This window comes from Streptomyces sp. NPDC041968, from assembly GCF_055589025.1.
In genome coordinates, this window is sequence record NZ_JBVJCB010000003.1 from 26,424 (window position 1) to 482,761 (window position 456,338).

Genomic DNA, 456,338 nt, shown 5'->3' on the forward strand with positions numbered 1-456,338 from the left:
GGAAGCCGCCGCGGTCACCACCACGGTCGTCACGACGCTCGAACGAACGGCCACCACGGTCGCCGCCCCGGTCGTCGCGACGCTCGAAGGAACGGCCACCACGGTCGTTGCCCCGGTCACCGCGGTCGTCACGGCGGAAGCCGCCGCGGTCGTCACGGCGCTCGAAGGAACGGCCGCCACGGTCGTCACGGCGCTCGAAGGAACGCCCGCCACGGTCGTTGCCCCGGTCACCGCGGTCGTCACGGCGGAAGCCGCCGCGGTCACCACCACGGTCGTCACGACGCTCGAACGAACGGCCACCACGGTCGCCGCCCCGGTCGTCGCGACGCTCGAAGGAACGGTCGCGGTCGGCGAAGCGGTCGCGGCCGTTGCCGCCGCTCCGCTCGGCCTTCTCGACGTCCCGCGCGCCCGGCTGCTCGGGCAGCGAGACCTCGGCCTCGGTCGCCGCCGCGGCCACCTCGGCCAGCACGGTCTCCGGGTCCTCGCCACGCTCCCGCGCGACGCGGGCGACCAGTCGGTCCGCCTCCTCGCGCAGCTCGGTCGCGCGCCGCTGGGCCCGCTCCAGCTCCTTGTTGAGCTGGGCGACCTCGCGCTCGGCCTGCTGCGCCGCGTTGCCCGCGGACTCGGCCTGGACCTCGGTCATCGACCGGGCACCGGTGATCTCGGCGACCTCCGGCTCGAAGGCCGCGCCGCCCTGGATGATGTGGCGCGTGGCGTCGACGCCCGCGTCCTCCATCAACCGGAAGATCTGACGCCGCTGGTGCGGCAGGGACAGGGAGACGACCGTGCCGGTACGGCCGGCGCGCGCGGTGCGGCCCGCGCGGTGCAGGTAGTCCTTGTGGTCACCGGCCGGGTCGACGTTGAGCACCAGGTCGATGCCGTCGACGTGGATGCCGCGCGCGGCGACGTCGGTGGCGACGAGCGCGTTGACGTAGCCCTTCTTGAAGTCCTCCAGGACCCGGGTGCGCGCGCCCTGCGTCATGCCGCCGTGCAGCGCGTCGGCCTTCACACCGGCGTCGCAGAGCTGTTCGGCGATGCGGTCGGCGCCGAGCTGGGTGCGGACGAAGATGATCGTGCGGCCCTTGCGGGAGGCGATCGCGGCGGTGACGGGCGCCTTGTCCTTGGGCTTCACGACCAGGATGTGGTGCGACATGGTCGTCACGTTGCCCTGGGCGCTGTCGACCTCGTGCGTGACCGGGTCGGTCAGGTAGCGCTTGACCAGCGTGGAGATCTCGTTCTCCATCGTGGCCGAGAAGAGCATGCGCTGGCCGCCCGCCGGGACCTGGTCGAGCAGCTCGGTGACCTCGGGCAGGAAGCCCAGGTCCGACATCTGGTCGGCCTCGTCGAGGACGGCGATCTGCACGTTCTCCAAGGAGCAGGCGCCGCGGTTGATGATGTCGCGCAGGCGGCCCGGGGTGGCGACGAGGACGTCGACGCCGCGCTCCAGGGCGTAGATCTGGTTGCCCATGGAGGTACCGCCGCAGACGACCTTCATCTTCAGGCCGAGGACGTCGCCGTACGGCTGGAGCGCGTCGGCGACCTGCATGGCCAGCTCACGGGTCGGCGTCAGGATGACGGCGCGCGGCTTGTGCTTCTCGGTGCGGCCGCCGGCCAGCGTGGCCAGGGTCGGCAGACCGAAGGAGAGGGTCTTGCCGGAGCCGGTGCGGCCCCGGCCGAGGATGTCCTTGCCCGCCAGCGCGTCCGGGATGGTCGCGGCCTGGATCGGGAAGGGGGTGGTCACGCCGTTCTGCGCGAGCTTGCGCACGACGCCCTCGGGCAGGCCCAGGTCGGCGAAGGTGGCCTCGGGAGCCTCGGGGGTCGCGGGGGCCTCGACGGCCTCCGGCGCGCCTTCCACGCCTTCGGCGTTCTCGGGCACGACGACGTGATCAGTACTGGTGATGGACATGCGAATGCGAAACCTTCCGGAGTCTCTCGTCGGCACGCGCCCGTCAACTCCGTGAATCGCGATTCGCAATACGACCGCCTCGATGCGGTCCACCACGGCAAAGGAGAGTACGCGCCACACGGCGCGCTCTGCGGTGGCGCCGGGCAAATGGGATCAAACGATCTACCACCATACGCACCCTCCACCCCCGAAGGCAAACCGGGTGGCACATGCCCAGCTCAGCCCGGTTGCGGACCCGGCTGCGGTCCCGGTTGCCGACCAGCCCGCAGACCCGGTTGCCGACCAGGTCGCCCGCCTGGCCGCGGCCCCGGTGACGCTGCCGCGTCCGTCCCCTGGCGCCACCCGTGTCCCCTACACCGGTGCCCCGGCCTCGGGGGCCGGCTCCCGCTGCGCCAGCTGCGTCCCCGGCGGTTCGTGCGCCGACGAGGACGGCTCCGGGGTCGGCTCGGGCGTCGGCGTGACCGGCGGCTCCGGGGTCGGTGTCGGCTCCGGCTCGACCGTGCGCGTGGGTTCCGGGGGCGGCGTCCGGGTGGGCGCGGGCTGCTCGCCCCCGCCCTGCGCGGGCGGAGCCCCGGTCGCCCGTCCGGGCGGCGCGGTCGCCGGGGAGGCGTCCGTACCCTTCCGGCCCTTGTCCCCGCTCTTGCCCCCGCCCGCGTCCGCGCCGTCGCCCTTGCCCTTCTTCCCCTTGCCGCGCCCGCGCCCCTCGTCGGCCGCCGCCGCGCCGTACCCGGCGTTCCCGCCCGTCAGCGCCGGACCGCCGCCGGGTGCCTCGTCGCCCCGCTCCCCGGTGGAGTGCGACGGCCTGGCACCCCCGCCGGACGCGCCGTCGCCGACACTCATGCAGCCGGCGGCGGCGGCGACGGCCACGGCCGTGGCGGCCAGTCGGACGGGAACGTTCAAGGGGCGCACGGGCGGCCACCTCCGGGGGTCAGGAGTCGCCGTGCCCAACTCCCGTCACCCACAAGAGGACACGCGCCGCGCACCGCGGACCTTGACCCGAGCGCGTCACCCGTACCCGAGGGCGTGCAGCCGCGCGTCGTCGATCCCGAAGTGGTGCGCGATCTCGTGGACCACCGTCACCTCGGTCTCCGCCACCACGTCCTCACGGGTCTCGCAGAAGCGCAGCGTCGGCCCCCGGTAAATGGTGATCCGGTCCGGCAGCACGCCCGCGTACCACTCCCCGCGCTCCGTCAGCGGCGTCCCCTCGTACAGCCCGAGCAGCTCGGGGTCGTCCGCCGGCGGCTCGTCCTCGACGAACACGGCGACGTTGTCCATCAGCCGCGTCAACTCCGGCGGAATCCGGTCCAGGGCCTCGGCGACCAGTTCCTCGAACTCCTCGCGCGTCATCTCCAGCACAGGCCCATTGTCGGGTACGACCGTGGAGTACGACACAGCCGTCCGCGGGCGCCCCGCGCGGCGGCCGCGAGCCGGCGTCCGCATACCCGCCCCGGGGCTTGGGCATACGGGCCCAATGGCTCGCGTCCCCGCCGCCGTCCTGCACGTCCTGGCCGAGGTGATGAACCCCATCCGCAACGCCCCGCGCGTCCTCGTCCGCCGCCGCCCCCGGACCCGCCGGGCGGCCGCGGCGCCGGAACTCGCCCCCCGGTCGCGTCCCTGGACCCGCGCCGCCGGTCTCGTCGCCGTCGTGCTGCTCGGCGCCTGGCTGGGCCTGCTGGTCGTGGGGGACGTCCGCGTCCCCGTCGGCCCCATGAACACGACCATGACGCTGCGCCCCTCCGTCAGCGGTGGCACGAAGATCAACGTCTCTCCACTGGGCGCTCTCCGGCTCGACAGCCACATCGCCCCGGTCCGCCTCGACGTCAACGTCGACCAACTCGACCCCGGCCGCGCCCAGGCCCTGGTCGACCACCCCGAACGCCTCTCCGGTCTCCAGGACGAGGTCGCGCGGGACGTCGCGCACGGCACGCTCGACCTCGCCGTCCGTTCCTGCGTCGCCGTGGTCACCGGCGCCACCGCCCTCGGACTGGCGGTCTACCGCCGCCCGCGTCCCGCGCTGGCCGCCGGCGGCATGGCCCTCACCCTGCTGGTCGCCTCCGGCGGCACCGCCTACGCGACCCTGAACCCCGACTCCGTCCTGGAGCCGAAGTTCTCCGGCCTGCTCTCCTCCGCGCCCTCCCTCGTCGGCAACGCGCGCAGCATCGTGACCGAGTTCGACATCTACCAGAAGGAACTGGCCCGCCTGGTCACGAACGTCACCAAGCTCTACGACGTCACCTCCACCCTCCCCGCCTACCAGCCCGACCCGACCACGATCCGCGTCCTACACGTGTCGGACATCCACCTGAACCCGGCGAGCTGGAAGATCATCGCCTCGCTGGTGGAGCAGTACGAGGTGAACGTGATCGTCGACTCGGGCGACACCATGGACCACGGCACCGCCGCGGAGAACAGCTTCCTGGACCCCGTCGAGGATCTCGGCGCCCCCTACGTCTGGGTCCGCGGCAACCACGACTCCCGCGTCACCCAGGAGTACCTCAAGGGCCTGAAGAACGCACACGTCCTGGACGACGGCCTGGCCCGGAACATCGCGGGCCTGCGCTTCGCCGGCATCGGCGACCCCCAGTTCACCCCCGACCGCTCGCGACCGGAAGGTGCCGAGGCCTCCCAGGAACTGGCCGGCGCCCGCCTGGCCTCGGCCCTGCGCGACCAGCGCGCGGCCGGCACCCCCGTCGACGTGGCCGTCGCCCACGAACCGTCGGCGGCCCGCCAGGTCGACGGCGAGGTCCCGCTGGTCCTCGCCGGGCACGTCCACCGCGAGGACATGGAGGTCATGAAGTACGGCACCCGCCTGCGCATCGAGGGCTCCACCGGCGGCAGCGGCCTGCGCGCGGTCGAGGGGAAGCACCCCGACCCGATCCAGGCGTCGATCCTGTACTTCGACCGGGACAGCCGGCGGCTCCAGGCCTGGGACGAGATCGAACTCGGCGGCCTGGGCCTGACGACGGCCGAGGTCAGCCGGCACCTCCCCAAGGAGAACCAGCCCGGCGCGACCCCTTCACCCACCGGCACGGGCCCGTCCGCGAGCGGCACGAGCCCCTCACCCTCGCGCACCGGCCCGTCCCCGACCGGCCCCACCCCCACCCCTCCGTAAACCGTTTTGGCGATACCTCCCGCCATCCCATATGCTTCTCACGTCCCCGACGCGCTGCGAAGCGCCCAGGCGGGCCGATAGCCCTCATCGTCTAGCGGCCTAGGACGCCGCCCTTTCAAGGCGGTAGCACGGGTTCGAATCCCGTTGGGGGCACGCAGTACGGTGTGCGACACTGTCGTACACGAGCTTGGTCCTGTGGAGCAGTTTGGAGTGCTCGCCACCCTGTCAAGGTGGAGGCCGCGGGTTCAAATCCCGTCAGGACCGCTGAGGTTTCACGTGAAACCTCGCGGCTGGGTAGCTCAGTTGGTACGAGCGATCGCCTGAAAAGCGATAGGTCGCCGGTTCGACCCCGGCCCCAGCCACATTCAACCCCCGTCGAGATCATCGACGGGGGTTTTGTGTTGCCCGTGAACGGCACCTTGCTGGTGCCGGGACGACGCCCGGGACGACCGGGCGGAAATCGTTCGCCAGGTTTTTCCCGGGGATGAGATCCTGGAACCCGTATGTCTACGCACCCCGCCCCCGCCCTCGGCACCCTCGCCCCCCGGCTGACCGAGCTGTCCCTGCGCGACGCGCACCGGCTCGGCCGGCGGCTCGAAGGTGCGCGGAAGATCCGCAAGCCGGAGGTTCGCGCCGCCGTCCTCGCCGAGATCGACGCAGAGGTGGCCAAGGCCGAGCAGCGCATCGGTGAACGCCGGTCCCGTGTGCCCGCCGTCAGCTACCCGGAGCAACTGCCCGTCAGCCAGAAGAAGGACGTGATCGCGGAGGCCATCCGTGATCACCAGGTCGTCATCGTCGCCGGTGAGACCGGGTCCGGCAAGACGACCCAGATCCCGAAGATCTGCGTGGAGCTGGGCCGGGGTGTGCGCGGCATGATCGGCCACACCCAGCCGCGGCGGATCGCCGCGCGCACCGTCGCCGAACGCGTGGCGGACGAGCTGGACACGCCCCTGGGCGAGGCCGTCGGCTGGAAGGTGCGCTTCACCGACCAGGTGAACCCGGACGCCACGTTCATCAAGCTGATGACGGACGGCATCCTGCTCGCCGAGATCCAGACCGACCGTGAGCTGCGCGCCTACGACACGATCATCATCGACGAGGCCCACGAGCGGTCCCTCAACATCGACTTCCTGCTGGGCTACCTCGCCCAGCTGCTGCCCAGGCGGCCGGATCTGAAGGTCGTCATCACCTCGGCGACGATCGATCCGGAGCGCTTCTCGCGGCACTTCGGCGACGCGCCGATCATCGAGGTGAGCGGACGGACGTACCCGGTGGAGGTGCGGTACCGGCCGCTGCTGGAGGAGGACGGCGACGACGCCGACCGGGACCAGATCACCGCGATCACCGACGCCGTCGAGGAGCTGATGGCGGAGGGGAAGGGCGACATCCTCGTCTTCCTCTCCGGCGAGCGGGAGATCCGGGACACCGCCGACGCCCTGGAGAAGAAGAAGTACCGGTTCACGGAGGTGCTGCCGCTGTACGCGCGGCTGTCGCACGCCGAGCAGCACCGCGTGTTCCAGCAGCACACCGGACGCAGGATCGTTCTGGCGACCAACGTCGCCGAGACCTCGCTGACCGTGCCCGGCATCAAGTACGTGATCGATCCCGGGTTCGCCCGGATCTCCCGGTACAGCCACCGCACCAAGGTCCAGCGCCTGCCGATCGAGCCCATCTCGCAGGCCAGCGCCAACCAGCGCAAGGGCCGCTGCGGGCGGACCAGCGACGGCATCTGCATCCGGCTGTACTCCGAGGACGACTTCGAGGCGCGGCCGGAGTTCACCGACGCGGAGATCCTCCGCACGAACCTCGCCTCCGTCATCCTGCAGATGACCGCCGCCGGCCTCGGCGACATCGAGAAGTTCCCCTTCATCGACCCGCCGGACCACCGCAACATCCGCGACGGCGTGCAGCTCCTCCAGGAACTGGGCGCGCTGGACCCGGCGCAGAAGGACGTACGCAAGCGGCTCACCGACACCGGCCGGAAGCTGGCCCAGCTGCCCGTCGACCCCCGGCTGGCCAGGATGGTCCTGGAGGCCGACCGCAACGGCTGCGCCCGCGAGGTCATGGTCATAGCGGCGGCGCTGTCCATCCAGGACCCGCGGGAGCGGCCGTCCGAGAAGCAGGCCCAGGCCGACCAGCAGCACGCTCGCTTCAAGGACGAGACCAGCGACTTCCTGGCCTTCCTGAACCTGTGGCGGTACGTGCGGGAGCAGCAGAAGGAGCGCGGCTCGTCGTCCTTCCGCCGGATGTGCAAGCAGGAGTACCTCAACTTCCTGCGCATCCGCGAATGGCAGGACATCTACACGCAGCTGCGCACGGTCGCCAAGCAGATGGGCATCCACCTCAATGAGGAGGACGCCCCCGACGACCGCGTCCACGTGTCGCTGCTGGCCGGGCTCCTCTCCCACGTCGGCATGAAGGACGTGAAGGACGCCGGAGGCGAGGGCGGGAGGAGCACGGGCAAGAACGAGTACCTGGGCGCCCGGAACGCCAAGTTCGCGATCTTCCCCGGCTCCGCGCTCTTCAAGAAGCCCCCGCGGTTCGTGATGTCCGCCGAGCTGGTGGAGACCTCCCGCCTGTGGGCCCGCGTCAACGCGCGGATCGAGCCGGAGTGGGTCGAGCCCCTCGCCGGGCACCTCCTCAAGCGCACCTACAGCGAGCCGCACTGGGAGAAGGACCAGGCGGCCGTGATGGCCTACGAGAAGGTCACGCTGTACGGCGTGCCGATCGTGGCCCAGCGCAAGGTGAACTACGGGCGCATCGACCCGGAGGCCAGCCGGGAGCTGTTCATCCGCAACGCTCTGGTCGAGGGCGACTGGCGCACGCACCACAAGTTCTTCGCGGACAACCGCCGGCTGCTCACCGAGGTCGAGGAGCTGGAGCACCGCGCCCGGCGCCGGGACATCCTGGTCGACGACGAGACCCTCTACGACTTCTACGACCAGCGGGTGCCCGAACACGTCGTCTCCGGCGCGCACTTCGACTCCTGGTGGAAGCACAAGCGGCACGAGCAGCCCGACTTCCTCGACTTCGAGCGCGAGATGCTCATCAACGAGAAGGCGGGGGCGGTCACCAAGGACGACTACCCGGACTCGTGGCGCCAGGGGCAGCTGAAGTTCCGGGTGACGTACCAGTTCGAGCCGGGCGCGGACGCCGACGGCGTGACCGTGCACGTTCCGCTGCAGGTGCTCAACCAGGTCACGGACGAGGGCTTCGACTGGCAGATCCCCGGTCTGCGCGAGCAGGTCGTCACGGAGCTGATCCGCTCCCTGCCCAAGCCGGTCCGCCGCAACTACGTACCGGCGCCGGACTACGCGCAGAAGTTCCTGCGGCGGGCCGTGCCCCTCCAGGAGCCGCTGACGGTGACCATGGCGCGCGAGCTGCGGCGGATGGTCGGAGTGCCGTTCGACGCGGAGGACTTCGACTGGTCGAGGGTCCCGGACCACCTGAAGATCACTTTCCGGATCGTCGACGAGCGGCGCCGCAAACTGGCCGAGGACAAGGACCTGGAGGCCCTGAAGCTGCGGCTGAGGCCCAAGGCGCGCAAGGCGCTGTCGCAGGCCGCCGCGGCCACCGCGGAGCGCAGCGGCGGCGAGTCCCTGGAGCGCACCGGGCTGACGGACTGGACGATCGGCACCCTGACGCGCGTCTTCGAGACGCGCCGGGCCGGGCAGCCGGTGAAGGCCTACCCGGCCCTGGTGGACGACGGACCGACGGCGAACACCGTCTCCGTACGCCTCTTCGACACGGAGGCCGAGCAGGCGCAGGCGATGTGGAGGGGCACGCGCCGGCTGATCCTGCGCAACATCCCGGTGAACCCGGCGAAGTTCGCGTCCGAGAAGCTGACCAACCAGCAGAAGCTCGGGCTGTCCGCCAATCCGCACGGTTCGATCCAGGCGCTGTTCGACGACTGCGCCACGGCGGCGGCGGACCGGCTGATCGCCGACTTCGGCGGACCGGCGTGGGACGAGGAGTCGTACCGGAAGCTCTACGACAAGGTCCGCGCGGAGATCGTCGACACGACCGTCCGCACGGTGGGCCAGGTGCAGCAGGTACTGGCGGCCTGGCAGGCCTGCGAGCGCCGCCTGAAGGCCGTACGGAGCCCCGCGCTGCTGGCCAACCTCCAGGACGTACGGGGGCAGCTGGACGCGCTGGTGAAGCCCGGCTTCGTCACGGAGGCGGGCATCAAGCGACTGCCGGACCTGATGCGGTATCTGGTCGCCGCGGACCGGAGGCTCCAGCAGATGCCGACCGGGGTCCAGCGGGACACGTCCCGGATGGAGAAGGTCCACGAGATGCGGGACGAGTACGCGTGGCTGCTGGAGCAGATGCCCCAGGGGCGGCCGGTGCCGCAGCAGGTGCTGGAGGTCCGCTGGATGATCGAGGAGCTCCGGGTCAGCTATTTCGCGCACGCGCTGGGCACGGCCTACCCCGTCTCCGACAAGCGGATCGTCAAGGCCATCGACGCGCTCGCACCGTGACCACGGCCGTACGGAGGGTGAGTTCGACCCAGGGGCTCGCCCTCCTGTAGAGTCTCGTCTCGCAGCGCAACGCAGGAAAAAGCGCCGCAAATCCTGGTCCTGTGGAGCAGTTTGGAGTGCTCGCCACCCTGTCAAGGTGGAGGCCGCGGGTTCAAATCCCGTCAGGACCGCAGCAAGGGCCCGCACCGATCGGTGCGGGCCCTTTTCGTTGCCCCGGATCCGGTCCCGGGCGACGGCCGCGCGCCCGCGGCGCCCAAGAGCCCCGTGGGGCCGCGCCGGCCCTCTTCACGCGTCCAACCCCGCCCCACGCCCACCGGAGGCCCTCAGCGCCCCCTGGCGGCCTTGACGGCGTCACATTCCCTCGGTACTTCAGAGACAGGGCACGTTCTCCGCGCGGTTCCCGGAGGTGGCGTATGGCGGCATCGGTCAGGCACGAGACGCGGGCCCTGCTCCGCGCGCATCTGGCGGCCGCGTCGTCGTACCGCCACCTGACGCGCCACTGCCCGATCTGCCACCGGCTGCTGCGACTGGCGCTGGACTCGTCCACCCCACAGTCTCCGACGGAGCGTCAAGAGGGCCTCGAGGACGAGAGCGCTCCCACCGCCTGAGGGGCGCCGCCCCCAACACCCTTGCCACGCCGCCCTGCTGGAGCTCACGTCTCCTTTAGCGCACGGATGCCGGGACCAACAAGCGGGGAACCGTGTGACGGGTGTCACCGCATGAGTTTCTGGAACCGTGGCACTTATGGCTCCCCTACAACAGGTCCATTTAATATGTGCAATTGCACCACCTCTACGCGGCCCTCGCACAGATGATCCGACACCCCTCCCCAGACTCCGACAAGGCCGCTCACAGAGCCGGCCGACGACCCTCCCCCAGCCACAGGACCGCACACAAAAAAGATCGCGCTGGACCCGGCGGAGTCCAGCGCGATCCACGACGCACCCCTGTTGGGGCAGGAACGGCATCGTGTTGAGCTGTGGTTCCGAGCGCCTCGGCGGGTTGGGGGACCTGCCGTTCTGCCCGGTTATTCAGTTGTTCAGGCCTCGCTGCGCTGCTGCGGAATGCCCGCGAGCAGAGCGCGGACCTCGGCTTCGCGGTAGCGGCGATGCCCGCCGAGCGTGCGGATCGACGTGAGCTTGCCGGCCTTCGCCCAGCGCGTGACCGTCTTCGGGTCGACGCGGAACATGGTGGCGACCTCAGCCGGGGTCAGCAGCGGCTCGGCATCAGGGGTGCGAGCGGTCATGAGCGGCCTCCTCGGGAGAACCGAACCTTCTCGGTTCTTTCCTTTAAATTCTGCACCTTGACCCGCGTTGCCCGAAATGGCGGACACGGGTCGAGTCGGTTATAGGACGAACGGCTTGTCCTCGGCACTACAACTACACCATCCGTCCAGCCGCGTCGGCCAAACCGATGGAATTGCCCTCCCAGGTGTTCATCAGCGACGGAAGCCGATGGACCATGCCATAGCGGACAGTCACGCCACTGTGACGATCAGTCACAGGACGATCAGGAGTCACCAGACCCCCCAAAGCGTGCAATGCTGCGATTCCGCCCACAGTGCATCACAGCAGGACGGACGGAGCCCTCCCCGGACTCCTTGTCCTATTTTGGCATGAGGAGGGGGAAGGGGCGCAAGAGTGATGTACGTGCGGTCCGTCACGCTTGACGCTTACGCCCGGATCGGGACCTACGTCCCTTGTTGACGAAACATCAGCCCACCCCGGGCACGTGTCGGAGCGGAAGACGAAACCCCACATCGGGCGGTACGTCAAACGTCAGTTCGCGGACCGCCGGTCCCGCACCGCCCGCCAGCGCTCCACGAGCCGCCCGTACGCCGCCCCCGCCGCGGCCCCGTCGCCGTGGCGCAGCGCTTCGATGCCCTCGGCCACGTCGGCGGCCGAGTGGTCGTCCTCCAGCTCACCGGACGGCACCGCGTGCACCAGCCCTCCGTAGTCCAGCTCCACCAGGGAGCGCGGGTGGAACTCCTCCAGCCAGCGCCCCACGTCCACCAGACCGTCGATGAGCGGCCCCTCGTCCATGGCCTCGCGCAGCGCCCGCAGGCCCCGGGCGACCCGTCGGCGGGCCTGCACCATCGGCGTCCGGTAGCGCAGCACCGGCGCGGCCGCCCCCTCGCCGTCGCCGGCCTTCTCGTACTCCCGCTCCGCGTCGGAGACCAGGACGAACCAGTTGATCGGCACCTGCCAGGTGGCGGTGCGGATCCAGGGGCGGGCGTCCGGGTTGCGCCGCAGCCAGCGCTCGTAGTCCTGGGCGCTCTGCCGGCGCACGACCGGGGGCAGCAGGGCGTCGAGGACGGGCTCGGGGAAGTCCTCGGGCAGCTCCTCCAGGGCCTGCCAGCCGCGCAGCCGGGTCCGCCACGGGCAGACGCAGACCACCCCGTCGACCTCGGTCACGAACGCGTCCGCGCTCTCGTGCACCGGCACGGGGACCGGCGGGACGGGCAGCAGGTCCGCGAGGGAGCGGCGCAGCTCGTCCTGGTAGGTGGGCAGGTCGGTGCGGCGGGCGTACCGGGTCCAGTGGCCGCGCTCCTCCTCCGGGAAGGCGGTCAGCGGCTCGTACACGCGCAGGTACGCCGCGTACGGGACGATCACCGAGGACACCTTGGGCACGCCTGCTCCCTCCCCCGCGCGACGCTGCGAAAACCTGCGTCAGTCGATCACAAACGCGCGGCAACCTCTGCAAATCGTCGCACGCGTGTACTCCGTGCGGAGGTGATCCTGAGCACTGTGCGGCGGGCGGCCACCGTCAGGCCCTAATCTCGTGCCACAGTCCCCGCCACCCGCACGGGGACCCGTCTCCACCCGCCGCACCTACACAGGAGTCACCACCGTGACCGACGTAACCGGCGCACCTGCTGATGTCCTCCACACCCTGTTCCACTCGGAGCTGGGGGGCCATGAGCAAGTCGTGCTCTGCCAGGACCGTGCCAGCGGCCTGAAGGCCGTCATCGCCCTCCACTCCACCGCCCTGGGCCCCGCGCTCGGCGGTACGCGCTTCTACCCGTACGCGAACGAGGCGGAGGCCGTCGCCGACGCGCTGAACCTCGCTCGCGGCATGTCGTACAAGAACGCCATGGCCGGCCTCGAGCACGGCGGCGGCAAGGCCGTGATCATCGGCGACCCGGAGCAGATCAAGTCGGACGAGCTGCTGCTCGCCTACGGCCGGTTCGTCGCCTCGCTCGGCGGCCGGTACGTCACCGCCTGCGACGTCGGCACGTACGTCGCCGACATGGACGTCGTGGCGCGCGAGTGCCGCTGGACGACGGGCCGCTCCCCCGAGAACGGCGGCGCGGGGGACTCCTCCGTGCTCACCGCCTTCGGCGTCTACCAGGGCATGCGGGCCTCGGCCCAGCACCTGTGGGGCGACCCGACGCTGCGCGACCGCACCGTCGGCATCGCGGGCGTCGGCAAGGTCGGCCACCACCTGGTCGAGCACCTGCTCGCCGAGGGGGCCCACGTGGTCGTCACCGATGTGCGCAAGGACGTCGTGCGGGCGATCACCGAGCGGCACCCGTCGGTGATCGCGGTCGCCGACACCGACGCCCTGATCCGGGTCGAGAACCTCGACATCTACGCCCCCTGCGCGCTCGGCGGCGCGCTGAGCGACGAGACGGTGCCGGTGCTGACCGCCCGCGTGGTGTGCGGCGCGGCCAACAACCAGCTCGCCCACCCGGGCGTGGAGAAGGACCTCGCCGACCGCGGCATCCTCTACGCGCCGGACTACGTGGTGAACGCCGGCGGTGTCATCCAGGTCGCCGACGAGCTGCACGGCTTCGACTTCGAGCGGTGCAAGGAGAAGGCGGCGAAGATCTTCGACACCACGCTGGCCATCTTCGCACGTGCGAATGAGGACGGTATCCCGCCGGCCGCCGCGGCCGACCGGATCGCCGAGCAGCGGATGGCGGAGGCACGCTCCCGGGTGTGATCCCACGGTGATCGGGAAGGCGTTTCGACGCTGTGGGCGGTACCTGCCGGGGGGCACTTGGAGAGAACTCTCACTTCTCCCGGCGGGTCGACCGCCGAAAGGTGGTTAAAATCGCCTTTGACCAGCGAGGACGGGGCGCCTCGAAGGTCCTGGGCGTAGCCACGTCCTACGGGCGACGTACCGTATGGGCGTGGGCTCAGGTACCGTGGAAGCCCTACGGACCGGTCTCTCCACGGAGAGTCCGTGCCGGACCATGAACGCGTGTCAAGACTCTGGGGCCGTCGAGCCCCGTCGTTGAGGGGGTCGAGCCATGGGGCGCGGCCGGGCCAAGGCCAAGCAGACGAAGGTCGCCCGCCAGCTGAAGTACAACAGCGGTGGGACTGATCTCTCCCGCCTGGCCGAGGAGCTGGGCGCATCGCCGTCGAATTCGCAACCGCCGAATGGCGAGCAATTCGAGGACGATGAGCAGGACGATGACGTGTACGCACGGTACGCCGACCTCTATGGGGACGACGACCAGGACGAGGACGGCCAGTCCCCGCAACAGCGACGCGGCGCTTGACCCTGCGCGGAACACTCACCCGGTCGGTGACTCAGGTCACCGACCGGGTTTAGTGCTACCCGCACGGTCGCCGGGCTCTCAGCCGGCGTAGTCGCCGACGAGCGCGGCGCCCGTCGCGTGGTCACCGCGGTCGGTGATCTCACCGGCCACCCAGGCGTCCACACCGCGGTCGGCCAGGGTCGTCAGGGCCACGTCCGCCGACTCCTCGGGCACGATCGCGATCATGCCCACGCCCATGTTCAGGGTCTTCTCCAGCTCCAGGCGTTCCACCCGGCCCGTCGTACCGACGAGGTCGAAGATCGCGCCCGGGGCCCAGGTGGAGCGGTCCACGACGGCGTGCAGGCCGTCGGGGATCACCCGGGCCAGGTTGGCGGCGAGACCGCCTCCCGTGACGTGGCTGAAGGCGTGGACCTCGGCGGTGCGGGTGAGAGCCAGGCAGTCCAGCGAGTAGATCTTGGTCGGCTCCAGCAGTTCCTCACCGAGGGTGCGGCCGAGGCCCTCCAGGTGCGCGTCCAGGGCCAGTCCGGCCTCGTTCAGCAGGACGTGGCGGACGAGCGAGTACCCGTTCGAGTGAAGCCCGGAGGAGGCCATGGCGATCACCGCGTCACCCGTACGGATGCGATCCGGGCCGAGCAGCCGGTCCGCCTCCACGACGCCCGTGCCGGCGCCGGCGACGTCGAAGTCGTCCGCGCCCAGCAGGCCGGGGTGCTCGGCCGTCTCACCGCCGACCAGGGCGCAGCCGGCCAGTACGCAGCCCTCGGCGATGCCCTTGACGATCGCGGCGACACGCTCGGGGTGGACCTTGCCGACGCAGATGTAGTCGGTCATGAACAGCGGCTCGGCACCGCAGACCACGATGTCGTCCATGACCATGGCGACCAGGTCGTGGCCGATGGTGTCGTAGACGCCCAGCTGCCGGGCGATGTCGACCTTGGTGCCGACGCCGTCGGTGGCGGAGGCGAGCAGGGGGCGCTCGTAGTTCTTGAGGGCGGAGGCGTCGAAGAGACCGGCGAAACCGCCGAGGCCGCCGAGGACCTCGGGACGCTGCGTCTTCTTCACCCACTCCTTCATGAGCTCGACGGCGCGGTCGCCCGCCTCGATGTCGACACCTGCGGTCTTGTAGGAGGCTGCTGCGCTGCTGGCACCAGTTGTGTCAGGCATGACGATGAGAACCTTCGTGTCGTACGGCAGGTATTGCGGACGGCTACGGGCGACGGATGGCGTCGGCGGCGGCCGTGGCGGCGGGCCCGGCGGCCAGCTCGGTCTCCAGGAGCTGCTTGCCGAGCAGCTCGGGGTCGGGGAGTTCCATCGGGTACTCGCCGTCGAAGCAGGCGCGGCACAGGTTCGGCTTGGCGATCGTGGTCGCCTCGATCATGCCGTCGATGGAGATGTAGGCCAGGGAGTCGGCGCCGAGCGAGGTGCCGATCTCCTCGATGCTCATGCCGTTGGCGATCAGCTCGGCGCGGGTGGCGAAGTCGATGCCGAAGAAGCAGGGCCACTTCACGGGCGGGGAGGAGATCCGGATGTGGACCTCGGCGGCGCCTGCCTCGCGGAGCATGCGGACCAGGGCCCGCTGGGTGTTGCCGCGGACGATGGAGTCGTCGACGACGACCAGCCGCTTGCCCTTGATGACTTCCTTCAAGGGGTTCAGCTTCAGGCGGATGCCGAGCTGGCGGATGGTCTGCGAGGGCTGGATGAAGGTGCGGCCCACGTAGGCGTTCTTCACCAGGCCGTTGCCGAAGGGGATGCCGGAGGCCTCGGCGTACCCGATCGCGGCGGGGGTGCCGGATTCCGGGGTCGCTATGACCAGGTCGGCGTCGGCGGGGGCCTCCGCGGCCAGCTTGCGGCCCATCTCGACCCGCGAGAGGTACACGTTCCGGCCGGCGATGTCGGTGTCCGGGCGGGCCAGGTACACGTACTCGAAGACGCAGCCCTTGGGCTTCGCTTCTGCGAATCGCGAGGTGCGCAGGCCGTTCTCGTCGATGGCGACGAACTCGCCCGGCTCGATCTCGCGGACGTAGGAGGCGCCGCAGATGTCGAGGGCGGCGGACTCCGAGGCGACCACCCAGCCGCGCTCCAGCCGGCCGAGGACCAGCGGGCGGATGCCCTGGGGGTCCCGGGCGGCGTAGAGGGTGTGCTCGTCCATGAAGACGAGGGAGAAGGCGCCGCGCACCTGGGGCAGCACCTTGCCGGCCGCCTCCTCGATGGTCAGCGGCTTGCCGTCGTCGTCGACCTGGCCCGCGAGCAGCGCGGTGACCAGGTCCGTGTCGTTGGTCGCCGCGACCCGGGTGGAGCGGCCGTCCTGCTTGGGCAGGTCGGCGACCATCTCGGCGAGCTGGGCGGTGTTGACGAGGTTGCCGTTGTGCCCGAGCGCGATGGAGCCCTGCGCGGTGGCACGGAACGTCGGCTGGGCGTTCTCCCACACGGAGGCACCGGTGGTCGAGTAGCGGGCGTGTCCGACCGCGATGTGACCCTGGAGCGAACCGAGCGAGGTCTCGTCGAAGACCTGGGAGACCAGTCCCATGTCCTTGAAGACGAGGATCTGTGAGCCGTTGCTGACCGCGATTCCCGCGGATTCCTGGCCTCGATGCTGGAGGGCGTAGAGCCCGAAGTAGGAGAGTTTTGCGACCTCTTCACCGGGAGCCCAGACACCGAAGACGCCGCATGCGTCCTGGGGGCCCTTCTCGCCCGGAAGCAGATCGTGATTGAGTCGACCGTCACCACGTGGCACGTCTCCGAGTGTAGGCGAGGTCGACCACTGGTCCGAATTGGGTACGACGGCTCACCCGGGGATCACCGATCGGCGAAGGCCCGGACGGTCACGCCGTCCTTGCTGGTCAGCGTGAGGGTCTCGTGGTCGATCCGGTACTCGACCGTCCCGCCGAAGAGCCCCAGCAGGCGCTTCTCGGCGTCCATGAGTGAGCCTTCGCACATCATTCGGGTGGTGGACGGGGCGCCGAGGGTGATACTGCCGTCGCTGACGGTGGCCTTGGCGTTGACGTGGTTGCAGGGGAGCCGGCCGACGACGGTCTTCGCGTCCCGGTCGAAGGTGAGGTGGGCGGGGCCCCGCTGGCCGGGGGCCGTCACGGTCCACCGGGTGCCGTACAGGGACGCCTCCTCGGGCCGGCTCAGCTTGACGGTGTCGCCGTCGGAGGTGGTGAGCGTCAGGCGTTCGCCCTCGTTCTCGGTGGTGAGGGAGCCGTCGGCGAGGGCGCGGCCGAGGGACTTCTCGAAGTCCGCGGGCGTCTTGTCGCAGGCCTTCTCGGTGAACATGGCGTCGCTGACCCGCACGCGCTCGCCCTCGACCACGGCGCGGGCGCCGAAGGTGTTGCAGCCGGTGCTGCCCACCGCCTCGCCGCTCTCCTCGATCCGGACGTGCGCCGAGTCCGGCGCCCGGTGGGTGGTGCCGTCGACGGTGACGCTGTCGATGCTCCAGCGGACGCCGGTGATGGGCTCGCCGGCACCGACGGAGCCGCTGCCACCGTCGGCCTTCTCGCCGCCGCAGGCCGCCACGAGCGGCACGAGCGCGGCGAGCGCCACCACGGTCAGGGTCACGTTGCGCTGCTGCTTCTGCCTGTACATGCCGATTCGACGGCCGTGCGGAGGGTTGGGTTCCCCTCGGCCGCGTCCTGTTCTCAGCCGAGGAGGGGCAGCAGCGCCCCGAGGTCGGCCCGCTCGCCGCTCGCGCGCACCTGCGCCCCGGTCACCGCGTCCTTCCAGGCGAGCCGGCCGGACGCCAGCCGGATCCAGGTCAGCGGGTCGGTCTCGACGACGTTGGGCGGGGTGCCGCGGGTGTGCCGGGGCCCCTCGACGCACTGCACCACGGCGTACGGCGGGATCCGCACCTCGGTCGAGCCGCCGGGCGCCCTGGCGGCGAGCGCGTCGGCCAGCAGCCGGGTCGCGACGGCCAGGGCCTGCCGGTCGTAGGGGATGTCGAGGCCGGGGACGGCCGCGGCGAGGTCGTCGGTGTGGACGACCAGCTCCACGGTGCGCGTGACGACGTAGTCGTCCAGCGGCAGGGCGCCCGCGTGGGTGGCCAGCAGCCGGGTGCCGGGGTGGGCGGCGAGGCCGTCGGTGAAGCGCCGCTCCACGTCGGCGAGGTGGGCGTCGAGGTCGGGGTGGTCCGCCGCGAGGCGCCGGGCGGTGACGGCGACGGTGTCCGCGGCGGTCGCGAACGGCCAGTCGAGCAGGCGGGCGTCCTGGCGCGCGGGTTCGGGCTCGTCGAGCAGCCGGGGCACGGCGGAGAGCGCCGTGCCGATGTGCGCGAGCAGTTCCCGTACGGTCCAGTCGCCGAGCCGGGTCGGCAGGGCGAGCTGTCCGGGGGTGAGGCCGCGGGCGGCCGCCCGTACGTGGGCGAACTGGGCCAGCACGGCGGTGCGGGTCCGGGCGGGGTCGTAGGCGCGGGCGCGTCTCCTGGCGGGCGGCATGGCGGTGAGCCTAGGGCCTGTCGGCCCGGAAGGCGGAGCCCTCGGGGAAGACGAGGTCCGTGCAGTGGCGGCGGGAAGTGACGTCGTCGACGTAGAGGCCCACCAGACCGGGTCCTCGCTGCTGCGTCCGGCGCGGCCCGGGGTCGCATGCAGGGAGACGAACCACTGGCCGGGACGGTCCGGGCGGACGAGGTACTCGTGGTCGTCCGCCTCGGCGAGGTGGAGCGCGCCCGCCCGGCCCTCGCTGAGCACGAGCCCGCACCGCTCGTCCCACAGCCTGACGTCCGTGCGGCTCTCGACGACCTGGTCCGGCAGCTCGGCCCGGCGGGCGAAGCCGCCCTCGCGGTAGAAGGCGCAGGTGCCCTCGGCGCGGGCGGCCGGGACCGGGCCCTCGGGCAGCGCGGGGACGTCCTCGGGCGGGTCGGGGAGCCGGTCGGCGCAGCCCAGGCGGCCGGCGCGGTCCGTCGGCGACGAGGGGCCGGTCCGCGGGCAGCACGACCACGGCGCCCGTGAAGAACCACCGCCCGCCCCGCTCCTCGCCGTCCTTCCGACCTGCCTCGGTGCTGAAGATCTCGCAGTCCTGAGCGGTTCCGGCACCGAGGTCGATCACCCCCTCCTCGGCGTCGCGGTGGGTGATCGTGCCGCCGGCCGGGGAGAACGCCAGCACCCGCACGGCCGGGACGAGGCCGGCGCCGGCCTCGTCGATCTGCCGGCGGGCGTCCCACACCCGCCAGATCTCGTGCCCGCTCCAGCCGACGGCCACCACGGGCGCCAGGCAGAGCAGGACGTTCACGGTTCTGCGCACACCGTCCGGCACCCGCGTCGATCCCCCGTTTCCCGTTCCCCGTGGTACGGCCGCTCCCGCTCCGTGACCGCGCGACGAAGCTGGCAGCCGTGGCCGGCGACGCGACCGGCGGGTCCGGGGCGGCCCGGCGTGCACCGTTCGTCCGTCCCTTCCGGCTCGCCGGGCGACCGGGCCGGCGCCGGGTGCGGCACGCCGAAGCCCCCGTCCGGCGGGCCGGGCGGGGGCTCGGGAGGGACGGGCGGCCGTCAGGCCAGCAGCGCCGGGATCGTGCCCTCGTGGGCCTCGCGCAGCTCGGTCAGGGGGAGCGAGAACTCGCCCTGGACCTCCACCGCGTCCCCGTCCACGACACCGACGCGGGTGGCGGGCAGGCCGCGCGCGCCGCACATGTCGGTGAAACGGAGCTCCTCCGAGCGCGGGACGGCGACGACCGCGCGGCCCGCCGACTCCGAGAACAGGAAGGTGAAGGCGTCGAGCCCGTCCGGTACGACCAGACGCGCGCCCTTCTCCCCGAGCAGCGCCGACTCGACGACCGCCTGGACGAGACCGCCGTCGGACAGGTCGTGCGCGGAGTCGATCATGCCGTCGCGGGAGGCGGAGATCAGGATCTCGCCGAGCAGCCGCTCGCGCTCCAGGTCGACCTTCGGGGGCAGGCCGCCGAGGTGGTCGTGGATCACCTGGGACCAGGCCGAGCCGCCGAACTCCTCACGCGTGTCGCCGAGGAGGTACAGCAGGTGCCCCTCCTCCTGGAAGGCGACCGGCGTGCGGCGGGCCACGTCGTCGATGACGCCGAGCACCGCGACCACCGGCGTCGGGTGGATGGCGGCCTCGCCGGTCTGGTTGTACAGCGAGACGTTGCCGCCGGTCACCGGGGTGCCGAGCTGGAGGCAGCCGTCCGCCAGACCGCGCACGGCCTCCGCGAACTGCCACATGACCGCCGGGTCCTCCGGCGAGCCGAAGTTCAGGCAGTCGGAGACGGCGAGCGGCTTGGCGCCGGTCGTCGCCACGTTGCGGTAGGCCTCCGCGAGGGCCAGCTGGGCGCCCGTGTACGGGTCGAGCTTGGCGTAGCGGCCGTTGCCGTCCGTGGCGATCGCGACGCCGAGGCCGGTCTCCTCGTCGACCCGGATCATGCCGGAGTCCTCGGGCTGGGCGAGGACGGTGTTGCCCTGCACGAAGTGGTCGTACTGCTGGGTGATCCACTTCTTGGACGCCTGGTTCGGGGAGCCGACCAGCTTCAGGACCTGGTCCTTCAGCTCCTCGGACGTCTCCGGCCGGGGCAGCTTGTTCGCGTCGTCGGCCTGGAGGGCGTCCTGCCACTCGGGGCGGGCGTAGGGGCGCTCGTAGACCGGGCCCTCGTGCGCGACCGTGCGCGGGTCGACGTCGACGATCTTGCCGCCGTGCCAGTAGATCTCCAGGCGGTCGCCATCGGTCACCTCACCGATGACGGTGGCGATGACGTCCCACTTCTCGCAGATCTCCAGGAAGCGGTCCACCTTGCCGGGCTCGACGACCGCGCACATGCGTTCCTGCGACTCGCTCATGAGGATCTCCTCGGGCGAGAGCGTGGAGTCGCGCAGCGGTACGTCGTCCAGGGTGACGCGCATGCCGCCGGAGCCGTTGGAGGCCAGCTCGGAGGTGGCGCAGGACAGGCCGGCCGCGCCGAGGTCCTGGATGCCGACGACCAGCTTCTCGGCGAACGCCTCCAGGGTGCACTCGATGAGGAGCTTCTCCTGGAAGGGGTCGCCGACCTGGACGGCCGGGCGCTTGGAGGGCTTGGCGTCGTCGAAGGTCTCGGAGGCCAGGATCGAGGCGCCGCCGATGCCGTCGCCGCCGGTGCGGGCCCCGTACAGGATGACCTTGTTGCCGGCGCCGGACGCCTTGGCGAGGTGGATGTCCTCGTGCCGCATGACGCCGATGGCACCGGCGTTGACCAGTGGGTTGCCCTGGTAGCAGGCGTCGAAGACGACCTCGCCGCCGATGTTGGGCAGGCCCAGGCAGTTGCCGTAGCCGCCGATGCCGGCGACGACGCCCGGCAGGACGCGCTTGGTGTCGGGGTGGTCGGCGGCGCCGAAGCGCAGGGGGTCCACGACGGCGACCGGGCGGGCGCCCATCGCGATGATGTCGCGGACGATGCCGCCGACGCCCGTGGCCGCGCCCTGGTAGGGCTCCACGTAGGAGGGGTGGTTGTGCGACTCGACCTTGAAGGTGACCGCGTAGCCCTGGCCGACGTCGACGACACCGGCGTTCTCACCGATGCCGACGAGCATCGCGTCGGACTCGGGGGCCTTCTCGCCGAACTGGCGCAGGTGGACCTTGCTGCTCTTGTACGAGCAGTGCTCGGACCACATGACGGAGTACATGGCCAGCTCCGCCCCGGTGGGGCGGCGGCCGAGGATCTCCACGACCCGCTCGTACTCGTCCTTCTTCAGGCCCAGCTCGGCCCAGGGCAGCTCGACGTCGGGGGTCTCGGCCGCGTGCTCGACCGTGTCCAGAGGCGTCCGGCTCATGCGTTGACCAGCTTCTTGAGGATCGACGTGAAGAACGGCAGGCCGTCGGTGCGGCCGGTGCCGATCAGCGGCTCGACGGCGTGCTCGGGGTGCGGCATGAGGCCGACGACGTTCCCGGCGGCGTTGGTGATGCCGGCGATGTCGTTGAGCGAGCCGTTCGGGTTGAAGTCGACGTAACGGAAGGCGACCCGTCCCTCGGCCTCCAGCTCGTCCAGCGTGCGCCGGTCGGCGACGTACCGCCCGTCCATGTTCTTCAGCGGGATGTGGATCTCCTGACCGGCGCTGTAGTCGCTGGTCCAGGACGTGTCCGCGTTCTCCACCCGCAGCTTCTGGTCGCGGCAGATGAAGTGCAGGTGGTCGTTGCCGAGCATCCCGCCGGGCAGCAGGTGGGCCTCCGTGAGGATCTGGAAGCCGTTGCAGATGCCGAGCACCGGGAGGCCGGCCTTCGCCTGGTCGATGAGGGTGTCCATCACCGGCGAGAAGCGCGCGATGGCACCGGCCCGCAGATAGTCGCCGTACGAGAAACCGCCGCAGAGCACCACGGCGTCGACCTGCTTGAGGTCCTTGTCCTTGTGCCAGAGGGCGACGGGTTCGGCGCCGGCGACGCGGATCGCGCGCTGCGTGTCCCGGTCGTCGAGACTGCCGGGGAAAGTGACGACGCCAATACGAGCGGTCACTTCGCGGCTCCCGCGACTACGTCATCGGACTCGACCTTGACGGTGAAGTCCTCGATCACGGTGTTGGCGAGGAAGGATTCCGCAAGATCATGGATGCGGGCGAGGGCGGCATCGTCGACCGGCCCGTCCACTTCCAGTTCGAATCGCTTTCCCTGACGTACGTCCGAGATCCCCTCGAAACCCAGCCGCGGCAGTGCGCGCTGCACCGCCTGGCCCTGGGGGTCGAGGATCTCCGGCTTGAGCATGACGTCGACTACGACGCGTGCCACTGGCACTCCCGGTGTGTGGTGCTGAGCAGGTCCCTTCAGACTACCCGTACAAAATTTCTACGCGCGTAGCATTGTAGGAAACTACGTGAGCCCCATCACGATCGGGCATCGGAAGGAGGTGTCTTCGAAAAACTTCGGGAAAGATCCCGGATCGGGCTCGGTGGCCTATTGTGCGGGGACACGCGGGAGGATTTAGTCGAGCTTCCCATTTCAATGCCGGGCACTGTACAAATGAAATGTCATTAGCCGATACTTTGCCCAATTACAGGCGAACAGTCGGCATCATCGCGACGTCCTGGCACGTCACCGCGGAGATGCCGCACGAAGGGACCGATATTCGTGGCGCAGCGTGTCGTGGTCACTCTCTTTGACGACATCGACGGCTCGGAAGCAGCGGAGACGATCGCCTTCGGTGTCGACGGCCGGATGTACGAGATCGACCTGAACGAAGCCAATGCCCGGAAACTGCGCACGGCTCTCGAGCCGTACGTGTCGGCCGGCCGCAAGCGGTCGCGTTCCGGCAAGGCGTACCGGCAGACGGAGGTCGCCCCCGACCCGGCGGCGGTCCGGGCCTGGGCCCAGGCGAACAAGATGGACGTGCCCGCGCGGGGCCGGATCCCGAAGAAGGTGTACGAGGCGTTCACCGCGGCGCAGTGAGCCGGGCGCGGCGCTCGCGCCGCTTTCGCCGGGGAGCGGGTCGCGGCCGCTCCCCGCGCGCGGGCCGACGGCCGCTCAGCCACCCCTCGCGGCAACCGACTTGCGCAGCACCCCGGGTGATCAGCTAAAGTCTGGAGCACGCCGAGGGGCGAGGCCGAAAGGCCCAGCTCACGGAACATGCGGGTGTAGTTCAGTAGTAGAACATCCCCCTTCCAGGGGGAAGGCGCAGTGTGCAATTCCTGTCACCCGCTCTGCATCGCCGTACCGATCAGCGTATTCGATCAGGTAGGCTGGTGCTCGCACCGATCGGTGAAGGCCGGTCGGAGGCAATGCGGACGTAGCTCAGTTGGTAGAGCGCAACCTTGCCAAGGTTGAGGTCGCGAGTTCGAGCCTCGTCGTCCGCTCGGGAATCAGACCCCGGTCCTCCACGGACCGGGGTCTTTTCGTGCGTCCGCGCACGGGTCGCGTGTCCGCGTCCGGGAGCCGGGCGGATGCCCCACCCCCGAGCGCCACCCTCCTGACATTTGTCATGCCGGGTGATGACGCGCCGCACTGCCGCACGGCCCGGGGCGCCGGAATGCTTGAGCCATGCGATCAGACGGACACGAACACGTGATTGAGGTCACCGGTCTGCGGCGTGTGTACGGGGGCGGGTTCGAGGCCGTGCGCGGAATCGACTTCTCCGTGCGCCGCGGTGAGGTCTTCGCGCTGCTCGGCACCAACGGCGCGGGCAAGACGTCGACGGTGGAACTGCTGGAGGGCCTAGCCGCTCCGGCGGGCGGGCGGGTGCGCGTCCTCGGGCACGACCCGTACACCGAGCGGGCCGCCGTGCGCTCCCGCACCGGCGTGATGCTCCAGGAGGGCGGCTTCCCCTCCGAGCTGACCGTCGCCGAGACCGCCCGGATGTGGGCGGGGTGCGTCAGCGGGGCCCGGCCGCCGGCCGAGGTGCTGGCCGTGGTCGGCCTGGAGACGAAGGCCGACGTACGCGTGAAGCAGCTCTCCGGGGGCCAGCGGCGCCGCCTGGACCTGGCGCTCGCGCTGCTCGGCGACCCCGAGGTGCTCTTCCTGGACGAGCCCAGCACCGGACTGGACGCCGAAGGCCGCCGGGACACCTGGGAGTTGGTGAGCGCGCTGCGCGACGGCGGCACCACCGTGCTGCTGACCACGCACTACCTGGAAGAGGCCGAGAACCTGGCCGACCGGATCGCGATCATGCACGAGGGCCGGATCGCCGCCACCGGAACCCCCGCCGAGGTGACCGCCGCCCAGCCCTCCCGGATCTCCTTCGAACTGCCCGAGGGCTACTTCGTGGGTGACCTGCCGCCGCTCGGCGAGCTGGGAGTGAGCGACCACGAGATCGACGGCCGGATCGTCCGGCTGCGCACCCGTGAACTGCAGCGCGCGGCCACCGGGCTGCTCGTGTGGGCCACACAGGCGGGCGTGGAACTGCACCGCCTCGACGTCCGGTCGGCATCCCTGGAGGAGGCGTTCCTGGGGATCGCGCGGGAGGCGTCGGCGAGGACGGCCGAGGGAACGACGACGAAGGAGTACGCGGCATGAACACCACGGCCACGCAGCACCCCCCGGCACGCGCCGCGCACGCGCCGGCCACCACGCCGATGCGGCGCATGGCCGCCCTCGCCCGCGCCGAGATGATCCTCCTCGGACGGAACAAGGGCACCCTCTTCGCCGCCCTGTTCGTGCCGCTGATGCTGCCGTTCAGCGTGCAGCAGGCGTCCAAGGAGATGGACCTCGCGTCGGCCGGGCTGACCACCGGCACCCTCGTGCTGCCCGCCGCGATCGGCTTCTCCCTGCTCTTCGCCGTCTACTCCGCCCTCGTCGGCGTCTTCGTCGTCCGGCGCGAGGAACTCGTCCTCAAGCGGCTGCGTACCGGCGAGCTGCGGGACGTGGAGATCCTGGGCGGGTCCGCGCTGCCGGCCGTCCTCAGCGGGCTCGTCCAGAGCGTGCTGCTCACGGTGGGCTGCTTCGTCCTGCTGGACCTCTCCGCGCCCTCGGCCCCCCACCTCGCCGTCCTCGGACTGCTGCTCGGCCTCGTGATGTGCGCCGCGCTCGCGGCGGTCACCGCGAGCTTCACCCGCACCGGCGAGAGCGCGCAGGTCACCCCGCTGCCGTTCATGTTCGTCGCGCTGTTCGGCTCCGGCCTGTTCGTCCCGCTGGAGCTGCTCCCGGACCGGCTCGCCTCCGTGTGCGAGCTGTTGCCGCTGACGCCCGTCATCACACTGGTGCGCGGCGGCTGGACCGGTGACCTGTCGGCCTACGAGGCCCTGGGCGCCGCGGCCACGGCGGTGGCCTGGACCGTGGTGTCGGTGTTTGCTGTACGGCGGTGGTTCCGCTGGGAGCCACGGCACTGACGTACGGGAGGACCCGGACCGGGGCCAGGACCAGGGAGAGTGGGGCGAACGGGGACATGCGCAGGCCGACGCGCTGGTGGGGCCGGAAGAGCACACCGGCGAAGGTGGAGACGTACACGCGGTGGTCGTTCCACTTCTTCGGGGTCATCGAACTCCTCGTGATCCTCCTGACCGGTGTCGAACGGGGCGGACCGCGGCTCGCCGCCGGGGCGTCCCTGGTGGTCGTGGCGCACGCCTCGGCCTGCATGCTGGTCGCCTCCCGGTCCCTGGACTGGACCCTGGGCCGACGGGCGCAGCCGGTGCGGCTGCTGTGGGGGCTGGCCGCCTTCACCTCGGTGATCGCCCTCGGCGCGATCGGTCTCGCGGAACGCGGTCCGGGGGGTGACGCGGTGGAGACCGTGGCGGGCACGACCTTCAGCGTGGTGCTGTGCTTCGGGGCCGGCGTCACCGCGCTCGGCGTGCGGAGCCGGCTGCGGGTGGCCGCCGTCGTCGGCGGCTTCGCCCTCGGCGCCGGGATCCTGTCCTTCGCGGTGGGCACACCCGGCCTCGCCGCGCTCGCGATGGCCTGCGCCGTGCTGGTGGCCGGCGCGTTCATGGCCTTCACCTCGGTCTTCTCGGTCTGGCTGCTCAACGCCGTCTACGCGCTCGACGAGGCCAAGGAGACCCGCACCCGGCTCGCGGTCGCGGAGGAGCGGCTGCGCTTCGGGCGGGACCTGCACGACGTGATGGGGCGGAACCTGGCCGTGATCGCCCTCAAGAGCGAGCTGGCCGTGCAGCTGTCCCGGCGCGGACGGTCCGAGGCGGTGGAGCAGATGATCGAGGTGCAGCGCATCGCGCAGGAGTCGCAGCGCGAGGTCCGGGACGTCGTCCGGGGGTACCGGGAGGTCGTGCTCGAGGTCGAACTGGCCGGCGCCCGGGGTGTGCTCTCGGCGGCCGGCATCGACGCCCGGGTCACGGGTGAGACGGCGGGCCTGCCCGCCGAGGTGCAGTCGGCGCTCGGCTGGGTGGTGCGGGAGGCGACGACCAACGTGCTGCGGCACGGTGACGCGGAGAAGTGCTCCGTGGCGGTGAGGCTGTCGGAAGGACGTGTGGTGCTGACGGTGGAGAACGACGGGGTGGCCGAGGGGGCCGGGCCGGTTCCCTCCGGCGGGGGGTCCGGGCTCGCGGGGCTGCGGGAGCGGCTGTCCGCCGTGGACGGCACCCTGCGGACCGGGTCGCCCGGCAAGGGCGTGTTCCGGCTCACGGCCGAGGTGCCGCTGCCGCCCGCCGCCGCGACCGTGCGGGAGGCCGTGTCGTGACGACCCCGGTGCGGGTGCTGCTCGCCGACGACGAGCACCTCATCCGCGGGGCGCTGGCCGCCCTGCTGTCCCTGGAGGAGGACCTCACCGTGGTCGCCGAGGCGGCCACCGGTCCGGAGGCGCTGGCGATGGCCCGCGCCCACGCGCCGGACGTGGCCGTCCTGGACCTCCAGATGCCCGGCGCGGACGGTGTGAAGGTCGCCACATCCCTGCGGGCCGAGCTGCCCGGCTGCAAGGTGCTGATCGTGACCAGTCACGGACGGCCCGGCCATCTGAAGCGGGCGCTCGCGGCGGGGGTGCGGGGGTTCGTCCCCAAGACGGTCAGCGCCCAGCGGCTCGCCGAGCTGATCCGCACGGTGCACGCCGGAAACCGGTACGTCGACCCCGAGTTGGCCGCCGACGCGATCTCCGCCGGGGACTCGCCGCTGACCGCGCGCGAGGCCGAGGTGCTGGAGCACGCCGCCGACGGGGCGTCCGTCGCGGAGATCGCCGAGCGCGCCGCGCTGGCCGAGGGGACCGTACGGAACTACCTCTCGTCGGCCGTCGGCAAGCTCGGCGCCGAGAACCGGCACGCGGCGGTGCGGCTCGCCCGGGAGCGCGGTTGGGTATAGTGGCTCTCGCGCCACGGCGAAGCCCACGACTCCGGTCGAGGACCCGCACGGCGCACTGCGAACGTAGCTCAGTTGGTAGAGCGCAACCTTGCCAAGGTTGAGGTCGCGAGTTCGAACCTCGTCGTTCGCTCCGTATGAGGAAGCCCCCGGTTCCGGCCGGGGGCTTCTTCGTGTGCGCGAACCGGTCCCTACGACCAGCCGAGTCCGGTCAGGCGCTCGTAGGCCTCCACGTACTTGGCGCGGGTGGCGTCCACGACCTGCTCGGGCAGCGGCGGCGGGGGCTGCTCGCTCTTCCGGTCCCAGCCGGACTCCGCCGAGGTCAGCCAGTCCCGCACGAACTGCTTGTCGTACGACGGCTGCGCGCGGCCCGGCTGCCACTGGTCGGCTGGCCAGAAGCGGGAGGAGTCGGGGGTGAGGACCTCGTCGGCGAGGACCAGGTCCTCGCCCTCGAAGCCGAACTCGAACTTCGTGTCGGCCAGGACGATGCCGCGCTCGCGGGCGATGTCCCGGGCCCGGGAGTAGACGGCGAGCGTGGCCTGGCGCAGGGCGGCCGCGGTGTCCGCGCCCACCTGGCGGGCGACCTCCTCGTAGGAGACGTTCTCGTCGTGCTCGCCGACCTCGGCCTTGGTGGCCGGCGTGAAGATCGGGGCGGGCAGCTCCGAGCCGTCGACGAGGCCCTCGGGCAGGGCGAGGCCGCAGACGGTGCGGGTCTGCTGGTACTCGGTCAGGCCCGAGCCGGTGAGGTAGCCGCGGGCCACGCACTCCACGGGGACCATCCGCAGGGACTTGCAGACCAGGGCGCGGCCCTGCCAGTCGGCGGGGGCGCCGGGGGGCAGCTCGGTGCTCAGGACGTGGTTCGGGGCGAGATCGGCGAGCTGGTCGAACCACCACAGGGAGAGCTGGGTGAGGACCCGGCCCTTGTCGGGGATTTCGGTCGGCAGCACCCAGTCGTAGGCGGAGATGCGGTCGCTGGCGACCATCACGAGGTCGCCCGCCTCGTTCCGGTACAGCTCGCGCACCTTGCCGGTGTGCAGATGCACCAGACCCGGAACCTGGAGCGGCTCGGGCTTTTCGACGAATCCGGACACGGTTCCTCCCCGTGGTTCTGTCCAATGCCTCCGATTGTCCCGTACGGAGGGGTCGCCGGGGACAGCGGGGCGGTCGCGTCCGCCGTCAGTCGCGTTTGCAGATGCGGTCCAGGAGGTTGGCCGTGGCGCGCTGGACACGCGGGTCGACGTGGCCCGGACGGTCCAGGGCCGGGGACCAGGCGAACGTCCCGGACGCGAAGACCCAGGCTCCGGACGGCGCCCGGTACAGCGACGTCTCCTGGTGGCGCCGGGCGCCGTCCACGTCGGTGTACGGGGAGTGGGCGAGCAGGACCCGCTCCTCGTGCTCGGGGAGCGGGGTGCGCGGGAAGTAGCGGTCGGCCTCGCCCGCGACCAGGTCCTCGATCTCGTCGCCCTCGTGGGCGCCGGTGGCGTCCCAGAGCCAGTGTCCGGCGTTGCGGACGATCATCGGGTGCGGGTCGGGTACGCGTCCGGCGTACTGGATGCCGAGCAGTTGCTGTTCGGCGCGGTCGACCTCCCGCCACAGCACCGGCCGGCCGGGCCCCCGGCGTTTGCGGCAGGTCAGGAGGCGGTCGGGGGCTCCGGACGGGGAGGGGGCCAGCTCGACCTGCCAGTACATGGTGTTGGCGGAGAGGAAGACCAGCGACGTGCCGTGCTCGCGGGCGGCTTCCGTGGTGCGGCGCATGGCGGCGGACCAGTACTCGTCGTGGCCCGGGAAGACCAGGCCGCGGTAGCGGGTCGGGTCGATGCGGCCGGAGTGCAGGTCGCGGGCGTCGGCGTAGGCGAGGTCGTAGCCGTAGCGCTCGGCGAAGCGGATGAAGTCGTAGGCGTGGCCCACGTGCAGGGGCAGGCCCGCGCCCGCGTAGGGCCGGTCGAAGGAGACGGTCGTCGCGGCGTCGGACTCGCCGAGCAGCCGGCCCTCCTCGTCCCAGGCGTGGTAGAGGCTGGCGCCGGTGCGGCCGTCCTCCGGGTAGAGGTTGTACGCCTGCCAGGTGATGTCCGGCAGCAGGAGCAGCAGGTCGGCGGGGTGGCCGTCGCGGACCGTGAACGGCACGTGGGAGCGGTAGCCGTCGGCCGTGGTGAGCACGGCGACGTACGCGCCGATGTTCCAGTACGACGGGATCTGCAGCCGCCAGGACAGCCACCAGTGGTGGCAGGAGACCGTGCGGTCGGCGGTCAGCGGCGGGGGCTGGACGATGCCGGACAGGCGGGGACTGGTGGTGATCTTGGCGGCGCCGTCACCGCCGTAGTGGCCGATCCGGTAGACGTCGACGCTGAACTCCTGCGGCGGATCGACGGTGATGTGGAAGTCGATGGCCTCGCCGGGGGCGGCGGCTCCGGTCGCGGTGAAGCCCTTGATCTGGCGGCGGACGTCGTCGGCCGCGCGCGGGCCGCCGCCGTCGGCGCGCGGTCGGGCCCGCGGGCCGGGCCTGCCGTCCGGGTCCGGTACGGCGTCCGGGTCCGCGTACCAGGGGACGACCTGGCCGGTGTCGCCGAAGTAGGTCTCGCCGCCGCGCAGCCAGGGGACGGGACCCTGCCCGAAGGGGTCCGTCACGGCGTGCGCGAGTGCTCCCGACTCCCAGCGGCGGATCTGCTCGGGCCCCATGGGACAGTCCCCTCCCTCGTGCCCCCGTGGTCATGCGTATGACGAACGCCTTTGCCATGTGCGCGATTCGGTCTCCAGCACATCACATTTCGCGCGCGTGCTGTCACTGTTCGTTGCGAAGTGGCCGAAAGTGGAATCGGGGTGTCCGCTTCGACGGTGGGCGGGGGTCGCACGGCGTGCCGAGCCGGGGTCAGACCAGACGCACCGGCTTCTCCGGGCGGATGCCGCGCTCGGTCATCCAGGTGCGCAGGGGGCCCGGGTCGCCCGTCTCGACGAGGCTCCTGACGCAGGGGGCCACTTCGGCGGCTCGGGCGCCGTCGATCAGCAGGGAGGGTCCGTCGAGCCAGTCGAGGCCTGGGGCCGCGCCGGCGGTGTCCATGGCCGCGCAGCACACCATCGCCGTGACGTGGGCGGTGAGGATCTCGCGGGCGGTGCGCGGGGGTTGCAGGGGGAGGAGGGGGAGCGCGCGGTCGTCCCAGAGGGCGGCCGCGTCGGGGCCGGGGGGCGCCGCGGCTGCTCCGGGGGCGGTGGCTGCGGGCCCTGCTCCGGCCGGCCGGGCTTCCGCCTCCTCGCGGGCCAGCTGGGCACTGAGCCCGGCCGCCAGGGCGGCGCCGCGGGCGGTGGTGCCGGCGAGGTCGTCATCGTCGTCGGGGGTGGGGGGCGCCGGGTGGTCCGGGTGGTGCGGATGGTCCCGGAGGTCCGGGTGGTGGTCCGGGCTGTCCGGGTGGTGGTCCGGACTGTCCGGGTGGCCGCCGGGGCCGGGAGTGCGGAGGTCGGGGTGGTCCGGGTGGCCGCCGAGGCCGGGAGTGCGGAGGTCGGGGTGGTCCGGGTGGCCGCCGAGGCCGGGAGTGCGGAGGTCGGGGTGGTCCGGGTGCGTGTCCCGCTCGGCGTGCGCCGGGTACGGGCCGTCCGTCCCGTCGCGGGGGCCGGGTCCGGCCTGCGGGGAGTCGGGGGGCGGGGCCGGGGCGGTCGTGAGGTGGTCCAGGACGCGGGCCAGGGTCGGGCCCTCGGCGCCCGGTGCGGCGTCCTCGGTGGCGCGGCGGACGCCCAGGGTGTCCAGCACACGGTGGAGGCGGGCCGCGTCGGTGCGCCAGGTGCGGTCGACGACCTCCTCGGGATACTCGTCCCACCCGACCGGCGACCAGTCGGCGCCGGTCTCGGAGGGCCCTCCGTGGAAGAGGCGCGCGGCGAGGAGGGAGACCGCCTCGTCCATCACCCCGGGCTCCTCCAGCAGGTCGCAGGCGGGACGCTCGCCCAGACGGGAGGCGAAGCCCTCGGCCAGACGGTCACGGCGGGACAGCTCCGTGAGGGCGGCGACGACGCCCACGTCCAGCCGGGAGGGCCAGCGGCCCATCCGCCAGGCGGGCAGCGCCACCCGGGTCAGCAGCCGGTCCCAGCCCGCGTAGGCGAGCCCGACCTGGTCCTGCGCGACGATCCGCAGGCCGTAGTCGACGGCCTGCGCGCGCTCGGCGGCCGCCGCGGCGACTCCGCGCTCCATCTCCGCCGCGTGCACGCGACAGCTGCGCAGCAGGAGCCGGCACACCCGGCCGAGCCCCGCGCACACCGCGCGGGAGAACGGCTCGCGCCGGTCCGCCGAGGCCACCGCGACCGCGGCGTCCAGGCCCCGTATGAAGCGGCGGGCCGCGGCTATGTCGGGGTGCGCGGACGGTCCCGTGCCCGCGACGACCGGGGCGAGGACGGCGCGCAGCTCGCCGACGCGCATCCACCAGAGGAAGGGCGAGCCGATGACCAGCACGGGGGCGGCGACGGCCCGGCGGGAGGCGGACGCGTCGACCCCGGCGACGTCGTCGTGCTTCTCGGCGGGGGGCGGGCCGTGGGCCGGGTGGGTGCGGTCCTCCAGCCAGCTGTCGCAGTCCGGTGTGAGCGCTATCGCCGAGGGGGCCGGCACGTCCAGCCGGTCGGCCAGGTCACGCACCATCCGGTAGAGGTCCGGGGCCGACTCCTCGGCGATCGTGACCGTGGGGGTCGCGGCGGGCCGGGAACGGGCCACCACCAGCGCGACACCGGCGGCGGCCGGCAGGACGAGAAGCGTGAGCGCGAGGGCGGCCCAACGGACGACCGCCCAGCCACCGCCCGTGAGGTGCCCGGTGGAGTCGCCCACGAACAGGATCACGGCGGCGGCGGCCGGCAACAGGGCGACGGCCAGCGCACGGCTGCGGACGCGCAGCACGGCAAGAGCCCGGGAACGCGCGGCCTGCGCGCCCATCTCCACACCACCGGTGACGGTCACGGCCGGACCTCACCCCCTCCTCGCTGTCCTGTCTGTTCCGGGCTGTCCTGCTGTTCTTCCGTGCTTGCTCGCTCCCCCCACTGTGGCACCCGCCACTGACATCGCAATGCCGGTGGGCCAAGTGCCGGAACGCTTGCGCGGCACCATAGTTGGGGCCTTCGCGCCCGTCAGCCGTATGGACCATTGGTCACTCGATGGAATGGCTTTGGGGAAAGGTGGATGACGGACAGCAACGATCAGGCCCCGGTTCCTGAGACGGAACCGGGGCCTGTCGGGTTCTGCGCGGAGGGCGTCCTCCGGGGCTGGGCTAGGCCCCCGCCGCGGCTTCCGCGGCCGCCTTCGCCGCGATGTCCGTACGGTGCTGGGAGCCGTCGAGGCCGATGCGGGCGACGGCCCGGTAGGCCCGGTCGCGGGCTTCGGCGAGGTCCGTGCCGGTGGCCGTGACGGAGAGCACGCGGCCGCCCGCGCTGACCACGGCGCCGCCCTCGCCGCGGGTGCCGGCGTGCAGGACGTAGGCGTGCGGGGCGTCCTCCGCGGCCACCTCGTCGAGGCCGGTGATCGGGTCGCCGGTGCGCGGGGTGCCCGGGTAGTTGTGCGAGGCGACGACCACGGTGACGGCCGCGTCGTCGCTCCAGCGCAGGGGCTCCAGGTCGGCGAGGTTGCCGGTGGCGGCGGCCATCAGCAGGCCCGCGAGCGGGGTCTTCAGACGGGCCAGTACGACCTGCGTCTCGGGGTCGCCGAAACGGGCGTTGAACTCGATGACGCGGACGCCGCGCGAGGTGATCGCGAGGCCCGCGTAGAGGAGCCCGGAGAACGGGGTGCCCCGGCGGCGCATCTCGTCGACGGTCGGCTGGAGGACGCTCTCCACGACCTCGTCGACCAGCTTGGGGTCGGCCCAGGGCAGCGGCGAGTACGCGCCCATGCCGCCGGTGTTCGGGCCCTCGTCGCCGTCGAGCGCGCGCTTGAAGTCCTGGGCGGGCACGAGCGGGCGGACGTTCTCGCCGTCGGTGATGGCGAAGAGGGAGACCTCCGGGCCGTCCAGGTACTCCTCGATGACGACGCGGTCGCAGGCCGCCGCGTGCACGCGGGCCGCCTCGATGTCGTCGGTGACGACGACGCCCTTGCCGGCGGCCAGCCCGTCGTCCTTGACGACGTACGGGGCGCCGAAGGCGTCGAGGGCGGCGTCGACCTCGGCCGCGTTCGTGCAGACGTAGGAGCGGGCCGTGGGGACACCGGCGCCGGCCATGACGTCCTTGGCGAAGGCCTTGGAGCCCTCCAGTCGGGCGGCCTCGCCGGACGGACCGAAGACCGGGATGCCGGCCGCGCGCACGGCGTCGGCGACCCCGGCGACGAGGGGCGCCTCCGGACCGACCACGACCAGCTCGGCACCGAGCCGGGTGGCCAGCGCCGTCACGGCCGCGCCGTCGAGGGCGTCGACCTGGTGCAGTTCGGCGACCTCGGCGATACCGGCGTTGCCGGGGGCGCAGTGCAGCGCGGTGACGTCGGGGTCGAGGGACAGGGAACGGCACAGGGCGTGTTCGCGGGCGCCGCCGCCGATGACAAGGACCTTCACGGGGTCAGCCTAATGGGAACGGGGCGGGCCGGTTTGTGCGGCCTTCCGAAGGGAGGGGACAGGAGAGCTTGTGGCTTCCTCCAGCGCACCTCCGCGGCCGGGTCGGCCTGCCCTGCGCGGACCGGCCACCCGGTCACCCCGCTACTCGTGCGCGATCTCCTCGACGACGGTCGCGCCCAGCTCGCGTACCAGCAGTTCCTTGCCGGAGAGGGCGGACTCGTCGAGGTCCGGGTCGTCGTCCTCGGGGATGTCGTCCTCGGGGGAGACCGGACGCCGCTCGGGGGCCGGGGGCCGGGGTGCGGGAGCCGGGGCCGGGCCGGGGGCCGGTGCGGCGGGCGCGGACGACGGCGCGGGTGCCGACGGCTGCTCCGCGGGCGCGGGTGCCGGACGCTGCGCGGGCGCGCCACCGCCACCGCCGCTCCCGAAGCCGCCGCCGGATCCGAAGCCGCCGCCGGATCCGCCGTAGCCACCGGAGGGGCCGGCCGGGGGCGGGGGCGCCGAGCCGCCGGAGGGGTCGACGACCGCCTCGATCTTCCACTGCACGTTGAACTGCTCGGACAGGGCCTGGCGCAGCACGTCCTCGCTGCCGCTGCTCAGGAAGTTGTCGCGAGCGCCGGCGTTGACGAAGCCGATCTGGAGGGACGTGCCGTCGAAGCCGGTCACCTGGGCGTTCTGGCTGAGCAGGATCCAGGTGAACCGGCGCCGGTTCTTGACCGCCTCCAGGATGTTGGGCCAGATCGTGCGCGGGTCGACTCCGGAACCCGGCGGCGGGGAGGCGAGGGGCGCGGCGGCGGCCGGGGCGGGTGCCGGGGGTGCGGACGGGGCGGGGGCCGGGGGTGCGGCGGGAGGGGGGTCGGCCGGTGTCCCGGGCCGACCACCGCCGGTGGGCGTCGCCGTGGGCCATCCACCCGGGCGACGCCCGCCCCCCGCGGGAGCCGCGGTCGGCCAGGCACCGGGCGCGGCGGCCTGGGCAGGAGCAGGAGCCGGGTCCGGGGCCGGGGCCGGGGCCGGGCGGGGGGCAGCGGCGGCGGGGGGAGGCGTCGGGGCGGTGGGCTGCTGTCCGCCTCCGCCGGCACCGCCACCTTCGTACGAACCAGAACCAGAACCAGAACCGGAACCGGAACCGCCACCAGCACCAGCACCAGCACCAGCACCAGCACCAGCACCAGCACCAGCACCAGCGTCGGGTCCCGAAGGCGGTTCGCCCTGTCCCGGTGCTCCCGGCGCGCCTCCGCCGGGGCCGGGGGCCCGGACCGCCGCCCGGGCGGCGGCGGGCCCGCCGCCGGGCGCGACCGGAGCCGCGGCGGCCGGGGCGTGCCCGGCCTGGGCGTTCCCCATCGCGCCGTGGGCCTCGGGCCCGGGCGCGTACCCCATGGCGGGCGCCCCCGCGCCCGCGGAGAACTGCACACCGCGCTCGATCCGATCGAGGCGGGCCATCACCGAACGCTCGTCGCCGTACGCGGCGGGCAGCAGCACGCGCGCGCAGATCAGCTCCAGCTGGAGGCGGGGCGAGTGGGCGCCGCGCATCTCGGTGAGCCCCTCGTTCACGATGTCGGCGGCTCGGCTCAGCTCGGCGGCGCCGAAGGACCGCGCCTGGGCCTGCATCCGCTCGACGACGTCGGCCGGAGCGTCGATCAGCCCCTTCTCCCCCGCGTCGGGCACGGCGGCGAGGATCACCAGGTCGCGGAGGCGCTCCAGCAGGTCGGTGACGAAGCGCCGCGGGTCGTTGCCGCCCTCGATGACCCGGTCCACGACCCCGAAGGCGGCCGAGCCGTCCCCTGTGACGAACGCCTCGACGACCGAGTCGAGCAGCGAGCCGTCCGTGTAGCCGAGCAGGGCGGTCGTCATGTCGTACGTCACACCGTCGGCACCGGCGCCCGCGAGGAGCTGGTCCATGACGGACATGGAGTCACGGACGGAACCCCCGCCGGCCCGGACGACGAGCGGCAGCACGCCGTCGTCGACGGGGATCTGCTCCTTGCCGCACACCTCGGCGAGGTACTCGCGCAGGGTGCCCGGCGGCACGAGCCGGAAGGGGTAGTGGTGGGTACGCGAGCGGATGGTCCCGATGACCTTCTCGGGCTCGGTGGTCGCGAAGATGAACTTGAGGTGCTCCGGGGGCTCCTCGACGACCTTCAGCAGCGCGTTGAAGCCCTGCGGCGAGACCATGTGGGCCTCGTCGATGATGTAGATCTTGTAGCGGCTGGAGGCGGGCCCGAAGAAGGCCTTCTCGCGCAGGTCACGGGCGTCGTCCACGCCTCCGTGCGAGGCGGCGTCGATCTCGATGACGTCGATGGACCCCGGGCCGTTGCGCGCGAGGTCGCGGCAGGACTGGCACGCGCCGCAGGGCGTCGGGGTGGGGCCCTGCTCGCAGTTCAGACAGCGCGCCAGGATGCGGGCGCTGGTCGTCTTGCCGCAGCCGCGCGGACCGCTGAACAGGTACGCGTGATTGACCCGGTTGTTCCGCAGCGCCTGCTGCAGCGGGTCAGTGACATGCCCCTGACCGATGACCTCGGCGAAGGACTCCGGGCGGTAACGGCGGTAGAGCGCGAGAGACGACACGCATACGAGGTTATAGGCGCCCACTGACAACCGGAGCGCCCTGTGAACCCGGCCACCCCTGACGCAAGGCGCCCCCCACGCACCCGCCAGAGCCGACCTACCCTTGCTGCCTTCCGGCCCTGGGGGAGTTCAGTCAGATAGCGCCGCGTGAGGGGCTGGGGCACACGTTACCCGATGCGGGGGGCCCAGAACGAGTTCGCAAGCACTCTCCGGCGTCATGTAATGTTTGCCGCGGAGGATTCGCCTAGAGGCCTAGGGCGCACGCTTGGAAAGCGTGTTGGGGGCAACCCCTCACGAGTTCGAATCTCGTATCCTCCGCCAGTGCCTCACCGGGCACGATGTCGAAGGGCCCGCTGCTTGCAGCGGGCCCTTCGACGTGTCTCGGTCGCACGGCGATGCCGTACCGCTAGCGCTCGACGCGTATCCGTCTCGACTCGGTCACCTGATCGATCTCCGAGACCCGGATCGTCGTCCTCATCGTCCAGGTGCCGGGGAGGGGGAGGGTGAGGCGGTTGGCGCTCCAGTAGCCGCCCCGGTCGACGAGCTCCGCGTGGAGCGGGCCGACCCCGCGGTCGGGCAGGGTGAAGGACAGGCGCAGTTCGGGTACGGCGGCCAGGCTGCCGTCGGGGCCGAAGACGACGGCCTGCACCGCGTTGTCGCCGGTGCGGCCGGGGTCCAGGGTGATCTGGACGGTGCCCCGGCCGGAGGGGCCGATGTCGAAGGGGATCGTGGTGACGGACGCGGGCAGCACGCCGCCCGCCGGTGCGGACCGCGCTGCCTCGTCCGCCGCCCGGCCCGGTGGGGTGGCGGTGAGCACGGTGGTGACCACCAGGACGACGCCCGCTACGACGGCCTCCGTCAGAACGGACCTGCGCAGCCCCCGGTGGTGGGCGGTGTCCCGGGCGGGGAGCGGATCGGAGTCGGGCAGCCCGTCCGCCGGCAGGATCGCCTCCGACGGCTCCGACGCCTCCGGCACCCGCGGCGGCGGTCCGCCCGCCGGAACCGGAACCCGTACCCGTAGCCGCGCGGACACGGCCCGCTCGGGAAGGCGCTCCCCCGCCCTCGCCTCCGTGCGCGGGGCCGACAGGGCGGCGGTCCACCGCCGGGAGACAGCGGCCGCGGTGAGCAGTACGGCCACCAGGGTCAGTTTGGCGAGCAGCAACCTGCCGTACGGCGTCCCGGTGAGCGCCGTCCAGGAACCGAGACCGCGCCAGGACTGGTAGACGCCGGTGACGACCAGGACGGTCACGGACGTGAGGGCGACCCGGGAGAAGCGGGCGACCGTGGCGCCGTCCGGGCTGCCGCGCAGGGTCATGAGCAGGGAGACCAGACCGCCGAGCCACACCGCGGTCGCCAGCAGGTGCAGCACGGACGACGTCATCGCCAGCGGCACCTGGATCCCGGCGGACGCGTGCTCCGCGCCGGCCCAGGTCAGCGCGAGGCCGACGGCGGTCACGGCGCCGAGCGCGGCGGGCAGCGGGGCGCGTTCGGATTGGCCCTCCGTCCGGGACGCGCGCAGCAGGAGCAGCGCGATCGGCACCAGCAGCGCCAGCCTGACCAGCAGCAGGGCGCCGGGCCGGGAGGTGAGGGTGGCGCCGAGGGCACCGGCGTCGAGGGCGGCCGAGGGGCCCCGTCCCGCCTCGTACGGCGCCCGCAGCACCAGCAGGGTGACGGTGGCACCCAGCAGCGTCCACCAGCCCGCCAGCAGCGGCCGGCGCAGCGGGGCGCGGTCCGGTGGGCGGCACAGGGCGACGAAGGCGGCGGTGCCGATGAGCAGGGTGGCGGCCAGGTAGGAGAGGAAGCGGGCGATCTGGTGGAGGGCGGCGGTCAGCGGGTCCTCGGCGGGGCCGGCGTCCAGCGGCGCCGTCGTCGCGGAGGGCTTGCCGACCGAGAAGGTGAACGCGCCGGAGACGGGATGGCTGTCCGCAGACACCACGCGCCAGGCCACGGTGTACGTGCCCTCGCCCAGTTGCCCCGAGAGCGAGACGCGGGCCGTGTCGGCACGGCCGTCCGCCCGTTCCGCCCGCGCCGTGCGCACCCGGTGGCCGCCGGGATCGAGGACGCGGAAGGAGTCGTCGCGCAGGCCGACGGACTCGGTGAAGGTCAGGGTGACGTGGCGCGGGGCCCGTGGGAGGGCGGTGCCGTCCCCGGGGTCGGTGGAGCGCAGGGCGGCGTGGGCGGACGCCGGTCCCGCGCCGGCGAGGACGAGCAGCACCAGCACGGCGCCCAGCAGCGCCGCCACCCCCGCACGCCGCCGGACCGGTCGCCGCCGGGTCCCGGCTCCTGCACCGCCACCACACCTCACGCCGCGTCTCCGTCGTCGGGGCCTACTGCCTCGGCGATGTGTACGGACGCGGCGGTCGCCGTGCTCACCGCCGGGCGCGACGGTTTCCCCCGCCGCGGCCCGCGTGCGGTCACGGTCCGCCGGGCGGGTCAGGGGCGGGACAGGTCCGCGATGCGCGCGGCCTCGGCCGGGTAGCGGGCCGTGAGGGCGGACGCGTCGCCGTGTTCGTAGTCGCCGAAGGTGAAGCCGGGTGCCATCGTGCAGCCGAAGAGCGACCACGCGCCGCCCGCCGCGACCCGGCCGCCCATCCAGGTCCCGGCGGGGACGGTGAACTGCACGTGCTGTCCGCCGAGGACGTCCGCTCCGAGCACGGCCGTACGCGCGCCACCGCCCGGGTCGAGGAGCAGCAGCTCCAGCGGATCGCCGAGGTAGAAGTGCCAGACCTCGTCGGTGGGCAGGCGGTGCAGGGCGGAGAAGTCGTCCGGGCGGGCGGTCAGCAGGGCGACGATGGCCGAGCCCGTGGGGCGCCCGTCCGGGCGTTCGGGCCCGGCCCAGGTCTGCCGGTACAGGCCGCCCTCCCGGGGGAGGGGCTCCAGCCCGTAGTGCGCGATCAGGTCCTCGGCGGTCGGCGGGGGCGGCGTCACGCGGGGAAGGCTACCTCCCGGCGGAGGAAGGCGAGTTGCGCCTTCTTCTCCGGCAGGTGGACCTCCGGCAGGTCGATCTCGGGCAGGACGACCGCCGGCCCCGCGGTGAAGCCCTGCTTGAGGAAGCGGGCGATCGCCTTGTCGTTGGCCACGTCCGGGTCGACCACGATCCGCTGCCGGTCCAGGCCCAGCAGGACGTACGCCATGAGGGACGCCGCCAGCGCGGCGGTCCAGCCGGGCCGGGCGCCCTCGGCCCCGGCGGGGGCGAGCAGCAGGTGGACACCGATGTCGCCGGGCTCGACGTCGTAGCACTCGCTCACCCGGTCGGCCTCGGGGTCGTAGGTCTGGAACAGCGCGACGGGTTCGCCGTCCTTGACCACCAGGAAGGCGTGGTGCGTGTCGAGCGTGTCCATGTGGGCGTAGACGTCCGCGACCTGGTCGCGCGTCAGGCCGTTCATGCCCCAGAAGGCGGCTCGCTCCTCGCTCACCCAGTGGTGCAGCACGGCGGCGTCCGCGGCGGCGTCCAGGGGGAGGACACGGACGGCGCCGAAGCCGTCGAGGTGCTGCTCGTGGACGGCGGTGCGGGAGGCGTACGGATCAGACATCGGTCTCCTTCGTGAGCCGGTCGAAGTCGGTGACCACCGGGGCGAGCGCGCCGGCGAGCCACAGGGGCTGCTGGTCGCGGTGGTGGGGTGAGCCGGGGACGCCGCAGGCGCCGTGGGGCACCACCCAGCGGCTGTCCTGCCGGTCGGCCAGGTCCCAGACGTAGCGGGCGGCGGGGCCGCGCGCGGCCCGATCGGTGAGGCCGGGCACGGCGGAGGTGCACAGCACGCAGTCGTGGTCCCCGGACAGGCCGGGTTCCTCCCCGGGCGAGCCGGTCGGCAGCGCCCGCCAGGGGGCGAGGCGGTGGGTGTCGCCCCAGGTGCCGGCGGGCGGCCGCGCGGCCACCTCCTCCAGCGCGGTGCGGACCTCGGCGGCGCGGTCGATGCCGTACAGGTCCTCGGCGCGCAGCAGGTGTTCGAGGGCGTACCCGACGCGCGGCAGCAACGCCAGCCACGGCTGGAGCACCTCGGGGTGGGCGGGCGGCACGGCGGCCCCTGCGAGGGACGGGTGCGCGGCCAGCCGGCGTACGACCGCTCCGCGCAGGGCCGCGAAGAGCGCGGCGTCGGCGCTGCCGGCGTCCATGTGCCGGTCCCAGGCGAGGAGGCGGTCGCGCAGGGCGCCGGCCTCGGGACTCAGCTCCTCCAGGGCGGCGAGGCGGTCGAGGAGGGGGCCGGCCGAGCCGAGGTGGGTGTCGGTGTGGAGGGCGGGCATGTCGGCCGCCGACCAGCGCTCCTTCCCCGCGAGCAGGGCGGCGATGCGGTCGGCGCGGTGCGGTGGGGCGAACTCGACGCCGAGCGGGCCGGCCGGGCCGCGCTGGTTGGCCATGACCGCGACGCCGTCGGTGAGTCCGGCGCGGGGCGGGGTGTGCCAGCCCTCCCAGTCGTGGCCCGGCGCCCAGGCGGGCACGGGGCGCAGGCGGTTGGCCTCGGACCGGACCGGCACGCGCCCCGCGACCCGGTGCAGCAGTCCGCCCTCGGTGTCGGCGGCCTGCACGACGTTGACCGGTTCCGTCCACGCGTCCAGGGCGCGGTCCACGTCGGCGACCCGGCGGGCGCGCAGCAGCGGCAGCAGCGCGCCGAAGCCGAGGTCGCCGGTGACGCGGGGCGGGTAGCGCAGGCTGAGGGCGGCCGGGGTGCCGTCGTCGAGGCCCTCGGGGCCGCCGGCGATCACCGGGCCCCGGTCCGTCTCGACGACCTCGACCTCGACGGTCCCCTCCCCCGCGACGGCGATGGTCTCGGTGTGCCGGGCGGCGCGGTGCCAGGTGCCGTCGGGGCCGAGCGCCTCGACGCCGGCGCCGGTGCGGCGCAGCCGCTCGTGGTACAGGTCCTGGTAGTCGGCCATGGCGTTGGTGATGGCCCAGGCGACCGTGCCGGTGTGGCCGAAGTGGGCGATGCCGGGGACGCCGGGCACGGCGAGGCCGACGACGTCGAACTCCGGGCAGGACAGGTGGATCTGCTGGTAGACGCCGGGGTCCTCGATCCAGCGGTGCGGGTCGCCGGCGATGACCGCGTGCCCGGTGACGGTCCGCTCGCCGCTCACCAGCCAGCCGTTGCTGCCGGCGGTGCCGGGGCCGTCGGTGGCGAAGAGCGCGACGGCCTCCGGACCGAGGTGCGCGGTGATGTGCTCGCGCCAGAGCTTGGCGGGGAAGCCGGCGAAGAGGATGTGTGTGGCGAGCCAGACGCCGAGCGGCGTCCAGGGCTCCCAGCGGCCGGGGGCGAGGCCGGTGCGCGCGAACTCGGGGGAGGGTTCCTTTTCGGCCAGCCCTTCGTTGACGCCGTCCACGTACGCCCGTACCCAGGCGGCCGTCTCCGGATCGTGCTCCGCCAGGGCGGCGGAGCAGCGGCGGGCGGTGTCGGCGAGCCGGGCCCGCCGGGCGAACCGGTCCCAGGACAGGGCCTCGGCCCCGAGGAAGGACGCGGAGGTGCCCTGGGCGCGGTGCCGCTCGACCTCCAGTTGCCAGGCCCGGTCGCGGGCCGTCACCCGGCCCTGGGTGCGGGCCAGTTCGTTCGCGCTGTCCGCGCGCAGGTGCGGGATTCCCCAGGCGTCGCGGTAGGTCTCGGCGCTCACCCCTGTGCCTCTACTTTCCTTTAGGTTAGGCTCACCTAAGTCTTCAGTCGTGGCCGAATAGTACGTGAAGGGTGAAGAAACGATGAGGCAGGGGCGGGGTTGGGAGGGCGCGGTCCTCAAGCTGATGCGGGGCAAGGACTTCGCATTCACGGTGACGGAAGCGGAGGACGTGACTCCGGACTTCCGGCGGCTGCGCCTGGCCGACGGCGGCATGCTGGCGGCGACCGGCGTCCACCCCACGATGTGGGTGCGGCTGTGGTTCGACGACGCGGGCAAGCCGCACCAGCGGGCCTACACGCTGGTCGACCCCGACCCGGCGACCGGCACCTTCGGCATGGAGTTCGCGCTGCACGAGGGGTGCGCCAGCGACTGGGCCCGGGCGGCCAAGCCGGGCGACACCATCGAGGCGACGGTCCAGGGCACCGGCTTCGAGGTGCCGCAGCCGCTGCCCTCACGCCTCTTCGCGGTCGCGGACCCGGCGTCGCTGCCCGCCCTCAACTCGCTCCTCGACGCGCTGGGGCCGGTCCCCGCGACGATCTGGTTCGAGGGCGGCGGCGCGGACGACGGCCTGCCCTTCCGCACCGACCCCGCCCGGCACGAGGTCCGCACCGTCCCGCGCCGCGACGCGGGCGCCCACCTGGTCGCCCGGGTGAAGGAGGACCTGCCGGAGCTGCTGCGGGCCACCCCCGAGCCGTACGTATGGATCGCCTGCGACACGGCGACGACACGGGCGCTGGGCGCGTACGCCCGCAAGGAGCTGGGCGTGCCCAAGCAGCGGGTGAACGCGCTGGGGTACTGGCGCGCGACCTGAACCCGCGGGCGCGGGCGCCCGGGGATCGCGCGGGGCGCACGCCGGCCCCCGGGCGCACGCTCACTCCGGGGACCGGCGCGGCAACGCACGGCGGCCCCGGAGGGCCACGCTCACCCCGGGGACCGGCGCGCGCCCCCGACCCGCACGCGCGATCATCGGGGCATGGACGTCACACTTCACCTCGCCCAGGACCCGGAGGCCGACGAGCTGCTCGGCCGCAGTCCGCTCGCCGCGCTGGTCGGCATGCTGCTCGACCAGCAAGTCCCCATGGAGTGGGCGTTCAAGGGCCCGTCGACCATCGCCCGGCGGATGGGGGCGGAGGATCTGGACGCGCACGACATCGCGGCCCACGACCCGGAGGGCTTCGCCGCGCTCCTCTCCGAGAAGCCGGCCGTGCACCGCTACCCGGGGTCCATGGCGGGCCGGGTCCAGCAGCTGTGCCGGTACCTCGTCGACACCTACGACGGTGACGCCGAGGCGGTCTGGCGGGGCGTCGACAACGGCAGGGAGCTGCTGAAGCGGCTCCAGGACCTGCCGGGCTTCGGCAGGCAGAAGGCCCAGATCTTCCTCGCCCTGCTCGGCAAACAGCTGGGCGTCCGTCCCGAGGGCTGGCGGGAGGCGGCGGGGGCCTACGGCGACTCCGGCTCCTTCCGGTCGGTCGCCGACATCACCGGGCCGGAGTCCCTGACCAAGGTGCGCGCCCACAAACAGGAGATGAAGGCGGCGGCCAAGGCCGCGAAGGCCGCCGACGCGTAGCCGGGTCGCCGACGAGCAGCCGGCCCGCCCGGGGCACCCCGGGCGGTCACGGCGCCCACGGCTCGGTCCCCGGCGCCCGCCGCGCCCGCGCCGTCAGTCCGCTGGACCGTCTCGAGTGGCAGGGCCCGTGGGGGCGCTCCCAGCATGGAGCATGACCGAGCCACCGAGCGGATCCCCCGGGGGACAGCCGTACGACGATCGCGGGGTGCACGCCCGGCACGGCACGCGCACGCGCATGCCGGCCGCCGGGCCGCACGAGCCCGAACCGGCCCTGGAAGGGCCCCTGCACCTGCTGTCCCGCACCGCCTGGCGGACCGTGCTGCTCACCGGGGCCGCCTCGCTCGTCCTCGGCGTGCTGGTCCTGGTCTGGCCGGGTGCCTCGCTGCGCGCCGCCGGAGTGCTCTTCGGTCTCTACCTCGTCGTCAGCGGCGTCCTCCAACTGGCCGCCGCCTTCGGCACCCACCGGACGACCGCCCTGCGGGTCCTCGCCTTCGTCAGCGGCGCCGTGTCGATCCTGCTCGGCCTGTTCTGCTTCCGCGGCCCGCTGCAGTCGGTGCTGCTCCTCGCCCTGTGGATCGGCATCGGCTGGCTCTTCCGGGGCGTCACGCAGATCGTGGCCGCGGTGCACGACCCGGCGATGCCCGCGCGCGGCTGGCACGTGTTCCTCGGCGTGGTCACGGTGGCCGCCGGCGTCGTCATGATCGACTCGCCGGTCGAATCGGCCGCCGTCCTCATGCTGGTCGGCGGCTGGTGGCTGGTCGCCGTCGGCGTGGTCGAGATCGTCACGTCGGTGCGTCTGCGCGGGCGCGCCCACCAGGTCCCGCACGCCCTGTGAACGCCGCCCGCGCCGGGTGGCCGCGCGCCGTGCGAGGGGTTCCCGGACCGGCCCTACGGCCGGTGAGCCGCCGGAGGGACACGACCTGACGTGAGTCCCGCACCGCATGCCGCCACGAACGCGCGCGCCACCCGAAGCGCCACGAACGCACACACCACCCGCACCACCACCGCCCGCGCCACTCCGACCGCCACCACCGCCCGCGCCGGACGCACGGCACGCGCCGGAAGGGCGGCCCGCACGATACGGCCGGCCCACGCGGTACGCGCGATACGACCGGCCCGCGCGCACAGGCCCGCGCCCTCGTCGCGCCGCCGCGCGGCCTGGCTGCGGGCCCTGGTCCTGCTGCTCGTCCTGCTCATCCCCTGCACGCACGCGTCGGCCCAGGCCACGCCGGTCGCCGCGGCGGCCGGTGCGAACGGGGGAGCCACCGGCGGCGGCGCGGCCGGCGAGTACGACCACCTCGACACCGCCCTGCGCGCACCGGCCCGCGGCGGCCGTCGCACCGTCGTCACCCGGTCGGCCCCGGCGGCCCGCCTCCGCGTGCGTGCCGACCGCGTACCCCCGGCCCCCGTTCCGACCGGCCCGCCACCCGCCTCGCGCGCCCCGCGCTCCGTGGTCCTGCGCTGCTGACGGGACCGGGCCGGCCTCCCGCGCCGGTCCACCGGCCCTCCGCGCGCACGCGGAGCGCCCCGCCACGGGAACACGGAACCAGGAACGAGGAGCCCACCCATGCTCAACGACCCCTACGCCGTCCTGCGCGCCCTCCTGCGCGCCGAGGCCGCCCGCCGCACCCCCGAGCCCGGCACCGGCGGCCCGCAGGCCCCGAGCGAACCCCGGCCGCCCGCGCGAGAAGGGGGGCGCGACCGAGAAGGGGGGCGCGGCTGACGCGGCTGACGCGCGGCGGGACGGGGCCGCGACCGGCCCCGTCCCCGCCGGCACGCCGAGCGCGCACCGCACGCACGTCGACCGCTCGCCGACAGCGGGCCCGGAGCACAGCGACGACGCGCCGACGGGGCGGCCCTCGCCGGCCACCATCCCCGTTTGCCCCGTTTACGGCGTCATTTCCGGCGCCGTACTGCGCCGCCAAGGCTGCGCCGGCCGCGTCCCGGCCGGTAGGCTTTCCGTGTGATCTTCAAGCGCATCGGAAACGGCCGGCCGTACCCCGACCACGGCCGGGAGAGCACCCGGCAGTGGGCGGACGTCGCGCCGCGCCCGGTCCGCCTCGATCAGCTCGTGACGACCAAGGGCCAGCTCGACCTGGAGACCCTCCTCGCCGAGGACTCCACCTTCTACGGCGACCTCTTCGCACACGTCGTGAAGTGGCAGGGCGACCTGTACCTGGAGGACGGCCTGCACCGCGCGGTGCGCGCGGCGCTCCAGCAGCGTCAGGTGCTGCACGCGCGCGTGCTCGAACTCGACTGACCGGCGCCCTCGAAGGCCCTCTGACGCCGCCGCTTGACCCTTTCGGGTTGCATTGCGGTGAACCTCGGAACGCCGACTGATCATCTAATAGGCATCGCCGCCCGGGCGCACTACGCTGCGCTCATGAGCATGCTCACTCCCCCTGGCATGGGCGGCCAGTACAAGATCACGGGGGACAAGTACCCGCGGATGCGACCGGCCCGACGGCGCGGCCGGTTCGCGGTCGCCGCCGTCGCCTGCGTCACCGTGCTGGGACTGCTCGGCTGGGGCACGCTGCAGCTCATCGACGTCTTCACCGGCGGCGACAAGGCCTCCGCGATCGGTGCCGGGGCGGACTGCCGGACGGTCGCCGCGAAGGCGAGCCCCTCACCCGCCGCCGTGGCCGTGCCCAGGCCGGCCCAGGTCACCGTCAACGTGCTCAACGCCACGACCCGTGGCGGCCTGGCGCAGAAGACGGCCGACGAGCTGAAGAAGCGCGGCTTCCGCGTCGGCGAGGTGGGCAACGCGCCCAAGGAGTACGACAAGAAGGTCAAGGGCGCCGGCGTCCTGCTGGGTCCGGCCGCGTCCCTGAAGGGCGCGCTGCCCGTGCTCGGCACCCAGCTCCCCGGCGCCGAACGCCGTGGCGAGGCGGCCCGCAAGGGCGCCGCCGTCGACCTGATCATCGGCGACGGCTTCAGGGAACTGGCGAAGCGGCCGGACGCCGACGCGGCGCTGGCGAGGCTGAGCGCGCCGCGTACGACGACCGTCGCCGAGAAGAAGAGCTGCTGAGAAGAAGAGCCGCTGCGGCGGGACCGGGGGCGGGAGGGGCCTACTCGGCCGACCCGTACATCCGGTCACCCGCGTCGCCGAGGCCCGGCACGATGTAGCCGTGCTCGTTGAGCCGCTCGTCGACCGAGGCCGTCACGACCGTCACCGGGGTGCCGGCCAGCTCGCGCTCCATGACTTCGACGCCCTCGGGGGCGGCGAGCAGCACCACGGCCGTCACGTCGTCGGCGCCGCGCTTGATGAGCTCCCGGATCGAGGCGACCAGGGTGCCGCCCGTGGCCAGCATCGGGTCCAGGACGTACACCTGGCGGCCGGAGAGGTCCTCCGGCATGCGCGTGGCGTAGGTGGAGGCCTCCAGCGTCTCCTCGTTGCGCACCATGCCGAGGAAGCCCACCTCCGCGGTCGGCAGCAGCCGGACCATGCCGTCGAGCATGCCGAGACCGGCCCGCAGGATCGGCACCACCAGCGGGCGCGGGTGGGACAGCTTGACGCCGGTGGTCTGCGAGACCGGCGTGTGGATGTCGACCTGTTCGGTGCGCACGTCGCGCGTGGCCTCGTAGGCGAGCAGGGTGACCAGCTCGTCGGCGAGACGGCGGAAGGTCGCGGAGTCGGTGCGCTGGTCGCGCAGCGTGGTGAGCTTGTGAGCGACCAGGGGGTGGTCGACGACGTGGAGACGCATGTCCCCCACAGTAACCGGGCCCCGTGGGGCCGGCGTCCCCGCGGCCGCGGACCGGCCCGCGCCACGACCGCGCTCATCCGCGGGCGTCAAACCCCCCGGCCGGGGGAAGGTGGGAGGGACGGACGCTGGGTGGTGAGACTGTGCCTGACCGGGACTTCCACAACACGCCGTCCCCCGGCGAGGAGCCGGGGACGACGCGCGGGACGGAGCGGAGCACGGAGCGGAGTACGGAGCCGGAACGGGAGGCCGAACGCCGTCGGCGGCGGGCCCAGTTCCTGCGCGACCTCGCGGAGGCCCGGGAGCTGCGCGACCGCGTGCAGCCGCGCCGCGCCAAGACCGCGCGGCTGCGCCACGCGATGCGCATGCGCACCTTCCGCTGGTAGCCCCCGTCCGGCCGGGCGGAGCGCGCGGTGGCCCCCGTCCGGCCGGGCGGAGCGCGCCGCGCCGACGTCACGGCGGCGGCGTACGCGGGCGCGGCGGGAATCCGCGTACGATCCGCACGTGGCGGCGACGAGAGCGCTGATGGGCGGCCACCCGGGTATGTACTTCCGGGAGGCGGGTCGAAACTGCCGGACACAGGGCGCCGAAGACATCCCCTGAGGGCCTTGTTTCTGCCACGATTCCGAGTGGGTGGGCTCGGAGCACCGCTCCCCACCCGCAGCCTCCGCCGGGGGGACCCCCAACCGGCACGCCTAGGACCAGTGGGAGAGTCACGGTGTACTTCGCCGCACTGCTCGCGCGCACCGAAGACGGATGGGTAGCGAGCGACACTGAGCTCGACGATGTGGAGACCCTGTCGGATCTGGCCGACCTGGCCCGGGAAGCCTCTCCCGACGAGGACACGGTGCTCGTGCTGATCGAGCAGGAGGACGCGTGGTTCGGAGTCGTCCGGGTGGACGGCGAGGAGGACCCCCGTATCTACGTCTCGGACGCGGCCGCGGCCGCCCGCAGCAGCTACGGCGAGATCCTGCTCACCGACGAGCTGCTCGGCCGGGACCCCGGTGACGAGGGCGTCGACCTCGACGCCCTCGACCTCGACGGTACGGAGGACGGCGAGTCCGACGACGAGGACGAGGACGGTGCCGGCGGCGGTGACGCGGCCGCCGGCAGCGCGGAGGCCGTGCCGCACGGACCGGTCGGTGACGCCGAGGTCCTCGACGACCTCGGCCTGAGCGAGAAGGAACTGCGCGCGATGTCCGGGGACGCGGTCGGCGAGATCGCCGAGGCCCTGGGCGCCTCCGAGGTCCTGGAGACCGTCCGCTGACCGCGCCGGCCGGGGAGGGCCCGGGAAGCCCGGCACCGGGAACGGCACCGCCCGACCACTCCGTACCGCCCGATCCCGTACGTGACCGGTGGCGGGCCGCGATGCGGCTCGCCCTGGCCGAGGCCGGACGGGCGGCGCGGGGCGGGGACGTCCCGGTGGGCGCCGTGGTGCTGGCACCGGACGGCCGGACGGTGCTGGCGCGCGGGCACAACGAACGCGAGGCCACCGGCGACCCGACCGCCCACGCCGAGGTCCTCGCCCTCCGGCGGGCCGCGGCGGAGGCGGGCGAGTGGCGGCTGTCCGGCTGCACGCTCGTCGTCACCCTGGAGCCGTGCACGATGTGCGCGGGCGCGCTGGTGCAGTCCCGCGTGGACCGCGTCGTCTACGGCGCCCGCGACGACAAGGCGGGCGCGGCCGGCTCCCTGTGGGACGTGGTGCGCGACCGCCGGCTCAACCACCGTCCCGAGGTGATCGAGGGCGTCCTGGCCGACGAGTGCGCCCGGCGGCTCACGGACTTCTTCCGCGACCGCTGACGCCCGCCGGATTCCGATTTCTGAGCACGCCGCACCGTGCTGTAAGGTCTCTCTCGGTAGCGTGTCCGAGCGGCCGAAGGAGCTCGCCTCGAAAGCGAGTGTGGCGCAAGTCACCGAGGGTTCAAATCCCTCCGCTACCGCTCTTGAAGGGCCCCGTCGAGAGACGGGGCCCTTCGTGCGATCATGAGCGACCAAAAGGCGTCAGCAAAGGGACAGGGGAGGCCGCGGTGGCGGTGAACGCGAAGAGGATCGCCGTCTACGCACTCGTGGTCTTCGTGCTGTATGTGATCATCACGGATCCGGCGAAGGCCGCCGACTACGTCCAGATAGGTTTCCAGGGCATCTCCGACGCGGCGGGCGCCGTCGGCGACTTCATGACCTGGGCCGCCAACGGAGGAAAGTGATGATCCGCCACCTGGTGCTGTTCAAGCTCAACGACGGCGTGGAGCGCGACGACCCGCGCGTCGAGGAGGGCGTCGAGGCCTTCCGGTCGCTCGGCGGCCGGATCGAGGAGCTGCGCTTCTGGGAGTGCGCCTGGAACATCAGCGACCGGCCCATCGCCTACGACTTCGCCATCAACTCCGCCGTGGACGACGCCGGCGCCCTCCAGCGCTACCTCGACCACCCCGCGCACCAGGCGGGCGTCGCCCTGTGGCGGGAGTTCGCCACCTGGGTGATCGCCGACTACGAGTTCTAGCGACCCCGGTACCGCCGTGCGCAGCGGCCCCGCACCTGTCAGGTGCGGGGCCGCTGCCCGTTTCACCACGGCCCGCGCCCCGCGCGGCCCTCCGCATTCACTCAACACGACGTTATGCGGTGCTTGCACACAGTGCACATGTCTTGTGATGCTATGACCGCTTTTGACGGATGAGTGACGGAAGAGTTGACAGATCACGAGGTGGAGTTGACCGTGCCGGCCAGTACTGCGCCTCAAGCACCGCCCGCACCGCCCGCCCAGGCCCCGGAGCCGCTCGCACCGCCCGCCCAGGCCCAGGAACCCCCCGTACCGCCCGCCCAACCCCAGGAGCCCCCCGTACCGCCCGCCCAGGCCCAGGAGCCGCCCGCGCGGGAGTCCACGCCGCAGCGCAGCCGGGGGGCCGACACCCGGGCCCTGACCCAGGTGCTCTTCGGGCAGCTGAAGAACCTGGCACCGGGCACCGCGGAACACGACCGCGTACGGGCGGCGCTCATCGAGGCCAACCTCCCGCTGGTGCGCTACGCCGCCGCCCGCTTCCGCTCCCGCAACGAGCCGATGGAGGACGTCGTCCAGGTCGGCACCATCGGGCTCATCAACGCCATCGACCGCTTCGACCCGGAACGGGGCGTGCAGTTCCCGACGTTCGCGATGCCGACCGTCGTCGGCGAGATCAAGCGGTACTTCCGCGACAACGTCCGTACCGTGCACGTACCGCGCCGGCTGCACGAGCTGTGGGTGCAGGTCAACAGCGCCACCGAGGACCTCACCACCGCCTTCGGGCGCTCCCCGACGACCGCCGAGATCGCCGAACGACTGCGCATCAGCGAGGAGGAGGTGCTGTCCTGCATCGAGGCGGGACGGTCCTACCACGCCACCTCGCTGGAGGCCGCCCAGGAGGGCGACGGGCTGCCCGGACTGCTCGACCGGCTCGGCTACGAGGACCCCGCCCTCGACGGCGTCGAGCACCGCGACCTGGTCCGGCACCTGCTCGTCCAGCTCCCCGAACGGGAACAGCGCATCCTGCTGCTGCGCTACTACAGCAACCTCACCCAGTCGCAGATCAGCGCGGAACTCGGCGTCTCCCAGATGCACGTCTCCCGGCTCCTGGCGCGCAGTTTCCAGCGTTTGAGGTCGGCGAACCGGATCGAGGCGTAGTCTCGAAAGCGCCTCGACACGCAATCGAAGGCGCGCGCGACGGGTCACCGGGACGAGCGAATCGCTCACCAGGGACGTTGTGGGCGGAATCGAGCCGAAAGGCCGTCAGACCCCCTGTTTCCAGGGGGTTTTCGCGTCTCGGATGTCGACATGTCACTACAGCGCGTTGCCGACATGTGACATTCTGCCGGAGACGCGTTTGCCGGAGCCTCGGCTCCGGTATTCAGGTGAAGGCTGCGTTCCCGGCGTGGGAGCGTGTGCCGCGACCGTCCCGCGACCCAAAGGGGGTGGCATGTCCGCAGACCAGGGCAGCTCGAAGGTGCTCGCGCTCGCGGAGAGCGAGACCGCGCCCGACACGATCGAGGCACTCGGCCCCGTCGGCCCCATCGGCTCCGTCGATGACGTGCAGGCCGTCGACGCCGTACCGACCCTCGACGCCGTGCCGGCACAGGCCCTTCCGGCCCCGGGGGCCATCGACACCCGCACCCTGTCCCGCTCCCTGTTCCTGCGGCTCGCCGCCCTCGACGAGAACAGCCCCGAACGCGCCTACGTCCGGGACACCCTCATCGAGCTGAACCTCCCGCTGGTGCGTTACGCCGCCGCGCGCTTCCGCTCCCGCAACGAGCCGATGGAGGACATCGTCCAGGTCGGCACCATCGGCCTGATCAAGGCGATCGACCGCTTCGACTGCGAACGGGGCGTGGAGTTCCCGACGTTCGCGATGCCGACGGTGGTCGGCGAGATCAAGCGGTTCTTCCGCGACACCTCGTGGTCGGTGCGCGTCCCGCGCCGCCTCCAGGAGCTGCGCCTGGCCCTGACGAAGGCCAGCGACGAACTCTCCCAGAAGCTGGACCGCTCCCCGACGGTCGGCGAACTGGCGGCCGTGCTGGGCGTGTCCGAGGAGGACGTCGTCGACGGCCTCGCGGTGGGCAACGCGTACACCGCCTCCTCGCTGGACTCACCGGCCCCGGAGGACGACGGCGGCGAGGGCTCGCTGGCGGACCGCCTCGGCTACGAGGACACGGCGCTAGAGGGCGTGGAGTACCGCGAGTCGCTCAAGCCGCTGCTGGCCAAGCTGCCGCCCCGGGAGCGGCGGATCATCATGCTGCGCTTCTTCGCCAACATGACCCAGTCGCAGATCGGTGAGGAGGTCGGCATCTCGCAGATGCACGTCTCCCGGCTGCTGACCCGCACCCTGGCGCAGCTGCGCGAGGGCCTCATCTCGGACTGAGTCCGGCCGCACGAGCCGGACCGGGTCCGGCGCACGGCACAGCGGCGACCGCCGCGGCACCTCGGGGGTGCCGCGGCGGTCGCCGTCGTCGTGCGTGTGCCGTCCGTGCGCGCGGGTCCGCGCCGGTGCTACGAGAGCGCCAGCCAGGCCACCGCCGCGACGACGACCACGGCGACCACGATGCCGGCGATCAGGCCGATGCGGGGTCCGGAGGAGGCTGCCGGGGCCGCCTGCCGGGTCTGGGGGGCGTCGTCGACGAACGCGCGGAACATCTGGGTGCTGCCTGCGGGGTCGTAATTGCCCTGGGGGCCCTGGTTGTTAGCCATGGGCCGAGACACTAGCGAATCCGCGGATCGGGCCCAAGCGCGGGGCCGCCGCACCTCCTTCCGACCCCTCACCCTCCGCCACCTGGGCGTTTACGTTCGCAATACTTGCCTTTGCCAACTTTTTATGCCGAGGCGCCCGTTTTTATTTGCCTGTAGCAACCAACCGCTCCTATCGTTGCCCTAAGCAACAAAGCGGGAGGTGCGCATGGCCGAGAGGGCGCAGTACGAGGAGCTGATCCGCCAGTTCAGCGCCTTCGGCGCCGTGAAACGGGAGATGAGCCGGATCCTGCCGGCCGAGTGCCCCGGCGGTTCCGCCGCCGTGCTGACCCTGCTCGGCCGCCACGGCGACATGCGCATGAGCAGGCTCGCGGAGCTGCTCGCCGTGGACATGTCGGTGACCAGCCGCCATGTCGCGCACATCGCCGACCGGGGCTGGATCGAACGCTCCCCCGACCCGGCGGACAAGCGCTCGCGCATCCTGCGCCTGACGCCCGAGGGCCAGGCCCAGCTGGACGAGCTGTCCGAGCGGACGACGCAGTTGCTGGCCCACCGTCTCGGCGACTGGACCGACGACGAGGTCGGCCAGCTCACCCGGCTCATGACCAGGCTGAGGGCGAGCTTCGACGACTGCCGGGCGCCCCAGACACGGGCCGCCGCACCGACCGAGGTCGAGAAGACCACCCGTACACCCGCGATCACCACGTAAGCAAAGGAAGTCCATGGCAACGACCACACCAGCCGGTGTGCGGGCTCATGCCAAGCACGGGGGAGGCTCCACCGGAGACGCTCCGATGACGCACCGGCAGATCATGGAAGCGCTGTCCGGGCTGCTGCTCGGCATGTTCTGCGCCATCCTGTCCTCGACCATCGTCACCAACGCACTGCCCGAGATCATCGGTGACCTCGGGGGCGGCCAGAGCGCCTACACCTGGGTCGTCACCGCCTCGCTGCTGACGATGACCGCCTCCACCCCCCTGTGGGGCAAGCTCGCGGACCTGGTCAGCAAGAAGGCCCTGGTCCAGATAGCCCTGATCGTCTACGTCATCGGCTCCGTCGTGGCCGGTCTGTCGCAGAACCCGGCGATGCTGATCACCGCGCGGGCCATCCAGGGCCTGGGCGCCGGCGGTCTGTCCGCCCTGGCGCAGATCATCATGGCCGCGATGATCTCCCCGCGGGAGCGCGGTCGCTACTCCGGCTACCTGGGCGCCACCTTCGCGGTCGCGACCGTGGGCGGTCCGCTGCTCGGCGGTGTCATCACCGACACCAGCTGGCTCGGCTGGCGCTGGTGCCTCTACGTCGGCGTGCCCTTCGCGATCCTCGCGCTGATCGTGCTCCAGAAGACGCTGCACCTGCCCGTGGTCAAGCGGAAGGTCAAGGTCGACTGGGCCGGCGCCTTCTTCGTCACCGCGGCCGTCTGCCTCCTGCTCGTCTGGGTCACCTTCGCGGACGACAAGTACGACTGGATGTCGTGGCAGACCGGCGCCATGGTCGGCGGCGCGATCGTGCTGACGCTGCTCTTCCTCCTCGTCGAGTCGAAGGCCAGCGAGCCGATCATCCCGCTGCGCCTGTTCCGCAACCGCACCATCACGCTGGCCTCGCTGGCCTCGCTGTTCGTCGGCATCGCGATGTTCGCGGGCACCGTCTACTTCAGCCAGTACTTCCAGCTGGCCCGGGACAAGTCCCCGACCATGTCGGGCGTCATGACCATCCCGATGATCGGCGGCCTGTTCGTCTCGTCCACGCTCTCCGGTCAGATCATCACCAAGACCGGCAAGTGGAAGGGCTGGCTGCTGGCCGGCGGCGTCCTGCTGACGGCGGGCCTCGGCCTGCTCGGCACCATGCGCTACGACACCCCCTACTGGCACATCGCGATCTACATGGCGCTGATGGGCCTCGGCGTCGGCATGATGATGCAGAACCTGGTCCTGTGCACGCAGAACCAGGTGGCCCCGAGCGACCTGGGCGCGGCCTCCTCGGTCGTGACCTTCTTCCGGTCCCTCGGCGGCGCGGTGGGCGTCTCGGTGCTCGGCTCCGTGATGTCGACCCGGATCAGCCACTACGCCTCGGACACCATCGGCTCGCTCAGCCCGCAGGAGCAGGCGGCGGCCGCCAAGGCCTCGGGCAGCGGCGCGATCCCCGACATGGACCTGCTGCCCCCCGGCATCCGCGAGTGGCTGGAGAGCGCCTACGGGCACGGCATCGCCGACATCTTCCTGATCGTCGCCCCGATCGCCCTGCTGGCGTTCCTCGTCACCCTCTTCATCAAGGAGGTCCCGTTGCGCACCTCCGGCGCACTCGCCCAGGCCGCCGAGGCCTCCGCCGGCACCGCCTCCCCGGCGGCCCCGGCTCCGTCCGAGACCGCCCGGGTCACCGACGCGCCGGTCCCGGCCGGTGTGGCGGCCGCCGTCTCCTCCACCGACACCGGTGCCCGGGACACGGCCACGCAGCGCCTCGCCGCCGTCGCCACGGCGACCGGCTCCGGCGCTCCGCAGGCGCCCGTCTCCGGCGGCATCGCGGTCCGCGGCTTCGTCCGCGGCGCCGAGTCCGCCCCCGTCCCGCAGGCCGCCGTCACGCTGATCTCGCTGGCGGGCCGGCAGCTGGGCCGCTCGGTCGCCCAGGCCGACGGCTCCTACGGGATCGACGCGCCGAGCGCGGGTTCGTACGTCCTGATCGCCTCCGCCGACGGCTTCCAGCCGCAGGCCTCGACGATCGTCGTGAACGACGAGCCGGTCGCGTACGACATCCTGCTCAGCGGCACCAGCGGGCTGAACGGCCTGGTCCGGGCCGTGGAGAACGGGCTGCCGGTCAAGGACGCGATGGTGATCGTGACCGATGTGCGCGGGGACCTGCTGGCCACCGCCGCCACCGGGGAGGCCGGCGAGTTCTCCTTCGCCGAACTGGTGCCGGGCACGGTGACCGTCGCGGTCAACGCCGCCGGCTACCGGCCGCGCGCCCTGCCCGTCGAGGTGGGCGGCACCGGCGTCACCCGGGTCGAGGTCGACCTCCAGGCCGGCGCGCAGGTCCAGGGCGTGGTGCGGGCTCCGCACGGTCCGCTGGCCGACGCCCGCGTCACCCTGGTCGACGCGGCGGGCAACGTGGTCGGCACGGCCACCACCGGCGCGGACGGGGCGTACGCCTTCACCGACCTGGACGCCGGTGAGTACACCGTCATCGCGACCGGCTACCCGCCGGTGGCGACGGCCCTGACGGTCGCCGGCCCGGGTGCCGACGGCCACGACATCGAGCTCGCCCACCCCGGCGAGTAGCGAGTCCCCGGCCCGTGGTGGCGTGCGCGCTCTGAGCGGAGGTGCGCCCGCCCACCACGGGCCGGCTTCTTTACGACCACTTTCTGAGCCTTTGCAGGGAGAAAACGGGATGGGACTGACCGCGAGGATCCGAACGCGGGACGGATGGGCCGTGTCGCACGCGGTCGTCACGGTGACCGACATGACCGGCACGCAGGTGCTGCGCGCGGAGGCGGACACCGAGGGCGCCGTGCGGGACACCACCCCGCTCACGCCGGGGGCGTACACCGTCATCGTCACGGCCGTCGGCTACGCGCCCGCCGCGTCCAGCGCGATCGTCACCGCGAGCGGCCGGGCCGAGGTCGGCACCGTGACCCTGGCCCGCCAGGGCGGCACCGAACTGCCGCCGCCCGGGCCGTGGACCATCGACCCGGCGCACTCCAGCGTGGCCGCGGTCGCCCAGCACCTGGGCATCTCCAGCGTGCACGGCCGGTTCACGGACTTCTCGGGCGTGGTGGAGATCGCGCCGGACGACGTCACCAAGTCCCGGGTGGAGGCGGTGATCCGGGCCGCCTCGATCGACACCGGCAACGGCATGCGCGACACCCACCTGCGCTCCGGCGACTTCCTGGACGTCGAGCGGTTCCCGGACATCACGTTCCGCTCCACGGGTGTGACACAGGCCGGCCAGGACCGCTGGACCGTCCACGGTGAGCTGGGCCTGCACGGCGTGGTCCGCCCGGTCGACCTGGACCTGTCCTACCTCGGCACCGGCGCCGACCCGTGGGGCGGCACCCGGGCGGCGTTCCGTGCGGTCACGGAGCTGCGGCGGGAGGACTTCGCCATGAACTACAACCAGGTCCTCCAGGCCGGCATCGCCGCCATCGGCACGACCCTCAGGGTCGAGCTGGACATCCAGGCGGTCCAGGGGGAGTCACTGCCGACGGCGTGAGGCGCCGCCGGACGCCCGGGCCACCAGCTCGTCGCACAGGTCCCGGAGCTTGACGTTGGTGTGCTGCGAGGCCCGCCGCAGCCGCTCCAGGGCATGGTGCGCGTCGATCCGCTCCCGGGCCATCAGGATGCCGACCGCCTGGTCGATGACGCTGCGGGAGAGCAGGGCGGTGCGCACGTCGGTCGCCGACGCCTGCTGCCGCTCCAGACGCAGGGCCTCGTTCACGGCGTCCGCGGCCCGCACCGCGAAGGTGCGGGCCGCTTCGCGTCCCTCGGCCAGCGATTCCGGCTCCCGGCCGTAGAGGTTGAGCGCGGCTCCCGTCTCGCCCCGGACGGGCAGCGGCAGCGCCAGTACGCAGCGCACGCCGGTGGCCAGCGCGTACTCCGTGTACGTGGGCCAGCGGGTCTCCGCGGCCAGGTCGGGGGAGTACTGCGTGTCTCCCGTATCGGCCGCGTCGACGCAGGGGCCCGAACCGTTCTCGTACTGCCGCAGGTCCAGTCCGGCGGGCAGCCCCGAGCTGCCCGCCAGGGTCATCAGCCGGTCGGCGCGGCGCACCGTCACGGAGCACGCGTCGGCACCGGGCACGTGCGCGACCGCGCGGTCGGTCAGATCACGCAGCAGCGGGTCGAGACCCTGGCTGCGGGCAATGGCCTGGTCCAGCGTGTCGGGGATCTCCTGGGTCATGCCCGTACGGATATCCCCTCATCGCTCGTTGACGCCTCGCCCACCCGAACCCGTGTTCGCGTCGACGATGCGCCGGGCGAGGTCGCGCAGCTTCACGTTCTCCCGCTGCGAGGCCTTGACCAGGGAGTCGAAGGCGCCGGCCGCGTCGATGTCCAGGCGCTCCATGAGGATGCCGGTGGCCTGGCCGATCAGGTCCCGGGTGCGCATGGCCTCGGTGAGCTGCTCGCGCACGGTCGCCGCGTCCAGGGCGAGGCTGACGTGCGCGGTGAACAGCCGGCCGAGGCGGGTCGCGTCCTCGTCGAAGGCGTGGGGCTTGCGGGCGTACGCCGTGAGCACGGTCAGGCGGCGCCGGTCGGCGCGCAGCCGCAGCGAGAGCGCCGAGCGCAGGCCGAGGCAGGAGAGGACGTTGCCGCGGCCGTCCGCATCGCTGTCGTCCGTGCGCACCACCGGCGTGGTCCACAGGCGGTCCCAGTCGGGGTGCGGCTCGCGGCCGCCGGGCTGGGACTCGGGGGCGAACCGTACGGCCTCGTCGGTCCAGGCGAGGGTGCGGAAGCGGCTGCCGCGCTGGACCTCCGAGATGCCCGCGTGCTCCGCGCCGGGCAGCAGGCGCACCGTCAGTGCGACCGCGGCGCTCAGGGTCTTGTCGGGGGTGCCCGTCGCGTGCAGTTGCCGAGCCGCCGCCGTCAGCGCTTCGGCCAGCTCGAAGCCCACCGGAAAACGCGGCAAATCAGTAAATTCGGACGTAACCACCACGAACCTCTTCGGCGTGCACGGTCTGGCGACCGTGCGCAGGAGAGCTCCGCAGCACATTCCTGACTGCGAGCACAGGACGGACAGCACTCTAGCTGCTTGGTTGCGCTCCGGTGACGCCCGGTCGACGGACCGAGCAGGCGCCCTACGCGTGCCGTCGGCGGCGTGGTGGAATGGAGGGAACGGGTCAGGAAGAGGCCTAGCCGGAAGCAAGACGAACGTCTGCCAGGTGAGTGCCGTGCCCCTCTTTCCCCGCCCCTGCGAACCGTGCGAGCCGCCCGGTTACGCCGTACTGGACCTGCCCCCGGAAATCGACTTCTGCAATGCCGAGGGACTGCTGCCCATGATCATGGCGGCGGTGGACCACCACTCCGGCGCCCTGCACACCCTCGTACTGGACCTGACCGCGACCCGCTTCATGGACTCCCAGGGCATCCGCCTCCTCTCCGAGGTGCACGCCCGCCTGCCCGGCCGCACCGAACTGCGGGTGGTGGCCGCCCCGGAGGGTGTGCCGAGCCGCGTCCTGGAGCTGTCCGGCCTGCGCCGGGACGTGCCGGTGCACGACAACCTCGCGGAGGCACTGCATCCGCACAGCGGTGCGGCGCGGGGACCCGACGGCGGGGCGTGCGGCGGGGCGGCGGCCTAGGCTGGCCGCATGGCACCGAACATCGCGACGAACACCCGTGTGTCCCTCGACGAGTTGCTGGACTTCGTACGCCCCCGGCACCGGGCGGTCCTGCTGACCCGGCGGGCCGACGGCGGCCCCCAGGGGTCGCCGCTGACCTGCGGGGTCGACGACTCCGGCCGGATCGTCGTCTCCACGTACCCGGAGCGGGCCAAGACGCGCAACGCGAAGCGGGACGCCCGGGTCAGCCTCATCGTGCTCAGCGACGAGTGGAACGGCCCCTGGGTCCAGATCGACGGCACCGCCGAGGTCATCGACGCCCCGGACTCCGTGGAGCCGCTCGTGGAGTACTACCGCAACATCGCCGGCGAGCACCCCGACTGGGACGAGTACCGGCGGGCCATGGTGGAGCAGGGCAAGTCGATCATCCGGGTGACGCCGGAGAAGTGGGGCCCGGTGGCCACGGGCGGCTTCCCGGCGCGGTCGGCGTCCGACGGCTGACGCGCTGGCCGGATACGGAGCGACCCGTCGGCCGGGGCCCGGTCACCCGCGTTCGACCATCGCCTCGATGCCCGCCACGAGCAGGTCCAGCGCGAACTCGAAGTCCCGGTCCAGCATCTCCTCCACGGTGTCGCCGCCGCGGGCCGACATGATGGCCCGGGACTCCTCGATGACGTCCGCCCGGTGCGGCAGGTCGGCCGCCGCCTCCATGGAGTCCCGGAAGTAGTCGTCCGGGCTCCTCCCCGTGGCCGCCGCGCGGGCGAGGAGGTGTCCCTCGATCGTGCCGTAGCCGTAGACGAACTGGAAGACGGCGGAGATGGCGCCGGTCAGACGGTGCGGAGGGAGGCCGCTCAGGCGCATCACCTCCTGCACCGCTTGGGAGAAGGCCATCGAGTGCGGCCCGATGTTCAGGTAGGTGCCGGTCAGCTGGGACAGCCAGGGGTGGCGCACCAGCAGCCGGCGGTTCTCCCGGGCCAGCGCGCGCAGCCGGGCGCGCCAGTCCGCGCCGGTCTCCGGGTCGGGGTCGCGCAGCTCGCCGAAGACGGCGTCCAGGGCGAGTTCGAGCAGTTCGTCCTTGGTGTCGACGTACCAGTAGACGGACATCGCGGTGACGTTCAGCTCGGCGGCCAGGCGGCGCATGGAGAATCTGGCCAGGCCCTCGGCGTCCAGCAGCCGGACCGTCACCGCGGTGATCCGCTCCCGGTCCAGTCCGGACGGCTGCCCACCGCGCCGCCCGCCGCGACGGCCCTCGCCCGCCAGCCAGACACTGGCCCGCGGCCCCTGCCGTCCTGCCTCAGCCATCTGCGCTCTTCTCCTCGACCCCTCATCCGCCGGACCCGCCAGGTGTCCCGCCAGGGGCGCCGACAACGGCGTGAACAGGCACAACGAGCCCGCTGCCGCACCACTACCCCACCGCCTGGGCTCTTAGGCACCCTCCTTCTCCGCCCGCCGCAGCAGCACGGCCGCCACCACCCCGCCGAGCAGCACGGCCACCGCCCCCACCAACTGGCTGCTCTCCAGCCCCGCGGAGAACGCGTCGATCACCCGCTCCCGCTCCGCCTCCCCCTGTGCCGAGGCCAGCGCCGCGGGCAACGACGCCGCCGTCACCGGTACCAGCGCCGCGAACCGCGAGTTCAGCACCGCTCCCAGCACGGCCACGCCCAGCCCGTTGCCGAACTCGGCCAACGTACCGTTGATGCCCGCGCCGACCCCGGCCCTGGCCGGCGGGATCGCGCTCATGATGGCGTGGGCCATGGCCGGGTTGCCGAGCGCGCAGCCGACGCCGATCAGCAGCAGGCCGAGCAGCGTGCCGGCGTAACCCTCGCCGGTGAGCGTGGCGATGGCCACCAGGCCCGCCGACATCAGCACCATGCTCAGCAGCACCGCCACCGGCGTGCCCAGCCTGGCCAGCCACTTCGCCGCCACCCCGGAGAAGTTCAGCAGCACCACCGTCAGGGCCAGCGGCGCGGTCCGCAGCCCCGCCTCCAGCGGGCCGTACCCGAGCACGAACTGCAGGTGCTGGGTGAGCAGGAACAGCGCGCCGCCCATGCCGAAGGTGATCAGCACCAGCCCGGCCACCGCGCCCGTGAACTGCCGGTTGCGGAAGAAGGCCAGGTCGAGCATCGGGTACGGGATGCGGCTCTCCCAGTACGCGAAGAGCGCCAGCACGCCCACCGCGACGGCCGCCGTGGCCAGGACCCGGCCGGACGTCCAGCCGTGCTCGGGGCCGGAGATGATCGCGTAGACCAGCCCGGCCATACCGATCGTGGAGAGTACGGCGCCCAGGAGGTCGGGGCGGTCGCCCTGCCGGTTGTGCGACTCGGGGACCAGCGTCACGACGGCGACCAGGCCGAGGGCCACGACCGGCAGGTTGATCAGGAAGATCGCGCCCCACCAGAAGTGGTCCAGCATGAAACCGCCGATCAGCGGCCCGGAGGCGAAGCCGAGCGCGCTGACGGCACTCCAGATGCCGATCGCCTTGGCGTGTTCCTCGGGCGTGAAGATCTGCATGACCACGGCGAGCGTGGTGGTCAGCAGCAGGGCGCCGCCGACGCCCATACCGGCCCGCGCGGTGATCAGCTGGCCGGTGGTGTCCGCGAGACCCGCGGCCAGCGAGCCCAGGCCGAACAGGGCGAGGCCCGCCGCCAGCATCTTCTTGCGGCCGTAGCGGTCGGCCGCGCTGCCCGCGGTGAGCAGCAGGCCCGACTGCACCAGTGAGTAGGCGTTGATCATCCACTGGATGTCGGAGTTGGCCGCACCGAGTTCGTCGGTGAGGGAGGGGATGGCCACGTTCAGCACCGTGTTGTCCAGCACCACGGTCAGCTGGGCGAGGCTGATGACTCCCAGGATCAGCCAGCGCTGCGGGTGGCCCTGGACGGGGGGCGGGGTCTGGACCCGCCCTTCTTCCTGTTCCGGGGAGGACGTCGTCATGCTGTACAGCGTATAGGGACTCCCATACGCTGTACAGCAGAGGGGCTCGCGGCCCCGAGCAGGGTTCGGATCAGGGTCAGGTGCTCGGTCGGGTGAGGTCGTAGAAGGTGGCCGAACCGACCGTGACCTCTTGGAAGTTGGCCTCCACCCACGAGGTGATCTGCGCCGGGGTGCCGGAGGCGTCGTCCGTGCCGCCCATGGCTCCGCCGCCTCCGCCTCCGACGAAGTAGTGGATCTCCCCGTCGGCCACGTACTTCTTGAACTCGGCGAGCGTCGGCGAGGGGTCCGTACCGTTGAAGCCGCCGATCGCCATCACCGGGTCACCGGTGCTGAGCTGGTAGCTCGCGGCGTTCTGGGCACCGATCGCGGCGGCGACCCAGGTGGAGCGGTCGGCGTCCGCCTCCAGCAGTTCCCTGGCCTCGGAGTCGACCTGGGCGCCGTTGAGCAGGCCGCCCATGCCACCGCCGCCCCCGCCCATGGGACCGCCTTCACCGGTCCGACCGGCCGGGGGCGACTGGCCGTTCGGAGCGGCCTGACCGTTCGGAGCGGCCTGACCGTTCGGGGCCGTCTGGCCGTTCCGGCCCGGTGCGCCTCCGGGAAGGCCGCCGTTGCCGGGACCACCCTGGCCCTGGCCCTGCTCCCGGCCGGGCGTGGTCCCGCCGCCGGGAAAGGTCCCCCGGCCACCGCCACCGCCCGGGCCCCCCATCATGCTCGCGCCGGCCGGACCGGCGGTCACGATGGAGCCGCTGTGCCCCTCCCGCACGGTGCTCAGCGTGTACGCGGTGGGCGCGGCCAGCGACGCCACCAGGCCCAGCGCCGCCACCGTGAGCGCGGTCCGCCGCCCCAGCCGCCCGACGAAGACGCACCCGAGAGCGGCGACCAGGCCCCCGACGAGGACCAGCCACTTCAGCCAGGGCAGGTAGTCGGGCGTGCGGCCGAGGAGGACGTACCCCCAGGCCGCGGTCGCCGTGACGGCGGCGGCGAGGACGAGGGACGCCCAGATCCGCTCGCGCCGCTCCCACAGCACCGCGGCGCCCATGCCGACGACGGCCGCCAGGTAGGGCGCGAGGGCCACCGTGTAGTACTGGTGGAAGATGCCCGCCATGTAGCTGAAGACGGCCGTGGTCGTCAGCAGCGACCCGCCCCAGACCAGGAAGGCCGCGCGGGCGGGGTCGGTACGGCCGCCGCGCCGCGTGGCGACGAGCCCCGCGACGAGGAGGATCAGGGCGGCCGGGAGCAGCCAGGAGATCTGGCCCCCGATCTCGGAGTTGAACATCCGGTCCCAGCCGGTCTCGCCCCACTGGCCCCCGCCGCCCGTGCCGCCACCGCCGCCGACGCTGCCGGTCTCCTCGCCGTTGAGCCGGCCGAGGCCGTTGTAGCCGAAGGTCAGCTCCAGGAAGCTGTTGTTCTGCGAGCCGCCGATGTACGGCCGCGACGACGCGGGCCACAGCTCCACGACCGCGACCCACCAGCCGCCGGAGACGACGATCGCGGCGGTCGCCACCGCCATCTGTCCCAGCCGCTTGCGCAGCCGCACCGGCGCGCAGACGCCGTACACGACGGCGAGCGGCGGCAGGATCAGGAAGGCCTGGAGCGTCTTCGCCAGGAACGCGAAGCCGATCGCGACGCCCGCCCACACCAGCCACCTGGTCCGGCCGTCCTCCAGCGCGCGGACGACCAGCCAGCAGGCGACGGACATCAGCAGTGCCAGCAGCGCGTCCGGGTTGTTGAACCGGAACATCAGCGCCGCGACGGGCGTCAGCGCCAGCACGGCACCGGCGATCAGCCCGGCCGCGGGAGTGAACCGGCGGCGCACCGCCGCGTACACGACGGCGACCGTCGCGACGCCCATCAGCACCTCGGGGACCAGGATCGACCACGAGCCGAGCCCGAAGACCCGCACCGCCAGGGCCATGGGCCACAGCGCGGCCGGGGGCTTGTCGACGGTGATGGCGTTCGCGGCGTCGAGCGAACCGAAGAAGAACGCCTTCCAGGACTCGCTGCCCGCCTGCACGGCCGCCGAGTAGAAGGAGTTGGCGTAACCGGAGGCGCTCAGGTCGTACAGGTACAGCAGGGCGGTGGCGAGCAGCAGTCCGAGGAGGGCCGGGCGCACCCAGCGGGCGTCCTCGGGGCGGCCCCGCCACAGCCGCCGCAGCCGCCCAGGTGTCCCGGGCGCGGCCCCACCCGGGGGACGCGCGGCCCCCGCGTCCGTCGTCCGGTCAAGGTGCGTCGTCATCGTCCGTCCCTCGGGTGGGTGTCGGCGGGGTGGGCCGGCCGGAGGCTCGCGGCGGCATCGTTCCAGGGGCGGCCCGCGTCCGGATACCGGGCGGCGGGCGGGTCCGGGACCGGCGGCGCGGGCACGGTGCGGGGTGCCTCCGGGGACTCCGCGGGCGGCGTGTCCGGGAACACCCAGGCGCGGAAGAGCAGGAACCGCAGCACGGTGGCCGCGAGGTTGGCGGCGATCAGCACCGCCAGCTCGGTGGAGTGGTCCGGGTCGGCGGTCGCCGCGTTCAGCGCGGCGAGCGAACCGGCGGTCAGGACGAGACCGATGCCGAAGACGACCAGCCCCTGCGCCTGGTGCCGTGCGGCGCCGGCCCGGCCCCGCACCCCGAAGGTCAGCCTCCGGTTGGCGGCGGTGTTGGCGACCGCCGAGACCAGCAGGGCCAGCGCGTTGGCGGTCTGGGAGCCGCAGAAGGGCCGGAAGCCGCTGTAGAGCAGCAGGTAGAAGAGGGTGGACAGGACGCCGACGACGCAGAAGCCGACGAGTTGCCGGGCCAGGCCCTGCGGTACGTCCGTCAGCTCCCGGTCCCTCGGGTCGTCACCGAACGGCCGGGCCAGCCGGTCCAGCGGCAGCGAACCGGTGGCCAGGGCCCTGCCCACCCGCCACACGCCCTTGAGGTCCTCGGTCGCGGTGCGCACGATGTGCACGGTCGAGTCGGGGTCGTCGACCCAGTCGACCGGCACCTCGTGGATACGGCAGCCGGCCCGTTCGGCGAGCACCAGCATCTCGGTGTCGAAGAACCAGCCGGTGTCCTCCACCAGCGGCAGCAGCACCTGGGCCACGTCCCGGCGGATCGCCTTGAAGCCGCACTGGGCGTCGGAGAAGCGGGCCTGGAGGGAGCCGCGCAGGATGAGGTTGTAGGACCGGGAGACGAACTCCCGCTTGGCGCCGCGCACCACCCGCGAGCTGCGGGCGAGCCGGGAGCCGATGGCGAGGTCCGAGTGCCCGGATATCAGCGGGGCGACCAGCGGCAGCAGCGCGTTCAGGTCGGTGGACAGGTCGACGTCCATGTAGGCGAGGACGGGCGCGTCCGAGGCCGACCAGACGGTGCGCAGCGCCCGGCCCCGCCCCTTCTGCTCCAGCCGTACGGACACGACCTCCGCCAGCTCGGCCGCGAGCCGGGCGGCGACGTGCGGGGTGGCGTCCGTGGAGGCGTTGTCCGCGACCGTGATGCGGAAGCCGTAGGGGAACGTCCGGGTGAGGTGGGCGTGCAGCCGCAGGACGCACGGCCTGAGGTCCTTCTCCTCGTTGTAGACGGGGACCACGACGTCCAGGACAGGCGTACCGGCTCCTGCGGCCGGGAGGTGCTCCCGTGCCGGCAGGGAGCCGGGAGAAGAGTCGGTTCGCATGGGCCCGACTCTTCTCACGTCCCCTGTCGCACCCGTGTGGTGACGCTGTGCCGTGCCTGTGAGTGGTCCCGGCCGCCGCCCTCGCCGGGCGGACCGTCCGGTGCGAGCGCGGGCAGGTGCAGGGTGAAGACCGTCCGTCCGGGCACGCTGCCGACCGTCACGGCACCGCCGTGCGCGGTCGCCACCGCCTGCACGATGGCGAGCCCGAGGCCCGTGGAGCCGGTCGCCCGGGACCGTGCCGAGTCGCCGCGCGCGAACCGTTCGAAGACGCGCGGCAGCAACGCGGCCGGGATGCCCTGCCCGTCGTCCTCCACGTCCACGCACAGCCACGCGCCGCTGCGCCGCACGCGCGCGGTGACGGTCGTGCCGGGTGGGGTGTGGGTGCGGGCGTTGCCCAGCAGGTTGACCAGCACCTGCTGGAGCCGGGCGGCGTCGGCCGAGACCAGCACGGGTTCCTCGGGCAGGTCGAGCCGCCAGTCGTGGTCGAGCCCGGCCGCGCGGGCGTCGCTCACGGTGTCCACGACCAGCGGTACGAGATCGGTCCGCTCGAACCGCAGCGGCCGCCCGGCGTCCAGGCGGGCCAGCAGCAGCAGGTCCTCGACCAGCAGGGTCATCCGCCCGGCCTCGGACTCGATCCGGCCCAGCGCGTGCCGGGTGTCGGGGCCGACCTGTTCCCGCCCCCTGCGGGTGAGTTCGGCGTACCCGCGGATGGAGGCGAGGGGGGTGCGCAGCTCGTGGCTGGCGTCGGCGACGAACTGCCGTACCCGCGTCTCGCTCTCCTGCCGTGCGTGCAGCGCTCCGTGCACGTGGTCCAGCATCCGGTTGAGCGCGGCGCCCACCCGGCCGACCTCGGTGTGCGGATCGCACTCGGCGTCCGGGACGCGTTCGTCGAGGTTCACCTCGCCGGCGTGCAGCGGCAGTTCGGAGACCCGGGTGGCGGTGGCGGCGACCCTGCGCAGGGGGCGGGTGGCGACGCCGACGATGACGGTCCCGGCGAGGGAGGCGGCGACGAGGCCGGCGGCGGTGACGCTGGCCTCCACGAGGATCAGGGTGTGGAGGGTCCGGGTGACCTCGGAGGTGGGGACGGCGGCGTAGTAGCCGTCCTTGTACTGCACGCGGTAGTCGCCGAGGCCGCCGATGCCGACGGTGTGCGTCCGGCCGTCCCGCTCCACGGTGGCCAGCTCGGCCCGCTGGGCCCCGGTGAGGGAGACCGCGGTCATCCCGCTGAAGTCGGTGCTGTCGTCGTCCTTCTCGCCGAACGCGGCGTCGACGACGGTGCCGTCCCGCACCTCGGCGACGATCGTGCCGCGGGGCTGCGGGCCGCGGGTGACGAACTCGTCGAGGTCGATCCGCTGCGGGCCGTCGCCGCCGGGCTCGGGGTCACCGGGCGGCTTGAACCCGGACACCCGCATCGCGACCTCGCGCACCTGCCCGTCCAGCTGCTCGTACAGGTGCGACCGCAGCGCCACCGTCGTCACCGTGCCGATCACCGCGCACACCACCGCGATCAGCGCCACGGACGCGACGACGAGCCGCGTCCGCAGGGTCCGCGGCCGCGGTCGTCGCCGTCGGCTCACGAGGCGGCGGGCTTGATCAGATAGCCGGCACCGCGCCGGGTGTGGATCATCGGCTCGCGCCCGGCGTCGATCTTCCGCCGCAGGTAGGAGATGTACAGCTCGACCACGTTGGCCTGGCCGCCGAAGTCGTAGGACCACACGCGGTCCAGGATCTGCGCCTTGCTCAGCACCCGCCGCGGATTGCGCATCAGGAAGCGCAGCAGCTCGAACTCGGTGGCGGTGAGGTGGATGCCGTCGCCGCCCCGGGTGACCTCGTGGCTGTCCTCGTCGAGGGTGAGGTCGCCGACGACGAGCACGGAGTCGGAGCGCCGGTCGGCGGCGCCGGAGCGCCGGATCAGTCCGCGCAGCCGGGCGACGACCTCCTCCAGGCTGAAGGGCTTGGTGACGTAGTCATCCCCGCCGGCCGTCAGCCCGGCGATCCGGTCCTCGACCGCGTCCTTCGCGGTCAGGAACAGCACCGGCACGTCCGGCAGGTCGCGGCGCAGCCGCCCCAGCACGCTCAGCCCGTCCATGTCGGGCAGCATCATGTCCAGCACGACGGCGTCGGGCCGGAACTCCCGCGCGGCCTGGACGGCACCGTGCCCGTCCCCGGCGCTGCGGATCTGCCAGCCCTCGTAGCGCAGGGCCATGGACAGCAGCTCGGTGATGGACAGCTCGTCGTCCACCACGAGCACCCGGACGGGGCTCCCGTCCGGCCTCAGCAGTTCGGTGCGCCCCTGGGGCGAGGTCGTGGTCATACCGGACACGATGTCGGGGCGCTCTGAGAGCACCCTTTTCCCGAGCTGTGATTTCCCTGAGAAACCCACAGGGGGCTCTCAGGGAAACGCCGCCGGACCTCAGGCTCCCGCCCGGTCGGGCCCCGGCAGCCCGAAGAGCCGTGCCGCGTTGTCGTGGCACACGCCCCGCAGCCAGTCGTCCCCCAGCTCCAGCCGCTCCAGCGCGTGCAGCTGGTGCAGGTAGGGATAGGGGATGTTGGGGAAGTCCGACCCGAGCAGCACGCGGTCGCCGACGTCCGCCAGCCGGGGCAGCGCCCGGCGCGGGAAGGGCGCCAGCCGCTCGCTGAAGTCGGTGAACGCCATGGTCGTGTCCAGCCGCACCTCGCCGTACCGCTCGGCGAGGTTGAGGAAGTCCTCGTACTCGGGCATCCCCAGGTGCGCGACGACCAACCGCAGCCGGGGGTGCCGCGCCAGCACCCGTGCGATCGGCTCGGGCCCGGTGTGCTTGCCGGGGGCGGGCCCGGACCCGCAGTGGATCACGACCGGCACCCCCGCCTCGGCGAGCACCCCCCACGCCTCGTCGAGCAGCTCGTCGGCCGGGTCGTACGCCCCCACCTGCACGTGGGCCTTGAAGACCCGCGCGCCCGCCTCGACGGCCTCCCGGACGTACGTCCGGGCTCCCGGTTCCGGGAACAGCGTGGAGGTGTGCAGGCAGTCGGGCGTCCGGCGGGCGAAGTCCACCGCCCAGCCGTTCAGCCAGCGGGCCATGCCCGGCTTGTGCGGGTAGAGCATGGCCGTGAAGGCCCGCACCCCGAACCGCCTCAGCAGCGCCGTGCGTTCGTCCTCCTCCTGCCGGTAGGTGATCGGCCACTCGACGCCGCCGGTCAGCGGTCCCAGGGCGTCGAAGTAGCCCCAGACCTTGCGCAGCACGCGTTCGGGCATGAAGTGCGTGTGCACGTCGACCAGTCCGGGCAGCCCGAGCCCCTCCCAGAACCGACGGACCCGTCCGGCCTCGTGATCACTCATGCGGCCACCATCGCCCCCGCCACGCCCGGGGACAAGAGGTCGGGGGGGCGGGGCGAAGGGAAAGCTAGGACGCCGGCGCGAGGTCAGAACAGCCCGTCCTGTACTCCGGCCGCTCCTTTGAGATCCCGCACCGGCACGGCACACGGCGCGCCACCGGCCGGCACCAGCTCCCACCCGGTCATCAGCCGCGTGTCCAGCACGACGACCCCGCGCTCCGTCGCCAGATGCAGATCCGGGCCCGCGGCCGCCACCAGCTCACCTCCGACCGCCCCGCCCGCCACCAGCTCGGCCACCTCCGCCACCGCGGCCGGCCCGGGTCCCGCCCCCGCGACCCCGAACACGCCCGCGTGGTCCACGCCCCGGAACGGCTCCGGCGTCAGCGACTCCGGCCAGCCACCGAGCCCCACCGCCCGCGCGTGCAGCTCCGCGATCTCGGACAGCCGCTCCGCCTCGGACTCGGGCAGCCCCGCCCGCACCGCTCGCTTGCGGGCGTACGGGATGCGGTCGGGCACCCGCAGCGCGGCCCGCAGCAGCTCCTCGGTGCGCCGCGCGGCCATCAGCGGCCCGTGGCCCAGCCAGCTGAAACACACGGCCCCCTGCTCCAGGAGCCGGGCGTCTCCCCGTGCGTACGCGGTGATCCCCACCTTGACCAGGCCCGGCCCGAACCACGCCAGGTACACGCGGTACGGCCGCGGGTCGTCCGCGATCGTGTCGGCGGCCACGGAGTGCACCCGGTCCAGCCGCGCGCACTCCTCGCACCGCGCCCCCGTGCTCCGCCCCGGCACGGCGGTCTCTGCCGGACACGCGTGCCCCCGCGCACCCACGCACGTCCGCACACCCTCTTCGGCGACCGCGAAGGCCACCCGCTTCCCCCGGGTCAGCGCACTGCCCCGCCCGCCGACCCACCGCAGCACGGGACCGTCCGCCGCCCATCGCAGCCCCGCGCACTTCCACGCCTGTGCCATCGCCGTCGAGACTACGGGCCACCACTGACAACGCCCCCCGGCGAACCGGGGGGCGTCGTACGGGACAGCGGGTGTGTCAGAGCCAGGCGGTCCCCAGGTAGAGCTCCTCGACCCCGGTGACGTTCTGCACGTTGGCGTCGTAGGCGAACTCCCTGTAGGCGGGCTGCCCGAAGTGCGGACAGGCCATGTGGGAACCGTGGAGTTGGGTGCCCGAGGTGGTTCGGAAGGTGATCCACCAGATGGCGCAGCCGCCGTCCGGAGTCACCCAGCCGCCGCCCGGCAGCAGGTCCTCGACCCAACCGGTCACTCGGGCCTGCCCGTTCTCCACGCAGACCTCGATCTCGCCCCTGCCGTGCTTGTGGGTCTGGCTGTCGGTGACACACTCGGGTGCCGCCACCGCCGGCCCCGAGGCGGCCGAGGCCGTCGGCACCGCGAGCAGAGCCGCCGTTCCCAGCGCTCCGGCGATGGCTGTCGCACGCACGAATCCACGCATGTCGTGTCCTCCCCCTGATCGACAGCGATCACCGTACAAGGCGGCCACAGCCGAACAGTAGATCGAAAAGAGCCGTCCCGACTGGCCGAACATGCACTTTCCTGTCGAAAGTGCCCACCCCTGGGTAGGGTACGAGCATGGCCGACAGCAGGACGACCCTCGTGAGCCGCGCACGCGCCACCGAAGCGACGATGTGCCCCGAGCGTCTGGTCATGGAGCACGTCACCAGCCGCTGGGGCACCCTGGTCCTGATCGCGCTGCTGGACCGCCCGTACCGCTTCAGCGAACTGCGCCGGGAGATCGGCGGGGTGAGCGAGAAGATGCTGGCGCAGACCCTGCGCACGCTGGAGCGCGACGGCCTGGTCCACCGGGACGCCAGACCCGTCATCCCGCCCCGCGTGGACTACTCCCTGACGGAGCTCGGCCGGGAGGCCGCCGAGCAGGTACGGGACCTCGCGCTGTGGACGGAGCGGCGGATGGCGGCCGTCGAGCGGGCCCGCGCGGCGTACGACGCGGCGAAGGCCTGACGCACCCGGCGCGCCGGGCGTACCCGGCGCGCCGCCACCCGCGGCCGCGTCACTGCTGCAGGACCGCCTTCATGACGCTCTTGGCGATGGGCGCGCCGAGACCGCCACCGGAGATGTCCTCACGGGAGATGTCCATGTCGGTCGGGTCGATGAAGACGGCCACGGCGACGGAGGACCCGTCGTCCTTCTTGCCGTAGGAGACGAACCAGCCGTAGGGCACCTCGTCGTTCACGTCGACACCGCGCTGCGCGGTGCCGGTCTTGCCGCCGACCGTGATGCCGTCGATCTGGGCGCGGCGGGCGCTGCCCTCCTTGGCGGTGAACTCCATCATCTGCTGGACCTTCTGCGCGGTCTCGGCGGAGACCGCCTCGCTCATCACCGCGGGCTCGGTCTTCTCCAGCGTGCCGAGGTCGGGGCCCTTGACCTCGTCGACGATGTAGGGCTGCATCACCTTTCCGTCGTTGGCCAGTCCGGCGGTGACCAGGGCCATCTGCATCGGTGTGCTGGTGAGGCTGCCCTGGCCCATGCCGGTGAGCGCGGTGCCCGGCGCGTCGAGGCCCTCGGGGTAGAGGCTCTTCGTGGCGAGCAGGTCCCCGAAGTCGTCGGAGTAGACGTTCTCGTTGAAGCCGAACTTCTGGGCCGTCTCCCGCAGCTTGTCCTGCCCCAGCTTGGCGGCGGCGTCGAGGAAGACGTTGTTGCACGAGTACTGCATGGCGGTCTTCATCGAGGCCTTGTTGCAGACCCCGTCGCCGGCCTCACTGCCGATCTTGTTGCTGGACTGCGGCAGGGGGTAGGGCGACACGGCGTCCGTGCGGGCGTCGATATCGCTGACGATCCCGTGCTCCAGCGCGGCGGCCGCGGTGAGGATCTTGAAGGTGGAGCCCGGCGGGTAGGTCTCCCGCAGCGCGCGGTTGGCCAGCGGCTTGCGCTTGTCCTTGTCGAGCGCCACGAAGCGGTCGGACTCCTTGAAGGTGCTGCCCGCGAAGACCGACGGGTCGGCGGACGGCGCGGAGACCAGGGCCAGCACCTTGCCCGTCGCCGGGTCGAGGGCGACGACGGCGCCCCGCGCGCCCTTCAGGTCGGTCAGCCCGTCCCAGGCGGCCTTCTGCGCCTTGGGGTCGATGGTGGTGACCACCGAACCGGCGCGCCGGCCCTCACCGCTGACGACGTCGGCGAACCGCTGGAAGGCCAGCCGGTCGTCCTTGCCGGTCAGGATGCCGTCGTAGGTCTTCTCCAGCAGCGTCATGCCCTGGGCCTGCGACGCGTATCCCGTCACCGGCGCGTACATCGGCCCGTCGGCGTAGGTGCGCTTGAACTTGAGGTCGGTGCCGTTCACCTCGGTGGAGCCGGTGATGGCCCGGCCCCCGACGACGATGTCCCCGCGCGGGGTGGCGAACTGCTCGATCTGCACCCGCCGGTTCTTGGTGTCGGAGGCCAGCTCCGGCGCCCGGACGTACTGCAGCCAGTTCGCGCGGATCAGCAGCCCGAGCACCAGCAGCCCACAGAAGATCGCCACAGCCCTCAGTGGCTTGTTCACCGGTTTCCCCCGTCGAGACTCGGCCGGACGGATATGAAGACGCGTCCTCGCAACATGGGCACACCCTAGACACAGTCACGGAGGCCGTTCATCCGGGTGGCGAAAAGCCAGAGGCCCCGTCGACTGCTCGACGGGGCCTCTGGAAGATGTGCACTCGGCAGGATTCGAACCTGCAACCTTCTGATCCGTAGTCAGATGCTCTATCCGTTAAGCTACGAGTGCTTGTCCTGTTCAGTTTTACCGCCGCTCCCGTTCCTTCCGGCCCGTTCGCGGCGACAGGAAGAACATTACATGACTGCCGCCGTCATGTGAAATCCGTTAGCCCCACCCCTTGTGAGCTGCGAAAACGCCCTTCAGGACGTCAAGCGGGGACCCCGGACAGCACCGAAGCCCCGGCCGTGTGGGCCGGGGCTTCGGTGATCGTGCGGAGGCGGAGGGATTTGAACCCTCGATGGGCTTTAAGACCCAAACCGCATTAGCAGTGCGGCGCCATAGACCGGACTAGGCGACGCCTCCAGACAACATCACCTCTCGCGTGCGAGCGCGAGTGGCGCGTGCCGATGATGACACAGTCGAGCGCGCTGTCACCAATCGGCCCCCACGGTACTAGGCGGGCGGGCCGCAGGGCAAAGCCGTTGCGGCCCGGTCCGCGGACGGCCGCGCAACGTACGGCGGGCCGGCGCGTTAGTCAGGGCATGCTCCAGGTCACCCGCATCCCCGCCGCCCGCCTCCTCGGCGCCGCCGCGCTGTCCGTCGCCTCCCTCGCCTCCCTGTCCGCCGCGCACCCGGCCGCGGCCCACGGCCCCGGCGCACCGGACGGCGACCACCTCACCGTCACCGTCCGGGACGCGGGGCCGGGCGCGGACGGGACGTACGAGCTGCACTGCGGCCCGGCCGGCGGCAGCCACCCCGACCCGGCCGGCGCCTGCGACGTCGTCGAGCGCGACACGCGCTGGGGCCAGGACGCCTTCGCCCCGGTCCCCGAGGGCAGCTTCTGCACCATGCAGTACGGCGGACCGGCCACCGCGCACGTCACGGGCGTCTGGGCGGGGCGCCCCGTCGACGTGACGTTCGACCGGCGGGACGGCTGCGAGATCTCCCGCTGGGACCGCATGGTGCCGCTGCTGCCCGAGGTGGGGGCGCCGGGACGGCCGTGACCGGCCGCCTCCCGGAGCGCGGAGGGGGCGGCGCGCGGGCGCCCGGTCACACGTTCTACGTCACTTCCGCGTGCGACCTCCGTCCCGTCCCACCCCGCCCGGCGGGCCCCAACCCTTAGACTCCCTCGCGTGACACGCTGCGGGCCGATTGGCAAGATGGCCCGAGCGGTCGGCAAGTGCGGTAACAGGAGGGAAGCGTCTCGTGAGCAGCAGGCCATCCCGAGGCGCTGCTCGCCTCGCAGCCATACTGGACGCGCTGCCTGACGCGTTGGTCCTGGTCAACGCCAACGGCACCGTGGTCAACGCCAACACCATCGCCCTGGAGGCCTTCGAGACCCCGGGCACCGCGCTGGTGGGGCGCGGGCTGCTGGATCTGCTGCCGCAGTTCGACTCGCGGCTCATCCCCGGGTCCATGCGGCGGCCGGACCACATCGACCCGCGGGCGCGCACCAAGCCGACGCGGATGGTCGCCCGGCGCACCGACGGCTCCGAGTTCCCGGTCGAGGTCACCAGCGCCAACCTGGAGACCGGTCAGCAGGCCTACGACACCTACGGCTACACCGGCGACGAACTGCTGATGCTCGTCGTCCGCGACCTCTCCGGCACCGTCGACACCGAGGCCGAGCTGGCGCGTTCGCAGCGGCAGACCGAGATGATCCTGCGGGCCGCCTCCGAGGGTGTCGTCGGCACCGACACCGACGGGCGGATCGTCCTCGTCAACCCGGCCGCCGCCCAGATACTCGGGTACCGGGCCAGCGACCTCGGCGGCCGCGAACTGCACACGCTCGTCCTGCACTCGCGGGCCGACGGCTCCCCCTTCCCGTACGACGAGTCCCCGCTCGCCGACACCCTGCGCTCCGGGCGCAAGCACCGGGTGCGCGGGCAGGTGGTGTTCGCCAAGAACGGCGACCCCTTGCCGGTCGACCTGACGACCGCGCCCGTCCGCGACGGCGACCAGCTCGTCGGCGCCGTCATGACCTTCACCGACCGGCGCCCGTACGACGCGCTGGTCAAGGAGCACGAGGACGCCGAGCGGCGGCACGCCGAGGAGCGGGAGCGGCTCGCCGAGGAGCACGCCGCCGAGCTGACCGCCCTGCGCCAGAGCCACGTGCGCGAGCTGGCGGAGCTGCGGGAGAAGCACGCGGAGGAGACCGCCGCGGACGCCGACCGCTACGCCGCGCTCGGTGAGCGGGAGAAGGACCGCTACGAGGCGCTCGCCGCCCGGCACGAACAGCTGCTGACCCTCCTCGGGGGCTCGCTGCGCGGGCCCCTGGACGAACTGCGCCAGGAGCTGGCCGCGCTGGCCGCGGACGACGCCGGGCAGTTGTGGCCCGAGGCCAACCAGGTGCTGCACCACCTGTCGGCCGGCTACTCGCGCATCACCACCCTCATCGACAACGTCCTCGGCTACCAGCGCCTCGACGTCGGCAACGAGAACGTCGCCCGCACCAAGGTGATGCTCGACGCCGTCGTCGCCGCCGGTGTCGACGGGGCCGTCGAGCTGATCGGGCCGGGACGCGTGCAGTTCGCCGTGCACGCGCCGCCCATCGAGGCGGAGGTCGATCCGCGGCTGCTGGCCGTCGCGCTGGCCCATCTCGTCGCGGACGTCGCGGGCGTCGACGCCACCGGCAACTCTCCCGTGTCGGCGACCGGCGGCTACCTCGACAACACCGTCGTGGTCGCGGCGGCGCAGCGCGGCGAGAGCGTACGCATCGAGGTGCGCGGGCCGTACGCCGGGGGAGACCCGGTGCACGAGCCGATCGTGCGCGGGATCGTACGGGCGCACGGGGGCGTGCTGCAGACGCACCAGGTGCCCGGCATGAGCGGCAGCGCCTACGTGCTGGAGGTGCCGATCGGCGGTGGGGCGGGGGCCGTCGTCGCCGACGCCCCGGCACCGGGTCCGGCGGCACCGGCCCACGCGGAGGCGTCGGCCGCCGGTGCCGCGGAGGCGGGCAGCGCCCTGGCCGTCCAGGAGCCGGCGTCGGGCGCCGGACGGCGGCGCGCCCGGCGGGCTTCGGTCGACGCGTTCCTGGAGAGCGGCACCGACGGTGCGGCGGGCGAGGGTGCCGACGCCGATCCGACCGGCCCCGACGGGGACTCCGTACCGACCGGACGGCGCAGGCGGCCTGCCGCGCAGGGCCAGGAGCAGGCCGCCGGGGAGCAGATCCGGACGCAGGTCCCGCTGCCGGTCCCCGCGCAGGCGGCGCCGGGCGAGGGGTCCGGCGGGACCGGGCGCCGGCGCGGGCGTCCCGCGGAGAACGCGGACGCGGCCGGCGAGGGCCCGCACCCGGCGGCGCTCGCCGGGGTGTCCGAGGGCGCCGTCCTCATGGCCGGCGAGCACGGCGGTGGGGCCGCGGCCTCCAACACCGGACTCGGCGGGACCGTACCGCCGCAGGGCGTCCCCGCGCCCGGCGGCCGGCGCGCCCGGCGGGACGGCGGTGAGCAGCACGCGCTGCCTCCGGCCCTGCCCGCGCAGGCCGGGGCGGCCGACCCCGCAGACGCGACCGGCGCGGCCGACGGGGACCGGCCGACCGGACGCCGGCGCCGTGCCCTGGCATCCGCCAACGAGCGGGCCGCCGCGCAGGAGGCGGCGCCGCGTCAGGTCTTCGCCCTGCCGCCCGCCGACGCGGACCGGCCGTCCGACGGGCCGGCGGGGTCGGCCGGGGCACCCGCCGCGGTGACGCCGGGTCAGGTCCCCGTGCCCGGTCCGGCCGTGCCCGCCGACGCTCCGCTGCCCGTCGGCGTCCCGCTCGACGAGGGCCGGCACGACGCCGTGCCGCACCACCAGGCCGACGACCACACCCCGCCGCAGCCGCACCCGACCGAGGCGCCCACGGGACGCCGCCGCCGGGCCGGGGCCGGCGCCCCGCAGGACGCGGAGTCCGTGCCGGCGCCGGGCGCGCCCGCGCACGGGGCCCCGGTGCCGCCGCGGAACACCGCCGCCGGTCAGGGCGTACCGGCACAGATGCCGGCCGAGGTACCGGCCCAGGGCGTACCCGGGCAGGCCGCACCCGGGCCGGTGCCCCCGCCGGCCGCCGCCCACGCCGAGGCGCCGCGGCCGGCCGAGGCCGCCGCCGCTCCGCACCCCGCCGGTGCCCCCGGCAGCGGGGCGCCGTGGCCCGGTGCCGCGGACGCCTCGGGAGCCGGAGCCCCCGTACCGCCCCACGGCGCCCCGCTGCCGCCCACCGGGGCGCCCGCGCAGTCCACCGGCGTCCCCGTACCGCCCGACGGTGTCCCCGGCCCCGCTCCCGCGGCCGCCCCCGGCACGACCGGAGCGGCCCCCGCCGCGCCGCAGGCCCCGGCGCCCCCGCGGACCGCCCCCGTCACCACGCCGAGCCGGGGCACCCCGCTGCCGCCCGAGAACGCCCCCGCTCCCCGCGCGGCGCAGCCCCTGCCCGCGGAGGCGTCCGCGCCCGTCGACCCGAACTCGACCCAGGGGCGGTCGATCAGCGTGCGGACGCTGGGCCAGGGCGTGCCGTTCAACCGGCAGGCGGTCCAGGTGCAGCAGCCGACGGCCACCCCCGCCCCGCAGCAGCCGAGCGGGTCGGGCCGGCGCCGCAAGCTGGGTACGCCGCCCGACCCGGCCACGGTCCGCCCGCACCCGTCGCCCGAACAGCCGCCCACCGCCGCGCAGCCCGCGGCACCGCAGCAGTCCCAGCCCCCGCCAGCGACGTCGGGGCCGGAACAGCCTCCTCTGGCCGGGGGCCAGCCCCGGCGCGCCCCGGGCACGGAGGGCGTCGGACGGTCGTACGCCATAGGGGCGCCGGACAAGAACGCCGCCGAGGGGCCCGAGCCGCTGGACGGGCCCGGCGGTGCCGTGGAGGTGGCCGACCCGCCGCGTCCGCAGCCGATGGACGACGAGCTGCCGCCGGAGCCGCTGGACAACCCGCGCCGGCTGCTCGTGTGGCCCGCGCCGGACGTCTCCACCCAGCAGGCGCTCAGTGACCGCGGCTACCGGCCGGTCATCGTGCACTCGCGCGAGGAGGTCGACGCGCAGATCGCGGCGTTCCCCGCCGCGCTGTTCGTGGACCCGCTGACCGGGCCGATCACCCGCACCGCGCTCCAGTCGCTGCGGCAGGCGGCGGTGGCGGCCGAGGTGCCGGTGCTGGTCACGGCCGGCCTCGGCCAGGCCTCGCGCGACGCCGCCTACGGTGCCGATCCGGCCGTCCTGCTGAAGGCGCTCGCGCCGCGGGACAGCGAGCAGCACCCGCCGCGCGTCCTGCTGATCGAGGAGCACGCGGAGATCGCGCTGGCGCTGACCGCGACGCTGGAGCGGCGCGGGATGCAGGTGGCGCGGGCGGCGAGCGACGCCGACGCGGTGACGCTGGCGGGGCAGTTCCGCCCGAACCTCGTCGTGATGGACCTGATGCAGGTCGAGCGGCACCAGGGGGGCCACGCCGGGATCATCGACTGGCTGCGCGCCAACGGGCAGCTCAACCGCACCCCGCTCGTCGTCTACACGGCCGCCGTCGACCCGGCCGACCTGCCGCGGCTGGCCTCGGGCGAGACGGTGCTGTTCCTGGCGGAGCGTTCCACCAGTGGCGAGGTGCAGTCCCGGATCGTCGAACTGCTCTCGCGGATCGGCACCAACTGACGCCGGGAGCCGGGTGAGTCCGGGGAGCGTCCCCGGTTCCCCCGGCTGACCGGACTGGCCGGGCTCCCGCTATCCCTCGACGATCCTGCGGGCCGCCTTCTTGATCGAGGCGCGCAGGCGGTCGGCGTCCGTGTCCTCGCCGCCGACCAGGACCCGTTTCATCTGCGGCACGACCGAGGCCCAGTTGGCCATCGCGACCAGCAGGAAGAGCAGGTCGGGAGCCGGGATGGCGTCGGTGACCACGCCGCGCGCCTGGCCGTCCCGTACGGCGGCGACCTTGCGGGCGTAGTGCTCCTGGCGTTCGGCCTCGTGGGGGAGTTCGGCGGTGCCGTACTCCATGCCCTCCCAGAAGAGGAGGCGGAGCAGCTCCGGGTGGGCGGCGTGGTAGTCCATGAGGCGGTCCATCCAGCCCTCGACGTCGTCCGGGTCGACCGGGACGGAGATCGCGAGGTCGAGCATCTTCTTCTCCAGGACGGACGCGAACAGCTCGTTCTTGTTGCCGTAGTAGGCGTAGATGAGCTGCTTGTTGGCCCTGGCCTCGGCGGCGATGCGGTCGATGCGGGCGCCGGCGATGCCATGGCGGGCGAACTCGGCGACCGCGGCTTCGAAGATCCGGGCCTTGGTCGCCTCGGGGTCTCTTGCTCCCATGGAGTCAGGGTAGCGGGGCGGTGGAGGTAACCAACCGTTTGGTTGACATGACCGGGAAGGAAGACGAGACTCTCGTGGTTACTTCCAACCAACCAGTTAGTTGTTAGCGTGCGCTCGAAGGAGTCGCTCCGCCCATGTCGTCACCGTCAGCAGCCACCCGGACCACGCCGGAGACCGACGCCCACGGCGCCCTCCGGGGAGGGCCCGCCGCCGCCTCCCGCCTCCTCCTCCCCCTGATCGCCCTGTGCACCGCCGTCACGGCGGCCAACATCTACCTCGCGGCGCCACTGCTCCCGCTCATCGCCGAGGACTTCCGTTCCACCCCGTCGGCGGTGGCCTGGCTCGCGTCGGTCGCGCAGTTCGGGTACGCGGCCGGGCTGCTCTTCTTCGCCCCGCTCGGGGACAGCGTGAACCGGCGGCGGCTGGTCGCCGTCCTCTCGCTGGTCGCCGCGGCCGCGCTGGTCGCCGGCGCCGCCTCGGGCTCCACCGGCGTGCTCGCCGGTGCCGTCCTGGTCGCCTCCGCCGCGACCGTCGTCCCGCAGCTCCTGGTCCCGCTGGTGGCCGAGCGCGCCCCCGCCGACCGCCGGGCCCGGCACGTCGCGGCCGTCATCGCGGGCCTGTTCACCGGCGTGGTGGCCGCCCGGGTGCTGGGCGGGCTGGTCGGGCAGGCCTTCGGCTGGCGCGTGGTGTTCGTGGGCGCGGCCGCGCTCACCGCGCTGCTGGGCCTGGTGACCGCCTACGCACTGCCCGTGGAGCGGCGGCGCCGCCGAGGCCCGCTGTTCTCGGGGCTCGCCGCGCTGCCGGGCGTGCTGCGCCACTCGCCGGACCTGTGGCGGGCGTGCGTGCGTCAGGCCGGTATGTACGGCGCCTGGAGCGCCCTGTGGACCTCGCTCGCGCTGCTCCTGGCCGGGGACGACGGGTACGGCATGACCACCGCGGCGGCCGGGCTGTTCGGCCTGTTCGGGCTCGCGGCCAGTGTCGTCGCGCCGCTCGCGGGCGGTTTCGTCGACCGGTTCGGTGCCGCCAAGGTCGTACGGTCCGCGTATCTGCTCGCCGCCCTGTCGGTGCCGCTGTTCTGGCTGGGCGGGCAGGTGATGGCGGCCCTGTGCGCGGCGGCGGTCCTGGTGCACGCCGCCCTCGTGGCCTCCCACGTCGCCAACCAGACCCTCGCCCTGACCACCACCTCCGCCCCGGCCACCGCGAACACGGCGTACGTCGTCGCCGGCTTCGCGGGCGGTGCCCTGGCCTCGGCCCTCGCGGGACCCGCGTACGGCCACTGGGGCTGGCCCGGCGTCTGCGCGGTGGCGGGGGCCTGGCTGGTGCTGGGGTGGGCGGCCACCGCCGTACGGGGGCGGTGAGGACGGAGGCGTGCCGGGCGGGGACCCGCCCGGCCAGCCGGTGCCCCTCAGAGGCGGGTGACGTCCAGACCCCCGTCGGCGTACTGCCGACGCAGCACCTTCTTGTCGAACTTGCCGACGCTCGTCTTCGGCACCGCCCCGATGACCGTCCAGCGCTCGGGCAGCTGCCACTTGGCGATCTTGCCGTCCTCGGCGAGGAAGGTGCGCAGCTCCTCGAAGCCGACGCTCGCGCCCTCCTTGAGGACGACCGTGGCCAGCGGACGCTCGCCCCACTTGTCGTCGGGGACGGCGACCACGGCGGCCTCGGCGACGGCCGGGTGGGACATCAGGGCGTTCTCCAGCTCCACCGAGGAGATCCACTCGCCGCCGGACTTGATGACGTCCTTGGCGCGGTCGGTGAGGGTGAGGTAGCCGTCGGCGGAGATGGTGCCGACGTCGCCCGTCTTCAGCCAGCCGTCCTCGCTGAACTTGTCGGCGGGGCGCAGCGGCTCGGCGCCGGGGCCGTTGTAGTAGGCGCCCGCGATCCAGTTGCCGCGGACCTCCAGCTCACCGGCGGACTCGCCGTCCCAGGGCAGGCGCTCGCCGCCGGGGCCGGTGAGGCGGGCCTCGACACCGGCCGGGAAGCGGCCCTGGGTGAGGCGGTAGGCGAACTCCTCCGACGTGCCGACCGCGTGGGCCGGCGGCCGGGCGACCGTGCCCAGCGGCGAGGTCTCCGTCATCCCCCAGGCGTGGCAGACCCGCATGCCGAGCGCGTCGAAGGCCTCCATGAGCGACGGCGGACAGGCGGAGCCGCCGATGGTGACCTGCGTGAGGGAGGAGACGTCCCGGGGCTTCGCGGTCAGCTCGGCGAGCAGCCCCTGCCAGATGGTGGGGACGGCGGCGGCGTGCGTCGGCTTCTCGCTCTCGATCATCTCGGCGAGCGGCGCGGGCTGGAGGAAGCGGTCCGGCATCAGCATGTTCACGCCGGTCATGAAGGTGGCGTGCGGCAGTCCCCAGGCGTTGACGTGGAACTGCGGGACGACCACCAGCGAGGTGTCCTCGTCGGTCAGCCCCATCGACTGCGCCATGTTGACCTGCATCGAGTGCAGGTAGATGGAACGGTGGCTGTAGACCACGCCCTTGGGGTCGCCGGTGGTGCCGGAGGTGTAGCACATGGCGGCCGCGGCACGCTCGTCCAGCTCGGGCCAGTCGTAGCTGTCCGGCTTCCCGGCGAGCAGGTCCTCGTACTCGTGCACCCGCACGGACGCCCCCTCCAGCAGGGAGCGGTCGCCGGGGCCGGTGACGACGACGTGCTCGACCGTCTTCAGGTGCGGCAGCAGCGGGGCGAGCAGCGGCAGCAGCGAACCGTTGGCGATCACCACACGGTCGGCGGCGTGGTTCACGATCCAGGCCAGCTGCTCCGGCGGGAGGCGGAGGTTGAGGGTGTGGAGGACCGCGCCCATGGAGGGGATCGCGAAGTACGCCTCGACGTGCTCCGCGTTGTTCCAGGCGAGCGTCGCCACCCGTTCGTCGTCCCGGACGGCCAGGTCCTCGCGCAGCGCATGGGCAAGCCGGGCGGCCCGGGTTCCGATCTCGGCGAAGGAGCGGCGGTGCGGCTCGCCCTCACCGGTCCAGGTGGTCACCTGTGAGCTGCCGTGGATCGTCGACCCGTGGGTGAGGATTCTCGATATCAGCAGCGGTACGTCCTGCATCGTGCTCAGCACGGTGTCCTCCCGGGGCGACATTGCCTGTGCGGCGGCAAGGGTTGCGCTGATTCTGCGCACATACCGCGCGGTATGTCACTACTCCCGGGTGATCGATCAGCGGGCGCTGCCCGACGGAGTGGCCGGGCGGACCTCCCAGGACCCTCCCCGGGCCCTCCCAGGACCCTCCTAGGACCGGACAATCCCCAGCTCAGGGTCGTCGCGGAGCTTGCCGAGCGCCCGGGACACCGCCGACTTCACCGTGCCCACGGAAACTCCGAGCACCTCGGCCGTCTGGACCTCGCTGAGGTCCTCGTAGTACCTGAGGACGACCATCGCCCGCTGCCGGGCCGGCAGCTTCATGATCGCCCGCCACATCGCGTCGCGCAGGGCCTGCCGCTCCGCCGGGTCGTCGCTCCCGGGGGCGGGCTCCGGCTCGGGCAGCTCGTCGCAGGCGAACTCGTCGACCTTGCGCTTGCGCCACTGCGAGGTCCGGGTGTTCAGCAGCGCCCTGCGCACGTAGCCGTCCAGGGCGCGGTGGTCCTCGATGCGGTCCCAGGCCACGTACGTCTTGGTGAGCGCGGTCTGCAGCAGGTCCTCCGCATCGCTCGGGTTCGCGGTCAGCGACCGGGCGGTACGCAGCAGCACCGGCTGGCGGGCCTTCACGTACGAGGAGAACGACGGGTACGCGAAGGTCTGCGTCCTCGCTGCCGCCAGGGCTGTGGCCATGGCCGAGCCCCTGGCCGAGCCCCTGGCCGGGGCCTTGGCCGGAGCCTGGGCCGTGGCGGCGTCCGAAGCGCTGGTGCAGACGAGTGTGGTCATGACTCAACGCTATGAGCGAGGGATGCCCGGCGGATCGGCCGCAGGTCCCGAAGCAGAGTCCGCCTCAGGTTGTAGGGGTGGTGCCGGCTGCACCTCCTGTAGGTGGACGAGAGGAGGAGACGTACTGCGGGTTCACCCCTGGGGGCTCGCCGGACGCGCGCGAGAACGCCTGGGCGGCGATACCGGAGTACCGCCGCCCAGGCGTCTTGCGACCCCATGAAGCACACCCGTCCGAAGAGCGAGGGGCCGGCGCGGGAGCGCACCCGCGCCGGCCCCTCAGATCACCACCACAGCGGGGTGAAGCTGACGGCCACGTTCTCGTTGCCCTGGTTGATCGCGGTGAAGGCGGAGCCGTCGACCTGGGCGGTGTTGCTCTGGTTCGAGGCCCCCGAGCCGACCGCCTGCTGCTGCGTGGTGGACGAGTTGCCGTTGTTGTCCCCGCCGACACCACTGCCGAGGATGCCCGCGAAGGCCTCCGCGGCGGTCGCGTTCGATCCGTCGTTCGCGAGTGCGCCGTTGTCCGCCGTCGCCACGCCGCCGAAGAGCGCGGCGGCGAGCGGGAGGGCGGCGACGGCGGCGACGACGCGAGCGGTACGGATGCTTGCCATGTTGTTCCTCCAGAACAAGTGCGCGTCGGCCGAGGCCGAGCACGCGAGAAGTACGTGAAGCTGCCTGGATCTGCGTGAAGTTGCGTGAAGCGGATTCCAACCGGACCTTGAGCCGAGGCAGTTGGCCGACCGCCTCGACGCTGTGCACGACGTCGCGTGATCAGAGTTGCCCACCGAATCCCCGGCGAACCACCCCCGAAGCCCCGATTCGCCCTCAAGCGTGATGACAAGTCGATAAACCCCTTTGCGTCCCTTCCGTACCAGCCCGGGGCAGCACGGACAGGTCCACCCCAAGTGCCACAAGAGGTGAAGCGTTCCGCCACTTTCTCCGCCCACCGCACCTCCCCGGCGCGTCGCGCGCGGCCACCCTTCCCTTTTTCGAACGTACGTACGAACATAGACGCATGGCCACCCCAGACCGGCAGGCCACGACCCTGGCCCTCGCCCACGCCCTGTCAGCCGCCGAACGCGGGCTGGCCGTCATCCCCCTGTCCCGGACGAAGCTCCCGGCCCTGCGCTCGCCCCACCGCGACGACCCGGCCCCGGCCCCCTGCCACGGCGAGTGCGGCCGCCCCGGTCACGGGGTCCACGACGCCACCACCGACCCGGCCCGCATCCGCGAACTCTTCACCGCCGCCCCCTGGGCCACGGGCTACGGCATCGCCTGCGGCCTGCCCCCGTACCACCTCATCGGCGTCGACCTGGACACCAAGTCGGAGACGGACTCCTCGGCCGCCCTGCGCGAACTCGCCCTGCGCCATCTGTTCACGATCCCGCCGACGGTCGTCGTCCTGACCCCCAGCGGAGGCCGCCACCTGTGGCTGAGCGGCCCGCCCGACGCCGTCGTGCCCAACTCGGCCGGGCGCCTGGCCACCGGCATCGACATCCGCGGCGCCGGCGGCTACCTGGTCGGCCCCGGCTCCCGCACCCGGCACGGTACGTACACCGCCGCGCCCGGCACGGCCCACCTCGCCCCCGCGGCCTGCCCGCCCGCGCTCCTGCGCCTCCTGCTGCCACCGGCCCGTACGCCCCGGCCGTCCCCGGCCCGGACCGAGGAGCACGGCCAGGGCCTCGTCCAGTTCGTCCTCACCGCCCACGAGGGCCAGCGGAACACCCGCCTCTTCTGGGCCGCCTGCCGCGCCTACGAGGACGGCATCGGCCCGGCGCTCGTCGCTCCGCTGATCGAGGCGGCCCTCGACACCGGCCTCACCGAACGCGAGGCCCGCGCGACGATCGCGTCCGCCGCCCGCATGACGGGCCACCACCCCTGACACCCGACGCACCGGAGCCCTCACCCCCGCCCCCGCCCCCGCCCCCGGCATCCGTCTCCACCCACCCCCTCCCCCCACAGCCCTCTCGGCACGAACCCGAAAGCCCTTCATGCACGACCGTCCCCGAGTGCCGGCCTTGTCACTGACCCGGGTCGTCCTGTCCTCCGGCCGCAGCGTCGACCTGGCCGAGCTGCACCTCACGTCGACATACGGCGGCCTGCTGGAGGGCTACCCGTGCGGCCCTGTCAACGACCTGCGCATCAGGGAGCTGGTGCACACCGCCGAGCGAATGTCCCCGACCACGCCGGTGCATCTGGTGCCGCCCCCGCGCGAGTACCCGGACCAGTACGCGGGTGCCCTCGGCCCGGTGGAGGTGCTGCCGCGCGTGGCCTGCGTGGGACGCTTCTCCTCCGCGGCCCTCGATCCGGCCAACGACCCGTTCCTGCACCGCTCCGCGCTGACCGTCGTCTGGTTCCAGTCCACCTCACGCGTCCCGTCGGCGCGGGACACGGAGCCCGCCCTGCGGGAGGTCGACTGGGCCGGTCTGGCCCGCGACTACGAACTCTGAGGCCGGTCCGGCACGCCGGCGGCCTCGTCCTTCCGCCACGGCCCGACGCCGAGTTCGCCCGTGGTGCCGAGGTCGAGCCCCGGGGCGACCACGACGGGGTCCGACCCGGACGCGGCCCGCACCCTGACGTACGGCACGGTCACCGCCTCCCCGGCCTGGGTGGTGTTGCGCCACGCCATGCTCGCCGCGGCCGACTCGCCCGGCCGCAGGGTCACCCGCCGGACCGGCTCTCCGCCGCCCGCCATGGGGATGCCCTCGGTGCCGCGCAGGATCTCGATCCCCTCGACCGGTGCCAGCTCCTCGTCGAGCAGCTGGAGCACCGGATACCCCTCGACGGAGTACGGGCGGGCGCCGCAGTTCTCCAGGTGCAGCCCCACCACCCGCAGCCCCATGGCGGCGTCGCCCTCGTCCGCCGTGAGCCGCAGCCCGGACGGCGGGCAGGAACCGGCGGCCGCCGGCGCCTCGTCGGCGGGCACCCGCTTCACGTCGACGACGCGCACGTGTGCGGCGTCCAGGCGCTGATCACCCAGGCTTCCGACGCTCTCGAGCGTGCGCCGCACGGTCCGCCCCGCGGCCACGGACGCCACCGTCTCCGTGGCGTCGGACATCGCCCTGCCCTGGTCGTCCACCAGGGAGAAGGTGATCGTGTAGGTGAAGGCTTCGGCCCCCCGGTTGGTCACCGAGTACGCGACCACGCACGGGGACGCGCTCGCCTCCGGCAGCCCCGGAAGGCTGTCCGCCGTCACGGACACCCCGGGTCGCCGGCTCTCCCCGCCGTGGGACGGGGCACCGGCCTCCCCCTGCGCGCCGTCGCCCCGCTCGACCGCCCCGAGGATCCGCACCCCGTCGTCCTCCGGCCCCGCCGCACCGGACGCCTGCGCCCCGCACCGGCCCTCCGGTCCGCCCTCCCCTCCCGCGCCGCCCGCGCCTGCGTCGCCGGACGCGGCGGTCTGGGTACCGCAGGCACCGATCAGGAGACTGGCGAGGAGAGCACCGCAGGCCGCGAGCGGCACTCGGAGCTGGGGGGTCCGCATCGCCCCAGCCCACCAGCCCCGCCCCTCGACGACCGTGGCGGAAGCCACACTTCCGGTCACAGCCCTGTCACAGTCCCGCTCCCCCGCCTCAGGGAGACGATCACGGCGGCGAGCCCGGCGCTGACCACGAAGCCGCCCATCATGACCATCCCCACCCCGACGACGAAGAGACCACTGCCGTCGTCCGACCAGTCGCGGTAGGCGCAGGCCGTCAGTCCGACGGTGACGCCGAGCACCGCACCGACGGCGTACCCCCGCCATACCGCCCAGCACACCGGCCCCAGCAGGGCCAGCACGAGCCCGATCACCTGCCAGGCCTCGTACGGCCCGGTCGTCGTGCCGTCGGCGTGCACGTCCCGCTCCTGGTCCCACCCCAGCCACACGGCCCACAGAGCCGAGGCCGCCGCGACCACCACGAGGGCCGACAGCAGCTGGTGGACGGTCTTCACCGGTCGTTGTTCCATGCCTCCAACGCTCCGCCACCCGCCCGGGAGGCGACCAGAGCTGGCGTACTCAGTTCCCCACCGAGTAGGAGCACCGGGGCCACAGCGGGCACGGGTGCCTCCAGGGGTCCGGTTCCTCGGAGTCGTCGTGCCCGCTACGTGCCCGTCCGTCACCGCCCGCCTGCCTGACCCCCTTGATCCCAGGCATGGACGCGGACCGGGTCGAGGTGGAGTTCGTTCGGTCCCAAGCAGTCGGCGGCCCAGGCCGCCAGGCGAGAACCGCAGACGCAGGCCAAGTTGGGTCCGTGCGCGCCGGTGGGGCCGCAACACCCCCGCCAGTTGGCCCCGAGCGTGAAGGGTTCGAGGCGTGGCAGGACATCGTCCGGGTGGACGACGATGCTGTTCCGCCGGCCGGCGGACTCCGTGATGCCGGTGTCGGTGCGCAGCAGCTCGCGCCCCGTGCCGCCGACGTCCCGGCGAGACTCGCCGACAGGAACCCATGGGGCACCCCAGGGATCGGGGTCGATGGCGTAGTACCCACAGGGAACGGTGGAGCGAGCCCGGCCCGTGTCCGGGTCCCGGCCGCGATCGGGGTCATCCACCTCCGGCACGAACGGCAGCGCCAGCAGATCTCCGGTGAGCGCGGCCCCGCATCCGGCGCAGTGGAAGACGGTCACAGGTCAGGTTCTACCGTCTGCCGGACGGAAATCGATCAGCCGGGACAGGCGACCAAACGGCGGAGCCCTTCATGGCATGCACCACCCGTGCCCCTCCGTTCCCGATCGGTCGGGAAACCGCGGGGAACGGCGGTGCACGGCGGGTACCGCACACGGCGACGGCCCCCGACCGTAACGCCTGGTCAGGGGCCGTCAAACACTGCGGTGGGTGTGGGATTTGAACCCACGGTGACTTGCGCCACGACGGTTTTCAAGACCGTTCCCTTAGGCCGCTCGGGCAACCCACCCGTGCACCGTCCACCTGGGGCGGAGCGGCTACAGCCTACCGGGCGCTGGCCCTGTGCGGGGCCCGTGGGCCGGGGCGGGTGAGGCGGCGGTCAGTCGTCGCCGACCTTGGAGCCGAGGGTGAGTTCGGTGGTGCGCTCCTTGCCGCCGCGCTCGTAGGTGACCGTGACCTTGTCGCCGGGCTTGTGCGTCCAGATCTCGCCGATCAGGGTCGGTCCGCTGTCGATCACGCGGTCGTCGAGCTTGGTGATGACGTCACCGGGCTTGAGGCCCGCGGCGGCGGCGGGGCCGCCCGACTCGACGGGATCGGAACCGTTGACACCCTGCTCGGTGAGCTTGGCGCCGTTCGCCGTCTCCTCCAGGGAGACGGACGCGCCGATCTTCGCGTACACCGGCTTGCCGCTCTTGATCAGCTGCTTGGCGACGAACTCGGCCTGGTTGACGGGGATGGCGAAGCCCAGGCCGATCGAGCCGGCCTGGCCGGTGCCGAAGCCGCCGTTGCTCGTGGACTGGATCGCGGAGTTGATCCCGATGACGTTGCCCTGGGCGTCCAGCAGCGGGCCGCCGGAGTTGCCCGGGTTGATCGACGCGTCGGTCTGGAGCGCGCTCATGTAGGACGCCTTGTTGCTGCCGCTGCCGTCGCTGGAGGCCACGGGACGGTTCTTGGCGCTGATGATGCCCGTGGTCACCGTGTCGGACAGGCCGAAGGGGGCGCCGATGGCGATCGTGGAGTCGCCGACCGCCACCTTGTCGGAGTCACCGAGGGGGAGCGGGTTCAGGTCCGAGGGGGCGTTCTCGAGTTTGATGACCGCCACGTCGTAGCCCTGGGCGTGCCCGACCACCTCGGCGGCGTACTTCTTGCCGTCGGGGAAGGTCGCGCTGAGCTTGCCTCCGTCGACCGCCTCGGCCACCACGTGGTTGTTGGTGACGATGTGGCCCTGCTTGTCGAAGACGAAGCCGGTGCCGGTACCGCCCTCGCCGTTGCTGCCCTCGGCCTGGATGGTGACCGTGCTGGGCAGGGCCTTGGCGGCCACGCCGGCGACCGTGCCCGCGTCGCGCTTGAGCGAGCCTCCGGTGTCGGACGCGGAGACCGTCGTCGAACCGGTCTCGTCGTTGTTCTTGGCCAGGGTGTAGCCGAGGCCGCCGCCCAGACCGCCCGCGACCAGCGCGGCGATCAGGAGCCCGGCGACCAGTCCGCCGCGACCGCTGCCCGGCTTCGGCGCGGGCGGCTGGTACGAGGCACCCCAGCCGCCCTGGCCGCCACCGCCTCCACCGCCGTAGGTCGGAGTGCCCGGCGGCGGGGGCGGCGGCCAGGAGGCGTCGGGCGCCGTGTGCCCGTAGGGCGCGCCCGTGCCCTCGGGCGCGGGCTGCTGCGGCGCGTGGGCGGCGAACGGTCCGTGTCCCCCGTGCGGCGCGGCCGCCGGTGCCTGCGCCGGCGGCTGCTCCGGGTGCGGCGCGGCCGGCTGGGGGGAGGCAGCGGGAGTGTCCACCGGCGCGGGGGGCGCGGACGGGGCCGGGGGTACCGCGGTGCCCTCGTTCTCGGTGCTCACAGCTTCTCTCCTCGTTCCACGGCTTCCACGGCTGTTTCTCGGTCGTCCTGCGGTCGCGCTCGGCCGTACTCACGCGCCGTTCCCTGGGGGCCGGCGCGATACAGACGTGCGGTGTTCTTGTATGCCATCAGCTTTTCCCACGGGCCGTCAGAGCACCATAAGCGGTTGCTGTGGGTTCGCGGTCGACCTTTATATCGGTCAACCCAGACTAAACGGACGGACGGTCGATGCCTCCGGTGGCACGTCTACCCGCGCGCGGTGGCACCATGACGCGGTGACCCACGCACGCGCACGACAGCACCGGACTCAGGTCGTCGCCCACCGGGGAGCCTCCGAGGAGGCCCCCGAGCACACCCTGGCCGCGTACCGGAAAGCGATCGAGGACGGCGCGGACGCCCTGGAGTGCGATGTCCGCCTGACCGCCGACGGCCACCTGGTCTGCGTCCACGACTGGCGGGTCAACCGTACGTCCAACGGCCGCGGCGCGGTCTCGGCGCTGGAGCTCGCCGACCTGACCGCCCTGGACTTCGGCGCCCGCAGGACCAGGGAGTTCTGGCGCACGCGTGACGAGCAACCCGACTGGGAGCACCGGCCCGAGGACCGGGAGGAGACCTCCGTACTGACCCTGGAGCGCCTGCTTCAGCTGGTGTCCGACGCGGGGCGTCGGGTGGAGCTGGCCATCGAGACCAAGCACCCCACGCGCTGGGCGGGGCAGGTGGAGGAGCGGCTGCTGCTGCTCCTGAAGCGGTTCGGGCTCGACGCCCCGGCCTCGGCCGCGGAGTCCCCGGTACGCGTGATGAGTTTCTCGGCGCGCTCGCTGCACCGGGTGCGGGCGGCGTCGCCGACGCTGCCGACGGTCTATCTGATGCAGTTCGTCTCGCCCCGGTTGCGGGACGGACGGCTGCCCTCCGGTGTCCGGATCGCGGGCCCCTCGATCCGCATCGTGCGCAACCACCCCACTTACATCGAGCGCCTGAAACGAGCCGGCCACCAGGTGCACGTATGGACGGTGAACGACCCCGCCGACGTGGATCTCTGCCTCGACCTGGGCGTGGACGCCATCATCACCAACCGGCCCCGGGCCGTACGCGACCACCTCGGCCGCTGATTCGTCCGCACACCTTGACCCCGGCGGGCCGGTTGCCGCATTCTCCGGTCTCGGCCACACCGACGAAATCCAGCCATGCGGTTACGGGGAGTGCTCCGGCGCGTTCGGTACGTGTTCGACCGTGTCGAATGCGTCACTGCACGAGGAGCGGCCGGTTTCCGGTCCAGGCCAGAAGGGCATCCACACCGTGGCGTGGGGCGAAGGAGGTCTCGGGGGTGGCGTTGGTGGTGGCACAGGAGGTGCCCACGTCGTCGAGCATGGCCGTTCCTCATGGCCCTGCGGGCGTGGGGAAAGCGAGACACCGCATGCGGGCGCAGCTGCGCGGCGGCGGTGTGGCGGAATCGGTCATCGACGATGCCGTACTGGTCCTTTCGGAACTGTTGAGCAACGCGTGCAAGCACGGCCGGCCACTGGGCGGCGCCCTGGCCGGGGACGGTGACGTCCGTGCCGCGTGGCAGGTGGACGCGGGCGGCCGGCTCGTCGTGGAGGTCACGGACGGCGGCGGTCCGACCCGCCCGGTGCCGGCGACCCCCTCGATCACGGCACACGGCGGCCGCGGGCTGAACATCATCACCGCGCTCGCCGACGACTGGGGTGTGCGGGACGACGCCTGCGGAGAGGTCACCGTCTGGGTCGTCGTCCACGACGACGTGCACGACCGGGACGCCGCGCACCGCCGCGACGACTTCGCCACCCGCATCTCGGCGCCCGCGGTCTCCGAGATGCCCGGCCTGGACTTCGCCGACGCCTTCGACGACCTCGGCTGACCCTCCCGTCCCGGCGCGAGCCGACCCGTGGGCTCGCGCCGGGACCCGAGGGGATCGGGAGGAAACACCCGGAGCGGCGGGAGCGGGGGAGGCACGGAGCGGATCGCCGCGCACGGGCACCTGGGACCCCCGGCCCGGTCACAGGCCCCGCGGCCGCCCCGGACGCCGGTCGTCCGCAGGGAGACCCGTTGTCCACAGGGCCCCGTCGGCCACGGTGTGAACGGCTAGGCTCGCGCCGTACGGATTGAGCCGCAACCGGGAGACACCCACGATGGCCAAGAAGCGACCCCAGACGAAGGCCAAGCGGCCGCAGCTCACCGACGGAGAGATCCCGGTCGTCGGCGCCCGCGAGCCCTGCCCCTGCGGCAGCGGCCGCCGCTACAAGGCCTGCCACGGCCGGGCCGCCGCGCACGCCACGACCGAGCTGGTGCAGCGCCCGTTCGAAGGACTGCCCGGCGAGTGCGACTGGGTGGCCCTGCGTGAGCTGGTGCCGGCGGCCACGGTCGAGCTGACCCTGAAGGAGGGCCTCCCCGAAGGCGTCCCCTCCGTCACCCTGGCCACGGTGCTGCCGATGGCCTGGCCGGCCCTGCGCCGCGACGACGGCACCGTCCTCCTCGGCCTGCAGAACGACACGGCGTCGGGGGACATCAGCCGCGACCTCGCCGACACCCTCCAGCAGGCGCTGACCTCCGCGCCGGGCTCCCCGGTGCAGGGCCGCCGCGCGCCGGCCGACGGTCCGCGGCTGCAGGACCTGCTCGCCCCCGAGGGGTCGTTCGAGCCGACGGTGCACTCGGGCTTCGAGTTCTGGGTCCCGGACGCGGAGAACGCCACGCCGGAGGTGGCCGCCTCCCTGGAGCGGGCCAACGCCGCGGCCATCCCGACCGTCCGGTTGCAGAGCGTGGACGCCGCCTACTGGTGCGAGACGCCGGAGAAGAACCACCTTCGCTGGGTCATGCCCCACGAGGAGGAGCACCTTCTGGACGCGCTCGCCCGACTGCACGCGGCCGGCCGGTCCTCCCTGGGCGAGGGCACCCGGCTCGTCGGCTCCTTCCGTGCGCACGGGCTCACGGTCCCGGTGTGGGACCTGCCGAGCGATGTCACCGCGCAGGACGTCGAGAAGCCGGCGGCGGAGTTCGGCGAGCGGCTCGCCGAGGCCCTGGGCACGGACGCCCCGCTCACGCCCGACGAGCGCCGGGCACGGGGCGGCCTGACCAACCGGCAGGTCACCCTCAGCTGACGCCCCGTCACGGAGGCCGATCCGGCTGACCGACCGGTCAGCCGGAGTCCCGGTCGGGGAATGCGTGACTCCAGTCACAACTCCCGGTGGGGACAAGCCAGTACGTGACCGGAAAACAAGAGATCGAATTTGCTAACCGCCGATCTCTTGTTACCGTTCGAGTAGCCCGGTTGCTGGTGCATCCCCCGTCGCCAGCAACCGGGTCTTTCCATGCGCCCGGTCGCGCACGCACCGCAGTCGCCTCTCAACTCCCCGTTCTCGTAAGGGAGTCGGCCGCTCCGGCTTCCTCGGCCCTGGCGCCACGCCCTCCGTCGCCACGCCGCCCGGCCGCTCCCGCCACCCCGGCCGCTGCCGTCGCCGAGCCGCCCCCGCCGCTCCGGACCCACAGTCCTCATCCGCCCGCCCTCGGTGCGCCCGGATCACCGTCGCCGCTCAGTCGCCCCCACCACCACCGACACGCTCGCCGCCTCGGACCCAACCGCTCAGTCCCCGCCGCCTCGGACGCCAGCGCCTCAGACCAACCGCCTCAGCCCCCGCCGCCCCATGCCCCGTCGGCCCGGTGCTCGTCGGCGGCCCGGTGACTCCCGTTGCTCCCGGTACGCAGCAGCAGCGGCCCGTACCCGGCCCGGCCCGCGAACTCGGCGACCGCCGTGTACTCCGCCGGCCCGCCCCGGAGCGGCTCCCGGGGCGTCTCGCAGGTGCCGGGCTCGTCCTCGGCACCCACCGCGCAACGCATCCGCACACTCCGCCCCTCGGGCCCCATGAGGCTCAGCAAGGACTCCAGCGGGCCGCCGGTCGCGTTGCGGTAGTAGGTCCGCGCCCAGGTCTGAGACCCCTGGGTGAGGACACAGGTCTGCGCTTCGACGCCCTCGGGCGAGGTGAGCGCGGGACCGCAGCGCACCGCGGTGGCCGGCCCGGGCGGCAGCGCGGAACGGACGGGTCCGGCCTGCGACGGGACGTGGCCCGCTCCTGAGAGCACCTTGCCGTCACCGCCCTGCGGGAGGATGCGCACCGTCGGCGGGTCGCTCAGACCCTCCTCCCTGCCCCCCGGAGGCCCCGCGGACGCCACCGCGAACGGCAGCACGACCGCGGCCACCGCGACGGCGACGAGCCCGTACAGCCGGACCCGCCGACGATCCGGCCCGCCGCGGTCCGGACTGCGGCGGCACGACCCCGCGCGGCGCGACCCGGCGGCGCGGTGCTTCCCAGCATGAAGCGGCATGGGCGGACGATAACGACCACGGACGGGCGCGGACCCCCCGCGCGCCGGACACCCCTACAACTCGGGCGCGCTCACACCCGTACGAGTGAGGGCGTCGACCGCCGCGTCCACCACTGCCTCGACGTCGGGCACCCAGGGCGAGGCGGAACCGGGCAGCGGAGCCCGCTCCCAGCGGACGGCGCCCCGGCCCGACTCGGACGGCGGCAGCGCGAGATAGCCGCCCTCGCCGTGGAACCGCAGGGAACCGGGGACGAAGTCCTTGGCGTAGAGCAGCTCGCCCAGCTGCTCCATGGTGTACGGCCTGACCAGCAGCGACCAGCGTGTGGGCGAGGCGACGACCGGGCCGAGCCGGAGACCTGCGCGGTCGAGCGCGGCCAGCGCGTGGGCGGCCGGCAGCGCGGGCAGGGAGACCGCGCACGGAGCACCGCCCCCGGTCGCCATGACGATCGGCGCGGCGGGCCGGTTGCTCCACCACCAGCGCACCATGCGCGCGTCGGTGGTGGCCGCGAGGAGGCCCGGGTCGAAGGGATGGGCGCCGGGCACCGTGCACTCCGGTTCGGGGCAGCCGCAGCGCGAGGGCGCCTGCGGGTCCGCCGCCACGCCCGGGAGCACGGGCCACTGCCATTGCGTCGCGTAGGTCAGGGCCGCGCCGATCAGCTCAGGCCGTCCGTCGTCGTGCCGGGACAGGAGCCTGCGTCGCCTTCCGAGGATCTCGCGCATGAGCGCTCGTTCCTTTCCGTTGCACGCCTGGCAACACCGTGGTCACATCACCATGTGTCGATCTCTTCGCTGTGCGTAGCTGGTGGCGCATCACACCCCCGCCTGAGGCAAGGGGAACCCCTCTGGGCCGAGCACTGACTGCGTCTGCGGCGGTTCCGTCCACACTGCGTCCATCACAAGCATGGGCGTGGCGCGGGGGTGGCGAAGTCTGGCGTATTGCCGTCCCGAGTATTTCTCTCCGCCTCCACCACGGGAGGATGGGGCACGGTCGTCGGTGGATAGGACGCCCGGGTCCACCGCCAGGTTCCGGGCGGTCCCCAACCACCCCTGGCCTTCTCCGAGTACGTACCCATCACGACCGCTGTGACGCTCCGTGAAGCACCCCCAGTCGACCGCAACAAGCCGTCCTCCGGGGCAGTTTCAAGCCAATTTCGCATTTACGCAAGAGGCCGGGAAGGAAGCCGCCCAGACCGCACGGACACCAGGAATCCCGGCAGGACAATGCTGGACATCTCCTTACGAGTGCGTGTACATGTGGAGACACTGCTGGCGGCGCAGAATGACATGGGGGTTTGCGATGCTTTTGAGCAGTAAGCGCCGGTCGGGAGGCCGGACGCCATGAACGCCCCGCACCCTGCGAAAGTGGCCGGAATCGATTCAGCGGTTCCGTCCCCCGCACACACTGTCGCGTCCGCCGCGCCGGCCACCGCTCCGGACATCACGGACGCCACGGACGCCGCGGACGCCGCGGACGGTGAGGACGCCCCCGCGGCCACGGACACCGGTGTCGCGCTCTGCGCCCCCGGCACCCTGCTCCAGGACCGGCTGGCCGGCTGGGTCTCGGACCTCACGACCCTGCACGAGCTGACCGAGCGCCTGGTCCGCACGGACTCCCTCGCGGAAGGCCTCCAGGAAGTGCTGCGCGCCGGTGCCGCCCTGGTGGGCGCCCGGCGCGGTCTCGTCGTCCTGGAACCGGCCGACGGCCTCGGCCCGGACACCACCGTCGGCCTCGGGCTGGCCCGCGCCGACCTCGGGCAGATCGAGACCGTGCCCCGCAGCTCCCTGTCGTACGGGCGGATCCTCGACGGACTGCCGGTCGGCGAGGGCGGGATCGCCGAGCCCGACCTGTTCGCCGAGAAGGGGCTCGATCCGCGCCACCGCGAGGTCGCCGCCCGTCTCGGTTACGCCGCCAGCTACACGCTGCCGTTGGCCGCCGAGGGCACCGGGCGCCTCGGCGCCGCCGTATGGCTCTACGACGAGCCCGCCGAACCGGGCGAGCGGCCCCGCCACCTCGCCGGCCTCTACGTCCGGTACGCCACCCAGCACCTGGCCCGCCTCCTGGAGGTGGAGCGCACGCGCGCGTCCATGGCGACGATGTCCGAGGAGCTGCTGCCGTCCCGCCTGCCGCGGGTGGCCGGCGTCCAGCTCGCCGCGCGCCACCGCACCGGACCGCGGGGCGGCGGCGACTGGTACGACGCGCTGCCGCTGCCCGACGCCGCGCTCGGCCTCGCCGTCGGGTCCGTCACCGGCTCCGGGCCCAGCGCGGTCGCCGCGATGGGCCGGCTGCGCGCCTCCCTGCGGGCGTACGCCGTGATGGAGGGCGAGGACCCCGTCGCCGTCCTGTCCGACCTGGAGCTGCTGCTGCGGCTCACCGAGCCCGCCCGCTCCGCCACCGCCCTGTTCGGCTACTGCGAACCCGCGCTGCGCCGGATCACCCTGGCCGGCGCCGGCCACAGCCCGCCGCTGCTGATCGGGGAGCGGCGCACGGAGTTCGTCGAGACGTCCGTCTCCGCGCCGCTCGGCATGCTCGCCTGCTGGGAGGCGCCGAGCGTGGAGCTCCAGGTCGACCCGGGTGAGACGGTTCTGCTGTACACCGACGGGCTGCTGCACCGCACCGGCGACCCGGCCGACCGCGCCTTCGCCCGGCTGCACGCGGCGGCGGCCGGTGTCCCCCGCGCGGAGCGCTGTGATCCGGCCGCGGTCGCCGAGCACGTGCTGCGCGCGATGCTGCCGGACGGGAAGGGCGAGGAGGACTCCGAGGAGGACGTGGTCCTGCTGGCGGTCAGGTTCGAATAACGGACATCGGCGCCCGTCCCGTCACCCATAGCGGACGTCCGCGCCTGCGCGTAACGGGCCCTTCGGCCCTGGGCCCCCTTCCGTACGACCGTACGATGGGGGGTGGTCCAGTGCCGTATCAAGGAGGATGACCGTGGCGGAGGAGCTCAACCCGGAGATCTCGGAGAACCCGCAGACCCCGGAGGCCGCGCTCGAGGACGCCGCTGACGCGGCCCGCGACGAGCCGGTCAAGCAGCGCAAGAACGGCCTGTACCCGGGCGTGTCCGACGAGCTGGCCGAGAACATGAAGTCCGGCTGGGCCGACACGGAACTGCGCGACCTGGAGCCGATCCCCCAGGCCGCCGAGACCGCCGCCCGCCGCGCCGCCCTGTCCGCCCGCTTCCCGGGTGAGCGCCTGGTGATCCCCGCCGGCAACCTGAAGACCCGCTCGAACGACACGGAGTACTCCTTCCGCGCCTCGGTCGAGTACGCCTACCTCACCGGCAACCAGACCGAGGACGGCGTCCTGGTCCTGGAGCCCGAGGGCGACGGCCACACCGCGACGGTCTACCTCCTGCCGCGCTCCGACCGCGAGAACGGCGAGTTCTGGCTGGACGGCCAGGGCGAGCTGTGGGTCGGCCGCCGCCACTCCCTCACCGAGGCCGAGAAGCGGTACGGCATCCCCGCCTCCGACGTCCGCGAGCTGGCCGGCTCGCTCCGCGAGGCCACCGGACCGGTGCGCGTCGTGCGCGGGTACGACGCCGGCGTCGAGGCGGCGCTGACCGACAAGGTCACCGCCGAGCGCGACGAGGAACTGCGCGTCTTCCTCTCCGAGGCCCGCCTGGTCAAGGACGAGTTCGAGATCGGCGAGCTGCAGAAGGCCGTCGACTCCACCGTGCGCGGCTTCGAGGACGTCGTGAAGGTCCTCGACAAGGCCGAGGCGACCAGCGAGCGCTACATCGAGGGCACCTTCTTCCTCCGCGCGCGCGTGGAGGGCAACGACGTCGGCTACGGCTCGATCTGCGCCGCCGGCCCGCACGCCTGCACCCTGCACTGGGTCCGCAACGACGGCCCGGTCCGCTCCGGCGACCTGCTGCTGCTCGACGCGGGCGTGGAGACGCACACGTACTACACCGCGGACATCACCCGCACGCTGCCGATCAACGGCCGCTACAGCGAGCTCCAGAAGAAGATCTACGACGCGGTGTACGACGCCCAGGAGGCCGGCATCGCGGCCGTGAAGCCGGGCGCCAAGTACCGCGACTTCCACGACGCGTCCCAGCGCGTGCTGGCCGAGCGGCTCGTCGAGTGGGGTCTGGTCGAAGGCCCCGTCGAGCGGGTGCTGGAGCTGGGCCTGCAGCGCCGCTGGACGCTGCACGGCACCGGGCACATGCTCGGCATGGACGTCCACGACTGCGCCGCCGCGCGCGTGGAGTCCTACGTCGACGGCACGCTGGAGCCCGGCATGGTGCTCACCGTCGAGCCGGGCCTGTACTTCCAGGCCGACGACCTGACCGTGCCCGAGGAGTACCGGGGCATCGGCGTGCGCATCGAGGACGACATCCTCGTCACCGCGGACGGCAACCGGAACCTGTCCGCCGGGCTGCCGCGCCGCTCGGACGAGGTCGAGGCGTGGATGGCGGCCCTGTAGGGCTGACCTTCGCTGCGACGGCCGGGCACCGCACCAGGTGCCCGGCCGTCGTCATGTTCGTCATGTTCGTCATGCCTCGTCATGTCCGCGGAGGCACTCGCGTGGTCACACCGCCACCAGCGGAGCGTCCGCGCGCCACTTGAGGACCTTGTCGAAGCTCACCACTGCGCCCGCCCGGCCGGGCGCGCTGCCGATGTGGACGTGGTCGGCGAGTTCCCGGATGAGGCACAGGCCGCGGCCGTGCTCGGCGTCGGCGGACACCGGGCGGGCCGCTCCGTGCGACCGGCCCGGGGCGGCCGCGGGAAACCCCGGGCCCGTGTCGGCGACCTCGATGCGACAGCGTTCGCCGTCGAGGTAGGCCGTGACGCGGTACGCCTCCGACGGGCCGCCGCCGGGGCCGACGTCCCCGCCGTGCTCCACGGCGTTGGCGCAGGCCTCGCTCAGCGCCACGGAGAGGTCGAAGGAGATGTCGGGGTCGACGCCCGCAGTCTCCATGGTGCCGATCAGCAGGCGGCGGGCCAGGGGCACGCTCGCAGCCTCGCGCCGCAAATGGAGTGACCACCAGATGCTCATGCTCCAGCCTCCCGGCCGCGGCTCGACATACCGTTACGTATTGCCCCCGGTGCCCCTGCGTAAGCGCGCAGAGCGTATGAGACCGCCCATATGGCGGATGTGACCCCGTCGCCGATCGGTGTATGTGGGGCGGCTCGCACCAGAGAGTGATCTTCCGGTCGTACGGCATCTTGTGGACCTGCCGTACGCCGCCAGGGGTGCCAGTGCGATGATGAGCCCGCCATGACTGCCCCCCACCCGCCAACGGCGCGCTCCGGGAACACGACCCGGGTCCTGCGGGCCGCGGTGTTCGCCGCGGTCTGCGTCGTGCTGGCCGCGGCGGGGCACACACTCGCCTCCTGCGCCACGGTTCCGTCGTGGTCGCTGGGCGTGGGATTCCTCGGGGCGGTCGTGGTCGCCGCGCCCCTGGCCGGGCGGCGGCGCTCGCTGCCCTGCATCGTGGTGCTGCTCACCGTCGGCCAGACGGCACTGCACCTCCTGTTCGGACTGGGCCAGCACGGCACCACGGCGAACACGACGTCCGGCACGGCCGTCGGGACCGCCGGCGGACCGGACGCGCTGTCCACCGGCGGAGCGGGCGCACTGGCCGACGCCTCACTCGTCGAGCAGGCCGCACGGCTGGTCTGCGGAACCACCGCGGCGGCGATCTCACCGGCCCAGGCCCAGCGGATCCTCAGCGACGCGCGGATCGCCCCGAGCACCGGCGCCCACGCCGAAGCCGCGCACCACCCCGCCGACCTCCTGTCGACCACGGGCTCCTCGGCCTCTCTGGTGCCCTCGCTGCCGATGCTGCTCGGCCACGTGCTCGCGGCCCTGGCCGCCGGCTGGCTACTGCGGCGCGGGGACCTGGCCCTGGCCCGGCTCGTGGAACTCTCCACGCACTCGGCCCACTCGGTGGCCGAGGCGGCGCTCGTCCGCGGCCTGCGCGCGGCTCTCTCCCTGGTGCGCGCCCTGCACGCCGGGCTGGCCGGCAGCCCCGGCGCCGGGCCCCGGCTGCCGCGCTCCGCGCTGCCGGCGCCGCCGCGGCCGCACACCACCGCACTCCAGCACACGGTGACCCGGCGCGGCCCGCCCGGCGACGCGTTCCTCCTCGCCGCCTGACACGACGCGACCACCGCTCCGTTCCGGCCCCTCGGCCCCTGCCCACCGGCTCCGCCCGTCGGCAAGCGACCGTCGGCCGGCCCGTCGGCCATGTCCCTCGGCCTGCCCAACGGTTCACGACCGCCGGTTCCGACCGCCGGTCCCCGACCGCCGGCTGCGCCCTCGGCCCTGACCGCCGGCCCGCCCCTCGGCCGGAGCGTGGAGGGCCGCCGTCGTGCGGCACGCGCGCGTGCGCGCACCCCTCCCGTCATCCTCCGTCACCGGTTCAGCACCGATGACCCACTCGAAGCGGAGTGTTCCGTCCATGAAGGCTTCTCGTATCGCCGCCGCCGGCGCCCTCTCCGGCATCGCCGTCCTCGCCCTGTCCGCCCCGGCCTTCGCGCACGTCAGCGTGCAGCCGGAGGGCGCGGCCGCCAAGGGCGGCTACGCGACCGTGAACTTCAAGGTCCCCAACGAGCGCGACAACGCCTCCACCACCAAGCTGGAGGTCAACTTCCCCGCCGACCACCCGCTGGCGTCCGTGATGCCGCAGCCGGTGCCCGGCTGGAAGGCCGAGGTCACCAAGTCCAAGCTGGACAAGCCGCTGGAGTCGCACGGCAGGCAGCTGACCGAGGTCGTCAGCAAGGTCACCTGGACCGCCGAGGGCGAGGGCGTCGAGCCCGGCTACTTCCAGAAGTTCCCGGTCTCCCTCGGCGCGCTGCCCGAGGACGCCGACGAGCTGGTGTTCAAGGCGATCCAGACGTACTCCAACAAGGAGGTCGTGCGCTGGATCGAGGTTCCGCAGGAGGGCCAGGAGGAGCCCGAGGCCCCGGCGCCGGTGCTCAAGCTGTCCGCCGCCGAGGACGACGCCCACGGCGCGTCGGGCGCCAAGGCCGACGACAACACCGAGGCCGCCGCCCAGAACACCGCCGCCGACACCGCCTCCGACTCCGGTTCGGGTGACAGCAGCGACACCACCGCCCGGGTCCTCGGCGTCGTCGGCATCGTCGTCGGTGCCGCGGGCGTCGCCTACGGCGTGCTGGCCGGCCGCCGCCGCAACACCGGCGCCTCGGCGTAACGACGCCCACGCCGGTGCGTCGGCCCGAAAACGCCGGCGCATCCTCTCGTCCGGTGCGCGCCGGGTACCCTCCGCCAGTACGGCGGACCCCCGGCGCGCATCGGAGCACCTCACATCTGGGACATTTCTCTATGCGCAAGACAACGTTCGCCGCGGCCGCCCTGCTCGCCGCCACCGCCCTCACCCTGTCCGGCTGCGGCAGCGGCTCCGACAGTGACAAGCCCGTCACCATGGTCTCCGAGGAGACCGGCCGGCAGGCCGCCACCGTCCTCGACAAGCCCTTCGAGAAGCCGGATCTGGTCCTCACCGACACCCGGGGCAAGAAGTACGACCTCCGCGAGCAGACCGCCGGCGCGCCCACCCTGGTCTACTTCGGCTACACGCACTGCCCCGACGTCTGCCCCCTGACCATGAACAACATCGCCGTGGCCAAGAAGCAGCTGCCCCAGGCCGAGCAGGACAAGCTCCGCGTCGTGTTCGTCACCACCGACCCGGAACGCGACACCCCGGCCGCCCTCGGCGAGTGGCTCAAGGGCATCGATCCGCAGATCGTCGGTCTCACCGGCGACTTCGCCACCATCCAGGCCGGCGCCCGCACCCTCGGCATCTCCATCGACCCACCGACCAAGGACAAGGACGGCAAGGTCGTCTCCACGCACGGCACCCAGGTCGTCGCGTTCTCCCCGAAGTCCGACGCGGGCTACGTCCTCTACGGCGAGGACGCCGGCGTCGAGGACTACACCGCGGACCTCCCCAAGCTCGTCAAGGGGGAGAAGCCGTGAGGGGCCGGCCCGCTCTCGCCGCCGCGACGGTGATCGGCGCCCTGGTCCTCGCGGGCTGCGGCGGGTCGGACTCCTCGGACTCCGGGGCCGAGCTCTCCGTCGGCGCCGCCTACATACCGCGGCCGGTCTCCGCCTCGATGGCGGCGGGCTTCCTCACCGTCACCAACAAGGGCGACTCCGGCGACGAACTGACCTCCGTGACCAGCGACGCCGGTGACGTCACCGTGCACGAGACCGTCGACGGGACGATGAAGGAGGTCGACCGCCTCCCGATCCCCGCCCACGGACGGCTGGTGCTCGAGAGCGGCGGCAACCATCTGATGTTCGAGAACCTGAAGCGCCAGCCCGAGGAGGGACAGACGGTCTCCGTCGAGCTGCGCTTCGCCCACTCCGACCCCGTCACGGTCGAGCTGCCCGTGAAGGCGGCCACCTACCGGCCCGGCGCCGATCACTCCGGACACTGAGGGAGGGACCACCTTGACGCAGACCATCGCCCCACGCGTCCGGACCCTGGTGCTGCTGCTCCTGGCCGCGGCCTGCGCGCTGCTCGCCGGCGCCGGTCCGGCCTCCGCACACGCCGCGCTGACCGGCAGCGACCCCCGGCAGGGGGCGGTGGTCGACAAGGCACCGGCCCATGTGTCGGTCACCTTCTCCGAGTCGGTCTCCATGGACGACGACTCGCTGCGCGTCTTCGACCCCCAGGGCAAGCGCGTCGACGACGGCGGTCCGTCCGGCACGGGCGGCACGACGTACACGGTGAAACTGCACGCCGGGCTGCCCGACGGCACGTACACCGTGACCTACCAGGTCGTCTCCGCCGACAGCCATCCCGTCGCCGGCGCCTACACCTTCTCCATCGGCGCCCCGTCCGAGACCTCCGTCTCGGTCTACGGCACGGAGGCCGGCGGCGGGGTGGTCGGCTGGCTGTACGGCATCGGGCGGTACGTGTCCTACGCCGGGTTCACCGTGCTGGTGGGCGGTGCCGCCTTCGTCCTCGCCTGCTGGTCGCGGGGGTCGGGGGTACGGGTGGTGCAGCGGCTGGTGGTCGCCGGGTGGCTCGCGTTGACCGCCGCCACCCTGCTGCTGCTCCTGCTGCGCGGTTCGTACACCGGCTCCGGGAAGGTCGGCGACGTCTTCGACCTGAGCCTGCTCGGCGAGGTGCTGCAGACCAAGACCGGCGCCTCACTGGTCTCCCGGCTGCTGCTGCTCGCGGCGGCCGCGCTGTTCGTCGCCGTGCTCTTCGGTGCCTACGACAAGCGGGAGGACGAGGAGAAGCGGGACCTCACCTTCGGGCTCGCGGTGGGCGGGGCGGTCGTGGCGGCGGGCCTCGCGGCCACCTGGGCGATGTCCGAGCACGCCTCCGTCGGCCTCCAGGCCGGACTCGCCATGCCCGTCGACGTCGTCCACCTGCTCGCCGTCGCCGCGTGGCTCGGCGGGCTCACCACCCTGCTCGTCGCCCTGTACCGGGCGCCCGCGGACACCCCGGTCCCCGCCTCGGCCGTACGCCGGTTCTCGCGCGTCGCCTTCAGTAGCGTGGTCGCGCTGGTGGCGACGGGCACCTACCAGTCATGGCGTCAGCTGGGCTCGTGGACGGCCTTCACCGACACGCGGTACGGGCAGCTGCTCCTCCTCAAGATCGGGCTCGTGGCCGTGCTGGTGGGCATCGCCTCCTTCTCGCGCCGGTGGACGGCGCGGCTGGCGGGGGCGGCGCCCGCGGTGGTCCGTCAGCGGGAGAAGGAGCGGGTCGGGGCGTCCACCGGCCGCACGACCGACAAGGCGCGGGCCTCCGGAACGGCATCCGGGGCGTCGAAGACCGGCGAGACGGCGTCCGCGCTGTCGACGACCGCCAAGACGTCCGCCCGGTCCTCGAAGACGGCCGAGCAGGCATCCGGGACACCGAAGGACGCCGAGCAGCCGGCCGCGGCGCCGAAGAGCAGCGGGAAGACGTCGGGGACGTCGGGGACGTCGGGGACGTCGAAGGGGTCCCCCGAGACGTCCGGGCCGGCGAACGGCTCCCAGAAGACGCCCGAGACGGCCAACGGCTCCCAGAAGACGTCCGGGACGTCGAAGGGACCGGGTTCCTCACAACGTGCCGCCCAGCTGGCGCGGCAGCGTGCGGCCGTGGACGCCGCCCGGCAGAAGCGGCAGCGGGATGCCGATCCGGACCGCTTCGGACTGCGGCGCTCCGTACTCGCCGAGGCGGGCGTCGCCGTCGTCCTGCTCGTCGTGACCACCATCCTCACCCAGACCGAGCCGGGCAGGACCGAGCAGGAAGCCGCGGCCGCCGGCACCGCCTCCTCCACCTCCGTACCGGTCCCCTCCACCGGAGCGGTGACCCTGGACATGCCCTTCGACACCGGCAGCCGGAACGGCAAGGGCGTCGTGCGCGTCGAACTCGACCCCGCGCGCGTGGGCGCCAACGACCTGCACCTCTACGTCGAGCGGTCGAACGGCAGCGCCTTCGACGTCCCCGAGGTGAAGATCGCCTTCACTCTGAAGGACAAGGGTGTCGGGCCCCTGCCCGTAGCCCCCGACCACATCACCACCGGACACTGGTCGGCGAGCGGAGTGCAAGTTCCGATGGCCGGCGACTGGGAGGTCGCCGTCACCGTACGGACCTCCGACATCGACCAGGTGACCGTCTCCAAGAACGCGCAGATCGGCTGAACCGCACCATGGCTGACCAGTCCACCCCGGAGACCCGAGCCCCCGGCGCGCCCCGCGAGGCGCCCGGCGGGCCCGAGCCCCTCGACTCCGCGAACACGACTCCCCGCGACGGCATCTCCCGGCGGCGACTGCTCGGCACCGCCGGTGCCACCGGGCTCGTGCTCGGCACGGCGGGCGCCGCCGCGGGATACGCCGCCGCTCCTTCCTCCGCGGCCACGCCGCTCACCTCGCTGGGCAGCGAGGAGGTGATGTTTCACGGGAAACATCAGCCCGGCATCACCACGCCGACGCAGGCCTGCGGCCACCTCATCGCCTTCGACCTGACGGCGGGCGCCGGGCGCAAGGAGGCCGCCGCGCTGCTGCGCCGCTGGTCCGACACCGCACGGCGCCTGATGGCGGGCGAACCGGCCGGAACCCGTGACACGGACGTGGCCCGTGACGCGGGGCCCTCCTCGCTGACCGTCACCTTCGGATTCGGGCACAGCTTCTTCGGCCGGACCGGCCTGGAGAAGCAGCGTCCGGTCGCCCTCGACCCGCTGCCCGACTTCTCCTCCGATCACCTCGACAAGAACCGCAGCAACGGTGATCTCTGGGTGCAGATCGGCGCCGACGACGCCCTGGTGGCCTTCCACGCCCTGCGTGCGATCCAGCGTGACGCCGGCTCGGCCGCCCGCGTCCGCTGGCAGATGAACGGCTTCAACCGCTCGCCCGGCGCCACCGCCCGTCCCATGACGACCCGCAACCTCATGGGCCAGGTCGACGGCACCCGCAACCCGAAACCGGACGAGCCCGACTTCGACGAGCGGATCTTCGTCCCCGGACAGCCCGGCCAGACGGGACAGCCCGGAAAGACCGAGCAGGCGTGGATGGCGAACGGCTCCTACGCCGTCGTACGCCGCATCCGGATGCTCCTCGACGACTGGGAGCAGCTCTCGGCCAAGGCCCAGGAGGACGTCATCGGGCGCCGCAAGTCCGACGGTGCGCCCCTGTCCGGGGGCACCGAGGCGACCGAGATGGACCTGGAGAAGACGGACCGGAACGGGAACCTGATCGTGCCGATCAACGCCCATGCCCGCATCACGCGCCCCGATCAGAACGGCGGCGCGGCCATGGTCCGCCGCCCCTTCTCGTACCACGACGGGTTCGACGCCGACGGCGTACCCGACGCGGGCCTGCTCTTCGTCTGCTGGCAGGCGGACCCCCTGCGCGGCTTCGTGCCGGTGCAGCGCAAGCTGGACCGGGGGGACGCGCTGTCGCCGTTCATCCGGCACGAGGCGAGCGGGCTCTTCGCCGTCCCGGGCGGTGCGGCGGAGGGAGAGTACGTGGGGCAGCGCCTTCTGGAGGGGTGAATCCGGCCCGGAATCACCCCGGGGGAGGGCGTGCGCGAGACGCGTGAGCCCGCTCTCCCCGGGCCCATTAGGGTGAGGACATGCCAGCCAGTTACGCGTATCTCGGCCCTGAAGGCACCTTCACCGAAGTCGCCCTGCGCACACTTCCGGAGACGGCGACCCGTGAGTTGGTCCCGTACGTGTCCGTCCAGTCCGCGCTCGACGCGGTGCGCACCGGCGAGGCCGAGGCCGCGTTCGTGCCGATCGAGAACTCCGTCGAGGGCGGCATCACCACCACCCTCGACGAGCTGGTCGCCGGCCAGCCGTTGATGATCTACCGCGAGGTGCTGCTGTCCATCACCTTCGCGCTGCTGGTCCGCCCCGGCACCAAGCTGTCGGAGATCAAGACGGTCACCGCCCACCCGGCCGCCCAGCCCCAGGTCCGCAACTGGCTCAAGGCGCACCTCCCCGACGTCGCGTGGGAGTCGGCGGCCTCCAACGCGGACGGCGCGCGCCTGGTGCAGGAGGGGCGGTACGACGCGGCCTTCGCCGGCGAGTTCGCCGCGGAGCGCTACGGCCTGGAAGTCCTGGAAGCCGACATCCACGACGCGGAGAACGCCCAGACCCGGTTCGTTCTGGTGGGCCGGCCCGCCAGGCCCGCCGCACCGACCGGTGCGGACAAGACCTCCGTCGTGCTCTGGCAGCGCGACGACCATCCCGGTGGCCTGCGCGACCTGCTCGGCGAGTTCGCCACCCGGGGCATCAACCTGATGCTGCTCCAGTCCCGGCCCACCGGTGCCGGTATCGGTCACTACTGCTTCTGCATCGACGCCGAGGGGCACATCTCCGACCGCCGGGTCGCCGATGCTCTGATGGGCCTCAAGCGGACGTGCCTCCAGGTGCGCTACCTCGGGTCGTACCCGCGGGCGGAGGTCGAGGCGGCGGATGTGGACGCGCTGCGGCCGGGCACCTCGGACGAGGACTTCGTGGCGGCGGCGGACTGGGTGGCGCGCTGCCAGGACGGCCGGTTCTGACGGCTGCGGGCAGCCCTGCGAGCGGGCGCTTCCGACGGCTGCGATCGGCCCGGTCCTGGCGGCTGCGATCGGCCAGTCCTGGCGGTTGTGATCGGCCGGTTCCGACGGTTGTGATCGGCCGGTGATACCTGCTGATTTTCGTTGTCCACAGAAGTTATCCACAGGTCCGCTTCTCGACCTGGGGACAAGTCGACAACCCAGGGGGATTCAGTCGACAAATCCGTCTTCGCCCTCTTTGCCCCTCCATAGGCGCCCAGGCCGCCCTTCGTCCACCTGCTTCTTGCCCGCCATCCTCCGGAGTGACGCCGAGCGTCCCGTTTCCACTCGAAAGTGAGGGCGGAGAGGGTTTGGAGTACCCGCCTCCACGTGAGGAACGGCCCCTTCCGTGGAGTCCACAGATCTTTCGCACAGCCTGTGGATAACTTTTCCCGACCGTGAATCCCTGTGGACAGCCGCTCCGCCAAGTCCCCTTCCGCGCAAGGAAATCCGGTCAACCGAGCCCCCGACGACTGCCTCGTTCCAGGGATCTCGGCCATTTCCCTTGACCAGGTGAGACACAAGGAGCACAACACACAATTCCCCCATCACGGAACGCGAGAACCGCGATCGGCGATAGTGAGTCGAGAGCCGTCACCACACACCGGTAGCCTTGAGCACGTGATTGACCTTCGCCTGCTCCGTGAGGACCCCGACCGTGTGCGCGCGTCGCAGCGCGCCCGTGGAGAGGATGTCGCGCTCGTCGACTCCCTCCTGTCTGCCGACGAGCGGCGCAGGTCGTCCGGCGTCCGCTTCGACGAGCTGCGCAACGAGCAGAAGGGCCTCGGCAAGCTCATCGGCAAGGCCTCCGGGGACGAGAAGGCCGAGCTGCTGAAGCGGGCGAGCCAGCTCGCCGCCGACGTCAAGGCGGCCGACGCCGAGCGTGACGCCGCCGACGCCGAGACCCAGGAGCTGCTCCAGCGGCTGGGCAACCTCGTCCACCCCGACGTTCCCGTCGGCGGCGAGGAGGACTTCGTCACCCTGGAGACGCACGGCACGCACCGGGACTTCGCCGCCGAGGGCTTCGAGCCCCGGGACCACCTGGAGCTCGGCCAACTGCTCGGCGCCATCGACGTGGAGCGCGGCGCCAAGGTCTCCGGCTCGCGCTTCTACTTCCTCACCGGCGTCGGTGCGCTGCTGGAGCTCGCCCTGGTCAACGCGGCGATCGCCCAGGCCACGGCGGCCGGCTTCACGCCGATGCTGACGCCGGCCCTGGTCCGCCCGCAGTCGATGGCCGGTACCGGCTTCCTGGGCCAGGCCGCCCAGGACGTCTACCACCTCGACAAGGACGACCTGTATCTGGTCGGCACGTCCGAGGTACCGCTCGCCGCGTACCACATGGACGAGATCCTGGACGCCGACCGCCTGCCGCTGCGCTACGCCGGCTTCTCCCCCTGCTTCCGCCGCGAGGCGGGCTCGCACGGCAAGGACACCCGGGGCATCTTCCGCGTCCACCAGTTCGACAAGGTCGAGATGTTCTCCTACGTCCTCCCCGAGGACTCGCAGGCGGAGCACCAGCGCCTGCTGGAGTGGGAGAAGCAGTGGCTGACCTCGCTGGAGCTGCCGTTCCGGGTCATCGACGTCGCCTCGGCCGACCTGGGCTCCTCGGCCGCCCGCAAGTACGACTGCGAGGCCTGGATCCCGACCCAGGGCAAGTACCGCGAGCTGACCTCTACCTCGGACTGCACCGAGTTCCAGTCGCGCCGGCTGTCCATCCGTGTCCGCGAGGACAAGAAGGTGCGTCCCCTGGCCACGCTGAACGGCACGCTGTGCGCCGTACCGCGCACGATCGTGGCGATCCTGGAGAACCACCAGCAGGCCGACGGTTCGGTGCGCGTGCCCGAGGTGCTGCGCCCTTACCTGGGCGGCCGAGAGGTCCTGGAACCGGTGGCGAAGTGACCGACACCGCCTCCGCCACGGGTCCCGGCACCGGTTCCGCCGCCGGCTTCCCGTACCGGCTGGTCGCGACCGACCTCGACGGCACGCTGCTGCGCAGTGACGACACGATCTCGCGCCGCACCCGGGACGCGCTGGCCGCGGCCACCGAGGCCGGCGCCGCCCACATCGTGGTCACCGGCCGCGCGGTCCCGTGGACCCGGCACATCCTCGACGACCTCGGTTACAACGGCCTGGCCGTCTGCGGACAGGGCGCCCAGGTCTACCACGCCGGAGAGCACCGCCTGCTGACCTCGGTCACGCTGGACCGCCAGCTGGCCGGGGTGGCACTGGCCAAGATCGAGGCGGAGACCGGTCCGCTGTACCTGGCGGCGAGCCGCGACGGACTGGACGGCGACGTCCTGGTCGGCCCGGGCTACGCGGTCGGGGGCGATCTGCCGGCGGTGCCCTTCACCGACGCCTCGGACCTGTGGTCGGCGCCGCTCAACAAGATCTACATCCAGCATCCGACGCTGTCCGACGACGAACTGGCCGAGGCTGCCCGGCGCACCGCGGGCGGCTTCGTCACGGTCGTCATGGCCGGCGCGGGCATCGTCGAGCTGCTCCCCCTCGGCCTGTCCAAGGCCACCGGCCTGTCGCTGGCGGCACGCCGACTCGGTCTGAAGGCCGCGGACACGATCGCGTTCGGTGACATGCCCAACGACGTACCGATGTTCGGCTGGGCCGCCCGGGGTGTGGCGATGGCCAACGCCCACGCCGAGCTGAAGGCGGTGGCCGACGAGGTGACGTCCTCGAACGACGAGGACGGCATCGCGGTGGTACTGGAACGCTTGGCGGCCTGAGCCCTACGCACCTGATCCCGCCCCACCCGAGTCCGACGCGTCTGCTCCTGCCCGGCCTGAGTCCGACGCGTCCGAGTCCGCCCGGTCCGAGTCGGCTCGGGGCTGGATGGGGTCGCGGCGTCACGGCTTCGGGTCCGCTCGCCCAGCTCTGAAGTCGGCGACCGCGCGGTCGCGGCCCTCGTCGCACGGTCCGGGCGGCACCGACGTCCCCGTCGGTCGGCCCACGCGAGGCGTCTCGCGTGCTCGAAGCGGCCGCCCGATGCGGCGGCGCCGCCCGGCCTCGTGCAGGCACCACAGTGCCGGTACGGAAAGCGGGGCGCCACCGATTAAAACCGGACGTACGCCGCCTACCGCCTGCGCCACCTGCGGCGCCGTCCCTTGCTGAAGAACCATCCGGCGGGCTCCTCGTCGGAACGCCACGGCTGCGGCTCCGGTCTCTCACGGCGCCAGCGGGCGGCGAGCATGCGGACGCGTGCCGACGGCTCGGAGGTCCCTGCGCCGCGGACGAACTCCTCGTCCAGGACGAGGCCGTCCCAGGTGTCGTCACCGGCGCCGGTCCCCGTACCGTCCCCGGTGGTGCCCCCGGTGGTGTCCCGGGACCCATCCCTCGGTTCTCCGCGGCCGTCCTGCTGAGGTGTCTGGCCCGCCATCCCGGTCCTCCCGGCCCTGCGTCGCCGTGTGTCCTGCACGAAGGGTCCCGCGCGGCGCGTCCGCACGGCGTTCTTCCGCGGGCATCCCCGGCCCAGTGTGTCCGGGCCGGGACGAAGGCCCCGTCAGAACCGGAGGCCGGTCACTCCTCCCCGGCGAGCGTCAGCGTCCGCAGCTTCTGGCCGGCGTACCAGGTGGCGAGCACGGTGACCCCGGCCAGCAGCACCGTCGCGGTCAGCAGACCGACGTCGGAGGTCACCAGGTTCCCGTCGGCGACCTTCTGGGCCACGGCCAGCGACCACTGCTGGACGCTCAGGGTGCGGGCACCGGGTACCAGGGAGCCGAACAGCGCCTCCCAGACGAGCGCATAGACGAGCCCGAGGACCACCGCGTGCCGGGACACGGTGCCCAGGAGCAGGAAGAGCGCGGCGTAGGCGATGGAGGCGACCAGCGCGGCGATCGTGTAGGCGACGGCGATCTGCTGGCCGTTGCCGTTGAGGATCAGGCCGGCCAGCAGGGTCGGCACGGCGGAGAAGACCATCGTCACCGCTATGGCGACGATCAGCTTGGTGAAGACGATCGTCGGCCGCTTGATCGGCTTGGACAGCAGGTACACCACCGAGCCGTCGTCGATCTCGGGGCCGATGGCACCGGTGCCTGCGATGACACCGATGATCGGCACCATGGTGGCGAGGGCGAACCCGCCCAGCACGTCCGCCGCCGTCTGGTCGTCGGCTCCGGCGAGGGCGCGCACCGCCACGGCGATGACGAGCAGCAGCAGGGGCAGCACGCCCAGGATGAGGGCCCGGCGGCGGCCGAGCAGGGCTCGATAGGTGAGCCTGGCGACTGTGGGGTCGTACATTCTTCGGCCTCCTACGCCGCGACGAGATACGAGAAGACGGACTCGAGCGACTCGTCGGACGGCGAGACCGTGAGCAACCGGATGCCGTGGTCGCGGGCGACCTTCGGCAGCAGGGCCGTGAACCGGCCGAAGTCGACGGCCTGGATGCGCAGGGCGCCCTCGGCGAGATCGACCTCGATGCCGGACGTCGACGGGTCAGCGATCAACGCCGCCGCGAGGGCGCGGTCGTCGCTGGAACGCACCAGGTAGCGGTGCGGCCGGTCGGTCATCAGGCGGCGGATCTTGCGGAAGTCGCCACTGGCCGCGTGCCGTCCGGCGACGATGACCTCGATGTGCCAGGCGAGTTGCTCGACCTCTTCGAGGATGTGCGAGGAGAACAGCACCGTGCGGCCCTCGTCCCCCATCCGCCGCAGCAGGTCCATCAGCTGCATGCGCTGGCGGGGGTCCATGCCGTTGAACGGCTCGTCGAGCAGGAGCAGCGACGGGTTGTGCACGAGGGCGCTGGCCATCTTCACGCGCTGCCGCATGCCCTTGGAGTACGTGGCGATCTTCCGGTCCTGCGCGTACTCCATCTGCACGGTGGCGAGGGCTTCCTGGGCCGCCTTGTCGCCCAGGCCGTGCAGTCTGGCGTTGGCGAGGACGAACTCGCGGCCGGTGAGGAAGTCGTACATCGACTCGCGTTCGGGCACGACGCCGATGTGCCGGTAGATGGCCTCGTTCCGCCAGACCGGTTGGCCGTCGAGGGTGACGCTGCCGGTGGAGGGGGCGAGGAAGCCGCCCATCATGTTGATGAGGGTGGACTTGCCCGCGCCGTTGGGGCCGAGGAGTCCGGTGACTCCGGGGCCGATCGTCATCGTGATGTCGTTGACGGCAACCACGTTGCCGAACCAGCGGGAGACGTGGTCGATGTTCAGCGTGGTCACAGTCCCACCTTCGAGTAGCGGCGCACCAGCAGTCCGTAGGCGCCGGCGATCAGACCCAGGGTGACGAGGACGTAGACAGCGCCTTCGCCGTTGCTCGGGCCCACTCCGCCGGGGAACGACGAGGTGGCGCCGAGGAAGGCGGACTGCACGCCGTCGATGAGGGTGATCGGCGAGAACAGGCCGATCCATGCGACGGCTCCGGAGCTGCCCTGGACGTCCGCGATGGCCTGGAGCGTGGAGACCGCGCCGTAGGTGATGGTCAGGACGGCGATGACGGCCGCGATGCCGAACCCTCGGCGCGGGGTGACCGACGCGACGACCAGTCCGAGGCCGGCGAAGAGCAGCGAGAGCAGTGCCACGGAGACGAGTCCTTGTGCGAAACCCTTGGTCTGGTCGGCGAAGTCGAGTTTGGCGAGCAGCGCGCCCACGTACAGCACCAGCAGGGGCGCGGCGGTCAGGATGAACAGGGCCGAGGCCAGCGACGCGTACTTGGCGCGGACGTAGTCGGAGGTCTCGATCGGCCGTGAGAAGTACAGCGGCACGGTCTTGAAACGCAGGTCGCGGGAGACGGACTGGGGGGCCTGCGAGGCGACGTAGAGGCTGATGACCGCCTGGAGGACGACCGCGTAGCGCGTGTAGTCGAGGGGCAGGTCGTTCGCCTTGGTGACGACGGAGACGGCGACCAGGATGCCCGCGACCAGGCACATCACCGCCAGCAACAGCATCGGCAGCACCTTGGACTTGGCCGAGCGGCCCAGTCCGTAGGCGCCGCGCAGGGACTGCGAGTACAGCGAACGGCGGGCGTAGGCACGGCCGAGGCGGGGGCCGTCGTAGCTGCGGTAGCCGATGTTGTGGATGCGGGTCTGGTCAACCGGCACCGTGACCGGTGCCTGCAGGGGCTGCTCAGTTGCCATGGCCGACCGCCTCCTTCCGTTCCGCGTCGCTGTCCGTGAAGACTTCCGAGATGTGGTGCCGGCGCTGCTCCATCCGCACCAGGCCGATGCCCAGGTCGGCGATGACGTCCCGGACCAGGTCGTAGGTCTCCTCGCCCGCCGCGGTGAGCAGCAGGACGTGGCCGGCGCCGGGCAGGCCGCTGCCGTCCTGGACCGTCACCCCGCGCGCGTGGAGCGCGTCGCGCACGGCGCGGGTGCCGTCGGGGTGCGCGTCGGTGTCGGTGACCTCGATCGCGAGGGTCGTCGTGGTCTGGGTGAAGTCCGTGGTGGAACTGGAACGCAGCAGCTTGCCGCCGTCCACGACGACCACGTGGTCGCAGGTGCGTTCCAGCTCGCCCAGGAGGTGCGAGGTGACCAGGACGGAGATGCCGAAGTCGGTGTGGATGCGGCGGATGAGGCCGAGCATCTCGTCGCGGCCGACCGGGTCGAGGCCGTTGGTCGGCTCGTCGAGGAAGACCAGCTGAGGGTCGTGGACCAGGGCCTGCGCGAGCTTCACGCGCTGCTTCATGCCGGTCGAGTAGCCCCCGATGGGCCGGTAGCGCTCTTCGTACAGACCGACGTGGCGCAGGGTGTCGGCCGTCCGTTCGCGGGCGGCGGTGGGCGGCAGGCCGGACATGCGCGCCATGTGGACGACGAACTCGGTGGCCGAGACGTCGGGCGGCAGGCAGTCGTGTTCCGGCATGTAGCCGACTCGCTCGCGGATGTCGGCGCCCTTGGTGGCGACATCGAGTCCGAGCACTTCGGCCCGGCCCTCGGTGGCGGGAGACAGACCCAGCAGGATCTTGATCAGGGTGGACTTGCCGGCGCCGTTGGCGCCCACGAGTCCGGTCACACCGGGTCCGACGTCCACGGAGAGCCGGTCGAGCGCGGTCACCCGTGGGTACCGCTTGCTCAGGCTTTCGGTCGCGATCACAGTCACACCGACGACAGTAGTGACGCCCGCCACTCAGGTCGTCAGACCGCAGAGCCGTCTTGACGTCAGACTCGAGTAGTACGGACCCGTAGGGGGTCCCGTACCTGAGAGCCACTCCCGGGGGACGACGCCGCGCACCCCTCCCTATTGACGCCGGGTCTAACGACTGGGAGATTCGGCGACGTCAGGTCACGTCACGAGCGAGCGGCACGGCCCGCGCCGGGCGGGCCCCGTGACGGAGGGGACCGGCGGCTGAGGAGACCGGTGGCGAACGGGCCCGGTGGCAAAGGGACAGAGGGCACCAGCCCCCGCGGTGACCACGATCTGCCGCAGTTGCGGCGCTGGGCGGAGGAGGAATGACCGTGCTGGAGGGTGCGCGCGAGCGCTGGGTGCACACGGGCGGGGTCGAGCTGTGCGTGGCCGAACTGGGCGACCCGCTGCGGCCCACGGTCGTCCTGGTGCACGGCTACCCCGACAGCAAGGAGGTCTGGTCCGAGGTGGCCGTCCGCCTCGCCGACCGCTTCCACGTGGTCCTCTACGACGTGCGGGGCCACGGCCGGTCCACCGCGCCCAGCCCGCTGCGCGGCGGGTTCACGCTGGAGAAGCTCACGGACGACTTCCTGGCGGTGGCGGACGCCGTCAGCCCCGGCCGGCCCGTGCATCTGGTGGGCCACGACTGGGGCTCGGTGCAGTCCTGGGAGTTCGTCACGGTCAGGCGCACCGAGGGCCGCGTCGCCTCCTTCACCTCCATGTCCGGCCCGTCCCTCGACCACTTCGGGCACTGGATCGGCAAGCGCCTCAGGCGCCCCACCCCGCGCCGGATCGGCCAGGTACTCGGTCAGGGGGCCAAGTCCTGGTACGTCTACCTGCTGCATACGCCCGTACTGCCGGAACTGGCCTGGCGCGGTCCCCTGGGCAAGCGCTGGCCGGGCATCCTCCGCCGCGTCGAGAAGGTGCCCGGCGGCGACTACCCGACCTCCTCCCTGCCCACGGACGCGGCGCACGGGGCCTGGCTGTACCGCGACAACGTACGGCCCCGGCTGCGCCGGCCGCGCGACGACGCCTACGCGCACGCGCCCGTGCAGCTCATCACGCCTCTCGACGACGCGTTCCTGTCGGAACGGCTCTACGACGGACTGGAGCTGTGGGCTCCGCGGCTGACCCGCCGCACGCTGCCCGCCAAGCACTGGGTGCCGCGCACCCGGCCCGACCGGCTGGCGGACTGGATCACGGAGTTCGTGGACGCCGTCGACGCCGGACGGCCCGCCACCACGGCGGACGGACCGCACGCCGATCGCTTCGCCGGCCAGTTGGTGCTGGTCACCGGAGCGGGCAGCGGCATCGGCCGAGCCACGGCACTCGCGTTCGCCGAGGCCGGCGCGCGCGTGGTGGCCGTCGACCGGGACCCCGAATCGGCCGCCCGCACCGCGGAGCTGGCCCGCCTGATCGGCGCGACGGCGGCCTGGGCGGAGACCACCGACGTCTCCGACGAGCAGGCCATGGAGAAGCTCGCCGACAAGGTGGCCGCCGATCACGGCGTGGTGGACGTCCTGGTGAACAACGCCGGGATCGGTCTGTCGGGCTCCTTCTTCGACACCACGCCGGAGGACTGGAAGAAGGTCCTCGACGTCAATCTGTGGGGCGTGATCCACGGCTGCCGCCTGTTCGGCAGGCAGATGGCCGAGCGCGGAGAGGGCGGTCACATCGTCAACATCGCCTCGGCCGCCGCCTACCAGCCCTCCAGGGCCCTGCCGGCCTACAGCACCTCCAAGGCGGCCGTGCTGATGCTGAGCGAGTGCCTGCGCGCCGAGCTGGCCGGGCAGGGGATCGGAGTCACGGCGATCTGCCCCGGTCTGGTCAACACCGGCATCACCTCGACGGCACGCTTCGCCGGCGTCGACGCCGACGAGGAGCGGCGGCTGCAGCGGCGCACGGCTCGGCTGTACCGTCTGCGCAACTACCCGCCGGAGAAGGTGGCCGACGCCGTCCTGGACGCGATCGTGCGCGACCGGGCCGTGGTCCCGGTGACGCCGGAGGCGCGGGGCGCCCACCTCGTGTCTCGTTTCCTTCCAGGGGCGTTGAGGCGCCTCGCTCGGGTGCAGCCGCCGCTGTAGTTTCCACAGGGGAGGCCAACCAGCCTGTGGATAACCGCACTTGGCTGTGGATCAAACCTCACCGGCAAAATCGATCGCGTGATGTGTGTCGCTGTCGGCAGGCTGGCCCCATGTCACAGGAACACATGGACGACAGACGCACCGTGAAGGTCTCCAAGTATCTGTCCAAGCATCTGCGCCATCAGCCGGAGAGGATCGGGCTCGTCCTCGACGACGGCGGATGGGTCGAGATCGACACGCTGATCGCCGCCGCGGCCGCACACGGCTTCCGCTTCACCCGCGAAGAGCTCGACCACGTGATCGCCGCCAACGACAAACGGCGCTTCGCGACCGAGGGCACCCGCATCCGCGCGAGTCAGGGCCACAGCGTCGACGTGGACCTCGGACTGGCCGCGGCGATCCCGCCGTCGTACCTCTATCACGGAACCGTCGCCCGGCATCTGGATGCGATCCGCGTCGAGGGGCTGAGGGCGATGGACCGGCACGACGTGCACCTTTCGGCGGACCGCGAGACCGCGACCCGGGTCGGTGCCCGCCGCGGCCGGCCGATCGTGCTGACGGTGGACACCGCCGCCATGCATCGCGACGGCCACGTCTTCCACCTCAGCGCGAACGGTGTCTGGCTGACGAAGCACGTGCCGCCTCGCTATCTGCGCTTTCCCGCTCCGCACTGATCCCGTGCCACCGGCGTCGACCGCAGCGGGGCCGCGGACTCCTACGACCTCCATCCGTTTCCGATCCGTCGCCCACGGTGACGCCCGTCGCTGTTTCACGTGAAACGCGGCCGCTCCGCATAGGCTCGGAGGTATGAGTCTGCGTCTGAGCACCGTGATCCTTCCGTACCGCCGCTGGCACGACGGCGGCCGTTCGACCTGGACGCGTGCCGAGCAGCTCGGTTTCCACACCGCGTACACCTACGACCACCTTTCCTGGCGCAGCTTCCGGGACGGCCCGTGGTTCGGTGCCGTGCCGACGCTCACCGCCGCCGCGTCGGTCACCGAGCGGCTTCGCCTGGGCACGCTGGTGACCTCGCCGAACTTCCGGCACCCGGTGACGCTCGCCAAGGAGCTGATCTCCCTGGACGACATCTCCGGCGGCCGGGTCACCCTCGGCATAGGAGCGGGCGGCACCGGTTTCGACGCCACCGCACTCGGCCAGGAACCGTGGACGCCGCGTGAGCGGGCCGACCGGCTCGCCGAGTTCCTCCCGCTGCTCGACCGGTTGCTGACCGAGGACGCCGTCTCGTACGAGGGCGACTTCTACTCGGCGCACGAGGCGCGCAACATCCCGGGATGCGTGCAGCGTCCCCGGCTGCCGTTCGCGGTCGCCGCGACCGGCCCACGCGGGCTGCGCCTCGCCGCGCGACACGGCCAGGCCTGGGTGACCACCGGAGACCCGAAGCTGTACGAGGACGGCACCCCTGAGCAGTCGGACCGGGCGCTGCGGGGACAGGCCGACAAGCTGGCCGACGCCTGTGCCGCGATCGGCCGCGAGGCGGGCGAGCTCGACAGGGTCCTGCTCACCGGCTTCACACCGGACCGCAGTCGCCCGCTGGAGTCCGTGGACGCCTTCGTCGACTTCGCCGGACGCCACCGGGACCTGGGCTTCACGGAGCTGGTCGTCCACTGGCCGATCCCGGACTCCGACTTCACGGCGGACGAGAAGGTCTTCGAGCGGATCGCCATGGAGGCGCCGGCCCAGCTGAAGGGATGAGAGCCATGGCTCACAGATGTGCGGACTCGCGCACGGACGTGCGGGCATATGCGTGACAATGAGCCGGTGACCTCAGCGACCCGACAGCCCGAGCCCTCCACCGCCGCCACCCGCCCGCGACTCATCGCCACCGATCTCGACGGCACCCTGCTGCGCGACGACAAGTCGGTCTCCCCGCGCACGGTCGCCGCGCTGGCCGCCGCCGAGAAGGCGGGCATCGAGGTCTTCTTCGTCACCGGCCGCCCCGCCCGCTGGATGGACGTCGTCAGCGCCCACGTCCACGGGCACGGCCTCGCCATCTGCGGCAACGGCGCCGCCGTGGTCGACCTGCACGGCGGCCCGGGCACCCACCGGTTCGTCAAGGTGCGGGAACTGGCCCGGGAGACCGCGCTGGACGTCGTACGGCTGCTGCGCGAGACGGCGCCCGGCACGGTGTACGCCGTCGAGCAGACGTACGGCTTTCATCAGGAACCGGCGTACCCGAAGCTGCACATGGAGGTCCCCGACGACCTCCTGCCCGCCGAGGAGATCCTCGCGCCGGACGGGCGCGCCGCCACCGAGCCGATCCTCAAGATCCTCGCGTTCCACCCCGAGCTGGACCCCGACGGATTCCTCACCCTGGCCCGCCTCGCCGTCGGCGACCGCGCCAACGTCACCCGCTCCAGTCCCAGCGCCCTCCTGGAGATCAGCGGACCGGAGGTGTCCAAGGCCAGCACGCTCGCCCTGTGCTGTGCCGAGCGCGGCATCTCGCACGAGGAGGTCGTCGCCTTCGGCGACATGCCGAACGACGTGGAGATGCTCACCTGGGCAGGGCAGTCGTACGCGATGGGCAACGCGCATCCCGACGTGATCGCCGCCGCCTCGGGACGGACGGTGGCCAACAACGAGGACGGGGTGGCGGTCGTGATCGAACGGATCCTGGCGGACCTTCCCCGGTGACCGTCCCGCGGCCCCTTCCCGTCCGTCAGAGCGCCACCCCGCGCCGCGCCAACCACGGCACCGGGTCGAGCGCCGAGCCCGTCTCCGGAGTGACCCGCACCTCGAAATGCAGGTGCGGGCCGGTGGAGTTCCCCGTGCTGCCCGCCTGACCGAGCCACTGGCCGGGACGGACCCGCTCACCCTGGTCGACGGCGACCGCGGCGAGATGGGCGTACTGGGTGTAGTAGCCGCCCGCGTGCTGGACCACGACCTGCATTCCGAAGGCGCCGCCGCACGTCACGGTCACCACCCGGCCCGCGCCGACCGATCGCACCGGAGTCCCGACCGGCACCGCGAAGTCCTGGCCGGTGTGCCGGTTCGCCCACCTCGCCCCGCCGCTGCCGAAGGACGCCGACAGCTCGTACGTCTCCACCGGTGCGACCCAGGACCGGCTGGGCCGCGCGTCGGGCTGATCGAGACGGACCGCGCCGGGACAGGAACCGGCCGCCACCGAGGCATCCGCCTGCCCCTCCAGCCGCGAACGGGCCGCCTCCAGCCTGCCCTCGATGCTCCGCTTCAGCTCCGCGAGCCGTGCGTTGCGTTCCTCCAGGGCCCGCCAGGCCGCCCGCGCCTCGGCCTCGTCCGCGGCGAACCGGGCCTCGGCCCGCAGGCTCTTGCCGATGGCCCTGTCGACGGCCTGATCAGCGCGGGACAAGGCACGCCGGCCTCGCAACAGTTCGTCCGGATCGTCCGCGAGGAGCATCCGCGCGGTGTACGGGAGTCCGCCGCCCTCGCGGTACTGGGCGCGGGCGATCCGGCCCAGATCCTCGTGCACGGCGTCGATCCTCCGCCGCTGCCGGTCGAGCCGCTTCTCGTACGCCAGCGCCTTCGTCCGCTGCGCCTCCGCCTCGCGCCGCCCGTCCTCGTACTGCTCGGTGGCCCTGGCCGCGTCCTCGTAGAGCCGCGCCACCTGTGCTCCGACACCGGTGTCGGAGCCGCCGTCCCCGTCCATGGCATCGGCGGGGCGGGCCGCGAGCACGGCGAGCGCGCACAGCAACACCGGAACGAGCAGCGGATGTCGACGAGGTGAGCGCATGCCAGCGATCGTGGACCGGATGCCGGCGCGCGACCTCATGCGACTCGTACGATCGGGGGACCCGTTACCGCACACGGAGCAGTGCGCCTGCTGCACCCGGGTCAGCCACCACGGCGGCAGTACTCAGTACGGGGCCTCCCACAGCACCGTCGTGCCGCCTCCGTCCCGGCCGATGCCCGGGCCCAGCCGGCTCACCCCTCCGACAGCCTCGGCACGGCGCTCGAGATTGTGCAGGCCGCTGCGCCGACCGCCCTCCGGGACCCCGACTCCGTCGTCGGCGACGGACAGCCGCACACCCGGACGGCCGTCCGGCAGGACCGCCGCAGCATCGACGGCCACCTCGATCCGGGTGGCGTGCGCGTGCCGGAACGCGTTGGACAGAGCCTCGCGCAACGCCGCGATGAGGTTCCTTCCGGTCACCTCGCCGACGGCGGTGTCGACCGGCCCGGCGAAACGGTGCGAGGGCGTGAATCCCAGCGGCACGGCGGCCAGGGCGACCTCCCGTAGCACTCGGGTGCGCAGCCCGGTGGGTGGATCGGCCGGCTGCCGCAGCGCGAAGATCGCCGAGCGGATCTCCTGGATGGTGACGTCGAGTTCGTCCACGGCCCCGCCCACCCGGTCACGCACCTCGGGGACGGCGGAGCCACGCCGAGCGCTCTCCAGCATCATCCCCGTGGCGAACAGCCGCTGGATGACGAGGTCGTGCAGGTCCCGCGCGATGCGGTCGCGGTCCTCGTACACCGCGAGCCGTTCCCGGTCGCGCTGGGCGTCGGCCATCATCAAGGCCAGCGCGGCCTGCGAGGCGAACCGTTCGCCGAGCGCTCGCTCCGTTCGCGTGAAGGGGCGCTCGCCCCGGGCGCGGGGCATGACGAGGGCTCCGAGCACCCGGGCGTCCCTGCACAGGGGCAGCAGCATGATCGGCCCGTAGGCGCGTACCGGCCCGGCCTCCAGGCGCCGGTCGGTGGCGGCGTCGTCCACGAACACGGACCGTCCGGCGAGGAGTTCACCGACGACGCCGTTGTCCGCCGGGATGACCCTGCCCAGGACGTCCGCGGGATGCTCCGCCGACACGGCCACGATCTCCAGGCCACCCCCGTCGGCCGGCAGCAGCACGATGCCGGCCGCCGCTCCGGACAACCGGCGTGCCTGTTCGGCGACGGTCTGGAGGGCCTCGTCGACGTCACCGCCGGACAGCAGGGCGGTGGTGACGGCGACCGACCCGTCGATCCAGCGCTCCCGTTGCTGGGCGGCCTCGTACAGCCGGGCGTTGCCGATGGCGATGCCGGCCTCCGTGGCCAGGACCCGGACCATGGCGAGGTCGTAGTCGTCGAACGGTACTCCGGCCCGTTTGTCGGTCAGGTACAGGTTGCCGAAGATCTCGCCCTGGACGCGGATGGGCACACCGAGGAAGCCGCGCATCCGCGGGTGGTGCTCGGGGAAACCGCAGGAGCGCGGATCGTCGGTCAGGTCCGTGAGCCGGACCGGCGCCGGGTCGCGGATGAGCGCGCCCAGCAGGCCTTTGCGGCCGTCGGGCAGACGGCCGATCCGTCGGGCGGTCGTCTCGTCGACGCCGTGGTGCACGAACGCCGCGAGGCCGTCACCCTCCTCGTCCACGACGCCGATGGCCGCGTACCGGGCGTCCGCCAGGTCGGCCGCGGTCTCGCAGATCCGGTGCAGGGTCGAGTGCAGTTCCAGTCCGCTGCCCACCGACCGCATCGCGTCCAGCAGTCTCGGCACCCGTGCCAGGAACTCGGCCGTGGCCCCTTGACGGGGCTGCGGAGTGCCGGGAGAGGGTGCTGGAGAAGGCATGCCCCGAGCCTAATGAGACCTTTTTATCCTGGAAAGTCGGATTCCTGGAGAGCTTCGGGGGAGTCGGCGCGGACCTTCCCTCACCGCGCCCCGACCAGAAGCTCCGACGCCGCCTCACGCTCGGCCATCGCCCGCAGCGGTCCCGGCACCGCGGCCAGCTCCGCGTACGTCCCTCGCTGCACCACCCGGCCCTCGTCCAGCACGATCACCTCGTCCACGGCCCCCAGACCCGCCAGCCGGTGCGTGATCAGCAAGGTCGTACGGCCCTCGGTGGCGGCCAGCAGATCGGCGGTGAGCGCGTCGGCGGTCGGCAGGTCCAGGTGCTCGGCGGGCTCGTCCAGCACCAGGACCGGGAAGTCGGCGAGCAGCGCCCGGGCCAGCGCCAGTCGCTGCCGCTGCCCGCCGGACAACCGGGCGCCGTGCTCCCCGACCAGCGTGTCCAGGCCCTCGGGCAGGCTGTCGGCCCACTCCAGCAGCCGGGCTCGTGCCAGGGCGTCGCGTAGCTCGTCCTCGGTGGCCTCCTTCCGGGCCAGAAGCAGGTTCTCGCGCACCGAGCTGTCGAACAGGTGCGCGTCCTGGGCACACAGTCCGACGAGCCGCCGTACGTCGTCACCGGCCAGGGCGTAGGCGTCGACACCGGCCAGCGTGTAGGAACCCGCGTCCGCGTCGAGGAACCGCAGCAGCACCTGGGCCAGCGTCGTCTTGCCGGACCCGGACGGCCCGACCACGGCGACACGGCGTCCTTCCGCCAGTGTCACGTCGAGCTGCGCCACGGCGTCCCGGTCCTGCCCGGAGTGGCGCGCGGCCAGTCCCTTGAGGACGACCGGGAACGGTGACGCGGGCGCCTGCCGTGGTGCCTCCGGCTCCCGTACGGGCTCGGAGGCGTCGAGCACCTCGTACACCCGCTCGGCGCTCCGGTGCACGCGCTGCCGGTACTGCACGGCCAGGGGGAGCCCCAGTACGGCCTCGAAGGCCGCCAGGGGAGTCAGCACGACGACGGCCAGGGCCACCCCGGCGAGCCGCCCATCGGCAACCGCCTGGACCCCGACGAGGGCGGCGCCCGCGACGGTCAGCCCGGACACCAGGGCCGTGAGCCCGTCCCCCACCGCGGTGGCGGTGGCGGCGCGCGAGGCGATCCGGGTGAGCGCGCCGTCCGCCCGGCGCGTCTCGGCGGACCGCGCGGGCAGTGCGCCGGCGACGGTCAGCTCGGCGGTGCCGCTGAGCAGGTCGGTCACCCGGGTGGCGAGCAGTCCACGGGCGGGCGCCAGTCGGCCCTCGGCCCTGCGTGAGACGAGGCCGGTGACCATCGGGACGCCGACTCCGGCCGCCAGCAGCCCCACCGCCAGCACTACGCCGGCCTCCGGCAGCAACCACGCCGTGAAGCCGACCGACGCGGCCGAGACCACCACCGCGGACGCGGCGGGCAGGAGCCAGCGCAGCCAGTAGTCCTGCAGCGCGTCGACGTCGGTGACCAGCCGGGACAGCAGGTCACCCCGTCGGCTGCGGCGCAGCCCCGCGGGCGCGAGCTGCTCCAGTCGCCGGTACACGGCGACCCGGGTGTCGGCGAGCATTCTCAGCACCGCGTCGTGCGACACGAGCCGCTCGGCGTAGCGGAAGACGGCCCGCCCGATGCCGAAGGCACGCGTGGCCGTCACGGCCACCATCAGGTAGAGCACGGGCGGCTGCTCGGAGGCCCGCGAGATCAGGTATCCGGAGGTGGCCATCAGGCCGACGGCACTGCCGAGGGCCGCACTACCGAGCAGCAGGGCCAGGCCGAGCCGCCCGCGCCGCGCCGCGGACATCGCGCGCACCCTGGCGAGGACACCGCCTCCAGGCACCGGCGAAGGGGTCGGCGCACCGGGGGACACCGCAACGGTACTTCCGGATGCCTCGTCGAGAGCCCGTGCGGCCGGTGCTCCCAGAGAGCCGTCGGCCGCGACGGCGGGAGCCGGCTCCTCCAGCCGCACCACCCGGTCGGCCACTTCCAGCAGCGCCGGGCGGTGCACCACCAGCAGGACCGTCCGCCCCTCGGCCAGCCTTCGTACGGCGGCCACGACCTCGGCCTCGGTGGCCCCGTCCAGAGCGGCCGTCGGCTCGTCGAGGAGCAGGACCGGCCGGTCCGCGAGGAACGCCCGGGCCAGCGCCAGCCGCTGTCGCTGCCCGGCGGACAGCCCGGCCCCGTCCTCCCCGAGCACCGTCCCCGTCCCCTCGGGCAACGCGTCCACGAACGCCAGTGCGCCCGCGTCCCGCAGCGCGCGCCGTACGGCGGCGTCGTCGGCGTCCGGCCGGGCCAGCCGTACGTTCTCGGCGATGGTGCCGGCGTAGAGGTGCGGGTGCTGCGGCACCCAGGCGACGCGGGCGTGCCACTGCGCCAGATCAAGGCTGTCGAGGTCGGCTCCCCCGATGCGGATCCGCCCCCCGGCCGGTCGCACGAAGCCGAGGAGGGCGTTGAGCAGCGTCGACTTTCCCGCCCCGCTCGGACCTACGAGGGCGACCGTCTCCCCGGGCCGGACGGTGAAGCACACCTCCGTCACCGCGTCCGCGGCGCGTCCGGGATAGCGCACCGTCACGTCCTCGAAGGACAGGGCAGCGTCCGCCGGTACCTGGCCGGTCCCCCGCGCCGGTACGGGACGCTCCAGTACCTCGAAGATCTCCTCGGCGGCGGCGAGCCCCTCGGCCGCCGCGTGGTACTGCGCCCCCACCTGCCGCAGCGGCAGATAGGCCTCGGGCGCGAGCACGAGGACCACCAGACCGTCGTACAGGGCCATGTCGCCGTGGACCAGCCGCATGCCGATGGTGACGGCGACGAGCGCCACGGAGAGCGTGGCGAGCAGTTCCAGCGCGAAGGACGACAGGAAGGCGATCCGCAGCGTCCGCATGGTCGCCTGCCGGTACTCGCCGGTGATGCGCTTGATCGACTCGGCCTGTGCCTTGGCCCGTCCGAAGACCTTCAGCGTCGGCAGCCCCGCGACCACGTCCAGGAAGTGCCCGGACAGCCGGGAGAGCAGACGCCACTGTCGGTCCATACGGGTCTGTGTGGCCCAGCCGATCAGCACCATGAAGAGCGGGATGAGCGGCAGGGTGCCGACGATGATGGCCGCCGAGACCCAGTCCTCGGTGACGATGCGGGCCAGCACCGCCACGGGCACGACGACCGCGAGCCCCAGTTGCGGCAGATAGCGCGAGAAGTAGTCGTCGAGGGCGTCGACTCCGCGAGTGGCCAGCGCGACCAGCGATCCGGTCCGCTGCCCGCTGAGCCAGCCGGGGCCGAGCGCGGTCGCCCGCTCCAGCAGCCGGCCCCGCAGCTCCGACTTCACCGCCGCGCTCGCTCGGTGCGCGGCCAGCTCGGTCAGCCAGCCGACCAGGGCCCGCCCGCAGGCGACGGCCACCAGGAGCAGCACGGGCGTGCGGAGTTCGGCCACCGCGAGACCGTGCTGGAAGGCGCCCACCACCACCTCGGCGATGAGCATCGCCTGTGCGACGAGGAGCCCGGCGCCGACCGCGCCCAGGACGACGACCGCCATCAGGAAGAACCGGGTCGCGCGGGCGTACCGCAGAAGACGTGGATCGATGGGTTTCACGTGAAACATGCCCTCCCGTCCCGGAGGTGCGTTTCACGTGAAACACGACGCTGTGCCACGTGATGCACACCCCTTCGGACTCAGTGCGTGGCTTCGGCGATGTGATGCGTGCCGATCCGCTTGCGGAACACCCAATACGTCCAGCCTTGGTAGAGCAGGACGACTGGTGTGGCGACCACGGCCAGCCAGGTCATGATCTTGAGGGTGTAGGGACTGGACGAGGCGTTGGTGACGGTAAGGCTCCAGTCCGCGTCCAGCGTGGACGGCATGACGTTCGGGAAGAGCGTCAGGAAGAGCATCGCCACGGAGGCCACGATGGTGAGGCCGGAGAGGGTGAACGACCAGCCCTCCCGCCCGGCCTGGTTGGCCAGCAGCGCGACGACGAGCGCCGCGACGGCCACCACGAGAGCGACCAGGCTCTTGCCGTCACCGTTGTCGAACTGCGTCCAGAGCAGGAAGGCCAGGGCCAGCACCGCCGCCACGAGGCCGACACGCAGGGCCAGCGCCCGTGCCCGCGCCCGGATCTCGCCGACGGTCTTGAGTGCCGTGAACACCGTTCCGTGGAAGGTGAAGAGCGTCAGCGTGACCAGGCCACCCAGCAGGGCGTACGGGTTGAGCAGCTCCCAGACGGAGCCGACGTACTCCAGGTCCCGGTCGATCTTCACCCCCCCGACGATGTTGCCGAAGGCCACGCCCCACAGGAAGGCCGGTATCAGCGAGGTCCAGAAGATCGCTGTCTCCCAGTTGCGCTGCCAGCGCTCCTCGGGGCGCTTCACCCGGTACTCGAAGGCGACGCCCCGGACGATGAGGCAGACCAGGATGACGAGCAGCGGAAGGTAGAACCCGGAGAAGAGCGTGGCATACCACTCGGGGAACGCGGCGAATGTCGCGCCACCGGCCGTGAGCAGCCACACCTCGTTGCCGTCCCACACCGGGCCGATGGTGTTGATCAGCACGCGCTTCTCGGCCCGGTTCCGGGCGAGCAGCTTGGTCAGCACGCCGACCCCGAAGTCGAAGCCCTCCAGGAAGAAGTAGCCGGTCCACAGGACGGCGATCAGAACGAACCAGACGTCGTGCAGTTCCATGACGGTGCGGCTCCCTCGGCCTAGTAGGAGAAGGCCATCGGCTTGTCGGCGTCCCGCAGGTCGCCGCCGATCTTCGTGGGCGGGTTGAGGTCGGCCTCGGTGAGTTCGGGCGGGCCCGCCTTGACGTACTTGGCGAGCAACCTGACCTCGATGACGGCGAGGATGGCGTAGAGCGTGGTGAAGACGACCATCGAGGTGATGACCTCCGCCTGGGACACACCGGGGGAGACCGCGTCGCGGGTCTGCATCACGCCGTAGACGACCCAGGGCTGCCGGCCCATCTCGGTGAAGATCCAGCCCCAGGAGTTGGCGATCAGCGGGAACGCCATCGTCCAGAGGGCCAGGAGCCAGTACAGGCGGGTGAGTCTCACGCCGAGCGGCTTGCGGAACAGCACCAGGTGCGGCACCTCGTCCTCACCGGTGCGCAGAGCGGCCGGTAGCAGGAACTTCTTCCGTGTCAGCCACAGGCCCAGCAGACCGAGGGAGAAGGACGCCATGCCGAAGCCGATCATCCAGCGGAAGCCCCAGTAGGCGACGGGGACGATGGGCTTGTAGTCACCCGGGCCGAACTTCTCCTGCAGGGCCTTGTTGGTGTCGTTGATGCCGGGCACGTACGAGTCGAAGTCGCTGTGGGCGAGGAAGGACAGCAACCCGGGTATCTCCAGGGCAACCTTGTTGTGCCCCTTGTCGACGTCCCCGTAGGCGAAGACCGAGAAGGGTGCCGGTTCCTCGCCGTCCCACAGGGCCTCGGCTGCCGCCATCTTCATCGGCTGCTGCTCGTACATGACCTTGCCGAGGGTGTCGCCGCTGATCGCGGTGAGCATGCCGCCGACCGCCAGGGTGACCAGGCCGAGCCGGAGCGAGGTCCGCATCACCGGGATGTGCTTCTTGCGCATCAGGTGGAAGGCGGCGATGCCGACCATGAAGGCGCCGCCCGTCAGGAAAGCCGCCGAGAAGCTGTGGAAGACCTGGTTGAGGGTGGTGTTCTGGGTCAGCACCGCCCAGAAGTCGGTCAGTTCGGCGCGGCCCTTCTCCTCGTTGATCCGGTAGCCGACGGGGTGCTGCATCCAGGAGTTGGCCGCGAGGATGAAGTAGGCCGAGAGCAGGGTGCCGATCGAGACCATCCAGATGCAGGCCAAGTGGATCTTCTTGGGCAGCTTGTCCCAGCCGAAGATCCACAGGCCGATGAAGGTGGACTCGAAGAAGAAGGCGATCAGCGCCTCGAAGGCGAGCGGAGCTCCGAAGACGTCACCGACGAAGCGGGAGTAGTCCGACCAGTTCATGCCGAACTGGAACTCCTGCACGATGCCGGTGACCACACCCATGGCGATGTTGATCAGGAAGAGCTTGCCCCAGAACTTGGTGGCCCTGAGGTACTTCTCCTTCTCGGTACGGACCCAGGCGGTCTGCAGACCGGCCGTGAGGGCGGCCAGCGAGATCGTCAGCGGGACGAACAGGAAGTGGTAGACGGTCGTGATGCCGAACTGCCATCGCGCCAGCGTCTCCGGCGCCAGAGCCAAGTCCACGTCGTCACTCTCCTTGCGTTGCCACTCGCCGTGTCAGCGGCAGTTTGAGCGTGTATGTCACACCTATCTCGGGCGCAACCGGGACACGCTTGTGAACGCGTTCACATTCACAAGCAATTATGACTTACTGCTTTTCGACACCGGAAGGGGGGTCCCCTGTGACGTCAACCCCTTGGCAAGGACTTCAACATCTTGTTGAATCCGCCGCATGAAGATACGGATCTCGTGGCCCGCGGGTCACCTCACCGCGGCCCTCGACGACACGCCGACCGCGCAGGCCCTCCTGAAGGTCCTGCCGCTGACCGCCTCCGCCCACACCTGGGGCGAGGAGGTGTACTTCGACACAGGCGTGTCGGTTTCACGTGAAACGGACGCCCGGCAGGTCGTAGAACCGGGCACGGTCGCCTTCTGGACCGACGGCGACGCTCTGGCGCTCCCGTACGGGCCCACGCCGATCTCGCTGGGCGACGAATGCCGCCTGGCGAGTCCCTGCAACGTGCTCGGGCGCCTCGACGGCGACCTGCGCCTGCTGGCCACCGTGCGCGACGGCGACCCGGTACGCGTCGAACTCGTCGACGCCTAGGACTGTGCAGCACACCTGACCGCCGCACAGTCCCACCGGCCGTACGACGGGCCTACATCTCCTGGCGGAACTCCTCCGACACCTTCAGGAAGATGTCGTTCGCCTCGCTCTCCCCGACCGTCACCCGCACACCCTCGCCCGGGAACGGTCGGACCACCACACCGGCCCGCTCGCACGCGCCCGCGAAGGCGACCGTCCGCTCCCCCAGCCGCAGCCACACGAAGTTGGCCTGGGTCTCCGGCACCGTCCAGCCCTGCGCGCGCAGCGCGTCGACCACGCGCGTGCGCTCGCACACCAGCGAGCCGACCCGGCCGATCAACTCGTCCTCGGCACGCAGCGAGGCGATTGCCGCCTCCTGCGCGATCTGGCTGACCCCGAACGGCACCGCCGTCTTGCGCAGCGCCGCCGCCACCGGCTCGTGGGCGATCGCGAAGCCGACCCGGAGGCCGGCGAGGCCGTACGCCTTGGAGAAGGTCCGCAGGACGCAGACGTTGGGCCGCCGACGGTAGATCTCGACGCCGTCCGGGACCTCGGGGTCGCGGATGAACTCGCGGTACGCCTCGTCGAGGACCACCAGGACGTCACTCGGCACCCGGTCGAGGAACCGCTCCAGCTCGGCCCGCCGCACCACCGTGCCCGTCGGATTGTTGGGGTTGCAGACGAAGATCAGCCGGGTCCGGTCGGTGATCGCGGCCGCCATCGCGTCCAGGTCGTGCACGTCGCCGGACGTCAGGGGCACCTTCACGGAGGTCGCGCCGCTGATCTGCGTGATGATCGGGTACGCCTCGAAGGAACGCCACGCGTAGATCACCTCGTCGCCAGGCCCTGAGGTCGCCTGGATCAGCTGCTGGGCCACACCCACCGATCCGGTGCCGGTGGCCAGGTGGGAGAGGGGGACCCCGAACCGGTCCGACAGCTCGCTCATCAGGGACGTACAGGCCATGTCCGGGTACCGGTTGAACGACGAGGCCGCGGCCGTCACCGTCTCCATCACGCCCGGCAGGGGCGGGTACGGGTTCTCGTTGGAGGACAGCTTGTAGGCCACCGGGCCGTCGGCCGCGGCGGGCTTGCCCGGCTTGTAGGTGGGGATTCCCTCCAGCTCGGCGCGCAGCTTGGGGCTCGTCTCACTCACCGCAGTCCTCCTCATGACCACCACCGTCGAATACTTGTCACCTTAAGAGGATTCGGCGCCCCTGCGTATAGGGGGAGCCGGACCTCCTCCGTCACACTGGCATCAGGGGCATCAGTGCACGAAGGCGCACGATTCGGGGGGCGCGCTGCACATATATCTACGCGCCGGTAGCTCGCGCCGTGGCGCGCATCCCCCGTGCAGGTGAGTTGAGACCTCTTCGCAACATCCGCCACGGGGCAGGCCCTCGGTGGTCGACACGTCAGATACTGGGTCGGGATGCGCCAACTGGCGTGGTTTCCATGACTGTTCGGCCTTAATGATCATGCAGAAACGTGACTGTCAACGCGTGCATATGCGTCCGCCCTACCCCACCCCATGAGCCCTACTATCGGCTCGCCATGACAGCAGCAGGGAAGCACCAGGTGAGCCGCGCGGAAACCTCCCGTCGAGGCAGCCGGCCGGGTCGGGCGGGCATCAGGGACGTGGCCGCCGCCGCCGGAGTGTCCATCACGACCGTCTCCGACGCCCTCAACGGCAAGGGCCGACTCCCGGATGCCACCCGGCGCCACGTGCGCGAGGTCGCCGACCGACTGGGCTACCGGCCCTCGGCCGCCGCCCGCACGCTCCGCACCGGCAAGTCGGGACTGATCGGCCTGACCGTGACGACGTACGGGGATGAACCTTTCACCTTCACCGAGTTCGCGTACTTCGCCGAGATGGCGCGCGCCGCCACGTCGGCCGCGCTCGCCCGCGGCTACGCCCTCGTGATCCTCCCGGCGACCTCCCGTCACGACGTGTGGTCCAACGTCGCGCTCGACGGCACGGTCGTCATCGACCCCTCCGACCACGACCCGGTCGTCAGCGAGCTGGTACGGCAGGGTCTGCCCGTCGTGTCCGACGGCCGCCCGGCCGGCACGCTCCCCGTGACCGCCTGGGTCGACAACGACCACGAGGCCGCCGTGCTCGGCATCCTCGACCACCTCGCGGACGCCGGCGCCCGCAGGATCGGCCTGCTCACCGGCACCACGACCGACACGTACACCCACCTGTCGACCACCGCCTACCTCCGCTGGTGCGAGCGCGTCGGGCAGGACCCGGTCTACGAGGCCTACCCGGCACACGATCCGTGCGCCGGCGCCGTCGCCGCCGACCGGCTGCTGGCCCGCCCGGACCGGCCCGACGCCGTCTACGGTCTCTTCGACCCGAACGGCACCGACCTGCTCGCCGCCGCCCGCCGCTACGGGCTGCGTGTCCCGGAGGACCTGTTGCTCGTCTGCTGCAGCGAGTCCACCGTCTATGCCAGCACCGAGCCGCCGATCACCACGCTGTCGCTCAAGCCCCGCCGCATCGGCACGGCGGTGGTCCAGGTCCTCATCGACGCCATCGAGGGACTCGACTCCGAGCAGCCGGTCGAGCAGGTGATACCGACCGAGCTGATCGTCCGTACGTCGTCGCAGCGCCGTCCGCCCCGCACGACGGTCAGTCCCCCGCGGTCACCCGAGCGCGAGTAGCAGCGCCGGGCCGGCACGTCCGGAGCGTGACCGCGTCACCTCTGCGGATGACCAAGACCGGCCCAATCGGGGCGAATGCCGCGGTGAAGCGGAGTCCTGTTCCGATTCACCACCCCTGGGTCATCACACAGCGCGATCCGCATTCCTATGATGGGCCCACACACCGCGGGCCGCTGCGACCAGGCAGTCCGAAGCGGTGCAGATGCGGCGCGATGGTGGAGGGGTCGATGACTCAGGGGGCCGGTCAGGGACCCGAGGTGGAGCGGACGGCGACGGTGCGCGACTTCCGGGTGCCCGCGTACGTCCACGAGACCGCTCCGTACGCCGGCCCCGGCACGCACGTGAGCGAGGCCGCGCCGCCTTCCGAGGCCCGGGACGAGGAGGCCTATCCGGAGGGGTACACACCCACTCAGCGGGATCTGCCCGTCATCCGCCGGGGTGACACGGTCCAGGTCGCCGTGGATCCCGAACCGGTCGTGGTGCAGCAGGCCGCCACGGGGCAGGGGCCGCTGTTCGTCGTCGGTGACGTCCACGGATACCTCGACGAGCTTCTGGCCGCGCTGCGGGAGAAGGGCCTCGTCGACGCCGCGGGCCAGTGGTGCGCGGGGACCTCGCGCCTGTGGTTCCTCGGTGACTTCACCGACCGCGGCCCGGACGGAATCGGCGTCATCGACCTGGTGATGCGCCTGTCCGCCGAGGCCGCCGCGGCCGGCGGCTACTGCAAGGCGCTGATGGGCAACCACGAGCTGCTGCTGCTCGGCGCCAAGCGGTTCGGCGACACCCCCGTCAACTCCGGTGCGGGCACCGCCACCTTCCAGGCCGCCTGGCTGCTGAACGGCGGGCAGAAGACCGACATGGACCGTCTGCAGGACCACCACCTGCAGTGGATGGCCCGCCTCGACGCCCTCGAAGAGGTAGACGGGCACCTGCTGGTCCACTCCGACACCACCACCTACCTCGACTACGGCCGCTCCATCGAGGAGGTCAACGACACCGTCCGCGAGGCGCTCACGCGCAACGACGCGGAAGAGGTGTGGGACCTGTTCCGCAAGTTCACCAAGCGCTTCTCCTTCCGCGACGAGGGCGGCGCCGACGCCGTGCGCTCACTGCTGGACACATACGGCGGCACCCGCATCGTTCACGGCCACAGCCCCATCCCCTACCTGCTGGGCGAGGTCGGCTCCGAGGACGGCGAGGACGACACGCGTACCGCTGTCGAAGGACCTCACGTCTACGCGGACGGATTGGCCATCGCGATGGACGGCGGGGTGACCATGGCCGGAAAGCTGCTGGTCCAGCAACTGCCGCTCGAGATCTGACCGTTCCCCGGGCGCTCGGGGCGGCGGTTGCGTGCTGACAGGTCGGCACCCAATTTCTGGAAACCCCCTGTCACCCGCCACCGTCACCGCTCTACCATCGGCTTATCCGTAGCAGGCTCCCCTCCGTTTCTGCCCGACGGCTCGTTGGCATGCGAGCCCCAAGCCCTACGGAGCATCGGGGGATGCACATGAACAGCGTTCCGCAGCACCTGCCGAACGAGGACCGCCAGGAGTACGAGCGGATCCTCGACGAGGCGCTGCGCTCCGCACCACACCGCCCGGAACTGGCCGCACTCGGACAGCGGCTGAACTCCGAACAACTGCGCACCATGGCACTCAACGCGACCGCCCTCATCACCGCGGCGGCCACGACCGAGTACCGGCACTACGTGAAGGCCCGCGAGGAACTGCGCCGGCCGGCGCCGTCCGCCGGGACGCCCGCCACGCGCGAGTCCGGCTCCGCGGAGTCGGGCACGGGCGCGGGGGGACTGGCCGCCACCGTGGGCGAGGTCGCCGAGGCGACCGGCGCGGGTGCCGTAGCCGTCGTCGCCGTCCTTGCTCCCGTCCTGGCCGGTACCGCCGCGGCGATCTTCCTGCTCGTCGGGTACATCCTCAAGATGCTCGATCCGGGGCAGGCCTTCGCGCAGACCATGCTCACCACCGGCTGGGTGTTCGGCGCCATGACCGCGGTGGCGATCCTCGTCGCCGCGGTGGGGCTGCTGCTCACCGCGCTGCGCAACCACCCTTCGGCCGAGTCCGGTCCGCACGGCGAACTCGACGAGGAGGTGGCCCGGGCCCGGGACGCCTGGCGCGAGGCCCTGCTGGAACGGGGCATCCTGCCGTTCCTGCGGGAGGCGCTGGCGGCCCCGGGTACCACGGCCCTGCACCCCACGGGGCCCGCGGCACCCACGAGCCGCATGCCGCACCTGGGATACGGCCGACCGGGGTTCACGAGTCCCGGTGAGGGGCCGGGCGCGTCGCAGCGTCCGAGCTATTCGAGTCCGGACTTCAGCAGTCCGGACTTCGGCGGCCCGGATCACCGGCCCGAGTAGCCTCCGGCCTAGGCGGGCAACGGGTCAGAGGATGCCCGCCCGGCCGGCGGCAGTGATCCACGACGGGAACTCCGACAGCAGACGGTCGTACAGCTCCGGATCGGGGACGGTGCCGATGTCGTCCACGGCGAAGAAGCCGACGTTGTCGACGCGTCGGCCCGGCAGGGTGTCGAAACGCTCGAGCACCCCGTAGTCGGACCGCCCGAGCCCGACGAACTGCCAGAAGACGGGTTCCTCCACCGCCTCCCGCAGCTCCCGCTCGATCTCGGCGTTGCGGTAGACGCCGCCGTCGGAGAAGAAGAGCACAAGGGTGGGAGCCGTCGCCGGGTTGTCGCGGACGAAGGCACGCACCTCGGCGATGACCTTCTGCTCCTCGTTCTGGATGCCGACCGCGCGCATGTCGACCTGCTCGGGGTGCAGCCCCTTCTTCCTCCCGCGGCGGAAGAGGCTGATCTCGCCCACGCGTACGTGCAACCGCAGCCACTCGGGCAGCTCACCGAGGCGCAGGTCGGGCAGGCGTGCCGGGTTCGACGCGAAGGTCCAGGCCTGCATCTCGCCGTCGTCGTCGAGTTGCGCCGCGACGGCGGCCATCCGCTCCACGACGTCGGCGACGACGCCCTTGGAGTAGAGGAAGGACATGGACCCGGACGCGTCGAGGACAAGGACGACGCGCGCGGTGGCGCCGGCCGCCCCGTGCTTGCTCAGGCTGACCGCGACCTGTTCCTTGCGCAGGGACAGCCGCTTGCGCATGTCGACGGGCAGGCGTTCCTCTCCCTTCGTCAGGCGGGGTCCTGCACTGCTGGGTGCCGGAGCCGGTGCCGCGGGAGGCGCCGGTGCCCGGTGGGGTGTCGGCGCCCGGTGGGGTGTGGGCGGCGTGCGGGCCGGAGGGGTCGGGGGAGCCGGGGGAGTCTCCACGGTCGGCCGGAGGGCGGCGGGCGCGGACACGGGCGGTGCGTCGTCGACGGTGATGCCGAAGTCGGTGGCCACCCCGGCCAGCCCGGAGGCGTACCCCTGACCGACCGCGCGGAACTTCCACTTCCCCTGGCGCCGGTACAGCTCACCGCCGACCAGGGCGGTCTCCGTCCCGGCCGTCATGTCGAACCGCGCCAGCTCGGCACGGGTGCCAGCGTCCAGCAACCGCAGGGACAGCCCCGGCACCTGCCCGAAGGTCCCGCCGTCCGCCGAGGCGCACAGGACGATCCGGTCGACGTCCGCTTCGACCGTGCGCAGGTCCACCTCGACGGCGTCGGTGGTCACGCCCGCTGCCGTGCCGGCACCGCCCTGCTTGCCCACGTGCCGCACCGCGTCGGACGTGTGGCGAGGCTGGTTGTAGAAGACGAAGTCTCCGTCGTCCCGGACCCGTCCGGCCGCTGTGAGCAACAGCGCGGACGCGTCGACCTCGGGCACGCCCGGCCCGGCGGACCAGACGAGTTCGACGCGCACCGCGGGGGAGTCGACGGCGAGGTTGGCACCCTTGCTCAGGGATGTGGCTGTCATACGCCCAGTCTGCCGAGGCAGGTCCCCGGTGGGGAGGGGGCAGGCCCGGCGGGCCGCCCCCTTCGTCACCGGAGCCGTTGGCTCAGTCGGCGATCGGCAGGTAGACGCGGTTGCCGGCGGCGGCGAACTCCTTCGACTTCTGGGCCATGCCCTCCTCGATCTCGGACTTGCTGCTCCCGTGCTCCCGGCGGATGTCCTGCGAGATCTTCATCGAGCAGAACTTCGGCCCGCACATCGAGCAGAAGTGAGCCGTCTTGGCGGGCTCGGCCGGCAGGGTCTCGTCGTGGAACTGCCGGGCCGTGTCGGGGTCGAGGGCCAGGTTGAACTGGTCCTCCCAGCGGAACTCGAACCGGGCGTCGGACAGCGCGTCGTCCCACTCCTGTGCACCTGGGTGACCCTTGGCGAGGTCGGCGGCATGAGCGGCGATCTTGTAGGTGATGACGCCGGTCTTGACGTCGTCACGGTTGGGCAGGCCCAGATGCTCCTTGGGCGTGACGTAGCAGAGCATGGCCGTGCCCCACCAGGCGATCATCGCGGCACCGATGCCGGAGGTGATGTGGTCGTACGCCGGCGCGACGTCCGTCGTCAGCGGGCCGAGCGTATAGAACGGAGCTTCATCGCAGATCTCCTGCTGAAGGTCGATGTTCTCCTTGATCTTGTGCATCGGGACGTGGCCCGGGCCCTCGATCATGGTCTGTACGTGGAAACGCTTGGCGATCGTGTTGAGTTCCCCGAGCGTGCGCAACTCCGCGAACTGCGCCTCGTCGTTGGCGTCCGCGATCGAGCCCGGCCGCAGTCCGTCGCCGAGGGAGTACGTGACGTCGTAGGCGGCGAGGATCTCGCAGAGTTCCTCGAAGTTCTCGTACAGGAACGACTCCCTGTGGTGCGCCAGACACCACGCCGCCATGATCGAGCCGCCGCGCGAGACGATGCCGGTCTTGCGGTTCGCGGTGAGCGGCACGTACGCCAGGCGCACTCCGGCATGGACCGTCATGTAGTCCACGCCCTGTTCGGCCTGCTCGATGACCGTGTCCTTGTAGATCTCCCAGGTCAGCTCCTCGGCGCGGCCGTCGACCTTCTCCAGGGCCTGGTAGAGCGGCACCGTTCCGATGGGGACGGGCGAGTTGCGCAGCACCCACTCGCGGGTGGTGTGGATGTTGCGTCCGGTGGACAGGTCCATGACCGTGTCGGCGCCCCAGCGGGTCGCCCAGGTCATCTTCTCGACCTCCTCCTCGATGGAGGACGTCACCGCCGAGTTGCCGATGTTGGCGTTGACCTTCACCAGGAACCGCTTGCCGATGATCATCGGCTCGATCTCCGGGTGGTTGACGTTGGCCGGCAGTACGGCGCGACCCGCCGCGATCTCCTCGCGGACCACTTCCGGGGCCACGTTCTCCCGGAGGGCCACGTACTCCATCTCCGGGGTGATCTCGCCGCGCCGTGCGTACGCGAGCTGCGTGACCGCGCCGCCGTCCCGCCCACGGCGCGGCTGACGCGGGCGGCCGGGGAAGACGGCGTCGAGGTTGCGCAGGCCGCCGCGCGGAGAGGTGTGCTTGATCCCGTCGTCCTCGGGACGGACGGGGCGGCCCGCGTACTCCTCGGTGTCTCCGCGGGCGATGATCCAGTTCTCCCGCAGCGGCGACAACCCCCTGCGGACGTCGGTGTCGACGAGCGGATCGGTGTACGGGCCGGAGGTGTCGTACAGCGTGACCGACTGCCCGTTGGTGAGGTGCACCTGACGGACCGGCACCCGCAGGTCGGGGCGCGAGCCCTCGACGTACGCCTTGTGCCAGCCGATGGACTTCCCGGTCTCCGCGGGCTCCTCCTGGGCGGAGTTCTGCGCGGAGGCAGGCGTGCGTGCGTCCTTGATGGTCATGAGACCTACTCCCTACGCCGGCATTACCCGGTAACAGGTTCGGCGGTCGACGCAGCGGCTTCCGTCGGCAGACGCTTCGTGGCAAACATCACTCGGTATCGGTGACGTTTCCCGTGAAACATCGCTGGGACGGAGGTCAGCGCCCTCTCAGCCCGGTGCTCCGAGCTCCCGCGTGTACAAAGGTGCCCCCACGCTAGCGTCAATTCGGGCGCGGTGAACAGAGGGCACCCCTCGTTCTTGCGATGATCGGTCGGTGACCACACCGCAGCATCCCCCCTTCCCGCCGCACGAGCCCCGCCGCGGTCCGGGCGCCGAGGACGGCGACGGCCGCGCGGCCGGATCCGCCCCGCACGGCCCCCACGCTGCACCCGGCGCGGGAGACGCCAGACACGACATGGGCGGCGGGCACCTCGACCACGGCGGTCACGGCGGTGGCGGAAGCCACGGCGGTCACGGCGGTGGCAGCGGTGGTGGCGGCCAAGGTGGTCACGGCAGCGGCGGAGGCCACGGAGCCGGCGGCGGCCACGGCCACTCCCACAGTCACGGTCCGGCCGCGCCCGTGTCCCGGCATCTGCGGAAGGTCATCGCCGCGATCCTGATCCCCTTCACCGTCGCGGTGCTGGTCGGTCTGGCGGTGCTGTGGCCGGGCGGTGCGCCCCCGCACGAGCGCACGGGCGTCGGCTTCGACCGGCAGACCCAGCAGGCCACCGTCACCAAAGTGGTCGAGCTGAGCTGCCAGTCCGCCGGCAACTCGGGCGTCCCGCCGACCGGTGACACCTCCACCGCCGAGGGCTCCTCCGCGGTACAGCGGGCGAACGGCGACTGCAAGCGAGCGACCATCCGCGTCGACACCGGCAAGGACAAGGGCCGTACCTTCACCGAGATCGTGCAGCCCGACCAGTCGCGGCAGCTGCACCAGGGGCAGGAGGTCGTGGTCGCCTACGAGCCCTCCGCCCCCGAGGACCTGCAGTACTCGGTGACCGACATCAACCGCCGGCTGCCGCTGGCCCTGCTCGCCGGCATCTTCGCGCTCGCCGTCGTGGTCGTCGGTCGCCTGCGGGGCCTCATGGCCCTCATCTCGCTGGCCATCAGCTTCCTGCTGCTGAACTTCTTCATCCTGCCCGCGATCCTGCAGGGGTCGAATCCGCTGGTCGTGGCGGTCATCGGGGCCAGCGCCATCATGTTGATCGCGCTGTACCTGTGCCACGGCCTGTCGGCCCGGACGTCCGTCGCGGTGCTCGGCACCCTCATCTCGTTGCTGCTCATCGGCGTTCTCGGATCGCTGTTCATCGACTGGGCCGCGCTCACCGGCAACACGGACGACAACACCGGCCTCATCCACGGGTTGTACCCGACGATCGACATGAGCGGTCTGCTGCTCGCCGGCGTCATCATCGGTTCGCTCGGCGTGCTCGACGACGTGACGGTCACCCAGACGTCGGCGGTGTGGGAGCTGCACGAGGCCAACCCGACGATGGGCTGGCGCGGGCTCTACCGCGCCGGCATCCGTATCGGCCGCGACCACATCGCCTCGGTCGTCAACACACTCGTCCTCGCCTACGCGGGCGCCGCGCTGCCCCTGCTGCTGCTGTTCTCGATCGCGCAGAGCGGAGTGGGGACGGTCGCCAACAGTGAACTGGTCGCGGAGGAGATCGTGCGCACCCTGGTCGGTTCGATCGGCCTGGTGGCGTCCGTGCCGGTGACCACCGCTCTCGCGGCCCTCGTCGTGTCCGCCGACCGGCCGGCCGACAGGTCGGCGGCGCAGGCGGCCGGAGCGGCACCGGGTGCGGGGGCTGCTCCCGTACGCGGCGGGCGGGGCCGTCGCCGCAAGCGCTGACGTGTTCCGGTGAAGCGTTACGCCACTCCCCGTCGAGCTGCGGGAACGGTTCAGCCCGCGCTCTGTTCCTCCGCCAGGATGCGGTCCAGCGCCTCGTCGAGGTGGGCGTCGAAGTCGGCGAGCGCGCCTTCCTGCCCCAGCGGCACCAGCTTGTCGGTCCGGTCGAGGAAGGCCACCAGGGGCGCCGCCGACGAACGGAACAGCGCCTGGTCGGTGCCGACCTGAAGTCGGATCAGCACCTCGGCGAGCGGTTCGGGATCGACGGGTGCGATGCGCACGTCACCGTCGCCGCACGGCCGGCCCACCCCGTCCACCAACAGCTCCCGGCCGAAGGCCCAGGTCACCGGGGCGTCCCCGGGCAGGTGGAAGGTCAGTCGCACGGCATAGGGATCACAGGTCTCGTACCCCAGCTCCACCGGGATGCGGAACGAGAGCTCCTCGGACACGAGAAAGCTCATCATGACCTCTGCCTGTACGGACTCGCCCATCGCCTACCCCGTCATTCGCCGTCGACTGTCCGGGAATCAAACCTCTAACACTGGTGGCATCTTGCTCAACGTACACACCAGATCACAAGGAGTGAGTTTTCAGATACTGATAGAGAGGGCGAGTGACCCCAGAAGCCGTCCCACTTCGTCCTGCATTCGCCGCGCCGCGGGCAGCAGCCGATCGGCCTGGTGGACGGGCAGGGACAAGGCCATGGTCGCGGCGGTGGTGCCGACGGTGATCGGGATCGCGGCACAGACGGTTCCCAGTGCGTACTCCTGGCGTTCGATCACCGGCGTCATCCGACGCATGCGTTCCAGTCGTTTGAGCATGGCATTGCCATCACGCACCGTGTACGGCGTGACCGGCTGCACCGGGTAGCGGTCGAGGTGGTCCCGGCGGGCCTCCTCGTCCAGCTGCGACAGCAGACACTGGCCGATGGCATGGGCGTGCCCGGTCTCGCGGAAGTCCGCCCACTCCTCCACCGCGGGGTTGCCCGGGGTGTCGGAGACGCACAGGACGTCGATCTCACCGTCCCGGTACATGGCGTAGTACACGGGCACGCCGATCGCGTCCCGCCAGCGCGCCAGCGCGTCGACCACCGTGCTGCGACGTTTCTGCGCGGCCCCACTGCTGCCCAGCCGCTCGGCGGCCTCACCGAGGAAGAACAGACCCTTCTCGCGGCGCAGATAACCCTCGTGCACCAGCGTGCGCAGCAGGTGATAGGCCGTGGGCAGGGCCAGCCCGGTCTCCCGGGCCAGTTGCTTGGCGGGGGCCCCGTACGCGTGGCCGGCGACGCACTCCATCAGGCGCATCGCCCGTTGCACGGAGCCGATGAGGGTCGCGGAGGGAGCGCCCGCGGGAGGGGCGGTGGGTGTCCGGGGCGTCGAGTGGGGCTGCGCGGGCAGGGTGAGCGGAACGGACGCGGTGTCAGCCGTGGCCAAGGGGCACTCCCGGGGCGCGAGGGGGCAGCCCGTGCGGGGAACACGGGTGGGGGTGGACGCCACTCGCGGGGTCGCCCCCGCGTGGAGTTCCGGACTCTAACCGCCGGTCACCGACCGGCGACGGCCCGTCCGGCAAACTTCCCCCTCGCGAGGGAACCGGTGGTTCCTGTTACCGCCACCGGTGTCCCCCCACTCTCACCAGTCGCTGCGCGACGACGAGCTCGACATGAACTTGCGTACGACGTAGATCAGTCCGCCGACGAGCGCCACGAAGACCAGCAGCTTGAACAGCAGTCCGATCACGAAGCCGACCACGCTGGCGATCAGCCCGCCGAACACGACCAGGGCGATGACCGGCACCGCGATCCACTTCACCCACCACGGCAGTCCCGTGAAGATCTCTCGCATCGCCCTCGTCCTTACCTTTCCGCCCGTTCGAGTGCCGGGACCTCCAGCGGCCCGGGATCCCTCGGGGAATCACCTGTTGCACTGCACTCGATGCTAGGACCGCGAAGGCGTCGGCGGGGCCCTCGCGGCCCTTGTCTCACCCTGACCGATCCCCTAGGGAACCCCGAGGACGCGGCTCAGCTCTCGGGCGGAGAGAACACCACCAGGACCCTCAGATCCTCGCTGATGTGGTGGAACTTGTGGGCGACCCCGGCCGGCACGTACACCACACTGCCGCGGGCGACCTCCGTGGTCTCCATGCCCACGGTGATCGCGGCCCGTCCGCTCACCACGAAGTACACCTCGTCCTGCGCGTGCGGCTTCTGGGGGTCGGCCGTGCCCGCGTCGAGGGCGTACAGACCGACCGACATGTTCCGCTCACGCAGGAACTGAAGGTAGGCACCGTCGTTGGCGGCGCGCTCCGCCTCCAGTTCGTCCAGCCGGAATGCCTTCATCGCCTCGTCCGCCCCTGCCTCACCGTTCGTTTCGGATCGCGTCTGCCACGATCAGACACATGAAGAATTTCCTAGTCAAGACGATCGCCAACGCCGGTGCCCTCGCGGTCGCCGTGTGGCTGCTCGACAAGATCACACTGACCGGGGGCAGTACCGGCGAGAAGGCCGCCACGCTGATCGTGGTCGCCCTGCTGTTCGGCCTGGTGAACATGCTGGTGAAGCCGGTCGTACAGGTGTTGACCTTCCCGTTGTTCATCCTGACCCTCGGCCTGTTCACGCTGGTGGTCAACGCGCTGATGCTGCTGCTGACGTCATGGGTCGCGGACAAGCTCGACCTGAGCTTCCACGTCGACGGGTTCTGGACCGCCGTCCTGGGCGGTCTGATCATCTCGATCGTCTCCTGGGCCCTCAACGCGTTCCTCCCCGACGGGGACTGATCCCGATGACCTACCGCGTCTGCTTCGTGTGCACGGGCAACATCTGCCGCTCCCCCATGGCCGAGGCCGTCTTCCACGCGCGCGTGGCGGACGCCGGGCTGGACGACCTGGTCGAGGCCGACAGCGCCGGCACCGGCGGCTGGCACGAGGGCGAGGGCGCCGACCCGCGCACTCTGGCCGTCCTGGAGGAGAACGGCTACGACCTCGACCACACGGCCCGCCGGTTCCGGCCGTCCTGGTTCTCCCGTCTGGACCTGGTCATCGCCCTCGACGCGGAACACCTGCGGGAACTGCGCCGCCTCGCGCCGTCGGAACAGGACGCGGCCAGGGTACGGCTGCTGCGGTCCTACGATCCCGCCGCCGACCGCGCCGATCTCGACGTACCGGACCCCTACTACGGGGGCGCGGACGGTTTCGAGGAGTGCCTTGAGATGGTGGAGGCGGCGAGCACCGGACTGCTCGCCGCGGTACGCGAGCAAGTGGAGGGACGGGCGGCATGAGTGATTCCGCTAAGCACGACGGGGCCGGCACGGGCGAGGACGGCCGCTCGCACACCGGGGACGGCACGCGCGCCGTACGGGCCGGGCTGCCCGAGCCCGTCAAGCACGAGCCGACGTTGCCCGGCCCCGTGTTCGCCGCCCACTTCCACCTGCCGGGTGAGCCGACCGGTCCGTACACCTACGGCCGCGACGAGAACCCGACCTGGACCCGTCTCGAGAGCGCTATCACCGAGCTCGAGGCGCCCGGGCGGGACGAGGTCGAGACGCTCGTGTTCGCCTCCGGCATGGCCGCGATCTCCGCGGTGCTCTTCTCGCAGCTGCGCGCCGGTGACGTGGCCGTTCTGCCCGACGACGGCTACCAGGTGCTGCCCCTGGTCCGCGCCCAGCTCGAGGCGTACGGCATCGAGGTGCGCACCGCGCCGACCGGCGCGGACGCCCAGCTCGACGTCCTGGCCGGGGCGAAGCTGCTGTGGATCGAGACCCCCTCGAACCCCGGGCTCGACGTCTGTGACGTCCGGCGGCTGGCCGAGGCGGCCCACGCGCACGGCGCCCTGGTGGCCGTCGACAACACGCTCGCCACGCCCCTCGGGCAGCGCCCGCTGGAACTCGGCGCCGACTTCTCGGTGGCCAGCGGCACCAAGCAGCTCACCGGCCACGGCGACGTCCTCCTGGGCTACGTGACCGGCCGCGACGCCGCCGCGATGACCGCCGTACGGCGCTGGCGCAAGATCGTCGGCGCGATTCCGGGCCCCATGGAGGCCTGGCTCGCGCACCGCTCGATCGCCACCCTCCAGCTGCGCGTGGACCGGCAGAACGCCACCGCGCTCAAGGTGGCCGAAGCCCTGCGGACGCGCCCCGAGATCACCGGGCTGCGGTATCCGGGGCTGCCGGACGACCCTTCGCACAAGATCGCCTCGCAGCAGATGCTGCGCTATGGATGCGTGGTCTCGTTCACGCTGCCCTCACGCGCGCGTGCCGATCGTTTCCTGGAGATGTTGCGGCTCGTGGAGGGCGCGACGAGCTTCGGCGGGGTGCGGTCCACGGCCGAGCGGCGCGGCCGCTGGGGCGGGGACGCGGTACCGGAGGGCTTCGTCCGGCTCTCGGTCGGTGCGGAGGACCCCGAGGACCTGGTGGCGGACCTGTTGCGCGCGCTGGAGGAATCGGCGGACTGATCGCCGCCACCCTCCTGCGTGCCGTGTGGACCCGATACGACGGACGGTCCGAGCCTCCCCCCTCGTGGCTCGGACCGTCCTCCGGTTCCGCGCGTGAAGAACCGTGCGTTCCAGGCTAGTTGACTGCGCGTCAGTGTCCAATCACAGGAGCGACAGCGGACTGTCGACATATGACCACCCGAGTTCATCGCCGAGCGAGCGCTGCCCGCGCTCACGCGGCTCACCGGCGAGGACGGACAGGCGTTCGCCCTGCGTGCCTCGTTCGGGAACGCGGAGGCGATCATGGAGGGCCTGGCCGCCAGGCACCACGTTCTGGCCGTCGGCACGGCCCGTCCGCGCGGCGCGCTGCTCACGGCGACCCCGCTCTGCGACGAGGTGCACGTCCTGATCGCCGCGCCCCGCTGAGCGGTGCGGACCGGTGTCGGGAGACCGCCCCACCGCACCACCGCACTCTCTCTGCAACCCGTTCCCGTGGTCGAGGTGCACGGATCGCTGCCCTTCGTCGCCCGTTACTGGGCGTCCGTCTTCGACGCCCGTCCGGCCTCTCCAGGCACGGTCGTCGACCCCGACCGGCGTGCGGTGCTCGCCTACGCGGTCGCCGGCGCCGGACTCGCGGTCCTGCCCCGCTATCTGTGCGCCGACGCGCTGGAGTGCGGTGACGTCGTCTGCCTGCACGATCCCGTGGTGCCGCCACTGCCGACGTACTTCTTGATCGTGCGGACCGGCACATTGGCGATATCGCACGTCGCCCGAGCCCACGAGTGGCTGCTGCGCGCGGCCTCCGACTGGAACTGGGCCCGCGAAACCGCGGGGCGCCCGCGATGTTTCACGTGGAACCAGCCGGGCCACATTTCTCCCATGACCGTCCGACCCGTGGTCAAGCGCACCGCCCGCGCCGTCCTGCTGGACGGCGACCACCTGATCCTGATCAAGCGCACCAAACCCGGTGTCGATCCCTACTGGGTCACTCCCGGGGGCGGGGTCGAGCCGGACGACACCACCGTCGTCGACGCCTTGCACCGTGAGGTCTACGAGGAGCTCGGTGCCAAGATCTCCGACGTGGTCCCCTGCTTCGTCGACACGGTGGAGCACATCGGCGAGGACGAGGGCGCGACCGGCGTGAAGGTGCAGCACTTCTTCGTCTGCCGCCTGGAATCCATGGACCCGTCCCTGCGGCACGGCCCCGAGGTCGACGAGCCCGCGGGCGAGTACGAGATCGTCCGGGTGCCGTTCACCAGGGTCGGGATCGCCTCCGTCCACCTCGTACCGCTGTCGTTGCGGCACTATCTGGACGGCAACATCGAAGGCGTGCGCGCGATGCACGCGCCTGACCTCGGCTGACCGAACGCCGACAGCGGTCTGCCGGTCCGCAGGACGTCCAGCGCGTCACGGGCGACTGTGTGCTCGCCCACGACGTGGCCAAAAGCTCGCCCGTTCCTGCGGAAAGTGGTGGACGCGGAGGGCTCCTGTCGGACAGCCTGACCTGCGTGCCGACACCTTCCCTCGCCTCGCTGCCGATCCGCCGTCTGACGCTCCGCGACCTCACCGCGTGCGCCGACCTGTCCGAGGACCGGGGGTGGCCCCGCGAGGAGCACAAGTGGGGGTTCCTCCTCACGGCCGGGAAGGGCTACGGCATCGACGATCCCGGTGGCGGTCTTGTCAGCGTCTGCGCGGTCACCGAGTACGGGCCGCACGAGCGTCCCTCCCTCGCTGCCATCGGCATGGTGCTGGTCGCCGAGCGGCACGCCCGTCAGGGCGTCGGACGGCGTCTGATGCGTCACGTCGTCGCCGCACTGGGCACGACGCCCCTGACGCTGCACGCGACCCCTTACGGCCGGCCGCTCTACGAGGAGCTGGGCTTCAAGGCCACGGGCCGGGCGGAGATGGTGCGCGGGCGTTTCACCCCGGGAGGGTCGGAGCCCGGCGTGCCCACGCGCGCGGCCACGGCCGAGGACCTCCCCGCCATCCTCCGGCTCGACGAAGAGGTGTTCGGCGCCGATCGCACCCACATCATCACCCGGCTGCCCGCCTTCGCGGACCAGCTGCGGGTCGCCGAGGAGAACGGCCGCCTCATCGGGTACGCGGCGGCCTGGCCCAACATGGACACCCATGTGGTGGGCCCTCTGATCGCCCGTGACACCGAGACCGCGAAGGCGCTGCTCGCCTCCCTCGCCGCCCGCACGGACCGTCCACTGCGTACGGACATCGACGTACGGCACGAAGAGCTGCTGGACTGGGCCAAGGAACGCGGACTCGCCTCCGTCGCTTTCAACTCGGTCATGACGTACGGCATCACCGAGCTGCCCGGGGACGTAAGCCGGCGGTTCGCTCCGCTGACGGTGGCGGCGGGCTGACCGGCCGGTCGTCCCTGCGGTACGACGCCGCACGGCGAAGCCGGTTCCCGGGGCATCCCGGGAACCGGCCGCGTGTGCGCGTGGCTGCCGTCAGGCGAGGGTCCGCACGGCGGCGGTGGCGAAGGAGTGGTCCTGTTCGGGCGCTCCGCCACCCACCCCGACCGCGCCGATCAGCCGACCGTCGCGGTGCACCGGCACGCCGCCCGCGATGAACAGCAGCGGCCGGTCGAGCGCGGTGGGCAGGGTGTGGAAGAGGCCTCCGGGCTGGACGGCGTCGACCAGGTCGGCGGTGGCGGCGTTCAGCTGGAGCGCCGTGTAGGCCTTGCGGGTGCTGGTCTCGCCGGAGATAAGCACGGCCCGGTCGTCGCGCCGGAAGGCGAGGAGGTGACCGCCCGCGTCGAGGACGGTGACGCTGACGACGACCCCGGCGGCCTCAGCGGCACGGTGGGCCGCGGCGACCAGGGCCTCGGCGTCCTGGATGGTCAGCGGGGCGACAGCGGTGGTGCTCATGGGGATGCTCCTGGGTCGGTGCTCGGTGGTGCGGTCAGGTCGGCTTTCGGTGGCCGCATCGGGTGGTTCTCGATGGTGCGGTGCCTCGGTGGTCGGTGAGGCGGGGAGCCACAGGGGAGGGGGACGGCCCTGGTCCCGCCCCCTGCGGTCGGTGGTTCAGTGGTGGGCGACGGCCCGCTGCTCGGCGGGCGCGGTGCCCGCGGACTCCGGCCGGGAAGCGACGTCACGCCGTTCCAGTGCGGCCGAGAGGAAGGCGAGGACCAGAGCGGCGCCGGCGAGCGCGGCACCGACCCAGTTGGGCGCGGTGTAGCCGAAGCCGGCGGCGATGACGACACCTCCGAGCCAGGCGGAGAGCGCGTTGCCGAGGTTGAAGGCACCGATGTTCACGGCCGACGCCAGGGTCGGGGCGCCGTGTGCGTGGTCCAGGACGCGCTTCTGCAGCGGCGGGACGGTGGCGAAGCCCAGGGCGCCGATCAGGACGATGGTCACAGCCGAGGCGATCTTGTTGTGCGCGGTGAGTGTGAACAGGGCGAGCACGACGGCCAGTGCGCCCAGTGAGACGTACAGCAGGGGCATCAGGGCGCGGTCGGCGAACTTGCCACCGACGAGGTTGCCGCCGACCATGCCGAGGCCGAAGAGGACCAACAGCCAGGTGACCGAGCCGTCGGCGAATCCCGCGACATGGGTCATCATCGGCGCGATGTAGGTGATGGCCGCGAAGACACCGCCGAAGCCAAGGACCGTCATGGCCATCGCCAGCAGGACCTGCGCGTTCTTGAAGGCCGCCAGCTCGTGGCGCAGCCGCACACCCTCCGCCCTGGGTACGTCGGGGACGAGCTTGGCGACCCCCGCCAAGCCGACGACGCCGAGCGCGGCGACGAGGGCGAAGGTGACGCGCCAGCCGACGGACTGGCCGACGAGTGTCCCCAGCGGGACACCGACGACATTGGCGACGGTCAGTCCGGTGAACATCATGGCGATCGCGCCTGCCCTCTTCTGCGGAGCGACCAGATCGGCCGCGACCACCGAGCCGATGCCGAAGAAGGCACCGTGGGCGAGCGAGGCGACCACACGGCCGACCAGCATGACGGAGAAGGCGGGGGCGAGGGCGGAGAGCAGGTTGCCGACGATGAACAGGCCCATCAACAGCATCAGCATCCGCTTGCGCGAGACCTTGGTGCCGAGCACGGTCATCAGCGGGGCGCCGAACATCACGCCGAGCGCGTATCCGGTCACCAGGAAGCCGGCGGTGGGGATGGAGACCCCGTAGGCGCTCGCGACCTCGGGCAGCAAGCCCATGATCACGAACTCGGTCGTTCCGATCCCGAAGGCCCCGATCGCGAGGGCCAGAAGCGCGAGAGGCATGGAGGGGGACACCTTCCCAAGAGATTGCAGGAGCGCTTTGCGTGCGTTCACAATAATTGCAGACGCGGGCAAAGTGCAACCGCCGACAATTGCGGCGCTGGTCTACCCTGGTGTCAGCCACTCCGGGACGGAGGAACCACATGACAGCGACGGACCCCGCGCTCACCGCCCTCTCCCAGGGCTGGTGCGCCCTCTCCCTGCTGCACGGGAGGATCGAGGCCCGCATCGAGCGCGCCCTGCAGGCCGGGCACGACCTGAGCGTGCGCGAGTACTCCTTGCTCGACGTGCTCAGCCGGCAGCACGACGGCGACGGGGGGCACCTGCAGATGAAACAGGTCGCCGACGCCGTCGTCCTCAGCCAGAGCGCCACCACGCGCCTGGTGACCCGACTCGAGGAGCGCCGGCTACTGGAGCGCTACCTGTGCCCCACCGATCGTCGCGGCATCTACACCAACGTCACCGCTGCGGGCCTGAAGCTGCTGGACGAGGCGCGGCCCACCAACGACGCCGCCCTCCGAGAGGCCCTCGACGAGGCTGCCGAGAATCCCGACCTGGCCCCGCTGGTCCGGGCGGTGGAGACCCTCAAGTCGCCGGTGCCCGCCTAGCAGGAGTGGTGCCCGCCCGTGCTGTGCCTCTCTGGCGGCTCTGCGTAGGGTGCGGGCATGGGAGATCTTGAGATACGGCCCACCACCGAGGACGACATCCCCGCGGTCGTCGCGATGCTCGCTGACGATCCGCTGGGCGCGGAGCGCGAGTCACCGGACGACCTGGGCCCCTACCTGGCCGCGTTCGAACGGCTCAGCACCGACCCGAACCAGCACCTGGTCGTCGCCGTCCGCGACGGCCGCGTGGTCGGCACGCTACAGCTGACGATCGTTCCCGGCCTGTCCCGGCGCGGCGCCACCCGGTCGATCGTCGAGGGGGTGCGCGTCCACGCCGACGAGCGTGGCGGGGGCCTGGGAACACAGCTCATCGAGTGGGCCGTCGACGAGTCCCGTCGCCAGGGATGCCAGTTGGTGCAGCTCACCTCCGACAAGACCCGCGTCGACGCCCACCGCTTCTACGAACGCCTCGGTTTCTCCGCCTCGCACACGGGCTTCAAGCTCTCGCTCTGAACGGACGGTCCGGCCCGGTCCGAGGGCACCCCTTACGCGCCTTGTCGGCCCTGTTTTCGGCCCTGTTTCACGTGAAACAGGGCCGACAAGGACGCCCGGGTGGCAGTGGCGAGCCGATCCCCCGCCATCCCTCCGGGTGCACGCCTCCCGGTACCGGGGCCCCCTCGTCGTACGGCTGCCGCGTGAACACGAACGACCCGAGATCCAGATGGCTCACGGTGCCGTCCGGGCGCCGCACGGCTCGGAGGAGTTCCCCGGCGTAGTAGCCCTCGAGCCCGGTCCACGTACCGTCGCCGTTCGCCCGGAAGCGCGAACGGCGACCGAAGCCGGAGAGTGGCTCCAGCGACACTCCCCCGTCGGGCGTCAACCGCAGCGCGAAGGCATGCGTCCCCCAGTACCACTGCCCGGCCAGCTCCAGCACGGCGGCGTCGGCTTCCGCCGAGGGACGCCACGGTTCGGGGATCCGGGGCTCCGCGTCGGCGACGATGCGCACGAGATCGGCACCGACCTCGGCCGTCAGTGGCCCGGAGGTGCAGTTGGTCAGCACCACGGCTGCCACGTCGTCCTCCACACTGATCGTGAGGTTGGCCAGGAAGCCCGGCAGGGAACCGGAGTGGCCCACGAGCAGCCGACCGTCCCGGCACTGGATCTGCAGGCCCAGTCCGTAGGCCGCGCCGTCCATGACGTCCGCGGCCTCGGCCGGTGCCGCCGGTGCCCGCATCTCCCGTACGGTCCGCGCGCTCAGTACCCGGTCGTCCCCCTTCGTCAGGAAGACGGCGAACCGCGCCAGGTCCCCGGTGGTGGACCAGAGCTGACCGGCCGGAGCCATCCGCCCGAGATCCTCGGCGGGCTCGGGCAGCATCACGTCCGCCCACGGATGTACCGCCCAGCCACCGGCGTACGGAGCCCGCGGCTGGGCGCTCGTACGGTCCAGTCCCAGCGGCTCCAGGACCTCACGCCGCAGCACCTCCTCCCACGGAGCACCGCGCAGCCGCTCGACCAGCGCGCCGAGCAGGGTGTAGCCGGGGTTCGAGTAGTGGTGCCGACGGCCCACCGGATGCACGAGCGGCCTCTCGCCCAGCACATCGGCGAGCTGCGGCCGCAGGGATCCCGGCGTCCGCTCCCACCACGGCGCGGGCGACTCGGCGGCCAGCCCGCCGGAGTGCGCCAGCAGCTCGGCGATTGTGGCCTCGCCCGCGCCGGTACCCGGCAGATGCTTCTCCAAGGCGTCTGTGAGGTCGAGCACCCCCTCGTCACGCAGGCGCAGAACGAGCACGGCGGTGAAGGTCTTGGTGATGGAGCCGATCCGGTACTGCACGTCCTCGTCCGGGCCGTGCCCGTCGACCGAGGTCCGCGCGCCGTGCCATACGACTCGCCCGTCCCGGACGACCGCCGCCACGAGCGACGGCGTGCGCCCTGCGGACTGTGCCACGGCGATCCGGTGCAGCAACGCCCGGCGGGTAGCGGGGAGCAAGTCCGGCACGTCTTCCTGAGGTGTCGTCATGCCCCCCAGTCCACCGGGCCGGGCGCGGCACGTCGAGCCAATTCGCCCGCGCCCGGGGATCAGGTCTGGGCCATGTCCACGAAGCGGGAGTAATGGCCCTGGAAGGCGACGGTGATCGTGGCCGTGGGGCCGTTACGGTGCTTGGCCACGATCAGGTCCGCTTCGCCGGCACGCGGCGACTCCTTCTCGTAGGCGTCCTCGCGATGCAACAGGATGACCATGTCGGCGTCCTGCTCGATCGACCCGGACTCACGCAGGTCGGAGACCATCGGCTTCTTGTCGGTGCGCTGCTCGGGACCACGGTTCAGCTGCGAGAGCGCGATCACCGGGATCTCCAGCTCCTTGGCCAGGAGCTTGAGGTTACGGGACATGTCCGAGACCTCCTGCTGGCGGCTCTCCGCGCGCTTGGAGCCTCCGGACTGCATGAGCTGGAGGTAGTCGATGACGACCAGCTTGAGGTCGTTGCGCTGCTTGAGGCGGCGGCACTTGGCGCGGATCTCCATCATCGACAGGTTGGGGGAGTCGTCGATGTAGAGCGGGGCGGCCGACACGTCCGGCATCCGGCGGGCCAGGCGGGTCCAGTCGTCGTCCGTCATGGTGCCGGACCGCATGTGGTGCAGCGCGACGCGCGCCTCGGCGGAGAGCAGACGCATGGCGATCTCGTTTCGTCCCATTTCGAGCGAGAAGATGACGCTCGGCAGGTTGTTCTTGATCGAGGCGGCACGCGCGAAGTCCAGCGCGAGCGTCGACTTGCCCATGGCGGGTCGCGCGGCGATGACGACCATCTGACCGGGGTGCAGGCCGTTGGTCAGCGAGTCGAAGTCCGTGAACCCGGTGGGCACACCGGTCATCTCACCGCTGCGCGACCCGATCGCCTCGATCTCGTCGAGCGCTCCCTCCATGATGTCGCCGAGCGGCAGGTAGTCCTCACTCGTGCGCTGCTCGGTGACGGCGTAGATCTCCGCCTGGGCACGGTTGACGATCTCGTCGACGTCGTCGTCGGCCGCGTATCCCATCTGGGTGATCCGCGTGCCGGCCTCCACCAGCCGCCGCAGAACGGCCCGCTCGTGCACGATCTCCGCGTAGTACGCGGCGTTCGCGGCCGTCGGTACGGTCTGGACGAGGGTGTGCAGATAGGAGGCCCCACCGACCTTGTTGATCTCACCGCGTTTGGTGAGTTCGGCCGCGATGGTGATGGGGTCGGCCGGTTCGCCCTTGGCATAGACGTCGAGGATGGCCTGGTAGACCGTCTCGTGGGCCGGCTTGTAGAAGTCGTGGCCCTTGAGGATCTCGACGACGTCGGCGATGGCGTCCTTGGAGAGGAGCATGCCGCCGAGGACGGACTGCTCGGCGTCCAGGTCCTGCGGTGGCACCCGCTCGAACGACGGACCGCCGCCGTCCCACGCGCCGTTGTCCGAGCCGCGCTCGTGCTGCTCGTCGCGGCCGCGTCCTCCGTCACCGCGACGGCGGGAAGCGGGCAGACGATCACTGGGCCCGCTGTCGGCCCACGGGTCGTCCAAGGGCTCGGAAATGCTCACCGAGCAACCTCCTCCCGTCCGCCGAGCGGACCTCGCCGTGCCTCTCATTTCTACGGCACGGCACTGACAAATAAGACGCCCCACTTCGCTTCTGGCGCGTCGGTTTTGGGCTGGTTCGCAGGTCGACGGACGGAGCAGGTGCCGGACCACCGTAGGCCTGCGGGCACCGTCAGCCAATCTGGTTATCCACAGGCCATGTGGACGACGGGCCAGATGCTGTGGAGAACTCGGCCAAACCTGTGCACGAGCCAGTGGACAGCCCTGTGAACAAGCACTCCCTCCGCCTGGCAGAACGCTTCTGAACTGCACTTTCACCATCCACCGCCTGTGCAGAAGAAAAACTTTCCCCATCGGATCAAGATCGTTCCGAACCGTGCCCAGAAGCACACGCGGTGAGACGAACCGTAAGGGTTGCAAAGGCTTTGCATCTCTTACCTGTGGACGATTAGATTGGTGCTCATGACACAGGCCCCAGCGCGCTCGCGGACCCTCCGGCGCCGACACGACCGAGAGATCATCGCGCTGGCCGTCCCGGCCTTCGGCGCACTCGTCGCCGAGCCCCTTTTCGTGATGGCCGACAGTGCGATCGTCGGCCATCTCGGCACCGCGCAGCTGGCCGGCCTCGGTATCGCCTCGGCGCTGCTCACCACCGCCGTCAGCGTCTTCGTCTTCCTCGCGTACGCCACCACCGCGGCCGTGTCCCGGCGCGTCGGCGCGGGCGATCTGCAATCGGCGATCCGCCAGGGCATGGACGGCATCTGGCTGGCCCTGCTGCTGGGCGCCGCCGTCATTGCCGTGGTGCTGCCGACCGCGCCCGCCCTCGTGGCGCTCTTCGGCGCCTCCGACACCGCGGCACCGTACGCCATCACCTACCTGCGGATCTCCGCCCTCGGCATCCCCGCCATGCTGGTCGTGCTGGCCGCGACCGGTGTCCTGCGGGGGCTGCAGAACACCCGGACCCCGCTCTACGTGGCCATCGCCGGTTTCGTCGCCAACGCCGTCCTCAACGTCGTTCTCGTCTACGGCGCCGGCCTCGGCATCGCGGGCTCCGCATGGGGCACCGTCATCGCACAGTGCGGCATGGCCGCGGTGTACCTGTGGGTGGTGGTCCGCGGGGCCCGCCGCCACGGCGCCTCACTGCGTCCCGACGTCGCCGGGATCAGAGCCTCCGCCCAGGCGGGGGTCCCGCTGCTCGTCCGGACACTCTCCCTACGGGCGATTCTCATGATCACCACAGCCGTGGCGGCGCGCCTGGGCGACGCCGACATCGCGGCGCATCAGATCATCCTGTCCCTGTGGAGTTTGCTCGCCTTCGCCCTCGACGCCATCGCCATCGCCGGCCAGGCCATCATCGGGCGTTACCTGGGGGCCGGTGACGCCAGCGGTGCCCGCGAAGCCTGCCGGAGGATGGTCGAGTGGGGCGTCGCGGTCGGCATCGCACTCGGTCTGCTCGTCGTGCTGTCGCGTCCGGTCTTCCTGCCCCTGTTCACCGGCGACTCCGCGGTGACGGACGCGGCCCTGCCCGCCCTTGTCATCGTGGCCGCCTCGCAGCCGATCTGCGGAGTGGTCTACGTCCTGGACGGCGTACTCATGGGCGCGGGTGACGGCCCGTACCTCGCCTGGGCCATGCTGCTGACCCTGGCCGTCTTCACTCCCGCGGCGCTCCTCGTCCCAGCCTTCGGCGGCGGGCTCACCGCGCTGTGGGCGGCCATGACGCTGATGATGGCGGTGCGCCTGGTGACCCTGTGGCTTCGCACCCGGTCGGGGCGCTGGGTCGTCACCGGTGCGACGCGCTGACCGTTTCACGTGAAACACGACGCTTCCCGGGCGGGGTGGCAACAGAACCGCGAAGAGCAACCAGCTCCTACCTAGGCCGGCCGTGAAGAAGGGGCCGCATCCCCTGGCGAGGATGCGGCCCCTTCTCATCGCTTCGGCGTGAGCGGAGCTCAGGCAGCGACGACCTCGATGTTGACCTTGGCGGCAACCTCGGGGTGCAGACGCACGGACGTCTCGTGGGTGCCCAGGGTCTTGATCGGTGCGCCCAGCTCGATGCGACGCTTGTCCACGTCGGGACCGCCCGCGGCCTTGATCGCCGAAGCGACGTCGGCCGGGGTGACGGAACCGAAGAGACGACCGGCCTCGCCGGAGCGGACGGCCAGGCGAACCTTGACGCCCTCGAGCTGGCCCTTGATCTGGTTGGCCTGCTCGATGGTCTGGATCTCGTGGATCTTGCGAGCGCGACGGATCTGCTCGACGTCCTTCTCGCCGCCCTTGGTCCAGCGGATGGCGAACTTCCGCGGGATCAGGTAGTTGCGAGCGTAGCCGTCCTTGACGTCGACGACTTCGCCCGCGGCACCGAGGCCGGAGACCTCGTGGGTGAGGATGATCTTCATTAGTCGGTCACCCTTCCCTTATCGCGCGGTGGACGTGTAGGGCAGCAGCGCCATCTCACGGCTGTTCTTCACGGCCGTGGCGACGTCACGCTGGTGCTGGGTGCAGTTGCCGGTCACGCGGCGGGCACGGATCTTGCCGCGGTCGGAAATGAACTTCCGCAGCATGTTCGTGTCCTTGTAGTCCACGTACGTGACCTTGTCCTTGCAGAATGCGCAGACCTTCTTCTTCGGCTTGCGCACAGGCGGCTTAGCCATGATGTCTCTCCTGTGTGATCAAGAAGTGTGGGGTAGAGCCCGTCTAGAAGGGGGGCTCGTCCGAGTAGCCGCCACCGCCGCCGGAGCCACCGCCCCAGCCGCCGCCACCCTGGCCGCCACCGCCCTGCTGGCCACCGGCGGGAGCGCCGGTCGCCCAGGGGTCGTCGGCCGGAGCGCCGCCGCCCTGCTGGCCACCGCCGGGGCCGCCGCCCCAGCCGCCGCCACCCTGGCCGCCACCGCCGCCGTAACCGCCCTGGCCGCCGCGCCCCTGACCCGAGGTCTTGGTGACCTTGGCCGTGGCACTGCGCAGGCTGGCGCCGACCTCGTCGACGTCCAGCTCGTAGACCGTGCGCTTGACGCCCTCACGGTCCTCGTAGGACCGCTGCTTCAGCCGGCCCTGCACGATGACGCGCATGCCTCGCTGGAGCGACTCGGCGACGTTCTCCGCCGCCTGCCGCCAGACCGAGCAGGTGAGGAAGAGGCTCTCGCCGTCCTTCCACTCGTTCGTCTGGCGGTCGAAGGTGCGGGGGGTCGACGCGACACGGAACTTCGCGACGGCCGCACCGGACGGGGTGAAGCGCAGCTCGGGGTCATCGACAAGATTGCCGACGACCGTGATGACGGTCTCGCCTGCCATGGGGGAACCTCTCGGCGGGTTTGCTGCTGGCTGCTTGTGCTGCTACTCGAATCCCGGGATCGGCTGAGCGGAAGCTCAGTGCATCTCGGGACGGAGGACCTTGGTCCGGAGGACCGACTCGTTCAGGTTCATCTGGCGGTCGAGCTCCTTGACGACCGCAGGCTCGGCCTGCAGGTCGATGACCGAGTAGATGCCCTCAGGCTTCTTCTTGATCTCGTACGAGAGACGACGACGGCCCCAGGTGTCGACCTTCTCGACCTTTCCGCCGCCGTCACGGACGACAGAGAGGAAGTTCTCGATCAGCGGGGAGACAGAACGCTCCTCGAGATCGGGGTCGAGGATGACCATCACCTCGTAGTGACGCATGTGGAACCCACCTCCTTTGGACTCAGCGGCCACGGTCGTTCCGTGGCAGGAGGGTTGCGATGCGTTGGCACCGGCATCCGCGAGTAAAGCAGGACCCACTGACAATCGGGCTTCCTCCGGAGAGGCGGCCCGGCCGAGGCAGGCAGCAGACACCAGTGCAGAAGGTACAGAGTACCCGGCCACCCGCTTGCGGTTGAAATCCGGCGGTGAGGGGACACAATCGGTACTCAGCGGATGTGACGGGCGACGACACGCTGCCTTCGGCAGGAGGTTCCCCATGGCACAGATCATGCGACCCGCGAAGTCGAGGACCGGCTTGCTGGCCACCGACGGCAAGCCGCACCCCCTCCAGGACACCCTGCTGGCCGTGGCCCTGGTGCTGGGCGTGCTGGCCCTGGCCACCGCGAGCTTCCGCGGGCTCCACATCCTGACCTCCTGGGCAGGACTGCTGGGGGTGCTGACCGCCGGGTACGGCCAGCTCATCTCGGTGACGACCCGCGAGCGCTTCGGACTGGTGGTGGCACTCGGAGCTTCCGCGCTCGGCATGTTCTTCGGCATCGACCACGGCGGGTTCTTCGGCTGAGCCGCGCACCACCCGTCCTCCGGAGCACTCTCCAGAAGGTCCTCCGGAGACCCCTTGCACCCGTACGCCGGACGGGGCGCTCACAGGGCGCAGTAGGCTTCGCGCGAGAGCCGGAGCCCCTGTACCCATGGGGACACACCAGCCCGAGGAGCGCCCCGAATGAGCCTGACCCTGAGGACCATCAGTCGCGAGCAGCATCTGGCCTACATCCAGAGCCTGCCGGCGGCAAGTCACATGCAGGTCCCGGCATGGGCGGACGTGAAGGCGGAATGGCGCTCGGAGAACCTCGGCTGGTTCGACGACCGGACCGGTGAGCTGGTCGGTGCGGGCCTCGTCCTCTACCGCCAGCTCCCCAAGATCAAGCGCTACCTCGCCTACCTGCCCGAGGGCCCGGTCATCAACTGGTTCGCGCCGAACCTCCAGGAGTGGATGGAGCCGATGCTGGCGCACCTCAAGCAGCAGGGCGCCTTCTCGGTGAAGATGGGCCCGCCGGTGATCATCCGCCGCTGGGACGCCACGTCCATCAAGAAGGGCATCCAGGACCCCGACGTCAAACGCCTGCGCGACATAGAGGCCGACCACATCGAGCCGCGCGCCTTCGAGGTGGCAGACAAGCTGCGCCGCATGGGCTGGCAGCAGGGCGAGGACGGCGGCGCCGGCTTCGGCGACGTGCAGCCCCGCTACGTCTTCCAGGTGCCGCTGGCCAACCGCTCCCTGGAAGAGGTCCACAAGAACTTCAACCAGCTGTGGCGCCGCAACATCAAGAAGGCCGAGAAGGCCGGCGTCGAGGTCGTCCAGGGCGGCTACCACGACCTCGAGGAGTGGCAGCGGCTCTACGAGATCACCGCCGTGCGCGACCACTTCCGGCCGCGTCCGCTGTCCTACTTCCAGCGCATGTGGGCGGCCCTCAACAACGAGGACCCCAACCGCATGCGGCTGTACTTCGCCCGGCACAACGGGGTGAACCTGTCCGCCGCCACGATGCTGGTCGTCGGTGGGCACGTCTGGTACTCCTACGGCGCCTCCGACAACATCGGCCGCGAGGTCCGGCCCTCGAACGCGATGCAGTGGGCCATGCTCCGCGACGCCTACGCCCTGGGCGCCACCGTCTACGACCTGCGCGGCATCTCCGACTCCCTGGACGAGAGCGACCACCTCTTCGGTCTGATCCAGTTCAAGGTGGGCACGGGCGGGCAGGCGGCCGAGTACCTCGGCGAATGGGACTTCCCGCTGAACAAGCTGCTCCACAAGGCGCTCGACATCTACATGTCGCGCCGCTGACCCCTCTCCTCACCCCTATCCCGCACCTCTGACAGCCACGAGAAAGGTCCCAGGTCCGGCCATGGCGCTCACCCTCTACGTCGACACCGCGCGCTGGCGGGCGCACCACAAGCACGTGCAGGAGCAGTTCCCCGGGCTGGTCCCGGTCTGCAAGGGCAACGGCTACGGCTTCGGTCACGAGCGGCTGGCGGAAGAGGCCACGCGGCTGGGCTCCGACGTACTGGCCGTCGGCACGACGTACGAGGCCGCCCGGATCAAGGACTTCTTCGGTGGTGACCTGCTGGTCCTGACGCCGTACCGGCGCGGCGAGGAGCCCGTACCGCTGCCCGACCGGGTCGTGCGCTCGGTGTCGTCCATCGACGGCGTGTACGGCCTCGTGGGCGCACGTGTGGTCATCGAGGTGATGTCCTCGATGAAGCGCCACGGCATCAGCGAGCAGGACCTGCCGCAGCTGCACGCCGCCATAGAGAACGTCCGGCTGGAGGGCTTCGCCATCCACCTGCCGCTCGACCGTACCGACGGCTCGGACGCCGTCGAGGAGGTCATCGGCTGGATGGACCGGTTGCGCGCCGCCCGGCTGCCGCTGCACACGATGTTCGTCAGCCACCTCAAGGCGGACGAGCTCGCCCGGCTCCAGCAGCAGTTCCCGCAGACCCGTTTCCGTGCCCGGATCGGCACCCGGCTGTGGCTGGGAGACCACGACGCCACCGAGTACCACGGCGCGGTCCTGGACGTCACGCGGGTCACCAAGGGCGAGCGCTTCGGCTACCGGCAGCAGAAGGCGGCCTCGGACGGCTTCCTCGTGGTCGTGGCGGGTGGTACGTCGCACGGCGTGGGGCTCGAGGCCCCGAAGGCGCTGCACGGCGTCATGCCGCGCGCCAAGGGCGTCGCCCGGGCCGGTCTCGCCACGGTGAACCGCAACCTCTCACCGTTCGTCTGGGGCGGCAAGCAGCGGTGGTTCGCGGAACCGCCGCACATGCAGGTGTCCATCCTGTTCGTGCCGTCGGACGCGCCGGAACCGAAGGTCGGCGACGAGTTGGTGGCCCATCTGCGGCACACCACCACGCAGTTCGACCGGATCATCGACCGCTGAGACCCCACGCCGGCCGTGGACCCCACCGCAGCCGAAAGGCCGTACACGCTGTTCCGTGTACGGCCTTCGGCATGACTGCCCGTGGCGGACCGCCGTGGAGTCCGTTCGCTCAGAGCGAATCTCCGGCCGGCTGCCGCGCCCCCCACCGCACCGGGGATGCCTCGCAGTGGGCGGCGTGCCGCGCCGGGCGAGCGGCGGGACCGAGGACGAAGACGTCCTCCGCCCCGTCGAGCGCACCACCCGAGGGGTCGTCGTCGCCCGTCCGCCGCACGGGGTCCCGGTCCGGCATCAGGATGTCGCGCACGACCATGACGCAGAGGAAGAGCGTCCCCAGCAGGTGCACGGCGATGGCCCAGTGGTAGCCGTCCGTGGGCAGACCCTTGTGGGCGTCACCGCTGGTCGTGTACGCGAGGTACATCCAGATGCCCAGGAAGTACGCCACCTCGCACGCCTGCCAGATCAGGAAGTCACGCCACTTGGGTCGGGCCAGCGCGGCCAGCGGCACCAGCCAGAGCACGTACTGCGGTGAGTAGACCTTGTTGGTGAGGATGAACGCGGCGACGATCAGGAAGGCGAGCTGGGCGAACCGTGGACGTCGGGGGGCGGTCAGCGCGAGCGCGGCGATGGCCCCGCAGCACAGCAACATCAGGAGCGTGGCGAGTGTGTTGACGGTCTCGGTGCTGGGCGGGTTGTCGGAGTTGTGGACCAGGATCAGCCAGAAGGAACCGAAGTCGACGCCCCGTTCCTGGCTGAACGTGTAGAACTTCGACCAGCCGTCGAAGGCGAAGAGCATGACCGGCAGATTCACCACCGCCCAGGCGACGGCCGCTCCCCCCAGGGCCTTTCCGAAGTCGCGCCACTTGCCCGCGCGCCAGCACAGCACGAGCAGCGGACCGAGGATCAGGAACGGGTAGAGCTTGGCGGCCGTGGCCAGGCCCAGCAGCACGCCGAAGGCCAGCGGACGTCCTCGCGACCACATCAGGAGGGCGGCGGACGTCAGGGCGACCGCCAGCAGGTCCCAGTTGATGGTCGCGGTCAGCGCGAGGGCGGGCGCGAGGGCGACCAGCAGTCCGTCCCAGGGGCGCCGGGTGTGCGTGCGGGTCACGCAGACGGCGATGACGGCCGCGCACGCCATGAGCATCCCGGCGTTGACCATCCAGTACCACTGCTCCTGGTCCTGGATGCTGCCGCTGCCCGGCGTGAGCCAGGACGCGACCTCCATGAACACGCCGGTCAGCACGGGGTACTCGAGGTACTCCATGTCGCCGGGAAGCTTGTCGAAGTACGGCACGAGGCCGTCGACGAACCCGCGCCCCTGATAGAGATGCGGGATGTCCGAGTAGCACGCGTGCGTGTACTGGGAGCTGGCACCGAAGAACCAGGCGCCGTTGTAGCAGGGCGCCTTCTGGACCAGGCCGATGGCGAACATGCCGATCGCCACGAGAGCGATCACCCGGACGGGCGTCCACCAGGACGTCCCCAGCAGGGCACGCCGGCCGGCGGGGCCGCCGATCAGCTCGCTGCCCGCCGCGGCGACCGCGTCTTCCCTGGTCGGCCGCACGGGCTCCGGCTCGTGCACGCTCGCTGATGTCGATTCTGCACTGGGCATGGGGCACATCCTGCCGTACGTACCTGGCGATACGGCGGGGCCGCCGCACCCAGATGGATGCGGCGACCCCTGTTTCACGTGAAACTTGCGGGTGTTTCACGTGAAACACCCATGCCGGACGTTCCGGCAGCTATCCCTCCTGGCCGGCGATGAAGCCACCGCCTCCGTTCTGACTTCCTCTGATGTCTTCCTCTTCCCCTGTCCCACTGGGCGATGTCGAGGGCGACGGACTGCCTTCCGAGCCACCGTTCTCGTTGCCGCTGTTCTCATTGCCGTTGTTGTCGCCGCCCTCGCAGTTCCACTCGAAGACGCCACAGGTGTCACTCGGTGAGGGGGAGGGGGTGGTCTCCGTCTTGCTGGGCGACGGCGACGGCGACGGGCTCGTCTCCTCCTCCGTCTCGGAGGGCGCGGGGGACGGGCTCGGCGGCGGGGCGTCGTTGATGACCTCGCCGATGGGCTCGGGCTTCGGGAACTTCACCTTCGGCTCGCCCTTCAGCGCGTCCGACATGTAGTCCTGCCAGATCACCGACGGGAACGAAGCACCGTGGATCTTCTCCTCGCCGCCCGTTCCGTACATCTCCATGAAGGAGCGGTTCTTGATCGTCTCGTCGTCCGGGTAGCGGAACATGCTGATTGCGGTCGCCAGCTGCGGGGTGTAGCCGACGAACCAGGCGGACTGGTTGCCGTCCGTGGTACCGGTCTTACCGGCCACCTCCCGGCCGGGCAGCTGGGCGTTGGAACCCGTTCCGTCCTCGACAACGGTCTTCAGGACGTCCGTGACGTTGTCCGCGACCTTCGCCGTGAACGCCTGCTTGGTCTTCACCTTGTGCGTGTAGACCGTGCCGTCCTTGTTCGACACCTTGGTGACGGAGAAGGGCTCGCGCTGCTTGCCACTCTCCGCGAAGGTGGCGTACGCGCCCGCCATGCGGATGGCGCTCGGGTCCGAGACTCCGAGGGAGAAGGACGGGTAGCCGGAACCCGCCAGGCTGCTCTCCAGGAGCCCCGCGTCGACGGCTGCCTCCTTCACCTTGTCCAGACCGACATCCATGCCGAGCTGCACGAAGGCGGAGTTCACCGACTCCCGCATGGCCTCACGCAGGTCGATCTTGTAGTCCGGCGCTTCACCCACGCTCTGCTTGCCGTCATTCTCCTGACGCCACTGCTCGCCCTTCTCGTTCTGCCAGATCGAGCCGTCGTAGTCCTTGATCTTGAGATTGTTCTTGCCGCTGTAGAGGCTCTTGGGAGAGACGACGGTGCGCTCGTCCTGGGCCTGGGTCTCACCGAGTTCGGGATCGCGCACCCCCCACTTCATCGCGGCCGCGAGAACATACGGCTTGAACGTCGAACCGACCTGGGCACCGGTGACGTCGGCGTTGTTGGTGAAGTGCTTGGTGGCGTCCTCACCACCGTAGATGGCCTCGAGGGCACCGGTCTCCGGGTTCACGGAGGCTCCGCCGAACTGGACGTGGGTGTCCGTCCCTGGGCGCTTCTTCGGATCGATCTTCTCCTTGTAGACCTTCTGGACGGCCTTCTCGAGCTCCTCGACCTTCCTCTTGTCGAAGGTCGTGTAGATCGAGTAGCCGCCCTTCTCCAGCTGCTGCTCCGTCACACCGGCGTTCTTGATCACGGAGGACTTGGCGAGCCTGACGAGGTAGCCGATCTGGCCACCCAGCTGTGTGTTCGACTGCGGGCTCCGCACCTTGGGAAGGCTGGTGTACTGGGCCCGCTTCTCCTGGCTCAGGTGCCCGTACTCGACCATTTTGTCGAGCGTGTCCTGCATCTGCCGCTGCGCCCGGTCCCGGTTGGCCTCGGCGGTCGCGTTCACCGGGTCGATCGAGGGCGAGCCGGCCGGGTCGTAGTACGTGGCGCCCTTGAGCACCGCGGACAGGAACGCGCACTGGCCCGGGTTGAGGTCGACGGCGTCCACGTTGAAGTAGGCCCGGGAGGCCGCCTGGATGCCGTAGGCACCGCGTCCGTAGTAGGCGGAGTTCAGGTAGCCCTCGAGGATCTTGTCCTTGGGCTCCTCGGCGCCGACCTTGATCGATACGAAGATCTCCTTGACCTTGCGGGAGATCGTCTGCGACTGGTCGTTCAGCATCGCGTTCTTCACGTACTGCTGGGTGATCGTGGAACCACCCTGCGTCTCGCCTCCCCTGGCCATGTTGAACACGGCGCGGGCGATGCCCTTGGGGTCGATGCCACTGTCGGAGTAGAAGGTCTTGTTCTCCTGGGAGATGACCGCATTGCGCATCTCCATGGGGATCTGCGCGAGATCCACACTCTGGCGGTTCAGCTCACCGCCCGTCGCCACCATCTGGCTGCCGTCGGCCCAGTAGTAGACGTTGTTCTGCGCGATGGCGGCCTTGTCCGGCTCGGGGACGCCCACCATGGCGTAGGCGATGCCTGCCGCGGCCACCATGGTGCCGAAGAAGCCGATGCACACCCCGGAGACGAGCTTCCAGGAGGGCACCCAGCGACGCCACCCGTCCTTGTCGAAGCGCGGGTAGTCGATCATCCGCTTCTTGCCGGACGCGGCCGCACGCCGGCCGGCCGCCCCACCCGCGCCGACGGCGGCGGCACGTCGGCCTCCGCGGCCCGGCTCGGCCGCTCTGCGGCGACCGCCTCCATTGCGCTGTGCCGCACGCCGGGCCTCGGCACGGCTGCCGTACGGACGCTCCTCGCTCTCCGGACCGTACGAGCCGGACGGAGACCCTGTGGCGCCTCGCGGTGCCGCACGGCGGCCGGAGGACGAGCCGGACTGGCCGCGTCGGGCCGCGGCACGTCCGCCTCCCTGCGGCTGCGGCGGTTTGCGACGGTGCTCGCTCATCGAACGACTACTCCTCGGGCAGGCGCACCTTACGCGCGCCTGGTAAAGGCGGCTGGTTTCCGGTCCCCCCGAAGTACGGATGCGGTCCCTTCCGCATTCACCCGTACTGCACCGGGGACAAGGACGCCCCCAGGCGTCACTCGGTTCCCGGTGGTTTGCATGGCGCACAGACTACGCACCGCCAAAACCCCCGAGACTCGAAGTTCACCTCAAATCAGGCAACTTGCTCACCATGAATCCCTGATGTGATCCCGTTCACCACCGAGCCTCTTGTCGTGCGCGGAAGCTCGTTCTATCGTGCTGATGTATCGAGCCGATACATCAGCGCGGCATAAGGGCGAGAGGAGGCGACGTGAGCCGACGTTCCGGCATCCTCGAGTTCGCCGTACTCGGCCTGCTCCGCGAGTCCCCGATGCACGGCTATGAGCTGCGTAAACGGCTCAACACGTCGCTGGGAGTGTTCCGGGCGTTCAGCTACGGGACGCTCTACCCCTGCCTCAAGACGCTGGTCGCCAACGGCTGGTTGATCGAGGAGCCGGGCAACGTCGACGAGACCGCCGCCTCCCTCACGGGACGGCGCGCCAAGATCGTCTACCGGCTGACGGCCGACGGTAAGGAACACTTCGAGCAGCTCCTCTCCCAGACCGGCCCGGACGCGTACGAGGACGAGACCTTCGCCGCTCGCTTCGCGTTCTTCGGACAGACCTCGCGCGATGTCCGCATGCGCGTGCTCGAGGGGCGCCGCAGCCGGCTGGAGGAGCGCCTGGAGAAGATGAGCGCCTCCCTGGCGCGCACCCGGGAGCGACTCGACGACTACACGCTTGAGCTCCAGCGCCACGGAATGGAGTCCGTGGAGCGCGAGGTGCGCTGGCTGAACGAGCTCATCGAGAGCGAGCGGGCGGGGCGGGACCTGCGGGGTTCCGCTTCGGAGGGGACCGCTCAACAGGACACGACATCTGGAGCGACGGGCGGCCTGCCCCGGCCGGGGGACGACCCCCGGCCGGATACGCCCGGCGACACCGCCACGTGAGCGCCCAGTCAGGGCCTCACTCGTACACACAGGGAGCAACCGGAATGGGTTCGGTTCGCGTAGCCATCGTCGGTGTGGGCAACTGCGCCGCATCGCTGGTGCAGGGCGTCGAGTACTACAAGGACGCCGACCCGGCGGCCAAGGTCCCGGGCCTGATGCACGTCCAGTTCGGCGACTACCACGTCCGCGACATCGAGTTCGTCGCCGCCTTCGACGTGGACGCCAAGAAGGTCGGCCTGGACCTCGCGGACGCCATCGGCGCCTCCGAGAACAACACGATCAAGATCTGCGACGTGCCCAACAGCGGCGTCCAGGTCCAGCGCGGCCACACCCTCGACGGGCTCGGCAAGTACTACCGCGAGACCATCGAGGAGTCCGCCGAGGAGCCGGCCGACATCGTCAAGGTCCTCAAGGACAAGCAGGTCGACGTCCTGGTCTGCTACCTGCCCGTCGGCTCCGAGGACGCGGCGAAGTACTACGCCCAGTGCGCCATCGACGCCAAGGTCGCCTTCGTCAACGCCCTCCCGGTCTTCATCGCCGGCACCAAGGAGTGGGCGGACAAGTTCACCGAGGCCGGCGTCCCGATCGTCGGTGACGACATCAAGTCGCAGGTCGGCGCCACCATCACGCACCGGGTCATGGCGAAGCTGTTCGAGGACCGGGGCGTCGTCCTGGACCGCACGATGCAGCTGAACGTCGGCGGCAACATGGACTTCAAGAACATGCTCGAGCGTGACCGCCTCGAGTCGAAGAAGATCTCCAAGACTCAGGCCGTCACCTCCCAGATCCCCGACCGGGACCTCGGCGAGAAGAACGTCCACATCGGCCCGTCCGACTACGTGGCCTGGCTGGACGACCGCAAGTGGGCCTACGTCCGCCTGGAGGGCCGTGCGTTCGGTGACGTCCCGCTGAACCTGGAGTACAAGCTCGAGGTCTGGGACTCCCCGAACTCGGCCGGTGTCATCATCGACGCCCTGCGCGCCGCGAAGATCGCCAAGGACCGCGGCATCGGCGGCCCGATCCTGTCGGCGTCGAGCTACTTCATGAAGTCCCCGCCGGTCCAGTACTTCGACGACGAGGCCCGTGCCAATGTCGAGAAGTTCATCGCCGGCGAGGTCGAGCGCTGAGCAGCGCGGACTGAGTCCGTCGGAGGTCCCCGGGTCGCGTGACCCGGGGACCTTTCCCGTATGTGAGGCTGTGCACCATGGCCGTCGTCCGTGACCTGCGCGTCCTGCTGCGCCTGAAGGGCTTCCGGCGTCTGCTCGCCGTGCGCCTGCTCTCCCAGGGCGCCGACGGCGTCTACCAGGTCGCGCTCGCCACCTACGTCGTCTTCTCCCCGGAGAAACAGACCTCGGCCGCCGCGATCGCCTCCGCGATGGCGGTCCTGCTCCTGCCGTACTCCCTGGTGGGCCCGTTCGCCGGCGTCCTGCTGGACCGCTGGCGCCGCCGCCAGGTCTTCCTGTACGGCAATCTGCTGCGCGCCGTGCTGGCGGCGATGACGGCCCTGTTGATGATCGTCTCCGTCCCCGACTGGCTTTTCTACGTCTCCGCCCTCTGCGTCACCGCCGTCAACCGCTTCGTCCTCGCGGGTCTGTCCGCGGCACTGCCGCGTGTGGTCGACGCGGAGCGTCTGGTCATCGCCAACTCACTCTCCCCGACCGCCGGCACCCTCGCCGCGACGGCCGGCGGCGGCCTCGCCTTCGTCGTACGCCTCGTGGTCGCGGACTCCGACGCCGCCGTGGTGCTGCTCGGGTCCGCCCTGTACCTGTGCGGGGCACTGGCGTCGCTGCGCATCGCCCTGGAGCTGCTGGGGCCGGACCCCGAGCGCGTGCCCCCACGCCTGGCCTCGGCCCTGGCCGGTACCGCGCGCGATCTGGTGGCCGGCGTACGTCATCTCGCCGCGCCCGCCCGCCGGGAGGCGGCCTGGTCGCTCGCGGGCATGACGCTGATGCGGTTCTGCTACGGCGCCCTGCTGGTCATGCTGCTCATGCTGTGCCGGTACGCGCTGACCTCGACCACGGACGAGGGGCTCGCCCTGCTGGGGCTGGCGCTGGGCGTCTCCGGCGCGGGCTTCTTCGCGGCCGCGGTGATCACTCCGTGGGCGGCGGGACGGCTGGGGCCGGGCCGCTGGATGGCCGTGTGCGCGGGAGCGGCCACGGTCCTGGTGCCGGCGCTCGGCCTGCCGTTCGCCACCGCGCCGCTGCTCGTCGCGGCGTTCGTCCTGGGCCTGACGACCCAGGGAGCGAAGATCGCGACCGACACGGTCGTGCAGTCCTCGGTCGAGGACGGATTCCGTGGCCGGATCTTCTCTGTCTACGACGTGCTGTTCAACGTCGCTTTCGTCGGCGCCGCCGGCGTGGCCGCCTTGATACTGCCGCCGGACGGCCGGTCCGTGACGCTGGTCGTGACAGTGACCGCGGTCTACGGAGCGGTTGCTGCGGCTATGAGCTGGTTTGAACGCCAGTAAGTGTCACATCAATGCCACGAAGCCTCGCTGGGCTGCAGAGATGTCGGTGCGGACCGATAACTTACGTGGGTCTTATTCGCGTCATGTTCGCGACACGCACCTATGTTCCAGGGGGACCCCCAAGTGACCACTCCGCCGTCCCAGGGCAATCCGTTCGCGCAAGGCCAGCCGCAGGCCCCGCAGCAGCCGCAGGGACAGAACCCCTACGCCCAGGGCCAGCCGGGCTTCCCCCAGCAGGCGGGCCAGCCCGGCTTCCCGCCGCAGGGTGCACCGTTCGCTCCCGTCCCGCCGCAGCCGGCCCGTCGCAAGCCGAGCTTCAAGACGATCAAGAACATCGTCATCGCCGTCATCGTCGTGTGCGTGGCGGTCGGTGGCTACATCGCCAGCCGGGACGACGCCGACCAGGCCGGCGTGGGCGACTGCCTGAAGTCCGCCTCGTCCTCCTCGGACCGCATGGAGGTCGTGGACTGCACGGCCACGGACGCCGAGGCGAAGGTCCTCAAGAAGATCAAGGGGCACTACTCCCAGATCACCGCCGAGTCCGCGTGCCGTCCGGTCGAAGGCGCTACGGGCTTCTACGCGGAGACGGGCGACGGCGAAGAGTTCCTGCTCTGCCTCGGTGACGTCTGATCCGGACCGCCGGAGCCGAAGGGGCGGTGTTTCACGTGAAACACCGCCCCTTCGCATACTCACCGACGTGGTCCACGTTTCACGTGAAACATGACCACGACCGTTCACGCCTCCTGCTCGGCCCACCACTCCTTGAGCGCTGCGACCGCGGCCTCGCGCTCCATCGGCCCGTTCTCCAGACGAAGCTCCAGCAGGTGCTTGTAGGCCTGGCCGACGGCCGGTCCAGGACGGACTCCGAGGATCTCCATGATCTCGTTGCCGTCCAGGTCGGGACGGATCGCATCCAGCTCCTCCTGCTCCTGAAGCTGCGCGATCCGCTCCTCCAGCCCGTCATACGCACGCGAGAGGGCCGAGGCCTTGCGCTTGTTCCGGGTCGTGCAGTCGGAACGGGTCAGCTTGTGCAGCCGGTCGAGCAGCGGACCGGCGTCCCGGACATACCGGCGGACCGCGGAGTCGGTCCACTCCCCTGTGCCATAACCGTGAAAGCGCAGATGCAGCTCGACCAGGCGTGAGACGTCCTTCACCAGGTCGTTGGAGTACTTGAGCGCGGTCATGCGCTTCTTCGTCATCTTGGCCCCGACCACTTCGTGGTGGTGGAACGAGACCCGCCCGTCCTCTTCGAAGCGCCGAGTGCGGGGCTTGCCGATGTCGTGCAACAGGGCAGCCAGGCGGAGGGTCAGGTCGGGCCCCTCACTCTCCAGGGCCATCGCCTGCTCCAGGACGATCAGCGTGTGGTCGTAGACGTCCTTGTGCCGGTGGTGTTCGTCCCGCTCCAGGCGCAAGGCCGGCAGTTCGGGCAGGATGCGCTCGGCGAGCCCGGTGTCGACCAGCAGGGAGAGCCCCTTGCGCGGGTGCGTGGAGAGGACCAGCTTGTTCAGTTCGTCACGGACCCGCTCGGCCGAGACGATGTCGATACGCCCGGCCATGTCCTTCATGGCCTGCACGACCTCCGGCGCCACCTCGAAGTCGAGCTGCGCGGCGAAGCGCGCGGCGCGCATCATGCGGAGCGGGTCGTCCGAGAAGGACTCCTCGGGAGTGCCCGGAGTGCGCAGCACCCGGGCCGCGAGGTCGTCGAGCCCATGGTGCGGATCGATGAACCGGGCCTCCGGCAACGCCACCGCCATGGCGTTCACGGTGAAGTCCCGCCGGACCAGGTCCTCCTCGATCGAGTCGCCGTACGACACCTCCGGCTTGCGCGAGGTGCGGTCGTACGCCTCCGAACGGTAGGTGGTCACCTCGATCTGGTAACCGTCCTTCTGCGCCCCGACCGTCCCGAAGGCGATCCCGACGTCCCAGACGGCGTCCGCCCACGGACGCAGGATCTTCAGGACGTCCTGAGGGCGGGCATCGGTCGTGAAGTCCAGGTCGTTGCCGAGCCGGCCGAGCAACGCGTCCCGGACCGATCCGCCGACCAGGGCGAGGGAGAACCCGGCCTCCTGGAAACGGCGGGCGAGGTCGTCGGCGACTGGGGCGACCCGCAGCGGTTCCCTCACCGCTCGGTGCTGCTCCTGGCTCAGGGCGCTGGGGGTGACTTCGTTGGCGTTCGGCACAACAGAAAAGGGTACGTGGCCCGGGAGGACACCGGCGCCCCGATTGATCCCGCCCGAATACCCCTCGTTACCCACCCCTCCCGCTATAGGCGCACATACGGGACAGCCACGGTCGGTGGCGGATCTTGTGGCGTACACCGCGGCACTTCCCCTCTCCGCGCATCGTTACCATGCGTGGACGCACATTCCGACGACCACTGACGACGACGAGGGACGGGCGAGCGCGTGGCCGAGGCGGCAGACTTCCAGGGGACCAGTCCCTCACCTGCCCGCCGGTGGCTCAGGCGCACCACGGCGCTGCTCGCCGGTGCGCCCCTGCTGACCGGCCTGATCCAGTTGCCGACGGCCGGCCCGGCGCACGCCGAGGGCCAGTCCTCCGCCAAGGCCGACGCCGAGGCGGGCTCCGTGGCCGTGGCGGTCGACTCGCTCACCCCTTCGGCGCCCACGGACGGGGACACCGTGACCGTGTCGGGCACCGTGATCAACAACGGCAAGCAGACCGTCACCGACGCCCACGTCGGCCTGCGTCTGGGGGCCGAGGTCAACACCCGCTCGGCCGTTGACGCGATCGCCAAGGAGAGCACCGATCTGCAGGGCGCCATCGCCCCGGAGATCGACGACAAGTACACCGAGAAGTTCGACAAACTCACTCCCGGTGTCGCCGAGCACTTCAACATCTCCGTGCCGGTCGACGACCTCGAACTGGGCGGCGACGGTGTCTACGAGTTCGCCGTGTCACTCTCGGGCGAGACCTCCGCGCAGCCGTGGGAGCAGATCCTCGGAATCCAGCGGACCTTCCTGCCCTGGCAGCCCGACCAGGCCGGCACCAAAACGAAGACGACGGCGCTGTGGCCGCTGATCTCCACCACGCACATGGCCGCCGAGACGGGGCCGAACGAGGAACAGACCCCGGTCCTCCTCAATGACGACCTGGCCAAGGAGATCTCCCCCGGCGGCCGGCTGAACCAGATGCTGACGCTGGGCAAGGATCTCGACGTCACCTGGGTGGTCGACCCGGACCTGCTGGCCTCCGTCGACGCGATGACCGGTAGCTACCGCGTCCGGGACGGCGAGAACACCGTCGCCGGAACCCATCAGGACGTCGCCAAGCAGTGGCTCGCCGACCTGCAGGACGCAGTGGCCGACAAGGAGGTCGTCGCCCTCCCCTTCGCCGACCCCGACCTGGCGTCCCTGGCCCACAACGGCACGGACGTCACCGGGTCGCTGAGCCAGCTGAAGAGCGCCACGGACGTCATCGAGGACACGGTCGGGACAATCCTCCATGTGAAGCCGAGCACCGACTTCGCCTGGCCCGTGGACGGCGCTGTCGACCGGTCGATCGTCAAGGTCGCCACCTCCGCGGGCGCCGACAAGGTGATCGCCCGCAGTGACAGCCTCCAGGAGACCAACGACCTGCCGTACACGCCGTCCGCGGCCCGTCCGATCGGGGCGGGTACGACGGCCGTCGTCGCGGACGCCCGCATGTCCAAGGCGTTCGAGGGCGATCTGACGAAGGCGTCCGACTCCACGCTCGCCGTGCAGCGCTTCCTCGCCCAGAGCCTCGCGCTGGGCCTCCAGACCGACGACCAGCGCAGCGTCGTCATCGCTCCGCAGCGCACGCCCTCCGGCAGCCAGGCCCGCGCGATGGCCGAGGCGCTGCGGACGCTGCAGGACGGCACCTGGTCCGAGTCCCAGGACATGGCGGCGGCCGCTGCGGCCAAGCCGGACCCGGACGCCACCACGACGGTGCCGGGGACCTCCTCCTACCCCTCGGCGCTGCGCAGGAAGGAACTGCCCCGGTCGGCGTTCGTGCAGATCGCGCGCACGCAGGACACCCTCGACAACTTCAAGGTCGTCCTGTCCAACCCCTCCCGAGTGGTGACCCCGTTCGGGCGCGCCCTGAACCGCGAGATGTCCGCGTCCTGGCGCGGCCGGGCCGCCGAGGCGGAGTCGTTCCGCGGCGGGGTCAAGGAGTACCTCGACGGACTGACCGACCGGGTCAGGCTCATCGACAAGTCGGAGACGAAGCTCTCCGGCCGCAGCGCCACGATCCCCGTGACCGTGCAGAACAATCTGGTGCAGGACGTCGGGCCCTTGGTCCTGCGGCTGACCTCGACGAACCCGACACGGCTCGAGATCGGCGGCGCCGACCACGAGGAGCAGCCGATCTCGGTCTCCGGTGGCCACAGCCAGTCGGTGAAGTTCACCACGTCGGCCAACGCCAACGGCCGTGCGACGGTGATCGCCCAGCTCTACACGATGGACGGGCGCAAGTACGGTGAGCCCGTCACCTTCGACGTGAAGGTCACCGAGATCACGGCGACCGTGATGCTCGTCATCGGGGGCGGTGTCCTGTTGCTGGTCCTCGCTGGTTTCCGCATGTACACACAACGCAAGCGGGCCGCTGCCCGCGAGGAGGACACGGCGGACCCGGACGCCGCTGCGAGCGCCGAGGACCACGGCGAGTCCGAGGGGCCTGAGGAAGCGACAGAGTCCGAGGACGGCCGGGAGAACCGGGAGGGCTCCGACGAGCGTCTCAAGGACGCGTCCGAGGCACGCCCCCGGGCAGGCGACCCGGAGCAGCCGAGTGACCCGACACCGGACACCGCAGCGGAAAGCGCCGACCCGTCCGGCACGGGTGAGAGAGTGGACCGTTGAGGATGTCGTGGCCGGTCGGCCCGGGACGATGAGGTGGGGTAACCATGAACGCGCCGTACGACGGTGACCGCGGTCAGACCGTGGACGGCTCGGGTCACTCCGAGGGTCCGCCGCCCGACCCCGGCCAGACGCCGCAGCCGTCCGCGGACATGTACCTCCAGGACGCCTACGACCAGGACCCTTACCGGGCGCAGGACCTCTCCGCCCAGGACCCGGTCTCCGAGGCGCTCTACGACCGCGCCGCGCACCCGCCGCCCCCGCCGGGCGCGTACCCTCCGCAGCAGCCGCTGTACTCCCAGCCGTCCCAGTCGCCCTATGCACCCGACCCCCGGGTCTGGGCCCAGACGCCGGCCCCGGAACCGGAGGGCCCGACGCAGTACCTGCCCTACGGCGACGATCCGCGGACCACCCAGTTCGTCGGCGTCGACGACCTGGTCACCCAGGCTGGCGAGCAGCGCCACGAGCCGGATGCCTTCGCCCACCTCTTCCGCGACCAGCAGCAGGGCGGCGGCCACCCCTCCTACGACGACCATGCGTCCGTACCCGCGCCTGCTCCGGCACCGGGGCAGTACGGCGGAACACCGGGGCAGGGCCAGTACGGCGGGCACCAGGGACCCGACCCGTACGGAAACGCTCCGGCCCCCGCCCCGTACGCCGGTCCCGCTCCGGCACAGGGCCACTACGGTGGTCCCACGCCGGCACCCGGACAGCACGCGGCGCCGGCACCGGGCCAGTACGCCGTTGCTCCCACGCCCGAAGCCGCCGAGGCCCCCCTCCAGGAACCTGAGCCCACCCCCGCGCCCGCGTCCAAGAAGGGCGGGCGGGCGGGAGGCCTGCTGAAGTCGAGCGCCGTGATGGCCGCGGGCACGATGGTGTCGCGGCTCACCGGGTTCATCCGCTCGGCGCTGATCGTCTCCGCGCTGGGCGTCGGCCTGCTGGGTGACACCTTCCAGGTCGCCTACCAGCTGCCGACCATGATCTACATCCTCACCGTCGGTGGCGGCCTCAACTCGGTCTTCGTGCCGCAGCTGGTGCGTGCCATGAAGGACGACGCCGACGGTGGCGAAGCCTTCGCCAACCGCTTGCTGACCCTCGTCATGGTGGCACTTGGCGCTCTCACCGTGATCACGGTCTTCGCCGCGCCGCTGCTGATCCGGCTCCTGTCCAACCCCGTCGCCAGCGATCCGGCCGCGAACGAGGTGGGCATCACCTTCGTCCGCTACTTCCTGCCCTCGATCTTCTTCATGGGCCTCCACGTGGTGATGGGGCAGATCCTCAACGCCCGCGGCAGGTTCGGCGCGATGATGTGGACCCCGGTCCTGAACAACATCGTCATCATCGTGACCCTGGGGATGTTCATCTGGGTCTACGGCACCGCCGAAAGCTCGGGGATGAAGGTCACGAGCATCCCTCCGGAGGGGGAGCGGCTGCTCGGCATCGGGGTGCTGCTGGGCCTCGTCGTGCAGGCCCTGGCCATGATCCCGTACCTGCGGGAGACGGGGTTCCGGGTCCGGCCGCGCTTCGACTGGAAGGGCCACGGTCTCGGCAAGGCCATCACCCTGGCTAAGTGGACGGTCCTCTTCGTCCTCGCCAACCAGGCGGGTGCCATGATCGTCATTCAGCTCTCCACCGCTGCGGGCAAGGCCTCACCCGTCGACGGCACCGGCTTCGCCGCCTACGCCAACGCGCAGCTGATCTGGGGCCTGCCGCAAGCCATCATCACCGTCTCCCTGATGGCCGCCCTGCTGCCCCGCATCTCCCGCTCGGCCTCGGAGGACGACGGCGGCGCGGTCCGGGACGACATCTCCCAGGGCCTGCGCACCACGGCCGTCGCCATCGTGCCCGTCTCCTTCGGTTTCCTCGCGCTCGGCATCCCGATGTGCACGCTCATGTTCGGCTCCTCGGGTACCAGCGAGGCCACCAACATGGGCTACATGCTGATGGCCTTCGGTCTCGGCCTCATCCCCTACTCGGTGCAGTACGTCGTCCTGCGCGCCTTCTACGCCTACGAGGACACCCGGACGCCCTTCTACAACACGGTCATCGTGGCCGTGGTCAACGCCGCGGCCTCGGCCCTGTGTTTCTTCCTGCTGCCCTCCCGCTGGGCCGTCGTCGGTATGGCCGCCTCTTACGGCCTCGCCTACGTGATCGGCGTCGGCATCGCCTGGCGCAGGCTGCGCAAGCGGCTCGGCGGGGACCTGGACGGCGCTCGGGTCCTGCGGACCTACGCCCGCCTGTGCATCGCGTCCGTTCCGGCGGCCCTGCTCAGCGGCGCGGCCTGCTACGCGATCAGCAAGTCGCTCGGCCAGGGCGCCGTGGGCTCACTGGCCGCGCTGCTGGCCGGCGGGCTGCTGTTGTTCGGCGTCTTCTTCGTCGCCGCCCGCCGCATGCGCATCGAGGAAGTCAACTCGCTGGTCGGTATGGTGCGCGGACGCCTGGGACGCTGAGGCCCGGGGTAGGCGCACAACCATCGTCCGCCGCCGTGTGTCGTGCATAGCGGCGGACTGTGGGCACAATTGGGTTCGGCGTCGGACTGCGCGCATCGGAGTCGGTCGGCGCGCATCGAATGGGGAGGCAGGAACGACGGTGGCGGAACGGAGCACAGCTGCCGTCGACGTGGCAGACAACAGTGGTGACGAGCCGCTGACCGCGGAGACGGACCAGTCCACGGCCGACGGGGTGGCCAACAACCGGGAGCGGGACACGGACAGCGACGAGGCACAGGGGAGTCCGACGAGCGAGGATTCAGGCAAGCCCTCGCCTCCCGAACTGCACAGCGGGCACAAGCTCGCCAGACGCTACCGCCTCGAGGAATGCGTCACCCGTCTGGACGGCTTCAGCAGTTGGCGGGCCGTCGACGAGAAGCTCCGCCGCGCGGTCGGCGTCCACATCCTTCCGTCGGACCACGTGCGCGCCCGCTCCGTGCTGGCCGCGGCACGTTCCTCCGCCCTGCTCGGTGATCCCCGCTTCGTCCAGGTGCTCGACGCCGTCGAGGACAACGACCTGGTCTACGTCGTGCACGAGTGGCTCCCCGACGCGACCGAACTGACCGCGCTCCTCGCCTCCGGACCGCTGGAGGTGTACGACGCCTACCAGATGGTCAGTCAGGTCGCGGCCGCCATGGCGGCCGCCCACCGCGAGGGACTCGCCCATCTGCGCCTGAGCCCGACCGCGGTGCTGCGGACGTCGACGGGTCAGTGGCGGATCCGCGGCCTCGCCGTCAACGCCGCCCTGCGCGGCATCAGTTCCGAATCCCCCCAGCGGACCGACACCGAGGCCATCGGCGCCCTGCTGTACGCCACGCTCACCCAGCGCTGGCCGTACGAGAGCGACGCCCACGGCCTGGCCGGTCTGCCGAAGGACATCGGCCTGATCCCGCCGGACCAGGTGCGCGCGGGTGTCCACCGCGGCCTGTCCGAGCTCGCCATGCGGGCGCTCGCCAACGACGGCGCCACCGCCTCCCGGCACGAGTCTCCGTGCACCACGCCGGAGGAACTGGTGAAGGCGATCAGCGAGATGCCCCGCATCCGGCCGCCGGAGCCGACGTACACCGCCCCGCCCACGTACCAGCGCACGGCCTACCAGCAGGGTGCCTACGGCCGTCAGGCACCGCATCCCCGTGTGACCCAGCCGGTGCCCTCGCCTCCGCCCCCTCTGCAGAGCCGTACCGGCAGGGCACTGAAGTGGAGCGTCTCCGCCCTGCTCATCGCCGCGCTCGGTCTCGGCAGCTGGCAGCTCGCGGACGCGCTCATGGAGCGGGGCGGCAAAGCCGACGACCAGAACCAGACGCAGACGGTGGACGGCGACAACGACAAGGGCCAGAAGAAGCCGGTGAGCCGGCCGGTCTCGATCGCAGGTGGGCACGACTTCGATCCGTTCGGCCGCGACGGTTCCGAATACCCGGAGAACGTCAGCAAGGCCTATGACGGCGACCCCGCCACCTACTGGCAGACGAGCCACTACGCGAGTGCCGACTTCGGACGGTTGAAGCAGGGCGTGGGCATCGTGATCGACCTGGGCAAGGTCCAGCAGGTCGGCAAGGTGGCGGTGTCGTTCGGTGGCGACACGTCGGTGGAACTCCGCGCCGGGGGCGACACGGAGTCGGAACCGCAGTCCTTCGACGGCTACACGAAGGTGGCCAACGGCTCCGGCACGACCGTGGAACTCCAGCCGGACGAGACACTCAAGTCCCGCTACCTCCTGGTCTGGCTGACCGAGCTGCCACTGACGGACGGGCAGTTCCGAGGCCGCGTCACCGATATCAAGGTGACCAGCTGAGGTCGTCTGCCGACAGGGGAGCGGGTCCGATGGCGGAAGGCGCCGAGTACGCCGGGGTGAGCGATCAGGACCTGCTCGCCCGCCACGTCGAAGGTGATCCCGATGCCTTCGGTGAGCTCGTCCGGCGGCACCGTGACCGTCTCTGGGCGGTGGCCCTGCGGACTCTGGGAGACCGCGAGGAGGCCGCTGACGCCGTCCAGGACGCCCTGGTCTCCGCCTACCGGGCCGCCCACACCTTCCGCGGGCAGGCCGCCGTCACCACCTGGCTGCACCGGATCACGGTGAACGCCTGCCTGGACCGTGCCCGCAAGGCCGCTTCCCGGAAGACCGCGCCCGTCGACGACACCGAGCGCCTGGAGCAGCTCCTGGAGCCGCACGAGTCGGCCGCGGCACCCGCCGAGCGCAACGACCTGCACCGCCAGCTCCTGGAAGCCCTGGGCACCCTGCCGGCCGATCAGCGGGCGGCCCTCGTCCTGGTGGACATGCAGGGCTATCCCGTCGCCGAGGCGGCCCGGATCCTCGACGTGCCGACCGGCACGATCAAGAGCCGGTGCGCCCGCGGCCGGGCGAGGCTCCTGCCGCTGCTCACCCACCTGCGTCCGGACGGCGGCGAGACCGGGAAGACCACCGCGGAACGGAACCGGACGCAGGGGACATCCGTCCCACCCGCAGCGGGACCCGGCCGAGCGGGCTCCCCGGACACGGACCAGAGTGATGCGGCAGCAGTGAAGGGCGGAGGTGGACGAGCGTGACGTCGTCGACGACAGACATGGCCGGGCACCCGGACGTCGCGGAGATCTCCGACCTCGCCGAAGGCCTCCTCCCGCCCTCGCGGACCACGGATCTACGACGGCACCTGGAGACCTGCGAGCTCTGCGGGGACGTCTATGCCTCACTGGAGGAGATCCAAGGGCTGCTCGGAACGCTCCCAGGGCCGTCACGCATGCCCGACGACGTGGCCGGCCGTATCGACGCCGCCCTCGCGGCCGAGGCACTGCTGAGCGCCTCAGCGCCCGACCTGCCGGAGAGTGCGGCGTGCGCCCCCGGTGGCGCCCGCGCAGTTGACCACGGCGTCGGGCGCCCGTCGCCCGGGCACGCCGACCGTGGCGACGACAGCGCCCGCGTTTCACGTGAAACATCGGCATCAGGAAGCCGACCCGCCGGGCACGCCCGTCCCTCCGCCACCGGTCCCGGCCGTAAGCAACGCCGGAGCGGCGGACGCCGCAGGATCGCCCTTCTCGGGGCGGTGGCCGCCGCTGCCGCCATCGGGCTAGGCTCCGTGATCGTCTCGGTGACCGGGGATCACCCGTCCGACAGCACCGCCCTCGCGGACACCTTCTCCGAGGGAAAGCTGAAGGCAGAGGTCACCGGCCTGATCGCGGACGAGCCGGACGCCCAGAGTGGGCCGCGCACGCCGCGCAGCTTCGGAATGGAATCCGAGACCGGTACCGAGAACCGCGTGTTCAGGCAACCGGCGGTCCCCGAGTGCGTACAGAAGGGCATCGGCCGCGACGACCCGGCGCTCGCCACCAAGGAAGGCGTCTACAAGGGTAAGGAAGCCCTTCTCGTGGTGCTGCCCGACGCCGCCAACGACAGCAGGGTCACCGCCTACATCGTTGAGTCCAGCTGTGTGGATCAGCCTGCCGTCAGCAAGGCCGAGGTCCTTCTCACCCACTCGTACGCGCGTTCTTGAACGTCTGGCGAGCCCCGGCAGCGGTTCCTTCCTCCATGCCAAGGCCCTCGGCTCCGTGTACCCGGACACAGCGGGAATGCGCGCCCCGTAGGATCCGTTGGGTGGGATGAGAGCTCCGAGAGAAGCTCCACCCGGCCCTGAAGACGCAGTCCAGAGACGAGGAATGAAGCCGTGAGCGACGTCCGAAACGTGATCATCATCGGCTCCGGGCCCGCCGGCTACACGGCGGCGCTCTACACCGCACGCGCGTCGCTGAAGCCGCTGGTGTTCGAGGGCGCCGTCACTGCGGGCGGTGCGCTGATGAACACCACCGAGGTGGAGAACTTCCCGGGCTTCCAGGACGGCATCATGGGCCCCGAGCTCATGGACAACATGCGTGCGCAGGCGGAGCGCTTCGGCGCCGAGCTGATCCCCGACGATGTCGTGGCCGTCGACCTGACCGGTGAGATCAAGACCGTCACCGACACCGCGGGCACGGTCCACCAGGCCAAGGCCGTCATCGTCACCACCGGCTCCCAGCACCGCAAGCTGGGTCTGCCGAACGAGGACGCCCTGTCCGGTCGCGGCGTCTCCTGGTGCGCGACCTGTGACGGCTTCTTCTTCAAGGACCAGGACATCGCCGTCATCGGTGGCGGTGACACCGCGATGGAGGAGGCCACGTTCCTCTCCCGCTTCGCGAAGTCGGTGACGATCGTCCACCGCCGTGACACTCTGCGCGCCTCCAAGGCCATGCAGGAGCGCGCCTTCGCCGACCCCAAGATCAAGTTCATCTGGGACAGCGAGGTGGCCGAGGTCCAGGGCGACCAGAAGCTGGCAAGCCTGAAGCTGCGCAACGTCAAGACCGGCGAGCTCTCGGATCTGGCGGTGACCGGCCTGTTCATCGCGATCGGCCATGACCCGCGCACCGAGCTCTTCAAGGGTCAGCTCGAACTGGACCCGGAGGGCTACCTCAAGGTCGAAGCCCCGTCGACCCGTACCAACCTGACCGGTGTCTTCGGCGCCGGTGACGTGGTCGACCACACCTACCGCCAGGCGATCACCGCCGCCGGCACCGGTTGCTCCGCCGCCCTCGACGCCGAGCGCTTCCTCGCCGCGCTCAGCGACGAGGACAAGGCCGAGCCCGAGAAGACCGCCGTCTGACCCCCGTCCTCTTCCCGCACGCACCAACCAGTTAAGGAGCCCGCCGTGGCCGGCACCCTGAAGCAAGTGACCGACGATTCCTTCGAGCAGGACGTCCTCAAGAGCGACAAGCCCGTCCTGGTGGACTTCTGGGCCGCCTGGTGCGGTCCGTGCCGCCAGATCGCGCCGTCCCTCGAGGCGATCGCCGCCGAGTACGGCGACAAGATCGAGATCGTCAAGCTGAACATCGACGAGAACCCGGGTACGGCCGCCAAGTACGGCGTCATGTCCATCCCGACCCTGAACGTGTACCAGGGTGGCGAGGTCGCCAAGACCATCGTCGGTGCGAAGCCGAAGGCCGCGATCGTCCGCGATCTCGAGGACTTCATCGCCGACTGACGTTTCACGTGAAACACGGAGGGGCCGATCCAGGCGGGTCGGCCCCTCCGCTGTGCGGTCCGTGCTCGGCACCGCTCCTCCGTTACAGCGGCCTCAGCACCGGTTCCTTCTGTACGGCCCCCAGGAGGCGGTCCAAGGCCATCTCCACGTCTTCCTTCCACGACAGCGTGGACCGGAGATCCAGACGCAACCGGGGATGACCAGGATGAGGCCGAACCGTCTTGAAGCCCACTGCCAGCAGATGATCGGCCGGCAGGAGGCAAGCGGGCTCCTTCCAGCGAGCGTCTCCGAACGCCTCGATCGCCTTGAAGCCCCGCCGCAGCAGGTCCTTGGCCACCGTCTGCACCAGGACCCGGCCCAATCCCTGCCCCTGGTACCCCGGCATCACGAACGCCGTCATCAGCTGCACCGCGTCGGGCGAGACAGGGCTCGTGGGAAAAGCCGTCGAACGCGGCACGTACGCCGGAGGAGCGTAGAGAACGTAGCCCACCGGCACCTCGTCGACGTAGACCACTCGGCCGCATGATCCCCAGTCCAACAGGACGGCGGAGATCCAGGACTCCTTTTCCAGCGCCGACGTGCCCGTCTTCACCGCGGCTTCGCCGCTGACGGGGTCCAGTTCCCAGAAGACACACGAGCGACAGCGCTGGGGAAGATCCTGAAGGTTGTCCAGCGTGAGCGGTACGAGCCGGCGCCCCATGAAGGCTGTTCCTCGCTTCCTTCGCCCGCAGCAACGCGGGCAGCTGTCAGAGCGCTCCGTTCCCTGAGCAGGCTGCCGAAGAACCCACCCACTGCGGCCAGCCCCAAGCCCGCGCCCACCAGTCCGGTGCGGCTCATCGTTCGCATGTCCCCTGCCTTCGTCTCAGAGGTACCGCCAGGTGATTGCGCCATCCCGATCGCATCGTATCCACGATGCGATGACCCCGACACCGACGCAAAGCAAAGGGCGGACCGTGTCTCCGGCACACACGCACCGGACACGATCCGCCCTGTCGGCAGGGGCCCACTGGGCAGGGCTCCACCTACCCGAGCTTCAGGAGTCGAGGTCCTCGGCTTCGCCGTCCAGCAGCCCCTTCTGCAGCACGGGGCCCTCACCAGGAGCGAGGCTCCCCAGGATCCGCTCCAGGTCCTCCATGGAGGCGAACTCGACGGTGATCTTGCCCTTCTTCTGCCCCAGGTCGACCTTCACCCGTGTCTCGAAACGGTCCGAGAGCCGTGTCGCCAGGTCGGAGAGCGCCGGGGACACGAGGGAGCCGGCCCTCGGGCCCTTCGCTCGTTGCGGCTTCTGCGGCCGGGAACCCATCAGGGTGACGATCTCCTCGACCGCCCGGACCGACAGCCCTTCGGCCACGATGCGATGCGCCAGCCGCTCCTGCTCCTCCGAGTCCTCGACAGAGAGCAGCGCCCGCGCGTGGCCGGCGGACAGTACCCCGGCAGCCACCCGGTTCTGAACCTTCGGCGAGAGCTTCAGCAACCGCAGTGTGTTGGAGACCTGCGGGCGAGAGCGGCCGATGCGGTCGGCCAGCTGATCATGGGTGCAGTTGAAGTCCTTGAGCAGCTGGTCGTAGGCCGCGGCCTCTTCCAGCGGGTTCAGCTGGGCCCGGTGCAGGTTCTCGAGGAGCGCATCCAGGAGGAGCTTCTCGTCCTCCGTGGCACGCACGATCGCCGGGATCGCCTCCAGTCCCGCCTCACGGCAGGCCCGCCAGCGGCGCTCACCCATGATGAGCTCGTAGCGCTCCGAGCCCACCGGCCGAACGACGACCGGCTGGAGAAGACCGACTTCCTTGATGGAAGTGACCAGCTCGGCCAGTGCATCGCTGTCGAAGACCACACGGGGCTGATGCGGGTTCGGCGTGATGGCGTCCAGCGGGATCTCAGCGAAGTGAGCCCCCGGAGGGGAGGCGGGGGCATCCGCTGCGCCCCATACCGACGGCTCCTCCGTTTCACGTGAAACCGGCGGCAGCGTGGCCACCTTTGCCGCAGCCACCCCACGGTCGCTCGGCAGCAGGGGCACCGACGGGGACACGGAAGCCGTATTCCCCAGGGCCGCTGATGCCACCGACTTCTCCGTCGGAGCGTTGGGGATCAGTGCGCCCAGACCACGGCCCAGCCCCCTCCGTCGCTCACTCACTGGATCCCCTCCACCATGCTCGGGTCGTTCTGTGCACCGATGTGGGCATGCGTCGCGTCATAGCTGACGCCCACACCCTTCAACGCGATCTCGCGTGCCGCCTCCAGATAGGAGAGGGCACCACTCGATCCTGGATCGTAGGTCAGCACCGTCTGTCCGTAGCTCGGGGCCTCGGAGATACGAACGGAACGGGGAATGCTCGTCCTCAGCACCTCTTCACCGAAGTGGCTGCGCACCTCGTCGGCCACCTGGGACGCGAGCCGCGTCCGGCCGTCGTACATGGTGAGCAGGATCGTCGAGACATGCAGGGTGGGGTTGAGATGGCCCCGGACGAGGTCGACGTTGCGCAGCAGCTGCCCCAGCCCTTCCAGTGCGTAGTACTCGCACTGGATCGGGATCAGGACCTCCTGGCCCGCAACGAGCGCGTTGACCGTCAGCAGGCCCAGGGAGGGCGGGCAGTCGATGAGGATGTAGTCCAGCGGCTGCTCGTACGCCTGGATCGCCCGTTGGAGACGGCTCTCTCGTGCCACCAACGACACCAGCTCGATCTCCGCACCGGCGAGATCGATCGTGGCGGGGGCACAGAAGAGGCCTTCGACGTCGGGAACCGGCTGGACCACCTCCGAGAGGGGCCTGCTCTCCACCAGGACGTCGTAGATGGAGGGGACGTCCGCATGGTGGTCGATACCCAGCGCAGTGGAGGCGTTTCCCTGCGGGTCGAGGTCGACGACCAGGACTCTGGCGCCGTGCAGGGCGAGCGACGCGGCAAGGTTCACGGTCGTCGTGGTCTTGCCCACACCGCCCTTCTGGTTGGCGACCACCATGACCCTGGTCTGCTCCGGGCGCGGCAGGCCTTCGCCGGCGCGCCCCAGAGCCTCCACCGCCAGTTGGGCAGCGCGACCGATCGGAGTGTCGTCCATCGGAGGCGGTGTTTCACGTGAAACATCCGCCCCCATCGACTCGGTACGGGGACCGGGGACCGGATCGGTCATCGGTCCCGCGATATTGGCGTCGGACCGCAAGGATTCACTCTCCTCGACTTCAGGCTCGCAATGAACAGAGCCTCCCATGTCTTCGGGGTCATGAACCAGTGAGGCCTGGTCTTCTGTGGAGAAATCCACCTCTGTGGACAACTCCGTACCCTCTCCGAGCGACCCGAGAGGCTTTCGGTCGCGGGGATCGGCCGCAGCGCGGCCGCGACTGATGATGCCGTGCAGCAGTGAGCGACGTTTCACGTGAAACACGATGCACAGCGGCTGAGGCCGAACAGTCGCGACACTCCGGCATGGCGGTGTCGGGCAGGCTGTGTGGAGTAGAGGCAGCCATCGAGGCGTATCAACGCATCAATGCTCTTGATCGCAGCCTGAGCGACTCCGACGCTCAGCCGCGCCGCCGCCGCGCGCGTCCCGTCCGGGCAGCCTTGGCCCGCTTGGCGGCGAACCGCACGCCTCCGGGGCTCTCCCCGACCTCGACCCGCACCACGGTGGACATGGGGTCCACGACACCTTCTCCCACATGCAGGATGGACGTCTCCACCGCACCCAGCTTGGTCAGCGCCGCAGCCGAGGCCTTCAGCTCCTCCTCGGCCGTGTCGCCCTTGAGGGCGAGCATCTCGCCGTACGGGCGCAGCAGCGGGATTCCCCAGGTGGCGAGGCGGTCGAGCGGAGCAACGGCGCGGGCCGTCACCACGTGCACCGGCTGCAACTTGCCCATGACCTCCTCGGCCCGGCCGCGCACGACGGTGACATGGTCCAAGCCCAGCAGCTCCACGACCTCCGTCAGGAAGTTCGTGCGCCGCAGCAGGGGCTCCAGAAGGGTGATCTTCAGGTCGTCCCGCACGAGCGCCAGCGGAATGCCAGGCAGGCCCGCACCCGAACCGACGTCACACACCGTGACACCCTCGGGCACGACCTCGGAAAGCACCGCGCAGTTCAGCAGATGCCGCTCCCACAGGCGGGGAACCTCGCGTGGGCCGATCAGGCCTCGCTTCACCCCCGCTTCGGCGAGCAGCTCCGCGTAGCGGACCGCGTCCGCGTAGCGATCGCCGAACACGTCGTGTGCTTTGTCGGGCGCAGGGGGGAGCTCCGCTGCCTCCGTCACGGGGACCGTCCTTCCGTACGACACCGGCGCGCCAGTCGCCGCTACCAGAACCACCAGAACTATCAGGCTGACAAAATTCGGCCCCGCCTGCGCAACAGACGGGGCCGGAGAACGTGAGGACCGATCAGGCGGGAAGGACGACGACGAAGCGCTCCGGCTCCTCGCCCTCGGACTCGCTGCGCAGCCCCGCGGCCTTGACCGCGTCGTGCACGACCTTGCGCTCGAAGGGCGTCATGGGCTTCATGCGCACGGACTCGCCGCTGCTCCTGACCTCGGCCGCGGCCTTGGCCCCCAGCTCGGACAGCTCGGCGCGCTTCGTGGCCCGGTGGCCCGCGATGTCGAGCATCAGACGGCTGCGGTCGCCGGTCTCCCGGTGCACGGCCAGGCGCGTGAGCTCCTGGAGGGCCTCCAGCACCTCACCGTCCCGGCCGACGAGCTTCAGCAGGTCACGGCTGTTCGTGTCGCTGATGATCGAGACGGACGCACGGTCGGCCTCGACGTCCATGTCGATGTCGCCGTCGAGGTCGGCGATGTCGAGCAGACCCTCCAGGTAGTCCGCAGCGATCTCGCCCTCCTGCTCGAGGCGCGTCAGGGTGTCTGCGCCCTCGGCGGCGGCGGAGGTGGTGCCTTCCGTCACGGGATGGACTCCTTCTTACTTCTTCGACGGGGACTTGGGCCGCTGCGGGCCCTTGCGCTGTCCGGACTGGGCCTTGCTGCGGCCACCGCCACCGGACTTCTGAGCCGGCTTCCTGGCGGCACCGGCGGGATTGGTGTCCTGCTTGCCGTCCTGCGGCTCGTCCGACTTGGTCAGCGAGGTCTTGGGCTCGGCTTCGCCGGCAGCCTTCGTGGACTGGCGCTGGGACTTGCTCTGCCGCTTGGGCTGCTGACGCTTCGGCGTGGCGGCGGTGCCCACGGTCGTGCCGTCCTCGGCCTGGGCGGCGACGGCGGTGTCGCTCTTCACCACGGTGCCGTCGGTCTGGGCCGCCAGGCCCGCCTTGTTCAGACCGTTGATGAACTTGCGCTCGAACTCGTTGCGGTCCCGGCCCTTGGCGACGATGGCCTTCACGATCGCCCGTTCACCACGCCCGCGCGTCTTGCCGTTCTGGGTGACGCTCTTGTGCAGGCGCTCCAGGTAGGCGGCCTGGGCCTTGGAGCCCGGCGTCGGGTTGTTGCGGATGACGTACATCTGCTGGCCCATGGTCCACACGTTGGTGGTCAGCCAGTAGACGAGGACACCGACGGGGAAGTTGATGCCGAAGACGGCGAACATGACCGGGAAGACGTACATCAGCATCTTCTGCTGCTGCATGAACGGCGTCTTCACGGTGGTGTCGACGTTCTTGGTCATCAGCTGGCGCTGCGTGAAGAACTGCGACGCCGACATCAGCACGATCATGATCGCGGTGACGACACGGACGTCCGTCAGCGAGGACCCGAGGGCTTCCACCTTGGAGGAGCCGTCGGTGAACTTCGCGGCCAGCGGCGCGCCGAAGATGTGGGCCTTCTGGGCACTCTCCAGCAGGCGTTCGTTGATCACACCGATGGTGTCGTTCGACGCGATGCTGTTGAGCACGTGGTACAGGGCGAAGAAGAACGGCGACTGCGCCAGGATGGGAAGGCACGAGGAGAGCGGGTTGGTACCCGTCTCCTTGTACAGCTTCATCATCTCTTCGGACTGGCGCTGCTTGTCGTTCTTGTAGCGCTCCTGGATCTTCTTCATCTCCGGCTGGAGCGTCTGCATGCCACGCGTCGCCTTGATCTGCTTCACGAAGAGCGGGATCAGGCAGATGCGGATGAGAATCACCAGGGACACGATGGACAGGCCCCAGGCCCATCCCGTGTCAGGGCCGAAGATGGCGCCGTACACGCTGTGGAACTGGACGATGACCCAGGAGACAGGTGTCGTGATGAAGCTGAAGAGGCTGGCAATCGTGTCCACTAATCATGCTCCTTGGGCATGGGACTGGGTCTCTGCGGCCGGGCTCGTAGGACCGGGCGGACTCGCGGGAGAAGCCTGTCCTTCGATGGCCGGTTCGGCGGCGGAGGGCCCGCCCTTGCGTGCACGCCACGCGCCGCGCAGCGCTTCGTGCCACCGCGGGCGCCTGCGCTGCGGGACATGGTCCACACCGCCCGGCGACCACGGATTGCACCGCAGGATGCGCCAGGCGGTGAGCGCCGTGCCCTTGATGGCCCCGTGCCGGTCGATGGCCGTGTAGCCGTAGTGGGAGCACGACGGGTAGTACTTGCAGACCGGCCCCAGGAGCGGACTGATCGTCCACTGGTACAGCTTGATCAGAGCCAGCAGCGGGTACTTCATCGCGCGCCCCCTCCCGTGAGCCGCTCGATGGCGGCGTCCAGGTCTCGGGCCAGCTGTGCATGGTCGGCGTCACCCGCACCGGGCAGCGCTCGTACGACTACCAGGCTACCGGGGGGGAACAGGTCGATCCGGTCGCGCATCAGATGGCGAAGCCTGCGCTTCACCTTGTTGCGCACCACCGCGCCACCGACAGCTTTGCTCACGACGAAACCCGCACGTGTCGGGGGAGCGCTCTCCCCAGGCGCGTGCGGGTCCGTGGCACCGCTTCGGTGGTGGACGACGAGGGCCGGACGGCCGGCCCGGCGGCCTCGTCGTACCGCGGTCGCGAAGTCCTCGCGCCGCCTCAGCCGGTTCTCGGTGGGCAGCACGATGTCATGACCTGACCGGGATCAGGCGGACAGACGGGCGCGACCCTTGCTGCGGCGGGTCGCGAGAATCGCGCGGCCGGCACGGGTGCGCATACGCAGCCGGAAGCCGTGGGTCTTGGCGCGACGACGGTTGTTCGGCTGGAAGGTGCGCTTGCTCACTCGGGGGCTCCAGAAAGAATCGGGGTTGGCGGGGTGCCGTCCTGGCTGTCACCGTGCGCCCACGAGTAGCTCGCGTTACGCCCGAGTGCACCGCTTTTCGATCACCTGACGTGACCTGTGCCCATCGGAGGCAGGCGGCAGCAGCCATCGACAACTCGACCTGGTTACGGTACGTGCGACTGCGCCATTCGGTCAAACCAGCGGTGACCGGGAGACACTTGTCCACAGGCTGGGGACAACAACTTGAACCCTACCCGCCGCGCTGACTACCGTGGCTGAACTCCGATTCGTTCCCTTATCCCTGCCCCACCCGAGTTTCATCCCGACCCGTCCCCGGATCACACCTTCGAGGGACTCGTGAGAGAGCGTGCCCTGTGGCTGACGTACCTGCCGATCTTGCCGCAGTGTGGCCACGCGTACTGGAGCAACTCCTCGGGGAGGGCCGCGGGCAGGGCGTCGAGTCGAAGGACGAGCACTGGATCCGGCGCTGCCAGCCCCTCGCGCTGGTCGCCGACACCGCCCTGCTCGCCGTACCGAACGAATTCGCCAAGGGCGTACTGGAAGGGCGTCTCGCCCCCGTCGTCAGTGAGACGCTGAGCCGCGAGTGCGGCCGGCCCATCCGTATCGCGATCACCGTCGACGACACCGTGGGCGAGCCCGCGGCCCCTGCACCGCAGGCGCCGCCCGCCCGGCCCCAGCCCCGCTACGAGGAGCCCGAGCTTCCGGCTCCCGGCCCGGGTCAGGGCGGCCGCGACGAGTACGAGGGCTACGGCCGCCACCGCGCCGACCAGCTCCCCACCGCCCGCCCCGCCTATCCGCAGGAGTACCAGCGCCCCGAGCCCGGCTCGTGGCCGCGTCCGGCGCAGCCCGACGACTACGGCTGGCAGCAGCAGCGCCTCGGCTTCCCCGAGCGCGACCCCTACGCGTCGCCGCCGCAGGACGGCTACGGCCAGGAGCCGTACCCGCAGGATCCGTACTCCCAGGACTACCGGGCGCAGTCACCGGAGCGCCCGCCGTACGACGCGCAGCGCGGTGAGTACGACCAGCCGCGCAAGGACTACGACCGCGGCGACTACGACCAGCCCCGCAAGGACTACGACCGGGGCGACTACGACCAGCCCCGAAGCGACTACGAACAGCAGCGTGGCGACTACGAGCAGCGCAGGCCCCGCCGCGACCTGCCGGAGCCGCCCTCGGCCACGGGGCACGTGCACCGCGGCGGCCCCGTCGGGCCCGGCCCCACCACCGGCGCCCCGGGCCCGCTGGCGGCACAGCCCGCGCCGGCGACCGGACCGGGCGAGCCGACCGCGCGGCTGAACCCGAAGTACCTCTTCGACACCTTCGTCATCGGCGCCTCCAACCGCTTCGCCCACGCGGCGGCCGTCGCCGTCGCGGAGGCGCCCGCCAAGGCGTACAACCCGCTGTTCATCTACGGGGAGTCGGGACTCGGCAAGACCCACCTCCTGCACGCCATCGGGCACTACGCCCGCAGCCTCTACCCCGGCACGCGCGTGCGCTACGTGAGCTCCGAGGAGTTCACCAACGAGTTCATCAACTCCATCCGCGACGGCAAGGGCGACAGCTTCCGCAAGCGCTACCGCGAGATGGACATCCTGCTCGTCGACGACATCCAGTTCCTGGCGGACAAGGAGTCGACACAGGAGGAGTTCTTCCACACCTTCAACACGCTCCACAACGCCAACAAGCAGATCGTGCTCTCCTCCGACCGGCCGCCCAGGCAGCTGGTGACGCTGGAGGACCGGTTGCGGAACCGCTTCGAGTGGGGCCTGACCACCGACGTCCAGCCGCCCGAGCTGGAGACGCGCATCGCGATCCTGCGCAAGAAGGCGGTGCAGGAGCAGCTCAACGCCCCGCCGGAGGTGCTGGAGTTCATCGCCTCCCGGATCTCGCGCAACATCCGCGAGCTGGAGGGCGCGCTGATCCGGGTGACGGCCTTCGCCTCGCTCAACCGGCAGCCGGTCGACCTGGGCCTGACGGAGATCGTCCTCAAGGACCTGATCCCGGGCGGTGAGGACTCGGCCCCCGAGATCACGTCGACGGCGATCATGGGCGCGACCGCCGACTACTTCGGCCTCACCGTCGAGGACCTGTGCGGCACCTCGCGCGGGCGCGCGCTGGTGACGGCCCGGCAGATCGCCATGTACCTGTGCCGTGAGCTGACGGACCTCTCGCTGCCGAAGATCGGCGCGCTGTTCGGAGGCCGGGACCACACCACGGTGATGCACGCCGACCGCAAGATCCGCAATCTGATGGCCGAGCGGCGCTCCATCTACAACCAGGTGACCGAGCTGACCAACCGCATCAAGAACGGCTGACGGCCGCGGGCCGACGCGTTCCCGCACCCACTCCATGAGGCGCCTCCGGGGAGACCCGGGGGCGCCTTCTCCGTGCCCGGCACCCGCGGGCCACCTCCAGCGCGCCCTGTCCCGTCCCTCCCGCCCGCTCCACCCCTCGCGCGGGGCCCGGGACCGTCGCCGCGCGCCCCCGGCCGGACTCCTGCCCTCTCTCGGCCGGTCCTCCCGCCCGTCCTCGGCGCACCCCGCCCCGCTACCGCCGCATCCAGGCTGTTCGAATACTCGCCGGGTTACGGCCGCCCTCCACAGATTCGGTGACTTTTTCCCGTCCACACCTTGGGGACCGGGAAGTTGTCCCAAGCCTGTCCACAGGCCAGGGTGATGGGAGACGATCAGGGCAGGTCAGCCTCCTGTGGATTCGTGGACGAACGATCTCCACAGGCTGTGGACAACAAAATGATCCACAGGCTGTGCATCGAGTTGTCCACGGGCAACCCACAGGCTGGAGCGGGTTGTCCCCAGCGATCACCCGCTTCTCCACATGCCTGTCCACTGTTCGGCAACGTGACGCGCCTCCTCACCGGGTCGAGTGAAAGGCGTCACACCGAGGTGCCAGAGGGGGCTGTGGGAAAGACGCGCAAACCTGGGGACGGGTCTGGGGAGAAGTCGCCGTTCCCTGTGCACGGAGTGTGCAGAACTTTCCGTTCTCCACAGAAGTGCCCGGTTGTCCACCGGCTCCGCCCACAGGGGCAGTGGACAAAATTCCTGCGCTGACCTGGGAAAACGAGGTTATCCACGGTATCCACAGGCCCTACTACTACTCCCGACTAGAGAGAGTGCGGAATCCGTTTCGAAGCGGGACCTGTGCACAACTCGGCCTCTCGAGCCCGACCGCCCCTCGGCACGACTTGACCCCGAACGGCACCTACTGTCAGTGGGGTGCGTCAGACTGGTCCCCGGTGTTCTGCCCCCGAGGGGGACCGACGACACCGACTCAGACGACGAAAGCCAGGCAGGGCGAGCAGCGCCGGCAACAGCAGGAGGCGGCAACAGTGAAGATCCGGGTGGAACGCGACGTACTCGCGGAGGCGGTGGCCTGGGCGGCCCGCAGCCTTCCGGCCCGTCCGCCGGCGCCGGTCCTCGCGGGCCTGCTGCTGAAGGCCGAGGAGGGGCAGCTGAGCCTGTCCAGCTTCGACTACGAGGTCTCCGCGCGGGTTTCGGTGGAGGCGGAGGTCGAGGAGGAGGGCACGGTCCTCGTCTCCGGCCGCCTGCTCGCGGACATCTCCCGCGCGCTCCCCAACCGGCCGGTGGAGATTTCCACAGACGGTGTACGGGCGACGGTGGTCTGCGGTTCCTCGCGGTTCACCCTCCACACCCTGCCGGTCGAGGAGTACCCGGCGCTGCCGCAGATGCCGGAGGCCACGGGCACCGTCCCCGGTGAGGTGTTCGCCGCGGCCGTGCAGCAGGTCGCCATCGCCGCGGGCCGCGACGACACGCTGCCCGTGCTCACCGGTGTGCGCATCGAGATCGAGGGCGACTCGGTCACGCTGGCCTCCACCGACCGCTACCGCTTCGCGGTCCGCGAGTTCCTGTGGAAGCCAGAGAACCCGGAGGTCTCCGCGGTCGCCCTGGTGCCCGCCAAGACGCTCCAGGACACGGCCAAGGCGCTGACCAGCGGCGACCAGGTGATCCTCGCGCTGGCCGGTTCCGGTGCGGGCGAGGGGCTGATCGGCTTCGAGGGTGCGGGCCGGCGGACCACGACGCGTCTGCTGGAGGGCGACCTCCCGAAGTACAAGACGCTGTTCCCGACGGAGTTCAACAGCGTCGCGGTGATCGAGACCGCCCCCTTCGTGGAGGCCGTCAAGCGCGTGGCCCTGGTGGCGGAGCGCAACACTCCCGTGCGACTCAGCTTCGAGCAGGGCGTGCTGATCCTGGAGGCCGGTTCCAGCGACGACGCACAGGCTGTGGAGAGGGTCGACGCGCAGCTGGAGGGCGACGACATCTCGATCGCCTTCAACCCGACGTTCCTGCTGGACGGCCTGAGCGCGATCGACTCCCCGGTGGCCCAGCTGTCCTTCACGACGTCCACGAAGCCGGCGCTGCTCAGCGGCAAGCCCGCCCTGGACGCCGAGGCGGACGAGGCCTACAAGTACCTGATCATGCCGGTGCGGCTGAGCGGCTGAGCGGCCGACGCTTCGAGGGGCGGCCCCGGACCGTCCACAGGCTGGGGACGAAACCGCAGATGAGGGCGTGCGTCTGAGCGCGTACGCCCACAACTGTGCACGGACGTCCGGGTTTAGGCTCGGCGCGGGTACGAAAGTGCCGCGGCACGCATCCGGTGGTTCAGGACGTGCCGTCCCGCCCCCTCGCACACCTAAGGAAAGCAACTGATGGAGCTCGGTCTCGTCGGCCTCGGCAAGATGGGCGGCAACATGCGCGAGCGGATCCGCCGCGCGGGCCACACCGTCGTCGGATACGACCGCAATCCGGACCTCGCCGACGTCCACAGCCTGGAAGAGCTCGTGGGCAAGCTGGAGGCCCCCCGCGTGGTCTGGGTCATGGTCCCGGCCGGCGAGGCCACCCAGGCCACCGTCGACCGGCTCGGCGAGCTGCTCGAGCCCGGCGACGTCGTCGTCGACGGCGGGAACTCCCGCTGGACGGACGACGAGAAGCACGCCGAGGAGCTGGCCGCCAAGGGCATAGGCTTCGTCGACTGCGGCGTCTCCGGCGGCGTGTGGGGCCTGGAGAACGGCTACGCGCTGATGTACGGCGGCGACGCGGAGAACGTCGCCAAGGTGCAGCCGGTCTTCGACGCCCTCAAGCCGGAGGGCGACTTCGGCTCCGTGCACGCCGGCAAGGTCGGCGCGGGCCACTTCGCGAAGATGGTCCACAACGGCATCGAGTACGCGATGATGCAGGCCTACGCCGAGGGCTGGGAGCTGCTGGAGAAGGTCGACTCCGTGGAGAACGTCCGCGAGGTCTTCCGCTCCTGGCAGGAGGGCACGGTGATCCGCTCCTGGCTGCTGGATCTGGCCGTCAACGCGCTCGACGAGGACGAGCACCTCGGTGACCTGCGCGGTTACGCACAGGACTCCGGTGAGGGACGCTGGACGGTGGAGGCCGCGATCGACAACGCGGTGCCGCTGCCGGCGATCACGGCGTCGCTGTTCGCGCGGTTCGCGTCCCGGCAGGACGACTCGCCGCAGATGAAGATGATCGCCGCGCTGCGCAACCAGTTCGGCGGTCACGCGGTCGAGAAGAAGTAAGCAGCACCCAAGGGTTGGGAGGTCGGCGCACCACCATGCACGTCACGCATCTGTCGCTGGCCGACTTCCGCTCGTACGCCCGGGTCGAGGTGCCCCTGGACCCGGGCGTCACCGCCTTCGTCGGCCCGAACGGGCAGGGGAAGACGAACCTCGTCGAGGCGGTCGGCTATCTCGCCACCCTCGGCAGCCACCGCGTCTCCTCCGACGCCCCCCTGGTCCGCATGGGCACCGAGCGTGCGGTGATCCGCGCCCAGGTCCGCCAGGGCGAGCGGCAGCAGCTGATCGAGCTGGAGCTGAACCCGGGCCGGGCCAACCGGGCCCGGATCAACCGATCCACCCAGGTCAAGCCGCGTGACGTGCTCGGCATCGTGCGCACCGTCCTGTTCGCCCCGGAGGACCTCGCGCTGGTCAAGGGCGACCCCGGGGAGCGCCGACGCTTCCTGGACGAGCTGATCACCGCCCGCTCGCCGCGGATGGCCGGAGTGCGCTCCGACTACGACCGGGTCCTCAAGCAGCGCAACACCCTGCTGAAGTCGGCCGCGCTCGCGCGCCGGCACGGCGGGCGCACGATGGACCTGTCCACGCTCGACGTCTGGGACCAGCACCTCGCGCGCGCGGGTGCCGAGCTGCTCGCGCAGCGCCTGGACCTGATCGCCGCCGTGCAGCCGCTGGCCGACAAGGCGTACGAACAGCTGGCTCCGGGCGGCGGACCCGTCACTCTGGAGTACAAGCCGTCGGCGCCCGGTGAGGCGCACAGGCGCGAGGACCTCTTCGAGCAGCTGATGGCCGCCCTGGCCGAGGCGCGCAAGCAGGAGATCGAGCGGGGCGTCACCCTGGTGGGCCCGCACCGGGACGACCTGCTGCTCAAACTCGGTGAGCTGCCCGCCAAGGGATACGCCTCCCACGGCGAGTCCTGGTCGTACGCGCTGTCGCTGCGGCTGGCCTCGTTCGACCTGCTGCGTGCCGAGGGCAACGAGCCGGTGCTGGTGCTCGACGACGTCTTCGCCGAGCTGGACGCGCGGCGCCGCGAGCGGCTGGCGGAGCTGGTGGCGCCCGGCGAGCAGGTACTGGTGACGGCCGCGGTCGACGACGACGTACCGGACGTGCTGGCGGGGGCGCGGTACGCGGTGGCCGAGGGCACGGTGGAGCGCGTATGAGCGCGGACGGAGCGGAACCCGGGAAGTCCTCCGGTGACAGCGCCGGTCAGCCGGAGCCGTCCGGCGTCGACCTCGCGCGCGTGGCGCTCAGGGCGGCGCGTGAGGCGGCACGCGCGCGGGGTGACGCGGCGCAGCAGAAGCAGCAGGCCCGGCGCGGCGGTCTGCGCTCGGGTGCGCGCGCGGACGGCCGCGACCCGATGGCGCTGGGGTCGGCGATCAACCGGTTGATCACCGAGCGCGGCTGGGAGACGCCGGCGGCGGTCGGCGGGGTGATGGGGCGCTGGCCGCAGATCGTCGGTGAGGACGTGGCCAAGCACTGCGTGCCGGAGCGGTACGACGAGGACGAGCGGGTGCTGGTCGTCCGCTGTGACTCGACGGCCTGGGCGACGAACTTGAGGCTGCTCGCGCCCACGCTGGTGGCGCGGCTCAACGAGGATCTGGGCCATGGTTCGGTACGGGTGATCAAGGTGCTGGGACCCGGCGGTCCCGGGGGCCCGGGTCGCCGTTACGGCCCGTTGCGCGCGCCGGGCAGCAGGGGTCCGGGCGACACCTACGGGTGATCTGACACCCCGTCAGGGGTGGGTGATGTACCTCACATAAATGGGCGTCAGCGGTCGGTGTGAACCGCTGGCGCCCTCTTCGTCGTACAACCGCACACGGTTGCGAATCGGGTTCTGACTCCCAAGTAGCCAAGGGTTGACGTCTCGAAGCGCTGAGTGCCGTCGTGAGCCTCTTGAGGCCCCCTTCCCTATATCGGGAGTCGGACGAGCACGGTTCAGGGCGGCACATGCGGACTCAGGTACCGGCAAACCCCCATCAGTGTCAGTGCTACCGGTAGAATGGAAGGCAATCCCGCCCCGAACGTGGGGACCGTCCGGGAGTAGCTGAGCAACGCTGATCAAGGCTTACCAACGCAACATGCCGCAGCCGCTCCGGCAATCCGCCGACGAGCCCGGCTCGTGCTGTGCCAGAAAGGGCGCTTCGTGGCCGATTCCGGCAACCCCAACGAGAACAATCCGTCCACCGACACCGGCGTGAACGACGCGGTGAGCACCTCGACCGGCGAGGCTCCCACCTCGTACGACGCCAGTGCCATCACCGTCCTCGAGGGTCTGGACGCGGTCCGCAAGCGACCCGGTATGTACATCGGCTCGACCGGTGAACGGGGCCTGCACCACCTGGTGCAGGAGGTCGTGGACAACTCCGTCGACGAGGCGCTGGCCGGCCACGCGGACACCATCGACGTCACGATCCTCGCCGACGGCGGCGTCCGGGTCGTCGACAACGGCCGCGGCATCCCGGTGGGCATCGTCCCCTCCGAGGGCAAGCCCGCCGTCGAGGTCGTGCTGACCGTGCTGCACGCGGGCGGCAAGTTCGGCGGCGGCGGCTACGCGGTCTCCGGTGGTCTGCACGGCGTGGGTGTCTCCGTCGTCAACGCTCTTTCCACGCGGGTCGCCGTGGAGGTCAGGACCGACGGCTACCGCTGGACGCAGGAGTACAAGCTGGGCGTCCCCACGGCGCCGCTCGCCCGGCACGAGGCCATCGAGGAGACCGGCACGTCGGTCACCTTCTGGGCCGACGGGGACATCTTCGAGACCACCGACTACTCCTTCGAGACGCTCTCCCGGCGCTTCCAGGAGATGGCCTTCCTCAACAAGGGCCTGAAGATCAACCTCACCGACGAGCGCGAGTCGGCGAAGGCCACCGCCGGTGCGGACGAGGCGGGCGAGGACGAGAAGCACGAGGTCAAGAGCGTCTCGTACCACTACGAGGGCGGCATCGTCGACTTCGTGAAGTACCTGAACTCCCGCAAGGGAGAGCTGGTGCACCCCACCGTGATCGACCTGGAGGCCGAGGACAAGGAGAAGAGCCTCTCCCTCGAGGTCGCCATGCAGTGGAACGGCGGCTACACCGAGGGCGTGTACTCCTTCGCCAACATCATCCACACGCACGAGGGCGGTACGCACGAAGAGGGCTTCCGCGCGGCGCTCACCTCGCTGATCAACAAGTACGCGCGCGACAAGCGGCTGCTGCGGGAGAAGGACGACAACCTCACGGGTGACGACATCCGCGAGGGTCTGACCGCGATCATCTCGGTGAAGCTGAGCGAGCCGCAGTTCGAGGGCCAGACCAAGACCAAGCTGGGCAACACGGAGGTCAAGACCTTCGTCCAGCGCGTGGTCTACGAGCACCTCACCGACTGGCTCGACCGGAACCCGAACGAGGCCGCGGACATCATCCGCAAGGGCATCCAGGCGGCCACCGCGCGCGTGGCGGCCCGCAAGGCCCGTGACCTGACGCGTCGTAAGGGCCTGCTGGAGACGGCGTCCCTGCCGGGCAAGCTCTCCGACTGCCAGTCGAACGACCCGACCAAGTGCGAGATCTTCATCGTCGAGGGCGACTCCGCCGGCGGCTCCGCCAAGTCCGGCCGGAACCCGCAGTACCAGGCGATCCTCCCGATCCGCGGCAAGATCCTGAACGTCGAGAAGGCGCGCATCGACCGGATCCTGCAGAACCAGGAGATCCAGGCGATGATCTCCGCGTTCGGCACGGGTGTGCACGAGGACTTCGACATCGAGAAGCTCCGCTACCACAAGATCATCTTGATGGCGGACGCCGACGTCGACGGCCAGCACATCAGCACCCTGCTGCTGACCTTCCTGTTCCGCTTCATGCGGCCGCTGGTCGAGGCCGGGCACGTGTACCTCTCCCGCCCGCCGCTCTACAAGATCAAGTGGGGCCGGGACGACTTCGAGTACGCGTACTCCGACCGCGAGCGCGACGCCCTGATCGAGCTGGGACGCAACGCCGGCAAGCGCATCCGCGAGGACTCCGTGCAGCGCTTCAAGGGCCTCGGCGAGATGAACGCCGAGGAGCTGCGCGTCACGACCATGGACCAGGAGCACCGCGTGCTCGGCCAGGTCACCCTCGACGACGCCGCGCAGGCCGACGACCTGTTCTCGGTACTGATGGGCGAGGACGTCGAGGCCCGGCGCGCGTTCATCCAGCGCAACGCCAAGGACGTCCGCTTCCTCGACATCTGAGTCGGTCTCAGCTGACCGCACCAGGAAGGACCTTCACCAGCAATGACCGACGAGAACACTCCTGTGACGCCGCCCGAGGGTGACGCCCTGGCCATGCGTGTCGAGCCCGTCGGGCTCGAGACGGAGATGCAGCGTTCCTACCTCGACTACGCGATGTCCGTCATCGTCTCGCGAGCGCTGCCCGACGTCCGCGACGGCCTCAAGCCCGTCCACCGGCGCGTGCTGTACGCCATGTACGACGGCGGTTACCGCCCCGAGCGCGGCTTCTACAAGTGCGCCCGCGTCGTCGGCGACGTCATGGGCAATTACCACCCGCACGGCGACAGCTCCATCTACGACGCCCTGGTGCGCCTCGCCCAGCCGTGGTCGATGCGCATGCCGCTCGTCGACTCCAACGGCAACTTCGGCTCGCCGGGCAACGACCCGGCGGCGGCCATGCGCTACACCGAGTGCAAGATGGCGCCGTTGTCTATGGAGATGGTCCGCGACATCGACGAGGAGACCGTCGACTTCACGGACAACTACGACGGCCGCTCCCAGGAGCCGACGGTCCTGCCGGCCCGCTTCCCGAACCTGCTGATCAACGGCTCGGCCGGTATCGCGGTCGGCATGGCGACCAACATCCCGCCGCACAACCTGCGCGAGGTCGCGGCCGGCGCCCAGTGGTACCTGGAGAACTACGAGGCCTCGCACGAGGAGCTGCTGGACGCGCTCATCGAGCGCATCAAGGGCCCGGACTTCCCGACCGGCGCCCTGGTGGTGGGCCGCAAGGGCATCGAGGAGGCGTACCGCACCGGGCGCGGCTCGATCACCATGCGCGCGGTCGTCGAGGTCGAGGAGATCCAGAACCGCCAGTGCCTGGTGGTCACGGAGCTGCCGTACCAGACCAACCCGGACAACCTCGCGCAGAAGATCGCCGACCTGGTGAAGGACGGCAAGGTCGGCGGCATCGCCGACGTCCGCGACGAGACCTCCTCGCGCACCGGTCAGCGCCTGGTCATCGTGCTGAAGCGGGACGCGGTCGCCAAGGTCGTCCTGAACAACCTGTACAAGCACACCGACCTGCAGTCCAACTTCAGCGCCAACATGCTGGCCCTGGTGGACGGGGTGCCGCGCACCCTCTCCCTGGACGCGTTCATCCGCCACTGGGTGAACCACCAGATCGAGGTCATCGTCCGGCGGACGAAGTTCCGGCTGCGCAAGGCCGAGGAGCGGGCGCACATCCTGCGCGGCCTGCTCAAGGCCCTGGACGCCATCGACGAGGTCATCGCGCTGATCCGGCGCAGCGACACCGTCGAGATCGCGCGCGGCGGCCTGATGGAGCTCCTGGAGATCGACGAGATCCAGGCCAACGCGATCCTGGAGATGCAGCTCCGCCGGCTGGCGGCCCTGGAGCGGCAGAAGATCGTCCAGGAGCACGACGAGCTCCAGGCCAAGATCCGCGAGTACAACGAGATCCTCTCGTCCCCCGTCCGCCAGCGCGGCATCGTCAGCGAGGAGCTGACGGCGCTGGTCGAGAAGTACGGCGACGACCGCAAGACGAAGCTGATCCCCTACGAGGGCGACATGTCCATCGAGGACCTGATCGCCGAGGAGGACATCGTCGTCACGGTCACGCGGGGCGGCTACATCAAGCGCACCAAGACCGACGACTACCGCGCCCAGAAGCGCGGCGGCAAGGGGGTGCGCGGCACGAAGCTCAAGGAAGACGACATCGTCAACCACTTCTTCGTGTCCACCACGCACCACTGGCTGCTGTTCTTCACCAACAAGGGCCGCGTCTACCGGGTGAAGGCCTACGAGCTGCCCGACGCCGGCCGGGACGCGCGCGGCCAGCACGTGGCCAACCTCCTGGCCTTCCAGCCGGACGAGACGATCGCCCAGATCCGCGCGATCCGCGACTACGAGGCGGTTCCGTACCTGGTCCTGGCCACCAAGGCCGGCCTGGTGAAGAAGACACCGCTGAAGGACTACGACTCACCGCGCTCCGGCGGCGTGATCGCCATCAACCTGCGCGAGCAGGAGGACGGATCCGACGACGAACTGATCGGAGCCGAACTCGTCTCGGCCGAGGATGATCTGCTGTTGATCAGTAGGAAGGCACAGTCGATCAGGTTCACCGCCTCGGACGACACACTGCGTCCGATGGGCCGTGCCACCTCGGGCGTCAAGGGCATGAGTTTCCGTGAAGGGGACGAGCTGCTCTCGATGAATGTTGTTCGAGCCGGTACGTTCGTGTTCACTGCCACCGACGGCGGTTACGCGAAGCGGACCTCCGTCGACGAGTACCGCGTCCAGGGCCGCGGCGGCCTCGGCATCAAGGCCGCCAAGATCGTCGAGGACCGCGGATCGCTCGTGGGAGCGCTGGTGGTCGAGGAGCACGACGAGATCCTCGCCATCACCCTCTCGGGCGGTGTGATTCGTACGCGAGTCAGCGGGGTCAGGGAGACGGGCCGTGACACCATGGGCGTCCAACTGATCAATCTGGGCAAGCGCGATGCCGTCGTCGGCATCGCACGCAACGCCGAGGCGGGACGCGAGGCGGAGGAGGTCGACGGCGATGTGGTCGTCGACGAGACCGCCGAGGGTGCCGCGACCACCGGCACGGACGAGGGTGAGGCGCCCTCGGACGAGTAGCACGAGGAGAGAGTCATCGTGAGCGGAGCCACGGGCGCCGGGTCGGCCGGTACCTCCAGGGGTACGGAAACGGGCGGCGGCGGCCGTGGCTCCGCCGCGCGTGCGACCGATCCGCACACCACTCAGCTGCGCAAGATCGACGACGGCACGACCGATTCGCACTCGGCGAGCCCGTCCACAACGCATGGATCCCAGGGGGGAACTGTGACGGACACCCGAGGCCAGCAGACTCAGGCGGCGGCCTCGCCGCTGCCGGGAGAACGGCAGCCCCAACAGCCCGGCGGGCCGTACCACCCGCCGCAGGCCTACCAGACGCAGGGCGGCAACGCGACCGCCGCCGTGCGCCGCCCCCGCACCGGCGCCCGCACCACGCCCCGCGTGCGCAAGGCGCGGCTGCGGGTCTCGAAGGCGGACCCGTGGTCGGTGATGAAGGTCAGCTTCCTGCTCTCCATCGCGCTCGGCATCTGCACGATCGTCGCGTCCGCCGTCCTGTGGATGGTGATGGACGCCATGGGCGTCTTCTCGACCGTCGGCGGCACGATCTCCGAGGCGACCGGCTCGAACGAGTCCAACGGCTTCGACCTGCAGTCCTTCCTGTCGCTGCCCAACGTGCTGCTGTTCGCTACGGTCATCGCGGTCATCGACGTCGTCCTCGCCACGGCTCTGGCCACGCTGGGCGCGTTCATCTACAACCTGTCCGCCGGCTTCGTCGGCGGGGTGGAGCTGACGCTCGCCGAGGACGAGTGACCGTCCCTCCCGGGTCCCGCGCCAACCGATTTTGGGACTGCCCGCCTCGTGCGCTAATCTTCAGGAGTCAGCGCGCGGGACATACACCGCAGAGCGCGGCGGGGCTATAGCTCAGTTGGTTAGAGCGCATCCCTGATAAGGATGAGGCCACAGGTTCAAATCCTGTTAGCCCCACCAGCACGAAGGCCCCCAGTCGATACGGCTGGGGGCCTTCGGCATGTGGAGGTGTCGGCTGGTGGGCTCCGGATCGAGGGCCTCGCTGTGGGGCGGGGGCCGTTTCATCGGTCGCAGGGTTGCTCGTAGGAGAGGCGTGGCAGGTGTTCGTGCCACTTCTCCTCGGTGAGCACGCCCCGGGTGGAGGAGCAGATGCGGTCGATGGCGTCGTCCACGTCCAGGTTCCACAGCCGTACGGTGTCCGTGCCGCTGGAGATGCCGAGCATGTGACTCAGAGGGCTGAAGGACAGGAAGGTGCCCGTCTGGGCGTTGGGGCTCATCGACTCCCCGATGGGGGCGGCCTCGGCGGGCGTGTCGACGTCCCAGAGGCGGACGGTGTTGTCGTTGGCGCCGCTGACCAGGGTGTCGCCGTCCTTGCTGAACGTCAGTGACACCACCGAGTCGGTGTGGCCGGAGAGGGTGGAGTCGGGCCGGGGCGCGCCGGAGGGGTCGGTGGTGTTCCAGAGCCGGACCGTGCCGTCGTCGCTGCCGCTGGCCAGCGTACGGCCGTCGGGACTGTAGGCCAGGACGTTGACGGGACCGAGGTGGCCCGTGCGCGGGGAGCCGGGGCGGGCGGCGTGCGGGGGGTCGCCGACGTCCCAGAAGCGGACGGTGTCGTCCGCGCCGCCGCTGGCGAGAGTGCGCCCGTCCGGGCTGAAGGCGAGGGTGTTGACGTACCCCGTGTGGCCGGCGAGCGGCTTGCCGAGCGGGCGGGGGCGGGACGGGTCGGCGGTGTCCCACAACTGGATCGTGCGGTCGTCGTAGGCCGTGGCCAGCGTGTCGCCGTCCGGGGCGAAGGCCAGGGTGCCGGGACCGGCGTAGCGGGTGCGCAGTCTCACGGGTGGGCCGTGCGCGGTGGGCCGGGCGGTGTCGGAGACGTCCCACAGCTGCATCGCGCGGCTGCCCGTCGACACCGCGAGGGTGCCGCCGTCCGGGGAGAACACCAGCGACCGCACGTCGCCCTCCGCGGGACGGAAGGGGGCACCCAGGGACCTGGGCCGGCCGGGGTCCGACACGTTCCACAGCCGGACCCGCCCGTCGCGCGCCGCCGTGGCCAGCACGTGGCCGTCCGGGCGGAACGCCCCGGTGCGGCCGGTCATGTCCGACGTCGGGATGGACCAGAGCCGGACCTTGCTGTCGCCGCTGCCGGTGGCGAGCGTGCGGCCGTCCGGACTGAAGCTCAGGGCGTACATCTCGCCGCTGCTTCCCGACAGGGGCACGCCGACCTGCGAGGGGTGGGCCGGGTCGCTGACGTTCCACAGGCGCGCCGTGCTGTCCGCGCTGCTCGCGGCGAGCGTGTCCCCGTCGGGGCTGAAGGCCACCGACCAGACGGGCCCGGTGTGCCCGGTCAGCGGGGAGCCGATCCGGGCGGCGTCGCGGGGGTCGGCCACGTTCCAGAGCCGGACGGTGTCGTCCGCGCTGCCGCTGGCCAGGGTGCGTCCGTCGGGGCTGAAGGCGACGGAGTGCACCAGGTCGGTGTGGCCGGTCAGGGGCCGGCCGACCGGTGTGGCCGCGCGCGGGTCGGCCACGTCCCAGAGCCGGACGGTGTCGTCGTCGCCGCCGGCCGCCAGGGTGCGTCCGTCGGGGCTGAACGCCACCGAGCGCACCGCCGCGGTGGGGCCGGTCAGCGTACCGAGCTTCTCGGGGCGGCCCGGGTCGGCCACGTTCCACAGGCGGACGGTGCGGTCGTCGTGGGCGGAGGCCAGGGTGTGCCCGTCCGGTCCGAAGGCGAGCAGGTAGACGGTGCCGCCGCGGCCGGGTACGGGGGCGCCGAGCGGGCGTGGGCGGGCGGGGTCGCTCACGTCCCACAGCCGGATGGTGCCGTCGTCCGAGGCGCTGGCCAGGGTGCGCCCGTCCGGGCTGAACACCGCGGCGCTCACCCAGCTGGTGTGGCCGGTGAGGGGAGCGCCCAGCGGTTCGGGGCGAGCGGCGTCCGACACGTCCCACAGCCGTACGGTCCGGTCGTAGCTGGCCGTCGCCAGGAGCCGGCCGTCGGGGCTGAAGGAGGTGAGGTAGACGGCGCCGGTGTGGCCGAGGAGCGGCGTGGCCAGCGGCGCGTTCACGATCGAGATCAGCCGGTTCCGCACGTTCTCGTCGTCCGGCCGCAGGCGGTGCGCCGCCAGGTCGAGCTGGGCCGAAAGCGAGGGGTCCGTGTACTGGACCTGGTCCGCCTCGGCGACCACCTGGCCGAAGACCGCGTCGTTGCGCTGCTGCCAGGCGATCACCGCGGAACCGACCGCGAGCAGCGCCAGGACGACCAGCGACGCCACCGCGGCGCGGCTGATCAGTACGCCGCGCCGGCGCAGCCTGACCGCCGCGGCCAGGAACTCCACGGCGCTGCGGGTGAGGAAGGTGTCGCCCGCCGACTCCGCCCAGCCGCGGGCCTGCTCCAGCCGGGAGCCGCGGTAGAGCAGGGAGGAGTCCCGCTCCGACTCCTCCCAGGCCCGGCCGTCCTCCTCCAGCCGCTGGCGCAGCAGGTTGTCGGCCCGGCCCTCGTCGATCCAGTCGCGCAGCCGCGGCCAGGCGTGCAGCAGCGCCTCGTGGGTGATCTCCACGGTGTCCGCGTCGAGTGTCACCAGCCGGGCCCGTACCAGCGCTTCGAGCGACTCCTCGGTCTTGCCGGGGTCCCTGGACTCCTGCGCGAGCCGGCGCCGCGTGCCCCGCCTGCGGGTGGCCTGGGTGTCCTCGCTCACCCGGACCAGTCTCAGCAGGAGCAGTCGCGCGGCCGTGCGTGCGGCCGGGTCCAGGCCGGACCAGGCCCGCTCGGCGGTCGCCGCCACCGCTCCCTGGATGCCGCCGGCGGCGCGGTAGCCGGCCAGGGTCAGCCGGCCCGCCTTGCGCCGCTGCCAGGTGGCGAGCAGGGCGTGGGAGAGCAGCGGCAGCACGCCCGCGTCGTGGGCGCCGCGAGGGCTGTCGCTGCTGACCTCACGGACGATCAGTTCCGCCAGTCCGGGTTCGAGTTCCATGCCCACGGCCTTGGCCGGGCCGGTCACCGCCTCGCGCAGCTCCGTGGTGGTCAGCGGCCCGAGCACCATGTGCCGGTGCTGGAGCGCGTCGGCCAGCTCGGGGTAGCGCAGGCACTGCTCGTAGAAGTCGGCGCGCACTCCGAGGGCCACGAGCACGGGTGCCGGGTCCTCGGGGCCTGCGGGGGTGCAGGCGGCCTGGAGAAGCTGGACGAAGAGGCGCCGGTCCGACTCCTCGGCGCAGAGGGTGAAGATCTCCTCGAACTGGTCCACGATGACGACCGGGCGGGCGGACGACGACGTGCTGGCGCGGGCCCATGCCGAGACGGCCTCCCGCGCCGCACGAGCGAACTCCGGAGTGCCGGGCGGCCCGTGCGCGGCGGGATCCTGGGCCGGCCGGTACGGCGCGGAGCGGTCGAGTGTGGAGTGGTCGGGTGTGGAGCGGTCCGGTGTGGAGCGATCCGGTGTGGAGCGGTCCCGCATCGCATGGCCTCGCGCCACATGGCCTCGCGCCACATGACCGCCCACCGTCGCGTCCTGTGCCGAGGCCTCCTCCGTCGCGGCCACGACGGACGCGAGTCCGGGTATCCGGCGGATCAGCTCACCGAGCGGATCACCTCCCGGTACGAGCTGGAGCACCTCCCTGCGCGGACCGGTCCCCCCGTCCAGCGCGCCGTCGCGCACGGCGGGCACCAGTCCGGCGTTCAGCAGTGAGGACTTCCCCGCCCCCGAGGCGCCCACCAGCATGACCAGGCCGCCCGTGGCCTCGGTGGCGCGGAGCTGGGTGACGAGGGCGTTCGTGCTCCGCTCCCGCCCGAAGAACCAGCCGGCGTCCTCCTGCCGGTAGGCGGCCAGTCCGCGGTAGGGGCAGACCCCGCCCGGGGCGGGGCCGGCGTCGGCCGCCGGATGCTCCTCGTCCGCATCGGACGGCGCCGGGCGCTCGCCTGTCGGGTCGGCCACCGCCCGCTCCCACAGGCGCTGCCACTGGGCCAGGTCGTACAGGCCGGCGGAGACCGGTACCGGCCGTGCGCGCCGTGCCTGGGGTATGAGGACGTGCAGGACCGCCGCGAGGGCGGGGAACTGGGCCGGTACGTTCCTGGCCCGCCGCCAGTCGCTGATCCGCTGCGCGGACACCCGTACGGGGCGCCCGCGTTCGTCGACCCGCTGGAGCCGGACGACCGCTTCGGAGACGCGTTTGAGGGGAGGGTTGCCGGCCTCCTTGTACAGCAGTGCGAGACGTTCGGCGAAGGCCGTGCGTGCCCCTGAGTCGAAACCCGCGGCGTTCACTCCTCACTTCCTCCGCACCTGGACGTCCGGACCGGAAAACTCACTCTATATGCCTGACCTGCGGTTACGTCATCGTTGCGGCATCACGACCTCCTCTTCGGCGGCCTCGACTGGCAGGATCGCGTCGCAGTGGCGAGGCGGCCGCCCGGCGCCCGGACAGGTCAGCGGCCCAGCGCCCGGAGAGCCATCCGGTGCGGCCGCATGTTCTCGGTCAGCTTCGGTCGGCTTTCGTATGCCCGGCCCCGTCCCGGTCCAATCCGCGCAGCACGCCGCCGGCATGGTCCGGCACCGGTCCCCACGAGGGGAGGGACCGGTGCCCGATCATGCCGGCGGGCGCCGGGGACCGTGGCGGGCGGCGGCGGTCGGCCCCCCGTGGACGGCCGCCGTGCGGGCGGGGCGGCGGAGCACGCGCCGGGCCTCGACCACGAACCGCCGGGCACCGCCTCCCGCACCGACGCACCGCGGGCGGCCGCGGTCACGCGCGCGAGGCCGGCCCGTTCAACGCAGTTGCGCGCGAGGCGGGTTCAGGGCGCCGGTCCGCGGGCAGGCACGTCCTGAAGGTTCCGCAGCCGACCGCCGCTGGAGTACGTATGAGGATCTCCGTCGACCCCGAGCAGTGCTACGGCTCCGGAGACTGCGTGCACCGGGCCCCGACCGTCTTCACCCAGGTAGGCGGGTTGGGCGCCGTGATACCGGGCCGTGAGCACGATGTCGACGCGCCGCGGGTGCGGGAGGCGGCCGAAGGGTGCCCGGCCGCCGCGATCACCGTGACGGGGACGGACTGAGGAGCGCGGGGAGGACCGGGGATGCGCGCGCCGGAGGCTCTGGTGACGCTCGGCAGCCGCTACGTGCGCGGCGCGCCCGGAGGGTGGGGGAAGGCGGCGCTTGCCGCACGCTGGCTGAACCCCCGGCTGCGCGACCACCCGCGCCGACGGGTCGTCAGGGTCCGTTCCGGCGACCTGTTCGCCGTGGACACCCAGGACCTCATCCAGCGGTACCTGTACCTGTTCGGCGTCTGGGAGCCGCACATGACGGCCTGGCTGCGGCGCCGGCTGCGGCCGGGGGACACCTTCGTCGACGTGGGGGCCAACATCGGGGTGTTCAGCGTCCTGGCCGCCCGACTCGTCGGCGACGAGGGCCGGGTCGTCGCGATCGAGGCCTCCCCCGACGTCCACCACCGACTGGTGCGGCACGGCCGGCTCAACGGCCGCGGGAACATCCGCGCGGTCAACGCCGCCGTGTCGGACAGCCGTCGGACGCTGACCTTCGTGCTCGCCAGCTCGCGCAACATGGGCGCGAACAGCATCGTCCCCTACGACGGTCCGGCGGAGTCGACCTTCGAGATCGAGGCCCGGCCGCTGCCGGAACTCCTCGACCCGGCCGAGATCGCGCGCGCCCGGGTGATCAAGATCGACGTCGAGGGCGCGGAGGGGAGCGTCGTCCGCGGGATGGCGCCCATGCTCGGCGCGCTGCGGCCCGACGCGGAGATCGGCGTCGAGGTGACGCCCGAGCGGATGGCGCGGCTCGGGGACTCCATCGAGGAACTGCTGGCGGTGATGCGCGAGGCGGGCTTCCACGTGTACCGGATGGCCAACGACTACGCGCCCGGAAGCTATCCCTCGGCCCTGAGCGGTGTGCCCGGTGTGCCGGTCCGCCTGCGCGGGTCCGTGACCGGGGAGAGCGACCTGATCTTCTCGCGGGTGGACGCCGAGACGCTCCCCTGAACCACCGCCGCGCTCATCTCTCCGCCTGGTTCAGGGACGCTCGCGCGGGCCGCCGGCTCCGGGCGGGAAGCTCCATCCGGAGGAGGCCAGCGCCAGCGCCCTGGCCTCCACGACCGCCATCCGGGCAGCCCGCTCGGCGGGGTCCACGTGGGACGCCTGGCCGGTGACCTGCCCCTGCCACTTGCGGTAGAGGAGGCCCACCTCGGCGGAGAACCAGCCCCGGCTGACGCAGTTGAGCGCCAGCAGCAGGCCGGTGTCCTCGGACGCGGGCAGGGCCATCCAGCCGCCGAGCGCGAGCAGCAGGTCGCGCCGTACCAGGAGTGTCGCCGGGTGGACCTGGGAACGGAAGTCGTTCGCCTTCCAGTGGTCGAGCACCGCGCCGGGCTCGATCGGCCCGTGCTCCGGGTCACCCGGGAAACCTGCCGTCGAGCCGTCCGGCAGCAGGTCCAGGGCCCGGGAGGTGGCCCACCCGAGGGTCGGGTCGGCCTCCAGAGCGGCCAGGTCCCGGGCCAGGGAGCCAGGGGTGAGCTGGTCGTCGGCGTCCAGGATCTTCACGTACTCGCCGTCCGCGTGGGACAGGGCGATGGTGCGGGCGACTCCGGGGCCGCCCTGGCGTTCCGGCCGTCCCTGCCGGAAGACGACGCGCGGGTCGTCGGGCACGTGGGGCCGTACGTCGTCCGTCCGCCCGTCCTCCTGGATGACCCAGCGCCAGTCCCATCCGGCGGGCAACTCCTGTGCGCGCAGGGACGCGTGGGCCTCGGCGAGGAAGGGGGCCGAGGGGCCGTGGACGGCCGTGACGATGACGACGTGCCTGCTCACGCCGGCCCTCACCACCTCTTTGTCGTCGGGTTGGGTCCTGGTGCGGCTACAGGCTACGGCTCCCGGGTGCGCCCCGGCGGGAAGGGGTCCCGGCGCACGGGACGGCGGCCGCGGCCGCCCTCGCACCGGGGACGACGAACGCGGCCGCCCCCGCACCGGGGACGACGAACGCGGCCGCCCCCGCACCGGGGCGACGACCGCAGCCGCCCCCGCACACGGCGGCGGCCCGGCTGCTCTGTCGAGCGGCCGGGCCGTTTCTCGCGTGCGGTGCTGTACGCAGATCGCCGTGACGTCGGTGTCGGGGGCGCGCCGGGGTCCGGGCGCGCGCGGGGTCGCTCAGCGCTGGAGGGGTGCGGTGTGCTGGGCCGGGGTCTCGGCCGTGTCGTCGTCGCACAGGAGGCCGGTGGCCGAGGCGGCGTCGGTGAGCGGGCGGTGCCGGCAGCTGGGCGCCTTGCCGTGGGCCTCGGCGCGGATGCGCTGTTTCATCGTGGGGGGCAGGGAGCCGGTACGTGACCCGGACCAGGGGGCCGCCACCGCGGGTGCCGCCTCGGGGGAGGCACTCTCGCTGTTGCTGTGCGTTCGGGTCTGCGGTACGGCCGCGGAGGCGGTCGTCGTGATGAGTCCGAGCGCCGTGCACAGCGCGAGGAAGGCGGTGACGATGGTGGTCCACAGCGTCATGACCTTGTTCCGGGCCATAACCCCTCACTTTCGGGTTGGGCGATTTGCGTACTTTCCTCATGATGTGTATGCGGACCGCGAAGTGGTGGACCTCCACACGTGGCGCGGCGATGTTCAGATGAACACCACCCGGATGGCCGCAAGGGGGCGGAAAAGGTCCCCAGGCGGGAGGGAGGGGGACAAATAGTCACCCTCCGTGGAGGTGTGATCACCCGCCGATCGGAACGGTTTCGCCCGTCCGTATCGGGCCCCGGGGGTGGGAAGTTGGCCGTCGGCACAGGTCACCGATCGGTATCGGCCGGTGTGTATAGTCGGGCGCCAGAGGTCCCCTACGTCAAGGAAAGACGAGGTCGCGCGGTGAAGAAGCTTCTCCTGGTCGCACTGGCCGCCATCGGCGGGCTCCTCGTGTACCGCCAGATCCAGGCGGATCGCGCCGAGCAGGATCTGTGGACGGAGGCGACTGACTCCGTGCCCACGGGTTCGTGAGTACGACCGACATCCGGTCCTGAGCAGACCCCGGCCGCCTTGCGGTCGGGGTTTTGTGTGCCCGGATTCCGTGCGGGGGCGCGGGAGCACGGGGTGGCGCGGCAGGATGGGCCAGGGGCCGGTCCGGACGGCGGCGGCGCCGGTGAGCGCGAGGGGTGGCGGATGGTGGGACGGTGGTGTACGGCGCGGCGCCGTGCCGGGTCGCGGGAGGCCCGGCGGACTGTGCCCCCGACCGCGTGTCGGGTGCCGGGACCGGTGCGGTCGGCCGCCCTGACCGCCGTACTGGCCACGACCGCCGCACTGCTCGGTGGTCCGGCCCTCGCGGCCGATGCGCCCGCCGACTACGCCTTCGCCGGGGACGCCCGGCGGATCGAGGGCGGGAACGGCACCGCGGACGCCGCCGCGCTGGAGCCCGGCGCCACGTACCGCAGCTCCCTGCCGAGAAACGGTGTCCTCTCTTACCGCGTCGAACTCGACGCCTCCTCCGACACCTACGTCTCCGTCACCGCCGTACCCGGCTCGGCCGGGGAGGTCACCGCCGTGGACGGCATCCGCGTCCGGCTGCGGGACGCCGACGGCAACTCCTGCTCCACCGACAGCGCCACCTTCGGCGCCGCGCACAGTCCCCGCCCGGTCACCGCCTGGAGCAGGCGCGAGATCGTCCCCGGCGCGACCCGCTGCCAGGAGTCCGGCACCTACTACGTCACCGTCGAGCGGACCAGGCCCCAGGACTCCCCGCCCCGGGCCTGGGACCTGGAACTGGCCGCCGTCACGGAACCGCGCCCCGCGGCGGCCGACGCGCCCACCACACCCGCGCCCTGGGACTCCGCCACACCCGAACCCCTCGCCGGTGAGCCGCAACGCCGTCCGGGCGGCCAGGGGTTCGCCCACGCCACCCCGGTCGGGCAGGGAGTGTGGCGCGACGACATCCGGCCGGGACAGACCCTCTTCTACGAGGTGCCGGTCGACTGGGGCCGCCGAGTGCACGCGACCGCCGAACTCGACGGCTCCGGCGACACCTCCGGCTACGCCACCGGCGCCCTGCACCTGGCCCTGCACAACCCGGTGCGCGGCGAGGTCGACGACGCCGCCAAGGGGTACGCCGGCCGCCGGACGACCGTCGGTCTCGCTCCGCTGCCTCCGGTGGACCACGCCAACCGGTACGCCGCCGACGGGCAGGTCGCCGGGATGCGCTTCGCCGGCGCGTACTACCTCGTGGTGCACCTCGCGGCGCAGGTCGCCGACGACTTCGGCGAGGGCCCCTTCGGGCTGACCCTGCGGGTGCGGCTCAGCGGGGCGGGGCGGGCCGGGCCGCAGTACGCGGGGGAGTCCCGGCCGGGGGGCCTCTTCGAGGTCTCGGCCCAGGACCGGGTGGCAGCCCCGGAGAACGGGCCCGCGGACGGCGGGGCCGCGGACGGCGACGACCTCGCCATGAAGGCGGTCGCCGCCGGCGGGATCGGTACCGGCAGTCTGCTGCTCGTCGGCCTGGGCGTGTGGACGGCGGTGGCCCGGCGCAGGGCCTAGGGCGCCCGTCCTCAGAGGCGGCTCAGCGCCCAGAAGCCCACGGCGTAGCAGGCCAGCGCGAGGAGCAGGAGCGGGACCGCGACCCTGGCCGGAGGTCCGGGCCGGCGCCGCCTCCGACGACGCGCGCGGTGCTGCGCGGGTGCGGGTGCCTGCGGGGTCCGGGCGGTGTACGACGCGGTCGGGGAGTCGGCGCGCTGCGGCGCGGACGGCGTCGTGGCCGACGTGGGAGGTGGCGGGTACGCGGCGGCCCCGTACCGCGGCCCGTCGAAACCGGCCGACGACGGTGCTGGGGGCTGGGGATGAGGGAGAGGGTGGGGCTGGGGCCTGAGGGCGGGCGACGACGGGGAGGTGAGGGTCGCCCGCGGGGGCGGCAGGCGGAAACTGCCGGTCTCTGACATGGCGGCGGGTGGCGCGGCCCCGCCGGACGATGCCGACGGCGCGTCGCTCGGGGCGGGAGGCGACAGGCCGGGGGCGAGGGGGCTTTCCGCCGGGACGGGCGGAGTGCGGCCCGAGGCGGCGTCGGTACCTGTCGACGCCGAGCCCTTCGGCGCCGAGCCCGTCGGCGCGTGCTCCGGGAGCGGTGGGGTGCTGTTCGGGGTTGCCGGTGGTCGGCCCGGGGACGACGGGGTGCCGGCCGGGGCGGAGGTCCGTCGCGGGTCCGTCGGGGTGCTGTCCACGCCGGACGCCCGTACGAGTGGCCCGGCGGGGCCGAACCCCGAGGGCAGCGGCCCGACTTGGTCGAAGATCTCGATCAGCTCGTCGTCGGGCCCGGGTTCCGGCAGCAGCTCCGAGGCGGAGGCCAGCGCCTTGCGCGCCCCGGTCGCCGTGCGGAACCTCGCCTCAGGGTCCGGCTGGACCAGCGTCGCGACGACCTGCCACAGCGGCTCGGGGATGCCCTGCGGCGCGGGCGGCGTCCCGTGCTCGGCGAAGTACTGCACCAGCGCCTTGGCGTCCGGCTTGGCCCCCTCCAGCAGGTACAGGGCGACCAGGCCCACGGCGAACAGATCGGCGGGGAAGTCCGGCTCCGCCCCCATCAGCTGCTCCGGCGCGAGATAACCGGGCGTCCCCACCACGAGGTTCGTCTCCGTCAGCCGGGGCTCGCCCAGCCGCATCGCGATCCCGAAGTCGGAGAGCCGCAACCGGGGCCGGCCCGTCCCGGTGGCCTCCAGCAGCAGGTTGGCGGGCTTGATGTCCCGGTGCACGACGCCCTCCGCGTGGACCGCCGCCAGGCCCGCCAGGAGCTGGTCGACCAAGGTGCACACGAACCCGGCGGGCAGGGGGCCGTAGTCCCCGATCAGGTGGACGAGCGAACCCCCCGTGACCAGGTCCATGGTGAACAGGACCTGGTCGTCGTCGGCGGCCCAGCTGGCGGGCGCGAGCACGTGGGGGTGATCGATGCGCAGGGCCTGCTCGCGTACGAACCGCAGCAGGGCGTGCGCGTCCCGCTGCTGGAGCACCTTGGCGGCCACGTAGCGTCGGCGGCGATGGTCCCAGGCACGCCAGACGGCACCGACCCCGCCACGACCGATCGGGTCGACCAGCTCGTACCGTCCGGCGAAGACCTCACCCATGACCGTGCGTCGCTCCTCCCCTGGCGCCACTTCGGCGCCCGGCCACCGCCCCCTCGGCAGCCGGGCCCGCGATCAGTTCTGGTGGGACTGGTAGTGCGCCACCGCGTCCGAGGTACGGCCGGCGCCGTACACCCGGAGGAACTCCGCCAGTTCCGGGTGGGTGGGGGAGAGCGCGTCCGCCGCGTCGATGATGTCCCCGGCCGCCGCCACCGAACGCAGCAGCGACTGGATCTCGCGCACCACGCGCTTGACCGTGGGCGCGCCCGAACTGTTCGTCGTGTGCGTGGTGTTGCTCAGCACCGAGCCCCCCTGCGACTTCTTGATCTCGTCCATGCGCTCCGTGGCCTCGGCCGCGCTCGCGCTGCCGTCCGCGACCTGACCCGCCAGCTCCTGCAGCAGCTGTACCCGCTGGACCACCGCGGGATTGCCGATCTTCGCCCGCTGGCCGCTCATGAGCTGCGACAGCATCGGCGCGGACAGCCCCAGCACCCCCGCGAGACGGGCCTGGTTGAGACCAAGATCGTCGATGAGCCTACGGAAGAGCGCCCCCAGCGGCTCCCCGTACCAGTTCCGCTGCAGTTCCCGCGCTCTTGCGGTGGCTTCCTGCTGTGCGGCGTCCATTGCGTCTCCCCATCGCTTCCCCAAGAACCGCAGTTCGCTCCAGCGAACCACGCCGAGCATCTTACGGAGCGTGGTTGTTCCCCGGGAGTCCCCATCATTTGTGAGATACGGGGGGCGACCCGGTAGTCTTGTCTGCGGCGCCTGCCGGTATGCGGTTCCTCCGGCCGGAAGCCTCCTACGGGGCCTTAGCTCAGTTGGTAGAGCGCTGTCTTTGCATGGCAGATGTCAGGGGTTCGACTCCCCTAGGCTCCACACCTCAAGAGCCCGTCCGACCTGCGGAAACGCAAGTCAGGACGGGCTCTTCGCATCCATGGCGCATCCATGGCGCAGCCATGGGGCAGCCACGCCGCCGCCCCGGCGCGGGCGCGGCGCCGCCACCGAGCAGCCGGTGGCGCGGCCGTCCCGTCACGCATCGTGTCCGCCGTACAACGACTCAATGAAGAAGGCCAGTTGATCGGGATGAACGACCGACCGCTCCCCGCGGCTCCACGCGCGGGAGCCCACGGATGGACGCCCCTCGGCACCGGGGAGGTGCGGTCTGCTCTTGATATCGTCACCCCACAGGGCACCAGCGCCACACCCCTGCGGGGCGGTGCCACGTGGCTCATCGCCGTCGGAGCCGTCCGGTCGCTGCCGACGAGGTGGAAGGGGTAACCATGCGGGCGAAGGTACGGGCCGCTCTCGACAAGCTCTATATGAAGCGCCTGGTCAGGGAGTTGGAGGGACGCCCACGCCCCCAGCACATCGGCATCATGCTCGACGGAAACCGCCGCTGGGCCAAGATGTCGGGCATAGACGACCCGCGTGAGGGTTACCGGGCCGGCGGGGCCAAGGTGCTGGACTTCCTGCGCTGGTGCGACTCCGCGCAGATCGAGCACGTCACCCTGTTCATGCTCTCCGACGACAATCTCCACCGGCCCGAGGACCAGCTGAACCCGCTCATCGACATCATCGCGGAAGTCGTCGAGCAGCTGGCCGCGCCGGGGAACCCCTGGCCCGTCGAAGCGGTCGGTGCGCTGGACCTGCTGCCCGCGGAGTCCGCGAGCCGCCTGAAGACCGCCACCGCCGCCACCCAGGACCGCAAGGGCGGCACCAAGGTCGACGTCGCCGTGGGCTACGGAGGCCGTCGGGAGATCGTCGACGCCGTACGGTCCGCCCTGACCGAGCACAGCTCCCAGGGCGGGGACATCGACGAGTTCATCGAGACCTTCACCATGGAGCACATCTCCAAGCACCTGTACTCCAAGACGCGGTCCGAGTCCGACCTCATCATCCGTACGTCCGGCGAACAGCGCCTCTCCGGATTCCTGCTCTGGCAGTCCGCCTACGCCGAGGTCCACTTCTGTGAGACCTACTGGCCGGACTTCCGTGAGATCGACTTCCTGCGCGCCCTGCGTTCCTACTCCCTGCGCGAACGCCGCTACGGCCGCTGAGCGACGGTTTCACGTGAAACAACGCCGCACGTGAAACAAGACCGCATGTGAAACGACGCCGTGGGGCGGGAGACCTTCAGGTCTCCCGCCCCACGGCGTCGCGCACCGGCCCGGCGAAGGTCAGCGGGGTTCGTCACCCTCAGCCGCCTCGTCCTGTGCCTGCTTGGCCTGGACCTCGGGATCGAGGATCGCCTCACCGGTGCCGTCCACCGACGTCAGCCGCCCCGACTCCGGAACCTCGGTCGCCTCCGGAGGCTCCACCAGCCAGTCCGGGTTGGCCTGCTTGTCCCACCACTTCCAGGCGGCGAAGGCGCCGCCCGCGACGACCCCCGCCACCGCCAGGACCTTGGCGATGCGCCCGGCCCTCGCCCGTCGCTGGTGCCTGCGCGTCAGCTTCTGGATCTCCTTGGCCGTGACCTGGCCCCGCAGCGCGGCCAGCGCGGCGGCACCCCGCGCGGCGGCCTCGTCCCTGACGGGCACGGCCGCGGCGACCGCCTGCTCGATCCTCGGCTTGGAGTAGTCGGCCGCCTGCCGGGCGGCCAGGCGCGTGCGGACGGCGGCCTCCTGGGCGGCCGCGTCCACCTTCGGCGGCACGTGCGTACGGGCCTGTTCCAGGTACGGCGCCACATGCGCGCCGTACTGGAGGCGAGCCTGGCATGCGGCCTGCGACACCTTGGGCGCCAGCCGTCCGCGCGCCTCCTGTGCGTAGTGCGCGGCCCTGTCCTTGGCCGTGTCGGCGTAGGGCGCCACCACTTCCGCGGCGTGCAGCACGCTGTCCTTCGCCGAACCGGTCGCGGCGCGCACGCTGTCGATGCGGGTCACGGGTTCCTCCTCCTCGGTGGCGTACGGTAATTCGACTTTCCACCCTTTTACGGATCATGCCTGCGGACGCACTGCCAGGCATGTGAGGGCGGGCATCCGGGTCACGGACGATGCCTGTGGGATCTGTGGGATCTGTGGGCTTTGCGGGGCAAAGGATGACGAAGTCGCGATCAAAAGTCGATCAACCTCGATAACGGATGAATACCGGGCAACGGGAGCCTGTCGACGACAATGCCACGGATCGGCGCCCCGTGCTCGTGACCCAGCGGTACTCGTCGTAGTCGTAGCACCTCCTCTCGTCCCCCGAGCGGGTATCCGCAACCGGCGTCGCCGAATCGGAGCAGGATCAGCCCGCCGGTCGACGTACGCGCCCTGGGCCGTGCGAGGATCGGTGGGCACGAGAAGACGACGGAAGGCACACCGTGGCCGAGCAGCTCTACGCCACCCTGAAGACCAACCACGGCGACATCGAGGTCCGGCTCCTGCCGAACCACGCCCCCAAGACGGTCAGGAACTTCGTCGAGCTCGCCCAGGGCGAGCGTGAGTGGACCAACCCCGAGACCGGGGAGAAGACCACGGCCAGGCTCTACGACGGCACGGTCTTCCACCGGGTGATCAGCGGCTTCATGATCCAGGGCGGTGACCCCCTGGGCAACGGCACCGGTGGCCCCGGCTACCAGTTCGAGGACGAGTTCCACCCCGACCTCGCCTTCGACAGGCCCTACCTCCTGGCGATGGCCAACGCCGGACCCGGCACCAACGGTTCCCAGTTCTTCGTCACCGTCTCCCCGACGACCTGGCTGAACCGCAAGCACACGATCTTCGGTGAGGTCACCGACGCCGGCCAGAAGACCGTGGACACCATCGCCGCCGTGCAGACCAACCCCCGCACCGACCGGCCGCTGAGCGACGTCGTCATCGAGTCGGTCGTCGTCGAGACCCGCGAGGGCTGACCGCGCGGCCACCGGGCAGGAACCAAACGCCCCGCTCATCCGTAAAGATGGGCGGGGCGGTGCGATTGCGCACACCGCTCGCAGGACGACCGAGGGGACGCCATGGACCACGCGGCAGCCAACTCACCCGATGCCCAGGGCCTGCCCGGCTGCTACCGCCACCCGGACCGTGAGACCGGCATCCGCTGCACCCGCTGCGAGCGCCCCATCTGCCCGGACTGCATGGTCAACGCGTCCGTCGGCTTCCACTGCCCCGACTGCGCCGCCGGCCGCACGGGAGGCCACGGGCCCGCCCCGGCCGCCGCCCGGCCGCGCACGCTGGCCGGGGGCACCATCGCCGCCGACCCGCACCTGCTCACCAAGATCCTCATCGGGATCAACGCGGCGGTGTTCCTCGCCGTCCACGCCCTGCCGGACTCGTTCCTGAGCGACATGGTGCTGATCGGGCGCTGGCCCCCGGCCCCCTTCGTCCCCACCGAGGGCGTCGCCGAGGGCGAGTGGTACCGCCTGGTCACCACGGCGTTCACGCACGAGGAGATCTGGCACATCGGCTTCAACATGCTCAGCCTCTGGTTCCTCGGCGGCCCCCTGGAAGCGGCCCTCGGCAGAGCCCGCTACCTCGCGCTCTACCTGGTCTCCGGTCTGGCCGGCAGCGTCCTCACCTACCTGCTCGCCTCACCCAGCACGGCCACGCTCGGCGCCTCCGGCGCGGTCTTCGGGCTCTTCGGCGCCACCGCCGCGCTGGTCCGCCGGCTCAACGCCGACATGCGCCCGGTCGTCATCCTCCTGGCGATCAACCTGGTCTTCACCTTCACCTGGGCCAACATCGCCTGGCAGGCCCACATCGGCGGCCTCGTCGCCGGTGCCGTCATCGGCTACGCCATGCTCCACGCCCCACGCGAGCGGCGGGCCCTCGTCCAGTACGGCAGCTGTGTGCTGGTCCTCGTGGTGCTGGTCGGACTGACCCTGTTGAGGACCGCGCAGCTCGCCTGAGCGCGAGTTTGTCCACAGCGGGTGCCCGATCTTGTGCATAGCGTACGGGAACAGGTGTGCCCCCTGTCACTGACCCGTGTTTCCGCAGGTCAGGCAGGGGGCGAACATGTTTTCGGTTGCCGGTACTTCCGTCACACCGGCGTCAACGCCCGGTGGGTTATCCACAGATCGTCTTTCTTTTCCCCACCGTGTGGACAGCGCCTGTGGATAACTCCGTGGATAGCCCTGGGCAGAGGTATCCCGGAGCGCCGCCTGGCTACTTCCACTGCGTGGAGACACCGAATCCGGCGGCGATGAAACCGAAGCCCACCACGATGTTCCAGTTGCCCAGCGAGTCGATGGGGAGGGAACCGTCGGTCACATAGAAGAGGACGATCCAGGCGAGGCCGAGGACGAACATGGCCAGCATGACGGGCGCGACCCAGCTGCGGCTCGTCAGCTTGATGCTGGTCGCCTGCTTCGAGGGCGGCGGCGTGTAATCGGCCTTCTTGCGGATACGTGACTTCGGCACGAGGGTCTCTCCTGTCGATGCGCTGCGTGGCCGCGCAGGGAACGGGGTCGGGGACTTCGAGCGCTCCCCCGGGCGTCCGTTAGCGTAGTGCTTCCGTGGCGCCGAAGGAGATAAGGGTACGTTGAGCAATTCTGCCGACTCCCCCCAGGCGGGATCCAGCCCTGTCCGCCGGAGCCGTTTCCGGCCCGTGCGGATCCTCACGGCGGCCGTCTTCGCTCTCGCGGGGCTCATTTTCTTCACCAGCTTCGACACCGCCAAAGGCACCGATATCCGTACGGACGCCTCTTTGCTCAAGTTGTCCGACCTCATCCATGAGCGCAGCCGGGAGAACGGCGGCCTGGAGGAGTCCAACGCCGCCCTGCGCGACGACATCGACGCGCTCGCCGACCGGGACGACGGCAGCACGAAGGCCGAGGACGACGAACTCGCGGAGCTGGAGAAGAAGGCGGGCACGCACAAGCTGAAGGGCGAGGCGATATCGGTCACGCTCGACGACGCCCCGCCGGACGCCACCGCCAAGCTCCCCGGCTACCCGGAGCCGCAGCCCGACTACCTGGTCATCCACCAGCAGGACCTCCAGGCGGTCGTGAACGCGCTGTGGCAGGGCGGCGCCGAGGGCATCAAGGTCATGGACCAGCGGCTGATCTCCACCAGCGCGGTGCGGTGCGTGGGCAACACCCTGATCCTCCAGGGCCGCGTCTACTCGCCGCCGTACAAGATCCAGGCGGTCGGTGACCCGGAGCGCCTGAAGGACGCGCTCGCGGCGTCGCCGACGATCCAGAACTACATGGTGTACGTCAACGTCTACGGGCTCGGCTGGAAGGTCGAGGACGACGGGAAGGTGACGCTGCCGGGCTACTCCGGCACGGCGGACCTGCACTACGCCCAGCCTGTGGATTGACGCCGTTCCGGAGGGCATCACGCCGTTAGTCTGGGTGCGGTACGGCGTGAGTCTGGCGCCGTGGTGCGACGGAAGGGACGGCATGTACGGCTGGATCTGGCGGCATCTGCCGGGGAACGCGTGGGTGAAGGCGCTGCTCTCACTCGTGCTGGCGGTGGCCGTGGTCTACGTCCTCTTCCAGTACGTCTTCCCGTGGGCCGAACCGCTGCTTCCCTTCAACGATGTGACGGTGGACAACCAGTGAGCGCGCGCATCCTCGTCGTCGACAACTACGACAGCTTCGTCTTCAACCTGGTCCAGTACCTCTACCAGCTGGGCGCCGAGTGCGAGGTGCTGCGCAACGACGAGGTGTCGACGGCGCACGCGCAGGACGGCTTCGACGGCGTGCTGCTCTCCCCCGGGCCGGGCACGCCGGAGCAGGCGGGGGTCTGCGTGGAGATGGTGCGGCACTGCGCGGCGACCGGGGTGCCGGTCTTCGGCGTCTGCCTCGGCATGCAGTCGATGCAGGTGGCGTACGGGGGTGTGGTGGACCGGGCGCCCGAGTTGCTGCACGGCAAGACCTCGCCGGTCGAGCACGCGGGCCGGGGCGTCTTCGCCGGTCTGCCCTCGCCCTTCACGGCGACGCGGTACCACTCGCTGGCGGCGGAGCCGGCCACGGTGCCGGCCGAGCTGGAGGTGACGGCGCGGACGCACGACGGCATCGTGATGGGGCTGCGGCACCGGGAACTGCCGGTCGAGGGCGTGCAGTTCCATCCGGAGTCGGTGCTCACCGAGCACGGGCACCGGATGCTGGCCAACTGGCTGGCGGAGTGCGGCGACCAGGGCGCGGTGGCGAGGTCGGCGGGGCTCGCCCCGGTGGTGGGCAGGGCCACGGCGTGACCGCGCTGCGCCCCGAGCGCGACTCCGGCGCGGCCGGTGACCAGGGATCCCCGTACGGACAGCCGTACGGGGATTCCGGTGCGTTCGGGGACGGCCGGCACGAGGACTTCTCCTCCGGCGGGGCGCACCGGCAGCCCCTCGACGACGAGACGGTGGCGCTGCGGGTCCCCGACCCGCCCCCGCAACGGCGGGCCTCCGCCCCCGGCACGGACGGTCCGGCCGGCGGGGGGCGCGCCGCCCGCAGGAAGGCGGCCAAACGGCGTCACGGGCGCCGTGGCGCCTCCCGCGGGCCGTCGACGCACTCCGAGTCGTCCACGGCGCCGAAAGCGCCTCTGTCGCGCGTGGAGGCGCGTCGGCAGGCCCGTGCGCGCAAGCCGGGCGCCGCGGTGATCGCCAGCCGGGCGATAGGCGAGGTCTTCATCACGACCGGCGTGCTCATGCTGCTGTTCGTCACCTACCAGTTGTGGTGGACGAACGTGCGGGCGCAGGCGCAGGCGGACAAGGCGGCGAGCAACCTCCAGGACGACTGGGCGAGCGGCAGGCGCAATCCGGGGACCTTCGAACCGGGGCAGGGCTTCGCGCTGCTGCACATCCCCAAGCTGGACGTCGTGGTGCCGATCGCGGAGGGCATCAACAGTAAGAAGGTGCTGGACCGGGGCATGGTCGGGCACTACGCCGAGGGCGCCCTGAAGACGGCGATGCCCGACGCGAAGACGGGCAACTTCGGGCTGGCGGGGCACCGCAACACGCACGGGGAGCCGTTCCGGTACATCAACAGGCTGGACCCGGGCGACGCGATCGTCGTGGAGACGCAGGACGAGTACTTCGTCTACAAGATGGCCTCGATCCTGCCGGTGACCTCGCCGAGCAACGTGAGCGTCCTCGACCCGGTGCCGAAGCAGTCCGGCTTCAAGGAGCCCGGCCGCTACATCACCCTCACCACCTGCACGCCCGAGTTCACCAGCAAGTACCGGATGATCGTCTGGGGCAAGATGGTCGAGGAACGGCCGCGCAGCAAGGGCAAGCCGGATGCGCTCGTCAGTTAAGGGCGGATGACCAGTGGCATCGACCACCGACACGCAGCACCAGGAGCACGCCGGCGAGGACGGCCCACCGCGCTCCCCGGCACGCCGCCGCGGCCCCGGGCGGATCGTCGCCCAGGCCGTCAGCGTCTTCGGTGAACTCCTCATCACCGCGGGCCTGGTGCTCGGCCTGTTCGTCGTCTACTCCCTGTGGTGGACGAACGTGGTCGCCGACCGCGCGGCGGACGAGCAGGCCGACAAGGTCCGTGACGACTGGGCCCAGGACCGGGTCGGGCCGCACGGCCCCGGGGCGCTCGACACCAGGGCGGGCATCGGCTTCCTGCACGTCCCGGCGATGGGCAACGGCGACATCCTGGTCGAGAAGGGCACGTCGATGAAGATCCTCAACGACGGCGTGGCCGGCTACTACACCGACCCGGTCGAGTCGGCGCTGCCGACCTCGGGCAAGAAGGGCAACTTCTCGCTCGCGGCCCACCGCGACGGGCACGGGGCGAAGTTCCACAAGATCGACAAGATCGGGAAGGGTGACGCGATCGTCTTCGAGACCAAGGACACCTGGTACGTCTACAAGGCGTACGCCGTCCTCCCCGAGACGTCGAAGTTCAACGTCCGGGTCCTCGACCCCGTCCCGAAGGAGTCCGGCAAGAAGAAGGCCGGGCACTACATCACCCTGACGACCTGCACGCCGGTGTACACGAGCCGCTACCGGTACGTGGTGTGGGGCGAGCTGGTGCGCACGGAGAAGGTCGACGAGGAGCGGACGCCGCCGGCGGAGCTGCGCTGACCGGTTCCCCCGGCGGCCGAGCGGCCCGGCGCGCACGACGGAGCCCCGGCCCCTCGGGTGAGGGACCGGGGCTCCGTCGTCGGCCCGTACGGCGGGTCAGTCGTCGTTGCCGCGGAGGCCGCCGATGATGCCGCCGCCGTTGTCACCGCCGCCGTTGCCGCCGCCGTTGCCCCCGACGGTGGTGAGGGTGATCTGGGTGGCGGCCGGGTCGTCGACCTCGGTGCCGGGCTGCGGGTCCATGGCGATGACCACCGCGTTGTCCTCGCCCGGAGCGCCCGGGGCCACCTGGACGTTGGTGAAGCCGCTCTGCTGGAGGATCTGCCGGGCCTCCGCGAGGGACTTGGTGCGGACCTCGGGGACCTTCGTCTTCTGCACGGCCTTGCCGACGACGATCGTCACCTTCGAACCCTTGTCGACCGTCTGGTTCGCCGCCGGCGTCGTGGAGATCACCTTGTCGACCTGGTTCGGGTCGTTGGTGGGCTGGTCCGTACAGGTGGCCTCGAGGTCGTTGTTCTGCATCTGGGCCTTGGCCTCGTCGCAGCTGCGGCCGAGCACGTCGGGCACGGTGGCCCTCTCCTCGGCCTTGGCGACCTCCAGGGTCACCGTCGAGCCCTTCTCCAGCTCGGTGCCCGGATCCGGGTCCTGGCTGAGGACCGTGCCCTCGTCCTGCGAGGACTCGGTCTGCTTGGTCTCGACCTTGAAGCCCTTGTCCTCGAGCTGCTGCCGTGCCTCGTCGATGTTCTTGTCGATGACGTTGGTCACGGCGACCTTCGGCGCGCCGGTCGAGACGACCAGATCGACGGTGGACTTCTTCTTGACGTCGGTGCCCTGCTCGGGGTTCTGGGAGCAGATGTTCCCCTTGGGCTGCTCCTCGCAGGGCTCCTGCTTGAAGGTCAGCTCCAGATCCGAGTTGGTCGCCAGCTGCTGGGCGTCCGCCTTGGTCTGGCCGACGAAGGCGGGCACCGGCACGCTGTCGTTGCTCGGCCCCCCGTCGTCGCCGAAGACCTGCATGCCGATCAGGATCGCGCCGACCAGGACGAGGACGCCGGCCAGCACGAGGAAGATCGTCGAGGTGTTCGACTTGCGCGGCTGCTGGCGTCGCCGGTCGGGGCGCTCGTCGTAGCCGTAGCCGCCGTCGTCCGGGTTCATGGGCGGCAGCATGGACGTGGCGCCCGCGCCCGCGTCGGAGCGCAGGGCGGTCGTCGGCTGGTCGTCCGGGTAGGCGCCGTAGCCCCCCGCGGCCATGGCGCCCATCGCGGCGGTGGCGGCGACGGGCTGGCCGTCGAGGCACGCCTCGATGTCGACCCGCATCTCGTCGGCCGACTGGTAGCGGTAGTCCGGGTCCTTGACCAGGGCCTTCAGCACGATCGCGTCCATCTCGGGCGTGATCTCGGGGTCGAAGACGCTGGGCGCCTGCGGTTCCTCGCGTACGTGCTGGTAGGCGACGGCGACCGGGGAGTCGCCGACGAAGGGCGGCCGCACCGTCAGCAGCTCGTAGAGCAGGCAGCCCGTGGAGTACAGGTCGGACCGGGCGTCGACCTGCTCGCCCTTGGCCTGCTCCGGGGAGAGGTACTGGGCGGTGCCGATCACCGCGGCGGTCTGGGTCATCGTCATGCCGGAGTCACCCATGGCGCGGGCGATGCCGAAGTCCATGACCTTGACCTGGCCGTTGCGCGTGAGCATGACGTTGGCCGGCTTGATGTCGCGGTGGACGATGCCCGCCCGGTGCGAGTACTCCAGGGCCTGGAGGATGCCGATCGTCATCTCCAGCGTCCGCTCGGGCAGCAGCTTGCGGCCGGAGTGGAGCAGCTCACGGAGCGTGGAACCGTCGACGTACTCCATCACGATGTACGGGATGGACACGTTGTCGATGTAGTCCTCGCCCGTGTCGTAGACCGCCACGATCGCGGGATGGTTGAGCGAGGCGGCCGACTGGGCCTCCCGGCGGAAGCGGGCCTGGAAGGACGGGTCGCGCGCGAGGTCCGCGCGCAGTGTCTTCACCGCCACCTGGCGTCCGAGCCGGGTGTCATGAGCGTGGTAAACCTCCGCCATGCCACCACGACCGAGCACGGGGCCCAGCTCGTACCGGCCGCCGAGGCGACGCGGCTCTTCCATGGTTACCTACCAGCCCTCTCCGTCGGTCCCGACCGGCATGCTTGTACGGTCGGAGGCTGCCGTCCGGCCTACCGTACCCGGCTCGTTCCGGGTGACCTGGCCAAGCTCGATACCCGATACAGGACCGGTATCGCAACGTGCGCCTATGTGAAGGGGACGTGACCGGAGTCACGTCCTGTTCAGCCCGTGGTCACTTCCTGCTGTCCAGAACGGCCTCCATCACGTTCCTCGCGATCGGCGCCGCGAGGCCGCCTCCGGAGATGTCGTCGCGGACGGCGTTCTCGTCCTCGATCACCACGGCCACCGCGACGGGCGCGCTGCCGTCGTCGCCCTTGGCGTACGAGATGAACCAGGCGTAGGGGTTCTCGCTGTTGTCGACACCGTGCTGCGCGGTACCGGTCTTGCCACCCACGGTGACGCCGTCGATCTTGGCGTTGGTTCCCGTGCCGTCCTCGACGACGGTCTCCATCATGGACTGCAGGATCTGGGCGTTGTCCGCGGAGAGAGGCTCGCTCATCTCCTCGGGTTCCGTCTTCTCGATGGTGTCGAGGTTCGGGGCCTGGAGCTCGTCGACCATGTACGGCTTCATCAGCTTGCCGTTGTTGGCGATGGCCGAGGTGACCATGGCCATCTGCAGGGGGGTGGCGGCGGTGTTGTACTGGCCGATGGAGGAGAGCGCGGTCTGCGACGGGTTCATGTCGTCGGAGAAGACCGAGGCGCTGGAGCGGACCGGGACGAACTGCTCCTCGGTGAAGCCGAACTTCTTGGCCGTCTCCAGCATCTCGTCGTTGCCGAGGTCGGAGCCGATCTTGCCGAAGACCGTGTTGCAGGAGACGCGCAGGGCCTCGCGGAGGGTGGCGTTCTCGCAGGGGAGGTCGCCCTCGTTGGGCAGTTCGGTGGTGGTGCCCGGCATGGTCCAGGGCAGCGGGGAGTCGGTCTTCTCGTCCGCCGAGTCGTACCTGCCGTGCTCCAGGGCGGCGGCCGCGGTGAGCACCTTGAAGGTGGAACCGGGCGGGTAGACCTCGCGCAGCGCGCGGTTGAGCATCGGGTCGTTCGGGTTGTTCTTCTTCTGGAGCCGGTTCCAGGCCTCGCCCGCGGCCTCGTTGCTGCCGGCGATCGCGGTGGGGTCGTACGACGGGTACGAGGCCATCGAGAGGATCTTGCCGGTGGACGGTTCGAGCGCGACGACGGCGCCCTTGGCGCCCTGCTTCTTCAGACCGTCGTAGGCGGCCTTCTGCGCGGCGCTGTTGAGGGTGGTGACGACGTTGCCGCCCTCGCGCTTGCGGCCCGTGATCATGTCGAGGGTGTTGCGGAAGAAGAGCCGGTCGTCGTTGCCGGTGAGGATGCCGTCGTCGATGGCCTCGAGCTGGGTCGCGCCGTAGGCCTGGGAGACGTAACCGGTGACGGGCGCCCACATGGCGCCGTCCTTGTAGGTGCGCTTGTACTTGAAGTCGCCCTTGGTGGTGGCGTGTCCGGTGATGGCCTTGCCGTCGACGATGATGTCGCCGCGCGGGGTGGCGTACCGCTCGATGGCGACCCGGCGGTTGTGCTCGTCCTCCTTGAGCTCGTCGGCCTGGACGTACTGGAGCCAGTTGTCGCGGACGAGCAGGGTGAGCACCAGGAGGCCGCAGAAGATCGCGATGCGGCGCAGCGGCTTGTTCACGGTCGGACCACCTGGGTCATCTCGGCGTCTGGGTTGGCGGGAGCGGCGGGTGCCGGTCTGCGCGCGGTGTCGCTGATGCGCAGCAGGATGCCGATCAGGGCCCAGTTCGCGATGACGGAGGAGCCTCCGTACGCCAGGAAGGGCATGGTCATACCGGTGAGCGGGATGAGGCCCATGACACCGCCGGCGACGACGAAGACCTGGAGGGCGAAGGCGCCGGACAGGCCGATGGCCAGGAGCTTGCCGAAGGGGTCGCGGGCGGCGAGGGCGGTGCGCACGCCGCGCTCGACGATCAACGCGTAGAGCAGCAGCAGCGCCATGAGACCGGCCAGGCCGAGTTCCTCGCCGAAGGTGGCGAGGATGAAGTCGGAGTTGGCGGCGAAGCGGATCAGCTCGGAGTGGCCCTGGCCCCAGCCGGTGCCGAGGGTGCCGCCGGAGCCGAAGGCCCACAGGGCCTGCATGGCCTGCTCGGAGTGGCCCCCGACGCCCGCGCGGGAGAGCGTGTACTCCTTCATCGGGTCGAGCCAGGCGTCGACGCGCTGCTGGATGTGGGGCTCGAAGCTGGCGACGCCGACGGCGCCGACCCCGGACATCAGCAGACCGAAGACGATCCAGCTGGTCCGCTCGGTGGCCACGTACAGCATGATCACGAACATGCCGAAGAACAGCAGCGAGGTGCCGAGGTCGGTCTCGAAGACCAGGATGAGGATCGAGACCATCCAGACGACCAGGATGGGGCCGAGGTCGCGGCCGCGCGGCAGGTAGAGGCCCATGAAGCGGCGGCTGGCCAGGGCGAGCGCGTCGCGCTTCACCATCAGGTAGCCGGCGAAGAAGATCGCCAGGACGATCTTGGCGAACTCGCCGGGCTGGATGGAGAAGGAGCCGACCTGGATCCAGATCTTGGCGCCGTAGATGTTCTTTCCGAGGCCGGGCACCAGCGGCAGCAGCAGCAGGAACAGCGCGCCGACCATGGAGATGTAGGTGTAGCGCTGGAGGACGCGGTGGTCCTTCAGGAAGATCATCACGGCGACGAACAGGGCGATGCCCATCGCGGTGTACATCAGCTGGCGGGGCGCGGCGGTGCCGGCCTGCTGGATGTCCTGGAGCAGCTCGGACTGGTCCAGGCGCCAGATGGCGACGAGCCCCAGCCCGTTCAGCAGGGTGGCCAGCGGCAGCATCAGCGGGTCCGCGTACGGGGCGAACTTGCGCACGACGAGGTGGCCGACGCCGGCCAGCAGGCCGAGGCCGAGCCCGTAGCTCAGCAGGCCGGCGGGCACCTCGTCGTTGATGGCCAGCCCCACGTTGGCGTAGGCGAAGACCGGGATGAGGACGGCGAACACGAGCAGTGCCAGCTCGGTGTTGCGCCGGCTCGGCGCGCCGATGGCGCCGATCGTGGACGTGTGGTGCGTCGGCGAGTTGGTAGTACTGCTCATCGTGTGACAGGGCCTCTCACGGCTTGCCTACTGCTTACCGCACAGCGAGACGACCTTCTGCTCTTCCTCCGAGAGGGTCGGTCCTGAGCCTGGAGTGGGTGCGGTCGTGGACGGGGACTCGGACGATTCGGGTGCCTTCGGCGACTGCGACGTGTTCGGTGACGCGTTCGGTGTCGGTGAGGCCTTGGACGTGAAGGAGGCGGGAGTGGTTCCCGTGGTGCCTCCGGCCTCGCCCTCGCCCGTCTTCGCGTTCTTCTCGGTCTCCGCGGTGCGCCGGTCGGCCTGCTTCTTGCAGGCGGAGGCCTGCACCGCGAGTTCCTCGATCTTGGCCCGGGCGTTGTTCAGGTCGCTCTCGGGGATGGTGGCCTCGACCAGTTTCTGCTGGTAGGGCGGCAGGTACTTGAGTTCGATCTCGGGGTGGTCCTTCTGGACCTTCGAGAGCGACACCCAGGCGAGGTCCTGGCTGATGCCCCGGTACAGCGCGAGGTGGTCGTCCTTGGTGCCCACGTAGTACTGGGTCTGCGTCCAGCGCCAGCCGCCGTAGACGCCGCCGCCGATGACGGCGAGGGCGAGGGCGGTGTACAGGGACCTCTTCAGCCACCGGCGGTTCTTGCGGGGTTTGACGAAGTCGTCGGGGCCGTAATCGTCGAAGTCACCGGCGGGGAGGTAGCCGGTGGTGTCCCCACTGCCGGGCGGGCCGAACTCGCCGCCCCCGCCGCGCTGCCGGCCGAGGCCCGCGGCGCGGCCGGCCGGGGTCTGCATGATGCCGTTGTCGCCGAACTGGGCCTGGTTCTCGGCGACGGCGCCGACGACCACGGGCGTGTCGGAGAGCTGCCCGGCGAGGGTGTCGCCGGTGTCGAGGTCGAGGACGTCGGCGACGATGACGGTGATGTTGTCGGGGCCGCCGCCGCGCAGCGCGAGCTGGATCAGCTCCTGCACGGTCTCCTGAGGGCCCTGGTAGCTGGCGAGGGTGTCCTCCATCGTCTGGTGGGAGACGACGCCGGAGAGTCCGTCGGAGCAGATGAGGTAGCGGTCGCCGGCCCGCACCTCGCGGATGGACAGGTCGGGTTCGACGTGGTCGCCGCTGCCGAGGGCGCGCATCAGCAGGGAGCGCTGCGGGTGGGTGCCCGCCTCCTCCTCGGTGATCCGGCCCTCGTCGACCAGGCGCTGCACCCAGGTGTGGTCCTGCGTGATCTGCGTGAGGACGCCGTCGCGCAGCAGGTAGGCGCGGGAGTCGCCGACGTGCACCATGCCCAGGCGCTGGCCGGTCCAGAGCAGGGCGGTGAGGGTCGTGCCCATGCCTTCGAGGGCGGGGTCCTCCTCGACCATCTGCCGCAGCTGGTCGTTGGCGCGCTGCACGGCGGTGCCGAGGGAGGTGAGGATGTCCGAGCCGGGCACGTCGTCGTCGAGGGCGACGATGGTGGAGATCACCTCCGAGGAGGCCACCTCGCCGGCGGCCTGGCCGCCCATGCCGTCGGCGATGGCGAGCAGGCGCGGACCGGCGTAACCGGAGTCCTCGTTGCCCTCCCGGATCATGCCCTTGTGCGATCCGGCGGCGAAGCGCAGTGACAGACTCATGCGCACCTCGCCCGTCGGCTCCGACTGCAGCCGGTCGTGTCGAGCCACACTGCCCACCCTCCGGTCGGGAGCGCGCCGGGGCCCGGGGTGCCGGCCGCCGCTGCGTGCTCGCTCCGCTCGCGCTCATTCATTGGTGTAGCACTACTTCCGCAGCTCGATGACGGTCTTGCCGATGCGGATCGGCGCGCCCAGCGCAACGGGCGTGGGGGTCGTCAGCCGGGACCGGTCCAGGTACGTGCCGTTGGTGGAGCCCAGGTCCTCGACGATCCACTGACCGTTCTGGTCCGGGTAGATCCTGGCATGGCGGCTGGAGGCGTAGTCGTCGTCCAGCACGATCGTCGAGTCGTGTGCCCGGCCGAGCGTGATGGTCTGGCCCTGGAGGGCAACGGTGGTGCCGGTGAGGGTGCCCTCCGTCACGACCAGTTTGGTGGGCGCGCCCCGGCGGCCCCGGCCGCCGCTCTGCTGCTGGCGCTGCGGTGGAGGCGCCTGGCCCTGGCGCGCGGTGGCCTGCTGTGGTCGGGCGGCTTCGCGCCGCGCCCCGCGCTGGGTGACCCGCGTACCGAACAGGTCGCTGCGGATGACCTGCACGGCCACGATCACGAACAGCCACAGTACGGCGAGAAAACCCAGCCGCATGACCGTGAGGGTCAGCTCTGACATTGCCCCCGGATCACCCTTCGGCTTGCCTGTAGATAACGGTGGTGCTGCCCACGACGATCCGCGAGCCGTCGCGGAGCGTAGCGCGGGTGGTGTGCTGCCCGTCCACCACGATGCCGTTGGTGGACCCGAGATCCTGGATCGTCGAGGGCGTTCCGGTCCGGATCTCGCAGTGCCGGCGGGAGACGCCGGGGTCGTCGATCCGCACGTCGGCCTCGGTGCTGCGTCCGAGCACGAGGGTCGCGCGGGAGATCTGATGGCGGGTGCCGTTGATCTCGATCCAGTGGCGGGTGCGTCCGCCGGGCGCGGGCGCGGCCGGGGGCTGCTGGCCGCCCGCGGGCTGCGGGTAGCCGTATCCGCCGGGGCGGCCGCCGGGCGGCGGCGCGCTCGGCATGGGCGGGGCGCCCGCGGGGGCGGCGGGCTGCGGGTATCCGTAGCCACCGCCCGGGGCGCCGGGCCGCCCGGAGGGGGCGGGGGGCGCGGCCGGGCCCGAGGAGGCCGGGCCGCCGCCCTGGTGGCTGCTGGAGGAGGCGAGCGTACGGCTGCGCACCCGGTACAGACCGGTGTCCAGGTCGTCGGCCTTCTCCAGGTGGACCTTGATCGGTCCCATGAAGGTGTAGCGCTGCTGCTTCGCGTAGTCCCGGACCATGCCGGCGAGCTCGTCGCCCAGCTGGCCGGAGTAGGGGCTGAGGCGCTCGAAGTCGGGCGTGCTCAGCTCCACGATGAAGTCATTGGGTACGACGGTGCGGTCGCGGTTCCAGATGGTCGCGTTGTTGTCGCATTCGCGCTGGAGCGCTCCCGCGATCTCCACGGGCTGCACCTCGGACTTGAAGACCTTTGCGAAGGTGCCGTTGACCAGACCTTCGAGACGCTGCTCGAACTTCTTCAGGACTCCCATGGGGCACCTCCTCCGTCGCTGCCGTCCTGTCCACTGCCGTGCGCACTGCTGCCTTGCGTACTGCCGCCCTGTGTCCTGCCCGGATGTGTACCGCTCACCCGCGCACTGTCCACCTGGTACTGCTTACTGATCGTATCCACGCGCCGGTCGATCGGCTGGTTCCCCCTGTCGGCCCGGTCGACGGGTGTCGACGCCTCTCGGAGTTCCCGCCGAAGGTCCCCTTCGAACTCCCGGGGTCCCACGGGAGGCGCTCCCGCAGGTACTCATGCCCAGGATCGTAGGGGCGGCCGCAGACCAGTGTCCCGCACCTGACCGCGGACCCCTACCGGCTCCGGGGGAGACGGCCCGGACCGGTACGAGGTTGATACGTGAACGGCCAGGAGCCGGGACGAGTGCCCGAAGGAGGGCGGGCGCCCCGGTCCCCCGGTGCCTCCCGCCTGGAAAGGGATGTGAATCCACCCCTTCCAGCGTGCTAATGTTCTCGTGTCGGAAGGCGCCGGACCGCAAGGAAAGGCCCCGAGGACACACCCAATGCGCGGGTGGCGGAATAGGCAGACGCGCTGGATTCAGGTTCCAGTGCCCGCAAGGGCGTGGGGGTTCAACTCCCCCCTCGCGCACCAGTCGAAAGCCCCCCAGGTCTCGGACCTGGGGGGCTTTCGCGTGTCCGCTTCCGGTGCGTCTTCGTCCGGTGCGCCGTGGTGCTGTGAGGAAGGTCTCAGCTCTCCGGGCGCCACAGAGCGGGCACGTGGGGCGGTTCCCATCCCGTCATCGAGGTGTGCGCCTGGAGGCAGCGGTAGGAGCGGCCGCCGTGGGTGACGCGGTCGCCGACGGCGTACGGGCGGCCGGCCGCCCAGGTGCCGCTCGGCGGGTCGGTCGGCGGGTCGGTGGGGTCCGGGCCGGGGGCGCCGTCCGCGTCCAGCACGAAGTCGAAGGTGGCCTCCCTGCCGCCGCCGACACCGCGGACGTTCATCAGCAGGGCCGGGTCGAAGAGGGCGTCCGTGCCGTTGCGGGGCTCGCCGGGGAAGTACAGCTGGGTGGTCAGAACGGGTTCACCGGGGGCCTGCGCCTTGACGTGGATGTGCCGGGTGCGGCCCGGGTAGAGCCCGGGGACGATCGTCCGGAGGGTGAACCGGCCCGCCGCGTCGGTGAACTGGTGGCCGCGGAAGGCGTATCCGGCCATGTCGTAGGCGCCGGCGTTGTCGGCCTGCCAGAAGTCGACGAGGACGCCGGGCAGGGGGAGGCAGTTCCGGCCGAACACGTAGCCGCTGACGGTCAGTCGGGTGCCGGCGGTGCCGGGAGTCACCAGGTCGGTGCGGAGCGGGGAGTCCGGTTTGAAGTAGGGGCCCTCCATCTGGTCCGGCGTGGGGTCGTCGCCGTCGTCGCAGAAGGGGGTCGGCGGCAGCGTGCGGCCGGTGGAGGAGCGGGCGGCGTCCCGGGCGAGCGCGAGGGAGCCGGTGGCGAGCAGCGGGACGGCCGCGCCGGCGGCGACGGCGGCCCGCAGGAGCGTCTTGCGGCTGACGCCGCGGTCGGCGTCGGGGCCGGGGCCCGGGCCGGCGGTCTCCGGGGCGGGGCCGGCGGGGGTGGCGGGCGTGTCGGAGGTCATGGCGGTTCCTCGGTCTCCTCGGTGGGGGTGGTCCCTGGGGGAGGCGGACGGTGCGTACGGCATCCGGGACGTCGGGGACGGGAGCGCGCCCTCCGGCGCGGGGCAGGCTGCTGTTCTGCGGAGGGCGCGCCCCGGGGTGATCGCTGGCAACCGTAGGCGCGACGGTGAGGGCACGGGCACCCTCTGTTCCGCCCTCGGCCTGGCGTTATGCGCGGGTGGTGGAGGGTGGGGGGGGAGGGGGTGTGCGCGGGCGTTCGTAGGGGTGATGGGAGGGCGTGTGCGCTGGTTTCGCGCGGGTGGTGCAGGGGCTCGTGCGGGAGTGTCGCGGGGTGGTGGACGGAACCGCGCGTGGGTGTCGGCGGGGGGCGTGCGCGGGTGGTGCAGGAGAGGGCGTGCGCGGGTCGTCGGATAGGGCTCGTGCAGGAGTGTTGTGGGGGTGGTCGGGCGGGGTCGTGTACGGGCGGATCGACCGGGGGTACGGTCGTGGCGCGGTGACGCCGGTGGACGACGGCGGGCCGGTGTGGGCGGGCGAGGCCCGGGCCCGAGCGCGGCTCGGGTCGTGTGCGAGGGGAACGGAGAGGCGGCCGGGATGACGGATGCGAAGCCGGGGGCGCGTACGGACGCGGGGGTGCCCGCGGGCGCGGAAGGGGGCGGGCGGTTGCCGGTCGTGCCGGGGTTCGCGGAGTGGCCCCGCGGCGGCTCGCCGAAGGCCGAGGGCAAGGCGCTGCGCACGCGCGTCCCGCGCTCCGCGCACGCCGCCCTCGACCTGGACGGTTCCCGGCCGGACGCGGTGAGCGCGGTCGAGGAGTCCAACCGCGGCCGGATACCCGGGCTGATCCCGCTGCGGGCGGGACGGATGACGGCCACGCCGTTCGCCTTCCTGCGCGGGTCGGCCGGGCTGATGGCGTACGACCTGGCGCGCACGCCGACGACCGGGATCGGCGCCCAGATCTGCGGCGACGCGCACGCAGCCAACTTCGGTCTCTACGGTGACGCCCGCGGTGACCTGGTCATCGACCTGAACGACTTCGACGAGACCGTCTTCGGCCCCTGGGAGTGGGACCTCAAGCGGCTCGCCGCCTCCGTCGTCCTCGCGGGCCGGGAGGCCGGCGCCGACGAGGACACCTGCCGTAAGGCCGCCCACGACACGGCCGGCGCCTACCGGCGCACCATGCGGCTGCTGGCCAAGCTCCCGGCGCTGGACGCCTGGAACGCCATCGCGGACGAGGAACTCGTCTCCCACAGCGACGCCCACGACCTGCTCGGCACCCTGGAGCGGGTCTCCGAGAAGGCGCGGGCCAACACCAGCGGGCGCTTCGCCGCCAGGTCGACCGAGTCCACCGGGGACGGCGGACGGCGCTTCGTGGACGCTCCGCCGGTGCTGCGCCGGGTCACGGACGAGGAGGCGGCGGCGGTCGCGGCCTCCCTGGAGCAGTACCTGACGACCCTGTCCGAGGACCGGCTGCCGCTGCTGGCCCGCTACGCGGTGCACGACGTCGCCTTCCGGGTCGTGGGTACCGGCAGCGTGGGCACGCGGTCCTACGTCGTGCTGCTCCTGGACCATCGCGGCGAGCCGCTCGTGCTCCAGGTCAAGGAGGCCCGGCCCTCCGCGCTGCTGCCGCACCTGGCGACCGCGGGCTTCGAGGTCCCCGAGGTGGCGCACGAGGGGCGCCGGGTGGTCATGGGGCAGAAGCGCATGCAGGTGGTCAGCGACAATCTGCTCGGTTGGACCTCGGCCGACGGGCTGCCGTACCAGGTGCGCCAGTTCCGCAACCGCAAGGGCAGCGTGGACGCCACGGCGCTGGCCGCCGACCAGATGGACGACTACGGGCGGATGACCGGGGCCCTGCTGGCCCGCGCCCACGCGCACAGCGCCGACCCGTGGCTCATCGCCGGCTACTGCGGGAAGAACGACGAACTGGACGAGGCGGTCGCCGCCTTCGCCGTCGCCTACGCCGACCGCACCGAGGCCGACCACGCCGAGCTGGTCGCCGCGGTGCGGGCGGGCCGGGTCGCGGCGGAGCGGGGGGTGTGAGGACGTTCTCGGGGCGCCGGTGTCCGCCGCGCGGACCGGAGGGGGCGGGCGGATCGTGGCCTAGGCTGGACGGGTGACGACGCCGGAAGCTGAGCCCGAGCAGGGGGGTGCGCCGCGTCCCGAGGAACGGCTGGAACTGGCCGTACGGGCCGCCGAGCAGGCACTCATCGAGTACGAGATCGCGCTGGAGACCTTCCGTGTGGAGGTCGAGAACTTCTCGCGGCTGCACGAACAGCGGCTGGGCCCGGTGTACGCCCGGCTCGAGGAGCTGGAGGCGCAGATCCTGGAGGCCCGGGCCGCGCGCACCGGCGACGCCGAGGACCGGCGCCGGGCCGACGAGGCACGGGCCGCGCTGCTGCCGATCCCCGGGGTCGAGGAGCTGCTGAACGGCTGGATGGACGGGGACGGGCTGTTCCCCGAGGCCACGGCGATGCTCACCGACCAGGCGGTACGGCCGCCGCAGCGGGTGCGGCCCGGCGAGGAGGCCCGCAGGCTCTACCGCGAGCTGGCCCGCAAGGCCCACCCCGACCTGGCGCAGGAGGAGGACGAGCGGGTCCGGCGTGAGGAGTTCATCACCCGGGTCAACGCCGCCTACGCCCGCGGTGACGAGGCCCAGCTGCGGGAGCTGGCCGAGGAGTGGGCCGCCGGTCCGGTGCCCGAGCGGCGCCCGAGCCGAGGCGAGGAGCTGTACGCCCGTCTCGAATGGCTCGACCGGCGCAAGGAGATGCTCACGCTGCTCGCGAAGGAGCTGGAGGAGAGCGCGATCGGCGCCATGCTCCGGCTGGCCCCGGACGATCCCGACCGTCTGCTGGAGGAGATCGCCGAGCAGTTGGCGACCCAGGTGCGGGAGCGGGAGTCGGAGCTGGCGGCGGCGCGCGGGCAGGACTGAGCCGGGGCGGTGGCTCCGGTAGCGTCTGGGGCATGAGTTTCGGAGCTGGTGTGCCCACGGTCGAGGTCACGGACCTCAAGGACGGCGACTTCCTGCTGGACGTCCGCGAGGACGACGAGTGGCAGGCGGGTCACGCCGCCGGGGCGCTGCACATTCCCCTCAGCGAGTTCGTGGCCCGGTACGGTGAGCTGACCGAGGCCGCGCCGCAGGACGGGCGGGTCCACGTGATCTGCCGATCCGGGGGACGTTCGGCCCAGGTCACCATGTACCTGACCCAGCAGGGCGTCGACGCGGTGAACGTCGACGGCGGCATGCAGGTGTGGGCCGCGGCCGGCCGGCCCGTGGTGGACGGCAAGGGCGAGCCGGGGCACGTCCTCTAGGACCGTGCGGCGGGCCGTCCGGTCCGTCCCCGCGTCACCGCGGGCGCGTCGGCGCACGCCGGTTGCCGGACGGTGGATGTGGTGACGGCCACGGCGCCGTCGGTCCGCCGGGGGCTGTGCGGGCGGACGGTCCTGAGTACCGTTCCCGTTCGAACGCTGCCGAGCAGCCGCACGAGGGGCGCCCGCGTGCCCGGAGGGGCGGGACGGGAGCGGAACGACGGATCGGGACCGGAACGGGGCGGGATGGACGCGTACGACACAGGCTCGGACGCCCGGCAGGGGCGTGACGAGCGGGAGGGCCGGGCCGAGCGGGAGCGCTCGGGGCCCCCGGAGCGCGAGGGATCGGGTCCACCCGAACCGGAGGGCTCGGACGGGTCCGGCCATCCCGAACGGCCGGAAACGCCGGAAGAGCCCGAACAGCCACGCGAGCCCGCCCGGCCGGAAGAGTCGCACGACTCCGCCCGGCCGAAGCAGTCGCACGAGTCCGCCCCATCGCAACAGCCGTACGAGCCCGTCCGGCCGGAGCAGTCGCGCGAGCCCGCCCGGTCCGAGGTCGAGGGCGGGGTCGGGGTCGGGGTCGGGCCTCTGGGGGAGGCCGTGGAGCCCCGTACCGGTGTCGCCGCGCTCTCCCCGCGCTACCAGGTCGGGGCCGTGGTGGCCCTCGCGGTCGTCGCGGCCGCCGTCTGCGCGCACATAGGCCTGGTCTTCCTGCACGTGGCCCCGTCGAACACGCTCACCAAGCAGCACGGTGCCGCGGTCGACGAGTGGATCTTCCCGGAGTTCGAACAGAACTGGAAGCTCTTCGCGCCCAACCCGCTCCAGCAGAACGTCTCCGTCCAGGTCCGCGCCGAGGTGAGCGAGGCGGACGGCTCCATACGCACGACCGGTTGGTACGACCTGTCCGCCGAGGACGGCCGGGCCATCGACGGCAACCCGCTGCCGAGCCACACCCAGCAGAACGAACTCCGCCGGGCCTGGGACTTCTTCGTCGCGAGCCACGACTCCGACAACCGCCCGGTGGGCCTGCGGGGCACGCTGTCCGAGACCTATCTGCGGCGCATCGCGGTGCTGCGCCTGGACCGTGCCGAGGCCGCCGAACCGGGCGGTGTCGTCGAGCGCGTCCAGTACCGTTCCCGGACCACGAACGTGAAGCCGCCCTCCTGGAGCGGCGAGAAGGTCTCCGAACGGGCGACGTACCGCGAGCTGCCCTGGTGGCCGGCGTCCACCCGTGAGAAGGAAGGGGAAGCCGCGTGAACGGCCTCACCCTCTCGGTCTCCCGCGGTATCGCCCGCGTCACCGGCGCCGCCCTCGGTCCCTACCAGACCGCCGTGATCCGCATCGGGTTCAGCGCCACCTGGCTGCTCTTCCTGCTGCGCGAGCTTCCGCACCGCGACGAGCTGTACGGGCCCGGCAGCCCCTGGACCCACGACCTCGCCGAGCAGCTGATCGCCGACAACGGCGCCTTCACGGCGCTGATGTGGTCCGACGGGCGGGTCTGGTTCGAGATCGTCTACGCGCTGGCCGTGCTGAGCAGTGTGCTGCTCCTGCTGGGGTGGCGTACCCGGACCATGTCCGTCCTCTTCATGGTCGGCGTGCTCTCGCTGCAGAACCGCAGCGTCTTCATGGGGGACGGCGGCGACAACGTCCTGCACCTGATGAGCATCTACCTGGTCCTCACGCGTTGCGCCCAGGTGTGGTCGCTGGACGCGCGCCGGGCGCGGCGGGAGGACGAGGCCCGCGCGTGCGGGGTGCGTGTCGTCGACCGGGCCGGTCCGGCGCTGTGGTGCGTGTTCGGGTTCGTGCTGCTCACGGTGACGCTGGCGGGCGGACTGGACGGCGACTGGTTCGTCCCGGCGCTGCTGTGGGCGGTCTGGGTCGCGCAGGGCGTGTGGTGGGCCGTCGGGCGCCTCGGCGGGAGCGGCGAACCGCGTCTGCTGCTGGACGTGATCACCAACATCGTGCACAACGGCGCGCTGGTGGTGATCATGGCCGAGGCCTGCCTGATCTACGCGACCGCGGGCTGGTACAAGATCCAGGGTTCGCGCTGGCAGGACGGCACCGCGGCCTACTACCCGCTGCACCTGGACTACTTCTCGCCGTGGCCCGCGCTCTCCGACGCGCTGACCGCCAACGGCACGATGGTCATGCTCATCACCTACGGCACGGTCGCCGTGCAGGTCGCCTTCCCGTTCACGCTGTTCAACCGGCGGGTCAAGAACGTGCTGCTGGCCGCCATGATGACGGAGCACGCGGTGATCGCCGTGGCGCTGGGGCTGCCGTTCTTCTCGCTGGCGATGATCGCCGCCGACGCGGTCTTCCTGCCGACCTCGTTCCTCCGCCGTGCGGGGGCCCTGGTGGTGCGGGTGCGTGACCGGCTGGCGGGCCGGCTGACGGGCCGGGCACGGGCCGGGCGCGGAGGCGGTGGCGATGGCGCGGCGGCGGTGCCCGGCCCCCGGGACGGATCGGGCGGACCGGACGCCGGGGACGGGGACGGCGCGCGGGCCGCGGCCGGGGACAAGAGGGACGCCGGGCAGGCGCACGTAGGCTTCGGGGCATGACCGACTCCGACCTGCTGGGCGCCTGGCGCCGGCACGCCGGTGCGTGCGTGCTGCTGGACGGTTTCCACGCCCTCAAGCACGCGCTGCGTTTCGGCGCCGAGGTCCCGGTGGCCGTCACCGGCGACCGCGCGGGCGCCCTGGCCCTCGCCGACGAGCTGGCTCCGGACGTACGGGAGGCCCTGGACGCTCTGCTGGCCGAGGTGCCGCAGGAGACCTACGCCTCCCTCGTCCCGCGGCCGCACCCCACCGCGGTGGCCGCCCTGGCCGTACGACCCGCGCGGGAGGCCCATCTGCGGGCGCTGGGGCACCTGCCCCGCGCCGCGCCCGTCGTCGTCCTCGACCAGCCCCGCAACCTCGGCAACGCGGGGGCGGTGATCCGGCTGGCCGCCGGCTTCGGGGCGACCGGTGTCGTCACCACCGGCACGCTCGACCCGTGGCATCCCACGGTGGTGCGCGGCGGGGCGGGGCTGCACTTCGCGACCGTGGTGGAGCGGCTGGAGGTCGCTCGGCTGCCGCCGGGCCCGGTGTTCGCGCTGGACCCGGAGGGCGAGGACATCCGCGGGCTGGAGCTGCCGGACGACGCGCTGCTGGCGTTCGGCTCCGAGCGCAGTGGGCTCTCGCCCGAGCTGCGCTCGCGTGCCGACCACCTGGTGGCGCTGCCGATGCGCCCCCAGGTCTCCAGCTACAACCTCGCGACCAGCGTGGCCATGACGCTGTACCACTGGAGCGCGACCGGGGGCGCGGTCCGGGCCTCCTGAGAGGCGGTGCCGGGGCGGGGCCTAGGCCTCCCGGCGCACCTCGACCACCCGGAAGCGGTTCGCGACGAACGCGCCGTCGCACAGGGCCGCGTTGGCCGCCGGGTTGCCGCCCGAGCCGTGGAAGTCGGAGAAGGCCGCCGTCTGGTTGACGTACACCCCGCCGGTGAGGTTGAGGGAGAGCTGGGCCGCCTCCTCCAGGCAGACCTCGCGCACCGCCTCCTCGACCTCCGGGTCGGTCGTGTACGCGCCCACCGTCATCGCGCCCTTCTCCCGGATGCTGTGCCGCAGCAGCTCCACGGCGTGGCCGGCGGAGTCGACGGCGACGGCGAAGGAGACGGGGCCGAAGCACTCGCTGGTGTAGGCGGCCTCGTCGTCCGGCTTGGCCCCGTCCAGCTTGACGATCACCGGGGTGCGCACGGTCGCGTCCGGGAACTCCGGGTGGGCCACCTCGCGGGAGGCCAGGGCGACCTCGCCGAGGCCGGCGGCGGCCTCCAGGCGGGCCTTGACGTCCGGGTTGACGATCGCGCCGAGCAGGGCGTTGGCGCGGGTGTCGTCGCCGAGGAGTCCGTCGACCGCCCGCGCGAGGTCGGCGGTCACCTCGTCGTAGGACTTCGCGCCCTGGTCGGTGCGGATGCCGTCGCGGGGGATGAGCAGGTTCTGCGGGGTGGTGCACATCTGGCCGCTGTAGAGGGACAGGGAGAAGGCCAGGTTGGACAGCATGCCCTGGTAGTCGTCGGTCGACTCCAGGACCACCGCGTTCACACCGGCCTTCTCCGTGAAGACCTGGGCCTGGCGGGCGTTGGCCTCCAGCCAGTCGCCGAAGGAGGTGGAGCCGGTGTAGTCGATGATCCGGATCTCGGGGCGGGTCGCCAGGGTCTTGGCGATGCCCTCGCCGGGACGCTCGGTGGCCAGCGCGACCAGGTTCGGGTCGAAACCGGCCTCGGCGAGGACCGCGCGGGCGGTCCGCACGGTCAGCGCGAGCGGCAGCACCGCGCGCGGGTGGGGCTTGACCAGCACCGCGTTACCGGTGGCGAGGGAGGCGAAGAGGCCCGGATAGCCGTTCCACGTGGGGAAGGTGTTGCAGCCGATGACCAGGCCGATGCCGCGCGGCACCGGCGTGAACTGCTTGGTCAGCGCCAGCGGGTCGCGCTTGCCCTGCGGCTTCGTCCACTCCGCGGTGTCGGGGGTGCGGACCTGCTCCACGTACGCGTACGCCACCGCCTCCAGGCCGCGGTCCTGCGCGTGCGGGCCGCCCGCCTGGAAGGCCATCATGAAGGCCTGCCCCGAGGTGTGCATGACGGCCTGCGCGAACTCCATCGTCCGGTCGGCGATCCGCTTGAGGATCTCCAGGCAGACCATCGCGCGCAGCTCCGCGCCGGCGTCCCGCCACGCCTTCTGCCCGGCCCGCATGGCGGGCAGCAGCACGTCGACGTCGGCGTGCGGGTACGTCACGCCCAGCTCGATCCCGTACGGGGAGACCTCGCCGCCCACCCAGTCGTCGGTGCCGGGCTGGTCGAGGTCGAGGCGGGTGCCGAGCAGGGCGTCGAAGGCGGCCTTGCCCGCGGCCATGTCCAGGCTGCCGTTCTCCCCGTAGGCCTTGGGGTGCTCGGGGTGGGGGGACCAGTACGCGCGCGTGCGGATCGTCTCCAGCGCCTGGTCCAGGGTCGGCCGGTGCCGGTCGATCAGCTGGTGCGCGGTGAGTTCGGCGGCCATGCGGGACCAACTCCTCGTCTCACGAGCTCTCCGTCGAGTCGTGACCTGGGGGAAACCTGGGCAGAAACAGGCGGACACGGCTAGAGTAACCGAACGATCGGTCGGGACAAGGGGGACCGCCGCATCTGTGGAAAACCCCGTGCGGGAGGATCGCGCACATGACAGCACTCGACCTCAGCAGCCCCGTGGCCGTCGTCGGCACCGGCACCATGGGCCAGGGCATCGCCCAGGTGGCGCTGGTCGCGGGCCACCCCGTACGGCTGTACGACGCCGTCGCCGGGCGGGCCCGGGAAGCGGCCGACGCGATCGGCGCCCGGCTCGACCGGCTCGTCGAGAAGGAGCGGCTCACGGGCGCCGAGCGGGACGCGGCCCGCGCCCGGCTGGAGCCCGCCGAGCGGCTCGCCGACCTCGCCGACTGCGCGCTGGTCGTCGAGGCGGTCCTGGAGCGGCTGGACGTCAAGCAGGAACTGTTCCGCGCCCTGGAGGACGTCGTCGGCGAGGACTGCCTGCTCGCCACCAACACCTCCTCCCTGTCCGTCACCGCCATCGGCGGCGCGCTCCGCGTCCCGGGCCGCTTCGTCGGCCTGCACTTCTTCAACCCGGCGCCGCTGCTGCCGCTGGTCGAGGTGGTCTCCGGCTTCGCGACCGACGCGGCGTCGGCCACGCGCGCGTACGAGACGGCCCGCGCCTGGGGCAAGACCCCGGTCGCCTGCGCCGACACCCCGGGCTTCGTCGTCAACCGCATCGCCCGGCCCTTCTACGCGGAGGCCCTCGCGGTGTACGAGGAGCGGGCCGCCGACCCCGCCACCGTCGACGCGGTGCTGCGGGAGTCGGGCGGCTTCAGGATGGGCGCCTTCGAGCTGACCGATCTCATCGGGCAGGACGTCAACGAGTCCGTCACGCGTTCCGTGTGGGAGGCGTTCTTCCAGGACGTGCGGTTCACCCCCTCGCTGGCCCAGCGCCGCCTGGTCGAGTCGGGCCGGCTCGGCCGCAAGAGCGGGCAGGGCTGGTACGACTACCGGGACGGGGCCGGGCGGCCCGCGCCGCACACCGCCGAGCCCGCCGGCCGGCCCGCGTACGTGGCCGCCGAGGGCGACCTGGGGCCCGCCGCCGACCTGGTCGAGCTGATCCGCGAGGCGGGCATCGAGGTCCGCGAGGAGACCGGCGACGACCGGCCGTTCGCGCCGCTCGCCGGGGCCGGGGCGCTCACCCTCCCCGGCGGCGGACGGCTGCACCTCACCGGAGGGCAGACCTCCACCGAGCTGGGCGACGTCGTCCACTTCGACCTCGCCCTCGACTACCGGCGGGCCACGCGTATCGCCCTGGCCCCCTCCGGGACCGCCTCGCCCCGCACCCTGGCCGAGGCCACCGGCCTCTTCCAGGCGCTCGGCAAGCAGGTCAGCGTCATCGGCGACGTCCCCGGCATGATCGTGGCCCGCGCGGTCGCCCGGATCGTCGACCTGGCGCACGACGCGGTCGCCCGGGGCGTCGCCTCCGCCGAGGACGTCGACACGGCCATGCGCCTCGGTGTGAACTATCCGCTCGGGCCGGTCGAGTGGGGCCGCCGGCTGGGTCTGTGGTGGGTGCACGACCTGCTCGGCGAGCTGCACCTGCGCGAGCCCACCGGGCGCTACGCCCCGTCCCGCGCGCTCAACCGTCAGGCGCATTTGACCGACGCAGGGGAGGACACCCCCTCATGACCACCGCCAAGCGCGACACGTACACGCCCGAGACCCTCCTGTCCGTGGCCGTGCAGGTCTTCATCGAGCGCGGCTACGACGGCACCTCCATGGAGCACCTGTCCAAGGCGGCCGGCATCTCGAAGTCGTCGATCTACCACCACGTCACGGGCAAGGAGGAGTTGCTGCGCCGGGCCGTGAGCCGGGCCCTGGACGAGCTCTTCGCCATCCTCGGCGAGGAGCACGCGTGCGTGGGGTCCGCCGCCGAGCGGCTGGAGTACGTCGTGCGCCGCATGGTCGAGGTGCTCATGGCCGAGCTGCCCTACGTGACCCTGCTGCTGCGGGTGCGCGGCAACACGGACACCGAGCGGTGGGCGCTGGAGCGGCGGCGCGAGTTCGACCACCGGGTCGCCGACCTGCTGAAGGCGGCGGCGGCCGAGGGGGACGTGCGCGCGGACGTGGAGGTGCGGCTCGCGACCCGTCTGGTCTTCGGCATGATCAACTCGATCGTGGAGTGGTACCGCCCCGAGGGCCCCGGCGGCCGGGGCGGCGCACGGGAACGCGAGGTGGTCGACGCGGTGGCGCGTCTGGTCTTCGGGGGCCTGCGCAAGGCTTCCTGAGCCGGGCGGGCGGCGGTCCGGTGGGGCGCGCTCCGGCGTGCCGCGGTCCGGTCGCCGGCGGCCTTCCCGGCCCGGCGGTCAGCTCTGCGGTTCCAGGTCCTCGGTCTCGAAGACCAGCAGGGTGCGGGTGCTGAGCACCTCCGGGATCGCCTGGAGCCGGGTGAGCACCAGCTCGCGCAGGGCCCGGTTGTCGGGCGTGTGCACCAGGAGCAGGACGTCGAAGTCACCACCCACCAGGGCGATGTGGGAGGCCCCGGGGAGCTGCCGCAGCTGGGCGCGGACGGTGCGCCAGGAGTTCTGGACGATCTTCAGGGTGATGTAGGCCGAGGTGCCGTGCCCCGCCCGCTCGTGGTCGACGCGGGCGCCGAAACCGCGGATGACACCGTCCTCGACGAGCCGGTTGATGCGGGCGTAGGCGTTGGCTCGCGAGACGTGCACCCGCTCGGCGACCGAGCGTATCGAGGCGCGCCCGTCGGCCTGGAGCATGCGCAGGATGTCCTGGTCGATGGCGTCCAGCGGACGGGCGGGCGGCGGGGCCCCGGCGCCGTCCGGGTCCTCGGCGTCCCGCGGGCGATCGGCCATTTGTTCAGATGCCACGTGTCCCCGCCTTCCCGCCATGGACGTACTGCGTCCATCTCAGGTTGTGGAGAACCGTTTGTCCACAGCCTGGGGCCGCCTGTAGCCAAAATGTGCCGGCGACCGAACAATCGGTAGGTGAGGCCCGTCACACCCGTGGCGAGCCCGAAGCCGCTCCCACGAGGAGGTGCCGTCATGACGGTCATGGAGCAGCGGGGCGCTTACCGGCCCACACCGCCGCCCGCCTGGCAGCCCCGTACCGACCCCGCGCCGCTGCTGCCCGACGCGGAGCCGTACCGCGTCCTCGGCACCAAGGCCGCCGGACAGGCCGACCCAGAGCTGCTGCGCACGCTGTACGCCCGCCTGGTCAGCGGCCGGCGGTACAACGCGCAGGCGACGGCACTGACCAAGCAGGGCCGACTGGCCGTCTACCCGTCCAGCACCGGCCAGGAGGCCTGCGAGGTCGCCGCCGCGCTGGCCCTCGAGGAGCGGGACTGGCTCTTCCCCAGTTACCGCGACACGCTCGCCGTCGTCTCCCGCGGCGTCGACCCCGTCGAGGCGCTCACCCTGCTGCGCGGTGACTGGCACACCGGCTACGACCCCTACGAGCACCGGGTCGCCCCGCTGTCCACGCCGCTCGCCACCCAGCTGCCGCACGCCGTGGGTCTGGCCCACGCCGCCCGCCTCAAGGGCGACGACGTGGTCGCGCTGGCCATGGTCGGTGACGGCGGCACCAGCGAGGGCGACTTCCACGAGGCGCTGAACTTCGCCGCCGTCTGGCAGGCCCCGGTCGTCTTCCTCGTGCAGAACAACGGCTTCGCGATCTCCGTCCCGCTCGCCAAGCAGACCGCGGCCCCGTCGCTGGCCCACAAGGCCGTCGGCTACGGGATGCCCGGCCGCCTGGTCGACGGCAACGACGCGGCCGCCGTGCACGAGGTGCTCACCGACGCCGTACGCCACGCGCGTGAGGGCGGCGGCCCGACCCTGGTGGAGGCGGTGACGTACCGCGTCGAGGCGCACACCAACGCCGACGACGCGACGCGTTACCGGGGGGACGCCGAGGTCGAGGCCTGGCGCCGGCACGACCCGATCGAGCTGCTCCAGCGGGAGCTGACCGAGCGCGGCCTGCTCGACGAGGACGGCATCGGGGCCGCCCGCGAGGCCGCCGAGACCATGGCCGCCGACCTGCGCGCCCGCATGAACCAGGACCCGCGGCTGGACCCGATGGACCTGTTCGCCCACGTCTATGCCGAGCCCACCCCGCAGCTGCGCGAGCAGCGCGACCTGCTGCGCGCCGAGCTGGCGGCGGAGGCCGAGTCCGGGGCGCCCGAAGGGGGACACCGATGACCACGGTCGCCGCCAGGCCGGCCACCATGGCGCAGGCCCTCACGCGCGCGCTGCGCGACGCCATGGCCGCCGATCTGGGCGTGCACGTCCTGGGCGAGGACGTGGGTGCCCTCGGTGGTGTCTTCCGGGTCACCGACGGACTGGCCGCGGAGTTCGGCGAGGACCGCTGCACGGACACCCCGCTCGCCGAGGCCGGCATCCTCGGCACGGCGGTCGGCATGGCGATGTACGGGTTGCGCCCGGTCGTGGAGATGCAGTTCGACGCCTTCGCCTACCCGGCCTTCGAGCAGGTCGTCAGCCATGTCACCAAGATGCGCAACCGCACCCGCGGGAAGATGCCCCTGCCGCTGACCATCCGCGTCCCCTACGGCGGCGGCATCGGCGGCGTCGAGCACCACAGCGACTCGTCCGAGGCGTACTACATGGCGACTCCGGGGCTCCATGTCGTGACGCCGGCGACCGTCGCCGACGCCTACGGGCTGCTGCGCGCGTCCATCGCCTCCGACGACCCGGTGGTCTTCCTCGAACCCAAGCGCCTGTACTGGTCGAAGGCCGCCTGGAACCCGGAGGAGCCGGCAACCGTTGAGCCGGTGGGCCGCGCGGTGGTGCGGCGCCCCGGTCGGAGCGCCACACTCATCACGTACGGACCGTCGCTGGTCGCCTGCATGGAGGCGGCCGAGGCGGCCCGGGCCGAGGGCTGGGACCTCGAAGTCGTCGATCTGCGCTCCCTGGTGCCGTTCGACGACGAGACGGTGTGCGCTTCGGTGCGGCGGACGGGACGCGCGGTCGTCGTCCACGAGTCGGGTGCCTTCGGGGGCCCGGGCGGGGAGATCGCGGCCCGGGTCACGGAGCGCTGCTTCCACCACCTGGAGGCGCCGGTGCTGCGTGTGGCCGGGTTCGACATCCCGTATCCGCCGCCGATGCTGGAGCGTCACCACCTGCCCGGTGTGGACCGGATCCTGGACGCCGTGGGGCGCCTGCAGTGGGAGGCCGAAAGCTGATGGCACAGGTGCTGGAGTTCAAGCTCCCCGACCTCGGTGAGGGGCTGACCGAGGCGGAGATCGTGCGCTGGCTGGTCGAGGTCGGCGACGTCGTCGCCGTCGACCAGCCGGTCGTCGAGGTCGAGACGGCCAAGGCGATGGTCGAGGTGCCCTGCCCCTACGGCGGCGTGGTCACCGCCCGTTTCGGCGAGGAGGGCGCGGAGCTGCCCGTCGGGGCACCGCTGCTGACGGTGGCGGTGGGCGAGAGCGCCGCCGCCCGCCCGGCGCCTGACGCGGGCAGCGGCGGTGAGGCGGCGGAGCCGGCGCGAGGAGGGTCCGCGGGCCCCGGGGAACCGAGGACCGGGGAGCCGGGGGCCGGGGAGCCCAGGAGCGAGGGCTCGGGCAACGTCCTCGTCGGATACGGCACCTCCGAGGCGCCCGCCCGTCGGCGCCGGGTCCGGCCGGACCGGCCGGCGTCCCTCGCGGCGGGCGCACGGATGAACGGCCGGGACCGCGGGGCCGATCCGGCGCCGGAGGGCCCGGTTCCCGTCATCTCCCCGCTGGTGCGCAGGCTGGCCCGGCAGCACGACCTGGACCTGCGCGAGCTGACCGGCTCCGGCCCCGACGGGCTGATCCTGCGCGCGGACGTGGAGTACGCGCTGCGCGCCGCCGCCGCGCAGGGGAGCCGTACGGCGGTCCCGGCGGACGGGGCGCTCACGGCAGGTGCGGTACGGGCTCCGGCCGCCGGCGCGTCCGGCGCGTCCTCTGCCTCCTCCGCGGCGCGGTCCGGTGGGATCCGCACCCCCCTCAAGGGCGTCCGCGGCGCCGTCGCCGACAAGCTCTCCCGCAGCCGGCGTGAGATCCCGGACGCGACCTGCTGGGTCGACGCCGACGCGACCGAGCTGATGCGGGCGCGCACCGCGATGAACGCCGGCGGCGGGCCGAGGATCTCCCTCGTCGCCCTGCTCGCCAGGATCTGCACGGCCGCGCTGGCCCGCTTCCCCGAGCTGAACTCCACGGTCGACACCGAGGCCCGGGAGATCGTCCAACTCGACCAGGTCCACCTCGGTTTCGCCGCCCAGACGGACCGGGGGCTGGTCGTGCCGGTCGTCCGGGACGCCCACGCGCGGGACGCCGAGGCGCTCACCGCGGAGTTCGCCCGGCTGACCGAGTCGGCCCGGGCGGGCCGGCTGACGCCCGGTGAGGTGACCGGTGGCACCTTCACGTTGAACAACTACGGCGTGTTCGGCGTCGACGGGTCCACACCCATCGTCAACCACCCCGAGGCGGCGATGCTCGGCGTCGGCCGCATCGTCCCCAAGCCGTGGGTGCACGAGGGGGAGTTGGCGGTGCGTCAGGTCGTCCAGCTGTCCCTGACCTTCGATCACCGGGTGTGCGACGGTGGCACGGCGGGCGGTTTCCTGCGGTACGTGGCGGACTGCGTGGAACAACCGGCGGTGCTGCTGCGCACCCTGTGACAGCTGTGCCGACGCGCACTCTCTGATCGCGCGGGCTCCCCCGCGTTCCCTGTGATCGGACAGGGCCGCATACTCAGGGGGTGACCGCGTACGAGCCCACCGGTGAACCCGGCGCCGGCACCTCACCCGCGCCGGGCCCGGCGTCCGCCGGGTACGACGCCGTCGTGCTCGCCGGAGGGGCCGCCCGCCGGCTCGGCGGCGCGGACAAGCCGGGCCTGCGTGTGGGCGGACGCGCGCTGCTGGACCGCGTGCTCGCCGCCTGCGCCGGAGCGCGGACCACCGTCGTCGTCGCCGGACCACGGCCCACCGCCCGCCCGGTGACCTGGGCCCGCGAGGAGCCGCCCGGTGGCGGACCGCTCGCCGCCCTGGCCGCCGGTCTGCGCCACACCTCGGCCGAGCACGTCCTGGTGCTCTCCGCCGACCTGCCCTTCCTCGCCGGGCCCACCGTCGAACACCTGCTGTCGGCGCTCACCGCGGGCGACGCCGACGGTGTGCTGCTCACCGACGCCGTCGGCCGCGACCAGCCCCTCGTCGCCGCCTACCGCGCGCAGGCGCTGCGCCGTGAACTGGCCGCGCTCACCGCGGGCGGGGCGGATCTCACCGGGCTGCCGCTGCGCCGTCTGACCGGCGCCCTCCGCCTCATCCGCGTTCCGGACGCCGTCGCGTCCTTCGACTGCGACACCTGGGACGACATCGCCACCGCAAGGGCACGCATCAGGGAGCATGGTCACGTGTTGGATGAATGGATCTCCGCAGCCAAGGACGAGTTGGGCATCGACCTCGACGTCGACACCGGCCTCCTGCTCGACCTCGCCCGGGACGCCGCCCATGGTGTGGCCAGGCCCGCGGCCCCGCTGACCACTTTCCTGGTCGGTTACGCGGCCGGGCGGGCCGGAGGGAGCCCCGAGGCCGTCGCCGAGGCCGTCCGCAGGGCGACGGCGCTCGCCGAGCGCTGGTCCGAGGAGGCCGCCTCCGCGTCCGCCCCCGCCGCGGGCCGCCCCGACGCGGCGGCCGACGCCACCCCCGACGCCCGCCCGGACGCCTGATGGCCTCCCCCGGCACGCGGGCGGACGAGGAAGCGGAAGACCTCGACGTGGAGGAGGCGCTCGCCCTCGTGAAGGAGAAGCCCGGCCCTCCGCACGGCGCCCCCGGCCCCTCGCACGGCGCCCCCGGCCCGGCGGCGCCCCCGCCCGCCGCGCACCACGGCACCCCGCAGCACGGAGCCCCCCACCCGCCGTCGGGCCCCCACCACCGCGCGACGCCCTGGCCCGAAGCCCGCGCGGCCGCCGAACGCGCCGCCCGCACCGCCGTGCGTGCCGCCCACCGGGCCCCGGTCTCCGCGCCCCTGGACGCGGCCCTCGGACTGACCCTGGCCGCGCCCCTCGCCGCCCTCACCGACCTGCCCTCCTTCGACACCTCGGCGATGGACGGGTGGGCCGTCGCCGGACCGGGCCCCTGGACGGTGCGCGGCGAGGGCGTGCTGGCCGGGCACGCGGAGCCCGCGCGCCTCACCGACGGCGAGGCCGTCCGCATCGCCACCGGCGCCCGCGTCCCGCAGGACACCACCGCCGTCCTGCGCACCGAACACGGCCGCACCGACGGCAGGGACCGGCTGGGGGCCACCCGCGACGTCGCCCAGGGCCAGGACATCCGCCCGCGGGGTCAGGAATGCCGCAGCGGCGACCAGCTCCTGCCCGTCGGCACCCTGGTGACCCCGGCGGTGCTCGGCCTCGCGGCGGCCGCAGGCTACGACACCCTCACCGCGGTCCCCCGTCCCCGCGTCGACGTCCTGGTCCTCGGTGACGAGCTGCTCACCGAGGGACTGCCGCACGACGGCCTCATCCGGGACGCGCTCGGACCGATGCTGCCCCCCTGGCTGCGCGCCCTGGGTGCCGAGGTCCGCACGGTCCGCCGGATCGGCGACGACGCCGAGGACCTGTACCGCACCGTCACGGCCTCCGACGCCGACCTGATCGTCACGACCGGAGGCACCGCTGCGGGCCCTGTCGACCACGTCCACCCGGTCCTGGGCCGGATCGGTGCCGAACTGCTCGTGGACGGCGTCGAGGTGCGCCCCGGCCACCCGATGCTGCTGGCCCGGACCAAGGAGCAGCAGCACCTCGTCGGCCTCCCTGGCAACCCCCTCGCCGCGATCTCCGGACTGCTCACCCTCGCCGAGCCGCTGCTGCGCACCCTCGCCGCCCGTCCGGCGCCGGAGCCGTACGCGCTGGCCCTGCGGGACGCGGTGCAGGGCCACCCGTACGACACCCGGCTCGTCCCCGTCGTCCTGCGGGGCGACGGCGCCGTGCCGCTGCGCTACAACGGACCGGCCATGCTGCGCGGCATCGCCGCCGCCGACGCCTTGGCCGTCGTACCCCCGGGCGGTGCGCGGCCGGGGCAGGAGACCGAGCTGCTCGACCTGCCCTGGACGACCGGCGGAATCGGAGTGTGTTTCACGTGAAACTTCCGGGCCAGGACGCGATCGCCCGCCAGGCGGACGAGCATCTCGTGACCCATCGGGTGAAACTCCCGAGAAAGCTGGTGGAGCACCCCATCCGCCAGGTCGGCAAACGGCTGTCCCTGGCCCTCGTGGTCCTCCTGGCGACGGCGTTCATCGTCTACGCCGACGCGGACGGCTACAACGACAACTCCGACGGCTCCGTCGATCTCCTCGACGCCTTCTACTACGCCACCGTCACCCTCTCCACGACCGGGTACGGCGACATCACGCCCGTCAGTGACGCGGCCCGGCTGACCAACATCTTCGTCATCACGCCGCTGCGTGTGATGTTCCTGATCATTCTGGTCGGCACCACCCTGGAAGCCCTCACCGAGCGCACTCGGGAGGAGTGGCGCCTGAACCGCTGGAGGTCCACCTTGCGCGATCACACCGTCGTCGTCGGTTTCGGCACCAAGGGGCGGTCGGCGATCCAGACCGTCTGCGCGACCGGTCTGCGCAAGGAGCAGGTCGTGGTGGTCGACCCCAGCGGCAAGGCCATCGAGGCCGCGACGGCCCACGGCTACGCGGGGGTGATAGGGGACGCGACCCGCAGTGACGTGCTGAACCGCGCCGAGGTGTACCGGGCGAAGCAGATCATCATCGCCACCCAGCGGGATGACACGGCCGTACTGGTGACGCTGACGGCCCGGCAGCTCAACCGGGGCGCGAAGATCGTCGTCGCGGTCCGCGAGGAGGAGAACGCGCCGCTGCTGAAGCAGTCCGGCGCCGACGCCGTGATCACCAGCGCCAGCGCCGCGGGCCGCCTGCTCGGGCTCTCCGTGCTCAGCCCGGCCGCCGGCATGGTCATGGAGGACCTCATCAGCCAGGGCAGCGGACTCGACCTGGTCGAGCGGCCGGTCATAAAGGCCGAGGTGGGCCGGAGCCCGCGCGAGACGGACGACCTGGTGGTGAGCGTCGTGCGCGGACACCGGGTGCTCGGCTACGACGATCCGGCCGTCGGCGGACTGGAGTTGGCCGACCGTCTGATCACGATCGTGCGGGCGACGCCGGCCACCCATGTGGCGCCCGACGCCCGCCCGCTGCCCCGCGACTGACGGGGCGCCGACCGCGTACGCGAGGGACTACTTGCGGTTGTAGAGCCGCATCGTGACGGGACCGAAGACCAGCAGGAGCACACCCGCCCAGCCCAGCGTCCAGGCGATCTCGGCGCCGGGCCACTCACCGGCCATCAGGCCCCGCACCGCGGACGCCAGGTGGGTGATCGGGCTGTTGTTGACGAACGCCTGCAGCCAGCCCGGCATGGTCTTCGGGTCGACGAAGACGTTGGACAGGAAGGTGAGCGGGAAGATCACCATCATGCTGACGCTCATCACCGACTTCTCGGAGCGCATCATGAGCCCGAACATCGTCCAGATCCACGAGAAGGCGAACGAGAACACCAGGAGCAGCGCGATCCCGGCGACCACCCCCAGGAACCCGCCGTCAGGCCGGTAGCCGAGCAGCAGGCCCATGGCGAGCATGACGACGGACGCGATGGTGTAGCGCAGCATGTCACCGAGCAGATAGCCGACCATCGCCGAGGGCCGCCAGATGGGCAGCGAGCGGAAGCGGTCGAAGACGCCCTTCTCGATGTCGATGTTCACCGAGACCCCGGTGTACATCGTGATCATCACGACCGACATCACGAGGATGCCCGGCAGCACGAACTGGATGTACTCGCTGGGCGAACCCGCCAGCGCACCGCCGAAGAGGTACGTGAACATCAGCAGGTTCATGATCGGGAACGCGGTGACGTCGAAGAGCTGCTCCGGCACGTGCTTGATCTTGAGCATCGCGCGCCACCCGAACGTCACGGACGTGGAGAGCGCGCTGGGCCGTGGCGGCCGCTCCTTGGCGACCAGCAGGGCCGCCAGCGACTCGGTGCTGACCGTGGAGAGTTCCTTGGTCTCGGTGCTCGTGGCCGTGCTCATGCCGCCACCTCGTCCTTCTTGTCAGGGCCGGTGCCGGTGGTGTCGTCGGTGCCGTTGCCGGTGTTCTGGCCGGTGTCGCGCCCGGTCAGCGCCAGGAAGACCTCGTCGAGGCTGGGCTGTCCCAGGGAGAAGTTGTCCACGGTGATGCCCTGCCGGACCAGCTCGCCGAGCGCCTTGGCGGCCAGGTCGGCGGCCGCGTCGCTCGCCGCCGTCGCCAGGCGGGCGGTCAGCGCCACCGGATCCGGCTCCAGCTGGATCTCGGCGGTCAGGAGGTCGCGCAGCAGCCGCTCGGCCTCGGGCCGCTGTTCCGCGTTCCGCAGCCGCAGGTGGACGGAGCCGGCGCCGACGGACGCCTTCAGCTCACCCTTGGTGCCCTCGGCGATCACCCGCCCCTTGTCGATGACGGCGATCCGGGACGCCAGCTGGTCGGCCTCGTCGAGATACTGCGTGGTCAGCAGCACGGTCGTGCCCTGGGCGACGACCGCGCGCACGATGTCCCACACCTGGTTGCGGCTGCGCGGGTCGAGGCCGGTCGTCGGCTCGTCGAGGAAGAGCAGGTCCGGGGTGTTGAGGATGGAGGCGGCGATGTCGATACGCCGCCGCATGCCACCGGAGTAGTGCTTGACCTGCTTCGCCGCGGCGTCCGTCAGTCCGAACGCCGCCATCAGCTGCTCGCTCCGCTCCAGCGACGCCTTCTTGCCGTGACCGAGGAGCCGGCCCAGCAGGGTCAGGTTCTCGGTGCCGGTGAGGTCCTCGTCCACGGAGGCGTACTGCCCGGTGAGGCTCACCCGGCTGCGTACCTCGTCGGCCTCGCGGACGACGTCGCGGCCGAAGACGTGGGCCTGGCCGCTGTCCGGCCGCAGCAGGGTGGCGAGCATCTTCACCGTGGTGGTCTTGCCCGCGCCGTTCGGTCCGAGTACGCCGTAGACCGTGCCGGCGGGCACCGCCAGGTCCACCCCGTCCACGGCGCGGGTCTCACCGAACGTCTTCACCAGCCCCGCGGTCTCGATCGCTAGTCCGGACGTCTGCGTGCTCATGCTGGGGGGTCCTTCCGCCTTCTCGGTCGGGCGGTCGCGGCGGTGTGCTCCTGGCCACGTGCCCTTGGCAGTACTTTCTTGGGTTGTCCATGGGGAGACCTTTACCATCGCGCAAACTCATCGGTCGCGCACAGGATTTCCCCACGGACGGTCCGAAAGTCCGAGGACCTTGCACCCGTGGACCGAGGTGAACGCCTTCGCCCGGGGGCACAGGAGTAGCGTCGCCCCCATGCATGCGATCACGATTTCCGAACCCGGAGGCCCCGAGGCGCTGGTGTGGGCCGAGGCCCCCGACCCGGTGCCCGGCGAGGGCGAGGTCCTGGTCGAGGTGACGGCCAGCGCCGTCAACCGCGCCGACATCATGCAGCGCCAGGGCTTCTACGATCCTCCGCCCGGCGCCTCCCCCCACCCCGGCCTGGAGTGCTCCGGGCGGATCGCGGCCGTCGGGACCGGCGTGTCCGGCTGGTCCGTCGGCGACGAGGTGTGCGCGCTGCTCGCGGGCGGCGGCTATGCCGAGAAGGTCGCCGTCCCGGCCGGCCAGCTCCTGCCGGTCCCCAAGGGCATCGACCTCAAGCGGGCCGCGGCGCTGCCCGAGGTGGTCTGCACCGTGTGGTCGAACGTCTTCATGGTCTCCCACCTCCGCCCCGGCGAGACGCTGCTCGTGCACGGCGGCTCCAGCGGCATCGGCACCATGGCCATCCAGCTCGCCAAGGCCGTCGGCGCCAGGGTCGCCGTGACGGCGGGCACCGCGGAGAAGTTGGAGCGCTGCGCCGAACTGGGCGCCGACATCCTGATCAACTACCGGGAGCAGGACTTCGTCGCCGAGGTGAAGGAGGCCACGGGCGGCGCGGGCGCCGACGTCATCCTCGACAACATGGGCGCCAAGTACCTGGACCGCAACGTCCGGGCCCTCGCCGTCAACGGCCGGCTCGCGATCATCGGCATGCAGGGCGGCCGGAAGGGCGAGCTGGACATCGGCACCCTCCTCGCCAAGCGCGCCGCCGTCAGCGCGACCTCGCTGCGCGCCCGGCCGCTGGAGGAGAAGACGGCCATCGTGGCGGCCGTGCGCGAGCATGTCTGGCCGCTGCTGGACGGGGGGCACGTCAGCCCGGTCGTCGACCGCGAACTCCCGATGAGCGAGGCCGCCGCCGCCCACCGGATCGTGGAGGAGAGCGGACACATCGGGAAGGTGCTGCTGGTCACCTCGTCGTAGCGGCGGGCTCGGTCCCCGCCCTCGCCGGGCCGGCGCGGTACCCGGTCCGAGAGGGCGGGGGCATGCTCCGGTGGGGCGTGGATCACGCTCCGGTGGGGCGGGGTCCACGCGCCGGGAGGCCCCGGTCCGAGGGCGGCGGGGCCCACGCGCCGGTGTGAAGGGGCCCACGACCCGACGGTGGCGGGCCGCGCCGAGGGACGCGGGCCCGGTGCCCCCGCGCCGGGTGGCGTCATCGTCGCCGCCGGTTCCGGGTGGCGGCACCGGCGGCGATGCCGTCTATCCGCGTCGCAGGCGCAGCCCGACGAGTCCCAGGGCCAGGCCGAGGCCGACGAGGACCAGGCCGCTGCCCAGGGGCAGGACCCGCAGCGCGGGCTCGGTGGCCTGGTCGGTGCCGGTCCGGTCCCGGGACGGAGAGGCCGACGGCACCTCGGTGGCCTTCCCGGGCGGCAGGGCGCCGGCCGGATCCTCGGAGGCGTCCTGGCCGTCGCCGTCCACGGTGTGGTCGGACACCTCGTCCACCCGTCCGTGCTCGGGCTCCCGGTCGGCGGGCCGCCCGGGACGCCGGCGCCCCTCGCCCGGCCGGCTCCCGGCGCGGGAGGGGTCCGGGCCGGCCGTCGGGGCACCGGAAGCCGAGGAGGAGGGGGAGGGCGACCCGGAGCCGCGCGCCGCACTGCCCGCCGGGCCGGACGGCGGCCGGCCGGACGAGCCGGGCTCCTCCGGGGAGGGGGAGCCGGGACGCGCCCCCGGGGTGTCACGGCCGTCGTCGTCCCCGGAGCCGCCCTGTCCGTCGTGGTCCCCGGGTCGCCCGTGGCCGTCGTGGTTCCCGGGATGTTCGTGACCCCCCTGCCCGCCGGAACCGTCCCCGCCGGACCCCGCCCCCGAAGCGGGAGCGGACACGGAGGGAGAAGGGCCCACAGCGGCCCTGTCCGCCGGCGCGGGCCTCTCCGAGACGGCGGTGGCCTCGTCCGTGAGGGCGGGCCTCCCCGCGACGGCAATCCCGTCCGCCACGCCGGTCTTCCCCGCGACGCCGCCCCTCCCCACCCCCTCGCTCCTCCCCGCCGCAGCGGGCCTCTCCGCCGCAGCGCCCCTCTCTGCGACCGCGCTGGTCACCACCCCGGCGGTCCTGACCACCCCCGTGGTCCTCACCACCCCGGCCGCCCCCACCGCCGCAAACCCCGTCCCGTACGTCACCCCCGACCCGTACGCCACCCCCGTGCCGAACGGCGACAGCAGCGCGCTCACCCCCACAACCCCCACCAGCCCCGTCGTTCGCAGGGTGCGCAGCCATGGAGTCACGCCCGTGACCCCCTCCCGGTGAGAACCAGTGGCGGAAATCGACGGAACAAGCCTCACACCCCGCCGACATACCGGCATATCGGGTGCCGCCGATCGTGTCAGGTCGCTCTTCCCCGGGGGCACCACCCGTCCGGGGCGGACGCGTGCGCGACAATGGCGCCATGGAGATGCCGAGGAACGACAGGTCGCCGGAGAACCCCCAGATCCTGGTCGTCGGCCAGGACGGTATGGCGCTCAGCAGCGGCGGCGGGGATGACGAATCCCGCGAGATCCCGGTGACCGAGCAGGTGGAGCAGCCTGCCAAGGTCATGCGGATCGGCAGCATGATCAAGCAGTTGCTGGAAGAGGTACGCGTCGCGCCCCTGGACGAGGCGAGCCGGGCCCGGCTCAAGGAGATCCACGCCAGCTCGGTGAAGGAGCTGGAGGACGGTCTGGCGCCGGAGCTGGTCGAGGAGCTGGAGCGGCTCTCCCTGCCCTTCACGGAGGACACCACCCCCACCGACGCCGAACTGCGGATCGCCCAGGCGCAGCTGGTCGGCTGGCTGGAGGGCCTGTTCCACGGCATCCAGACCACCCTGTTCGCCCAGCAGATGGCCGCGCGCGCCCAGCTCGAGCAGATGCGCCGCGCACTGCCGCCGGGCGTCGGCCAGGACGGCGAGGAGCCGCCCCACCCGGGCGGCCGCTCCGGCGGCCCCTACCTGTAGGAAGCCCACCACCGATGTGACGAAGGGCCCGGCGGCACCTGCCGCCGGGCCCTTCGTCCTGTCGCTGAGGGGATCAGGCCGACGGCGGGTTGCCCGTCGAGACCTTGAGCTGGATCTTCGGCATGTCCTCCGGGTCGACGTCCGTGCCGGGCGTCGGGAACTGGTCCCGGATCGAGCCCTCACCGTAGGTGTTCTCGTCGACCTCGACGACCTCCATCGTCCAGCCGGCGGCCTGGAAGCACTCCTTGACCGAGCCGATGTACTTGAAGGTGAAGTCGGGCACCTGGATCTTCTCGGGGTCGTTGTACGACTCCTCGGGCTCGGTGCACTCGTCCTTCTCGATCGTCTTGGTCTTGTCCGGCCCGCGGTAGCCCGCCGCCTGCGTGTCCGACACGGAGGCGCTGGCGGTGGCGTCGCCGCCCTTGGGGTCGTCCCCGCCGCCGCCGTTCATCGTCAGCGCGCCGATCAGACCGCCGACCACCAGGACGGCCACCGCGATCGAGCCGATGACCACCATCTTGTTGCTCTTGCCGCCGCCCGGGGAGCCGGAGGCCGGGGCGGCGGGCGTGAGGTTGTACGGCGGTGGCGTGGACGCGCCCTGGTGCTGCTGCGGCGCGTACGGCGAGGCGGCAGGCGTCTGGTAGCCGCTCTGCTGGGGGTAGCCGTACGCGGGCGCGTGCGCGGCGGGCGCCGGGGTGCCGTACGGGCCCGGGGCCGGCGTCGGCTGGTACGGCGTCTGGACGGGACCCGTGGGTACCGGTCCGCTCTGGTCGACCGGCGGGAACACCGCGGAGCCGACGCCCGCGCCGCTCGACGCGGGCGAGCCCGGCACGATGCTCGGCGGGGCCGCCTGGAAGGAGGCCGCGACGCGCAGGCACTCGTCCCGCATGGCCACGGCGCTGGGGAAGCGCTCGTTGGGGTTCTTCTTCAGTGCGCGGGACACCAGTGCGTCCACGGCCGGCGGCAGGGCGCGGTTGACCGACGAAGGAGCGACCGGCTCCTCCTGCACGTGCGCGTAGGCGATGGCCAGCGGCGAGTCCGCGTCGAACGGCAGGCGGCCGGTGACCAGTTGGAAGAGCATGATGCCGACCGAGTACAGGTCGGAGCGGGCGTCCACGCCGCGGCCGAGGGCCTGTTCCGGCGAGAGGTACTGAGGGGTGCCGACGACCATGCCGGTCTGCGTCATCGAAGTGACGCCGGACTGCATGGCGCGGGCGATGCCGAAGTCCATCACCTTGACCACGCCGCGCTTGGTCATCATCACGTTGCCCGGCTTGATGTCGCGGTGGACCAGGCCCATCTCGTGGCTGATCTCCAGCGCGGCCAGCACGTCGGCGGTGATCTTCAGCGCCTTGTCGGCGGGCATCGCGCCCTGCTGCCGGACGTCCTCGTCGAGCACCGAGCCGAGCGGGCGGCCCTCGACGTACTCCATGACGATGTACGGCGTCGTCAGACCGCCCAGGTCGTCCTCGCCGGTGTCGAAGACGGAGACGATGTTGGTGTGCGTGAGCTTGGCCACTGCCTGGGCCTCGCGGCGGAAGCGCTCCCGGAAGGCCTGCTCCCGGCCCAGCTCGGTGTGGAGTGTCTTGATCGCGACCTGACGGTCCAGGACCGAGTCGTACGCCAGGTGCACCGAGGCCATGCCGCCCTCGCCGAGCAAGTCGCGCAGCTGGTAGCGGCCGCCGGCTAGCGCCCGCCCCGCGTACCGGCCCTGTCCGGCGTCCTGGCTCATTGTCTGCGTCCCCCATAGGCGTCGGCGCCGTCGGCCGCGGCACGCACGCTCGTGATCGAAAGTGCTATTCCCGGCCAAGTCTGCCCCAGGGCACTGACACGTCAAGCGCGGTGCCCGTTCCGTGACCGTACGCGAAAGAAGCGTCGCGGAAGCGTTACAGCCGGCGTACTGCCGGTACACGGAATTTGCACGACAGTACGGAACCAGGGTTTCATGACCGGTCCGTCTCGATGCCGGTCCCGGCGCCCATCTCGGACCGGAGGCCACCGCGGAGGCTGTAGCGTGGCCGACGGAGACCGTAACAACACCGCGCGCACCGCGGGCAGAAACGACGGCGAGGACTGATGGCACAGCAGCAGCGCGCCCAGGGCCCGTCCGAACCCGAGGCGAATGGCGGCGGTATGGCTGACGCGCCGGAGACCTGGGGCAACGGCGGCCTGGTCGGCGACGGCCGGTACCGGCTGACCCGCAGGCTCGGGCGGGGCGGCATGGCCGAGGTGTTCGCCGCCGAGGACGTCCGCCTCGGACGCACCGTGGCCGTCAAGCTGCTGCGCGCCGACCTCGCCGAGGACCCCGTCTCCAAGGCGCGCTTCACGCGTGAGGCCCAGTCGGTGGCCGGGCTCAACCACCACGCCATCGTGGCCGTGTACGACTCCGGCGAGGACTTCGTCGGCGGTCAATCCGTGCCGTACATCGTGATGGAGATCGTCGAGGGGCGCACCATCCGCGACCTCCTCCTCAACGCCGAGGCGCCCGGCCCCGAGCAGGCCCTGATCATCGTCTCCGGTGTCCTGGAGGCGCTCGCCTACTCGCACCAGCACGGCATCGTCCACCGCGACATCAAACCGGCCAACGTGATCATCACGCACAACGGCGCGGTGAAGGTGATGGACTTCGGCATCGCCCGCGCCCTGCACGGCGCGTCCACGACGATGACGCAGACCGGCATGGTCATGGGCACCCCGCAGTACCTCTCCCCGGAGCAGGCCCTCGGCAAGGCCGTCGACCACCGCTCCGACCTGTACGCGACGGGCTGCCTGCTGTACGAACTCCTCGCGCTGCGTCCGCCGTTCACCGGCGAGACCCCGCTCTCGGTGGTCTACCAGCACGTCCAGGACATCCCGACGCCCCCGTCCGAGGTCTCCGACGCCACTCCGCCGGAGCTGGACGGCCTGGTGATGCGCTCGCTGGCCAAGGAGCCCGACGACCGCTTCCAGACCGCCGAGGAGATGCGCGGCCTGGTCCAGTACGGGCTGCAGATGCTGTACGAGCAGGGCGGCCACACCGGCACCTGGAACACCGGCCCGGTCACCGCGCACGACGGCCGGCACATCGCGGCGGCCGGTCTCGCGGGCACCTCGGTGCTGCCGCACCCCGACCACGGCGCCTCCGGCACCCAGCAGATCCCCCAGCCGATCCTGCCGAACGGCTACGGCGGCGGCGACGACGGCGGCTTCGAGGGCCGCAGCAACAAGGGCAGCGGCCGCGGCAAGCTGTGGATACTGGCCGTCCTCGCGGTGATCGCCATCGCCGGGGGCGTCGCGCTGGCCCTCAACAACGACGACGGCGGCAAGGGCGGCGGCGAGACGGACAAGAGCCCCTCGGCGACCACCTCGCAGAGCGCCGGCAACGAGTCGGCCTCCTCGTCACCCAGCGACGAGGAGACGCAGGAGACCACCGACCCGGGCACCGAGCAGGGCAACGGCGGGGGCGGCACGGGCGACGGGGACTACACGCCCTCGTACACCCCGTCGTACACGCCGTCGCAGAGCGTCACGCAGGACCCGACCGGTGATCCCACGGGCGACCCGACGACGGACCCGACGACGCCGACGGACGACCCGACCACCGACCCGACCGGCGACCCGACGGGCAACCCCACCGGGGCCCCGACCGGCGGCACCGACGGCGGCGCGACCGGCGAGCCGGGCGGCGGCGGCGACCCGGGGGACGAGTGACGAAGAGCTGACGCGGAACCCACCCCACGCGCGCGTGCGACCCGGAGACGGGCTCCACGCGCGCGTGGCGTTGGACGGGCTCACGCGCGCGCGGCGTTCGCGGGACGTCACCGGGGTGCGGCGGCGCCGTCCGCGGAGTGCACCGAGCCGGACCGCGGCTCGATCCGCAGGTGGACCGGGTCGAAGGGCTCACTGTCCACCCGGCGCGGCTCCGGCCCGAACCGTGCCCGCTCGGCGGTGTCCGGTTCACGGGCCTCGCACCGGTGGTGGCCGCAGCTCCTGGGCATGCGCGGCAGGATCCGGCCGTCGGCCACGACGTGCCGGGGCGAGGAAGGGCAGGGCGCGCAGGGTGGTGGCCGCCCGGCCGCGGGCGGTGCGGTGGAGCAGGCCGACGGCGAGCGGTGCGTCGGAGGGCGTGGCCCCGCTGTGCGGGAGCCAAGGGGGGCGGGCGACACGCGTCGCCCGCCCGGCACGGGGGACGTGGGTCCCGGACCTCCCGGGCGGGGGTGCCGGCGGCGTGGTGCGGCGGTCCGCGCGCCTCAGCGGTTCTCGGCCTGCAGCCGGGCCACGAAGGCGGCCGCCTGGGAACGCCGCTGCATCCCGAGTTTGGCCAGCAGGCTGGACACGTAGTTCTTGACCGTCTTCTCGGCCAGGTGCAGCCGTTCGCCGATCGCGCGGTTGGTCAGTCCCTCCCCGATCAGCTCCAGGATGCGCCGCTCCTGTTCGGTGAGGCGGGCGAGCCGGTCGTCGGCCCGCGCGCCGCCGTCGCGGAGCCGCTCCAGCACGCGCGCGGTGGCCGCGGGGTCGAGCAGGGACTTGCCCGCGGCCACCTCCCGTACGGCGCCCAGCAGCTCGGCGCCCCGGATGTCCTTCAGGACGTAGCCGGAGGCACCCGCCATGATCGCGTCGAAGAGGGCCTCGTCGTCGGCGAAGGAGGTCAGCATGAGGCACCGGACGGACTCGTCCCGGGAGCGGATCTCGCGGCACACCTCCACGCCGCTGCCGTCGGGCAGCCGGACGTCCAGGACGGCCACGTCCGGACGGGTGGCCGGGACCCGGGCCAGCGCGTCGGCCGCCGTGCCGGCCTCGCCGACCACCTCGATGTCGGCCTCGCCCGCGAGCAGGTCGTGCACCCCCCGGCGCACGACCTCGTGGTCGTCGAGGAGGAATACCCGGATTTTTCCGTCTTCGCGCACGCGGTCAGTGTCACACACCGACTCTTCCCGTGCCCGGGGTGGCCGGGATAATGTGCCGTTGTTCCGGCCCCCTGCGAGGCTGTGACCAGGAGAACTCCCGCACTTCGCCGATTTACTTGGAAATCCGAGTAAAAACGCAGGTCAGGAGGGGTTTCACAGAAATGTGGAGCACTGGGTAACGTGCAGTTCGCAGGGCGCTCGCCGGGGCACCTGTCACGCCTGTTCCCGACCGGGCCGCACCCACCCTCGTGCGTCCGCCGGGCCGCAGGTGAGCCGCACTGGCTTCCGGCGAACCCGGGGGCCGGACCGACGGAGGAGCACACGTGACCGAGAGCACTGCCGCGCGCAAGCCGCGACGCAGCGCCGGAAGCAAGGCGACCGGTACCACCGGCACCAAGGCCGGCGCAGCAGCCGCGAAGGCCGGCACCACCGGCGCCAAGCGCACCACCCGCACCGCTGCCACCAAGGGCCCCGCGACGGAGCTGGTGCAGCTGCTGACGCCCGAGGGCGAACGGGTCGAGACGGCCGCCTACGCCGAGTACGCCCGGTACGTCGCCGACATCACCCCGGACGAGCTGCGCGGTCTGTACCGCGACATGGTGCTCACCCGGCGCTTCGACGCCGAGGCCACCGCCCTGCAGCGCCAGGGCGAGCTGGGTCTGTGGGCCTCGCTGCTCGGGCAGGAGGCCGCCCAGATCGGCTCAGGCCGGGCCACCCGGGAGGACGACTACGTCTTCCCGACCTACCGCGAGCACGGCGTCGCCTGGTGCCGCGGTGTGGACCCGACCAATCTCCTCGGGATGTTCCGCGGCGTGAACAACGGCGGCTGGGACCCCAACAGCAACAACTTCCACCTCTACACCATCGTCATCGGCTCGCAGGCGCTGCACGCCACGGGCTACGCGATGGGCATCACCAAGGACGGCGCGGACTCCGCCGTGATCGCCTACTTCGGCGACGGCGCCTCCAGCCAGGGCGACGTGAGCGAGGCGTTCAACTTCGCCGCCGTCTACAACGCGCCCGTGGTGTTCTTCTGCCAGAACAACCAGTGGGCGATCTCCGAGTCCAACGAGAAGCAGACCCGGGTGCCGCTCTACCAGCGCGCCCAGGGCTTCGGCTTCCCCGGCGTCCGCGTCGACGGCAACGACGCGCTGGCCGTCCTCGCGGTCACCCGCTGGGCCCTGGAGCGGGCGCGGCGCGGTGAGGGCCCGGCGCTGATCGAGGCGTACACCTACCGCATGGGCGCCCACACCACCTCCGACGACCCCTCCCGCTACCGGCACGACGACGAGCGGGCCGCCTGGGAGGCGAAGGACCCGATCCTGCGCCTGCGCCGCTTCCTGGAGTCCGCACACCACGCGGACGAGGGATTCTTCGGGGAACTGGAGGCGGAGAGCGAGGCGTTGGGCAAACGGGTGCGCGAAGTGGTCCGTGCCATGCCGGACCCGGACCGGTTCGCCATCTTCGAGAACGTGTACGCGGACGGGCACGCGCTCGTCGACGAGGAGCGAGCCCAGTTCGCCGCCTACCAGGCGTCGTTCGCAGAGGCCGAGGGGGTCTGACATGGCGACGGAAAAGATGGCGCTGGCCAAGGCGATCAACGAGTCGCTGCGCCGCGCGCTGGAGTCGGACCCCAAGGTCCTGATCATGGGCGAGGACGTCGGCAAGCTCGGCGGCGTCTTCCGGGTCACCGACGGCCTCCAGAAGGACTTCGGCGAGGACCGGGTCATCGACACCCCGCTGGCCGAGTCCGGCATCGTCGGCACCGCCATCGGCCTGGCCCTGCGCGGGTACCGCCCGGTGGTGGAGATCCAGTTCGACGGCTTCGTCTTCCCGGCCTACGACCAGATCGTCACCCAGCTGGCGAAGATGCACGCCCGCTCGCTGGGCAAGGTCAAGATGCCGGTCGTCATCCGCATCCCCTACGGCGGCGGCATCGGCGCGGTCGAGCACCACTCGGAGTCCCCCGAGGCGCTGTTCGCGCACGTGGCGGGCCTCAAGGTGGTCTCCCCGTCGAATTCGGCGGACGCGTACTGGATGATGCAGCAGGCCATCCAGAGCGACGACCCGGTGATCTACTTCGAGCCCAAGCGGCGCTACTGGGACAAGGCCGAGGTCGACCCCGAGGCCATCCCCGGCCCGCTGCACGCCGCGCGCGTGGTGCGCGAGGGCACCGACCTCACGCTGGCCGCGTACGGCCCGATGGTGAAGCTCTGCCAGGAGGCCGCGGACGCCGCGGCCGAGGAGGGGCGTTCGTTGGAGGTGGTGGACCTGCGGTCCATCTCGCCGGTCGACTTCGACGCGATCCAGGCGTCGGTGGAGAAGACCCGCCGCCTGGTCGTGGTGCACGAGGCGCCGGTGTTCCTGGGCTCGGGCGCGGAGATCGCGGCCCGGATCACGGAGCGCTGCTTCTACCACCTGGAGGCCCCGGTGCTGAGGGTCGGCGGGTACCACGCGCCGTACCCGCCGGCGCGCATCGAGGAGGACTACCTGCCCGACCTGGACCGGGTGCTGGATGCCGTCGACCGCTCGCTGGCGTACTGAGGAGAGGGTCGTGACGACGATGACTGCAGGGTCCGTACGCGAGTTCAAGATGCCCGACGTGGGCGAGGGACTCACCGAGGCGGAGATCCTCAAGTGGTACGTCCAGCCCGGTGACACGGTCACCGACGGCCAGGTGGTGTGCGAGGTCGAGACGGCGAAGGCCGCCGTCGAGCTGCCCATCCCCTACGACGGCGTGGTCCGCGCGCTGCACTTCCCCGAGGGCACCACGGTCGACGTGGGCACCTCGATCATCGCGGTGGCCGTCGGCGACGCGGCGGACGCCGGGGAGCCGGCGCAGGCCCCCGTCGAGGACACCGCGGCCGCACCGGCCCCGGCCGCCGCCCCGGCCGATGCCCCGGCCGAGGAGAAGAAGCCGGAGGGCCGCCAGCCCGTCCTGGTCGGGTACGGGGTGTCCACCTCCGCGACCCGCCGCCGCCCCCGCAAGGGCGCCCAGGCCCCGGCGGCGTCACCGGCGTCCGCCGCGATCCAGACGGAGATGAACGGGCACGGGCCGGCCGCCCCGGTCACCCGGGACCGTCCGCTCGCCAAGCCCCCGGTGCGCAAGCTCGCCAAGGACCTCGGCGTCGACCTGGCCACGGTCACCCCGACCGGCCCGGACGGCGTCATCACCCGCGAGGACGTGCACGCGGCGGTGGCGCCGGCTCCCGCACCCGAGGCGGCCCCGGTGGCCCCCGCCGCCACCGCCCCCGCGGCTCCCGCACCGGCCCCGGCGGCGGCGTCGTACGACACGGCGCGCGAGACCCGCGTCCCGGTCAGGGGCGTCCGCAAGGCGACGGCGGCGGCGATGGTCGGTTCGGCCTTCACCGCGCCGCACGTGACCGAGTTCGTGACGGTCGACGTGACGCGCACGATGAAGCTGGTCGACGAGCTGAAGCAGGACAAGGAGTTCGCGGGCCTGCGGGTGAACCCGCTCCTGCTGATCGCCAAGGCACTGCTGGTCGCGATCAAGCGCAATCCGGACGTCAACGCGTCCTGGGACGAGGCGGCGCAGGAGATCGTGGTCAAGCACTACGTGAACCTGGGCATCGCCGCCGCGACCCCGCGCGGCCTGATCGTGCCGAACATCAAGGACGCCCACGCCAAGACGCTGCCGCAGCTGGCGGGCGCCCTGGGCGAGCTGGTGTCGACGGCGAGGGAGGGCAAGACCTCCCCGGCCGCCATGCAGGGCGGCACGGTGACCATCACCAACGTCGGCGTCTTCGGCGTCGACACCGGCACGCCGATCCTCAACCCCGGCGAGTCCGCGATCCTCGCGGTCGGCGCGATCAAGCTCCAGCCGTGGGTGCACAAGGGCAAGGTGAAGCCGCGTCAGGTGACGACCCTGGCGCTGAGCTTCGACCACCGCCTGGTCGACGGCGAGCTGGGCTCCAAGGTCCTCGCCGACGTGGCGGCGGTCCTGGAGCAGCCCAAGCGCCTGCTCACCTGGGCGTAGACACGACCGCGAACGGGCCCGCCGCGACAGCGGCGGGCCCGTTTCCGGTGCGTGGGGCGGCGGGGGTCAGCCCAGCTTGGCGAAGCCGTAGTTCATGAGCTTCGTGGCGTCCGTGGCGCGCTGCGAGGACGACGAGGAGGTCAGCACCGTGCCGATCACGGTCTTGCCCTTCCGGGTGGCGGCGAAGACCAGGCAGTACTTGGCCTCCGGACCGGACCCGGTCTTCACACCGATCGCGCCGCTGTAACTGCCCAGGAGCGTGTTGGTGTTGGTCCAGGGCGCCATCGTGCGGGTGCCGCCCGACTTGGTGACCGTCTTCGCCGTGTACTTCTTCGTCTTCACGATCGTGCGGAAGGTGGAGCTCTTCATCGCGCTGCTCGCGAGCTTCGTCAGGTCGCGCGGCGTGGAGTAGTTCTTGCCGTTGCCGATGCCGTCGAACGAGTCGAAGTGGGTGTTCTTCAGGCCGAGGCTCTTGGCGGTGGAGTTCATCTTGCCGATGAACGACTTCACCCGCGCGGCCCGGGTGCTGCCGGTGCCGAACTTGTCGGCCAGCGCGTACGCGGCGTCGCAGCCGGACGGCAGCATCAGCCCGTACAGCAGCTGGCGGACGGTCACCTTGTCGCCGACGATCAGGCGGGCCGAGGAGGCGTTCTTCGACACGATGTAGTCGCTGTACGCCATCTGGACCGTGACCTTGGCGTCCAGGTTCAGCTTGGGCTGCGAGAGCACGACCTTGGCGGTCATGATCTTCGTCGTGGAGCCGGTGGAGCGCTTGGTGTCCGCGGCCTTGGTGTAGAGCGACGCCCCGTTCGCGTTGTTCATCACGTAGCCGCCCTTGGCCACGATCGAGGGCACGGCGGGGGCGGCCTTGGCGTTGGCCGTGAGGTGCCGCGCGACGAGGCCCTTGCCGACCGCCCGGTAGTCCCCGGGGTGCGTGGGGGCCGCCTGTGCGGGCGCGACGGACAGGACTCCGGCCGCGAGCACGGCACCGCCGGTCACGGCGACGGCGGTGGCTCTGCGGAGGCGGGCGCGCTTCATGTCGTTTATCAAGTCAATTACCCCGATTGTCTGAAATCCCCTGAGACGCGCCCGAGTTGTGGTCGATCCGGCTTCGGTCGCGTCTGTGCGACTCGTGAATAGCACGGATGGTTGCACGGCGGCAGGGAGAGAGGGTCGGGTGTCCCCGCACGGGTGGTCGCGCGTCCGCATCGTGGACCCTCCCCCCCTTGTGTCCCTGTTGTATCTATCCTGTCGGCATGACCACGGCAGTGAAGCGGCCCCCCGCGGCGGACCGCGTCTACACCCATGTCAAGCAAGGTGTCCTGGAGCGCCGCTACGAGGGCGGGACCCTGCTCACCGAGGGAGAGCTCGCCGAAGCGGTGGGCGTCTCCCGCACGCCGGTGCGCGAGGCGCTGCTCCGACTGGAGGTCGAGGGGCTGCTGCGGCTCTACCCGAAGAAGGGCGCCATGGTGCTGCCGGTCTCCGCGCAGGAGATCGCGGACGTGGTGGAGACGCGGCTGCTGGTCGAGGAGCACGCGGCGAGGAAGGCGGTGCCCGCGCCGCCCGGTCTCGTGGAGCGGCTGGAGGGCCTGCTCGCCCGGCAGCGGCAGGAGGCCGCCGCCGGTGACTTCGCCGCCGCCGCCGTCTCGGACCGCTGCTTCCACGCGGAGATCGTCCGCAGTGGCGGCAACGAGATCCTCAACCGCCTCTACGACCAGCTCCGGGACCGTCAGCTGCGCATGGGTGTCGCCGTGATGCACTCCCATCCCGACCGGATCGCCAAGACCCTCTCCGAGCACGAGGAGATCCTGGAGGCGCTGCGCTCCGGGGACACGGAGGCGGCCGTCGGCGTGGTCCACCGGCACGTGGGCTGGTTCTCGCACCTGGCCCGGGGAGAGGTCCGATGAGCGGCTCGTCGGCGCTGCCGGGCGATCCTCCGGGTGGCCGGCGCGCGATCGCCGTGTGGGGCATCGGCGTCTCCGTCTACTTCGTCGCCGTCATCTTCCGCACCTCCCTGGGCGTGGCCGGCCTCGACGCCGCCGACCGCTTCCACGTCAACGCCTCGGCCCTGTCCACCTTCTCCATCCTCCAGCTGCTGGTCTACGCCGGGATGCAGATACCCGTCGGCCTGCTGGTCGACCGGCTCGGCACGAAGAAGGTGCTGGGCATCGGCGTGGTGCTGTTCACGGTGGGGCAGCTCGGCTTCGCCCTCTCGCCGTCGTACGGCATGGCGCTCGCCTCCCGGGCGCTGCTCGGCTGCGGGGACGCGATGACGTTCATCAGCGTGCTGCGGCTGGGCACGCGCTGGTTCCCGGCCCGGCGCGGGCCGATGGTCGCCCAGCTCGCCGGGCTGGTCGGCATGGCGGGCAACCTGGTCTCCACCCTCGTCCTCGCCCGGCTGCTGCACGGCATCGGGTGGACGGCGGCGTTCGCGGGCAGCGCGCTGGCGGGCGTGGTCGTGTTCGTCCTGCTGCTGCTGTTCCTCAAGGACCACCCGGAGGGGCACGAGCCGGGACCGCTGCCGCACCAGGGCGCCGCGTACGTGCGGCGGCAGATCGCCACCTCCTGGCGGGAGCCGGGCACGCGGCTCGGCCTGTGGGTGCACTTCACCACCCAGTTCCCGGCGATGGTGTTCCTGCTGCTGTGGGGGATGCCGTTCCTGGTCGAGGCGCAGGGGCTGTCCCGGGGCACGGCGGGCGAGCTGCTCACCCTCGTGGTGCTGTCCAACATGGCGGTCGGCCTGGTCTACGGCCAGATCATCGCTCGGCACCACGCGGCGCGGCTGCCACTGGCGCTCGGCACGGTGGGCGCGACGGCCCTCCTGTGGGCGGCGACGCTCGCCTACCCGGCCGACCGGGCGCCGATGTGGCTGCTCGTCGTGTTGTGCGCGGTCCTCGGGGCGTGCGGCCCGGCGTCGATGATCGGCTTCGACTTCGCGCGGCCGGCCAACCCGCCGGAGCGGCAGGGGACGGCGTCCGGGATCACGAACATGGGCGGCTTCGTGGCGTCGATGACCACGTTGTTCGCGATCGGCGTGCTGCTGGACGCCACCGGGGACGACTACCGGGTCGCGTTCTCCTCGGTCTTCGTGCTCCAGGCGCTCGGTGTCACGCAGATCATGCGGCTGCGGAGGCGGGCGGCGCGCAGGGAGCGGGAGCGCCTGGTCGCGAGCCGGGTGGAGACGGTGCACGTGCCGGTGTAGGCACCTGACGGCGGGCGGCGGGCCGGGGGCCGCTGCCCCCGGGCCGGGCGTCCGCTCCGTGCTACTGCGTCACCACGAAGTTCCGCAGGATGGCCGCCGTCAGGTCCGGGTCACCCTCCGCCTTGATGCGGTCCGCCGCCCCCTCCGGGGTCACGCGACCGCACGCCAGGCGGACGTAGGTCTCCCAGTCGAGGGTGAGGGTGGCGGCGGGCCCCAGGGCCGGGGCCGTCTCCAGGGTGCCGCGGCCCTGGATGTCGACGCGGATCGTACGCAGGAACTCCACCGGGCCGTGCACGTCGAAGACGACGGCGGAGCTGCGGGGCGCGTCCGCGCGCTCGGCGACGACGGCCGGCAGCTCGGCGAGCAGCACGTCACGGGCGACGTGAGCGCCGGGGGAGTCGAGGTTGCCGGGACGGCCGAGGGCCGTGCGCAGGTCCTGTTCGTGCGCCCACACGTCGAAGGCGTGCCGGCGCATCGCCTCCTCCAGGGTCAGCTCGGTGCCGAGCGGTCCGCGCACCTTCGTGCCGGGGTCCCGCGACTCGTTCCGCAGCTGGCGGTTGCGCCGGATGACCATGTACTCCAGCTCGGACGTCATCTCCGGCGCCGTGTGGTGGCGGCGGACGTCGACCTGCATCTCCATGTAGCGCTGGTGGTCGTTGGTGACGTGGAAGAGGTCGCGCGGGAGCGTGTGGATGGGCCGCGGGTCGCCCAGCATCTCCGAGTCCAGGCCGAGGACGTGGGAGACGATGTCGCGCACCGACCACCCCGGGCAGGGGGTGCGGCGGTTCCACTCTGCCTCCACGAGGGGCTGGACCAGCTCGGATATCGCCTCGATGGAGTGAGTCCAGGCGTCGGCGTAGGGCTGGAGGGTGGGATGCAGACTCACGGAACGGGACCCCTCGGCGGTCGGTACACGGTCGGTTTGCGGCGGCGGTGCCAGTGGGAGGTGGCTGCGGTCGGCGGGCGTCTTGGGACTCCCCCAACTCTTGGCTGCGCTCGAGCCAGGAGGGACCCCCAAGTTACGCTGCTGTGCGGCACCCCGGCAGTGCTTTCGTGTGACGATCGTAGGCCTGAGTGGACGGCTCGAATGCCAGGACGGTGGTAGTGTGCGCACCTCTTTGATCCAAATCGCCGTGAACGAGGACGAATCGGTGGAAGCGCGCCGTCGGCGGACGGCGGCGCTGGTACGGGAGCAGGCGGGCGCCGATCTCGTGGTCCTGCCGGAGCTGTGGACCACGGGGGCCTTCGCCTTCGAGGCGTTCGACGCGGAGGCCGAGCCGCTCCAGGGGCCGACGTACGAGGCGATGGCGAAGGCGGCGAGTGACGCGGGCGTGTGGCTGCACGCGGGATCCGTGCCCGAGCGCGGCCCTGACGGACACCTCTACAACACCTCTCTCGTCCTCTCCCCCTCCGGGGACCTGGCCGCCGCCTACCGCAAGATCCACCGGTTCGGCTTCGACAAGGGCGAGGCCGTGCTGATGGGCGCGGGCGACGAGCTGGTGACGGTCCGTCTGCCGGAGACGACCCTCGGTGTGGCGACCTGCTACGACCTCCGTTTCCCCGAGCTGTTCCGCGGTCTGGTCGACGCCGGGGCCGAGACCCTGGTGGTCCCGGCGGGCTGGCCGGAGCGCCGCCGGTCCCACTGGACGCTCCTGGCGCAGGCACGGGCGGTGGAGAACCAGGCGTTCGTCCTCGCCTGCGGAACGGCCGGGACACATGCCGGAGTTCCGCAGGCAGGGCACTCGATCGTGGTCGACCCCTGGGGCGAGGTGCTGGCGCAGGCCGGAGGGGACGAGGAGGTCCTCACGGTGGAGTTCGACCCGGCGAAGGTGGCGCGGACCCGGGAGCAGTTCCCGGCGCTGAAGGACCGGATGCTGGGGCTGCCGGCGCCGCGCCGGTGACGGGACCGGCGCACGCGCCCACGGGTCCGTCGCACCCGTGACGGCCGGCCGCGCCGCCTGTCAGTCGTCCGCCCCGTCCGTCCGGTCCGCCCCGTCGCCCTTCTCGCGTTCCTTCTCCGCGAGGTGGATGACGCACACCGTCAGCGCGATCAGCAGGGCCGGGTCCGCGTCGTCCCGTACGACGTCCACGCCGTAGGTGTCCCGCAGGGTCAGCCATCGCCGGGAGACGACGGCCAGCAGTTCGCCGTCGTACTCGATGGCGAACTCCCGGTCGAGGATCCTGCCGCTGACGTCCAGCTCGGTGCCGTCGGCCAGGGAGACCCGGTAGTGGTTGCGCAGCAGGGACAGCCGCTTGCGCTTGATCCGGGCCAGCGGCTCGTCGCCCCGTTCGATCACCATCGTGTCGCGCAGGGCGAACATCTTCTGGTGGATGTCGACGAGCACCCGCCCCTGGGTGTCCTTCAGCTCCCAGGTGTCCCGCAGACGCATCGCCTTGCCGTCGACGAGGTACACCTTGTTGCCGTTGTCGTCCTCGATCCAGTAGTCGTCACCGAAGCCGAGGAGCCGGTCGTACACGAGGAATCTCATGTCGTGATCGCTTCCCCGCGGGGCGTCGCCGAACGCCGCCGGTAGGCCGACAGGCCGAGTGCCGTGGGCGGGGCGGGGGCCCCAAGGGGCTCCACCGGTCCGACCACCCGCCCCCGACCGTCACCCGCCCGGCCGGTCGGCCGGGACGACCCGGGACGCCCGGTACGCCCGTGTCAGGCGCCGTAGCCGTTGTTGTAGCCGTCGCGCATGTGGGGCCTTTCCTCGACGACCGGGGTCGTGGGCGGCATCATGACGCGGCGGCGTCGGGCGATGCTGCTGAACGTCGCGACACCGATCAGGCCGACGATCATGAAGATCACACCGACCAGGTCGAGGTTGACGCCCTGCATGTCCCAGTCGGTCGCGAACGTGAGGATGGCTCCCACGGCGATGAGGATGATGCACCCGCCGAGGCCCATGAGTATTGCCTCCCTGTAGATCCGGTCGGCTCCGGGTTTCCGGTCGATCCGGTTCCGTTCGGGTACCCCGGCTGTCAACCCCCATGCCGCGGCGTGTCGTTCCACGCCGCGGCCGGGCGGTGCGCCTACGGCCGCAGGAAGGCCACCAGCGCGTTCGCCAGCAGGTACGGGTCGTCGGCGCCGCACAACTCCCGGGCGCTGTGCATCGAGAGGATGGCCGCGCCGATGTCGACGGTGCTGATGCCGTGCCGGGCGGCGGTGATCGGGCCGATGGTCGTGCCGCACGGCATGGAGTTGTTGGAGACGAAGGTCTGGAAGGGGACGTCCGCCTTCTCGCAGGCCGCGGCGAACACCGCGCGGCCCGAACCGTCGGTGGCGTAGCGGTTGTTGACGTTCACCTTGAGGATGGGGCCGCCGTTGACGCGCGGGTGGTGCGTCGGGTCGTGCCGCTCGGCGTAGTTGGGGTGGACGGCGTGGCCGGTGTCGGAGGAGAGGCAGACCGTGCCGGCGAAGGCGCGGGCCCGGTCCTCGTACGAGCCGCCGCGCGCGAACACCGAGCGCTCCAGCACGCTGCCGAGCAGCGGGCCGTCCGCCCCCGTGTCCGACTGGGAGCCGGTCTCCTCGTGGTCGAAGGCGGCGAGGACGGGGATGTACGGCAGGTCGGTGCCGGCGGACGCGACCGAGGCCAGGGCGGCCACTCCGGCGTGCACGGAGAGGAGGTTGTCCATGCGGGGGCCGGCCACCAGGTCCCGGTCGCGCCCCAGGTACGCCGGGGGCTCCACGGAGTGGGTCATCAGGTCCCAGCCGGTGACCTGCCCGCGGTCCAGTCCCGCCTCCTCCTCCAGGAAGGCGATCAGGTCGCCGTCGCGGACGGTGTCGCCGAGGCCCCAGACGGGCTGGAGGTGGCGCTGCTTGTCGAGCTTGAGGCCCTCCGCCGTCACGTTGCGGTCCATGTGGATGGCGAGCTGCGGGACGCGCAGCAGCGGGCGGTCCACGTGCACCAGACGCGTGGAGCCGTCGCGCAGGGTCAGCCGGCCGGCCAGCCCCAGGTCCCGGTCCAGCCAGGAGTTCATCAGCGGGCCGCCGTAGATCTCCACGGCGACCTGGCGCCAGCCGTGCGTGCCGGTGTCGGGGCGCGGCTTCACCCGCAGGTTGGGGGAGTCGGTGTGCGCGCCGACGATGCGGAACGGGGTGTGCGGCGCGGCGCCCTCGGGGACGTACCAGGCCACGATCGCGCCGCCGCGCAGCACGTACCTGCCGCCGGTGGTCCCGTCCCAGGCGTCCGTCTCGGCGACCTGGCGGAAGCCGGCCTTCTCCAGCCGCTCGGCGGCGTTCGCGACGGCGTGGTACGGCGTCGGACTGGCCGCCAGGAAGGTCATCAGGTCGTCGGTGTGGCCGCGGTGGAAGCGGGACGGTGCGCTCATGGGTTCACCTTAACGACGTACGAGGGCCCGCTCCCGGGTTGGCGGGAGCGGGCCCTCGTGAGGGTGTGTGGGAATGGTGGAGGGGCCTTCCGCGGGGGCTAGAAGGCCGCCTCGTCCAGCTCCATCAGGTCCAGTTCGACACCCTGGGCGACCTTGCGGGCCAGCGTCAGGCCGGGCAGGACGTTGGCCGCGAAGAACTTCGCCGCCGCGATCTTGCCGGTGTAGAAGGCCTTGTCCTTCGCGCTCGCCGTCGGCAGCTTCTCGGCGGCGATGGCGGCGCCCTTGAGGAGCAGGTAACCGACGATCACGTCGCCGGAGGCGAGCAGCAGGCGGGTGGTGTTGAGGCCCACCTTGTAGATGTTCTTGACGTCCTGCTCGGTGGCGGCCAGGTCGGTGAGCATGACGCCGACGATGGCCTCCAGCTCGACGGCGGCCTTGGCCAGGTGCTCGCGGGCGCCGGCCAGCTCCTCGCCACCGGTGGCGAGGGCCAGGAACTTCTTGATGTCCTCGGCGAGCGAGTTCAGCGCGGCGCCCTGGTTGCGGACGATCTTCCGGAAGAAGTAGTCCTGGCCCTGGATCGCCGTGGTGCCCTCGTACAGGGTGTCGATCTTGGCGTCGCGGATGTACTGCTCGATCGGGTACTCCTGGAGGAACCCGGAGCCGCCGAAGGTCTGGAGCGACTGGGCGAGCTGCTCGTAGGCCTTTTCCGACCCGTAGCCCTTGACGATCGGCAGGAGCAGGTCGTTGAGGGCGTGCTCGGTCGAGGCGTCCTCGCCGTTCGCCTCCTTGACCTGGATCTCGTCCTGGACGGAGGCGGTGTACATGACGAGGGCGCGCATGCCCTCCGCGTACGCCTTCTGCGTCATGAGGGAGCGGCGGACGTCCGGGTGGTGCGTGATGGTGACCTTGGGGGCCGTCTTGTCCATGAAGTTGGCCAGGTCGGGGCCCTGGACGCGCTCCTTGGCGTACTCCAGGGCGTTGAGGTAGCCCGTGGAGAGGGTGGAGATCGCCTTCGTGCCGACCATCATGCGGGCGAACTCGATGATGCGGAACATCTGGCGGATGCCGTCGTGCTTGTCACCGATCAGCCAGCCCTTGGCGGGGTGGCGGTCGCCGAAGGTCATCTCGCAGGTGTTGGAGGCCTTCAGGCCCATCTTGTGCTCGACGTTGGTGGCGTAGACGCCGTTGCGCTCGCCCAGCTCACCGGTCTCGAAGTCGAACTCGTACTTCGGGACGAGGAAGAGGGACAGGCCCTTGGTGCCGGGGCCGGCGCCCTCGGGGCGGGCCAGGACGTAGTGGAGGATGTTCTCCGACATGTCGTGCTCGCCGGACGTGATGAAGCGCTTGACGCCCTCGATGTGCCAGGAGCCGTCCTCCTGCTGCACGGCCTTGGTGCGGCCGGCGCCCACGTCCGAGCCGGCGTCCGGCTCGGTGAGGACCATGGTGGAGCCCCACTGCTTCTCGACGGCGATCGAGGCGATGTGCTTCTGGACCTCGTTGCCCTCCTCGAAGAGGATGCCCGCGAAGGCCGGGCCGGAGGAGTACATCCACACGGCCGGGTTGGCACCGAGGATCAGCTCCGCGTAGGCCCAGATCAGGGAGCGCGGCGAGGTGGTGCCGCCGATCTCCTCGGGCAGGCCCAGGCGCCAGTACTCGGAGTCCATGAAGGCCTGGTAGCTCTTCTTGAAGGACGCCGGGACCGGCGCGGTGTTGGTCTCCGGGTCGAAGACCGGCGGGTTGCGGTCCGCGTCGGCGAAGGACTCGGCCAGCTCGTTCTCCGAGAGGCGGGTCAGCTCCTCCAGAACGCTCCTGGCGGTGTCCGTGTCCATCTCCGCGAACGGGCCGGTGCCGTAGACCTTGTCGCGGCCGAGCACCTCGAAGAGGTTGAACTCGATGTCCCGGAGATTCGGCTTGTAGTGCCCCATGGCGACGGCTCCGTTGAGAGAGGGGCGAGGCACTGACTCCTCGCATCTGTACACATACCGACTGCGCGTACCAAGCAGTAGCTACGATGATGCTACCCGTCGGTAATAAGAAGCAACCCCGAGTCGGTCATCTGTGACTCGTTACTCGTTAGTCTTTGCGGCATGTACGGCTACGACCAGACCGCGGGTCCTCAGCAGCAGCAGTACGCGCCGCCGCAGCAGCCGATGTCCGGCGGGTACGGGCAGCAGCCGCCGCTGTACCCCGAGCCGTCCCCGCCCTCGCTCGCGGACGCGGTGCGCGCCTTCACCACCGGCCAGATGTCCGCCGAGGACTTCCAGCAGATCTTCGCCACCTCGAAGGTCTACTGCCCGCGCGGCGACAACCCGGGCTTCCTCGCGCTGCACAACACCCAGCAGCCCGTGATCCCGATGTTCACCAGCCTCAAGGAACTGCGCCGCTACGCCGGCAAGGAGTCCAAGTACTTCGTGATCACCGGCGCCGAGGTGATCGACCTGCTGCCCACCGGCTACGGCTTCGTGCTGGACATGGAGGGGGAGCACCGGATGGTGTTCGACGCCAAGGCTGTCGAACAGATGGTCGATTTCGCCATGCGCCGGATGTACGGCTAGGCGCCATCACCTCACAGGCGGTCGGACGTGACCGCCGACACCGTGAGCCCGGAGGGAATGCCCTCCGGGCTTTCGTGGTTCGAGGTGACAAGAAGTTCAACGCTCAACTAAAGTGGGGCGCACACCGCCCGAGGAGGTCGACATGCCTGCCGTGACCGTCGAGAACCCGTTGACGCTGCCCCGCGTATCCGCGCCCGCCGACGCCGTCGCACGTCCCGTGCTGACCGTCACGACCGCGCCCAGCGGTTTCGAGGGCGAGGGCTTCCCGGTGCGCCGCGCGTTCGCCGGGATCAACTACCGCCACCTCGACCCGTTCATCATGATGGACCAGATGGGTGAGGTGGAGTACGCGCCCGGGGAGCCCAAGGGCACGCCCTGGCACCCGCACCGCGGCTTCGAGACCGTCACCTACATCATCGACGGGATCTTCGACCACCAGGACTCCAACGGCGGTGGCGGCACCATCACCAACGGCGACACCCAGTGGATGACGGCGGGCTCCGGCCTGCTGCACATCGAGGCGCCGCCGGAGCAGCTGGTCATGTCCGGCGGGCTCTTCCACGGCCTCCAGCTGTGGGTGAACCTCCCGGCCAGGGACAAGATGATGGCCCCGAGGTACCAGGACATCCGCAGCGGCAGCGTCCAGTTGCTCACCTCCCCCGACGGCGGCGCGCTGCTGCGCGTCATCGCGGGCGAGCTGGACGGCCACGAGGGTCCCGGCATCACGCACACCCCGATCACGATGGTCCACGCGACCCTCGCGCCGGGCGCCGAGATCACCCTGCCGTGGCGGGAGGAGTTCAACGGGCTGGCGTACGTCATGGCCGGCCGCGGGTCGGTGGGCGCCGAACGGCGGCCGATCCACCTGGGGCAGACCGCGGTCTTCGGCGCCGGGGGCTCGCTGACCGTCCGCGCGGACGACAAGCAGGACGGGCACACCCCCGACCTGGAGGTCGTGCTCCTCGGCGGACAGCCGATCCGGGAGCCGATGGCGCACTACGGTCCGTTCGTCATGAACACCAAGGACGAGCTGATGCAGGCCTTCGAGGACTTCCAGAAGGGCCGGCTCGGCACGGTCCCGGCCGTGCACGGCATGTCCGCGGCGGGGCCGGACGCCTGACACCGGTCCCCGGCTGACAGCACGTCACGCTGACACCGCGTCACCCGGGCGGGCGGTCCGCACAGGACAGCCCGCCCGGTGCGTGATCGGCTGGTGGGGTGCAGCTGCTTCCCGGTCCGGTACGTCGGTTCGCCGCCTGGTGCGCCGTCATCCTGCTCGCCGCCGGCGTCGGCTACGTCGCGATCCGGCTCTGCGTGGAGCTGCGCACCGCCGTGACACCGGCGCTGCTCGCGTTGCTCGGCACCGCCCTGCTCCGGCCGCTGCACCGGCGGATGGTGAAGGCGCACGTCCAGCGGTCGCTGGCCGCCGGGCTCACCTGCGTCGCCGTCGTCGCGGTGGTCGGCGGGGCCGTGTACATCGTCGTCTCCGCGCTCATCGAGACCGGGGACCAGATCGTCGCCTCGGTGCGCAGCGCGGCCCGGGACATCGCCGACCACTTCGGGGCGGCCGGGACCTCGCTGGACGACATGGCGTCCAACGCGCGGGAGCTGCTCGGGAAGTTCGGCGGTACGGCCGCCTCCGGCGTGGTGACCGGCATCAGCGTCGTCGGCGAGATGATCGCCATGGCCGTGCTGGCGCTGCTGCTCGTCTTCTTCTTCCTGCGCGACTCCGACCGGGCCGTCGGCACGGTGCGGGCCCTCTCGCCGCCGCACAGCGCCGACACGGTGGAGGCCATGGCACGGCGGGCCTTCGGCGCCGTCGAGGGCTTCATGCGGGGCACCACCCTCATCGCCCTCATCGACGCGCTCTGCATCACCGTCGGGCTGCTCGTCCTGCGCGTCCCCGGCTCCGTCGGGCTCGGCGCGCTGGTCTTCGTCGGCGCCTACATCCCCTACCTCGGCGCCTTCATCTCCGGGACCGTGGCGATCCTGGTCGCGCTGGCCGACCGCGGGTTCGTCATCGCGCTGTGGGCGCTCGGCGTGGTGCTGGCCGTGCAGGTGCTGGAGGGGCACGTGCTCCAGCCGATGGTCCAGAGCCGGACCGTGCAGATGCATCCCGCGATCGTGCTGCTGGCGCTCACGGCGGGGGCGTCGGTGGCGGGCATCCTGGGGATGCTGCTCGCCGTGCCGCTCACCGCGGCCGCGTTCGGCGTCGTGCACGAGCTCCAGGGGCGTTACGCGGCCTCGGGGCCGTCCTCCGCGTCCGGGCCGAAGCCGTCCGCGGGGTCCGGGCCGTAGCCGTCGTCGGGTTCCGTGGACTCGTAGACCTCGTACCAGATGCTCTTGCCCTCGCCGCGCGGCGCGACGCCCCACTCGTCGGCGAGCAGCTCGATCAGCATCAGGCCGCGCCCGGAGGAGGCCATCTCCCCCGGCCGGCGCTTGTGCGGCAGGTCGTCGCCGCTGTCGGTCACCTCGACCCGGATGCGCCGTTCCCCCGGCGCCCCGGTGACCTCGGCGACCAGCAGGGCGTCGGCGTCCGTGTGCACCAGGACGTTCGTCAGCATCTCGGAGAGCAGGAGCACCGCCGCATCCCGCTGCTCCTCGCTGGGCCAGTCGCGCAGCAGGTCCCGCAGGTGCTGGCGGGCGGTGGCGATCCGCTCCGGCTCGGCCTGCGCGACCGTGAGCATGGTGCGGCGCAGGGGCGTCCGGAGCACGGGGCTGTCCCCGCATCCGCAGCCCCCGCCCTCCCGGCACAGCAGCAGCAGGGCGATGTCGTCCTCCCGCCGGTCGGCGAGCGGGCCCGTGGTGTGGTGCGAGGAGGGTCCGTGCACGGCCTGGACCAGCGCGTCGGCCAGTTCCTCCAGGGCCCCCTCGTGCTCTTCCAGGATGACGCGGAGCCGGTCCCAGCCGGAGTGCAGATCGTGGCCGCCGGTCTCGACCAGGCCGTCCGTGCACAGCATCAGGGTGTCCCCGGGCTCCAGGGCGAGCCGCGTGGTCGGGTAGTCGGAGTCCGGGTCGATACCGAGCGGCAGCCCGCCCGCCGTGGCCCGGATCAGCGCCGTCCCGTCCGCCATGCGCACCACCGGGTCCAGATGCCCGGCGCGGGCGCTCTCCAGGGTGCCGGTGGCCGGGTCCACCTCGGCGTAGTAGCAGGTGGCGAAGCGCAGGTCGCCGGGGTCGTCGGCCTGGGTGAGGCCGTGGAAGAAGTGGGAGGCGCGGGAGAGCACCGCGTCGGGTCGGTGCCCCTCGGCGGCGTAGGCGCGCAGGGCGATGCGCAACTGCCCCATCAGTCCGGCCGCGCGGACGTCGTGGCCCTGGACGTCGCCGATGACCAGGGCGAAGCGGCCGCCGGGCAGCGGGATCATGTCGTACCAGTCGCCGCCCACCTGGAGGCCACCGCCGGTGGGGACGTAACGGGCCGCGACCGTCATGCCGGGGATCTCCGGGGCGAGCACCGGCAGCATGGAGCGCTGCAACCCGTCCGTCAGCTCCCGCTGGGTCTCGGCGGCACCCGCCCGGGACAGCGCCTGCGCCAGCATCCGCGCCACCGTGGTGAGCACCGACCGCTCGTCCGGCGTGAACGCGACCGGGTAGGCGAAGGCCGCCATCCACGCCCCCATGGTGCGACCCGCGACGGTCAGCGGCAGGAAGGCCCAGGAACGGCGGCCGAAGCGCTCGGCGAGCGGCCAGGTGAGCGGGTAGCGGGAGCGGTACTGCTCGGGGGAGGAGAGGTACACGGCGCGCCCGGCGCGGACCACCTCGGCGGCCGGGTAGTCCGTCTCCAGGGGCATGTTCACGAACGGGTTCATGTCGTTCTCGGGCTGCCCGTGGTGGCCGATGACCGTCAGGCGGTCGCCCGAGACGCCGAAGACCGCGAGTCCGTCCGGCGAGAACCCCGGCATCGACAGGCCCGCCGCGACCCGCAGCACCTCCTCGGTGGACCGCGCCTCGGCCAGCGCCCGGCCCGCGTCCAGGAGGAAGGCCTCCCGGGAACGCCGCCAGTCGCCGGTGACCGCGCTGCGTCCCGCGGGGGTGCCCGGGGCGGGCTCGGCGACCTCCTGGAGGGTGCCGATCAGCTTGTAGGCCTTGCGCACGGGGTCGAACGACGGCCTGGAGCGGCTGCGCACCATGCGGACGACGTGGCCCTGCTCGTCCATGATGCGGATCCGCACCTCGGCGAGGGTGCCCTCGGTGGCGGCCAGCGCGACGACCCCGGTGATCTCGTTCCAGTCCACCGGATGCAGCCGGGACCGCACCCGGGCCTCGGTGTGCACGGCGCACCGCGTGGGCAGCCCGAGCAGCCGGGCGGCCTCCGCGTCGACCGTGACCTCCCCCGTGGCGGTGTCCCACTGCCACAGACCGGTCGCGAGAGCGGTAAGGAGGTCCCCCACCTCGGGCAGGGGGTCACCAGTGCGCATTGCCCCACTGTAAGAACAGGTGATCGCAGACTGCCACCGGTCGCCGTCCCGGCGCCCTCCCGCCGCCCATGGGGAGGAACGCAGCGGTGGGTCCCCGGTACGCTGGGGTTGTTTCACGTGAAACGCGAAACACCATCCCCGATCCACGAAGGCTGGATGAACGACGATGCATCGGTACAGGTCCCACACCTGCGGCGAGCTCCGCTCCTCTGACGTCGGCACCGACGTCCGACTGAGTGGCTGGCTGCACAATCGGCGCGACCTGGGCGGCATCCTCTTCATCGATCTGCGCGATCACTACGGCATCACGCAGCTCGTCGCCCGTCCGGGCACCGAGGCCTACGAGGCGCTGGACAAGCTGACCAAGGAGTCGACCGTCCGGGTCGACGGCAAGGTCGTCTCCCGCGGCGCCGACAACATCAACTCCGAGCTGCCGACCGGTGAGGTCGAGGTCGAGGTGGGCGAGGTCGAGCTGCTGGGCGCCGCCCAGCCGCTGCCCTTCACCATCAACACCGAGGACGGGGTGAACGAGGAGCGGCGTCTGGAGTACCGCTTCCTGGACCTGCGCCGTGAGCGCATGCACCGCAACATCATGCTGCGCACGGCGGTCATCTCCGCCATCCGCCACAAGATGGTGGCGCTCGGCTTCAACGAGATGGCGACGCCCATCCTCACCGCCACCTCCCCCGAGGGCGCCCGCGACTTCGTCGTGCCCTCGCGCCTGCACGCGGGCCGCTTCTACGCCCTGCCCCAGGCCCCGCAGCAGTTCAAGCAGCTGCTGATGATCTCCGGCTTCGACCGGTACTTCCAGATCGCGCCCTGCTTCCGCGACGAGGACGCCCGCGCCGACCGCTCGCCGGGCGAGTTCTACCAGCTCGACGTCGAGATGAGCTTCGTCGAGCAGGAGGACGTCTTCCAGCCGGTCGAGCGGCTCATGACCGAGCTGTTCACCGAGTTCGGCGGCGGCCGCGAGGTGACCTCCCCCTTCCCGCGCATCCCGTTCCGCGAGGCGATGCTGAAGTACGGCTCCGACAAGCCGGACCTGCGGGCCAAGCTGGAGCTGGTCGACATCAGCGACGTCTTCGAGGGCTCGGAGTTCAAGGCCTTCGCCGGCAAGCACGTCCGCGCGCTGGCCGTCCCGGACGTCTCGGGCCAGCCGCGCAAGTTCTTCGACCAGCTCGGTGACTACGCCGTCTCGCAGGGCGCCAAGGGCCTGGCCTGGGTCCGCGTCGGTGAGGATGGCACGCTGAGCGGGCCGATCGCGAAGTTCCTCACCGAGGAGAACGTCGCCGAGCTGACCAAGCGCCTGTCCCTGGCCGCCGGTCACGCGGTGTTCTTCGGTGCGGGCGAGTTCGACGAGGTCTCGAAGATCATGGGCGCGGTGCGGGTCGAGGCCGCCAAGCGTGCCGGGCACTTCGAGGAGAACGTCTTCCGCTTCTGCTGGATCGTCGACTTCCCGATGTACGAGAAGGACGAGGACACGGGGAAGATCGACTTCTCCCACAACCCCTTCTCGATGCCGCAGGGCGGAATGGACGCCCTGGAGAACCAGGACCCGCTGGACATCCTGGCGTGGCAGTACGACATCGTCTGCAACGGTGTCGAGCTGTCCTCCGGCGCCATCCGGAACCACGAGCCGGACATCATGCTCAAGGCCTTCGAGATCGCGGGCTACGACGCGGAGACCGTCGAGCGCGAGTTCGCCGGCATGCTGCGCGCGTTCCGCTTCGGCGCCCCGCCGCACGGCGGCATCGCCCCGGGCGTCGACCGCATCGTGATGCTGCTGGCCGACGAGCCCAACATCCGCGAGACCATCGCCTTCCCGCTCAACGGCAACGCCCAGGACCTGATGATGGGCGCGCCGACCGAGCTGGACGAGTCCCGGCTGAGGGAGCTGCACCTTTCGGTGCGCAAGCCGCAGCCGAAGTAGGCGGTAGACGCGCGAGGGGCCCGGCATCGACACCGATGCCGGGCCCCTCGCGTGTTCCGCCGCGGGCCTATCGCGCCACGAACTGGGTCAGGATCGCCTGGACCTCGTAGATGTCGACGCCCTTGGTGAAGGTCTTCTGGATGGGGGCCGGGGAGCCGGAGAGCCAGATCTTCAGCTCGGCGTCGAGGTCGAAGGTGCCGGCCGTCTCGACCGCGAAGTGCGTGATGCTGCGGTACGGGATCGAGTGGTACTCGGTCTTCTTGCCGGTGATGCCCTGTTTGTCGACCAGGATCAGCCGCCGGTCGGTGAACAGGATGGTGTCGCGGATCAGCAGGTAGGCGGCGTGGATCTGTTCGCCGTGGCCGAGCAGACGGGCGTACTCGTGCTGCGCCTGGGCCGGGTCGATGCTGTGCGCGTTGCCGAACAGTGCCATGGTTCCCCCCACGTGAGCGTGTCGTGGGTCCGATCCTCGCAAAAGCGGGGGGCCCGGGAGAAGGTCCGCCCCTCCCGGGCCCCGAGCTGTGGCGAGCGCGTTACGCGGTCGGCTTCTCCTCGAGACGGGGGAAGAGCACCGCGCCCTTGGTGACCGTGGAACCGGCGGGCAGCCGACCCCAGTCCGCCGCGTCCTGGACCCTCTGGTCCGCGAGGCCGCCGAGGGAGGCCTCGGCGCCGAGGGAGTCCCAGAGCTTCTGGGAGGTGTCCGGCATGATCGGGTTCAGCAGGACGGCGACGGCGCGGAGCGACTCGGCGGCCGTGTAGAGGATGGTCGCCAGGCGGGCCCTGCCCTCCGGCGAGTCGTCCTTGGCGACCTTCCAGGGCTCCTGCTCGGTGATGTAGCCGTTGACCTGCTTCACGAAGTCGAAGACGGCCAGGATGCCGCCCTGGAAGTCCAGCTCCTCGCCGATCTTCCGGTCGGCCTCCGTGACGGCCTTGGTCAGGCCGTCGTGGATCGCCTTCTCCGCGTCCCCGTCGGCCGTGGCGGCCGGCAGCTCGCCGCCGAAGTACTTGCCGACCATGGCGGCGACGCGGGAGGCGAGGTTGCCGTAGTCGTTGGCCAGCTCGCTGGTGTAGCGGGCGGAGAAGTCCTCCCAGGAGAAGGAGCCGTCCTGGCCGAACGCGATCGCGCGCAGGAAGTACCAGCGGTACGCGTCCACGCCGAAGTGCGAGGTCAGGTCCTGCGGCTTGATGCCGGTCAGGTTGGACTTGCTCATCTTCTCGCCGCCGACCATCAGCCAGCCGTTCGCGGCGATCTTCCCGGGCAGCGGGAGGCCCTGCGCCATCAGCATCGCCGGCCAGATGATCGCGTGGAAGCGGAGGATGTCCTTGCCGACCAGGTGCACGTCGGCGGGGAAGGTGGCCTTGAACTTCTCCGGGTTCTCGTTGTAGCCGACCGCGGTGGCGTAGTTCAGCAGGGCGTCGACCCACACGTAGATGACGTGCTTGTCGTCCCACGGGACGGGCACGCCCCAGTCGAAGGTCGAGCGGGAGATCGAGAGGTCCTGAAGGCCCTGGCGGACGAAGTTCACGACCTCGTTGCGCGCGGACTCGGGCTGGATGAAGCCCGGGTTGGCCTCGTAGTGGGCGAGCAGCTTCTCGCTGTACGCGCTCAGCTTGAAGAAGTAGTTCTCCTCGCTGAGGATCTCCACCGGCTTCTTGTGGATCGGGCAGAGCTTCTGGCCCGCGTACTCGCCCTCGCCGTCGAGCAGCTCGCCGGGGAGCTTGTACTCCTCGCAGCCCACGCAGTACGGGCCCTCGTAGCCGCCCTTGTAGATCTCGTCCTTGTCGTACAGGTCCTGCACGAACTCCTGGACGCGGTCGGTGTGCCGCTTCTGCGTGGTGCGGATGAAGTCGTCGTTCGCGATCTCCAGGTGCTCCCACAGGGGCTTCCAGGCCTCGGTGACGAGCTTGTCGGCCCAGGCCTGCGGGGTGACCCCGTTCGCCTCGGCCGTGCGCATGATCTTCTGACCGTGCTCGTCCGTGCCGGTGAGGTACCACACCTTCTCGCCGCGCTGGCGGTGCCAGCGGGTGAGCACGTCGCCTGCGACGGTCGTATAGGCGTGGCCCAGGTGAGGAGCGTCGTTGACGTAGTAGATGGGGGTCGAGACGTAGAACGCCTTCGCCCCCTGCTTCTCGTTTCCAGTGGCCGCCATGGGCGAAATCCTACTGGTCCGTCGGAGATCGGCTCACACGCGTTTCGGGGGGTGGACGGGGGGTTCCCCGGTCCACCCCCCGAAAGGATGTGCGTGGTGGCGCGGTGCGGTTACGGCCGCCAGGCGGCCAGTACGCCCTCGTACAGCTCCTTGTCGGTCAGCTCCCGCGGGGTCTCGCCGGCCAGGAAGTGCGAGGCGTTGCCCGTCTTGAGCTTGCGGAGGTAGTCGAAGGCCTTGTTCTCCGGGTCGCCGAACGCGACGAAGGAGAAGTGGACGTGCGGGTGGTTCGCCGCGGCGTCCGTCAGGGCCTGGGTGGCCGGGGTCTTGGCGTCGGGGGCGCCGTCGGTCTGGAAGACCACCAGGGCGGGGGTGCCGGGGGCTTCCTTCTCGTGGTGCGCGAGGACGGCCTCGACGGCGGCGTGGTAGCTGGTGCGGCCCATCCGGCCGAGTGCCGCGTGCAGCTCGTCGATCTTGTTCTCGTGGTCGGTGAGGGTCAGCTCACCGGTGCCGTCCAGCTCCGTGGAGAAGAAGGTCACGTGGACCGTGGCCTCGGGGTCCAGGTGCGCGGCGAGGGCGAGGGTCTGCTCGGCGAGGGCCTGGGCGGAGCCGTCCTTGTAGTACGGGCGCATGGAGGCGGAGCGGTCGAGGACGAGGTGGACCTTGGCGCGGGCGCCGGTGAGGTCGTGCTTCTTGAGGGCGGTGGCGGCGGCCTTGTAGGCGGTGGTGAGGCCGGGGGCGTTCGAGCGGATGCGGGTGGCGGGGGTGGCGGGTTCGGGGGCGGCCTCGGCTTCGCCTTCGGCGTCCGTGTTCCCACCCGCACCACCCGTGCTGCTTTCGTCGTCGGGTGCGGGTGGCCCCTGCGGGGCTTCCTCGCCGTCGGCGGCCGCGGGTTCGGGGGTGGCTTCGGCTGCGGCCGCGGGGGCCGGGTCGGGGGTGGAGGCCGGAGCGGGCTCGGCCTTCGGCTTCGCCTTGGCCTTCGGCTCGGGCTTGGCCTCGGCCTCGGCCTTCGGCTCGGGCTGCGGTTCGTCCTTCGGTTCCGGCTCGGGCTGTGCCTCGGCCTCCGACTGCGCCTTGGCCTTCGGCTGAGCCTTGGCCTTCGCCTTGGCCTCCGGCTCGGACTTCGCCTCAGCCTCGGGCTTTGCCTTGGTCTCCGGCGTCGGCTCGGCCTCGGGCTTTGCCTTGGTCTCCGGCGTCGGCTCGGGCTCGGGCTTTGCCTTGGTCTCCGGCGTCGGCTCGGCCTCGGGCTTTGCCTTGGTCTCCGGCGTCGGCTCGGCCTCGGGCTTTGCCTTGGTCTCCGGCGTCGGCTCGGGCTCGGGCTTCGCCTCGGCCTCCGGCTTCGCCTTGGCCTCCGGCTCGGGCTTGGCCTCGGCCTTCGGTTCGTCCTTCGCCCTGGCCTCGGCCTCCGGCTTCGCCTCGGGCTCGGGCTTCACCTTGGTCTCGGTCCTCGGCTCTGCCTTGGCCCCGGGCTTCCCCTCGGTCTCCGGCGTCGGCTCCGGTTCCGGCTTCGCCTCGGGCTCGGGCTTCGCCTTGGCCTCGGGCTTCGCCTTGGCCTCGGGCTTCGCCTTGGCCTCGGGCTTCGCCTTGGCCTCGGGCTTCGGCTTCGCCTCGGGCTTCGGCTTCGCCTCCGCCTCCGGGGTGGTGTCGGCCGTCGGGTCCGGGGACTCCGTGGGCCTCGGGACCGTGACGTTGGCGAAGGCGGCCTTGACGAGTTCGTGCTCGTCGGGGGAGAGGTCCGCCGTGCGGGGCTCGGGGACCTGCGCGGTCTCCGCCTGCTCCGGGGCCTCGGCCGGCTCCGGGGGTGCGGTGGGCTGGGACGGGAGCTTCGGCTCCGGCGCGGTGGCCGGCGGTGCCGTCTCCTGCGTCGCACCCTCCGCCTGGGCGGTCCGGTCTTTGCGTGACCGGCCGAACACGTTCCGCAGAGAGGTGAGAATGCCCATGTGCGCAACCCTTCGCGTGAGTTGATGCCCGTCAATCCCTGGCCAGGACGGACACGTAAGGTTAGCGGCCCTGGATTGTGATCTTGTGCAGGGTCTGCCATGAAACCCTGGGCGCGTCAAGGTGGGATCGAGACGCCGCGGCAATTCCCTGCCCGCTTCCGCGGGTTCACCCGTCGTTCACCGCGGCGCCCGTCTCCCGCACGTATGTGCACCTACGGTCGCGCTGACACCAAGGGCATCCAAGGGCTTCTCAGGGGAGAACACAGTGCGCAAGCTGCTGCCGTTGATCGGAACGCCGTCCGGTTCGCATTCCGGCGGCCGGTCCGCCATGACCTGTCGTTTCCGGTGTGGTGACGCCTGCTTCCACGAGGTGCCCAACACCAGCTCCAACGAGTACGTCGGCGACGTCATCGCCGGCGCGCTCAGCCGCCGTTCCATGATGCGTGCCGCCGCCGTCGTCACCGTGGCGGCCGCGGGCGCCGGGGCGGTGGGTGTGGCCGGGGCGCCGTCGGCGCAGGCCGCGCCGACGACCGGCCGGGGCCACGGGAAACCGGGGCGGAACGAGGGTGCGCGCGGCCTGCGGTTCACGCCCGTCGCCCCGAACAAGGACGACGCCGTCACCGTTCCGCAGGGGTACCGGCAGGACGTCGTGATCCGCTGGGGCGAACCCATCCTGCGCGGGGCGCCCGCCTTCGACCCGGAGAACCAGAGCGCCAGGGCGCAGGCCGGGCAGTTCGGGTACAACAACGACTTCCTCGCGCTGCTGCCCCTGCGCGGTGAGCACGGCCGGCAGGTCCTCGTCGCCAACCACGAGTACACCGACGAGGTGCTCATGTTCCGCGGCTACGACCCCGAGAACCCGACGCGCGAGCAGGTCGAGATCGCCTGGGCCGCGCACGGGCTGTCCGTCGTCGCCGTGCAGGAGGAGCGCGGGACCGGGAGCCTGACGCCCGTCTCGCGGCACCGGCTCAACCGGCGGGTCACCGCGACCACCGAGTTCCGGCTGACCGGGCCCGCCGCCGGCTCCGACCTGGTGAGGACCTCCGCCGACCGCAGCGGCCGCAAGGTGCTCGGCACCCTCAACAACTGCTCCGGCGGCACCACCCCGTGGGGCACGACGCTGCACGGCGAGGAGAACTTCAACCAGTACTTCGCCAACAGCAGCCGCGCGACCGACAAGCGCTACGGCATCGGTACCGGCGCCACCGAGCGCAAGTGGGAGCGGTTCGACAAGCGCTTCGACGTCGCCCAGGAGCCGAACGAGGTGCACCGCTTCGGCTACGTCGTCGAACTCGACCCCTACGACCCCGAGTCCACCCCCCGCAAGCACACCCTCCTCGGCCGCTTCAAGCACGAGGCGGCGACCGTGCGGCTGACCCACGACGGGCGTCCCGTCGTCTACACCGGCGACGACGAGCGGTTCGACTACTTCTACAAGTTCGTCGGCAGCAAGCGGATGCGGCACGGCGACAGCCGCTGGGCGCGCGAGCACAACCTGTCGCTGCTGGACGAGGGCACCCTCTACGTCGCCAAGCTCAGCGGCGACTCCCCGGCGATCGAGATCGACGGCACGGGCAAGCTGCCCCGCGACGGTGAGTTCGACGGCAGCGGTCACTGGATCCCGCTGGTCACCGCCACCGAGCGCGGTGCCGTCTCGCACGTCGAGGGCATGACCGCCGAGGAGGTGTGCGTCTTCACGCGGCTGGCCGGTGACAAGGTCGGCGCCACGAAGATGGACCGCCCCGAGGACATCGAGCCGTCCCCGACCACCGGCAAGGTGTACGTCGCCCTCACCAACAACTCCAACCGCGGGGTCGGCTCCAACGCCAAGGCGGACGAGGCCAACCCGCGCAACGCCAACAAGCACGGCCACGTCCTGGAGCTGACCGAGCGCTGGAACCGGGCCGACGCGACGTCCTTCGCGTGGTCGCTGTTCCTCGTCGCCGGCGACCCGGAGGACCCGGCGACCTACTTCGCGGGCTTCCCGAAGGACCGGGTCAGCCCGATCTCCTGCCCGGACAACGTCGCCTTCGACGACCACGGCAACCTGTGGCTGTCCACCGACGGCAACGCGCTGGGCAGCCACGACGGCCTCTTCGGGGTCGCGACCAAGGGCGACCGGCGCGGTGAGCTGAAGCAGTTCCTGACCGTGCCGACCGGCGCGGAGACCTGCGGTCCGCTCATCCAGGACCGGCGCGTACTGGTCGCCGTGCAGCACCCGGGCGAGGTCGACGGTGCCTCGGTGGAGAAGCCGGCCAGCACCTGGCCCGACGGACCGGGGAAGATCGTGCGCCCGGCGGTCGTGGCGGTGTGGCGCGCGGACGGCCGCGACATCGGCGTCTGAACCGCGTCCGGCCCGCCTCCGGCCCCTGCGCCGTCCGGGGCCGGCGTCAGCCGGCCTTGTGCAGCGTGAGGTCGACGACCAGCGCGCGGTGGTCGGTGTCCGCCAGGTCCAGGAACCGGGCACGGTGCGCGGTGAAGTCGTCCGACACCAGGACGTGGTCGATCTGCACGCCGAACGTCGGGGCGGTCCGGGCGGGCCAGGTGGCCGTGCGGTCGGCCCCGGCCAGCCGGGCCGCGTCGCTCAGTCCCGTGTCGAGGATGCGGCGGAAGGCGGCGTGGTCCTGGGAGGCGTTGAAGTCGCCGGCGAGGACGGTGGGGGTCTCGCCGTCCTCGGCGGCGGCGTCGCGCAGGGCGTCCAGCTCCTCGCGCCAGAGGCCGACCTGGTCCGGCAGTGGCGGCATCGGGTGGGCGAGCTGGAGCCGTACGGAGTGGCCGCGCACGTCGGCGACGGCGCCCGGCATGCCCATGGTGCCGGGGACGGCGGAGGCGGGCTCCAGCGGGAAGGCGCTCAGGATGACCGACCCCTCGGAGCCGCCGCCCTCGACGGCCTGCCGGTGGGGAAGGCTCGCGGCGAGTTCGCGCCGCAGGGTCGCGTCGCACGTATATTCGCACTCCTGTACGAAAACGAGGTCGGGCTCGGTCCGCCGCACGGCGGCGACCAGCTCGTCGGTGCCCTGCCCGAACTCGACGTTAGAGGTCAGCACCCGCAGCTCGGCGACGGGTGGCCCGGCGGGTTCGCCGGTCCTGCCGTACGGCTCGATGAACCACGCCAGCAGCCCGAGCAGCGCGACGCCCCACACCGCCCCGGTCCACCACCGGGCGAGCAGCGTCAGGAGCAGCCCGGCTCCGGCCGGCACGAGCAGCCAGGGCAGGAAGGCGAGCAGCTGCGGAACGGGCGTGATTCCGTCGCTGTCGGCGAGACGGCAGCCGACGGCCACGCTCACCCCGGCGAACAGCAGCCCCGCGCACCAGCCCGCGAACCGCCGTCCGGCGCGGCGGGGCGCCGGACGGCCGCCGGAGTCCGTCCCCTGGTCGGTCGCCGTGTCGGTGTCCACGTCCCGGCCTCTCCCTCGCGGGTGCGCTGCCTGCCTCTGCGATGCCCGAATCCTCCCTCGAAGACGGGAACGGCGGCCGGAAAGTTGCCCCGCGCGGGCCCGTGCGGCCTCAGGCCCCGGCGTGGAACTCCCGGACCACCTCGATCCGCCCCCTCGGGCCGGCGTGGCGCCACAGGGTCGTCGTCTCGGACATGGCCGATGACCCTGCCGACCGCTGCGGGAGGTGGGCCAAGGGTGTGCCGGCGCCGGGCGGCTCAGAGACGGGCCCGGGGCGGGGCGGGGTCGACGGTGGTGGCGGGTGCCCGGCGGCGGCGCGGACGTCCGTACCGGCCCGTGAGCCAGGAGGCCAGGGCGACCGCGAGGCCGAGGCCGACCAGCAGCCAGGAGGCCGTGCGCAGGGTCTCGGTGAGGGCGTCGTAGACGGCGCCCGCGGCCGGTCCGTCCACCGCGCCGTCCATGGCGCCGGGGAGTTCGGTGACGGTGAGCCGGCGGCCGAGCACGACGGCGAGGGCGAGCAGCGCCCCGCCGAGAGCGGTGCCGACCCCGGCGGCGGTGACGGCGCGCCGGCGGCACGCGGCGACGACGATGCCGGTGACCGCGAAGACGACGGCCGCGAGCGGCAGCCAGAAGGCGGCGACGTCGAGCACGTGGTAGCCCTTCCTGAGCCGGTCCACCTCGTGGGCCGGGAGCACGGTGACGGCGGTGGGCCGCACCGGGATGCGCCGCGCGAACGGCACGTCCTCGGTGAGCCGCTCCTTGACGCGTCTGGTGACCGGGGCCAGGTCGACGGTGACCGGGCGGCCGTGCGCCCCTCGGTCCCGCAGCGCGCGCAGGACGGCCTCGTGGACGGTTCGGTTGGCCGTCTCCCAGCCCTCGCGGAAGGCCTCGGTGCGGGTGAACGACCGGGTCGCGTCCCGCGCGAACAGCCGCACGCTGTCGTGCAGGGGGCCGGCCGCGACCTGGTCCGAGAAGCGGTCGCCCACCGCGGCGGCGACCGCTTCGCGCACGTCGGCATCGTCGGCGAGTGGCGCCACGTCGGCGACGTACCGCCCGGTGTCGGCCGGTCCGTGCACCGCCCAGGCCGCCAGCGTGCCGCACGGCGCGAGCAGGCAGGCGAGGGCGATCAGGGCGGTGGACAGGGCGGTCCGGAGTCGTGGGGACACCCTTCCAGGCAAGGCCCCGGCGGCGGCCGGGGCGACCGGCGTGACTGCATTCGGACGCCCATGACGAGCCGATCGGGCGGTCCGGCACGCCCGGGAGTACCGGCACCCGCCCATGCGGAAACACGGGAGCACGCGAGCCCGGGAGCACGCGAGCCCGGGAGCACGGGAGCACGGGAGCACGCGAGCCCGGGTGGACGCGGAAGCAAGGGCGTACGGGCGGACGGCGGCCGACCGCCGGGGCAGCCGGCCGGCCGACCTCAGGTGGCGCGGTGCCCCCGTGCGTCCTCGTGCGTGTAGTAGCGGTAGAAGAGGGAGGCGAACACCGCCGCCGCGAGCAGCAGGGACACGACGACGCAGGTGAACACGGCCACGCCGCTGCGGGAGTACAGGAACCCCAGGGCGCTGCCCGCGAACGCCGCCCACAGCGCCGCGTGTCCTTCGCGCGGCAGCCGGGCGGCCACCGCCCGGACCACGGCGAGGAGGACCACGAACGCGAGCGCGGTCAGGAAGCCGAACAGGACGTTCCAGCCGGTGACGGGGCCGCCACGGCGGCTGATGGACGCGGCCCAGTAGCCGTAGACCAGCCCGATCCCGACGGGCACCGCCCATTTCGCCATCCTGTGCGTTCGCGCGCCGAAGACGTCGGGTGCCGTCGTACGGCCGCGGGTGCCCGGCCCGCCGGGCGCTCCGGTGGGCGCCTGGGCGGACGTGCCGCGTGCCGGTACCGCATGAGCCATGAGCGCACTCCTCTCACCTCGCCCCCGTCTACCAGCGCACACCTGGGCGGGCCCGTCGGCAAGTCAGGATGCGGGCCGCCGGGCAGCGTGCTTCGCTGAGGCCCGTGGAGGCTCGCTACCGCAGTCCGGTGCGCGGCCGGTGGCGGCTGGTCGGCCGGCTCGTCCAGGCCGCCGGCCGGGGCGACGCCGTGTCCCGGCACGAACTGCTCAGCGTCCGCGGTCACAGCGTCGCCTGGATGTTCCCGCTGCTCCTGCTCGTCGCCATCACCGCGGCCGACACCACGACCGGCGCCTTCGAGATCATCTCCTGGACGGTGCTCGTACCGGGTGTCGCCGCCGCGATCTGCGGGGTGCGGTCCACGGCCGTGTACGCGGCGGTCGCCGTCGCCGTCTACGTCATGGCCGACACCGTCTGGCAGCACCGTGCCGAGACCGGGCTGCCCGGCCTGGTCCTGGTCGCCCTCGGCGGAGCGATCGCCGTGGTGGCCGCCGCGCTGCGGGTGGGCGGCGAGCAGCGCATGGTGCACATGCGGGACATCGCCGACACCACCCGCCGCACCGTGCTGCGGCCCCTGCCGGTGGGCTTCGGCGGCCTGGAGCACGCCGCCGTCTACCTCTCCGCGGACACCGAGGCCCGCGTCGGCGGCGACTTCTACGACATCCAGCCCGGCCCGCACGGCACCCGCGTCCTCGTCGGTGACGTGCAGGGCAAGGGGCTGGGCGCGGTGGAGGCGGCGGCCGCGCTGCTCGGCACCTTCCGTGAGGCCGCCTACCACGAGCCGGACCTCGCGACGGTCGCCGAGCGGCTGGAGATCCGGATGCGCCGTCACCGCGCGCACACCGCGGCGCTCGGCCGGTCAGACGGCGACCGGTTCGCGACCGCCGTCCTCGTCGGCTTCTCGGAGAACCTGCCGGACACCGTCGAGGCCGTCGTCTTCGGCCACGACCCCCCGCTGGCGGTCGGTCCGCGGGGCGTACGGACCCTGGCGGTCGGCGGAGGGCTGCCGCTCGGCATGAACGACCTCGTCGCGGGCCCGCCGGTGCCGCCGGTGCACCGCTCCGCCCTCGCCCCGGAGGAGACGCTGCTGCTGGTCACCGACGGGGTGACCGAGGCGCGCGACCCCGAGGGCTGCTTCTACCGGCACGCCGACGCCGTCGCCCGGGCGGTGGCCGCCGACCCGTCGGGCGCCGCACCGGAACGGCTGGTGGCGCTGGTGCGGGACGGCACGCTGCGGCACTGCCGGGGGCGGCTGGCCGACGACACGACGGTCTTCGCGGTACGGCGATGGGGGCGGCCGCCGGACTGGTAGGTGCCCCGCTGTGCGGCCGCAACGGTTACGGTGCTGCCGTACCTGATCGACAGGGGGAGGGACATGCCCGGAACCGTGCTGCTGCTCGCGGCCTCGCCCGTGGGCAGGGGATGCCTGGTGGACGCCGCCTCCGTACTCCCCGTGCTCGCGGCCGTGCCGCCCGCGGTGCTCTCCGGCACCGACACCGCGAACGTCGTCGAACTCGCCGACCCGCTGGAGCCGCAGGCCGTCCTCACCCGGCTGCGCGCCGCGGCGGCGGCCCCCGGCCCGCTGACGGTCTACGTCGCCGGTCAGCTCCAGCTGGACCGGCGCCAGCGCCTGCCGCACCTGGCGCTGGCCCGTACGACGCCGGCGACCGTCCGCTACACCGCCCTGCCCTGGCACTGGATCCGCGAGGAACTGCGGCTGCGGCCGAGCGGCGCGACGACGCTGCTGCTCGACCTGCACGCCGACCAGGAGACCTGGCAGTGGCTGCGGGCCAGCCCGCTGGACTGCGGACGGAACAACGCCGTCTACGGTCGGGTCGCGCCGCCGCCCTCGCGGCGGACGGTGGGCACGCCCTCGTACATGCGTGCGGTCGCGACGATCCTGCGCAGCGGGCACCGGCCGCCGCCGGACCAGTTGCACCAGCAGGCACTGGCCCGGACGGCCGCCGAGAGCGCGGCCGGCGGGGCGGCGGCCGGTGCGGACCTGGTGCTGACGGCGCCGGGGCCGGTGGCGGGCGATCCGCACGCCGTCATCGCCGACGCCGTGCGGTCCGGGCGGCACGCGGACGCCGACGCGCTCGCCGCCCGGCACGAGCACGCCGCCGCCCTCGCGCACGGGCCCGCCTCCGCGGACGCGCTGCACTGGGCGGAGGTCCGGGCGGACCTGGCGATGTTCGCGGGCGACCCGGTGCGCAGCTGCCGTGCCTGGCTGAGGGTGGCCGAGGCCCGGCTGGGCGCCGGACAGCCGCCCGGGGCGCCGGCGGTGGAGGCGGCCGTGGACCGGGCCCACCACCAGTGGGGGAAGATCCACGACGCCGGGCCCGCCCGGGAACTGGGCGCGGCGCTCGCCGTGCTGCGGGGCCGGGTGCCCGGCCGGCGCGAGGGCGCGCTGGACCACGTGCAGCGCGAGCTGAGCCGCCTGCAGACACAGGGCTGAGGCGACCCCGGGCGCCGTGCGCGGGCCCGGCGTCGCGGCGGCCCCGGGCGTCCCGGGCCGTGTGTACGCCCGCGTGCGCCTCGCGAGAGCGGCGCACAGACCCTCCCCTGCGCGCAACCGCGGTGCCATGATGGTGAGTTATGGCTGAGGGGGACGGAGTGGCGACGCACGGTATCCGCGTCCGGCTGGACGGGACCGCGAGCGAGAGCGACATCGGCGCACTGCACAAATGGCTGGAGCGCGAGAAACCGCTCGCCGACCTGGCCCGCACCGACCAGCTCCGCATCGACGAACGGAGCCGGACCGACGAGGCGGGCGCTCCGATGGGCACCGGCATGGACATCGTCGTGGCGGTGCTGGGGGGCGCCGCGGGCGCGATCTTCCAGTCGGTGGTGGACCAGGTCAGGCGGTCCGTGGAGGCCTGGCGGGCCAACCGCCGCGAGGTGGAGGACGGCGAGCCGCCCGGGGCGAGCGTCGAGCCGGTGCGACCCGACGGCAGGTAGGCCGCCGGTGACCGGTTACGACCCGCGGGGGAAGGCGAACCGGGCGCTGCTGGTCGGAGTGTCCGAGTACGACAACACGGCTGAGCCGGACGGCGTGCCCGGCGACCTCCCCGCGGTCAAGCACAACCTGAACCGGCTGGAGGAGGCGCTGCGGCACGGCGGCGTGTTCGGCGAGCGCGGGATCACGGTGTGCCGCTCCCCCGACCAGGGCACCTTCGACCAGGAGTTGTGGAAGGCCGCCACGGAGGCCGACGGCGTCCTGCTGCTGTACTTCGCCGGGCACGGGGCGATCCCCAACGCGGGCGACGAGCTGTTCCTCCAGATGCGCAAGGCGCGCGTGGTCGCGGGAGGGCACGCGGTCTTCCCGGGCGCGGTGCTGTTCAGCGTCGCGCAGGCGATGCTGGCCGCCAGCCCGGCCCAGCGGATCGTCATCGTCCTGGACTGCTGCTTCGCGGGCAACGCCGCCTGGATCCGCCCGGACCCCCGCGACAAGCGGCGCCTGCTGCTGCTGATGAGCGTGCAGGCCAACCACCGCATCGACGCGGGCGATCCGGGGAGTCCGACGCCGTTCACCGCCGAGCTGGCGGAGCTGCTGGAGCGCGACGGCGAGGTGTGGTTCGGCGATCTCGTGGACGGGCTGCGGGCCCGGATGTCCGCGAGCGGCCGGCGGACGCTGCGCGGCGATCCCTGGGAGCCCCAGAGCCGTACCGAGCCGGGGGAGGACGTGCTGCTCGGTGCCCGCTCGCCGTGGGGCGGCCCTTCCGGCGCGGGGCTACCGGGTGACGGGACCACGGAGACTGCGGCGACTGTGGCGACGGTCCCGGGTGGTCCGGGTGGCCCGGGTGGCCCGGGGGTCCCGCCCGCGCCGCCGGATGCGCCGGGCGACGGGACCGCCGAGTCCGAGCCGCGGTGGTGGGCGGGGGCCGCCCGCCGGACGTGGGCCGGACTGACGAGGCTGCCGCGGGTGGTGGGCGAGGTCGCGGCCGGGGCCGTGGGCGGGCTGTTCCGGCGTCCCGGCGACGCCGGACCGCACTCCGGGGGCGGCCTGGCGCGGCGGCTGGTCGCGGGGGTCGCGGTGCTGCTGTTCATGGCCGTCGTCGGCATCGGCTCGTACCGTCTCGCCGCCATGGACGGCGACCCGTCGACCTGCCGCCCGCCCCTGGAGCTGCGCGTGCTCACCGACCCGGACCTGGAGCCCACCGTCCGGGCCGCCGCCGACGCGTACCTGACCTCGGAGGAGAACACCGTCGACGGCTGCCGCTCCAGCGGCATCACCGTCTACAGCGCGGGCGCCGCCGACGCGGTCACCGCCCTGCTCAGGCAGACCCGCGCCTGGCACGAACCCTCCGACGACGACACCAACCCGCAGCGCGACGTCGGTCCGCAGCCCGACGTGTGGATACCCGGCTCCCCGGCCGACGCCGCCCGGGTCATCGAGGGGCAGGACACCGACGCCGTGGCGGCCCTGGACCCCGACGAGGAGCCCTTCGCGTACTCCCCGATCGTGCTCGCCGTCCCGCAGGACATCGCCGCCGACCGACTCGGGGAGCGCACCGGACTCCCGCTCACCCGGATGATCGACGACCTGCGCGACCGGCGCGACGACGCCGAGGTGCGCCGTCCCGACCCCGAGTTCACGGACACCGGGCTGCTCGCCACGATCGGCCTGCACCGGGGCGCCGGCGACACCGGCACCCCCGACGCCCGCCGCGCCGAGGCCCGGGTGGCCCAGCCCGGACCGCCCTCCCCTACCGCCGCCGAGCTGCTGTGCGCGCTGCCCGACGACGACGCCGTCGACAACCGCACCGCGGCCCTCGTCCCCGAGTTCCTGCTGCGCAGCGGCGTCGGCTGCGACAGTGCCCGCCGCACCCCGCGCATGGCGCAGTACCCCGGTGACGTGCCCGGCCTGGAGCCGCTCTTCGTCCGCGTCCGCTGGCAGGGCGCCGACCGGGACGAGGCCGAACGGGACCGGGCGGCGGACGGTTTCCGGCGGTGGCTCACCGGCGAGGGCGGCCGGGACGCCCTCGCCCGGGACGGTTTCCGGGCGCCCACCGGCGACCGCGCCCTGCTGGACACCCAGGAGGTGGCCGCCGCCGTGCTGCGGGCACCGTCGCCGCTGACCGAGTCCGCCGGACGGAACGCCATGGAGGCGTCGCTGGCGGGCTACCGGGGCGCCAACGGTCCCGGCCGCGTGCTGTTCCTGCTCGACAGCTCCGGCTCGATGACCGGCCAGTGGGAGGGCGCCAGCGGCGGCCCCGGCCTGCTGAAGCAGTCCCTCGGCGGACTCGGCGACCGGGACGAGTACGGCGTGTGGGCGGTCTCGGGCACGGGCGAGGACACCTACGACCCGCTGTTGCCCCTCGACCGGCACACCCGCAAGGACGCCGAACGCGCCGTCGACCGCGAGGCCCGGGTCCGGGACGCCGCGGCCGACCCGGTGGGGGCGCTGCGGGACGCGCTCGTCGCCATGGAGCGGTGGGGCGCCGACGACGAGCGGCCCGGCCTGATCGTCTTCGTCACCGACGACGAGGACGCGGGGCGCCCCTCCGGCGACCGCTTCGCGCGCCTCCTCGCCCTCGCCGGCGCGGGGGAGACGCCGGTCGCGATGGTCTCCCTCAAGGGCGGTGCCTGCGACGAGGGGAAGCCGGACGCCCTCATCTCCGAGGCGAGCGGCGGGCGGTGCGTGGACGCCGCAGACGACCTCGGCGCGGCCCTGCACGACGAGGTGGCACGCATCGGAACGGGGGAGACGTGATGCTCCGACGACGGCTGTCGGGGGCACCGGGACGACGCCTCGCGGTCCTGGCGGCCCCGCTGCTCCTGCTCCTGCCGACCGCCTGCGTCGGGGGCGGGGGGAACGGTCCCGCGGCCACGCCCACCGCCGACGTGCCCGGCGACATCGTGGTCGCCAGCGGGCGGGACGTCACCGGCAAGAACGGCATCCGCCAGCGCCTCATCGACGTGTGGAACGCCGGGCAGGACAAGGCCGGCACCGGTTACCGCGCCCGGCTGGTCGAACTCCCCGGCAACGCCGACGAGCAGCGCAGCCAGCTGCTCGGCGCCCTCCAGTCCGGCAGCGCCGCCTACGACGTGGTCAACCTCGACGTCACCTGGGTCCCGGAGTTCGCCGAGGCGCGTCTGATCAGCCCGCTGCCGGGGACGCTGCTCGACGACGACGTGATCACGCCCGTGGCCAGGACGGCCCGCTGGGACGGCGAGGTGTACGCCGCGCCCTTCAACAGTGACGTCGGCCTGCTCTACTACCGGCGCGACCACCTGCGACAGGCGGGCGTCGAACGCCCCGACCTGGGAGCCGGTCTGACCTGGCCGGAACTGAAGAAGCTGATCACCACGCTCGACGAGCGCCGGCCCGACGGCTACGAGAAGGGCTGGACCACCCAGCTCGCCGCCTACGAGGGACGCACCGTCAACGCCGTGGAGGCGTTCGCGTCGGCGGTGCCCGACTTCACGCTCACCGACGAGGACGGCCACTACGACGCGACCGTCGAGGAGCTGACCGAGGGCGTCACCGAGCTGCGCCGCCGTACCGAGGCGGCCTCCGTCCTGCCGGACGCCTTCCGCTCCGACGAGGCGGCCTCCCTCGGCGCCTTCGCCGCCGGCCGCACCGCCTTCCTGCGGCACTGGCCGTACGTGTATCCCGCCCTGCACCAGACCTTCCCGAAGGACCGGCACGGCGAACGGCTCGGCGTGACCGCGCTGCCGGGCCGGGCCGTGCTCGGCGGCCAGAACCTCGCGGTGACCGCCGCCTCCCGGCGGGCGGACAAGGCGACCGAGCTGATCAGGTTCCTGACCGGCAAGGAGAGTGAACGCTGCCTGCTGGACGCCGGTTTCGCGGCGACGCGCGTCTCGGCGTACACGGACGACGCGGTGACCTGCGCGGTGGGCGCCGCGACCCCCTCGCCGGCCCCCACCGGGGAGGGCGCCGACACCGTCCCCCGGGACGCGGCCGGACGGCCCGAGTACGCGTCCGAGGTCCTGCTCCCGGCGCTCGAGGAGGCGGTCCACCGCCCCCGCACCCCGCTGTACGGCGCCTTCACGCAGACCTTCACCACCGCGCTGGACGACCTCTTCGCCGACGACCCGCCGGGCGACGCGGAACTGGCCCGGCGCCTGGCCAAGGCCCTGCGGCGCGCCCTGCCGGACTGACCCCCGGCCGGGAGACCGGCCGGGTCGGCCCGGTCGGCCCGGTCGGCACGTCCGCTTCAGCGGGTGACGGTGACCAGCGAGTCCGTGACCGGGACCGTGCCCGGCTCCGTCGCGGGGGCCGGCGGGCGCGCGGTGTCCGCCGGCCCGGCGTTCGCGGCCAGCAGCAGGCAGGCCATGGCGGCCACGGCGGCGGCGAGGGCTCTGCCGTAACGTCCGGCGGTGCGTGTGCGTACGGGCACGGTGTCCTCTGCGGGTGGTACGGGATGTTGTCGAGCGCGGTCAAGTGCGCTTAATCCGCGGTTTAACCTAGAGCCGGCGGAGTCGAACGGCAAGAGGTGCAGGGGGAGTTGGCCGTGGGGGAGCGCGACGACCGGGAGACCATAGGACGCCGCGTGCAGCGGCTGCGGGCCGAGCGGGGCATGACCCAGCGCCAGCTCGCGGAACCGGCGTACACACCCGCGTACATCTCCACCCTGGAAGCCGGCCGCGTCCGCCCCTCGGACGACGCGCTGCGCCACCTCGCCGAACGGCTCGGCGTCGGCTACGAGGAACTGGCCACCGGGCGCCCGGCGCGGCTCGTCACCGGGCTGCGGCTCAGGCTCACCGAGGCGCGGCGCACGCTCGCCACCGGGGGCGCCGAGCAGGCGGCCGGGCAGTACGCCGAGCTGCTCGCCGAGGCCGAGGCGTACGCGTTGCCCGAGGAGCGGGCCGACGCGCTGCTCGGACTGGGCGAGTGCGCGGTGGAGACCGGCGAGCTGGTCGGCGCCCGGCAGTACTTCGAACGGGCCGAGGAGTGCCTCACCGACGCGGGCGCCCCCCTGCCCGCCCGGGTCCCCGCCCTGCGCGGACGGGCCCTCGCCCACTACCTCGCCGGTGAACTCCGGTACGCCGTCTACCTGCTGGAGTCCACCCTCGACGAGTTGAACCGCGGCGGCCTGCACGACCCCGACGCGCTGCTGCTGCTCTACGCCAGTGCCATCGGCCCGTACATGGACATGGGCGCGCACGCGCGCGCCGCCCAGGCCGCCGAGCTGGCCCTCGCCCTCGCGCCGCGGGCCGGCGACCCGGCGTTGGTGGCCCGCATGCACCGCTCCGTCGCCCGCACCCTGCTCGCCGAGGGCCGGCTGGAGGAGGCCGACGCCTCGCTGGCCAAGGCCGCCGAGCTCTACCGCACGCTGCAACTGAGCACCGAGCTGGCCAACTGCCACTGGATGCGCGGCTACGTCTGCGCGCAGAACGGCGAACTTCCGCGGGCCGAGGAGGAGATGCGGGAGGCCCTCGGCATGCTCTCCGCCACCCGCGCCGCCCTCTACAGCAGCCAGGTCGCCGTCGAACTGGCCGACGTACTGCACCGGCGCGGCAAGTCCGAGGAGGCCGCCGCCCTGCTGCACGGGGTGCTGGACGACCTCTCCTCCGAACGCGGCGCCGTGCACGCCGCGGGCGCGCACCGGCTGCTCGGCATCATCGCCGAGGACGCCCGGGACACCGAGGCGGCCGAGGAGCACTACGTCCGCGCCCTCAGCCTGCTGGAGCGCGCGGGCGCCGCCGGTGACCTGGCCGACCTGTGCCGGCTGCTGGGGGATCTGCTGCGGCGCACCGGCCGGGTGGAGGCGGCCCTCGACGCCTACCGCACCGGCCTCGGGCACCGCACGGCACCCGGCACGACCACGCTCGGCCCGGCCCCCGCCCAGCCGCCCCTGTAGCGGGGCCGGGGGCTCGGTTTTGCCCGGTCGGGCAGGGGTAACCGGGTCTGCGGCCGCTCTTGAGCGAAGGAGGCGGTGCGTGTGCGGCCCAGTGACGGAGCCTGGTGGCCCTCGGACGGCTCACGCGCCGCCGAGGTGATCGCCGCCCGAGTGCGGGGCGCCCCGCCCGGCGAGGTGCCGGGCCGGCTGTGCGAGGCGGTACTGGGGTTGCTGCCGGTGAGCGGCGCCAGCGCGTCGCTGCGCAGCGCGGGCGTACCGGTGCGGCTGTGTGCCACGGGCGACCGGGCGTCGTACCTGGCGGAGATCCAGGCCACGCTGGGGGACGGACCGTGTGTGAGCGCGGCCGAGTCGGGCGCGCTCGTGCTCGCCCGTGACCTGACGGCCGACGCCGACGCCGGCCGGTGGCCCGTCTACGCCCAGCAGGCCACGGCGGTCGGCGTCCGGGCGGTCTACGCGCTGCCGCTGGGCAGCGACTCGGCGTGCCTGGGCACCCTCGACCTGTACCGCGACTCCCCCGGCGGGCTGACCGGCCCGCAGCTGGCCACGGCACGCCTGGTGGCCGGCGCCATGACGGCGGCGCTGATGGCGCTGCCGCGCGAGGAGGGCGCCTGGCTGGACGACCTGGCGGGCGACCACGACGAGGTGTACCGGGCCGTCGGCATGATCATGGCCCGGTTGGGCGTCGGCGCCGACGAGGCCCTGGCCCGGCTGCGCGCCGACGCGTTCGCCCGGGGCCGCAGCGCCTACGAGGCGGCCCGCGAGATCACCACCCACCGACACCGCTTCGACCCCGACGGCTAGGACCCCGAAGCCGCTTCGCCGCCGGTGGCCAGGGCCCGGCACCCGACGCCCGGCACCGGTAGCGCTCAGACCTGCGCCCGTCCCTGCCGCCGGACCTCCGTCAGCCGCCGGACCCCGACCTCCGCGGCCGTCCACGTGGCGTCGCCGTCGGGTTCGCCGAGGGTGCCGTTGGTGAGGCTGATCGCGTCGTCGCCGACGCGCACGGCGGCGAGGTCCACGGTGAGCACGGCGCCCACGGCGTCCGCGCTCCCGGTGTCCGCCGCCGGGACGCTCACCGTCACCCGCAGGCCCTGCCGGGCGTCCCCCGGCTCCGGCAGGGGCACGGAGGCGACCCGCACGTTCCGGGCGGCACCCCGCGCGGGCCGTGCCGTGAAGTGCCCGCAGGTCTCCGGCAGCGTCCCGAGCCAGGCCAGCGCACGGTCGATGTCGGCCGCGCGGTGCGAGGTGACCCGGTAGTGCAGCTGGGCCCCGCCCGCCGTGTCGTCCAGGGCGGCCGCGGCCCGGGGGGCGGTGGCGGAACCGAACAGCTCCTCGGTGTAGAGGACGTCCAGCAGCCGCCGGCAGTCGGCCCGCTCGGTGGTGGCCTTGAGGACCCCGTCCCGCCAGGTCGCGGCGCCCCGCGTCGGCTCCCAGGCCTCCCCCAGGTCGGCCTCCGTGATCAGGGCCTCCCGGGCCTGCTCCCGGGTGAGCACGGGCGGCACGGCGGGCGACGGGAGCGCGGCCGGGGACCGGGTGGCCGTCGGCGCGGTGCCGGCCGGCCGGTCCCCGTACCGCCCGCCGCCGGCGCAGGCGGCCGCCGTCAGCGCCAGCGCCGCCGAGAGCGCGCACGCGAGCGGGGGCCGGGCGGCGTGCTGCATGGGTGTGCCTCCTGGAGGGCCGGGCGAGCGGCCCTCCGGGACCGGTCGCACCCTCCACGGCACCACCGCCCCCGCCCCGCCACCAGCGTGCGGGGCCGTCCGGGTGAGGCGGGGACGGCCGGGTCGTCCGGGGAGCGTCTAGCGTCCCAGCCACACCGTCGTGTCCGGACCCAGGCGGCCGTCGTCCAGGGGCGCGCTGCTCAGCAGGACCTCCCCGGCCGGCAGGTCGACCGTCGTACCGGAGAGATTGGTGACGCAGCGCCAGGTGTCGGTGCGGTCGAACTGCAGCACCCCCGCCGGAACGTCGTCCGCCCAGGTCAGCTCCTCGCCGTCGAGCAGCTTGCGGCGCAGGCGCAGGGCCGTGCGGTACAGCTCCAGGGTCGAGCCCTCCACCCCGTCCTGGGCCTGGACGGCGTACGACGCGAAGTCCGGGGGCTGCGGCAGCCACGCCCCGCCCGAGCCGAAGCCGTACGACGGTCCGCCGGTCGTCCACGGCAGCGGCACCCGGCAGCCGTCGCGGCCCTTGCGGACGTGCCCGGTCTGCTCCCAGATCGGGTCCTGGAGCACCTCGGTGGGCAGGTCGGCCACCTCGGGCAGCCCCAGCTCCTCGCCCTGGTAGACGTACGCCGATCCGGGCAGCGCCAGCATCAGCAGCGTCGCGGCGCGGCCCCGGCGCAGCCCGGCCCGCCGGTCGGCCTCCGGTGCGTGGCCGCCGGACAGCAGCCAGGCGTCGGTGTCGGTGCCGGGCGGCAGGACCAGGCGGGTGGCGTGCCGGACCACGTCGTGGTTGGAGAGCACCCAGGTCGCCGAGGCGCCGGCGGCGCGGGCGTCGGCCAGCGAGCCGGTGATGATCTCGCGCAGCTCGGTCGCGTCCCAGCCGGCCTGGAGATACTCGAAGTTGAAGGCCTGCCCCAGCTCGTCCGGGCGGGCGTACAGCGCGCGCCGGGCACCCGGCACCCAGGCCTCGGCCACCGCCATCCGGGGCGGGGAGTAGGCGTCCAGGATCTTGCGCCAGTCCCGGTACACCTCGTGCACGTCGTCGCGGTCGTAGAACGGGTGGGTGCCCGGGGCGAACTCCGCGAGCGCGGCCTCGCTGCTCAGCTCGGGGGAGCCGAGGTCGCGCAGCGGCTCGGTCAGGTCCTTGACCAGCGCGTGCGCCACGTCGACGCGGAAGCCGTCCACCCCCCGGTCGCACCAGAACTTCAGCGTGGTGCGGAAGTCGGCGCGGACCTGCTCGTTGTCCCAGTTCAGGTCGGGCTGCTCGGGGGTGAACAGGTGCAGGTACCACTGCCCGTCGGGCACCCGTCGCCAGGCGCTGCCGCCGAAGACGGACTGCCAGTCGGTGGGCGGCAGCTCCCCGTGCTCACCGCGGCCGTCGCGGAAGACGTACCGGTCGCGGGCGGCGGAGCCGGGGCCCGCGTCCAGAGCCTCGCGGAACCAGGCGTGCCGGTGCGAGGTGTGGTTGGGGACGAGGTCGACGATGACCTTGAGGCCCAGCCGGTGCGCCTCGGCGGCCATCGCGTCGAAGTCGTCCAGGGTGCCCAGGCGCGGGTCGACGTCGCGGTAGTCGTCGACGTCGTAGCCCCCGTCGGCGAGTTCGGAGGGGTAGAACGGGCTGAGCCACAGGGCGTCGACGCCCAGGGTGGCCAGGTGGGTCAGGCGCTGGGTGATGCCGCGCAGGTCGCCGAGCCCGTCTCCGTCGGCGTCGGCGAAGCTGCGGGGGTAGACCTGGTAGATGACGGCCTGCCGCCACCAGTTGGGGTCCTTGGACGACAGGTCGGGCGTGCTGGTGGTGGGGCGGACGGTCACGCGGTCTCCTTCGCGATGCGTGCGGGCGACACGAACAGGTCTGTCCACATCACCCGAAAAGTGAACCCGCGCGAAGGAGCGACGCGCCGTCTCCCGCGCGCCTCCCTGCTCGCCCCTACTCGTCCTCGCGTGCGACCGCGCTCAGGTACAGCCCCACGTACCGCGCCACATCCACGTCCAACGCCACGTCCACCAAGGGCTGTTCGCGTGTGCCCTCGTGCAGTTCGGACTCGCCGGGGCGGACGCGGCGGTCGACGAGGGTCTGCCCGCGGGCCGGGCCCGGCGCGAGGCACACCTCGACGGGCAGCCGGTGGGTGCTCAGTCCCTCCGGATCGATCACGGCGCAGACCGCGCCCGCGTCGCCGAGCCCGCCCCCGGGGTCCGTCTCGTCGGTCGCCGGACCGCGGTGGGCGAGCAGCTCGCCGGCGAGTCGGGTGCCGGGCTCGGCGCTCGCGCGCAGGCGGCGCACGTCCGGCCCCGGGACGATCACCCGCTGGAACACGTCCAGCCCGTACATCGTGATCGGCACCCCGGCGGTGAGCAGGATCGCGGCGGCCTCCGGATCGTGCCAGACGTTGAACTCGGCGACCGGTGTGGCGTTCCCGGTGGCCACCGCGCCGCCCATGAACACGATCCGCTCGATGTTGCCGGTCACCTCCGGGTGGGTGCGCAGCAGCAGCGCGATGTTGGTCGCCGGGGCGGTGGGGATCAGCGTCACCGGCCGGGGGGAGGCGAGGATCTCCCGGCGCAGCAGGCTCACCGCGTCCAGGTCGACCGGGGCGCGGGTCGGCGCGGGCAGTCCGAGGTCGCCCATGCCGTCCCGCCCGTGCACGTGACGGGCGGTGCGCACGCCCTCGATCAGCGGCCGCCCGGCGCCCCGGGCGACGGGGACGTCGGGGGCGCCGGCCTGCTCCAGCACGGTCAGGGTGTTCCGGACGACCCCCTCCACGTCCGTGTTGCCGGCCACGCAGGTGACCGCGCGCAGGTCGAGCCCCGGGTGGCGGACCGCCAGCAGCAGGGCCAGGGCGTCGTCGATGCCGGTGTCGCAGTCGACGATCACCGGCACGGGTGGCCGGCCGGAGTCGGTCGTCACGGTGGGGGCTCCTCGGGGTCGGCGGGGACGAGGGTCCCCGCGACCCTACGCGGGCTCCCCCGCCGTCCCCCGGTCCGGGCCCGCGCCGCCGGCCCGGGTCACACGTGCCCCGATCCGCCGCTGCCGAAGGCGCCGCTGGATCCCGGCAGCCAGCGTCGGCGGTTCTGGTCCTCGCCCCGGCGGCTGCCCGAGTGGTGGAGCTCGTACGGCATGAGCCGTGGGCTCCCGTCGGCCGCCAGCGGGATCTCGTCCGGCTCCCGCATCTCCCGTTCCTCGTGGACGGCGCCGGTCTCGGGGAGCTTGCCGTGCTCGTCGGCGTGGGGGCGTTCGGGTTCTCGCTCCATGACGCTCAGACCCATGCGTACGGCCCAGATCAGCGCTCCCACGATCACCAGCCCGCCGATGAAGGCCACCGTCATGTTCACCGCGTGCGAGGACGCGGCCAGCAGTTCATACGTTGCCGTACTCATGTTCTGATTATGTACCCCCAAATGGGATAAAGCGCCAGGAATGCCCGATTGCTCCCCGAGTCGGCCGCCGTGCCCGGGGGCCCGCCGTGCCCGGGGCCCCGCCGCCCGGCCCGTCGCCTCAGGGGGCCCGCAGCGCGTCGACCGCGATCCGGGCCGCCGTGCCGATCACCGCGTCCGCCGCCGGGAGCGTGGCCGCCGTCTGCGCGGTGCGGGTGAAGACGGCCACGGCGTAGCGGCCGCCGTCGGGGTACTCGACGACGCCCACCTCGTTGCGCAGGGTCGGCAGGGTGCCGGTCTTGCCGGCCACGTGGACGTCGTCGAAGGGGAAGCCCGAGGCCAGGCGGTGCGGCCACACCTGGAGGCCCATGATGCGGCGCATGGCGGCGCCGTACTCGGGCGGGCAGGCCTCGTCCCGCCAGAGGGCGCGGAGCAGACGGGTCATGTCGCGGGGGGTGCTGCGGTTGGTGCGGGCCGGGTCCAGGGCGCGCAGCCGGCTGATGACGTGCGGGTCGGTCAGCGCCCGGGCACCGGCCGGCCCGGCGTCCTCGCGCATGGTGCGAAGCATCGCGCCGAAGCCGTGCACCGCCCGGGTGCGGGTGAGGCCGAGCCGCGCCGCGGTGGCGTTGACGGCGTCCAGCCCCACCCGGTCCAGCAGCAGGTCGGCGGCGGTGTTGTCGCTGACGGACATCATCAGGAACGCCGCGTCGCGCAGCGACAGCCGGACCGGGTCGAGCATGGCCGCGAGCCCGGTGGGCCCCGGGGTGCGCCCGGCCGGCGGGCACTCGACCCGCTCGGTCAGCTCCAGTGCCCCGGCCGCCGCCAGTTCGTGCAGCGTGACCAGGACGCACACCTTGTGGACGCTGGCCGTGCACACCGGCTGGTCCGACCCGGCCTCGACCTGAGCCCCGGAGTCGATGTCCACGGCGTGCAGCCAGCCGGTGACCCCGGCGTCGGCGAAGGCCGCGTGCAGCCGGCCGGGGGCGGCGGTGTCGGTCATGGCCGGTCCTCCGGTGCCGGGCGGGGACGCGCGGGCCGGCGGCCCGGGGAGGCGGTGTCGTTCACAGCCAGAACTCCGATGCCGGGCGAAGGTGCAGGGGCCGGGCCGGCGCCTCGGCGCGGGCGTCGGCCGTGGCGCGCAGGGCGTGCGTGGCCGCGTCCGCGAAGGCGCCGACGGCGGTGTCGCCGCGCCCCTTGGGCCACGCCACGGAGTGCCGCCAGGCCGGCGCGGCTCCCGCCAGCGGACGCCAGACCAGATCCCCCTCGGTGGGCGCCGCGAGGTGGGTGTCGCGGGGGCCGAGGGCGACGGCGCCGGCCGACAGCACCAGGCCGCGGACGAAGCTGGCGCCCTGGCCGTGTCGTACGGCGGCGGGGGTCCAGCCGCCCCGCGCGCAGGCGGTGAGCAGGTCGTCGTAGACCGCGGGGGCGTGGGCGCGCGGGAAGAGGACCAGGTCGTAGCCGTCGAGGGCGGCGAGCGGCACCTCGTCCAGCTCCGCCTCGGGGGCGCCGCGCGGCAGTACCACCCCGAGGTCGCGGCGCAGGACCGGGCCGAGTTCGAGACCGGTGACGTCGCACGGGTGGTGGACGATGCCGACGTCCAGCTCACGGGCGGCGAAGGCGGCCAGCTGCTCGGCGGTGGACAGCTCGTGCAGTTCCAGGTGCAGGCCGGCGTGGAGGCGCCGGAAGTCCGCCAGCAGCGCGGCGACGGTCTCGCCCGAGATGTCGGGGGACAGGGCGGCGCGCAGCAGGCCGGTCTCGCCGTCCCGGATGCGGCGCGCGGCGGTCAGGAAGGACTCGGAGCGGTCGAGCAGCGCACGGGCCTCGGCGAGCAGCAGGGTGCCCGCCTCGGTGATCGTCACCTGTCGGCTGGTGCGCTCGAAGAGCCGGACGCCCAGCTCCTCCTCCAGTCGTCGGATGCGCTGCGACAGCGGTGGCTGGGCCATGCCGAGACGGGCCGCGGCACGCCCGAAGTGTGACTCTTCTGCAACAGCCACGAAGCACTCCAGGTGCCGCACCAGGTCCACGACTAGTAATCATATCGGGGATTGATCGATCCGACATCCATATGAATCTTGGACAAGGACGTGCCGGGGTTGCTCTCCTCGGGGCATGCGCTCCCTCCGCGACCTCGCGCTCCGCCCCCGCCGGTGGCCCGGCGCGCTCGCCCTCGTCCTCGCCCTCCCGCTGGCCGGCTGCGCCGGGGACTCCGGACGCCCGGATCCGGCGCCACCGGCGAGCGGCCCGTCCCGGTCCGGCGCGACGGCGGGCTCCGTGCCGGACGTCCGCGCCCGGCTGAAGGTCGACGGCCACACCCGCGAGTACCTCCTGCACCGGCCCGCCGACGGTGCCGGCGGCGGCCCGAGGCCGCTCGTCATCGCCTTCCACGGGCGCGGCGCCGACGCGGCCGAGCTGCGCGAGAAGAGCCGGCTGGAGAAGGCCGCCGGGGCGCGCGGCATGCTGGTCGCCTACCCCGAGGGCCTCGACCGGGGCTGGGGCGCGGGCACGCGGGCCACCGAGCGCCGTCCGGACCCGGACCTCGACGTGCGGTTCACCGAGGCACTGGTCGAGCACCTGGTCCGCGCCGAGCGGGCCGACCCCGAGCGCGTCTACGTCACCGGCTTCTCCAACGGCGGCTCGATGGCGCTGCGCGTGGCCGCCCAGCGGCCCGGCCTGGCGGCCGCGGCGGCCTCGGTCTCCGGCCAGCTCCCCGCGGGCGCCGCCGGGATCGAACCCACGGGGCGCGTCCCCGTCATGGTCGTCTACGGCGCCGACGACCCGGTGCGCCCGCTCGCGGGGTGGCCCTCCCCTCCGCCGGACCCCGAGGAGCCGATCCTCCCCAGCCTGTCGGCCCGGGACAGCGCGGAGGCGTTCGCCGTCGCGGGGGGTGCCGGCGAGCCCACCACGCAGGAGAGGAGGGGCTACGACCGTACGGTGTGGCCCCTCGACGCGGCCCCGCGCTCCGCGCGTGCGGCGGCCACCGTGCAGCTCCTCGTCGTCCACGACGCCGGCCACACCTGGCCGGGCTCGGACGCCACCCCGCCCCAGGGCTTCGGCCCGACCAGCCAGGCCCTGGACGCCACCGACACGATCCTCGACTTCTTCACCACCGCCCCCTGAAGCACTCCACGGCACCGGCCCACGGCCCACCGACTCCTCCACCGCTGTCGGCACCGGCCCGGCTCGGGCAGGGCCCGGCGCCGCGCTCCCTCGAACCGGGCGGGCCGAAACCGCCCGCCCCCGAGCGCACGCGAAACCTGCCCGCCCCGAGCGCCCCGCCCCCGGACCCCGCCCGCCCACAGACAAGGACCCGCCATGCCGGACACCCCTCACGTCACCTCCCCCCGCCCTCGTGGACCGCGCAACGGTGTGCGGGCCGTCGCCGCCGTGGGGGTCGTGCTCGCGCTCGCCGCCGGCGGTTCGTACGCGACCGGCCTCGGCCCCTTCGCACCCGGCGACGACGGCCCCGACCCCGCCGCGACGAAGCAGGCCCGTGCCTTCCTCGCCGACTGGGCCGCCGGACGTCTGCCGAGCGCGGCCGGCCGCACCACCAGACCCGAGACCGCGCGGGAGGTGCTGCGGAGCTTCACCGCGGGCCTCGACATCGGCAGGCCGCGGCTCACGGCGTCCGGGGAGGCGAGGGAGGCCGAGGACGGCACCCTCGGCATCCCCTTCACCGCCCGGATGCCGATCACCGGCCTGGGCACCTGGACGTACGAGTCGCGGCTGCCGCTGCGCGAGCAGGACGACGGCAGCTGGAAGGTGGACTGGCGGCTGTCCCTGGTCCACCCGCGGCTGAGCGACACGGAGAAGTTCCGGCTGGAGCGCGAGGAGACGACCCCGCCCGAGGTCACCGACCGGAAGGGCACCTCCCTCTCGGGCGGCGGTTACCCCTCGCTGGCCCCGCTCCTGGGCCGGCTGGCCGGCGGCGCCGACGGCGGACCGCGCGGCGCGGTCGAGCTGATCGACCGGGCCACCGGCGAGACCGTGCGCACCGAGGCGTCCTTCGGCGAGAAGCCCGACCCGGCGACGGCCGGCCGGCCCGTCCGCACCACCCTGGACGCCACCTGGCAGTCCGCCGCCGAACGGGCTCTCGGCGAGGCCGACGGCAAGAACGCCTCCCTCGTCGCCCTGCGCGTCGACAACGGCGAGGTCCTCGCCCTGGCCAACTCCCCCGCCGGCGGCTTCAACCGCGCCGCCTCCGGCACCTACGCGCCCGGCTCCACCTGGAAGATCGTCACCAGCACCGCCCTGCTGCTCAAGGGGGCCGTCGCGCCCGACGACGTCGTGGACTGCCCCAAGTACCTGACGGTCGGCAAGGAGTTCCACAACGTGGAGACGTCCGAGCACCCGGGCGCCACCTTCCGCAAGGACTTCACGGAGTCCTGCAACACCGCCTTCATCAGCCTGCGCGGCGAACTCGACGACGGGGAGCTGGGCGAGGTGGCGCGTACCCACTTCGGGGTCGGCCAGGAGTGGCACATCGGCATCCCGACGTACGACGGCTCCGTGCCGGTGCCGAAGGACGAGACGGAGAAGGCCGCGTCGATGATCGGGCAGGGCCGGGTCCAGGCCAACCCGCTGATCATGGCATCGGTGACGGCCACCGCGGTCTCCGGCGAGTTCCACCAGCCGTCCGTCACCGCCGGGAACGAGGACGTGACCCGCACCGAACCGCTCCCCGACGAGGTCGTCACCCGGGTGCGCGAGCTGATGCGCGCCACCGTGACCGACGGCACCGCGCGCGTCCTGGCCGACCTGCCCGGCGCGATCGGCGCGAAGACCGGCACCGCCGAGGTCTCCGACGACCAGGACAACAACGGCTGGCTCGTCGCCCACCGCGGCAACGTGGCCGTGGCCGTGGTCGTCGAGGAGGGTGTCACCGGCGGCGGCTCGGCGGGCCCGGTCATGCACAGCCTGCTCTCCGCCGTACCGGAGGACCCGTCCTGAGCCCGGCCGCCGCGCGTCTCAGCCGAGGCGCACCGGCAGTTCCGCCAGGCCGCGCAGCAGGGTGCCGGTGCGCCAGGTGAGCGTCGCCGGGTCGGTGGCCAGGGCGAGCGAGGGGTGCCGCCGCAGGAGCAGCCGTACGGCGACGGCGGCTTCGACGCGGGCCAGCGGGGCGCCGAGGCAGTGGTGGAGGCCGTGCCCGAAACCGAGGTGGCCCGCGGCCCGGCGGCCGATGTCGAAGCGGTCGGGGTCGGGGAAGTGGCCGGGATCGCGGGAGGCGGCGGCGAGGGAGACGAGCACCGAGTCGCCGGCCGCGATCCGGGTGCCCGCCAGCTCCAGGGGCTCGGCGGCGAACCGGAACGCGGCCGAGTGGACCGGGGAGTTGAACCGCAGCGACTCCTCGACGGCGCCCTCCGTCAGGCCCGGGTCGGCCCGCAGCCGGTCGAGCTGGTCGGGGTGGGTGAGGAGGCTGTGGACGGTGGCGGAGACCAGGCCGACGGTCGTCTCGTGTCCGGCGACGAGGATGAGGAAGGCCATGCCGAGCAGTTCCTCGGCCGTCAGGCCACCGCTGTCCGCGGCGGCGACCAGATCGCCGAGCAGCGTGTCGTCCGGGGTGCGGCGCTTGCGGCCGGTCAGATCGGTGAGGTAGCCGGTCAGTTCGCCGGCCGCCGCCGACGCCGCCTCCGCGGAGCTGGGCACGACCAGCTCGTGCGACCAGGCGTGGAAGCCTCCCCGGTCGGCCTCCGGGACGCCCAGCAGGTCGCAGATCACCGTGACGGGCAGCGGCAGCGCGTACCGGGCGACCAGGTCCGCCGTGCCCCGTCGCGGCAGCGCGTCCAGCAGTGCGTCCGCGACGCGCTCGACGCGGGGGCGCAGGGCGGCGATCCGGCCCGGCGTGAAGTGGCCCGCCACGAGCCGGCGCAACCGGGTGTGCTGCGGAGGGTCGCTCTGCACCATGTTGCGGCCGATGGCGTGCCCGCCGTCGGTGTGCCAGGAAGCGGAGTGCCGGATGTCGTTGCGCAGGCGCGGATCGGTGAGCGCGGCCCGTGCCGCGTCGCGCGTCACGACCAGCCAGGTCTCCCCGCTCCCCGGTACCAGGACCCGGTGCACGGCGCCCTCGGCCCGCAGGGCGGCGAGGACGGCGTACGGGTCGTGTCCTGCGGGTGCCGGTTCGTCGAGGGTCGGCGCGGTCATGGGGCCTCCCGGTCCGATCAAACGGGGACCAGTCCCCGTTTGTGGGCCCGACGATAGCATCGGCACCCGGAGCGCGGGGAGCAGTCCCCGGTTCACCGGACCCGTGGGATCAGGAGCGTGAGGATGACCGTCGGCGCACACGACGGAGCTCCCCGGCAGCGGCGCGACGCGCGGCGCAACCGGGAGCTTCTGCTGGGGGCGGCCCACGAGGTGTTCACCGAGCAGGGGCTGGACGCGCCGCTGGACGTGATCGCCCGCCGGGCGGGGGTCGGCAACGCGACGCTCTACCGCCACTTCCCCACCCGCGCCGCGCTCGTGGACGCCGTGTTCCGGGACTCGCTGACGGGCACGATGGACGCCGGCGAGCGGGCCAGGAAGGCGCCGGACGCATGGGCGGGCCTCACCGCCTACCTGGAGGTCGTCTTCGCCACCCTGGCCGCCGACCGCGGCACCAACGACCTCATGACCACGCGACTGCGGGGCGTCGACAGCCTGGAGGCCGTGCACGAGCACAACCGCCGGACCGTGGACTCGCTGCTGTCCCGCTGCCGCGACGAGGGGACCGTCCGCCCCGACGTCACCACCGAGGACGCGCTGTTCGCGCTCGCGGCCCTCGGTCGGGCCGTCCCCGCCCTGACCGCCGCGACGGCCCCGGACGCCTGGCGCCGCCCCCTCGCCCTGCTCCTCGCCGGGCTGCGCACCGCGCCGGCCGCACAGCCCCTGCCCGCGCCGGCGCTCACGGCCGCCGCACTCGGCGACGCCCTGCGCGAGCTGGGCCCGCACCGCACCTGGGGCGGCGACGGGGAGACCGACGCGTGAGGTTCGTGCGCTGACGGGCGGACGGGGGCTGCCGGGGGGCTGACGGGCTGACGGGCGGACGGATGCCGTCACCCCCGCGGGCCGCCCCGCTCTCCGGCCGCCGGACCGCCGTCCCCGGTGGCCCCGCCGTCCCGGCCGCTCCCGGTGTCCTCGCGCCGCACCGCCTCGCCCCGGATGACCCGGTGGCCCTCACCGTCCCGCTCCGGTGCCCGCTCCCCGTCCTTCATCTCCCGGGCCTCGGCCTTGAGGATGCGGGCCGACTTGCCCGCCGAGCGCGTCAGCTCGGGGAGCTTCCTGGCGGCGAGGACGGCTATGACGACGATGAGGACGATCGCGAGCTCGCTCAGTCCGAACACGGCACTTCCCTGGTGGACGTACGGTCGGGCCCGCGGCACGGGCCCCCACGGAATCTACGGCACGGCCGGCGCACGTCAGAGGTCGAACTCGTGCGGCGGCAGCCCCAGCGCGAAGCAGGCCTCGCGCACCACGGCCCGCTCGTCCTTGTCGAAGTCGCCGTCGGCGCCGCCGATCACGATCCCGATCTGCACCACCGCCCGTGCCTCGGCGGGCTTCTTCTTCGCCTTGGCGATCTCCTGGAGGACGCCGACCTTGCCGAAGGCGAAGTCGGCGGTGAGCTGGTCCAGGCAGTCCTCGAAGCGGCGACGCAGATCGTCGGCGGGGAAGTTCCCCAGCACCTCGTTGGTCGAGATCAGCTGGGCCACCCGCTGCCGCTCCGACGCGTCGACGCTGCCGTCGGCCGCGGCGACCAGCGCGCACATCGCCATGCTCGCGTCGCGGAAGGCGCCGCTCTTGAGGTCGTTCTTCTTCGCCACGAGCTGCGTCTGCATCTGCGACGCGGACTCCTTGAAGCGGTCCCACAGGGCCATGAGCACTCCGTACGGGTCGGGAGGAGGGATCAGCGGAAGGAGGGACTCGGTCCCTCTACACATCTGTAGAAGTTACCAGCCCGCCGGGTCACCGGGTCCGCGCCGCGGACGGCTGCCCGGGCCCATGGCCGTACACGGCCTGGAAGTCGTACGACGCCCGGTGCTCGACCAGCTCCCGGATCCAGCCGTCGACCAGCGTGGTCCAGCTCCGCGACCCGGCCGGCCCGTCGTGCGGGACGGTGAACCGGCTGAGGGCGTCGTGGCCGCCGGAGCACGCGCCGCCGTGCTTGTCCGCCTCCAGCACCACCTCCAGGGCGCCGGGCACCGCGAGGAAGGTCAGCTCGACCTCCTCGATCTCGGCGTGGCCCCGGGGCGCGGCCAGCTCGATCTTCTGGCGGAAGGGCAGCCGCTGTCCGGTGCCGCCGACGCGGCCGTGCTCCAGGCCGGCGGAGCGCACGTCGAAGCCGAGCCGCCCGAGTGCCTCCAGGACGGCCTCCTGGGCCGGCAGGGGCGCCACGGCCAGCGGGACCGGGTCACCCGTGTCCGCGGTCCCGGCGACCACCAGCTCGGTGCGCACGCCGAGCGCTGCGCCCGGGTGCCGGCCGTGGGGCTCGGTGGCCGGCGTCTCCCAGGGCAGCGGCAGCGAGAAGGGCACGCCGCGCCGCTCTCCCGCGGCCGGCCGGAAGGGCCCGCCGACGACGCGGCGCTCGAACACGACCGCACCCCGGAGGCCCCGGCGCCCGTCCTCGTCGCCGGCCTCGGAGTGCCCGTCCCCGACGTGGGCCACCAGCTCCAGCGCGACGTGCTCGACGTCCTGGCCGGCGGTGCCGCCGACGAGGTCGACCCGGCCCGACAGCACGCCCCCCGGCCGGACGGTGCCCGAATCGAGGACCAGGGCGGTCGTGGGCCCGCCCACGCCGGGGGGACCGGGCGGCCGCTTGAACACCATCGAGGCGTGCACTCCTTCACGTCGGTGTGGGGAACGTCCGTGCGGGGAACAACCGGAGGCATCCGACTGTTCTCTACAGGCGAGTAGAAGCTTAGGGGTCCGAGGACTCCCTGTCGTTTTGCTCGTCCTTTACCATGAGGAAGAACCCTCGGGCGCCCGGCAGGTACCGGCGCCCGCCGACCCCGTTAAGGAGTCCCGTTCCGTAATGGAGCCTCCCAGTACCGGCCGTGCCACGGCCGGCCCGCAGTTCCCCCGGTACGCGCGTGAGGGAAGCGGGGTGGCACGGTGACCGAGGTCCTGCTGCTCCTGCTGGCCCTCCTGCTCACCCTGGCCTGCGCCGTCTTCGTCGCCGCCGAGTTCTCCCTCACCACTGTCGAGCGCGGTGACCTGGAGCGTGCGGCGGAGTCGGGCGAGCGCGGTGCCGACGGCGCCCTGAAGGCCGCCCGGTCCCTGACCCTCCAGCTCTCCGGCGCCCAGCTCGGCATCACCGTGACCTCCCTGGTCATCGGCATGCTGGCCGAACCGTCGATCGCCGTGCTGCTGCGCGGCCCGCTGACGGACATCGGCCTGGGCGGTGCCGCCTCGACGGTGGCGACCGTGCTCGGCGTGGTCCTGTCCACCGTCGTGCTGATGGTCGTCGGCGAGCTGGTCCCGAAGAACTGGGCGATCTCCCGCCCGCTGGCCGTCTCGAAGGTCGTCGCGGGCCCGCAGCGCGGTTTCACCACCGCCTTCGGCCCCTTCATCCGGCACCTGAACAACACGGCGAACCGCTTCGTACGCCGCTTCGGCCTGGAACCGGCCGAGGAGCTGGCGTCCGCCCGCAGCCCCGAGGAGCTCGTCGCCCTCGCCCAGCACTCGGCCGCCGAGGGCGCCCTGGAGGCGGACTCCGCCGAGCTGTTCGTGCGCACCCTGCACCTGAGCGAGCTGACCGCGGAGAACGTCATGACCCCGCGCGTGGACGTCAAGGCGCTGGAGGCCCACGCCACCGCCGCCGACGCCGCGAACCTCTCGCACGCCACCGGCCTCTCCCGCTTCCCGGTCTACCGGGAGAGCCTCGACGAGGTCATCGGCACCGTGCACATCCGCGACGTGCTGGCCCTGGAGCCGGACCGGCGCGCCTCCACCCCCGTCACCGAGCTGGCCACCGCGCCGCTGCTGGTGCCGGACAGCCTGCCCGCCGACCGCCTTCTGGAGCGCATGCGCTCCACCCGCACCATGGCCGTCGTCATCGACGAGTACGGAGGCACGGCGGGCGTGGCGACCGTCGAGGACATCGTGGAGGAGGTCGTCGGCGAGGTCCGCGACGAGCACGACCCGGTCGAGATACCGGACCTGCTGCCCGCCCCCGCGGAGTCCGACGGCCGCGCGGCCTGGGAGGCCGACGGCTCGCTCCGCCTGGACCGGCTCGCCCGGATCGGCCTGACCGCCCCGGACGGGCCGTACGAGACCCTGGCCGGCCTGGTCGCCACCCACCTGGCGCGCATCCCGGCCAAGGGCGACGTCATCGACCTGGACGGCTGGCGCCTGGACGTCCTCGACGTCGAGCACCACCGCGCCGACCGCCTCCGGGTCACCGCGCCCGCGCCGGTCCCGTCGGCCGACCGTGAGCCGGAGGTGGCCCGATGACCGCCGTACAGCTCTTCATCGGCGCGCTGACCCTGCTGACCAACGCGTTCTTCGTCGGCGCCGAGTTCGCCATGATCTCCGTACGCCGCAGCCAGATCGAGCCGCGCGCGAAGACGGGCGACAAGCGCGCCCGGATGACCCTGTGGGGCCTGGAACACATCTCCGCGATGATGGCCACCGCCCAGCTGGGCATCACCGTCTCCTCGCTGGTGCTCGGCGCGGTCGCGGAACCGGCCATCGCGCACCTGATGGAGCCGGTGTTCGAGGCGGTGCACATGCCGCACGCGCTGGTCCACCCGATCGCGTTCGCGATCGCGCTGGCCCTGGCGACGTACCTGCACATGCTGATCGGCGAGATGATCCCGAAGAACATCGCGCTGGCCGCCCCGGCGACCACCGCGATGGTCCTCGGCCCGCCGCTGGTCGCCCTGACCCGCGCGCTCAAGCCGTTCGTCTTCGGCATCAACGCCTTCGCCAACACCCTGCTCAAGCTGCTCCGGGTGGAGCCGAAGGACGAGGTCGACGCCGTCTTCACCGACGACCAGCTGGCCCGCATGGTGGTGGACGCCAGTGAGGCCGGACTGCTCACCCCGGCCGACGGCGAGCGGCTGCGCGACGCGCTGGAGCTGGGCACCCGCCCGGTCGGCGAGATCCTGGTCCCGGCCCAGAAGATGCGCACGGTCACCCACACGGTCACCCCGGCCGAGCTGGAGCGCCTGGCCGCCGAGGCGGGCTTCTCCCGCTTCCCGGTGACCGGCCCGGGCAACGCCGTCCTCGGCTACCTGCACATCAAGGACACGCTGGGCCTCACCGACCGGGAGGCGCCCTTCCCGCGCGCGGCGCTGCACCGCGTCACGCGGGTCCGCATCGACACCCCGCTGGACGACACCCTCACCGCCCTGCGCGCCGAGGACAGCCACCTGGCCGCGGTCACCGGCGAGACGGGCGCGGTGCTGGGCTTCGTGACGATGGAGGACGTCCTGACCGAGCTGGTGGGCCCGGCCGCGGTCACGTCGTGACCTGAGCCGGGCCAAGGACTCGCGGGCACCCGGGAACTCCCGGGTGCCCGCGGTCGTCTCCCCCGGTGACACCGCTGGGGGAGGCGCTCATGGCCATGGTCGGCCTGTTCTGGATCACCGAGGACTGCGTGTACGTGGGGGCCGAGCCCATTGGCACCGCGCCGGGGGTGCGGCTGACCAAGGACGGGGTCGAGACCCTGGGACTCGGACAGGGCGGTCGCGGCTGGGGCTGGGAGGAGATCCGGGAGATCGACGTGCGGGACGTCGCCGTGCGGTCCGCCGCGCGCCGCCTGCTCTCCATGGCGTTCGACTCCGCCCTCGTGCTGATCAGCGGCGACGGCGACCAGCCCCCGGCGTTCACCGTCGAGGTGGTGACCGAGACCGACGGCACGGTCGAGGCGAGCGCCCTGGCCGCCGCCCCCGGCGGCATCCACACCCCGGACGAGTACCAGCTCTCCCGCACCCTGCTGACCCGGCTGGTCGACGGCGACACCCCCGTGGACGACCTCCTCACCTGGCGTCGTGACCACTTCGGCCCCGCCGCCCCGACCGGCGACGAGCGCCTGGCACTGCTCCGCCGCTGGACGACCACCCCCGCCTGACGCTGGGCCCGGACGGCCGGGTCGGCCCGACGTGGCCCCGGATGTACGTTCGCCGCGGCAGCTTTCCGGCAGGCGCGACTAGAGTTCGGGTGTGGGGGAAACCGGTTCCCCCGCGGCGGCCCGTGTCCGATGCGGTCCGCGGGAAGGCATGCATGACCCCGGAGAGCAGGCTGAACGCCGCAGGTCGGCCGCAGGCCGCCGACCGGCTCGACGACGACCAGTACCCGGCGTACACCATGGGCCGGGCGGCCGAGCTGATCGGCGCCACGCCCGGTTTCCTCCGCGCTCTGGGTGAGGCGGGTCTGGTCAGTCCGACGCGTTCGCAGGGCGGGCACCGCCGTTACTCGCGCCGGCAACTGCGCCGCGCGGCGCGCGCCCGTGAACTGGTGGACCAGGGAACGCCCATCGAGGCCGCCTGCCGCATCGTCCGCCTGGAGGACGACCTGGAGGTGGCGCTGCGCATGAACGAGGAGCTGCGCCGCGAGGCCGAGCGGCGCGACGAGTGAAAAACTGACCCCGATGAACCAGATATTCGCCGGACACCGGAAAAACATTCCGTGTCGAAATCTCCCGGCGTTTCATTTCCGGGGGTGGCGATTCAATACGTGCTAGGCTGGACGTCAGTTGCAGTTGTGGTTGCCATTTGTGTTACCGGTTTTCCGGGCAGGTGATCGCCGCAGCGATGTGAAGGCCCGCGAAGTGCGGGCCTCAACACTGCCTAGGAGTAAAAGCATGGCTTCCGGTACCGTGAAGTGGTTCAACGCCGAAAAGGGCTTCGGTTTCATCGCGCAGGACGGCGGCGGCGCCGACGTCTTCGCCCACTACTCGAACATCGCCACCCAGGGCTTCCGTGAGCTCCAGGAGGGCCAGCGCGTCAACTTCGACGTCACGCAGGGCCAGAAGGGCCCGCAGGCGGAGAACATCGTTCCCGCGTAACGCGCGCATCACGCATCACTGAGCAGGGCCCGCACCGCACGGTGCGGGCCCTGCTTCGTCATGACGCGGCGGCCACCCGACCGGGGCTCCTGTGCCCCCCACCGCGCCCGCCCCTGCGGGACGGCCCCGCACCGCACCCGCCCCTACGAGGGCGGCTTTGCCATCTCTTTGCAACCCGCCCCGCCGCCGCCTCGTCTCTCCGTCCGATCCACCACCCGCGCGACTTCGCGCACCCGGAATCCGACGAGAGAGAGCGACCCGATGCGCCGCACCATCCTCAGCGCCGTGGCCCTGGCGTGCACCGCCGTACTGGCCGGCACCGCGCCCGCGTTCGCCGACGACCCCACCCCGGCCCCCGCCGCCCCCGCGTCCGCCACCCCGAGCCCCGGCACCGAGCCGAGCGAGGCACCGTCGCCCTCCGTCAGCTCACCGGCTCCGGCGGCCGAGCCGACCGAGGCACCGGCCGACGGCCAGGTCTCCACCGTGCCCGAGGGCGCGCCCGACACCGGCGTCGCCGCACCGGCCCCCTCCGGAGCCGGCGACGGGGCGCTCCCCGCGGGCGCCGGTGCCGCGCTCGCCGCGGGCGGCGCCGTCCTCCTCGTCGTACGCCGTCGGCGGGCGGCGACCCGGGCATGACGACCCGGCCCGGGCGCGCCCTCGCCACCGCCCTGCTGGCCGTGGCCCTCGCGGGCTGCGCCGCCGGGCCGGGCGACGAGGGTGCCGCGCCCGCCCGCTCCGCGACCACGGCGCCGCCCGCGCGTCCCGCCGGCGAGCCGGCGCGTCCCCTGGAGCGCTCGGTCCCCGTCGGCCTGCGCATCCCGGCCATCGGCGTCGACACACCGGTGATGCGGCTGGGCCTGGCGGCCGACGGCACGGTGGAGGTCCCGCCGGTCACGGCCGACGACCGCGCGGGCTGGTACCGGCACTCGCCGACCCCGGGTCAGGTGGGGCCGTCGGTCGTCCTCGGCCACGTCACGGTCGGCGCCCACGGGGACGGTGTCTTCCGGCACCTCGCGCGTCTGCACCGGGGCGACCGGATCGAGGCACGCCTGGAGAACGGCACGACGGCCCGGTTCACGGTCACCGCCGTACGGACGGTGCCGAAGGCCGACTTCCCGACGCGGGACGTCTACGGGGACGTGGACGGACCGGAGTTGCGCCTCATCACCTGCGGCGGACCGCGCGTCGGCGAGGAGTACCGGGACAACGTGATCGCCTTCGCCGAGCTCAACCCGGCTTCCGGCGCGCGCTCCTGACCGACCGTGCGCACCGCAGCCCCTCACCACCCTGGAGAGCGTTGAAACGGTCCCGTGACAGGGCGGCTTCCGAACTGTTCGCCGCCCTGTACCCACGCCTCGCCGGCTGGTGCCGCCGGCTCGTCGACGACGACGAGACGGCCCACGAGATCGCCTCCGAGGCGTTCACCCGGCTCTGGGCCCGCTGGACGTCCGTGGAGGAACCTCGCGGCTTCCTCTACGTCACCGCCGCCAACCTGGTCCGCGACCACTGGCGCAAGCTGGAGCGCGAGCGGCGGGCGGTGCGCCGGGTCACCGCGGAGGTCGCCGTGCGCCCGCACCCCGAGCAGTCCGACCCCTCGGTGCGGATGCTGGTGCAGTCCCTGCCCGAGCGGCTGCGCGTGCCGATCCTCCTGCACTACTACGCTGACATGCCGATCCGGGAGGTGTCCGTGCTGACCGGGCGCAAGGAAGGGACCGTCAAGGCCGATCTGCACGCGGCCCGCGAACTGCTCCGCGTCCACTTGAGGAGAAGCCTTGACCACACGCCTTGACGACGACCCGGACGACCCGGGGTTCGAACGGGACGACGGCGACCCGCTGTTGGTCGTGCTGCGCCCGGGCGCTGACTGCCTGGGCCCGCCGCCCGGGCGCTACGAGGCGATCCGCCGGGGGGCGTCCCGTCGGCGCCTGCTGCGGACCGCGGCCGGTGCCGCCGCGACCGCCGCTGCCGCCGCCCTCATCGTGCTTCCGCTGTACCGGGCGGCTCCGACGGCACCCGCCCGCCCCACCGTCCCGCTGGCCCCGGCCCCCGCCGCCCCCACGCCGGCCGGCTCACCGACTCCGGCCCCGCCCCGCGACTCCTCGCCCGGCCCGGCGCCGGAGGCGTCCGTCTCCTCCGCTCCGGCGCTGCCGACGGCCGCGCCGAGCACCGCTCCGTCCGAGCGGTCGGCCACGCCGGGCACCGTGCCCACGCCGTCGTGGGACGGCGGCGCGACCGCTGCTACAACGGAACGATGATCTATCACGTGGTGCCGCTCGCCGACTGGGCCGCCGACCCCGGCCGGCCGTACGCCCCCGCCTCCCTGGCCGAGGACGGGTTCGTCCACTGCTCGCCCGACGAGGAGACCACGCTCGCCGTGGTCAACGCCTTCTACCGCGGCGCGCCCCGGCCGCTGCTGGCGCTGGCCCTCGACGAGCGGCGGCTCACCGCCAGGTGTGTCTGGGAGGCGGCCGATCCCGCGCCACCGCCGGGGGTGCCCGGCGACACCCTCTTCCCGCACGTGTTCGGGCCCCTCGACCGCGAGGCCGTCCGGCACGAGCGGGAGGTCCGGTGGGACGACGAGGGCCGGGCCACGGGACTGTCCTGACGGAAAGAGGGCGGGGTCACCAGCTCGCGCTCGTGGCCCCGCCCTCTTCTCAGGCGTGTCTCAGGTGTCTCTCAGGCGTCCGGGGACGTCGTGCCGCCGAGCAGCGCGGACGCGGTCTCGACCGGTGTGGCGGCGGGCGCCGGGGTGGCGTCGGGGGCCGCGTGGCAGGTGAACCCGAGGCGCGCCATGGCCCGGGTGACCTCGCCGCCGGAGAAGTCGCGGCGGTCCTGCCGGGTGACGACCTCGCCCACCTGCTTGACGGGGTAGCGGCGGCGGCCGATGGTCACGGACTCACCTGTGACGGGTTCGGGCGTGATGCCCTTCATCGAGTCCAGCACCCCGTCCTTGGTGAGGTCGAACGGGTACCGGGCGATGACACAGCGCATGATGCCTCCACAGGGGAGAGGGGACGTGGATTGCTGTTCGCTGGGGTTCAGGCGGCCGAGCCACCGGCGGACTGGTGCCGCGGCCTGCGCCGCGGGGCCTCGCCGGCGGGCCGGCCCTGGGTGCTGCGGCCCTGGCCGCCGCGGCCCTGCGCGGGGGTGGGGGTGCCCTGACCGGTGCGGCCCTGCGCGGAGCGGCCGCGCCGGCCACGGGACGAGGAGCCCCCGCCGGACGCGGCGCGCCGGGGGCGCTCCACGACCGGTGCGGTGATGACGACCGGGACACCGGAGGGGGTCTGCGCCCCGGTGATGCGGGCCAGCTCCGCCTCGCCCGAACGGATCGGGGTGACCAGCGGGGTGATGCCGGCCGAGGCCATCAGCCGCGTCATGTCGCGGCGCTGGTCCGGCGTCACCAGCGTGACGACGCTGCCGGACTCGCCGGCGCGGGCGGTGCGGCCGCCCCGGTGCAGGTAGTCCTTGTGGTCGCTGGGCGGGTCCACGTTGACGACCAGGTCGAGGTTGTCGACGTGGATGCCGCGCGCCGCGACGTTGGTCGCCACCAGCGCCGTGACGTGCCCGTCCTTGAACTGGGCGAGGGTCCGCGTGCGCTGCGGCTGGGACTTGCCGCCGTGCAGGCCGGCCGCGCGCACGCCGCTCTTCAGCAGCTGCTTCACGAGCCGGTCCACCCGGTGCTTGGTGTCCAGGAACATGATCACCCGGCCGTCGCGGGCCGCGATCTCGACCGTCGCGCGCTGCTTGTCCTCGTCGTGCACGTGCAGCACGTGGTGCTCCATCGTGGTGACGGCACCGGCCGACGGGTCGACGGAGTGCACCACCGGGTCCGTCAGGTAGCGGCGGACCAGCCGGTCGACGTTGCGGTCCAGGGTGGCCGAGAACAGCATCCGCTGGCCGTCGGCCTGGACCTGGTCGAGCAGCGCGGTGACCTGGGGCATGAAGCCCATGTCGGTCATCTGGTCGGCCTCGTCCAGGACGGTGATGGTCACGTCGTCCAGCCGGCAGTCGCCGCGGTCGATGAGGTCCTTGAGCCGCCCGGGCGTGGCGACGACGACCTCGGCGCCGCCCCGCAGCGCGCCGGCCTGCCTGCCGATCGACATGCCGCCGACCACGGTGGCCGACCGCAGGCCCACGGAGCGGGCGTACGGGGCGAGCGCGTCGGTGACCTGCTGGGCCAGCTCACGGGTGGGCACCAGGACGAGGGCGAGCGGTCGCTTGGGCTCGGCGCGCCGGCCGGCCGTACGGGCCAGCAGGGCGAGGCCGAAGGCGAGCGTCTTGCCCGAGCCGGTGCGGCCGCGGCCGAGCACGTCGCGGCCGGCCAGGGAGTTCGGCAGGGTCGCCGCCTGGATCGGGAACGGCGCGGTCACGCCCTCGGCGCCGAGGGCGGCCAGCAGCCGGTCGGGCATGTCGAGCTCGGCGAAGGACTCGACGGCGGGCAGCGCCGGGGTGATCGTCTTCGGCAGGGCGAACTCGCCCTGCGGGGCCGCCGGGCGGCGCCCGGAGGTCTGGGAACGGCGGGGGCCGCCGCCACCCGAGCGTCGGCGGTCGTTGGTGCGTACGCGGTTCATGCGGAACCTTCCTTGATATGGCACGTATCAAGGGAGACCCGCAGCGGAGGAGCAGCGCAGGGAATCGCAAGAACGAGCCGGCCCCGGTCGATCTCGGCGTGAGGTGCCGATCGGACCGGGAGAAACGAGGGAAACGGGAAATTCGAAAGCGCGGGGCGATGCGCCGGGCGGAGATCAGAACCCCGCGGGGCGCTCAGCGCCCGGAAAAGCGGCGAGCTGGGGCCCGCACCCCAAGGTGCGGGCCCCAGCTGCGAAGTACGCGTGCGCGTGGTGCGCGTCAGGCCGGAGTGATGTTCTCGGCGGTCGGGCCCTTCTGGCCCTGCGCGATCTCGAACGTCACCTTCTGGCCCTCGAGCAGCTCACGGAAGCCCTGGGCGTTGATGTTCGAGTAGTGGGCGAAGACGTCGGGGCCGCCGCCGTCCTGCTCGATGAAGCCGAAGCCCTTTTCCGCGTTGAACCACTTTACGGTGCCGGAAGCCATGTTTCTCCTTCGGTACGGTGCTCGGAGTTCACCCTGTGTGGACTCCGGTCGCCGTGATCACCCCGTCGGAAAACACCTTCAGGCAACCACAACTGCAACTTCCCACGACACTAGCACGCCGTGATCGCCCGGTCGCTTGCAATAGAGTTGCCCCGGTCGGACCGACCGGACGGGATGAGGAATATTCCCCGGGCGTGTCATTGGTTTCTCACGCGATGGCGTCAGATATTGCTCCGCACCGGCCACAGGATCGCCGCCCGCCCCGGCACGCCGCACCGCCATGACCTCCCAGGACGGCCTCCCGCGCGGCCTCCGGCGCCCCCGGGAAGGGGGAGAGCGCCACGGACGGCGTACCGGCCTGGGGAGACAAAGACCACGTCGGCCGTACGGACGCGTGGACGGTCAGTTCTCGAGAAGCACCGGCGGCCCGACCGCCCCTAACGTCGCGGACATGAACGCCATCGACTCCGTCATCCTCGAGGTGGCCGACCCCCAGGCCGCCGCCCGCTTCTACTCCGACGCCTTCGGGCTGGACCCGTCACGGGTGCGCGTACGGGCCTCCGACGCCCCCTCGACCGGGTTCCGAGGCTTCACGCTGTCGCTCGTGGTGTCCCAGCCCGGCAACGTCGACGCGCTCATGGGCGCCGCCGTGGACGCCGGTGCCACCACCCTCAAGCCCGCCTCGAAGTCGCTGTGGGGCTACGGGGGCGTCGTGAGCGCCCCGGACGGCACGGTCTGGCAGATCGCGACCTCGGCGAAGAAGGACACCGGCCCGGTCACCCGGGACGTCGACGACCTCGTGCTCCTCCTCGGAGTCGAGGACGTGAAGGCCGTCAAGCGGTTCTACGTCGAGCGCGGTCTCACCGTGGCGAAGAGCTTCGGCGGCAAGTACGTCGAGTTCGCCGCGGGTACGGGCGCCGTCAAGCTGTCCCTGTACAAGCGTCGCGGCCTCGCCAAGGTGGCCGGCGTCTCCCCCGAGGGCACCGGTTCCCACCGGCTCGTACTGTCCGGCGCCGACGGCCCGTTCAGCGACCCGGACGGCTTCGTGTGGGAGCCCGCGGCGCAGGGGCCGGCCGCCGGCTGACGGGAAATCCGTATTCACCTCGACTTACGCGCCGGGAACCCGATATGTAATCCTTCCGTCTTCTTCGCCGAAGTGGTCCGTGGGTGGAGAATACGCATGAGCCGCAATTGGAATCATTCATCTCAAAAAGAGCAAAACGAATAAAGAATGAGACGCATGCCATCACGGGTGTTTTCGCGAATAACCAGCGGAGCCGAGCCTTCTGCTGAGCTTCGGTCACGGGCGGGACTGTGGGCCGTGGCGGGTGTGGTGACCCTCGGTTTCCTGGTCGCGCTGGAGATCGCCGCACGTAGCTACGGCCTGCCGGGACCGATCACCACCCAGGCGAAAGAGGTCGTCTTCGCCCCCAAGTCGGGGCCGCTCCTCTACGCCAGCATGGCGTTGATGATGGTGGTGCTGACCTGGCGGCAACGGTTCGTCGCGGCCGGTCTCGCGATCGGCATCGACGTCGTCTTCGCGCTGGTGCGCTGGGCGGCCGACGCCGAGGTGACCGAAGGCTCCCACTTCGGCAACGGCGCGCTGTGGGTGATGCTGGGCTGCGCGGTCCTCGCCGTCACGCGGCGCACCGGCCGGGAACGCCTCCTGCTGCTCAAGGGCGTCGGTCTCGGCCTGCTGCTGGTGGCCGGCCGCAAGACGGGCGACACCTGGTTGCTGATCACGTCCAAGACCCGCCCGGCGGTGCTCGACCAGTACGTCGCGACCGCGGACCACGCGCTGGGCGACCCGTCCTGGCTGGCGGGCCGGATCATCGAGGCCGCCGGCCCGGCCGGCGCCCACGTCCTCGACTGGGTCTACACCCAGCTCGCGGTGGCCGCGGTCGTCGTCGCCCTGTACCAGTTGCGCCGGGTGGCCGCCGAGCGCCGCTTCCCGAGGCACCACCTGGTCCGCACCTTCCTGCTGATCGGCCTCCTCGGACCGGCCGTCTACATGATCTACCCGGTGGTCGGACCGGTCTTCGCCTACGGCACCGGAGCCTTCGGCACCGGCGGCGAGCAGTGGGCGGTGGCCCTCCTGTGGCCGGACACGCCGCTGCCGTCGGGTCCCCCGCAGGCGATGACGTACGACGGGATCACCCCCCGGAACTGCATGCCGAGCCTGCACACGGCCTGGGCCGTCGTGATCTTCATCCACTCCCGCGGGGGCCCGCGGATCCTCCGTTACGCAGGAACGTTCTGGCTGGTGGCCACGCTCGCCGCGACGCTGGGCTTCGGCTACCACTACGGCATCGACCTCGTCGCCGGTGTCGTCTTCGCGGTCACCGTCGAGGCGGCGCTGCGCACGTACGACCGGGGCTGGGACCGCGCGGGGATCCGGCTCGTGTCCTACGGGGCGGTGGTCTTCGCCGCGCTCCTGCTGTCGTCCCGCTACCTGTCGACGGAGATGGCCGGGCGCCCGTGGCTGTTCGGGCCGCTGCTCCTGCTGGCGATGGCCTCGGTGGTCCACGGCTACGTACGGACCACCAGGGGCTGGCGGCCGCGGGCCGTCGTGCCGGCGCAGCGCTCGCAACCGTCCCTCGCCCCGGTCCAGGCCGACCTGCCGGAGAAGGCGGTACCCGTGGCCGAGCCCGGGTGACCACGAGCGCGGGGCGGCCACTCCGGCCACCCCGGCCGCCGCGGGCTCAGCGCACCGGGAAGCCGAAGGAGTAGCCCTGGTCCCGGAGCCAGGGGAGGACGCGGCGCAGGGCCTCGACCGTCTGGGAGCGGTCGCCGCCCGCGTCGTGGAAGAGGAGCGTCGGCCCGTTGGACAACTCCCGCTCGACGGTGGCGACGATGGCGTCCGCACCCGGCCGCTCGAAGTCCTTGGTGTCCACGTTCCAGCCCAGCGGACGCATCCCGTGGGAGGCGGCCAGCTTGCGGCTGTACGGGGTGAAGGCCCCGCCGGGAGCCCGGTAGTACATCGGGCGCACACCCCCGGACGCCTCGATGATCATGCGTTCGGCGTCGAGGATCTCCCGCGACTGGTACGCCTCGGACTTCCGGTCCATGGCGGTGTCGTGCGACACGGTGTGGTCGCACAGCCGGTGTCCGGCCGCGACCACGTCCTTCACGAGGTGCGGGTGGGCCCGCGCCTGCGTCCCCGTCACGCAGAACGTGGCCTTCACCCCGTACTCGCGCAGCAGGTCCAGCACCTGGGGCGTCCACGCGGGGTCGGGGCCGTCGTCGATGGTGATGTTGACGCCACGCGCCCCCGCGTCCGAGGCGTGCGCGATGGTCACGTCGACCGGCCGGACCCCGCTGCCCGGCGTGGCCGACGCGGTCGCCCTCGGGGACGCGGCGCCCACGGACTCGGCCTGCGCCGTCCACACCGAGGCGCCGACGGCGAGCACCGTCACCCCGAGCGCCGCCCCGACCACCTTGCCGTACCAGCTCCGCCCACCGCCGTGCCGTGCCATGTCCGCCCCGCCTTCACCCGGTCCGTCGTCCGATCCACCTGGCAGGACGAGGGACGGCCCCCCGGGGATGCGTCCGTTACCGATCACGGACAATCTGGGGGAAGTACCCGGACAACCCGCCGCGCGACGACCCGAGCCCGCTCCACGGAGGGGCGGGTGGGGGAACGTCGGTCTCATGGGGGGCGACCCGCTGCCCGACCGAGCCTCGACGCGCGTCACGCCGCGAGTTGATCACCGAGGACCAGCAGCGGCTGCGCGAGCGCTACCTCGCCGCCCCCCGTCATGCCGGCCCCGGAGCCGTGGCGGCCGGTACTCGACCGGGTTCTCCCCCTCCGGCCTCACCCTGGCCGTCGCCACCAGCGGCGACCTCACCCTCTGGACCCGGCGGCGACTCCACTACGACGACTGACGGGGAGTCCTGCCGGGCCTCGTGCCAGGTCCGGATCAGCGCAGTCCGGCGAAGAGGTCGTTCTCGGGCAGGGCGGCGCCGGTGGCGTCCTGGACCCGTACGAAGGTCTCCGTGCCCATCAGCTCGCCGAACTTCTCCTTGCCCATCCTGAGGAAGAAGATGTTCTCGCCCTGACTGGCGTGCGCGGCCAGCGCGTCGAACTTCTGCCCGCTGAACGCGGTGGTGTCCACCCACGTGGTGATCTCGTCGTCGGGGAGGCCGATCTCGGCCATCGCGGCGGTCTCGGCCGGATCCGGCTCGGGCATGTCCGGATCAATCTCGCGCATGATCTCGCCGAACCGCCGCATCTCCGAGCGGGGCATCGTGGTCCAGTACACCTTCGGTGTCAGCGCGCTCATCTCCAGCGCCGCCATCGTGATGCGGTGGGCCTGGATGTGGTCGGGATGACCGTAGAAGCCGTTCTCGTCGTAGGTGACGACCACATCGGGTCGGTAGTGCCGCATGAGTTCCGCGAGCCGGGCGGCACCCTCCTCGACGGGGGTCCGCCAGAAGGATCCGGGGGCGTCGTTGCTGGGCCAGCCCATCATCCCGGAGTCGGCGTAGTCCAGCATCTCCAGGTCGCTGATCTTCAGCACCTCACAGCTCGCCTCGAGTTCGCGCCGGCGCATCGAGGCGACCGCCGCCGGATCGTGCCCGGGATCACCCGGCTTGACGCCCCCCGGTCCGTCCCCGCAACCGCCGTCGGTACACGTCACGAGAACCGTGCGGATGCCTTCCGCCGCGTACCGCGCGAGGACCCCTCCGGTCCCGGTGGCCTCGTCGTCGGGGTGGGCGTGCACAGCCATGAGCGTCAAGGGCCGGTCGGTCATGGAACAGTCCTCCTGCGGAGATACGTCTTGGTTTACTGGCCTGGCGGGCACACCGCGACCCTGCCACCCGGCTCCTGGTGGGACGGGCAACCTGGTGCCCCGCGGTGCCGGTGCCCCGGTCGGTGCAACAGCGCCGCCCGGACCGGCTGTTCCCGTCCGGCACGGTTCTCGAGAGGCAGGGGGGCGTCACGATGCCCAGTCGCACAGAACGCCGAGCGAGGGAAGCAGCCCTTCGCGCCGTCACCGTCCGACAACCCTGGGCATGCCATCTGGTCTTCGGCGGACTCGACGCTCTGCCCCGCCGTACCGCCACACCCCACCGCGGGCTCGTCCTCATCCATGCCGCACGCACCGAGGACCACGCGGCCAAGCTCCCGGCGGGAACACGAGAGAGGCCGGCCCCGGATCACCCGGGAGACCACGGACGGCGCCCCGAGCCGTGGCCCTGCCACTCCGGCCTGATCTTCGGAGTCGGTCACCTGGTCGACTGCTCCAGGGCCAAGGCGACTCCATCGGGTGACGGCTGGCTCTGGAGGTTCGCGGGGGTGCGCCCCCTGAGCCACCCGATGCCCGCTCGCGGACACCCGGGCTTGTGGAAGCCGCACCTCGGTGACGTCCGCGTCATTGAAGCAACGGATTCGTTCTGGTGAGTCCGCTCGTCGGTCCTCAGTCCCGCTCGGGCTCCCTGTCGGCGTGCCCGGTCCAGCGGCTGGACTCCAGCCACGAGCGGGCCGGTTCCGCCGCGCGCGTGGTGTCCACGGTGAGTTCGAGGCGCGTCCCGCCCCCGTCGCCGGCCGGGTAGCTGCGCTGTTCGGTGGCGGCGAAGCAATGACGGAGGACCTCCGCCACACGCCGGGCGGCGTCGGGCGAGGCGGCGGTGACGTGGACCTCGGCGTAACCGCGCGAGGGGGCGTCGGGCGATTCCATGGCGACCTCGATGTGCGGCGGGACCGGAGCGGCGATCACTTTACTCGACCACGTCGCCCTGCCCCGTGTTTCGGCGGCCGGCCCCCGGCTTCGCCCCCGGTGAGTGCCAGCGTGGTGAGTGACCGGCGCGCCGGGGCCGGTTCCGTCGTCCCGAGGGACGAGTTCCTGTACGGCGCTCGGGGCGCGGGTGCGGACGGCGCGAGCGGTGGTGAGCGCGTGGTGGCCCTCGGTGAGAACACAGCGGATCTCGATCTGCCGGTATCCATGAACGGCCCCAGGCGCAATCGGCGAATCATGCTGCTCAGGTCGCCGGCGACGGTGCCGCCCGGCCCGTGAGCAGCCAGTGGGCAGCCCGTGAGGACACCCACCCCTGCGCCCCGGCTGGACGGCCGCGACCCCTGCCTCGGCCCTCCGCCCGCATCCGCGCGCTCGCATCTCCCCAGGGGTCGGGGCCGGGGGCCGGTCTCCGCGCACACCGCAGCCGTCCGGCTAGGCCCGAAGAGACGTCCCCCGCAGCGGTGCCCCGGCCTGGTGGAGGCTGGCGAGCGCGAGCCGGTACGAGGCGACCAGCCCCGTCTCGGCATAGTCGACGCCCAGTTCCCGGCAGTACTGCCGGACGATGGTGCGGGCCTCGCGCAGGTTGGGGCTGGGCATGCTGGGGAACAGGTGGTGCTCGATCTGGTGGTTGAGGCCGCCGAGCGCGAGGTCCGTGAACCGGCCGCCGTCGACGTTGCGCGAGGTGAGTACCTGGCGGCGGAGGAAGTCGGGGCGGTCGTCGGCCCTCAGGATCGGCATGCCCTTGTGGTTGGGTGCGAAGGCGGAACCGAGGTAGACGCCGAACAGGCACTGGTGGACGGCGAGGAAGGCGAACGCCATACCGGGCGGGAGCACCAGGAACAGAGCGGTCAGGTAGACGGCGCAGTGCGCGAGCAGCAGCGTCCCGTCGAGTGCCCGGTGCTTGAGCGAGCCGTTGGTGATCGCCCTGCCGCTCGACACGTGCAGGTTGAAGCCCTCCAGCGTGAGCAGCGGGAAGAACAGGAACGCCTGCCAGCGCCCGAGCAGGCGCGGTAGTCCCGTGGCGGCCCGGGCCTGGTCCTGGGACCAGACGAGCACGTCGGGGGCGACATCGGGGTCGAGGTCCTCGGTGTTGGGGTTGGCGTGATGACGGGTGTGCTTGTCCTGCCACCAGCCGTAGCCCATCCCGATCGAGGCTCCGGCGATCCGCCCGGACAGCTCGCTGGCCCGACGGCGGCGAAAGACCTGCCGGTGCGCCATGTCATGCGCGACCAGGGCGACTTGACCGTACATGACGGCCATGAAGGCTGCGATCGCCAGCGTCCACCACGAGGCTCCGACCAGGACGAACGCGGCCCACCCGGTGGCGTAGAGCCCGGTCACCGCGGTGATCCGCAACGTGTAGTAGCCCGGGCGGCGCCGCAGCAGTCCGGCGTCCGCGATCCTCTTCGACAGCCGGGCGAAGTCGCTGCCGGGGGTCGCGGAACGTGGGGAGGTGGTGGCCGTGGTCATGGGGTCGAGACTCCTCATCAGTGGGCGGATGACACGGAGCGCCCGTGCGAGCAGGGGCGCGGGGGCCGGCGCGTACACGGCGGTGCCGCCGGGGTGTGCGGACGTACGCCCGCCCTTGCACCGGTTCGTGCCTGTGGCGGCACCTGTCACCGACGGGCACGGGTCCCTCGCCCGGCGGGCCACACACGTCCGCGCGGTCTCGTCGCCGCCGTCGGGCGCGGGGTTCGGGCTTCTCCGTCGTTGTCGGGCACGCGGTCGTCCAGCGCGGTGGCCATGAGGACGGCGGCGGCTTCCTCGGTCGCGTCCGGCGGGACCACCAGCAGATCCCAGCGGCCGATCCCGGGGGAGAGCAGGACGACCCGCTCCGGGGCGTGCGGCGGGGCAGGGGCTCTGTGCAGGCGTACGACCTGGTTGGCGACGAACATGCGCCCCGGTGCCGCCGACCAGGCCGCGGCGTCCACGGTGACGCCGGTGATGTCGCCCCACGCGCTCGGCAGCGCGGCGAGCACCTCGGGGAGCTGCGTCAGAAGATCGCGCGAGTACGGCCACCACACACCGTCGATCCGACGCGGCAGCGCGCCGTGCGGCGCGAGGCGCAGGCGGACGGGAGACAGGGGCAGGGCGGACGGTGCGACGGGAGCTGTGGCGATCACGTGGATTCTCTCTGACGAGGTGGGTGGCCGACCGGTGTCGGCAGGGCGGGGGTCCGCCCGGTGAGGGTGGCGGGCGAACCGGCCCGCTCGTGCCTGAGGACGGCGCCGACAGTCACCCGAGTTCGAGGGAGAGGGGTCGGCGGGCGTGTGCGGGGCGAAGGGGGGAACCCTTCCCGCGTGCTGAACGCCGGTGAATCCGGGGGTGGAGCCGGTCCGCCACCGGCGTGCCTGATGCCCTCGGTACCCTCAGCCTACTCCTCGGTGCGTAAAGGCGGCGTGACGGCCGGTAACCGGTGCCGTGGGCGTGAGGATCGGCGGCCAAGCCTCCCCCGCCCCTGACCCACGGCGTGTACATCCGTACCCGCCGCAGCCGTTCGAGCCGGCAGCCGGACGCCGGCGGAACGGATTCTCATCGACACCGGCACGGAACGTGCGGACCCGGGGCACGCCCCCCACGCTGCTCTACGCCACTGCGGCCATGAGCCGGGCAGCTGACGACGCGCTCGTCCGGGGCGGCAACACGAGCAGATCCCAGCGGCCGGCGGTGTAGGACTGCAGCAGGATCCTGTGCGGGTTGAGCCCCTCGGCGAAACGGTCGACCGCCACCTCGACATCATTGACGACGACCACACCGTGCGGACCGAGCCGCCAATGGCGGGGATTGACGGCCACGTGGGTGAGTCGGCCCCACAACGGATCGATCACGTCGGCGAGTTCGCCGAGTTCCCGTGCCAGGTCGCGGGTCCGTGGCCACCAGGCGCCGTCCGGACGGCCGAAACGGTTGGTGGATCCGAGGACCAGACGCGCGGCACGGGGCCGGAACGGTTCCGTGCGCGGACGGAGCTGAGTGGTGTTCGAGGTCATGATGAAAAGCCTGACTGCGGGCCCGCGTCGACCGACGGAACGCCCGGTGCTGTGTGATTCGAGGGCGGGACCGGCGGCGCCGGTGCGCGAAAACCCTCGATCTCCTCAGGTTACTCCCCGATGCGCCCGGACAGGAGTCGACGGCCTCACCGGCTGGACTCCGAGCATCGTGTCCCTGGGGAGTTTCCTGGACGTCAAGACGGCCCTTGGCGTACGGCCCGCTGGGGCGCCGCGAAGAGTACGCTGGAACAACCGGGGACACTCCGTGCACGGTCACTCGCGCCTGTGCCGTTTTCGGTGATCGAATACGCCGGGTCGGCCCAGGCCCGCCCGGGGCAGGGTCCGCGTGATGACTGCGACCGTCTCCCCTCCGATGACGCTTGAAGACCGGCGTCCCACGTCTCCTGTGCGTCTTTCGCTCGCTCCCGCCGGTTCTGCACCGTCCCTGCTGGACGGCGCCTGGTGGCCGCGGTCGCGTGATCTCACCGCCGAACTGCCCGCCCTCGTAACCGTTCTCGATCCGCTGTGGGGGCGGATCACCCGGGTCACGGTGAACCCCGCCCAGTGGCCGGTCGTCCCGCCCAAGGTGCCTGTCGCCGGGCACGGGGTGAAGGTGGGCTGGTTCCGCTACGAGCAGGACGAGCACGAACTCCTGTTGCTCTCCTACCGCGTGGGCCGCTGGAACCTGCTGGTCGTTCCCCCACGGACGCCTCCGGCCGTGGCCACGTGGCTGATGGCGGCGGCCGCCGACCCGCGCCGGACCGCCTCCGCGAGCAGCCTGGTGGCGGAGGCCGCGCGCCTGACGGTGACCGCCGAGTCCGACCGCCCGGGGGAAGCGGTGTGGGAGTCCGAAGGGGGGCCCGGAGCCGGTGCCCTGGTCCTTCCCGCGTGGGGCCGCGCGGTCACCGAGGCGCCGACGGAACGGCCGGAGGGTGAGTGACGGCGGCGGACATCCTCGTGACGGTGATCGTGCTGCCGGTGGTGTTCGCGGCAGCGCGTTCCTCATCCGTCGGCTGAACGCTCAGCACGGGGACGGGAGTACCGCCTTCCACTACGGCCGTGGCGGTGTCGTCGCGCCGGACCGGAAGACCCTTGAAGGGCGGATGTCACGCCGAGGGGCCGCCGTCGTGAACCCGTGTTCCCGGCCGTGAGCCGGAGCTGCACGCGGCCCTCGCCGGCTTCGACGCCCTCCGGATCACCGACGGGATCGGAGCAGGCGCCTTGCACGGGCCTACCGCGTACACCGTGGCCCGGTACAGGTGATCGGGACGCGGTCGTCAGCGCCCGAGGGCGGGGGTCGTTCGCTGTCGGGCCGAGGGCCGAGATGCCCGGCTGCTGCTAGCGTCCGGCACCGTGTGGGCTCAGGAAATCGTGGCAGGTCGACCGGCCTGGCGACGCACCCCCTCCGGCGTGGTCCTCCGGGCCGTCCCCGGTGGGACGTTCCGGATGGGCCTGTCCGACGCGGAACCGGACGCGGTTCGTGCCATCGAGCGGGTCGATGGTGCCGATGACGACCTCGACGCGTTCTGCGCCGGCGCTGACCAGGCCCGGCCGGTGCGGGAAATGCGGGTCGAGCTTCATTTGCCGGGTTCTGGCCCGTACCACTGGAGCGCCTGGCCTGTGACGGCGGCGATGCATTCGAAGTCCCGGTCGCGATGGAGGAGGGTCAGTCCCTGCAACTCGGCCGTGGCCGCCACCACGAGGTCGACGGCTCCGGCACTGCGGTGCTGTCCGCGCTGGGTGAGGATGTCCTGGACCTGCCAGGCGCGGTCGTAGGCGCGGTCGTCGACCGGCACCCAGCCGAAGAGCAGACGCAGGTCCTCGGTGCCTTGGGCACGGTCGGCGGCGGAACGCGCGCTGTAGAAGAACTCCAGCTCGGTGATGGGGCACGTGGCGATGAGCCCGGCTGCCGCCGCCTGGTCCCAGCCGTATTGCTCGGCGTCGCCGCGCAACAGCCGGGCGAGTGCGCTGGTGTCGATCAGGAACTGAGCGGCGTTCACCGACGGTAGTTCCCCTTGTCCTCAAGGAGGTCGAGATCGAAGGCGCCCTCGGCCGCCGCCGCCCGCAGGCGGGTGAGGGCCAGAGCCCGCCGCCGGTTCTCCAGCACCTCGCGCAGGGCGGTGTTCACCGTCTCCTTCTTGGTGCTGGTGCCGAGGGCCTTGGCCACGTCGGCGACCAGTTGATCATCAAGGTCTATTACGGTGCGAGTCATTGATGCACCTCCGCAGGTATATAGAGTGTCATCAAGTATATACAAAGATGTCGCTCCTGCTGGATGGTGATCGCGGCCGGCTTTCGGCGCTCCCTTGCCCAGCTCCCGCGATCGGTTGCCCTTGAGCGTCACGAGACGGCTGAGTGTTGAGGCCAGTGCGCCCCTCAGGTCACAGGCGAGATCGTTGACGTGTGCAGGATCGGCCATCCTGGTGCCTGCGTGGGGGAGACTCCTGTCCCTCGTTCCGCGTGCCGAAGGCGTAGCCCTCGGCGACGGCCATGGCGCCGCGGTGGACGCTGCGGAAGGGGTCGCTGCCGTCGTCGTCCATAAGGCGCAGGCGGGGTTCGTCGGCCTTGGGCGCGCTCAGCGAGAAGACATTCTGGAAGAGCTTCGTCTCACTCAGATCTCGGCGGCAGACCTTGTTCTGCCGCTCGGCGTTGACCTTGCGGGCTGCAGCGGTGACCGCTCCTCGGAAGCGTCCGCTCTGCCAAAGGGCGCGGGCGCCCTCCCAGACCCATGGGTGCATGGCCCCTGCGCTCAGAAGCGGGGAGTCGTCACTGAGGCGCCACGGCCCGGCTGGGCATCGCCAACCTGCAGTTGGGGCACGCGGAGGGCACGCCATCCTCAGATGGTCTAGAAAAGAAGAAACCCCCGGGTGAATGACCTGGGGGTTCAAAGTGGAGCGGGTGACGAGAATCGAACTCGCGCTCTCAGCTTGGGAAGCTGATGTTCTACCATTAAACTACACCCGCGTAAGACGCCGACCGAGGTCGGTGCCTGGACGCTCGGTCACTCTACCCCATCGTCGGCCCCCGGTGTTCGCGCCGTGGGGTCGACGTGCGTGGAGGAGTGTCGGACGCGGCTGCGGGCAGACGGAGTTGGGGCGTACGGTGGGCCCCGCGAAGGTGCCGGGAGGGGCCGGAGTGCCGCCTGGAGAGTCGTTCCTTTGATCCCGTACTGTGGCTTTTGTCGTCAGGGTAGTCAGCCAGACGCGGCTCTTGGGGAAGGGACTTGAAGGACTTGATGGATCACACCGTCCTCCGCTGTGCCGATGGGCACGTGTTCACCGCCGCCTCGTTCCCGATGCAGAAGGCCGAGCGACTCGGCCCCGGCCGGCTCGTCCGATGTCCGCGGTGTGCGCGGCTGCGGAGTGCCGTGCCGGTGGTGGGCGCGGTGAAGCGGTAGCACACACCCCGGGTGGGTTCGGGCGCGCGGCGCGGCGGCGGTTGTCGCAGCTCCGCGCGCCTTGCGTATCCTCGGTGCGTGCTTCTCTCAGACAAGGACATCCGGGCCGAGATCGATTCCGGGCGGGTGCGTATCGATCCTTTCGACGACTCCATGGTGCAGCCGTCGAGCATCGACGTACGTCTCGACCGCTATTTCCGGGTGTTCGAGAACCACCGGTACCCGCACATCGACCCCTCCGTCGAGCAGACGGATCTGACCCGGCTCGTGGAGCCGGAGGGGGACGAGCCGTTCATCCTGCATCCCGGCGAGTTCGTGCTGGCCAGCACCTACGAGGTCGTCTCGCTGCCCGACGACCTCGCCTCGCGGCTGGAGGGGAAGAGCTCGCTGGGGCGGCTCGGGCTGGTCACGCACTCCACCGCCGGGTTCATCGACCCGGGGTTCTCCGGGCACGTGACGCTCGAGCTGAGCAACCTCGCGACCCTGCCGATCAAGCTGTGGCCGGGGATGAAGATCGGGCAGCTGTGCATGTTCCGGCTCACGTCGCCGGCCGAGCACCCGTACGGGAGCGAGCGGTACGGGTCCCGTTACCAGGGGCAGCGGGGGCCGACCGCCTCCCGGTCCTTCATCAACTTCCATCGGACCCAGGTATGAGCAGGACGCGCGCATGAGTGAAGTACGGGAGAACCTGACCTACGAGCAGTTCGGCGTCGCGGTGCGCGAGCTCGCTCAGGCCGTCGCCGACGACGGCTACGAGCCCGACATAGTGCTGTCGATCGCCCGCGGCGGGGTCTTCGTCGCCGGCGGCCTGGCGTACGCGCTCGACTGCAAGAACATCCACCTCGTGAACGTGGAGTTCTACACCGGGGTCGGGACCACCCTGGAGATGCCGGTCATGCTGGCGCCGGTGCCCAACGTCATCGACTTCTCCCGCAAGAAGGTCCTCATCACGGACGACGTCGCGGACACCGGCAAGACGCTGAAGCTGGTGCGGGACTTCTGCCTGGACACCGTCGCCGAGGTCCGCAGCGCCGTGATCTATGAGAAGTCCCACTCACTCGTCCAGTGCGAGTACGTGTGGAAGCGGACCGACGAGTGGATCAACTTCCCGTGGAGTGTCGAACCGCCGGTGGTGCGCAGGGACGGGCAGGTGCTCGACGCCTGAGCGTCGGGACGCGTGGTGCGTGAGACACAGGAGAGGGCCCCCGGCGTCGCGCCGGGGGCCCTCCTGCGTGCGGTGACGGCCGCTAGAACGTGCCGAGCTTCACGATCGACAGCAGGGCGATCAGCTGGATCGCCGACGCGCCCAGCGCCTTCGGCCAGGGCAGGTCGTGGGAGCGGCTGACCATGAGGGTCAGCAGGGCGCCGGCCGCGACCCAGGTGGCCCAGCCCAGGATCTGGACGAAGGGCGCGTCGCCGCCGGCGAAGAGCGCGACGACCAGGCGCGGGGCGTCCGTGAGGGACATGATCAGCATGGAGAGGCCGACCGTGGGCTGCCAGGCGCCGTCGCCGCCGAGCTGGCGGGCCAGGGTGTGGGTGACCACGCCCAGGACGAACGCGCTCAGCACCATCGCCACGGCCGTGATCAGGACGATCGGGACCGCGTTCGAGAGGGTGGCGTTGATGGCCTCCTCGCGGGCGCCGTCGAAGCCGAAGACCGCCAGCAGGCCGTAGAGGAAGGTCACGATGAGCGCCGGGGCCCACATCGCGTAGTCCCGCATCTGGAGGAAGGTCTGGTTGGGGGCGAGGACGACGCCCTTCAGCAGCGCCTTCCAGTGCAGGCGGGGGCCGACCGGGCCGGGCGGTGCCGCGGAGCCGGCGCGGTAGGTCTCGCCCTGGTTGTAGGGGTCGTCGACGGTGAACGCCTGGGTGTGGCCCGGGTTGTTGGCGGCGTACGGGTCGTACGGGGGCTGTCCCCCGTGGGGGCCGCCCTGGGGGTGGCCGCCGTCCCCGAAGTACTCCGGCTCACCGTGCCCGCCGCCGTGCGGCTGTGGCCACGGTGAGCCGCCCGGGCCGGGGGCGCCACCCCCGTACGGCTGCTGCGGGTACGGCTGCCGAGGCGTCGCGGGACCGCCGTACGACGGTCCCTGGGGCGCCTGCTGTCCGTACGGTGGGCGTTGCGGTCGCGCGTGCGGAGCGCCGTTGTCCCGGCCGCGTCCGATCCTGAATCCAGCCACGCCTTCGAACGTACCTGGTCCCGGAGAGTGACGTGCGGGGCGTCGCCTTTCGGAGCGGCCTTTGCGGCCGAGCTGTGACATCCCTTACGGGACGGCCCTGAGGACTCCCTGAGGTCTTCCTGAGGACTCTCTGATCCTCCCGCGGCGTCCGCGCACGGTCGGCCGGTCCGTCGCCTACGGGGTCAGGAACGCCGACGTGGAGAAGGTGACCGCGGCCTCCGCCGCCACCAGGCCCTTCTCCGTGCCCCGGTACACCGCGACGGCGTCCTGTGTGTCGCCCCGGTACGTCCGCACCACGAGGTCCGCCAGGTCGTCGCCGTCGAAGTCGCCGGTGGTCAGCACCTGCGTGGTGCCGGTCGCCGCGGGCCGCACCGTGACCGCGCCCGCTGTCGTGGGCCCCGTTGCGCGGCCGGGGAGGACCCGTACCCCGTTGCCGCTGGACACCAGCTCGCTCAGGCCGTCGCCGTCGAGGTCGGCGGCGTCGAGCGTCGAGCCGGGGAGGTCGAGGGTGCCTCCCCCGCTGCTTGATGCGGGGGAGGCACCCCCAGCGGCGGTGGGGAGGTCGTAGCGCATCGCGGTGCCGCCCATGGCGCCCACGGCCGCATCCAGCGCCTTGCCCCTGCCGAAGGCGCCCAGGGCGATGTCGACACCGTCGGGGAGGGTGACGCCGGTGCGGGCGGGGCCGGCCGGGCCGCCCAGGACGACGGCCGCCTTGCCGGGGCCCGTCGAGGCGCGGACGACCAGGTCGTCGTATCCGTCGCGGTCCACGTCGGCGGCGGGGCCGGTCGGTGCCTCACCGGGGGAGGTGAGGGGCGCGCCTGCTTCGCGCGGGGCGCCCTCGCGGGTGAAGGGGCCGCGCAGGTAGCTGAGCCGGCCGGCCGAGGCGTGGAGGACCAGGTCCTGGGCGCCGTCGCCGTCGAAGTCGCCGCACACCGGGCGTTCGGGCCAGTCGTTGCCGTAGCGGGCCCGCTCGGGGACGGTCAGCGGGACCGCGCGGCCTGCCGGGCCGGACGGGGAGCCGAAGAGGAGCTGGAGGGGCACCGGGGGGCGGCCCTGGCCGTCGTAGGGCGGGTCGGTGGTGACCACCAGGTCGGTGAAGCCGTCGCCGTCGAGGTCGCAGCTCGCCTCGGCCTCGAAGACGGCCGGCAACTGCCCGTCGGTGGGCGCCGCGTACTTCTTCGGGGTGAGCAACTGCCGGGTGCCGGGGACCGGTCCGCGCGAGGAGCCGTAGACGATGCCGATGCCGGCGTCGTCCGCGTGGCTCTGCGCCTTGACGAGGTCGTCCAGGACGAGGTCGCGGTGGCCGTCGCCGTTGAAGTCGTCGGGGACCTCGCTGCCGTCGCCGCGCGGGACGGGGAGCGGGGCGGGGGCGGGGGCCTGGGCGGCGCGTACGGGGGTGGGGGCGGTGTCCTCGGTGGTGGGCGCCGTCCCTCCCTGGCCGCAGGCGGCCAGCAGCAGGCAGCCGAGGGCCGTCGTGCTGGTCAGGGTGCTTCTTCGCACGCGCACCGTACCGTTCACCTCGTCCGTCTCGTCCGTCTCGTCCGTCTAGTCCGTCGTCATACGTGGCTCAGGCAACGACCGGCTCATGATGCACGTGTTCGAGATACGGCGACACCCCCAGGTCCGGACGGAACCTGGGGGTGTCGGTCGTGAGGAGGCGCGGCCGGCGGCTACTTCACCGGTTCCGGCGTCGGCTCGCTCTCCGGCTCCGGCTCGCCCGCCGGGTCGGCCGGGGTCTTGACGGAGTCCAGCAGGAGCTGGGCGACGTCGACGACCTGGATGGACTCCTTGGCCTTGCCGTCGTTCTTCTTGCCGTTGACGGAGTCGGTGAGCATCACGAGGCAGAAGGGACAGGCGGTGGAGACGATGTCGGGGTTGACGGAGAGGGCCTCGTCGACGCGCTCGTTGTTGATGCGCTTGCCGATCCGCTCCTCCATCCACATCCGCGCGCCGCCGGCGCCACAGCAGAAACCGCGCTCCTTGTGGCGGTGCATCTCCTCGTTGCGGACGCCCGGGACGGCGGCGATGATCTCGCGCGGCGGCGTGTAGATCTTGTTGTGCCGGCCCAGGTAGCACGGGTCGTGGTAGGTGATGATGCCCTCGACCGGCGTGACCGGGAGCAGCCTGCCCTCGTCCACGAGGTGCTGGAGCAGCTGGGTGTGGTGGATGACCTCGTAGTCGCCGCCGAGCTGCGGGTACTCGTTGCCCAGGGTGTTGAGGCAGTGCGGGCAGGTCGCGACGATCTTCTTGGCCGACTTGGGCTTGCGCGAGGCGTCGGTGACCTTGCCGTCGTCGTCCATCTCCTCGCCGAAGGCGGCGTTGAGGGACATGACGTTCTCCATGCCCAGTTCCTGGAACAACGGCTCGTTGCCCAGGCGCCGTGCCGAGTCACCGGTGCACTTCTCGTCGCCGCCCATGATGGCGAACTTGACGCCCGCGATGTGCAGCAGCTCGGCGAAGGCCTTGGTGGTCTTCTTGGCGCGGTCCTCCAGGGCGCCGGCGCAGCCGACCCAGTAGAGGTACTCGACCTCGGTGAGGTCCTCGATGTCCTTGCCGACGACCGGGACCTCGAAGTCCAGCTCCTTGAGCCACTCCAGGCGCTGCTTCTTGGCCAGGCCCCAGGGGTTGCCCTTCTTCTCCAGGTTCTTGAGCATCGTGCCCGCCTCGGACGGGAACGCCGACTCGATCATGACCTGGTAGCGGCGCATGTCGACGATGTGGTCGACGTGCTCGATGTCGACGGGGCACTGCTCGACGCAGGCGCCGCAGGTGGTGCAGGACCACAGGACGTCCGGGTCGATGACGCCGTTCTCTTCGAGGGTGCCGATCAGCGGGCGCTCGGCCTCGGCGAGGGCGGCCGCGGGGACGTCCTTCAGCTGCTCCTCGGACGCCTTCTCCTCGCCCTCCATGGTCTTGCCGCCGCCGGCCAGCAGGTAGGGGGCCTTGGCGTGCGCGTGGTCGCGCAGGGACATGATCAGGAGCTTGGGGGAGAGCGGCTTGCCGGTGTTCCACGCGGGGCACTGCGACTGGCAGCGGCCGCACTCGGTGCAGGTGGAGAAGTCCAGCAGGCCCTTCCAGGAGAACTGCTCGACCTGGGAGACGCCGAAGACGTCGTCGTCACCGGGGTCGGTGAAGTCGATCGGCTTGCCGCCGGAGGTCATCGGCAGCAGGGCGCCGAGCGAGACGTCGCCGTCGGCGTTGCGCTTGAACCAGATGTTCGGGAAGGCCAGGAAGCGGTGCCAGGCCACGCCCATGTCGGTCTTGAGGGCGACCGTGATCATCCAGATGAACGAGGTCGCGATCTTCAGACCGGCGAAGAGGTAGACGAGGTTCTGGAGCGTGGAGACGTCCAGGTCCCGGAGGGCGGAGACGACCGGGTACGAGATGAAGAACGAGGCCTCGTAGCCGTCCACGTGGTGGAGGGCGCCCTCCAGCGCGTGCAGCATGAAGATGCAGACGCCGACGATGAGGATGACGGCCTCGACGAAGTACGCCTGACCGAAGTTGGAGCCGGCGAAGCGGGACTTGCGGCCCGGCTTGTTCGGCTTGCTCAGCTGGCGGATCGCGATCAGGACCAGGATGCCGAGCACGGTCATGGTGCCGATGAACTCGACGAAGACGTTGTACGGCGCCCAGTCGCCGATGACCGGCAGGATCCAGTCGGCCTGGAAGAGCTGGCCGACCGCGTTGACGATCGTCAGCAGCAGCGAGAAGAAGCCCACCGCCACGAACCAGTGCGCCACCCCGACGATGCCCCAGCGGTTCATCCGGGTGTGGCCGAGGAACTCCCGGACCACGGTGACGGTGCGGGCCACGGGGTCATTGGTCCGCAGTCCGGCCGGCACCGGCTGGCCCAGCCGCATGTAGTTGACGATCTGTAGGACGGCGCGGCCGAACAGTGCCACGCCGACCACGATCAGGACCAGCGACACGATGATCGCGGCGAGTTGCATTTGGGGGCTCCTCGGGCCTGCGAGGTGACGAGGGGGCGGTATTACTAAGCGGTAACTTAGGCAGTCCGTTCGAGACTACCCCCATCCTGCGCCGCACTGTAGTCGGACGTGCGGTGATCTGCGTCGCTGAGGCAACCCTGACCACGGGGGCGGCGTCCGGTGCGGCCGGGGAGGGGGGAGGGCCGGGTGGGCTGCGGGGCGCGGACGCGCCATTCGTCGCAAATCATGATATTCGACTTGGTTCGGGCATAGCTTAGGCCCGTGCTCTATGGGATCGCCGCAGCCACCGCCTCCTTTCTTCTCGCCGCCCTCCTCGCCGCGCTGCTGAGGGCGCCCGCCCTGCGCCTCGCCCTGGTCGACCGGCGACGGCAGCGGCCCGTGCCCCTGCTGGGCGGTGCGGCCGTCGTCCTGGTCACCGGCGCGGTCGCGTGGACCGGGGACCGGACGGGTGTCGTGCCGCTCGGTTCGGGCGTCGGACGGCTGCTCGCGGCCGGGGTCGCCGTCGGCGCGCTCGGTCTGGCCGCCGACGTCTGGCGGCTGCGGCGGCGGTGGCTGCTGGCCGGTACGGCCGTCGCGGCGGCGTGCGTAGTCCCGTACGGCGAGACGGGGCCGGTCGCCGGTGGGCTCGCGGTGGCCTTCGTCGCGGCGGTCGCTGTGGCCTTCCGGGGGCTCGACCACGCCGACGGGGTGGCCGGCACCGTGGGTGTCGTGACCGCCTTCGGGGTCGGCGCCTGTGCGGCGGCGGAGCTGATGGACGGGCTGGCGGTGCTGCTGCTCGCCCTGGCCGCCGCGCTGACCGGCTTCCTGCTGCACAACTGGCACCCCGCGCGGATCGCCCTCGGAGCCTGCGGGTCGCTGTTCGCGGGCTTCCTGCTCGCCGGGGCGACCGTGTTCACCCGTGCGGGGCACGAGCCCCTGGCCGGCGCGGGGGTGGCGTTCGCCCTGACGGCGCTCGCGGGGGTGGACGCCGTCCTCGTCCTCCTCTCCCGCCGCCTCGCCGGACGGCCCCTGCTGCGCGGCGGGCCCGACCATCTCGCCCACCGGCTGCGCCGACTGGGCCTCACCCCGCAGGGCGCGGTGGTGGTGCTCGCGGTGGCCTCCTTCTGCGGGGTGCTCGTGGGCGTGCTCGTGCACACCGGCTGGGCCGGTCGGGTGGCGGTGCTCTGGGTGGCGGGCGGGGCGGTGGCCGGGACGGCGGCGCTGTTGCGGGTACGGGTGTACGGGGCGCGGGGGGTAAGGGGGTCACGGGAGGTACGGGTGCCGGGGGAGCGGCGGGCGGAGGCACACGACGCGCGGCGGGCGGGCGAGGGCGGGTCCCGGAGGGTGGGCGCGGACGTGCCGTCCCGGCGGCGTCCGACGCAGGCCCAGGGGTCTCGGACGCCTCCCGGCGCAACCGGCGCCCCGGGTGAGGCGTCCTCCCGGGGGACGATTTTCCCGGTTCGTCAGTCCCGGCGGGCAGAGAAACCGCAGGTCAACGAGGTATTGCGTGTAAGGAACGGATAAGAGTTGAGTCTGCTCGACTCACCTCTGTTGACGCAGCGAAATGCGTCCTGCACACTTGAGCCTGTTCCACTCAAGTCAGCTGGAGGTTATTCACCATGGCACGTGCGGTCGGCATCGACCTGGGCACGACTAACTCCGTCGTCAGCGTTCTGGAGGGCGGCGAGCCCACCGTCATCACCAACGCCGAGGGCGCCAGGACCACGCCGTCCGTCGTCGCCTTCGCCAAGAACGGTGAGGTGCTGGTCGGCGAGGTGGCCAAGCGTCAGGCGGTCACGAACGTCGACAGGACCATCCGGTCGGTCAAGCGCCACATGGGCACCGACTGGAAGATCAACCTGGACGGCAAGGACTTCAACCCGCAGCAGATCAGCGCCTTCGTGCTGCAGAAGCTGAAGCGGGACGCCGAGTCCTACCTGGGCGAGAAGGTGACCGACGCGGTCATCACCGTCCCGGCGTACTTCAACGACGCCGAGCGCCAGGCCACCAAGGAGGCCGGTGAGATCGCGGGCCTCAACGTGCTGCGCATCGTCAACGAGCCGACGGCCGCCGCGCTGGCGTACGGCCTCGACAAGGACGAGCAGATCATCCTGGTCTTCGACCTCGGTGGCGGTACGTTCGACGTCTCGCTGCTGGAGATCGGCGACGGTGTCGTCGAGGTGAAGGCCACCAACGGTGACAACCACCTCGGTGGTGACGACTGGGACCAGCGTGTCGTCGACTACCTGGTCAAGCAGTTCCAGTCCGGTCACGGCGTGGACCTCTCCAAGGACAAGATGGCGCTCCAGCGCCTGCGCGAGGCCGCCGAGAAGGCGAAGATCGAGCTGTCCTCGTCCACCGAGACCTCGATCAACCTCCCCTACATCACGGCGTCCGCCGAGGGCCCGCTGCACCTGGACGAGAAGCTCACGCGCGCTCAGTTCCAGCAGCTGACGGCCGACCTGCTGGAGCGCTGCAAGACGCCGTTCCACAACGTCATCAAGGACGCCGGCATCCAGCTGTCCGAGATCGACCACGTCGTCCTCGTCGGTGGCTCCACCCGCATGCCCGCGGTCGCCGAGCTCGTCAAGGAGCTGACCGGCGGCAAGGACGCCAACAAGGGCGTCAACCCGGACGAGGTCGTCGCCATCGGCGCCGCCCTGCAGGCCGGTGTCCTCAAGGGCGAGGTCAAGGACGTCCTGCTCCTCGACGTCACCCCGCTGTCCCTCGGCATCGAGACCAAGGGCGGCATCATGACCAAGCTGATCGAGCGGAACACGACGATCCCGACGAAGCGGTCGGAGATCTTCACCACCGCCGAGGACAACCAGCCCTCCGTGCAGATCCAGGTCTACCAGGGCGAGCGCGAGATCGCGGCGTACAACAAGAAGCTCGGGATGTTCGAGCTGACCGGTCTGCCCCCGGCGCCCCGCGGCGTCCCGCAGATCGAGGTCGCCTTCGACATCGACGCCAACGGCATCATGCACGTGACCGCGAAGGACCTGGGCACGGGCAAGGAGCAGAAGATGACCGTCACCGGCGGCTCCTCGCTGCCGAAGGACGAGGTCGACCGGATGCGCCAGGAGGCCGAGAAGTACGCGGAGGAGGACCACGCCCGCCGCGAGGCCGCCGAGTCCCGCAACCAGGGCGAGCAGCTCGTCTACCAGACGGAGAAGTTCCTCAAGGACAACGAGGACAAGGTCCCCGGCGAGATCAAGACCGAGGTCGAGGGCGCCGTCGCCGAGCTGAAGGAGAAGCTCAAGGGCGAGGACACCGCCGAGATCCGCACCGCCACCGAGAAGGTCGCCGCTGTCTCGCAGAAGCTGGGCCAGGCGATGTACGCCGACGCCCAGGGCGCGCAGGCCGCCGGCGGCGAGGCTCCCGGCGAGGGTGCCCAGGCCGGTGACAAGGGCGGGGACGACGACGTCGTCGACGCCGAGATCGTGGACGACGAGCGCAAGGACGGTGCCGCGTGACGGAGGAGACCCCGGGCTTCGAGGAGAAGCCCGACGTCCCCTCCGGCGCCAGCCCTGACGACGCCGAGCCGAAGGCCGCCGCCCCCTCTTCGGAGGAGGTCGCGGCCCCGGCCGGGGACGCGAGCGAGAACGCGGGCCTGGTGGCCCAGCTGGACCAGGTGCGCACCGCGCTCAACGAGCGCACGGCGGACCTCCAGCGCCTCCAGGCCGAGTACCAGAACTACCGCCGCCGGGTGGAGCGGGACCGCGTCGCGGTCAAGGAGGTCGCCGTCGCGAACCTCCTGTCCGAGCTGCTTCCCGTGCTCGACGACATCGGTCGCGCCCGGGAACACGGCGAACTGGTCGGTGGCTTCAAGTCCGTCGCGGAGTCGCTGGAGACCACGGTGGCCAAGCTCGGCCTCCAGCAGTTCGGCAAGGAGGGCGAGCCCTTCGACCCGACGATCCACGAAGCCCTGATGCACTCCTACGCACCGGACGTCACCGAGACGACCTGCGTGGCGATCCTGCAGCCCGGGTACCGGATCGGCGAGCGCACCATCCGCCCCGCGCGGGTGGCCGTGGCCGAGCCGCAGCCGGGTGCGCAGACGGTCAAGCCGGCCGAGGAGAGCACCGAGGCCAAGGAAGGCTCCGACGCCGTGGAGAACAAGGAGAGCGGTGGCCCGGACGAGGGCTGAGCTTGAGACGACGAGGAAGGAGGGACGTCGGGGATGAGCACCAAGGACTTCATCGAGAAGGACTACTACAAGGTTCTCGGCGTCCCCAAGGACGCCACCGAGGCCGAGATCAAGAAGGCGTACCGGAAGCTCGCCCGCGAGTTCCACCCGGACGCCAACAAGGGAAACGTCAAGGCGGAGGAGCGCTTCAAGGAGATCTCCGAGGCCAACGACATCCTCGGTGACCCCAAGAAGCGCAAGGAGTACGACGAGGCCCGCGCCCTCTTCGGCAACGGCGGTTTCCGCCCGGGGCCGGGCGCGGGCGGCGGCGGCACCTTCAACTTCGACCTGGGCGACCTCTTCGGAGGCGGCGCCCAGGGCGGGGGCCAGGGCGCCGGCGGCTTCGGCGGCGGCCTGGGCGACGTCTTCGGCGGGCTGTTCAACCGCACCGGTGCCGGCGGCCCCGGCACCGGCACGCGGACCCAGCCGCGCCGCGGCCAGGACATCGAGTCCGAGGTCACCCTCAGCTTCACCGAGGCCATCGAGGGCGCGACGGTCCCGCTGCGGATGTCGTCGCAGGCACCCTGCAAGGCCTGTTCGGGCACCGGCGACAAGAACGGCACGCCGCGCGTGTGCCCGACCTGCGTCGGCACCGGGCAGGTCGCCCGGGGTTCGGGCGGCGGCTTCTCGCTCACCGACCCGTGCCCGGACTGCAAGGGCCGCGGCCTGATCGCCGAGGACCCCTGCGACGTCTGCAAGGGCTCCGGACGCGCCAAGTCCTCCCGGACCATGCAGGTCCGCATCCCCGCCGGTGTCTCCGACGGGCAGCGCATCCGGCTGCGCGGCAAGGGCACACCGGGCGAGCGGGGCGGACCGGCGGGCGACCTGTACGTGGTCGTGCACGTCAAGGACCACCCCGTCTTCGGCCGCCGGGGTGACAACCTCACGGTCACCGTCCCGGTGACGTACGCCGAGGCGGCCCTCGGCGGCGAGGTCCGCGTCCCGACCCTGGGCGGGCCGCCGGTCACGCTGAAGCTGCCGGAGGGCACCCCCAACGGCCGCACCATGCGCGCCCGGGGCAAGGGAGCGGTCCGCAAGGACGGCACCCGCGGTGACCTCCTGGTCACCGTGGAGGTGAGTGTTCCGAAGGACCTGACGGGGAAGGCTCGTGACGCGCTGGAGGCGTATCGCGAGGCGACCGCGGAGGAGGATCCGCGGGCGGAGCTGTTCCAGGCCGCGAAGGGAGCTTGACGGGAATGGACGGTCGTCGACGCAATCCGTATGAACTGACCGAGGACACCCCGGTCTACGTCATCTCGGTGGCGGCCCAGCTCTCCGGTCTGCACCCGCAGACCCTGCGCCAGTACGACCGCCTCGGCCTGGTCTCCCCGGACCGCACGGCCGGGCGCGGTCGGCGCTACTCGGCCCGCGACATCGAACTGCTCCGCCAGGTGCAGCAGTTGTCGCAGGACGAGGGCATCAACCTGGCCGGAATCAAGCGCATCATCGAACTGGAGAACCAGGTCGCCGCGCTCCAGGCCCGCATGGCCGAGATGCAGGACGCCCTGGAGGGCGCGGCCACGGCGATGCGCCAGCGCGAGGCGGCGGTGCACGCGTCGTACCGCCGTGACCTGGTCCCCTACCAGGAGGTCCAGCAGACCAGCGCCCTGGTGGTGTGGCGGCCCAAACGGCACGGACAGTCCCCGGACTGACCGGCTCGCGCGGGCGGCGAAGGCCCGGTGGTCGAGCGGCCTCCGGGCCTGTTCGCAACGTTGCTGTCTCATTGGTCCAGTACTTCTTGACGATTTAGTGAAGACAGCGTTGGCTTCCCTCACCTGGGTCACCACAACACCCGTGTGTCGGAAGGTAAGCGCAGTGAACAGCCGTGCCCGTCGTATCGCCATATCCGTGGCAGCGTCCATGATGACCCTCTCGATGGCCGCCTGCGGGGTGCTGGGCGCGTCGGAGAGCAGCGACAAGGCGAGCCCGACCAAGGGCAACGACATCACCGTGGGCCTGCTGCTCCCGGAGAAGGCGAACACGCGCTACGACCTCTTCGACTACCCCTACTTCAAGGCGAAGGTCGCCGAACTCACGCGCGACCAGGGCAACGTCAAGTACGCCAACGCCGAGGCGAGCGCGTCGAAGCAGGCCGACCAGATGCAGCAGATGATCGACGAGCAGGTCGACGTGATCGTCCTGGACGCGGTCGACGCGAAGGCCGCCGGGGAGGGCGTCCAGAAGGCCAAGGACGCCGGCATCCCGGTCATCGCCTACGACCGCCTGGCCGAGGGCCCGATCGACGCGTACATCTCCTTCGACAACGAGCTGGTCGGCGAGGTCCAGGGCCGCTCCCTCGTCGAGGCGCTCGGCGACAACGCGGACAGCTCCGCGAAGATCGTCATGATGAACGGCTCGCCCACCGACCCGAACGCCAAGCAGTTCAAGGCGGGCGCGATGTCCGAGCTGAACGGCAAGGTGACGATCGCCCAGTCCTTCGACACCGCGGACTGGAAGCCGGAGAACGCCGAGGCGAACATGACCGAGGCGATCCAGAAGATCGGCAAGGACAACATCGCCGCCGTCTACTCCGCCAACGACGGCATGGCCGGCGGCATCATCAAGTCCCTGGAGGCCGCGGGCGTCACCGACCTGCCGCCGGTCACCGGCCAGGACGCGGAACTCGCCGCGGTGCAGCGGATCGTCACCGGCGAGCAGTACATGAGCGTGTACAAGTCCTACCCGCAGGAGGCGGAGAACGCCGCGGAGATGGCCGTGGCGCGGGTCCAGGGCCGGGACATCCAGTTCGACGCGCTCGCCCGCGAGAAGGTCGACAGCCCCACCCACAAGGGCATCCCCGCCCAGCTCGTCCCCGTCGTCGCCCTCACCCAGGCCAACATCAAGGGGACCATCATCGCGGACGGCTTCTACAAGGTCTCCGACATCTGCACGGCCAAGTACGAGGCGGCTTGCGCGGAGATGGGGCTGAAGTAGGGCGGTGCGGTCCTGACGCACCGCCCGGGCATCCGGGAGGAGCCGGTGCTTTCCGGCCGCTGCGCCGTGCCGAGCCGTGTTGCGGACCCGGTCCGGGCCGCGCATAGTTGCGCTGCGGAAAGTGCCGACCGGGGGGTGGGATGGGCGATGGCCGGGCACGGGGCTCAGGAGCATCCACACGGTGCCGACCGGCTGTGCGCGGCCGGGGATCGCCTGTACTCCCGGGCCGTACGACGAGGCCGGGTGCCCCGCCGGGACGCCGAGCCGGTGCCCTGTCTCCTCGAACTGGCCCTGCTGCACCCCGATCCCGACGACATGGACTGGCTGGTGCCGACCTCCCCGCAGGAGGTCATGACCCGGCTGCTGCGCGGGGTCCACGACGAGGTCAGCGCGAGCCAGCGGCGGGTGGGTTCGGCGGTGGAGGCCTTCGAGTGGTACGCGGGGCTGGGCCGCCAGCTCCAGACCCCGGTCGGCACGGAGGGCACGGCGATCCGGGTCCTGGACGGCCTGTCCCGCATCCAGGCCGCCATGGACGAGGCGACGCAGGCCTGCACGACAGAGGTGCTCACCGTCCAGCCCGGTGGCATCCGGCGCGAGCACGAGCTGTCGGAGGGGCTGCACCGGGCGCTGGCGCTGCGCGGGCGCGGGGTGCGGATGCGGGACCTGTACACGCACGTCGCCCGGCACGGGCAGGGCCTGCTCACCTACCTGGAGCTGATGGGTGACGCGGTCGAGGCCCGCACCCTGGACGAGGTCATCGACCGGCTCATCCTCTTCGACCGCACGGTCGCCTTCATCCCGGCCAACACCGACCGCACGGTGGCCCTGGAACTGCGCCACCCGGCCCTGATCGCCTACCTGGTCACGGTCTTCGAACGCCTGTGGCGCCTCGCGATCCCCCTCACCGCCCCGCTCCCCGACACCGGCATCGAGGGCATCTCCCACCGCGAGCAGTCCATCGCGGCGCTGCTGGCGGAGGGACACCAGGACGCGGTGATCGCGGAACGGCTCGGCATAAGCGTCCGCACGGCCCGTGCCCACATCGCCCGCCTGTCGGAGACCCTCGGCGCGACGAGCCGCACGCAGCTGGGGGTGCGCATCGCCCAGGCGGGCCTGGACGGCTCCCCGCCCCTGCCGGCCGTGATCAGCCTGCCTGATCAGGCTCCTGGTCGAGGATCCCCGACCGCCCGATGAGGTACCCGAGCTGAGCCCGGCTGTCGCTGCCGAGGGTGGCGGCGAGCTTGGCGATGTGGACGCGTGCGGTGCGGACGTTCATGCCGAGGCGGTCGGCTATGGCGGCGTCGGTGTGGCCTTCGATGAGGAGGGTGGCTATGGCGCGTTGGCGGGGGGTGATGCCGTTCTGCGCAGGCGGTTGGACGGCGTGGGGATGCATGGGGGTGGCGAGGCGCCAGAGGCGGTCGAAGGTGTTGACGAAGTAGGCGATCAGGGCGGGGTGGCGGACTTCGAGGGCGAGGGCGCGGTCGGCGCTGGCAGGGATGAAGGCGACGGCGCGGTCGACGATGATGAGGCGCTCGGTGATCTCGTCGAGGCTGCGGGCTTCCACGTCGCCGGTCAGTTGCTCGTAGCGGGCGCGCGTGTATGGAGCGTGACGAACGGTGTGCTGGTAGAGCACGCGGATGCGGGCGCCTTGGTCGAGGAAGGCCTGGTCACGTCTCATGGCCCCTTCGAGGATGTGCGGGCGCTGGGTGACGCTCGGGTCGTGGGGCTGGATGGCGAGCAGCTCTTGCCGGCCCTCGTTCATGGCCTCCTCGATGGCCCGACCCGTCCGCTCCTTGCTGCCGAGGATTCGCAGCGTCGGGGTCTCCTCGTTCGCCGCGCTGTGTGCGCCGACGTGCATGAGGGACTCGAAGGTGTCGGCGATGCGCTGACAGCGTCGCCTCTCGTCGGCAATGCGGTCCTCCGAGGCGCGCAGCAGCCGTTGGAGGGCGACCGTCGGTGAGACGGGCTCCAGCCGGTTCACGTCGTCCACGGCCGGGTGCAGGAGCCCGATGTCGATGAGACAGGGTGCCGTTGTGGTCGCGACGCTGGACACATGACCCTCGCGCAGCGCCCGCGAGTAGAGCTCGAGACCTGCCCCGCACAGCTCCTCACCCCCGTGCTGGTGCGTCTCGTCCGTCATGAGCGGTGCTCTGCTCCCACGCTCGGGGTTCCCTGCTCCAAGATCCCCGACTGGGCTATGAGATAGCCGAGTTGGGCACGGCTGCCGCTGCCGAGTACCGTCGCCAGTTTCGCGATGTGTGCTCGGCATGTGCGTACGTTCATACCGAGACGGCGGGCTATCGCCTCGTCCACGTGGCCTTCCACCAAGAGCTTGGCGATCGAGTGCTGGATGTTGGTGATGCCGTCGGGGGCCGTTTCGTAAGGGGCTCCAGCGGTCAGCGGGACCGCTCGGCCCCAGATGAACTCGAACACCTTGACCAGATAGCGGACGAGACCCGGATGCCGGATCTCCAGGGCGACCTGGCGGTCGTCCCGGATGGGTATGAAGGCGACGGTCTCGTCACAGATGATGAGGCGTTCGACGAGTTCATCGATGGTGCGGTACTCGACCTTGCCGTTCGCGAACTGGTCAACGTAGGCGAGTCGTTCGGGGTTGTACCGTGCGGTGTGTTGGTAGAGGGTTCGGATACTCACCCCCCTCTCGATCAGCGGTTTGTCCCGCTCCAGCGCCTCCAGCAGGCGATTCTCGGCGCTGCGGGCGCTGCCGCTCGGCTGAACGGTGAGCATCTCGGTCCGGCACTGTGCCGTGGCCAGGTCGAGAGCCGCGTTGATGCGGTCCAGGCCTTCCAGCACGCTGATGGAGTGAGTCGGGGCAACGTCCTGGACGCCGAGGGCCATGAACGGCTCGAAGGCTTCGGAGAGTGCGATCGACAGCCGGCGGTGTTCGGTGATCTCGCGCTCGATGGGATTGAGCCGCCGGGCCAGGGCGATCGCCGCCGGCACCGGGCGCAACCATCTTGCGTCATCAGGATCGGGATGGAGGAGGGCGAACTCCATCAGGCACGGAGCCGACTCGGCATCCGTCCGCGATATGCGTCCTGTCCGCAGAGCACCCGCGTAGAGACGGCTTCCGGCTTCGCAGAGCTCGGTGACCGAATGGGGATGTGTCGCCTTAGTCCCATTTGATGTCAATTCTCCACCCCCCAGGGTCCTGAACGTGCAGGAACATGATGCACCGATTGTGTGGCCATGACGTGCCTGAATGAGCCATCGTCTTATCCGACGGGGGATAGAGGGGATCTTCAAGTGAGGACGAAGCCGACTATGCGTAAGAAAATGCTTCGCTCGGTGCTTGTCGTCGCCGCCTCCGCCGTTGTGGCCTTCGGAGCTCTGACTGGCCTCTCCGGTGCGCAGGGTGACGCGCACGGTGCTGTTGCCGGGGTCGAGATCTCGCCCACCGCCGTGGTCGGCGACGGGGCGGCAAGTCTCCCGGCAGACAGTAAGTGGGACTGATCGACATGACGACGCCACCCGACGACCGCTCCTTCCGCCGAGAAATGGCCACCGCCTACCGCTCCGGCTGGCACTTCATCGACCTGGTCACCGCGATCCCCCACTCCGGTGACTCCCTGATGGTGACCGTCTTCGGCGAGCCGGTCGTCGTCACGCTGGACGAGGACGGTGACGTGCGGGCGTACCGGTGCCTGCGGCGGCCGCGAGGTGCTCCGCAGCCCGTGCGGTGTGCCATCCGGTACGGAATGATCTTTGTGAACCTGGACCAGAGGGACCACCGGCTTGCGCAGCCGGAGGACCCTGAAGTGAGGACCATCTCGGCCACCCCCCGCAGCGCCTGACGCGATTCCCCCGTCGTAACAAATCGCTCAGGTGCTTCCCCCCGGCAGCGGCGTCACCGTGACCTGAACACGGTGACGCCGCTGTCGTATGCGGCGATATCTCCGGGTATCGCCCGATCCTAGGCCTGGCCGGAAAACCCCTCGCGCGGCACGGACGCCCGCGGAGGGGGAACTCGTGCGTCATCCCCCGGAGGGGACCGGTGCCGCTTCTGCCTTGAGTGGAATAGACTCAACTTTGTGTACGTTGTCTGAGTCAGCACTGGGAGACATGGCCGGACCGCCGACGGCCGACGCAAGGAGGGAAGCCAGAACGTGGACGCCGAGCTGACCAACCGGAGCCGGGACGCGATCAACGCGGCCAGCAACCACGCCGTGACCGAGGGGAACGCCGACCTCACCCCCGCCCACCTGCTCCTGGCTCTGCTCCAGGGGCAGGACAACGAGAACATCACCGACCTGCTCGCCGCCGTCGAGGCCGACCTCGCGGCCGTGCGTTCCGGCGCCGAGCGCATCGTCGCCGGGCTGCCCAGCGTGACCGGGTCCACCGTCGCACCGCCGCAGCCGAGCCGTGAGATGCTCGCCGTGGTCGCCGACGCCCAGGCCCGCGCCAAGGATCTCGGGGACGAGTACCTCTCCACCGAGCACCTGCTCCTCGGCATCGCCGCGAAGGGCGGCGCGGCCGGTGAGGTACTGGAGGGGCAGGGCGCCAGTGCGAAGAAGCTGCAGGAGGCCTTCCGCAAGGCCAGGGGAGGGCGACGCGTGACCACCGCCGACCCCGAGGGCCAGTACAAGGCCCTGGAGAAGTTCGGTACCGACTTCACCGAAGCCGCCCGCGAGGGCAGGCTCGATCCCGTCATCGGGCGGGATCAGGAGATCCGCCGGGTGGTGCAGGTGCTCAGCCGGCGCACCAAGAACAATCCCGTCCTCATCGGTGAGCCCGGCGTCGGCAAGACCGCCGTGGTCGAAGGGCTCGCCCAGCGGATCGTCAAGGGGGACGTGCCCGAGTCGCTGAAGGGCAAGCGGCTGGTCGCGCTGGACCTGGGGGCCATGGTCGCCGGGGCCAAGTACCGCGGTGAGTTCGAGGAGCGGCTGAAGACGGTCCTCGCCGAGATCAAGGACTCCGACGGGCAGGTCATCACCTTCATCGACGAGCTGCACACCGTCGTGGGGGCCGGGGCCGGCGGCGACTCCGCCATGGACGCCGGGAACATGCTGAAGCCCATGCTCGCGCGGGGCGAGCTGCGCATGGTCGGCGCGACGACGCTGGACGAGTACCGGGAGCGGATCGAGAAGGACCCGGCGCTGGAGCGCCGCTTCCAGCAGGTGCTGGTCGCCGAGCCGACCGTCGAGGACTCGATCGCGATCCTGCGCGGACTCAAGGGACGCTACGAGGCCCACCACAAGGTGCAGATCGCGGACAGCGCGCTGGTCGCCGCCGCCACCCTGTCCGACCGGTACATCACCTCCCGCTTCCTGCCCGACAAGGCCATCGACCTCGTCGACGAGGCCGCCTCGCGGCTGCGCATGGAGATCGACTCGTCCCCCGTCGAGATCGACGAACTCCAGCGCGCCGTCGACCGGCTGAAGATGGAGGAGCTGGCGATCGGCAGGGAGACCGACGCGGCCTCCCTCCAGCGGCTGGAGAAGCTGCGCCGCGACCTCGCCGACAAGGAGGAGGAGCTGCGCGGCCTCACCGCCCGCTGGGACAAGGAGAAGCAGTCCCTCAACCGGGTCGGCGAGCTGAAGGAGAAGCTCGACGAGCTGCGCGGCCAGGCCGAACGCGCCCAGCGCGACGGCGACTTCGACACCGCCTCCAAGCTCCTCTACGGCGAGATCCCCACCCTGGAGCGCGACCTGGAGGCCGCCTCCGAGGCCGAGGAGGAGGTCGCCAGGGACACCATGGTCAAGGAGGAGGTCGGTGCCGACGACATCGCGGACGTCGTCGCCTCCTGGACCGGCATCCCCGCCGGGCGGCTGCTCGAGGGCGAGACGCAGAAGCTGCTGCGGATGGAGGACGAGCTGGGCAAGCGGCTCATCGGGCAGGGCGAGGCCGTACGGGCCGTCTCCGACGCCGTGCGGCGCAGCAGGGCCGGCATCGCCGACCCCGACCGGCCCACCGGGTCGTTCCTCTTCCTCGGGCCCACCGGTGTCGGCAAGACCGAGCTGGCCAAGGCGCTCGCGGACTTCCTCTTCGACGACGAGCGGGCCATGGTCCGCATCGACATGTCGGAGTACAGCGAGAAGCACAGCGTCGCCCGGCTCGTGGGCGCCCCGCCCGGATACGTCGGCTACGAGGAGGGCGGTCAGCTCACCGAGGCGGTGCGGCGGCGGCCGTACACGGTCGTGCTGCTGGACGAGGTGGAGAAGGCGCACCCCGAGGTCTTCGACATCCTGCTCCAGGTGCTGGACGACGGACGGCTCACCGACGGACAGGGCCGCACCGTCGACTTCCGCAACACCATCCTCGTCCTCACCTCCAACCTGGGCAGCCAGTACCTGGTCGACCCGGTCAGCAGCGAGACGGAGAAGAAGGAGCAGGTGCTGGAGGTGGTCCGCGCCTCCTTCAAGCCGGAGTTCCTCAACCGGCTCGACGACCTCGTCGTCTTCTCGGCGCTGAACAAGGACGAGCTGAGCCGGATCGCCCGCCTCCAGATCGACGCGCTCGCCCGGCGGCTCGCCGAGCGCCGCCTCACCCTGGAGGTCACCGACGAGGCCCTGGAGTGGCTGGCCGTCGAGGGCATGGACCCCGCGTACGGTGCCCGTCCGCTGCGCCGCCTGGTGCAGACGGCGATCGGCGACCGGCTCGCCCGCGAGATCCTCTCCGGCGAGATCAAGGACGGCGACACGGTCCGCGTCGACCGCTTCGGCGACGAGCTGATCGTGGGTCCGGCGAGCGGCAAGACGCTGTAACCCCGCGGTCCCGTCCCCCCGCGCGCGGGTCACAGGGTGAACGCGGCGAACCGCACCAGTGCCGTCCCGGCCGCCTCGTACTCCACCCGCACCCGGACCGCGTGGGCGTCCACCCCGTCCGGCAGCCCCCGCGCGTGACCCAGATCCAGACACAGATCACCGTCGCCGCCCACGCAGGTGTCCCTCCGGGCCGCGGGGGCGTCCGGGTAGGTGTGCGCGAGCCAGTCCTGGACACCCGTGCGGGGCATGCGGAAGGCGGCGCCGTAGTGAGTGTCCTGGAAGCCCTGCACCGTGCACGCCCCGACCGGGCGCGCGCCGTCCGGCAGGGCTGCGCCACCGAACCGCAGGGCCTCCGAGCAGGGGACGTGCTCGGCCGCCCTGCCCCCGCCCCGGCCGTCCGACTCGGAGAAGACGGTCCCCACGAGGGCGACGAGGAGAGGCAGCAGGACCAGCACCGGAAGCGTCACGAGGCCCGCGAACAGCCGCCACCTGGTTCGCCCCCGGGGCACCCGCGCTCCGCCGCCGTCGCCCGTCGTCGCGTTCCGTGTCCGCACCGTCGCCCGCCCCCGTCCGTCCCGCGTCCACCCGACCGGCCGGATCATGTCAGCCCAGGGCTGACAGGGCCCCGGCGGGCTTGCCACGCCCCTCCCCGCATGGGGGAGGATGGCCAGATCCGTACGAAGGGAAATTCACGGTGACCATCGACCCGTCCTCGATTCCGAACTTCGGGGGCCAGCCCGAGCCGCAGCCCCAAGGACCGGCGGGCCCCGTCGTCCCGGATCAGGATCTTGTGAAGCAGCTCCTCGAACAGATGGAGCTCAAGTACGTCGTCGACGACGAGGGTGACCTCGCGGCGCCGTGGGAGCAGTTCCGTACGTACTTCATGTTCCGCGGCGAGGGCGACCAGCAGGTCTTCTCGGTGCGCACGTTCTACGACCGGTCCCACCAGATCGACGAGAAGCCCCAGCTGCTGGAGTCGATCGACGACTGGAACCGGCGCACCCTGTGGCCCAAGGTGTACTCCCACACCCACGACGACGGCACGGTCCGCCTGATCGGCGAGGCGCAGATGCTGATCGGCATGGGCGTCAGCCTGGAGCACTTCGTCTCCTCGACGGTCAGCTGGGTCCGCGCCGCCATCGAGTTCGACCGGTGGCTCGTGGAGCAGCTCGGCCTGGAGCAGGAGGTCAACGAGGCGGAGAAGCCGAAGGACGAGGACGGCGAGTAGCCCGCCCCACGACGTGAGCGGAGCCCGGCCCGGTACCGACCGCGGGGCCGGGCTCCCGCCGTCTCAGCGCGCCCGCGCCTTCAGGCGGCCCACCGCCTCCTCCAGCACGGAGACCCGCTTGCAGAAGGCGAACCGGACGAAGGGGGCGCCCTCCTCCCGGTGGTCGTAGAAGACCGCGTTGGGGACGGCGACGACGCCCGCGCGTTCCGGCAGGGCGCGGCAGAAGGCGAAGCCGTCGCTCTCGCCCAGGGGGCGGATGTCGGTGGTGACGAAGTACGTCCCGGAGGGGCGGTACACGCCGAAGCCCGCGTCCGCCAGGCCCGCCGCCAGCAGATCCCGCTTGGCGAGCATGTCGGCACGGAACGCGTCGAAGTACGCGTCGGGCAGCGCCAGTGCCTCGGCCACCGCGTACTGGAAGGGGCCGGAGGTCACGTACGTCAGGTACTGCTTGGCCGAGCGGACCGCCGTGACCAGGGCGGGCGCGGCGGTGATCCAGCCGACCTTCCAGCCGGTGAAGGAGAAGGTCTTGCCGGCCGAACCGATGGTCACCGTGCGCTCGCGCATCCCCGGGAAGGTCGCCAGCGGGATGTGCTCGGCCGTGTCGAAGACCAGGTGCTCGTAGACCTCGTCCGTCACCACCAGCAGGTCCCGCTCCACCGCCAGCCCGGCGATCGCCGCCAGTTCCTCGCGGGTCAGGACCGTGCCGGTCGGGTTGTGCGGGGTGTTCAGCAGCAGCAGGCGGGTGCGGTCGGTGACCGCGGCGCGCAGCTCGTCGAGGTCGAGGCGGAAGGTGCCCTGCCCGTCCGCCGTCACGTGCGGGCGCAGGGTGACCGGTACGCGTGTGCCGCCCGCCATCGCGACGCAGGCCGCGTACGAGTCGTAGTACGGCTCCAGCGCGACGACCTCGTCGCCGGGCTCCAGCAGGGCGAGCAGCGAGGCGGCGATGGCCTCGGTGGCGCCGGCGGTGACCAGGACCTCGGTGTCGGGGTCGTAGGACAGGCCGTAGTGGCGGTGCTGGTGGGCGGCGACGGCGGCACGCAGCTCGGGGACGCCCGGTCCCGGCGGGTACTGGTTGCCGCGCCCGTCGCGCAGTGCCCGTACGGCGGCCTCCCGGACCGCTTCGGGGCCGTCGGTGTCCGGGAAGCCCTGGCCCAGGTTGATCGCCCCGGTCGTCTGGGCCAGGGCGGACATCTCGGCGAAGATCGTCGTCCCGAACTCGGCGAGCCGGCGGTTGAGGAGGGGGCGTGCGCTGGAGCTCTTGGGGGTCATGGCGGTCATCCTGCGCCGAAGCTCTGGAGTTCCTCAACTCTGCTTTGGCGCGTGGCGGCGGAGGGCATCTCCCGTTCACGCGACGAGCTCCACCGGCCGACGGACGAGCGGATCGCCGGGCTTCACTCAGAGAGCGGGGCGCCCGACGGGGGGCTGCTTCGGGGGACATCCGGGCGCGAGCCCGGGAAGCGGAAGGAGGGTGGCGCCATGATCATGAGCATCATCCTGGTCGTGTTCGGAGTCGTGCTGGTGGCAGCGCTCATAGCCGGTGTACGCAGCGGAGGCGGGCGCAACAGCCACAGCGGTCGCGGCCGCAACGGGCGGCGTGGCCGCAGCAGCTGGTGGGCCGACGGCTCGTCCTCGGGCGGGCACCACTCGAGTTCCGCCGGTGGCTCGTCCTGCGGCGGAGGCGGGAGTTCCTCCTGCGGCGGCGGTTCGTCCTGCGGAGGCGGGTCGTCGTCCTGCGGAGGAGGGGGCGGCGGCGGATGCGGCGGAGGCAGCTGACACGGGGCAGCTGAGCTCCACGGGGGACCGCACCGCACCACGGGGCCCACGCCTGGGCCGGGCCCCGCGTCCCCACCACGAGCGCCCGCCGGGAAACACACCCGGTGGGCGCTCCCACACACCGGCGCGCGCCGCGCGGGCGGGGTGTGCGCCCTGGTTGAACAATTGAGCTGTGGAGCCCCCTGAGGGATGGAAACCCCACGATGTTGGGTAAAAACGCTGTGGCGGCGCCTTAGTTCATGATTCCCTCTCCCTCACCAACGCAGCTCCTCGGACGACCTGTTGACCCCCCTCCTGACCGGCCGACTGGGCTGAGCGGGCCGCATCCCCGGCAGTGACCGGGATGCGCAGGCCCCACACCTTCCTCTCCTTGTGTGCTTGCGGAGCCGATCCATGCTCACGACCCTGAATACCGCCTACACCGACACGCGCGCCGCGGACCTCGCCTGGGCCCTGGGGCGCGAGCCACTGCCCGCGCTCGCCAGCCTCGACCTCGAACTGGAGGGCGCCAAGCTCCAGTTGCGTCTCCTGGGGGCCTCCCACCAGGTGCTGCTGGAGGAGGAGCGGGGCAGTTGCTCGGAGACCGTGGCGTGCATCCCCGGCTCCAGCACGCCCCTGCCGCTGGGCGTCGCCAAGCGAAAGGGCGACTGGGAATACGAGTTCGCCGCCCGCGTGGAGGTGCTGACGCCGGGCTCCTTCGCCGGCCGCGCGCAGGAGCTGCTGGCCCTGGTCGCCGACCACCCGCACGGGCTGGCCGGCGTCTTCCCCGGCAGCCCGCACGCCTTCACCGCCCTGCTGGTCCAGCGTCACGAGGGCCAGGTGCACTGGCGGACCTGGCACGCCTACCCGCAGGACGGCCATCTGGTCGCGACCCGGACGAGGGTGGGCGTCCGGGTGCCGACGTCGCAGCTCAGTCCGTCCGGGGTGTGAGCGCGGGGGGTGGGTCGGGGGTCCGGCCGGGGGCGTGAGCCGGGGGCGTGGGACGACGACGGGTGCCGGGGTGGGGAGACGGCAGGGAGCCGGGCAGGGGGTGGCCGGGACCCGGGCGGGGGCGGCCGGGGCGGGTGACGGATAAACCCGCGGAGCCCGATGGAACGTCAGTTTCACACGTGTGGGTGACGAAGGGCGATGCTGGAGTGACGTAACGTCACCCCGTGATCGATCCGCACGCGCCCGCTCCGCCCGGCTCTCCGCCGTCCTGGGCCGGCCCCGGCGGCTCCCCGGACGGCCTCGGCGGACGACCTCCCGGCAGTGGTGGCGACCCCCGCGCCGGACACGACCCGCGCGCCGGGCACGCCTCCCGCGCGGACGGTGGTTCCCGCGCCGGAGCGCCGGCGCGGCTTCCCGTCCGGCCGGCCACGGGGCGGTTCCTGGTGCTGGCGGGCGTCTTCGTCTGCGCGGCCTGCGGGCTCGTCTACGAACTCGAACTGGTCGCCCTCGCCTCGTACCTGATCGGCGACTCGGTCACCCAGGCCTCCGTCGTGCTGTCCGTCATGGTCTTCGCCATGGGCATCGGCTCGCTCGCCGCCAAACGGCTGCGCCGGTTCGCCGCGGCCGGCTTCGGCGCCGTCGAGGCGGTCCTCGCCCTCGTCGGCGGACTCAGCGCGATGGTGCTCTACGCCGTCTTCGCCTGGACCGGAGGCTGGGGCGGCCCGTGGGCCTACGCCCCGCACCTCCTCCTGGTCGCCTTCTCGCTCACGATCGGCGTGCTGATCGGCGCGGAGGTGCCGCTCCTGATGGAGCTGATCCAGCGCGTCCGCCGCCAGGACGCGGGCGGCGCCGTCGCGGACCTGTTCGCCGCGGACTACGTCGGCGCGCTGGTCGGCGGCCTCGCCTTCCCCTTCGTGCTGCTGCCCTTCCTCGGCCAGCTGACCGGCGCGCTGGTCACCGGCACCGTCAACGTGCTCGTCGGCGCCGCGCTGGTCCTCGGCCTGTTCCGGCACGACATGACCGGCCGGGCCCGCTGGCTGCTGCTGACCGCCAACGCCGTGGTGCTGAGCCTGCTCGCCACGGCGACCGTCCTCGCCGACGACTTCGAACGCGCCGCCCGGCACGCCGTGTACGGGCAGGACGTCCGCGTGGCCGTCCGGACCGACGTGCAGGAGGTGGTCCTCACCGGCGACACCGACGGGCGGCCCCTGGACCTGTTCCTGGACGGGCGGCTGTGGCTCAGCGCCGACGACGGGCGGCGCGGGCACGAGGCCCTGGTGCATCCCGCCATGCGCGGTCCGCACGCGCGCGTGCTCATCCTCGGCGGCGGTGACGGACTCGCCGCGCGGGAGGTGCTGCGCCATCCGGGCGTGCGCCGCGTCGACGTCGTCGAACTCGACCCCGGGCTGGTCCGGCTGGCCCGGCACGACCCCGGCCTGTCCGCCCTGAACGAGCACTCCTACGCCGATCCGCGCCTCCGCGTCGTCGGGTCCGACGCCTTCCGCAGTCTGCGCTCGACGCCCACCGCGACGTACGACGTGGTCGTCTCGGACCTGCCCGACCCGGGGTTCACGGCCGGCACGAAGCTGTACTCGCAGGAGTTCTACGGGCTGCTGCGGCGGGTGCTCGCCCCCGACGGGCGGCTGGCCGTGCACGCCGGACCGGTGACCGCCCGTCCCCGGACCTTCTGGACGGTGGACGCCACGCTCCGCGCGGCCGGCCTGCGGACCGTCGCGTACCGCGTCGCCGAGCGGGCGGGGCGCCTCGCGCCGGGCCCCCACCAGGGGGCCGGGGGGCACCCCCGCACCACCCGCGACCGAGGCTTCCTGCTGGCCGCCCGCACGCCCCCCGCCCTGCGCCTCGACCCGGCGGCCCCGCGCCCGCGCACCCTCACGTCCGCGTCCCTGCTCCGGGACGCCCGCGCGGCCTCCCGCACCCGGCTCACCGGGCTGCCGCCGTCCACGCTGGTGCATCCGCGGTACTGAGGCGCGCTCCCGGTGCCGGGGCGCGTTCCCGGTACCGGCGTGCGGTAAGTGAGTTTGTGCCGTCGGGGGGTGCGGTGGGCGCCCGCTGGGTAGGCTGCGCTGACATGGAGCATGAGGTGTTCGTTCCGGTTCCGGCCGCCCGGCTCAGGGACGTACTGGCCGACCCGGTCCGGGTCGCCCGGGCGGTTCCGGGGCTCCAGCAGGACGCCGGCGCCGCACCCGTCACGGGACGGCTGAAGGTGCGCTTCGGCAGTCACTCCATCACCTACCGGGGTTCCCTGCGGCTGTCCGGGCGCTCGGACGGCGCCTACGCCGTCGAGGGCGTCGCCACCGAGTCGCGCGGCACCGGCACGGTCACGCTCGCGCTCACGCTCCGGGTGGCGGACGCCGACGGGGGGTGCACCCTGGCGGTCACCGGTACGGCCGCCGCCGACGGACGGGTCACGGAGCTGCCGCCGGACGTCGTGACGTCGACCGCCGGCCGGCTGCTGACCCGCTTCGCGGAGAACCTGGGCGCGGCCGTTGTAGCGGAACGGCCCGGGACGACGCGGGCGGAGCCGCCCACCGCCTCGGGTGCCGAGAGCCGCCCGCCCTCCCTCGCGGACCCGGAGGAGACCACCGGGGACGAGCGAGCCGGGGACGAGCGAGCCGGGGCTGAGCCCACCGGGGAGGAGCGCGCCGGACACGGCGATCGGGACGAGCCGGGCGCCCCCGAGGTCCTTGGGGCTCCTGCGACTCCTGAGCCTCCAGCCGCCCCCGAGCCTCCTGCGGTCCCTGAGCCTCCTGCGGCCCCCGAACCCCCCGCGGCCCCCGACCCTCCCGCCGAGGCCGCGCACGCGCGGCGGACGATGATCGGCCGCAGCGCCGAGGAGGTGGACCACGCACCACCGCGCGGCCGGTACGCCCCCGTCCCCGCGCCGCAGGCCGGCGTGGCCGGTGCCCCCCTGCGCTGGGCCGCCCCGGCGGCGGCGCTGGTCGTGGCGTCGGCGATCGTCGTGGGCCGCGCGCTGCGCAAGCGCCGCTGAACCGCCGGCGGGCGCCGCCGCGGCTACCGGGTGGGGCCCTCTTGATCGCCCCAGTAGGGTCGAGGCGTGAGCAACGAACCCATCACGCTGACCGCGGGTGACGCGGAGGCGACCGTGCTGCCGGGCAACGGCGGCCGGATCGGCGGGCTGCGCGTCGGCGGCACGGAACTGCTCCGGCAGGGCGAGCGCTACGGCTGCTTCCCGATGGTCCCCTGGTGCGGCCGTATCCGGGAGGGCCGCTTCCGGGACGGCGCCGCGGTCCACCACATGCCGCTCAACTCACCACCGCACGCCATCCACGGCACCGCCCGCGACGCCGCCTGGCGCACCTCCCGCGTCACCGCCGACGAGGCCGTCCTCACGTACGACCTGGCCGACCCCTGGCCCTACCCGGGCCGTGTCACCCAGGTGATCGCGCTCGGTGAGGACGCGCTGACGCTGACCATGTCGGTGGAGACGTACGAGTCGTCCTTCCCGGCGCAGCTCGGCTGGCACCCGTGGTTCAACCGCACCCTCGACGGCGCGGACGTGGCGGTCGCCTTCGACCCCGCCTGGCAGGAGGAGCGCGGCGACGACCACCTCCCCACCGGTCACCGCGTCGACCCGAAGCCCGGCCCCTGGGACGACTGCTTCGGCATGCCCGACGGCGTCGACGTCACCCTCACCTGGCCCGGCCGGCTGGAGCTGCGGGTGACCAGCCCCGAGCAGTGGGTCGTGGTCTACGACGAGCAGGAGGCCGCCGTCTGCGTGGAGCCGCAGACCGGGCCGCCCGACGGCCTGAACACCCTCCCGCGCCTGGTCACGCCCCTGGAGCCGCTGGAGGCCACGACGACCTGGAGCTGGACCCGGCTCTAAGCTGGTGCGCATGACGGACGTACGCGCGGCGCTGCTGCAGCAGATCAAGGACAAGGCCGTGGTGCACGGCAAGGTGACCCTCTCCTCGGGTCTTGAGGCCGACTACTACGTCGACCTGCGCCGCATCACCCTGGACGGCGAGGCCGCGCCGCTGGTCGGGCAGGTGCTGCTGGACCTGACCGCCGACCTGGACTTCGACGCGGTCGGCGGGCTGACCATGGGCGCCGACCCGGTGGCCGCGAGCATGCTGCACGCCGCCGCCGCGCGCGGCAGGCACCTGGACGCCTTCGTCGTCCGCAAGGCCGCCAAGGCGCACGGTCTGCAGCGACGCGTCGAGGGCCCGGACATCAAGGGCCGCCGCGTCCTGGTCGTCGAGGACACCTCCACCACCGGCGGCTCCCCGCTCACCGCCGTCGAGGCCGTGCGCGAGGCCGGTGCCGAGGTGGTGGCCGTCGCGACCATCGTCGACCGGGCGACGGGCGCCGCGGAGAAGATCGAGCAGGGCGCGGGGGTGCCGTACCGGTACGCGTTCGACAAGGACGAGCTGGGCCTGGACTGAGACCCGCCCGGGACGGTACCGCCCAGCGGGCGGACGTCCACTCGGAGTATCCCGGTCCGTCTGGAAGGATGGGGCCGACGATGACGTCGCCCCCCATGGTCTAGGTCAGGGCCCAAGCACGTATCACGCCCACCCGCACATACAAGGAGCGGACATGCCCATCGCAACTCCCGAGGTCTACAACGAGATGCTGGACCGGGCGAAGGCAGGAAAGTTCGCCTACCCGGCCATCAACGTGACCTCCTCCCAGACGCTGCACGCGGCCCTGCGCGGTTTCGCGGAGGCGGAGAGCGACGGCATCGTCCAGATCTCCACCGGCGGCGCCGAGTTCCTGGGCGGCCAGCACAACAAGGACATGGTGACCGGCGCCGTCGCCCTCGCCGAGTTCGCGCACATCGTCGCCGAGAAGTACGACGTCACCGTCGCGCTGCACACGGACCACTGCCCCAAGGACAAGCTGGACACCTACGTCCGTCCGCTGCTGGCGGTCTCCGAGGAGCGCGTCAAGGCCGGCCGCAACCCGCTCTTCCAGTCGCACATGTGGGACGGCTCCGCCGAGACCCTCGCCGACAACCTCTCCATCGCCACCGAGCTGCTGGAGCGCGCCCGCGCCGCCAGGATCATCCTCGAGGTCGAGATCACCCCGACCGGCGGCGAGGAGGACGGCGTCTCCCACGAGATCAACGACTCCCTCTACACGACGGTCGACGACGCGGTGCGCACCGTCGAGGCCCTCGGCCTCGGTGACCAGGGCCGCTACCTGCTCGCCGCGTCCTTCGGCAACGTGCACGGCGTGTACAAGCCGGGCAACGTGGTGCTCCGCCCCGAGCTGCTCAAGGAGCTGAACGAGGGCATCGCCGCCAAGTACGGCCGGCCGGCCGGCAGCAAGCCGTTCGACTTCGTCTTCCACGGCGGCTCCGGCTCCTCCGCCGAGGAGATCGCGACCGCGCTGGAGAACGGCGTGGTCAAGATGAACATCGACACGGACACCCAGTACGCCTTCACGCGTCCGGTCGCCGACCACATGTTCCGCAACTACGACGGCGTCCTGAAGGTCGACGGCGAGGTCGGCAACAAGAAGACCTACGACCCGCGCACCTGGGGCAAGCTCGCCGAGGCCGGCATGGCCGCCCGGGTCGTCGAGGCCTGCGGTCACCTGCGTTCGGCGGGCCAGCGGCTCAAGTAACACCGGTCGTCCTCGTCGACCGTTCGCACGAGCCCGGCGCCCCCGCGCGCCGGGCTCGCTGTATACCTGGGGCATGCCCGACGTCCGGCTGGCCTCATCGCAGGGCAAGTGGATCCTGCTGACCACCGTCCTCGGGTCCGGCATGGCCCTGCTGGACTCGACCGTCGTCAACGTCGCGCTGCCCCGGATCGGCCGCGACCTCGACGCCGACCTCGCCGCGCTCCAGTGGACGGTCAACGCCTACATGGTCACGCTGGCCGGGCTGATCCTCCTCGGCGGCGCCCTCGGCGACCGTTTCGGCCGCCGCCGGATCTTCGTCGTCGGCGTGCTGTGGTTCGCCGCCGCCTCCCTGCTGTGCGGCCTCGCGCCGAACGCCGGGATCCTGATCGCCGCCCGCGCCCTCCAGGGCATCGGCGGCGCGCTGCTCACACCCGGCTCCCTCGCCCTCATCCAGGCCTCCTTCCACCCCGACGACCGGGGCCGCGCGGTGGGCCTGTGGTCGGGCTTCGGGGGCGTCGGCGCGGCGGTGGGGCCGTTCCTCGGGGGCTGGCTGGTGGACGGCCCGGGCTGGCGCTGGGTGTTCCTCCTCAACGTCCCGCTGGCGCTGCTGTGCGCGCCGATCGCCCTGCGGCACGTGCCGGAGTCCTCGGACGAGCGCGCCCACGCCCGCTTCGACGTGCTCGGCGCGGCTCTCGGCGCCGCGGCGCTCGCGCTGCTCACCTTCGCGCTGATCGAGGCGCGTACGGGGACCTGGGCGGTGACGCTCAGCGCGGTGGCGGGAGCGGCGGCGGCGGTGGCCTTCGTCGTCGTCGAGCGGCGCGGCAGGGACCCGATGATGCCGCTGGACGTCTTCGCCTCCCGTCAGTTCGTGGCGGTCAACGTGGTCACGCTGTGCGTGTACGCGGCTTTCGGCGGCTTCTTCTTCCTCGCGGCGCTCCAGCTCCAGGTCGTCGTGGGCTGGTCCGCGCTGGCCGCCGGTACGGCCCTGCTGCCGACGACGGTCCTGATGCTGCTGTTCTCCGCCCGCTCGGGTGAGCTGGCCGAGCGTCTGGGCCCCCGGCTCCAGCTCGGTGTGGGCCCGTTGCTGTGCGCGGCCGGGATGGTGCTGATGCTGCGGGTCGGGCCGGGCGCCTCGTACACCGCCGACGTGCTGCCCGCCCTGCTGGTGCTCGGCCTCGGCATGGTCACGCTGGTCGCCCCGCTGACGGCGACCGTGCTGGCCGCCGTGGACACCGCGCGGGCCGGGCTGGCCAGCGGCGTCAACAACGCGGCGGCCCGTGCGGCGGGCCTCGTCGCGGTCGCCGCGCTGCCGCTGCTCACGGGGATGGGGGAGGAGGCCTACCGGTCGCCCCGGGCCTTCGACGACGCGTTCGGACCGGCCATGCTGATCTGCGCGGGCGTCCTCGTGGCGGGCTCGGTGACCGCCTTCGCGACGGTGCGCCGCCCCGGCCCGGACTGCCGCCGGCCCGAGTGCCGTACCCACGGCTCGGTCATGGTGCCGCCGCTGGAGGGGGAGCGGGCTCGCGGCGAGGCGGGGTGAGGTGGGTAAAGGGGCGGCGTGGCCGGGCGGGGTGACGTGGGCGGAGGGGCGGCGTGGCGGGGGCGGGTGATCCGTGCCGAGGGGTGGCGTGACGAGGACCGGGTGACCCGTGCGGGGGAGTGGCGCGCATGCCGCAGACTTGTGCCATGGCCATTCACGAGAACCTCCTCGGGGGACCGCCCCCGACCCACCTCCCCGACGACCCGGGACCGCGTGAGCTGCTGGCGGGCGGGACCTCGCCCGCCGACGTCGCGGCGAAGTACCCGACGTCCTCGCTGGCCTGGGCCCGGCTGGCCGACGAGGCGTTCGAGCGCGGCAGCGTCGTGGAGTCGTACGCGTACGCCCGTACCGGCTACCACCGCGGTCTGGACGCCCTGCGCCGCAGCGGCTGGAAGGGCCACGGCCCGGTGCCCTGGGAGCACGAGCCGAACCGCGGCTTCCTGCGCGCCCTGCACGCCCTCGCCCGCGCCGCCCAGGCGATCGGCGAGAAGGAGGAGTACGAGCGCTGCAGCCAGTTCCTGAAGGACTCCTCGCCCGCCGCGGCCGAGGTGCTCGGCTAGATCCTGCCTCCCGCGTCGAGGTCCGGCGCGTCCCGGCCCGCCCGCCGCGAGCGGGCGGGCCTTGCGGTTTCCTGGCACGATTGCGGAGGATGCCGTTGGGGACCGGGGCCCCGTGCCGGTAACGGCAGGGCGGACCGCTACCCGTAGTGCCATCAGGAGACAGCAATGTCCCACGAAGCCCCGAATCTCGACTTCGAGGGCAGCACGCCGTACGAGGACTACGTCAAGGCGGACGTGCTCACCCACCTCCAGCACACCCTCTCCGACGATCCCGGAGAGATGGTCTTCCTGGTCACGACCCAGGTCATGGAGCTGTGGTTCACCGTCATCGTCCACGAGTGGGAGACCGCGGCCGGCGCCCTGCGCGAGGACCGGATCCAGGTGGCGACCGACGCGCTGAAGCGTTCGGTGCGGGAACTGGAGGCGCTGAACGCCTCCTGGACGCCGCTCGCGGGCCTCACGCCCGCCCAGTTCAACTCCTACCGGAGCGCCCTCGGCGAGGGCTCCGGTTTCCAGTCGGCGATGTACCGCCGCCTGGAGTTCCTGCTCGGCGACAAGTCCGCGTCCATGCTCGTCCCGCACCGCGGCACCCCCCGCGTCCACGCGGAGCTGGAGAAGGCGCTGCACGAGCCGTGCCTGTACGACGAGGTGGTCCGGCTGCTCGCCCGGCGCGGGTACGACATCCCGGAGGCCGTGCTGCGGCGCGACGTCACGCGTAAGTACGAGGCGGCGCCCGAGGTGGAGGCCGCCTGGACGGCCGTCTACTCCGGCGACCAGAACGGCGAGCTGGCGCGTCTCGGCGAGGCGCTCACCGACGTCGCCGAGCTGGTGTGGCGCTGGCGCAACGACCACCTGGTCGCCACCCGCCGCGCGATGGGCTCCAAGACCGGCACCGGCGGCTCCGCCGGGGTGGCCTGGCTGGAGAAGCGGGCCCGTGGCAACGTCTTCCCCGAGCTGTGGACGGCGCGGTCGTATGTCTGAGCCGCGGGACCTGGCCGGTGAGGCCGGCCGGCTGGACGCCGCCGACGAGCTGGCGGCACTGCGCGAGCGGTTCGTCCTCGACGACGTCGTGTACCTGGACGGGAACTCGCTGGGCGCCCTCCCGGCGCACGTCCCCGCGCGCGTGGCGGACGTCGTACGGCGGCAGTGGGGCGAGCTGCGCATCCGGTCCTGGGAGGAGAGCGGCTGGTGGACCGCGCCCGAGCGGATCGGCGACCGGATCGCCCCGCTGGTCGGCGCGGCGGCCGGGCAGGTCGTGGTGGGCGACTCCACGAGCGTCAACGTCTTCAAGGCCCTCGTGGCGGCCGTACGCATGGCGGGCGAGGGGCGCGACGAGATCCTCGTCGACGCCACCACCTTCCCCACCGACGGGTACATCGCCGAGTCCGCGGCCCGGATGACGGGCTGCGCCCTGCGTCCGGTCGCCCCGGCCGAGGTGCCGTCGGCGCTGGGGGAGCGCACCGCCGCCGTCCTGCTCAACCACGTCGACTACCGCACGGGCCGGCTGCACGACCTGCCCGCGCTGACCGCCGCCGTGCACGCGGCGGGGGCGTACGCGGTCTGGGACCTGTGCCACAGCGCGGGCGCGCTGCCGGTCGGGCTCGACGAGCACGGCGTGGACATGGCCGTCGGCTGCACCTACAAGTACCTCAACGGCGGCCCCGGTTCGCCCGCGTTCCTGTACGTGCGCCGCGACCTCCAGGGCCGGTTCGACTCCCCCCTCCCGGGCTGGAACTCGCACGCCGAGCCCTTCGGCATGACGCCCGCCTACGCGCCGGCCTCCGGTGCGGTGCGCGGCCGGGTCGGGACGCCGGACATCCTCTCCATGCTCGCCCTGGAGGCGGCCCTGGAGGTGTGGGACGGGGTGTCGGTCGAGGCGGTGCGGGCCAAGTCCCTGGCGCTGACGGACTTCTTCCTGCGCTGTGTCGGGGAGTACGTCCCCGGCGGCCGGGTGGAGTCCGTGACGCCGGCCGCGCACGCGGAGCGGGGCAGTCAGGTGGCGCTGCGCTGCGACGACGCGGGCGAGGTCATGAAGCGGCTGATCGAGCGCGGGGTCGTCGGCGACTTCCGCGCGCCGGACGTCCTGCGTTTCGGCTTCACACCGCTGTACGTCGGTTTCGCCGACGTGGAGCGGGCGGCGGCGGTGCTGGCGGGGACGCTCCGGTAGCGGCGAGGCGAGGACCTGCGGGCCGCTCCCTCGGGGGGCGGCCCGGGTCCTCCCCGCGTGCGAGGTGCCGTGGCGGCCTGGGCTCCGCTTGCCCGGATCAGCGTGACCGGCGGTTTCGAGAACCGGCACCGTGAGCTCAGCGTGGTCTGAGTGCTCTGACCGCGTGGTGGACGCCGTACGACGAGCCCGAGTTCATGGGTCGAGGCCGGACCATTCTCCCTTCACCCTGCGTGACATCCCCATGTCCGCGCACGTCACCGGCCTGATACGGTCCCGCCAACGGCCGATTCCCTTCCCCCGGGTCCGCCAACACCGTTTCGCCGCTGAGAGGTTGAGCATGCCGGACGCCGCCGCAGGACCGGGCACCGATGCCGCGAGGGACGCCGCGGAGGCCGCGGAGCAGAAATCGGTCTTCTCGCACCCGGCGGTCGACCCCGACTCCACCGCCTCCTACGGCGACCACCCCGATCAGGTGATCGACTTCTACGCCCCGCGCGGTGCGGCCGGGCCGGGTGGCGCCGCCCCCGTCGTGGTGCTGCTGCACGGAGGTTCGTGGCGGGCACCGTACGACCGGCGCCATGTCAGCCCGTTCGCCGCCTTCCTGGCCCGCCGGGGCTTCGCCGTCGGCAGCGTCGAGTACCGGCGCGGCGCGGCGGGCGGGGAAGCGGCCGGGGGCGACCTCGTGGCGGGCCGCTGGCCCGACACCCTCGACGACGTGGCCGCCGCGCTGGACGCGCTGCCCGCGCTGGTGCGGCAGCACCTCCCGCAGGCCGACGCCGGCCGCGTCGTGGTGACCGGCCACTCCGCCGGTGGTCATCTCGCCCTGTGGGCGGCGGCCCGGCACGTGCTGCCCGCCGACGCCCCCTGGTACCTGGACCGGCCGGCGCCCTTGCGTGGCGTGGTCGCCCTCGCGCCGATCGCCGACTTCGAGGCGGCGGGGGCGCTGGACGTGTGCGGTGGTGCGGCGCGCCAGTTCCTGGGCGGTGACGAGAGCTTCGAGGAGCGCCGGCCGTACGCCGATCCCGCCCTGCTGCTGCCCACCGGCATCGCGACGACCCTCGTCCAGGGCCGCGCCGACGTGGACGTCCCGCTGGCGGTCGCCGAGGCGTACGCCGACGCGGCGGCGCGGGCCGGGGAGGTGGTGGGCGTGACGCTGCTGGAGGGTGTCGGCCACTATCCGTTGATCGATCCGGCGGCGGACGCGTGCGCGGTGGTGGCGGAGGAGATCGCGCAGTTGGCTTGGTGAGGCGCTTGCGGGGGCCGGTGCGGCGCCGGTGCGGTGTGGTGCGGTGCCGGTCCGGTGCTGGGTGCTGGGTGGTCCGGTGCTGGGTGCTGGGTGGTCCGGTGCCGGGTGCTGGGTGCTGGGTGCGGTGACGGTGCGGTCCCGGTCGTACCCGTAATACCTGAGAGCTACCCCGCAGGTGAGCTCCCTGGCGGGACGCGAGTTACCCGTTCGGATTCATAACTTCCCCTACAGGCAGGCCCGATGGGCGGGCGTGCTGGAGGGGAGAGGCCATGGGGTCCCGTTCGGCGGCAGGTTGGCGGCGGCGCGTGAGCACAGCGCGTCGTACCGTCCTGGCCGCGCTCATCTGTGGTGCCGTGGTCCTTCCCCTCGCCGGCGCCGCACGCCCCGAGACCCCGGCCCCGGCCCCCTCCGTGTCGGCGGCCCCGACGGCCGGCACCCTGGACGAGGCGTACGCCGCGCACCGGGCCGACGCCGCCGAGGCGTCCCGGATGGCCGCCGCCCATGGAGACCGCCGGCGCGCGGCAGCCGACCACGCCATGGCCGACCCGTCCCGGCACCTCCTCGCCTTCGACGGGCGGGGCGCCGGACTGGCCACGGAGGTTCTCGGTGACCTGACCCGCGCCGACAGAGTCGCCGTCCTGGTCCCGGGCTCCGACACCAGCCTCGACACGTACGGCCGGTTCCGTGCCGCCGCCCTCGCACTGCACGCCCGGCTGGTCGCGGACGCCCCCGAAGGCACCCGCACGGCGGTCGTGGCCTGGCTGGGCTACGAGACACCGGGCACCGTCAGTACCACGGTCGCCACGACCGGCCGCGCCGACCGGGCCGCCCCGAAGCTCCGCGCCCTGCTCGACGTCCTGCGGGGGATCACCGGCCCCACCGCCCGCTTCTCCCTGCTCTGCCACTCCTACGGTTCGGTCGTCTGCGCCCGCGCCGCCGAGGGCGCGGAGGTCGCCGACATAGCCCTGGTGGGCAGCCCCGGCACCGGCGCGGACTCCGCCTCGGAGCTGCGCACCGGCGCCAGGGTCTGGGCGGCCCGGGGTGCGGACGACTGGGTGGAGCACGTGCCGCACCTCAGCGCCGACCTCTTCGGCACCACCGTCGGATTCGGCACCGACCCCGTCTCCCCGGGCTTCGGCGCCCGGGTCTTCACGGCCGGCGACGGCGGCCACAGCGACTACTTCGCCCCAGGTTCCGTCTCCCTGCGGAACCTGGCCCGGATCACCCTCGGCGACATCACGGAGGTGACCCGGTGACCCACGTGACACCGACACCCCGTAACGCTCCGGCACCCCGTACCGCTCCGCCACCCCGTACCGCTCCGCCACCCCAGGCCGCGCCGGTACTCCGCACCGCCCCTGCCGGTGCCTCCTCCTGGCGCCGGGCCGCCGAGCGGATCGACGCCGCCACGCCCGCGTCGCGGGACCGGGCCGTCGACGCCCTGCGCGCCTTCGCCATCCTCGGTGTGGTCCTCGGCCACTGGCTGGTGACGGCTCTGGTCGCCGACGGCGCCGGCCTGCGTGCGGCCAGCCCGCTGCACGACATGCCGTGGCTGGCCCCGGTCTCCTGGGCCTTCCAGACCCTCGCCGTCTTCTTCCTGGTGGGCGGCCACGTCGCCACGCTGGGCCACGCGTCGGCCCGCGCCCGCGGCACGTCCTACGGCAGGTGGCTGTCCGCCCGGTTGTCGCGGCTGTTCCGGCCGGTCGCGGCCGTCCTCGCCCTGTGGACGGTGACGGCGGCTTCGCTGCTGCTGACGGGCGCGGAGTTCGTGACGGTCCGCACCCTGGTGAAGCTCGCGCTGTCCCCGCTGTGGTTCCTCCTGGTCTTCGCCGCGCTGACGGCGGCGACACCGCTGCTGACCCGACTGCACCCGCTGTGGCCGCTGGTCGTCGTGCTCCATGTCGACCTGCTGCGTTTCGGCTTCGGCGCCCCGTCCTGGCTCGGCTGGATCAACCTCGCCGCCGGGTGGCTGGTGCCGTACACCCTCGGCGCCGCCTGGACCCGGGGCGAGTTGGAGCGCCGCCGCGCGGGCTGGTTCCTGCTCACGGGCGGTACGGCGGCGACGGCGGCGCTCGTCGCCTGGGCGGGCTACCCGGCGTCGATGGTCGGCGTCCCCGGCGCCGAGGTGTCCAACCTCGACCCGCCGACGCTGGCCGCCGTCACCTTCGGTCTGGCGCAGTGCGGTCTCGCGTTGCTGCTGCGGGACCGGTTGCGCGCCGCGTTGCGGCGGCCCGCGGTCTGGGCGGTGGTCGCGCTGGTCAACCTGTCCGCGATGACGATCTTCCTGTGGCACCAGACCGCGTTGATGGCGACCACGGCCACCGGCCTCCTCGCGGGCCGCCTGCCCGGCCTGCACACGGCCCCCGAGGGGCTGGACTGGGTCGCCGCCCGGCTGGTCTGGCTCCCGGCCTTCGCGCTGGGTCTCGCGGCCTGCTGGGTGGCCTTCCGCTCCTTCGAACGGGACGGCAGCGGTCGGCGCTCCAGAATCGTCCGCACCCACCGCCCACCGGAGCCGGAGCCGGAGATAAGGCAGACGAGGAAGACAACCGAGCCGACGGACCCGACGGACCCGACGGACCCGACGGACCCGACGAACCCGACGGAGACGACGAAGACGACCTGTAGGAGCGAGGCGGCGGGGGCGACCAGTGAGACCGGGATCGCGGGAACGACCGAGAACACGGAGGGAGTCCGTCGTGTCTAGGGTGGGGCGGATGAAGCCAAGGGGGAGCCGGCACCTGCCGGGCGGCAGAGCCCAGCGGGTGCTGCGGGTGCTGCACGAGGACCTGTGGACCTGGCGGGCGGACCCGCTGCCGCCGTCCGTGTGGCTGCGCTGGTTCCCGCACGGGGTCGTCTGGCTGGCCGCCCTCGGTGTGCTGCTCGGCGACGCGGCCCAGCTCGGTGACCACGGCGGGGTCGATCCGGGGTTCGCCTTTCTGATCGGCCTCACCCAGGGCGGCGCGATGGTTCTGGCGCTGTGGCGGCCGATCGCGGGGTGGTGGCTGTCCATGGCCGCCATGCTGGTGGGCGCGTTCGCCGTGCGGGCCGAGATGGCCGTCGACGGCGACCGGTTCCCCTGGCCCTGGCCCGCGGCGGGGATCATCGGGCACCTGTTCGTCCTGCTCCTCCTCGCCCTGCGGGTCCGTACCCGGGTCTCCGTGGAGGCGCTGGCCCTGACCGCGCTGGCCACCTACGTCGTGCAGGGCCTGGTGGGCGGCGTGGCCTACCAGCCGACCGGCCAGCTCGCCGTCGTCCTCTTCGCCGTGGCCGTGGTGCTCGGGACGGCTCTGCGCGGGCGTCGCGAGGCCCGCGCCGAACTGGTGCAGCAGACCTCGCTGACCGCCGAGGAGCGGGCCCGGCGCACGCTGTTGGAGGAGCGCGGGCGCATCGCCCGGGAGCTGCACGACGTGGTCGCCCACCACATGTCGGTGATCTCCATCCAGGCCCAGGTCGCCCCCCTCCTCGTCGAGAACCCGCCGGACGAGCTGAAGGAGAACCTCGCGGGCATCCGGCAGAACGCGCTGGAGGCCCTCACCGAACTGCGCCGCGTGCTGGGCGTCCTGCGTGCCGAGCACCCCGACGCACCGGATGTGCCCGGGGGCGCCGACGCCGCCGTCCCGCACGCCCCGCAGCCCGATCTCGACCGGCTCGACGCGCTGGTGGAGAACACCCGGGCCGCGGGCCTGACCGTCCACACCGGGTCGAGCGGTGTGCGCAGACCCCTGCCGTCCGGGGTCGAGCTGTCGGCCTACCGGATCGTGCAGGAAGCGCTGAGCAACGTCCTGCGCCACGCGCCCGGCGCCACCGCCCAGGTGCACCTCACCCACCTCCCGAACGGCCTGCGGGTGGACATCTCCAACACCCGGCCGAAACGCGACCCGGCGCCCTCCCAGGGAGCGGGGCACGGACTGATGGGCATGCGGGAGCGGGTGGCGATGCTCGACGGCAGTCTGACGGCGCATCCCATGCCGGACGGCGGCTACCGGGTGGCAGCGTTCCTCCCGGTCGACGTCGCCGGGCCCACCGACGCCGACCGGCCCACCGCCCCCGACTCCGTCCCCGGCCCGGCCCCCGCCCCCGCCCCCGACTGCTTCACCGACCCCGACCCCTTCACCGAGGACGGCACCCCATGACGACCAGTGACAACGGCCGGGTGATCCGCGTGCTGATCGCCGACGACCAGCAGATGGTCCGCCAGGGCTTCACCGTGCTGCTGAACACCCAGCCGGACATCGAGGTGATCGGACAGGCGGTGGACGGTCTGGACGCCGTGGCCAAGGTCGCCGAGCTCGCCCCGGACGTCGTCCTGATGGACATCCGCATGCCTGAACTGGGCGGCATCGAGGCCACCCGGCGTATCACCGGGGCGAACCCCGGCATACGGGTGCTGGTGCTCACCACCTTCGACCTCGACGAGTACGTGTACGAGGCGCTGCGGGCCGGCGCGGCCGGGTTCCTGTTGAAGGACGCCTCCGCCGACCAGTTGGCCGAGGCGGTCCGGGTGGTGGCGGACGGGGACGCGATGCTCGCGCCGGGCATCACCCGGCGGCTGATCACCGAGTTCTCCCGGCTGGACGACCGGCCGCGCGCCCCGCTGAAGGAGCGCGTGGGTGACCTGACCGAGCGGGAGACCGAGGTGCTCGCCCTGATCGCACAGGGCCTGTCGAACGCGGAGATCGCCCAGCGCCTGGTGGTCGCCGAGCAGACGGTGAAGACCCATGTGGGCCGCATCCTGGTGAAGCTCGGCCTGCGGGACCGGACGCAGGCGGCGGTCTTCGCGTACGAGTCGGGCCTGGTCAGGCCCGCAGGGTACTGATTCCGCGGTGGCCGTCGCGGGCCCCGCGTCATCGCCGTAGTACCTGAGGCGGACACCGAAGGACCCCTCTCACTGGTGACGACCGCGGACCGCGGGGCCCCTACCGTTGCTGACGTGACCGAGACGACCCAGACGCGGACCACGCATCCCGGAGACGGGAGCGGGTCCCGCAGCCCCGAGTACCGGCTGGCGATGGACGCCTTGAGCGGACTGCGCGAGGACCTGTTCCACGACGCCTTCGCCTACCGCCCGCTGCCCCGCCCGGCCGCCGCCGGCCCGTGGGGTCGCCATCTCCCCGCCCGGCTGCGGCCGTACGCGGCGCGCGTCCCGTACGCGGTGGTCGCAGCCGCGGCGCTGCTGGCCTTCTACGGCGGCTGGGCCGGCGGGATGAACGACGGCCCGCTGGCCCTGTTGAGCGGCCTGGTGTGCGCGGCCCCGGTGCTGGCGACGCTGGTCCGGCCGGTCGGCGCGTTCTGGATGTCGATGGCGGCGACCCCCGTGGTCGCACTGCTCGGCAGCAGCTGGGGCGACTGGCCGTGGCTGCCCGGCGCGTTCATCTGCCACCTGGCGGTGCTGGTGATCGTGGCGATACGCACCCGACCCCGGACGGCCGTGTGGATGTGGAGTCTGACCGCCGCGTACGGCATCGCCAACGAGTCCTTCTGGGGCGCCGGCCACTACGGCGGCAACAGTTCCCCGATGCTCGTCCTCACCGCCTTCGCCCTGCTCGTGGTCTCCCTCTGGCACATCCGTCGCGACGCCCGGCGGCAGGTGACCGCGCAGGAGACGGTGACCGCGCACGAGCGGTCCCGGCGCACGCTGCTGGAGGAGCGCACCACCATCGCCCGGGAGTTGCACGACGTGGTCGCCCACCACATGTCGGTGGTCGCCATCCAGGCGGAGGCCGCGCCCTACCGGGTGGAGAACCCGCCGGAGGAGCTGGAGCGCGCCTTCGCCACCATCCGGGAGAACGCGGTGGCCGCGCTCACCGAGCTGCGCCGCGTCCTCGGGGTCGTCCGGGCCGAGGACTACGAGGTCCCGGACGCCCCGCAGCCCACCCTCGCCGACCTGGACGGCCTGCTCGCCAATGTCCGCGACGCCGGCCTGAGCGTGGAGAAGGCGGTGACCGGCGCGGTGCGCGAGCTGCCGCCCGGCGTGGAGCTGTCGGCGTACCGGATCGTGCAGGAGGCGCTGAGCAACACGCTGCGGCACGCGCCCGGTGCCACCGCCCGCGTCGAGGTCTCCTACGTCCTGGGCGGCCTGGGCCTGCGCGTGGTCAACGGCCCGCTCCCCGAGACCAGCCTCGTGAAGCCCTCACCCGGCGCGGGGCACGGCATCACCGGCATGCGGGAACGGGTGTCGATGCTGAACGGCGAGATGACCGCCGCCCCCACCGACGACGGCGGCTACGAGGTGGCGGTGTACCTGCCGGTCACCGTGGTGAAGGAGGGGGACGCATGACCGACGGCACGATCCGCGTCCTGATCGCCGACGACCAGATGATGGTGCGCGAGGGCTTCTCGGTCCTGTTGAACGCGATGCCGGACATCGAGGTCGTCGGCGAGGCGGTCAACGGCCGCGAGGCCGTCGGCAAGGTCCGCGAACTCGCCCCCGACGTCGTCCTCATGGACATCCGCATGCCGGAGCTGAACGGCATCGAGGCGACGAGGGAGATCATCGCGGCGGACGGCACGTCGAAGGTGCTGGTGCTGACCACCTTCGACCTCGACGAGTACGTGTACCAGGCGCTGCGCGCGGGCGCTTCCGGCTTCCTGCTGAAGGACGCCTCGGCGAGGCAACTGGCCGACGGGGTGCGGGTGGTGGCCGCCGGGGAGGCGCTGCTGGCCCCCTCGATCACCAAGCGTCTGATCACCGAGTTCTCGAAGCTGTCCGACGGCCCACGTCTGATGCCCCAGGCGCAGGCGGCGTACGGGGAGCTGACCGACCGGGAGACGGAGGTCCTGGTGCTGATCGCGCAGGGTCTGTCGAACGCGGAGATCGCCGGGCACCTGGTGGTCGCCGAGTCGACGATCAAGACGCACGTCAGTCGCGTCCTGGTGAAGCTGGGGCTGAGGGACCGCACCCAGGCGGCGGTCTTCGCCTACGAGGCCAGGCTGGTCACGCCGGGGTGACCAGGGGGCCCGACGGGTTCCGTGTCGGTACCGCGTCGGGGCGCGCCGGTCGCGGCCGGCGGTCCGTGACCTCTGGGCAGGGGCCCGGTCGGCGTCCTATCGTCCGTCCATGACGGCTCAATCCGACCTCGCGTTCGACCCGTGGGACCCGGCGTTCGTCGCCGACCCGTACCCCGCCTTCGCCGAGCTGCGGGCCCGGGGCCGGGTGCACTACTACGAGCCCAGCGACCAGTGGCTCGTCCCGCACCACGCGGACGTGTCGGCGCTGCTGCGCGACCGGCGCCTGGGCCGGACCTACCGGCACCGTTTCACCGACGAGGACTTCGGCCGGGCCCCGCACCCGCCGGAGCAGGAGCCCTTCCACACGCTCAACGACCACGGGATGCTCGACCTGGAGCCGCCGGACCACACCCGCATCCGGCGGCTGGTGTCGAAGGCGTTCACGCCGCGGACCGTGGAGCGGCTGAAGCCGTACGTGTGCGCCCTCGCGGACGACCTGGTGTCCCGGCTGGTGGAGGCGGGCGGCGGCGACCTGCTGCGGGACGTGGCCGAACCGCTGCCGGTGGCCGTGATCGCCGAGATGCTGGGCATTCCCGAGTCCGACCGGGGCCCGCTGCGCCCCTGGTCGGCGGAGATCTGCGGGATGTACGAGCTGAACCCGTCGGAGGAGACGGCGGCGAAGGCGGTCCGCGCGTCGCTCGCCTTCTCGGAGTACCTGCGCGGTCTGATCGCGGCCCGTCGCAAGGAACCCGGCGACGACCTGATCTCGGGCCTGATCGCGGCCCACGACGAGGACGACCGTCTCACCGAGCAGGAGATGATCTCGACCTGCGTCCTGCTGCTGAACGCCGGTCACGAGGCCACGGTGAACGCGACGACCAACGGCTGGCTGGCCCTCTTCCGCAACCCGGACCAGCTGGCGGCCCTGCGCGCCGACCACTCGCTCGTCCCCTCGGCCGTCGAGGAGCTGATGCGCTACGACACCCCGCTCCAGCTCTTCGAACGCTGGGTGCTGGACGAGATCGAGATCGACGGCACGGTCCTGCCGAGGGGCGCCGAGGTGGCGCTGCTGTTCGGCTCCGCCAACCACGACCCGGCGGTCTTCACTGCCCCGGACCGTCTCGACCTCGCCCGCCGGGACAACCCGCACATCTCCTTCAGCGCCGGTATCCACTACTGCATCGGCGCCCCGTTGGCCCGCATCGAGCTGGCGGCGTCCATGACGTCCCTGCTCGCGCGGGCACCCGGGCTGAGGCTCGCCGCGGAGCCGCGGCGCAGGCCCCACTTCGTCATGCGGGGGCTGGAGGGGCTGACCGTCGAGACGTGAGGCGTCCGCCCGCCGGTTTCGTTCACTTCGTCCCTCGCCTACTTCGTCTCCAGGTCCCGCCGCCCAAAGCCCGCCAGACCCAGCCACACCAGACCGGCGGCGACGAGCGTCAGCACCAGCAGCGGGGTCCACTCCATGTCCGCGGCCGGGAGCCGGGGCACATGGCCGAAGGGGGAGAGGTGGTTCATCCAGTCGGGGAAGCGCAGGATCTGCCCGAGGTAGCCGACGACGAAGACGTACGCGGGCACGGCCCAGGCCGCCGCGCTCGCCCGCGGGAACCAGCCGAAGAGCACCGTCGCCACCCCGGCCGTGACCCACAGGGCGGGCGCGTACGCGAGGGCCGCGCCGATCAGCTCGGGCAGCAGCGCGGCGTCGCCGGTGGAGGCGGCGCCCGCGAGGCCCATGCCCAGTCCGGCCAGCAGCAGGACGAGCGTGCCGCAGCCCATGGCCACGGCCAGGTGGCCGCCGACCCAGCGCCCGCGGGACAGAGCGGTGGCGAGCAGCGGTTCGGCCCGGCCCGCGGTCTCCTCCGTCCGGGGCCGCAGCGCCGTCATCACCACGTACACGGCGGCGACCGACGCGACGACCACCATGACCATCGCGGCGAACGACTCCGCCATGTCGGCACCGCCGAGGCGTTCCAGGGCCTCCTGGACCTGGTCGACGTCCTTCAGCATGTCGTCGGCCTGCCCGAGGAGCGAGCCGTACATCGCACCCATCAGGAACAGGCCGGCGCCGAAACCGGCGAACATCCCGCGGTGCAGCCGCAGGGCGGAGCCGAGGGCCGTGCCCAGGGCGGCGGAGGCGTGCGCACTGCCGAGCCGCTCGGGCCGCAGGCCCGCGCCCACGTCCCGCCGGGTGGAGAGTGCGAACCCCGCCGCCGCGCAGGCCACGGCGAGGGCGAGGCAGAGCAGCAGCGGCCACCAGTCGTCGTCGACGTAGACGTAGGTGCGCTGGGTCCAGCCGATCGGGGAGAGCCAGGACAGGGCGCCGGCCGGGCCGCTGTCGCCGGCGGCCCGCAGTACGTAGGCGGCGCCGATGACCGCGAGGGCCATGCCGGTGGCACCGCGCGCGTGGGCGGTGACCTGGACCGTGACGGCGGCGACGGCGGCGAGGACGAGGCCGGCGGCGGCGTGACAGGCGCCGTACAGCAGCGAGCCGGAGGCGTCGATGCCCTCGATGCCGAGGCCGGTCAGGCCGAGGGCCAGCAGCAGGGCGAGGACCAGGTTGGCCAGGAGGGCGACGGCGAGGGCGGCGGCGAGGTGGGCGTGCCGGCCGACGACCGTCGAGCGCAGCAGCTCGGCCCGTCCGGTCTCCTCCTCGGCACGGGTGTGCCGGGTGACGAGCAGGACGCTCATCAGGCCGACGAGGACGGCCGTGAAGCCGAGCATCTGGTGGCCGAGCATGGCGCCGAAGGTGTAGTCCTCCAGGTAGTGGCGCGGGCCCGTCATGGCGAGGCCGGCCGGGCTGCTCATCGTCTCCACGGCGTTGGCCCGGTCCTCGGGCGCGCTGTACAGCTCGGCGAAGCCGTCGGCCGTCGACAGGGTGCCGAGGACCAGCGCCGCGATCCACACCGGGAGCCGGACGCGGTCGCGGCGCAAAGCGAAGCGGATCAGCGTGCCGGTGCCGGCCAGGACGTCCGTGCGGCCCGTGCCGGACCGGGGGTGTGCCGCGGAGCCGGCGGGGGCCGTCGGGAGGGCGGTCATCGCAGGGCTCCCCGTGCGCCGTCGTCGTAGTGGCGCAGCATCAGCTCCTCCAGGGTCGGCGGATGGCTGACGAGGCTGCGGATGCCGAACTCGGTGAGCTTGCGGACCGCGCCGTCGACCTCGGTGCCGTCTACGGCGAAGTGGACCCTGCCGTCGGTGGCCCGCAGGTCGTGGACGCCGGGCAGCGCGTCCAGGCCGGTGGCCGGGCGCTCGGTCTCCGCCTCGATGGTGGTGCGGGTCAGGTGCCGCAGTTCGGCGAGCGTGCCGGACTGGACGGTCCGGCCGAGCCGGATGATGCTCACCCGGTCGGCGAGCTTCTCCACCTGGGCCAGGATGTGGCTGGAGAGCAGTACGGTCCTGCCGGCGGCCTTGGCCTCGGTGATGACGTCCTGGAAGACGACCTCCATGAGAGGGTCCAGGCCCGCGGTGGGCTCGTCGAGGAGCAGCAGCTCGGCGTCCGAGGCGAGCGCGGCGACGATGGCGACCTTCTGCCGGTTGCCCTTGGAGTAGGCGCGGCCCTTCTTGCTGGGGTCCAGTGCGAACCGTTCGACGAGTTCGGCGCGGCGTTGCTTGTCCAGCCCGCCCCGCAGCCGTGCCAGCAGGTCGATGGCCTCGCCGCCGGTGAGCTGGGGCCACAGTTCGACGTCGCCGGGAACGTAGGCGAGCCGGCGGTGCAGGTCGACGGCGTCCGACCAGGGATCGCGGCCGAGCACCTGAGCGGCGCCCGAGTCGGGGCGCAGCAGGCCGAGCAGGACGCGGACGGTGGTGGACTTGCCGGCGCCGTTGGGCCCGAGGAAGCCGTGGACCTCGCCTGCTTCGACGGCGAGGTCGAGTCCGTCCAGCGCGCGCGTCCGGCCGAAGGACTTGTGGAGTCCGGAGACGCTGATTGCCTTGGTCATGTTTCGGAACGTACGTTACTTTCAGAAATTTGTGAAGTTAAGAAAGTGTCAGGAAGTGAGGGATGATCGAAGGATGAGGGAAGCGAAGGAGCTGACGGAGACGGCGGGGGCGGCACCGGCCGCGGAACGGGAGCGCGACCCCGAGGCGGTGTCGAAGTTCGTGGAGGGCTTCGCCGCCCAGCTCGTCGAGGCCGGTGTGCAGCGGATGCCGGCCCGTGTCTTCGCGGCCCTGCTCGCCTCCGACTCGGGTTCGCTGACCTCGGCCGAACTCGGCGAACGGCTTCAGGTCAGCCCGGCCGCCGTCTCGGGCGCCGTCCGTTACCTCGCGCAGCAGCACATGGTCTCGCGCGAGCGCGAACCCGGCTCACGGCGGGAGCGGTACCGCGTGCACAGCAACCAGTGGTACGAGGCCCTCACCAACCGCGAGGCCATCGTGAAGCGGTGGGAGAGCGCGCTGCGCGAGGGGGTCGCCAGCCTCGGCGCCGGGACCCCGGCGGGCCGCCGGATGGCCGAGACGCTGGCGTTCTTCGAGTTCGTCGACGGCGAGGTCGCGGCGATGATGGAGCGCTGGCGGGTGCACCGGGAAGAGCGGTTCGGACGGGACTGAGAGCCCCTGGTCCCCACCCTCACCCCACCGGCAGCGTCAGCCCCCACGCCCCCTCGCGCACCGTCCAGGTGCGCGTCCGCACCGGCCCCGAGACGACCGCGTCGGCCCGGTAGCGGAAGTGCGCTCCCGACACGGTCACCGTCAGGCCGGTCGCCGTCAGCGCCGGCGCCTCCGCGTCCACCGACGACGGCCGCACCTCCACCACGGCCACCCCGCCGGTGCCCGGCACCACCGAGACCGCCTCCACCGGCCGGTCCAGATCCACCAGCGTCACCCCGTCGACCTCCACCCGCAGCCGGGCCGGACCGGCCGCCCCCACGGTCACCGTGCCCCGGGCCGGCCGCGAGGGCGCCAGGGTCCGTACGAGGGACTGGCAGGTCCGCAGCCAGTGGTGCCCCCCGGTCGAGGCGGACGCGCCCGTCCCGGCCCCCGGCCGCGCCGCCCCCGCGTCCCGCTGCCCGGCGACCGGCGGGATCCCCACCGCCCCCAGCACCACCCCGTCGCTGTCGTCGACGAGCAGGTCCAGGCGCCGTTCCGCCCCGTCCAGCACCGACCGGGCCGCCGCCACCGCGCCCGACGGCAGCCCGAGCGACCGGGTGAGGCCCAGCACCGGCCCCACCGGCACCACGGACAGGGCGCACCCCGCCAGCTCCCGGTGCCGGTGCAGCAGGGCCACGGCGCGCAGCAGCGCGCGGTCGTCACCGACCACGACGGGCCGTCGCGAACCCCGCCGCCGCAACGCCCGGGCGAACTCCTCCGGGCTCTCCGGCAGACACACCTTCGTGTTCGCCGCACCCGCGCTGAGCACGTCTTTCGCGATCCGGACGGACTCCCCGTCGGTGCGCCGGGCGACCGGATCGACGACCACCAGAAGCTGATCGGGCCTCGCTGAGGATGTCGCGGAAGAGTTCGCGGAAGTCGCCACCTCGGCCATGCCTCGCTTCCTCGGGTAGCATCTTTGTGCAAGAGCCCCTTGCGCTATTGCGCCAGGGGCTTCGTCTATTCCGGGGCATCCGGTCCGACGGTTGGCGGCCAACGACGGTCGCGGTGTACGTGGCGGAAACCCACCGCGTACGCCCTCGACCATGGACATGCCCCGCCCGGAAGGGGTGTACGCGCGTGCCCGCACTTGTGCTGCTCGGTGCTCAGTGGGGTGACGAAGGCAAGGGAAAGGCGACGGACCTGCTCGGTGGTTCCGTCGACTATGTGGTGCGCTACCAGGGCGGCAACAACGCCGGCCACACGGTAGTCGTGGGCGATCAGAAGTACGCCCTCCACCTGCTCCCTTCCGGAATCCTGTCTCCCGGCTGTACGCCGGTCATCGGTAACGGTGTCGTTGTCGACCCGTCGGTCCTGTTCTCCGAGCTGAGCGGGCTGAACGAGCGCGGCGTCGACACGTCCAAGCTCCTGATCAGCGGAAACGCGCACATCATCACGCCGTACAACGTGACCGTCGACAAGGTGACGGAACGCTTCCTCGGCAAGCGCAAGATCGGCACCACCGGCCGCGGCATCGGTCCGACCTACGCCGACAAGATCAACCGTGTCGGCATCCGCGTCCAGGACCTCTACGACGAGTCGATCCTCACCCAGAAGGTCGAGGCGGCGCTCGACGCCAAGAACCAGATGCTCACCAAGCTCTACAACCGGCGCGCGATCGCCGTCGAGCAGGTGGTCGGGGAGCTGCTGGGCTACGCGGACAAGCTCCGCCCGTACGTCGCCGACACCGTCCTGGTCCTCAACCAGGCCCTCGACGACGACAAGGTGGTCCTCTTCGAGGGCGGCCAGGGCACGCTCCTGGACATCGACCACGGCACGTATCCCTTCGTGACCTCGTCGAACCCGACCGCGGGCGGCGCCTGCACCGGCGCCGGCGTGGGCCCGACGAAGATCAGCCGGGTCATCGGCATCCTCAAGGCGTACACGACGCGTGTCGGCGCCGGCCCGTTCCCGACGGAGCTGTTCGACGAGGACGGCGAGGCCCTGCGCCGCATCGGCGGCGAGCGCGGTGTCACCACCGGCCGCGACCGGCGCTGCGGCTGGTTCGACGCGGTCATCGCCCGCTACGCGACCCGCGTCAACGGCCTCACCGACTTCTTCCTCACCAAGCTCGACGTCCTCACCGGCTGGGAGCAGATCCCGGTCTGCGTGGCGTACGAGATCGACGGCAAGCGCGTCGAGGAGCTGCCGTACTCGCAGTCCGACTTCCACCACGCGAAGCCGGTCTACGAGATGCTGCCGGGCTGGAGCGAGGACATCAGCAAGGCGAAGTCCTTCTCCGAGCTGCCGAAGAACGCCCAGGCGTACGTGAAGGCGCTGGAGGAGATGTCCGGCGCCCCGATCTCCGCGATCGGCGTGGGACCGGGCCGGGACGAGACGATCGAGATCAACTCGTTCCTGTAGGCACCACGGACCGCCCGACGGCCGGGACCCCCGCACGGGGCCCCGGCCGTCGGCATCCGGGCGGCGGCTACGCTGGCCGGTACCAGCAGTGGACGGAACGGCGCGGAGCGAGCGGAACATGCGGATCGGTAACCCCCTGCCCGTCGGCCTGCGCGGGAAGCCCTCCGTCCGGATGTGGATCTGGCTGACCGTCGCGGTCGTCGCCGTGACCGGCGGACTCCTCTACGTCGACGGCCACCGCGTCTCCGCCGCCCCGCACGCGGACCACGCCCAGTGCGACGAGGTCGTCTCCCGCCTGCCCGACGACATACCCGGCGCCTCGCGCGACTGGACCCTCGGGGAAGGGGTCGCGGCCTGGGGCGGGCAGGCGGCGGTCTTCCGCTGCGGCGCCGAGGAACTGCCGCCCAACATCAACCTCTGCGTCACCGTCGACGGTGTCGACTGGGTGCTGGACGAGGAGCGGCTCAAGCGCGACGGCGTGAGCGTCCTGCGCACCTACGGCCGCTCACCGGCCGTGGAGTTCACGTACACCGGACCGCGCGAGGAGGTCGGCGGCATCCTCACCGCGCTGGACCCCGCCGTGAAGTGGCTCCCGCAGAAGCGCAAGTGCGTCGGCCTGCAGGACGCCGACGTCGTCTAGGGCCCGTCGGACAGGTTCCGCCTGCCGTTCGGCCCCCTCCGCCGAGCGCCGCCGCCAGGCGTGGTGTCGGATCGGGGCATGACCGACCGTGACCGCGCCGCTTCCTGTCAGGGCCCGTACGGCGTCGAGGCCGACCCGGGGGACTGCGGCGACCCCGTCCGTTTCGAGGTGGCCCGGCACCGGAGGGTGCCGCTGCGGGTGTGCCCCGTCCATCTGGGGCCGGCGCTGCTGCTGGCGGACGGGGTGCTGTGGCCGCCCGGAATTTCCTTGATCCGCTGAGGGAGCGGGCCACCGGAGTGGTTCACTGGGGTGCCCCAGCCGGACCCGCCGGACCCGCCCGGCCCCCGACGACGCGGAAGGAAGCCGTACGGTGCCCGGACGATCCGATGCGATGGCAGAGCGTTTCGAGCAGGACCGCCCCCGGTTGCGCGCCGTCGCGTACCGCATCCTCGGTTCCCTCGGCGAGGCCGACGACGCCCTCCAGGACGCCTGGCTGCGCGCCGACCGCGCGGACACCTCCGGGGTGGAGAAACCTTCCGCCTGGCTCACCACCGTCGTCGCCCGGGTCTGCCTCAACATGCTGCGCGCCCGCGACACCCGCCGCGAGGACCCCCTGGACGACGGCACGGACCGCCGGCCCGCCACCGCCCCGCCCGGCGCGCGCACCGCCGATCCCGCGGAGGAGGTGCAGCTCGCCGACGAGGTGGGCATCGCCCTGCTGATCGTCCTGGACACCCTGGGACCGGCCGAGCGGCTGGCCTTCGTCCTGCACGACATGTTCGACGTGCCCTTCGACGACATCGCAGCGATGGTCGGCAAGACCCCCGCGGCCACCCGGCAGCTGGCGAGCCGCGCCCGCCGCCGGGTGCGGGGCGTGCCCGCGCCCGACGCCGACGCGCCCCGCCGCCGCCGCGCGGTCGACGCCTATCTGGCGGCCACCCGCGGCGGCGACTTCGACGCCCTGGTCGCCCTGCTCCACCCGGACGTCGTGCTGCGCGCGGACGCGGCGGTCGTGCCGACGCCCGCACCCGTCGAGATCACCGGCGTGGAGCCGGTCGCCCGGGGCGCGATGGCCTCGATGGCCCGCGCCCGGTTCACCGGCGTGCTCCTCGTGGACGGCCGGCTGGGCCTGGCGATGGCCGAGAACGGCAGGCTGCGCGTGGTCCTCCGCTTCACCTTCGCGGACGACGGGCTCATCACCGGCATCGACGTCGTCGCGGAGCCCGACCGCCTGAGCGAGCTGCACATCTCGGGCATAGGCTGAGGATGTACACGACGCGTCGGCAGAAGAAGGTGAGTGCGATGCGCGTGCTGCTCAAGGCGACGCTGGACACGGAGAAGTCGAACGAGCTGATCCGCAGCGGCAGGATGCCGGGGATGATGAAGGAGATGCTCGACCGCATCGGGCCGGAGGCCGCCTACTTCGGCACCCTCGGCGGCCGCCGCACGGCCCTGCTCGTCCTCGACATGCAGGAGAGCTCCCAGTTGCCTCCGATCGGCGAACCGTTCCTCATGGAGATGAACGCCGACGTCGAGGTCTGTCCGATCATGAACGCCGACGACCTGGCGACGGGCCTGTCCCGGCTCGGCTGACCGGAGGCGACCGGTCAGCTGAAGACGATCATCGACCCCTGGGCCAGGCTCCGCGTGGCCGCCGCGTGCAGGCCCAGCCACACGTGGCGCTCCCGGGCGAAGGGGCTGGAGTCGTGCGGTGCGGGCACGGCCGGTTCCTCCAGTTCCGTCGGGGCGAGCGGCGGGCTCGGCGGCGCGGGCGGGTTCGCCGGGTCGATGCCGAGGGCCGGGGCGACGGCCTCCAGTTCCCGCAGCAGGGTGTGCGAGGAGCCCAGGGGGCCGCCCCCGGCGAGGAGTTCGTCGCTGGCGAGCGGGTGCGGGAAGTCGACGGGCACGTAGGCGCCCGCGTGGTCGTAGTGCCAGACCAGGTGCGAGCGCTGGGCCGTCGACTCGAACATCTCCAGCAACTGCTCGTAGTCACCGCCGAGTTCGTCCACAGGCGTCACCGGCAGCCCGCACAGCCGGAGCAGGTACGCCCGGCGCAGGAAGTGCAGCGCGTCGTAGTCGAAACCGGCCACCGGGGCGACCTCACCGGTCAGTCCCGGCATGTACTGGTACACCGGCACCGGCGGCAGCCCGGCCTCGGCGAGCACCTTGTCGTACTGCGCGAGTTCCTCGGCGAACGGGTTGTCCGGCGTGTGGCACAAGACGTCGACGAGCGGTACCAGCCACAGGTCACAGGCCAAAAGAGGGCTCCTCACACAGCATGGTGGTCAAGGGCGACGGTCGAGCACGGTGATCGGGCGCGGTGATCGGGCGCGGTGGTCGGAAAGCGTAGTCGGTGCGCGGTGCGTGCAGGTCCCATACCCATCTGGGGCCGGACCACGACACGTCGGGCGGTGGTCATCCGCCGGCGGGCCCCGGGTCAGCCGTCGGCGAGCCGCTCGATGAGGGCGAGCGAGTGGGCGTTGTACGCGTCGACGAGGGAGCGGGCGGCCGGGGCGTCGAGGCGGGCGAGGGCGTCGACCAGTTCGGTGTGCCCGGACCACAGGGCGCCCCGCAGGTCGCTGAGCCGGCGCAGGTGCTGCACCGTGCACACCCAGCTCTGCACCCGCAGCCGGTGCAGGAAGTCGGCGAGGTGGCGGTTGCCGAACAGGAGGGCCAGCTCGCGCCAGTAGCGCAGGTCGTAGCCGATGAGGACGGTCAGTTCCCCGGCCGCGGCGGCCCGCTGGGCCTCCTCGCCGCGGCGGCGGACACCGGCGAGCGCGGCGGCGATTCGCGGGTCGTCCGGACTCGGCCCCTCCGGCCGGTCGGCGAGGAGAGCGAGGAACATCCCGTCGGTGACGAGGCTGCGGGCCTCGATCATGCTCCGGAAGTCGTCGACCGAGTACTCGTGGACGCGGAAGCCGCGGTGGTGGTCGGCGTCGAGCAGCCCCTGTGCCGACAGGTCGACCAGCGCTTCGCGCACGGGCGTCGCGGACACCCCGTACTGGTCGGCGATCTCCTTGACCGTGAACTCCTGTCCCGGCCGGAGCCGCCCGGCGAGCACCTCGTCGCGGAGCGCGTCGGCGATCTGCTGCCGCAGGGTGCTGCGGGTGACGGCGGCACCGCCGCTGGGGCCGGGCATGGTCGGGCGGTCTCCTCGTCGCGTCCGGGGGGCGTACTCGCGCACGCGGCCGTGGCGTGCCCGCACACAGGACGGTGGCGTGCTCGCACACATGACTACCGTGTACGAGCACGCCACCTTACGCGTTCGGCTCCCGTTCCTGCCCGCCTGCGGGCAGGCGCTCTACTCCGTGTACTCGTCCGCCACGGACAGTGCCGTGTCCAGGGCCACCAGGCCCTCCTTCAGCTCCGCCTCGGAGACGTTGCACGGCGGCACGACATGGGTGCGGTTCATGTTCACGAAGGGCCACACGCCGTGCGCCTTGGCGGAGGCGGCGAAGGCGTTCATCGGGGTGGCGGCCTGCCCGGTCGCGTTGTAGGGGACCAGCGGCTCCCGGGTGTCCCGGTTCTTCACCAGTTCCAGCGCCCAGAACATCCCGACCCCGCGCACCTCGCCCACGCTCGGGTGGCGCTCGGCCAGCTCCCGCAGCGCCGGCCCGACGACCTCGGCGCCGAGCCGGGCGGCGTGCGCGACGATGCCCTCCTCCTCCATCACGTTGATCGTGGCGACGGCGGCGGCGCAGGCCAGCGGGTGCCCGGAGTAGGTCAGTCCGCCCGGGTAGGGCCGCTCGGCGAAGGTCTCGGCGATCCGCGCGGAGATCGCGACGCCGCCCAGCGGGACGTAGCCCGAGTTCACGCCCTTGGCGAAGGTCATCAGGTCGGGCACCACGTCGTACAGGTCGGCGGCGAACCACGTGCCGGTGCGCCCGAAGCCGGCCATGACCTCGTCGAGCACGAACACGATCCCGTACTTGTCGCAGATCTCGCGCACCCCGGCGAGGTAACCGGCAGGCGGCAGCATGATCCCGGCCGTGCCCGGCACCGTCTCCAGGATGATCGCGGCGACGGAGGCCGGGCCCTCGAAGGCGATCGTCGTCTCCAGGTGCTCCAGCGCCCGCGCGCACTCCTGCTCCTCGGTCTCGGCGTAGAAGCGCGAGCGGTACAGGAAGGGCGCCCAGAAGTGCACGACACCGGCCGTGCCGCTGTCCGAGGCCCAGCGGCGCGGGTCGCCGGTGAGGTTGACCGCCTGCTGGGTGCCGCCGTGGTACGAGCGGTACGCCGACAGCACCTTGGGCCGGCCGGTGTGCAGCCGGGCCATGCGCACGGCGTGCTCCACGGCGTCCGCGCCGCCGTTGGTGAAGAAGATCTTGTCCAGGTCGCCCGGCGTCCGCTCGGCGATCAGCCGTGCCGCCTCCGAGCGCGCCTCGACGGCGAACGCGGGCGCGAAGGTCGTCATCCGCGCGGCCTGCTCCTGGATCGCGGCGACGACCTTGGGGTGCTGGTAGCCGATGTTGGTGTAGACGAGACCGCTGGCGAGGTCGAGGTACCGCTTCCCTTCGTAGTCCCAGAAGTACGACCCCTCGGCGCCGGCGACGGCGAGCGGGTCGATGAGCTGCTGCGCGGACCAGGAGTGGAAGACGTGCGCGCGGTCCGCGGCCTTCACGGCGGCGCCGGTCTGGGGGTCGGGCTGAGGGGTCATGCGGCCGAGCGTAGATGTCCGCGATGCGGAAACGGAATCGGCGTCCTGTCTGTGGTCGCGAGCTTTCCGCGACAGGTTGTCGACGAGCCGGGCCGGGGTTCATTGACAGCATGCTGCCTTAATGACAGTCTTCTGTCATATGGAACCGTGCTCCCAGGAGGAGACATGAACGGCACCCGCAAGCCCGTCCACCTCGCCGTGTACGACACCCTGGCCGACTGGGAGACCGGCCACGCGACGGCCCACCTGGCCCGGGCCGGCTTCCCGGTCCACACCGTCGCCCTCTCCACCTCCCCCGTCACGAGCGTCGGCGGCCTGCGCGTCCGGCCCGACCTCGCCCTGTCCGGCCTGCGTCCCGAGGACAGCTCCCTGCTGATCCTCCCGGGCGCCGACCTGTGGGACACGTCGAGCGACCTCACCCCCTTCGCCCGCACCGCCCGCGCCTTCCTGGACGCCGGGGTGCCCGTCGCCGCCATCTGCGGCGCCACCGCCGGACTGGCCCGCGAGGGCCTGCTCGACGACCGCGCGCACACCAGCGCCGTCCCCTTCTACCTGGCGGCCACCGGCTACGCGGGCGGCACGCGGTACGTGGAGGCCGACGCGGTCACCGACGGCGGCCTGATCACCGCGGGGCCCACCGAGCCGGTCGCCTTCGCCCGCGAGATCCTCGGCCTGCTCGGGGCGTACGAGGGCGAGCTGCTGGACGCCTGGTACCGGCTGTTCCACGACTCCGACCCGGAGGCCTACGCCGTGCTGGCGGAGGCGGGCGCCGCGTGAGCGACCGGGAGAGGCAGGACCTGCTCAGCCGCGCCGCGCTCGGCGCCTTCAGGCTCAACGGCCAGTTCCTCGCGGTCGCCGAGGAACTGGCCCGCCCCGCCGGGCTCACCGCCGCCCGCTGGCAGGTCCTCGGCGCGGTGCTGCGCGAGCCGCTGCCCGTCTCCGGTGTCGCGCGGGCGATGGGCATCACCCGGCAGAGCGTGCAGCGCGTCGCCGACCTGCTGGTGGAGGGCGGGCTCGCCGAGTACCGGCCCAACCCGGCCCACCGCCGCGCCAAGCTTCTCGCGCCGACCGAGGCCGGCTACGCGGCCGTCGCCCGCATCGACCCCGGGCACGCCGCCCTCGCCGGCCGGCTGGCCGGGGCGTACGGCTCCATGGCGGAGCTGGCCGAGGCGGTCGAGGCCGTGGAACGGCTGTCGAAGGCGCTGGACGAGATGAGCGGCCCGTCCGTTACGGAACCGTAGACAAGAGGTCGAGAAGACCGGCTCACCGGTGGCGCCGCCCCGCACTATCCTCGGTCTGTTGCTCACGTTCGGGGGGAAGGCGGCGCAACATGCAGAAACTCGGGGGCGGGGACCCGCGGCACATCGGTGCCTACCGGCTGCTGGGGCGGCTCGGCGCGGGCGGCATGGGCCATGTCTACCTGGCCCGCTCGGACCGCGGGCGCACGGTCGCCGTGAAGCTGGTGCGCACGGAACTGGCCGCGCAGGAGGAGTTCCGGCAGCGCTTCCGGCAGGAGGTCGAGTCCGCGCGCCGGGTCGGCGGGTACTGGACGGCGCCCGTCCTGGACGCCGACACCGAGGCGGCCGTGCCCTGGGTCGCCACCGGGTACGTCGCCGGGCCCAGCCTCCAGCAGGTCGTGGGCCACGACCACGGCGCCCTGCCGGAGCGCTCGGTGCGGACCCTGGCGGCCGGGCTCGCCCACGCCCTCCAGGACATCCACGCCGCCGGGATCATCCACCGCGACCTCAAGCCGTCCAACGTCCTCGTCACCATCGACGGCCCCCGCGTCATCGACTTCGGCATCGCGCGGGCCCTGCAGACGGTGACCGACGGCGGACTCACCCGCACCGGCGCGCTCGTCGGCTCACCCGGCTTCATGGCACCCGAGCAGGTGCGCGGCGACCGGATCACGCCCGCCTGCGACGTCTTCTGCCTCGGTTCCGTCCTCGCCTACGCCGCCACCGGCCGGCTGCCCTTCGGCACCACCGACAGCGGTGTGCACGCCCTGATGTTCCGCATCGCGCAGGAGGAGCCCGACCTGGAGGCCGTGCCGGAGGGCATCGCCGACCTCGTCCGCGACTGCCTGAAGAAGGACCCCGCCGCGCGCCCCGGCCTCGCCGAGGTCCTGGCGCGTACGGGCGCGCAGGACACGGTCGCCGACGGCCGCTCCCGCGACCCGTGGCTGCCCGGCGCGCTGGTGGCCCAGCTCGGCCGGCACGCGGTACGGCTGCTGGACACCGAGGACCCGGAGGCACCGGGGGCACCAGGAGCAGGCGGCCCGGGCGCCGCCCCGACGGCCGGCCCGGCGCCGGACGGCCCGGCCGCGCCCCCGCCCCCGCAGCGGGAACCGGCCGCGACGCCGGACGGCCCGCCGCCACCCCGCGAGCCGGGCAGTGCCGGCACCCCGCTGAACCACCTCCCCACCCTGGTCGCGGGCCAGAGCCCGCCGACGCCCCCGCCCGCCCACGGCCACCCCCTGCCCCAGCCGCCCGCCCACGGTTACGCCCCGGCCCACGGCTACCCCGGGACACCCCCACCCGGCCACCACCCGTACGGCGGTGGCCTCGGCTCGACCCCGCCCTACGGCCCTCCGCCCGCGTACGGCCCCCCGCACGAGCCGTCCCGCAGGGGCCGCTCCACCGCGGTGCTGGTCGCGGTCGCCCTGGTCGTCGCGCTGGGTGCCGGCGGCTCGGTCTACGCGCTGATGAGCGGCGACGACGACGGCAGTCGGACCGACGGCGGCAGCGCGGGGGGCTCCACGGTCGGCGCCTCCCTGGACCCGGGCCCCAGCACGGACGGCTCCGCTCCGACGACGGAAGCCGACCAGCCGACGACCGACCCCACCACGCCGACGACCCAGGACGGCACCATCCCCACGGCGTACCTGGGCACGTGGTCCACCACCATCGACAACGCCTCCGGTGTCCACACCCGGCACCTGACCATCCAGCAGGGCGACGTGGGCGACACGGTCCTGTCCCTCGTCGCCGACGGCCCCGCGGGCAACGGCACCTACCACTGCGTCTTCGAGGCCGAGCTCAGCGACGCCCCGGACTCCGACGGCCCGCTGGACATCGGCCCCTCCACGGTGGCGGTGGGCCCCGCCGCCACCTGCACCCCGGGCGACCCCTCCCGGGTCAGACTCCTGCCCGACGGCACCCTGGAGCGCACCAACACGGGCACCGACGAGAAGCTGACCTACCGCCGGGACTGAGCGGCCCGCGCGTCCGGCTGCGGCGTCCCGGACGTCTCAGCCGGACGGGCGGGGACGCCGAGCGGTTCCGCGTCCTCGCGGGAGTACAGTCCCGCGTCGGCTCCGTCCCCGGCGGATCCCGGCGAATAGCTCAGGGCCCTCTCTCCAGCCGGGCCTCCCGGGTGCCGCGGCGGACGTCCCCCACCTCGATCCGGCCGCTGTCCCGCCACGTGCCGGTCACGACCGCCACCTGGTGGGGATGGTCCGGCCTGGCGGCGAGCCGACCGGTCGGTGCGAAGGGGCCGCGCTCCGAGGGGCCGCGCTCCAGAGGCACCGGCTCACCGCTGCTCACACCGGCCCGCGGATCGACGCGCGCCAGGCTGTCGCCCAGGCAGAGCACCACGAGGTCGCCGTCGCCGGTCTGCGCGTGTACGCGGCACGGAAGTTGCCGCTCCGCGCGCGGGGGCGGACGGCGGGCAGGTCACCGCCGCACCTCAGCGCGGCTCCGGCGGCCGCTGCCTGGGCATGTTCGGCCGGGCGCCGTTCGGCGTCACCGAGAACCGGCCGGGCCCGGCGAAGCCGCCCGCCTCCGCGCGGCCCGCCCCGCCGGCCACCCCCGACTGGAGACCCAGTGGCGCCGCGCCGGACCGGAAGTCGACCATCCAGTCCGCGGTCTCCGCCCGCACCAGGTCCGTCATGTCCTCAGAGAAGCGGCGCAGCACCAGCAGGCACCGCTCGGCCGCCTCGCTCGCCGTCCCGTCCGCCGGCCCCAGCACCTCGCGCACGCTCTCCGACGCCCAGTCGAACTGGAGCACCTGGAGCCGCCGCTGCACCGCCTGTGCCGTCGCCACGTCCCGCATCCACCCGGACGTGACCCCGAAGTACCGGTCCGCGGCCACGCACGCCACTCCGAACAGCAGCGCCAGATACCCCCAGGGCGCGGCTCCGCCCACCAGCCCCGACATGTCCAGCAGGGGCAGCGCGGCCCCGGCGACCGCCCCGGTGGCGGCTCCGCCGCGCAGCGCCACGGCGCTCCGCCGCTTCCAGAGCCGGTCCGCCAGGTACCAGGCGGCCGTGTCCAGCGCGCCCCGCTCCACCCACCGGTACAGCTCGTCCAGCCGCTCCGCGGGCAGTGCCCAGTCCCCCAGGGGGAACGCCCGACCGGTCAGGTCGCCCGGCCGCAGCCCGGCCGCCCCCTCGCTGCCCCGCCCGTCGTGCGGCGGCCCCTCGGGCTGCATCTCCGGCTGACCCACCCGCACTCCCTACTGATCACCGTCCGTGAGGACCTGAAGACCTCATGCGCCGGAACCTTCCTACCGCCCAACGGGTGGCCGAGCCCCGGGTTCAGCCGCTTTTCCGCCCGGAAGAGGGCCTTGATCAGGTAGAGGGAGCGCTCGATATCACTCGAAAGAGTGCTGGGGCGAGGGCCGCCCGGACCACGTAGGCTCGTGCCGAACGGCAAAACCCGCGGCGACCCCGCGGCAACAGCGGCGACAGGAGCTGAACGTGATCCCCGGTGGTGGCCAGCCCAACATGCAGCAGCTGCTTCAGCAGGCCCAGAAGATGCAGCAGGACCTCGCCCAGGCCCAGGAGGAACTGGCGAGGACCGAGGTCGACGGGCAGGCGGGCGGCGGCCTGGTCAAGGCCACCGTCACCGGCTCCGGCGAGCTGCGCGGCCTCGTGATCGACCCGAAGGCGGTGGACCCGGAGGACACCGAGACCCTCGCCGACCTGGTCGTCGCCGCCGTCCAGGCGGCCAACGAGAACGCGCAGAACCTCCAGCAGCAGAAGCTCGGCCCCCTCGCCCAGGGCCTGGGCGGCGGCAGCGGCATCCCGGGCCTGCCCTTCTGAGCCCGCCGTGCCCGCCCGCCTTTCTCAGACCGGGCAAAGCCCTCTACCGTACGTAGTGCAGGTATCTCAGGAAGGACGGCAGTCCGTTGTACGAAGGCGTGGTCCAGGACCTCATCGACGAACTGGGGCGGCTGCCCGGCGTCGGTCCCAAGAGCGCGCAGCGGATCGCCTTCCACATCCTCCAGGCGGAACCGACCGACGTACGGCGGCTCGCCCAGGCCCTCATGGAAGTGAAGGCCAAGGTCCGCTTCTGCGCCACCTGCGGGAACGTCGCGCAGGAGGAGCAGTGCACCATCTGTCGCGACCCGCGTCGCGACCCGTCCGTCATCTGCGTGGTGGAGGAGCCGAAGGACGTCGTCGCCATCGAGCGCACCCGCGAGTTCCGGGGCCGCTACCACGTGCTCGGCGGCGCGATCAGCCCGATCGACGGAGTCGGCCCCGACGACCTCCGCATCCGTGAACTGCTGGCCCGCCTCGCGGACGGCACCGTCACGGAACTGATCCTGGCCACGGACCCGAATCTGGAGGGCGAGGCCACGGCCACGTACCTCGCCCGCATGATCAAGCCCATGGGCCTCAAGGTCACCCGCCTGGCCAGCGGCCTCCCGGTGGGCGGCGACCTGGAATACGCGGACGAGGTGACCCTCGGCCGCGCCTTCGAGGGGAGACGACTCCTAGATGTCTGACGCCACGCTGCACGCGACGAACCAGAACCCCGACGACTTCGCCGTCCAGATCGCCGACCAGATCGAGAGTTTCCTGGTCGCCGTCACCGAGGTCGCCAAGGGCGACGAGCCGGACTCGGCGGTCCCCTTCCTCCTCCTGGAGGTCTCCCAGCTGATGCTGGCCGGAGGCCGTCTCGGCGCCCACGAGGACATCGTCCCCGACGAGCGCTACGAGCCCGATCCGGGCCCGGAGCTGGACGTGGACGACCTCCGCGAGAACCTCGCCCGCCTCCTCGAACCGATCGACGTCTACTCCGAGGTCTTCGACCCCTACGAGCCGCGCAAGGCCCCGGTCCCGGCCCGTATCTCCGACGACCTCACCGACGTCATCACCGACCTCCGCCACGGCATGGCCCACTACAAGGCGGGCCGCACCACGGAGGCCCTGTGGTGGTGGCAGTTCTCCTACTTCTCCAACTGGGGCTCCACGGCCTCCGCGACCCTGCGGGCGCTCCAGTCCGTGGTGGCCCACGTCCGTCTCAACCAGCCCCTGGAGGAGCTGGACGGCCTCGACACCGACCAGGACCTCGGCGACGACGCCCTGGAGCGGGAGGCCGGCCGGGTCATGGTGGAGGAGATCGCCGGCCCGCTGGGCCTGCGCCCGGTCACGTGACACGGACCGCCGCGCACACATGCGGCGCGGTCGCCGTCGGCACGCTGTACCAGCGCAGGGGCCACGTGTTGCCCTCCAGCGCCGGGATGCCGATGTAGGTGACGGTCCGGGTCCCGCCGCTGTGCCGCTGCACGCCGAGCGGCCAGTCGTACGCCGCGACCGCCCCGGGCGCCAGCAGGAAGTAGACCCACCGCTCACCGCTCCCCTCGCACACGATGGGCCCCGCGTCCTCGTCCGTCGCCTCGACGAGCCAGTCGGCGACCAGCTCCCGAACAGGGCGTACGGATGCCGACGTGAGGCGGGCGCAGGAGCTCGTGGAGCGGGAGAGGGAGGCGATCACCTACCGGTCGTACGAGTCCGGGCTGATTCCCGGCCTCTTGCGGACTCCGGGATACATGCGGTCTCTCATCGAGAGCCGAGTTCCGCCCCTCGACGAGGAGACGGTGGAGGAGCGGATCACGGGCAGGTCGGAGCGGCAGGTGATGCTCACGGAACGCAAGCCGCCGGTGGCTTGCGCGTTCACCGTCTACGAGGCCGCTCTGCGCGTCCCTCACGGCTTCGGAACGTCGAGTTGCAGGTGCTGCCCTTCGAGCATGCCCCCTTCAGCGCGGGGATGGGCCCCATGATCACTCCACGTCTCCGCCCCGGCGTGGTCGGCGTTCATCGCCGCAGTTCGGCCCGGAGCTCGAGCCTCGGCATTCGGGCTCTTCCCCTGGTCTTCTGGTCTGGTTGACATACCCAACCCACCAAGTCCGCAGGTGAGTTGAGGCGGCATACCTCGTACGGGTGACGATCCGTGATCGGCTTGCGTCGCTGAGTGAAGTCACTCTAGGTTCGCGGCAAGTGCCCACTGAATAAGTCGGCCCCGGCGGTGCTCCAACACCAACTCCGGGGCCTCACCGACGCATCGAATCGAGACCTTTCGATGGTGGCTTCCGCCAACCCTAGTCCGCCCTGCCGTCCCCGTCCCACCCGATGGCCAATGCGGGCTACGGAAAACGCCCCGCAGGTGACGAGGACCCGCACGCCGACCCGGACTTCGCACACCTGCCCCCGCGTGAGGCCGAGATCGCCGTCTTCGTCGACCACCTCGACGACGGACACGCGATGGGCCACAAGGTGCTCGCGGCGCAGCCCCCCCGCTACGGCCAGCAGGCGATGCGTACGTCCCTCAACCGCCTCGCCGTGGCCGGCCACCTGCGCTGGATCAGGGAGCACATCACCGTCGAGGACCACACCATGCGGTGGGTCACGCGGACGTACTGGTCGCGTACGCGCAGGTCGGAGGCGTGGTGGGAGGAGTTCGCGCGGGAGCGCAACGGCCGGATCGTGTCGGCCGACCACCGCCCCGGCCTGGCCCGCACGGAGGAGCCCGAGCTGCCGGAACCGCAGGCCGCCGCGCAGCCCGACCCCCATCCCGAGTCCGCCTCCGAGGGCGGGACCTCGTACCTCGCCCTCGCCGCACTGCGCGAGGCGGACGCCCGTATGTCCCTGTCCGAAGCCGACTGCCGGTCCCTCGCCTCGCTGGCGGAGGAGTGGCTGTCGCGCGGGGCGACGCCGCAGGACATCACCCGCGCGGTGACCGAGAACCTCCCCGCGACCGTGAACAACCCGGGCGGTCTTGCCCGCAACCGACTGGAGAACAGGATGCCCCCCAAGAAGCTGAAGGTCCGTCAGAAGGCCGCCCCGCGCCGGGCCCGTGTGACCCGCGCGGTGATCTGCTGCATGTCCTGCGACGCGGACGAGCTGACGACGACGATCAAGGGCGGCATGTGCCCGGACTGCTACGCCGAGTTCGACGCGGCCGAGGCCGCCGAGGAGGCAGGGGCCGTGGAGCCCGGGTACGTGCCGGACACGTTCCTGGCCGCCCCGGACGCAGACGCCGTGTACACGTGGGTGGACGTCCCCCGCCGCGCGGCGGAGGTACGCGCGGCGGGCGGCCTGCGACCGAGGACGGAACGGGCGCCGGGGGACTGAGCCCGACCCGGTCAGGACACCGACGTGACGTTCTGCTGCCCCGGGAACAGGGTGGAGGCCTCGCGGGCGGCGAAGGGGGCGCGCCAGTCGCCGGTGCCCGCGTAGAAGTACCTCGTGCCGTTGCTGCCGTGGGCGAACAGGTCGGGGTGCCCGTCGTGGTTCGCGTCGCCGATGCCGACGGTCTCCTGGTAGGTGTTCCAGCCACCACCGATGCGTGTGCGGGCGGCGAACGTGCCGTCGCCCCTGCCGAGGTGGAGCCAGAGGACGCCTGCCGCGTCGCGGGCGACCAGGTCGCCGGTCGCCGCGCCGCCGATGTCTCCGGTCGCGGTGATCTGGTCGTAGGCGCCGTAGCCCGTACCCGCCTTGACGCGCCCGGCGAAGGGCGCGCGCCAGTCGCCGGTGCCCTTGTACAGCCACAGGACGCCGCTCCTGTCGGTGGCCAGGAGGTCGGACTTGCCGTCGTTGGTGACGTCACTCCCAGCGGCGATCTTGTCGTAGACGCCCCAGCCACCGCCGACGCGGGTGCGGGTGGCGAAGGTGCCGTCGCCCTTGCTCAGGTAGAGCCAGAGGACGCCCGCCTTGTCACGCGCGACCAGGTCGCCGTGCGCGGCGCCGCCCAGGTCACCGCCCGCCTCGATCTGGTCGTAAGTGTTCCAGCCGCCGCCGACGAGGCCGCCGCCGCTGCTGCCCGTGTGGCTCAGTCCGCCCTCGCGCGTGTAGTGCGCGTCGTCCCGCCAGAGCCGGCCCGAGGAGTCCCGTGCCAGGAGGTCCGGGCTGCCGTTGTCGGTGAAGTCGTGCGGAGAGGCCACCGAGCGGACGACCTTGAAGGTGCCGGAGCGGGTGAGCGTCGGGCCGATGTCGTTGAGCGGACGGGCCGCGATCTCCCACGTGTAGTCACCGTTGTAGGCGCTCAGGGACCCTTGGTCGAGGTCGCCGTTCCAGGCTATGGAGAACCTCGCCGCCGTCACGTGCCGCATGGTGAACTCGGCGGTCTTCCCCGTGCGGTCGTGGCGCAGGGTGACCTTCAGTTCGGCGTTGGGACGCGACAGGTTCCAGACCATGGGCACGGCGGTGCCGTTCGGGCTGAAGTCGATCACCGACGGGACGTCGTGACGGCCGAGAGCGAGCTCGGTCGGCTCGCCGGTGCTCGCGACGAGGGTCGCGGTCGGGGCGGCGCCGTCCGAGCCGGGGGCGACGCGGTAGACCCCTTCGCCCTCCGCGACCGTACCGCCGCGGACGTGAAGCACACCGGAGGGGGAGGTGTCGGCCGAGACGACGTGGTCCAAGAGTTCGGTCGTGGTCCCGTCCTTGAGGCTGTAGGCGGTCAGGGGGTGCAGCGGATCCGGTGCCCCGGCGGTGAGTCCGCCCTTTCTGGCGTAGGTCAGGTAGTCGCCCTGAAGACCGATCTCGAGGTACGGGGACAAGTTGTCACCCATGGGGATCCGCTGGTTCCGCCCTGTGTCGCGGTCGCGCACCACCACGTTGGTCTTCGCGTCGTCCCGCTCGACCCAGGCGACGTGGGTCGCGGAGAGGGCGATGTCATTGGCCACGTGGGTCGCGTTCGACAGGTCGGGTTCCGTCACGGCGCCGGTGGCCAGGTCCAGCAGTCCCAGACGCCGTTCCGATGAGCCCGTCGTGTACCTGACCAGGGCGTCGGCGGAGGTGCTGGTCGCGATGAAGTGGTTGCGCGCGTCCTGCGGCAGTCCCGTCACCGGTGCTGAGCCGTCCGCGGTGTGCATCCGCAGTTCGCTCCCGCCCGTCGCGTCCCGATCCGTGGTGAAGACGGCCTGCCCCGCGGCGCCCGCGTAGTCGACCCCCTCGGCCGGCGCGGTGGGGACGCTCAGTACGGTCCTGCCGGTGGCCAGATCCCGCACCTCGACCCCGGGATCGCCGATCAGCGCGACCAGGTCCCCGTGCCCGGTGGCCCGTACGGCGACCTCACCCAGCTCGGTCACCGCCCCGTCCGAGGCCCGCACCCAGGACCTCTGGCGCATGGCCGAGTCCCTGACCACGTAGCCGGACGCGGTCACGCTGGTGAGTTCCCGATCGGCCGGGAACGGGGCGACGGAGTCGGCCGCCGCCTGGAGTCCTCCGGCCGAGACCGGCGCGGAGACCGGCGCGGAGGGCGCGGCCCCGGCAGGGCCGGACGTGCCGGTCAGCCCCGCGGTGACGGCGAGGACAACGGTGACGGCAGCCGTGAGGCGCCGTCCGGACGGGCGTACGTGAGACAAGGCGGTGATCCTCCCCAGGGCATGGCGCACCGCGCGCCACGGACCTCAGACTCACCACGGGCCCCAAGGGTTGCCCCGCGCCCGACTTCGGGTTCTACACAGCGCACAGACCTTTGTGAACGTGTGACTCACCGCACTTTCCCGAGTGACGCGTCCCCACCTGGGCATGAGCCAGCCTGAGCGAGTACCCGGGTCTCATCATGCGATACCGCAGTGGTGGAATCCGGACGCTCGGTAAAATGAGCCGACCGCAGTACATATACGTACGTGCGGAAAGAGACGGACTGAGCGAGGAGCGCACGTGGGCCTTGTCGTGCAGAAGTACGGAGGCTCCTCCGTAGCCGATGCCGAGGGCATCAAGCGCGTCGCCAAGCGGATCGTGGAAGCGAAGAAGAACGGCAACCAGGTGGTCGCCGTCGTTTCCGCGATGGGCGACACGACGGACGAGCTGATCGATCTCGCCGAGCAGGTATCCCCGATCCCTGCCGGGCGCGAACTCGACATGCTGCTGACCGCCGGGGAGCGTATCTCCATGGCGCTGCTGGCCATGGCGATCAAAAACCTGGGCCACGAGGCCCAGTCGTTCACCGGCAGCCAGGCCGGAGTCATCACCGACTCGGTCCACAACAAGGCCCGGATCATCGACGTCACGCCGGGACGCATCCGCACCTCGGTGGACGAGGGCAACGTCGCCATCGTGGCCGGCTTCCAGGGCGTCAGCCAGGACAGCAAGGACATCACCACGCTGGGCCGCGGCGGGTCCGACACCACGGCCGTCGCCCTCGCCGCCGCGCTCGACGCGGACGTCTGCGAGATCTACACCGACGTCGACGGCGTGTTCACCGCCGACCCGCGCGTGGTGAAGAAGGCGAAGAAGATCGACTGGATCTCCTTCGAGGACATGCTGGAGCTGGCGGCCTCCGGCTCCAAGGTGCTGCTCCACCGTTGTGTGGAGTACGCCCGCCGGTACGACATCCCGATCCACGTCCGGTCCAGCTTCAGCGGACTCCAGGGCACCTGGGTCAGCAGCGAGCCGCGCGTTCGATCGTCACAGCAGCAAGGGGAAAAGCAGGTGGAGCAGGCCCTCATCTCCGGTGTCGCGCACGACACCTCGGAGGCCAAGGTCACGGTCGTCGGTGTGCCGGACAAGCCGGGAGAGGCGGCCGCGATCTTCCGCGCGATCGCCGACGCCCAGGTCAACATCGACATGGTCGTGCAGAACGTGTCCGCGGCCTCCACCGGCCTCACGGACATCTCCTTCACCCTGCCGAAGACCGAGGGCCGCAAGGCCATCGACGCGCTGGAGAAGAGCCGGGCCGGCATCGGCTTCGACTCGCTGCGCTACGACGACCAGATCGGCAAGATCTCCCTGGTCGGCGCCGGTATGAAGAGCAACCCGGGCGTCACCGCCGACTTCTTCACCGCGCTGTCCGACGCCGGCGTGAACATCGAGCTGATCTCGACCTCCGAGATCCGCATCTCGGTCGTCACCCGCAAGGACGACGTGAACGAGGCCGTCCGCGCCGTGCACACCGCCTTCGGGCTCGACTCCGACAGCGACGAGGCCGTCGTCTACGGGGGCACCGGGCGCTGATGTCCGACATCCAAGGCGCCGGGCGCACCGGGCGGCCCACCCTGGCCGTCGTCGGAGCGACCGGCGCCGTCGGTGCTGTCATGCTCCAGATCCTGTCCCAGCACGCGGACGTCTGGGGCGACATCCGCTTGATCGCCTCACCGCGCTCCGCCGGCCGCAAGCTGACCGTGCGCGGTGAGGAGGTCGAGGTCGTCGCGCTCACCGAGGAGGCCTTCGACGGGGTCGACGTCGCCATGTTCGACGTGCCCGACGAGGTCTCCGCCCAGTGGGCGCCGATCGCCGCAGCCAAGGGCGTGGTGGTGGTCGACAACTCCGGCGCCTTCCGGATGGACCCGGACGTCCCGCTGGTCGTGCCCGAGGTCAATCGACACGCGGTGCGGATGCGGCCCCGCGGGATCGTCGCCAACCCCAACTGCACCACGCTGTCCATGATCGTGGCGCTGGGCGCGCTGCACGCCGAGTTCGGGCTGCGCGAGCTGGTCGTCTCGTCGTACCAGGCGGTGAGCGGGGCGGGACGGGACGGCGTCGAGACGCTGCGCCGGCAACTGTCCCTGGTCGCCGGCACCGAACTGGGGACCCACCCGGGCGACGTGCGGCGGGCCGTCGGCGACGACACCGGACCGTTCCCGGAGCCGGTCGCGCTGAACGTCGTACCGTGGGCCGGGTCGCTGCGCGAGGACGGCTGGTCCTCGGAGGAGATGAAGGTACGGGACGAGTCCCGCAAGATCCTCGGGCTGCCGCACCTGCCGGTGGCCGTGACCTGCGTCCGCGTCCCCGTGATCACCACGCACTCCCTGACCGTCCACGCCCGCTTCGAGGGCGAGGTCACGGTGGACCGGGCCCGGGAGATCCTGGCCACCGCGCCCGGCGTCGTCCTCTTCGACAACCCGGCCGCGGGCGAGTTCCCCACCCCCGCCGACGTGGTCGGCACCGACCCGACCTGGGTCGGACGGGTGCGCCGCGCGCTGGACGACCCGACGGCGCTCGAACTCTTCGTCTGCGGGGACAACCTGCGCAAGGGCGCCGCGCTGAACACCGCGCAGATCGCGGAAGTGGTGGCGGCCGAGTTCGGCTGACCGGCACCGTCCGCGTCCTCCGGGACGGAAAAGTCCTGGCCGCTGTGGGTTTGCTTTGTAGGATCCATGAACGAGATGTGATCCGGAAGTTGGTCCGGACTACTTGTACCCGGCACCCGTGGCATCAGAGGATTTCCTCCCCGCCCTCCGCAACCGTGCGGAGGGCGGGGAGCGTCTTTGCGGTCACCCATTCAGGGCGCCAAGGCGCGTGAGTCGGCGTGGGGACGCCGAGGACGGGCGTGGGGACGCTCGTTCACATGGGACATAGGGGAAGAGCGGGACGATGAGTGCCTATGACGCACCGTCAGTCGGGCGGCAGCCCGGCAGACACGGGAACGTGACGCCCGGCGCGTACAACCCTCACGGGGGTGGGCGTGTCCAACTGGCGTGGCAGAGGTTCTCGATTTCCCCGCGGCGACGCGTGGCCCCGCAGTGCGGCCACCCGTCCGGTCCGTCCGTCCCCGTAGGGCCGGTCCGGCCGGTGGCATGCCGGTGATCGCGCCCATGCCCGCAGCGCGGCCGGCCCGCATATCGAACCAGCGCGACGGCGCGGAGGACGTGGTGGCGGCGGGTACCACCGTCGACCACCTCACCGAGACGTACCGGGCGCACTACCGCTCGCTGCTCGGCCTCGCCGCCCTCCTCCTCGACGACACCGCCTCCTGCGAGGACGTCGTCCAGGAGGCCTTCATCCGCGTCCACTCGGCGCGCAAACGCGTCCGCGACCCGGAGAAGACCCTGGCGTACCTGCGTCAGACGGTCGTCAACCTCTCGCGCTCCGCGCTGCGCCGCCGCATCCTCGGGCTCAAGCTGCTCTCCAAGCCGATGCCGGACATGGCGAGCGCGGAGGAGGGCGCCTACGACCAGCTGGAGCGGGACTCCCTGATCAAGGCGATGAAGGGGCTCCAGCGCCGCCAGCGCGAGGTCCTGGTCCTGCGCTACTTCGCCGACATGACCGAAGCGCAGGTCGCCGAGACGCTCGGCATATCCCTCGGCTCGGTCAAGGCGTACGGTTCGCGTGGCATCGCGGCGCTCAGGGTGGCCATGGAGGCACCGGTATGAGCGACGGCAAGGAACCGCGGCACGACGCGGGCCCGGAGTCCGGGGCCGCGGGCGAGTCCGCCACCCGGGAGGGCGTAGAACGGGACGGGTCGGCCGAGCAGGACGAACCGGTTGAGCGGGACGTGCCGGCTGGGCGGGACGTGCCGGCTGGGCGGGACGAGTCGGTTGAGCGGGCTGAGGGGACAAGCCCGGTCGAGGAGAGCGGCCTGGTCGAGGAGGTCGGTCCGGTCGCGGTGAGAGGTCCGGTGCGGGCGAGCGGCCCGGCCGGGCTGAACGGGAAAGAGCAAACGAAGCACACGCACGCAGGGAACCGAACTGTGAACCACGGCCCCGCCGACCAGGGCCCCGACACCCGAGGGCCCGAAGGGCTCGGCTCCGACGAGCTGGCCCTGCGCACGATGCTGCACCACGCCGTCCAGGACGTGGAGCCGAGCGACGGAACCCTGGAGCACCTGCGCCGCGCGGTGCCCGCCCGGCGGGCCCGCAAGCGCCAGGCCGTCGTCGGCGTGGCCGCGGCCGTCCTCTTCGTCGGCACGGCGATCCCGGCCCTGGTGCACGTCTCCCACACCACCGGCCCCGGCGCCGATCCGTCCGTCGCCGGCCACGCCTCCCAGGCGCAGGGCGGTGCCTCCCAGGGCAAGGACCCGGCCGGCGGCCAGAGCGGCGTCGCCGGCTCCGCCGGCACGGCCGAGGACAAGGACAAGGGCGACCCCGACGGGGAGACGCCCCGGGACGAGGAGAGCGGCGCGGCGGGTTCGGCACCCGGAGCCGATCCTTCCGCCAGCACCGCCGTCGAGGGCGGGGCCCCCGCGTGTACCGCCCAGCAGCTGGGACCGGCCGTCGCGAGCAGCGCCGCGCCCGACTCCACGGGTGTGGTCTACGGCTCCTTCCGCGTCACCAACGTCTCCTCGGACGGCTGCACCGTCGTCGGTCCCGGCAGCCTGGTCGCCACTCCGCAGGGTGCGGCGGAAGCCACCAGGATCGGCACCGCACGGCACGCGGCCGGGGACGCCGCGGCCGGACTGCCCGACCCGTCCCTGGAGGCCGCCTCGCTGGCCCTGGCACCGGGCTCCGCCTACGAGGTGCAGTTCGCCTGGGTGCCCTCGGAGACCTGCCCCGCCCCCGGTGACACCACCGGCGGCGGCACCGGAGGTCCCTCGCCCGCCCCCTCGCCCACCGAGGTCCCGACCACCGCGGGCGGCACCTCCACGGGCGGCGGCGACACCGGGACCACCACCCAGCTGGTCACCGAGGACGGCCCGGCCGGCGGGAGCGTGTCGGTCACCTACACCCCGGAGGGCGGCGAGGGCTCGGCGACGGCCACGGTGTCCGACGCGTGCGCGGGGACCGTGTACTGGACGGGCGTACTGGCGGGTACGGCGTAGGACGTCCGGCGCCCGACGTGAATCCCGGTCGGCTGCCGGCGCCCGGCGTCAGACTCCGGTCGGCTGCGGTTCCCGGTCGTCCTCCGGGGCGGCCAGCCCCAGCTCGGCGTCCCGGGCCAGCTCGACCTCGCGGCGCAGCAGCCGGAACCACATGAAGATCACGAAGCCCACGAAGGCGAACCACTCGGCGGTGTAGCCGAGGTTCTGGAACGCCTTCAGGTCCAGGCCCGTGTTCTGCGGCGCGCTCACGGGCACGGCCCGCATCCCCGAGTCGCCCTCGTTGAGCGTGACCCACGCGTCGTACACGTCGTACGGCACCAGGTTCAGCAGGGTGGCCGCGCTGATCGCCCCGGTCTGTCCCTCGGGCCATCCGGAGCGGCCGCTGACGCCGTTGCTGCCCGGCGACTCGGCGGCCTGGAGCGCACCGGTGACGGTGACCTCGCCGGTGGGCGGGGCGGGGGCCTTCGCCGGGTCGGGGGTGCCGGGCAGCCAGCCGCGTACCACCGGCAGCGCCTCACCGGTGTCGGTGCGCAGCAGCGTGAGCACGTAGTAACCGTCGCGGTCGTCCAGCTTCCGCTCCGGGACGAGCAGCTGTTCGTCGTACCGGCCGGTCACCGTGGTCTGCTCGCCGACCGTCGACTTGTCCACGGGCAGCAGCTCCGCGAGCGGACGGGCCGCCTGCCGACCGGCCGACTCGTCCTGCGTGGTCGCCGTCTCGTGGTCCTGCACCCGGTCCTCGAACCGGCCCAGCTGCCAGGAACCCATGAAGATGCAGAAGGGGATGGCCAGGACGACGAAGACGTTGATCCCCCACCAGCGGGGCGTCAGCAGAAACCGGTACACGCCCTCCACGGTACGGGGCGCGGCCTCGCGGTCTGCCCGCGGGGCTGTGGAAAAGCGGGGGCGGGGCCTCGGACGGGCGGAGTTTTCCACAGGCTGGGGATCTGATCTGCGCGTTGTCCCCCGGTGGAGGCAGTATGGGGCCATGACTGAGAGCAACGGGTCCGTGTCGTCGGGCCAGCGGTGGGGACAGGACGACCGACGTGGCGAGGAGATGCCCGACTGGGAGAAGAGGTTCCGGGCGCCGCGGGTGTCGCTGCCCGACTGGGCCGAGGACGCACCGGACCGTTCCCTGTTCGTGTCGAACGCCACGGGGACGTACGAGCTGTACGCCTGGGACCGGGTGACCGGTGAGCAGCGCCAGGTCACCGACCGGCCCAACGGCACGACGGACGGCGTGCTCTCGCCGGACGGCGACTGGATCTGGTGGTTCGACGACAAGGACGGCGACGAGTTCGGCGTCTGGCGCCGTCAGCCCTTCGCGGGCGGCGAGGACGAGCTCGCGGTGCCGGGCCTCGACCCCTCCTACCCGGCGGGCCTGGCCCTCGGCCGGGACGGGCGCACGGCGGTGATCGGCCGCTCGACCGACGAGGACGGTACGACGATCCACCTCGCGTACGCGGGCGGGCCCCCGGCGCAGATCTACCGGCACCGCGAGTCCGCGGGCGTCGGCGACCTCTCCCACGACGGCACACTGATCGCCGTCGAGCACACGGAGCACGGCGACGCCATGCACTCGGCGCTGCGCGTCCTGCGCCCCGACGGCACCACGGTCGCCGAGCTGGACGACACGCAGGGCGGCGAGGAGGAGCTGGGCCTGGAGGTCCTCGGCTTCGCGCCGGTCGACGGCGACACCCGCCTGCTCATCGGCCACCAGCGCCGGGGCCGCTGGGAGCCCCTGGTGTGGGACGTGGCGACGGGCGAGCAGACCGACCTCGCCCTGGAGCTGCCCGGCGACGTCAGCGCCGAGTGGTATCCGGACGGCGGCGGCCTGCTGATCGTGCACGGCTTCGAGGCCCGCAGCGAGCTGTTCCGGTACGACTTCGCGACCCGCGAGCTGGTGGAGATCGAGACCCCGGCAGGCACCGTCTCCGGGGCGACGGCCCGCCCCGACGGCAGCGTGGAGTACCTGTGGTCCTCGGCCGCCGAACCGTCGGCGGTGCGCTCCACGACCGGCCGGGTCGTCCTGGACCCGCCCGGCATGAAGTCGCCGGGCTCGGTCCCGGTGGAGGACGTGTGGGTGGACGGCCCGGGCGGCCGCATCCACGCCCTGGTCCAGAAGCCGGCCGGCACCACCGGCCCGCTGCCGACGGTCTTCGACATCCACGGCGGCCCGACCTGGCACGACAGCGACGCCTTCGCCGCCGGGCCCGCGGCCTGGGTCGACCACGGATACGCGGTGATCCGCGTCAACTACCGCGGCTCCACCGGGTACGGCCGCGCCTGGACCGACGCGCTCAAGCACCGGGTCGGCCTCATCGAGCTGGAGGACATCGCGGCGGTGCGCGACTGGGCGGTCGCCTCCGGCCTCGCGGACCCCGAGCGGCTGATCCTCACCGGCGGCTCCTGGGGCGGGTACCTCACCCTGCTCGGCATCGGCATGCAGCCCGAGGCGTGGACGCTGGGCATCGCCGCGGTCCCGGTCGCCGACTACGTCACCGCGTACCACGACGAGATGGAGGCACTGAAGGCCCTGGACCGCACCCTCCTCGGCGGCACCCCGGAGGAGGTCCCCGACCGCTTCGAGGCGTCGTCCCCGCTGACCTACGTCGACGACGTCAAGGCCCCGGTCTACATCTCCGCCGGCGTCAACGACCCGCGCTGCCCGATCCGCCAGGTCGAGAACTACGTCGACCGTCTGGCGGCGAGGGGCGCGGTCCACGAGGTGTACCGCTATGACGCGGGGCACGGGTCACTGGTGGTGGACGAGCGGATCAAGCAGATCCGGCTGGAACTGGACTTCGCGGCACGGCACCTGCCGACGGCTCCGTAGGCGCAGGCGGAGTCGTCCCGGGGCCGGGGCCGGGGCCGGAACCGCGTGGCGGGCGGCGGGCGGCGGGTCGGCGGGCCGGTGGGTGGTGAGCGCCCCTACCCGTCCGTCCGGCGCCGCGCCCGCCGCCCCAGCAGCTCCGCCAGCCCTCGCCGGGTGGCCGCCAGCACCACCCGGTCCTCACCCCGCAGCACGTACGTGTCGGGCAGCTCCCACACCAACCGGGACTCCCGCACACCCTCGGCCCCGGTGTCGGCGGCATCGGCGTCCCGCGCCTCGTCGGGGACCTCCAGCGCGAGCACCCGCCACGACCCCGCCCGGAAGGCCTCGCCGACCGTCTTCCCCTCCAGTTCCGGATGTCCGGCCACCTCGACGGCCGCGAACAGCAGCACCCGCCGCTCGACGGGGATCGCGCCCAGGATCTGGCGGCCCATCATCGCCCCGGCGAAGGCGGGCGCGGACAGGTGCGTCACACTGCGGCTCCGGGTGAGCGCGCCGGGGTGCGCGGCGCGCAGGGTCCGGTACACGGCGGTCGCGAAGTCGTCGTCGTACAGGCGCAGCACCACCCGCAGTCCGGACCGCACGGAGCGGGCGTACAGCACCGCCTCCAGGTTGGTGGTGTCCACGCTGGTCAGGGCGAGCAGCGAGTGCGCCCGGTGGATCTTGGCGGCTTCCAGGACGCCCTCCTGGGTGACGTCCCCGAGCACGACCGGCACCCGCAGCCGCCGCGCGGTCGCCATGCCGCGCGCCTCGGGATCGGCCTCCACGCACACCACGGGGATGTCCATCTCCCGCAGCCGGGTCAGCACGCGGGTGCCGATCTTGCCGAGACCGAGCAGGACGACGTGCCCGCCGAGCCCGCGCGGCGGCTTGCGCAGCGTCGACGCGTTGCGGAACGTGCCGAGCGCCTCCAGGACGGCCGCCAGCAGCACGGGCAGCAGGAGCAGCCCGACGAAGCCGGAGAGCAGTTGCAGGATCTGGCGCCCGGAGTCCTCCTGGTGGGCGGGCTCGTTGATGGCGAACAGATCCAGCAGCGTCACGTAGGTGGCGTGCAGAGGATGGTCCCCGGTGACCACCATGAGGGCCACGGCGAGGGCCACCACGCAGGCCCCCAGGCCCGCCAGCGACCACCGCAGCCGCCGTGAGAACAGCTCGCCGAACGGCGGCACACCGGCCCGGGCGGCGGGCAGCGGCGGACCGGAGTACGACACCTGCTCCAGGGCGACCGTGCCGCGCCCGGTGGCCGCCTCCACGGCCGCCGCGTCGGGCAGCAGCTGCGGCCCCCCGTCGCTGCCCTCCGAACCGTCCGTACCGGCCGGGTCGTTGCTCGTCGCGGAGAGCAAGGCGAGCGTGCACAGACCGGGGTCGGCCACCTCGCCGGGGCGCGGCGGCTGCCGTTCCACCGCGCGCAGCAGCAGTCCGTCCGTCTCCAGCACCTTGCTGGTGCCGACGAGGGCGGTCGCGGCCAGCGCGGGCGCGGCCGTGTCGGCGTCGGAGAGCACGGTCGTGGAGGTACCGGCACCGTCCAGCCCCGGGTCACGCGCGTCGCCGAGGGCCAGCGCGGTGCTCTGGTCGAGGAGTTCCTCGATGTGCCGGCCGAGCCGCCGGTTGTACAGGCGCAGGACCAGGCGCAGCCGGGGGTTGAGCCGGCGGGCGGTCAGGGCGGCGCGGATGTTGGTCTCGTCGTCGTCGTACACGAGGGCCAGTGCGGCGGCCCGGTCCACGCCGGCCGCCGCGAGCACCTCCTCGGTCGGCTCGGCGGCCTCCAGTTCCGCCGGGCGCCCGCCGTCGTCCGGTTCGGGGCCGCCGCCCGAGCGGTTGACGGCCGCGTTGACCATGCCCAGCAACGCCACGGAGGCCGCGCGGGCCCGCCCTACGACCGGCTGGGAAGCCCGGTGCCCGGAGGGCGGCACGACGAGTGTGACCTGTTCCCGGTAGACGCCGCGCAGTTCGGCGGCGAGGCGGTGCGCCAGCCCGTCGTCGCCGCACACCACCATGTGCGCGTAACCGCCGTTGTGCGGAACCTGGCGCGGAACGCTCCCCGTTCGAGTCCCCATTGGAAAGAGGACGGTACCGGCGCACGGTCCGGTTCCCGGGCGCGGAGGGTTCCTTCCGGCCGCACGGTGACCGGCATAAACGACGCGTAAAGATTGCCGGAACACGGCAATGACGGGCTCCCTGCCCACGTGTGACGATGCGTTTCACCGGAGCTCAGCGACGGGCGGGAGGGGGACGGCACGCATGGCCTGGTTTCTCGGGCTGGGTATCACGGGGGTCGTGCTGCTCGCCCTGTCGCTGATCTTCGACGGACTGCTGGACGGTGCGTTCGACGGAGCGCTGGACGGCGTCCTGGAGGGGTGGCTGTCGCTGCCGGTCGTCGCCGGGTTCCTGGCGATGACCGGCTTCGCCGGCGCCCTCGCCCTCGGTACCGGCTGGACCGGCCAAGCGGGCGCCGCCGGGGCCGGTGCGGTCGCCGGGGCGGGGACCGGATGGCTGACGTACCGCTTCAGCCGCGCGCTGATGCGGGACCAGACCGCCGCCACCCCCCGCACGGACGACCTGATCGGTACGTCCGGAAGGGTGGTGACCGCCATTCCGGCGGGGGGCTTCGGTGAGGTGCTGCTCCGGCTCGCCGGCCAGCCCCTGAAGTGCGCGGCGCGCAGCGCCCAGCCGGTGGCGCGGGGCACCGAGGTGTGGGTCGAGGCGGTACCGACGGGCACGTCGGTCGTCGTCCGCCCGGTCGACCGCTGAGCCCCTCCTTCCCGCTCTCCCGAGCCGGGTGCCTGGTTCCGCTTCTGTCTTCTCTGTTCTCTGTTCTGTTCTCTGTTCTCTGCGATTCGGGGGCGTTGCCATGAGTCCTGTCGTCATCGCGGTGCTGGGAGTCGTCGTACTCGTGGTGCTGCTCGCGCTGGTGGTGGTCAGCCGCTACAAGGTGGCCGGGCCGAGCGAGGCGTTCATCGTCACGGGACGGCGCGGCAAGAAGTCCACCGATCCGGAGACCGGCCGCGTCTTCACCGACAACAGCGGCCAGAAGGTCGTGGTCGGCGGCGGTGTGTTCGTCGTGCCGTTCGTGCAGCAGCGGTTCACGCTCGACCTCTCCTCGCGGCACATCCCGGTCGCCGTGCGCGGCGCGGTGACCCTGCGCGGGGTGAAGGCCAACCTGGAGGGCGTCGCGATCGTCAAGGTCGGCGGCACCGAGGACGCGATCCGTGCCGCCGCGCAGCGGTTCCTGATGCAGCAGGACGGCATCGTCGGCTTCACCCAGGAGGTACTGTCCGGCGCGCTGCGCGCGATCGTCGGCCGGATGTCCGTGGAGGACGTCATCCGGGACCGGGCCGCGTTCGCCGGGCAGGTCGCCGAGGAGGCGGAGGCGAGCCTGTCCGGGCAGGGCCTGGTGCTGGACGCCTTCCAGATCCAGGACATCACCACCGAGGGCTCCTACCTGGAGGACCTCGGCCGCCCCGAGGCGGCCCGCGCCAAGCAGGAGGCCGACATCGCCGAGGCCGTGGCCCGGCGGGCCGCCGAGCAGGCACGGCTGAAGGCGGAGGAGGAGATCGCGGTCGCGCAGCGGACCCTCTACCTCAAGCAGGCCGAGATCAAGGCGGAGACCGACCAGGCGGCGGCCCGCGCCAACGCCTCCGGTCCGCTCGCCGAGGCGGCCCGGCAGCAGGACATCCTCGCCGAGCAGGAGAAGGTCGCCGAGCGGCAGGCGGCGCTGAAGGACCGGCAGCTCGACACCGAGGTCCGCAAGCCCGCCGACGCGCAGCGCTACGCGGCCGAACAGGAGGCGGAGGCCCGCCGGGTGGCGCGGGTCAAGCAGGCGGAGGCCGAGCGGGCGGCGGAGATCGCCGCGGCCCAGGCCGAGGCCGAGCGGGCCCGGCTCACCGGTGAGGGCGAGAAGCAGCGCCGTGGCGCGCTGGCCGAGGCGGAGGCCATCGAAGGCCTCAAGCAGGGTGAGGCCGAGCGGTCCCGGCGCGCGGCGATCGCCGAGGCCGTACGACTGGAGGGCGAGGCGGAGGCCGCCGCGATCGGCGCCAAGGGATCGGCCGAGGCCGAGGCGATGCGGCAGAAGGCCGACGCCTTCGGGCAGTACGGCGAGGCGGCCGTGCTCCAGATGCTGGTCGAGGTGCTGCCGCAGGTGGTGGCCAAGGCGTCCGAGCCCCTCGCGGCCGTGGACAAGATGACGGTGATCTCGACGGACGGCGCCGGCCGGCTGTCGCGCACGGTCGCCGACAACGTGGCGCAGGGCGTGGAACTGCTCAACTCGACCACGGGCGTCGACCTGGCGTCCCTGCTGAGGAACATCACGGCGAAGGACACCACCGGGACGGACACCGCGCACGGACCGGACCGTCCCGAGCACCTCGGCCGCCCGGACCGCTCGGACGGCCCGGACCCGCGCAACGGCAAGGTGGAGATCAGCGGCTGACCTCGGCCGCGCCCCCGCCCGGCACGGCCCGCTCAGATCTCGTGGGCGGGCCAGCCCAGCAGCCGGGCCCCGATGACCGCGGTCTGCAGGGTGTAGCGGTGCACGGGGTCGGCGGGGTTGGCGCCGGTCAGCTGGTGGATGCGGTCCAGCCGGTAGGTGAGGGCCCGCACACTGAGCGCCAGCCGCCGGGCGGCCTCGGCCGAGGTGCAGCCGGCGTCGAAGTAGGCCTCCAGCGTCCGCAGCAGCGGCCCGGCACCACCACGGGCGCCGCGCAACGGACCCAGCACGCTCAGCACCAGGTCGGCCATGGCCTGCCGGTCGCGGGTGAGCACCGGGTAGACCAGCAGGTCGGCGGCGCGCAGCACGGGCTCGTCGAGTTCGAGCCGCTCGGCGAGTTCGAGGGTGCTCAGCGCCTCCTCGTAGCTGTGCACCACGCCGCCCGCGCCGGAGCGGGGTCGCCCGATGGCCACCCGGCTGCCCTCGGCGGCGGCGTACGCCTGCTTGGCGAAGAAGGCGAGGACCTCGTCCTGGTCGCCGGGCGCGATGCAGATCAACTGCCCGTTCTTGGTGGTGATCAGGATGCTCCGGTCGCCGAAACGGGAGATGAGCGCGGTCTCCACGAACCGGGTCACCGGCGCGGTGTCGTCGTACGCCTCCGGACCCTCGGCCACCGCGACGGCGTGGGCGCGGGAGAGGACCAGGCCGAAGCGCACGGCCCGTTCGGCGAGCCGGCCCAGGTCGCTGCGCCCGTAGAGCAGGTCGTCGACGAACTCCCGACGCGCCGCCTCCTCCTGCCGTACGGCGAGGCGCTGGGCGCGCTCGTACCCCTCGGCGAAGGCGTCGACGGCCTGGGCGACGGCCGCGAGCACATTGTCCGTGACCCCGGCCCCGGCCCTGATGCTTGAGCGGGAGCCCGAGCCGGGCCCGTAACCGGAATCAGAACCAGAACCAGAACCGGTCGCGCCGTCGGGCCAGGAGGCGCGCGTGGCGTCCAGATGCAGCCGTACGAGGCTGCGCAGACTGTGCCCCGCCTCCGCGGCCTGCTCCCCGAGGAGCCGGCGCTCCTCCAGCTCGTCGCGGGTCAGCCGGCGCCCCGTGGCCGCGACGCCCGCGAGGATCTCGGCGTAACCCGACATGTACGGCCCCTGCGGCTCCCGCTGCTCCGCCACCCCGTCCCTCCCCACGCCTCCCCCGCCGGTGTCACGGCCTCTGGTACGGCTGCTGCTGCGGCTGCCCGTACGCCTGACCGGCCTGGCCGTTCACGGCCTGCGCCTGGAGGTGCTCGGCCTGTTCCTTGGTCACCCGCTGCTCGGCGCCGCAGAAGGTGCACTGCGTCAGGTACTTCGTGGAGAACGGGAACAGCGGCACGAAGAACAGCGTGAACTTCGAGACGCGCTTCCTGAGCGTGTGCGCGGAGGGGTTGCCGCATCCGCCGCACACCAGCGTCAGTATCGCGAGCTGGTAGAGGTATCCCTTGGTGCCGAAGATGATCACTGAGTGGTCCTTCCCGGGTCGGTGCCCCCGAGCGCGCGGGGCACGCAGATCTTCTCCCAGATTGCGCCCGGACGGGCCCCGGAGGCCACCCGCGACCGACACCGGCCGGGAGTCAGCCCGTGTCCACCCCTCCGGCCTCCCAGCGCAGCAGGTCACCCGGCTGGCATTCGAGCACGTCGCACAGGGCGGCGAGGGTCGTGAAGCGCACCGCCTTGGCGCGTCCGTTCTTCAGCACCGCGAGGTTGGCGGGGGTGATGCCGACGCGCTCCGCGAGGTCGCCCACGGACATCTTGCGCTTCGCCAGCATCACGTCGATGTCGACGACGATCGGCATCAGATCACCTCGGCCAGCTCGGCCCGCATCCGTGCCGCCTCGATGTCCCGCGCGACCGCCTGGGCGAGCAGCATCCGCAGGACGAGCACGACCAGCGCGACGCCCAGGACCGCCACCCCGACCCCGCCCAGCAGGAGGACGATGCCGGGCGCCACGGCCTCACCGGGCGCCAGGAGGACGCCGAGGGTGAAGACCAGGAGCGCGGCCGCGACGAAGGCACCGATCACGACATGGACGTACCGGAAGGCCCCGAGGGAGAACACGGTGCCGCGCCGCACCATGGTCACCAGCCGCCAGACGCAGACGAGCACGGTCTCGGCGGCCAGCGCTCCCAGCACGACGATCACGAAGACCGGCGTGCGCACGTGCGCCAGGGCGGCGTCCGGGTCAGCGCTCCCGGCCACCAGCAGCCAGAGCAGCACCACCTGAACGAACACCGAGCCGGCCAGCAGTGCCCCGATGACACCGCGCAGCGCGAGGACTGTCAGCTGTCCCATCGCCCCTCCTTCAATCGATCCACGATGGAAATCTATCGTTTTTCGATAGCTCTCGCAACGTCCCCGCACCACCTCACACGCGCCGACGGGCGGTGACGCGGCGACGGGCGGTGATGGGCGGTGATGGGCGCCGACGTGGACCGCCTCCCCGACGGCCTGTCCTCCTGGGAGATCCGTGCACCGGCGGACGCGCCAAAGCTGCCGGCCCTCAGGTGCTGTTCCCTACCGAGCTACCGAGCTACCGAGGCGCGATCTCGTTGATCAGGGCCTCCACGCGCTGTCGGATGTCGTCACGGATCGGACGGACGGCCTCGATGCCTTGGCCCGCGGGGTCGTCGAGCTGCCAGTCGAGGTACGTCTTGCCGGGGAAGACCGGGCAGGCATCGCCGCAGCCCATGGTGATGACGTAGTCGGACGCCTGGACGGCCTCAGGGGTGAGCATCTTGGGCGTGGCGTCCGTGAGGTCGATGCCGGCTTCGGCCATGGCTTCGACGGCGGCCGGGTTGACCTGGTCGGCGGGCAGGGACCCGGCGGAGCGGACCTCGACGCGGTCGCCCGCGAGGTGGGTGAGAAACCCGGCGGCCATCTGGGAGCGTCCGGCGTTGTGGACGCAGACGAACAGGACCGAGGGCTTGGAGGCGTCAGACACGGGCGGAGCCTTCCGGTCGGGCGGCCGGTGTGGCTGCCGGAGCTGGGGAGTCGGGGAAGTAGCGGCGGGCGGCGAGTGCCACGTACACCAGGCCGATGAGGACGGGGACCTCGATGAGCGGGCCGACGACTCCGGCCAGGGCCTGGCCGCTGGTCGCGCCGAAGGTGGCGATGGTGACCGCGATGGCCAGCTCGAAGTTGTTGCCCGCGGCCGTGAACGCCAGCGTCGTGGCCCTCGGGTGGTCGAGGCCGACTGCCCTGCCCAGAGCCATGGATCCGGCCCACATCACCGCGAAGTACACCAGCAGCGGCAGTGCGATCCGGGCGACGTCGAGCGGCTGGGAGGTGATGGCGTCGCCCTGGAGCGCGAACAGCACGACGATGGTGAACAGCAGCCCGTACAGGGCGAACGGCCCGATGCGCGGGATCAGTTTCGTCTCGTACCAGGCGCGGCCCTTGGCCTTCTCGCCCAGGCGGCGGGTGAGGAACCCGGCGAGCAGCGGGATGCCGAGGAAGATCAGGACGCTGCGCGCGATCTCCCACACCGACACGTCCAGGGCGGTCTGCTCCAGACCGAGCCAGCCGGGCAGTACGGAGAGGTAGAACCAGCCGAGCAGGCTGAACGCGACCACCTGGAAGACGGAGTTGAGGGCGACCAGGACGGCGGCGGCTTCGCGGTCGCCGCAGGCGAGGTCGTTCCAGATGATGACCATGGCGATGCAGCGGGCGAGCCCGACGATGATCAGGCCGGTGCGGTACGCGGGCAGGTCCGGCAGGAAGAGCCAGGCCAGCGCGAACATCAGCGCCGGGCCCAGGACCCAGTTCAACACCAGCGAGGGGATGAGCAGACGGCGGTCGCGGGTGACGGTGTCGAGCCGGTCGTAGCGGACCTTGGCGAGGACGGGGTACATCATCACGAGCAGGCCGAGGGCGATCGGCAGCGAGACGCCGGTGACGGTGACCTTCGCCAGTGCGTCACCGAGGCGGGGCACGAGGCGTCCGAGGCCCAGACCGGCGGCCATCGCGGCCAGGATCCACACCGCGAGGTAGCGGTCCACGAAGGAGAGCCGCCCGGCGACCGGCGCGGTGGTGCTGTCGCTCACGAGGACACCTCGGTGGACGTGACCGCCGGCCGGCCGGGGCGGGTGAGGATGCCGGCGAGTTGGTCGGTCGTCTCCGGCAGGAGCCAGTAGTAGACCCAGGTGCCGCGTCGCTCGCAGTCGATGAGCCCGGCCTGCCGCAGGAGCTTGAGGTGGTGGGAGATCGTCGGTTGCGACAGGTCGAACGCCGGGGTGAGGTCGCAGACGCAGATCTCGCCGCCCTCACGCGAGGCGATCATCGACAGCAGGCGGAGCCGGACGGGATCACCGAGCGCCTTGAAGACCTTGGCCAGCTCGACGGCCCGGCCCTCGTCGAGGGGTGCGGTCAGCAGGGTGGGGCAGCAGCCGCTCTCGTCCTGGCCGAGCACGACCAGCTCTTGTTTCGACATGCCTCTATGTTGACGAACTTCGATCCAAGGCGCAAGCTTGCATCGAGGAACTTCGAATCAGCCCGTCCGACGCTCGTCTCTCTCCCAAGGGGTATGCCATGAGTGATCACTCCACTGACCTGCGCGAAACCGTCCGCGAGCGCTATGCCGCCGCCGCCGTCCAGGTCACCGAGGGCGGCACCGCCTGTTGCGGCCCGCAGGCCGTCGAGATCGACGACAACTTCGGCTCGACCCTGTACGCGGCCGACGAACGCGACGCCCTGCCCGCCGAGGCCGTCGCCGCCTCCCTCGGCTGCGGCAACCCCACCGCCGTCGCCGACCTCCACGAGGGCGAGCGGGTACTGGACCTCGGCTCGGGCGGCGGCATCGACGTCCTGCTCTCCGCCCGGAGGGTCGGTGCGACCGGCAAGGCGTACGGCTTGGACATGACCGAGGAGATGCTCGCGCTCGCGCTGGCCAACCAGAGGAAGGCGGGCGCCCGCAACGTCGAGTTCCTCAAGGGCACCATCGAGGCGATCCCACTGCCCGCCGGCACGATCGACGTCGTGATCTCCAACTGCGTGATCAACCTGTCCGTCGACAAGCCCGCGGTCTTCGCCGAGATGTTCCGCGTCCTGGCCCCCGGCGGCCGCATCGGCATCTCCGACGTCGTCGCCGATGACGAACTCGCCCCGGCCCAGCGGGCGGAGCGGGGCGACTACGTGGGCTGCATCGCGGGAGCCCTCTCCTTCGCCGAGTACCGCGAGGGCCTGAGGGCGGCCGGCTTCACGGGCATCGAACTCACCCCGACCCACGCCGTCGCCGACGGCATGCACTCGGCCATCGTCCGAGCCGTCAAGCCTGCCCAAGCACCGAGTGCTGCCACCCAGAAGCCCTCCAGCGAGGGCAAGACCGGCTCCTGCTGCGGTGCGAGCGGTCGCTGAATCGAGCACCGCGAGGACCGCTGATACGTGCGCTCCACACAAACGATCCCCAGAAACCCGTCAGGGGCCCGACCCGCTGCGCGGATCAGGCCCCTGAACTGGTGTTTCACTGTCGGGGTGGCGGGATTTGAACCCACGACCTCTTCGTCCCGAATGAGGTTCGGTTGGTGAGCCTGCCAGCCTCGCTCGCGTTTCCGCAGGTCGGAGGGGTGGGCTCGGTTGGTGTCGCGGGGCCCGGAAGGGGTTCGGGGAGCGGGTTGGCTCCCAGATGGCTCCCACGAAGAGGATGCTCTGTCACTCTGTCGGAACTGCAGCAGTTGGCGGCCAGCGTCTCGTCCTTTTTACGTCCACCCGCGCCCCCGGACACGCCTCCTGATCACGTACGCGGCCGTCGACGCGCCGCCTGCCTGATCTCATCAGGACTCGCTACTCAGCTCTTCCTGGATCTCGGTGATGCGACGCTGGGTCGCCGCCGCGTTCTTCTGCTGACGGGCCAGCTTCGCCTCGGCAGCCGCCAGCTCTTGGGCGAGCCGCTCCCTATCAGCTTCCGCACGGTCATGGACGGTCCCGTCATCTTGGTATGCCGGCCCTACCCGCTCACTGCTCACCACTCCGCGGCGCTCTCCGCATTCTGGGCAGTCGACGACGCGGGCGGAAACGTAGCTGCTTTCGCGATGCTGGATGTGCGGCACCACGTGGTCGCAGCGGAGGGTGAGGTTCCACGTGTCGAGATCTTTCTTACGCTCTTCCTGCGAGGGCCAGGAAGCGAACAGTCTGGCGAGGTTCTTCATCTGCTTCGGCCCCATAGGGGGCGGTGGGCAGCAGAAACAGCAATGTGTCACCCGAGAACCACTGATGCTCCACCGAGCATCCCGGCAGTCGGCGTGCCGGTCGCGGAACTTCCGGTCGGCTTCCTCATACTCGCGCTTCTCTGAATCGGACAACTTCATGAGCGGCGGCCAGCTCCCCAGCCCGTCCTGCATGGGCTCTCCGCAACCCCGACATGGCTCACCGGCCACATACTCCGCCCAGCTGAGGCGTGTACCCTCTCGCTTCCATCGCTCATCCCGCTCGCGACGCCGCTGCTCATCCGCTTCGGCATCGAGCGCCGATCGCAGAGCACGCTTGGCGGCTCGCTGTCGACGCTGTTCCTCTGTCAGCTTGGCCATACCTCCGCCTTCCGCTGCGCCGTGTTCTCGTGCACATCCGCGGGGGCCATGTTGGCGTGACCGTCCTTGGTATCGCTTGCGCGTGCGCTGGATGACGACATGTGACCGGACTGGGTACGCAAGTGATTCTTACCTGTCTGCGGTCGTCTGCCACTTGGTGGGTTTCCGTGCTGTGGCTCAGGGCGGCATGCTGCCGAGCTCACAAGCGTGCTCTGGTGGGAGTTGGCGCGGCGGCGACGTCTCTATGCCTGGCGCGACAGGTCGTCCACCAAGAGATCGAGTGTGACCTCCTCGTGGAGCGCGACGCCGAGGGCGGTCATGGCAGGAGCGAGACCTGCGTCCCAGGCCGCGCTGACGGGCTGGCCGTCGAGCGGCAGCTGAGGGATTCCCTCGGCCTGGCTCCGAGCGGCCAGGTGCTCGTAGTCCTCGGCGCCCATGCGCCATGGCTGGGCTCCATAACGGCGGATGATCCGGTTCGCCAGAGCGATGCCCGGCCAGTCGAAGTCGCCGTGGTACGCGAAACGGCAGCCGGTGGTGGCGAGAGCGTCGAGGAGCGTGAGGACCACGGTGGCGGCGCTGCCGGACGTGCACACCAAGGGCCGGACGCAGGCAGCGTCCGCCGCAGCTTCCACCACGCGCGGATTCTCACAGATGTGGACCACTTCTCCGGCAGGTAGTCGCAGCTGGAGGTCGTGAAGATCGCGCGACGTGAGGTGGGCTTCGGCGTGATGGTCGGTCCGCTCCCGCAGGACCTGCTCCCGCCATCCCCCACCTACGGGCCGCAGCCCGTAAGTCAGCACTGTGCTGGAGACCTCGTCCGGTGTGACGGACACCAGCCGCCACAGTGCGCGCCGGCCGGCTGCGTCGCCGGGGAACTCGGTGCCGTGGGCGAGGGCGATGCCGCGTTGGACGAGGCGCGCGAGCCAGGTGCCGTCGTCCAGACCGTGCGCGGACCCGGTCGCCAGGGCGGCGAGTTCTCCTCGGCCTCGTGTGCCGCCCCGCTCCGCGCCGAGCAGTGCGCTGAGGACCCGCACAGCCTGCTGAAGCGTGCGTACCGCGGTGTCGGGTGTCACTCCTCTCGGGACGCCGGTCCGGCGGAGCAGGTCGTACCACTGGCCAGTCCACTCCTGGCCGGCGAGCGGAGAGGCGTCCAGCGCCGAGGCGAGCGACGACCAGACGTGCTCGCGCCGTGCCGCGATACCCGCGCGGACGGCACGGCGGTCGGTGAGCGGAGGGCCGAGTTCCTCCAAGACGTTCCTGAGCCCGAGTCCGGCTGCGGAGGCGCGCAGCCGCGTGTCGAGCGCATCGAGGTGCACAGTTACGGCAGCACCCGTGACGGGCTTGCCCAGAAGGAGCGACAGGTCGTTGCGTTCCTGGGTGCTCACCGAGGTCAGCCGGAGGGAACCGGTGGCCTGCACGCCATTGCTTTCCAGGCGCTTGCGTACCGCTTCCCAGAGCCTGGTCAACCCAGGACCGGCCAGCCAGTCCCGTGTCGCCGCGGGCAGCTTGCTCATACGGACACCAGGCGCCGGTGCCGGCCGTTCCAGGTGTAGTGCAGGGTGGCAACCCCGCGCACATGGGGATCGCGTAGGCACTCGTAGATGTGCAGGGACGGCACCTCCGGCCAGTTGCCCATGAGCCGTTCACTGGTGAGGACGAAGTCGAGGTCGAGGTCGACGAGGATGCGTCCCAGCCGTCCGTGGGTGGGTTCATCGACCTTGGCGAAGGCGTCGTCGAGCAGGATCAGCCGCGGGGCGTGGGGTGCCGACTCGGCGAGGCTGGTGAAGTGTGCGGCGGCCGCGGCGAAGAGCACGAGATAGGAGAGCACTCGCTGCTCGCCCTGGCTGAGCCCGGTGCGGCCGGTCAGTTTCCGGCGCCGTCCCGGAGCGGCGTCCTCGACCACGAAGGTGTGGAAGCGGAACCAATCACGGTAATCGAGAGCGGTCCGCAGGTGGGCGGCGTAGCCGGCTGAGGGGTCGGCCCGTCGGGCATCCTCGATCCGGCGTTGCAGCACCTCGCGGGGCTGCTCGGTCTGCTCACGCGTGCGCAGGCTCGACGGACTGCGCAGCAGGTCCACGGCCGCCCGCACGTCCGCGTCGACGTCCTCGTTCAGCTTCCACAACAGCTCCACGCCGAGGCCGTGGGAGGTGCGCACGGTCCGCAGGGTGTCGTTCAGAGCCGCGACCAGGTTCGCCGCGGTGATGACCTGGGCCGAGAGGTGGTCGCCGAGTTCGCCGGTCAGGAACCGTTGGAACACCTCACGTTCGCGCTCGGTGAGTCGTCCCCGGGCCTCTGCCGCCTGGACGGCGATCCGCTCGCCCACGGCCGCGACGTCGTGGGAGCCGTGGTCGTCGATCAGGCGGCATACCTTGATCCCGTCGCGTTCCTCCAGTTGTGCGTCGTAACCGCCGGCCAGCTGGTCGCGCAGGTCGGTGTGCCGGTTGAGCAGGGTGCTGTCCGACACCTCGCCTTTCGGGCGGCCGAGGGCCTGCTGTACCGCGTCGGCCAGCGCCTGTAGCGCGCGCAGACGGCTGCGGACGTCCGAGCCGGGATCGTCCACCACGTCCTCGGGCAGTGCAGACCGGTCCAGCCCGGCGCCGCGCACCACCTCCGGTCGGCCGAGTGCGCTGCGAAGGGCCCCGCCGGTTGCGATGACCGCCGTCTCCTGGGCGGTCAGGTCCTCGCGCAGGCGCTTTTCCTCCTCTTCCGCGCGCACGCGCCGGTCGTGCAGATCGTTCCGGATACGTTGTGCTGCCGGGACGGCCTGGGCGGCGTGCGCGATGCGCTTTTTGGTTTCCTGCTCGCGGGTGAGGATCTCTTCTTCGGTCGCCCCGATGGCCTCCTCGCGGGTGCGCAGGTCCTGTTGCGCGGTACGCAGCCCGGTGAGGCGAAGCCGGTAGTTCTCCTCCGCGGCCAGGCGTTCTCTACGGGCGCGTTCGTATCGCTCGGCATCGGCGAGATGGGTGCCGAGCCGCTCGCCCGTGCTGTCGATCGCTCGGCGAAGATGCCCGATGCCGGTGAGAAGCGCGGCCAGCGCGGTGCGTACGCGTTCCAGCTCGGCGGGGTCGCTGGGCAGGTCGTGGGCGGTGGCGGTGGCGTCTGCCTCGGCGCGGGCGGCTACGGCGATGGCGCGGGCTTCCTCGGCCAGCCGTGCCGCGCGGGTGGCCTTGGCGGTCAGGTCCCGCAGTCTCCTCTCGTCCGACTCGGCTCTGCTCCAGGCGTCGGCGAGACCGCGTGCCTGGCGGAAGTCCTGCTCCGCGAGTCTGAGGGCCCGGCGCCGGGCGTCGGCCTCGTTGAGTTCGTGACGGGCGTCGGCCAGCCGCTGCTGCGTCTGCGTGAGCCGCTGTTCCAGCTCGGCCAGGATGCGCCGTCGGGTCTCGGCGCGCACGGCGGCTCCCACGTACTCGGCGTCACTTTTGTGGTGCCGGCCGCTGAGGATGCCCAGACGCCAGCTTCCGTCATAGTGCACCGCGTCATGAGCGGTCGTTTCCTCGGCCGATGCGAGCGTGATGGCGGCCAGCAGGCGCTCCACCTGCTCGGACGTGACTCCACACCCCGGTTGCGGCGCTGGGCGCAAGGCCGAGGCGAGGGTCGGCCCGGCCGGCAGGGCGGGGCCGGGACGCAGCAGAGTGTCACGAGTGCCGGGGTCGAAAAGGGCGCCGTCTGCGCCGACCCACGCGTCCAGGATTCCGCTGGCTTCCAGCGCTGCTTCCAGACCGGCTCGACGCGCGGGGCTCAGATCATCCGTGAAGTCCACCAGCCGGTAGAACGGCGCCCCGGTGCCCGGTGTCCTTTCGGCGACGCGGTGGTGGGGGACCGGCGGTTCGGGATCTGTACGTCGCTCCCAGTCACGCTTCTGACTTGCCAGGCGGCCGAGTTCCTCGTCGAGTCGGCCGACGGTGAGTGCGAGGGCGTCGCGGCGTCTGGTGAGTTCCTCGCTGTACGGCTCCAGTGCGGCATGGGCGGCCCGCCACGCCTGGCTGTCGGTGTCGGGTGGGAGCGTGCGGTCCGCGAACGGGGCGTCGGCGGAGCTCTCGAAGGCGACCACTACGTGGACGGCATCCAGCGGCGGGCAGTCGGACCCGACGGCGGCCCGCGTGCGGGTGACCCATTCGGTGACCTGGCGGGCATAGGCGTCGCTCTCCTCGGCGACCTTCTCGCGGCCGGCGTCGAGACGGCCGGCGGCGTCTTCCGCCTCCCCCTCCAGCCATTCCCGCTCGGTGTCGGCCTGCTCCGCCCGGCTTCGGGCCTTCTCGGCCTGCGCGGTGAGACGCGTCACCTCCTGGACCATCCGGGTCCGGTTCTTCACGACCGTCTCGGCGTCCTCCAGCTGCCCCTGCCAGGACCGCAGTTCGTCCTGCACCGCCACCGTGTCCACACGGACGGCCGACCGGTGCTGCACGATGTGCGTCTCCCCGTCCGGAGCGGTCAGCTCCGTCTCGCCGGGCTGGGAGCGAACGGTGCGGGGCAGGGCGACTGCCTCGCCGAGATGGCCGGTGGTAAGTCCGGCCTTCTCCGCCTGCGTCAGCAGTTCCCGGTGCTCAGTGCCCAGTTCGGCGAGCCGGCTCCCGAGGTGGTCGACACCGTCGGCCAGGCGCTCGGCCGCGCCGTCCTCTGCGCCGTGTGCGTTGCTGACGGCGGTGAAGGCGGCCACGGCGGCGGTGTGCAGCGCCTCGACCGTGCTTCGGCGTTCCGACAGTTCGCGCAGGCTGCGGTAGGCGTGGCTGGCGTGCAGGGCGGCGAGGTCGGTCCGGGCGGCGTCTTCCTCTTCGCGCAGGGTTTCCAGTCGGGCTTCTGACTCCTCCTCCTGCGTCCTCAGCTCGCTGGTCCGCTGTGCGGCGTCTCCGGTCGCCCGGCGTCGCTGCGCGAGGATCTCCAGTTCCCGGCTCACCGCCTGCGCGGAGGTGCGCAGGACACCGGACAGGTAACCGCGGTAACTGGTGAGGAAGGTGCGCAGCGCCGTATCCGTGCGCTCCAGTCGGCCGAGCTCGTCACGTACGGCGTCGAGGTCGTGGAGGTTGCGCGCGACCTTCTCGACCACGTCCTCGTCGAGTCCCGGCAAGGTCTCGCTCAGCAGGGAGGCCAGTCCACCGTGCTCGATCCGGTCCCCGACCGTGGGCCGCCGCAGCCGGTGGAGGAGCTGGGTCAGGTTGCGGTAGCGGGTCGCGTCGGTGATGCCGAACAGTTCCCGGGCCACCCGCGAGCGGTGGGCGACCGCGCGGTCGGTGACGTTGTCGGCGCCGACGATCTCCTTGAGCCGGTCGACCGGCAGGGGCCTTCCGCCCTCGACCAGGTGCAGGTCCTCACCGACGCGCAGCGGAGTGACGAAGAATGTCGGCAGCGCCTTCTGCGTCGACTTCGAGGCGCGGATGGCGGCGCCGAGTGTGACGTGGCGGTGGTCGCCGCCGTCGGTCGTGCCCCGGAACTCCACCCACAGGTAGCCGAGACGGTTGGTCTGCTCGAACCCGTCCAGCATCAGCCAGGCGAGAGTGGTCCGGCCGGTGCCCGTCGCGTCCAGTGCCCGTGAGTCGCCGTCCAGCAGATACGGGAGGAGCATTTCCAGGGCCTTGGACTTGCCCGCGCCGTTCTTGCCGCGCAGGAGCAGCCGTCCGTCGCCGAAGGCGAACTCCTGCTCGTCGTACTGCCAGACGTTCTGGATGCCCGCGCGGTGCAGCCGGAAGCGGGTGCCGGCGGTCGTGGCGGGGCCGGAACGCGGCAGTGGGACGAGGCCACGCGCATCGGTGGTCACAGCGGCAACTCCTCCTGAACGTCGGTGCCCTTGCCGGCTGCGGTGGCCGGGCGCATGGTCACGTGGGTGGCATAGCGTGCCGCCGCGGCCAGCAGCACCCAGCTGTCACTGCCAGGACGCGCTCCGCGAACATCTGTCACGGTGCGCCCCTCCGGTGCCTCTTCGGCGTACCCGTCCGGCAGCCCATCTCCCTCAGCACGCAGCCGGCCGGTCCGGGCCATCAGCCGCATGCGGTTCAGCAGGTCCAGCACGGCCTCCTGCAGGGCGGGGATGTCCTCCAGGTAACCGCGCTGCCAGTTGCTGCGCTGCCCGTACTCGGCGACCAGTTCGGCCAGCAACTCGTTCACGAGGCCGTCCGGGACAGCCACGCCGATGACGAGCGTCCCTCCAGTCGCCGGGTGCCCCGGCTCCTGTGGGCGAAGCCGCTCCACGAGCCGTTCCACCAGCAGCAGTGTGGCCTGTGCGACCGTCCCGGTGCCCGGCAGGTGCAGATCCGTCAGCTCGTCCTCGGGGTCCACCAGCGCCACGCCCTCGGCGCGGATCTCCATTTCCAGGCCCAGGAGTTCGGAGAACGCCTGCGCTTCCCGGCGCTGCCGGGTGCGCAACCAGTCGCGTTCGGCGTCGGTCAGCTCGTCGAGGTAGACGACGGGTGTCTCGACGAGCATCCGGCGCACATAGGTGCGAGGTCCGCCGAATCCCGGGTCCGCTGCCCGCCGGACCAGGTCGGAGCCGTCACGGGCCTGGGCGAGCGGGCCGGCGACGACGACGCGGGCCAGCTCGCGGTCCACTGTGATCAGGGCCTCTCCGCCCGCATCGTGTGCGATAGCGGTCACATGGCCCTCGGTCTCGATGAGGACGCCCCACTCGACCAGCAGGCGCAGAGCCGCTACCAAGGTCCGTTTCCCGGCCGCCCTACCTGTCTCCTCCAGCTCGATCTCGGCGTCGGCTGCGGCGGCCCTGATGTCGGCCACCAGCTGTGACAGCAGCAGTTGTTCGGGTGCGGTCACCAGTACGGAGAGGGCCAGCGCGAGACAGGCGTAGGTGTGCGGGGTGAAGGGGGTGCCGGTGGCGCGCTCCAGCCGGCGGCCCGCGCCTGCTCCCAGTCCCGCTTTGAAGAGCCGGGCGTATGAGCTGTCGACCAGCAGGCGGTAGCCGAGCACTTGCTGGAACCGCTTGCCCAGCCAGTCGGCATGCCTGCGGATCAGCGGGAAGAGGTCGGCGTGCGGGCCGTCCGAGGTGACCAGCGGATGGGCGAGCAGCAGCCGGGCGGCGCTGCGGCGCTCGGCGGCCAGGGCGACGTCGTGTGTCGAGGGGAGGGTCATGACACGCTCACCTCCGCATCGCCGTCGGCCACGTCGGAGGAGGTACGGCCGACGTCCAGCTCAAGGTCTTCCAGTAGCAGGTCGCCGTCGACCGAGTGCAAGACGCACCGGGCGCCCGCCGTGCGTCGCACGGTGAGCCGGATGCCCAGCTCGGCGTCCTCGCTGTGCGCCTGGTCGAGATCGAATTCCCTCACGCCCTCCCCGTCCGTGTCGGCGCGACGCCTCAGCTGCGCGTTCCCGAGTGCGGTGGCCAGCAGCTCCAGGAGCAGACCGAGCGCTGCCGAGGTGAGGCGCACCTCGGCGAATCGGCCCGAGGCGCTGCGCAGTTCGTCCGCCGCCGCTGCCCTGGCCGCCGCCCGCTCACGGGCGGCCTCCCGCAGGCGCCGCTTCTGCGCTGAGTGGTCCTCCACCGCGGACGTCCGGTCTCGCTGGGCGCGGCTGCCCCGTTCCCGCAGGGCCACCGGCACCTCGACCACCGGCCCGGTCCACCAGCTCGTGTAGGCGGGCACCACCTCGTCGGTGGCCGGGGGTATGCCCAGATGACGGGCACCGTACAGCCCGAAGGCGGCGATGGCGATGTCATGCGCGTCCTGCGGCGCCGCTTCCTCGAACCACCGGGCCAGCCGCAGCAGGTCCTTGCGCCGGGACATCTCCCCGGTGGCCGACCGCAGCATCCGCTTGGCGTTGGCGAGCAGCGACTGCAATGCGCGCAGGGTGGCGTCCCGCAGTTGATCGACCTGGCTGCCCTGTCCTTCTGTGTCGCTGAACCAGCCGCGCAGGCCCTCCCAGTCCGCGAGCTCGCGCCCACGGCTGCGCTGCACTCGTGTCTCCATGCGACCGTCACCCTGCGGTGACAGCCCGGTGAGGCCCTGTGCGTGGGCGTCCAGCCGGGCGAGCAGACCCGGAACGTGCGGCCACAGCCTGTCCAGCGCCGCCGAGATCCGCGGTGCACGAAACGCCACGTCCTCCGTGATCGCCTCGACGTAGTCGAGGAGCAGCTCCTTGAAGCCCTGGTACTCGGCGCTGTTCAGGTCGTACCGGGCCAGCACCTGACCGAGGTAGGCGTAGAAGTCCCGGATGGAGTCAGCGAACTCGGAGAACTGCACGAACAGCGTGCTGACCCGCTCCAGCCCGTCCTGCGGTTCGATGCCGCCGGGCGCGGTAACGAGCTCAGCCAGCTCCCGCAGCCCCCGCTCGACCAGGGCGAGCAGCTCGTTGCTCACCTCGCGGGCGGCGTCCGCCTCGGCCAGGACCCCGTCGGCGTCCCGCTGGATGCGCTCGCCCAGCTTCGACAGCTGGTAGCGCGCGCGGGACCGCTGGTACTCGCTGATGCTGGACGCCTTCACCGTGTGACTGCTGCGCAGCAGGTTGCCCCACTTCACCAGCTGTTCCAGCCGGACGGTGAGGGTGTCGGCGTCGAGCCCGGCAGCAGAGCCGCCGGCGCCGCGCAGCTTTGCAAGAACGTCCGGGACGGCCAGGTCCGCCAGCAGGGTCCCGCAGAAGACCCGCATGATCGCGAGGTGCTCCAGCCGCTCGGGCGCGCTGAGGTAGGTGTACGCGTCCAGCCGCCGGCGCGCTTCGTTCTGGACATCCTGCGTTGCGGCGTTTTGCGCTGCGCCGGGTGCGGGTGCCTCCATGCCTGCGAGGTTACGCGGCGCATCCGGCCGCCGCCGGTGGGTGGCCGAAAATGCCACGGACACCGTCAGGCAACGGCTCGGCTCCCGCTCACGAACCGGATTCGGCTACTCCCGTCGGCGACCGGCCATGTCAGGCACTGTGGGTCGCGGTCTGGGGCTGGGGGAGGCCCCCGGCGCTGAGCTGGCCTGGCCCGGTCTCCAGAGGTTGGGGGGAGCCACACGCATCCTGCGCTGATCACTCAGCCTTGGGCGCCCTCAACCATGTCTCGAAGCCGCTCAGGTACTCGCCCATGGCACCGAGAGACATCGGCGACGACTCGTACTGTGCTGAGAGGTTGACCTCGTACAGCTTGTAGGCGGGCTCAGTCTCGCGTGCCGCAGCCCACGCAGCCGACAGTGCTCGGACAGCGCGCTCGCGGTCGCCGGCTTCCACTGCCTCGACGAGATCGGGCCACAGCGTCTCACCGATGTAGTCGACGAGCTCCTCAATATGGGCAGCCGCCCGGCGGGCACGGTCCATGATCGCTTCCCGCTCAGCATCGGCGCGATGCTCGGCCCGGTGGGACTCTCGTTCGTTCGGATCCTCCCAGGTGTCGTCGCCCCAGATCTCCTCCCAGCGCTGATCCGCTCGTGCCAGGGCGGCCTTGAACTCCCGGTCCAGGTCCTCCTGCGTGAGGCGGGGATGCTCACCGGCGTCACTGTTCTCGAACGCCGACAGTGGCAGAGTGAGATCAGGAACGGCTTCGTCGTCGCGCAGTGCGGTGAGCAGGCAGACGGTATCGATCGCGGGAAGGACGCCCGCCGGGTTCACCAGTCCTCGCAGGGATGCGGCGGATTGCTCGACGGCCATGTAGTCGTACTCGGCGATCTGGTTGTCGAGATCGCCGTGGAGATCGAGGATGGCGCCGCCAATCGTCTCAATCTCATCCATGCGTGCCGCGATCTCCATGTCAGAACGCTCGACGATCTTTCGCAGCTCGCGGACGTCCTCGACCTGCTCTTCAAGCCGCGCCACCGCGTTGGCCAACTCACCCATTACGTGCCCCCTGTCTCGGCAGTCACCGCGTATCCCCGGGAGGCACCCTAATGACGAAGGCGGTCATGCCCTCGTCATTTGGCCATGTGGTCAGGTGCCTCCTCGGCTCCGGCGCATGATTCTCTCTCCACGGGTGGTCCTGTGAGCTGCGTGTTGTCGATAACCCGGCTTATCAGGAACCCGGTGCCTGCGGACTGGCAACCGTCGTATCGTTCTGTGGCATCGGGCGAGGCGCGACGAGCTTCGGCGCGCCAAGGGGCCCGACCTGACGACTGGGACTGCCGCGCTTACTGGAGCGGGAAGGGGGAGTGCTCCTGATGACCACTGGTCCGCTCAACGTGAGCCTAGGCACTCACGAACCTCTGCTGGTGTCCCTGTCCGATATCGCCGCTTTCGCTCGCGTGAAGCGTCCCGTGGTCTCCACCTGGCGTCGCCGACACCCGGATTTCCCCGCCGCCGTGTCCGAGGACTCAGGACGGCCGCTGTTCGACGGCGCCGAGGTGGCCGAGTGGTTGATCGAGTCTGGGTTGGGCAACGCCGCGGCGGCGGAGCTCCGCCCCGAGGTGGCTCTGTTCGGCATCATGGCGCTGCGAGAGCGGTTCACGCCATGGCAGCTGGTCGAGACGCTGGGAAGTCTGCTGTGCCTGCGCCGGCTCGACGGCAGGCCGCTGACCGACGCCGCGATCGAACCGCAGGGCGGCACGGAAGCGGACGACGCTCTCTGGTCCGCTCTGCTGCGCCGCGCCGAGCGGATCGATGTGGAGGATGACTTCGTCCTCCGGGAGCTGCGCGCCCTGGACGCCACCGCGGCCCCGCTCGCGCGCCTCGCCGAGGACCTTGTCGAGGCCGCCTACGACGAGCGGGGCGCATATGAGTGGCTGCTTGCAGCCCGCTCCCGGCTCGGTCTGGACTCCCTCGCCGCCGACGCAGTAGCCCCCGAACTGCGCCGCCTGATCAGCCAGCTCACCGACCTTCGCCTCCGGCTGGAGCAAGGCGAATCTCTCACCGTCGCCGACCCACATGCGCGCGCTGGCGATCTGCTCGCTGCGCTCCTTGACGACACGGAGGACCGCGAGCACATCACCATCCTTGCCGCTGACCCTGACGCACGGCTGGCCCGCATCACTCGCCGCCGCCTTCTTCTCGCCGGAGTCGGCGAACTTGACCTCGACGTCCAAACTGGCCCGGACCTGGAGGAACGTCTCGCAGACCCGGATCTCGTAATCACCCAGCTCCCCTACCGACCCGGTGAAAACCGCTCCGTGTTCGCCGCCCTGGCAGAGGTCGAGCAAGTCGCCGACCTCCTCCGCCCTGGCTGCACCGCCGTTGTCCTGGGACCGGCCGACGCGCTTGTGGACGAGCTCAAGGACACCGAGGCGTCCCAGCTCCGCTCGGCCCTCCTGCGCGGCAACGTCATCGAGTCCGTCATTGCGCTCCCTGGCGGCGTCCTGCCCTTCCGCCCCGGCTACCGTCCCGCCCTGTGGACGCTCACCCGCGGCCCCGTCCCAGAGGCAGAGGGCAAGGTCTTACTGGCCGACATCAGCTCCGAGCAGCTCACGGCAGGTGTGCGCACGCGACTCGCCGAGGACGTTCTCCTCTGGCGGGCAGAGGGTTTCCGGGAACTCGGCGGCCACGATCCGGCCTACGGCCGTGCGGTTCCCGTCGCTGCCCTGGAGCGAACCTTCGGCGGTCCGCTGACTCCGCCGGCGCCGCCCGCTGCCGCGATCTGGTCCGACAAAGTCAAGGAGCGCCCGGCCTTGATCGCCGAAGCCGAAGCGCGCCTGGAGCGTGCGACGGCCGACATCCGCACGTACGAGAACGAGCGGGGCCCCTACCGGGGTGGCGTACTGCGCCGCGTGGGGCTACTGCCCCGGCGTACCACCCTCGGCAAGTTGATCGCCGAAAGCAGGGTGACCCGGCTACCCGGCCACCGCATCGATGATCGGCACCTCACTGGCAAGGCTGATGGTCACCACGCCATACTCGGCCCTGAGGAGATCGTCGGTGAGCGGCCCGTCGGCGTGCGTCGCATCGACCGGCTGGTTCTGGCCAGCGAGTATGACCGAGTGGCACTCACCGAGCCGGGCGACGTGGTCTACACCCTTACCCCTCGCCTCGGTCTGTACGTCGACCATGACGGCTTCTCGGTGGTCGCCTTCCCGGCACGCATCCTCCGCGTCGAGCCCGAGGCCGCCCGGCCGCTGACCCCGCGCGTCCTGGCTGCTCTGCTGGGCGCGGCCCGGGGCACCGCCCGCAGCCCCGGCGCGGTACGCCCCGCTCGTCGGATCGAGGACTACCAGCTCCCTGACCTCGATCCGGCCGAGGTAGTGATCTTTGATGCTTTGCTGGCCGAGACCGAACACCGGGAACGCCTGCTGCGTGCACAGGCCGATGCTCTCGCCGAGGCCCGCAGCCTGACGATCGCCGGCCTGGCGGACGGCACGCTGACCCTCGCCGATCCGACGGCGCTACCCGCCACCGTCCATAGCCCATTCACCGACCGGAACCGGAAGTAGGAACGATGCCTCCGCGCAAGCGAGCCGCGAAAGCCGCCGGACAGGGCGAACTGCCCGGAGTCTCCAGCACCAAGGAGATCCAGGACATCCTGTGGAAGGCCGCGGACAAGCTCCGTGGCTCCATGGACGCCGCACAGTACAAGGAGTTTGTGCTTGGCCTTGTTTTCCTGAAGTACGTCTCGGACGCCTTCGCCGAGCGTCGCGAGGAACTGGCCGCCGACCCCGAGCTGGCCCAGATCCCCGAGCACCGCCGGGCGGCCTTCCTCGAAGAGAAGGACGAGTACACCCGAAAGGACGTCTTCTGGGTACCTCCGACCGCCCGCTGGGACTACATCTCGGAGAATGCGGCCAGCGCGGAGGGAGGCGTCGGCAAGCTCCTCGACGCGGCCATGGACGAGGTGATGAAGGCCAACAAGGCGCTCACCGGCGTCCTTCCGAAGATCTTCAACCGCGACAACGTCGACCAGAAGCGCCTGAAGGAACTCGTCGACCTCATCAGCGACGCCCGCTTCACCGGCCACGGTGACCGTCCGGCGCAGGATGTGTTGGGCGAGACGTACGAGTACTTCCTGGAAAAGTTCGCCCGGGCCGAGGGCAAGCGGGCCGGCGAGTTCTACACCCCGGCCAGCGTGGTCCGCCTGATCGTCGAGGTGTTGGAGCCGTACGAGGGGCGGGTGTACGACCCGGCGTGCGGCTCGGGCGGCATGTTCGTGCAGAGCGGCAAGTTCGTCGCGAGGCGGCGCGGCAAGGACCACACGCACGACATCGCGGTGTACGGCCAGGAGGCCAACGAGCGCACTTGGCGCCTGGCGAAAATGAACCTCGCAATCCACGGCATGGACCCCAAGGGCATCGGCGACCGCTGGGCGGACACGTTCGCGGACGACAAGCTACCGGATCTGAAGGCCGACTTCGTGATGGCCAACCCGCCGTTCAACATGTCCGACTGGGCGAGGAAGACGGACGACCGCCGCTGGAAGTACGGGGTACCGCCCCAGTCGAACGCCAACTACGCCTGGCTCCAGCACATCGTCTCCAAGCTGGGCGACCGGGGCAGTGCGGGCGTAGTCCTGTCCAACGGTTCAATGTCCTCCAAGCAGTCGGGCGAGGGCGAGATCCGCGCGGCGATGGTTGAGGCGGACCTGGTCTCCTGCATGATCGCGCTGCCGGGCAACCTGTTCCGGACAACGGCGATCCCGGCCTGCCTGTGGTTCCTGACGAAGGACAAGTCCCCGCAGGGCGCGAAGGCAATGGAAGACCGACGGAGCCGGGTGCTGTTCATCGACGCCCGCGCGATGGGCACGATGGTCGACCGCACGGAGCGGATCCTCACGGAGGAGGACCTGGAGAAGATCTCTGACACGTACCACGCGTGGCGGGGCACGGAGTCCGCGAAGGACAAGGGCCTTACGTACGAGGACGTCCCGGGGTACTGCTACAGCGCGACGATCGAGGAGATCGAGAAGCATGACTATGTGCTGACTCCGGGGCGGTACGTGGGTGCGGCGGAGGCCGAGGAGGACCCGGACGCGGAGCCGGTGGAGGAGCGGATCGCGCGGTTGACGAAGGAGCTGTTCGAGCAGTTGGACGAGTCGGCGCGACTGGACGCGGTAGTGCGGGAACAGCTGGGGAGCATCGGTGGCTGAACAGCAATTCGCCTTCGGCGAATTGGTGAAGGCGGGCGACATGACCTTCGGGGATGGCTACCGGACGAAAAAGTCCGAGCATGGCAAGCCGGGCCTCCCGATTTTGCGTGTCGCTGAAGTGCAAGATGGCACTATCAGGCCCGAGTTTACGGACTATGTGAGTGACGCCTACCGAGCTGCAATGGGAGCAAAGGTGTCTCGGTGCGGGGATGTCGTGCTAACAACGAAGGGGACTGTCGGACGTGTGGCGATAATCCCTTCTGGTTCCCCGGAATTCGTTTACAGTCCACAAGTCTGCTTCTTTCGAGTCTCCGAGGAGGGGCGACTGGATTCTAAATACTTGTACTACTGGTTCAAAACTCCAGAGTTCTGGGATCAGGCTGGCTCACGCAAGAGTCAAACCGACATGGCCGACTACTTGAACCTGTCGGATATTCGTTCGCTGGCCATCACTGTGCCGGGCCGCGTGCAGCAGCAGGCTGTTGTGAATATCCTTGGTGCTCTGGATGACAAGATTTCGAGCAACGATCGCATGATTGCGGTGACGCTTGAACTTGCGGACGCCCAGTACGCTCACGCAGTTCAAGGGTTGGAATTCGGTCCCGAGACGTTCGGTTCAGTGGCGACTGTTGTCGGAGGGGGGACGCCGAGTACGAAGGTCGAGGAGTACTGGGGTGGGGGAATCGCTTGGGCTACTCCAACGGACGTAACCGCGCTGTCTGCGCCGTATCTGTTCAAAACCTCTAGGACCATTACGAGCGATGGGTTGGAGAACTGTGCCTCGCAGCTCTACCCGGCGCACTCCATCTTCATGACCTCTCGTGCAACGATTGGAGCTTTTGCTCTGCCGCAGATGCCCGCTGCGGTAAACCAGGGATTCATCGTTGTCTTGCCGCCAGCTGAAGAATTGCGGTGGTGGCTGCTACACGAAATGCGCTCTCGCGTGGATGAAATGATCAGTCTGGCTAACGGATCCACTTTTTTGGAGCTGAGTCGCAAGAATTTCAAGGCCATGCCGATCCGGCTGGCCGATGACCAGGCTGTTGCAGAGTTCGCCCAAGCGGTATCGCCATTGCATGGCAGGGCTGCTCAAGCAGCAGCCGAATCGCGCGCCCTGGCCGCTCTCCGCGACACCCTTCTCCCCCAGCTAATGTCCGGCAAGCTCTGCGCGCATGACGCCGAGAAGATCGTGGAGGACGCCGTATGACCACCGAAAGAGGCAACGAGCACACGCCCGCCCACCTGGACGCCAAAATGACCGAGTCCACCTGGGAACACCTCGCCTTAGACGAACTTGGCGAGCTCGCGTGGGAGGTCAAGGCTGGCAAGGATCTCGCCCCCGGCACCGGCAACCGCCGCGACTGGGATGACCTGATCCTGCACGACGAGCTCCAGGCTGCCATCGAGAAGCTCAACCCTGAGTTGACCTCCACCGCCGTCCACGAAGCCCTTCGCATTGCCACCGACCCTGCCTCCCGCGAGGCGTACCCGGAGAACCGGCAGGCGCACGGTTACCTTACCGACGGCATCCGGCTGACCTACACAGATGAGTTCGGTGCTGAGCGGACCCCGACCGTCCGCCTCATCGATTTCACGGACCCTGACGCGAACAGCTACCTCGCCGTCAATCAGGTCACTCTCCGGGAAACCGATGGCAGCCACCGCCGCTTCGACATCGTCCTCTATGTCAACGGCCTGCCCCTCGCCGTCATCGAGTTGAAGAGCGCCTCCGACGAGAACGCGACGCTCAAGTCCGCCCACGCGCAACTCCAGACATACGTGTCGGAGTTCCCGATCGCCTTCCGCTACAACGTGCTCTGTCTCGTCTCGGACGGCATAACCGCCAAGTACGGCACAATCTTCACGCCGTACGAGCACTTCGCACCGTGGAATGTGGACCACGAGGGCAAGCCCGTCGACACCAACGAGCCGGGCTACGACGGTCTCGACGCTCTGAACCTGGCCCTGCACGGCCTGTTCACGCAGGATCGGTTCCTCTCCCTCACCCGCAACTTCGTCAACTTCCCGCCACCCAAGGCCGGCGAGCCTCTCTCCGGCAAGCGCATCGCGAAGCCGCACCAGTACTTTGCGGTCAACAAGGCGGTGGACGCGGTCGTCGAGGCGTCCCAGTCGACCGGTCAGGCCGGCGTCGTCTGGCACACGCAGGGCGCAGGTAAGTCGGAGGAGATGGTGGAGACGGCAGCGCTCGTCTCCCGCCACCCCGCTCTGAACAATCCCACCATCGTCGTCATCACTGATCGTAATGATCTTGACGACCAGCTCTACGGCACCTTCCAGGACAGCAGGACCCTTCTCGGGCAGGAGCCCACCCAGGTCAACTCGCGCGAAGATCTGCGCACCGAACTGAAGAGCCGCACCGTCGGCGGAATCGTCTTCACCACCCTCCAGAAGTTCGGCCTGAGCAAGGAGGAGAAGGCCGCCGGCAAGTCGCACCCGCTCCTTTCTGAGCGCCGCAACATCCTGGTGATCGTCGACGAGGCGCACCGCTCGCACTACGACAGTCTCGACGGCTACGCCCGCCACCTGCGCGACGCCCTCCCGTACGCGACCCTGCTGGCCTTCACCGGCACGCCGATCTCCAAGGCCGAGGCCGACACCCGTGCCGTCTTCGGTGAGTACATCGACATCTACGACCTGAAGCGCGCCGTGGACGACGGGGCCACGGTCCGCGTGTTCCACGAGCCGCGCGTCATCGAGGTCGACCTGCCCAAGGACGTGGACCCGGGCAAGATCGACGAGCAGGCCAACACCCTTACTGAGGGCATGGACGACGCTGAGCGGCGCCGCGCGATCAAGTTCGCCACGGCGATGAACACCGTCTACGGTGCCCCCGACCGGATAGCGAAGCTCGCCGACGACCTGATCGCCCACTGGGAGGAGCGCCGAGAGCTGGTCAAGCCGGACCTCGGCGGTCCTGGGAAGGCGATGGTTGTTTGTATGACGCGGGACATCTGCGTGGCGCTCTTCGACGCGCTGGCCAAGCGGCGGCCGGGCTGGGTCGGTAAGGAAGCCGACGAGGGCGTCATGAAGATCGTCTTCCACAGCGATCCCTCCGACGAGAAGCACCTGCGCAAGCACGCCCTGCGGCCGTCCCAGCAGAAGGTCGTACAGGCCCGGGCCAAGGACCCGGACGACGAGCTGGAACTGCTCATCGTCCACTCGATGCTGCTCACCGGCTATGACGCGCCGCCGATTCACACCCTGTACATGGACCGCCCCATGCAGGGCGCGAACCTGATGCAGGCCCTGGCCCGCGTCAACCGCCGCTTCCGGGGCAAGCAGGACGGCCTTCTGGTCGGTTACGCGCCCCTTACCGACAACCTCACCAAGGCCCTGCGCGAATACTCGGACCAGGACCGCAAGGACCAGACGCTCGGCGCGGACATCGAGCGGGCCATCACCGAGGTCAAGAACGAACTGTCGACCATCAAGGGACTGCTGGTCGGTTGCCATTGGAGGGAGTGGCTGGCCGACACCAGTCGGCCGGACCCCCGCAGGCGCGCATTGCGCCTGACCGCCGACTTCCTGCGCGACCCGAAGAACCCGGGCAACCAGGTCGAGCCAGGCGCCAAGCCGCTCTCCGTCCGCTTCAAGGACAGCGCCGCCCGCCTCGACCGCTTCTATCGCGTCTGCGCGATGAGCCGAGAGATCGTCGAGCGCTGCGAGGACCTGGACGACTGGCGTCGCGACATCGCCTTCTTCAGCGAGGTCCGAGCCTGGATGATCAAGCTCGACGCCGCTCAGCGCGAGGCGAGCGGGCAACCGCTCAGCGCCGAGGTCCAGCGCTACCTCCAAGCCCTGGCGGCCTCGGTCGTTGATGCCGACGAGATCACCGATCTGTACGCGGAGGCCGGCATCGGCCGGCTGGACATCACTCGCCTCAACGAGGCGCAGCTCCGCAAGCTGGAGGACTCGGAGACCCCGCACCTGGTCACCGAGGCACTGCGCCGCATGATCCAGCAGAAGATGCGCGAGGTGACCAAGCACAACGTCGTCCGGAACGACAGTTTCTCCAAGCGCCTCGACGACCTGATGAAGCGGTACATGCTCCAGCAGCTCACCAGTGCCCAGGTGATCGCCGAACTGGCTGCCCTGGCCAGGGAGGTGTCGGCGGAGGCCCGCCGTGGCGAACAGTTCGATCCGCCGCTCACCCACGCGGAGCTGGCTTTCTACGACGCGGTCGCCCACCGTGACATGGCCGAGCTGATGGAGGGAGGTCAGGAAACGCTCGCCAAGATCGCCCGAGCCTTGGTGAGTGATATCCGGAAGAACCTCTCCGTCGACTGGCTCTCCCGCGAGCCTGTCCGGGCGAAGCTGCGCACGCGCATCCGCCGTGTGCTGGCGATGTTCGACTACCCGCCGGAGGAGGAGCGCGAGGCGGTCGACCTAGTCCTCAAGCAGATGGAGATCGTGGCAGCCCTGTGGGCGCCTGCCGCGAAGTAGGCCGAAACGTAGCGGGCGGGCGGACCGAGTCCGGGCCGCCCGCCACGGCCAGGCGTGCTGGACCCGGTCTCGTCGGTGACGTTCTCATCGGGCGTCGAGGATCGGTGACTCGTCGTCCAGTCGGCAAGGCTGTATGGGCCGAAGTGCCAGAGGGTCATCAACCCCATTAGGACGTACGCAACTTGCGATAACCCTGGTTATCGCCGAATCAATGGAGCATGGCACTCCTCCGTCTCTAACGTCTGTTCCGTCGCACCGGGCCTGCGACCCGCCGGAGGCTCACCCCTCTCGCTCACCGCGTCCGCCCGGCCGACCCCCACCGGAACGGACCACGAGAGGGCGGAGAGCGCCATGACGGAACACCCCGAGCACAACAATCCCCCGGAGCCCGTCGAGCAGGCCGGGTCGGCCCCCGGCAGCGGCGGCTCCTCGACGCTCTCCCGGCTGACCGGCCGCCTCGAAGCGTCCACCCTCGCCGAGGGAGTCAAGGAGATGCTCCGCGAGGCGCTGGGCGGGCCGGGAACCGGCTCGGACGCGTCGGCCGGCCCGCGCCCGGATCAGCGGGTGTTCCTCGAATCCATCAGCGTCAGCGGCTTTCGCGGCATCGGCCGCAAGGCGCGTCTGCCGCTGACCGCGAAGCCCGGTGTCACCCTCGTGGTGGGGCGCAACGGTTCGGGGAAGTCCAGCTTCGCCGAGGGCGTCGAGACGGCGTTCACCGGCCGGACAGCCCGCCTCGACAAGCAGCGCGGCGAGGTGTGGCGCCGGCACTGGCGCAACCTGCACGACGGGGCCGAGCCGAAGGTCGAGGTCCGCTTCTCCGTCGCGGGCGACGCCAAGCCGTCCACGCTGACGTGCACCTGGCCCAGCGACGACGTCACAGCTCCCGAGGTCCAGTTCAAGCGGCCGGGGCACGGCCGGCGGCCCTTCAGCGAGGCCGGCTGGGAGCGGGCGCTGCACGACTACCGGCCCTTTCTGTCGTACTCCGATCTCGACAAGGTCATCAGCGGTAAGCCCAGCGAGCTGTACGACTCGGTCGCCACTATCCTCGGCCTCGGCGAGCTGACGGCCGCGGACGAGCGGCTCCAGGCTGCCGAGAAGGAGCTCAACTCGGCGGTGAAGGCGGCCGAGGCGGAGCTGCCCGCACTCGTCGAGGCGCTCTCCGCGCTGGACGATCCTCGGGCGGGACGCGCGCTCGCGGCCGTCAGCGCGTCGGGTACTCCCGACTTCGGCGTGCTGGACGCCCTCGTGACTGGACTGCCCGACGCGGACGACGACCGTCTCCGGGAGCTGCGCGCGACCGTCGTGCTGTCTGGTCCCGACCTCGACGCGGTCGGCGCGGCCGTGGACCGGCTGCGCGAGGCCGTCGCCGTACTGGACGACGTACGCGCCTCGGGTGCCGAGGACGCCCACCAGCGCGCCGAACTGCTGTCCAGAGCTCTGGACCACAGCCGCCGGCACGCGGACGAGGACGCCTGCCCCGTGTGCGGATCCGACCGGCCGCTCGACGCGGCATGGGCCGAGCGGGCTGCCGAACAGGTGGCGGCCCTGCGGCGCGAGGCCGCCGCCGCGCAGGAGGCCCGCTCCGAGCTGCGTGAGGCGATGGACTCCGTCCGCTACCTCGTCGCACGGATCCCCGCGTGGCTGCCCGCGCCGCTGGTCGTTCCGTGGGAGGAGTGGGCGGCCTGCCGGGCGATCGACGACGCCGAGCGGCTCGCCACCCGCGCCGAGACCGCTGCGCTCGTCCTCGCCGACGCCTGCGCGGCCCTGCGCGAGGAGGCCGCCCGGGAGCTGGAGAAGCTCGACGAGGAGTGGCGGCGTTGCGTCACCCGCCTCGCCGCCTGGCTCGACCGGGCCCGGACCGCGCACGCGGGCAAGCCCCGGCTGCGCCAGGTCAGAGCGGCCCGCAAGTGGCTCAAGGAGGCGTGCGCCGAGCTGCGCGCGGAGCGGCTGCGGCCTTTCGAGGACCACTCGCAGCGGATCTGGGAGGAACTGCGCCAGCAGAGTAACGTCGACCTGCGTTCCGTACGCCTGACCGGCGGTGAGAAGGCCGCCATGCGCAAACTCGTGATGGACGTGTCCGTGGACGGCACGGCGGCCGCCGCGCTGGGCGTGATGAGCCAGGGTGAGCTGCACTCCCTCGCACTCTCGCTCTTCCTGCCGCGTGCCGCCGCGCCGGACAGCCCCTTCGGGTTCGTCGTCATCGACGACCCCGTACAGTCCATGGACCCCGCGAAGGTCCACGGCCTCGCGAAGGTCCTGCACGACCTCGGCGAGACCCGCCAGGTCGTCGTCTTCACGCACGACACGCGGCTCCAGCGGGCCTTCACCAACCAGGAACTTCCGGTGGCGGTACTGGAGGTGGAGCGGCAGGCACGCTCGACGGTGACCGTACGCCGGGTGACCGACCCGGCGGGCCAGGCGCTGAGCGACGCACACGCCCTCGCCCGTACGCCGAACCTGCCGCCGGCCGCCCTGACCCACGTACTGCCCAGCCTCTGCCGCACCGTCCTGGAACGTGCCTTCTCCGAGGCCGCCTGGCTGCGGCTGCACCGCGCCGGACTGACCGAGCACGAGGCGGAGAAGACCGTCACGGCCGCCGTCGGGCTGATGGACATAGCCGCCCTGGGACTCTTCGGGGACTCGTCGAGGACGGCGGGCGACGTCTACGGCGAGCTGCGCAGGCGCTGCGGCCCCGGGGCGGTGGACCTCGTCCGGCAGTGCCAGGACGGCGCGCACCCGCCCGGCACCTCGATGCCGGACCCCCTGCGGTTCGTCAGGGACATCGGGGCCGTCGCCCAGACCGTGCGCAAGCCGGAGGAGGCCGACCGGTGAACCCGACGATTCGTGAGTTGCTGAACACCGCCGAACAGCTCGTCGCGGACAACGGCGATCCCACCTTCGGCGGGCTCCACAGCGCCGGGGCCGGTGCAGTCGCATCCGACCCGCCCACCGCGCTCACCGCCACTGCGGCGAGCCGGTGCCGCGGTGCGGCCTTCGCCCTCCGCACCGCGCTGGAAAGCGCGGTCGCCGCCCGTCTCACCGCGCACGGCGCACCCCGCGCGATTCGCGAGGGCAACATGCGGGCCGCGCTCCTCTGGCTTCGCGGCTGCGCGGAAGCCGGGACCGCCCGCCGGGCGAAGGCCGCTTGGACCCAGCTCTGCCTCGGCTGCCACTACCACCAGTACGAGATCGGCCCCACGGAGGACCAGGTTCGCGCCTGGCACGGCGAAGTCGCGGCGCTCGTCGCCCTGTTGAGCCGCTGACCATGAGCCGAACGGGCCATCCGCCGGTTCGGTAACAGGCAGGCCCTGACCCACTGCGGCGCGAGGGCCGCCGCCAGGAGGAAGAAGCACGTGAGAACGAGACAACGAGGGCGGTTATCGCCAACCCGCACAAGGAGCGGCACCATGGCAATCCGTACGTCCAAGCGAACGCTGTACCGCCTCAGGGGCGTCGCTCCCACCGTCGACTCGATGTTCGACGCCCTCGACCCGTACCAGCTGGAGAGGGTCCGCGCGGATTTCGACTTCCCCGAGAACCTCGGTGCACCGGCGGTCCTGGTCACCGGCAGCTTCGAGCAGCCCGTCGCGAGCTGGTGCGACGAGATCTTCCTCACGACGGGTATCGAGGTGTCACGGCCGGTCAACCGCTCAGCTGGACTGCTGATGCTCGCCGTCGACGGCGAGGTCTACGCCATCGGCTACGACCAGGGATTCCGTCTGGTCCCCGACCGGCTGAAGGACCACCGCTTCGGGCTTGGCTTCGCGTCCCGCCGGGTGGACCCCGGGAGGATCCGGGACCTGGTTGCCCACACCCCGGGCGGAGGGCGTACCGACATCACTCTGATCCCGGGTGGCGCCTCGGTGTGGAGCCTGGGCATCGTCGAGCACGCCCAGATCGTGCGCCGCCTCGGCGGCCACCTGGACGACATTCCGCTCACCATCTCCCGTGACAACCCGGCGAGAATCTCCAGTGTCGAGGGCGGTGCCGGTCTGCGTCTGCGGCTCGGCGTGGAGGGCGGCGACCTCATCGCCGACATCCGGGCGATCGCCCGTGTGCTGCGTGAGGAGAGGCCGAACCCGGAGCTGGAGTTCGTTGAGCACGTCGTATCCGTCGACGATCCGAGCCTCCTTACCCCCTTGGAGGCTGCCCTCGACGACCTTTTGGGGCGGGAGCCCGACGGGAGCATCAGCGCTGCGGTCCCCGCCGATCACTGGGACGACTACACGGCTTCGCGAGCGTTCAGGGCCAGGATCAACAGCGACACAGCCGGCCGATCGACCGACGACTTCGACCTCGATTACGTCCTCAGCCGGGCCCGTGTCCAGAGACCGGGTAGCCGCGTAGCCGCCCTCCGGGAAGGAACCGTGACCCTCTACCGGCACAGTCGCGCCGACCGCGCCGACGAAATCTGGGCGTCCGGGGCGCTCCGGTGGATCGAGGCGGAAGTATCTCTCGGCTCTCGCCGCTTCTTCCTGATGGACGAGCACTGGTACGAGATCGACCAGGGGTACCTGCAGACAATCCGCAGGCACGTCGAGCGGCTGATCACCAGCCCCCCGTCTGTGGACCTGCCCCGGTGGGTCCTCGGAGAGACGGAGCGCTCTTATAACGAGTCCGTGCCGGACCGGCGACCCGGGTACGTCTGCTTCGACCGCAACAACGTCCAGACCGCGCTGCACCGCGGGAACGGCGTGGAGATCTGTGACCTGCTGAGCCCGGACAACGTCCTGGTCATGGTTAAGCGTGCCAAGGGCTCCGACGCACTGAGCCATCTCTTCAGTCAGGCACTCGTCGCGGTCCAGACGCTGCGGAACTCCCCGGAGGCCAGAGAACGGTTCGCCGAGAAGGTGGCCGTGGTCCGAAAGGGGCGCGGCCTGCCGGAGAACTACCGGCCTACGAAGGTCGTCTTCGCGATCCTGCTGAAGGACGGCACGGAACTCACCGCCGACACCCTGTTCCCGTTCTCGCAGGTCACCCTGGTGCAGGCGGCCAGGACGCTCGAAGCGTGGGGTGTCGAGGTCGAGGTTGTCGGCATTGCCTCCACCCCGTCAACTGTCACCTCGACGAGAGTCCGACGGTTGGCAGCGTAGCCAAGCCGTGAACCGCGGCCTGACCTCCGGGCGGCTCCGGGAGGCAGCGCTCTACCCCCTGTCGAGAGTCACAGAGGGCCAATCAGCCAGGCAATGACGCAGACCCTCGGGGCCAAGGTTCAACTCACCTCCCGGGATATTGTCAGTGCCTCCCAATAGCATGCGCCGCCATGAGCATGAGTAGGCGCAGGGAGTGCGAGTTCGCCGGATGCGGCCGGGAGGCAAACCGCGGGGTGCTCTGCCAGAGCCACTACAACCAGAAGCGCCAGGGCAAGCAACTGACCCCTCTCCAAACTCGCAACGCCTGGAGGGGGTGCGACTTCGAGGGATGCGAGCGTCCACACCTCGCGAAGGGCTACTGCAAGGGGCACTATGACCAGATTCGAAGAGGGCGCGACCTGCGTCCGCTGGTAAACAAGGGCAGGAGTGGAGCCTGCGGGTTCACCGGCTGTGATAGGCCGCACCAGGCTCGGGGGCTCTGCACTGCGCACTATCAGCAGCTCAGGAAGGGGGCGGTACTCACTCCCCTGTACGACTGGGTGATCAAGCCCGAGGCCAAGTGCGTGGCGATGACAGGGGGCGAGCACGCCGTGTACAGCGGTGGCCTGTGCAGGACACACAGTGACCAGCGGCGCCGCGGGGTGCCGTTCACCATTCTTCCTGCCCCTGTTCGAAGGGAATACCAGTGCCGGGGTCCGGAGTGTGCAAGGGGGCGTGAAGACGCGGAAGGACTATGTCGATCGCATGCACTGATGCAGAGACGGGGTCAGCCGCTCACCCCCCTTGTGCTCAGGACTCCGCCCGACGTGGGCCGACAGCTCATAGACCGAGGCGTCTACTGGTGTACTTCGTGTCAGCAGGAACTCCCGCTTACTCACTTCGGAACCGATGCTGGGCGAGGTGGCCTGCCCCGGGGTAACTGCAAGCTGTGTCAGGGGATCGTGACCCGAGCCAGTAAGCACAAGCGATCGTTCTTGGACGTGCATGTCCTTTTCGAGTATCAGGCGTACAAGTGCGCGATTTGCCCGGTGGTGCATGCCCACGGAGATGGCCTGCATCTTGATCACGACCATGAGTGTTGCCCCGACAAGGGTGAGTCCTGCGGCCAATGCATCAGGGGACTGCTGTGCTGGGGATGCAACGGGGGTGTACTTCCGTGGTACGAGCGCATCCGCGGTCAAGCGCCCCCGTATCCGCCGCTGGAGTCGTACCTGAGTGATCCTCCAGCAGCAGCACTTGGGCTAACGACGGCCCCGTCCGGTAGCGAGTAAGGCCGAAAACGTCGGTGTGGGGACAGGGCGAGTGGTCCGGGGTACAGGTCCCGCGTCGGTACCCTGGAGCGCATGTCTACTGCCCCGGTTCGCGTTCGTTTCGCCCCGTCCCCGACCGGCATGTTCCATGTCGGTGGTGCACGGTCCGCTCTCTACAACTGGGCGGTGGCACGACAGTCCGGCGGCAGGTTCGTCCTGCGGATCGAGGACACCGACGCGGCTCGGAACAAGCCGGAGTGGACCGAGGGCATCATCAGCGCGCTCGCGGCGATCGGCATCCATGGCGAGGACCCGGCCTTCGAGGGGCCGTACTTCCAGTCGCACAACGCCGACCGGCACCGGGAAGCGGCTCAGCAGCTCTTCGCGGCCGGCCGGGCGTACTACTGCGACTGCACCCGGGAGCAGCTGAAGGAGCGCACGGGGTCGGAGCACCTCGGGTACGACGGGTTCTGCCGGGACCGGGGGCTGGCCTTCGAGGAGGGGCGGGCGCTGCGGTTCCGGACGCCGGACGAGGGTGAGACCGTCGTGGTCGACCTGGTCCGCGGGGAGCCGGCGTTCCCGAACAGCGCGATCGAGGACTTCGTGATCGCCCGCGGCGACGGGTCCCCGGTCTTTCTGATCGCCAACGTCGTGGACGACCTGGATGAGGGAATCACGCAGGTCATCCGTGGTGAGGAGCACCTGTCGAACACGCCGAAGCAGCAGCTGCTGTGGGAGGCGCTCGGTGCCAAGCCGCCCGTGTGGGCGCACCTGCCGGTGATCGTGAACGAGAAGCGGCAGAAGCTGTCGAAGCGCCGGGACAAGGTGGCGCTGGAGGACTACCTCGCGGAGGGCTTCCTGCCCGAGGCGATGGTGAACTACCTCATGCTGCTCGGCTGGGGCCCGGGTGGCGACCGGGAGATCAGGCCGTACGAGGAGCTGGAGCAGCTTTTCCGGATCGAGGACGTCAACACCGCCCCGGCCTTCTTCGACGTGAAGAAGCTGACGGCGTTCAACGGCGAGTACATCCGCGCTCTGTCACCGGAGCAGTTCGCCGCCGCCTGCGCGCCGTGGCTCGTTGCCCCCTACGCGCCGTGGCGGCCGGAGGCGTTCGACAAGGACGTCTTCGAGGCGGCGGCTTCCCTTGCACAGACCCGGCTGGCGTTGCTTTCCGAGATCACCAGCTATGTGGACTTCCTGTTCCTCGACGAGCCGGTCGAGGACGAGGCGTCGTGGAACAAGGCGATGAAGGCGGGCGCCGGCGACATCCTGTCTGACGCCCGCGCCGAGCTGGCCGACGTCGCGGACTGGAAGGCGGACGAACTGAAGGCCGTTCTGCTCGCCGTCGGGGAGAAGCACGGGCTGAAGCTGGGCAAGGCCCAGGCGCCCATCCGGGTCGCGGTCACCGGCCGGACGATCGGACTCCCGCTGTTCGAGTCCATGGAGCTGCTCGGCCGGGACCGCGTGCTGGCCCGTCTGGACGCCGCCAGCAAGAAGCTGGCCGCGCAGGCTTAGCCGCTGGTCAGGCGACCTGCGCCAGGAGGTTGCCCCACGCGTCGCCGAAGTAGTTCAGGTCGAACCGGGCCAGGGCCTCGTACGCGGCCTTGGCCTCGGTGTGGCGTGCCGCCGCGCGCTGCCGGACCTGTGCCGGGAGGCGGCGGAGGTCCAGGGCCGGCTGGCCAGCCAGCGCGGCGAGGTCGCCCAGGCCGGCCACCGGGCGGATGAGGCAGGGCAGGCCGAGGAGTAAAGCCTCGGCGGCGCAGCGGCTCCAGCCCTCCCGCATCCGCGGGAGGAAGACACCGACGTCACAGGCGCGCAGCAGACGCAGGTACCGCTCGCGCTCGACGTCGTAGTGCGCGCTGTCGAGGCCGATGGTGTTGCTGCCGCTGGTGATCACCTGCAGACCGGGAACGCCAGCCAGGGCTGCCGAGACCTCCTCGGTCCCCTTCCAGTGCACGGCCTTGCCCACGTAGACGCCGATCACGTCAGGTGGCAGGCCGAACTCGGCGCGGCACTCGGCCCGGTCGTAACCGCGTGCCTGCTCTACTTCGGCCATGTCGAAGGCGTTGTAGATCACCCGTACGTTGCGGACGCCTCGGGCGCGAAGCTGGTCGGCCCAGTACGGGGCGACGCACACCACGGCGGCGCACTGCGGCAGAACGCGGAACAGCCTCTCCCAGAGCATGACCTCGATGGGGGCGGAGTCGTGTTGGAGCGGTTCGTAGTGGTGCAGGAGGAACACCGTGCGGGCGCGCATCTCGGGTGTGAACAGCAGCAGGCTCAGGTCGTCCCACACGAAGGTGCCGGTGGTGCCGTGCAGCGCCCGTATGGAAGGGGCCAGGCGGGCGAGGTGGCGGAGCTTGCGCCAGCGGCGGACCCGGTAGGTCCGCTTGTGGTCCGGGACGGTGCGCCATTCCACGTCGTCGGCCGTCACCTCGTGGAGCATCCGTAGGTAGACCCGGCCGCCGGTCCGGCCGACCGGCTCCATCGAGTAGACGACCCGTTTCACGGACGTACCTCCTGTATGTGGTGGACGTACTCGGCGTGCAGTCGCGCGTGCATGGTCTCCAGATGGGGGCCGAGGTCGCGGGCGGCGTCGGCGAGGGGGAGGTGGAAATCGCCCAAGGTCTGGAGGAACCGTCGGCGCCGGTCGAGGTTCGGGGACGCGGCGAGGTCGCGCAGGTTGTGCAGGCGGTCGGCAAGCCGGACGAGGAGGTCCTCGGGCGGGAGCGCGGCCTGCTTCGCGCGCCAGCGGGTCTCGTCGCCGACGGACTTCGTGCGCTGTTCGAGGCGGTGGTCGGCCGTCATGGCACGCAGGCGGGCGGTGAACGGGCCGCCGAGGTGATGGACGAGCAGTGCCTCCGACTCAGGGGCCACCTCCAAGGCGTCATGAAGGAGGGCGAGGAGGAGGGTCACCGGGCGGCGGACGCCGATCTCCGTTCGCAGGAGCCTGACGACGGCCAGCGGGTGCTCCAGGTATGGCGTGCCCTGGTCGCGGGTGTGGCCGTCGTAGACCGTGAGCGCGAGGCCGGCGGCCACGCGGGCGCGGGGCTGCTCGTCCGGGCTCCACGCGGCGGTACCGAGCACGGTCAGGACGTGGTCGAGGTCGATGGGGTCCATCCGCCTCACCTCGTACGAAGGGACGCGGCACGGGGGTCGGGGACGTGATCGACGAGCAGCAGGGTGTCCCCGACGGCGAGGGCGTCAAGGCGTAGGTCCACCGCCGCAGCCACGGCTTGCTCAGCGGTCCGCAGGATCGGGGCGCCTTTGCGGTTGAAGGATGTGTTCAGCAGCAGCGGCAGTCCGGTGAGGTCGCGGAAATGCTCAAGGAGATCGCGCAGGCCCTGATGGTCGGCGGCGACGGACTGGACGCGGGCGGTGCCGTCGTGGTGGGTGACCGCCGCGACTCGGTCGGCTCGGCACCGTCGGACTGTGGCGACGCGGTTCATGAAGGGGTCGCCAGCCGACATAAACCATTCCGTGGCGTGCTCGGCGAGGACGGCCGGCGCGAACGGGCGGTACGCGGCTCGCTTTTTGATCGCGTTGAGTCGGTCCCTCGTGGCGGCGTGACCGGGGTGAGCGAGGACCGAGCGATGGCCGAGGGCACGCGGCCCGAATTCGAGCTGTCCCTGCACCCAGCCGACGATGCGGTGCTCGGCGAGCAGTGCCGCCACTGTGGGTGCCAGTTCGGGCCCGAGGTGGGGAAAGGCGTGATAGGCGGGCGGCACTGTTGTCATTGGCAGCGCGCCTGGGTTGGGTCCCCACGCCGCGTCGGTGGGAACCGGCAGGCGTTCCTGCCCGAGCTGGTAGTGCCAGCCGTAGAGCGCGGCGCCCACGGCTGTGCCGGCGTCGTGCGGGGCCGGTGCGACGAAGAGGGTGTCAAAGCCGCTGTCGGCGGCCAGCTGGCCGTTGAGGTGGGAGTTCAGGGCGCATCCGCCCGAGAACACCAACGCTGAGGCCCGAGTGAGTCGTTGCAGGTGGCGGGCGATGTGGACGACCGATTCGGTGAAGACCTCCTGGACGGCGGCGGCCAGGTCGGCACGCTTGTGTTCCGGCTGTTCCGCGACGTTGTCGGCGGTCCACGCCCGTCCATCCAGGAGCAGCGGTGTGCTGCTGTCCGCGGAACCCCACGGGTGGTCGATGCGGACCTCGCCTTCGTCGCCGAGCCGGACCAGTTCGCGGATGTGTGTTCCGTAGCGCTGGGGATCGCCGAAGGCCGCGAGCGCCATCATGCTGCCCTCGGGCTCGTCGCCGGGTGGGATCACCCGCCGGGCGAGGTTCCGGTAGAAGTGCCCGAGGGAGGAGTGGACGCGCCGGGGTCCGACCGGGCCCGGCACGACGGCGGGCATGCCCTGGTAGAGGCGGTCGATGCGATCGGGCCACAGGTCGTACCCCGTGATGCGCTCCCGGCCCGGGCCGAAGTCGGAGCCCAGTGAGGAGCCGCCGGCGTCGATGACGAGGCCCGCGGCGTGCTCGTGCCCGGAGAGCAGGTAGCCGGAGAGCACGTGGGCCGTGTGGTGGGAGAGGAGGCGGAGGTGTTCGCCGAGCGGGGCGGGCAGGAGGGCGGCGAGTTCCTCCCGCTCCTCGGCCAGCCACCAGCCGGCCGCGGGGTTGGGACGCATGGAGGCCGCCCAGACGGCGTCCACGTCCTCCGTTTCGATGCCGGCGGCCTCCAGGCACCACTGGAGTGCGCGGGTCGGGGCGGTGAGCGTGCCCTTGCGGGTGGGGTGGTTGTGCTTGACGCCGCTCCAGCGCTCCTCCTCGGCGGCGTAGATGCGGCCGTCGACGACTAACGCGGCGGCCGTATCGTGGTGGAAGTTCAGTCCGAGGACTGCGGGCATGGTGGTGTACCTCCCGGTCAGACGGTGAGGGCGGGGACGAGTGCGGCACCGGAGTCGGTGTACTCGTGGCAGCGCAGGCAGAACCGGAAGTGGTGCGCGCGCGGCGCGAACACTTTGGCCGCGAAGTCCTCGTCCCAGATGCTGAACTCGCTGTCGTCCTTCGCCATGGCGTTGAAGCAGCGGTAGCAGGACCCGTCCATCTCGATCATCAGGTGCTGGTCGAGGTAGCGGTCGCAGAGGCCGCGCAGCTCGTTCGCCGGCTGGCCCACGTCGACGTGGTGCACGTGGTTGGTGACATGAATGGCGCCGTACTGCTCACACAGCGCCCCGAGCTGCGTGAGCCGTGTGGAACTGATGCCTTCCAGGACACTGTTGACGACCACGGTCTTGCCGGCTTCGCGGAGGCGGGGCACGACGGCGTGCACCTCGTCGTAGTTCCCGTGTTCGTCGTCGCAGCCGATGAGGATCTGGTCGTAGGAGCGGAGGGTCGCCTCCATGATCGGCTGGTTGCGGGCCAGCGTGATGGCGTTCGTACCCAGGACCATGACCTTGTCCGGCAGTCGCGAGCGGGCGGCGTCGCTGAGTGCCGGGAAGTCCCGGTGCACGGTGGGTTCGCCGCCGTTGATGTGCAGCTGCTGGAAGGGGATGGTCTCCAGCCGGGTCAGGATGGTGGAGAACAGATCCAGGGACATGTTCTCGCCCTGGGCGCCGTCGGCGAAGATGCAGAAGTCGCAGTGCCGGTTGCACTTCGTGGTGATCTTGACCTTGGCCGTTTTGAGGGTGCGGGGCACCGGCGCACGCGGGGTCATTGGCGAGACTCCTTGGGTCAGAGGTGGACGTCGTCGGGTGTGAAGCTGAGGAACTCCTGGACGGTGGTCTTCTGCCGGTGCCAGCGCGCGAGGGCTGCGCGCAGGATGTCGGCGCTGGTGGGCCCAGTGGGGATCAGCGCCGCCATCCGAGCGGCCAGCCGCTGGGCGGCAGTCGCCTCGTCTGCCGCGAGCACGGTCAGCGTTCGCGCGGCGGAGCGGAGTTCCTTCGCCTCCCGCCGGATCAGGTACTCGGTCGCCACGCCGGGCGGCGGATCGAGGTAGTACAGCCAGCGGGCGACGCGTACACGGAGCATGCCGGCCGTCATCGCCCAGTCAGTACGAGCGTGCTCATGCCCCTGGCCGTTTGGGTGGCCCTCGTCAGGAACGCGGCGCATGGCCGCCTCCAGGGCGACATGGGCCGCGCGGAGCAGGTGGCGCGGGCTCCGCGGTCGGACATCGGAGCGGTTCTCTGAGTGCCGGAGGAACAGCTCGGCGTATCCGTCCAGTCCATCCGGCCGCCACTGGGTGAGGGCCGCCGTCTTTCCGGGGCAGCGGGTACGGGTCGCGAGTGCGGCGGCGGCGAACCAGCACGGGGCGAGGTAGTGCCAGGCCACGCAGTGGCGTCGGTACGCGGCGATGTCCTCGACCACGTTGTCCGTGCTGTCCGCAGCCAGCTGGTATCGGCCGCCCATCCGAGCCTGGAGGATCCCCCGATAGAACCGCTCATCGACCTCGCACCAGGGCGCCATCTGGGCCCGGGACTTCCAGCGCTGGAAGTCCCGGGCACTGCCGCTGATCAGTGACCAGGTCGCGAGTTCGGGCGCGGAGACGAGTCGCCCGTCCGCTTCGGTAACGGTGAACGCGAAGCCGGGCGGGTGCTCCAGGAGACGTCGATGGACGACTTCCCGGTCGACTGCGGTGGCGTGTGCGGCGGCCAGGCGGTGGTTCCACTCTTCCCAGTCGGCGGGGGCCTGGGGAAGGAGGACGCGTACGTCGATGTCGGAGTGCGGAGCCAGCAGGTCGGCCGGTTGCCACTTGTGGGTGAGCATCACGGCCCCGACGCCGTGAGCGTCCAGCTCGCGTTCGTACAGAGCGCCGCTCCTGGTAGAGAGGCGGCGCGTCGACCACGATCATCACCGCTCCCCGGTGGAGGCGCGGGCGCAGGAGGGGCCGGCCGCTCCCGTGGGGAGGACGGGGAGCAGGGGTAGGACCGGTGTGCCTTCGGGGCGCTCCATCCGGTCCCAGCGCAGGTCGTAGTCGACGTAGTGGAAGCCCTGCCAGGCGTCGTTGGTGTTGCGGTCCAGCATGGCCTGGAAGAGGTGGGCGAACGCGTCGCCGAGGGTGCCGTCGGCGAGGTGGCACTTCAGGGGGATGTCGCGGTTGTGCAGGATGCAGGGCCGCGCCACTCCGGTGGGCGTGATTTTGATCCGGTTGGCGTCGGAGCAGGTGGCGCAGCTGGAGTTGGAGATGAAGCCGATCGACCCGGCCCAGCCGTCGGGACGGAGGTACTGCCCGGGACTGCGGACGCCCAGCTGGTCCCGGGGGACTTCACCGGCGTTCGCGAACCACTCGTGGAGACGGTCGCGGACCTCTGCCTCGGTGATGAACTCGGTGTCGAAGAGCGCCTGGGCGGGGCCGATGTTCTGGAGTTCGATCAGGCGGACGGCGATGGGCAGGTCGCGGGCGAGTTCGGCCACGGCGAAGGCGTCGTCCAGGTAGGTGCGCTGAAGAACGCAGTTGATCTTCACTCGCAGGCCGAGGGAGAGGGCGGCGTCGAGGGTGCTCCGGGTGGTGCGCGGGTCGCCGCCGCCCATGATCGCGGCGGACCGCGCCGGGTCGAGGCTGTGGAGGCTGAGGTTGAGGTAGGTCAGGCCGGCGTCGTGGAGCTGGTCGACGCTCAGCCCCCGGCGCAGGTTGCCGTGGCTGGTCATGCCGATCGCGGCGTCGGGCCCGAGGCCGTCGGCGAGCCCCGCGATGACGTCGAGGATGTCGGCTCGGAGGGTCGGTTCACCGCCGGAGCAGTGCGCCTTCCTGATCTCCCAGGCCCCGGCCTCGGTGGCGATGGCCGCGTAGTCGGAGGCGGTCAGGGGCCGGTCCTTGTGCCCGTAGTCCGGCATGCACCGGGGCTTGCAGAACACGCAGTCCAGGTTGCACAGCGAGTTCAGGGTGAAGGCCAGGTAGGGGTGGTTGCGGCCTGCGGCGGCGAAGGCGGCGGCCAGGTCGTCGTGGTCTGCGGTGGGCATTGGTCAGCCTCCTACGAGCGGAGAGCGGGTGGCGGGCGCCTCGGCCAGGCCGTTGAGGGGCTGGCCCGAGAGATAGCGGTGCAGGTTGTCGGCGAAGAACGCCACCGCCTCGTCCATGTACGCGCGGCAGAACACCGAGCTTTTCGGGGTGAGTACGACCCGGGGGTGGAGCCGCAGCGGATGGCGGGCGGGCAGCGGTTTCGGATCGAACACGTCCAGGGCCGCGCCGCGCAGGTGGCCGGTGTCGAGGGAGGCCAGGAGGGCCGACTGGTCGACGGTTGCCGAGCGGCCGAGGTTGAGGAAGAGAGAGCGGGGCTTGCACGCCGAGAAGAGGTTGTGGTCGAAGTAGCGATCCGTCGCCGAGGTTGCGGGCAGCAGATTGACCACTACGTCGGCGATGGACACCGCCTGGTGCACCGCCGTCGTGTGCACCCATGTGATCCCGCCCTCGGAAGCCGCAGGTGGTGTCCGGCGCACTCCGATGACGTTCATGCCGAAGGCCCGAGCGGCGTGGGCGAGGTGGCGTCCGACGCTGCCGCAGCCGACGATGGCCATCGTCGCCCCCGCCAGGTCGAAGAACTCCTCGGCCAGGTCGTCCTTCCACCAGGCACGGTTCCGCTGGACGCGCTGGCTGATGAACAGCCCGCGGGAGAAGCCCAGGACCAGGCCCATGGCGTGCTCGGCCATGGGCCTGCCGTGGAAGCCGTAGGAGCGGGTCAGGGCTACCCCGACGGAGTGCGCCTCGGCGACGGGCAGATGGTCGGTGCCGGCGGCCGGGGAAGCGATCCACTTCAGATGTGGCGCGGCGAACAGCCACGAGGGGGCGAATCGCCACCCGAAGTAGACGTGTGCGTCGGCCAGCTGGTGCGGCACGGCCTCCTCGGTCGCCCTGCGGAACTCGAGGCCGGGGAAGGCGGCGGACAGCGCACGCTCGTGCTCGGAGGACAGGCGCCAGAAGGCGTGCGGGGACTCCAGGCCGATCAGCACCACCGGCTGGTTCATCGCGCGCGGCCCTCCGCGGTGGCTGACCGCGCCAGCGCCCAAGGGGCGACGCGGTCCATGACGGAACCGACGCTGGCCTCGTAGTCGTGGCGGGAGCGAACCAGGGCCGCCCCGGCGCTCCGGAGCCGATCGCGTTCTCGGGGCAGGACGGTCAGGGCCCGGTGCAGGGCGGACGCCAGGGACCTGGGGTCCTGCGGTGCGGCCGTGAAGCCGGTCTCGCCGTCGATGACGGTCTGAGCCAGGCCGCCGGCTGTGGTCGCGACCACCGGGCCCGCACCGGCTGCGAACGCCTCCAGGGGTATCCGGCCGAAGGGCTCCTCGCGAGAGGGAACGATGACCGCGCGCAGGGCCGGGCTGTGCAGCCAGGCACGGATCGCGGGGGTGAAGCGAGTGATCAGAGTCACGTCCAGGCCGTGCGCGCGGATGTGTGCCGCCAGGTCCTGCTGGTACGAGGAGAGATGCTGGTGTTCCTCCGAGGTCACGGCAGCCAGCACCAGGTGAGGGACGGGGACCCCGCGTTCCTTCAGCAGGCGCAACGCCTCCAGGAGGTCTTCGAAGCCTTTCGTCGGGACTGCGCGGCCCATGGCGAGAAGGAACCCGGCGCGGGCCTTGAAAGGCAGCGGCAGAGCCGTGGCCGACCTGACCATCTCCTCACGGATCAGCCCGTTAGGGATGCTCACGATGCTCGACCGAGGGACGGCGTAGTTGACGACGAGGTGGCCTCGCATGTGCGAGGAGATAGCCCCGACGCGCCCACCTCGGAGTGTCGCCGCCCGCAGGGCGTCCCGCTCCCAGCGGACGCGGGAGACATCCTTGGGCCGCGTCAGCGCGGTCGTGGAGCGGGGCACGAGCAGCAGGTCCGTGGCCGGCGACGCGTAGGGCGCGAGCCCGAGGAACGGGATGTCGAGGCCGACGAGGAGGCACCGGCTCGCCCGCGCGGCGATGCGCATGGCCGCCTCGCCCGCCAGGTCGCACAGCTGAACCGAGCCGCGGACCGAGTCCGGCGGCGCGTTGACCTTCGGGATTGTGATGACCTCGGCTGCGGCCTGTCGCAGCATCTGCCGCACCTCGCCGGCCCACCGCTGATCGTGCGCTCCCGCGGTCTCGGGCACGTGCGGGGTGATCACTGAGAGGCGGCCTGTCGGCAAGAGCCGGGCCAGTGCCGTGAGGAAGGCGCGGTTGCTGAAGCCGGTGCCCGACTCCGCGCGGTAGAAGCCCTCGTGGAGAGCGACGACGACCCTGGGCTGGCGAGCGGCCTCCGGCACAGCCGTGAGTGAGGGTGGGGAAGTCGCATGGTCGATGCGCACTGTGTGGTGCCTCCTTGGAGGACGGGTTTGGGCAGGCGTGGACATCAGGCGCCGGCGGACGAAGAGCGCGGCCTGTGGACGAGTCGGCACCAGGCACGAGAGCCGTGGGCGCCAGTGGTCAGCGACCAGGCGTCGGCCAAGGCATCGACGATGACCAGTCCCCGTCCTGATTCGGCCTGCTCGTCGGGAGTGGCAGGAGAAGCGGGTGCGGGTCGGGAACAGCCGCCGTCGGTGACGGTGATCTCGACCTCCAGGCCGCCGCTGGCCAGACTCCTGCGGTCAACGCACAGAACCAACGGAGGACTGCCCGAGACGAAGGCGTTCGTCGCGAGCTCCGATCCGATCAGGCGGGCATCGGCAAGTACGTCCGTCTCCGTGCCGCGCAGCGCCAGCGTCACGGCGCACCGGGCGACCTCGGCCGCTTCCGGTCCGTACGGCAGATCCGTGATCAGGGTGGTCGTGCCGTCTCCAGCGACAAGCCCGCGTCCGGGGGCGGAGGTTGGTCGTCCGGCGTCACGGTCCAGCACACCGCCCGGTCGACCTGGGGAGGTGCTCGTGTGCTGTCTCAAGGCCCACCTCTTTCTCCGTCGGCTCGGAAGACGGGCGCCTCCGCCGGGATCCAAGAACACAGGAGAGGGACGGTCAGACAGGACCCGATCAGTGGGTCAACTCGGTCAACTTCCATGCAGCGGTGGTGAATCGTCCGTCCAGGGGCATCACCATGGGGCCCGCGAAGTGATGGACGAACCACTGGAGCGAAGGGCGGTCGCACGTGGCACCGCAGACAGGCGAGCCCAATGTCGTACTGGCGGGGTGCCTCGACGAACTCGGGTGGAGCCCGAAGGCGCTCGCTCGCAAGCTCAACCGAGTGTTCGGCGCGGGGACGGTGGCCGAGTCGGCGCCGTACCACTGGCGGGACGCCGGCTCCCTGCCGCGCTCGCCATTGCCGATGATGGCCGCCTACGTGCTCTCCCAGGAGCTGGGTAGGAATGTCTCGGTGGCCGAACTCTGGCAGGGCCGTGTGGGCGACTCGTCAGCGCTCGTCGCCGCGGACACGGATCTCGCGCGACCCTGGACCGTGCAGGGCATGGAGGCGATCGTGGAGGACTGGGTGATGGGAGGGCTCGTCGACCGGCGCCGGTTCCTCGCGATCTCGGGCGCGGGACTCCTCGCGATCGTCGCCCAGTACCTCGACGGCACCGCGGGACGCGGTCAGTACACGCCCCGAATGACATCGTCGCTCGGCACCGATCCGCTCGTGGACCAGGTCGAGCAGCACCTTCCCATGCTCCAGTTGCTCGATGACGAGCACGGAGGGGCACGTCATCTGCCCTACGTCGGAGCACAGTTCCGGGCCGTCGGGCTGCTGATTCGCGAAGGCGGCCACTCTCCGGCTGTCGCGAGCCGTCTGATCCGCGCGCTCGCGGAGATCGGCCAGCTGGCCGGCTGGATGGCCTTCGACGCGGCCGATCACGGACTGGCGCAGCGCTACTTCGTCACGGCGCTCCGGGCCGCGCATCAGGTAAACGATCTTCCCCTGTGTGCCCACATCCTGGGCGACCTCTCCTTCCAGGCGGCGAGTCGAGGACACCCCGCGGACGCCATCGCCCTCGGAGAGGCCGCCCGCCGTGCGAGTGACGCCGCCCCGCTGGCCGTCCGGGCGTCAGTCCTGTCCCGGCTCGCCTACGCGTACGCCGCCGCCGGCCGTGACAACGACTTCGCCTACACTCGTGGCGCTGCCCGCGAACTGATCGCAAGCCGGGACGGCGGCCAAGAAGAGCCCCGCTGGATGTACTTCCTCACCGACAACCACCTGGACTGTCAGGCCGGTTACGGCCTCATCCAGATGGGTCGTGCACAGCAGAAGGCGGAGAGCGGAAAGAAGAGCCGCCGCTTCCTCGCCCAAGGGACCGAGATGCTCAGATCCGGGGCGTACGACGTCCCGCGCGGCGACCCCAGCCAGCGCCGAGCCATGTTCGAGGGAGCCTGGCTGGCCCTGGGCCACAGCGCCCACGGAGACCTGGAGGCAGCCTGCGAGATCGGCCAGATCGCTGCCGACCGCCTCGATGTCGTCCGCTCGCCTCGCAGCGCGGCGCTGCTCCATCAGCTTGCCGCCGACCTCCGCCGCCGACAGCGCAACCCTCACGTGCGCGGCTTCCTGCCAGCCCTGGAGGACGCCCTCGCCCAACACGCCCCATCGACGCAACCCGGCCGTTAGGGTCAGGGCCATGACCGCAGGGGAGCGCGTTGTCGTTGTCGGGGCTGGGGTGGCTGGGCTCACCACGGCCGTTGTTCTCTCCGAGGCCGGGGCTTCGGTGCACGTGATCGCCGAGCAGGTGCCGGGGGTCACGTCGCTGGCGGCCGGGGCGATGTGGGGACCTTACCTGGTCGAGCCGAAGGACAAGGTCGACCAGTGGGGACAACGGTCCCTGGAGATCTTCCGCGAGCTGGCCCAGGACCCGGCGACGGGCGTCCGGCTCACCAGTGGCATCGAGGCGTCCCGCACGGCCGAGGCCGCGCCGGACTGGGCCACCACTTTGCCGGGTTTCCGACCGTGCGAGCGGGCCGAACTTCCGGCCGGGTTCACGGCGGGTTACCGGTTCACCGTGCCACTGATCGACATGCCCACCTACCTCGACTACCTCCTGCGCCGGCTCCGCGATGCCGGGGGTGTGGTCGAGCGGCGACGGCTGACCTCGCTATCGGACGCCGGTCCGGCTTCGGTGATCGTCAACTGCGCGGGCCTCGGGGCACGCGACCTGGTTCCGGACCCTGACCTCCGGCCTATCCGCGGCCAGCACGTCGTGGTCACCAACCCCGGGCTGACCGAGTTCTTCTCCGAGGACACCGGCCTCTCGCCCGATCTGCTGTGCTTCTATCCTCACGGCGACACCGTCGTCCTGGGCGGCACTGCGATCGACGGCGAGGGCGATCTGGCCCCCGATGACAAGGCGGCGGCCGGTATCCTCGCCCGCTGTGCCGAGGTCGAGCCCCGACTCGCCCAGGCCCGTGTCCTGGAGCACCGGGTCGGCGCTCGACCGACCCGCGCCACGGTCCGTGTGGAGGAAGAGGTGGGGGAGGACGGCACCGTGGTCGTGCACAACTACGGGCACGGAGGTGCTGGCGTCACGCTGTCGTGGGGGTGCGCCGAGGAGACTCGGGGTTTGCTGTCGATCGCGTGATCTGCACGTGGAGGAAGAGACGTTGCGACGTCTGCGGCGCGGGATCGCTCAGGGCGCCCCGACACGCTTGTAGCCGAACCACAACCGGCCACCGGTCTGCCCGAGCACCTCGTCCACGACGGCCACGAGGGTCTCGACTCTCCCGTCCAGTACCTCCTGTAGGCCGTGGTGGAGGCGGGTGCTGAGCCCTGGCGCGGTTGTCTCAAGGCGGCGTGCCAGCCACTTCCCACCGCCACCCCACGAACCGCCAACGGCCAGTGCCAGCTCACCGGTGCGTCGCACCAGTTCGGTCGCGACGAACAGGCGCTCGCTCTGGTCGTCGCTTCCCGCGAGGTCGTCGAGGAGGTCGGTGATCGCGTAGCGGCGGTCGTCGATCTCTTCCGACGACACCGGGGGTGGTCCGGCGGCGGTCAGCTTCCGGGCCTGTGCGGCGAGGCGGGCTCCGAGTCCATCGGTGTCGAAGAGCAGCAGTCCGTCGGCACACATCCACAGCAGCGGTGACCGGCGCTTGCGCAGCTCCCTTTCGACGTAGGCGTGCCACGTCGCCTCGGTGTGAACGAACATCTCCACTGGCCAGCCGGCGTACTGGAGGCTCGCCCGATAAGGGGCTGGGGCACCGTGGAGCAGCACCACGAGGTCCAGGTCCGACGTCGCCGTGCGTCGGCCTGTCACGACGCTGCCGCCCAGGAAAGCGGCGCGCGCTTCGGGGTGATGTTCCGCTACGACAGCGCGTGCGGCCTCGATAGCATCCATGCGGCAACTATCAGCACGGCCCCCGCCGCGCGCACGCTCTTTCTCTGTGCGACTGCGATGTCTCGCCCTCTGCGTCTCAGTTCGCCGGGGGCAGACAGCAAAGATCCAGGAATGACTGGCCAACGCGGCAGCGGCATGTGAACCTGGACGACCTTCTTGCAAAGCACCAGGTCAAAGAGGTGATTGCCTGTGACTGCGGCGTCCTCGGGTCCCGGATTCTCCACCACTGTCGAGGCCCTGCGGCTGCGTCAGTGGCGGCTCGGCCCAGGGCAGGCCACGCTCGTGATGGATCAGTTCTCCGCCGACGACTTCCACCTCGTCGTCGACGACCGCGCGGACGTGCACGTCAACTCGAAGGATGGGCGCTTCTATCTTGGATGGTTCCCCCTCGGGCGCCCTGGCACCGACGGCGAGGGGTGGAAGATCGCCGTTACCGGGACGGCCAAGGTGCGCGGCTACCAGATGTCCTTCGACATCGAGACGCCGGCCGATGTCGTCGCCGCCGCTGTTGCTCGCGTACTGGAGACGTCCCCGCAGCTGTGACTGCCAGAGGCTCCAGCCCCTCGGGCACCCTCGACGTCCGCGCTAGCGGCATCAAAATCACCAAGCTCTTGGAGGGGTACCTGCATCCCGACTTCCCGATCGGCCCACCCAGCCCGACGAACGTCCCGTCCGCGTACTGGGTCGGTCCACGGCACCTGGCCGGTGACGACGGGCGCCTGTACGACGCTGTCGCCGATACGCTCGCCGGCCTCGGCTGGACGAGCCTGACGATCGTCCGCGGGCGCCAGCAGCCGGACGAGGCGCTGGAGGACCGACAGGTCTTGCGCAGCACCGTCCTGCACATCAGCCCCGACTCCCTGCGGTGGGCGCAGTGGGTCTTGCCGGACGAGCCGTTCCACCTGGGGAACCTGCCGATCGCCTGGCAGGTGTCCGCTCGTTCGGATCCGAGCAGCCCGCTCGCCCAGTGGTCGGCCTACTTCACCCCCGAGGTCCCCGGAGAGGTCCTTGGCACCTTCCTCGCCGCGCTCAACGCCCGCGATCAGCCGGCCATGCCGCCCGGTGGCCCCGAGCTGGTCCTCGACGCGGTTACGGCGCACGGGTGGCTGCGTGACGTAGACCAGCCCGGCACGGGAGCGGTGGACCCGACGTTCGCCTCCCACGTCCGCCTCGGCGAGGTGCCGCCCCTCATCCAGGATGGCGCCCCACTCGCGCTGGTGGTCGAGGCGGACGAGGCGGCCCTGGCCGGGTGGCAGGCGTGGGCGGAGCCGGTGCTCGGAGCGGGCTACCTGTGGGCGGCGTCCTTCGGCCCCAGCGTGCCGCACGACCTCGTCGCCGCCTTCGCCGATTCCCTCAGTTCCAGCGCACCGGTGCTGCGTCGGGTGGTGCCGGAGAGCACCCATGACCGGCTCCTGCGCGCTCCAGCCGGCTGAGGGCCATCCAACACATAGAAGCCGGGCCTCCCCTCGGGGAGGCCCGGCCTCATGCTGCTGTGCCCTGGTCGGCGTCCTCGTGCGTCACGGTCTGAGTTGTTGAGAGCGGTCCGCCTCCACGCCTGGTGCTTCGTTCGGCGTGACGAGTCCTACCGGCTATCGCATGGGACGCACACGCCTCTGTGTCAGATGCCAGATCGGTCTTTGGAGCCGGTCACCAGCGCGTTGGGTACGTATCGGCGCGGGGTCCAGGGTCAGAAGGCGTAGGGGGTGAAGGGGCGGATTGGGTCGACGATGAGCCCGAGGAGGCGATCGAGCTCGGCTCGCTCGTCCTCATTCATGAGCTCGACGGCGTTGCCGAGCCTCTTCACGTCGAGTCGCTCCCAGAACGGGGCCAGGAACTGGTCGAGGGCATCCGGAGCTTCGTCCATCGTGCGCCGGTAGTCCGCGTATCGCTTGTGCTGCGTCCTAATCTCGTCGAACTCGGCGCGAGTGGCCCTGCGGAGGAGGCGCAGCTCGTCTTTACTGAACGGGCGCCCGTCGAGGTGGTACCACTTGCTGGTCTCACGCTGGCGCTCGACGTCCGTGTCGCACAGCAGGACGACGATCTCCGGTCGGGCTTGGGTCTTGGGCATGCGGGTGCTCCTCATGGGAGTGGGTGAGTGGAGGCATCAATGGTCCGGAGGATCGCCGTTTTGCCCAACCGGCGATCGTCGGCTATGTTGCACCGCTTTCCGGTCAGCGGCGGCTGGAATGGTTCACAGTGCCCTGCGTCAGCGGCGTGCTGGGCGCCGAGGGCCCTTGGCGTCCACTGCCTCGGGCGGGCGTCTCGTGGGAGCTTTCGGGTAGGGCGGGCAGGTGGGCGCTGCGGCGCAGGCGCCAGACGAGGACGTCGCTGATGGAGGTGGCGGTGTCGACCTCGCGCCGCCGGGCAGCGTCAGCCAGCAGAGCTGCCGGGTCGTGGCCGGCCTTCCGGGCGTCGTCGAGGGTGGTGGCCAGGGCAGGCCAGCCGGCCTCGGCCTGGATCCGTTCGGCAAGCTCCGGTAGCACGTGGCGAACAAGGTCGGCCTGCCGCTGCCGGACGCGCGGGGCCAGGCGCTGGCCTCGCTGGCCTAGTGCGGCCATGGGCTCACCGGCGGCGGCCTGGTAGGCGGCGCGCAGATGTTCGGCGGCTTGTCGGGCGGCTGCGGCCTGCTGGCTGTGGTGCTTCTTGGCGTGCCAGTTCGCCGCGGCGGTGGCGAGGAAGAAGGCCATGTCGATGAGCATGGCGGTGGTGGCGCCGTCTTCCCCTCGGCCGAGGGCGGGCCCGCTGTGGACGAGATCGCGGGCGGCCTGGCGCAGGGCCCGGTCATGCCCGCGTACGGCCCTCACGTGGGAGCGGCTGGCCCGCTCGAACGCGAAGGCCGCCTCGCGGAGTTCAGCGCGGGTGTGGGCGGCGGACGTTTTCGCGAGCGCGTCGAGGATCTCCCCCGCCGCGGCTATCTGGGCGGCTGCCGTGCCGTCGTCGCCGTGGTCGATGATCAGCAGGGCCTGCCAGGTGGCTGCGGTGGCCCGGCGCCGCGCGAACGCGGGGCCGGTCACGTCCGGCAGGGCTGGCTGCGCCGGCCCGGAGCCGTCGTCCGCCGAAGCAGCGTCCGCGGGAAGCGTCCAGCGTTCGCGGACGCGGGGCAGGGACAGATCGGAGGCGAGTTTCGAACCGGAGTAGAAG

At 71.8% G+C, this 456,338-nt stretch carries 405 protein-coding genes, 16 tRNA genes, 1 other RNA gene and 1 pseudogene (1 of these 423 only partly in view); 231 read left to right on the top strand and 192 right to left on the bottom strand.

What is annotated here, in order from left to right; genetic code table 11:
* From ACZ6EG_RS08190 to ACZ6EG_RS08200, 3 genes are all read right to left on the bottom strand, one after another.
* Positions 1-1,906 (bottom strand): DEAD/DEAH box helicase (locus tag ACZ6EG_RS08190; protein ID WP_391971630.1); only part of this gene is annotated, 1,906 nt, incomplete at its 3' end.
* A gap of 351 nt (positions 1,907-2,257) precedes the next feature.
* Complete coding sequence (locus ACZ6EG_RS08195) at positions 2,258-2,815, bottom strand: hypothetical protein (RefSeq protein ID WP_469602716.1); 558 nt, start codon at positions 2,813-2,815, stop codon at positions 2,258-2,260.
* Between the two features lie 96 nt (positions 2,816-2,911).
* Positions 2,912-3,262, bottom strand: coding sequence for a metallopeptidase family protein (locus ACZ6EG_RS08200; RefSeq protein ID WP_043383624.1), 351 nt, complete (start codon positions 3,260-3,262; stop codon positions 2,912-2,914).
* Positions 3,263-3,377: 115 nt separating this feature from the next.
* Between ACZ6EG_RS08200 and ACZ6EG_RS08205 the strand changes: the two genes are divergently transcribed.
* The 7 genes from ACZ6EG_RS08205 to ACZ6EG_RS08235 all read left to right on the top strand — a co-directional run bounded on the left by ACZ6EG_RS08205 (position 3,378) and on the right by ACZ6EG_RS08235 (position 10,107).
* The gene (locus ACZ6EG_RS08205; RefSeq protein ID WP_469602719.1) at positions 3,378-5,018 is read left to right on the top strand and encodes a metallophosphoesterase family protein; all 1,641 of its coding nucleotides are present in this window, start codon (positions 3,378-3,380) and stop codon (positions 5,016-5,018) included.
* Between the two features lie 80 nt (positions 5,019-5,098).
* Positions 5,099-5,171 (top strand) — tRNA-Glu (locus tag ACZ6EG_RS08210).
* Positions 5,172-5,207: 36 nt separating this feature from the next.
* A tRNA-Asp gene (locus ACZ6EG_RS08215) sits at positions 5,208-5,282 on the top strand.
* A gap of 24 nt (positions 5,283-5,306) precedes the next feature.
* Positions 5,307-5,380 (top strand) — tRNA-Phe (locus tag ACZ6EG_RS08220).
* Positions 5,381-5,521: 141 nt separating this feature from the next.
* Complete coding sequence (gene hrpA / locus ACZ6EG_RS08225; RefSeq protein ID WP_469602722.1) at positions 5,522-9,499, top strand: ATP-dependent RNA helicase HrpA; 3,978 nt, start codon at positions 5,522-5,524, stop codon at positions 9,497-9,499.
* 95 nt (positions 9,500-9,594) lie between these two features.
* Positions 9,595-9,669, top strand: a tRNA-Asp gene (locus ACZ6EG_RS08230).
* Between the two features lie 243 nt (positions 9,670-9,912).
* On the top strand, positions 9,913-10,107 hold the full coding sequence (locus tag ACZ6EG_RS08235) for a DUF6274 family protein (RefSeq protein ID WP_391971634.1): 195 nt from the start codon (positions 9,913-9,915) through the stop codon (positions 10,105-10,107).
* A 431-nt stretch (positions 10,108-10,538) separates the two neighbouring features.
* Here ACZ6EG_RS08235 and bldC read toward each other — a convergent pair whose 3' ends face one another.
* Together bldC and ACZ6EG_RS08245 are read right to left on the bottom strand one after the other, a co-directional pair.
* Positions 10,539-10,745: a developmental transcriptional regulator BldC gene (gene bldC, locus ACZ6EG_RS08240; RefSeq protein ID WP_003949541.1), complete on the bottom strand. Its 207-nt coding sequence runs from the start codon at positions 10,743-10,745 to the stop codon at positions 10,539-10,541.
* Between the two features lie 532 nt (positions 10,746-11,277).
* Complete coding sequence (locus ACZ6EG_RS08245) at positions 11,278-12,129, bottom strand: DUF8083 family protein (protein ID WP_391971635.1); 852 nt, start codon at positions 12,127-12,129, stop codon at positions 11,278-11,280.
* A gap of 220 nt (positions 12,130-12,349) precedes the next feature.
* Here ACZ6EG_RS08245 and ACZ6EG_RS08250 point away from each other — a divergent pair, with 220 nt between their 5' ends.
* Positions 12,350-13,444: a Leu/Phe/Val dehydrogenase gene (locus tag ACZ6EG_RS08250; protein ID WP_391971636.1), complete on the top strand. Its 1,095-nt coding sequence runs from the start codon at positions 12,350-12,352 to the stop codon at positions 13,442-13,444.
* 310 nt (positions 13,445-13,754) lie between these two features.
* Positions 13,755-14,006 carry a DUF3073 domain-containing protein gene (locus tag ACZ6EG_RS08255; RefSeq protein ID WP_053133512.1) on the top strand — a complete coding sequence of 84 codons (252 nt, stop codon included), beginning with the start codon at positions 13,755-13,757 and terminating at the stop codon, positions 14,004-14,006.
* A gap of 78 nt (positions 14,007-14,084) precedes the next feature.
* Here the strand turns inward: ACZ6EG_RS08255 and purM are convergent, their stop codons facing one another.
* The 4 genes from purM to ACZ6EG_RS08275 form a co-directional block, all read right to left on the bottom strand.
* Positions 14,085-15,167, bottom strand: a complete 1,083-nt coding sequence (gene purM / locus ACZ6EG_RS08260) for a phosphoribosylformylglycinamidine cyclo-ligase (RefSeq protein ID WP_469602727.1) — start codon at positions 15,165-15,167, stop codon at positions 14,085-14,087.
* A 43-nt stretch (positions 15,168-15,210) separates the two neighbouring features.
* On the bottom strand, positions 15,211-16,737 hold the full coding sequence (gene purF, locus ACZ6EG_RS08265; RefSeq protein ID WP_391971637.1) for an amidophosphoribosyltransferase: 1,527 nt from the start codon (positions 16,735-16,737) through the stop codon (positions 15,211-15,213).
* A 62-nt stretch (positions 16,738-16,799) separates the two neighbouring features.
* Positions 16,800-17,588: an META domain-containing protein gene (locus ACZ6EG_RS08270; RefSeq protein WP_391971638.1), complete on the bottom strand. Its 789-nt coding sequence runs from the start codon at positions 17,586-17,588 to the stop codon at positions 16,800-16,802.
* 53 nt (positions 17,589-17,641) lie between these two features.
* Complete coding sequence (locus ACZ6EG_RS08275; protein ID WP_469602731.1) at positions 17,642-18,433, bottom strand: maleylpyruvate isomerase family mycothiol-dependent enzyme; 792 nt, start codon at positions 18,431-18,433, stop codon at positions 17,642-17,644.
* A 147-nt stretch (positions 18,434-18,580) separates the two neighbouring features.
* Here ACZ6EG_RS08275 and ACZ6EG_RS08280 point away from each other — a divergent pair, with 147 nt between their 5' ends.
* Entirely contained in the window at positions 18,581-18,946 is a 366-nt protein-coding gene (locus ACZ6EG_RS08280) for a hypothetical protein (protein WP_469602734.1), read from the top strand.
* Between the two features lie 537 nt (positions 18,947-19,483).
* On the opposite strand, the gene purL is transcribed toward ACZ6EG_RS08280, so the two are convergent.
* From purL to purS, 3 genes are read right to left on the bottom strand one after another with little or no spacing between them, the layout of a single operon-like run.
* A complete protein-coding gene (purL, locus tag ACZ6EG_RS08285; RefSeq protein WP_391971639.1) occupies positions 19,484-21,742 on the bottom strand; it encodes a phosphoribosylformylglycinamidine synthase subunit PurL in 2,259 nt (752 codons plus the stop codon).
* A complete protein-coding gene (gene purQ / locus ACZ6EG_RS08290; protein ID WP_366767635.1) occupies positions 21,739-22,419 on the bottom strand; it encodes a phosphoribosylformylglycinamidine synthase subunit PurQ in 681 nt (226 codons plus the stop codon). The genes purL and purQ overlap by 4 nt, the downstream gene beginning before the upstream one ends.
* Positions 22,416-22,688 carry a phosphoribosylformylglycinamidine synthase subunit PurS gene (purS, locus tag ACZ6EG_RS08295; protein WP_063482444.1) on the bottom strand — a complete coding sequence of 91 codons (273 nt, stop codon included), beginning with the start codon at positions 22,686-22,688 and terminating at the stop codon, positions 22,416-22,418. Before purS ends, purQ begins: the two co-directional genes overlap by 4 nt.
* A 339-nt stretch (positions 22,689-23,027) precedes the next feature.
* Between purS and ACZ6EG_RS08300 the strand changes: the two genes are divergently transcribed.
* The 8 genes from ACZ6EG_RS08300 (at position 23,028) to ACZ6EG_RS08335 (ending at position 27,756) form a co-directional block, all read left to right on the top strand.
* Positions 23,028-23,345, top strand: coding sequence for a histone-like nucleoid-structuring protein Lsr2 (locus tag ACZ6EG_RS08300; protein WP_053133541.1), 318 nt, complete (start codon positions 23,028-23,030; stop codon positions 23,343-23,345).
* 179 nt (positions 23,346-23,524) lie between these two features.
* A tRNA-Gly gene (locus tag ACZ6EG_RS08305) sits at positions 23,525-23,596 on the top strand.
* An 80-nt stretch (positions 23,597-23,676) separates the two neighbouring features.
* Positions 23,677-23,749, top strand: a tRNA-Gly gene (locus ACZ6EG_RS08310).
* Positions 23,750-23,933: 184 nt separating this feature from the next.
* A complete protein-coding gene (locus ACZ6EG_RS08315; RefSeq protein ID WP_391971640.1) occupies positions 23,934-24,905 on the top strand; it encodes an ABC transporter ATP-binding protein in 972 nt (323 codons plus the stop codon).
* On the top strand, positions 24,902-25,717 hold the full coding sequence (locus ACZ6EG_RS08320) for an ABC transporter permease (RefSeq protein WP_391971641.1): 816 nt from the start codon (positions 24,902-24,904) through the stop codon (positions 25,715-25,717). Before ACZ6EG_RS08315 ends, ACZ6EG_RS08320 begins: the two co-directional genes overlap by 4 nt.
* Before the next feature lie 56 nt (positions 25,718-25,773).
* Complete coding sequence (locus ACZ6EG_RS08325) at positions 25,774-27,015, top strand: sensor histidine kinase (RefSeq protein WP_469602741.1); 1,242 nt, start codon at positions 25,774-25,776, stop codon at positions 27,013-27,015.
* Complete coding sequence (locus ACZ6EG_RS08330; RefSeq protein WP_356602875.1) at positions 27,012-27,626, top strand: response regulator transcription factor; 615 nt, start codon at positions 27,012-27,014, stop codon at positions 27,624-27,626. The genes ACZ6EG_RS08325 and ACZ6EG_RS08330 overlap by 4 nt, the downstream gene beginning before the upstream one ends.
* A 57-nt stretch (positions 27,627-27,683) precedes the next feature.
* A tRNA-Gly gene (locus tag ACZ6EG_RS08335) sits at positions 27,684-27,756 on the top strand.
* Between the two features lie 58 nt (positions 27,757-27,814).
* Here ACZ6EG_RS08335 and ACZ6EG_RS08340 read toward each other — a convergent pair.
* The 6 genes from ACZ6EG_RS08340 to ffs all read right to left on the bottom strand — a co-directional run bounded on the left by ACZ6EG_RS08340 (position 27,815) and on the right by ffs (position 36,844).
* Positions 27,815-28,714, bottom strand: a complete 900-nt coding sequence (locus ACZ6EG_RS08340; protein WP_391971643.1) for a phosphoribosylaminoimidazolesuccinocarboxamide synthase — start codon at positions 28,712-28,714, stop codon at positions 27,815-27,817.
* Between the two features lie 85 nt (positions 28,715-28,799).
* On the bottom strand, positions 28,800-30,299 hold the full coding sequence (locus ACZ6EG_RS08345; protein ID WP_469602745.1) for a N,N-dimethylformamidase beta subunit family domain-containing protein: 1,500 nt from the start codon (positions 30,297-30,299) through the stop codon (positions 28,800-28,802).
* A gap of 190 nt (positions 30,300-30,489) precedes the next feature.
* Positions 30,490-32,550 carry a hypothetical protein gene (locus ACZ6EG_RS08350; RefSeq protein ID WP_469602748.1) on the bottom strand — a complete coding sequence of 687 codons (2,061 nt, stop codon included), beginning with the start codon at positions 32,548-32,550 and terminating at the stop codon, positions 30,490-30,492.
* Positions 32,551-32,857: 307 nt separating this feature from the next.
* On the bottom strand, positions 32,858-34,123 hold the full coding sequence (gene purD, locus ACZ6EG_RS08355) for a phosphoribosylamine--glycine ligase (protein WP_469602750.1): 1,266 nt from the start codon (positions 34,121-34,123) through the stop codon (positions 32,858-32,860).
* Positions 34,124-34,264: 141 nt separating this feature from the next.
* Positions 34,265-36,685, bottom strand: a complete 2,421-nt coding sequence (locus tag ACZ6EG_RS08360) for a DNA polymerase III subunit gamma and tau (RefSeq protein ID WP_469602753.1) — start codon at positions 36,683-36,685, stop codon at positions 34,265-34,267.
* Between the two features lie 64 nt (positions 36,686-36,749).
* Positions 36,750-36,844: signal recognition particle sRNA small type (gene ffs, locus ACZ6EG_RS08365), an RNA gene on the bottom strand.
* 74 nt (positions 36,845-36,918) lie between these two features.
* Between ffs and ACZ6EG_RS08370 the strand changes: the two genes are divergently transcribed.
* Positions 36,919-37,006, top strand: a tRNA-Ser gene (locus ACZ6EG_RS08370).
* 85 nt (positions 37,007-37,091) lie between these two features.
* Here the strand turns inward: ACZ6EG_RS08370 and ACZ6EG_RS08375 are convergent.
* The 4 genes from ACZ6EG_RS08375 to ACZ6EG_RS08390 form a co-directional block, all read right to left on the bottom strand.
* Entirely contained in the window at positions 37,092-38,927 is a 1,836-nt protein-coding gene (locus ACZ6EG_RS08375) for a copper resistance CopC/CopD family protein (protein ID WP_469602756.1), read from the bottom strand.
* A gap of 191 nt (positions 38,928-39,118) precedes the next feature.
* Positions 39,119-39,613, bottom strand: coding sequence for a cupin domain-containing protein (locus ACZ6EG_RS08380; protein WP_356602861.1), 495 nt, complete (start codon positions 39,611-39,613; stop codon positions 39,119-39,121).
* Entirely contained in the window at positions 39,610-40,218 is a 609-nt protein-coding gene (locus tag ACZ6EG_RS08385) for a GNAT family N-acetyltransferase (protein ID WP_391971664.1), read from the bottom strand. Before ACZ6EG_RS08385 ends, ACZ6EG_RS08380 begins: the two co-directional genes overlap by 4 nt.
* Positions 40,211-42,283 carry a penicillin acylase family protein gene (locus tag ACZ6EG_RS08390; RefSeq protein ID WP_469602761.1) on the bottom strand — a complete coding sequence of 691 codons (2,073 nt, stop codon included), beginning with the start codon at positions 42,281-42,283 and terminating at the stop codon, positions 40,211-40,213. Before ACZ6EG_RS08390 ends, ACZ6EG_RS08385 begins: the two co-directional genes overlap by 8 nt.
* Positions 42,284-42,365: 82 nt before the next feature.
* On the opposite strand from ACZ6EG_RS08390, the gene ACZ6EG_RS08395 reads away from it, so the two are divergent.
* From ACZ6EG_RS08395 to ACZ6EG_RS08425, 7 genes are all read left to right on the top strand, one after another.
* Positions 42,366-43,094, top strand: a complete 729-nt coding sequence (locus tag ACZ6EG_RS08395) for a siderophore-interacting protein (protein WP_391971666.1) — start codon at positions 42,366-42,368, stop codon at positions 43,092-43,094.
* A gap of 162 nt (positions 43,095-43,256) precedes the next feature.
* Complete coding sequence (locus ACZ6EG_RS08400) at positions 43,257-43,850, top strand: HhH-GPD-type base excision DNA repair protein (RefSeq protein ID WP_469602765.1); 594 nt, start codon at positions 43,257-43,259, stop codon at positions 43,848-43,850.
* 151 nt (positions 43,851-44,001) lie between these two features.
* A complete protein-coding gene (locus ACZ6EG_RS08405; RefSeq protein WP_391971668.1) occupies positions 44,002-44,685 on the top strand; it encodes an HdeD family acid-resistance protein in 684 nt (227 codons plus the stop codon).
* A 90-nt stretch (positions 44,686-44,775) separates the two neighbouring features.
* Positions 44,776-45,318: a hypothetical protein gene (locus ACZ6EG_RS08410; protein ID WP_469602770.1), complete on the top strand. Its 543-nt coding sequence runs from the start codon at positions 44,776-44,778 to the stop codon at positions 45,316-45,318.
* 99 nt (positions 45,319-45,417) lie between these two features.
* Positions 45,418-45,573, top strand: a complete 156-nt coding sequence (locus ACZ6EG_RS08415) for a hypothetical protein (RefSeq protein WP_391971670.1) — start codon at positions 45,418-45,420, stop codon at positions 45,571-45,573.
* A gap of 240 nt (positions 45,574-45,813) precedes the next feature.
* On the top strand, positions 45,814-46,110 hold the full coding sequence (locus tag ACZ6EG_RS08420; protein WP_003999914.1) for a type II toxin-antitoxin system VapB family antitoxin: 297 nt from the start codon (positions 45,814-45,816) through the stop codon (positions 46,108-46,110).
* A 147-nt stretch (positions 46,111-46,257) separates the two neighbouring features.
* Positions 46,258-46,878, top strand: coding sequence for a LytR C-terminal domain-containing protein (locus ACZ6EG_RS08425; protein WP_469603509.1), 621 nt, complete (start codon positions 46,258-46,260; stop codon positions 46,876-46,878).
* Positions 46,879-46,918: 40 nt separating this feature from the next.
* On the opposite strand, the gene upp is transcribed toward ACZ6EG_RS08425, so the two are convergent.
* On the bottom strand, positions 46,919-47,554 hold the full coding sequence (gene upp / locus ACZ6EG_RS08430; protein WP_391971671.1) for a uracil phosphoribosyltransferase: 636 nt from the start codon (positions 47,552-47,554) through the stop codon (positions 46,919-46,921).
* 140 nt (positions 47,555-47,694) lie between these two features.
* On the opposite strand from upp, the gene ACZ6EG_RS08435 reads away from it, so the two are divergent.
* The 8 genes from ACZ6EG_RS08435 to ACZ6EG_RS08470 all read left to right on the top strand — a co-directional run bounded on the left by ACZ6EG_RS08435 (position 47,695) and on the right by ACZ6EG_RS08470 (position 52,434).
* Positions 47,695-47,937, top strand: coding sequence for a hypothetical protein (locus ACZ6EG_RS08435; RefSeq protein ID WP_383643030.1), 243 nt, complete (start codon positions 47,695-47,697; stop codon positions 47,935-47,937).
* 332 nt (positions 47,938-48,269) lie between these two features.
* Positions 48,270-48,818 (top strand): tRNA adenosine deaminase-associated protein, encoded by a 549-nt coding sequence (locus ACZ6EG_RS08440; protein ID WP_391971672.1) that lies wholly within the window; start codon positions 48,270-48,272, stop codon positions 48,816-48,818.
* Positions 48,819-48,919: 101 nt separating this feature from the next.
* Complete coding sequence (tadA, locus tag ACZ6EG_RS08445) at positions 48,920-49,351, top strand: tRNA adenosine(34) deaminase TadA (protein ID WP_391971673.1); 432 nt, start codon at positions 48,920-48,922, stop codon at positions 49,349-49,351.
* Between the two features lie 55 nt (positions 49,352-49,406).
* A tRNA-Ser gene (locus ACZ6EG_RS08450) sits at positions 49,407-49,491 on the top strand.
* An 87-nt stretch (positions 49,492-49,578) separates the two neighbouring features.
* Positions 49,579-49,755, top strand: a complete 177-nt coding sequence (locus ACZ6EG_RS08455; protein WP_356602837.1) for a hypothetical protein — start codon at positions 49,579-49,581, stop codon at positions 49,753-49,755.
* Positions 49,755-50,048 (top strand): Dabb family protein, encoded by a 294-nt coding sequence (locus ACZ6EG_RS08460; RefSeq protein ID WP_383643024.1) that lies wholly within the window; start codon positions 49,755-49,757, stop codon positions 50,046-50,048. Before ACZ6EG_RS08455 ends, ACZ6EG_RS08460 begins: the two co-directional genes overlap by 1 nt.
* 213 nt (positions 50,049-50,261) lie before the next feature.
* Entirely contained in the window at positions 50,262-51,203 is a 942-nt protein-coding gene (locus ACZ6EG_RS08465) for an RNA polymerase sigma factor SigF (RefSeq protein ID WP_391971674.1), read from the top strand.
* A gap of 292 nt (positions 51,204-51,495) precedes the next feature.
* Positions 51,496-52,434, top strand: coding sequence for an RNA polymerase sigma factor SigF (locus tag ACZ6EG_RS08470; RefSeq protein WP_391971675.1), 939 nt, complete (start codon positions 51,496-51,498; stop codon positions 52,432-52,434).
* Positions 52,435-52,562: 128 nt separating this feature from the next.
* On the opposite strand, the gene ACZ6EG_RS08475 is transcribed toward ACZ6EG_RS08470, so the two are convergent.
* Positions 52,563-52,760 carry a hypothetical protein gene (locus ACZ6EG_RS08475; RefSeq protein ID WP_391971676.1) on the bottom strand — a complete coding sequence of 66 codons (198 nt, stop codon included), beginning with the start codon at positions 52,758-52,760 and terminating at the stop codon, positions 52,563-52,565.
* A gap of 205 nt (positions 52,761-52,965) precedes the next feature.
* Here ACZ6EG_RS08475 and ACZ6EG_RS08480 point away from each other — a divergent pair, with 205 nt between their 5' ends.
* The 3 genes from ACZ6EG_RS08480 to ACZ6EG_RS08490 all read left to right on the top strand — a co-directional run bounded on the left by ACZ6EG_RS08480 (position 52,966) and on the right by ACZ6EG_RS08490 (position 56,957).
* The gene (locus ACZ6EG_RS08480) at positions 52,966-53,466 is read left to right on the top strand and encodes a MarR family winged helix-turn-helix transcriptional regulator (RefSeq protein WP_391971677.1); all 501 of its coding nucleotides are present in this window, start codon (positions 52,966-52,968) and stop codon (positions 53,464-53,466) included.
* Positions 53,467-53,551: 85 nt separating this feature from the next.
* Complete coding sequence (locus tag ACZ6EG_RS08485) at positions 53,552-56,026, top strand: MFS transporter (RefSeq protein WP_469602778.1); 2,475 nt, start codon at positions 53,552-53,554, stop codon at positions 56,024-56,026.
* A 109-nt stretch (positions 56,027-56,135) separates the two neighbouring features.
* Positions 56,136-56,957, top strand: a complete 822-nt coding sequence (locus ACZ6EG_RS08490) for a YceI family protein (protein ID WP_391971679.1) — start codon at positions 56,136-56,138, stop codon at positions 56,955-56,957.
* On the opposite strand, the gene ACZ6EG_RS08495 is transcribed toward ACZ6EG_RS08490, so the two are convergent.
* The gene (locus tag ACZ6EG_RS08495) at positions 56,940-57,641 is read right to left on the bottom strand and encodes a GAF and ANTAR domain-containing protein (RefSeq protein WP_391971680.1); all 702 of its coding nucleotides are present in this window, start codon (positions 57,639-57,641) and stop codon (positions 56,940-56,942) included. The two genes, ACZ6EG_RS08490 and ACZ6EG_RS08495, sit on opposite strands and share 18 nt — an antisense overlap.
* Positions 57,642-57,659: 18 nt before the next feature.
* Positions 57,660-58,367, bottom strand: coding sequence for an ANTAR domain-containing protein (locus tag ACZ6EG_RS08500; RefSeq protein WP_391971681.1), 708 nt, complete (start codon positions 58,365-58,367; stop codon positions 57,660-57,662).
* Between the two features lie 262 nt (positions 58,368-58,629).
* On the opposite strand from ACZ6EG_RS08500, the gene ACZ6EG_RS08505 reads away from it, so the two are divergent.
* Both ACZ6EG_RS08505 and ACZ6EG_RS08510 read left to right on the top strand, forming a co-directional pair.
* Complete coding sequence (locus ACZ6EG_RS08505; RefSeq protein ID WP_391971682.1) at positions 58,630-59,037, top strand: STAS domain-containing protein; 408 nt, start codon at positions 58,630-58,632, stop codon at positions 59,035-59,037.
* A gap of 9 nt (positions 59,038-59,046) precedes the next feature.
* The gene (locus ACZ6EG_RS08510) at positions 59,047-59,517 is read left to right on the top strand and encodes a PPOX class F420-dependent oxidoreductase (RefSeq protein ID WP_383642999.1); all 471 of its coding nucleotides are present in this window, start codon (positions 59,047-59,049) and stop codon (positions 59,515-59,517) included.
* A gap of 42 nt (positions 59,518-59,559) precedes the next feature.
* Here ACZ6EG_RS08510 and ACZ6EG_RS08515 read toward each other — a convergent pair whose 3' ends face one another.
* From ACZ6EG_RS08515 to ACZ6EG_RS08555, 9 genes are all read right to left on the bottom strand, one after another.
* The gene (locus tag ACZ6EG_RS08515; RefSeq protein WP_391971683.1) at positions 59,560-60,318 is read right to left on the bottom strand and encodes a TetR/AcrR family transcriptional regulator; all 759 of its coding nucleotides are present in this window, start codon (positions 60,316-60,318) and stop codon (positions 59,560-59,562) included.
* A 123-nt stretch (positions 60,319-60,441) separates the two neighbouring features.
* The gene (locus ACZ6EG_RS08520; RefSeq protein ID WP_469602786.1) at positions 60,442-61,947 is read right to left on the bottom strand and encodes an MFS transporter; all 1,506 of its coding nucleotides are present in this window, start codon (positions 61,945-61,947) and stop codon (positions 60,442-60,444) included.
* A gap of 76 nt (positions 61,948-62,023) precedes the next feature.
* Positions 62,024-64,183, bottom strand: coding sequence for a glycosyltransferase family 39 protein (locus ACZ6EG_RS08525; protein ID WP_391971685.1), 2,160 nt, complete (start codon positions 64,181-64,183; stop codon positions 62,024-62,026).
* On the bottom strand, positions 64,180-65,577 hold the full coding sequence (locus ACZ6EG_RS08530) for a bifunctional glycosyltransferase family 2/GtrA family protein (RefSeq protein ID WP_469602789.1): 1,398 nt from the start codon (positions 65,575-65,577) through the stop codon (positions 64,180-64,182). The genes ACZ6EG_RS08525 and ACZ6EG_RS08530 overlap by 4 nt, the downstream gene beginning before the upstream one ends.
* Positions 65,578-65,591: 14 nt before the next feature.
* Entirely contained in the window at positions 65,592-67,154 is a 1,563-nt protein-coding gene (locus tag ACZ6EG_RS08535; protein WP_469602792.1) for a HAMP domain-containing sensor histidine kinase, read from the bottom strand.
* Positions 67,151-67,891, bottom strand: coding sequence for a response regulator transcription factor (locus ACZ6EG_RS08540; protein ID WP_391971688.1), 741 nt, complete (start codon positions 67,889-67,891; stop codon positions 67,151-67,153). Before ACZ6EG_RS08540 ends, ACZ6EG_RS08535 begins: the two co-directional genes overlap by 4 nt.
* A 99-nt stretch (positions 67,892-67,990) precedes the next feature.
* Entirely contained in the window at positions 67,991-68,896 is a 906-nt protein-coding gene (locus ACZ6EG_RS08545) for an amidohydrolase family protein (RefSeq protein ID WP_469602797.1), read from the bottom strand.
* Between the two features lie 83 nt (positions 68,897-68,979).
* Positions 68,980-69,861, bottom strand: coding sequence for a DUF2797 domain-containing protein (locus ACZ6EG_RS08550; protein WP_469602800.1), 882 nt, complete (start codon positions 69,859-69,861; stop codon positions 68,980-68,982).
* A gap of 76 nt (positions 69,862-69,937) precedes the next feature.
* Positions 69,938-70,354 carry a hypothetical protein gene (locus ACZ6EG_RS08555; protein WP_469602803.1) on the bottom strand — a complete coding sequence of 139 codons (417 nt, stop codon included), beginning with the start codon at positions 70,352-70,354 and terminating at the stop codon, positions 69,938-69,940.
* A gap of 137 nt (positions 70,355-70,491) precedes the next feature.
* On the opposite strand from ACZ6EG_RS08555, the gene ACZ6EG_RS08560 reads away from it, so the two are divergent.
* Positions 70,492-70,881 (top strand): winged helix-turn-helix transcriptional regulator, encoded by a 390-nt coding sequence (locus ACZ6EG_RS08560; protein ID WP_391971692.1) that lies wholly within the window; start codon positions 70,492-70,494, stop codon positions 70,879-70,881.
* Positions 70,882-70,930: 49 nt separating this feature from the next.
* On the opposite strand, the gene ACZ6EG_RS08565 is transcribed toward ACZ6EG_RS08560, so the two are convergent.
* The 3 genes from ACZ6EG_RS08565 to ACZ6EG_RS08575 all read right to left on the bottom strand — a co-directional run bounded on the left by ACZ6EG_RS08565 (position 70,931) and on the right by ACZ6EG_RS08575 (position 72,934).
* Positions 70,931-72,418, bottom strand: a complete 1,488-nt coding sequence (locus ACZ6EG_RS08565) for a peptidoglycan D,D-transpeptidase FtsI family protein (protein WP_391971693.1) — start codon at positions 72,416-72,418, stop codon at positions 70,931-70,933.
* 149 nt (positions 72,419-72,567) lie between these two features.
* Positions 72,568-72,640, bottom strand: a tRNA-Arg gene (locus ACZ6EG_RS08570).
* A 203-nt stretch (positions 72,641-72,843) separates the two neighbouring features.
* Positions 72,844-72,934: transfer RNA gene (locus ACZ6EG_RS08575), tRNA-Ser, on the bottom strand.
* A 179-nt stretch (positions 72,935-73,113) separates the two neighbouring features.
* On the opposite strand from ACZ6EG_RS08575, the gene ACZ6EG_RS08580 reads away from it, so the two are divergent.
* Together ACZ6EG_RS08580 and ACZ6EG_RS08585 are read left to right on the top strand one after the other, a co-directional pair.
* Positions 73,114-73,575, top strand: coding sequence for an SSI family serine proteinase inhibitor (locus ACZ6EG_RS08580; protein WP_391971694.1), 462 nt, complete (start codon positions 73,114-73,116; stop codon positions 73,573-73,575).
* A 202-nt stretch (positions 73,576-73,777) separates the two neighbouring features.
* Positions 73,778-78,169 carry a response regulator gene (locus tag ACZ6EG_RS08585; protein ID WP_469602809.1) on the top strand — a complete coding sequence of 1,464 codons (4,392 nt, stop codon included), beginning with the start codon at positions 73,778-73,780 and terminating at the stop codon, positions 78,167-78,169.
* Between the two features lie 69 nt (positions 78,170-78,238).
* Here the strand turns inward: ACZ6EG_RS08585 and ACZ6EG_RS08590 are convergent, their stop codons facing one another.
* Positions 78,239-78,817 (bottom strand): TetR/AcrR family transcriptional regulator, encoded by a 579-nt coding sequence (locus tag ACZ6EG_RS08590; RefSeq protein ID WP_391971696.1) that lies wholly within the window; start codon positions 78,815-78,817, stop codon positions 78,239-78,241.
* 134 nt (positions 78,818-78,951) lie between these two features.
* Between ACZ6EG_RS08590 and ACZ6EG_RS08595 the strand changes: the two genes are divergently transcribed.
* Positions 78,952-80,175 carry an MFS transporter gene (locus ACZ6EG_RS08595; RefSeq protein ID WP_391971697.1) on the top strand — a complete coding sequence of 408 codons (1,224 nt, stop codon included), beginning with the start codon at positions 78,952-78,954 and terminating at the stop codon, positions 80,173-80,175.
* A gap of 47 nt (positions 80,176-80,222) precedes the next feature.
* Here the strand turns inward: ACZ6EG_RS08595 and ACZ6EG_RS08600 are convergent, their stop codons facing one another.
* The 3 genes from ACZ6EG_RS08600 to ACZ6EG_RS08610 form a co-directional block, all read right to left on the bottom strand.
* Complete coding sequence (locus ACZ6EG_RS08600; RefSeq protein ID WP_469603512.1) at positions 80,223-81,899, bottom strand: long-chain fatty acid--CoA ligase; 1,677 nt, start codon at positions 81,897-81,899, stop codon at positions 80,223-80,225.
* Positions 81,900-82,046: 147 nt separating this feature from the next.
* Positions 82,047-82,679, bottom strand: coding sequence for a SigE family RNA polymerase sigma factor (locus ACZ6EG_RS08605; protein ID WP_384689366.1), 633 nt, complete (start codon positions 82,677-82,679; stop codon positions 82,047-82,049).
* A 281-nt stretch (positions 82,680-82,960) separates the two neighbouring features.
* Entirely contained in the window at positions 82,961-83,287 is a 327-nt protein-coding gene (locus ACZ6EG_RS08610) for a hypothetical protein (protein WP_356602782.1), read from the bottom strand.
* A 404-nt stretch (positions 83,288-83,691) separates the two neighbouring features.
* Between ACZ6EG_RS08610 and ACZ6EG_RS08615 the strand changes: the two genes are divergently transcribed.
* Both ACZ6EG_RS08615 and ACZ6EG_RS08620 read left to right on the top strand, forming a co-directional pair.
* A complete protein-coding gene (locus tag ACZ6EG_RS08615; protein ID WP_391971698.1) occupies positions 83,692-84,558 on the top strand; it encodes a bifunctional DNA primase/polymerase in 867 nt (288 codons plus the stop codon).
* A gap of 109 nt (positions 84,559-84,667) precedes the next feature.
* On the top strand, positions 84,668-85,126 hold the full coding sequence (locus ACZ6EG_RS08620) for a hypothetical protein (RefSeq protein ID WP_391971699.1): 459 nt from the start codon (positions 84,668-84,670) through the stop codon (positions 85,124-85,126).
* On the opposite strand, the gene ACZ6EG_RS08625 is transcribed toward ACZ6EG_RS08620, so the two are convergent.
* The 5 genes from ACZ6EG_RS08625 to ACZ6EG_RS08645 form a co-directional block, all read right to left on the bottom strand.
* Positions 85,114-86,160 (bottom strand): DUF4232 domain-containing protein, encoded by a 1,047-nt coding sequence (locus tag ACZ6EG_RS08625; RefSeq protein ID WP_469602815.1) that lies wholly within the window; start codon positions 86,158-86,160, stop codon positions 85,114-85,116. The two genes, ACZ6EG_RS08620 and ACZ6EG_RS08625, sit on opposite strands and share 13 nt — an antisense overlap.
* 56 nt (positions 86,161-86,216) lie before the next feature.
* Positions 86,217-86,624 carry a hypothetical protein gene (locus ACZ6EG_RS08630; RefSeq protein ID WP_469602818.1) on the bottom strand — a complete coding sequence of 136 codons (408 nt, stop codon included), beginning with the start codon at positions 86,622-86,624 and terminating at the stop codon, positions 86,217-86,219.
* 149 nt (positions 86,625-86,773) lie between these two features.
* Positions 86,774-87,280 carry a hypothetical protein gene (locus ACZ6EG_RS08635; protein WP_469602821.1) on the bottom strand — a complete coding sequence of 169 codons (507 nt, stop codon included), beginning with the start codon at positions 87,278-87,280 and terminating at the stop codon, positions 86,774-86,776.
* A gap of 202 nt (positions 87,281-87,482) precedes the next feature.
* Positions 87,483-87,567: transfer RNA gene (locus tag ACZ6EG_RS08640), tRNA-Ser, on the bottom strand.
* A gap of 90 nt (positions 87,568-87,657) precedes the next feature.
* Positions 87,658-89,115 carry a S1C family serine protease gene (locus ACZ6EG_RS08645; RefSeq protein ID WP_391971703.1) on the bottom strand — a complete coding sequence of 486 codons (1,458 nt, stop codon included), beginning with the start codon at positions 89,113-89,115 and terminating at the stop codon, positions 87,658-87,660.
* Positions 89,116-89,389: 274 nt separating this feature from the next.
* On the opposite strand from ACZ6EG_RS08645, the gene ACZ6EG_RS08650 reads away from it, so the two are divergent.
* The gene (locus tag ACZ6EG_RS08650) at positions 89,390-90,223 is read left to right on the top strand and encodes a glycerophosphodiester phosphodiesterase (RefSeq protein WP_391971704.1); all 834 of its coding nucleotides are present in this window, start codon (positions 89,390-89,392) and stop codon (positions 90,221-90,223) included.
* A 133-nt stretch (positions 90,224-90,356) separates the two neighbouring features.
* On the opposite strand, the gene ACZ6EG_RS08655 is transcribed toward ACZ6EG_RS08650, so the two are convergent.
* A complete protein-coding gene (locus ACZ6EG_RS08655; RefSeq protein ID WP_356603015.1) occupies positions 90,357-90,482 on the bottom strand; it encodes a hypothetical protein in 126 nt (41 codons plus the stop codon).
* On the opposite strand from ACZ6EG_RS08655, the gene ACZ6EG_RS08660 reads away from it, so the two are divergent.
* The gene (locus tag ACZ6EG_RS08660) at positions 90,439-90,990 is read left to right on the top strand and encodes an ATP-binding protein (protein WP_356602766.1); all 552 of its coding nucleotides are present in this window, start codon (positions 90,439-90,441) and stop codon (positions 90,988-90,990) included. The two genes, ACZ6EG_RS08655 and ACZ6EG_RS08660, sit on opposite strands and share 44 nt — an antisense overlap.
* Before the next feature lie 271 nt (positions 90,991-91,261).
* Complete coding sequence (locus ACZ6EG_RS08665) at positions 91,262-92,227, top strand: DUF5926 family protein (protein ID WP_391971705.1); 966 nt, start codon at positions 91,262-91,264, stop codon at positions 92,225-92,227.
* Positions 92,228-92,753: 526 nt separating this feature from the next.
* Here ACZ6EG_RS08665 and ACZ6EG_RS08670 read toward each other — a convergent pair.
* On the bottom strand, positions 92,754-93,449 hold the full coding sequence (locus ACZ6EG_RS08670; RefSeq protein ID WP_469602826.1) for a hypothetical protein: 696 nt from the start codon (positions 93,447-93,449) through the stop codon (positions 92,754-92,756).
* Positions 93,450-93,503: 54 nt separating this feature from the next.
* Positions 93,504-94,169, bottom strand: coding sequence for a bifunctional DNA primase/polymerase (locus ACZ6EG_RS08675; RefSeq protein WP_469602829.1), 666 nt, complete (start codon positions 94,167-94,169; stop codon positions 93,504-93,506).
* A 618-nt stretch (positions 94,170-94,787) separates the two neighbouring features.
* Here ACZ6EG_RS08675 and ACZ6EG_RS08680 point away from each other — a divergent pair.
* Entirely contained in the window at positions 94,788-96,245 is a 1,458-nt protein-coding gene (locus ACZ6EG_RS08680) for a PP2C family protein-serine/threonine phosphatase (RefSeq protein WP_469602832.1), read from the top strand.
* A 133-nt stretch (positions 96,246-96,378) separates the two neighbouring features.
* Complete coding sequence (locus ACZ6EG_RS08685; RefSeq protein ID WP_469602835.1) at positions 96,379-97,875, top strand: aminopeptidase P family protein; 1,497 nt, start codon at positions 96,379-96,381, stop codon at positions 97,873-97,875.
* Positions 97,876-97,980: 105 nt separating this feature from the next.
* Here the strand turns inward: ACZ6EG_RS08685 and ACZ6EG_RS08690 are convergent, their stop codons facing one another.
* Positions 97,981-98,448 carry an ATP-binding protein gene (locus tag ACZ6EG_RS08690; RefSeq protein ID WP_391971710.1) on the bottom strand — a complete coding sequence of 156 codons (468 nt, stop codon included), beginning with the start codon at positions 98,446-98,448 and terminating at the stop codon, positions 97,981-97,983.
* A gap of 222 nt (positions 98,449-98,670) precedes the next feature.
* Between ACZ6EG_RS08690 and ACZ6EG_RS08695 the strand changes: the two genes are divergently transcribed.
* The 9 genes from ACZ6EG_RS08695 (at position 98,671) to ACZ6EG_RS08735 (ending at position 109,191) form a co-directional block, all read left to right on the top strand.
* On the top strand, positions 98,671-99,549 hold the full coding sequence (locus ACZ6EG_RS08695; protein WP_469602839.1) for a hypothetical protein: 879 nt from the start codon (positions 98,671-98,673) through the stop codon (positions 99,547-99,549).
* A 304-nt stretch (positions 99,550-99,853) separates the two neighbouring features.
* Positions 99,854-100,606: a YcnI family copper-binding membrane protein gene (locus ACZ6EG_RS08700; RefSeq protein WP_391971712.1), complete on the top strand. Its 753-nt coding sequence runs from the start codon at positions 99,854-99,856 to the stop codon at positions 100,604-100,606.
* 131 nt (positions 100,607-100,737) lie between these two features.
* The gene (locus ACZ6EG_RS08705) at positions 100,738-101,388 is read left to right on the top strand and encodes an SCO family protein (protein WP_391971713.1); all 651 of its coding nucleotides are present in this window, start codon (positions 100,738-100,740) and stop codon (positions 101,386-101,388) included.
* A complete protein-coding gene (locus tag ACZ6EG_RS08710) occupies positions 101,385-101,852 on the top strand; it encodes a copper chaperone PCu(A)C (protein ID WP_469602844.1) in 468 nt (155 codons plus the stop codon). The genes ACZ6EG_RS08705 and ACZ6EG_RS08710 overlap by 4 nt, the downstream gene beginning before the upstream one ends.
* A 13-nt stretch (positions 101,853-101,865) precedes the next feature.
* Entirely contained in the window at positions 101,866-104,055 is a 2,190-nt protein-coding gene (locus ACZ6EG_RS08715) for a copper resistance CopC/CopD family protein (RefSeq protein WP_469602846.1), read from the top strand.
* An 8-nt stretch (positions 104,056-104,063) separates the two neighbouring features.
* A complete protein-coding gene (gene efeB, locus ACZ6EG_RS08720) occupies positions 104,064-105,404 on the top strand; it encodes an iron uptake transporter deferrochelatase/peroxidase subunit (protein ID WP_469602849.1) in 1,341 nt (446 codons plus the stop codon).
* An 80-nt stretch (positions 105,405-105,484) separates the two neighbouring features.
* Entirely contained in the window at positions 105,485-106,417 is a 933-nt protein-coding gene (gene pheA / locus ACZ6EG_RS08725; protein WP_356602743.1) for a prephenate dehydratase, read from the top strand.
* A 657-nt stretch (positions 106,418-107,074) separates the two neighbouring features.
* Positions 107,075-108,352 carry a serine--tRNA ligase gene (gene serS, locus ACZ6EG_RS08730; RefSeq protein ID WP_356602741.1) on the top strand — a complete coding sequence of 426 codons (1,278 nt, stop codon included), beginning with the start codon at positions 107,075-107,077 and terminating at the stop codon, positions 108,350-108,352.
* On the top strand, positions 108,349-109,191 hold the full coding sequence (locus ACZ6EG_RS08735; RefSeq protein WP_356602739.1) for an HAD family hydrolase: 843 nt from the start codon (positions 108,349-108,351) through the stop codon (positions 109,189-109,191). Before serS ends, ACZ6EG_RS08735 begins: the two co-directional genes overlap by 4 nt.
* Positions 109,192-109,538: 347 nt before the next feature.
* On the opposite strand, the gene ACZ6EG_RS08740 is transcribed toward ACZ6EG_RS08735, so the two are convergent.
* From ACZ6EG_RS08740 to ACZ6EG_RS08760, 5 genes are all read right to left on the bottom strand, one after another.
* Complete coding sequence (locus tag ACZ6EG_RS08740) at positions 109,539-109,841, bottom strand: SGM_3592 family protein (protein ID WP_469602854.1); 303 nt, start codon at positions 109,839-109,841, stop codon at positions 109,539-109,541.
* Between the two features lie 140 nt (positions 109,842-109,981).
* Positions 109,982-110,701, bottom strand: a complete 720-nt coding sequence (locus ACZ6EG_RS08745) for an ABC transporter permease subunit (RefSeq protein WP_469602857.1) — start codon at positions 110,699-110,701, stop codon at positions 109,982-109,984.
* An 11-nt stretch (positions 110,702-110,712) separates the two neighbouring features.
* The gene (locus ACZ6EG_RS08750) at positions 110,713-111,624 is read right to left on the bottom strand and encodes an ABC transporter ATP-binding protein (protein ID WP_366768347.1); all 912 of its coding nucleotides are present in this window, start codon (positions 111,622-111,624) and stop codon (positions 110,713-110,715) included.
* Positions 111,621-112,538: an ABC transporter permease gene (locus ACZ6EG_RS08755; protein WP_053133779.1), complete on the bottom strand. Its 918-nt coding sequence runs from the start codon at positions 112,536-112,538 to the stop codon at positions 111,621-111,623. Before ACZ6EG_RS08755 ends, ACZ6EG_RS08750 begins: the two co-directional genes overlap by 4 nt.
* Positions 112,528-113,490, bottom strand: coding sequence for an ABC transporter ATP-binding protein (locus ACZ6EG_RS08760; RefSeq protein ID WP_391971777.1), 963 nt, complete (start codon positions 113,488-113,490; stop codon positions 112,528-112,530). Before ACZ6EG_RS08760 ends, ACZ6EG_RS08755 begins: the two co-directional genes overlap by 11 nt.
* Before the next feature lie 356 nt (positions 113,491-113,846).
* Between ACZ6EG_RS08760 and ACZ6EG_RS08765 the strand changes: the two genes are divergently transcribed.
* From ACZ6EG_RS08765 to ACZ6EG_RS08780, 4 genes are all read left to right on the top strand, one after another.
* Positions 113,847-115,604, top strand: coding sequence for an SDR family oxidoreductase (locus ACZ6EG_RS08765; protein WP_391971720.1), 1,758 nt, complete (start codon positions 113,847-113,849; stop codon positions 115,602-115,604).
* Positions 115,605-115,729: 125 nt separating this feature from the next.
* Positions 115,730-116,278 carry an RNA 2'-phosphotransferase gene (locus ACZ6EG_RS08770; RefSeq protein ID WP_469602862.1) on the top strand — a complete coding sequence of 183 codons (549 nt, stop codon included), beginning with the start codon at positions 115,730-115,732 and terminating at the stop codon, positions 116,276-116,278.
* Between the two features lie 133 nt (positions 116,279-116,411).
* Positions 116,412-117,317, top strand: coding sequence for an LLM class flavin-dependent oxidoreductase (locus ACZ6EG_RS08775; RefSeq protein ID WP_356602725.1), 906 nt, complete (start codon positions 116,412-116,414; stop codon positions 117,315-117,317).
* A 48-nt stretch (positions 117,318-117,365) separates the two neighbouring features.
* A complete protein-coding gene (locus tag ACZ6EG_RS08780; protein WP_391971721.1) occupies positions 117,366-118,256 on the top strand; it encodes a Cof-type HAD-IIB family hydrolase in 891 nt (296 codons plus the stop codon).
* A 25-nt stretch (positions 118,257-118,281) separates the two neighbouring features.
* Here the strand turns inward: ACZ6EG_RS08780 and ACZ6EG_RS08785 are convergent, their stop codons facing one another.
* The 5 genes from ACZ6EG_RS08785 to ACZ6EG_RS08805 all read right to left on the bottom strand — a co-directional run bounded on the left by ACZ6EG_RS08785 (position 118,282) and on the right by ACZ6EG_RS08805 (position 127,332).
* On the bottom strand, positions 118,282-119,331 hold the full coding sequence (locus ACZ6EG_RS08785) for a M23 family metallopeptidase (protein WP_469602865.1): 1,050 nt from the start codon (positions 119,329-119,331) through the stop codon (positions 118,282-118,284).
* A gap of 123 nt (positions 119,332-119,454) precedes the next feature.
* Entirely contained in the window at positions 119,455-121,140 is a 1,686-nt protein-coding gene (locus ACZ6EG_RS08790) for a GAF domain-containing sensor histidine kinase (RefSeq protein WP_469602869.1), read from the bottom strand.
* A gap of 80 nt (positions 121,141-121,220) precedes the next feature.
* Positions 121,221-124,721, bottom strand: coding sequence for a thiol reductant ABC exporter subunit CydD (gene cydD / locus ACZ6EG_RS08795; RefSeq protein WP_469603515.1), 3,501 nt, complete (start codon positions 124,719-124,721; stop codon positions 121,221-121,223).
* Positions 124,722-124,801: 80 nt separating this feature from the next.
* On the bottom strand, positions 124,802-125,806 hold the full coding sequence (gene cydB, locus ACZ6EG_RS08800; RefSeq protein ID WP_469602872.1) for a cytochrome d ubiquinol oxidase subunit II: 1,005 nt from the start codon (positions 125,804-125,806) through the stop codon (positions 124,802-124,804).
* A 20-nt stretch (positions 125,807-125,826) separates the two neighbouring features.
* A complete protein-coding gene (locus tag ACZ6EG_RS08805) occupies positions 125,827-127,332 on the bottom strand; it encodes a cytochrome ubiquinol oxidase subunit I (protein WP_469602875.1) in 1,506 nt (501 codons plus the stop codon).
* 208 nt (positions 127,333-127,540) lie between these two features.
* Here ACZ6EG_RS08805 and ACZ6EG_RS08810 point away from each other — a divergent pair, with 208 nt between their 5' ends.
* Positions 127,541-127,915: a cyclophilin-like fold protein gene (locus tag ACZ6EG_RS08810; RefSeq protein ID WP_469602878.1), complete on the top strand. Its 375-nt coding sequence runs from the start codon at positions 127,541-127,543 to the stop codon at positions 127,913-127,915.
* A 52-nt stretch (positions 127,916-127,967) separates the two neighbouring features.
* Here ACZ6EG_RS08810 and hisC read toward each other — a convergent pair whose 3' ends face one another.
* Entirely contained in the window at positions 127,968-129,047 is a 1,080-nt protein-coding gene (hisC, locus tag ACZ6EG_RS08815) for a histidinol-phosphate transaminase (RefSeq protein WP_469602880.1), read from the bottom strand.
* 398 nt (positions 129,048-129,445) lie between these two features.
* Between hisC and ACZ6EG_RS08820 the strand changes: the two genes are divergently transcribed.
* The 3 genes from ACZ6EG_RS08820 to ACZ6EG_RS08830 all read left to right on the top strand — a co-directional run bounded on the left by ACZ6EG_RS08820 (position 129,446) and on the right by ACZ6EG_RS08830 (position 132,929).
* Positions 129,446-130,558, top strand: a complete 1,113-nt coding sequence (locus tag ACZ6EG_RS08820) for a LacI family DNA-binding transcriptional regulator (protein WP_384689478.1) — start codon at positions 129,446-129,448, stop codon at positions 130,556-130,558.
* Between the two features lie 212 nt (positions 130,559-130,770).
* Positions 130,771-131,877, top strand: a complete 1,107-nt coding sequence (locus ACZ6EG_RS08825; RefSeq protein ID WP_469602885.1) for a metallophosphoesterase — start codon at positions 130,771-130,773, stop codon at positions 131,875-131,877.
* A 182-nt stretch (positions 131,878-132,059) separates the two neighbouring features.
* Positions 132,060-132,929: a hypothetical protein gene (locus tag ACZ6EG_RS08830; protein WP_391971730.1), complete on the top strand. Its 870-nt coding sequence runs from the start codon at positions 132,060-132,062 to the stop codon at positions 132,927-132,929.
* Between the two features lie 24 nt (positions 132,930-132,953).
* Here the strand turns inward: ACZ6EG_RS08830 and ACZ6EG_RS08835 are convergent, their stop codons facing one another.
* Both ACZ6EG_RS08835 and thiC read right to left on the bottom strand, forming a co-directional pair.
* Entirely contained in the window at positions 132,954-134,426 is a 1,473-nt protein-coding gene (locus ACZ6EG_RS08835; protein WP_469602888.1) for a VWA domain-containing protein, read from the bottom strand.
* An 82-nt stretch (positions 134,427-134,508) separates the two neighbouring features.
* A complete protein-coding gene (gene thiC, locus ACZ6EG_RS08840) occupies positions 134,509-136,302 on the bottom strand; it encodes a phosphomethylpyrimidine synthase ThiC (protein WP_391971732.1) in 1,794 nt (597 codons plus the stop codon).
* Positions 136,303-136,555: 253 nt separating this feature from the next.
* Here thiC and ACZ6EG_RS08845 point away from each other — a divergent pair, with 253 nt between their 5' ends.
* Positions 136,556-138,139: a YibE/F family protein gene (locus ACZ6EG_RS08845; RefSeq protein WP_469602893.1), complete on the top strand. Its 1,584-nt coding sequence runs from the start codon at positions 136,556-136,558 to the stop codon at positions 138,137-138,139.
* Between the two features lie 50 nt (positions 138,140-138,189).
* Here the strand turns inward: ACZ6EG_RS08845 and ACZ6EG_RS08850 are convergent, their stop codons facing one another.
* The 4 genes from ACZ6EG_RS08850 to ACZ6EG_RS08865 all read right to left on the bottom strand — a co-directional run bounded on the left by ACZ6EG_RS08850 (position 138,190) and on the right by ACZ6EG_RS08865 (position 140,471).
* Positions 138,190-138,627 (bottom strand): SsgA family sporulation/cell division regulator, encoded by a 438-nt coding sequence (locus ACZ6EG_RS08850; RefSeq protein ID WP_053133836.1) that lies wholly within the window; start codon positions 138,625-138,627, stop codon positions 138,190-138,192.
* 99 nt (positions 138,628-138,726) lie between these two features.
* Complete coding sequence (locus ACZ6EG_RS08855; RefSeq protein WP_391971778.1) at positions 138,727-139,452, bottom strand: IclR family transcriptional regulator; 726 nt, start codon at positions 139,450-139,452, stop codon at positions 138,727-138,729.
* A 312-nt stretch (positions 139,453-139,764) separates the two neighbouring features.
* On the bottom strand, positions 139,765-139,977 hold the full coding sequence (locus ACZ6EG_RS08860) for a DUF5326 family protein (protein WP_007388908.1): 213 nt from the start codon (positions 139,975-139,977) through the stop codon (positions 139,765-139,767).
* 176 nt (positions 139,978-140,153) lie between these two features.
* Positions 140,154-140,471 (bottom strand): cupin domain-containing protein, encoded by a 318-nt coding sequence (locus tag ACZ6EG_RS08865; protein ID WP_055422103.1) that lies wholly within the window; start codon positions 140,469-140,471, stop codon positions 140,154-140,156.
* Between the two features lie 59 nt (positions 140,472-140,530).
* Here ACZ6EG_RS08865 and ACZ6EG_RS08870 point away from each other — a divergent pair, with 59 nt between their 5' ends.
* The 6 genes and pseudogenes from ACZ6EG_RS08870 (at position 140,531) to ACZ6EG_RS08895 (ending at position 144,934) form a co-directional block, all read left to right on the top strand.
* A complete protein-coding gene (locus tag ACZ6EG_RS08870; protein ID WP_356602694.1) occupies positions 140,531-140,908 on the top strand; it encodes a phage holin family protein in 378 nt (125 codons plus the stop codon).
* A gap of 5 nt (positions 140,909-140,913) precedes the next feature.
* Positions 140,914-141,408, top strand: a complete 495-nt coding sequence (locus tag ACZ6EG_RS08875) for a low molecular weight protein-tyrosine-phosphatase (RefSeq protein ID WP_469602898.1) — start codon at positions 140,914-140,916, stop codon at positions 141,406-141,408.
* Entirely contained in the window at positions 141,405-142,580 is a 1,176-nt protein-coding gene (locus tag ACZ6EG_RS08880; protein ID WP_391971735.1) for a cystathionine gamma-lyase, read from the top strand. The genes ACZ6EG_RS08875 and ACZ6EG_RS08880 overlap by 4 nt, the downstream gene beginning before the upstream one ends.
* A 174-nt stretch (positions 142,581-142,754) precedes the next feature.
* Positions 142,755-143,369 (top strand): annotated as a pseudogene (locus ACZ6EG_RS08885) (LysR substrate-binding domain-containing protein); the annotation flags it as partial.
* Positions 143,370-143,438: 69 nt separating this feature from the next.
* Complete coding sequence (locus ACZ6EG_RS08890) at positions 143,439-143,921, top strand: NUDIX hydrolase (protein WP_356602686.1); 483 nt, start codon at positions 143,439-143,441, stop codon at positions 143,919-143,921.
* A 146-nt stretch (positions 143,922-144,067) separates the two neighbouring features.
* A complete protein-coding gene (locus ACZ6EG_RS08895) occupies positions 144,068-144,934 on the top strand; it encodes a GNAT family N-acetyltransferase (protein WP_391971736.1) in 867 nt (288 codons plus the stop codon).
* Between the two features lie 90 nt (positions 144,935-145,024).
* Here the strand turns inward: ACZ6EG_RS08895 and ACZ6EG_RS08900 are convergent, their stop codons facing one another.
* The gene (locus tag ACZ6EG_RS08900; protein WP_356602682.1) at positions 145,025-145,444 is read right to left on the bottom strand and encodes a GlcG/HbpS family heme-binding protein; all 420 of its coding nucleotides are present in this window, start codon (positions 145,442-145,444) and stop codon (positions 145,025-145,027) included.
* Between the two features lie 156 nt (positions 145,445-145,600).
* Positions 145,601-146,809: an MFS transporter gene (locus ACZ6EG_RS08905; RefSeq protein WP_391971737.1), complete on the bottom strand. Its 1,209-nt coding sequence runs from the start codon at positions 146,807-146,809 to the stop codon at positions 145,601-145,603.
* 140 nt (positions 146,810-146,949) lie between these two features.
* On the opposite strand from ACZ6EG_RS08905, the gene ACZ6EG_RS08910 reads away from it, so the two are divergent.
* Positions 146,950-147,414, top strand: a complete 465-nt coding sequence (locus ACZ6EG_RS08910) for a MarR family winged helix-turn-helix transcriptional regulator (RefSeq protein WP_391971738.1) — start codon at positions 146,950-146,952, stop codon at positions 147,412-147,414.
* Positions 147,415-147,471: 57 nt separating this feature from the next.
* Positions 147,472-147,924: a GNAT family N-acetyltransferase gene (locus ACZ6EG_RS08915; RefSeq protein WP_391971739.1), complete on the top strand. Its 453-nt coding sequence runs from the start codon at positions 147,472-147,474 to the stop codon at positions 147,922-147,924.
* Positions 147,925-147,991: 67 nt separating this feature from the next.
* On the opposite strand, the gene ACZ6EG_RS08920 is transcribed toward ACZ6EG_RS08915, so the two are convergent.
* Both ACZ6EG_RS08920 and dnaB read right to left on the bottom strand, forming a co-directional pair.
* Complete coding sequence (locus ACZ6EG_RS08920; RefSeq protein WP_469602905.1) at positions 147,992-149,428, bottom strand: serine hydrolase domain-containing protein; 1,437 nt, start codon at positions 149,426-149,428, stop codon at positions 147,992-147,994.
* A gap of 59 nt (positions 149,429-149,487) precedes the next feature.
* Entirely contained in the window at positions 149,488-150,966 is a 1,479-nt protein-coding gene (dnaB, locus tag ACZ6EG_RS08925) for a replicative DNA helicase (protein WP_361015950.1), read from the bottom strand.
* A gap of 459 nt (positions 150,967-151,425) precedes the next feature.
* Here dnaB and ACZ6EG_RS08930 point away from each other — a divergent pair, with 459 nt between their 5' ends.
* The gene (locus tag ACZ6EG_RS08930) at positions 151,426-152,763 is read left to right on the top strand and encodes an MATE family efflux transporter (protein WP_391971741.1); all 1,338 of its coding nucleotides are present in this window, start codon (positions 151,426-151,428) and stop codon (positions 152,761-152,763) included.
* A 149-nt stretch (positions 152,764-152,912) separates the two neighbouring features.
* Here ACZ6EG_RS08930 and rplI read toward each other — a convergent pair whose 3' ends face one another.
* From rplI to rpsF, 4 genes are all read right to left on the bottom strand, one after another.
* Positions 152,913-153,359, bottom strand: coding sequence for a 50S ribosomal protein L9 (gene rplI / locus ACZ6EG_RS08935; RefSeq protein ID WP_469602910.1), 447 nt, complete (start codon positions 153,357-153,359; stop codon positions 152,913-152,915).
* 18 nt (positions 153,360-153,377) lie between these two features.
* Positions 153,378-153,614 carry a 30S ribosomal protein S18 gene (rpsR, locus tag ACZ6EG_RS08940; protein ID WP_003949403.1) on the bottom strand — a complete coding sequence of 79 codons (237 nt, stop codon included), beginning with the start codon at positions 153,612-153,614 and terminating at the stop codon, positions 153,378-153,380.
* A gap of 43 nt (positions 153,615-153,657) precedes the next feature.
* Positions 153,658-154,251 (bottom strand): single-stranded DNA-binding protein, encoded by a 594-nt coding sequence (locus ACZ6EG_RS08945; protein ID WP_159324925.1) that lies wholly within the window; start codon positions 154,249-154,251, stop codon positions 153,658-153,660.
* Between the two features lie 75 nt (positions 154,252-154,326).
* Positions 154,327-154,617, bottom strand: a complete 291-nt coding sequence (rpsF, locus tag ACZ6EG_RS08950; RefSeq protein WP_003975025.1) for a 30S ribosomal protein S6 — start codon at positions 154,615-154,617, stop codon at positions 154,327-154,329.
* A 277-nt stretch (positions 154,618-154,894) separates the two neighbouring features.
* On the opposite strand from rpsF, the gene ACZ6EG_RS08955 reads away from it, so the two are divergent.
* From ACZ6EG_RS08955 to ACZ6EG_RS08965, 3 genes are all read left to right on the top strand, one after another.
* Positions 154,895-155,200, top strand: a complete 306-nt coding sequence (locus ACZ6EG_RS08955; protein ID WP_391971742.1) for a hypothetical protein — start codon at positions 154,895-154,897, stop codon at positions 155,198-155,200.
* Between the two features lie 159 nt (positions 155,201-155,359).
* Positions 155,360-156,481, top strand: coding sequence for a peptidoglycan bridge formation glycyltransferase FemX (femX, locus tag ACZ6EG_RS08960; protein ID WP_064728796.1), 1,122 nt, complete (start codon positions 155,360-155,362; stop codon positions 156,479-156,481).
* 61 nt (positions 156,482-156,542) lie between these two features.
* On the top strand, positions 156,543-157,574 hold the full coding sequence (locus ACZ6EG_RS08965) for an alanine racemase (protein ID WP_391971743.1): 1,032 nt from the start codon (positions 156,543-156,545) through the stop codon (positions 157,572-157,574).
* A gap of 109 nt (positions 157,575-157,683) precedes the next feature.
* On the opposite strand, the gene ACZ6EG_RS08970 is transcribed toward ACZ6EG_RS08965, so the two are convergent.
* Together ACZ6EG_RS08970 and ACZ6EG_RS08975 are read right to left on the bottom strand one after the other, a co-directional pair.
* Positions 157,684-159,192: a glycosyltransferase family 87 protein gene (locus ACZ6EG_RS08970; RefSeq protein ID WP_469602916.1), complete on the bottom strand. Its 1,509-nt coding sequence runs from the start codon at positions 159,190-159,192 to the stop codon at positions 157,684-157,686.
* A 121-nt stretch (positions 159,193-159,313) separates the two neighbouring features.
* Complete coding sequence (locus ACZ6EG_RS08975) at positions 159,314-161,698, bottom strand: transglycosylase domain-containing protein (RefSeq protein WP_391971745.1); 2,385 nt, start codon at positions 161,696-161,698, stop codon at positions 159,314-159,316.
* 664 nt (positions 161,699-162,362) lie between these two features.
* On the opposite strand from ACZ6EG_RS08975, the gene ACZ6EG_RS08980 reads away from it, so the two are divergent.
* The 4 genes from ACZ6EG_RS08980 to ACZ6EG_RS08995 all read left to right on the top strand — a co-directional run bounded on the left by ACZ6EG_RS08980 (position 162,363) and on the right by ACZ6EG_RS08995 (position 166,137).
* Entirely contained in the window at positions 162,363-163,040 is a 678-nt protein-coding gene (locus tag ACZ6EG_RS08980; protein ID WP_356602657.1) for a PadR family transcriptional regulator, read from the top strand.
* 44 nt (positions 163,041-163,084) lie between these two features.
* A complete protein-coding gene (locus ACZ6EG_RS08985; protein ID WP_361015958.1) occupies positions 163,085-164,167 on the top strand; it encodes an inositol-3-phosphate synthase in 1,083 nt (360 codons plus the stop codon).
* A gap of 77 nt (positions 164,168-164,244) precedes the next feature.
* Positions 164,245-165,507: an MFS transporter gene (locus tag ACZ6EG_RS08990; protein WP_391971746.1), complete on the top strand. Its 1,263-nt coding sequence runs from the start codon at positions 164,245-164,247 to the stop codon at positions 165,505-165,507.
* A gap of 123 nt (positions 165,508-165,630) precedes the next feature.
* On the top strand, positions 165,631-166,137 hold the full coding sequence (locus ACZ6EG_RS08995) for an LppU/SCO3897 family protein (protein WP_356602651.1): 507 nt from the start codon (positions 165,631-165,633) through the stop codon (positions 166,135-166,137).
* Between the two features lie 104 nt (positions 166,138-166,241).
* On the opposite strand, the gene ACZ6EG_RS09000 is transcribed toward ACZ6EG_RS08995, so the two are convergent.
* Positions 166,242-167,687, bottom strand: a complete 1,446-nt coding sequence (locus tag ACZ6EG_RS09000) for a CCA tRNA nucleotidyltransferase (protein WP_391971747.1) — start codon at positions 167,685-167,687, stop codon at positions 166,242-166,244.
* A gap of 225 nt (positions 167,688-167,912) precedes the next feature.
* Between ACZ6EG_RS09000 and ACZ6EG_RS09005 the strand changes: the two genes are divergently transcribed.
* The 7 genes from ACZ6EG_RS09005 to trxA all read left to right on the top strand — a co-directional run bounded on the left by ACZ6EG_RS09005 (position 167,913) and on the right by trxA (position 177,834).
* On the top strand, positions 167,913-170,345 hold the full coding sequence (locus tag ACZ6EG_RS09005; RefSeq protein WP_391971748.1) for a DUF6049 family protein: 2,433 nt from the start codon (positions 167,913-167,915) through the stop codon (positions 170,343-170,345).
* 44 nt (positions 170,346-170,389) lie between these two features.
* Positions 170,390-172,792 carry a murein biosynthesis integral membrane protein MurJ gene (gene murJ / locus ACZ6EG_RS09010; protein WP_391971749.1) on the top strand — a complete coding sequence of 801 codons (2,403 nt, stop codon included), beginning with the start codon at positions 170,390-170,392 and terminating at the stop codon, positions 172,790-172,792.
* Positions 172,793-172,931: 139 nt separating this feature from the next.
* The gene (locus tag ACZ6EG_RS09015; RefSeq protein WP_391971750.1) at positions 172,932-174,623 is read left to right on the top strand and encodes a protein kinase family protein; all 1,692 of its coding nucleotides are present in this window, start codon (positions 172,932-172,934) and stop codon (positions 174,621-174,623) included.
* A gap of 29 nt (positions 174,624-174,652) precedes the next feature.
* Positions 174,653-175,375, top strand: a complete 723-nt coding sequence (gene sigM, locus ACZ6EG_RS09020; RefSeq protein WP_469602929.1) for an RNA polymerase sigma factor SigM — start codon at positions 174,653-174,655, stop codon at positions 175,373-175,375.
* Between the two features lie 17 nt (positions 175,376-175,392).
* Entirely contained in the window at positions 175,393-176,316 is a 924-nt protein-coding gene (locus ACZ6EG_RS09025) for an anti-sigma factor (RefSeq protein ID WP_469603519.1), read from the top strand.
* Between the two features lie 171 nt (positions 176,317-176,487).
* Entirely contained in the window at positions 176,488-177,456 is a 969-nt protein-coding gene (gene trxB / locus ACZ6EG_RS09030) for a thioredoxin-disulfide reductase (protein WP_391971752.1), read from the top strand.
* A 45-nt stretch (positions 177,457-177,501) separates the two neighbouring features.
* Complete coding sequence (gene trxA, locus ACZ6EG_RS09035) at positions 177,502-177,834, top strand: thioredoxin (protein ID WP_063482508.1); 333 nt, start codon at positions 177,502-177,504, stop codon at positions 177,832-177,834.
* 82 nt (positions 177,835-177,916) lie between these two features.
* On the opposite strand, the gene ACZ6EG_RS09040 is transcribed toward trxA, so the two are convergent.
* The 9 genes from ACZ6EG_RS09040 to rpmH form a co-directional block, all read right to left on the bottom strand.
* Positions 177,917-178,534: a GNAT family N-acetyltransferase gene (locus ACZ6EG_RS09040; RefSeq protein ID WP_383642600.1), complete on the bottom strand. Its 618-nt coding sequence runs from the start codon at positions 178,532-178,534 to the stop codon at positions 177,917-177,919.
* Between the two features lie 333 nt (positions 178,535-178,867).
* Positions 178,868-179,965, bottom strand: coding sequence for a ParB/RepB/Spo0J family partition protein (locus tag ACZ6EG_RS09045; RefSeq protein ID WP_469602935.1), 1,098 nt, complete (start codon positions 179,963-179,965; stop codon positions 178,868-178,870).
* Complete coding sequence (locus tag ACZ6EG_RS09050) at positions 179,962-181,035, bottom strand: ParA family protein (RefSeq protein ID WP_391971780.1); 1,074 nt, start codon at positions 181,033-181,035, stop codon at positions 179,962-179,964. The genes ACZ6EG_RS09045 and ACZ6EG_RS09050 overlap by 4 nt, the downstream gene beginning before the upstream one ends.
* A gap of 310 nt (positions 181,036-181,345) precedes the next feature.
* Positions 181,346-182,065 (bottom strand): 16S rRNA (guanine(527)-N(7))-methyltransferase RsmG, encoded by a 720-nt coding sequence (rsmG, locus tag ACZ6EG_RS09055; protein WP_361015972.1) that lies wholly within the window; start codon positions 182,063-182,065, stop codon positions 181,346-181,348.
* A gap of 124 nt (positions 182,066-182,189) precedes the next feature.
* Positions 182,190-182,702 carry a Jag family protein gene (locus tag ACZ6EG_RS09060; RefSeq protein WP_356602634.1) on the bottom strand — a complete coding sequence of 171 codons (513 nt, stop codon included), beginning with the start codon at positions 182,700-182,702 and terminating at the stop codon, positions 182,190-182,192.
* A 15-nt stretch (positions 182,703-182,717) separates the two neighbouring features.
* Positions 182,718-184,004, bottom strand: a complete 1,287-nt coding sequence (gene yidC / locus ACZ6EG_RS09065; protein WP_391971754.1) for a membrane protein insertase YidC — start codon at positions 184,002-184,004, stop codon at positions 182,718-182,720.
* A 3-nt stretch (positions 184,005-184,007) separates the two neighbouring features.
* Entirely contained in the window at positions 184,008-184,382 is a 375-nt protein-coding gene (gene yidD / locus ACZ6EG_RS09070; RefSeq protein ID WP_391971755.1) for a membrane protein insertion efficiency factor YidD, read from the bottom strand.
* A complete protein-coding gene (gene rnpA, locus ACZ6EG_RS09075; protein ID WP_079030275.1) occupies positions 184,379-184,750 on the bottom strand; it encodes a ribonuclease P protein component in 372 nt (123 codons plus the stop codon). Before rnpA ends, yidD begins: the two co-directional genes overlap by 4 nt.
* A 21-nt stretch (positions 184,751-184,771) precedes the next feature.
* Positions 184,772-184,909 (bottom strand): 50S ribosomal protein L34, encoded by a 138-nt coding sequence (gene rpmH / locus ACZ6EG_RS09080; protein ID WP_003975051.1) that lies wholly within the window; start codon positions 184,907-184,909, stop codon positions 184,772-184,774.
* Between the two features lie 374 nt (positions 184,910-185,283).
* On the opposite strand from rpmH, the gene dnaA reads away from it, so the two are divergent.
* From dnaA to ACZ6EG_RS09125, 9 genes are all read left to right on the top strand, one after another.
* Complete coding sequence (dnaA, locus tag ACZ6EG_RS09085; protein WP_391971756.1) at positions 185,284-187,245, top strand: chromosomal replication initiator protein DnaA; 1,962 nt, start codon at positions 185,284-185,286, stop codon at positions 187,243-187,245.
* A 1,031-nt stretch (positions 187,246-188,276) separates the two neighbouring features.
* Positions 188,277-189,407 (top strand): DNA polymerase III subunit beta, encoded by a 1,131-nt coding sequence (dnaN, locus tag ACZ6EG_RS09090; RefSeq protein WP_356602625.1) that lies wholly within the window; start codon positions 188,277-188,279, stop codon positions 189,405-189,407.
* 207 nt (positions 189,408-189,614) lie between these two features.
* Positions 189,615-190,490 carry a phosphogluconate dehydrogenase (NAD(+)-dependent, decarboxylating) gene (gene gnd, locus ACZ6EG_RS09095; RefSeq protein ID WP_063482514.1) on the top strand — a complete coding sequence of 292 codons (876 nt, stop codon included), beginning with the start codon at positions 189,615-189,617 and terminating at the stop codon, positions 190,488-190,490.
* A gap of 35 nt (positions 190,491-190,525) precedes the next feature.
* Entirely contained in the window at positions 190,526-191,647 is a 1,122-nt protein-coding gene (gene recF / locus ACZ6EG_RS09100; protein WP_391971757.1) for a DNA replication/repair protein RecF, read from the top strand.
* Positions 191,644-192,207 carry a DciA family protein gene (locus tag ACZ6EG_RS09105; RefSeq protein WP_391971758.1) on the top strand — a complete coding sequence of 188 codons (564 nt, stop codon included), beginning with the start codon at positions 191,644-191,646 and terminating at the stop codon, positions 192,205-192,207. Before recF ends, ACZ6EG_RS09105 begins: the two co-directional genes overlap by 4 nt.
* Before the next feature lie 423 nt (positions 192,208-192,630).
* Positions 192,631-194,691, top strand: a complete 2,061-nt coding sequence (gene gyrB, locus ACZ6EG_RS09110; protein WP_356602619.1) for a DNA topoisomerase (ATP-hydrolyzing) subunit B — start codon at positions 192,631-192,633, stop codon at positions 194,689-194,691.
* A gap of 42 nt (positions 194,692-194,733) precedes the next feature.
* The gene (gyrA, locus tag ACZ6EG_RS09115; RefSeq protein WP_361015980.1) at positions 194,734-197,328 is read left to right on the top strand and encodes a DNA gyrase subunit A; all 2,595 of its coding nucleotides are present in this window, start codon (positions 194,734-194,736) and stop codon (positions 197,326-197,328) included.
* A gap of 18 nt (positions 197,329-197,346) precedes the next feature.
* Positions 197,347-198,075, top strand: coding sequence for a DUF3566 domain-containing protein (locus tag ACZ6EG_RS09120; RefSeq protein WP_356602615.1), 729 nt, complete (start codon positions 197,347-197,349; stop codon positions 198,073-198,075).
* Between the two features lie 100 nt (positions 198,076-198,175).
* Positions 198,176-198,252, top strand: a tRNA-Ile gene (locus ACZ6EG_RS09125).
* 101 nt (positions 198,253-198,353) lie between these two features.
* Here the strand turns inward: ACZ6EG_RS09125 and ACZ6EG_RS09130 are convergent.
* Positions 198,354-202,538: an nSTAND1 domain-containing NTPase gene (locus ACZ6EG_RS09130; protein ID WP_469602948.1), complete on the bottom strand. Its 4,185-nt coding sequence runs from the start codon at positions 202,536-202,538 to the stop codon at positions 198,354-198,356.
* 590 nt (positions 202,539-203,128) lie between these two features.
* On the opposite strand from ACZ6EG_RS09130, the gene ACZ6EG_RS09135 reads away from it, so the two are divergent.
* Together ACZ6EG_RS09135 and ACZ6EG_RS09140 are read left to right on the top strand one after the other, a co-directional pair.
* The gene (locus ACZ6EG_RS09135) at positions 203,129-203,323 is read left to right on the top strand and encodes a ferredoxin (protein WP_356602611.1); all 195 of its coding nucleotides are present in this window, start codon (positions 203,129-203,131) and stop codon (positions 203,321-203,323) included.
* A gap of 21 nt (positions 203,324-203,344) precedes the next feature.
* Positions 203,345-204,262 (top strand): FkbM family methyltransferase, encoded by a 918-nt coding sequence (locus tag ACZ6EG_RS09140; RefSeq protein ID WP_469602952.1) that lies wholly within the window; start codon positions 203,345-203,347, stop codon positions 204,260-204,262.
* A 30-nt stretch (positions 204,263-204,292) separates the two neighbouring features.
* Here the strand turns inward: ACZ6EG_RS09140 and ACZ6EG_RS09145 are convergent, their stop codons facing one another.
* Complete coding sequence (locus ACZ6EG_RS09145; RefSeq protein WP_391971761.1) at positions 204,293-205,081, bottom strand: glycosyltransferase family 2 protein; 789 nt, start codon at positions 205,079-205,081, stop codon at positions 204,293-204,295.
* Between the two features lie 336 nt (positions 205,082-205,417).
* A complete protein-coding gene (locus tag ACZ6EG_RS09150) occupies positions 205,418-205,777 on the bottom strand; it encodes a DUF6344 domain-containing protein (RefSeq protein WP_391971762.1) in 360 nt (119 codons plus the stop codon).
* Positions 205,778-206,116: 339 nt separating this feature from the next.
* Between ACZ6EG_RS09150 and ACZ6EG_RS09155 the strand changes: the two genes are divergently transcribed.
* A complete protein-coding gene (locus ACZ6EG_RS09155) occupies positions 206,117-206,245 on the top strand; it encodes a DLW-39 family protein (protein ID WP_003999697.1) in 129 nt (42 codons plus the stop codon).
* 162 nt (positions 206,246-206,407) lie between these two features.
* Positions 206,408-207,769 carry a hypothetical protein gene (locus ACZ6EG_RS09160; RefSeq protein ID WP_469602957.1) on the top strand — a complete coding sequence of 454 codons (1,362 nt, stop codon included), beginning with the start codon at positions 206,408-206,410 and terminating at the stop codon, positions 207,767-207,769.
* Positions 207,770-207,780: 11 nt separating this feature from the next.
* On the opposite strand, the gene ACZ6EG_RS09165 is transcribed toward ACZ6EG_RS09160, so the two are convergent.
* Both ACZ6EG_RS09165 and ACZ6EG_RS09170 read right to left on the bottom strand, forming a co-directional pair.
* Positions 207,781-209,340 (bottom strand): serine/threonine-protein kinase, encoded by a 1,560-nt coding sequence (locus ACZ6EG_RS09165; protein WP_469602960.1) that lies wholly within the window; start codon positions 209,338-209,340, stop codon positions 207,781-207,783.
* A gap of 72 nt (positions 209,341-209,412) precedes the next feature.
* Complete coding sequence (locus ACZ6EG_RS09170; RefSeq protein ID WP_391971765.1) at positions 209,413-209,961, bottom strand: helix-turn-helix domain-containing protein; 549 nt, start codon at positions 209,959-209,961, stop codon at positions 209,413-209,415.
* 179 nt (positions 209,962-210,140) lie between these two features.
* Between ACZ6EG_RS09170 and ACZ6EG_RS09175 the strand changes: the two genes are divergently transcribed.
* Both ACZ6EG_RS09175 and ACZ6EG_RS09180 read left to right on the top strand, forming a co-directional pair.
* Positions 210,141-210,213: transfer RNA gene (locus tag ACZ6EG_RS09175), tRNA-Ala, on the top strand.
* A 404-nt stretch (positions 210,214-210,617) separates the two neighbouring features.
* The gene (locus tag ACZ6EG_RS09180; RefSeq protein ID WP_053134011.1) at positions 210,618-211,394 is read left to right on the top strand and encodes an isoprenyl transferase; all 777 of its coding nucleotides are present in this window, start codon (positions 210,618-210,620) and stop codon (positions 211,392-211,394) included.
* 120 nt (positions 211,395-211,514) lie between these two features.
* Here the strand turns inward: ACZ6EG_RS09180 and ACZ6EG_RS09185 are convergent, their stop codons facing one another.
* Positions 211,515-212,216 (bottom strand): DUF5324 family protein, encoded by a 702-nt coding sequence (locus tag ACZ6EG_RS09185; RefSeq protein ID WP_384689612.1) that lies wholly within the window; start codon positions 212,214-212,216, stop codon positions 211,515-211,517.
* Positions 212,217-212,638: 422 nt separating this feature from the next.
* Between ACZ6EG_RS09185 and ACZ6EG_RS09190 the strand changes: the two genes are divergently transcribed.
* Positions 212,639-213,169, top strand: coding sequence for a peptidylprolyl isomerase (locus ACZ6EG_RS09190; protein ID WP_391971767.1), 531 nt, complete (start codon positions 212,639-212,641; stop codon positions 213,167-213,169).
* Positions 213,170-213,271: 102 nt separating this feature from the next.
* Positions 213,272-214,162 (top strand): rhomboid family intramembrane serine protease, encoded by an 891-nt coding sequence (locus ACZ6EG_RS09195; protein ID WP_469602965.1) that lies wholly within the window; start codon positions 213,272-213,274, stop codon positions 214,160-214,162.
* A 256-nt stretch (positions 214,163-214,418) separates the two neighbouring features.
* Here the strand turns inward: ACZ6EG_RS09195 and crgA are convergent, their stop codons facing one another.
* A complete protein-coding gene (gene crgA / locus ACZ6EG_RS09200; RefSeq protein WP_391971769.1) occupies positions 214,419-214,673 on the bottom strand; it encodes a cell division protein CrgA in 255 nt (84 codons plus the stop codon).
* A 121-nt stretch (positions 214,674-214,794) separates the two neighbouring features.
* Between crgA and ACZ6EG_RS09205 the strand changes: the two genes are divergently transcribed.
* The 5 genes from ACZ6EG_RS09205 to ACZ6EG_RS09225 all read left to right on the top strand — a co-directional run bounded on the left by ACZ6EG_RS09205 (position 214,795) and on the right by ACZ6EG_RS09225 (position 218,280).
* A complete protein-coding gene (locus ACZ6EG_RS09205; protein WP_356602591.1) occupies positions 214,795-215,574 on the top strand; it encodes a DUF881 domain-containing protein in 780 nt (259 codons plus the stop codon).
* A gap of 82 nt (positions 215,575-215,656) precedes the next feature.
* The gene (locus ACZ6EG_RS09210) at positions 215,657-215,818 is read left to right on the top strand and encodes a hypothetical protein (protein WP_043382636.1); all 162 of its coding nucleotides are present in this window, start codon (positions 215,657-215,659) and stop codon (positions 215,816-215,818) included.
* Positions 215,815-216,453, top strand: a complete 639-nt coding sequence (locus ACZ6EG_RS09215; protein WP_356602589.1) for an aminodeoxychorismate/anthranilate synthase component II — start codon at positions 215,815-215,817, stop codon at positions 216,451-216,453. Before ACZ6EG_RS09210 ends, ACZ6EG_RS09215 begins: the two co-directional genes overlap by 4 nt.
* Positions 216,450-217,499, top strand: a complete 1,050-nt coding sequence (locus ACZ6EG_RS09220; RefSeq protein ID WP_391971770.1) for a class E sortase — start codon at positions 216,450-216,452, stop codon at positions 217,497-217,499. Before ACZ6EG_RS09215 ends, ACZ6EG_RS09220 begins: the two co-directional genes overlap by 4 nt.
* Positions 217,500-217,512: 13 nt before the next feature.
* Positions 217,513-218,280, top strand: coding sequence for a class E sortase (locus ACZ6EG_RS09225; protein WP_391971771.1), 768 nt, complete (start codon positions 217,513-217,515; stop codon positions 218,278-218,280).
* Between the two features lie 96 nt (positions 218,281-218,376).
* On the opposite strand, the gene pknB is transcribed toward ACZ6EG_RS09225, so the two are convergent.
* From pknB to fhaA, 6 genes are all read right to left on the bottom strand, one after another.
* Complete coding sequence (gene pknB, locus ACZ6EG_RS09230) at positions 218,377-220,395, bottom strand: Stk1 family PASTA domain-containing Ser/Thr kinase (protein ID WP_469602972.1); 2,019 nt, start codon at positions 220,393-220,395, stop codon at positions 218,377-218,379.
* Between the two features lie 190 nt (positions 220,396-220,585).
* Entirely contained in the window at positions 220,586-222,058 is a 1,473-nt protein-coding gene (locus ACZ6EG_RS09235; RefSeq protein ID WP_391970911.1) for a peptidoglycan D,D-transpeptidase FtsI family protein, read from the bottom strand.
* Entirely contained in the window at positions 222,055-223,491 is a 1,437-nt protein-coding gene (locus ACZ6EG_RS09240) for an FtsW/RodA/SpoVE family cell cycle protein (protein WP_053134044.1), read from the bottom strand. The genes ACZ6EG_RS09235 and ACZ6EG_RS09240 overlap by 4 nt, the downstream gene beginning before the upstream one ends.
* Positions 223,492-223,518: 27 nt before the next feature.
* Complete coding sequence (locus ACZ6EG_RS09245; RefSeq protein ID WP_391970910.1) at positions 223,519-225,069, bottom strand: Stp1/IreP family PP2C-type Ser/Thr phosphatase; 1,551 nt, start codon at positions 225,067-225,069, stop codon at positions 223,519-223,521.
* A gap of 141 nt (positions 225,070-225,210) precedes the next feature.
* Complete coding sequence (gene fhaB, locus ACZ6EG_RS09250; protein ID WP_053134047.1) at positions 225,211-225,729, bottom strand: antibiotic biosynthesis regulator FhaB; 519 nt, start codon at positions 225,727-225,729, stop codon at positions 225,211-225,213.
* Positions 225,730-225,739: 10 nt separating this feature from the next.
* Positions 225,740-226,624: an antibiotic biosynthesis regulator FhaA gene (gene fhaA, locus ACZ6EG_RS09255; protein WP_391970909.1), complete on the bottom strand. Its 885-nt coding sequence runs from the start codon at positions 226,622-226,624 to the stop codon at positions 225,740-225,742.
* A 533-nt stretch (positions 226,625-227,157) separates the two neighbouring features.
* Here fhaA and ACZ6EG_RS09260 point away from each other — a divergent pair.
* Positions 227,158-227,244 (top strand) — tRNA-Leu (locus ACZ6EG_RS09260).
* 95 nt (positions 227,245-227,339) lie between these two features.
* On the opposite strand, the gene ACZ6EG_RS09265 is transcribed toward ACZ6EG_RS09260, so the two are convergent.
* Complete coding sequence (locus tag ACZ6EG_RS09265; protein ID WP_469602979.1) at positions 227,340-228,227, bottom strand: dioxygenase family protein; 888 nt, start codon at positions 228,225-228,227, stop codon at positions 227,340-227,342.
* A 589-nt stretch (positions 228,228-228,816) separates the two neighbouring features.
* On the opposite strand from ACZ6EG_RS09265, the gene ACZ6EG_RS09270 reads away from it, so the two are divergent.
* From ACZ6EG_RS09270 to ACZ6EG_RS09295, 6 genes are all read left to right on the top strand, one after another.
* Positions 228,817-230,262: a DUF2252 domain-containing protein gene (locus tag ACZ6EG_RS09270; protein WP_391970907.1), complete on the top strand. Its 1,446-nt coding sequence runs from the start codon at positions 228,817-228,819 to the stop codon at positions 230,260-230,262.
* A gap of 73 nt (positions 230,263-230,335) precedes the next feature.
* Positions 230,336-231,151, top strand: coding sequence for a hypothetical protein (locus tag ACZ6EG_RS09275; protein ID WP_391970906.1), 816 nt, complete (start codon positions 230,336-230,338; stop codon positions 231,149-231,151).
* A gap of 50 nt (positions 231,152-231,201) precedes the next feature.
* Positions 231,202-231,531, top strand: a complete 330-nt coding sequence (locus ACZ6EG_RS09280) for a rhodanese-like domain-containing protein (protein ID WP_366766528.1) — start codon at positions 231,202-231,204, stop codon at positions 231,529-231,531.
* 243 nt (positions 231,532-231,774) lie between these two features.
* The gene (locus tag ACZ6EG_RS09285; RefSeq protein ID WP_469602983.1) at positions 231,775-232,785 is read left to right on the top strand and encodes a DUF5819 family protein; all 1,011 of its coding nucleotides are present in this window, start codon (positions 231,775-231,777) and stop codon (positions 232,783-232,785) included.
* Positions 232,782-234,089 (top strand): HTTM domain-containing protein, encoded by a 1,308-nt coding sequence (locus ACZ6EG_RS09290; protein WP_469602986.1) that lies wholly within the window; start codon positions 232,782-232,784, stop codon positions 234,087-234,089. The genes ACZ6EG_RS09285 and ACZ6EG_RS09290 overlap by 4 nt, the downstream gene beginning before the upstream one ends.
* Positions 234,086-234,847 (top strand): TrmH family RNA methyltransferase, encoded by a 762-nt coding sequence (locus tag ACZ6EG_RS09295; RefSeq protein ID WP_469602989.1) that lies wholly within the window; start codon positions 234,086-234,088, stop codon positions 234,845-234,847. Before ACZ6EG_RS09290 ends, ACZ6EG_RS09295 begins: the two co-directional genes overlap by 4 nt.
* Before the next feature lie 21 nt (positions 234,848-234,868).
* Here ACZ6EG_RS09295 and paaN read toward each other — a convergent pair whose 3' ends face one another.
* Positions 234,869-236,560 (bottom strand): phenylacetic acid degradation protein PaaN, encoded by a 1,692-nt coding sequence (gene paaN, locus ACZ6EG_RS09300; protein WP_391970902.1) that lies wholly within the window; start codon positions 236,558-236,560, stop codon positions 234,869-234,871.
* Positions 236,561-236,718: 158 nt separating this feature from the next.
* Between paaN and ACZ6EG_RS09305 the strand changes: the two genes are divergently transcribed.
* Both ACZ6EG_RS09305 and ACZ6EG_RS09310 read left to right on the top strand, forming a co-directional pair.
* On the top strand, positions 236,719-238,260 hold the full coding sequence (locus ACZ6EG_RS09305) for a 3-hydroxyacyl-CoA dehydrogenase (protein WP_469602992.1): 1,542 nt from the start codon (positions 236,719-236,721) through the stop codon (positions 238,258-238,260).
* Positions 238,257-238,859, top strand: coding sequence for a TetR/AcrR family transcriptional regulator (locus ACZ6EG_RS09310; RefSeq protein ID WP_356602556.1), 603 nt, complete (start codon positions 238,257-238,259; stop codon positions 238,857-238,859). The genes ACZ6EG_RS09305 and ACZ6EG_RS09310 overlap by 4 nt, the downstream gene beginning before the upstream one ends.
* Positions 238,860-238,937: 78 nt before the next feature.
* On the opposite strand, the gene ACZ6EG_RS09315 is transcribed toward ACZ6EG_RS09310, so the two are convergent.
* Complete coding sequence (locus tag ACZ6EG_RS09315) at positions 238,938-239,441, bottom strand: Lrp/AsnC family transcriptional regulator (protein ID WP_356602997.1); 504 nt, start codon at positions 239,439-239,441, stop codon at positions 238,938-238,940.
* Positions 239,442-239,630: 189 nt separating this feature from the next.
* Between ACZ6EG_RS09315 and pdhA (ACZ6EG_RS09320) the strand changes: the two genes are divergently transcribed.
* The 6 genes from pdhA (ACZ6EG_RS09320) to ACZ6EG_RS09345 all read left to right on the top strand — a co-directional run bounded on the left by pdhA (ACZ6EG_RS09320) (position 239,631) and on the right by ACZ6EG_RS09345 (position 246,795).
* A complete protein-coding gene (pdhA, locus tag ACZ6EG_RS09320) occupies positions 239,631-240,782 on the top strand; it encodes a pyruvate dehydrogenase (acetyl-transferring) E1 component subunit alpha (RefSeq protein WP_391970900.1) in 1,152 nt (383 codons plus the stop codon).
* On the top strand, positions 240,779-241,783 hold the full coding sequence (locus tag ACZ6EG_RS09325; RefSeq protein ID WP_469602997.1) for an alpha-ketoacid dehydrogenase subunit beta: 1,005 nt from the start codon (positions 240,779-240,781) through the stop codon (positions 241,781-241,783). The genes pdhA (ACZ6EG_RS09320) and ACZ6EG_RS09325 overlap by 4 nt, the downstream gene beginning before the upstream one ends.
* On the top strand, positions 241,783-243,240 hold the full coding sequence (locus ACZ6EG_RS09330; protein ID WP_391970898.1) for a dihydrolipoamide acetyltransferase family protein: 1,458 nt from the start codon (positions 241,783-241,785) through the stop codon (positions 243,238-243,240). The genes ACZ6EG_RS09325 and ACZ6EG_RS09330 overlap by 1 nt, the downstream gene beginning before the upstream one ends.
* 80 nt (positions 243,241-243,320) lie before the next feature.
* Positions 243,321-244,286, top strand: a complete 966-nt coding sequence (locus ACZ6EG_RS09335; protein WP_469603001.1) for an NTP transferase domain-containing protein — start codon at positions 243,321-243,323, stop codon at positions 244,284-244,286.
* On the top strand, positions 244,286-245,701 hold the full coding sequence (locus tag ACZ6EG_RS09340) for a molybdopterin molybdotransferase MoeA (RefSeq protein WP_469603003.1): 1,416 nt from the start codon (positions 244,286-244,288) through the stop codon (positions 245,699-245,701). Before ACZ6EG_RS09335 ends, ACZ6EG_RS09340 begins: the two co-directional genes overlap by 1 nt.
* Entirely contained in the window at positions 245,698-246,795 is a 1,098-nt protein-coding gene (locus tag ACZ6EG_RS09345; protein WP_356602544.1) for a potassium channel family protein, read from the top strand. Before ACZ6EG_RS09340 ends, ACZ6EG_RS09345 begins: the two co-directional genes overlap by 4 nt.
* Positions 246,796-246,822: 27 nt before the next feature.
* Here the strand turns inward: ACZ6EG_RS09345 and ACZ6EG_RS09350 are convergent, their stop codons facing one another.
* Together ACZ6EG_RS09350 and ACZ6EG_RS09355 are read right to left on the bottom strand one after the other, a co-directional pair.
* Positions 246,823-247,671 carry an ABC transporter permease gene (locus ACZ6EG_RS09350; protein WP_356602542.1) on the bottom strand — a complete coding sequence of 283 codons (849 nt, stop codon included), beginning with the start codon at positions 247,669-247,671 and terminating at the stop codon, positions 246,823-246,825.
* The gene (locus ACZ6EG_RS09355; RefSeq protein ID WP_391970895.1) at positions 247,668-248,708 is read right to left on the bottom strand and encodes an ATP-binding cassette domain-containing protein; all 1,041 of its coding nucleotides are present in this window, start codon (positions 248,706-248,708) and stop codon (positions 247,668-247,670) included. Before ACZ6EG_RS09355 ends, ACZ6EG_RS09350 begins: the two co-directional genes overlap by 4 nt.
* A 229-nt stretch (positions 248,709-248,937) precedes the next feature.
* Here ACZ6EG_RS09355 and ACZ6EG_RS09360 point away from each other — a divergent pair, with 229 nt between their 5' ends.
* Complete coding sequence (locus ACZ6EG_RS09360) at positions 248,938-249,921, top strand: NAD(P)H-quinone oxidoreductase (protein ID WP_469603008.1); 984 nt, start codon at positions 248,938-248,940, stop codon at positions 249,919-249,921.
* A gap of 276 nt (positions 249,922-250,197) precedes the next feature.
* Here the strand turns inward: ACZ6EG_RS09360 and ACZ6EG_RS09365 are convergent, their stop codons facing one another.
* Positions 250,198-250,440 (bottom strand): hypothetical protein, encoded by a 243-nt coding sequence (locus ACZ6EG_RS09365; RefSeq protein WP_469603011.1) that lies wholly within the window; start codon positions 250,438-250,440, stop codon positions 250,198-250,200.
* 448 nt (positions 250,441-250,888) lie between these two features.
* Between ACZ6EG_RS09365 and ACZ6EG_RS09370 the strand changes: the two genes are divergently transcribed.
* Complete coding sequence (locus ACZ6EG_RS09370) at positions 250,889-251,239, top strand: hypothetical protein (RefSeq protein ID WP_391970892.1); 351 nt, start codon at positions 250,889-250,891, stop codon at positions 251,237-251,239.
* 139 nt (positions 251,240-251,378) lie between these two features.
* A complete protein-coding gene (locus ACZ6EG_RS09375) occupies positions 251,379-251,921 on the top strand; it encodes a bacterial proteasome activator family protein (protein WP_383650496.1) in 543 nt (180 codons plus the stop codon).
* Between the two features lie 73 nt (positions 251,922-251,994).
* Here the strand turns inward: ACZ6EG_RS09375 and ACZ6EG_RS09380 are convergent, their stop codons facing one another.
* Positions 251,995-253,653 (bottom strand): protein kinase domain-containing protein, encoded by a 1,659-nt coding sequence (locus ACZ6EG_RS09380; protein WP_391970891.1) that lies wholly within the window; start codon positions 253,651-253,653, stop codon positions 251,995-251,997.
* Positions 253,654-253,997: 344 nt separating this feature from the next.
* Between ACZ6EG_RS09380 and ACZ6EG_RS09385 the strand changes: the two genes are divergently transcribed.
* Positions 253,998-255,611, top strand: coding sequence for a protein kinase domain-containing protein (locus tag ACZ6EG_RS09385; protein ID WP_391970890.1), 1,614 nt, complete (start codon positions 253,998-254,000; stop codon positions 255,609-255,611).
* Between the two features lie 107 nt (positions 255,612-255,718).
* On the opposite strand, the gene ACZ6EG_RS09390 is transcribed toward ACZ6EG_RS09385, so the two are convergent.
* Entirely contained in the window at positions 255,719-255,898 is a 180-nt protein-coding gene (locus ACZ6EG_RS09390) for a hypothetical protein (RefSeq protein ID WP_469603016.1), read from the bottom strand.
* A gap of 252 nt (positions 255,899-256,150) precedes the next feature.
* Positions 256,151-256,807: a response regulator gene (locus ACZ6EG_RS09395; protein WP_391970889.1), complete on the bottom strand. Its 657-nt coding sequence runs from the start codon at positions 256,805-256,807 to the stop codon at positions 256,151-256,153.
* Between the two features lie 323 nt (positions 256,808-257,130).
* On the opposite strand from ACZ6EG_RS09395, the gene pdhA (ACZ6EG_RS09400) reads away from it, so the two are divergent.
* From pdhA (ACZ6EG_RS09400) to ACZ6EG_RS09410, 3 genes are read left to right on the top strand one after another with little or no spacing between them, the layout of a single operon-like run.
* On the top strand, positions 257,131-258,369 hold the full coding sequence (pdhA, locus tag ACZ6EG_RS09400; RefSeq protein ID WP_391970888.1) for a pyruvate dehydrogenase (acetyl-transferring) E1 component subunit alpha: 1,239 nt from the start codon (positions 257,131-257,133) through the stop codon (positions 258,367-258,369).
* Between the two features lie 16 nt (positions 258,370-258,385).
* Positions 258,386-259,351 carry an alpha-ketoacid dehydrogenase subunit beta gene (locus ACZ6EG_RS09405; RefSeq protein ID WP_469603524.1) on the top strand — a complete coding sequence of 322 codons (966 nt, stop codon included), beginning with the start codon at positions 258,386-258,388 and terminating at the stop codon, positions 259,349-259,351.
* Positions 259,352-259,361: 10 nt separating this feature from the next.
* On the top strand, positions 259,362-260,804 hold the full coding sequence (locus ACZ6EG_RS09410) for a dihydrolipoamide acetyltransferase family protein (RefSeq protein ID WP_391970887.1): 1,443 nt from the start codon (positions 259,362-259,364) through the stop codon (positions 260,802-260,804).
* Positions 260,805-260,870: 66 nt separating this feature from the next.
* Here ACZ6EG_RS09410 and ACZ6EG_RS09415 read toward each other — a convergent pair whose 3' ends face one another.
* The gene (locus tag ACZ6EG_RS09415) at positions 260,871-261,842 is read right to left on the bottom strand and encodes a D-alanyl-D-alanine carboxypeptidase family protein (RefSeq protein WP_391970886.1); all 972 of its coding nucleotides are present in this window, start codon (positions 261,840-261,842) and stop codon (positions 260,871-260,873) included.
* Positions 261,843-262,060: 218 nt separating this feature from the next.
* On the opposite strand from ACZ6EG_RS09415, the gene ACZ6EG_RS09420 reads away from it, so the two are divergent.
* Both ACZ6EG_RS09420 and ACZ6EG_RS09425 read left to right on the top strand, forming a co-directional pair.
* A complete protein-coding gene (locus ACZ6EG_RS09420) occupies positions 262,061-262,711 on the top strand; it encodes a GntR family transcriptional regulator (RefSeq protein WP_391970885.1) in 651 nt (216 codons plus the stop codon).
* The gene (locus tag ACZ6EG_RS09425) at positions 262,708-264,006 is read left to right on the top strand and encodes an MFS transporter (protein ID WP_391970884.1); all 1,299 of its coding nucleotides are present in this window, start codon (positions 262,708-262,710) and stop codon (positions 264,004-264,006) included. The genes ACZ6EG_RS09420 and ACZ6EG_RS09425 overlap by 4 nt, the downstream gene beginning before the upstream one ends.
* 61 nt (positions 264,007-264,067) lie before the next feature.
* Here the strand turns inward: ACZ6EG_RS09425 and ACZ6EG_RS09430 are convergent, their stop codons facing one another.
* Entirely contained in the window at positions 264,068-264,892 is an 825-nt protein-coding gene (locus ACZ6EG_RS09430; protein WP_391970883.1) for a maleylpyruvate isomerase family mycothiol-dependent enzyme, read from the bottom strand.
* Between the two features lie 220 nt (positions 264,893-265,112).
* On the opposite strand from ACZ6EG_RS09430, the gene ACZ6EG_RS09435 reads away from it, so the two are divergent.
* Positions 265,113-265,907 carry a carbon-nitrogen family hydrolase gene (locus ACZ6EG_RS09435; protein WP_391970882.1) on the top strand — a complete coding sequence of 265 codons (795 nt, stop codon included), beginning with the start codon at positions 265,113-265,115 and terminating at the stop codon, positions 265,905-265,907.
* A gap of 60 nt (positions 265,908-265,967) precedes the next feature.
* Here ACZ6EG_RS09435 and ACZ6EG_RS09440 read toward each other — a convergent pair whose 3' ends face one another.
* From ACZ6EG_RS09440 to ACZ6EG_RS09455, 4 genes are all read right to left on the bottom strand, one after another.
* Positions 265,968-266,495, bottom strand: a complete 528-nt coding sequence (locus tag ACZ6EG_RS09440) for an LURP-one-related/scramblase family protein (protein WP_384689724.1) — start codon at positions 266,493-266,495, stop codon at positions 265,968-265,970.
* A 173-nt stretch (positions 266,496-266,668) separates the two neighbouring features.
* Complete coding sequence (locus ACZ6EG_RS09445) at positions 266,669-266,914, bottom strand: DUF6458 family protein (RefSeq protein WP_356602510.1); 246 nt, start codon at positions 266,912-266,914, stop codon at positions 266,669-266,671.
* A 125-nt stretch (positions 266,915-267,039) separates the two neighbouring features.
* Positions 267,040-268,338: a M18 family aminopeptidase gene (locus ACZ6EG_RS09450; protein WP_391970881.1), complete on the bottom strand. Its 1,299-nt coding sequence runs from the start codon at positions 268,336-268,338 to the stop codon at positions 267,040-267,042.
* Between the two features lie 98 nt (positions 268,339-268,436).
* The gene (locus tag ACZ6EG_RS09455) at positions 268,437-270,263 is read right to left on the bottom strand and encodes an acyl-CoA dehydrogenase (RefSeq protein WP_391970921.1); all 1,827 of its coding nucleotides are present in this window, start codon (positions 270,261-270,263) and stop codon (positions 268,437-268,439) included.
* A gap of 162 nt (positions 270,264-270,425) precedes the next feature.
* On the opposite strand from ACZ6EG_RS09455, the gene ACZ6EG_RS09460 reads away from it, so the two are divergent.
* The 3 genes from ACZ6EG_RS09460 (at position 270,426) to ACZ6EG_RS09470 (ending at position 273,191) form a co-directional block, all read left to right on the top strand.
* Positions 270,426-270,893, top strand: coding sequence for an SseB family protein (locus ACZ6EG_RS09460; RefSeq protein WP_469603027.1), 468 nt, complete (start codon positions 270,426-270,428; stop codon positions 270,891-270,893).
* Positions 270,894-271,035: 142 nt separating this feature from the next.
* Positions 271,036-272,013, top strand: a complete 978-nt coding sequence (locus ACZ6EG_RS09465) for a pirin family protein (protein WP_391970879.1) — start codon at positions 271,036-271,038, stop codon at positions 272,011-272,013.
* 98 nt (positions 272,014-272,111) lie between these two features.
* Complete coding sequence (locus ACZ6EG_RS09470) at positions 272,112-273,191, top strand: AI-2E family transporter (protein WP_469603031.1); 1,080 nt, start codon at positions 272,112-272,114, stop codon at positions 273,189-273,191.
* Here the strand turns inward: ACZ6EG_RS09470 and ACZ6EG_RS09475 are convergent.
* Positions 273,128-275,311, bottom strand: a complete 2,184-nt coding sequence (locus ACZ6EG_RS09475; RefSeq protein ID WP_469603034.1) for a SpoIIE family protein phosphatase — start codon at positions 275,309-275,311, stop codon at positions 273,128-273,130. The two genes, ACZ6EG_RS09470 and ACZ6EG_RS09475, sit on opposite strands and share 64 nt — an antisense overlap.
* 166 nt (positions 275,312-275,477) lie before the next feature.
* On the opposite strand from ACZ6EG_RS09475, the gene aspS reads away from it, so the two are divergent.
* Positions 275,478-277,241, top strand: coding sequence for an aspartate--tRNA ligase (aspS, locus tag ACZ6EG_RS09480; protein WP_383650517.1), 1,764 nt, complete (start codon positions 275,478-275,480; stop codon positions 277,239-277,241).
* Positions 277,242-277,308: 67 nt separating this feature from the next.
* Here the strand turns inward: aspS and ACZ6EG_RS09485 are convergent, their stop codons facing one another.
* The 3 genes from ACZ6EG_RS09485 to ACZ6EG_RS09495 form a co-directional block, all read right to left on the bottom strand.
* Positions 277,309-277,674, bottom strand: a complete 366-nt coding sequence (locus ACZ6EG_RS09485; RefSeq protein WP_356602496.1) for a PH domain-containing protein — start codon at positions 277,672-277,674, stop codon at positions 277,309-277,311.
* A 100-nt stretch (positions 277,675-277,774) separates the two neighbouring features.
* Complete coding sequence (gene metG, locus ACZ6EG_RS09490; RefSeq protein WP_469603038.1) at positions 277,775-279,391, bottom strand: methionine--tRNA ligase; 1,617 nt, start codon at positions 279,389-279,391, stop codon at positions 277,775-277,777.
* A gap of 110 nt (positions 279,392-279,501) precedes the next feature.
* Positions 279,502-281,328 (bottom strand): VWA domain-containing protein, encoded by a 1,827-nt coding sequence (locus ACZ6EG_RS09495; RefSeq protein WP_469603041.1) that lies wholly within the window; start codon positions 281,326-281,328, stop codon positions 279,502-279,504.
* A 265-nt stretch (positions 281,329-281,593) separates the two neighbouring features.
* Here ACZ6EG_RS09495 and ACZ6EG_RS09500 point away from each other — a divergent pair, with 265 nt between their 5' ends.
* Positions 281,594-283,672, top strand: a complete 2,079-nt coding sequence (locus tag ACZ6EG_RS09500; RefSeq protein WP_469603044.1) for a PhoX family protein — start codon at positions 281,594-281,596, stop codon at positions 283,670-283,672.
* A 46-nt stretch (positions 283,673-283,718) separates the two neighbouring features.
* Here the strand turns inward: ACZ6EG_RS09500 and ACZ6EG_RS09505 are convergent, their stop codons facing one another.
* From ACZ6EG_RS09505 to ACZ6EG_RS09515, 3 genes are all read right to left on the bottom strand, one after another.
* Positions 283,719-284,726 carry an endonuclease/exonuclease/phosphatase family protein gene (locus tag ACZ6EG_RS09505; RefSeq protein ID WP_469603047.1) on the bottom strand — a complete coding sequence of 336 codons (1,008 nt, stop codon included), beginning with the start codon at positions 284,724-284,726 and terminating at the stop codon, positions 283,719-283,721.
* 254 nt (positions 284,727-284,980) lie between these two features.
* Entirely contained in the window at positions 284,981-285,889 is a 909-nt protein-coding gene (locus tag ACZ6EG_RS09510) for a hypothetical protein (RefSeq protein WP_469603050.1), read from the bottom strand.
* Positions 285,890-286,146: 257 nt separating this feature from the next.
* Positions 286,147-286,626 (bottom strand): hypothetical protein, encoded by a 480-nt coding sequence (locus tag ACZ6EG_RS09515; RefSeq protein WP_391970872.1) that lies wholly within the window; start codon positions 286,624-286,626, stop codon positions 286,147-286,149.
* A gap of 68 nt (positions 286,627-286,694) precedes the next feature.
* Here ACZ6EG_RS09515 and ACZ6EG_RS09520 point away from each other — a divergent pair, with 68 nt between their 5' ends.
* The 5 genes from ACZ6EG_RS09520 to ACZ6EG_RS09540 all read left to right on the top strand — a co-directional run bounded on the left by ACZ6EG_RS09520 (position 286,695) and on the right by ACZ6EG_RS09540 (position 293,749).
* Positions 286,695-287,936: a PP2C family protein-serine/threonine phosphatase gene (locus ACZ6EG_RS09520; protein WP_469603053.1), complete on the top strand. Its 1,242-nt coding sequence runs from the start codon at positions 286,695-286,697 to the stop codon at positions 287,934-287,936.
* Positions 287,937-287,999: 63 nt separating this feature from the next.
* Entirely contained in the window at positions 288,000-289,079 is a 1,080-nt protein-coding gene (locus ACZ6EG_RS09525) for a hypothetical protein (protein ID WP_391970870.1), read from the top strand.
* 140 nt (positions 289,080-289,219) lie between these two features.
* Positions 289,220-289,582 (top strand): hypothetical protein, encoded by a 363-nt coding sequence (locus ACZ6EG_RS09530; RefSeq protein WP_391970869.1) that lies wholly within the window; start codon positions 289,220-289,222, stop codon positions 289,580-289,582.
* 7 nt (positions 289,583-289,589) lie between these two features.
* On the top strand, positions 289,590-292,337 hold the full coding sequence (locus tag ACZ6EG_RS09535; protein WP_469603057.1) for a substrate-binding domain-containing protein: 2,748 nt from the start codon (positions 289,590-289,592) through the stop codon (positions 292,335-292,337).
* Positions 292,337-293,749: an extracellular solute-binding protein gene (locus tag ACZ6EG_RS09540; protein WP_391970867.1), complete on the top strand. Its 1,413-nt coding sequence runs from the start codon at positions 292,337-292,339 to the stop codon at positions 293,747-293,749. Before ACZ6EG_RS09535 ends, ACZ6EG_RS09540 begins: the two co-directional genes overlap by 1 nt.
* A 56-nt stretch (positions 293,750-293,805) precedes the next feature.
* Here ACZ6EG_RS09540 and ACZ6EG_RS09545 read toward each other — a convergent pair whose 3' ends face one another.
* Entirely contained in the window at positions 293,806-293,988 is a 183-nt protein-coding gene (locus ACZ6EG_RS09545) for a hypothetical protein (RefSeq protein ID WP_469603060.1), read from the bottom strand.
* Positions 293,989-294,102: 114 nt separating this feature from the next.
* Here ACZ6EG_RS09545 and ACZ6EG_RS09550 point away from each other — a divergent pair, with 114 nt between their 5' ends.
* Together ACZ6EG_RS09550 and ACZ6EG_RS09555 are read left to right on the top strand one after the other, a co-directional pair.
* Positions 294,103-295,452, top strand: coding sequence for a helix-turn-helix domain-containing protein (locus ACZ6EG_RS09550; protein WP_391970865.1), 1,350 nt, complete (start codon positions 294,103-294,105; stop codon positions 295,450-295,452).
* A gap of 75 nt (positions 295,453-295,527) precedes the next feature.
* The gene (locus tag ACZ6EG_RS09555; RefSeq protein WP_391970864.1) at positions 295,528-296,253 is read left to right on the top strand and encodes a GAF and ANTAR domain-containing protein; all 726 of its coding nucleotides are present in this window, start codon (positions 295,528-295,530) and stop codon (positions 296,251-296,253) included.
* Positions 296,254-296,318: 65 nt separating this feature from the next.
* On the opposite strand, the gene ACZ6EG_RS09560 is transcribed toward ACZ6EG_RS09555, so the two are convergent.
* The 6 genes from ACZ6EG_RS09560 to ACZ6EG_RS09585 form a co-directional block, all read right to left on the bottom strand.
* Positions 296,319-297,110: a hypothetical protein gene (locus ACZ6EG_RS09560; RefSeq protein WP_469603064.1), complete on the bottom strand. Its 792-nt coding sequence runs from the start codon at positions 297,108-297,110 to the stop codon at positions 296,319-296,321.
* 138 nt (positions 297,111-297,248) lie between these two features.
* Complete coding sequence (locus ACZ6EG_RS09565; protein ID WP_469603067.1) at positions 297,249-298,919, bottom strand: glycoside hydrolase family 13 protein; 1,671 nt, start codon at positions 298,917-298,919, stop codon at positions 297,249-297,251.
* Between the two features lie 115 nt (positions 298,920-299,034).
* The gene (locus ACZ6EG_RS09570; RefSeq protein WP_391970861.1) at positions 299,035-300,012 is read right to left on the bottom strand and encodes a nucleoside hydrolase; all 978 of its coding nucleotides are present in this window, start codon (positions 300,010-300,012) and stop codon (positions 299,035-299,037) included.
* A 98-nt stretch (positions 300,013-300,110) separates the two neighbouring features.
* Positions 300,111-300,482, bottom strand: coding sequence for a DUF6479 family protein (locus tag ACZ6EG_RS09575; RefSeq protein ID WP_391970860.1), 372 nt, complete (start codon positions 300,480-300,482; stop codon positions 300,111-300,113).
* A 118-nt stretch (positions 300,483-300,600) separates the two neighbouring features.
* Positions 300,601-301,479, bottom strand: a complete 879-nt coding sequence (locus tag ACZ6EG_RS09580; protein ID WP_391970859.1) for a serine hydrolase — start codon at positions 301,477-301,479, stop codon at positions 300,601-300,603.
* Between the two features lie 61 nt (positions 301,480-301,540).
* Positions 301,541-302,473 carry a LysR family transcriptional regulator gene (locus ACZ6EG_RS09585; protein ID WP_469603073.1) on the bottom strand — a complete coding sequence of 311 codons (933 nt, stop codon included), beginning with the start codon at positions 302,471-302,473 and terminating at the stop codon, positions 301,541-301,543.
* A 115-nt stretch (positions 302,474-302,588) separates the two neighbouring features.
* Here ACZ6EG_RS09585 and ACZ6EG_RS09590 point away from each other — a divergent pair, with 115 nt between their 5' ends.
* Positions 302,589-303,596 carry a CE1 family esterase gene (locus ACZ6EG_RS09590; protein ID WP_391970857.1) on the top strand — a complete coding sequence of 336 codons (1,008 nt, stop codon included), beginning with the start codon at positions 302,589-302,591 and terminating at the stop codon, positions 303,594-303,596.
* Positions 303,597-303,791: 195 nt separating this feature from the next.
* Positions 303,792-305,426, top strand: a complete 1,635-nt coding sequence (locus ACZ6EG_RS09595; RefSeq protein WP_391970856.1) for a penicillin-binding transpeptidase domain-containing protein — start codon at positions 303,792-303,794, stop codon at positions 305,424-305,426.
* Positions 305,427-305,444: 18 nt separating this feature from the next.
* Here ACZ6EG_RS09595 and ACZ6EG_RS09600 read toward each other — a convergent pair whose 3' ends face one another.
* Positions 305,445-306,617: a cytochrome P450 family protein gene (locus ACZ6EG_RS09600; protein ID WP_391970855.1), complete on the bottom strand. Its 1,173-nt coding sequence runs from the start codon at positions 306,615-306,617 to the stop codon at positions 305,445-305,447.
* Between the two features lie 123 nt (positions 306,618-306,740).
* Between ACZ6EG_RS09600 and ACZ6EG_RS09605 the strand changes: the two genes are divergently transcribed.
* Positions 306,741-307,436, top strand: a complete 696-nt coding sequence (locus tag ACZ6EG_RS09605) for a TetR/AcrR family transcriptional regulator (RefSeq protein WP_469603079.1) — start codon at positions 306,741-306,743, stop codon at positions 307,434-307,436.
* Between the two features lie 68 nt (positions 307,437-307,504).
* On the opposite strand, the gene ACZ6EG_RS09610 is transcribed toward ACZ6EG_RS09605, so the two are convergent.
* From ACZ6EG_RS09610 to ACZ6EG_RS09620, 3 genes are all read right to left on the bottom strand, one after another.
* Positions 307,505-307,792, bottom strand: coding sequence for a twin-arginine translocase TatA/TatE family subunit (locus ACZ6EG_RS09610; RefSeq protein WP_391970853.1), 288 nt, complete (start codon positions 307,790-307,792; stop codon positions 307,505-307,507).
* Between the two features lie 75 nt (positions 307,793-307,867).
* Entirely contained in the window at positions 307,868-308,323 is a 456-nt protein-coding gene (locus tag ACZ6EG_RS09615) for a tellurite resistance TerB family protein (RefSeq protein ID WP_391970852.1), read from the bottom strand.
* Positions 308,324-308,411: 88 nt separating this feature from the next.
* Complete coding sequence (locus ACZ6EG_RS09620; protein WP_469603083.1) at positions 308,412-309,272, bottom strand: sporulation protein; 861 nt, start codon at positions 309,270-309,272, stop codon at positions 308,412-308,414.
* Positions 309,273-309,557: 285 nt separating this feature from the next.
* Here ACZ6EG_RS09620 and ACZ6EG_RS09625 point away from each other — a divergent pair, with 285 nt between their 5' ends.
* The 10 genes from ACZ6EG_RS09625 to ACZ6EG_RS09670 all read left to right on the top strand — a co-directional run bounded on the left by ACZ6EG_RS09625 (position 309,558) and on the right by ACZ6EG_RS09670 (position 316,060).
* Positions 309,558-310,898: a hemolysin family protein gene (locus tag ACZ6EG_RS09625; protein ID WP_391970850.1), complete on the top strand. Its 1,341-nt coding sequence runs from the start codon at positions 309,558-309,560 to the stop codon at positions 310,896-310,898.
* Entirely contained in the window at positions 310,895-311,917 is a 1,023-nt protein-coding gene (locus ACZ6EG_RS09630; protein ID WP_383647260.1) for a hemolysin family protein, read from the top strand. Before ACZ6EG_RS09625 ends, ACZ6EG_RS09630 begins: the two co-directional genes overlap by 4 nt.
* Before the next feature lie 89 nt (positions 311,918-312,006).
* Positions 312,007-312,519: a hypothetical protein gene (locus tag ACZ6EG_RS09635; protein ID WP_469603087.1), complete on the top strand. Its 513-nt coding sequence runs from the start codon at positions 312,007-312,009 to the stop codon at positions 312,517-312,519.
* Between the two features lie 152 nt (positions 312,520-312,671).
* Positions 312,672-313,025 carry a MerR family transcriptional regulator gene (locus ACZ6EG_RS09640; protein ID WP_356602432.1) on the top strand — a complete coding sequence of 118 codons (354 nt, stop codon included), beginning with the start codon at positions 312,672-312,674 and terminating at the stop codon, positions 313,023-313,025.
* Between the two features lie 226 nt (positions 313,026-313,251).
* A complete protein-coding gene (locus ACZ6EG_RS09645) occupies positions 313,252-313,455 on the top strand; it encodes a cold-shock protein (RefSeq protein ID WP_003975194.1) in 204 nt (67 codons plus the stop codon).
* 261 nt (positions 313,456-313,716) lie between these two features.
* Complete coding sequence (locus ACZ6EG_RS09650) at positions 313,717-314,091, top strand: sortase-dependent protein (RefSeq protein ID WP_469603091.1); 375 nt, start codon at positions 313,717-313,719, stop codon at positions 314,089-314,091.
* Entirely contained in the window at positions 314,088-314,711 is a 624-nt protein-coding gene (locus ACZ6EG_RS09655; protein WP_469603094.1) for a class F sortase, read from the top strand. The genes ACZ6EG_RS09650 and ACZ6EG_RS09655 overlap by 4 nt, the downstream gene beginning before the upstream one ends.
* Before the next feature lie 41 nt (positions 314,712-314,752).
* Positions 314,753-315,244: an RNA polymerase sigma factor gene (locus ACZ6EG_RS09660; RefSeq protein ID WP_053134308.1), complete on the top strand. Its 492-nt coding sequence runs from the start codon at positions 314,753-314,755 to the stop codon at positions 315,242-315,244.
* Positions 315,228-315,710, top strand: coding sequence for a hypothetical protein (locus ACZ6EG_RS09665; protein ID WP_391970846.1), 483 nt, complete (start codon positions 315,228-315,230; stop codon positions 315,708-315,710). The genes ACZ6EG_RS09660 and ACZ6EG_RS09665 overlap by 17 nt, the downstream gene beginning before the upstream one ends.
* Positions 315,707-316,060 carry a DUF952 domain-containing protein gene (locus ACZ6EG_RS09670; protein ID WP_356602424.1) on the top strand — a complete coding sequence of 118 codons (354 nt, stop codon included), beginning with the start codon at positions 315,707-315,709 and terminating at the stop codon, positions 316,058-316,060. Before ACZ6EG_RS09665 ends, ACZ6EG_RS09670 begins: the two co-directional genes overlap by 4 nt.
* 71 nt (positions 316,061-316,131) lie before the next feature.
* On the opposite strand, the gene ACZ6EG_RS09675 is transcribed toward ACZ6EG_RS09670, so the two are convergent.
* From ACZ6EG_RS09675 to ACZ6EG_RS09685, 3 genes are all read right to left on the bottom strand, one after another.
* Positions 316,132-316,446 carry an SCO5918 family protein gene (locus tag ACZ6EG_RS09675; protein WP_356602422.1) on the bottom strand — a complete coding sequence of 105 codons (315 nt, stop codon included), beginning with the start codon at positions 316,444-316,446 and terminating at the stop codon, positions 316,132-316,134.
* Between the two features lie 47 nt (positions 316,447-316,493).
* A complete protein-coding gene (locus tag ACZ6EG_RS09680) occupies positions 316,494-318,026 on the bottom strand; it encodes a DEAD/DEAH box helicase (protein ID WP_391970845.1) in 1,533 nt (510 codons plus the stop codon).
* A 277-nt stretch (positions 318,027-318,303) separates the two neighbouring features.
* Complete coding sequence (locus tag ACZ6EG_RS09685) at positions 318,304-318,507, bottom strand: cold-shock protein (RefSeq protein WP_189416541.1); 204 nt, start codon at positions 318,505-318,507, stop codon at positions 318,304-318,306.
* Positions 318,508-318,958: 451 nt separating this feature from the next.
* Here ACZ6EG_RS09685 and ACZ6EG_RS09690 point away from each other — a divergent pair, with 451 nt between their 5' ends.
* Positions 318,959-319,591, top strand: coding sequence for a glyoxalase (locus ACZ6EG_RS09690; protein WP_391970844.1), 633 nt, complete (start codon positions 318,959-318,961; stop codon positions 319,589-319,591).
* 237 nt (positions 319,592-319,828) lie between these two features.
* Positions 319,829-321,163, top strand: coding sequence for a phosphatase PAP2 family protein (locus tag ACZ6EG_RS09695; RefSeq protein WP_469603101.1), 1,335 nt, complete (start codon positions 319,829-319,831; stop codon positions 321,161-321,163).
* Positions 321,164-321,209: 46 nt separating this feature from the next.
* On the opposite strand, the gene ACZ6EG_RS09700 is transcribed toward ACZ6EG_RS09695, so the two are convergent.
* From ACZ6EG_RS09700 to ACZ6EG_RS09725, 6 genes are all read right to left on the bottom strand, one after another.
* A complete protein-coding gene (locus tag ACZ6EG_RS09700; protein WP_391970842.1) occupies positions 321,210-321,983 on the bottom strand; it encodes a polysaccharide deacetylase family protein in 774 nt (257 codons plus the stop codon).
* Positions 321,984-322,427: 444 nt separating this feature from the next.
* Complete coding sequence (locus ACZ6EG_RS09705) at positions 322,428-323,261, bottom strand: PIG-L family deacetylase (protein WP_391970841.1); 834 nt, start codon at positions 323,259-323,261, stop codon at positions 322,428-322,430.
* A gap of 666 nt (positions 323,262-323,927) precedes the next feature.
* A complete protein-coding gene (locus ACZ6EG_RS09710) occupies positions 323,928-324,188 on the bottom strand; it encodes a hypothetical protein (protein ID WP_391970920.1) in 261 nt (86 codons plus the stop codon).
* A 489-nt stretch (positions 324,189-324,677) separates the two neighbouring features.
* Positions 324,678-325,715, bottom strand: a complete 1,038-nt coding sequence (locus tag ACZ6EG_RS09715; protein ID WP_469603105.1) for a fatty acid desaturase family protein — start codon at positions 325,713-325,715, stop codon at positions 324,678-324,680.
* Between the two features lie 146 nt (positions 325,716-325,861).
* Entirely contained in the window at positions 325,862-326,368 is a 507-nt protein-coding gene (locus ACZ6EG_RS09720; RefSeq protein ID WP_391970839.1) for a DUF5994 family protein, read from the bottom strand.
* 462 nt (positions 326,369-326,830) lie between these two features.
* Positions 326,831-327,232 carry a DUF5994 family protein gene (locus tag ACZ6EG_RS09725; protein WP_391970838.1) on the bottom strand — a complete coding sequence of 134 codons (402 nt, stop codon included), beginning with the start codon at positions 327,230-327,232 and terminating at the stop codon, positions 326,831-326,833.
* A gap of 349 nt (positions 327,233-327,581) precedes the next feature.
* Between ACZ6EG_RS09725 and ACZ6EG_RS09730 the strand changes: the two genes are divergently transcribed.
* Positions 327,582-328,172, top strand: a complete 591-nt coding sequence (locus tag ACZ6EG_RS09730; protein ID WP_469603109.1) for a DUF5994 family protein — start codon at positions 327,582-327,584, stop codon at positions 328,170-328,172.
* Positions 328,173-328,570: 398 nt separating this feature from the next.
* Here ACZ6EG_RS09730 and ACZ6EG_RS09735 read toward each other — a convergent pair whose 3' ends face one another.
* From ACZ6EG_RS09735 to ACZ6EG_RS09755, 5 genes are all read right to left on the bottom strand, one after another.
* The gene (locus tag ACZ6EG_RS09735) at positions 328,571-328,813 is read right to left on the bottom strand and encodes a hypothetical protein (protein ID WP_469603112.1); all 243 of its coding nucleotides are present in this window, start codon (positions 328,811-328,813) and stop codon (positions 328,571-328,573) included.
* Positions 328,810-329,232, bottom strand: a complete 423-nt coding sequence (locus tag ACZ6EG_RS09740) for a PIN domain nuclease (protein WP_391970835.1) — start codon at positions 329,230-329,232, stop codon at positions 328,810-328,812. Before ACZ6EG_RS09740 ends, ACZ6EG_RS09735 begins: the two co-directional genes overlap by 4 nt.
* Positions 329,229-329,444, bottom strand: coding sequence for a type II toxin-antitoxin system VapB family antitoxin (locus tag ACZ6EG_RS09745; protein WP_046249112.1), 216 nt, complete (start codon positions 329,442-329,444; stop codon positions 329,229-329,231). The genes ACZ6EG_RS09740 and ACZ6EG_RS09745 overlap by 4 nt, the downstream gene beginning before the upstream one ends.
* A gap of 169 nt (positions 329,445-329,613) precedes the next feature.
* Positions 329,614-329,970 (bottom strand): TIGR02391 family protein, encoded by a 357-nt coding sequence (locus ACZ6EG_RS09750; protein WP_391970833.1) that lies wholly within the window; start codon positions 329,968-329,970, stop codon positions 329,614-329,616.
* Between the two features lie 152 nt (positions 329,971-330,122).
* Positions 330,123-330,196, bottom strand: a tRNA-Gly gene (locus ACZ6EG_RS09755).
* A 511-nt stretch (positions 330,197-330,707) separates the two neighbouring features.
* Between ACZ6EG_RS09755 and dcd the strand changes: the two genes are divergently transcribed.
* Together dcd and ACZ6EG_RS09765 are read left to right on the top strand one after the other, a co-directional pair.
* Positions 330,708-331,283 (top strand): dCTP deaminase, encoded by a 576-nt coding sequence (dcd, locus tag ACZ6EG_RS09760; protein WP_356602403.1) that lies wholly within the window; start codon positions 330,708-330,710, stop codon positions 331,281-331,283.
* Positions 331,284-331,296: 13 nt separating this feature from the next.
* Entirely contained in the window at positions 331,297-331,794 is a 498-nt protein-coding gene (locus ACZ6EG_RS09765) for a phosphoribosyltransferase (protein WP_356602401.1), read from the top strand.
* A gap of 82 nt (positions 331,795-331,876) precedes the next feature.
* Here the strand turns inward: ACZ6EG_RS09765 and ACZ6EG_RS09770 are convergent, their stop codons facing one another.
* The 3 genes from ACZ6EG_RS09770 to ACZ6EG_RS09780 all read right to left on the bottom strand — a co-directional run bounded on the left by ACZ6EG_RS09770 (position 331,877) and on the right by ACZ6EG_RS09780 (position 336,759).
* Positions 331,877-332,887, bottom strand: a complete 1,011-nt coding sequence (locus tag ACZ6EG_RS09770; protein WP_391970813.1) for a Yip1 family protein — start codon at positions 332,885-332,887, stop codon at positions 331,877-331,879.
* Positions 332,888-332,980: 93 nt separating this feature from the next.
* Entirely contained in the window at positions 332,981-334,312 is a 1,332-nt protein-coding gene (locus ACZ6EG_RS09775) for an FG-GAP repeat domain-containing protein (RefSeq protein ID WP_469603119.1), read from the bottom strand.
* A gap of 164 nt (positions 334,313-334,476) precedes the next feature.
* Positions 334,477-336,759: a (Fe-S)-binding protein gene (locus ACZ6EG_RS09780; protein WP_391970811.1), complete on the bottom strand. Its 2,283-nt coding sequence runs from the start codon at positions 336,757-336,759 to the stop codon at positions 334,477-334,479.
* A 261-nt stretch (positions 336,760-337,020) separates the two neighbouring features.
* Here ACZ6EG_RS09780 and ACZ6EG_RS09785 point away from each other — a divergent pair, with 261 nt between their 5' ends.
* The 7 genes from ACZ6EG_RS09785 to ACZ6EG_RS09815 all read left to right on the top strand — a co-directional run bounded on the left by ACZ6EG_RS09785 (position 337,021) and on the right by ACZ6EG_RS09815 (position 345,055).
* On the top strand, positions 337,021-338,262 hold the full coding sequence (locus ACZ6EG_RS09785) for an MraY family glycosyltransferase (protein ID WP_469603122.1): 1,242 nt from the start codon (positions 337,021-337,023) through the stop codon (positions 338,260-338,262).
* 95 nt (positions 338,263-338,357) lie between these two features.
* On the top strand, positions 338,358-340,214 hold the full coding sequence (gene dnaK, locus ACZ6EG_RS09790; protein ID WP_356602393.1) for a molecular chaperone DnaK: 1,857 nt from the start codon (positions 338,358-338,360) through the stop codon (positions 340,212-340,214).
* Positions 340,211-340,888, top strand: coding sequence for a nucleotide exchange factor GrpE (gene grpE / locus ACZ6EG_RS09795; protein WP_469603125.1), 678 nt, complete (start codon positions 340,211-340,213; stop codon positions 340,886-340,888). Before dnaK ends, grpE begins: the two co-directional genes overlap by 4 nt.
* A gap of 33 nt (positions 340,889-340,921) precedes the next feature.
* Positions 340,922-342,118, top strand: coding sequence for a molecular chaperone DnaJ (gene dnaJ, locus ACZ6EG_RS09800; protein WP_356602389.1), 1,197 nt, complete (start codon positions 340,922-340,924; stop codon positions 342,116-342,118).
* 5 nt (positions 342,119-342,123) lie between these two features.
* Positions 342,124-342,579, top strand: coding sequence for a heat shock protein transcriptional repressor HspR (locus ACZ6EG_RS09805; RefSeq protein WP_356602387.1), 456 nt, complete (start codon positions 342,124-342,126; stop codon positions 342,577-342,579).
* A 163-nt stretch (positions 342,580-342,742) separates the two neighbouring features.
* Positions 342,743-343,861, top strand: coding sequence for a sugar ABC transporter substrate-binding protein (locus ACZ6EG_RS09810; RefSeq protein ID WP_391970808.1), 1,119 nt, complete (start codon positions 342,743-342,745; stop codon positions 343,859-343,861).
* 147 nt (positions 343,862-344,008) lie between these two features.
* Positions 344,009-345,055 carry a helix-turn-helix transcriptional regulator gene (locus ACZ6EG_RS09815; protein ID WP_469603128.1) on the top strand — a complete coding sequence of 349 codons (1,047 nt, stop codon included), beginning with the start codon at positions 344,009-344,011 and terminating at the stop codon, positions 345,053-345,055.
* On the opposite strand, the gene ACZ6EG_RS09820 is transcribed toward ACZ6EG_RS09815, so the two are convergent.
* Both ACZ6EG_RS09820 and ACZ6EG_RS09825 read right to left on the bottom strand, forming a co-directional pair.
* A complete protein-coding gene (locus tag ACZ6EG_RS09820) occupies positions 345,006-346,001 on the bottom strand; it encodes a helix-turn-helix transcriptional regulator (RefSeq protein WP_469603131.1) in 996 nt (331 codons plus the stop codon). The two genes, ACZ6EG_RS09815 and ACZ6EG_RS09820, sit on opposite strands and share 50 nt — an antisense overlap.
* Positions 345,998-347,014 carry a helix-turn-helix transcriptional regulator gene (locus ACZ6EG_RS09825; protein WP_391970806.1) on the bottom strand — a complete coding sequence of 339 codons (1,017 nt, stop codon included), beginning with the start codon at positions 347,012-347,014 and terminating at the stop codon, positions 345,998-346,000. The genes ACZ6EG_RS09820 and ACZ6EG_RS09825 overlap by 4 nt, the downstream gene beginning before the upstream one ends.
* Positions 347,015-347,340: 326 nt before the next feature.
* Between ACZ6EG_RS09825 and ACZ6EG_RS09830 the strand changes: the two genes are divergently transcribed.
* Positions 347,341-347,676 (top strand): hypothetical protein, encoded by a 336-nt coding sequence (locus ACZ6EG_RS09830; protein ID WP_361012001.1) that lies wholly within the window; start codon positions 347,341-347,343, stop codon positions 347,674-347,676.
* Positions 347,677-347,988: 312 nt separating this feature from the next.
* The gene (gene clpB, locus ACZ6EG_RS09835) at positions 347,989-350,586 is read left to right on the top strand and encodes an ATP-dependent chaperone ClpB (RefSeq protein ID WP_469603136.1); all 2,598 of its coding nucleotides are present in this window, start codon (positions 347,989-347,991) and stop codon (positions 350,584-350,586) included.
* Positions 350,587-350,615: 29 nt separating this feature from the next.
* Here the strand turns inward: clpB and ACZ6EG_RS09840 are convergent, their stop codons facing one another.
* The gene (locus ACZ6EG_RS09840) at positions 350,616-351,053 is read right to left on the bottom strand and encodes a hypothetical protein (protein ID WP_469603139.1); all 438 of its coding nucleotides are present in this window, start codon (positions 351,051-351,053) and stop codon (positions 350,616-350,618) included.
* A 227-nt stretch (positions 351,054-351,280) separates the two neighbouring features.
* Here ACZ6EG_RS09840 and ACZ6EG_RS09845 point away from each other — a divergent pair, with 227 nt between their 5' ends.
* A complete protein-coding gene (locus ACZ6EG_RS09845) occupies positions 351,281-351,814 on the top strand; it encodes a YbjN domain-containing protein (protein ID WP_356602363.1) in 534 nt (177 codons plus the stop codon).
* A gap of 63 nt (positions 351,815-351,877) precedes the next feature.
* Here ACZ6EG_RS09845 and ACZ6EG_RS09850 read toward each other — a convergent pair whose 3' ends face one another.
* Positions 351,878-353,083 carry a pyridoxal phosphate-dependent aminotransferase gene (locus ACZ6EG_RS09850; RefSeq protein ID WP_391970803.1) on the bottom strand — a complete coding sequence of 402 codons (1,206 nt, stop codon included), beginning with the start codon at positions 353,081-353,083 and terminating at the stop codon, positions 351,878-351,880.
* Between the two features lie 897 nt (positions 353,084-353,980).
* Between ACZ6EG_RS09850 and ACZ6EG_RS09855 the strand changes: the two genes are divergently transcribed.
* The 18 genes from ACZ6EG_RS09855 (at position 353,981) to ACZ6EG_RS09940 (ending at position 373,915) form a co-directional block, all read left to right on the top strand.
* Complete coding sequence (locus ACZ6EG_RS09855) at positions 353,981-354,517, top strand: DUF2617 family protein (RefSeq protein ID WP_356602359.1); 537 nt, start codon at positions 353,981-353,983, stop codon at positions 354,515-354,517.
* 224 nt (positions 354,518-354,741) lie between these two features.
* Positions 354,742-356,502 carry a polyamine aminopropyltransferase gene (locus tag ACZ6EG_RS09860; protein WP_469603143.1) on the top strand — a complete coding sequence of 587 codons (1,761 nt, stop codon included), beginning with the start codon at positions 354,742-354,744 and terminating at the stop codon, positions 356,500-356,502.
* A 104-nt stretch (positions 356,503-356,606) separates the two neighbouring features.
* Positions 356,607-357,527: an SRPBCC domain-containing protein gene (locus ACZ6EG_RS09865; protein ID WP_469603146.1), complete on the top strand. Its 921-nt coding sequence runs from the start codon at positions 356,607-356,609 to the stop codon at positions 357,525-357,527.
* Between the two features lie 66 nt (positions 357,528-357,593).
* Entirely contained in the window at positions 357,594-358,382 is a 789-nt protein-coding gene (locus ACZ6EG_RS09870) for an aldose epimerase family protein (RefSeq protein ID WP_391970800.1), read from the top strand.
* A 10-nt stretch (positions 358,383-358,392) separates the two neighbouring features.
* Positions 358,393-358,941 carry an orotate phosphoribosyltransferase gene (pyrE, locus tag ACZ6EG_RS09875; protein ID WP_384689941.1) on the top strand — a complete coding sequence of 183 codons (549 nt, stop codon included), beginning with the start codon at positions 358,393-358,395 and terminating at the stop codon, positions 358,939-358,941.
* A 154-nt stretch (positions 358,942-359,095) separates the two neighbouring features.
* A complete protein-coding gene (gene fbaA / locus ACZ6EG_RS09880; RefSeq protein WP_391970799.1) occupies positions 359,096-360,127 on the top strand; it encodes a class II fructose-bisphosphate aldolase in 1,032 nt (343 codons plus the stop codon).
* Between the two features lie 73 nt (positions 360,128-360,200).
* Positions 360,201-361,667, top strand: a complete 1,467-nt coding sequence (locus tag ACZ6EG_RS09885; protein ID WP_391970798.1) for an MFS transporter — start codon at positions 360,201-360,203, stop codon at positions 361,665-361,667.
* Positions 361,668-361,813: 146 nt separating this feature from the next.
* The gene (locus ACZ6EG_RS09890) at positions 361,814-362,227 is read left to right on the top strand and encodes a DUF3151 domain-containing protein (protein ID WP_109029336.1); all 414 of its coding nucleotides are present in this window, start codon (positions 361,814-361,816) and stop codon (positions 362,225-362,227) included.
* 165 nt (positions 362,228-362,392) lie between these two features.
* The gene (locus ACZ6EG_RS09895) at positions 362,393-363,208 is read left to right on the top strand and encodes a tryptophan 2,3-dioxygenase family protein (RefSeq protein ID WP_356602343.1); all 816 of its coding nucleotides are present in this window, start codon (positions 362,393-362,395) and stop codon (positions 363,206-363,208) included.
* Positions 363,201-364,394, top strand: coding sequence for a kynureninase (gene kynU / locus ACZ6EG_RS09900; protein ID WP_469603153.1), 1,194 nt, complete (start codon positions 363,201-363,203; stop codon positions 364,392-364,394). The genes ACZ6EG_RS09895 and kynU overlap by 8 nt, the downstream gene beginning before the upstream one ends.
* A gap of 337 nt (positions 364,395-364,731) precedes the next feature.
* A complete protein-coding gene (locus ACZ6EG_RS09905; RefSeq protein WP_391970796.1) occupies positions 364,732-365,640 on the top strand; it encodes an alpha/beta hydrolase in 909 nt (302 codons plus the stop codon).
* Between the two features lie 269 nt (positions 365,641-365,909).
* Positions 365,910-366,896 (top strand): alpha/beta hydrolase, encoded by a 987-nt coding sequence (locus ACZ6EG_RS09910; RefSeq protein ID WP_391970795.1) that lies wholly within the window; start codon positions 365,910-365,912, stop codon positions 366,894-366,896.
* 140 nt (positions 366,897-367,036) lie between these two features.
* Positions 367,037-368,344, top strand: coding sequence for an acyltransferase family protein (locus ACZ6EG_RS09915; RefSeq protein WP_469603528.1), 1,308 nt, complete (start codon positions 367,037-367,039; stop codon positions 368,342-368,344).
* Positions 368,345-368,354: 10 nt separating this feature from the next.
* Entirely contained in the window at positions 368,355-369,773 is a 1,419-nt protein-coding gene (locus ACZ6EG_RS09920) for a sensor histidine kinase (RefSeq protein ID WP_469603157.1), read from the top strand.
* Positions 369,770-370,456 (top strand): response regulator transcription factor, encoded by a 687-nt coding sequence (locus ACZ6EG_RS09925; protein WP_361011970.1) that lies wholly within the window; start codon positions 369,770-369,772, stop codon positions 370,454-370,456. Before ACZ6EG_RS09920 ends, ACZ6EG_RS09925 begins: the two co-directional genes overlap by 4 nt.
* Positions 370,457-370,570: 114 nt before the next feature.
* Positions 370,571-371,917: a sensor histidine kinase gene (locus ACZ6EG_RS09930; protein WP_469603161.1), complete on the top strand. Its 1,347-nt coding sequence runs from the start codon at positions 370,571-370,573 to the stop codon at positions 371,915-371,917.
* Entirely contained in the window at positions 371,914-372,588 is a 675-nt protein-coding gene (locus ACZ6EG_RS09935) for a response regulator transcription factor (RefSeq protein WP_361011967.1), read from the top strand. Before ACZ6EG_RS09930 ends, ACZ6EG_RS09935 begins: the two co-directional genes overlap by 4 nt.
* Positions 372,589-372,697: 109 nt before the next feature.
* The gene (locus tag ACZ6EG_RS09940) at positions 372,698-373,915 is read left to right on the top strand and encodes a cytochrome P450 (RefSeq protein WP_361011964.1); all 1,218 of its coding nucleotides are present in this window, start codon (positions 372,698-372,700) and stop codon (positions 373,913-373,915) included.
* Positions 373,916-373,953: 38 nt separating this feature from the next.
* Here ACZ6EG_RS09940 and ACZ6EG_RS09945 read toward each other — a convergent pair whose 3' ends face one another.
* Both ACZ6EG_RS09945 and ACZ6EG_RS09950 read right to left on the bottom strand, forming a co-directional pair.
* Complete coding sequence (locus tag ACZ6EG_RS09945) at positions 373,954-375,621, bottom strand: ABC transporter permease (protein WP_469603165.1); 1,668 nt, start codon at positions 375,619-375,621, stop codon at positions 373,954-373,956.
* The gene (locus tag ACZ6EG_RS09950) at positions 375,618-376,520 is read right to left on the bottom strand and encodes an ABC transporter ATP-binding protein (RefSeq protein ID WP_469603168.1); all 903 of its coding nucleotides are present in this window, start codon (positions 376,518-376,520) and stop codon (positions 375,618-375,620) included. Before ACZ6EG_RS09950 ends, ACZ6EG_RS09945 begins: the two co-directional genes overlap by 4 nt.
* Before the next feature lie 73 nt (positions 376,521-376,593).
* Between ACZ6EG_RS09950 and ACZ6EG_RS09955 the strand changes: the two genes are divergently transcribed.
* Positions 376,594-377,127 carry a GbsR/MarR family transcriptional regulator gene (locus tag ACZ6EG_RS09955; RefSeq protein WP_391970790.1) on the top strand — a complete coding sequence of 178 codons (534 nt, stop codon included), beginning with the start codon at positions 376,594-376,596 and terminating at the stop codon, positions 377,125-377,127.
* Between the two features lie 19 nt (positions 377,128-377,146).
* Here ACZ6EG_RS09955 and ACZ6EG_RS09960 read toward each other — a convergent pair whose 3' ends face one another.
* Complete coding sequence (locus tag ACZ6EG_RS09960) at positions 377,147-378,061, bottom strand: diacylglycerol kinase (protein WP_391970789.1); 915 nt, start codon at positions 378,059-378,061, stop codon at positions 377,147-377,149.
* 185 nt (positions 378,062-378,246) lie between these two features.
* Between ACZ6EG_RS09960 and ACZ6EG_RS09965 the strand changes: the two genes are divergently transcribed.
* The 5 genes from ACZ6EG_RS09965 (at position 378,247) to ACZ6EG_RS09985 (ending at position 381,763) form a co-directional block, all read left to right on the top strand.
* Positions 378,247-379,530, top strand: a complete 1,284-nt coding sequence (locus ACZ6EG_RS09965) for an adenylosuccinate synthase (protein WP_356602317.1) — start codon at positions 378,247-378,249, stop codon at positions 379,528-379,530.
* Between the two features lie 118 nt (positions 379,531-379,648).
* Complete coding sequence (locus tag ACZ6EG_RS09970) at positions 379,649-380,170, top strand: DUF3515 family protein (protein WP_469603173.1); 522 nt, start codon at positions 379,649-379,651, stop codon at positions 380,168-380,170.
* Between the two features lie 78 nt (positions 380,171-380,248).
* Positions 380,249-380,449 (top strand): hypothetical protein, encoded by a 201-nt coding sequence (locus tag ACZ6EG_RS09975; protein ID WP_356602313.1) that lies wholly within the window; start codon positions 380,249-380,251, stop codon positions 380,447-380,449.
* Positions 380,450-380,561: 112 nt separating this feature from the next.
* Entirely contained in the window at positions 380,562-381,434 is an 873-nt protein-coding gene (locus ACZ6EG_RS09980) for a sigma-70 family RNA polymerase sigma factor (protein ID WP_469603176.1), read from the top strand.
* A gap of 38 nt (positions 381,435-381,472) precedes the next feature.
* Complete coding sequence (locus ACZ6EG_RS09985; protein WP_391970917.1) at positions 381,473-381,763, top strand: hypothetical protein; 291 nt, start codon at positions 381,473-381,475, stop codon at positions 381,761-381,763.
* A gap of 14 nt (positions 381,764-381,777) precedes the next feature.
* Here ACZ6EG_RS09985 and ACZ6EG_RS09990 read toward each other — a convergent pair whose 3' ends face one another.
* The 3 genes from ACZ6EG_RS09990 to ACZ6EG_RS10000 form a co-directional block, all read right to left on the bottom strand.
* On the bottom strand, positions 381,778-382,428 hold the full coding sequence (locus ACZ6EG_RS09990; RefSeq protein ID WP_356602307.1) for a hypothetical protein: 651 nt from the start codon (positions 382,426-382,428) through the stop codon (positions 381,778-381,780).
* A 179-nt stretch (positions 382,429-382,607) separates the two neighbouring features.
* The gene (locus ACZ6EG_RS09995; RefSeq protein ID WP_391970786.1) at positions 382,608-383,309 is read right to left on the bottom strand and encodes a GntR family transcriptional regulator; all 702 of its coding nucleotides are present in this window, start codon (positions 383,307-383,309) and stop codon (positions 382,608-382,610) included.
* A 162-nt stretch (positions 383,310-383,471) separates the two neighbouring features.
* A complete protein-coding gene (locus tag ACZ6EG_RS10000) occupies positions 383,472-384,827 on the bottom strand; it encodes an aspartate aminotransferase family protein (RefSeq protein WP_391970785.1) in 1,356 nt (451 codons plus the stop codon).
* 165 nt (positions 384,828-384,992) lie between these two features.
* Between ACZ6EG_RS10000 and ACZ6EG_RS10005 the strand changes: the two genes are divergently transcribed.
* The 3 genes from ACZ6EG_RS10005 (at position 384,993) to ACZ6EG_RS10015 (ending at position 388,041) form a co-directional block, all read left to right on the top strand.
* The gene (locus ACZ6EG_RS10005) at positions 384,993-385,604 is read left to right on the top strand and encodes a DJ-1/PfpI family protein (RefSeq protein WP_469603181.1); all 612 of its coding nucleotides are present in this window, start codon (positions 384,993-384,995) and stop codon (positions 385,602-385,604) included.
* Entirely contained in the window at positions 385,601-386,068 is a 468-nt protein-coding gene (locus ACZ6EG_RS10010) for a MarR family winged helix-turn-helix transcriptional regulator (protein WP_391970783.1), read from the top strand. Before ACZ6EG_RS10005 ends, ACZ6EG_RS10010 begins: the two co-directional genes overlap by 4 nt.
* Positions 386,069-386,157: 89 nt before the next feature.
* On the top strand, positions 386,158-388,041 hold the full coding sequence (locus ACZ6EG_RS10015; RefSeq protein WP_391970782.1) for a serine/threonine-protein kinase: 1,884 nt from the start codon (positions 386,158-386,160) through the stop codon (positions 388,039-388,041).
* Positions 388,042-388,171: 130 nt separating this feature from the next.
* On the opposite strand, the gene ACZ6EG_RS10020 is transcribed toward ACZ6EG_RS10015, so the two are convergent.
* Together ACZ6EG_RS10020 and ACZ6EG_RS10025 are read right to left on the bottom strand one after the other, a co-directional pair.
* On the bottom strand, positions 388,172-388,423 hold the full coding sequence (locus ACZ6EG_RS10020) for a hypothetical protein (protein ID WP_469603185.1): 252 nt from the start codon (positions 388,421-388,423) through the stop codon (positions 388,172-388,174).
* A 91-nt stretch (positions 388,424-388,514) separates the two neighbouring features.
* Positions 388,515-389,273, bottom strand: a complete 759-nt coding sequence (locus tag ACZ6EG_RS10025) for an SLATT domain-containing protein (RefSeq protein ID WP_391970780.1) — start codon at positions 389,271-389,273, stop codon at positions 388,515-388,517.
* Between the two features lie 253 nt (positions 389,274-389,526).
* Between ACZ6EG_RS10025 and ACZ6EG_RS10030 the strand changes: the two genes are divergently transcribed.
* The 3 genes from ACZ6EG_RS10030 (at position 389,527) to ACZ6EG_RS10040 (ending at position 391,209) form a co-directional block, all read left to right on the top strand.
* On the top strand, positions 389,527-389,871 hold the full coding sequence (locus tag ACZ6EG_RS10030) for a YbaB/EbfC family nucleoid-associated protein (protein WP_356602293.1): 345 nt from the start codon (positions 389,527-389,529) through the stop codon (positions 389,869-389,871).
* 86 nt (positions 389,872-389,957) lie between these two features.
* Positions 389,958-390,557 carry a recombination mediator RecR gene (recR, locus tag ACZ6EG_RS10035; RefSeq protein ID WP_391970778.1) on the top strand — a complete coding sequence of 200 codons (600 nt, stop codon included), beginning with the start codon at positions 389,958-389,960 and terminating at the stop codon, positions 390,555-390,557.
* Complete coding sequence (locus ACZ6EG_RS10040; RefSeq protein WP_225637804.1) at positions 390,550-391,209, top strand: DUF5063 domain-containing protein; 660 nt, start codon at positions 390,550-390,552, stop codon at positions 391,207-391,209. Before recR ends, ACZ6EG_RS10040 begins: the two co-directional genes overlap by 8 nt.
* On the opposite strand, the gene ACZ6EG_RS10045 is transcribed toward ACZ6EG_RS10040, so the two are convergent.
* Positions 391,202-391,549, bottom strand: coding sequence for a hypothetical protein (locus tag ACZ6EG_RS10045; RefSeq protein WP_469603190.1), 348 nt, complete (start codon positions 391,547-391,549; stop codon positions 391,202-391,204). The genes ACZ6EG_RS10040 and ACZ6EG_RS10045 overlap by 8 nt on opposite strands.
* Here ACZ6EG_RS10045 and ACZ6EG_RS10050 point away from each other — a divergent pair.
* Both ACZ6EG_RS10050 and ACZ6EG_RS10055 read left to right on the top strand, forming a co-directional pair.
* Complete coding sequence (locus ACZ6EG_RS10050; RefSeq protein ID WP_469603193.1) at positions 391,524-391,835, top strand: Scr1 family TA system antitoxin-like transcriptional regulator; 312 nt, start codon at positions 391,524-391,526, stop codon at positions 391,833-391,835. The two genes, ACZ6EG_RS10045 and ACZ6EG_RS10050, sit on opposite strands and share 26 nt — an antisense overlap.
* Before the next feature lie 349 nt (positions 391,836-392,184).
* Positions 392,185-393,186, top strand: a complete 1,002-nt coding sequence (locus tag ACZ6EG_RS10055) for a hypothetical protein (RefSeq protein ID WP_469603196.1) — start codon at positions 392,185-392,187, stop codon at positions 393,184-393,186.
* A gap of 11 nt (positions 393,187-393,197) precedes the next feature.
* On the opposite strand, the gene ACZ6EG_RS10060 is transcribed toward ACZ6EG_RS10055, so the two are convergent.
* Positions 393,198-395,417 carry an FG-GAP repeat domain-containing protein gene (locus tag ACZ6EG_RS10060; protein WP_469603198.1) on the bottom strand — a complete coding sequence of 740 codons (2,220 nt, stop codon included), beginning with the start codon at positions 395,415-395,417 and terminating at the stop codon, positions 393,198-393,200.
* A 301-nt stretch (positions 395,418-395,718) separates the two neighbouring features.
* Between ACZ6EG_RS10060 and ACZ6EG_RS10065 the strand changes: the two genes are divergently transcribed.
* The 4 genes from ACZ6EG_RS10065 to ACZ6EG_RS10080 all read left to right on the top strand — a co-directional run bounded on the left by ACZ6EG_RS10065 (position 395,719) and on the right by ACZ6EG_RS10080 (position 400,534).
* The gene (locus ACZ6EG_RS10065) at positions 395,719-397,011 is read left to right on the top strand and encodes an aspartate kinase (protein WP_356602277.1); all 1,293 of its coding nucleotides are present in this window, start codon (positions 395,719-395,721) and stop codon (positions 397,009-397,011) included.
* Positions 397,011-398,087, top strand: a complete 1,077-nt coding sequence (locus ACZ6EG_RS10070; RefSeq protein ID WP_391970772.1) for an aspartate-semialdehyde dehydrogenase — start codon at positions 397,011-397,013, stop codon at positions 398,085-398,087. Before ACZ6EG_RS10065 ends, ACZ6EG_RS10070 begins: the two co-directional genes overlap by 1 nt.
* Before the next feature lie 486 nt (positions 398,088-398,573).
* Positions 398,574-399,149, top strand: coding sequence for a SigE family RNA polymerase sigma factor (locus ACZ6EG_RS10075; RefSeq protein WP_053142636.1), 576 nt, complete (start codon positions 398,574-398,576; stop codon positions 399,147-399,149).
* Between the two features lie 317 nt (positions 399,150-399,466).
* Positions 399,467-400,534: a hypothetical protein gene (locus ACZ6EG_RS10080; protein WP_391970771.1), complete on the top strand. Its 1,068-nt coding sequence runs from the start codon at positions 399,467-399,469 to the stop codon at positions 400,532-400,534.
* 48 nt (positions 400,535-400,582) lie between these two features.
* Here ACZ6EG_RS10080 and ACZ6EG_RS10085 read toward each other — a convergent pair whose 3' ends face one another.
* Positions 400,583-401,377 carry an SURF1 family protein gene (locus tag ACZ6EG_RS10085; RefSeq protein WP_391970770.1) on the bottom strand — a complete coding sequence of 265 codons (795 nt, stop codon included), beginning with the start codon at positions 401,375-401,377 and terminating at the stop codon, positions 400,583-400,585.
* 142 nt (positions 401,378-401,519) lie between these two features.
* Between ACZ6EG_RS10085 and ACZ6EG_RS10090 the strand changes: the two genes are divergently transcribed.
* A complete protein-coding gene (locus ACZ6EG_RS10090) occupies positions 401,520-403,367 on the top strand; it encodes a S9 family peptidase (RefSeq protein WP_391970769.1) in 1,848 nt (615 codons plus the stop codon).
* A gap of 95 nt (positions 403,368-403,462) precedes the next feature.
* Here ACZ6EG_RS10090 and ACZ6EG_RS10095 read toward each other — a convergent pair whose 3' ends face one another.
* On the bottom strand, positions 403,463-405,361 hold the full coding sequence (locus ACZ6EG_RS10095) for a potassium channel family protein (RefSeq protein WP_469603531.1): 1,899 nt from the start codon (positions 405,359-405,361) through the stop codon (positions 403,463-403,465).
* A gap of 244 nt (positions 405,362-405,605) precedes the next feature.
* On the opposite strand from ACZ6EG_RS10095, the gene ACZ6EG_RS10100 reads away from it, so the two are divergent.
* Both ACZ6EG_RS10100 and ACZ6EG_RS10105 read left to right on the top strand, forming a co-directional pair.
* Positions 405,606-406,115 carry a hypothetical protein gene (locus ACZ6EG_RS10100; protein ID WP_469603205.1) on the top strand — a complete coding sequence of 170 codons (510 nt, stop codon included), beginning with the start codon at positions 405,606-405,608 and terminating at the stop codon, positions 406,113-406,115.
* 100 nt (positions 406,116-406,215) lie between these two features.
* A complete protein-coding gene (locus tag ACZ6EG_RS10105) occupies positions 406,216-407,793 on the top strand; it encodes a flotillin family protein (RefSeq protein WP_469603208.1) in 1,578 nt (525 codons plus the stop codon).
* Positions 407,794-407,825: 32 nt separating this feature from the next.
* Here the strand turns inward: ACZ6EG_RS10105 and ACZ6EG_RS10110 are convergent, their stop codons facing one another.
* From ACZ6EG_RS10110 to ACZ6EG_RS10140, 7 genes are all read right to left on the bottom strand, one after another.
* Positions 407,826-408,929 (bottom strand): PucR family transcriptional regulator, encoded by a 1,104-nt coding sequence (locus ACZ6EG_RS10110; RefSeq protein WP_469603534.1) that lies wholly within the window; start codon positions 408,927-408,929, stop codon positions 407,826-407,828.
* A gap of 64 nt (positions 408,930-408,993) precedes the next feature.
* Positions 408,994-409,287 carry a zinc-ribbon domain-containing protein gene (locus tag ACZ6EG_RS10115; RefSeq protein ID WP_391970766.1) on the bottom strand — a complete coding sequence of 98 codons (294 nt, stop codon included), beginning with the start codon at positions 409,285-409,287 and terminating at the stop codon, positions 408,994-408,996.
* A gap of 112 nt (positions 409,288-409,399) precedes the next feature.
* Entirely contained in the window at positions 409,400-409,621 is a 222-nt protein-coding gene (locus tag ACZ6EG_RS10120) for a helix-turn-helix domain-containing protein (protein WP_391970765.1), read from the bottom strand.
* Positions 409,621-410,118, bottom strand: coding sequence for a DUF2975 domain-containing protein (locus ACZ6EG_RS10125; protein ID WP_384690054.1), 498 nt, complete (start codon positions 410,116-410,118; stop codon positions 409,621-409,623). The genes ACZ6EG_RS10120 and ACZ6EG_RS10125 overlap by 1 nt, the downstream gene beginning before the upstream one ends.
* Before the next feature lie 238 nt (positions 410,119-410,356).
* Positions 410,357-410,767 carry an arsenate reductase ArsC gene (locus ACZ6EG_RS10130; protein WP_469603213.1) on the bottom strand — a complete coding sequence of 137 codons (411 nt, stop codon included), beginning with the start codon at positions 410,765-410,767 and terminating at the stop codon, positions 410,357-410,359.
* Positions 410,760-411,869 carry an ACR3 family arsenite efflux transporter gene (gene arsB / locus ACZ6EG_RS10135; RefSeq protein ID WP_469603216.1) on the bottom strand — a complete coding sequence of 370 codons (1,110 nt, stop codon included), beginning with the start codon at positions 411,867-411,869 and terminating at the stop codon, positions 410,760-410,762. The genes ACZ6EG_RS10130 and arsB overlap by 8 nt, the downstream gene beginning before the upstream one ends.
* On the bottom strand, positions 411,866-412,255 hold the full coding sequence (locus ACZ6EG_RS10140; RefSeq protein ID WP_391970761.1) for an ArsR/SmtB family transcription factor: 390 nt from the start codon (positions 412,253-412,255) through the stop codon (positions 411,866-411,868). The genes arsB and ACZ6EG_RS10140 overlap by 4 nt, the downstream gene beginning before the upstream one ends.
* 98 nt (positions 412,256-412,353) lie before the next feature.
* On the opposite strand from ACZ6EG_RS10140, the gene arsM reads away from it, so the two are divergent.
* Positions 412,354-413,178, top strand: a complete 825-nt coding sequence (arsM, locus tag ACZ6EG_RS10145) for an arsenite methyltransferase (protein ID WP_391970760.1) — start codon at positions 412,354-412,356, stop codon at positions 413,176-413,178.
* A gap of 416 nt (positions 413,179-413,594) precedes the next feature.
* Here the strand turns inward: arsM and ACZ6EG_RS10150 are convergent, their stop codons facing one another.
* The 6 genes from ACZ6EG_RS10150 to ACZ6EG_RS10175 all read right to left on the bottom strand — a co-directional run bounded on the left by ACZ6EG_RS10150 (position 413,595) and on the right by ACZ6EG_RS10175 (position 424,091).
* Positions 413,595-414,347: a hypothetical protein gene (locus ACZ6EG_RS10150; RefSeq protein WP_469603220.1), complete on the bottom strand. Its 753-nt coding sequence runs from the start codon at positions 414,345-414,347 to the stop codon at positions 413,595-413,597.
* A gap of 242 nt (positions 414,348-414,589) precedes the next feature.
* Positions 414,590-415,861, bottom strand: coding sequence for a TIGR02679 family protein (locus ACZ6EG_RS10155; protein WP_469603223.1), 1,272 nt, complete (start codon positions 415,859-415,861; stop codon positions 414,590-414,592).
* A complete protein-coding gene (locus ACZ6EG_RS10160) occupies positions 415,858-420,096 on the bottom strand; it encodes a TIGR02680 family protein (RefSeq protein ID WP_469603225.1) in 4,239 nt (1,412 codons plus the stop codon). The genes ACZ6EG_RS10155 and ACZ6EG_RS10160 overlap by 4 nt, the downstream gene beginning before the upstream one ends.
* Positions 420,093-421,418, bottom strand: a complete 1,326-nt coding sequence (locus ACZ6EG_RS10165; RefSeq protein WP_469603228.1) for a TIGR02678 family protein — start codon at positions 421,416-421,418, stop codon at positions 420,093-420,095. The genes ACZ6EG_RS10160 and ACZ6EG_RS10165 overlap by 4 nt, the downstream gene beginning before the upstream one ends.
* The gene (locus ACZ6EG_RS10170) at positions 421,415-423,055 is read right to left on the bottom strand and encodes a TIGR02677 family protein (protein WP_469603230.1); all 1,641 of its coding nucleotides are present in this window, start codon (positions 423,053-423,055) and stop codon (positions 421,415-421,417) included. Before ACZ6EG_RS10170 ends, ACZ6EG_RS10165 begins: the two co-directional genes overlap by 4 nt.
* Before the next feature lie 235 nt (positions 423,056-423,290).
* Complete coding sequence (locus ACZ6EG_RS10175; RefSeq protein ID WP_469603233.1) at positions 423,291-424,091, bottom strand: hypothetical protein; 801 nt, start codon at positions 424,089-424,091, stop codon at positions 423,291-423,293.
* Positions 424,092-424,408: 317 nt separating this feature from the next.
* On the opposite strand from ACZ6EG_RS10175, the gene ACZ6EG_RS10180 reads away from it, so the two are divergent.
* From ACZ6EG_RS10180 to gltX, 9 genes are all read left to right on the top strand, one after another.
* Positions 424,409-426,607, top strand: coding sequence for an N-6 DNA methylase family protein (locus ACZ6EG_RS10180; RefSeq protein WP_469603236.1), 2,199 nt, complete (start codon positions 424,409-424,411; stop codon positions 426,605-426,607).
* A 5-nt stretch (positions 426,608-426,612) separates the two neighbouring features.
* Positions 426,613-428,253, top strand: a complete 1,641-nt coding sequence (locus tag ACZ6EG_RS10185; protein WP_469603239.1) for a class I SAM-dependent DNA methyltransferase — start codon at positions 426,613-426,615, stop codon at positions 428,251-428,253.
* Positions 428,246-429,460, top strand: a complete 1,215-nt coding sequence (locus tag ACZ6EG_RS10190; protein WP_469603242.1) for a restriction endonuclease subunit S — start codon at positions 428,246-428,248, stop codon at positions 429,458-429,460. Before ACZ6EG_RS10185 ends, ACZ6EG_RS10190 begins: the two co-directional genes overlap by 8 nt.
* A complete protein-coding gene (locus ACZ6EG_RS10195; protein ID WP_469603245.1) occupies positions 429,457-432,717 on the top strand; it encodes a type I restriction endonuclease subunit R in 3,261 nt (1,086 codons plus the stop codon). The genes ACZ6EG_RS10190 and ACZ6EG_RS10195 overlap by 4 nt, the downstream gene beginning before the upstream one ends.
* Positions 432,718-433,068: 351 nt before the next feature.
* A complete protein-coding gene (locus ACZ6EG_RS10200; RefSeq protein WP_469603248.1) occupies positions 433,069-435,549 on the top strand; it encodes an AAA family ATPase in 2,481 nt (826 codons plus the stop codon).
* Complete coding sequence (locus tag ACZ6EG_RS10205) at positions 435,546-435,980, top strand: hypothetical protein (protein ID WP_469603252.1); 435 nt, start codon at positions 435,546-435,548, stop codon at positions 435,978-435,980. The genes ACZ6EG_RS10200 and ACZ6EG_RS10205 overlap by 4 nt, the downstream gene beginning before the upstream one ends.
* Before the next feature lie 144 nt (positions 435,981-436,124).
* A complete protein-coding gene (locus tag ACZ6EG_RS10210; RefSeq protein ID WP_469603255.1) occupies positions 436,125-437,810 on the top strand; it encodes a TIGR04141 family sporadically distributed protein in 1,686 nt (561 codons plus the stop codon).
* 752 nt (positions 437,811-438,562) lie between these two features.
* Complete coding sequence (locus ACZ6EG_RS10215) at positions 438,563-439,081, top strand: endonuclease domain-containing protein (RefSeq protein ID WP_469603537.1); 519 nt, start codon at positions 438,563-438,565, stop codon at positions 439,079-439,081.
* 120 nt (positions 439,082-439,201) lie between these two features.
* Positions 439,202-440,575, top strand: coding sequence for a glutamate--tRNA ligase (gene gltX, locus ACZ6EG_RS10220; protein ID WP_469603540.1), 1,374 nt, complete (start codon positions 439,202-439,204; stop codon positions 440,573-440,575).
* Positions 440,576-440,582: 7 nt separating this feature from the next.
* Here gltX and ACZ6EG_RS10225 read toward each other — a convergent pair whose 3' ends face one another.
* The 9 genes from ACZ6EG_RS10225 to ACZ6EG_RS10265 form a co-directional block, all read right to left on the bottom strand.
* Positions 440,583-441,569, bottom strand: coding sequence for a glycosyltransferase (locus ACZ6EG_RS10225; protein ID WP_469603258.1), 987 nt, complete (start codon positions 441,567-441,569; stop codon positions 440,583-440,585).
* Positions 441,566-442,180 carry an HD domain-containing protein gene (locus ACZ6EG_RS10230; protein ID WP_469603261.1) on the bottom strand — a complete coding sequence of 205 codons (615 nt, stop codon included), beginning with the start codon at positions 442,178-442,180 and terminating at the stop codon, positions 441,566-441,568. The genes ACZ6EG_RS10225 and ACZ6EG_RS10230 overlap by 4 nt, the downstream gene beginning before the upstream one ends.
* Before the next feature lie 5 nt (positions 442,181-442,185).
* Entirely contained in the window at positions 442,186-443,901 is a 1,716-nt protein-coding gene (locus ACZ6EG_RS10235) for a carbamoyltransferase family protein (protein WP_469603264.1), read from the bottom strand.
* A gap of 17 nt (positions 443,902-443,918) precedes the next feature.
* Complete coding sequence (locus ACZ6EG_RS10240; protein WP_469603267.1) at positions 443,919-444,710, bottom strand: radical SAM protein; 792 nt, start codon at positions 444,708-444,710, stop codon at positions 443,919-443,921.
* A gap of 17 nt (positions 444,711-444,727) precedes the next feature.
* Complete coding sequence (locus tag ACZ6EG_RS10245; protein ID WP_469603270.1) at positions 444,728-445,759, bottom strand: hypothetical protein; 1,032 nt, start codon at positions 445,757-445,759, stop codon at positions 444,728-444,730.
* Positions 445,760-445,843: 84 nt separating this feature from the next.
* Complete coding sequence (locus tag ACZ6EG_RS10250; RefSeq protein WP_469603273.1) at positions 445,844-446,953, bottom strand: radical SAM protein; 1,110 nt, start codon at positions 446,951-446,953, stop codon at positions 445,844-445,846.
* A gap of 3 nt (positions 446,954-446,956) precedes the next feature.
* Complete coding sequence (locus ACZ6EG_RS10255; RefSeq protein ID WP_469603275.1) at positions 446,957-447,955, bottom strand: D-2-hydroxyacid dehydrogenase; 999 nt, start codon at positions 447,953-447,955, stop codon at positions 446,957-446,959.
* Positions 447,952-449,262: a glycosyltransferase family 4 protein gene (locus ACZ6EG_RS10260; protein ID WP_469603278.1), complete on the bottom strand. Its 1,311-nt coding sequence runs from the start codon at positions 449,260-449,262 to the stop codon at positions 447,952-447,954. Before ACZ6EG_RS10260 ends, ACZ6EG_RS10255 begins: the two co-directional genes overlap by 4 nt.
* A 44-nt stretch (positions 449,263-449,306) precedes the next feature.
* Positions 449,307-449,789, bottom strand: coding sequence for an ATP-binding protein (locus tag ACZ6EG_RS10265; protein WP_469603281.1), 483 nt, complete (start codon positions 449,787-449,789; stop codon positions 449,307-449,309).
* 245 nt (positions 449,790-450,034) lie between these two features.
* Between ACZ6EG_RS10265 and ACZ6EG_RS10270 the strand changes: the two genes are divergently transcribed.
* Positions 450,035-451,480 carry a carph-isopro domain-containing protein gene (locus ACZ6EG_RS10270; RefSeq protein WP_469603284.1) on the top strand — a complete coding sequence of 482 codons (1,446 nt, stop codon included), beginning with the start codon at positions 450,035-450,037 and terminating at the stop codon, positions 451,478-451,480.
* Between the two features lie 10 nt (positions 451,481-451,490).
* Positions 451,491-452,444 carry an FAD-dependent oxidoreductase gene (locus ACZ6EG_RS10275; protein ID WP_469603287.1) on the top strand — a complete coding sequence of 318 codons (954 nt, stop codon included), beginning with the start codon at positions 451,491-451,493 and terminating at the stop codon, positions 452,442-452,444.
* A 48-nt stretch (positions 452,445-452,492) separates the two neighbouring features.
* Here the strand turns inward: ACZ6EG_RS10275 and ACZ6EG_RS10280 are convergent, their stop codons facing one another.
* Positions 452,493-453,197: a nucleotidyltransferase domain-containing protein gene (locus tag ACZ6EG_RS10280; protein ID WP_469603290.1), complete on the bottom strand. Its 705-nt coding sequence runs from the start codon at positions 453,195-453,197 to the stop codon at positions 452,493-452,495.
* Between the two features lie 189 nt (positions 453,198-453,386).
* Here ACZ6EG_RS10280 and ACZ6EG_RS10285 point away from each other — a divergent pair, with 189 nt between their 5' ends.
* Positions 453,387-453,740: an SPDY domain-containing protein gene (locus ACZ6EG_RS10285; RefSeq protein ID WP_469603293.1), complete on the top strand. Its 354-nt coding sequence runs from the start codon at positions 453,387-453,389 to the stop codon at positions 453,738-453,740.
* A 68-nt stretch (positions 453,741-453,808) separates the two neighbouring features.
* A complete protein-coding gene (locus ACZ6EG_RS10290) occupies positions 453,809-454,630 on the top strand; it encodes an SPDY domain-containing protein (protein WP_469603543.1) in 822 nt (273 codons plus the stop codon).
* 254 nt (positions 454,631-454,884) lie between these two features.
* On the opposite strand, the gene ACZ6EG_RS10295 is transcribed toward ACZ6EG_RS10290, so the two are convergent.
* The gene (locus tag ACZ6EG_RS10295; RefSeq protein WP_393807525.1) at positions 454,885-455,265 is read right to left on the bottom strand and encodes a hypothetical protein; all 381 of its coding nucleotides are present in this window, start codon (positions 455,263-455,265) and stop codon (positions 454,885-454,887) included.
* 103 nt (positions 455,266-455,368) lie between these two features.
* Positions 455,369-456,338, bottom strand: partial view of a relaxase/mobilization nuclease domain-containing protein gene (locus ACZ6EG_RS10300; protein WP_469603296.1) — the 3' portion only. The gene runs 767 nt beyond the window's last position; 970 of the gene's 1,737 nt are visible here — the last part of the coding sequence; its start codon lies off the right edge, out of view; its stop codon occupies positions 455,369-455,371.

Bases quoted from the DNA above. Each gene is read 5' to 3' on its own strand.
- ACZ6EG_RS08205 (WP_469602719.1), top strand. From the start codon at position 3,378: ATGGCTCGCGTCCCCGCCGCCGTCCTGCACGTCCTGGCCGAGGTGATG.
- hrpA (WP_469602722.1), top strand. From the start codon at position 5,522: ATGTCTACGCACCCCGCCCCCGCCCTCGGCACCCTCGCCCCCCGGCTG.
- ACZ6EG_RS08235 (WP_391971634.1), top strand. From the start codon at position 9,913: ATGGCGGCATCGGTCAGGCACGAGACGCGGGCCCTGCTCCGCGCGCAT.
- bldC (WP_003949541.1), bottom strand. From the start codon at position 10,745: ATGACCGCTCGCACCCCTGATGCCGAGCCGCTGCTGACCCCGGCTGAG.
- ACZ6EG_RS08255 (WP_053133512.1), top strand. From the start codon at position 13,755: ATGGGGCGCGGCCGGGCCAAGGCCAAGCAGACGAAGGTCGCCCGCCAG.
- purM (WP_469602727.1), bottom strand. From the start codon at position 15,167: ATGCCTGACACAACTGGTGCCAGCAGCGCAGCAGCCTCCTACAAGACC.
- ACZ6EG_RS08270 (WP_391971638.1), bottom strand. From the start codon at position 17,588: ATGTACAGGCAGAAGCAGCAGCGCAACGTGACCCTGACCGTGGTGGCG.
- ACZ6EG_RS08275 (WP_469602731.1), bottom strand. From the start codon at position 18,433: ATGCCGCCCGCCAGGAGACGCGCCCGCGCCTACGACCCCGCCCGGACC.
- ACZ6EG_RS08280 (WP_469602734.1), top strand. From the start codon at position 18,581: ATGCAGGGAGACGAACCACTGGCCGGGACGGTCCGGGCGGACGAGGTA.
- purL (WP_391971639.1), bottom strand. From the start codon at position 21,742: ATGAGCCGGACGCCTCTGGACACGGTCGAGCACGCGGCCGAGACCCCC.
- ACZ6EG_RS08315 (WP_391971640.1), top strand. From the start codon at position 23,934: ATGCGATCAGACGGACACGAACACGTGATTGAGGTCACCGGTCTGCGG.
- ACZ6EG_RS08320 (WP_391971641.1), top strand. From the start codon at position 24,902: ATGAACACCACGGCCACGCAGCACCCCCCGGCACGCGCCGCGCACGCG.
- ACZ6EG_RS08325 (WP_469602741.1), top strand. From the start codon at position 25,774: ATGCGCAGGCCGACGCGCTGGTGGGGCCGGAAGAGCACACCGGCGAAG.
- ACZ6EG_RS08345 (WP_469602745.1), bottom strand. From the start codon at position 30,299: ATGGGGCCCGAGCAGATCCGCCGCTGGGAGTCGGGAGCACTCGCGCAC.
- ACZ6EG_RS08385 (WP_391971664.1), bottom strand. From the start codon at position 40,218: ATGTCTGATCCGTACGCCTCCCGCACCGCCGTCCACGAGCAGCACCTC.
- ACZ6EG_RS08395 (WP_391971666.1), top strand. From the start codon at position 42,366: ATGAGGCAGGGGCGGGGTTGGGAGGGCGCGGTCCTCAAGCTGATGCGG.
- ACZ6EG_RS08400 (WP_469602765.1), top strand. From the start codon at position 43,257: ATGGACGTCACACTTCACCTCGCCCAGGACCCGGAGGCCGACGAGCTG.
- ACZ6EG_RS08405 (WP_391971668.1), top strand. From the start codon at position 44,002: ATGACCGAGCCACCGAGCGGATCCCCCGGGGGACAGCCGTACGACGAT.
- ACZ6EG_RS08415 (WP_391971670.1), top strand. From the start codon at position 45,418: ATGCTCAACGACCCCTACGCCGTCCTGCGCGCCCTCCTGCGCGCCGAG.
- ACZ6EG_RS08425 (WP_469603509.1), top strand. From the start codon at position 46,258: ATGGGCGGCCAGTACAAGATCACGGGGGACAAGTACCCGCGGATGCGA.
- upp (WP_391971671.1), bottom strand. From the start codon at position 47,554: ATGCGTCTCCACGTCGTCGACCACCCCCTGGTCGCTCACAAGCTCACC.
- tadA (WP_391971673.1), top strand. From the start codon at position 48,920: ATGCGGCTCGCCCTGGCCGAGGCCGGACGGGCGGCGCGGGGCGGGGAC.
- ACZ6EG_RS08460 (WP_383643024.1), top strand. From the start codon at position 49,755: ATGATCCGCCACCTGGTGCTGTTCAAGCTCAACGACGGCGTGGAGCGC.
- ACZ6EG_RS08470 (WP_391971675.1), top strand. From the start codon at position 51,496: ATGTCCGCAGACCAGGGCAGCTCGAAGGTGCTCGCGCTCGCGGAGAGC.
- ACZ6EG_RS08475 (WP_391971676.1), bottom strand. From the start codon at position 52,760: ATGGCTAACAACCAGGGCCCCCAGGGCAATTACGACCCCGCAGGCAGC.
- ACZ6EG_RS08480 (WP_391971677.1), top strand. From the start codon at position 52,966: ATGGCCGAGAGGGCGCAGTACGAGGAGCTGATCCGCCAGTTCAGCGCC.
- ACZ6EG_RS08485 (WP_469602778.1), top strand. From the start codon at position 53,552: ATGACGCACCGGCAGATCATGGAAGCGCTGTCCGGGCTGCTGCTCGGC.
- ACZ6EG_RS08490 (WP_391971679.1), top strand. From the start codon at position 56,136: ATGGGACTGACCGCGAGGATCCGAACGCGGGACGGATGGGCCGTGTCG.
- ACZ6EG_RS08495 (WP_391971680.1), bottom strand. From the start codon at position 57,641: ATGACCCAGGAGATCCCCGACACGCTGGACCAGGCCATTGCCCGCAGC.
- ACZ6EG_RS08510 (WP_383642999.1), top strand. From the start codon at position 59,047: ATGGCACCGAACATCGCGACGAACACCCGTGTGTCCCTCGACGAGTTG.
- ACZ6EG_RS08515 (WP_391971683.1), bottom strand. From the start codon at position 60,318: ATGGCTGAGGCAGGACGGCAGGGGCCGCGGGCCAGTGTCTGGCTGGCG.
- ACZ6EG_RS08520 (WP_469602786.1), bottom strand. From the start codon at position 61,947: ATGACGACGTCCTCCCCGGAACAGGAAGAAGGGCGGGTCCAGACCCCG.
- ACZ6EG_RS08525 (WP_391971685.1), bottom strand. From the start codon at position 64,183: ATGACGACGCACCTTGACCGGACGACGGACGCGGGGGCCGCGCGTCCC.
- ACZ6EG_RS08530 (WP_469602789.1), bottom strand. From the start codon at position 65,577: ATGCGAACCGACTCTTCTCCCGGCTCCCTGCCGGCACGGGAGCACCTC.
- ACZ6EG_RS08540 (WP_391971688.1), bottom strand. From the start codon at position 67,891: ATGACCACGACCTCGCCCCAGGGGCGCACCGAACTGCTGAGGCCGGAC.
- ACZ6EG_RS08545 (WP_469602797.1), bottom strand. From the start codon at position 68,896: ATGAGTGATCACGAGGCCGGACGGGTCCGTCGGTTCTGGGAGGGGCTC.
- ACZ6EG_RS08550 (WP_469602800.1), bottom strand. From the start codon at position 69,861: ATGGCACAGGCGTGGAAGTGCGCGGGGCTGCGATGGGCGGCGGACGGT.
- ACZ6EG_RS08555 (WP_469602803.1), bottom strand. From the start codon at position 70,354: ATGCGTGGATTCGTGCGTGCGACAGCCATCGCCGGAGCGCTGGGAACG.
- ACZ6EG_RS08560 (WP_391971692.1), top strand. From the start codon at position 70,492: ATGGCCGACAGCAGGACGACCCTCGTGAGCCGCGCACGCGCCACCGAA.
- ACZ6EG_RS08580 (WP_391971694.1), top strand. From the start codon at position 73,114: ATGCTCCAGGTCACCCGCATCCCCGCCGCCCGCCTCCTCGGCGCCGCC.
- ACZ6EG_RS08590 (WP_391971696.1), bottom strand. From the start codon at position 78,817: ATGGGAGCAAGAGACCCCGAGGCGACCAAGGCCCGGATCTTCGAAGCC.
- ACZ6EG_RS08595 (WP_391971697.1), top strand. From the start codon at position 78,952: ATGTCGTCACCGTCAGCAGCCACCCGGACCACGCCGGAGACCGACGCC.
- ACZ6EG_RS08600 (WP_469603512.1), bottom strand. From the start codon at position 81,899: ATGTCGCCCCGGGAGGACACCGTGCTGAGCACGATGCAGGACGTACCG.
- ACZ6EG_RS08605 (WP_384689366.1), bottom strand. From the start codon at position 82,679: ATGACCACACTCGTCTGCACCAGCGCTTCGGACGCCGCCACGGCCCAG.
- ACZ6EG_RS08610 (WP_356602782.1), bottom strand. From the start codon at position 83,287: ATGGCAAGCATCCGTACCGCTCGCGTCGTCGCCGCCGTCGCCGCCCTC.
- ACZ6EG_RS08615 (WP_391971698.1), top strand. From the start codon at position 83,692: ATGGCCACCCCAGACCGGCAGGCCACGACCCTGGCCCTCGCCCACGCC.
- ACZ6EG_RS08620 (WP_391971699.1), top strand. From the start codon at position 84,668: ATGCACGACCGTCCCCGAGTGCCGGCCTTGTCACTGACCCGGGTCGTC.
- ACZ6EG_RS08625 (WP_469602815.1), bottom strand. From the start codon at position 86,160: ATGCGGACCCCCCAGCTCCGAGTGCCGCTCGCGGCCTGCGGTGCTCTC.
- ACZ6EG_RS08630 (WP_469602818.1), bottom strand. From the start codon at position 86,624: ATGGAACAACGACCGGTGAAGACCGTCCACCAGCTGCTGTCGGCCCTC.
- ACZ6EG_RS08655 (WP_356603015.1), bottom strand. From the start codon at position 90,482: ATGCTCGACGACGTGGGCACCTCCTGTGCCACCACCAACGCCACCCCC.
- ACZ6EG_RS08665 (WP_391971705.1), top strand. From the start codon at position 91,262: ATGGCCAAGAAGCGACCCCAGACGAAGGCCAAGCGGCCGCAGCTCACC.
- ACZ6EG_RS08670 (WP_469602826.1), bottom strand. From the start codon at position 93,449: ATGCCGCTTCATGCTGGGAAGCACCGCGCCGCCGGGTCGCGCCGCGCG.
- ACZ6EG_RS08675 (WP_469602829.1), bottom strand. From the start codon at position 94,169: ATGCGCGAGATCCTCGGAAGGCGACGCAGGCTCCTGTCCCGGCACGAC.
- ACZ6EG_RS08680 (WP_469602832.1), top strand. From the start codon at position 94,788: ATGAACGCCCCGCACCCTGCGAAAGTGGCCGGAATCGATTCAGCGGTT.
- ACZ6EG_RS08690 (WP_391971710.1), bottom strand. From the start codon at position 98,448: ATGAGCATCTGGTGGTCACTCCATTTGCGGCGCGAGGCTGCGAGCGTG.
- ACZ6EG_RS08695 (WP_469602839.1), top strand. From the start codon at position 98,671: ATGACTGCCCCCCACCCGCCAACGGCGCGCTCCGGGAACACGACCCGG.
- ACZ6EG_RS08700 (WP_391971712.1), top strand. From the start codon at position 99,854: ATGAAGGCTTCTCGTATCGCCGCCGCCGGCGCCCTCTCCGGCATCGCC.
- ACZ6EG_RS08705 (WP_391971713.1), top strand. From the start codon at position 100,738: ATGCGCAAGACAACGTTCGCCGCGGCCGCCCTGCTCGCCGCCACCGCC.
- efeB (WP_469602849.1), top strand. From the start codon at position 104,064: ATGGCTGACCAGTCCACCCCGGAGACCCGAGCCCCCGGCGCGCCCCGC.
- pheA (WP_356602743.1), top strand. From the start codon at position 105,485: ATGCCAGCCAGTTACGCGTATCTCGGCCCTGAAGGCACCTTCACCGAA.
- ACZ6EG_RS08740 (WP_469602854.1), bottom strand. From the start codon at position 109,841: ATGGCGGGCCAGACACCTCAGCAGGACGGCCGCGGAGAACCGAGGGAT.
- ACZ6EG_RS08745 (WP_469602857.1), bottom strand. From the start codon at position 110,701: ATGTACGACCCCACAGTCGCCAGGCTCACCTATCGAGCCCTGCTCGGC.
- ACZ6EG_RS08755 (WP_053133779.1), bottom strand. From the start codon at position 112,538: ATGGCAACTGAGCAGCCCCTGCAGGCACCGGTCACGGTGCCGGTTGAC.
- ACZ6EG_RS08765 (WP_391971720.1), top strand. From the start codon at position 113,847: ATGACCGTGCTGGAGGGTGCGCGCGAGCGCTGGGTGCACACGGGCGGG.
- ACZ6EG_RS08770 (WP_469602862.1), top strand. From the start codon at position 115,730: ATGGACGACAGACGCACCGTGAAGGTCTCCAAGTATCTGTCCAAGCAT.
- ACZ6EG_RS08775 (WP_356602725.1), top strand. From the start codon at position 116,412: ATGAGTCTGCGTCTGAGCACCGTGATCCTTCCGTACCGCCGCTGGCAC.
- ACZ6EG_RS08780 (WP_391971721.1), top strand. From the start codon at position 117,366: ATGCGTGACAATGAGCCGGTGACCTCAGCGACCCGACAGCCCGAGCCC.
- ACZ6EG_RS08785 (WP_469602865.1), bottom strand. From the start codon at position 119,331: ATGCGCTCACCTCGTCGACATCCGCTGCTCGTTCCGGTGTTGCTGTGC.
- ACZ6EG_RS08790 (WP_469602869.1), bottom strand. From the start codon at position 121,140: ATGCCTTCTCCAGCACCCTCTCCCGGCACTCCGCAGCCCCGTCAAGGG.
- cydB (WP_469602872.1), bottom strand. From the start codon at position 125,806: ATGGAACTGCACGACGTCTGGTTCGTTCTGATCGCCGTCCTGTGGACC.
- ACZ6EG_RS08810 (WP_469602878.1), top strand. From the start codon at position 127,541: ATGAAGATACGGATCTCGTGGCCCGCGGGTCACCTCACCGCGGCCCTC.
- ACZ6EG_RS08820 (WP_384689478.1), top strand. From the start codon at position 129,446: ATGACAGCAGCAGGGAAGCACCAGGTGAGCCGCGCGGAAACCTCCCGT.
- ACZ6EG_RS08825 (WP_469602885.1), top strand. From the start codon at position 130,771: ATGGTGGAGGGGTCGATGACTCAGGGGGCCGGTCAGGGACCCGAGGTG.
- ACZ6EG_RS08830 (WP_391971730.1), top strand. From the start codon at position 132,060: ATGCACATGAACAGCGTTCCGCAGCACCTGCCGAACGAGGACCGCCAG.
- ACZ6EG_RS08835 (WP_469602888.1), bottom strand. From the start codon at position 134,426: ATGACAGCCACATCCCTGAGCAAGGGTGCCAACCTCGCCGTCGACTCC.
- thiC (WP_391971732.1), bottom strand. From the start codon at position 136,302: ATGACCATCAAGGACGCACGCACGCCTGCCTCCGCGCAGAACTCCGCC.
- ACZ6EG_RS08850 (WP_053133836.1), bottom strand. From the start codon at position 138,627: ATGGGCGAGTCCGTACAGGCAGAGGTCATGATGAGCTTTCTCGTGTCC.
- ACZ6EG_RS08860 (WP_007388908.1), bottom strand. From the start codon at position 139,977: ATGCGAGAGATCTTCACGGGACTGCCGTGGTGGGTGAAGTGGATCGCG.
- ACZ6EG_RS08865 (WP_055422103.1), bottom strand. From the start codon at position 140,471: ATGAAGGCATTCCGGCTGGACGAACTGGAGGCGGAGCGCGCCGCCAAC.
- ACZ6EG_RS08870 (WP_356602694.1), top strand. From the start codon at position 140,531: ATGAAGAATTTCCTAGTCAAGACGATCGCCAACGCCGGTGCCCTCGCG.
- ACZ6EG_RS08875 (WP_469602898.1), top strand. From the start codon at position 140,914: ATGACCTACCGCGTCTGCTTCGTGTGCACGGGCAACATCTGCCGCTCC.
- ACZ6EG_RS08880 (WP_391971735.1), top strand. From the start codon at position 141,405: ATGAGTGATTCCGCTAAGCACGACGGGGCCGGCACGGGCGAGGACGGC.
- ACZ6EG_RS08890 (WP_356602686.1), top strand. From the start codon at position 143,439: ATGACCGTCCGACCCGTGGTCAAGCGCACCGCCCGCGCCGTCCTGCTG.
- ACZ6EG_RS08900 (WP_356602682.1), bottom strand. From the start codon at position 145,444: ATGAGCACCACCGCTGTCGCCCCGCTGACCATCCAGGACGCCGAGGCC.
- ACZ6EG_RS08905 (WP_391971737.1), bottom strand. From the start codon at position 146,809: ATGCCTCTCGCGCTTCTGGCCCTCGCGATCGGGGCCTTCGGGATCGGA.
- ACZ6EG_RS08910 (WP_391971738.1), top strand. From the start codon at position 146,950: ATGACAGCGACGGACCCCGCGCTCACCGCCCTCTCCCAGGGCTGGTGC.
- ACZ6EG_RS08915 (WP_391971739.1), top strand. From the start codon at position 147,472: ATGGGAGATCTTGAGATACGGCCCACCACCGAGGACGACATCCCCGCG.
- ACZ6EG_RS08920 (WP_469602905.1), bottom strand. From the start codon at position 149,428: ATGACGACACCTCAGGAAGACGTGCCGGACTTGCTCCCCGCTACCCGC.
- ACZ6EG_RS08930 (WP_391971741.1), top strand. From the start codon at position 151,426: ATGACACAGGCCCCAGCGCGCTCGCGGACCCTCCGGCGCCGACACGAC.
- rplI (WP_469602910.1), bottom strand. From the start codon at position 153,359: ATGAAGATCATCCTCACCCACGAGGTCTCCGGCCTCGGTGCCGCGGGC.
- rpsR (WP_003949403.1), bottom strand. From the start codon at position 153,614: ATGGCTAAGCCGCCTGTGCGCAAGCCGAAGAAGAAGGTCTGCGCATTC.
- ACZ6EG_RS08945 (WP_159324925.1), bottom strand. From the start codon at position 154,251: ATGGCAGGCGAGACCGTCATCACGGTCGTCGGCAATCTTGTCGATGAC.
- rpsF (WP_003975025.1), bottom strand. From the start codon at position 154,617: ATGCGTCACTACGAGGTGATGGTCATCCTCGACCCCGATCTCGAGGAG.
- ACZ6EG_RS08955 (WP_391971742.1), top strand. From the start codon at position 154,895: ATGGCACAGATCATGCGACCCGCGAAGTCGAGGACCGGCTTGCTGGCC.
- femX (WP_064728796.1), top strand. From the start codon at position 155,360: ATGAGCCTGACCCTGAGGACCATCAGTCGCGAGCAGCATCTGGCCTAC.
- ACZ6EG_RS08965 (WP_391971743.1), top strand. From the start codon at position 156,543: ATGGCGCTCACCCTCTACGTCGACACCGCGCGCTGGCGGGCGCACCAC.
- ACZ6EG_RS08970 (WP_469602916.1), bottom strand. From the start codon at position 159,192: ATGTGCCCCATGCCCAGTGCAGAATCGACATCAGCGAGCGTGCACGAG.
- ACZ6EG_RS08975 (WP_391971745.1), bottom strand. From the start codon at position 161,698: ATGATCGACTACCCGCGCTTCGACAAGGACGGGTGGCGTCGCTGGGTG.
- ACZ6EG_RS08985 (WP_361015958.1), top strand. From the start codon at position 163,085: ATGGGTTCGGTTCGCGTAGCCATCGTCGGTGTGGGCAACTGCGCCGCA.
- ACZ6EG_RS08990 (WP_391971746.1), top strand. From the start codon at position 164,245: ATGGCCGTCGTCCGTGACCTGCGCGTCCTGCTGCGCCTGAAGGGCTTC.
- murJ (WP_391971749.1), top strand. From the start codon at position 170,390: ATGAACGCGCCGTACGACGGTGACCGCGGTCAGACCGTGGACGGCTCG.
- sigM (WP_469602929.1), top strand. From the start codon at position 174,653: ATGGCGGAAGGCGCCGAGTACGCCGGGGTGAGCGATCAGGACCTGCTC.
- ACZ6EG_RS09025 (WP_469603519.1), top strand. From the start codon at position 175,393: ATGGCCGGGCACCCGGACGTCGCGGAGATCTCCGACCTCGCCGAAGGC.
- ACZ6EG_RS09040 (WP_383642600.1), bottom strand. From the start codon at position 178,534: ATGGGGCGCCGGCTCGTACCGCTCACGCTGGACAACCTTCAGGATCTT.
- ACZ6EG_RS09050 (WP_391971780.1), bottom strand. From the start codon at position 181,035: ATGGGAGGCTCTGTTCATTGCGAGCCTGAAGTCGAGGAGAGTGAATCC.
- yidD (WP_391971755.1), bottom strand. From the start codon at position 184,382: ATGAAGTACCCGCTGCTGGCTCTGATCAAGCTGTACCAGTGGACGATC.
- gnd (WP_063482514.1), top strand. From the start codon at position 189,615: ATGGAGCTCGGTCTCGTCGGCCTCGGCAAGATGGGCGGCAACATGCGC.
- recF (WP_391971757.1), top strand. From the start codon at position 190,526: ATGCACGTCACGCATCTGTCGCTGGCCGACTTCCGCTCGTACGCCCGG.
- ACZ6EG_RS09105 (WP_391971758.1), top strand. From the start codon at position 191,644: ATGAGCGCGGACGGAGCGGAACCCGGGAAGTCCTCCGGTGACAGCGCC.
- gyrA (WP_361015980.1), top strand. From the start codon at position 194,734: ATGACCGACGAGAACACTCCTGTGACGCCGCCCGAGGGTGACGCCCTG.
- ACZ6EG_RS09135 (WP_356602611.1), top strand. From the start codon at position 203,129: ATGAGGATCTCCGTCGACCCCGAGCAGTGCTACGGCTCCGGAGACTGC.
- ACZ6EG_RS09140 (WP_469602952.1), top strand. From the start codon at position 203,345: ATGCGCGCGCCGGAGGCTCTGGTGACGCTCGGCAGCCGCTACGTGCGC.
- ACZ6EG_RS09150 (WP_391971762.1), bottom strand. From the start codon at position 205,777: ATGGCCCGGAACAAGGTCATGACGCTGTGGACCACCATCGTCACCGCC.
- ACZ6EG_RS09160 (WP_469602957.1), top strand. From the start codon at position 206,408: ATGGTGGGACGGTGGTGTACGGCGCGGCGCCGTGCCGGGTCGCGGGAG.
- ACZ6EG_RS09165 (WP_469602960.1), bottom strand. From the start codon at position 209,340: ATGGGTGAGGTCTTCGCCGGACGGTACGAGCTGGTCGACCCGATCGGT.
- ACZ6EG_RS09170 (WP_391971765.1), bottom strand. From the start codon at position 209,961: ATGGACGCCGCACAGCAGGAAGCCACCGCAAGAGCGCGGGAACTGCAG.
- ACZ6EG_RS09180 (WP_053134011.1), top strand. From the start codon at position 210,618: ATGCGGGCGAAGGTACGGGCCGCTCTCGACAAGCTCTATATGAAGCGC.
- ACZ6EG_RS09195 (WP_469602965.1), top strand. From the start codon at position 213,272: ATGGACCACGCGGCAGCCAACTCACCCGATGCCCAGGGCCTGCCCGGC.
- ACZ6EG_RS09210 (WP_043382636.1), top strand. From the start codon at position 215,657: ATGTACGGCTGGATCTGGCGGCATCTGCCGGGGAACGCGTGGGTGAAG.
- pknB (WP_469602972.1), bottom strand. From the start codon at position 220,395: ATGGAAGAGCCGCGTCGCCTCGGCGGCCGGTACGAGCTGGGCCCCGTG.
- ACZ6EG_RS09240 (WP_053134044.1), bottom strand. From the start codon at position 223,491: ATGAGCAGTACTACCAACTCGCCGACGCACCACACGTCCACGATCGGC.
- ACZ6EG_RS09245 (WP_391970910.1), bottom strand. From the start codon at position 225,069: ATGAGTCTGTCACTGCGCTTCGCCGCCGGATCGCACAAGGGCATGATC.
- fhaB (WP_053134047.1), bottom strand. From the start codon at position 225,729: ATGTCAGAGCTGACCCTCACGGTCATGCGGCTGGGTTTTCTCGCCGTA.
- fhaA (WP_391970909.1), bottom strand. From the start codon at position 226,624: ATGGGAGTCCTGAAGAAGTTCGAGCAGCGTCTCGAAGGTCTGGTCAAC.
- ACZ6EG_RS09265 (WP_469602979.1), bottom strand. From the start codon at position 228,227: ATGACCTCCGACACGCCCGCCACCCCCGCCGGCCCCGCCCCGGAGACC.
- ACZ6EG_RS09270 (WP_391970907.1), top strand. From the start codon at position 228,817: ATGACGGATGCGAAGCCGGGGGCGCGTACGGACGCGGGGGTGCCCGCG.
- ACZ6EG_RS09285 (WP_469602983.1), top strand. From the start codon at position 231,775: ATGGACGCGTACGACACAGGCTCGGACGCCCGGCAGGGGCGTGACGAG.
- ACZ6EG_RS09295 (WP_469602989.1), top strand. From the start codon at position 234,086: ATGACCGACTCCGACCTGCTGGGCGCCTGGCGCCGGCACGCCGGTGCG.
- paaN (WP_391970902.1), bottom strand. From the start codon at position 236,560: ATGGCCGCCGAACTCACCGCGCACCAGCTGATCGACCGGCACCGGCCG.
- ACZ6EG_RS09305 (WP_469602992.1), top strand. From the start codon at position 236,719: ATGACAGCACTCGACCTCAGCAGCCCCGTGGCCGTCGTCGGCACCGGC.
- ACZ6EG_RS09310 (WP_356602556.1), top strand. From the start codon at position 238,257: ATGACCACCGCCAAGCGCGACACGTACACGCCCGAGACCCTCCTGTCC.
- ACZ6EG_RS09315 (WP_356602997.1), bottom strand. From the start codon at position 239,441: ATGGCCGATCGCCCGCGGGACGCCGAGGACCCGGACGGCGCCGGGGCC.
- pdhA (WP_391970900.1), top strand. From the start codon at position 239,631: ATGACGGTCATGGAGCAGCGGGGCGCTTACCGGCCCACACCGCCGCCC.
- ACZ6EG_RS09325 (WP_469602997.1), top strand. From the start codon at position 240,779: ATGACCACGGTCGCCGCCAGGCCGGCCACCATGGCGCAGGCCCTCACG.
- ACZ6EG_RS09330 (WP_391970898.1), top strand. From the start codon at position 241,783: ATGGCACAGGTGCTGGAGTTCAAGCTCCCCGACCTCGGTGAGGGGCTG.
- ACZ6EG_RS09340 (WP_469603003.1), top strand. From the start codon at position 244,286: ATGGCCTCCCCCGGCACGCGGGCGGACGAGGAAGCGGAAGACCTCGAC.
- ACZ6EG_RS09350 (WP_356602542.1), bottom strand. From the start codon at position 247,671: ATGAGCACGGCCACGAGCACCGAGACCAAGGAACTCTCCACGGTCAGC.
- ACZ6EG_RS09355 (WP_391970895.1), bottom strand. From the start codon at position 248,708: ATGAGCACGCAGACGTCCGGACTAGCGATCGAGACCGCGGGGCTGGTG.
- ACZ6EG_RS09360 (WP_469603008.1), top strand. From the start codon at position 248,938: ATGCATGCGATCACGATTTCCGAACCCGGAGGCCCCGAGGCGCTGGTG.
- ACZ6EG_RS09375 (WP_383650496.1), top strand. From the start codon at position 251,379: ATGGAGATGCCGAGGAACGACAGGTCGCCGGAGAACCCCCAGATCCTG.
- ACZ6EG_RS09380 (WP_391970891.1), bottom strand. From the start codon at position 253,653: ATGAGCCAGGACGCCGGACAGGGCCGGTACGCGGGGCGGGCGCTAGCC.
- ACZ6EG_RS09385 (WP_391970890.1), top strand. From the start codon at position 253,998: ATGGCACAGCAGCAGCGCGCCCAGGGCCCGTCCGAACCCGAGGCGAAT.
- ACZ6EG_RS09390 (WP_469603016.1), bottom strand. From the start codon at position 255,898: ATGCCCAGGAGCTGCGGCCACCACCGGTGCGAGGCCCGTGAACCGGAC.
- ACZ6EG_RS09405 (WP_469603524.1), top strand. From the start codon at position 258,386: ATGGCGCTGGCCAAGGCGATCAACGAGTCGCTGCGCCGCGCGCTGGAG.
- ACZ6EG_RS09415 (WP_391970886.1), bottom strand. From the start codon at position 261,842: ATGAAGCGCGCCCGCCTCCGCAGAGCCACCGCCGTCGCCGTGACCGGC.
- ACZ6EG_RS09420 (WP_391970885.1), top strand. From the start codon at position 262,061: ATGACCACGGCAGTGAAGCGGCCCCCCGCGGCGGACCGCGTCTACACC.
- ACZ6EG_RS09425 (WP_391970884.1), top strand. From the start codon at position 262,708: ATGAGCGGCTCGTCGGCGCTGCCGGGCGATCCTCCGGGTGGCCGGCGC.
- ACZ6EG_RS09440 (WP_384689724.1), bottom strand. From the start codon at position 266,495: ATGAGATTCCTCGTGTACGACCGGCTCCTCGGCTTCGGTGACGACTAC.
- ACZ6EG_RS09445 (WP_356602510.1), bottom strand. From the start codon at position 266,914: ATGGGCCTCGGCGGGTGCATCATCCTCATCGCCGTGGGAGCCATCCTC.
- ACZ6EG_RS09450 (WP_391970881.1), bottom strand. From the start codon at position 268,338: ATGAGCGCACCGTCCCGCTTCCACCGCGGCCACACCGACGACCTGATG.
- ACZ6EG_RS09455 (WP_391970921.1), bottom strand. From the start codon at position 270,263: ATGGGGCACTACAAGCCGAATCTCCGGGACATCGAGTTCAACCTCTTC.
- ACZ6EG_RS09460 (WP_469603027.1), top strand. From the start codon at position 270,426: ATGTACGGCTACGACCAGACCGCGGGTCCTCAGCAGCAGCAGTACGCG.
- ACZ6EG_RS09465 (WP_391970879.1), top strand. From the start codon at position 271,036: ATGCCTGCCGTGACCGTCGAGAACCCGTTGACGCTGCCCCGCGTATCC.
- ACZ6EG_RS09475 (WP_469603034.1), bottom strand. From the start codon at position 275,311: ATGCGCACTGGTGACCCCCTGCCCGAGGTGGGGGACCTCCTTACCGCT.
- aspS (WP_383650517.1), top strand. From the start codon at position 275,478: ATGCATCGGTACAGGTCCCACACCTGCGGCGAGCTCCGCTCCTCTGAC.
- ACZ6EG_RS09485 (WP_356602496.1), bottom strand. From the start codon at position 277,674: ATGGCACTGTTCGGCAACGCGCACAGCATCGACCCGGCCCAGGCGCAG.
- metG (WP_469603038.1), bottom strand. From the start codon at position 279,391: ATGGCGGCCACTGGAAACGAGAAGCAGGGGGCGAAGGCGTTCTACGTC.
- ACZ6EG_RS09495 (WP_469603041.1), bottom strand. From the start codon at position 281,328: ATGGGCATTCTCACCTCTCTGCGGAACGTGTTCGGCCGGTCACGCAAA.
- ACZ6EG_RS09515 (WP_391970872.1), bottom strand. From the start codon at position 286,626: ATGGCTCATGCGGTACCGGCACGCGGCACGTCCGCCCAGGCGCCCACC.
- ACZ6EG_RS09520 (WP_469603053.1), top strand. From the start codon at position 286,695: ATGCGGGCCGCCGGGCAGCGTGCTTCGCTGAGGCCCGTGGAGGCTCGC.
- ACZ6EG_RS09525 (WP_391970870.1), top strand. From the start codon at position 288,000: ATGCCCGGAACCGTGCTGCTGCTCGCGGCCTCGCCCGTGGGCAGGGGA.
- ACZ6EG_RS09530 (WP_391970869.1), top strand. From the start codon at position 289,220: ATGGCTGAGGGGGACGGAGTGGCGACGCACGGTATCCGCGTCCGGCTG.
- ACZ6EG_RS09540 (WP_391970867.1), top strand. From the start codon at position 292,337: ATGCTCCGACGACGGCTGTCGGGGGCACCGGGACGACGCCTCGCGGTC.
- ACZ6EG_RS09560 (WP_469603064.1), bottom strand. From the start codon at position 297,110: ATGCAGCACGCCGCCCGGCCCCCGCTCGCGTGCGCGCTCTCGGCGGCG.
- ACZ6EG_RS09575 (WP_391970860.1), bottom strand. From the start codon at position 300,482: ATGAGTACGGCAACGTATGAACTGCTGGCCGCGTCCTCGCACGCGGTG.
- ACZ6EG_RS09580 (WP_391970859.1), bottom strand. From the start codon at position 301,479: ATGACCGACACCGCCGCCCCCGGCCGGCTGCACGCGGCCTTCGCCGAC.
- ACZ6EG_RS09590 (WP_391970857.1), top strand. From the start codon at position 302,589: ATGCGCTCCCTCCGCGACCTCGCGCTCCGCCCCCGCCGGTGGCCCGGC.
- ACZ6EG_RS09595 (WP_391970856.1), top strand. From the start codon at position 303,792: ATGCCGGACACCCCTCACGTCACCTCCCCCCGCCCTCGTGGACCGCGC.
- ACZ6EG_RS09600 (WP_391970855.1), bottom strand. From the start codon at position 306,617: ATGACCGCGCCGACCCTCGACGAACCGGCACCCGCAGGACACGACCCG.
- ACZ6EG_RS09605 (WP_469603079.1), top strand. From the start codon at position 306,741: ATGACCGTCGGCGCACACGACGGAGCTCCCCGGCAGCGGCGCGACGCG.
- ACZ6EG_RS09615 (WP_391970852.1), bottom strand. From the start codon at position 308,323: ATGGCCCTGTGGGACCGCTTCAAGGAGTCCGCGTCGCAGATGCAGACG.
- ACZ6EG_RS09620 (WP_469603083.1), bottom strand. From the start codon at position 309,272: ATGGTGTTCAAGCGGCCGCCCGGTCCCCCCGGCGTGGGCGGGCCCACG.
- ACZ6EG_RS09630 (WP_383647260.1), top strand. From the start codon at position 310,895: ATGACCGCCGTACAGCTCTTCATCGGCGCGCTGACCCTGCTGACCAAC.
- ACZ6EG_RS09635 (WP_469603087.1), top strand. From the start codon at position 312,007: ATGGCCATGGTCGGCCTGTTCTGGATCACCGAGGACTGCGTGTACGTG.
- ACZ6EG_RS09640 (WP_356602432.1), top strand. From the start codon at position 312,672: ATGACCCCGGAGAGCAGGCTGAACGCCGCAGGTCGGCCGCAGGCCGCC.
- ACZ6EG_RS09645 (WP_003975194.1), top strand. From the start codon at position 313,252: ATGGCTTCCGGTACCGTGAAGTGGTTCAACGCCGAAAAGGGCTTCGGT.
- ACZ6EG_RS09650 (WP_469603091.1), top strand. From the start codon at position 313,717: ATGCGCCGCACCATCCTCAGCGCCGTGGCCCTGGCGTGCACCGCCGTA.
- ACZ6EG_RS09655 (WP_469603094.1), top strand. From the start codon at position 314,088: ATGACGACCCGGCCCGGGCGCGCCCTCGCCACCGCCCTGCTGGCCGTG.
- ACZ6EG_RS09670 (WP_356602424.1), top strand. From the start codon at position 315,707: ATGATCTATCACGTGGTGCCGCTCGCCGACTGGGCCGCCGACCCCGGC.
- ACZ6EG_RS09675 (WP_356602422.1), bottom strand. From the start codon at position 316,446: ATGCGCTGTGTCATCGCCCGGTACCCGTTCGACCTCACCAAGGACGGG.
- ACZ6EG_RS09680 (WP_391970845.1), bottom strand. From the start codon at position 318,026: ATGAACCGCGTACGCACCAACGACCGCCGACGCTCGGGTGGCGGCGGC.
- ACZ6EG_RS09685 (WP_189416541.1), bottom strand. From the start codon at position 318,507: ATGGCTTCCGGCACCGTAAAGTGGTTCAACGCGGAAAAGGGCTTCGGC.
- ACZ6EG_RS09690 (WP_391970844.1), top strand. From the start codon at position 318,959: ATGAACGCCATCGACTCCGTCATCCTCGAGGTGGCCGACCCCCAGGCC.
- ACZ6EG_RS09700 (WP_391970842.1), bottom strand. From the start codon at position 321,983: ATGGCACGGCACGGCGGTGGGCGGAGCTGGTACGGCAAGGTGGTCGGG.
- ACZ6EG_RS09705 (WP_391970841.1), bottom strand. From the start codon at position 323,261: ATGACCGACCGGCCCTTGACGCTCATGGCTGTGCACGCCCACCCCGAC.
- ACZ6EG_RS09710 (WP_391970920.1), bottom strand. From the start codon at position 324,188: ATGGAATCGCCCGACGCCCCCTCGCGCGGTTACGCCGAGGTCCACGTC.
- ACZ6EG_RS09715 (WP_469603105.1), bottom strand. From the start codon at position 325,715: ATGACCACGGCCACCACCTCCCCACGTTCCGCGACCCCCGGCAGCGAC.
- ACZ6EG_RS09725 (WP_391970838.1), bottom strand. From the start codon at position 327,232: ATGACCTCGAACACCACTCAGCTCCGTCCGCGCACGGAACCGTTCCGG.
- ACZ6EG_RS09730 (WP_469603109.1), top strand. From the start codon at position 327,582: ATGACTGCGACCGTCTCCCCTCCGATGACGCTTGAAGACCGGCGTCCC.
- ACZ6EG_RS09735 (WP_469603112.1), bottom strand. From the start codon at position 328,813: ATGAAGCTCGACCCGCATTTCCCGCACCGGCCGGGCCTGGTCAGCGCC.
- ACZ6EG_RS09745 (WP_046249112.1), bottom strand. From the start codon at position 329,444: ATGACTCGCACCGTAATAGACCTTGATGATCAACTGGTCGCCGACGTG.
- ACZ6EG_RS09750 (WP_391970833.1), bottom strand. From the start codon at position 329,970: ATGCACCCATGGGTCTGGGAGGGCGCCCGCGCCCTTTGGCAGAGCGGA.
- ACZ6EG_RS09765 (WP_356602401.1), top strand. From the start codon at position 331,297: ATGAGTGAAGTACGGGAGAACCTGACCTACGAGCAGTTCGGCGTCGCG.
- ACZ6EG_RS09770 (WP_391970813.1), bottom strand. From the start codon at position 332,887: ATGTCACAGCTCGGCCGCAAAGGCCGCTCCGAAAGGCGACGCCCCGCA.
- ACZ6EG_RS09780 (WP_391970811.1), bottom strand. From the start codon at position 336,759: ATGCAACTCGCCGCGATCATCGTGTCGCTGGTCCTGATCGTGGTCGGC.
- dnaK (WP_356602393.1), top strand. From the start codon at position 338,358: ATGGCACGTGCGGTCGGCATCGACCTGGGCACGACTAACTCCGTCGTC.
- dnaJ (WP_356602389.1), top strand. From the start codon at position 340,922: ATGAGCACCAAGGACTTCATCGAGAAGGACTACTACAAGGTTCTCGGC.
- ACZ6EG_RS09805 (WP_356602387.1), top strand. From the start codon at position 342,124: ATGGACGGTCGTCGACGCAATCCGTATGAACTGACCGAGGACACCCCG.
- ACZ6EG_RS09815 (WP_469603128.1), top strand. From the start codon at position 344,009: ATGGCCGGGCACGGGGCTCAGGAGCATCCACACGGTGCCGACCGGCTG.
- ACZ6EG_RS09820 (WP_469603131.1), bottom strand. From the start codon at position 346,001: ATGACGGACGAGACGCACCAGCACGGGGGTGAGGAGCTGTGCGGGGCA.
- ACZ6EG_RS09830 (WP_361012001.1), top strand. From the start codon at position 347,341: ATGACGACGCCACCCGACGACCGCTCCTTCCGCCGAGAAATGGCCACC.
- ACZ6EG_RS09850 (WP_391970803.1), bottom strand. From the start codon at position 353,083: ATGACCCCCAAGAGCTCCAGCGCACGCCCCCTCCTCAACCGCCGGCTC.
- ACZ6EG_RS09855 (WP_356602359.1), top strand. From the start codon at position 353,981: ATGCTCACGACCCTGAATACCGCCTACACCGACACGCGCGCCGCGGAC.
- ACZ6EG_RS09865 (WP_469603146.1), top strand. From the start codon at position 356,607: ATGGAGCATGAGGTGTTCGTTCCGGTTCCGGCCGCCCGGCTCAGGGAC.
- pyrE (WP_384689941.1), top strand. From the start codon at position 358,393: ATGACGGACGTACGCGCGGCGCTGCTGCAGCAGATCAAGGACAAGGCC.
- fbaA (WP_391970799.1), top strand. From the start codon at position 359,096: ATGCCCATCGCAACTCCCGAGGTCTACAACGAGATGCTGGACCGGGCG.
- ACZ6EG_RS09885 (WP_391970798.1), top strand. From the start codon at position 360,201: ATGCCCGACGTCCGGCTGGCCTCATCGCAGGGCAAGTGGATCCTGCTG.
- ACZ6EG_RS09890 (WP_109029336.1), top strand. From the start codon at position 361,814: ATGGCCATTCACGAGAACCTCCTCGGGGGACCGCCCCCGACCCACCTC.
- ACZ6EG_RS09895 (WP_356602343.1), top strand. From the start codon at position 362,393: ATGTCCCACGAAGCCCCGAATCTCGACTTCGAGGGCAGCACGCCGTAC.
- kynU (WP_469603153.1), top strand. From the start codon at position 363,201: ATGTCTGAGCCGCGGGACCTGGCCGGTGAGGCCGGCCGGCTGGACGCC.
- ACZ6EG_RS09905 (WP_391970796.1), top strand. From the start codon at position 364,732: ATGCCGGACGCCGCCGCAGGACCGGGCACCGATGCCGCGAGGGACGCC.
- ACZ6EG_RS09910 (WP_391970795.1), top strand. From the start codon at position 365,910: ATGGGGTCCCGTTCGGCGGCAGGTTGGCGGCGGCGCGTGAGCACAGCG.
- ACZ6EG_RS09920 (WP_469603157.1), top strand. From the start codon at position 368,355: ATGAAGCCAAGGGGGAGCCGGCACCTGCCGGGCGGCAGAGCCCAGCGG.
- ACZ6EG_RS09925 (WP_361011970.1), top strand. From the start codon at position 369,770: ATGACGACCAGTGACAACGGCCGGGTGATCCGCGTGCTGATCGCCGAC.
- ACZ6EG_RS09935 (WP_361011967.1), top strand. From the start codon at position 371,914: ATGACCGACGGCACGATCCGCGTCCTGATCGCCGACGACCAGATGATG.
- ACZ6EG_RS09940 (WP_361011964.1), top strand. From the start codon at position 372,698: ATGACGGCTCAATCCGACCTCGCGTTCGACCCGTGGGACCCGGCGTTC.
- ACZ6EG_RS09945 (WP_469603165.1), bottom strand. From the start codon at position 375,621: ATGACCGCCCTCCCGACGGCCCCCGCCGGCTCCGCGGCACACCCCCGG.
- ACZ6EG_RS09950 (WP_469603168.1), bottom strand. From the start codon at position 376,520: ATGACCAAGGCAATCAGCGTCTCCGGACTCCACAAGTCCTTCGGCCGG.
- ACZ6EG_RS09955 (WP_391970790.1), top strand. From the start codon at position 376,594: ATGAGGGAAGCGAAGGAGCTGACGGAGACGGCGGGGGCGGCACCGGCC.
- ACZ6EG_RS09960 (WP_391970789.1), bottom strand. From the start codon at position 378,061: ATGGCCGAGGTGGCGACTTCCGCGAACTCTTCCGCGACATCCTCAGCG.
- ACZ6EG_RS09970 (WP_469603173.1), top strand. From the start codon at position 379,649: ATGCGGATCGGTAACCCCCTGCCCGTCGGCCTGCGCGGGAAGCCCTCC.
- ACZ6EG_RS09975 (WP_356602313.1), top strand. From the start codon at position 380,249: ATGACCGACCGTGACCGCGCCGCTTCCTGTCAGGGCCCGTACGGCGTC.
- ACZ6EG_RS09980 (WP_469603176.1), top strand. From the start codon at position 380,562: ATGGCAGAGCGTTTCGAGCAGGACCGCCCCCGGTTGCGCGCCGTCGCG.
- ACZ6EG_RS09985 (WP_391970917.1), top strand. From the start codon at position 381,473: ATGCGCGTGCTGCTCAAGGCGACGCTGGACACGGAGAAGTCGAACGAG.
- ACZ6EG_RS09995 (WP_391970786.1), bottom strand. From the start codon at position 383,309: ATGCCCGGCCCCAGCGGCGGTGCCGCCGTCACCCGCAGCACCCTGCGG.
- ACZ6EG_RS10000 (WP_391970785.1), bottom strand. From the start codon at position 384,827: ATGACCCCTCAGCCCGACCCCCAGACCGGCGCCGCCGTGAAGGCCGCG.
- ACZ6EG_RS10005 (WP_469603181.1), top strand. From the start codon at position 384,993: ATGAACGGCACCCGCAAGCCCGTCCACCTCGCCGTGTACGACACCCTG.
- ACZ6EG_RS10015 (WP_391970782.1), top strand. From the start codon at position 386,158: ATGCAGAAACTCGGGGGCGGGGACCCGCGGCACATCGGTGCCTACCGG.
- ACZ6EG_RS10040 (WP_225637804.1), top strand. From the start codon at position 390,550: ATGTCTGACGCCACGCTGCACGCGACGAACCAGAACCCCGACGACTTC.
- ACZ6EG_RS10055 (WP_469603196.1), top strand. From the start codon at position 392,185: ATGGCCAATGCGGGCTACGGAAAACGCCCCGCAGGTGACGAGGACCCG.
- ACZ6EG_RS10070 (WP_391970772.1), top strand. From the start codon at position 397,011: ATGTCCGACATCCAAGGCGCCGGGCGCACCGGGCGGCCCACCCTGGCC.
- ACZ6EG_RS10075 (WP_053142636.1), top strand. From the start codon at position 398,574: ATGCCGGTGATCGCGCCCATGCCCGCAGCGCGGCCGGCCCGCATATCG.
- ACZ6EG_RS10090 (WP_391970769.1), top strand. From the start codon at position 401,520: ATGACTGAGAGCAACGGGTCCGTGTCGTCGGGCCAGCGGTGGGGACAG.
- ACZ6EG_RS10095 (WP_469603531.1), bottom strand. From the start codon at position 405,361: ATGGTGGTGTGCGGCGACGACGGGCTGGCGCACCGCCTCGCCGCCGAA.
- ACZ6EG_RS10100 (WP_469603205.1), top strand. From the start codon at position 405,606: ATGGCCTGGTTTCTCGGGCTGGGTATCACGGGGGTCGTGCTGCTCGCC.
- ACZ6EG_RS10105 (WP_469603208.1), top strand. From the start codon at position 406,216: ATGAGTCCTGTCGTCATCGCGGTGCTGGGAGTCGTCGTACTCGTGGTG.
- ACZ6EG_RS10110 (WP_469603534.1), bottom strand. From the start codon at position 408,929: ATGTCGGGTTACGCCGAGATCCTCGCGGGCGTCGCGGCCACGGGGCGC.
- ACZ6EG_RS10120 (WP_391970765.1), bottom strand. From the start codon at position 409,621: ATGCCGATCGTCGTCGACATCGACGTGATGCTGGCGAAGCGCAAGATG.
- ACZ6EG_RS10125 (WP_384690054.1), bottom strand. From the start codon at position 410,118: ATGGGACAGCTGACAGTCCTCGCGCTGCGCGGTGTCATCGGGGCACTG.
- ACZ6EG_RS10140 (WP_391970761.1), bottom strand. From the start codon at position 412,255: ATGTCGAAACAAGAGCTGGTCGTGCTCGGCCAGGACGAGAGCGGCTGC.
- arsM (WP_391970760.1), top strand. From the start codon at position 412,354: ATGAGTGATCACTCCACTGACCTGCGCGAAACCGTCCGCGAGCGCTAT.
- ACZ6EG_RS10150 (WP_469603220.1), bottom strand. From the start codon at position 414,347: ATGGCCAAGCTGACAGAGGAACAGCGTCGACAGCGAGCCGCCAAGCGT.
- ACZ6EG_RS10155 (WP_469603223.1), bottom strand. From the start codon at position 415,861: ATGAGCAAGCTGCCCGCGGCGACACGGGACTGGCTGGCCGGTCCTGGG.
- ACZ6EG_RS10165 (WP_469603228.1), bottom strand. From the start codon at position 421,418: ATGACCCTCCCCTCGACACACGACGTCGCCCTGGCCGCCGAGCGCCGC.
- ACZ6EG_RS10170 (WP_469603230.1), bottom strand. From the start codon at position 423,055: ATGGAGGCACCCGCACCCGGCGCAGCGCAAAACGCCGCAACGCAGGAT.
- ACZ6EG_RS10175 (WP_469603233.1), bottom strand. From the start codon at position 424,091: ATGGGTGAGTTGGCCAACGCGGTGGCGCGGCTTGAAGAGCAGGTCGAG.
- ACZ6EG_RS10180 (WP_469603236.1), top strand. From the start codon at position 424,409: ATGACCACTGGTCCGCTCAACGTGAGCCTAGGCACTCACGAACCTCTG.
- ACZ6EG_RS10185 (WP_469603239.1), top strand. From the start codon at position 426,613: ATGCCTCCGCGCAAGCGAGCCGCGAAAGCCGCCGGACAGGGCGAACTG.
- ACZ6EG_RS10195 (WP_469603245.1), top strand. From the start codon at position 429,457: ATGACCACCGAAAGAGGCAACGAGCACACGCCCGCCCACCTGGACGCC.
- ACZ6EG_RS10200 (WP_469603248.1), top strand. From the start codon at position 433,069: ATGACGGAACACCCCGAGCACAACAATCCCCCGGAGCCCGTCGAGCAG.
- ACZ6EG_RS10210 (WP_469603255.1), top strand. From the start codon at position 436,125: ATGGCAATCCGTACGTCCAAGCGAACGCTGTACCGCCTCAGGGGCGTC.
- ACZ6EG_RS10215 (WP_469603537.1), top strand. From the start codon at position 438,563: ATGCAGAGACGGGGTCAGCCGCTCACCCCCCTTGTGCTCAGGACTCCG.
- gltX (WP_469603540.1), top strand. From the start codon at position 439,202: ATGTTCCATGTCGGTGGTGCACGGTCCGCTCTCTACAACTGGGCGGTG.
- ACZ6EG_RS10230 (WP_469603261.1), bottom strand. From the start codon at position 442,180: ATGGACCCCATCGACCTCGACCACGTCCTGACCGTGCTCGGTACCGCC.
- ACZ6EG_RS10235 (WP_469603264.1), bottom strand. From the start codon at position 443,901: ATGCCCGCAGTCCTCGGACTGAACTTCCACCACGATACGGCCGCCGCG.
- ACZ6EG_RS10240 (WP_469603267.1), bottom strand. From the start codon at position 444,710: ATGACCCCGCGTGCGCCGGTGCCCCGCACCCTCAAAACGGCCAAGGTC.
- ACZ6EG_RS10245 (WP_469603270.1), bottom strand. From the start codon at position 445,759: ATGCTCACCCACAAGTGGCAACCGGCCGACCTGCTGGCTCCGCACTCC.
- ACZ6EG_RS10250 (WP_469603273.1), bottom strand. From the start codon at position 446,953: ATGCCCACCGCAGACCACGACGACCTGGCCGCCGCCTTCGCCGCCGCA.
- ACZ6EG_RS10255 (WP_469603275.1), bottom strand. From the start codon at position 447,955: ATGAACCAGCCGGTGGTGCTGATCGGCCTGGAGTCCCCGCACGCCTTC.
- ACZ6EG_RS10275 (WP_469603287.1), top strand. From the start codon at position 451,491: ATGACCGCAGGGGAGCGCGTTGTCGTTGTCGGGGCTGGGGTGGCTGGG.
- ACZ6EG_RS10280 (WP_469603290.1), bottom strand. From the start codon at position 453,197: ATGGATGCTATCGAGGCCGCACGCGCTGTCGTAGCGGAACATCACCCC.
- ACZ6EG_RS10295 (WP_393807525.1), bottom strand. From the start codon at position 455,265: ATGCCCAAGACCCAAGCCCGACCGGAGATCGTCGTCCTGCTGTGCGAC.